This window comes from Flavobacterium tistrianum (assembly GCF_003254545.1).
GTDB lineage: Bacteria > Bacteroidota > Bacteroidia > Flavobacteriales > Flavobacteriaceae > Flavobacterium > Flavobacterium tistrianum.
Genome location: NZ_QJRH01000070.1, coordinates 1 through 401721, shown reverse-complemented (window position 1 = coordinate 401721; position 401721 = coordinate 1). Strand labels below are relative to the sequence as shown.

Genomic DNA, 401721 nt, shown 5'->3' with positions numbered 1-401721 from the left:
ACTAACTAACTAACTAACTAACTAACTAACTAACTAACTAACTAACTAACTAACTAACTAACTAAGAAAGAAAGAAAGAAAGAAAGAAAGAAAGAAAGAAAGAAGGCCTGCGCTATTTCCTGAAGAAAAAAAAAGGAAAGAAGAGCAGGAAGAGCTTTTTCATTTTTGATCTGCGTTACAATTCTTGCCACAACTCCTCTTTAATTGCCCGCCAAAATAAGACAGATGACATACAGTTCTCTAGGCCCTGCAAATAACCATATAAGGGAAGCAGACTATATTGATAATCGTTTTTTGCGCATTTATATCTTTTTTGGTCCTGTCTGTCGACAATCTGTTTCCTTTTCCAAATAAATGCTAATTTTGGCCAATTATGTCGCCATTCGAGAAACTTATCAGCTACACTTCAGCCCATCGTATCAAAACGCATCTTGTGTTTTGGCTTTGCCTCTATATCATGCTTCTTGGCAAGAATAATTTTGATTATATTTCTTTAAACCTTCGAAAAGAAATGTTGGGAATCGTATTTGATCTTTTCTTTGCAATTCTCCTGGCCTATCTTATTTCTTATCGCACTTTGCCGCGTTTGATAATAGGCCGAAAACATATTATGGTATGGCTGGAATTTATTGCCTGCAGCTATCTTTTAATGGCCCTTAACCGTGTAATGGTAGTGTATGTCCTAGAATTTCTTGTGCGTACTACTCCCTTTACACAGGAATCCCTTTTCGAAATTTTCACTGATGTTTCAAAGCTGTTTCGATCTTATTTTATCCAATCTTTCTTTACTTCTTTATTTTTTGTTTTTGCAAAACAGGTTAAGAGCCACTATCTGGCCCAAAAAAAAACATTGCTATTGGAAAAAGAGAAGGCCGAAACGGAATTAAAAATTCTGAAGGCCCAGCTAAACCCGCATTTTTTGTTTAATACGCTAAACAATATCTATTCGCTTTCGCTTGTCAATTCTCCCATTACATCGCAATCAATTGCAATTTTGTCTGAGATATTAGATTGCATCCTGTATCGATGCAGCAGCACCTATGTGCCCATTTCCCAAGAGGTCACGCTGCTTAATAATTACATTTCGCTTGAAAAATTGAGGTACGATGAAGGCCTTAGCGTAATTTTCAATACTGATATAGACCGCAACGGCATGATTGCTCCTTTAATTTTGCTTTCACTGGTTGAAAATGCTTTTAAGCATGGCCCTGGAGAAGACACCGGAAATTCCCCCATAATCCTCATTGACCTAGAAGTGGCAGACAATCAATTTGCTTTTACAGTGAAAAACTCAATTGAAAAAAGTGAAATCGAATCTGAAAGCAGTAAAATCGGACTGAACAATATCGTTCAGCAATTGAACAAAATTTACCCGAAAAGCCATACTTTTAAAACTATAAAGAGCAAGAGGTATTTTACAGCCCATTTAACAATTAACCTCCAAAACGGCAACAACTAAACAAAAAAGGATGAAAATACGATGTTTATTAGTCGATGATGAGCCTCTAGCGATAAACCTGCTGCAAAACCATATCAGCAAGTTAGATTATTTTGAAATTGTAGGCACATGCCCAAATGCTTTAAAAGCAGCAGAGATCCTCAGGACAACCCCAGTCGACCTTATGTTTTTAGACATTAAAATGCCTCAAATAACAGGAATCGATTTTTTAAAAACACTAAAAAATCCGCCTTCCATTATTTTTACAACAGCCTATCGGGAATATGCATTGGAGAGCTATGAACTTGACACTGTAGATTATCTGCTCAAACCCATTACTTTTGACCGTTTTTTTAAAGCCACTGATCGCTATCTGCGCATCAGCGGGCCTGCTAACAATAAGATTATCGCTCCTGCTCTGGAAAATTTTATCTATATCCGAAACGGATCTAAATTCCATAAGGTGAATACGGATGCTATTCTGTTTGTAGAAAGCGTCAAAGATTACATTGTAGTCCATCAGAAGGAAGGCGCTAAACTTACAGCAAAATACAAGATCAGTGATCTGGAAATGGAGCTTCAGGAAAAAGATTTCCTTAGGGTGCACCGCTCATATATCATTAACTTGAAAAACATCACAGCTTTTACTTCTTACGACATTGAAATTGGAGCAATCGAAATTCCTATTGGGGCAAGCTATAAAGAATATGTTTTCAAAGTATTGAAAAATTCATAGCTATCAGAAAATGTTTTGCAAATAAATAAAAAGAAGGGCGGGATAAAAGGTGACTGATGACTTTTCCAAACTCTGCCATTACATTTTTCTGAGCGCAGAGTTATTTTTTTTGGAGCAGCTCCCATATCTTAACCTCTTTCTGCATATCAGCATAATTTATAGCACTAAATCCTCTGCCCCTTAAATAATAAAGCATTTCGAGTAAATCTAGTATATTTTTATTGCCGCGCACAAACTTTAATGCACTGCTTGAAAAGATGGCTGCAATCTATAGAGATTCTCCAATAGCTTGTTTTGACTTTTTCCAGCCTATACTATCGCATGAAACGAACTGTTCTTTCTCTCTTCTGCCCAAAATAACTCATTGTCCAATCTTTAAACGCGAGCAATTATCCCTGTTTTCAGGGATGCATTTTTTCTGATATGGAATGTAATTTTGACATACATAATTAAAAATATCTTGTAATTAATTTTTTAAATCCTACATTATGAAAACAAAACTTGTTTTATTCTCTGCATTTGTCTCTTTAATGATTTTAGCTTTTGCCTCTTGCAGCAAAGATGACAATAATGGCGAAAATTCAGGATCATATCCGAAAAAAGCGACCATTGAATATAAGTGTATGGTGGCTTCAGGCACACCCACTGACGTAGAAGTCAGCTATACGAATGAAAGCGGCGGCACCGAAAGAATGCAAAACATACCCCTGCCTTATTCAAAAAAGATTACCCGCACTGTAAAGGCATACGATGATGCGACAATACTTTTCGGGGGCTTTGGCCCTGGCGGAGTAAAAACCGAAGTATATGTAGACGGAATGCTCGTAGGTTCAAAAACTGCAACATCAAATTCTGAAGACAGTTCCTTTAGCGACATTGTATCTTACGTTTGGCGTTAAGACAGGCAAGACCTATAGGATCAATAAAGCCTATAGGTCTTTTTCAGCAAAAATTCTAACTATCTGCATTTGCTTCTCAAAATTGAAATGTAAATTTCAATTTTCTTCTCCAGCAGCTCTGACTATTCAATCCATTCTGCCATCCCCATATCTTCTGCTTCCCTAAGATCTGAAAACATTTCCGCTGAAAAAATAAAGCCAAGGCGGCAACTGATCTTTTTTTGATCCATTTTCCCATATGCACTGCCCTGAATAGTCGCTACAGCAGCATGCCACTTGAAAATCATAACATTAAATTAATTGATTTACTGCACAATAAACACTGCACTTCTATTGCTTTATGCTCCATTACAATATTGCTGCTTATAAAAGAACAGAAAGTCCAATCATGGGCAATGCTTTCAAGTAAAGCAGGACTATCTCCTGTAATTTTAACAATAGCATCCTGCGATGTTATGCCATGAACAAAAGTTAACCAACCGCAAAACAATAGTCGACAAACACGCAAAAAAAAGGCACCAGCAAGAAAAAAACAGGCACAAGCACAATTGACAGCCTGCATCAGTATGTTTATCTATCATAACAGCCTATATGTCATGCAAGCAAATTTTAAAAGAAATTAAAAAGGAATTTTGGATTAAATTATAAACGTAACCAAAATGGAAACATTCGCACTGTCAGCCAAACTATTCCTTAGATGCGGAATTTTTCATAATATGACGATCAAAAACCCCCTGGAAATTTCTTTTAAGATTAAAAATTTCAGCATCCTTCGCATAGCTAAAACAATGAGGGCAAACTTATATTTCTTCCCGTAAGAAACAAGTGATGAAATACCATGCGAATGGGAAATGCGTCTTTAATTAAGAAAAAAATTAAAAGCATAGATTGCGATCTAACGGCATATAGTCTGTGAGAGACTGCAAAAAAAATATTTTATTCGCTTCAAGGCTCCATTATATTGCATTTGCCGTTTTTCCAGTTTACTGGCAGCTATTGAAATGATTATGGACAGAATAAAGCCCAATTTTATTTGAATACATCCATGAATTTTATCAATCAATCAATCAATCAATCAATCAATCAATCAATCAAATGATTAATATCATTGCTATAGACGATCAGCCTATTGTGTTACATGGTATAAAAAGTCTTATTGACACCAGAGATGACATGAAAGTACTAGCCTGTTGCAACACTGGATATTCGGGCATGGAAAGTATAGAAAAATTGGCACCCCAAGTAGTTTTGCTAGACATCGACCTGCCCGATATGGATGGTGCAGAATTATGCCGTCAAATCAGGAAAAAAAGCACCGAGCGACGCATTATTGTGCTTAGCTTTCACAATGAGTCTGCAATTATCAAAAACATCCTTAAAAATGGAGCCAATGCGTATGTGCTCAAAACTTCATCCATCAGGGAGATCATTTTGGCTATACAAACCTCAATAAAAGGCCATAAATACTTGTGCAGCAAAACTAAAGCGCTAATGCATGATAGTACCAATCTCTCCCTTTCAGAAATACCACGCATTACCCGCAGAGAACAAGAAATAATGAAATTGGTGAGCAAGGGATTTACAACTGGACAAATTGCAAAAAAACTATTCATTAGCCCGCATACTGTTGAAAGCCATCGCAAAAATCTGATTGAAAAATTTGATGCGGCAAGCATGATGGCAGTCATAAATCTTGCGGTTAAGTACAGGATTATGTAAGATCGAAATCGGGTTGAAATAAAGAAAGAAGGTTATATGGAATGCAGGAACATCTGTGGGTATTAGGAAAAAGGAAAAAGTAGCCTATACTCAAGACATATTCCTATAAAGCATAAATATTTTCAAAATAGAAAGCATGAAAACTAAAAAAAATAAATTTGAAAAAACATCCAACACTGCTGAAATAAACTATGAATTTTATACAAAAAAATAAATGCATAAAAAGCTTCAAAGAAATCTGAAGCTTTTTCTTTTTTAAAGGAGAAAGAGCCATAAGCATACCGCGGGGAGAATACTTTCATAATACTTCCGGCTTATCTATCATCAAAAATCGAACAGGATGACACTCCATCCTCTTTAAAATACCCTTCCATTTTAACCAAACCCCACACCCGCCGGCCAGAAACAAAACAAAAATTAAAATCAATCTGCAAGAAAAGAAAACACATAATTAACTAACTAACTAACTAACTAACCGCTTAATAATCGATGAATTAAATAAAAGAAATTCTCTGATCCACATTATCCCTGGCCAAATCAAGAATAGAAATAATCTAAAGTAACTCGCATGGAGCCTGAAAAAAAAATTATAGAATAAAAAAACAGCCCAAAGGCTGTTTTTTATTTCATGCGATATCAGGTATAAATCATCTAGATCTATGGATGCCAGATGCATTAATTAACCGCTAGCGCACCTGATCCATTATCCTTTTTCTTCTCTATTTGATTAAAAACTTCGTTTTATAAATCGAAACTGCATTTCGCAGCATTAAGAAATAAACTCCCGAGGCTCTCAAATGTGTTTTTATTTCTTTGCTGAAAACGCCATCGATTTCCAACTTAGATTGTCTGTAAACCGCTTTACCGCCGGCATCAAAAATAATCAGATCAAAAGTTCCCTGATCGCCAGTTAGATGCAAAGTAAAGTTTCCATTATTTGGAATTGGGGAAATGAAGAAACCTTTTTTCTCTGAAATCGGATTTTCTACAGACAGCGATGCATCCACTTTTATTTCCAATGCTGTTGTTTTACTGCATGATTCCTGAGTTATATAATTCAGAGAAAGTGTCTGATTTCCTTTTTCTGTCCATTTAATGGTGACCATATTGTTATTTTGCTCTATAATTTCTCCACCTGTAACATTCCATGTATAAAGTTGCATAGACGCTGTAGCTGTATACGTAACTGTTGTATTATCATCGGTAATAAGTATGTCACCAGTAATTGCTGCTGTATTATTTACATCAGTTTCAACATTAACAGAGACAATTCCTTTTCCTTGCAGACCGCTTGATTTTTTATTCAGTTTTGTTAAATCAACTCCGAAAGTATGATCTCCTGCAAACTTTTCTATATTTCCAATTTCAAATTCTTTATCCGAAACTTTAGTTAAAGTTATGTTTTCGTTAGAAACTGCAATTCCGCCCGACTTTACAATAATATCATTTTTAGTCAATGACGAAGCCATAATTTCATCGGCAAACTCAACTTTCAAAATATCTGTTTCAAAACAATTATTATTTGCACCGCTCAACGGAGTAACTGTACAATTAAGATCTATAATGTCAATATAAACATCTATTTTGCTTACATCGCTTGAGTTTCCAAACTCATCGAGAACTACCGCTTCAAAAGTATTTTTCCCAAAATATCCTTTTATCGGAATTAAAATTTCTTTTGCCGTTTCCTGTTTTTGTCTGCTTGCCAAACTTCTTCCGGTTGGCGTTACAGCATACAACTCGATAGTTTGATTGTTTCCGGTAGTGGTTAGGGCAATCGATAGATCATTGCCAGAAGTGATATTATCTGAAGCCGATGATCCTCTGTCTGGCGTAATACGCATATTGGAAGGTGCAGAAGGTTTTCCAAACTTCACTTCCCACATTGTGCTTGAATTTCCTGTACCAAAATTGCCAGAAAAATCTTTAAAGCCAGTTTGGTCTACTATAATTTTATAACCGCCTTCGGCCTGTGTGTATTCTCCTAAACCAGAAATTAAATAATGTAAATCGTCTTGTCTGGTAACATTTAGATTTGCATTTAAATTAACGCTGCCTTTGTAAAGTGTAACCCAGTTTTTCTCAAAACTGCTTATTGGTTTAGTTAAAGTTACAGCAACATCCGTTACGTTCTGGCTGTGTGCTGCTCCCTGATATTTAGGAGTAAAGGCATCAATTTCTGGAATACTGCTATCTACTTTCCATTTTTGGGTCTGCACAATCAACCCAAAAGTGTTGTCTTCTGCTTTTATTGAAGGAAGATCGACTGCCAGCTCATATTGGCCATTTTCTTTGTTGTACTCGTTTAATCCAACAATAGTATATTTTAAATTATCATCGGTAACAATAGAAACATTCTCCAGCGGTTTCCCGTTTAGAGTCAGTTTATCTTTTGTAAACTGAACAGGTTTTACAGGTTTGTTAAATGCAATTTCGACACTATTTACAGCCTGTGCTTCTATTTGATCTGTTTTAAACTGAACAATTCCAAGTTCGCCTATTATCTGAACCCATGAAATGCTTTTTCCTTCATTTCCTTCGCTTCCTTCCAAATCTTTTATTCCGGCACATTGAACCGCCAATTCATAATATCCGGAAGCGAGTGATAATGTTTTGATATTTAAAACATAAGTCGAATCGTTTACCTTGCCAATAAAACCGTCACTAAATGGAATTTTTGTTCCCTGATGGATCAAACTGACATTCTGCGCTGTAAATGTGCTTGGGTTAATTGCTTTATTAAAGTTTACCTGAACAGATTCTACTGGTTTTGTGGTTGTTGAAGGCAAACTTTCAAAAGAAACTACTTTTGGAACGTTGGTATTGATGACACTGTAATACAAAGTGTATTTTTCTAATCCTGAAATTTTATCAAGGAAATGAAGTCTGTTTTCATACTTTGGCTCAAGCCCGTCTCTCAGCGTTACATGCGTTTGCCAGAAGTTTTCTATCGGCAGCTGCAGATTATCGCTGATTCTGACTACTCTTTCCAGTTTGTACTTATCTGCTCCCGGATCAGCTGTGTTACCGTAGTTCCATCCTGTTTTAGACGAATCCATGGTTAAAGTCGTTATAAGCTGACTTGTAGAAATAATATTCGAAACCGTTCCTGCTGCTACTTTATACACTTCATCGCTATCTCCGTTTGAATAATAAATAGCATCTGGAGTATCATTCAAATCGACTACATCATTTACTAAGAAATCGTTGATATTATCCTGACCTGCCCCGTATGCTTTTACGCTCTTAATTAATTCGTGAGCATACGATGCTTTTATCAAACTTAGGTTTTTATTGCCATAGCTGCTTAAATGTTTAATTTTAAGATCGTATTCAACAAAATGTCCTAACAAAGTACTGGTAAACCACCATTGTCCAAGTGCCGATTTTTTAGGCTCTATATTTCCAAAATCAACATTCAACAAACCTAATTGTTTCGGTTCGTTGTTAAAGTTGCTTCCTATAATTTCAAAATCGATTAATAGGCCTTTTTTGTTTTCTATAATTTCAGGCTGAACAGATTCTACCTGAACATTTTTAGCGACTCCGTATCCTTCATTTTTAATTAATAAAGCCATTTCTGCCGGAACAGTCGGCTCTATTTTATCTGTAAGCGGATCATCCCCCAAAATATCTCTCTGCATGAAATAATGCATGACCAAATCTGGACTTGGGTTTACTTCTAAAGCCACTGGATATAATTGCACCGTCACCCTGTCGCCTGTATTGGGATCTAAATACGATAAAGTTCCTCCAAAAGAATATGATTTTGGTACAGTTGGCGCCGCATCTTTAGTAGGAATAAAAATTACTGTTCCCGATTGGCTACTTTTAGCGTTAACTGTTCCAGTTCCATTTAGGAACGCGTCTTTATTGATCTGGAACAGATGCGTCATATCATTTCCAGATTCATCTTTAATGACTAGATCTAAATTTAAATCTTTAATCGTATTGGCATCACTTCCGTTATTAATTGTTAAAGTGCCCTCAAACGCTTCTCTTGTCATTGTTATTTTTTGAGAGAATTTAACTGTTACTGTAGCACAAACAGAGCTAGACTGTGATTTTTCTGCAACATATTGATCGAGTCCTGCCAATGATTTTTCAATCATGTCAGTTGAACTCACATAACCTTTTGATTTTGCATACTTCTCAACAAGTAAAATTTCAGCTGCATACTGATTAAGTTTAGTTCTATCCACTATATCAGGATAAGATGCATTTGGAGTATAGACTCCTTCTGCCCAAGCATCAACAGTATTGTTCCATCTCGCAGAAAATGTTGCAATCTGCTGCTGAGAAATTCCTTTTCCGGAAACTATAGCATTCAAATCGTCAATATCATTTTGAGCGAGCTTAGACTGTTTTTCTATTATTGGGATGACGTACTGAGCAAATGCTCCGTAAGCTTCCTGATCAGGATCAATCGTTCCAAACAATTCTAGCATCGAATTTTCATACGCTTCCAAAAACTTTTCATATTCTGCCATATTGCCATTTATCTCATCAATAACAGAGTTTCCTGATGACCTTTTACTGGTAGTGCCTCCATCATCACATGTCTCGATTGATTCCTTGTAAGCTTTATAGCATTTAACAACAGATTTTACAGCTTTGTAGCATTGGTAACCTGCAAGCGGTATTGCCAGTCCTGCAGTTTCCGCTGCAGCAATTACCGATGCAACACATTTATAAACATCATATATTGTTTTTCCGCATGTAAGAACTCTTTTTACAGTTTTTAGGAAACATGGATCGCAAAAATCAGGAAGCCCTGTAACAATGTTTCCAATAGCAGTCCCTATAGGAATCAGTCCTCCAAAGCCGCCTCCGTTAAAATTTGGAATTCCTCCTACAACAGGATTGCTTGGAGTAGAACATGTTAATATATAATAAGGCTTAAATGCGGCTAAATCCTGAGCAGTTTCACAAATATAGGTTCCCCTAGTAATTAAATTATAGCTGCAATTTTGCCCAGCTGCCGCTGCCGCAGCCGCTGCGCTTCTTCCGCTTGAAACCGGCCTTGTAATTAATATGGGAACAATAACACTAGATTTTGCACTTAAAACATCCAGCTTATCTATCATTAGCTTAAATCTATAATCCCCCTGACTGTCTACATTGAAAGTGACATTAGACAGCGCTATCAGACCATGATTTGTAACAGTTGCATAGCTCATCCTGCTTTCGCCCGCTTTTAAATCTAGAACAGGATTGTCGATATCGATAACAATTACCGGTTTTGGCACATTTGTTTCGAATTTAACCACTAAATCAGATTGGTATTCGTCTGCAATTTCTGTTGGTTTTACAACCCATTCGTAGCTTACTGCCTGATACGAAATAAATACTCTTTGTGCCGTTACTTTACCCGGATCAACCAATAGATTACTCTGGTAAGAAGAATGCTTGTCTGCCGTTACCGTTACCGTATAATATCCTTCCGGAATTTGAGGCGAATTAAATAACCCATTTTCATCTGTAAACCCTTCTGCTAAAACGGCACCTGAAAACGGATGGCGAACTGTTACTTTAGCACCTTTTACATGAGGTGCTTTTTCTGTATTGTATGTATATTCGTCAACAACATCAACTAACAGAGAACCTGTCGCTTCCGAAACGGTTTCTATTTTAAAAGGAATGCCTACTCCTCCACCATTTGAAGGATTTAAAGCCAAGTTTCCTGTTAAAGGGACATTTAATTGCTGCTTATCTGTCGGCACCAATTCCAAAATCACTTTTGCAGATTCATTTGGCGCAATTTTATCAATAACAGCTGCACTTTTTAGTTTCATCCATTCCAGATTTGGAACGTCCACTTTTACGTTTTCGGCGTCTATTGCTCCTGTATTAGAAATTGTAAGTTCATAAAAACGAGAGCTTCCTTTAATCATCGTAGTATTGATGCTTACTGGATTTGCTGCCAATTTGGGTGTTTGCGCTTTAGCATGATAATAGGCTAAGACAGGCAGTTTTGCTCCTTCGCTTGATACTATGTTAAAATTGATTTCATAATATTTTTGTTCTGCCGATGCCGTTTCTGCCAATATCGTATAGCTTAAAACCGCTTCTTGTCCAGATGCCAACGTCAAAGGATCTGTTTGTATAGTGAAGCCTGCATCTGCCGGCAATTCAATTTTAATATTGTTTAAAGGCGTTTTGCTGTTATTTTTTAAGACAAATTCACCTTTATACGGAACTTTGGTCACCACTTCCCACTTTAAATAATCAGACGGTTTGTTTGTCCATTCAAAACCAACAATATCAAATTCTGCCTGAACTGCATTTTTTGTTCCTGGATATCCCGCACTTACGGTATAATGCCCACTTTCTGCCTGTAAGGGTTCAAAATCGTAAGCAAAATTTCCTGAAGCGTTTGTTTTTACTTTAAAAGAGCGTGTAAAACTTCCAGCCGCAACAATAATTTCTACTTCTTTATTTATAGCATGAGAATTGTTTGCCATTTTGGCCGATCCTGTAATTGCAACAACTTCTCCAGATTTATAGACCGTTTTTGCAACCGTACTTGTAGCACTATAACTAGAGAGTAATTTTATAGCCGAATAAGCCTGATTATTGGTGTGCGATAATTCGTTTATTTTTTGATCTAAATTTACAGCTGCAACCAAATAATAATCACCTGCCTGCTGAGGCAGTTTAATTGATTTTACAAGATCCAGTTTTTTTCCTGCCCCAATATCACTGTCAAGCTGAGAGGCAAATACAGGAATTGCATTTTGAGTTGATTTATCTTTAGATAGAAAATATTCTATTTTTGAACCTTTTGCCAATACGGCGAAACCTTGATTTGTGATAGAAGCTGTTACTTCTATTGTATCCTCTCCATTCGCTTCTGCTACAGTTTTAACTGAATCCACAACAGCATCAGGCTTGTTCTGATCTGTAACCAAAATCCAAGCAAATCCAGAGCTGAAAGTATCTGCTTCTGCCTGAATTCGTATGGTTTGATCTCCTGTTTTTAAAGGATCAATAATAGTATTAATCTCTACCTCAACACTTTGCTGTCCAACCGGAATTGAAACTTCTGTGGGGATTGAAACAATTGTAGGCGAATCTGATGACAGTCTTGCTAAAATGGCATTAGAGGTATCAACTGTATTTCTAGAAATCGTGATTTTTGCCGATTTTTGAACTCCTGCCTTAACAGTTCCTGGATTTGCCTTTACAATTAAAGCCGGTCCGTTACTGTCCAAAATGGTAATATCTTTGCTGGCACTGCTTCCGTCGGCCGCAGGAATGGTGCAGTTACAAGATGGCAAATAAACATCTGCTGTTACGCTTACCACTTTTGTACCATCTACAATTCCGTTGTTTACCGCTCCAATATTAAATTTCTTCGAATTTACATTGGCAGGAAAATCAATAACATCTGGCAAAATCAAAGCATTGGCAATGCTGGATTTTAAGCGCATAGATGTGCCTATTTCCGATTTATTGATTCTCTTTAATGTCGCATAAGTAGCGTAAACTCCATCGCCTTTTGAAATAGTCTGCGGTGCAATCTCCATTTCAAAAGCTGGAACATTTGAACTTTTTAAAATTACTTCTGCAATTCCTGCTTGAAAACCTTCGGCTCTAAGCGTTAATTTTCCTGTTAGGGTCTGCTCAGGAACTTTATTGTTTTTTACAATTACAGTAAATGAAGTCGTTTTACTTCCCGCTGGAAGCGTAACTTCTGTAGGAACAGTCCAACGTGAACTCTGGTCTGCAGTAATTGTAAATTTTATATCTTTTGTTTTGGCAAAATCCGTTTCTAAAGCAACAGCAATCATTTCACCATCTGTTGCAGCAACTTTTGATGGCGTCAGCTTAATGGTTGAAAATTCATTATCTATAATTTCGATATTTTCTGAAACAACTGGATAATCATTCCCTTCAATTGACAATGAAACTGTTCTGTTCCCATCATTCTCCGTATTATCAATCGGCTTGATGTAAAAAACCACAGAAGACTGATCTTTTGCAATTTTTACAGATGAATCAAACTGAAGCTGCGAAGCTAAAGAAGCTGTTAAATTATAGGTTTTATCGGTATTTCTGTCACCGCTTTGTGTCAGCGTTCCTCTAATCGCTTCATTTGAATTCTCATCGATACTTTTCTTGTCTAAGGTTAAGTACAAACGTTTTTCGAGTAAAACAGAACTTGCTGCAGTAACTTTATTATTATTTCTTAAAGATTCTGGTTCTTTTACGGCTGTATTAGCAATAATATTGATTCTAACTTTTACATTGCCTTCAATACCTAAAACTTTAGGAAGATTGAATGCTGCATTTCGGCTTATTGATTTTTGTTTGTCTAAATCTTCATTATATGAAACTGTTCCAAGATTGTATTCTAAACCTGTCTGATCAGAAACAATGCTAATCTGTTCAATCCATCCGCCAGAAGCGATTCGGTCTCCAGTATTATCAACTAACCACGAAACGTTTATTTTTCCTTCAGGAATAATTTTAGATTCATTTACCGAAATTCCTGAAATTGTCAAATCAGGATATTGCGCTGCGGCAATAGTCAATTTTCCGTTCAGATGGTTTGAACCGATATCAACAGCATTTTTAGAACTTAAAACAACACCACTTAAGTCTAAATTGTGTATTTGCCCCGAAGTATAATTTAGCGGGATTTCGATAGGAATTTCTAATAAGGCACCATTGTTTCCTTTAAATGAAGTGCTTGTAAGCGAAAGAAGAATAAAGTGATAATTGCGCGGATTATTCTTTTCGATGTTGACATAAATTGCATGGTCGCCTTTACGGCTTTCAATAATTTTACTTTCTTTTTCGCTTACGATCAATCCCTGCGGAACGGTAAGCGTAAATTCAGCTCCAACAACTTCATCAGCATTAGCCAAATCAATTAAAATTTTTGATTTTTCGCCTGGTCCCGCTGATGCATTTAATACTTTTAAACTATTCTGGGCTTGTGCAAACATTGCCAGAAATAGGAATATAAAGACCAAAACAGGCTTTATTTTCATTGTTTTCAATTCGTTAGATATCATTATGGTGAAGTTTATTGTATTAACATTTTTCCTTTAAAAACGACAGGTTTTGCTCCATTTTGCACTTCGATACTGTAGAAGTAAATCCCTGAAGCAAGATTTCTCCGTTGGAAAGTAAATTCATGATTTCCTTTTGATGCATCAAGACCTGATTCTACGTAAATAGTTCTTCCTGCTGCATCAAAAACTTTTAAAGTCGCTTTGTCTGCATTTTCAGGTAAATAATACTGAATTATCGTTTTATCAGTAAATGGATTAGGATAATTCCCTAATCTCGCAAGGTTTTCCCCATCAATATCTCCAACTCCTAAAGTTCCAGATATTTTGTAACTCAATGCTTGGGCATCTGCATTAGAAATCATAGCAGAAACGATCGATGTTTTAGACGATACAGAAGCGATTGCTTGTTTACTTGAAAGTGATTTGCCCATAGAAAAACCTACAATACTGATTTCACCTTCACGTTCAGCCACTGAAACTGTATAACCTAGGCCTGAAAGAAGTTCTTTTATCTCGGCTTTGCTGCCGCCTTTTAAACGAATATCAAATGCTGCTGACAAGGCCGATTGATTGTTGATATAAAGTATATTATCTTCAATGCTTAAAACAACATCTTCATTGTTTACAACAGCCATACGTTTTGTACTTGCAGGATTTTCTAGAGTTCCGGCCTGGATTTTATTAATCAGCGAAATAATATCAAGTACATTTAGATTCTTATCTTTATTGATATCGGCCGCACCATAATTAAAGAATTTTGGTTTTTGGCTTAAAGTATAGTTCAAAGTCGACTGAATATCCAGAATGTTTACAATTCCGTCTAAATTAGAATCTCCTTCTCTATATGTAATGGTATAAGTCAAAACACTATTTCTGGCAGATCCTGCAATTTGCCTCAACTCTAAAGTCTGGTTGTTTGGAACATTCCATTCGCTGAAAATATTCGTCAGTTTAATGCCTTCCTCGGGAACTGTTACCATCTGGAAATAGTCCTTTAAAGTAATGTTGTAGGATTGGGTCGCATTAAAAACAGAATTGGCATGATCGTAATGGTTTATTTTTTGATCTTTTAAAATGGCATTTAACGTTAATGGAAGTTCTCCTAAATTTACTTTTTGGCGATCAATCTTGAAGCTTACCGCTTGTAAAAATGCCGCATCGATTCCTGTCAATTCATTTTCTGAAAGATCAACTGTTTTTAATTTGCTTACTTTTGACAAACTTTCCGGAATCGCACCAGTCAATTTATTTTTAGCCAAATTCAGATTTTGCAGCTCGCTGAATTTTCCAATTTCTGCATTAATATTTCCACTTAAATTATTATCAGGAAGATTGATTGAAACCACATGACCATCATTTGTTGTAACACCTTTCCATTTCTTTTCATGAAGATTGTTAGATGATGTGTCCCAAACTTCTTTCCATCCACTGCCGCCTGCACTTTGGAAAAAGGCAACTAAAGCATCATATTCTTCAGCAATTAATGGCGTTTCAGAACCGTCTGCAATACCTTTAAACTGAATGTAAGTTCCTTGAGAAGTTCCATTTTTCTGCCAGATAGCAATTTTAGCTCCTGCAGGAACGCTTGCTACAGAAATATTTGGAAACGTAATGGTATTGCCTACAGCTGTCGCTTCAGAAATTTTGAAATTGTTTGCCTGAAGTTCAAACTGGTATTGTCCTGTATAATCCTGTGTTGTTTCGTTGTAGGTTGTAACGGCAGGAAGATCAACTATAATTTCGTCGCCTTTTAAATATAAATATTCCTCTTTTGCAATAACTTGACTTCTCAGATTAATATACACTTTGGCCAGATCGTAGGTAAAAGGTCTTTCTAAAGCATCAAAACCATTGTTCGAAAGATCAATTTGTTCGATATTTTCAAAATCATTTAAGTGTCCAGGAATTGTTCCTTTGAATCCATTTCCGGCAATTGAAAACTTTTTCAATCCTGAAGCTCCAGATAAAACAGGAAGTGCTCCCTGAAATTTATTGGATTGCAAATTAAGCGTTTTCAGATTTGTCAATCTTCCTAAATCAGATGGAAGCGATCCTTCAATCGCATTCGACTGCAAGTTTAAAGTTTCCAAATACGTTAAATGAAACAATTCGGCAGGGAGAGTTCCCGATAAGTTATTGGCAGATAAACTCAACGAAACTACATGCCCGTCTTTTGTTCCAACTCCGTACCAGCTTACTTCATGAAGTTTGTTTTGCGAAATATCCCATTTTTGTGTCCATTGCGCTCCGTTTGTACTCGCATAGATTTTTTTCAGGATTTCGAATTCTTCATCCGCCAATGGTTTTCCAAAAACAACCTGAGCATAATTAATTGCTGTTCCCTGAGCTGTTGCATCGTTTTGAACAATTCTGATTTTATCCGTTAATTTAATTCCGAATAAAGCAATGTCTTTAAATATTAATTTCCCTTCGCTGTTAGAATAATTCGACGCTTTATTTACGCCATTAATATAAAGTGTAAAATGGTTTTTGTTATTAATAGCACCTCCGTTTGCATTAAATAAAAACGTTGATAAAACTGGCAGATTAATTGCCAGTTCGTTTGCTCCCACTTCGATAGTTGGAATTGTAATATCTTGATAAGTAAAATCGACTGTTTTTAAAAGCGGCAAACGAGCCAGAGATTCGTCTGCATCTTCGATATTATTGTAACTTAAATACAATGTTTTTAAAGCCTGCAGTTTATTCCAAGAAGATGGCACCACCCCTTTTAGCTTTGTGTATCTCAGATCTAAAGACTCTAGAGATTCTAATCCTGAAATAATGTTTAAATCTGCAGCGCTTAAGTTTTTTGTATAACTTCCGCCGTATAAAGAAAGATTTTTCAGGTACTTTAAATTGGCAAACGAAGCTGGAATTGCCCCAGAAACATTCGAATTATTATTAAGATTTAAACCTGTAATATGTCCATTTTGAATGCTTACTCCGTACCAAGCCCCTTCATGCAGATTATTCTCTGTGGTCACCCATTTATTATTCCAGTTCACACCATTCATAGCATTATGAAAATCAACTAGAGCCTGATATTCTGCATCTGGAATTTTTGGCTGATCTACTTTCACATTGGCAAAATAAATCCTGGAATCATAAGAAGTGGCAGAACCTCCTTCATAATCCTGATACAAATACAATTCGTCTCCAGTTTTTAAAGTCGAAAGGTAATCAGCCGGAACCGTTATCGTTCCATCTGAAGCAACTCTTAAATTATTTCCAACCTGATTTCCTTTTAAGAACAATCTAAACGGCCTTTGTGCCGAAAAATCATTTGAAGCTCTGTTGTAAAGAACAATGTTTGGCAGATTGCTCACTTTCACGTCATTTCCTTCATATAAAAAATTAGGAATACTTAAGGTTTGTGATGTTAATTCTATATTTACTTGATTTGGCAGCAATGCCTGAATAGTGGAGAGCTTATTGCTTGAAATGCTTAAAGTTTGTAAAGCCGCATTTTTTTCAAGATCTTTAACAAGCACTTCGATCTGATTATATGAAAGATTTAAAGTGGCTAATTTTAAAAGATTCCCTGTAGATGCCGGAATGGTTTTTATTTGATTGGATGATAAATTTACCGTTACTAAACTTTCCATTCCGCCAAAATCTTCAGGCAGAGCCGTAAGTGCATTGTTGCTTAAATACAGTGTATTTACTTTTTTAAGTTTGTTCCATGATGCCGGAAGATCGCCTTTGATTTTGGTGTATCTTAAATCCAAATATTCAAGATTGGCAAGTTCTGATAAAACACCTAAATCTGTCGCGCTTAAATCCTTGGAATAACTGCCTCCATAAAGAGAAAGAGATTTAAGGTATTTTAAATCCTTAATCGAAGCTGGAATTGCTCCTTTTACCGAACTGTTATTGTTTAAATTAAGACCTGTAATATGACCGCTTTCAATACTTACTCCGTACCAGGCGCCTTCATGAAGATTATTTTCTGCAACGTTCCATTTATTATTCCAGTTTGTACCGTTCATAACGGTATAAAAATCAACTAAAGCCTGATATTCTTCATCTGGAATTGTTGGCTGATCTACTTTTACATTTACAAAATTTACAGTTGAATAATATGAAACGCTTCCTGTTGAAGAATCATACTGCTGATACAAATAAAAACTGTCTCCTGTTTTTATTGAGGCCAGATAAGAAGCCGGAATTAGAATGCTTCCATCAGCTGCTGCGGTTATATTGCTGCCAATCTGACTGCCTCCTACATATACGCCAAACTGTCTTCTTGCAGAAAAATTATTCTGGTTTCTGTTGTAATGAACAGTATTCGGCAGAGTTTCAATTTTCACATCGGCACCTCTATACACAAGTCCTTCAATATTTATGGCTTGATAATGAAGCTGCAGGCTAACATTAGCATTGAGCAATCCTGCAACATCAGAAACCGTATTGCTAGAAAGATTTAGCGCTCTTAAAGAAGCTATATTTTCAAGCTCTTTTACCAAAACTGGAATTTTATTATCAGATAAATTCAGTGTAGCCAGATTTTGAAGATTTCCTATTGATGTCGGAATCGCTTTTATTTGGTTATTCTGAGCTTCAAGCGTTACCAAACTTTCCATTGCTCCAATATTGTCTGGCAGTGCAGTTAAAGCATTGTATGCTAAATAAAGCGTTTTTAGTTTTTTTAATTTACTCCACGATGCAGGAATATCACCTTTAATTTTGCTGTATCTAAAATCTAAAAACTCTAAGGACTCTAATTCTCCAATAACATTTAAATCTGTTGCGCTTAAATCTTTACTGTAGTTTCCTGCATAAAACGAAAGATTTTTAAGGAATTTTAAGTTGGAGATTGAAGCTGGAACTGCTCCCGAAACATTTGAAATATTATTAAAACTAAGCCCGGTGATGTGCCCGTTTTCTATGCTTACGCCATACCAAGCTCCTTCATGCAGATTATTCTCGGCAATATCCCATTGATTATTCCAGCGTGCTCCGCCCAATGCATTGTAAATATCCACTAAAGCCTGATATTCTAAATCTGGGATTTTTGGCTGGTCTACTTTTACATTTACAAAATTAACTTTTGAATAATAAGAGACGCTTCCTGTTGAAGAGTCATACTGCTGATATAAATAAAACGAATCTCCTGTTTTTAGTGAAGCCAGATAAGCCGCAGGAATTACGATGCTTCCGTCTGCAGCTGCTGTTACATTATTTCCAATCTGACTGCCTCCAACATAGACTCCGAATTGCCTTCTGGCAGAAAAATCATTCTGATTTCTGTTGTAATAAACAGTATTTGGCAGATTAGAAACCGTTAAATCGGAACCTGTGTAAACCGCTCCTTCAACATTGATATTTTGATAATGAAGCTGCAAATTGACCGAGCTGCCAAGCAATGCCGCAACATTTGAAATATAGTTGCTTGCAAGATTTAATGTTTTTAATGTTAAAACACTTTCCAGCTCTTTTGTCATAATCTGAATCTGATTATCTGATAAATTGAGCGTAACCAGATTTTGAAGGTTTCCAATAGAAGCTGGTATGGCTTTTATCTGATTGTATGGCGCTTCAAGAGTAACAAGGCTCTCCATTTCTCCCAATTCTTCAGGCAGTCCGGTAATTGAGTTATTGTAAAAATAAATCGTTTTTAATTTTTTTAACTTGCTCCATGAAGATGGTATGGCATTTTGTATTCGGCAGTATCTCATATCTAATGTTTCCAGAGACTGCAGTTCTGATAAAACATTTAAATCAGTTGCAGTTAGGTTTTTAGAATAATTCCCCGCATAAAGAGATAAATTTTTCAGGTATTTTAAATTGCCGAAAGAAACCGGAATTGAACCGGAAACATTAGATGTATTATTAAGGTTTAATCCCGTAACATGGCCATTTTCTATGCTTAAACCCGTCCATGCGCCTTCATTAAGATTATTTTCGTTTATATCCCATTTATTGTTCCAGCTGCTGCCTCCCATAGCATTGTAAAAATCTACTAATGCCTGATATTCTATATTGGAAACAGCTGGCTGGTTTACTTTTATGTTTGCGAAATAAACCTTGCTGTAATAAGAAACGCTTCCGCTTGAAGAATCATACTGCTGGTACAAATATGCTTCATCGCCATTCTTTAAAGAAGATAAATAGGCAGCAGGAATTGTCAGACTGCCGTCAGCGGCCATAACGGCATTGCCAATTTCACTGCCGCGAACATAGACTGCAAACTGTCTTCTGGCAGAAAAATCATTTTTAGTTCTATTGTATGAAACAATATTAGGCAGGTTATCTATTTTTAAATCTACTCCCTTATAAATAATATTTTCAATGTTTACTGCCTGATAATGCAGGCTGAGATTTACCGTACTTGGCAATAGAGCTAAAATTGAAGCAATTTTGTTGCTGCTTAGATTTAAGGTTCTCAATGCCGTTAAATTCTCCAGCTCTTTGATTAAAACTGTGATCTGGTTGTCAGAAAGTTCGGCCGTTACAAGACTTTCAAGCTGCCCAAATTCAGGAGAAAGACCGGTAATGGCATTGTTGCTCAAATAAAGGGTTTTAAGCTTTTTCAATTTAGCCCACGATGCCGGAATTATGCCTTTTAGCTTGGCATATCTTAAATCTAGAGATTCTAGAGCTTCTAATTCGGAAAAAACATTCAAATCAGTTGTGCTGAGATCTTTTGCATAATTGCCTCCGTATATGGAAAGTGTTTTAAGAAATTTCAAATTTCCAAAAGAAGCTGGAATTGAGCCCGAAATATTGCTTGTTCCATTAAGATTAATGGCTGTAACGTGTCCGTTCTCAACTGTAACACCATACCATGGCACTTCATGCAGATTGTTTTCTTTTGTATTCCACTTGTTCGTCCAGTTGGCTTCTCCAGTAGCTTTATAGAAATCTACCAGAGCCTGATATTCTGAATCTGGTATGGGAATATTAGCACTGTTTTTTGCCGATAATAAAGAAAGACTGCCAAATAAAAATAGCAATCCCATAAGTAGTTTTCTCTCCATAGATTAGTGTTTATATGCCAGTATATTAAGAAGATACTTTTTGTTAAAAAAAATCAGTATAAAAGTAGGAAAAACTTTTCTTTTATTATTTCAGACTGAATTAAAAAAGAAACAAAACAATGACAATCAGCAACTTAAAACTATAAATTACCTGAATACAGGTAACATAGAATGACGCAAAAGAAGTATTTTTGAGCATTTTTTTTTGGAAGTTTTTTCTGAATTTTAATGCAAAATACAAGCGTATTTTTTTTGCAGAACTGCGCAATCAGAATGGGAGGCCAACGATTTTTAAAGAAAAAACAAGCGCTTAAAAAATGAATAATGCACGGATATTCTCCGTGCAATAGTTTTCATGACCCCATAATCTTCTATATTAAAGCAATTGGCTCTCCCATCGCCTGCCAGAATAGCGGATAGAAAAAATCTAAAGCCAATTGGCATTTAAACTTCATGATAATCATTATAAAAAATAAAAACAGCCTTGGGTCTGCCTTTATTTTTATGCCAAATTATTGCTAATCTCTTGTTTTCGGCAAGTGCTAAGCACAAAGTAAAGGACTACGGACCAGAAACGGAAGACAATCCCAAAGCAGCACAGCATATTCACAGTCTCTGTACAGAAAATCTGGGGTACAGCGGCAAAATTAAACCGCTGCTTACCTCCCGATTACAGCTTTGACTACATCAAATAATAGTAGACATTTTCACTATTGGCGAATATTATTACCTGATCTTTAATCTCGTAACTTCCACCATTGATAAGGTATGACTACAGATTAAGACATAAAAATGGGCATTGTGTAAGGATACTGCAGCAGATCTATACCATTCAGACATCAGATGAAGGCAGGGCTTTAAAAGTTCTGGATATACATACAGATATAACGCATCTTAAACATCCGGAAGCCCCATGCTTTCCTATATAGGTTTGGAAGGCGGGCCATCCTACATTGACGAACTGCAGACCGTATTTAAGCCTGCCAAGGAAATCCTGACCAGAAGGGAAAAGGAAATCCTAAAAAATCCTATTGAAGGGCATAACAGCAGATCCCTTTCAGATAAGCTATTTCTGAGTGTCGAAACAGTAAATGCCCACAGGAGAAATATCCTTAGAAAAACACAGACCAAAAACACCATAAAACTTATCACAAAAGCAATTAGAGAAGGATGGTTATAATACTGCATTTTGTCTATTGAAAAGCCACAAGGCAAAAAAACATTAAGATTACCCTAATCCTCCAATCAAATAACTTCTCCTTCAAGCCAAGCTCCCTTCGCCGGCCAAAATCAAAATAGAAAAACTAATAAAAGAAAAACAATCATAAAAAAGAAAAAGAAAATAAACTAACTAACTTTTTAAATAGTCTTTCCATTCAAATAAACATCCTTTTCGCCACCTCCCAATAGCAGCCAAAACAGTCTGAGAAAAGGAAAAACACACTTAACTAATTGGCTGACTGCAGAAATAAAAGTTATTTTTTTAAAAAAATCGCCATAAAATTTGGTTTGCATTACAAACCATATTACATTTACAGAGCAAATTAATTTTCTTCTTTATGGAAAAAGAAATCAAATTGACCCCGCAAGAGAGTTTGAAGCTTATTGCAGAGGTAATCAGTCAGACAAAAGAAAACTTCAGATCGCACAGCTTTATATTTTTGCTTTGGGGCTGGACTTTGGCCATTGCAAGCATTCTTCAGTTTTTGATCCAAACGAAAACCAATTTTAAATACCACTTTTTGCCATTCCCCATTTTGGCAGGCGCTGCATTGCTTGTGACAATTAATTGCAGCCGAAACAAAACATCGGAAACCCATTTGAATTTTTTTCTTAAAAAACTTTGGATGGCTTTGGCTTTTGGATTTATTGCCATAGTATTTGCAAGCGTTTACCAAAAAATCCAGCCCTTTGCCTATACCTTGATATTAGCAGGAATTGGCACAGCAGTTTCTGGAATGGCAATGAAATTTAGGCCTCTGCTGTTTGGCGGCATCTGTTTTCTCATTGCATCTGTCTGCTGCGTTTATATTGCAGACGAGTTCAAAGTTCTGCTTCACGGCTTTGCCATAATTGCAGGCTATTTGATTCCGGGATACATGCTTAAAAATTCAAAATCATAATCGGATGGCGGATACTTTTGGGGAACTGGACCCTGTTTTGAATGCGCCTGTGCGTCTGGCTATTGTTTCTGCACTTGTTAAAATGAAACAGGCCGATTTTGGCTATCTGCAGGAGGTCACCCAAACAACGCAGGGCAATTTAAGCCATCAGATAAAGAAGCTTAATGAAGCAAAATATATTGAAGTGGAAAAAACATTTAAGGGAAACTATCCGCAAACAATCTGCAGACTGACAAAAACAGGGAAAAATGCCTTTGAAAATTATGTGGAGGCAATAAAGAAATATCTGCATCTCTAATTTTTTTGCTTTTTTAGTCTGCAATGCAAACTAGAATTATTTACAAACTAAAATCATTCAATCATTATGAAAACATTAAGCAGAACCTTTCTCACGCTGCTATTTTTAAATGGCATAGGAAACGCAAACGCACAAGAAAAAACAGCTAATAAAATGGAAACAAAAAAAATCGCATACGCAGACAAAATGCTGCTTCATATGCACCCGGAAAAAATCTTGAATTTTCTGCCAGACTTAAATGACGGGCAAATTGCGCAGCTCTACGGCATGTCAATAGAAGAATACCAATCGGCTAAAAAAGTTTATGATGTCCAGGCCCAAAATGCGGCGTCTGAACTTTTGGCAGATCCGGACTTTTCATTTAAAATTGACAGGCTTCCCTTCAAGAAAAACCAGACTGTTCTGGTAATTGGAGAAAGTACGGCAGATGCTTTAAACTCTTGGGTCTACATTCTGCAGCATCTTTTAAATCAAAGGCGGCCACAAGACAATATCCGCATAATCAATGCCGCGATTTCAGGGCAGACCACAACAGAAGCGCTCCGTAAAATAACAGGACAGCTAAAATCAAATCCAGATTGGGTAATCTGCCATTTGGGCACAAATGACTCAATGCGCTATGTAAACCAAAAGACAGCCGTTTCCCTAACAGAGACAATTGCGAACCTCAATGCCATAAAAGAAATAATCCGTAGAGATGCAAAAGCAAATATTGTTTGGCTTGCTCCAGTACAAGTCGACGAGAAAAAAGCGGCAGATTTCCAGCCGTTCAAAACCCAGCAATTGAGTCTGAAAAATTCAGATTTAAATGAAATCGGCAGATATTTGAAAACCCTGCCAGAACCTGCAATTGATGCGGCAGAAGAATTTGGAAATCCTGTAAATCCTGAATTCGTCCAGTTTGATGGCATACACCTTACCATTGATGGGCAAAAAGCAGTAGCGCGATCTTTAATCGATAAACTATCAACCATAAAATAGCATGAAAACGAAACTGATAAATCCGATTTTAATTGCCTGCATCATCTTTTTAGGCATAAGTGCATCAGCAGGGCTTTATGAACATTTATTCGGCATTCCGGAAATGCTAAAAAGCCCCTCAGCAATGACAGCCAAAAGCAATAACAGCTTGGGGCAGGCCATGAAGTTTTGGATACCGCTCCACTTTCTGATCCTCCTTACAATCGTGCCATCATTAATTTTCAATTGGAAAATCCCAACACGAAAAAAATTAGTACTATCGGCATTCGTCTGCTATATGTACATCACAATAATAAGCATATTCTTTGCCAGAAAATTGGAAACATTTAAAAACATGGCAGACAATATTGACTTTCAAAAGCAGACCAGCCTTTGGATAGCAGTTTCGTGGCATAGGCCAATTCTGATGGTAGCAATTGAAGCGCTGCTGCTCATAGCGCTTTCACGCCCCGCACCATACAGACAGGCATGATAGGGAAACAAAGAGCAATGGGCCGCTCTTCTGAAAGCCATTATGGAAAACTATCCGAATAGCTCCCAACCTGGCATCCGCAATCACTATTAGCTTAATGCTACAGCAAACAAAAAAAGCTCCAGATAAATCTGGAGCTTTTTTACTTAGTAGAGAGAGCATGACTCGAACCACTTCTTTAAAATTTTAGAAACCATCTGCGATCGAATAACTATCAAATTATATCTGCCGGTAAAATCAACTGCACTCTTTTCCCAACTCCATTCGCCGGCCAGAATCAAAACAAGAACAAAAACAATCTCGAAAAAGAAAATACTAACTAGCATCTAAAACCCGTAAAAACACCTGAGCGCATATTAAACAATTGCCCTAATTTTAAATATGGAAACTCCCGCCCCCAGATCATATTTTCCGCCGCTTTATCTGACAGCATCAGATTTATATTTTATAGAGCCACTAAAAGAAGAAAATTATGGAAATTGGAATCATAGGCATAAGCAGCCTGACCATTGATTTAGCAGGCAGGGCATCTAAGGCAGGCTTTAGGGTCATTATAAATAATCCCAAAGGTGGCAGCCTTATAAGAGACTGCATCGGAAAAATGGGAGCAGAAGTGCGCTTGGGCTCTCTCGATCAGGCGGCCGCCCCCAGCCTGATTGTGCTTTTCCTGCCGAAGGAAAATCTGGAAGACACAATCCAAAAGTTTCCTGATATGTCAGGAAAAACCGTACTGTACGCCAGTGGCCTCATTTCTGACGCGCAATCCCTTCACACGGGAATCACCAAAGCCATGGAATACCAAAACACGGCATCACTGCTTCCTGCCGCCCATATGGTAAAACTTTTCAATGCGGCGCCTTTTATATCAGACCGCATCAATGGGCAGGAAGAGAAAAAAGAAGAGCTGTTTTTTATGGGCGACTGTTCTGATTCAAGAAACAAAGCAGCAGCATTTCTAAAAAAACTGCAGTTCCTTCCCGTTGATCTCTCTTGCAGGCTGCAGCTTCAGAACAGCTGGATAAGCAGAGTTTCACACTGGACAGAATAGAGATCAATCGGTTCGAAAACTCTTTGAATCAAGAATAATGCTTCTCTGCCCATCTATGCTGTTTGGACAAGCCACATTGGCAAAATGCCATATTGTTTTACAAGTGCACATTTTGCAATTATGAGATTGGATATATGGATAATAAAACAATCTATCCAATAAAATCAGCAGCCTCATGAGCATCTCAAGCATTAGGGTACAAAACAATATGAAATGCAATCTAAAAGAGAAATTTAAATTTATAAAATAAGAAAGAAAGAAAGAAAGAAAGAAAGAAAGAGCCAACGACTGAATCCAGTGCAATTGGCTCTTATCATGAAACATCAGCTAAAAAAAAATCAGTGGTTCGAGTCCCGTTCCCGCTCGCGAAATTAATTGGCAGTTTTAAGAAGGCCGCAAGCATAATTAGGATGCAAAGAATTGCCGGTTCTGATAAAAAAGCGATGGACACTATTGCTGGGAAGATGCAAAAAAGCAGCAATGCCAGCAGTTCGTGCCCATTTATTCCTTACATTTGAAAAAAGGCTTTCAAGCCCAAACATCATTTGCGCTCCCATTCTTATAATATGGTAAAAACCGAAACAATCATTGCGGTGGCCAATGTGCCGGAAAGCTCAAGATTCTACCAGAATCTATTGGGCTGCAAAGGCACGCACGGAGGGGAAACCTTTGAAATCCTCACCAGCGGGGATACTGTGATATTATGCCTCCACAAATGGGGCGAACACGAGCACCCGACCATGGCCAGCCCAAATGACGGCCCGGCAAACGGACTGATACTTTTCTTCAGGGTGGATGATCTGAATGCAGCCTTTAAAAACGCCCTAAAGCTGGATGCCTCTCTTGAAAAGGGAATCCATTACAATGAAAACTCCCTGAAAAACCAATTTACGCTTTGGGATCCGGACCATTATTATATCATTGTTTCGGAGTAGCCTCTTCTTGCGAACCGCAGAAAGCCTCTTAAGAGTGGAAGCCATCGGGCATCTGCACTTAAAAAAGCTTTCGTCTGCAGCGGCAGAACCAACTTAAAATTTTGCAGTCTGGCAATATAGGCTATTGCATCATTTCCTTACAATGAGATGCGCCAGCGCCGGATCATTCAAAAGCCTGTCCATCTCTGTGCAGATGATTTCCTGCACATCCCTTTTAATCTGCGCAAAGTTCTCCTGGATCATTCCGTTATCGAGCTTTCTTACAGGCGGTATTTCCTTATATCCCTTCTCCTCTTTGAGCAAAGCCTTATGGTCGTTTACAATCGAGGAATGAAACGTTTTCAGCTCGATCTTGCAGTCAGGATTGTCTGCCACCATGCCTACGAATTCCCCCGAACTCAAAGAGGAGATCTTCGATGGCGGCACAGCCGAATCCAGCTGTCTGGAACGGCCGATCGAAGTATCGGAACTGTTTATTGACAAGCTCTCCCTATCCTGCATGATCTTCCCGAAACGATCCGAAAGCTGTTTGGCCGTGTCGCCCGTGACCTGCCCGGAGATGATGTTTCCGGTGATGTTCATAATCACATCGGCCTGCTCGCGCCCATAGTCCTTGCGCAGCTGGCTGAAGTCCTGCACCCCGAGGCAGGTGCTTACCCTGTTGCTTCTGGCCGTGGCGATCAGACTGTCCATATTGTTGAGATAAATGGTCGGGAACTCGTCAAACACGAGGCTCGATTTAAGCTTCCCTTTTTTGTTTACAAGCTTTATCAATCGGTTCACATAAAGAGACAATACCGCTCCGTAGATCTGCAGCTTTTGCGGGTTGTTTCCCATGCAGACGATCTTCGGCTCCTGGGGATTATTGATATCCAGTGTGAAATCATTTCCCGAAAGCACATAATACAGCTGGGGCGATGACAGCCTTGCCATGGCAATCTTCGCCGAGGCGATCTGCCCTTCCAATTGGTCCATCGCATCATTGAGATAGGCGCTGACAAAAGGATTGATCAGCGCCTCTATTTCCTTATCGGTCCGAAGCAGGGTAAAGAGGCTGTCATAATCGGTCTGCATAAGTTCTATCACATGCGGCAGGGTGCAGAACTCCCCGTCCTTATGCCTTCTGAGATACCAGATCACAGCCGATAAAAAATTGATTGGCGACTCCACAAAAAAATCGCCCTGGCGCTTGATCCACTCGCGGTTAAGCCCCATCAGAATTGTTCTGGCAGACTCCGAGGCGTCGGTGATATCCTCCATGCTCTGGGGATCCAGAGGATTGCAGCGGTGCATGATATTGTCGAAATTGATGAAGTAGCATTTGGGCCTAACAGCATAAACATGCCTGTATTTCTTAAAGGCATTGTAGGCAATCTTAGACAGATCATCGTACTTGAAATCATAGACAAACATGCTGAAGCCTTTGGCTATGTGCTGGGTGATGACATGGCGGATGACAAAGTATGATTTCCCAGATCCCGGCGTTCCGAGAACCATCAGCCCGCGGAAGGGATTTACAATATTGATCCAGCTCGAGCGGATCTTGCTTTTAAGATGGTATCGAGCGGGCAGATTGATCGAATATTCGTTTTCCAGCAGCCTCTCCTCCTGCGGAAAGGTTTCGTTCTTGCTGTTAAAGACATCGCCAGAAGCCAGCCTGTTTCTGATCAGCCTGGACAGCAGCGTGCCTCCCGACAGCATGAGAAGAAACCCCAAAGCCGTGACCGCCATATAACCCGCCGAAGCCATAACCTCATCAGCAGAAAACAGCAGCAAAAGCCCGCTTGAAAAATACAGCACCCCTCCTGAAACCATCTTGTAAAAAGCGGTCTTAAACTGCAGCTTCTCATCCTTTCTTCCCTTTGCCCCCAAAAGCGAAATCAAAAGAAAACCAAGCGCGGCAAGCTTGGAAATATAAAAATTATCAAACAGTCCCGTCCGGCATACCGATGCCAGCACCTTGTCCCCGAAATCCCCTGTAAGATTCCATGACTTAAAAGCCCCATAACTGTAATAGTAGCAATGCCCCAACAGCAGGATGATGCTGATGAGCCTTGTCATGTCTATTATTTTTCTCAGCGCCTGTTCGTTTTCTCCCGTCTGCATGGCTGCACTATTTTAGTGTGATTAATTTCTTTTCAATTCAGATCCGAACCGCCCATTTTCTTTCTTCTCCGGCGTTTTCGCTTTAATGCCGCAGGAACATTGTCAGGCTGCCATTCGGTTTTGAAAAGTTCCTGAAGCCCGTTTGTAAAAAAGCCATCTGAAATTCCATCTGAAATGCCTCTTGCTGTCTCCTCAAAAGTAGTCTCCCCTTGCTCTTTATGCTCTTTTTCCAAAAGTGTTTCAGCACCTGCCTTGACTTTCGAACCTGCACCCTCCCCACACCTTTCCAGCATCCCTTTCGCGCTGTAATTTTTCCCCAAAGCGCTGCCGTTTAAGACGCACTTGGTGACATGATCAACATAAGTGATGCCGTAGAGCTGCCCCTGGCCGCTGTTTCGCATTACAGCATCGATTCCCTCTTTGTGAAGTGCGGCAGCCAGCTTTTCCATATCCATATTCCTGCTTAAGAAAACGGCATCAACCGCACTACGGATCCGCTTCTTTTCAAATGCATTTTCCACGCTATTCAAGGCATAACGCCCTTCCAGAAAAGCAAGGGTAGGCTTCATTGCAAAATGGCTTGCCTTAATCGGAACTCCTGCCGTTTTGCCTTCCCTATCCAGCATGCGGTATACTAGCCCGCCCGTCTTAAAAATCCTCGAATCCTCTCTTCCTCTGTCCGCCTTTATATTATAGAGCTCCAGCACCGCATTGAGCTCCGCCAAGGAAGTGTATTTATAGTTTAAAAGCACGGAGTTCAGCACGGCCGACATGTCTTTTTTGGACTCTCTTTTACCATATGAAACCCTGCTCACTGCAACAGGATTTATCAGCGGCATATCCTCCGATTTTCTCCCTTCTGCCCTCATCAGATTGAACTGTTTTTCTATCTCTTTCCTTGCTTTCTCCGACTGGTTCTTTCCGATGTTCTGCATGTCGATCCTAGAGCCGTCCTCCCTTACTTTTATCGAGACCAGATGGATGTGCGGATGCCCTGCATCATGATGCTGGTAGACCAGATAGGGCTGCTCTGTGAAGCCAATCTTTTCCATATAGGCATCGGCGATCTTCATGAGCTTTTCGGCGGAATAATTCTCGGACGGATGGAAGTTCAGCGAGATGTGCACGCTGTTGCGCTTGACATTCCCGTTCAGGGCATTCTGATGCAGCAGGCGGTTGAGTTTCATATCGAAAGTCAGGTCCTTCAAAGCAGCCGGGTAATTGCCTTCCCCGATGCACTGGGCGGCGCCCTGCTTCACCTTATTTTCATTGTATCGGAAGATGCTCTGCACCGAATGTCCGGTCTTTATGACTGCAACCATCTGCGGGTCATTTTTTCGGTCATTCTTGCAATGGATTCTGTCTGGGCCAAGAGCCTTTCGCGCTGCGATTCGGCCTCTGAAATCCACTGCCTGAGCTCGTCATTATGCTGCATTGCATGGAGCCTTCTCACGCTCTGGTTGAAGTTGTTTCCAAGGGCGGAGAGCTCCTTTCGAAGACGGATGAACTCGAGCATGAATTCATCCAGCGAAGCATCCCGATGCTTGACTATAATTGGTTTATTCAAAAGACAGCTTCTTAGGTATTCGCTCATCTGCCTGCAGGCGGTTGTCTTGAACCTTCTTTCCAATGCCGCATATTCTGCGGCCGTAAAGCGCACTGCCGCAATGCGCGTCCTGTTTAAAATCTCTTTTCCCATCTTGTTTCCCTTTCATTTCTTCAAACAATCCTCCTTTGAGTTTCACTGCCGCGAGTTCCGAGCCAAGGCAGCCAGATTCGTTTGTTAAACAAACGGACATCTGGCAGACTGCAGGAACGAAGGCAGTTTTTGAACTTCCTCAAAGCTTAAAAGCCTAAAAACGCCGCTTTGAGGCCATCTCCAAAGCGAAAATAGAAAAGCCTTGCGGATTCCTCCCATCCCGCCCATATTTTGAATGGGGTGTTTCAGGCGCTTCTGGCTATCTTTGAAGCAGCGGATTATTAATTTAAAAACGAGAAATATGCTGACAGAAAATGATGCCGCCCAGGTTTTTGATACCATACTGAGTATCCCGGGCATGAATGAACAGGTGAGGATTGATCTGAAGATTTCACGAAAAAATGTGCTGTTGCTGCACCATGCAATTGAGCGCGGACTGGAGGAAAACGACAGCAGCCCTTCGGTGCTTTTAAAGCGCACCGCAGAGGAAAACATCATCGAATTAAGACAGCTTTCAGCGGATTGCCTGGGCAGGGCGGGACTGACCGAACTCAATGAAAAACTGGCCTGTCTTAGCGAGAAAAAAAAACAGTAAAAAACAAAAATGAAAAGCCGCCAGCAGAAAGTTTAGCGGCTTTTTTATTGCTATCCTAAATCCTCAATATTGAGAAGGCTCTTACTATACAATTTTAGCCTCTGATAGGAGTGTCTACACAAAACGAAAAAACTCCCTTAAAAAAGGGAGTCTTCGGCGGCCGGCGGTTGCCTGAAATGGTATGCGGTAACTAACTAAATCATTTGGGACAGAACCTCCAGACGAACCCCGCCGGTCCCCTGTTATTTTCTGACTGATTTAAACAGCAGCATTGCCAATATCAAGACAAATTTACGGCAATATAAACAGCCCGCCCTTACAGCATCTTCCGATAATATTACAGCATTCCTACTCTTTTCGGAAGCGCACCGAAAAATAATAATAAAATAAAAAAAGGCGCTATAAGGCGCCTTCATCCAAAAAGGAGTAGTACTTCTCCTCTGTAACGATCAGATGGTCCAGAAGCTTTATCTCCAGCAGCTCGCCAGCGGTCTTGATCTTTCTGGTAATCGCTTTGTCTGCCTCTGAAGGAGCGGTCTTTCCCGAGGGATGGTTGTGGGATATAATGATGGCCGCCGCATTGGCTTTAAGCGCAGAGGCAAACAGCAGCCTGATATCCACTACAGTACCTGAAATGCCTCCAGAGGATGACTGATAAAGGCCAAGCACCTTATTGGACTGGTTGAGCAGCAGGACTTTGAACTGCTCGATGAATTCTATCTTGTCGGGATCCCAGCAGTCCATCAGGATGGCATAGGCGGATTTGGAAGAAGTGATCTTGGGCCTCTCGGAGCTCTTCACTTTTGTTCTATAGATCAGATCTATTTCCGATACGGTTTTCCAGCTGCTGTCTTGTTGCGGTTTCATGGCTTTTAGCTTTTAAGATTAATAACAGCACCTGCACCGGGCAGAGGAAAGCGAACGCAAAAAGCAACGCAATAAAGCAGGGCGGATGCCCTGCATTTATGGGGGAATTTTTTGCTGTGAACCGCACTCCTGCGCCCGAACTTTGTGATGGGATTAAACTCAAATGGCTTCTCCGCCGAAATGCCTGCTCCAGAAAGCACTAACCGGATCATCAGACAGAGCAAAAAAACACGGCTAAAAACCCGGAAACGCAATGGGCTAGCATTCAAAACAGTGGAAGTAAAGAAGGCACAAATGCTGTTCCATTAATGCATAAACACCCCAAACCGTCTTGCCTCATGTGCCTTTTTCATCTAATTTTGCGGCATGAATTACGAAGACATCAAACGCCATTTTGAAAGCAGTCCTCCGCCCAAGGAAGCGAAGTGGACCGAATGGGCATACATCTCCGATACGCAGCTCTTCCTGAAGAGCTGCTACATCGGCATCAGAAACTTTAACGGGCCTGCTGACCGCTGTCCGGCATGGTGGCACTTGAAAGAATTTTACATTCTAATGAAAAAAGCAGCTTCGCAGACAGCTGGTGAAGAATCGCCTATAGAAGAAGCATCTGGCGAAATTATTGCAGAAGCCGCTTCTGAAAAAGCGGTTTCCGAAGAGGAAACTGCCGTTTAAAATTCAGCCTAATCCATGCTTTATTGCTTCCTGCACAAAACTAGTGGCTAATTATGAATATATGATGCCCTAAATTATTTTAACAGCCGGCATATTTCACAATCAAATCAGGCTATTCAAAATCATAGCCGCGATTGCTTCGCCAGTTCGCTTCGCTCGTGTGCCACGGAAATCCTTCTGCCTCAGGGCAGGATGGAGAAAAAGAAAGCCAAAAAGATACGCCGATAAGCTGTCTCCTTTATTCAATAAAATCAAAACCAAAAGCCCGCAGTCCTGACGGCCGTCGGGCTTCGATTTTTTTTAGGACTCTCTTATTATTTCATGCTGATGGCGTCCTTCAGGTTTTCCTGATCGATGAAGGCCGCAATGTACTGCTGGACTTCATTGCGTTTCTCTTTGTCCGTTTCAAAGCTGTTGATGTGGAACTCTTCGTCCTGGTCCAAGATATGTATGATCTCGGTGTACCCTTTTGAAATCAGGCTGCCTTTGAGCTTTAGGATCGTATGCTGCTGATGGGCATCCAAATCTTTTCTCACCTTTAATTGTATAGCTTTTTCCATTGTGAAAGATCTGTCTGTTATAGATAATAATCTGTAGCCAAATATAGTGATTTAGGCTTTATGCCGTTTAGCCGCACTGTTAAAATACGTCTTGAGAACCATTAAAACATGTTACACCTGGGCTGCTCTGCATATGCAGAACGGCTCTTTCTGAAAAACCATCTTTCCTATACCGTTTTGCCTCATGATAAATTTGTTTTTTTCCGTTTCCTTATTAACACATTAGGCATTAAAATGCCGCATATCGATCCAAAATTCCATAAATTTAGCATATCCCTCTTTAATAGCTAAAATATCCGTAGTATGGCAAAAATTATTAAACATTACGATCCTGCCTTCAAAGAAAATGCGGTTCGTCTAAGCTATGTAAGAAATACGGTTCTGGAAGCTGCAGAAGAATTAGGCGTTAGCCCTAAAATGCTTTCCAAATGGCGGGCCGCCTACTCCAGGTTTGCAAAAGGAAGCTTCCCTGGCAGAGGCCATAAAAGGGTCTATTTTGAAAACAGACAGATATATGAATTGGAAAAGAAGCTTTCAGAATCCCGGTTTCGGCTAGAAATATTGAAAAAGGGACTCAAATACATGCATAAGGGAAAACATGCCCTATGCGGCTTCATACATGAGAATAGAGACCAATATCCCTTGTATAAAATGTGCGAAGTCTTAGGGGCTTCCCATTCCACCTACGATTTATGGACAAAACACCCATTCTCAAAAACAGAGACGCGTGTCTATCTTCTTAAAAAAGAAATAGCATCCGTTTTTTTTGAGTTCAAGCAGAACAAGGGAAGCATCCTAATCACTAAAGAACTTCATAGGCGCGGATTCCAGATTTCTGATGGTCAGGTATCGTTTTACATGAAGCAGCTTGGATTGCATAGCAAAGCAAAAAAGAAATTTAAGGCGACAACAGATTCCAGACATAATTTATGCATTGCCCCGAATATATTAAACAGGCAGTTTAAAGTTGGCATACCTTCTAAAGTATGGGTTTCAGATATCACCTATATACAGATTGAAAAAAGATTTATGTATCTCACTATTGTTATGGACTTATATGATCGAAAAATAGTTGGCTGGCATTTGGGTTTCGGACTTTCTGCAAAGGCTACCGCTTTGCCCGCATTTGAAAAAGCCACAATTAATCGCCCTATTTTAGATGGATTGCTATTTCATTCCGACAGAGGCATGCAATATGCCAATAGGGCGTTTATTGAAAAACTGGATGGACTTAACTGTATAAGAAGCATGAGCCGCAAAGGGGACAAATTTGACAATGCAAGTGCTGAGAGTTTCTTTAGCACGCTAAAAAGAGAATTGATTTATAAACAGACAAGACTCCTGTCAGCACGAGAAATGAAAAAGAAAATATATGAATATATAGAAGACTGGTACAATAAAAAAAGAATACATTCCAGACTTGATTTCAAAACAATTGATGAATTCAATGGCATTAATGATGAAAAAGACCAGAACAAATTATGACCGTGACTTCAAATTAAAAGCAGTCTTTTTAAGCTATAAAAATGGGAGTTCGGCCCAGACAGCAAGAGATTTGCAGATACATAAAAATCTGCTTTTTCTTTGGAGAAAGGAATTAAAAGAATATGGATCGGGATGTTTTCCCGGCTATGGAAACCTTACTTTGACTTCGGAAGACAAAAAAATAAATGATCTTAAAAAACAGATTTGCCAGGCAGACATAAAGTATGAGATCATTAGAAATGCCAGTAAGTGCATATGCTTGGGGAAACCATTCATTTTTCAATTTATGCAAGAAAATGAAAAAAAATACCCCATAAAATTAATGTGCAGTGCACTTAATGCAAACAGGGGAACCTATCGTGCATGGAAGCGTGGCGTGCCCACGGAGACACAAAAATGGCACGCAGCACTAAAAAATGAAATCACCTCCATTTTTATCGCTTCAAAAGAGACTTATGGATGCCGCCGCATCGCTGCAGAACTCCAAAAATCAGGCTATTTCCTATCGCATAAAACAGTGTTAAAATACATGAGAGAGCTCGATCTGAAGGTTTTGATAATAAAAGCAAGACCTCCTGCAATCAGCAAAACTGCCAAACAAACTGATTTTAATACCAATGATGGCAAATGGCAACTAGACTAAGTTATATTATGCACTTATATATACGTTAAGGGCTATCCAAACAGCCAATCTTGCATACCTTTAGCTGCTTAGTGCCATTTACTTGGTTTTAATGAAAGTCTTCTTTTCTGCTCCCAATCCTGTTATTGTTAATTTTTTCCAATCTTTGGCAATACTGATTTAACGCGCTTGATGCCTCTGGCCGAATCTATATATAAACCTCAAAATCCCATTGTAACGGCCTGCAGAACATCGTCAGCACTATTGCAAAAATATGGGCTTTGTACCGCCCTTGCATTCTGCGGCGGATCTGAAGGAAGGATTAACGTTTGGCTGATAGGCATCTTTAAACCAATGGCAAACCTTATCGCTGTCTCCTAGGCCGCCGTAAAGGAATTAAAATATAATCTGCGATGGCTTGAGCATCTGCATAGAGGGAGGATTTTTCAATAATAAAAAATGCCTTATTGGTTAAATAAGGCATTTTTTGTGCGTCAAGGTTAAATTAAATATTATCCTAATGATATTCTGTTTGCGGCATCCCTTTTTTTCTGGTCAATCACCTTTACATATACCTGCGTGGTCTTAACGCTCCTATGGCCTAGCATTTTTGAAATGGTAAAAATATCTGTTCCCGCAGTCAGCTGGAGCGTAGCATAAGTATGCCTAAAGCAGTGAAAGGTAATATGCTTATTAATGCCAGATAATGCTACCCATACTGGAAGTACCCGGTCTACATCCCATTTATTTAATCCTTTAAACACCAGTTCCTTTTCACCTTTTCTTTTTCCAAGCAGCTCAAAAGCTTCATTGGAAATCGGCATTGTTTCTGCACCTTGAGTTTTTTTCTGGCGGAATATGACATAGTAGCCATCATTCTCAATGTAATGGATTTCAGACCAGAGCAGCTTCGCAATATCCACATAACGTATTCCTGTCAATACCGAAAACATCGAAATTTTACGCACTAAGGAATTAGGACATGGAGTCCCAAAGAGCTTTCGGGTCTCTTCAATAGTCATAAAATTGCGCTGAGATTCCATTTCTTTTATAGATCCAATTTTTGCATTTATATCGGTTCTTAATTTATCTTCTTTATACGCCCCTTTTAGAGTTGTTTTTATTTTATTGTAATAGGAAAGCGCTGTATTGCGAGAAATCTGCTTATTATTTTTTCGCATGCTTCTCGCTTTGAGAAGATAATCTCTGAAGTCCTCAATAACTGTAACCGTAACGTCCTTAAACAGCAGATCATTTCCATTTAAAAATGCTTCAAAGTGCGCTATGGCACAGTTCCATATCGATAGATTATTTCCTGTTTTTTTCTCTCCTAGCTTTTTATAGTATTGGAGAAATGATTCGTTTCCGCGGGCCTGAATTTGCAGCTGCTCTTTTTCAAATGGAGAATAGATCTCCGATTTATTGATTTCATTCTGTCTTCTTGCTCGGATCAGTTCCGCCGTATGCAGATTTTCAGAATTTGACAGCTTCTGATGCTGATCTGCCGGCTTCTGATAGATATAGAGTTTCAAAAACTCGCGTCTGGTGTAGTCATTTGCTCTTGAATCCCACACGGGAGGATAGAAATCCAAATAGAGAGACATTCTTCCCTGAGAAATAGCTTTCTTTCTAAGTGTTATGATACTTTTACTCATGGCTCTGAATGTTAAATAATAAATCTAAATCTCTTTTGGAAACATAAACAAACCTGCCTACACTGTATTTTTCAATCCTTGCTCTCAGCAAAATGCCGTATAAAGCTGCAGGAGAAATATTCAGCTTCTTCTGTATTTCAGAAATTGTATAGCAGTGCTCAATTCCTGGAAATCTCTGAACAGTTTCTTCATTTTTTCTGCTTTCATAAAGCCTTTCAAAAAAATTATCGATTTCTGCACGATTTATCAAAGTCTTGGCTCCTACTTTTCTAATGGCAATTTCATTCCTTGAAATTACCCTATAAAGCGTCCTCTTGCTTATTCCCATAAAAAGACATGCTTGATCAATAGTGAAAATTTCAAGTTTTTCCAGCTGCTCGATATCCGCATCATGCATGGATTTCATTTCTTGCCGTCTCGCCTCTTTCTTTTTCTCGCTGTTTCTTTTCTTGTAACTCTTGCTTCCGCAGGTTAGCGAGCAAAATTTTGTTTTAATTGTCTTTGCTGTAAATTCACTATTACAGAACTGACAGATTTTGGAAATCCTAATGTTTGAACCCATAGTTTTTAAATTTAAGTTTCCTACTGCACTTAAATGTCCTTAAAACTTCCATAATTACTTTCCAAACTCTGGAATCTGCCTTGCCAAAATATAGGGGCACAAGACAAACGATATGCTCAAAAAATAACATTTTTGCTAATTTCTCTTCCAAAAATCCGATCTTTAAAAACCTCAGCAAAATGTACATTTGTGCCATCATTTATCCCTTTTTGTCACAAAATTTGTACCTCGAAATCCGAGGTACAAATAAGGTACAGATTTAAGCAAAGCAATACCAAATATTCCAAAATAAAAACCATTAAAAAAAGAGCCAAAATATTAATTACCAACATCTTAACTCTTTTTGTTATTTTTTGTTTTGCGTTTCTTTGTTCCTTCTACTTGCCAATACAGAAATTGGCAAAGATATTCCCCAACAACTCGTCGTTTGAGACTTGACCTGTAATAAGTCCGAATTGATATAGAGCTTCGCGAATATCTAGCGCTATAAGATCACTTGAAAGACCCGATTCTAAACCAAATTTTACTTTCTGAATTTCATCTAAAGCTTTTAATAATGAATCGTAATGTCTTGTATTGGTAACAATCGTTTCATTATTACGAAGCGCTCCTGTATTTACAAAAGACAATAATTCATTTTTTAAATCCTCTACTCCTATTTTTTCTTTAGCAGAAATTAATAGCAGTTTTGCATTTAGATTTTCTAATTGATTGGTAATATTCGAAACTTCATCAGCAGATAGAATATCTTTTTTGTTGACTACAATAAGAAGTGGTTTTAGGGGATATTTATTTTTAATCTGCTCAATTTCATTTACAAATTCAGAACTTGAAGTTTGGAATTTTAATCCATCAAATAAATAAATTACAACTTGAGCCTGATCAATTTTTTCAAAAGTTTTCTTGATTCCGATACTTTCTACAACATCTTTTGTATCACGAATTCCGGCAGTATCAATAAATCTAAATCCGATTCCGCCAATTACCAATTCATCTTCAATGGTGTCACGAGTTGTTCCTGCAATGTCAGAAACAATCGCGCGTTCTTCGTTTAATAAAGCATTTAATAAAGTCGATTTTCCAACATTTGGTTCCCCTACAATTGCAACCGGAATTCCATTTTTAATTACATTTCCAACAGCAAACGAATCGATTAAACGTTTTAAAACAAATTCAATTCTGTTTAATAATTCATGAAACTGCGTTCTGTCTGCAAACTCTACATCTTCTTCAGCAAAATCCAACTCCAATTCAATTAAAGAAGCAAAATTTAAAAGCTCTTCTCTAAGTTTCGCAATTTCATTACTGAATCCGCCACGCATTTGCTGCATTGCAATTTGATGAGAAGCTTCATTATCCGACGAAATCAAATCAGCAACTGCTTCTGCTTGTGATAAATCTAATTTCCCATTTAAGAACGCTCTCAATGTAAATTCACCCGCATCGGCCATTCTACAGCCATTTCGCAATAATAATTGAATAATCTGCTGCTGAATATAAGTCGATCCATGGCAAGAAATTTCAATTGTATCTTCTCCTGTATAAGAATTTGGGCCTTTAAAAACAGAAACTAAAACTTCATCTAATGTTTTGCTTCCATCTACAATATGCCCTAAGTGAAGCGTATGCGTTTTCTGCTTGGTTAAATCTTTGTTTTTAATAGATTTAAACACCGAATTACCAATGGTAATAGCCTCGGCTCCAGAAATACGAATTATGGCAATAGCTCCAGCTCCCGAAGGTGTAGCCAAAGCAACTATAGAATCTTGATTTATCATGCTGCAAAGGTATAAAAAAACGCTCAATTTCTTTTCTACATCAATACAGCTGCATTCAAATAAGAAATCTTCAAATTAATTAAGATTAATAAATTATTAATTGTTAAAATACTGATAAATATCAGGTTGTTTTCTTCGCAGAATGAGTAAATTTGAGAGACAAACCTTAATCTTAAGTACTATGAAAAAGATATTATTCCCAACCGATTTCTCTGATGCTGCCACCAATGCATTTGTCCATGCTTTAGAATTTGCTAAAGTGGTAAACGCCGAATTGATCTTACTTCATACTTTCGAGATTCCTGTTTACGACAGCCAATTCTTTCCAGAGAATTATGCTTCCATATACAGTTCAATCGAGCTAGCAAAATTTGAAATGTTTAAGGATGAAATTCCGAAACTAAGAACTATTGCTGCTGAACGTAATTTGGAAGACATTGTGATCAAACACCGTTTAATGGATGGCGACCTAATTTATAATCTTAAAAATGCAGTCGAAGAAGACCAAGTCGATTTTGTGATCATGGGAACCAACAGCGCTTCTGACTGGACTAAATTTTTCACGGGTTCTAATACCGAGTCTGTGATTTCAGGAGTTGAAGTTCCTGTTTTATGCATTCCTATAGATGCTAAATACAAAAAGGTTAAAACAATTGGTTTTACAACACGCTATCGCGAAAAAGACAAAAAAGAACTGAAAAAGGTCTTGAAAATTGCAAAAAAAACAGATGCTAAGGTTAAAAGCTTATATGTAAAAACATCTAATTCTGATGTTACGGAAGAAGCTCGAAAAGAATTTGAAAAAGAATTTGCCGGGGAAAATGTTGAGTTTTTAGTTCTTCCAAGTGATGATGTAAAAGAAACCATCCTTGATTTTGTGCTATATAAAGACATTGATATTCTGACGACCATAACACATAAACGATCCTTCTTTGAAAGCCTTTTCGATTCTAGTTTTTCAAAAAAAATAGCCAAAGAAGTTACCATTCCGATTTTGGTTATGCATGAAGATTAAATTACAATATTGATGATTTTGTGACTTAAAAGCTATATTTGTATTTCAAGCAAAATAATAGAATGAAAGCATATCCAGACAACGTTGCAAAATACTCAGAACTCTATAATAAAACCAACAAAAAATACAACAGCATAAGCCTTTTGAGGCTATTAAGTATTTTTCTCTTCTTGTTTTTTATATTTTATTACATCAAAACAGATCATATACTTTATGTTATCCTAGCTGTTTTATCTTTTGCTGGTTTTATTTTTTTTATGAGAATACATTCTCGAGTATCATTTCAAAGATTGCTGGCAGAAACGCTTTTAAAAATTAACAAGAATGAAATTGCTTTTCTAAAAAGAGAAAAAACACCTTTTGAAAACGGAACTGAATTTATCGATTTTCATCATCCGTATGCATATGATTTAGATATTTTTGGAGACCATTCTTTATTTCAAAACTTAAACAGAACAGCTTCTTTCATCGGAAAAAAAACGCTTGCAGAACAATTGCTTCATACACTTCCTGAGAGGGAAATTTTAGAAAATCAGGAAGCTGTAAACGAATTAAAATCAAAAATTGATTGGAGACAAGAATTCCAGGCTTTGGCAATTTTAAGTCAAGATTCAAAACAATCTTATGAAGCAATAAATTATTGGACTTCATTTACAAACAATTCACTACCTAAAGTTTTAGTTGCATTATCATTTATTCTCCCAGTAACTTTTTTTGGGTTTGTGGCTGCGTATTTTATTACATCAAAAACCATTATACTTTCTTATTTGACGTATGTCTTTATTGCCAATTTAATTGTTTTAGGAAGAGCAGTAAAGAGAATTCAATCGGAAATAGCAAAAGCTGATAATGTTTCTAACATCATAAAGCAATATAGTTTACTGATTGAAAAAATCGAGAACGAATCTTTCCAATCTAAAAAGTTACTCCATTTACAAGAACAATTGAATTTTAAGAATGCAAAAGCAAGTCAGCATTTAAAGCAGCTTTCTGAGTTATTTTCAAGAATGGATACGATAAATAACTTTGTTACAGCCACTTTATTCAACGGAACATTCTTGTTTAATCTGCATGTTTTAAAAGCATTATTAAAATGGAAAGAAGATTATGCTTCAGAAATGAATCATTGGGTTTCTATTATTGGAGAAATTGAAGCACTAAACAGTTTGGCAAATTTGGCGTATAATAATGAAGATTTCGTTTTCCCTGATATCAATTCAGAGTATAAAATTGAGTTTAAAAATCTAAGCCATCCGTTATTAAATCCTGCGACAAGAGTTGGAAACGACACGCAATTTCACCCACAATCTTTTGTGATTTTGACTGGTTCCAACATGTCTGGAAAAAGTACATTTTTAAGAAGTTTAGGAGTCAATATGGTATTGAGTGGAATCGGATCAGTAGTCTGTGCTTCAGAAGCTAAAGTTCATCCACTTCCAGTATTAGTTTCAATGCGATTATCTGATTCTTTATCTGATAGCGAGTCTTACTTCTTTGCTGAAATCAAACGTTTAAAACAGATCATGGATGAGCTTGAAAATCAGCCTGCTTTTGTTTTATTAGATGAGATTTTAAGAGGTACAAATTCCGAGGATAAAAGAAACGGAACAATTGAAGTAGTGAAAAAGATAATTTCTAAAAAAGCCATCGGAGCCATCGCAACTCACGACATCGAAGTTTGTCTGACTACAAATGAATATCCTGAAATTTTAACCAATCAATGTTTCGAAGTTGAGATTCAAAACAACGACTTACATTTCGATTACAAACTCCGAAACGGAATCTGCAAAAATAAAAGTGCAACTTTCTTAATGCAGAAAATGGGGGTTATTTAATTGTGAATTGTAAATGATGAATTGTGAATTAAACTTTACGCAAAGAATAAATTAATAATTTACAATTCACCATTTACAATTAGAAATTAATTTTCCTCGTACATTTCCATCCACAAACGGGTTTCTTCCAAGTCTAGTTCTTTTTCTATTTTGCGGAAGATTTCTTCGTTGACAGAACCTAATTTATGCATTGATTCTAATTTTGCTCGTTCTACATTCAGCAAATCGATTTGAATTTTAGTGAAATCATTAAAAATTTCTCCTCCAAGAAGTTTACCGTTTCCGAAGAAATTAGCTGGAAGTTCAGTCTTTTGAAGACGGTTAAATTTTACTTCATATTTGCTTTTAATGTTATGAAGCAATTCGTCATTCAGCAATGAGAAATTATCTTCAATATGCGCAATAGTTTCCGAAACAATTACATTTCGAATATTATATTCTTCTGCAAGTATCGAATATCGCTCAATTTTAAGCTTTTTAATCAGCCACGGAAGCGTAAGACCTTGTATAACCAAAGTTGAAAGAATAACGCAGAAAACTAGATATATAATTAAATTTCGAAGCGGAAACTCTTCCGTTTTATTCAACATTAACGGGAGCGCCAACGCCGCAGCCATAGAAACGACTCCACGCATTCCAGACCATCCAAAAATGATCATATTTCGGTAATCAAAAGCTTCTTTTTCACGAATCCTTTTACTAAGCATTCTCGGAATCATCGTTGCAGGAACAACCCATAAAAAACGAACTAAAATCACTACAATGCTTATAACAGCACCCCAGATAAATAAAGAATTCCCAGAGTAATTGCTAATTCCTGCAATAATCTGTCTTAATTGAAGTCCGATTAAGATAAAAATCAATCCGTTTAAAATGTTATTTAAAACATCCCAAATTGTATTTGTCATAATTCGGCTTTCATGAGAAAATATCGTTCCTGATCTCGCCGCCAGAAAAAGACCGGTCGTAACCACAGCCAAAACACCTGAACCTTCAAAATGCTCCGCAAGAAGATATGAGGCAAAAGGTGTCAATAATGTCAATGTCACTTCGATAATATCATCACAAACAAATCTTTTATGAATGTAAAACATGACGTAACCAACAGCCAAACCTATTGCGATTCCCAAAACCGACATCAATACAAAATTTAACCCAGCTTGCCACAGAACAAAATTCCCAGCTGTGATAGCCGTCAAGGCATATTTATACGCCACAAGACCACTTGCATCATTCACCAAACTTTCTCCTTCTAGAATAGCAATTAAACGCGGATTAAGTCCCAAACCTTTTGTTATGGCTGTTGCCGAAACCGCATCTGGCGGCGAAACAATGGCGCCAAGCAAAAAAGCTAACGGCCAAGACATATCATCTATTAGCCAATGTGCAAAAACAGCAACTAATCCCGTCGTAAAAAAGACCAAACCTACAGCGGCAAAAGTTATTGGACGAATCGATTGCTTAAAATCAGACCAGCTGGTGTGCCACGCGGCGTGATATAAAAGAGGCGGTAAAAATATTATAAATACAATTTCTGGACTTAAAGCAATTACAGGAAGTCCTGGAACAATACTAATCACAACACCGCACAAAACCAAAACAATCGGAATTGGGAAATTATATCTTTTGCTAACAAGACTAAGAAAAGCTACACCGAAAAGCAGCATTATGATTACGGTAATATTCTCCATTTGAGGGTATTTATTGGATTTTGGGTTATCGAATTTGGGTACTAAATTAAGATTTTATGACAACTAAATTAGATTAACCTTAAAAAAATAGAACATCAATTTATTGACTTATATCAAACTTTTTGGTTTTAAACCGCTTTAGATTTGCTTCTTATTATTTCTAAAAAGTTTTTATGATAAGTACAAAATTAAGTCCGTTAGTGCAATTTGGAATTTCGAGTAAAGAACGTGTTGAAAATGCTTTGGAACAGCTTAAAAGCGGAAAAGGTGTTTTGGTAACCGACGATGAAAACCGAGAAAATGAAGGCGATTTAATATTTTCTGCACATCACATTAACGTTCATGATATGGCGCTAATGATCCGAGAATGTAGTGGAATTGTCTGTATTTGTCTAACGAATGAAAAAGCAGATCAATTGGAACTTCCATATATGGTAAAAGAAAACACGAGCAGTTTTCAGACGCCGTTTACCATTACTATTGAAGCAAAAAATGGAGTTACCACTGGAGTTTCTGCAAAAGATCGAATTACTACCATTAAAACAGCTGTTGCAGTAAATGCAAAACCAAAAGATTTGGCAAGACCTGGACATATTTTTCCGCTTAGAGCAAACGACAATGGTGTTTTAGGAAGAAATGGTCATACTGAAGGAAGTGTAGATTTAATGAAATTGGCAGGTTTACAACCCGAAGCTGTCCTTTGTGAATTAATGAACGAAGACGGAAGCATGGCGAAACTAGACAAAATCATTAGCTTTGCACAAGAACACGATTTAGTGGTTTTATCTATTGAAGATATTATATATTACCGCAAATTCGTTAGAGATTATAATTAAATGATATACGAACAGCTTGGCAATTCCATTCGAAAAAGCATAAACGTTTCTGATGAAGATTTAGAAACCATTCTCTCCTATTTTAAACTTACTAAAAAAGAAAAAAATGAGATTTTGCTAGCTCAAGGCCAAATTAGTCAAGAAACATTTTTTGTTGCAAAAGGCTGTCTGCGCATTTTTTTTATTAATGAAGAAGGAAAAGACGCGACACGATATATTGCTTTTGAAAATCAGTTTGCTACAGCTTTAGTCAGTTTTATTACTAAAATGCCAGCACTTGAAAATATTCAGGTTGTAGAGAAATCAGAATTACTAAGCATTTCCCATGAAGATTTTAATCATTTAATGGAAATTGTTCCGCAATGGCGTGAGTTTTACAGCAATTATCTGGAAAAAGCTTATGTGAATAATGCCAATCGGTTAATGTCTTTTACGACAATGGATGCTTTGGAAAGATATAATCAGCTTTTAAAAATTAATCCTGCGATTGTGAAAAGATTACCGAATAAAATTGTGGCTTCTTATATTAATATTTCTCAGGAAACTTTGAGTAGATTGAAGTCGAAGGTTTGATTTTTTGATTTTGATCGTGCTACTTGTGGAAATGTCTCCTTCGTCGACATGACAAAACTATATGGAAAACCTTTGTGGAATTTCACGTGAGATTCCTCGTTCCTCAGAATGACAAATAGTTATGAATAAAAAAAAACCGAATCTTAAATTTAAAATTCGGCTTTCATTTATTTATGATTCACAACTGCTGCAAGAAACAAGACTTGTTACCAATTCTTTCGAAACACTTTGACTTCTTTGGTAGTACAAACTTTTTACTCCTTGTTGCCAAGCTTCGATCATTAAACGGTTTACGTCTTTAATTGCTAATTCTGCTGGAATATTAAGATTTAAACTTTGTCCTTGATCTACAAATTTTTGGCGAATTCCTGCTTGCTGTACAATTTCTAACTGGCTGATTTCTTTAAATGTTTTAAAAACATCTTTTTCTTCTTTAGTCAATTGTTCCATATGCTGAACACTACCACCGTTTAGCATAATCCCTCTCCAAACTTCTTCATTATCTAAGCCTTTTTCTTCCAACAGTTTTTTAAGGTATTTGTTTTTACGCATAAAATTACCTTTGCTCAATCCAGCTTTGTAATAATTACTGCTGAAAGGCTCAATTCCTGGCGAAGTTTGTCCTAAAATCGCAGAAGAAGAGGTTGTTGGTGCAATTGCCATTGTGGTTGTGTTACGTCTTCCGTAACCTTTTAACAATTCTGGCTCGCCATAAATTCTAGCCAATTCTTGACTTGCTTTATCAGCTTTATCACTAATATGTTTGAAAATTTCTGTCGTTTTCATTTTAGCTTCCATTCCTTCAAATGGAATCATGTTTTTCTGCAAATAAGAATGCCATCCTAAAACACCTAGACCTAAAGCACGATGTCTTTTAGCAAATTTATTAGCTGCAGAAAGATAATAGTTGCCTTCCGTTTTTTCGATGAATTCCTGTAAAACGGCATCTAAGAAAAAGATCGCCAATTTAACTGCTTCGGTATCTTTCCATTCATCATACAATTCTAAGTTCATAGAAGATAAGCAGCAAATAAATGATTCGTCATGCGTAGATGGCAACATGATCTCACTGCATAAATTACTGGCATTAATTCTAAGATTCTGATCTTTATAAACTTGTGGCTTATTTTTATTTACGTTGTCACTAAAGAAAATATACGGTAATCCTTTTTGCTGACGGCTTTCTAATACTTTTGCCCAAATTTGTCTTTTATCAACATCCCCATCAATCATTTCTTGCATCCAGTAATCTGGTACGCAAATTCCTGTAAACAGGTTTTGAATCGGGTTTCCAATACTTTTAATTTTCAAAAACTCTTCAATATCTGGATGATCAACATCCAAATAAGCTGCAAATGCACCACGACGAACGCCACCTTGAGAAATAGTATCCATTGCTGTATCAAAAAGTTTCATGAAGCTTACTGCTCCACTACTCTTTCCGTTATCGGTTACAGCGCTTCCGCGTTCGCGCAATTCACCAAAATAACCAGAAGTTCCGCCTCCAATTTTAGTCTGCATAATTACCTCGCCCAATTTATGAGTGATGCCTTCAATTTTATCTGGAACGTGTACATTAAAACAAGAAATTGGCAAACCTCTTTCTGTTCCCATATTGGCCCAAACCGGCGAACTGATACTCATCCAACCTCTTTCAATCATTTCCATGAAAGATTCTTTCAATTCTGGTTTGTAAAGTCTTCTAGCTGCGGCTGTACAAATTCTATCGATTGCTCCTTCTACAGTTTCTCCTTTTAAAAGATAACCGCGATTTAAAATCTGTTCGCTTTCAGAATTTTTCCACCACATTTTACTATCGTTTTGTGGTTCAAAATTGTTGTTTTCAGGGTTTATGTCTGTTGTATTCATAATGTTTTATAGGCTTGTATTAGAAAAGATCGTTTGCAGTGATACTTTTATCGTGTTTTGTATATTCTACGGGGCGTTTAGCAAAGAAATCGTCTAAACTGTTTGCAAAAACCTCTTCTTCAAACCAAGTCATTTTTGAGTATTCTTCTGGAGAAACATTAAAAATAGTTTCGATATTGATTTGTTTCAAACTTTCATCAATTCTAAATTTCATGAAGTTTACCAAATCTTCTTTGTTGATCGTTTCAACAGCACCATTTTCGAAAATCCAATCTAAAATATCAGCTTCAACACCAATAGATTCTTTTACTGTCTCTCTTACCAGTTCTAAAGTTTCTGCATCGAAATATTCAGGAAACTCTTCACGGATTTTATTAATGATATAAATTCCACCATTAGCATGAATCTGCTCATCGATTGAAGTCCAAGCGATAATATTGCTCACGTTCTTCATATATCCTTTGAATCTTGTGAAAGACAATAAAATGGCAAATTGACTAAACAATGAAACATTTTCAATCAAGATACTAAACAGAATCAGCGAAACCATATATTTTCTGTTATCCTGAGATTTCGTGTCTTTCAATACATTCGAAAGATAATCCACACGTCTGCGAATTACAGGAACATCCAATAATTTCTCAAATTCGTCATTATAACCTAAAACTTCCAACAAACGAGAGTACGCTTCAGAATGTCTAAATTCACATTCTGCAAAAGTAGTTCCCAATCCGTTGAATTCTGGTTTTGGAAAATGCTCATATATATTTCCCCAAAAACTTTTTACAGCTACCTCAATCTGTGCTATCGCCAATAAACTATTTTTGATTGCTGTTTTCTCTGCCAGATTTAAATGTGCATGAAAATCTTGCGTATCGGCAGTAAAATCTACTTCAGTGTGTACCCAGTAAGCTTTATTAATCGCTTCGGTAAATTGCAGAACCTCAGGATATTCAAAAGGTTTATAATTGATTCTTTTATCGAAAATTGACATATATAGAGTTTTAAGTGACTATTTTGAAATAGAAATGCGAGCGCTCAAATTGGGGAGTGGTATTAGCGTGATTTCTATAATTACAAATTTAGCCTACAGTTATTCTTTTGTCGAGTTTTAGATGTTAAAAATCTGTCCAATTATCAACAGTTTCAACTCTTCAAAAATCCATTTCAAATCAAATTTTATCAACATGAAAATAATGTTCTGTAATTTGCAATGAACTAGCATTTTCCCTAAAAATAATATCAAGTTATCAACATCAAAAAATGAGCTTTACTAGGTCCGAAACAAAAACAGTTATCAACATTCGTTTTTCAGAAATAGAAATTTGAATGACAATTTCTATTTCTGAAAACGCTATTTATTAATAATTATTCTAAATAATATCATTCACAACAAAATCATAATAATCTTTACTACAAACCATTAAGCCTACTTCATTCTCAAAAAATCTCGGAAACAGAGTAAAATCAGTTCAAAAAACATAAAGACTAACTAAATCTTCTTTTCAAAATTCATAATAGATACAAGAAAACAAAAAATCTAAAAACTTGATTTATTAATACCATAAAAAAGCAGTCAAATTAAAACAAAATTAAATTTTACTTAAACGATTCTTAATTATAAACAAAACTTAACCCTAAATCCTTTTTTACATTAAATTATTCTTGCATTAAGAATATAAATTTTTACATTTGCTTTTATTTTTATTTATTCTAAATAGAATAAAATATTCTCAAAAATAAATTAATTGTACAATTCAATAACCATAAATTATCGAAATATGAAAAAGAGCCTTTTTGTTTCTTTTGCATTTGCTGCTACTTTATTTGTAAATGCACAACAAAAAAACTCATTGTTAGATGCTGCTTTCTGGAAAACGTCTCCAACTCTTGAGACAGTTCAGGCAGAAATCGCTAAAGGAAATAATCCAGCTGAAGCCAATGCCAATGCATTTGACGTTACCACATTAGCGATTAATAACGATGCTCCTTTTGCAACAATCAAATTCTTAGTTGAACAGCCAGGAAATTCAATCACAAAATTGACTCATGATAATCGTATTTATCTACATTGGGCTGCTTATAGAGGAAATACTGAATTGGTTCAATATTTAATTGCTAAAGGTTCTGATGTAAACTTTGAGGACAGCCACGGAACAGCTCCTGCTGACTTTGCAGCTTCAAGCGGACAGTCAAATCCAGCTCTTTATGATTCTTTTTTCAAAGCTGGACTTAATCCGACAAAAAAATATGCTAATGGCGCAAATCTTTTACTTTTAGCTATTGCATCGGATAAAGATTTGAAAGCTGCAGAATATTTTTCGACTAAAGGGATGTCGTTAAAAGATGTGGATAATGATGGAAATACTGCTTTTACATACGCAGCAAGATCAGGAAACATTCCGCTTTTAAAGAAACTTCTAGAAAAAGGAATTAAACCAACAGATGACGCCCTTTTATTTGCAGCGCAAGGAAGCAGAAGAGATGCAAATACTCTTGAAACTTACAAATATTTGGTTGAAGAAGTAAAAATTAAAGCAACTGCTCAAAACAAAGCAGGACAAAATGTATTGCATTTCTTGGCAGGAAAACCAAATCAGACGCAAATTATTCAATATTTCTTAGCAAAAGGTGTTGATGTTAATAAAGCAGATAAAGAAGGAAGCACACCATTAATGGCTGCAGCTGCGGCAAGAGATGCAGCAGCTTTGGAACTTTTTCTTCCAAAAGCTAAAAACGTAAATGCACAAAATCTAAAAGGAGAATCTGCTTTGACATTTGCTGTAAAAAACGGAACTCCAGAAGCTGTAAATTTACTTTTAGCAAAAGGTGCCGATGTGAATGTGAAAGATAAAGACGGAAACAATTTAGGTGTTTATTTGGTACAATCTTATCGTCCGGCAGGAAGAGAGAAAGCAACAACAGACCCTTTTGATGCAAAAGCTAAATTACTTCAGGATAAGGGTTTAAATCTTGTAGCTCCTCAAAAAGATGGAAACACTTTATATCATTTAGCGATCACTAAAAATGATGTTTCTCTTCTTAAAAAAATTACTGATTTAAAAGTAGACATCAATGCAAAAAACAAAGACGGTTTAACAGCTTTACATAGAGCGGCAATGACTTCTAAAGATGATGCTATCTTGAAATATCTAGTTTCAGCTGGCGCTAAAAAAGACATCAGCACAGAGTTTGATGAAACTGCTTATGCTTTAGCAAAAGAAAATGAAGTGCTTACAAAAAATAATATCTCAGTTGAGTTTTTAAAATAACTTTTAAGAGTTATGAGTTTTGAGTTATGAATTATGAGTTGAAAATCTAAGTCATAATCCAAAACGCAAAATTCATAACTCATAACTTATAATTCATAACTTATTTTCATGAAATCAATATTAAAAATTGCTCTTACAAGCGCTTTTATCTTTTTAGTTTCTTTCCAATCGCAAGCACAATCGAGCAAATACAAAATTATGCTTCAAATGAACAATTATATGGGCGAAGGAGCTTATATAGTTGTTTCTTTGATCAATGCAAATGGTGAGTACGAAAAAACGCTTTATGTAATGGGCGATGACAAAAAATGGTACAAATCATTAAAAGAATGGAATAAATTCCACTCTAAGAAAAATGAAGATATCAGTGCTAAAACTGGAGCTTCTGTAACTGGTGGAGACCGTAGTGTTACAACAATCGAAATAGAGAATTCTAAAATCAATAAAGGCTACAAACTTCGTTTTGAGTCGGCTGTCGAGGATCAGAAATATTATGTAAGCGATCTTGAAGTTCCGCTTACTACTGAAGGTCTGGCTGATAAAACAGACGGTAAAGGCTACATTAAATATGTAAGATTAAACAAAATATAATCTTTAGCACATTATTTTTTAACCTTATAATGAGTACAAATTTTATTTTTGTGCTTAGAATTAAAATCTGAGCTTTGTCATTGTTTTAAACTTTGACAAAGCTTTAAACGTTTTATAATAGAATACACTCAATGACTCTTTCTTTCTGGCGTTACGCACATTTGGCTCTAGCCTTATTTTCTTCTATTTTTTTGCTTTTGGCTTCAGTTACCGGAATTATTCTGGCGGTCGATGCGGTTCAGGAAAAAACACTTCCGTATAAAGCTGAAAATTTTAATGAAATAACTCTGGGCGAAACGCTTCCTGTTTTAAAGAAAGAGTACTCTGAAATTACAGAATTGAGTGTAGATTACAATCAGTTCGTAACGCTTCAGGCAATTGATGCAGACGGAAATGACGTTAAAGCATACATTGATCCAAAAACTGGAAAAGCATTAGGAACTCCTGCAAAGAAATCCGATTTTATAAACTGGATTACGAGTTTACATCGTTCACTGTTTCTTCATGAGGCAGGACGTTTTTTTGTGGGCGTAATCTCTTTTTGCTTATTGCTAATATCCATTTCAGGTTTTGTGTTGGTTTTAAAAAGACAGCGCGGCATTCGAAATTTCTTTTCTAAAATAATCAAAGAGTATTTTGCTCAATATTACCATGTGCTTTTAGGAAGATTGGCTTTAATTCCGATCTTAATTATTGCACTAACTGGAACTTATTTATCTTTAGAAAGATTCAACTTTTTTATGAGCGAAGAGAAAGCTAAACCTATAAAAACAGAACTTTCGGAAAAAGACAAAACAACTTCAATTTTCAATACTACTTTATTATCTGACGTAAAGAAAATCGAATTTCCTTTTACAGATGATCCTGAAGAATATTACATCATTGAATTAAAAGAAAGAGAAATTGAAGTAAATCAGGTTACAGGCGCTATTATTTCTGAAAAACGCTCTCCAATGACAGCGCAATTTGCAGCGTTAAGTCTTGATCTTCATACGGGAAGAATTAACGGAATTTGGGCTGTCATTTTAGCCATTGCCTGCATTAATATTTTGTTCTTTATTTATTCTGGTTTTGCTATTACTTTGAAAAGAAGATCAAGCCGAATTAAAAATAAATTTAAAGCAAACGAAAGCACATTTATTCTTTTAGTAGGTTCAGAAAACGGAAGTACATTTAGATTTGCCAATTCGATTCAGAAACAGTTAATTGATCATGGACAAAAAGTTTTTGTTAGCGAATTGAATAAGTTTACGGCATATCCGAAAGCAGAACATATTATCGTTTTTACATCAACGCATGGTTTGGGAGATGCGCCTTCTAACGGAACACAATTCAAAGCTTTAATAGAAAAACAAAATCAAGAACAGAACATTAATTTCTCTGTGGTTGGTTTCGGTTCAAAATCATATCCAGATTTTTGCCAATTTGCTATAGAGATTGATCAGCTTTTAGGAAAACAAAAGTGGGCAGATCGTTATTTGGATTTAAAAACGGTAAATGACAAATCGGCTGTTGAATTTGTAGAATGGGTAAAATTATGGAGCGAAAAAACGGGAATTCCGTTGACGACAACTCCATCTTTATACAACCATGTTCCAAAAGGTTTGCAAAAATTTATGGTTTTAGATAAAACACCAATTTCTGAAACTGAACATACTTTTATTCTGACTTTAAAATCTAATGCTAGAACTAAATTCAGTTCAGGCGACTTGCTAGCGATTTATCCTGCAAACGATTCTAGAGAACGCCTCTACTCTATCGGGAATCATTCTGGCAATATTCAGCTAGTTGTAAAATTACACCCAAACGGATTGGGTTCTGGATTTTTGAATGCTTTAGAACCTGGAAATGTAATTAAAGCGCAAATTGTTAAAAATCCTGCTTTTCATCTTCCGAAAAAAGCTTCTAAAGTAGCTTTTATTTCTAACGGAACAGGAATTGCTCCTTTCTTAGGAATGATCGAGCAGAATAAAGCAAAACAGGAGCTTCATCTGTATAGCGGATTCAGAATGGAAACGCCAACATTAATGGCGTATAAAAAGTTCGCTGGAATTATGATTCAGAAAGAGCAACTGGATAATTTTCATGTGGCACTATCGCGCGAAGCAGAGCATATTTATGTAATGGATTTGATTAAAAGAGATGCTAATTTCTTCGTGAATTTATTGAAGAAAGACGGTGTCATTATGATTTGTGGCTCATTAGCAATGCAGAAAGATGTAGAAAATATTTTAAGTGATTTGTGCGCAACAAAAGGATTAAAAACGCTTGAAGAATATAAAGCAAATAAACAATTTTTAACGGACTGCTATTAGTGGTTGATGGTTAATTATTAATTGTTGATTTAGATTATGTACAAATCCTAGAGGGATGACATATTTATAGATTAAATTTGATCTACAAACAGTTAAAGCCCCAGCGGGGTGAAATAATTGTTCTTAAAATATATCGCTCCGCTGGAGCTTTGTTTTCCGTTATCAATCAATTATCTATAAATATTTTACTCCTCTGGAGCTTATAAAATATATTATGCATAAATTATTATCCTATAAAATTTCATTATTTTTTGTAATGATTTGCTGTTTATCAGTACAATCGCAAGTATTACGAAAAAGAACAACGCTTTTAATGGGCGGACGTTTTGATATTACTATTGTAGACAAAGATTCTCTTTCGGCAGAAAAAAATATAGATGAAGTTATTGCTGAAATTACACGAATTGAATATTTAATCTCCGATTGGAAACCAACTTCTCAGGTTTCTGAAGTCAATAAGAATGCTGGAATAAAACCTGTAAAAGTCGATCGTGAAGTTTTTGAATTGACGAAAAGAGCGATTAAACTTTCTGAAATTACCAATGGCGGTTTTGACATTAGTTTTGCTGCAATGGACAGAATCTGGAAATTTGACGGTTCGATGACCGAAATGCCTTCGGCGGAAGCCATAAAAAAATCGGTGGAGAAAGTAGGCTATAAAAACATTATTCTAGACAGTACAGAATCAACCATTTTCTTGAAATTGAAAGGAATGAAAATTGGTTTTGGCGCTTTAGGTGAAGGCTATGCAACTGATAAATGCCGTGCCATGATGATTGCAAAAGGTGTTCAAGCTGGAATTATAAATGGTTCTGGAGACATGAGCACGTGGGGAAAACAGCCCAACGGAAAAGATTGGAGAATCGGAATTACAAATCCGTTTAAGCCTGAAAAGATTTTAGCTGCAATTCCGCTTAAAGATGGTGCTGTCACGACTTCTGGCAGTTATGAAAAATTTGTTGTTTTTAATGGAAAGCGTTATTCGCATATTATAAATCCTGCAACGGGTTATCCTGCAACTGGTCTATGCAGTGTAACAGTCTTTGGCCCAAACGCCGAAACCGCCAACGGATTAAGCACTTCCATGATGGTTTTAGGTCAGAAAGAAGGTTTGCTTCTACTTCAAAAATTTCCCGATTATAGTTGTGTAATGATTACTGATAAAGGGCAAATTGTTAAGTCTAAGAACTTTGCTTATAAATTGTGAGTTAGAAGTTATGAGTTATGGGTTGTAAGTTATGAATTGCCTCCAGCTTTAGCTGGAGGTGTAAAAGAAAGCTATGCAAGGCTTTAGCCAAACTTTCTTTCGGCTAAAGCCTTTTTTATTTCATTTTAAAATAACCTACAGCTAAAGCTGGAGGCAACTCACAATCTATAACGCCAAAAAACTAAATTACTTCGCTCCTTTTGTGAAATTGAACAGACATTAATTTCACTAGTCAACTAAATTTATTTGTATTAAATAATGCTTTGTTTTAATTCTGTTTGATAAAAAACAAAACTTCTTCGTAATTGGCAATTTGTATGAGGGCATTGTAAATGTATTTTGAAACCAATGCACCACCATCTGAATTAATCAGTTCAATATCATCGTCTGGCGTGTGGTATTGCGGATGTCCTCCTGTATGAAAACCAACTGCCGAAATAGATTCTTTATAAAAAGAAACATGATCTGAACCGCCGACGTCACCTGCGTGAATAACAGGATTCAATCCTGAGTTTTCTTGCAGCTTTTTCATTAATTCTACACCATTCGGAAAAGTTCCTGCTCCGCCCATATAAAGTTCTTTTTTATCATTCAATCTTCCGACCATATCCATATTGAGCATTACTTTTACAGCTTCTTTTGGAACGGTAAGATGATTGACAAAATATTTTGAACCTAGTAATCCTTCTTCTTCTCCGCTAAACGAAATAAAAATGATGCTTCTTTTTGGTTTTACTTTTTGTTTTGAGATTTCTTCTAAAATACACAGCAAAGCCGAAACTCCCGACGCATTATCATCTGCACCGTTATGAATGGCAAAAGCTTCTTTCTTTTTACTTCCTGAACCTTGTCCGCCCCAGCCCCAATGATCATAATGTGCACCGATTACGATGTATTCGTTTTTCAAAGCAGGATTTGAACCTTTGATATAACCCACAACATTTTGCGTTGACACACTATCCGATTTCATTTTATTGATTCCTTCTTTTACAAACACCTTGAAAGGCTGATAATAACTATCATTGAATTGCTGCAAACCATATTTCTTAAAATATTTTTTGATATATGCCGCTGCATCGTTATTTCCTTTAGTTCCCACAAAACGACCTTCTAGTTTATCAGATGAAAGAAATTTGTCATGTTTGTAAAAGGTCTTAGCCATTTGTGCATTCATGAAAGTGTAGCAAAAGAAAAAAATTGCAATAGAGAGTTTTTTCATAATTAGTTGTCTATAGAATGGAACGCAGATGATACATATTCGCCTTGCGAAGACGCGGATAAACGCAGATATTATAAAAAAAATCCGTAAAAACAGCGTCTTTACGAAGTAAATCCGTGTCATCCGTGTACCATCAATTCAAAGATTATAAATCAAAAGAAGTATGTTTAATATATTTTCGATCATAAGTATACAAAACATGTATTCTCTTGTCTGTGGTTTGGATTATGGCTGGATAGCTGAATTCTCCTTTTTCTTGTTTTTCGAGATCAAATAATTTCGTCCAATTTAAACCATCTTTAGAATATTCAACATCTAGAATATTTCGTCCGTTAAACCAGTCTTTTCCAATTGGCAGCGGATTATTTACCAATAAAAACAGATTTTTATTGATTGTTAAGGCATCAATTCCAGAATTTGAATTAATGACATTTATAGTATTGGTTCTTATCCAGCTTTTTCCATTATCTCCTGACCAGCTAGAAACTACTTTATTGTGTTTGCTTCGAGACAGCATTTGAATATCACTTTTGCTATGAATCAAAAATGTCGGCTGAATGACATCAAAATTCTGGTTGTTTTCTACCGCTATTTTTTTCCAAGAATCTGTTGCTTCTGTATATTCTTCCACATGCACGCGCCATTGGTCTGTGTTGACGCTTTCTGTGCTGCTTCCGCATAAAATTACGCCTGGAGTAGTTTCGATTGGTTTGTTTCGGATTGGTCCTAAAATTCCGTCTGGAAGATATTTTGGTTCTCCCCACGTTGCTCCGTTATCTTTTGAAACCATCATTGCGCCAAACCATTCTCTCGGATTTTTTCCAATTTTATAAAACAAATACAAATTCTGGCTTTTACTCTTAAACAAAACTGGATTCCAACAAGGAAGCGTATCGCCATTTTTAATTAGTGGCTGAATCAAATTTTTAGGTGCAGACCATTTTTTGTCTTTGTACGCCGAAATGTAAATTCCGACATCTTTTGCACCTTCATATTTTCCTCCAAACCAAGCTGCTAAGATTTCGTTTGGCTTATATTCAACCAAAGTTGAGGCATGGCTATTGGTTGTAACAGGCGGATCTGCAATATAACTGCTTTCGATATTTACAGCTTTTAATTGTGCCTTTGTTTCATTAGAAAAAAGAAATAAAGCAAACAACGCTGCAACAGTATATTTTGTCTTTAAAATCATTTTATTTTGATGAAAATTAATTATTGTATGTTATGAATTAAAGTTGGGGCAAAAATTCACTGGCCTTTATAAAAAACAAAAGGAGAGTTACCTCTCCTTCTGCTCAAGTAACAAATCGTTTGATCTTTTACTTTACCAAATTAATTATTTTGTGTCCCACCAAAGTCTTGTTCCACCTGAATCTGGACCTCCTAATTTAGCAACTCCGCCATCAACAGCTTCTTTGTTTGATGAGTACTCATTTGTAGTGTAAATAATTCTTTTCATCAAAGATTTACCAACTCCTGCATCTGGATTATCCGTATTTAAAACTGGATAAATTACTTTAGCATCGCTTCTACGTAAATCTGCCCAAGCTTCCCAAGATTCTGGGAAAATTGCTAAGTATTTCTGAACTGCAATCTGAGTTCTTTGATCAGCAGTAGATGCAGACCATGCAACTGGCAATTTAACTGGAATATCTTGTAAATCTAAAGTTGGATATAAAGTCAAAATGTTTGGTAATGTAGGCAATGTAGAACCATTGATGTAAGCACTAACTGCAGCAGCATCTGTAATTCCCCATTGTGCAAGAGATAATCTAATACCTGTTTCATACAAAGTTTTAGCATCTCCGCCCATGTTCCATCCATTTAAAGCTCCTTCTGCTCTACTTAAGTAGTTTTCAGAAGCCATAAAGATTTCAATGTTTTTAGTTTCGCTAAGCGTATTAGCAGCACCATTTCCTAAAACGTCATTGTTGAAAGCAGAGAATTTAGTAGTTCCAAATTGATCTTCTAAACCTCCAACTGGGTTTCCTCTATAGACTTTAGTCGCAGCTGTAGCATCAAGTGGAGCAAACCATTTTTCTAAACGTGGATCGTTGTATCCAACTAAGATACTTTCCATAGAAGCAGTCATTACATAACCCCAGCTATTTACAATCATGTTTAAATTGTTTGGCGTAATGTTACTTGCTTTAAAGAATGCACTTTGATCATTTGTCTGCATTACTCCAGCAGCAACCGCAGCTTCAGCTTGAGTTTTTGCATTTGCAGGTTCTTTATCAGAAATTCTTAAAGCCAGACGTAATCTCATACTGTTTCCAAAGATTCTCCATTTGTCAACACTTCCTGAATAAACTCTATCATTTGGGGCAAGAGAAGCAACTGAAGTTGCAGAAGTAGAAGTTAATGTTGCATTTGCTTCGTCTAATAATTTAAAGAAGTCTGCATAGATAAATTCTACGCTATCGTAAGGAACTTTATCTTTTCCGTTTCCTGCTTCAGTGTAAGGAATTGGTCCGTAAGCATCAACCATTTGGTTGTACATAAAAACTTTCCAGATTTTTAAAATTGCCAATGCTTCTTCATTTCCTTTAGATGCCTTAATAGCATTGGATAAAGCTGGAGCAGCAACGGTGTAAAATCTTGTCCATCCTCTACCTTCGTATCCGTTAACGAAAGCATTTCTTTCAGTACCGTATCCACAGTTTAAATAGTGGATAAAAGTTGAAGATAAAATACCTGTTGCAATACCCCAAGTACCTTGATCATCTACTCCTGGAGACGAATAAGATCCATTGTGGATACCTGCGTACAATGCAGATGCAAATGCAGGCCCTGCCAATGTAGCATCTAACTGATCTTCAGTCAATGAATTAGGATCTTTGTTTATTTCGTCAAAGTCGCCAGTACAGCTTGACAAAATCGAAACTGCCATTAATGCAACTCCTAATGTTTTTATTTTAAAACTATATTTCATGATATCTCTTTTTTAATTAAAATCCGAATTTAACATTAACTCCATAATCTCTCGTTGATGGAATGTTGAAAGATTCTATTCCTTGTAGGTTTCCTGTTCCTGCTCCTGCTTCTGGATCAAAGTATTTTGCTTTGTTTAAGAAGAAGAACAAGTTTCTACCTACTAATGAGAAATCGATACTTGTAAATCCTGAGTTACCTAATAAGCGTTTTGGCATTGAGTAACCAAAAACAAGCTCTCTTAATCTGATGTTTGTAGCATCATAAATGAATGGCTCTGCAATAGGAGTTCTTTGTCCGATTGCTGTCCAGTATTGTTCAGCATTGATGCTAGTAGTGTTTGGAGAATAAGTTCCGTCTCCATTAGCTACAACACCATCTACAATAATTCCGCCATTTCTTCCTGCTAAAGTAATATCACTTACCCCTAAACCAGCTTGTCTAGCTTGAGTGTATGAAATAACTTCACCACCAATTCTAAAGTCAACTAAGAAGCTTAAAGAGAAATCTTTGTATTTAAAGCTGTTTCTAAAACCTCCTGTCCAATCTGGATTAAAGTTACCAGCACGAACATCAAAACCATTTGTTGCCAATGGAATACCTGCACTATTTACAATGATATTTCCGTTTGGATCTCTTTGGAAACCTTTGATGTATAAATCACCATATTCGCCTCCAACAACCACTTTACTTCTTACTAAACGTCCTTCACCAAGAACTAATTCATCTCTCCCTTCAAAGATAGATTTTACTTTTGACTTGTAAGAAGCGTAGTTTGCTGTAATATCCCAAGTAAAGTTTTCTGTCTGGATTGGAGTCGCAGTAAGCGTAAGCTCGATACCTTTATTTTCGATATCTCCGCCGTTTACGATCGCTCTAGAATATCCAGAAGGCTCAGGTGTATTGATGTAGAAAATTTGATTATTAGTTAAGGTATTGAAATATGTGAAATCTAAACCTAAACGATTGTTGAAGAATCTAACATCGGCACCAAACTCTGTAGAAGAAGAAATCTCTGGTTTTAAGTTTGGATTTGCTTTTGTGCTTTGTCCGTATAACATACCACCGTTTCCTCCGATGTATGAAAATCTTTGTTGTGTCTGATAAGGATCTGTATCGTTACCTACTTCTGCATAAGAAGCTCTTAATTTTGCAAAACTAATTACTTCTGGCAATGTAAACATATCAGAAAGAACAGCTGAAAGTCCGAAAGATGGGTAGAAATAATCTTCTGGCAATGTAGAAGACCAGTCATTTCTAGCCGTTAAATCTAAGAATAAGTAGTTTCTGAAACCAATTTGTCCGAATCCATAAATAGAGTTGATTCTTTTTTCTGAAGCTGTAGAAGTAGATTGAACTGTCTGTACGTTTGATAATGCAAAGAAGTTTCTTTTACTTAAAACACCACCAGAATTTAAAGCTGAACTATTTTGTTGCAATGAACTAGCACCACCATTAAGACCAACAGAGAAATCTCCGAATTTTTCATTGTAAGAAAGTAATGCATCAATGTTTAATTCGCTTACTGTTTCATAAGATTCGCTGTAAGAACCCATGTTGCTGTTGAAAGCTGCCGTAGCATATCTGTTTCTTACGTTTTTGTTTGTCATTTGGTCTAGACCAGCTCTACCTTGTAAGCTTAACGTTTTTGTAAACTCATATTTAAGAGAAGCTAAACCAATAAATCTGTTTCTTTTATCTGTACGAGCATCATCTCTCAAAGCAGACCAGAATGGGTTTCCTCCAGGAGCTCCAGTTTCATCAAGGAAATAGTTTACTTGTCTTTGTCCTGCTGCATCAAAGTATTCGAAATCTTTGTAATCGTTGTAAGCAATACTACGAGGCAATAAATAAGCAGATGTTCCGATAGACTCTTCACCTGTTCTTAATAAGTTATCGATATCCTGAACGATGTAATTTGTTTTAGCATCTAAAGTTAATTTATCTGTAATCTTGCTTGTCAATCTTAAGTTAAGATTGTGTCTGTCCATTTTGTTCCCTCCCACAATACCTTCAGCACGTGTGTTCGTATAAGAAAAATAACCTTGCGCTTTTTCGTTACCAGCAGTAACTGTCAAAGTGTTTGCTAAGTTATAACCAGTTTTGTAGAAATCAATAACGTTGTTCGGCTGTGGAGAATAGCTTTGCGTAGCTGGCCCAGCGTAATTTGGATTACGAACCAACTGCCAAGCAGATACCTGACGTCCGTCTAAAGGCGCACCCCAGCTTGAGCTTGAGTTAGAAACATAATTTCCGTTTGTTCCTTGACCGTATTCGTTTTGCAAGTTCATCAAATTATAAGCAGAAGAAGCCATAAAGTTAGATGATAGCGAAACCGAAGTTTTTCCAGCTTTACCCGATTTAGTTGTAATTACAATTACACCATTTGATGCTCTAGAACCATAAAGAGCAGCTGCAGATGGTCCTTTAAGAACAGTCATCGAAGCAATGTCTTCTGGGTTAATGTTAGAAATACCATCAGGCTGTGTAGTTCCTCCTGTATCAATATCAGGATTTGTATTTGTTGTTCCGTTAGAAATTGGCACACCATCTACTACGTAAAGAGGCTGGTTGTTTCCGTTTAACGATCTGTTACCTCTTAAAGTAATTCTAGAAGAAGAACCAACACCATTTGAAGTAGTTGAGAAGTTAAGACCTGCAACTTTACCAGAAAGTGAGTTGGCAACGTTTAATGATCTTGCTTCAGATAACTCGTCTACAGAAACGTTTTGTGCAGAATACGTAATGGCTTTTTTCTCTCTTTTAATACCAAGAGCGGTCACCACTACTTCTCCTAACTGCTGCGTATCTGGGCCAAGAGTTACATTAATTGTAGATTTTGATCCCACAGCAACTTCTTTTGTAGCAGATCCTACATAAGTAAAAACCAAAACTGCTGATTGATTAGGAACACTAATGCTGTACTTACCGTCAAAATCTGTTGAAGCACTTGTTTTAGTTCCTTTAACAATAATATTTGCTCCAGGAATCGGAATCCCGCTTTGAGCATCTGTTATCGTTCCTTTTACTGTAGTCTGCGCTTGAAGGCTTTGAAAACCAAAAAGGCATATGACCAACAGTAATTTTAGTACGTTTTTAATCATATTAGTTGTTTTTTTAGAGTTAATAACATGTTAAACTTAAGAATACATTCTGTTAACAAAATATTATTTCGACAAATGACAATTTTGAAAAGGTGTTGGTAAATCTTTAGTGTTTTATTGAAAGAAAACGTTTTCATTTGTAATCCTACTCTGCCTTAAATTAAAAGACCAAATTCTATTATTGAATAGAATTTGGTCTTTTATAATTGTATTCATTTTTTTAAAGCGAAAACGCCGAAAAATCTTCGGCGTTTTTGGGTTTTTAGTTCAAAACCTTGAATTTAGTTTTAAGCAAATCGGTCGAATTTCCGCCGACCATAACTTCGAAATCTCCGGGCTCTACAACGCGCTTCATTTCTCTGTTCCAAAGAGATAGCTCATCTGTCGTAAGTGTGAATTCAACATTTTTTGTTTCGCCTTTTTTGATATTTAATCTTTTGAATCCTTTTAATGTTTTTTCAGGAGTTGTTACTGAACTGTAAACATCGTTAATGTATAACTGAACTACTTCGTCTCCGTCTCTATCTCCAATGTTTTTAACATCAACAGAAACTTTTACTTCTCCGTTTGGTTTAATTTCAGTAGTATTCAGTTTTAAATTAGAATATTCAAACTTTGTATAACTTAATCCGTAACCGAATGAATATAAAGGGTGTTCGCTTTCTGCAACGTATTTATGGATTGCAGATGGTTTTTGATTGTAATATATTGGTAACTGCCCAACTGATTTTGGAACTGTAATTGGCAATCTTCCTCCTGGATTATAATCTCCAAATAATACATCAGCAACTGCTCTACCTCCTAATTCGCCTGGGAACCATCCTTCTAAAACGGCTGGAATATTCTCAGCAATCCAATTTGTAGAAAGCGGACGACCGTTTAATAACACACAAACTACCGGAGTTCCTGTTTTGTGAATCTCTTCAATCAATTGCTGTTGAATTCCGAATAAATCTAAAGAAGCCACATCTCTGTTTTCTTCTACCAATTCGTTAGATTCTCCTAAAACGACAATTGCAACATCTGCTTTTTTAGCAGCATCAATTGCTGGCTGTAAGTTTACTTTTTCTAAATTCCAACGGAAATGCGCTCTGGCTCCCCAGCCTCCTTCCCACATTTCAATGCGGACTTTGTATTTTTTACCTTTTTCGATAATTTTTGGAGTCGTCACCATGCTTGTCGCACCTTTTGTCCAATTATCAATAACCAATTGATCATCGATATACATTCTGATTCCGTCATCAGAACTTAAACCTAACCAGCCATCAAGAGCCTGATCTGATTTTAAGAATCCTGTCCATCTGATAGAAAAATCATCTACATTCACACCATCTCCAGGCGCCCAAGGCCAGTCAAATTCTAATTGGCTGTCAACACGAGTCAATGCTGGAGTTCCTTCTAAGTTTCTGTTATTGAAATATTCTCCTTTTAATCCGTTTTGAGATTCGTCTGGAGTAAATAAATATTTAGATGGAATAATTTGTCCTTTTACGATTAACGGAACTCCTTCTTCGTAAACTACATTAGCAGTTTTTCCAACCAATTCCTTAACTCCTTCATAAACCGTCATTGCGACACTATTTTTTGGAGCATAACCCCCAAGTCTTGAAGCATTTCCATTTGGTCCAATAACGGCAATGTTTTTCAGGTTTTTACTTAACGGTAAAGTATTGTTGTCATTTTTCAATAAAACCATAGATTTCTGCGCCGCTTCTAAAGCAACAGCTTGATTTTCTGGAGTATGAAAACGCTCCTTAATTAGATTTTTATCTGTGTACGGATTTTCAAATAATCCCAATAAGAATTTCAAACGTAAAACTGCTCCCGCTGCACGGTCGATATTTTCTGTTGTCAATTTCTTTTCATTTACCAATTCAATAACTGTATTCTGCCAGAATTCGTTTGAAAAATCATAAAACTGCATATCAACACCAGCCGAAACGGCTTCTCTAATAGCATCTTTTGGAGAATCAGCTACTTTGTGAGTTGTCTGAATGTATTTAATAGCTCCTAAATCGGAAACTACAAGACCTTTAAAACCCCATTCGTTTCTCAAAACATCCGTCAATAACCAGTGATTTGCTGCACAAGGAATTCCGTCCAATTCAGAATACGCACACATAGTACCTAAAGCACCACCTTTTCTGAATGCTTTTTCAAAAGATGGCAAATGATCTTCTCTAGCAGAACGTTCTCCAACCAAAATTGGAGAAGAATTTCCTCCCGCTTGTGGAATACCGTGAACGGCGAAGTGTTTTGGTTCTGCAATAATAGAACGATCTGATTTTAAATCGTCTCCTTGCAATCCTTTAATGAAAGCCAAACCAATTTCGCTATTCAAAAAAGCATCTTCTCCAAAAGTTTCAGCAACACGTCCCCAACGTGGTTCGCGTCCTAAATCTAAGTTGGGTCCAAAACCAAAATGAACTCCATGTGCTCTGGCTTCCATACCAATAACTTTACCCACTTTATCCATCGTAGCCACATCCCAAGTTGCTCCAAGACCAATATTCATTGGGAAAGCAGTACTTCCTTCGTCTAAATATCCGTGAAGCATTTCACACATAATTAGCGCTGGAATTCCCCAACGGTTTCCTTTAATTACATTCGTTTGTAAATCATTGATCATTTTCGCCGAACGCGGATACAAATCATGAATTGCTCCAATTCCTAATTTGCCGATTTTTTCAGCCGATTTACCTTTAGCAAAATCTTCTTTATCTTTAAAAAAATCTCCTCTGTACATATCCATCTGACGCACTTTTTCTTCAAGCGTCATACGGCTTAACAAGTCTTGAACTCTTTCTTCTACTGGTAATTTGGCATCCTGATACGGATACTTTTTCTGGGCATGGATCTGGTTAAAAAAACCAACAGCCATTACAAAAATAATGGCCGTTTTTCTCATTCTTAATTGTAACATAGTTGTGTTGCGTGTTTAGTTTTGAATCACTTTAAGCTTTGTTCCATTCACAAAATCATCATGTGAAATAAAGAAAGTATTAAGTGATTTTCCATTTAGCTCTATCGAATTGATTTTCCCGCTATTATTTTCTTGTCTTTCAATTACGATGCTTTCTTTTTTATAATATCTTGGATCTAATTTGATCGTCACTCTATGAAACATTGGCGTTGTAATGGTATAAATTGGATCTCCCGGTGATATTGGGTAAATTCCCATCATCGAATACACTAACCAAGCGGACATTGTTCCTGTATCGTCATTTCCTGGTAATCCTTTTGGTTCATTTTTGAAATATTCGCGAACCAATTTCTTTACCATTTCTTGAGATTTGTATTCTTCACCTTTTACATAATTAAACAAGTACGGATTGGCAATATCTGGTTCGTTTGCCATATCAAACTGTTTGCTATCGAAGATTTTCTGCAATTGAACCGAAAATGCTAGATCTCCGCCCATTAATTTTTTCAATCCGATAATGTCGTGAGGAACCATGAAATTATACTGCCAAGCATTTCCTTCGATAAAACCAACATTTTCTTCAAAATTGGCTCCTGAATTTGGATCAAATGGCTCGTACCATTTTCCATCAGCTGTTCTTGGGCGAAGCAGATTTAAGTTTTTATCAAATAATTTTCTGTAGGATAATGATCGTTCTTTAAAACGTTTTACATTGTCTTTGTCACCGAATTCGTTGGCCATAAGCGAAATAGAATAATCTGAAATATTGTATTCCTGAGTTGTCGAAACTGGGCCTTTATTGTCGGTTGTCAAATATCCTTTTTTGATATAATCTTTCAATCCAGGACGAAGCGGATTATTTTCAACATTATCTGCGCCTTTCAACATCGCATAATAGGCTTTATTAACATCATAATCGCGAATTCCTCTCATATAACTATCTGTAATTACAATACTTGCAGGGTCTCCCACCATGGTAAAAGTTTCAGTAGAATTCAGCTCCCATTTGGGTAACCAGCCGTTTTCATCAAACATAGTTAACATACTTTTTACCATATCAGATTGCTGTTTTGGATAAACCAAAGACATCAGTGGATGTACATTTCGGTACGTATCCCATAAAGAAAATACGGTATAACGGGTGTCATCGGTTTTAGCAATTTTACTTCTTTTGATTACGGGATATTGTCCGTTAATATCATTTAAAATATTTGGATGAATTAAAGTGTGATACAAAGCTGTGTAGAAAATCGTGTTTTCATCTTTTGTACCACCTTCAACCAAAATTTTAGACAATTCTTCGTTCCATTCGTTGTAGGTTTCTTTGTAAATTGCATCAAAAGATCTGTTACCCACTTCTTTTGCTAAGTTTTCACGGGCATTTTCGATACTTACATATGAAATTCCAATCTTCACTTCAACCGTTTCTTGTTTCTCGAATTTGTACGTAAAATAACTTCCTATACTATCACCTACTACAGTTTTAATAGTATTTTCCATTATTCTCGCTTTTCCGTTGTAACCCATCCATTGCGCTTCAACACCATTGTATTTTGCGGTTTTTTTCCAAATTCCAGATTTATAGGCAGGCTTAGAAAATTGAGCCACAAAATAAACTGGGTATGCATCTTCAGGACTATTGTAACAAAATGATCCAACCGAGCGCATTCCCTCAATTTCGGTAGAAGAAACCACCTTAATCATCGCGCCTTCTTCATTTGTTAATCCTAGACCAAGATTTAATAAAATGTTAGATTGCCCTTTTGGGAAAGTGAATCTGCTCACTCCAACACGTTTTGAAGCTGTGAATTCACCTTTTACTTTGTACTTATCGATGTTTACGCTGTAGTACGCTGCTTTCGCAACTTCATTTGAATAGGTCGAACCATATTTTAAATGATCTATTTCTACATTTCCAGTCGTTGGCATCAATAAAATAACACCCAAATCTGGACAGCCAACACCGCTCAAATTCACCTGACTAAAGCCAGTCAAAAAAGTATTTTCATTCACATACGGATTCGAAAGCCATTGACTGTCTTTTTCCATCGGAGTATTTTTTACTCCCGCCACATTAAATGGACTGATGCTAGCCATTCCGCGTGGAGCAATTGGTCCGGGAAAAGCAGCGCCATAATTGGAAGTTCCAATAAACGGATTAACAAAATCGGCAGGTTCCTGCGCAAAAATAGTAATGCTAAAAAACAGCATGCAAAAAATACATGCTGTTTGAAATTTGTTTGTATGTAAAACCATAGGTTTCATTTTTATCTGTTGATCGCTTCAATTTTAAAAGTCCAAGCTTCTTTTGCAGGAAGATTATTTCTTAAGTTTTCTGGAATAATTACTTTAAATCCGTTTCCTTCTTTTGTCCATTTTAAAGAAGTTTTAGAACCTAACATCGTAATTTTTGTTCCTTTTTTAGGGCTGATTGATTTTACAGTAACTTCAGCAGGAATTTTGTCTTCTCCTTCTTTAGCTAAATAAAATGCAAATACATTTCCTGCTTTATTTTGTGTGAAACAGATGTTTTCTTCTTTGTAAGGTTCGATTGGTTTTGTGTTGTAAATCGCTGTGCTGTTTACTTTCATCCAATCTCCATAAGCTTGCAATAAATCGTAAGCTCCTTTATCCCATTCTCCTTCTGGACTTGGAGCAACGTTTAATAATAAATTACCTCCTTTTGCCACAATATCAATCAACAAATGAATTCCTTGTCTTCCAGTCATATAAGTCGCACCTGGAGAATAAGACCATCCGCCGCCTGCTGGGATACAAGATTCCCAAGGGTATGGCAAAGTTTTAGCAGGAACACGTCCTTCTGGAGTTAAGTAGTTTTGGTTTTTACCGTGAACCGCTCTGTCAACAACAATTAATCCTGGTTGTTTTTGACGCGCTTTTACAACCAATTCATCCATTTTAGGATCTTGATCAACTACTCTATGCTTGATGAAACCGTTTTTAGATTCGTTTTCTGTAAATTTCTCGTCGTAGTTTTCTTTGATGTTCACTTGGTCTCTTTTTCTAACCCATCCACCATCTAACCATAAGATATCTACTTTTCCGTAGTTAGAAAGAATTTCTAAGATTTGGTTGTGCGTGAAATCAACATATTTCTGCCATTTTTCTGGATATAAAGACGGATCGTAATTTACGTTTCTATCAAATGGAGGGAAATAAGGATCCCAGTAGTTTTCGTTGTGCCAGTCTGGTTTAGAGAAATAAGCTCCAGTTGAAATGCCTTCACCTCTAAAAGAGTTGAAAATTTCTTTTAAAACGTCTGCTTTGGGATTTGTATGGAAAGGAACATCTTTACTAGTAATCTTGTAATCAGAATATTTTGTATCATACATATTGAAACCGTCATGGTGTTTGGTGGTGAAAACCATGTATTTCATACCCGCATATTTCGCTGCTTTAGCCCATTTTGCAGGATCAAACTTTACAGGATTAAAAGTCTTTCTTAAACCTTCATAATCTTTAATATAATCATTATAATTAGATGGATTACTTCCTTTTTTACGTTCACACCATCCGTAATCTTCAGGGCAGATAGACCAAGATTCTACAATACCCCACTGACTGTAAGTTCCCCAGTGCATTAACAAACCAAATTTTTTGCCTTGCCATTCGTCTAGGTTCTTTAAAACTAACGGATCAGTTTCTGGTACGTATCTTTCATCTTCATAAATCGCCTGAGCAAATATCTGAGCTGAAAATAAAAGGGCGATAATGAATATTCCTTTTTTCATCTTTAATCTAATTTATAATTTATTATTCTTTGTTTTTTAGTTTAGTTTGTCCAATATCGGTTGATCTGTAAAAGTTAATTCTGTTTGAGCATTTTCATTAAGTTGCTCGAATACAACAAACTTATTCTCGCCCGTTTTCAACCAACAGCCTGGCACATAAAGTGTTTGTTGTGGTCCAACTTTCCAGTAACGACCAAGATTGTGTCCGTTAACAAATACAATTCCTTTTCCCCAATTGGTCATGTCAAGAAAAGTATCGGCTGATTTATCGATGTTTACTGTAGACTCATATAAAACTGGGCGTCCCGATTTTACCGTTTCATTTTTAACAGCAGGAACTTCACTCATTGGCATTTTATACATCTCCCATCCACCACTAATTTCATATTCATTAATGAATACTGGAGAAATAATTCCTTTAGTATTATGAACGATTTCAGCTCCGTAATTAATACGTCCCATATTTTCAACCAGAATTTCTAAAATACCGTTAAAAGGAATAGAAACAGTCAATTCATAATTTTTGAAAACTCTATTCAATTCACCCACTTTAACTCCGTTTACATAAACGGTGGCAAAGTCTCTCAATCCCTCAATTTTCAATTTGCCAGAAGAAATTGGCTGCGTAAATCTTTTTCGATACAGAACGTATCCATTTCCTTGACCTAACTTTTCAAATGTTAATGGCTGGTCATTTACGACTGGTTTTTCTTTTTTGATCCAACTTAAAACATCCATACTTGATTTGACAGGCTGATTAGGATATTTTGTGACTGGTATTTTCTCTGGAATCGGTGCTAATTTTGTTTTAGAATACTTTTGCATTACGTCACGAATAGCCATGAATTTTGGAGTTGCCCAACCTGCTTCGCTAATAGGCGCATCATAATCGTAGCTTGTAATATCCGGCTGAATATCGCTTTCTTCATTATAATTTGCACCAGAGGTAAATCCAAAATTAGTACCGCCATGCGCCATATAATAATTAAAAGAAACACCTGCGTCGAGATACTTTTTAGTTTGAGTCGCAATCTCCTCTGATCCAATTTTAACAAAAGGTTCTGCCCAATGATCCAACCAGCCAGGATAAAACTCTGCCACCATATAAGGTCCTTGCCCTTTATGGAATTTATCAACCTGCTTTTTTAAATTCTCCATATTTGATTCTCCATTTGCAGTTGGCAACACGCCTTCAACAGCACCACCTTCAAACAACCAACTACCGTCAGAAGTAAAAAAAGGCTCTGGAAACCCAGTTTCTTTAAGTATATTATAAATGGCTGTTTTGTATGCTTTATGATCCTCAGTACTAATATCGGTTCTTTGAGAAACATAAGAACCAAATTCATTTTCCGCCTGAACCATAATAATTGGTCCTCCTTGGTTAGCAAAATTTCCTTTTACCACTGCATATAACTGTTGCAGATACGTTCTGCAAGCTTCTAAAAATGCTTTGTTATTGGTACGAATTACCAAATCTTTATTGTTTTGCAGCCACCAAGGGTAACCTCCAAATTCCCACTCACCGCAGGCATACGGTCCTGGCCTAAGAATTACATATAATCCTTCACTTTTAGCAATACGTAAAAACTCTGCTAAATCTCTGTTTCCTGTTTTAAAATCCCATACACCTGGCTCAATTTCGTGATAATTCCAAAACACATAAGTTGCCACGGTATTCAATCCCATAGCTTTAATCATTTGCAGTCTATGTCTCCAATATTCTTTAGGAATACGCTCATAGTGCATTTCTCCCGAATGTATTTTTATAATTTTCCCATCTTTTTGAAATTCTCCATTCGATATAGAAAATCCTTTGTTTTGCGCCGAAGTAAAAAACGGCATCAAGCAAATCAATACTACTCCGAGTTTAAATAATATCTTATTCATTTTTTAAAATATTTAATTCACCAAAATCTCATCCACAAACAACCAAGAGCTTTCTCCTTTCGGACTTTTCTTCAAGTTGCCTACAATTACTTTCACAAAACGTGCATTCTGTTTTTGGAAATTAATTTTGAAATCTTTCAATTCAGGAACTGGATTTACTGCATACGAGCGTGTTATTTTTCCAACTTGCGTATATTTAATTCCATCATTAGAAATCAATACTTTTATCTGAATTGGGAAATTAACTCCAGCTCCTTGACTTTCTAAAGCTCCAACTGATACTTGCTCAATACTTTCTATTTTTTCAAGATCGATTACCAATTCCATATCATTAACCAGCCAAGCTTGCCATTGTCCATCATGGAAATTTTTGCTTCCTCGAATGGTATTTACCATCGTACTGGCATCTCCTTTATAATTATCGTTGTAAGGCGTTAAGTATTTCACTTTTTTCGCAAATGCTTTATGGAAAACTATAGTATCTGTAAATGTTTTTCCTACCGGTTTTTCATCCTGAAATAAAGAAGCTTTTAAAACTGTTGTTTCTTTGATTTCAATTGGAGCAGTATATTTTACTGCGTGATGATCAATATTTTTATCTCCTAAAACATAGCGGATATCTGGATTTGGGAACTCATTTTTCAACTCGACTTTGATTTGTTTATTTCCTAAATCAGCTGTTGAAGAAGCCGTTACCAAATAAGCGCTTTTCGCATAATTTAATCCCTGATAATCGTAACGTTTAAACATGGAGAACAATCTCGATGTAAAATCGTTCCAGTTACGCTTTTCTTTCGGACTCCATAATGTTTCTGATAGAGCTGCCAATCTTGGAAAAATCATGTATTCAGAATCTTTTGGTCCTGCAATATGTTCTGCCCATAAATTGGCTTGACCACCTAATATATGTGAAGCATCTTCAGGCGTCATTCCTTGAACAACTGGATCAAACTGATACACTTTATTCAACGGATTATAAGCATCAAAAGCCAAAGGCTCTTCATTTTGAGGACCTTGATAGAAATTGAAATAACATGGAGATTCTGGAGACATAATTACATCGTGACCTTGTTTAGCCGCTTCTGCACCGATTTTTTCTCCTCTCCAGCACATAATTGTAGCACTTGGATTAAGTCCGCCTTCCAGTACTTCATCCCAGCCGATTAGTTTTTTACCTTTAGAATTAACGTATTTTTCAATGCGTTTTACGAAATAACTTTGTAATTGTTCTACACTTTTTAAGTGCTCATCTTTGATTCTTTTTTGGCAATAAGGACATTTTGCCCAATTGGTTTTAGTCGCTTCATCACCTCCAATATGAACATATTTAGAAGGGAAAATAGCCATTACTTCGTCTAAAACATTTTGTAAAAATTCAAACGTCGTTTCTTTTCCTGCACAGTAAATATCTGTCAAAGGCCAAACTCCTCCCGAAGGAACTCCAATTCGCTGATTGAAACAAGCCAATTCTGGATAAGAAGCAATGGCGCTGCTTACGTGAGCCGGCATTTCGATTTCAGGAATTACTTCAATTCCTTTTGTTGCAGCATATTTTACAATTTCTTTTAATTCTTCTTGAGTGAAGAATCCGCCGTAAGTTCCTTTTTCATCAGGATTTGTAGTCAATCTGGCATTCCAGCTTCTGTTTTCCTGATCTACTCTCCATGCACCAACTTCTGTTAGTTTTGGATATTTTTTGATTTCTATTCTCCATCCTTGATCGTCAACTAAGTGCATGTGCAAAACATTCATTTTATGTGCTGCCAAACGATCGATTGTAGTTAAAACATAATTTTTATCGAAGAAATGACGTGAAAAATCCAACATTAAACCTCTCCATTTAAAACGAGGCTCGTCATTAATAGTCAAACTTGGAATTTCCCATTTTGCAGAAGTAATCGCAAACTGACTTTCAATTGCTTCAGGAAGTAATTGTCTGATACTTTCTAAAGCATATAAAAACCCATTATTTCCTTTCGCAGAAATAACAATGTTGGTTGGATTTACATCTAAAACATACGCCTCATTCTTCAAGTTTGGATCTGTTTTCAACAAAACATAATTACTCGCAGGAGCTTTTGTAGTCACTTCTGGTTTCCATCCCGCAGCAACTCCGAATTTAGAAGCCAAAGCATTTGCAGCATCTTTTTGAAAATCACCGTTTACTACAAACTTTGTATCTTTTGTAAATTCAAAAACACCTGTTTTAATAAGAGTCTGACTCGGTTTTGGAATGATACGAATATCACTTTCCGTGTAAATTTTCTGTGAGTTAGCTGAGAAAATTGAAGTGATTAGGGTTAATAGGAATAGTAATTTTTTCATTCTTTGTTTTTTGGTTTCTCTTTGTGAATATTACTTAAACACATAGAGACATAGTTTTTTAGGTTTGGTTTGTCATTTCGACGAAGGAGAAATCTTCGTGAGTAGCTCCGTAACGAAAAGCCAATCTTTGTAGAGCTTCTTGTGGAGATTTCTCCTTGGTCGAAATGACAAATATTGCGCATATTTCAATCTTTGTCAATCAACTAGTGTGATTTCTCATTCCTTCAAATGACAAAACTGTGTCGAAAAACTTTGTCAAAGTTCCAAACTTTGACAAAGTTCTAAACGTAATACTTATTTCTCCCAAGACATTTTAAATTTCGCGTCTTCCATTCTGTGGCCTTTCACATCATCAGAAACTGCATAATTAAATCCTGATCTTAAGCTGTAACCTGCGTATTCACCGTTTTTATTCAACGCAATAAAACCAACTTGCAGGTATTCCATGTCTTTATGATTTTTATGTTTGTTGTAAATACGCTCTGTAATTTCTTTACAAGCATCATAAGGAGATTTTCCTTGACGCATTAATTCGACAACCATTGCGCTTCCTGCAGTTCTAATAACCGCTTCGCCCAAACCGGTTGCTGCGGCAGCCCCTACTTCGTTATCCAAGAAAAGACCCGCGCCGATTATTGGGGAGTCACCGACGCGTCCGTGCATTTTCCAAGCCGCACCGCTCGTGGTACATCCGCCCGAAAGATTGCCATCTTGGTCTAACATTAGCATGCTTATGGTATCGTGATTTTCTATATTTATAACCGGCTTGTATTTAGAATCTTCCAGCCATTTTTTCCAATCTCTTTCCGATTCTGGCGTTAGTAAATTTTCTTCTTTAAAACCTTCAGACAAAGCAAACTGCAATGCACCTTGCCCTGCTAACATTACGTGAGGTGTATTTTGAAGCACTCTTTTTGCAACAGAAATTGGGTGCATGATTCCCTGCAAGAAACAAACAGAACCACAATTGCTATTGTGATCCATGATACAGGCATCAAGAGTAACTTTCCCTTCGCGATCTGGATATCCTCCATAACCAACACTGCGGACATTCGGATCGGCTTCAGGTATTTTCATTCCAGCTTCGATTGCATCTAAAGCCGATTTTCCTTCTTTTAAATTCTTCCAAGATTCTTTATTAGCAGGCAAACCATGGTTCCATGTCGAAATGATAATTGGTTTTGTCTGCTTTTTTTCTTTTGATTCTACTTCTGGTTCATTTTCATGATTGGCAGCAAATCCGCTTACGCCCAAAACAGAACTTATTGCTAAAGTTCCTAAAGTGGTTTTCTTGATAAAATCTCTTCTATTTGACATGGTTTTTGGTTTAAATTCAACTTTCAAAAACAAAATATTCTTGATGTTGCTAAATTAATCAGTAATACTTTTTAATCCCAGTAAAATCTACTACAAGGCCGATTTTACGGCTGCAATTGTTTTTAAATTACTATCTGATAAGGCGTTTCCGTCAAAAAAAGAAACTCCAGTTGCGCCATTTTTCTTCGCCAGTAAAATTGCTTCTTTCAATTCTGCATCCGATTTTAATCCCGGAATATAAATTCCTGTATTTACTTTTGTCGGTTTTCCTTCTAAATCGGCTACACCTTGTTTGGTTGCGTAACCTACCCAGTCAATTTCTTCATCATAAAAACTATGATAAATCATTGGATATACTTCGTCAATATTCCATTTATCCCAACGCTGACGCACCATGTGGTCTGCCATTTCTGGATAAGGAAATACCGCTGCCGTTAATTTTTTATTGTATTTATGAGCAATTTTATAAGCATCGTCAACTACAGCTTTTACAGCATTTAATCTGAAATTTTTCCATTCCATATCAATTGAAGTATTGTGGCTGTTTTTTGGATTTTTGTGATGTTCTTTTTCGAATTTACTTACGCAGGCATCACAATAACAGAAATCAAATTGTGGCAATTCTACATCTTGAATCAAGTTGTATTTTGGCAATAAACTGATTGGTAAGAAAATATCCGGGAAACGAATGTAATCTAAATGTACACTTTCAATTCCTTCTACTTTTGCCAAACCTTCAACCAAACCTAAAACGTGGTTTCTAGATTCTTCTTTAGTTGGACAAAGCCATTGGTAATAATCTACGTATGGGCGGTTATCAAAACAAGATTTTCCTTCTTTACTTACTTGATACCAATCTGGATGCTGTAAAGCAACTGAATCATTTGGACGATTCATTGCCATAATCCAAGCGTGAACTTTTAGTCCTTCTTTTTTTGCAAGCGGAACTAATCTTGCTAATAGTTTCGGATCTGTCTGCGTGTTAATTAAAACTTCGTCGATTCCACCGTCTTTGTATTTTTTGAATTCTTTCGAATAATCTGCATCTGATTTTTTAGCGTCAGCAGTTGTCCAAACTCCAAAAGTAAATTTTCCATTTTCTTCTGATTTAGCATCTTTTTGTCCGCACGAGAATAAATTCAGCGAAAGCGCTAATACTAAAACTTTTAATAGTTTTTGCAACTTATTCGTTCGTAATAATTTTACCATCTTCTTTAATTATTAAGGTTTTGTTTGAAAAAGGACTCTTTACCAAGATATTAAATCCTGATGAATGATTTTCTAAAACTGGTTTTAAAACTTTTCCATCAACAATTATATTTTTTGAGCTAATACTTTGCAATGATTTTGCCCAAGTTTTATTCTTTTCGAAATACCTTTTCTGAGCGCGATACAAAGTATACAGTTTCCATTTTACCTTTTCTTCCTGCGGAATTGTAAAAGTGTCCTGAGCTCCTATTTCTTTTGAAGAGAAGTATACATAAGCCCATTTTTCGGGCTCATGCATATTTATCACTCCCATAGGCGACCAAACCCAATTGTATTCTGGGAGAAACTTTCCTTCTGAATCTTTTTTACGTTCATATTTTCCGTCAACAACCGAATGCTGCCAATTCACTCTAGAGAAATTGACTTTCCAAAATTTATCTTTTGGAACAATATCGTCGAAATAGGATGTTTTATAAACCGACCACGGAATAGCGATTTCTAATGTCCAGCCTTTATCTACATCTGAAGCATTATTTAAAGTTCCGTCCACCTTTACAGCCGATTTTAATCCGTCGATATTCCAGTCGTTTAAAACCGTGTTTTTTTCGCGGTACGGTTTATTGATGAATAAATCCCAAGCGGTATTCAGCGCATTAATTTCTAATTCATAGTAATTGTGCGTATCATTATCTGGATCGATAAAAACCTCAAAATCATTATTGTAAAAAATAATAGTATCGCGTTGTCTTAGATTTGCCCAAACATGAGGCTCTTCTATTTTTGCCAAGATATAGTAGTAATTATCGTCCCAAAGCATTTTAACTTGAGTATTGTATTTTGGTTTTTCAACGCCTTCTATGTCGACAAAAGGAGTTGTCCAATCTGCTTTTTCCCAAGCTTTGTCTGCTTCATCACCGTCAATAACAATTTCGCTTGACGTTTTATAGGCAATATAACTTTTCGGTGTAACCGGTTTTTCAGATTGCGCATAACCCATCAATCCAACAAAAAAAACGGCAAGGGACAATAATTTACTTCTACTATGCATCTTTATATTATAAACTATTTTCTTTTGTAAACTGAATTACTTCACTTAATTTTCCGAAAGCGATAGCTACGTGCGTATCTGCCGCACCGTAATAAACCGCTAATTTATCTTCTTTAATATCGTGCAAAGCAGCACAAGGGAAAACTACATTTGGAACGTCTCCAACCATTTCATAAGTCTCTGCTGGACCTAATAAATAAGGCTGTGTTCTGTATTTTACCTGATCTGGAGAATCAACATCTAAAAGTGCTGAACCCATTGCATAACGGAAACCGTTGCAAGTATTGATAACTCCGTGGTAAATCATTAACCATCCTTCATCTGTTAAGATTGGGATTGGTCCTGCTCCTACTTTTGTACACTGCCACGCACTTTGCTCAAACGGACTTGGTTTCATAACCAATCTGTGTTCTCCCCAATATTTCATGTCTGGGCTGTAGCTAATCCAGATATCTCCAAATGGCGTATGTCCGTTATCACTTGGACGGCTTAACATCGCATATTTACCGTTGATTTTTTGTGGGAATAAAACTCCGTTTCTGTTGAATGGTAAAAAGGCATTTTCGCATTGGAAAAATTCTTTAAAGTCAAAAGTATAACCAATACCAATTGTTGGTCCGTTGTAACCATTACACCATGTAATCCAGTAACGATCTTCAATCCAAACCACACGTGGATCGTATTTATATGCAGATTCGATCATTTCTGTATTTCCAGACTGCATTACAATTGGTTCATGATTGATATCCCAATTGATACCATCTTTACTGAAACCAGCAAAAATATTCATCTGAACTGCTTTATTATCACATCTGAAAACCCCAGCATATCCGTCTCCAAAAGGTACAACTGCACTATTGAATATACTGTTTGATGAAGGAATCGAATATCTGTCGATAATTGGATTCTCCGAATATCTCCACATTACATCTTTACTGTTTTCGGGTCTGTCTTGCCAAGGAATAGTTCTCATTTTTTGTTTTTTTATTTATTAGTTTTTTGTTTTTTATTCTTTTGTTTGTGACTGTTGTTTTGAACTGCCACACACCGTTTTGTCATTTCGACGAAGGAGAAATCTTCGCAAGAAGCTCCATCTCGTAAGTTGCCAATCTTTGTAGAGTTACTCGTGGAGATTTCTCCTTCGTCGAAATGACAAACTTTGGAGAAATTCTTAACTCAAAAATCTTGCTTCTTGCTTCTATTTTCTTTCTTCTAAAATCTACTCTTCAATCTTACGAACTCTATCCAGCCAAGTAAACTTCAACACAGTAGTCGTCACTAAGAACACTGCTAAAGCAACACCAGCTTTCGGATAATCTCTAATGATAAAGTAAATCGGAAGCAGAATCATGCTTGACTGCCAAATAATTCCGATTACGCAGTTCATCATATCTAAATAGAAATCATTATTTTTTTGGAAAGATTGGTCTTCCGCTTTCAATTGTTTATAAACAGGAGTCCAGAATCCCCACGGTCTAACGTTTGAATAAAACGATTTTAAAACCTCCATATCAGTTGGTTTACTTAGGTAAGTTCCTAAAAGACAACCCAAGATTGAGAATCCGAAAATTAATGGGAATAAATAAATTGACGGCACTTGTGAAAGATCATGCAAGAATGTCCCCGCTGCTAAATTTCCTTTGTTCTGATCCAGAATAAATTGAAGAGAAGCAGCGATTAATCCGCCGACCATTCCCCAGAAATAACCCCATCCGTTGAAACGCCACCAAATCCATTTTAGAAAGTTGGCTGCAACGTAACCTCCATAAAGAGCACTTGTAATCCAAAGTGTCAATGAGTTGATAGAATCTGCGAAGAATCCCATGAAAACTCCAAGACCAACAACTAAGAAAGAAGAAATCTGACTTACTTTGATATAATGTTTATTTGAAGCAACTGGTTTAAAGTATTTTTTATAAATATCATTTACGATATAAGCCGGTCCTGCATTTACGAAAGCAGAGAATCCAGACATGAAAGCAGCTAATAATCCTGCTAGAAGAATTCCTTTAATTCCGACTGGGATATAAAGATTCACCACTTTTGGCATCAATAACTCTAAATCTGCCCCCGTTAAATTTACGTTTGCATTTAATTCAGGAGCTAAATTTACTAAAGCAATCACTACAATTCCTGTGATTAATAAATATCTCGGAATGAATAAAATCAAGTTGGTAAAACCACTCATATAAGCCGCTTCTTTTACTGATTTTGTAGAAAGCACGCGCTGTAAATCGTAACTTGGAGTTGGTCCTGCAACGCTGGCAAAGAAACCTTTAAATAAAGTCATTCCGATGAAAGCGCCAAACATTTTATAACCTTCCGTATCAATTAATCTATTGAAAGTTTCGAATTTATCGCTCCATTGCGTTTCAAATTCCCATCCGAAGAAAACATTTTTCCATTCTGGCGTAATAATCGAATTAATCTGAATATCAGTATAATTAATAAATGCATAACCAGCGATTAAAACTCCGGCAACAATCATAATTAAATATTGCACAACCTCTGTTGCTACAACAGAAAACATTCCGCCTTTAACCGTATAAATTGTTGTTAAGAAAATGATTAGCAAAGCATAAGCTTGTTCAGAAGTTAAGAAAACAGTACCATTCATATGAACTGTTAAATCCCAAGGAAGAATAATCGTTACAAATTTCCCAATTCCAACAAAGAAATAAGCAATGAAACCAATTGTAGAAATAATTGCAAAAATCGCTACAATAATATGTGACGCTTTTCCAGCCTGATCACTTCCAAAACGAGTTAAAATCCATTCAGAACCCGTCATTACTTTTGATCTTCTAATCCAAACCGCGAGGAACATCATCACAAAAATCTGATTCCAGATCGGCCAAAGCCACATGAACATGAAACTTTTTACGCCATAAAGAAATAAAACGCCAATCATCCAGGAAGTTCCCGAAACATCAAACATTCCAGAGCCGTTACTTAAACCTAGAAAATACCATTTAATAGATTTTCCTCCCAAGAAATAATCATCTAAACCTTTAGATGCTTTTCTTGAAATCCAGATTCCTATACCGACCGACATTACGATATAGATTAAAATGATTGATACGTCAATAATGTTCATTAATAATTTATTTTTGAATTAGTTAGTTTAAACCCCAGTTTTGGTTTGGCTGTGCTCCCATAACAAAATGCAATACACCGCCATTTAGCATATCTTGGTGAGAGATTGCTGTTTTATTGAATGCTTTTCCATTTAAAGTTGCTGATTGGATATAGAAATTTTTCTCTGAAACATTTTCAGCCTCAATTACAAAAGTTTTTCCATTTGGAAGATTTAAAGTCGATTTCTCGAAAATCGGACTTCCAATTTCGTATTCTCCAGAAGCTGGATTCATTGGATATAATCCCATTGAACTGAATACATACCAAGCCGACATTTGTCCGCAGTCTTCGTTTCCGCTCAAACCGTTTGCTGTCGTATTATATTGCGTATCTAAAATATGGCGAACCCAATATTGTGTTCTCCAAGGCTGACCCGCATGGTTAAACATATAAGCAATATGGTGGCTTGGCTCATTTCCGTGCGCGTATTGTCCGATCAAACCAGAAATATCTGCTGAAACGTTATTTCCAGTAATTTCAGAACTCTCTGTAAATAATTGTTCTAATCGTTTGGTGAAAATCTCGTTTCCTCCGTGAAGTTTAATAAAATCATCTACATTATGAGGAACAAACCAGCTGTGCTGCCAAGCATTTCCTTCGGTGTAATCGGTATGTTCTCTGTGATTCGAGTGTTTTGGATCGAAAGGTTCGTTCCAAGATTTTCCATCTTCCGATTTTCCTCTCATAAAACCAGATTTCGAATCAAATAAATATTCGTATCCTTTTGAACGTTTAGAGAAAAACTCATAATCAGCAGTTTTGCCTAATGCTTTCGCCATTTGAGCTACACACCAATCGTCGTAAGCATATTCTAAAGTAATTGTAACAGATTCGTCTAATAAGTTGTATGGAATATAACCGTATTTTTTGTAGAAATTCAATCCGCGTTCGTCCTGCACCATGGTTGCTTTCATCGCTTCAAAAGCTTTTTCGGCATCAAAACCTTTGATGCCTTTCATGTAAGCATCCACAATAACCGGAATCGAATGATATCCTGTCATCGTATTGGTTTCATTTGCATACAATGTCCAAACCGGAAGTATCTTTTTAGTTTCATAATACGCCAACATCGAGTTCACTAAATCGGAAACTTTTGTTGGTTCTAATATCGTCAGCAATGGATTCTCTGCTCTAAAAGTATCCCAAAGCGATAATGTAGAATAAGCGGTATAATCTTTAGCCGTAATAATTTTATCGTCTTCTCTTCTAAATTGTCCGTTTTTATCGCTGTATGTTACTGGAGCAACTTGTGCATGATACAAAGCGGTATAGAAAATTGTTTTTAGAGAATCAATCGGCGTTTCTACTTTAATTTTACTTAAAGCTTTGTTCCATTCTAAAGTGGCATCCGATTTTGCTTTTTCAAAACTATAACCTTCAGCATCTAAGTTATCTTTTGCATTTTCAACACTTACAGAAGAAAGCGCCACTTTTACGTCTAATTCTTTAGAGTTTTTAGGATCGAAGAATAACTGAAGAGCGGTATTTTCGCCTTCTGCACTTTTAGCTGAAACTACTTTTTTATCAGCAGTAATAATACATTCTGTTATTGGCTTAGAAAACTTCGCTACAAAAAATACTTTTTGATTTTTTGCCCAGCCCGTACTGTAACGGTAACCGCTGATAGTATTAGCATCTTCAATTTTGATAGACGTTTTTAACGCCTTATCCCAGTTAATCGCAAAACCAAGATCTACAACAACAGATTGCGTGTCGTTATTATTATAGGTATACTTATGATATGCGGTTCTTTGCGTAGAAGTTAATTCTACATTGATCTTAGGATCCTCAAGAAAAACTTGGTAAGAACCCGGTGTTGCTTTTTCGTTAACATGATTATATTTTGATTTATACGGAAGGAAATCGCGTGAAGCGGCTTTGGCGGTTAAGTCTAATTTTTTGTTTGTCGGCATAAATAAAATATCTGCCAAATCACCGATTCCTGTTCCGCTTAAGTGTAAGTGACTAAAACCTGAAACTATTGAGTCAGAATAATGATAGCCCGAACACCAGTCCCAGCTAGAAACTCCATTATCTGGACTCACCTGCAGCATCCCAAACGGAACTGTCGCCCCCGGATACGTATGTCCGTGGCCTCCAGTACCTATAAAAGGATCTACATAATTTGCTGCAAAACTTTTGTGATGCGTATTTTTATCTACATTTATTTTGCAACTTGCAGTAAAAATTACCGTTAAAGAGAGCAGAGTAATTTTCCTCATATCAAAACAATATTAATTTAACTTTAAATTTAGATAAATTCAATTTTTACCAAAACATTTTTAGACGGACGACATTTAAACAGCCCTAAACATCAAAAAATAGTAACAAACGACATTTCTTTTCTACGATTATGATTTTCAACTCAAGCAAACCATACAGTTTACCTATTCGCTATCATGTTTACTTCTGGCTGACGTATTTTGTGTTTAATACATTCCGTTGGGGAAGCTATTTTAATGATTATGTTTATTCATTAAAAACCACTTTACTCGGTTTCCCAATTCACATGGCATTATGTTATCTGAATATTTTAGTTCTGATGCCACATTTGGTCTACAAAAAAAAATACTTCCTATATATAGTGAGTGTTTTGTCTGCCATTTTCGTTATGGTGGTACTAAAATTTAATCTGACTTATTTATTAATCACACACAACGTATGGCCAGAAGGCCCGCAGACTATTAATACACTTACATTAAACTATACAATAGATATGATGATGGGCGAATTGTATGTAATGACTTTTGTTACTGCAATTAAAATCACGCTCGATTTATTACAAGAACAAAGACGTGTAACCGATCTAGAAAAATCTCAATTGGAAACAGAATTGCTGTTTTTAAAATCTCAGATTTCACCACACTTTTTCTTTAATACTTTAAACAATATCTATTCACTTTCTGTAGAAAAGTCAAACAAAACTCCTAAAATCGTTTTAAAACTTTCAGAGCTAATGCGTTATATGCTTTATGAAACAAAAGAAAAGAAACAGTCTTTAGAGAATGAAATTCTTTGCATTCAGAATTATCTGGATTTGGAAAGAATTAGAAATGGAGAACGTTTAGAAGTAGATATGTCTATTTCGGGAGATATTCACGATAAAGAAATTTCGCCAGTTCTATTATTGACTTTCGTCGAAAATGCATTCAAACATGGCGTAAACAAAAACACAGGAAATGTTCTCATTGATATCAGATTTAAAGTAAAAGGCGATTATTTATATTTCTCAATTTCAAACCCTATGCCCGAATTTACCGTACATAAAGATAATTTTAACAAGGCAAGTGGTATAGGTATTGAAAACGTAAAAAAAAGACTTGAGTTGGGATATAATAAAAATGACTATAAGCTTTCATTTAAAAATAAAAAGAATATTTTTGTCGTTAAACTAGTTATAAAAGTCACTTAAGCCCTAGCTTTTATCGGTTTAGAAAACTATACCTACAAAAAACCAAATATCGGCCTAAAATAGTATTTACAAATGAAAATAAAGTGTTTAATTATCGATGATGAGCCATTGGCAATAAACGTTATTAAAAATTATATTGAACAGATTGAGGATTTAGAATTAGTAAACACTTTTAGTAATTCTATTGAAGGATTGAATTTCTTAAAAAACAATACTATTGACGTAATTTTTCTAGACATCAACATGCCTGTTTTAGACGGTATCAATTTTATTAAAAGTCTAGAAAATCCGCCTTTATTGATTATTACGAGTGCATACGACCAATTTGCAATTGAAACTTACGAACTTGATGTTTTAGATTATTTGGTTAAGCCAATTGAATTTCCGCGTTTGATGAAAGCGGTCAACAAAATCAACAAAAGGCTTAACAATGCCAGCAAAGTTCCGCAGGAAAACAATAAAGAAAACCCTTTTATCTTCGTTAAAATCGACAAGAAAAAAATGAAGAAGATTTTCTTGAACGAAATTCTAGTAATCGAAAGTTTAAAAGATTACTTAAAAATAAGCACCACTTCAGGAAAATTCATCATTCACAGCACTTTATCAGATTTTACAGGATTACTACCTGAAAGAGATTTTATAAGAATACACAGATCATACACCATCGCCATTGACAAAATTGATGCCGTAGAAGGAAACAGCATTGAAATTGAAGGATTAAGATATGTCATAGGAAGATCTTATATAGACGAGGTAAAACAAAAAATCCTGAACTCTTCCATATAAAGGTTTAACCGCAAAGCACGCTAAGATTTACGCAAGGTTCGCAAAGTTTATTAAAAGCTTTGCGAACTTTTTTATACTCTTTTTAGACCAAGCAAAAAGTCTTAGCGCCCTTTGCGTAAATCTTTGCGCGCTTTGCGGTAAAAAAATATATAAAAACGAAAATGCGGCCAACCACGACCGCATTTCCTCTCAATTATAGGTAACTAACCAAAATAAACCATGAAATAGTCTATTATCTTTATTGCTGCAAAAGCTTCCCCTTTATGCATTCTTACCAATTCTTCGTAAACTTTGATAGGCAAAGATCCTGTCTCTTCAAATTGCAATGCTTCTCTAAAACCTATATCTTCTTTAATCATTTGCCTTGTCATTCAATTACTAAGATAAAAGTAGAATTATATTATCCGCTCGTACTAAAAATTCGACTAATAACGGCTAAGCTTCGGCAAAAGACAAAATTAGGCAGCTTCAAAAAACAACTCCTTTTTTTTTAAAGCTTCATAGAAACTTAATATTTATAGCAATAATCAACGATTACAAAATCAAAGCTCCAGCGGAGCGACATATTTTTCTACAATTTTATTATATGTCGCTCCGCTGGAGCTTTCTTCATTTCCTTTATGGCAATCTATAAATATTTCACCCCTTCCGGGGTTTTAATGGATAACATAGTCTTAATGAATATTCCAATATCATCTCTTTTTAAAAAACTTTGTTTTCCAAAAAAAAGACTTTTATTCTACAACTCCAATTTCAGCAATTGAAACGGTTTGCGCTTTTCCTACCGCAGCTGTAGCGACAAATTTCAAAAATCTTGCTTTTACCACAGAAAAACTCTTTACTTGTTCAATTGGGTTATGTTTAATATTCGAAAATTCTCCTTCTGATTGTTTATCCCAGTAAAAACTGTCTAAACTTGTATACAATTCATAATTTGAAATCAAATTTAAATTGTTACCAACCTGTTGTGGCGTATAGGTAAAACCTTTAATACTAATCAATTCTCCCATATCAATAACAACACTTTGTGGCAGCTTGTTTTCATCATTTCCAAAACTCCATTCTGTATTAGCATTGCCGTCAATAATTCTTTCAACCAATTTGCTATCACCACTCGAAACCGAAATCACTTTCCATTTCTCTTTAGAGACACCATATTTTGCGGACTTTATGCCACTATTAATTTTCTCCTTAGTATTTCGTGAAATAGCTTTAATTTCTACTTCTTTATTATATACGAATGGAGCTTTATATAAAGTGCTTTTTTCATTAGGCGCTTTTCCATCCAAAGTATAATAAACAGCATTTCCTTCTTCTGATTTAATTGTCACCAAACCATTTTTATCTCTAAAAATCTGTGGTTCTTTTACAAAAGTTGGTGCATTGTAAGCTTCAATTGTACTAATTACAAATCCAGCTTTTGCATCCAAAACATTAACTCTAAGTGTAGAAGCTGTAACACGATCTAAACGCAAAATTCTTTTATAGCCAATTGTAGTCTCATTGGCGATTGTTTTCCACTGACCGTCCACTTTTACTTCAATAGAAAACGCTTTTACACGCTGGCCAAGTTTAATATATTCTTGAAGTAAAATTCTGTTGATTGTTGTGGGCTTTTTGAATGTAAATTCAACTGTAGCCTGTTTTACTTTGTCATCTGTTGCCCAATACGTATTTTTATTTCCGTCGATAACATTATGCGGACCGAAATTAGAATCGTTTGCACGAATGTTCGAAGCCTGAACCTGAGTTCCTGCTAATAGTTCAGCTTTGAAATCGGCTTTAATTGTCGCAACCAGTTCTTTCAATCTTGCTTCGTCATTTTCATGAACTAACCCACGAGTATCAACTGGAAGGTTTAATAATAAAGTGGCATTTCGTCCAACCGATTCGTAATAAATATCGACCATTTCGTCAAGCGAACGCACTTTATCGTCTTCGACGGAATGATAAAACCATCCTGGTCTTATTGAAACGTCTGCTTCTCCAGGAACCCATTTCTCGCCATCTTCGTGTCCTGACATAAATTCTGTATAATGTACTTTTCCAGCCAATTCATCTTTTTGGCGCAATAACAACCAATTGGTTTTTCCTGCACGACCTTCTTCATTTCCAATCCATCTTGCTTCTGAGGGTCCAACTCCCCAAACTAACGTTTTTGGCGCGATATCGTAAATCAATTTATACGTTTCATCCCAATTATAATACGTAAGTGAGTTAATTTTTCTGGTTTCATTTGCTCCGCCATAATAGCCATCACCACCATTTGCTCCGTCAAACCACATTTCGAAAACATCTCCGTAATTCGTCAATAATTCTTTCAACTGATTTCTGAAATAGATAATGTATTCAGGTTTGCCGTATTGCGGATGATTTCTATCCCAAGGCGAAAGATATAATCCTAACTTTAAATCGTATTCTTTACAAGCTGCCGCCAATTCTTTAACCAAATCACCTTTTCCATTTTCCCACGGAGAATTCTTTACAGAACGTTCTGTATATGCCGAAGGCCAAAGGCAAAAACCATCATGATGTTTGGCAACCAGAATAATTCCTTTCATTCCTGCCTCTTTTACCACGCGCGCCCATTGGCGAACATCCAACTGTGACGGATTAAAAAGTTCTGGTGATTCATCTCCGTAACCCCATTCTTTATTCGTAAAAGTATTTAGCGAAAAATGCACAAAAGCATAAAATTCCATTTCCTGCCAATCGATTTGTTTTTGCGTCGGAACTGGTCCAAAAGGCTTTGGAGCATTCGCAAATTCCTGACTCGAAGCATTAGAAATTATAGCAAAAAGACATAAGGAAAGGAATATTTTTTTCATTGCTGATTTGCTTTAGAATAGTCTATAAAGTATAAATGTAGTATAAATTGAAATCTTGCGAATAGAATTTCGACCAACAACATTTTTTAAAGCGTTTTGGTATAAAATGGTTTTATTTAAATTATTCGCTTGAGTATACTATTTTAAAACAACTGTTTTTGAAATTGTCTAAAAAAATAAAGCCCAAATCTGTAGATTTGGGCTTTATTAGTATATTTTGATTGTAGTCTTACAACTTGAATATTTTATTTACAGAGAAAATGTATTGCTTTAATTATCAAAAGCAATATCAGCTTAGTTGCCAACAACTGCTTTTAAAGCTATATACTTTCCAATATCTTTAAAGTTATGTCCTTTTTCTCTCATAGCTTTAATGAAAGTTGGCGTTGCACCAACCGCTTTTGCACCCACAATATCATCTAAATCTAGATCTGAGAACCCCAAATCCTTATATTCCTTAATTAAATCTGCCGTGATATTTTGCGATTTTAAAGCCGTAAGATTTTCAGACGAAATGTTTTTATAACCTACTTTTTCGAATTGGCTAACATATTCTGGAGTTACATTTAAAGCTTTTAAAGCAATTAAGTCGTCGTTTGAAAGATCATTATATCCTATTTTTTTAAAAGAATCAATATAAGCTTTATCAATGTTTAAAGTTTTGAAAGCAATAATATTGTTCTCATCTTGTTCTCCATCTTCATTCTTTTTTGTTTTTGCCGAAGAACGGTAATCATTAATATATTTTCCGTCAATATTTTGAGATTTTAAAGTGATCAGATTTTCTGGTGAAACATTTTTATAACCCGATTTAATAATATCTTCAATAAAAGCTTTATCGATGTTTAAGGATTTAAAAGGAATCAGCGTTTCAATATCTATATTTCCAATTCCAGCATCTTTAATAGAATCAATGTAATCTTCACTTACGTTTAAAGCCGCCAACGGAATTACTTGTTCTTTGTCTACATTTTTATACCCTTTTTTATGCAGCATTTTTACGTAAGACGTTTTTATATTTACAATAAAGAAAACCATAAGATCTGTATCATCTGCCAATGTAATACCTTGTGCAGCCATTTCTTTGGCGAAATTTTTATTGCCAACAAACTTATACGTTCCCATTCCGGTATTTCCGTCAAATTTCCCAGTAAAATTCATTGTTCCCGCTTCACGCGTTAGAGAAAATGTTCCTTGTTTATCTTTTGATAATCCGTTAAACTCGCTAATATCATAAGTACGAGTAGAGTGGCTATTCTCGTCGTTTTTAAATTCCATTTCTACTGTATTGCCTTTGATTGTGGCAAACCAGTTTCCTTCGGTTTGATCACCCCTTTGAGAGTTTGGATTCGCTTTAGTTTCTTCGTTTTTAAGATTCGAAGTTAGCGTCTGACTTTGCGCTGCCGGTTGATTAAAAAGGCAGGCAAACAATACCAATAATGGTAGCAGGAAAAAATATTTCCATGTTGTGTTTACGTTTGATTTTTTTGAATTCATCATAATGATTCGTTTTTTGAGTAATGATTGATTATAGTTAGTTGTAAGACTCAAAGGAAATTGTGGCGCCGCCACTTTAAGCAGGCTAAATTGATAACTTTCTTTTTCAACGCTGCCTTGTTGCAGCATTTCGTTATCAGTCAAAAATTCAAGATTACTTTCTAATGCTTTTCGCCATTGCCAAGCAAAAGGATTAAACCACTGAAAAACAAGTACGATTTCTGCAAGCAAAAGATCAATAGTGTGTTTTTGCTCGATATGAATTTTTTCGTGCAGCAAAATCTGATTGTACGTTTCCCACTCGTATTTTTCTGGATTTATAAAAATATTATTAGCAAAAGAACAAGGTGCTTTATCGCCTGTTATTTCGACAATTCTAAATTTTCCATCCCGAATAATCTCTGATGTGTACGCTCTGTAAAATAATATAACGGCTTGCATCAAAAAATTAAGCGCAAAAACAACGACACCAAACCAATACAAATACACTATCCACTGCATGACCAAAGCCATATTAAATTGTTGCTTTGTTTCATTTATTAAAACTTCATTTACAGGAAGTGTTTTCAGCTCAGCAGTTGATTCTTTTCCAACTGCTTTTTTTATGGAAGGAATAGTTGCGGTTACTTTCTGTTTTTGAAGGGAGAATTGCTGCGGAATCGGAAGTAACGGCAAAGTAAAAGCTACTACCATGCAGGCAAGCAAAACAAATCTATTCAAATTATAAAAAGTTTCTTTCTGCAAAAGCAACTTATAAAACATAAGGCAAGCAAAAAGAATAAGCGCCGTGTATAGAATATAAGGTATCATATAGAATCTTTTTTTATCATGTTTACGATTTCATCCAATTCATTTTCGGTTAATTTTTGCTCTTTGGCAAAAAAGGCAAGCATTCGTGGATACGAATTATCAAAATACTGGCTCACAACATCTTTCAGCGCAAACTGTTGATATTCTTCTCTTTTAATTACTGGAAAAAAGCAATGCATATTCCCTATTGTTTCCCGATTTAGAAATCCTTTTTCTTCTAATATTTTGACAATCGTCGCAACACTATTATAATGTGGTTTCGGATCTGGCAACAATGGAATAATATCTCTGATGAAGGCTTTATTTAAATCCCAAAAAACCTGCATAATCTGTTCTTCTCGTTTGGCTAATTTTATCATAGTAGAAATCTTTTGACAAATATAACTACTAATTAATTAGTAGCAAAACTAATTGATTAATATTTATACTAATTAATTAGTTAAACTAATAAATACGGAGCATTCAGACGATATTTTTTTTATTTAACAATTTAAAAAACAATTAATTACAATCTAAAAATAAAGTTTAGGTTCAAAAAACAAGATATTTTTGATCTATTAAATTAATACCATCGGAAGTTTGTAGAAAAATTTCAGGAGAAAGAAGGAAAGAAGAAAGTTCGTTTTTTTGTCTATTTATGAGTAGAAGATTGAATATTTTATTTTAGTCGTCCAAGCTAATCTTCTTAGTCCTAATTTTTGAAATCGAAATCAAAATCACAGACAAAACGACAAAAGAGATTAAAACGAAAACTCCGTTTATGAGTGCTGTTTGCAATCCGAGTTTAGTAACATCAATAAAAGGATAAGGATAAAAGCTGGAAATAAAACCATGAAATATGGTATAAATCATATAAATAATGGGATATAACAACCAAAACCAAATGGTTATAAAAGAGATTTTCTCTGGACTGACAAAAAACAGCCAGAAAAAGAAAAATAAAATTGGTACAACGACATGAAAAATTTCGCTTACAATTCGATGATGCCCTTGCAAATCAACAATTGAGCGAAGAAGTAAATTAAAGACAATTCCAACAATCAAAATATAAACTGTTATCGCAGTGATTGTCGTACATTTTCTAAAGAAAGTATTCATAGCACTATTCCCGCCAAACAACAACATCGCAGTACAAATGAAAACTATAGAATTTGTGGTAATGGTAAAGAAACTAAAAAAGCGAACTGCGGCGCTAAAAAAAGTAAATTCAGGATTTTTAAACAGCAAATAAAACTGTACAGGCAAGGCGTATAATTCTAAGGCAAAAATAATACCCAGCAAAATTTCCCCTTTAATTGTTGTGGTATTTTCTTTTTCCATATTTCACTTAAAGTCAGATGACTAAAATAACGATTTTATTCGAAATATTTATAGTACTCGCTTCTGTTTTTCGCTCTCAGCAATAGTTTTTTCAAGTCTAGAAAGCTGCGTTTTTTCTTGTTTGGCACTCATAATCCAATGAATTATAACTTTCTTGTAGGAAGGCGCTTGTTTCTCGAAAAATTCCCAGGCAATTATATTGCTTTTAAACTGTTTCTCATAAACCTCCAAAAGCGGAATAGGCTCCTTTTCGTGCGAATATATTTTGGATTTATTTTCAGTTCTAAAACTAAACGCTTTCAGACCCGATTCTGTCATTAATCCAGCCTTAGTTAAATCTTCCATTTTTTGGATATTAATTGCACTCCAAATGCTGGAAGGTTTTCTCGGAGTAAAACGAATGGTATAACTATCCTTATCAATAGATTTTCGAACACCATCAATCCAGCCAAAACAAAGCGCCTGATCGACAGATTCTGGCCAAGTTATAGAAAGTTTTCCACTTGTAACTTTATAAAAACCAACTAAAAGCTCTTTTTCCTTTTGATGATTTTTCTCAAGCCACTTTCTAAATTCTTGTTGATCTGCGAAGAAAGTTGGTTCCATTTGTTTTTTTTTATAAATGTATAAAGAATCTCGCAAAGTCGCAGATACGCAAAGTTTATTAAAAAAATAAACCATATAAGTTATATAAGTAAAATAAGTTTAAACTTAAATTATCTTATATAACTTATATGGTTCAAAAACTTTGCGTCTCTGCGACTTTGCGAGATTAATTTACTTTTACTTCAATTGTTGATGTCTGTAAACCAGAAGCCATCGCCTTCAACTTAATATTATCGCTCTTTCCATTCGACTGAATAATCACAACACATTTCCCATTAAATAATTTACAGGAATTCGCTTTAAAAGAATCTAAATTGGCTTGATAACCATTATCAACTCCAACTAATTTTCCTCCGCCAGTTACTTCAAAATTGATTAAATCCATTGCGTTTGGCACTAAGTTTCCGTCTTTGTCAAGCATTGAAACGGTTACGTAAACCAAATCGTAAGTATCATTTTTAATTGCAGTTTTTTCCGCTTTTAAATCAATTTTAGAAGCTTGTCCTGCTGTATGAATTTCTTTTTCTAAAACTACTTTTCCGTTCTTTCTTGAAACAGCTTTTAATGTTCCAGGCTCGAATTTCACTCTCCAAGAAATATGCAAATCATCATTTTGTTTGTCTTTCTTTCCTAACGACTTTCCGTTTAAGAATAATTCCACTTCATCAGCATTATTATAATAAGCCCAAACTTCGACTTCCTGATCTTTTTTCCAGTTCCAATGCGGTAAAATATGTAGAACTGTTTTCTTCGACCATTCACTTTGGTACATATAATACACATCTTTTGGAAGTCCCGCCAAATCTACAATTCCGAAATACGAACTTCTCGCAGGATAAGGATATGGATCTGGTTCTCCGATATAATCAAAACCTGTCCAGATAAAAGTTCCGGCCATGAAATTCTGACTTTTAATCGTTTTCCAGTTTTCTTCGTGCGTTGCTCCCCAATACGATTTTACTTGATCGTAAGCCGAAACTGTCCAATCGGCATTTCCGTCAAACGGCGCACCGTGTTTCGTTGGCCACGCTTTAATTCCGTCTGGAAAATCATAATGTCCACGCGTTTCTAAAGCCGAAACACTTTCAGAAGCTAATATTTTTTGTCCTTTAAATTTCGTTGGAAAATCTTTATAATCTTCATGTTTGTAATTGAATCCTAATAGATCTAAAGCTCCTGACTGATAAATGAAGTTCTTCTCAATTACGTTTTCTGTCAAAGCCGAAGTTACAGGACGTGTCGTATCTAACGATTTTACAATTTTAGCTAATTCTCTGGTAATCGCAATTCCAGTCGAATCAAACTGTTCTCTAATTTCATTACCAATACTCCACATCATAACTGACGGATGATTACGGTCTCTTTTGATAAAATCTTCTAAATCTTGTTTGTGCCAAGCATCCCAATCTTTGTGATAATCGTTGGTTACTTTTTTCTTTTTCCAAACATCGAAAGCTTCGTCCTGAACGATGAATCCCATTTCGTCGCACAATTGCATCATTTCCAAAGAATGTGGATTATGAGACATTCTAATAGCGTTTGCTCCCATTTCTTTCATCAGAGTCAGTTTTCTTCTAACAGCATGGATATTTTCTACCGCACCCAAAGCTCCATTATCGTGATGTAGACAAACTCCATAAATTTTAGTCGGAACACCATTTAAAGAAAATCCTTTTTCTGAATCAAAATTGAAAAATCTAAATCCGAACGGAGTTTCATATGTATCAATTAAAGTTGAGCCATCATAAACCTTAGTGCTAATTTTATACAAGTATGGATTTTCTGTATCCCATAGAATTGGTTTTTTCACATTAATATTCTGCTTAACTTGTAATTCTGAATTTGCTGGAATATTTCCATCTGAAATTCCTTTTGCAACTTCAATATTGTTTTTATCTAAAATTGTCGAAACTAACTTAAAAAGCTTATTCTTACTCAAATCGTTCTGAACATCGATATCAATATCAACAACAGCTTTTTCTTTAGAAATAATTCTTGTAGTGACATATGTTCCCCATTTTGCAACATGAATTTTATTAGTTGCAACTAATCTCACGTTTCTATAAATCCCAGAACCAGTGTACCATCTTGAATTAGGCTGAGAATCATTATCGACTTTTACGGCAATAGTATTGGATTTTCCGAAGTTTAAATACTGCGTTAAATCATAACCAAAAGAAATATAGCCGTTTGGACGAATTCCTAATGATTTTCCATTTATGAAAACTTCACTGTTTTTAAAAACACCATCAAACTCAATTGAGACTTTTTTGTTTTTCCAATTTGCAGGAACTGTAAATACTTTACGATACCAGCCTTTTCCAGCAGGCAAAAATCCTTGTGCTTGTTTGGTTTTAGCATCTTTATCAAAAGTGCCTTCGATACTCCAATCGTGCGGTAATTGCAACGTTCTCCAATCGGAAGCATTGAAATTGGCGTTAATTGCTTCTGGATAATCTCCTAATTTGAAGTTCCAGTTTTTGTTGAAGTCTTCTACAATTCTGGCTTGTTTTTGTGCAAAAACTGATACCGAAAACAATAAGGCAATTGTAATTTTTTTTAAAATCATATTCTTTAGTTTTCTCTCGCAGAGACGCAAAGTTTTTTTTTTAAACCATATAAGTTATGTAAGTTCAATTAAGACAAAACTTAAAATTATCTTATATTACTTACATACTTTAATTTTCTTAGCGTCTTTGCGACTTTGCGAGATTATTTTTTATTTACTGAAATTCGAAATTGTCCAACATTAATCCTTTCAAATCATCACCTTCCAATGTTATTTTATACGTTCCTGCATTAATATATCCTCCAGAAGTCGTATTTAAAATCTTCCATTTTTCAGGCGAAGGGAAAAACTCAATCGTATCATTTCGCATCAAAATTCCGTACGCATCTTCCATTTTGAATTTTACTTTTAATGGCGTTTCGTTTCGATTCATAAAACGGAAACGCATTAAATAGATTCCTGCAACTCCTGGTTTTACATCAAATTCGATACTGTTATTTGTTTTCTTCGTAAATTCAACATAATCGGCTTTTTTGAAATTCCCTTTTTCGATTCCGTCACCTGTTGTTTTTGTCTTTTCAGCTTCGATAATTACAACTGGTCTCGAATCGTCTTTTTCACCCATATCGTAAGTTGGAACTACAGCAATTGTACTTATATTCTCCGAATTATCAAAAAGAACTTTCTCACCTTTCTTTACTTTTTTAGCGAAAACATCAAATGAAATTCCGTTGCTATTTTCTGCTTTTTCTTCTATTTTTTTATAATCTGAAAGTCCGTTTACAGTTTTGATTTTACTGTCAACTAAAATATAAATCGTCGATTCTTCTTTTGCACTAAATGAACCTTTATTTTTTGAATTGTCTGAAAACTGTAAATAATCTGCACCAAAAACTTCTGATGGCAATTCGGTAAAACTAACTTCTGAATCAGCATATTGTTTTGAATTAATATCTAACCAAGACGCAATTTTAAAATCTTTAGAATCTAAACTCACATTTTGAATATTGCTTGGAGATTCTACAACAGGTTTAACATTTTTATCTTTCGTAGCAATCGCAATCGCAGAAATTATCGCTTGCGAAGCTTTCACATTTGGAAAAGAAATCACAATTTTTCCGTTAACACTTTTTACGATGAATGTTTTCTTTATGGCATTGTCGTGTCCTGCTTCTGCCCAAATATCGAAATCCTTTAAAATGATATTATCATTGATGGCAACATCAAACAAACGCCAGCCTTTGCAATCCATTCCTCCTCCTGTTCCGTACCAAGGTTCTGTGAAATAAAGTTCAACTAAATATTCTCCGTCTGGAGCTGGGAATTCGTAACGCAGTTTATCAACTCCATATCTAAAACTTTGAAACAACTCAGGATCTTTTGTACCGTTTATAGGGTCGAAAGTTTTTCTTTGACTAGCAAAAAAGTCTGGCAATTTTTCAAAATTATCTGTCCATGATAACGAACCCCAAGTATTTTGGTCGCTTTTATGTCTGTCTGTTGACCAAATATTTCCTAAACTATCTGTTAATTCAGAGCCTCCGCAATTAACTCTATAAATGTAATTGTAACCGCTTTTGGCTTTTGTAATATCAGTTTTATCCGTTATTAAAGTATTGAAATTTGGCGCTTTTGGAAAGTTACTTAAAACAATATAATCTTTCGCAACTGCTTTTCCATTTACATAACCAACAGCATATAAAACATTGTATTGGATATTTACATTATTGAACTGAAAATGCTGTCCGATTCCCAGATTTTTTAGTTTTCCAAGTGAAATTTTATTGACATCATTAAACAATTCTACTTCATCGCAATTAGAATAAATATCGATTCCGTTTTGGATTCCCGGTTTTTCCCAACGACTTGGCCACGTATGCGAAACGATATAAACCATCGGATTGGTTTTGTTTGAAACATAATTCGCGCGATACATATAAAAAGCATCCAAAGGTTCGCCCCAAATCGTAAAAAGACCTTTGTAATTTACTGGGCCAACTTTATCAATATCTCTGAAACCTTCTCCGTTTTGTACACGTCCCGGATTTTCGTGCGAAGCAAAAAGCCAGTTAAATTGTCCCGCAATTTTATCTTTTACAGATTCGGCTTCTCTAACTTTAATTTCCATTAATTGAGAAAAACGGTTTTCACTTAAAGTTCCTTTTTGATCAAACTCACCTTCTGTATGTAAATCGGCTGAACGCCATGCGCCGTATTCTCCGTTTAATAATTGAGTCGCCATTTCTAAATGATACTTTAACGGATCTCCACCATACGTTCCCGACCAGTTTTGAACCACATTCCAATCTGTTCCTTCTCCACCGTTACAAGTTGTTACGATTCTTTGAGAAGCTGATAACGGATCCATTTCTCGGATAATCTGCGTGCATTCTTCCGCAAATTCTTTCGGAATTGTACTTTCGTTCTGCAATCCCCACATTACAACAGACGGGCTGTTTCTGCGTTCTTTAATCCATTCTCTCAATAATGTTTTAAAGTTTTCTTTGAATTCTGGGGTATCATACCAAATATGTGCTGAAAACTGACTCCAAAACAGAATTCCGTTTTCGTCAAGTTCTTTTTGATACAATAAGTTATGAGGCTGATGTGCTTCTCTAAAAGCATTGAATCCGCCTGCTTTGATTTGTTCAATTCGGGAATGAATCATTTCATCTGAAAACGAATGACTTTTTCCAATCAAATGTTCATATTCGCAGACTCCATTGATAAAAACAGGTTCATCATTAATTAAGAAACGATTGTCTTTTCCGTCACGACTTACCGGCCAGCTCACCCAACGGATTCCGTAAGGTGTTGTTACCTGATCGATTATTTTTCGATTTTCATAAATAGAAGTCACCAATTTATACAAATACGGACTGGATGGCGACCATAATTTCGGATTTTGAATCTCAGGAAGTGTCAATGCTATTTCTTTAGTTTCTCCCGAATTGATTTTGTTGTCGTTTTTTATAATAACAACTTTCTTTCCTGAAGCATCCAAAAGAATATTTTCGATAGTTAAATTTCGCTGTGAAGTACCATAATTCTTAATCTCAGTCGTAGTATGAAGAATCGCTTTTTGTTTAGAAACCGATTTGTCATTCCAGATATGAACACCAAACGGCTGAATTCTGACATCGTTTGTTATGACCAAAGTAACGGGTCTGAAAATTCCCATTGGCTGAGAACCTTCTGAAAATCCCCATTCTCCAGAACAGCCTCCGCAAACCCAAGGTAAATCGGCAATAAATGATGGATGTGAAGCTTTTACTAAAATAATATTTTCTTTGTCGAAAGAAACCGCTTTGGAAATGTCTAAAGTAAAAGTAGTTCTTCCGCCTTTGTGTTCACCTACTTTTTTACCATTTACCCAAACTGTGGCATAAGAACTAACGCCTTCGAAATAAAGAAAATGCTGTTTTGAACTGTCTTTTTTATCGAGTTTTAATGATTTTTTGTACCAAGCCGTACCGTGTAAATTTCCATGTTTTGTTCTTCTGAAACCATAATACTGATCCCAATTGTGAGGCACACTAACCTTCTGCCAATTGGAATCAGTTTTTGGATTTTCTACGAAATCTTCTTCTTTCAGCGGAAGATTATCCAAGATTACGGTTTCCCAAGACGAATTCAGCGAAATTTCTTTACGAAACTTCCCTGAATCTTTGCTCTGACTCCAAACAAAGCAAAGACTTGAAAAAAAACAAAAAATAAAAAAAACTATTCTATTCATATTTTCTAAACCATATAAGTGATTATAAGGTTGTTTAAGTTATTCTACGAATCTTACCCCGCTTTTTTGTCATTTCGACGGAGGAGAAATCTTCGCAAGTAGCTCCGCATAGAAATGTCGCCAATCTTTGTAGAGTTTCTTGCGGAGATCCCTCGTTCCTCGGGATGACAAGATTGTGTTTATTACCTCTTATTTGCGTGAGGGATGGCAGTGGAGCTCTTTTTTGAGGCGATTTTTCTTCGTCTCAAAAAAAGCGGGAACGTACAGCCCGATTCGCCGCGGCGAACACGCCCAAATTATTCTTTTAATTTTAATCCTTATAGATACCTACAAGGTTTTGAAAACCTTGCAGGAACGCAGATTAATAAAACAACCAGTCAATAGCTGCTTTTTCTCCTGCATCAATATATCCTACATCACGTGGTGTAATGGTTTGATCTGCATCGATGAAACCTAAAATCAATACCTTTCCTTTTCCTAAATCCAATTTATTCTCGCCCGGCTGGAAAGTATACGTATGAATGTTTACACGAGGCAATTCTTTTAAATTCATGGCACTTGCCAAAATTACTTCGGCTTGACCGTGTGCATTTCCTGCTGCATCTGTTTCTAAACTTGGCGGTAGTAAAAATCGCTTCTGATCTGAATTAAAATACCCCACCACTAATTTAACCGCTTTTGTATTTCTAAACTTCAAATGCGTTCCTTTTTCGTTCTGATCGTTTTCTACAAACGAATAACCTCTCAGGTTTTGAAGTTCAGGAGCAATTTTAGTTAATTCAGAAATATCAGTTCCATACACTTTCGTTCCAGTCTTTACTAAATAACTTCCAGGTTTTTCATCGATGAAAGTTACATCAGCAGTTTTCCAAGGTTTTCCTTCTTTGGTTTCTATTTTTCCGTCTTTTGAGGATTTCAGTTTCTCCAGATTTCTTTTAAAATTAGCCAATTCACGCTTATAATGCGGTAATAACTCTGCCCAGGTTTTATTGTTTCCGTCGTCACCTCCAATTGGGATTCGGCGTTGAGCAGTCTGCATACTGTTAGCATAGTAATACGTATCTTTTGTCAAGTTTACCAATAACTCATAATATTCGATACTTTTTTCTAAATGAGGCATTGCTTGATCTAAATCTGCAATGTCGTTTGAGTAGCTGTATCGTAAAACCAATAAAGCAGCTTTTACTTTTTCTGAGAAGAAATCGGCGAAAGCCTTATAAGCATGAATATCATTTTTAAGACGTGCAAATTCTTCTTTGTCTTTAGTTACGCTGGCTTCAGCTTTGTCAATGGCTTCAACTGCTAATCTTCCGTGTTCTGTAATTTCTGCAATAATTTGTGTTGGAAGTTCACCAGAATGTGGTTCTTTGTTCCATTCTTTTTTAGCATATTCTAAAAGCAATTCGCCTGCTGGTCCGCAAGATTCGTGGAATCCAGGATAAACTCTCCATTTTGACGGATTTACCAACTGACTTTCGAACATTCCTAACAATAAGGTTTGACGGTTTCCTTCTGTGATTCCGAAACGTCTTAAAGTTTTTGGAGCAATTTCTCCTGTTTCTTCGTAGGCTTTTAAAATATTATTTGCTGCTTCCTGCGTAGTTCCAAATTTCGCAGCTAAATCATTATCCCAGAATTTAACTTCTTCGTTTCGATCTCTTTTGCTGTCCCAAGCATATCTCGCCCAAGCTTTGTACCAAATCCAATCACGATCCATTTCTAATAAACGTTCTCCTGATTTAGTTTTATCTGCCGAATACGGCCAATCCCAATACGATGCTTGCGGATATAAGTGTAAAGCATTTGCTCCGTGAACGCTGTGCATCGCTTTTACTGTTTTTTGGATAAAATCTGGAGAACCATATCTGAAAGGTTCTAAGTTTGCCAAAATGTGAACGTTCTCAATGTGAATTGATTTAAGAGCACTCAATTGTTTGTGGGTTTCTCCCCAAGGACCGCCTGGCGTATAAGTCGTTAACGATTCTCCTGTATATTTACTTTCTGTATAAAGATTTTTATATAACGGAAGTGATTTTTCCATTACCAAAGGCCCGTCTGTATCGTGAGAACGAAGAATAATTGGCGGTTCTTCAGTTTTTCCTAATGCTTGCAATCCATCACGAACACCCGGAATAATAGTTTTAGTAAACCATTCCACATCATCATCAACCGTATTGATTGCTTCTCCCAAACAAACCATTAATCCTACGTTTGGATATTTTTCGATAAAAGCCGCAATAGATTTTCTGGTATAATCTGATAATAAAGGCGTAATTGGTCTTGAACGATCCTGCGTTTTAATGTTGTAATGTTCTGCAAAAGGCTTAGAAACAAGAATATTATAGAACATCTGAATGACCCAGATTCCGCGTTTGTTTGCCTCAACTGTTAAGAATTTATAGATTTCTTCGTTCTTTTTGAAATCTTCCTCGCTTACTTCTACAGCAAACGGATATTCTTTTAGTTTTACTAAAGATGCAAACGGATGTCCGTTCCATAAATACAGAGAATTCATGCGGTTTTCTACCAGCATATCCAAGTATTTTATCCATAAGGCTTTATCATAAAACCACGGGAAAGTTTCTGGTGTATATGGATATTCGTAAACGTCACGTCCTGGAAGATAAACAGGTTTCTGCATTCCGATGCAAGCTCCTCTTAAAACCATTTCTGGACTATCATCAATATTAATCTCTGACGGAAGCTGACCTGAATTTTTAATTTTATCTGTTAATTCCAAAGCTCCGTACAAAGTTCCAGAAGCGTCCGTTCCTTCTACATACATAACATTATTTTGAGTGCGAATCTGAAACCCTTCTTTTTTAGATAATTTGCTATCGTCGATTTTAGCGCTTTTAGCATTTTGTTTCCAGAAATCGGTTCCTTTTTCTCCAATAACAATTACTTTATCTTTTGATTTTTTGAATTTATTAGAAGAAGTTACACTGAAACCTTTTGCTGTAAGTGTTTCAGATAATTTTTCTGCTCCAAATTTTGCTCTTGGCGAATTGGCATCAACCACAACTTTGATGTTCTGCGCTGTCGCGAAAGAGACGTAAAGACCTAAAAAAAGTAATTGTAAATATTTCATGGTATAATTTAATTCGTTAAAAATTCCCATCTAGTTTGTCATTTCGACGAAGGAGAAATCTTCGCAAGTAACTCCGCAACGAGAATCCAATCTTTGTAGAGCTTTTCGTGGAGATTTCTCCTTCATCGAAATGACAAAATGAGAAAACTATATTTTTAATTTTGGAAAATCTTCTTCAAATAAGCCACATTTGCTCCGTAATTGGCTTTTACGTTATGAACTTGTGTCACATCTCTAGAACGCTCTATAATCAGCCATCCGCTCCATTTCATTTCATCCAAAGTTTGTTTGATTTTTGGCATGTCGATCGCTTTGTCATTTTCTAACCAAAACTGATCGGTGTTTGAAGCATGAATTTGTCCTACATATTTCTTTCCTAAGATTTTCAATTCTGATGAAATGTCTCTTTTATTATCTAAAGCATTCGCAAAATTGAAAGAACTTTTAATGTATTTTGAACCTACTTCCTCCAAAAGTTTTTTCTCTTCAGTAGCACTTAACGAAGTTTCTATTGCAATAACTCCACCTATTTTACTCACTTCTTTTCCTGCCCATTGCAGTCTTTTAATCACTTCTGGTCGCAATTCTGGATTTTTAACTAAATCGGTTTGAGTTCCTAATGGAAGATACGCCACCTTTACTTTCATGTTTTTCATCGCCTGAATACAATCTGTTATCATTGGCGTGATTTCTCTTGTAGCAAAAGATTGCGCATAAAATCCAGACATGGCAATTGAACTGATTCCAACTCCTGTTTCTTTTGATTTGTCCAGGAATTTTTGTCTTTCTACAGGATCACCAAGCTTACTGTCAAAAGTCGGACGGTTTCCTAAACCTCCCATGTCCAATTCGATTCCATCGGCTTTTAATTCAGCAGCCAAACCAAAAGCGCCTAATTTTTGTCTTTTTAAAATCATCCAGTCGCAAACCGCCACTTTATATTTTTGCTTTTTATTGGAAGACTGAGCCGTTGCACAGCTGTTGAATGTTGTTGATAGAACAACAAGCATTGCAATAAATAAATTTCTTTTAGATTTCATGGTTATATTTTTTTGCCACAGATTAAAAGGATTAAAATGATTTTTTTATTCTAAGTTAATCTCCAAAATCTGCTAAATCTGCGAGAGTATTTTTTTTTCACGCAGATTTGGCAGATCTAGCAGATTTTTTAATCCTTTCTAATCCTTTTAATCTGTCGCTATATCTTTATTATTCTTCCTCTGCTTTTACTGCTGTTACGACTTTTCCTTCTTCGCCTGGCCAGACTCCGTTTTTAATTGGAAGCGCTACCAATTTACTTGGATCAATTTTCACATATTTCAGTTTTTCTCTTCTCCAAGTGTAGACAATATGCACCATTCCGTCTGAACTTTGAATCATCGATGGGTAAGAATATTGACTGATTTTTGAGTCTTCTAAAACCAAAGCAGCGTTCCAGTTAATTCCGTCTTTTGAAACCGAAACATTCAAAGGCGTTCTTGGCCCTTTTGCTTCTGTTCCAGGAGGTAAAACATGATTGTAAACCAATAAATGTCTGCCGTCTTTAAGTGTTACGGCATCTGTTCCTGAGTTGTTATTTGGTAATCCGATTAACTCAACATCTGACCATGTTTTTCCGTTATCTTTTGAGAATGTGCTGAAAATCGCTCTGTTTCTAGTTCTTCCGATAGCCTGAATACTTCCGTCTTTGTGAAATAAAATACTTGGCTGAATCGCATTGATTTTTTGTTTTCCTCTTGGAAGCGTATCGCCCATTACCCAAGTTTTTCCGAAATCTGGAGTAGATTCCATTCGCAATCTCCAACCGTCGCCTTCAATACTTGACGGACATAATAAAGTTCCGTTACCTAATAAAACTGGTTTATTTTTGATTGGTCCTAAGAAACCGTCTGGCATTTTTTTAGCCTCAGACCAGGTTTTTCCGCCATCAGATGAAGTTCTGATTACGCCCCACCATTCTGATGGTTTTGGACCTATTTTATAGAATAACATTAAATCGCCACCCGGAATCTGATATAAAACAGGGTTCCAAGTTGGTAATCTTGGCCCTTCTTTCATAACACCGTCGGCAACTTTTACGCCTTCGTTCCAGGTGTCGCTTCCTTTTGGTTTGATGGCCACATAAATGCAAACGTCAGGATGTCTTTCGTGCGTTCCTCCAAACCATGAGGCAACTAAATCACCATTTGTAGCTTCGACAATTGTAACAGCGTGGCAAGATGGATAAGGCGCTTTATCGTAAATAAATTGATCTACTAAGATTCCTTCTTTCCAAGTCTTTTTCTCTAAAGCCGACTTACAACTTCCTAAAAGGAAAAGTCCAAACAAGACAAATGCTAATTTTATTACCTTCATTCTTAATTAAATTATGAATTATTTTTTTTGACTATAAATACATACCCAACATTTTTTTGGGTAAAAATATTTAATAAGTGTAAAAATAACACCAAAAAATTAACAATGTATCCTGTACTGTCCCGAATTATCAAAAATGAAGGTTATTTAACGTATATAGCATAATTCCCTGACGAAAGTGCAACCAATATTTGATTTTTCTCTATTGAATGAGAATATGAAGTTTTATCTAACTTTTGTTTATTGATCGAAACAGCAGAAACATCATTTGAAGGAAGATATACTAAAGCCGTTGTATTCGCAGGAATTGTAATATTCCAAACCAAAGCTTTTTTATCTTTTTTCCAGTCGCTTTTAATCGTTCCGTAAACCGATTCGTAAGAAGCGTTTACATACGTCAATCCTGCATTAAAATCAGGTTTCATGATAATTTGTTTGAAGCCTGGAGTTTCAGGATTACTCTTGATTCCCGCCATATTCTCGTAATACCAAATCAGCAAATCGCCTAAAAGCATGACATGGTTTTGCGAATTCATTGCAGGATCTGCCGTGTTTCCGTTCCAAAGTTCCCAAATGGTTGTAGCGCCATTTTCGACCATATATCCCCAGCTTGGATACGTTTTGTTGGATGCCAATTTGAATGCCAAATCACCACGACCGAAATTAGTTAATGTTCGCATTAAAAATTGTGTTCCGATAACTCCTGTACTTACATGACCATTTTTAGTCACTTCCACTTCATGCACTAAGTTCTCAAATACTTTTTGTTTTAATTCTTCCGGAACCATTCCGAAAGTCAAAGGCAATAAATTGGCTGTCACAGTATTATTGGCGTAGCTGTTTTTGTCTTTGTTGAAATATTTAGCGTTGAATGCTTTTTTGATTCTTAAAGCTAATCCATCATAATGATTAATATCATTTTCAGCATTCGCGATTACCGCAAATTTCTTCATGATATTTAAAAGCTGATAATAAAACGCACTCGAAATCAATTCACCATCTGTTAAACGTGAAGGATCTTTTGAACGAATTAACTCCAAAGACTCAGGCGGAACACACCAATCGCCATATTTATCTTTGGTCATGATATCGTCAACCAAATAGTTTTCTTCCATATAATCCATCCATTTTTTCATGTATGGATATTGTTTTTCTACCACTTTTGCATCTCCAAATTGCTGATACAACATATCGGCAACGGTAATATAAGTACCTGGCCAAGTCACATTATCGCCGTAATAACGCCAGAAAGCTGGGGCTACATCTGGAATTCCACCATCAATGGTTTGTGAATTTTTAATATCATCCAACCATTTTGCATACAAAGTCTGATTGTCGAATAAAAAACTTTCTCCGTAAGCTCCAGTTGTTCTGTCTCCCAACCAAGGTTGGCGCTCATTTCTCTGCGGACAATCAATCGGCATTCCTTTATAATTTCCACTGATTCCCCACCAAGCATTTTTAAAAATCTGATTCATAATCGGATTAGAAGAATCGAAAGTTCCTGTTGTCGCAATATCATCATAAACCACTTTCCCAACAAAATTTTCTAAAGCAGGTTTAGTTTTAAATCCTGAAATCTCAACAAATCTGAATCCATGAAAAATAAAACGTGGTTCCCAAACTTCTTCACCTTCTCCTTTTAAAGTATAAATATCCGTCGTTTTTGCATCACGAAGATTCGCAATATACAACGAACCATCTGGCTGTAACGATTCTGCAAATTTCATCGTGATTTTGTCTCCCGAATTTCCTTTTACTTTCAATTGTAACCAGCCCACCATATTTTGTCCCATATCCAGGATATAAGTTCCTTTTGGTGTCTGTTTAATTGAAATCGGTTTTACTTCGCGTTTTACCTTCATATTCGCCGACATCTGTCCTTCGTAGAATCCGCCTGGTTCCTGAACGTATCTGGCGTTTACCCAGTTTTTATCATCAAAATTGGTTGTATTCCAGCCTTTCATTTCTTTGCGGGCATCATATTCTTCGCCATCGTATTCGTTGTTAGCTAAAATCGGGCCGTCGGTTGTTAGTTTCCAAGTATCGTCTGTTCGGATAACGTCTTTGCTTCCATCGGTATATTCTACAAATAGCTGCAGAGCCATTTTCGGCAAACCAAATGACTTGATTTTGTAGGGTTTATAATCTTGTCGCATGGCAAAAAAACGTCCGTTTCCTAAAATTGTTCCTAGCATATTTTTACCTTCTTTCAATTGCGAAGTCACATCAAAAACATTGTATTTTATATTTTTGGTATAGTCCGTAGGAACAGGTGCTAAAACTTGGTCGCCAATTTTATTTCCGTTGATGTACAACTCGTACAAGCCCATTCCCATAATAAAAACTTTGGCGCTTTTTACCTGTTTTTTCAAGTTGATTTCTTTTCGCAGATAACGCGCTGACAATTTTGAATACTGCGAAATGCTGTCATCTTTCGACAATTTTTCATAACCAATCCAACGAGTCGATTTCCAATCAGCATAAGTCAAAATTCCGATGCTAAAATGTGCCGTTTCTTTTGATTGAGTTTCGCCTTTATTGGTAAAAACCGTTACCTTCCAATAAACGTCTTGTCGGTCTTTTAGCTTTTTCCCGTTATAAATTACATTGACAGAAGCGTCACTTTGTACTTTTCCGCTGTCCCATAAATCTCCGTTTCCGGCATTTAATTTCTCTAAACTTGAAGAAGCTTTGATTTGATACGCCGTTTGTTTTACATCGTTTATATCTGCTTTTATTTTCCAGCTCAATCTTGGCTGTAAAACATCAATTCCTTCCGGATTGGTCAGCATTTCGCACTTTAAATCACTTACAATGATTTTGTTTTGGGCTTTCGCCGAAATTGTGAAAAGTGAAATGATTAAGGTAAGATGTAAAAAAAACTTTTTCATGATTTTATATTTAGTCCCAGAGGGACGATATATTTATAGATTTTATAATAATAAGTTCAATAAGCTCCAGCGGAGCGACATAATTATCTAAAGGTATCGCTCCGCTGGAGCTTTTTATCATTTGGATATATATTTTGCTATAAATATTATGCTTCTCCGAAGCTCAAACCTAATTACGGATTAATAAATCTTCGTAGTTTATCCAGCGCACTTAAGCTTTCAAAAGCAATTTTATATTGTTCTAAGAATTTACTTGCTTTCCAGCGCATTTTCCATTCTGGATCTTTCAGCTTTTGTCTCAGCTTAGATACTACAATTGAATTACTCTTTAAAACTTCTTCATCACTCCAATCTTGAAGAAATTCTAAAGCGTTTAAACGAGTTTCTAAATCTTTATGATCTAATCCTTTTAGTAATGTTTCTCTAACTTGTCCCGTATTATACGAACTTATATCTTCGACTAAAATCTCATATAAAACCGGAGTTAGTTCTTTAATTTTATTCTGATTTAATGCAATCTGAAAAACTCTGCTAAATTCATCCGAAAGAAAATCTGCCCATTTATCAATATCTTCATCTTCACTCAGCGAATAATAAATAAAACTGACTTTATCAGGTTGCACAAAGAGTTGATTTTCACAAAAACGTTTTATTCCATCTAAATCTTTAACAGCTAATTTTTGAACGTCTTGTATTGCCTCTTCCGAATCCTCATGTTCAAGGCTATAATATTGCTCTAAAGTGATGATTTGGTCAAAATCATGTATAGGTTCGTAAACAATTTTATTCTCGCTCATAGTGCTTGGTGTAAACTTTGGAGTATATTTTTTTAGAAGTTCCTTAATTTCATTTTCAGATACATTGTAATCATCTATTTTTATTTCGATTGTTTTCTGCTTATAAACAAAAGTGAGGTAAAACTCTTTATAGGACAAATTGTACTTTGCCGTGTGTTCTGTTTTGGCAATAACTCTTGGAAATATAATATCTTTCCATTCATAAAAAACCTCATTCAGTTCTAATCCTTCTTGTGAGAATATTATTTTTTTATGAAAATTAAAAAGAGTCATCACTGCTTTTTTTCCATAAACGATGATAAACAAAACAGCAACAATTGGTAATACTAAATCCGTAAATTTAAAGGTAATCTTTTCAACATTTATGAGTGATAAAAAGTAAATGCCTAAAACCACAAATACCATATTCCAAGCAATATGAAATACACCGCCTTTGATTGAATAATTTAATACTGTTTTCTCCAAATTTTATTCTTAACTAAATCGACATTATCGGTTTAAAATTATTCAGAAACTAACTTCTCCAATTTATCAGAAACCGCAATTTCCTTCCCATTTTTAAAGATTCTAAAACCTTTTCCTTTATGATATTTTTCTCCTGTTTTATCCCAAAGAATGGTAATGATATTGCTATGATATAAAACATTATCCAAACAAAACCAATCCCATTTTTCTTGCGGAATCAACGGATTTACTTCAATCTTTTCATCAGCTCTCGGACGTAAACCAACCAAACCTGTAATCATTAAATCATTGAAAGTCGAATGATTGTAATAACGGCTTCTTTCTCTGTCACCCATTAACCAATATCCAGTTATCTCATCCAAATATTCACCCAAATAAGGTCTTCCTCTGTAATATTGCGACTGAACATACAATTCCATCTGCTTGAAATAATCTGTTTTGCCAACATAATTCTGATTGTAATTATTCAAAACATTCGCCAAAGCGGTTAAAGTCTGCGAACTTGCAAATGGCCAAATTGCACCATCCCATTCGCAGGTTCCAGTTCCGTGTGTTCTAAATCTCGGACTTCTTCTTTCTGCTGTTGTTAATCCAAACGGAGCCGAAAATCCTTTTTCATCTTTAATTTGCTCCCACGCTTTTTCAAAACCTTTATTTTGCTCCGGCAGATTAAAATACCACGGAATAAATCCAATTGCTTCTCGAACCTGCGCCAAAGTATCTTTTTCTGTAAAGGTCTCAAAAAAATCGCTTTTCTGATTCCATAATTTCGTTTCTACTAATTTTTGCAGAACATCAGCTTTCGCTTTGAATTTTGCTTCTGCTTCTTTATCGCCTTTCATTTCAGCCATTTTAGAAATTGCTACAGCATTTCCATACATATAACTGTTAATTGTCGGTCTTGCATTTTGTACTTTTCGTCCGCCACTTAAGGATTCTTCCATCCCGTCTTTTACATCATGTTGCCAAAATAAACCATCTTTGCGCTGACGGTCTTTTTCCCAAACGGCATAATCTGTAACCATATCAGGATACAAATCCAATAAGAATTTTTCATCTTTATTCACCAAATAACCATTGTACAAAGCATCGGCTGTCCAACTGCTGAATTTATACAATTTGTTCATTGGTTTTCCATCATTTCCTCTATACCAAAGTTTCACATCCTGCTCAATGTATTTCGGATCATGAACCCATCTGAATTCGTTGATGTGGTGTCCCAAAGCACAACTAATCATATTGTATTTGTCGGCATACGAACGATCAACCAAGAACTCGGTAATCGCAAATCCTTGCGGTGTATTTTTAATATGTTTGCGAACGCTCCACCATCTAAAATAATAAATCTCCTCAAAATTCTGTTGTGGACATTCAAACAATGGAATGTTCTTTTCCATCCAAGCCCAAGCACTGTCATTTGGAATTGCAAACTTCAAGTTTTCATCTTCCATCGTGTTGAAGTAATCAACATAATGTTTGAAGCTTTTTTCTTTTAAAATAACTGATTTTCCTTTTTGCGAATGGTCTGCACCAGATTTGCAACTGCTGTTTAAACATGCAATTACTATTGAAAGTGTTATTATTTTATGTTTGAAATTTGTCAACATTCTATTCAATTGATTTTAATATTTTGGGCGTGCCCCTCCGGGTCGTGCTGTCCGTTCCCGCTTCCCAATGAAAAATCGGGAGAGCTCCACTTCCATCACTCACGCAAGAGAACTTTTCATTTTCGATCTCCTGCAAGGTTTTCAAAACCTTGTAGGTGTTTTATTTTAATTAAAAACTAAACCTTCAATTTCATACCTACAAGGTTTTAAAAACCTTGCAGGAAACGTATCAAGACCTATCAGGTTTTAAAAACCTGTTAGGTCTAACCTCATATATTAATTCCCAGTAAAAGTATAAGTCTGCCCTGCTTTCATATTTACATCGTAAATATTGTAATTTGGCAATTCTACTTTAGGCAATTTTGCTTCCTTAGAAATAATCGGTTTCTTCACTTCCACATCATAAAACAACGGATTTGAATTTTTCCCTTTTGCTTTTTTAAGCGAAGAACCTTTTAAAGTATTCTCAACTTTCAATCGACAGTTTCCTCCTATTTTCGAGTAAATTTGCAATTCCGAAACTTTATTATTTTTCCAGGTCATATCAATTACGAAACCACCTCTTGCAACTAAACCTTTTATGCTTCCGTCTTTCCAAACCGTTGGCAAAGCAGGCAATAACTGAATCGCATCTTCTTGGCTCTGCATCAACATTTCGGCAAAACCAGCAGTACATCCAAAGTTTCCATCAATTTGAAATGGCTGATGTGCATCTAACATATTTGGATAAGTTCCTCCTCCTTTTCTTTGATCTGCTGTAACTAAATGCAATTGATCTTGAATCAATTTATAAGCGTGATTTCCGTCTAATAATCTTGCCCACAAATTCACTTTCCAACCCATTGACCAGCCTGTAGATTCGTCTGTTCTGTAAATCAGTGATTGTTTTGCCGCTTCAAACAATTCAGGTGTTTTTATTGGCGAAATCTGATTACTTGGATACAATCCATACAAATGCGAAACGTGTCTGTGATTGTCTTTCGGATTGTCCCAATCGTCCTGCCATTCTTGTAATTGGTTATGTTTACCCACTTTCATTGGAAGCATTTTTGCCAAAGCATCGCTTACTTTTTTCACATAAGATGCATCTGGTGAAACCAAAGCCGAAGCCTCGATTACATGCGTAAACAAATCAAAAATCAACTGATTATCCATTGTCGTTCCCGATGCAATTGTCGCTTTTCCAGTTCCGCCTGCGTGCGTGTTTTCAGGTGAACTTGAAGGCACAACAACCAAATATTTTGTATTTGGATCAATAACCATATAATCTAAAAAGAAATCAGCAGCGCCTTTCATTATTGGATAAATTTCTTCTAAATACTTTTTATCTCCTGTATATAAATATCTTTCCCATAAATCCTGACAAACCCAAGCGCCACCAGTCGGCCACATTCCCGAAGCAGCTGAATCTACCGGAGCGGTTACACGCCAGATATCGGTATTGTGATGTAAAACCCATCCGCTGGCATTGTACATCATTTTCGCAGTTTCTGCACCCGTTACAGCCAATTCTTTTGCCATTTGCACAAAAGGTTCGTGCATTTCCTGCAAATTGGTTACTTGTGCCGGCCAGTAGTTCATTTCGGCATTGATGTTTGTCGTGTATTTACTGTCCCAAGGCGGTGTCACCATATCGTTCCAGATTCCTTGTAAATTGGCTGGCTGTCCTCCTGGCTGTGAACTCGAAATTAAAAGGTAACGTCCGAATTGGAAATACAATGAAGCCAACTGCGGATCAAATTGTTTTGAAAAATCTCTGATTCGTTCGTTTGTTGGTTTCTTCGTCAATTCGTTTGAACCTAAGTCTAAAGCAACTCTGTTGAAGAATTTTTGGTAATAATCAACGTGGGCTTTCTTTATGGTTTCAAAATCTTTTGTTTCCGCTTTCGCTAAATAGTCTTTGCTTTTTGCGATTTCATCTCCCGAAATATCTTGGTAGTTTTTGAAATTGGTTGCAATCGAAATGTATAAAGTCACTTCGTCGGCTTTATTGATACTTAAAATGCCGTTACTGGCATCGATTTGACCGCCTTTGTTTTTAGCGGTTAATCGGCCTTGGAATTTTACTTTTCCTTTTATGCCTTCAAAGTTAGTTCCAACTCCCGAAAGTATAATCTGGTTTCCTTCTGTCGAAGAGACTGTTTTATCAATCGGACTATTCATAAAAACGTTACAAGTAATCTGTCCCGGCTGACTCGCAGTAAGTTTGACCACAATAACCTGATCTGAAAATGCAGTTAGAATTTCTCTAGTAAATTCGACGCCATTTACTTTATATTTAACTTTCGCTGTAGCGTTACTGATGTCTAAATCACGATAATAATCCGTATATTTTTGATGTCCGTTGAATGAAATATAAACACTTCCGAAAGTTTGATACGGCATTCCGTCATTCGTTTGCGACATAATATCCTGCGTTGCTAAATCCTGCGCTTCATCAAATTTTCCGTCAAAAATTAACTGGCGAACAATTGGCAATGCTTTTATCGATTTAGAATGGGCATTGCTGTTTGGAGATCCTGCCCAAATGGTTTCTTCGTTCAATTGTAAACGTTCTACTGCTGGGTCGCCAAAAACCATTGCACCTAAACGTCCGTTGCCTAAAGGCAAAGCTTCGTTCCAGATGGATGCTGGTTTATCGTACCATAATTTTAGATCGTTTTGAGCTGTTGCAGTTATGGAAAAAATTCCAAGACAGATTGCTGTTATTTTAATTTTTAACTTCATAGTATATTTTTTTTCGTCACGAATTCACGGATTTTCTCTAATTATTCTTTGCGTTTTATTTCTCTAATTTTACCGAAAAGGCTAATTCGATTAATTTCAGGTAAAAATTGCGTTTCGTTTATAAAAAATAATTCGTGAATTCGTAGCTATTTCTTAGCCCAATAAATGTCTTTTTTTTCGTCACGAATTCACGGATTTTCCCTAATTATTCTTTGCGTTTTATTTCTCTAATTTTACCGAAAAGGCTAATTCGATTAATTTCAGGTAAAAATTGCGTTTCGTTTATAAAAAATAATTCGTGAATTCGTGGCTACAAATCTATTTTTTTACCTCGTGAACCTTCAGATTTTTTTCTGCGAACATTTCATATAATTTGTTGATGTCTTTCAAAGCATTTTTTGGAAGTTTTTCTCCTTTATCTCCAAAAACAAGCAATTTTTCTTTTGGTTCGATTACACAAGTCGATTCGTCGATTTCGCCTTTATCGTTCTTCACTTTATTTAAATCTAAATTTAAATATTTCGCCATAAAAGGATACAAAGCCATACGTTTCGAGATTCCGAAATCATGACCTTCTTTTGCAAAATGGGCATTTTCTACTAAATCTTTCTTTCCGTACAATTCATATGTTCTTTGGATAAAAGGAAATTCCAACTCAGGAACCGCCAATGTCCAGTCTTTTCCATCCGAAACTATTAATTGCGGTTTTGGCGCCATCATAGCTGAGATTTCAGCGTTGTTAGTTCCGTTTCCGCATAAGTGGATTCCGCGTCCGCTCTCACATGGACAACCACCTGAAAAATGTGACGAAACCATCACAACCGGAGCTGAAACTTTCACACGATCATCAATCGCCGATAAAAACATCGTGTGTGATCCTCCGCCAGAACCTCCTGTTACGCCAACTCTTGACATGTCGGCATTTTTTACGGTTGACAAATAATCTAATAAACGAATTCCTGTCAACAATTGTACAGTCGATGCAATGCTATTTCTGTGCGTTTCTTCTGGAAACTGCAATAACGATTCGCCCCACGCAAATAAATCGTAACCGACTACAATTGCGCCCATTTTCGCCATCATGGCACAACGGTATTGCTCGTCTTTTCTGTATCTTCCGTCTCCGAAATGCCCGTCAGGCGTAATAATTACAGCCGACTTTTTATTGAACGGATACGGTTTGTAAATCGATCCTGTGGCATAAACTCCCGGAAGAATTTCCAAAGCGATATTTTCTACACTGTAGTCTTTGTAAATTCTTTTTGGAGTTAAAAGTGGTTTAGACTTGGGCATTGGGGGTGCCTTTTCTAATCCAAATGATGCAATCATACAAGCTTTTAACTCCGTTTTGCGTTTCTCCCATTCTTCTTTGGTCGAATAAAGGCTTTCTAAGTAAAACAAGCGTTCTTTTCCTTTATCTATGGAAACTTTATGGTTTTCATACTTGCGTATGATGTAGGTTCCATCGGGTTGTTTAAAATACATCAATTCAAACGGCGCTAAAATGTTAGTCAGTGAAAGTGGCAGATTTCCAGGTTCAATTCTCCAGTCGGCATAGTCCAGTTCTTTTCCTTTCAGTAATCCTCTGTCGTCGTTGATGGTTACATTAAAAGTAGTCTCGATTTTTTTAAGCGTTTCTGATACTGGTTTTCTAAAATTCGTATCAGAAGTGCTTTGCGCATTGGCAAATGTCAAAGCAAAAATGGAGACTAAGAAGATGTATTTTATTTTTTTCATTTTGATATAATTCAACGCATTTTTTGATTTGCCTCCTGCTTTAGCTGGAGGAAATAAATTGATTTTTTTTAATTGGCTTTAGCCTAACTTATTCATTTGACTAAAGCCTTTGACTTTTCTTATTTTGAACCTCCAGCTAAAGCTGGAGGCAATTGATTTTTCTGTTCTTTTCGAGCTTAATTACTATTCATAACTCATAACTACAATTGACATTCTATTGTATAAATTCCCGATCCTAATTCTAAAACAGGCTTTTGTGCTTTTTCATCAAAACCTGCCTTAAATCTTTTACCATCCATTTTTATTTCTGAATTTTTAGCAACCGGCAATTTTATTGTCGCTGTTGTATTCACCGGAATCTGAACGGTCAAAATAAATTTACCTTCTTTCTTTTCCCAAGAAGAAGCTATTTTTCCGTAAACCGATTGATAATCCGCTTTCGCGAAAGTCATATCGCCGACCACTTCTGGCTGAATAAAGAAATGTTTGAAACCCGGTTTTTCAGGATCCGATTTGATTCCGGCTAAACTTTGGTAAAACCATTCTTCGATCTGACCTAACATAAAGTGATTCCACGAATTTCCTTTTCTTGGATCCCATTGTTCGGTTAAAGTGGTCAAGCCAAATTTAATCTGAAAACCATAACCCGGCGCATCATAATGATTGTGCATTCTGAACATGGTTTCGTTCTCGCCGTTTCTTGCCAAAGTTTGGAATAAATAACGATTTCCAACATCTCCCGTTGTCAAACGATCTCCTTTTTCTTTGATATCGGCTAAAAGATTTTGCATTACTGCCTCTTTATACTGCGGTTCTACGATATCCATGAAAATCGGAACGGCATTGCTAAACTGACTATTGGTTCCGTATTGTTTGGTTTCTTTGTTGAAAAACTCCTTGTTAAAAGAGGTTTTAATCTCCAAAGCTAATGTGTTGTACTTTTCAAAATCTTCAGTTTTCCCTAATAGTTTCCCTGCTTTAGCAGTCAAATACGCTCCATAATAATAATGCGAAGTGGCAGAAAGCGCAATCGGACTATTTTTAGAATATCCCGCAGGATGTGTTCCATAATCGTACCAATCGCCCAATCCGTGAGAAACGATATTGTTTGTTGCTTTGGTTCCTAAATAATCGACGTACTTTTTCATTATCGGATAATATTTCTCTAATAGTGAAGCATCTCCATAATATTCATAATACATCCAAGGCAGAATTACGCCTGTTACGCCCCATTCTGGAGAATCGGTAAAATCGCCTCCAAAAATGACATATTCTGGAACAATTGTCGGAATTAAACCGTTATCACGTTGTGAATCAGAAATGTTCTGCATCGTTGCAGGAAGGAAAGTCTGAAGATTATAATTGAACATTAAACCTGGACCATTCAACTGAATTTCTTCCAACCAGCCCAACTTTTCACGTTGCGGACAATCGGTAAAAACGCTTTGGAAATTACTTTTTATCGAGTTGTTAATCAATTCGTGAGTTTTGTTGAAAATCTCATTTGAACAAGCAAAATTTCCTGCTTCTCCAGCCGAATTGTAGATAAAATTCGATTTTAAATCAACTAAAGTTGGAAGCTCTTTGTTTTTATCTTCTTTATAATTAATATTTTCAATTTGAACATACTGATAACCGTAGAAACTGAATTTTGGCGTCCATTCTTCAACTCCATCGCCTTTTAAAGTGTAATCATAATAATACGGTTTTCCAGATCTTCCCTGTGCAATTGTTCCCTCTTCATTTAAACCTTCAGCAACCCAAACGCGAATCGTTTGCCCTCTTTTTCCTTTTACTTTGATGGTTGGAAATCCAGAAAGATTTTGTCCCATATCAAAAACATAGAAATTGGGTTTCAGTTCTTTTACGGTTTTCACTTCGTATTGTTTCTGAATCATAACCGGTGGTGCTGTCTGCGGTCTTAAAACTCCTTTTGGCGTTTCCTGAATGACTACTTTTTTCCAATCTCTATCTTTGAATCCTTTACGATTCCAGTCTTTTTGCTCTAAATTGGCATTGTAATCTTCTCCTCCAAAAATACTGTTATATGTAATCGGACTTTTACTGTATTTCCAGCTTCCATCAGACTTTATAATTTCTTCTGAACCGTCATTATACTTAATTTTCATTTTAAAGAATAAAGTCGGCGGACCAAAACTCACAAAGAATTTGGTATATCTTTCGGCAAGCGTATTGTACATTCCGTTTCCTAAAAGAACGCCAATTACGTTATCGCCTTTTTGAAATTCTTTTGAGCTTAATTCGTAAACATTGTAATTAACCGTTTTGTCGTAATCTGTCCACAAAGGCGCAAATTGGCTGTTACCCACTTTTTTCCCATTAATAGTCAATTCATAATGTCCTAAACCTGAAATATAAACAACGGCTTCTTTGACTGCTTTTTCTACTTCGAAAGGCTTACGAAGCATGATACTTCTGCGTGCCAAAGAATCAGAAGCATTGATAAAGGACATCTTTTTTTCTCTATTGAAAGTGGCTGTGTGGTAGTTTCTTCCTTCCGGCAAATGACTGTCGGCTTTAGTAATCGCACCAATCCAAGTTGCGTTTAAATCTGATTCTATTGGCGCCGTTCTGAACGAAGCGATTCTACTCCATTTTGAAACTTTTCCTGATTGATTCCAAACTTTAACTTTCCAGAAATACTTGGTTTCGCTTTTTAATGGTTTTCCGCTATAAAGAATATGCAGGTTTTTATCTGAATTTACTCTTCCTGAATTCCAAACATCTCCATCGTCATTATTTAGTTTTTCTTCTGATGAAGCTACTAAAATTAGAAATGCAACCTGAGAAGCATCAGATTCTTTTGAAACCAATTGCCAACCTAATCTCGGCTGATTCTCAACCACTGCTAATGGATTTTCTGCCATTTCTGTTGTTAAACGTACAGGCAAAATTTGTCCTTTAGAAACTATAGTTACTAGAAGACAAATGACTAATAATATGCTTTTAAAAAACTTCACTTTGTATATTTTTTTTCGCCACGAATTCACGAATTAACTCATTTTTTTTCTTTGCGTTTAATTTCTCTAATTTTTTCTGCCACAGATTAAAGGATTAATTGGATTATAATCTGTGTTAATCATTTTAATCTGTGGCAAATAACTACGCACTGTTTATAAAATAATTCGTGAATTCGTGGCTATTTAAACTTTTACAACTTTTTAGTAATCAACGATTCGATATTGAATACTGCTTCTGGGATTAATTTTCCGGTTTGAGGCAGGTCGTCGTAATCGTCTGTGTCTGGCGCTGTGTCCGGATCTGGCGAATGTCTCTGCTCTCCTGTGCGGAACATGATTCGCTCAAAACCATCTGTTGGCGCATAAAATATCTTCGTTGACTCTTTACCATCGTTTACTTTTATAGTGTACTGACGGTTTTTAGCATCTAATTTAACTGCGATTGTATAGGCTTTGTTTGCTTCGTATTTTGCAACCGAACTCAAACGCGCACCATTTTTCACCTTTAATTCTCCATCCGAATCAAAAATCAATCTTACAGAAGGCAGACCTTGCTTGTTTTGAAACTCAATCTGCAATAAACCATAATTATTTTGTTCTGGTTTTACGGTGAAAACGGCTTCCATTTTTGAGGCGAAAGGAATCACTCTTTCGGCACGGGAATAATCAAAATAATCCTGATCTCTTAACGTCAGCCATTTTTTACCATCGGCTTTCTTTTCTATTTTGGTTGATGCCCATGACAAATCGTACGTATTCCATAATTTCAATTCTTGTCCGTCTGGAAGATTATTGAAAACGTCATTTACATTTTCTGTTACTACCGAAGTTACAGGAACAGGAATCGAAGCCACCCAAATATCTTCTTTGTTCATACTGTAGCCTACCCAGATTTTTCCGTCAGGCGGAGTTCCGTTCTTTTCTGTGATTCCGCGAACGTATTGAGGGCCTGCAGATTTGTAGTTTCCACCGTAACGCATCGGGCTTACTTCGCCATGAACCAATAATAAATCTTTATAATTCAGTCCGTCATCGCTTGTTGAAATCGCCAAAGGCCAACGATATTCTGATGGATTATAAAGCGTCGCATAACGATTGTCTGATGTTTTTTGTCCCCAGATTTTAGCATTACTGTTTATAAATCCTGGCGCACGCAACGGCATATAATCCCAAGATTTTCCTCCGTCTCTGCTGATGGATGTTAACGCATGTTTCCATAAACCAACAACATTTCCGTTTGGTAGATGGTAATAACTAAATGCTTTGTATGGTTTCTGTAACGGAATTAATTCATCGTCACGATCGGCTTCTTCTACCCATTGCTGTAAAACCAGCGGTTCAGATAAAATCTCTACGCAGGCTTTTTTTAAACCTTTGTCTTTTGATGCAGTATAAAATGGGAATTTCGATTTCGATTTATCCCATGTTTTATTGTATCTGATGAAATAGATTTCGCCAAAACTTCCGTCTTTCTTGATTTCACGAATGACACGTCCAATTCCTTTTCCGTCGTTTGGATCATCTTTTTCATCCATTGCAATTCCGTAATACGCTAAAGCAAAAAGTCGGTTGTCTCTTGAGGTATAAAAGCCCATTCTCTGGTGCATAATCGCATCGAGATTTTTAGCAACTCCTTCAACTCCTTCTTTTTTCCACCCATCAGGAATGCGGTAAATTGGGAAAATTACTTCTGGTTTTGTCCATATTGCTCCATCTTTGGAAGTCATTAATAAGGTCTGGCTTGGCGGAATATGTTCTCCCGAAGGATCGCTTAAATAATGTAAATAAAACGTGTTATTCCAATACGCCATCATCGGTTGGTGATTGTATGTCCATCCAAAACCATCTGCTTTTTCGGGATGTTCACGGCTCGCACGCATGATTTGTGTCGCGTGAACTCCAACCGCAGGACTTAATTGTCCGTGATGGTAATCGATGTTTGAAAGTGTTTTACCAACATAACGCGCCGTGTCATTTTGTGCATTTATAGCGTTGCAAGCCAAAAGGATTGTGACTGTGATGATGTTGTTTTTTATGTTTTGGAAAGCAATCATTTTATTTACTTTTTTGCCACAGATTACACGGATTAAAAAGATTTTTTTTTAATTCTAATCTGTGAGAATCTGCGAAATCTGTGGCATTATCTTTTATTTTTTATCAATTAATCCTTTTAAAACGTCTGCAGAGATTGTTGTAATCGTTCCGTGTTTGTGCCCTCCAGGAAGGCTTATTTTGGAGGATACATCTTCAAAATGAACAAAATCTGTTGTGCTTAACGCTTTATAATTTTTTGAACCGTAATTGTCATAATACAACAGCCAGTTTTTATCGACTTTCACCACTGTTGGGCCTTCTGACAAATACTCTGTCAAAGGCGCTGAACTTTTTTCAAACGGCCCTAAAGGCGATTTTCCGAAAGCTATTTTTATGTTTCGCATCGGTCTTGTATTGTCTTTCAAAACCAAAACATAATCTTTTTTTCCTTTTTTGACAATAACACAATCAATTACGCTGAAACCTGGATCGTAATATAATTTAGTGTCCGAAAACGTTTTGAAATCTTTTGTCGTTACATAATACATTCTGTGGTTGTTTTTCTCTTCTTCCACTCCTTTTGGAAATCGGAACGGGATTGTCGATGCCCAAATGATTATATATTCTTTTTTCACATCATCATAAAAAATCTCAGGCGCCCAAACGTTTACCACTTCTGGTTCATTTTTCATTACGGGAATGTATTGCTGTTCTGACCAATGAATCAAATCTTTTGAACTTGCATAGCCAAAACCGTTTCCGCCTTTCCAATCGGTTGTCCAAACCATGTGATAGGTTCCGTCTGCTCCTTTTGTTATTGACGGATCGCGCATGATTTTACTGGCTCCGATTTCTGGTTTTAAAAATGATCCTTCTAATCCTTTCCAGTTGTAACCGTCTTCGCTATATGCCAAATATAAACCTTCTGTAGCGGGTTCTCTAAATGAAGTAAAAAGATATAAATCTTTCTTTTTCTGCGAATAACTCACAGCAAAAAGTGAAAGGGTTATTATGATGAATATTTTTTTCATGATCTAAAATTGAACACTAATTTCACAAATTAGCACGAATTAAATTGGTGTGAATTCGTGAAATTGGTGTTATTATAATCTATTCAGTAATTGCTTTTTTATCTAAATCTTTTCCTTTTTTAATGGCTGTTGTTACGTTGTTGAACACATTGTTTTTCAGGAAAATATTTTTAGTGTCTTTTCCATTCGCCTCGATAAAAATATCGGTTGGATTGAATGGAAAATTATTGTTGATTAATACATTTGAAACGTTATCTAATTTGATAACCGGAACCCCTTTTATCGCTGTTGAAGATCCAACATTATCCAAAATCACATTTTTTGAATCTGAGATTTTGAACGACGAACCTACAGTTGCGTTTACTTTTACATCATGAAATTCCACATCTGTTGCTGTACTTACCGTAAAACCTTCTTTTCCGTCCATATTGATGTTCGAGAAAGTGATGTTTTGAATTGGCATTTCGGAAATTCCCAGAATTTGTCCCGCTTTGTTTACGTTTGAAGCCGTGATGTTGCTCATATGAATGTTTCTGAAAATTGGCGTTTTCTCTGTAACAGGTTCAACTGTAGTTCCTTTATCGTAGAAAAGACTTAATACGATGGCTTCTTCTTTGATGTTTTTCATAACTATGTTGTCGACACGAATATCTTCTACAACGCCACCTCTTCCACGAGCCGATTTGATTCGGATTCCGCGATCTGTTCCGTCGAAAACACAGTTTGAAATTGTGATTTTTTTGATTCCGCCTGACATTTCGCTTCCGATAACCACTCCGCCGTGACCGCTTAACATTGTACAATTTGTAATGGTTACATTTTCTGTTGCTTTTCCGTATTTACGTCCGTCGCCATCTCTTCCCGATTTGATTGTGATGCAATCGTCTCCAACGCTGATATGGCAGTTTGAAATATGAACATTGGTACAAGAAGAAGGATTAATCCCGTCTGTATTTGGCGAATGCGGATTGAAAATTGAGATTCCGGTCACAGTTACATTATCACAAAATTCTGGATTGATGGTCCAGAAAGGCGAATTTTTGAACGTAACGCCTTCAATTAAAATGTTTTTACAGTTATAAGCCTGAAAGAAAGATGGTCTAAAGAATTTCTTATCAACTGTTCTTTTATAATATGGTTCTGTGTAAAGTCCTTTGTTTTGTTCTTCCCACATGGTTTGGTATTTGGTTGGAGGAAGCGGTTCTTTTGCCGTTTCGATTCGGTACACTTCATTCCACCACGCTTTTCCTTGTCCATCGATTATACCTCTTCCTGTTATAGTGATATTTTCTACGTCTTTGGCATAAAATAAAGGTTGGAAACTTTTCATTACAATTCCCTCATAACGCATTTCTACATAAGGCAGAAAATCATCAAAATTCTCTGAAAATTTTAAAAGTGCTCCAGAATCTAAGTGAATCGTAATGTTGCTTTTTAATGTTAAGGCTCCTGTTAAGTATTCTCCAGCAGGGAAAAAGATGGTTCCTCCACCGTTTTTAGATGCTTTCTCAATAGCATTTTGAATGGCTTGTGTGCATTTTACTCCTTTGTTGTTTCCGCCTTCTTTTAGAATGTTTATCCAGCCGTCGTTTGCGAAAGTGGTATTTAGTCCGGTTATGAAGCAGAGTATTATTAGTATATTTTTCATAGTTGTGTGTGTTTTGTTCTCTCGCAGATTTAGCAGATTATGCAGATTTTTTTTTCTGCCACAGATTTCACAGATTAAATGGATTTTTTATCTGCTTTATCTGCAAAATCTGCGAGAGCTTTGTATTCTCTTTTTATGAATCAAAGCATTTCACTAATTACTTTTTACTTTTCACTAATCACTTAAATAGATCTCAAAATCAAAACCCAGTCATTACCATCTTCTTTTTTACCAGCGGGCTGAAAATTCTGTGTTCCTTTGTTATCAAATGTTCCGATTTTAGTTTTCTTTCCATTTCTCGGATTATACCAAGTTGCTTCGAATTTATCGCCAGCAATTTTTCCAAGTTTTACTTCTATTATTCTTCCGTTGTAAGTATACAGTAGAGCGTATTTTTCTCCTCTTATGGCTGGAATATAGTCGTATTTCTCGCCTTGATTTACCACTAAAGAAACATCTGGAACTCCTTCTAAAAATGGCACTTCTTCCATTAATTTCTTAATGTAAACCATTTGTTTTGCTCCAGGAGCATTGATAGCCGATGTCCATAATTCTTTGTTTCCGTATGCTGGTTTATCGCCTTTTCTGAACATTTGCATTACAGCGTTATGTCCGTATGTATAACCTGCACCGCCTGATAAAACCGACCAATATCCGTAACGGCGAACGTCGCTTGCTGTCCATTTTGGCTGTAAAGTATCGTGCAAACCGTGTGGAATTCCTTCGTAAGATGGCTCTCCGTCAAGTGTAGGTTTTGTTGGTTTTAATTCAAAATCTCTTAGAACAAATTTGTAATTGTCTTCTTTGAAATTCGTTTTTGAAGAATCCTGATCATATCTTCTGTGTCCCGATTGGAACATGTTAAAATCCAACCATTTTTCGTTGTGAAAATTCTCTGAAGAATCGGTTCTTCCAAACGGGTGGAAAGTTACTAATTGCTTTGGATTGTTGCTTTTTAAAGTATTTCCGATGGCATTCCAGATGTCCTGAAATTCGTTTCCATGAGTGTCTCCACCATTTAACCAAATTACGTTGGTTCTGTTTTTATAACGGTCAGCTAAGAACTTTGCGTAAACGGTTGCCTGTTCTTTGCTTACTTTATTTCCTTTTGAAACGTTGGTTCCCCAAACTGGAACCATGGCTACGTAAATTCCATTTTTCTGAGCTACATCTAAAGTGTAATCGACGTGGTCCCAATAATCGTATTGTTTTGCATCTTTAAAATCATTTCCTGCCGTAATCAATGGTTTTGAAACGTCTTCGTTTATCAAAGCCGGATCACCATAAACGTTAACGGCATTGATGTTATGCAAAACCATAACCTGAACTACATTAAATCCTTTGTCTTTTCTGTCTTTGAAATATTTCTCAATACCTGCTCTGTCCAGTTTTCCGAATGCAAGCCAGCCTGTGTCGCCTAGCCAGAAAAATGGTTTTTCATTTTCGGTAACAAAATAATGCTGATTTTTAGATACTTTGATTTCAGGCAGAGATGCTTTTGTTTTGGCAGATTGCGAAAATCCGCTTTGTGCTGTCAACATAAAGCTTATACTAAGAGCGTATAAAGATTTAATTTTCAGATTCATTTTGGGTTGTTTTTGAATTTATGTTTTTTGGGTTGGTTGCCACGAATTACACGAATTTTCACTAATTTTTTTCTCTGCTTTCTCTTAATTATCTCACGCAGATTTTTCAGATTAAGCAGATTTAATTAAAAATTAAATTCGTGCAAATTCGTGTAATTCGTGGTAAACCCTTCTTTTACTTTCTTACTACAAAAAGCACTTTTTCTTTTATTTCGGCTTGTGGAATGGTTACTTGTTTTCCTCCGCTGATATTTGCTTTTTTGGTTATATTTCCTGTTGAAGCATTGATTGCAAATACTTCAAATGTTCCTTTTTCGCTTGCTAGATCGATTGTAATGTCTTGATCGTTTTTCAAATAAAAAAGATAGCTTTTTCCTTTGTTTTCTAATTTCCAAAGATTGTCTGAAAACGTATTTCCAGCAACTAATTTCATTTCGCTTAAAGCGGAATAAAACTGAGGCAATTCGATTTTCGGAATGTTTGGCAATGAAGCACCTGCCATTAAAGCTGGCCATCCAAATCTTGACGAACCGTCTGTTGAATATAAAATGACTTTTTCCGGATATTTTTCTCGGTATTCACGAACGGCACGATACACCTGATTGTCGGTTTCTTTTCCGGTTTTTAGTTTTCTGGCGTGCTGTCTTGGTGCTAAATTTACACCTCCTTGCGGTGCGTAAGCTGAGCCGTCTTCTTTGTAATACCAATAACGAATGTCTATTACATCAACGGTCTTGTTTCTTTTGGCATCATTTAAAATCGCATCCTGAACGTCTTTAGTAGCACTTAAACCAATTAAACCTTTTTTACCTGTTTCATCTTTCCATTTTTGTGCCTGATCAATCCAGAATTCCATAAAATGTAATGGCCCTGTATATTCAGCACTTGTTAACTGAATTACGTTGCTGTTTTCCTGAAAGTTTTCAAATGATTTTCTGATGAAACCTTCGTGCAGTTTTCTTCTTTGAGCATTCGTAATATCATAAAACTGCTCTGCCATGAAAATGCGTTTGTCTCCTGCATAAGGTGGCGGTTCTGGAAATCCTGTGCTGTTAATGTTGTTTGCAGAACGCCAAGGCGAACTTGCCCAGTGTGCTCCAGCTTCTAAAATATTATGCTGAAAATATTGCTGATTGATTAACAGTTGTCCGTTTGGTTCTGCCAATGTTGCAAACTGCGCTAAACGGCTCCAATACCAATCATTGAATTTTGTTAAATCGTACTTGCTTAAATGATCCCAAGCAAAATCTTGTCCGCTTCTTGCGAAAGGCTGTTCATAAAACGGTGGCCAAACATCGTCATCAATTCGGCGAACACGTTCGTGATCGTCCATTCTTCTGTCGTACCATAAACCGTAATTATGTTCTAAGGCAACAATATTATTTTTAGTTAGATAATCTACCGTTTCTTGCACTTTATCAGTCAATCCGTTTCCTGTTCTTCCTGGAACAAAACGAGTAATATGCGGTGTTGATTTATTAACGAAATCATCACTTAAATCACCTCTCCACCATGCTACGTTGGTTTGTTTTCCTGCAATTACTTTTCCTTCAAAAGTTAACCAGCCGTTTTCCGTTGTTACTTTTGAAGTTGATTTTTCTGTTTTATTTAAAGCAACTTTTAAATCGTTTGCATTTTTTAAACCTTTACTGTAAGTGTCAATCGGATTTGCTTTTGAAGCTTCTGCAATCAATTCTTGTAAACTTTTTGCGGTTGTTGCTGAATTTTTAGTTAATTCTGCAGCTACTTCTACACTCGGACTTGAAGAGGCTTCTGAACCTAAATCGTAAATAAATGGCTGAACTGGAAGTTTTCCTAATCTCGCTTCTAGTTGTGCGTAGAATAAACTTCTTGGACTGATATGTTCGTTTACGTTTTTCCAATGTCCGTTTCCTCCAAATTGTCCCCAAACTCCAAAAGCCCAGTTTTGTGCTGTTGGCGGACTATAACATTCTAATTTTGATGCTGAAGATTCCCAGATTACAGAATTGGCTGCTGTCCATCCTGCACCTCTTCCGCCTTGTTCTCTGTTGTTGTAACTTAAAGATTTTCCATCAATATTGGCAATATCAAATAAAACTCCGGTTGCCCAGCTTCCGATTGCTCCACTGTTTTCGAATGGTAAATGTGATTCGCATTGTACGAAAGCATTTGGACCTGTTGTTCCAAATCCGCCTACAGCGAAATCATGATATCCAAATTCTGAATAACAGCGTTGGAATAAAGTCTGCTGACCTTCTGTATAAAAAGTATGTCTTCTAAATGAAGCGATTTCAGAAATTGGTTCTGTTGCAATACAATCTTCAACCGTTACTTGCTGACTTGTTTTTAAAACCGTAACGGCTCCGCCTGCAAAGTGTTTGAAATTTACTTGTTTTACCCAAGCATTTCTGGTGTTTTCAATGCTAATTGCTTGCCAACGATGTTCTTCGTCTTTTAAATTTGAAGGATTGTAAGTTGATTTTATTAAAATATTTTCAATTCCGATATGTTCGATTCTTCCTGCCCACGAATAAACGGTTACTTTTGAAGTTCCGAAAACATCATCTAATGACATCGTAATTGGTGCACTTACAGTTACTTCGTTTCCGTCTATTTTGGTTACAACTCTATTCCAAGTTGTCGTCCAATTGCCTTTTTTCCATCCAATCCAAGAAGTTTCTCCCCCGAAATCCTGCATGTTTACTTCTTTAATGAAATTATCTGTTAAAGGTTTGCTGATTTCTATCTCGTCTCCAACTTTTAATTTTGAAGTATTTTTTAACTGGATTTTCTGTGTTCCAAGTGGTGTGTAAGCATTGGCAAATTCAAATGAATCTTTATACTCTTTATCGTTTACACCCAAAATTCTAATTAAAGCTTCTCTTTCTAATCCGGTTCCTAAAAGTACAGTTCCGTTTTCTGTATTGCCGCTTCCTCTTAAAACAACTCCTGATTTTCTAATGTATAATGTTCCGCTGATTTTGAAAATTCCTTTATCCAACAAAACAGCTCCACGAAAACCTGATTTGTCTGGTTTTAATGAACTTACATAATCAATGGCGTTTTGGATTTTCTGCGTTGCATCTTCTTCTTGTTTGGAAACAAAAATCTTATTTTCAAGATTTGGAATTGAAACTTCAGAATTTCTGTATCCTGCAAAAGAAAAGTCAGGGATTTGATTTCCTTGACTGTCAGTTGTCAAAGAAAGTTTTCCTTCTTTGGTTTTTATGATATCTGGGAAATTGCTTTGGGCTGTGATGTTTAGACTTAAAAGTAACATCAAACCAGACAAAATTATTTTATCTTTTGGAAGGTTGATTGTATTTTTAAACTGGATAAAATTCACCTTAATATTTTTTTAGACTTTAAAATTAAACCATATAAGTAATATAAGCTCATATAATTTTTAGGTTTGTCTTTTTCCACAATCTTGTCATTTCGACGAAGGAGAAATCTTCGAAAGAAACTCTACAAAGTTGCTCAACTATGCGGAGCTACTAACGAAGATTTCTCCTTCGTCGAAATGACAAACTGGATGGTTGTTCTATGTTTAAGAGACCTAACAGGTTTTTAAAACCTGTTAGGTCTTCATACTTTACTATTGTAATAATGATTTTACTTTCGCCAAAGTATCCGTATTATTTTCGATTTTCGTCCAATCTGTTTTGCTTGTTGGATCGATTCCGTTAAAATACTTTTCGATATTGGTATAACCGTCTCCATTTGCATCTTTATTGGCATCTGAAGCATCATTCGGATTTAAACCATATTTTTTCTCCCAAGCATCCGGAATTCCGTCGTTGTCTGAATCTTTATACGCTTTTCCTTTGTATGTTGGATATCCTCCAACTTGGTTAGGATGTGTTATAATCCCTTTTTTATAAGAATCCGCAGGCAATCTTCTTTTAATAAATTCTTTTCCGATTGAGTTTTCTAAACCGTCTTTTACTTCGATTTTTCCTGTACGGACTTGTTTTAAGATTCTTTCGTCAACTGCATCTCTTTTTGGAATTGTTGCTCCAACATTTGCTAAAACATATTCATATGCTTCTTCGGCTCCCATAATTTTGAATGCCGGCATCGAGAAAGGTTTTGGCTGTTTGATTGCTGCTAAAAATTCCTTTGTTTCTGCTTCTGGAAGGTTTTCCAATTGTACTCCGCCATTCCAGTTGTCCGCTGTCACTTCAGGTGAACCAACAATAAAGTTTCCTGAAACATACGCTCTTCCATATTGTTTTGGTTCAATATAACCCGATTCTGGTTTTACAATTCTATGTGCAATAGGTTCGTATTGCGGAGTAATTGGTCCAGGTTTAAAATAGTTGTTGATGATATTTAACATCGAACGATAATCACCGCCGTCAAGAGTACGATTCCACCAATTGAATACTACGTTATTCACAAAATTAAAGTCGCCATACATTCCGATAGAAGCGTTTCTAGAAATGTTGTCTGCCCATAAATTGCGCATAAAAGTACTATTCAATCCGCCTATTGTACTTCCGAAAGCGTGATTGTACGTATCTAAACCTTCTGATGAAATGGTGTTTTGAATCGTGATATTACAAGCTGGCAGTTTTTCCAGTTTTGATTTTGCATTAGCTGCAAACTGATGTCTGTATAAAGAAATATTTTCGTCTAATCCCCAGCTTACAGAACAGTGATCTACGATTATATTTCCCATCGGATTTCCACCCAATGCGTCGTCTCTTCTCGTCACTTCTGTAGCGCCACGACGAAAACGCATGTGTCTGATGATAACATCATGTGTGTCAATTTCTAAAGTTTCTCCAGCGATACAGATTCCATCACCTGGAGCAGTTTGACCAGCAATGGTTACGTAAGGCGCACGCATGCTGATTCTTTTTTTCAATTGAATGATTCCCGAAACATTAAAAACGATTGTTCTTGCTCCCACAGCTTCACAGGCTTCACGAAAAGTTCCTTTTCCGCTGTCTTCTAAACTTGTAACCACAAATATTCTTCCTCCACGTCCGCCTTGCGTGTATGCTCCACCGCCTTCAGCACCCGGGAAAGCAGGAATATCAGCCTGAACAAAATCTTTTGGATAAGAAGCCCAAGGTAAATAAGGTTTTCCTTGTTTTGCTTCTTCTTTGATTATATGAAGATTAGCATTCCAGATTTCGCTTAGCCTTTTTTCTTCATCAGCCAAAACAGCATCTGCTTTTGCTTGAACATCTTTTGGAATTACGGGATATTGGGCATACGCCGATGAAACAAGTGAACAAAATGAGAAAGCCATTAAGGTTCTCTTTAAAGTACGGTTTGGAAAAATATTTTGCATTGTATTGTGTGGTCTAGTTAATAGTTATTGGTGTAAAGTGTTTCAGAGAATTATTCTTTCGAAGTTGAATCTTTTGGTTTATTCTTCTCTCTTTGCTCAATACGTTTGTGCCAGTCAGCACTTTCTTTGTTTAAATCGTAACCTTGTTTTGATAAATAGTTATTGATTCTTCCTTTGTACTTGCCAAACCATCCGTGTTTTTCTTTAGAAGAACCTGCGTCCATTGCGTGTTCTCTAGCTTCAACTAAAGCTTTGTAGATATAATCTTTTTGCTCTGCTGTTAAGTTTGGAAGCATATCGTTGTAACCTGCAACCGTAATAGGAAGCACACCATAAGTCATTCCGTCTTTAACCTCAGTAATTTTATCTTCTGATAATTCTTTTCCTAATTTTTTGATATAAGATTTGTGCAGTTTTGCAATTGATTCGTCTGCCTTTGCTTTCAGTTTATCAATTTTATCGTTTTGCTTTTCTTTAGCTAAAGAAGTGTCTTCTTTTACTTTTTTTATTTCAGCATCTCTTCCATCTTGAATTTCAGTTAAATCTCTGAATTGCTGCGCGATGATATTTGAAACTGCTTTTTCTTTTGCTTCGTTTTTCAAATCTAATTTGGTAACGATTTTTGCGGCTCTTTCGTTGGTAACTTTTACATATTCAGAATCTAAATGCTGTTGTGCATTCAAAGTTGAAAATGCGAAAACCAACAATAATAAGCCTGCGTTTATTTTATTTAGTATCATGATTTTTTTCTTTTTATAATTTTAGAAACATAGTTTGCTAAAGTTTTTAAGTCGTTTTATTTTTTTTAATCTCGTAAAGTCGCTAAGACGCAAAGTTTTTTGTCTTCACTTTTTAAATAAGCTTTGCGTCTTAGCGACTTTGCGAGCAATTTTTCAGCTTTCGTAAAAAAAAATAAAAACAATTTGCAGCTCTTTCTATGTTTTCAAAATTCTTCCTATTTTAGATCTAATAAAGGTCTAACTAATGTTTCTTTATTATTAGCCAAATCTTTCCAGTCTACTTTTATCGCAGGATTTACACCGTTAATGTAATCTTCAATATTAGAGTAACCATCTCCGTTTAAATCTCCTTGTGCATCAGATGGATCGTTCGGGTTTAAACCGTATTTTTTCTCCCACGCGTCTGGCATTCCGTCTTTGTCTGTATCCACATAAGGTTTTCCTTTGTATTCAGGATATCCTCCAACTTGTGAAACATCTGTAATGATTCCTTTTTTATAAGAATCCATCGGTAAGCGTCTGTGTTCAAATTGGTAGAAAGTCTTTTTCTCTAATCCTTTAGCATACTCTGGAACTCCTGTTTTTACAGTTCTTACGATTCTTTCATCCACCTTATCTCTAATTGGTAAAGTAGCTCCAACATTTTTAAGAACGAATTCATAAGACTCTTCAGCAGTCATAAATTTGTTGAACCATGGCATTGGGAAAGGTTTGTCTACTTTCATTTTAGCAAAATATTCTTTTGCTTCATCGTAAGTCATTAATTCCCCTTTTTTATTCTCTAACTGAATTCCGCCATCCCAGTTGTCTTTGGTCACTTTTTCGTTTCCGTTAACTACGTTTCCGTTTACGAAAGCTCTACCAAAAACCATATAAGGCAATTTACTTCTTCCTGATTCTGGTTTTAAAATTCTGTAGCTGATTGGCTGAGTTAAATCGGTTACTGGGCCAGGTTTGTAGAAGTTGTTGATAATATTGTAGTTTGCAGTATAATCTCCACCATCTGTAGATCTGTTGTACCAGTTGAAAACTACGTTATTCACAAAATTGAAAATTCCGTTCCAACCAATAGAAGGGTTTCTTCCTGCATTATTTGCCCACATATTTCTCATGAAAGAACAGTTTTCTCCACCTAAAGTACTTCCGAAAGCGTGATTATAAGTATCTAAAGCTTCTCCGAACAAACTATTTTGGATTGTAATGTTTACAGTTCCCACTTTAATATCTGGATAACCTGGTCCAGGGTTGTACATGTGTCTGTAAATTGACATATTTTCGTCTAATCCCCAAGTTGCCGAAACGTGGTCGATCATGATGTTTCCAACAGGATTTCCTCCGATAGCATCATCACGACGGCCTACGAAAGTTTCTCCACGACGGAAACGTACGTGTCTGATAATTACATCATGCGTATCAATCCAAGTTGATTCTCCTGCGATACAAACACCATCTCCAGGAGCTGTTTGTCCAGCAATTGTAATGTAAGGCGCACGAATAATCAACGGACTTTTTAATCTGATAATTCCGGCAACATTAAATACCACTATTCTCGCTCCTCCTTGTTCGCATGCTTCACGTAATGTTCCAGGTCCACGGTCTTCTAGACTTGTTACAGTATAAACTTTTCCTCCACGGCCACCAAATGTATACATTCCACCACCTTCAGCACCTGGGAAAGCAGGAATTTCTGCTTGAGGCAAATCGGTTGGTCTTGCTGCCCACGGAATATATGGTTTTCCATGTTTTGCTTCTTCTTCAATAACAACTAAAGCTTTTGTCCAAGCTTCATCAGAAAGTCTTTGAGCTTCTTCTTTAATAGCTTTTTCCTGAGCCTGAACTTCTGGACTTATCTTCGGATATTGGGCAAAACATTTTGCGCTTCCTAAAAAAAGCAGAGATGATGCGATAAATAATGCGGAATTTTTCATGTTAATTTCTAGTTGTGGTAATTCTTTTTAAACAAATCACCTGTATCTTTTGACGAATACAGGTGAAAAGCTTTATATAATATTCTGTTTCTTAATAGTTAAATTTATTCTTGGAAGCTGTATGTTCCTGCTCCACCAAAATTGTCATTCCACCCTATAGTTTGCAATAACCAAGGATTTGAAGTTAAAGCAGTCGTATTAAGACCACTTATATAATAATTTGGATTGAATTTAATTTTAACAGCTGCTCCACTAATATTATCCATTGGAGTTACTAAAGCAGTACGTACAAAATTTGCATTATAATAAGTAGCCAAAGTATTCAATTGTGTCTGGAAAGCTGCTGCATCTGGATCAACAACAATGCTTGCGCGAGAAGCTGCTAAAGGATCTGTTGCTGTTGCATTTGTTTTATATTGCAAATAATTTCCTGTTCTTTGCGTTCCATTAATTGGCGTTAAACCTAACTTGCTTACTGTTCCACCTGTCATACCAGGAAGTACTTCGTTATCATATAACATCCATCTTTGAACATCCCAAAAACGTTTTCCTTCGTAAGCTAATTCTACTCTTCTTTCGTACAAAACAGCTTCAATAGCCTGATATTTATCAGTCAATGTACCAATTCCATAGTTGTTTGCTGCAGGAATACCAACACGAGCTCTAATTTTTCCTAAATAAGCAGATGTACTTCCAGTTTGTCCTAATGCTGCATAACATTCTGCAATGTTTAACAATAATTCTGCATAACGATATTCCATAATATCAGTTGGCGAATAAGCATAATTTACCGCATTACTTGCTGTCTGATTGGTCATTTTTCTAACAACTGCAGGACTTGTAGTAGTTGTATTAAGATCATTGAAATAAGCCTTATTAGCACTATCTACCCAACGGTAAGACCAGAAAACTGCATTAGCGTTTTCTTTATATCCCCACTTAACTCCAGAGAATGCAAATGTTCTGTAAAATCTTGGGTCACGATTAATGAAGAAAGTAAAATCATTGTATCCATTAGCCGCAGTAGGTCTTCTTCCATCTCCCATTGGAAACAGATCAATCATTTCTTTAGGAGCAGAAATTCCTCCAGTTCCGCCTTGGCTTGGTAATCGAGTTGCTTTCTCCCAGTTATTATTTACGTTAAAATTAATATCAGTATTAGAATTTGATAAAAGCTGAACTGTAATTGCTTCTTTACATTTAATATTGTCAATTAAAAACATATTTTCCCAGTCTTTAGCCGAACTTCCATACAACCCGTAACCATTTTGAGTTAATTCTGCTTCTGCAGCCAATCCAGCATCTAAAGCTGCTTGCCAACGCTCATTTGAACCATCCCAGCTTTTGTTAAATAAAGGGCTTGCATATGTTAGTAAAACTCTTGATTTTTGAGCTAATGCTGCTCCCTTTGTAAAACGTCCATAGTTTGCAGCATCCCAATCTCCTGGCAATAAGCTTGCCGCCATATCTAAATCGCTAACAATTTGCGCTACAACTTCAGAAACTTTTGCTCTTGGCAACTTAATACTTTCATCATCAACAGATGCATTTTGAACTTTTGTTACAATCGGAACACCTCCATAAGTACGCATTAAATCAAAATACTGAATAGCGCGCATATAATACATTTGCCCTTTTGCACGATCACGAAATGTTTTATCCAAACTTGCTCCTTTTACATCGATGTCTTCAAGAAGATTATTACATTCTCTAATTCTTGTATAGGCATTATTAATAAGACCGGTACCAATCTTTGCTCCAAAATAATCTTTTGCGACATCAGGAGTAAGAAGTACTTTACTTGGGTTAGTATAATCCTGAACTCCACCTTGTTCTTCAGTTAACTTAGTATTTACATCTGTATATACTCCAATTACAGTAGATGTTGGCGATTTATATGCTGCAAAAAAATCGTAATATTGATTATCTACATACGCCTGCACACGTGCTTGATTTTGGTAGAATGAATCATCATACTGACCAATAGGCTTCACTTCGTCCAGGAAATTGTCACTACAGGAAACCCCTAGAACAAGTACAAGTGCTAAAGTGATATATATATTAAATTTTGTTTTCATAATTAAAATCGAATTTAGATTAGAATGAGATGTTGAAATTAAACGACCAAGATCTAAGCGTAGGATATCCTACTGAAGAGTTATCGTACATATTTCTATAATGATCCGGATAAGGGTTGTAGAAATCCCAAAGATTATTACCTGTAATACCTATCGATATATTATTTACTTTAGTATTAGCAAAAACTTGTTTAGGTATTTCATACGCTACAGTTAAGTTTCTAACAAAACAACGGAAAGTGCTAATCTGCCAAAAATCAGAAGGGCTTAATACACCTGTTTGTGCTAAATTAGGATATTTACCATTTACATTATCTGCCGCGTACATATCATTCCAAAAAGTTTCGCGAGACCACATATTACTTGCACTAGAAGTTGGCTGACTCATCAAATCTACAAAGTTTGCTCCTCCCCAAGAAGTTACGATTTGAGTTTTTACAGATAAGTTACTATACTTAAAACCTAAATTAGTATTAATAGTATACGTTCTACTGCTGTTTGCTAACTTAACATAATCATTTCCTGCAACAATCTGACCGTTTGGTCCAGTTAACGTTCCATCAGTATTAAGCGTACCAGCAACATCTTGATAAGCTAATGATCCTTTTTGAATTTTAGTTGGATCAACAATAGTTAAATAACTTGGTGTAGTTCCAGCTGCAGCTGCATTTGCACTTAAATAGCTCCAGTAATTGGCAATGTCTTCATCTGTACGCAAAATACCATCTCCTGTAGAAGTTCCTTTCCATGTTTGGAATCCCCAAACTGGATTAAATCCTTCCGAATATCCCTCTCTTCTTGTGTTGTTAGATGGAAGTAAATTTCCTTGATCTGGAAATCTTTTAATTTTATTGTCTCCATAACTAAAGTTCATACCTACACTGTAGCCAACTTTACCAATCTTATCATTCCAGTTAACGTTAAGCTCAGTTCCCCAAGCATCAACTTGTGCGTAATTTTGTTCTGCAAAAGCCCCACCAACAGAAATTGGCACACCTGTAGCACTACCCATATCAGTCAACATGTCTTTTGTAATATCGTAATAGAAATCTGCATTAACCTCTAATCTGTTTTTTAAGAATCCAAGATCAAAACCAAGATTATGTTTCAATGTAGAATCCCATTTTGCATCTCTATTTGGATTTACTTTAGGAGTTAAACCCGACCCTAATACACCACCACCGCCGTTAGAGACAGCAGGTCCAAACTGCCAGCCTTTATTTACTGTTAAATCATAATATTGGTACCATTTGAAAGGCTGAAGGTTATCTTTTCCAGTTTTACCAATTGAATATCTTAATTTAAAGAAATTAACTCCTGGTAAATTTCTTTCAAACCATTCTTCTTTTGAAGCTACCCAACCCAATTGAAGCGATGGGAAAGTGCCCCAATAATTTTCAGGTGCAAACTTCGTAGAAGCATCACTACGGATAAGGAATTGCACCAAGTATTTTGACTTATAATTATAGTTTACCGTTCCAAAATAAGAAAGTGTTGCATTATTTCCTTTTAAAGCAGTAGAGTTACCAGTATCAACTGTTCCTGCAGTACGCCAATCTCCAAGATAATCTTTAGGAGTATTTGTGTATGCTAAACGAGTAGTTTGCCAGTCTGATTCAGATCTTTCAATACCAAACATTCCACTAACATTATGGTCCCCAAAAGTTCTGTTGTAATTTGCAAAGAAGTTTGCCTGAGTACTTTTAGAAAAACTGCTGTTATAATACACTCTAGAATTTCTAACGTTTGTTTCTATAGCATAATCAATCATACCTCCAACTTCTGGATTCTTTGTTATCGCACTTGGATAAGCCGCGCTTGCTAAGTGATTATCCTGTAATTGATAATTTGTAATTCTTGCTAAATCATAAGGTAATTGAATCTGCTCAGAATAACTTGAATTTTTAGTTCTTGCAAAAGTTGCTTTAAAAGACAAACCTTTAATAGCTGCAACTTTGTAGTTTAAGGAAGCATTCACATTGAAAGAAGCATCATCTGTTGTTTGATGCGATCCATTGTTTAGGTTGGCAAAATAGTTCCATCCGGCGATGTTATTATTTGCATTTGCGCTGCCAAAGTTTTTATTCGTGTTAGGAAATGGAGACATATAATATTGTTTTCCATCCACTATTGTTTGCCATGGAATAAATTTTGGCATATGCACTAAATATCCGTAATCAGCTTGTTCACCACCTGCAGCACTACCATAACTTCCATCACTGATGTTTGCAGATGCTTTAGTAAATGATTTATCTATAAATCCAGTATTACCAGAAATAGACGCAGAGAAGTCTAAGTTTTTAGCAATTTTTGCATTAATTCCAGTTCTGTAATTCCATTTGTCATATTTTTGGTAACCAAGATTTGCATCTTGTGTCAAATAAGTCGCACCGGCAAAGTATGTAATATCTTCACTACCGCCATTTACATTAAATGAATGTTTTTGTTGAATAGCCGGTTTCCAAGCTTCTTTTAGCCAGTCATAATCTAAACCTTTCATTTCTTCCAATTCTGCTGCAGAAAATAAACTCGCTGGAAGAATAGTAGGATTTTGTGCTGTTAAGAATCTATTGCTAAAAACTCCAAACTCATAAGCACTCATAGTTTTAGTGTGGCTAACCGCATCATTAACTACAAATTGGCTATTGTAGCTAAATTTAGCTTTCCCAGCCTTGCCTCGCTTCGTTTTTACAATAATAGCACCTTGAGATGCACGAGAACCGTAAATTGCTGCAGAAGCATCTTTCAAAACTGTAACACTCTCAATTTCAGACGGATCCAATCTATTAAAAGTATCCAAAGTAGCTTTACCGGTCGCCGGATCAACTTGAACCATATCATCTATAACTACTAATGGTATAGTTGAGTTTCCGTCTTTTGAGAAACCAAAAGTTTGACGGATTTGGATACTACCAGCATCTCCAGGTCGACCTGAGCTTGGTGTAACTGTAAGTCCCGGAACTAATCCTTTTAATGCGTCTGATAAATTCGTTACAGGCAAATCCATAAGTTCATCAGGTTTGATTGTAGCAATTGCTCCAGTAAGTTCCTTTTTCTTCTGAGTACCATAACCAACTACAACAATATTTTCTAATTGATTAAAATCGTCCTCCATTTTTGCATTAACGATCGAACGATTATTAAGAGGTATTTCTATTTTTTTCATTCCGATGAAAGAAAAAACTAAAGTTCCTCCGCTTTTAACTTTAATCTCATACTTTCCATTGTAATCTGTTGTCACCGAATTTTTAGTAGATTTCTCAGTTACGTTAACACCAGGCAATAGTCCACCTAAATTGTCTGTAACTGTTCCCGTTACTGTAACTTGATTACTTTGAGCATAACTCAATACACTCATCAGTGTAAACAAAAGAAAACTACATCTTTTTATAAGTGCTTGTTTCATAAATGTTTTTTTGGTTAGGTTATTAATGTTAGTTAGTCATGTTTAATGCGCCCTAGCTATTAACAAAATTTTTATTAATGGAATCTTAATTTAATTTTATTAAATGTTTAAAACACATTTATTTTAATATTCCAAAAATATGATGATGACACATGAGAACCGTCCTGCTCTATCCTGTTTTAATCATGTTATTTCAAAAAAAATGACTCAAAAAAAACAATATTAATAAAAAACGAATGGAAAAAATAGACGAACCAAAATATTTAAGATAAATGTTTGATTAAAACAAAATTTGCAAACGCATTTTGGCTAAAAAACGATAAGATTATTATCAAAAACAAACATCTAGTATATATTCTGCAAAACTTAACGATATGCTGTCTGATATTTAAGCGCTTACAAAATATAAATTCTTACGAAAACGATAGAGATAATTGTTGCAATTACATTTATTTCAAGATAAAAAACCTACAAATTCTTATACAGGAAAGCGGCAGGGTTGCTAAAAAAAACATCAAATAAATTTTAGTAAAAAAAATAATTTTTAAAAGTAAATTCTGACCAACAAAATTTAAATGCTATTTTTCTATTTATAGCTACAGAAAAAATCAAACAAAAAGCCCACCAATGTTAGTAATTAGTGAGCTTTTGTTAGATGCATTTTAATTCAGCTTTAATTATGGAATGGGATTCCATCCATTTAAAACTAAATCTCTGTTATATTTTTTGATATCATCTTTCGTTAATTGATGCGACCATGAAACTCGTTGCGAAATATTTTTTGCACTCGCCCCTTTGCTTCCATATTCAGCATAATAAGCTGTTTTATCTTTATCCGGAAAACGAGTATCAATCCAAGCATTCCAACCTTCGGGAATAATATGCGAACCAATATCTGTATTGATGAAAACGGTTTGCGCATAAGGTCTCCATGGTCTTCCTAGAAATACTTTATCCACCGATTTATCTTTTGCAGTTAGTTTACAATTAACAAAAACAAAACCATAAGTCTGTCCTTGCGGAGTTGAAGCTGCTGTAATATAAGAATTCATTAAACTTTCGATAGTACATTTATAAAAATAAGACGTTGCTGCACCGAAAATAAAATCAGTAGTTCCGTTTATAAAACAGTTTTCAAAATAAGTTCGGGTATTTCCTTCCGACAAATAAAGTGTATCCTGATTCCCTAAAAGATTACAGTTTTTCACAATAACTCGATCACTTTTTATATGAAGTGCTACCGCCTGTCCCACTCTTCCTGCTGTATTTTCAACAGTTAGATTTTCAAGAGTGCAGTCATTCCCTTTAATTAAAAAAGAATACGAAGTTGATGTTCCAAATTCTTTCTTTCCTGATGGATCTGGTTCGCGAAGCGGCTTTCCTGAATAGTCATCAAATGAAATTATGGTTTTATTTCGATCTGTTCCTTTTAAAGTAATGAAAGATTTTGAAGCTGGAATTTCCAATTTCTCAACATACTTTCCTGGCTTAATTGTAATTACAGCTCTTTTCTCTGAATTATCTTTCACATTGTTAATCGCTTCCTGAATGGTTTTAAAATCTCCTGAACCGTCTTGAGCAACGGTTAATGCTAATTTATTATCGAGCGTTTGGGCTGATAGTGAAAATGTTGTTATTAAAAGTAGAATTAGAATATATTTCATGTGTACAATTAATTTATTCGTTATGTTTTTGTCATTTCGACAAAGGAGAAATCTTCACGAGAAGCTCGACAAAGATTAGCTTTTCATTGCGGAGTTACTTGCGAAGATTTCTCCTTCGTCGAAATGACAAACTTTGTGGTTATTGCAAAAAATCTTTGTCAAAGTTTAAACTTTGACAAAGATGATCGTATTTCAAGAAAATTCAAAAAATCCGTTTTAATCCGCGTCTTTACGAAGTAAATCCGTCTAATCCGCGTCCAAAATTTAATGCGACATCCAAACCGTCATTTCTCCTTTTCCTTTATTTCCCCACGCAAAATATGGAATCAATTTTACTTGTACAGTATTTTCATTTTTAGCAGAAAGCGGTTTGTACAACGTTTTATCCCATGAATTATTAGAATTTATTACTGCATCGGCATCAATACTCACTAAATTTCTATTGTTTAATGTAAAAGGATTCGTTGCAAATTTCGAGTTCAACTTCAATGCCACATCATTCACACTAATTTTAGCTGGCAATTGATCAGATTCTAAACAATATACCAAAGGCCCTCTTTTTACAGCAACCTGATTTTTGACTTCTTCAACTAACGGATTTGCTTCCATCAATTCAACTGGCATTGGAAGATTCAACTCAATAACATCTCCTTTTTTCCATTTTTGATTTAATTTCAAATAAGTTCCTGAAACAATTTTATCTGTAATTTTTGAATTATTTACAGCAACTTCAGCATTTTGGCTCCAACCCGGAATTCTTAAAAAGAAAGCTTGCAAATCTTTCGGCGATTTTACGATTTTCAAAGTCACTTTCCCGTCCCAAGGATAATTGGTTTGTTGTTCAATTTCGATTTCTTCTCCGTTTAAATATTTTGTTTTCAATTTATTACTTCCGTATAAATTGACATATAAACCTTCTTTAGAAATATTATAAGCATAATTTCCAACTTCAGCAATTGTTCTGGTTACGTTTGGTGCGCAACAGTTTGACAAAGCAATATATCCTTCACGTACGTTGCCCCATCTTTGGTGAAATGGCAAATCATTTGAAACATTCAGCGGATTGTTATACAAGAATTTATCTCCTTCTAAATTCATTCCTGAAAGCACACTGTTATAAAGTGCCAATTCAACAATATCAGCATATTTGGCATCTCCTGTAATTTGAAGCATTCTCCAGTTCCACAAAACATTTCCAATATTGGCGCAAGTTTCGGTATGAGCCGTTGCATTTGGCAATTGAAAAGGTCTTCCATACGCCTGATGGATTTTCTGTACTACGGTTGGATCATAAGAAGTTCCGTCTGGTGAAACTCCGTCATACAAAGAACCACAGCCTCCTGTAATGTACATTTTACGATACGTTACATCATCCCAAATCGATTGTAAATTGTCTAACAATTTCTTCTCGCCTGTTTCTGCATATAAATCGGCAATTCCCGCATATAAATAATTCGCTCTTACGGCGTGACCCATTGCCGTAGTCTGCTGTCTAAACGGAACTCTGTCCTGATTGTCATCGGTTCCGTCATTTGTTGTCCCGCGAATATCGATTAGATTATTGGCTAATTCCAGATATTTTGGATCTTTTACGGTTCTGTACATCTCAACAATTCCCATATAATGAGACGGACAAATCGCATTTCTAGCCAATTCTGGCGATGCTTTTTTATAAAAATCATACAAGAAATCAGCAACTCCTTTGGCAATATTCAGAAAGTTTGTTTTTCCTGTGGCACGATAATGAATACATGCCGCAGTCATTAAATGTCCCATATTATATTTTTCAAAGCCTAACTGCTTTTTCACCTCTTCTGGCCCTAAAGTTCCCCAACGTTCATCAATTAAAACTGGTGTGTGGATATAACCGTCTTTGCGCTGTACTTTTGCGAAAAGCGCAATGGCTTTATCCATTTCGGCATCGAGTTTTTTATCTTTTGTAACGGCATAAGTTGCCGCCATTCCTTCAAAAATCTTGTAGAAATCACCATCATGAAACGAAGGCCCTTTAAAAGCTCCCTTGCTTAATCCTGCCGCAATTTCGAAGTTTTTATAGGCATGTGAGACTTCGTCATTATGATACAAATCCCACATATACGGCAAAGTATTTTTGGTTTCTACATCAAATTGTTCTTTCCAAAATCCGTTTGTCCATTTTACATCTTGTAAACCTACACTTTGTAATTTGGAATACGGGCTTTCTGAATTCGCAACCAAACCTTTGTTCTGCGCAAAGATTACAGTTGAAAGAAATAAGGATGATAGGATGATGTTCTTTTTCATTTTTGAATATTTTTTTCGCCACGAATTCACAAATTATTTTTTGATAATCTTTGAAGATATAAATTCGTGAATTCGTGGCTAACTAACTTTTTATTTTACAAAGAAATTAATCGTTCTGCTCATTGAATCTCCGTCTGCATCTTTTACCGTTACTACAAAAGAAGCAAAACCTTTATCTGAAGCCGTGAACTGAATTTCTTTTCCTTTTAAAACCACTTTTCCATTTTTAAGATCAGAGAAAGTATACACAGGTTTATTTTCATAACCTTTGAAAAAATCTGCGGCACTTAAAGTCTTTTTCTCTCCTGAATTCACAAAATAATGAGGCTGAGCCAGCCAGTCTAAATAATTATCTAACTGTGTAAATCCGTCTTTATCGGTATCAGAATTGGCATCTGAGAAATCTCCTGAAGCTGAGTTTTCGTTTAAGCCAAAAGCTTTTTCCCACCAATTTGGCAAACCGTCATGATCGGTGTCCCAATCTGCAGGACGAGTTTCTGAGGCAAAATTTGGCCATCCTCCTGCATCCTGTTCGTTATCAATCATTCCACCTAAACCGCTTTTGCTTCCTTTATAAGTGAAAGTTCCCTTTAAAGTTTCATCTATGATTCTATTATCATGGTTATCAAAAAACGGCTGATTTGCCCCAACATCCGAAAGTACATTTTTATAAGCTCCTTTTGCTGATTGTGTGTTTACATAAGAAGGAAAAAATGGTTTATCAACGAAAGTTTCATATTCAACTTTTTCATTATTGCTTATAGTAGATTTTCTTCCTTTATCCTGAGATTTCTCGTCAAAATAACCCGGCATTATGTTTCCGTCAAAATAGTAGCGCTGCATTCCTTTTCCAACACCTTCATGCTGTGCATTTAAAGCCACAAATATTTTAGTAGAAGCACCTGGTTTGTAATAATTGTTTACAAAATTTACTTCGTTTGCTCCACCATCAGTTGTTCTCGTTCCCCAGTTGTAAACTACGTTGTTTGTGATATCCAATCTTCCTGTGTAGTAACCGTCTCCGTTTAAACCTCCGCCAATACTCCAATTACGACCTTGATTGTGTGCCAATAAATTATGATGGAAACTTCCAATATCTCCGCCAATTGTTGCTGCAAAACCGTGCATTTTTCCAGCAGGATATTTATCATGTCCCGCAACGTTTAAAGCTTCTGAAATTAATGTTCTTTGTAATGTAATATGATGCGCACCACGCGAACTAAACGATTCATCGATTGTCCAGCTTATCGAACAGTGATCAATAATACTGTAATCTGCACCTGTTAATCCCATTCCGTCAAAAGTAGTTCCACCACCAATGCGAACAGTCAAAAAGCGAATTACTCCATCATTTCCAGTTAAACCAATTGGAGCTCTGCTGATCGTTATTCCTTCTCCTGGCGCTGTTTGTCCCGCAATAGTAATATAAGGCTGATTGGCAACCAATCTTGAAGCCAGTTTGATATTTCCAGAAACATTAAAAACAATTGTTCTTGGGCCAATTTCCTGATTGATGGCATCACGTAAACTTCCTGGTCCGTCATCATTAAGATTGGTTACTTCTACTACTTTTCCGCCACGTCCTCCAACGGCATATCTTCCGTAACCTTCAGCACCCGGAAAAGCCAATTGTGCAGGTCTAAATGACCATACATTTCCTAAAGTTACTGCACCATTATTATCAATTTCGTCTACTCTCCAATAATACGTTGAACCGCTGTATAAATCAGAAACGCTAAAGCTTTTATCGCTTTGTTTTCCTTTAAATTCTTTTGAGGATTCAGTTGCCGTTTCTACCGCATTTTTATCAGTTCCAAAATAAACTTTATGAACCACTACATTTTTTGGAGCATCCCATTTTAAAAGTAAACTTTTGGTAACTTCAACATGTTCGTCTCTATTTTTTGGTTCCGGAGTACGCGCCTGATTCATTAAGTTTGGTGTATCCAATTCAAAACCATTGATTACAATCTGCTTTACGATATCAGGATTTGAAGTCGGATCAATTTCAAAACGAACAATTACCTCTTTTCCTTTTGAAGCATTGAAAGTCAAATACGCCATCGAAGCATCAATCTTAGCATTGGCTCTCTGACTTGCATTTACAGTTTCCTGAAGTTTTCCGTCAACATAAATTTTTATTGGCGAAAAAGTCTTTCCTGTAATCACATCAAAAGCGTTATGAAACGTCAAAAGCGTATGTTTTCCTTCTTTTAAACCGCTGATTTTTAATTCTAAATTTTCAGCCGTTATTAATCCGTCGCTTCCCAGTTTATTGTAAAAGGGAGCGTTCATTCCGACTTTATACCATTTTGAAGTGAAGTTTCCTTTTAGTTTAAAACTTACTCCGTTAAAAGTTTTCTGATCTTCTTTATTTTCATTGATAACCCAAGCATCATAACTCGGATCATGAACTTCTTCCTGCCTTCTTTGAAAAAAGTCAAAATCGACTTTTACAATTTGTTTATCAGTATTTTGAACTGATTGTGCTTGTCCGTTTGTGGTTAAAAATAGGGACAAAACAGCACCACTTATTAATTTCTTAATCATTTCTGTTAGTAATAGTTAGTTTAATTTCGTTTTCTCTGCTTCAGATTTTCCAAGCAGATTTATAATGTCTTTTTTTCGTTCTTCAGGAATTACTTTTAAAACTTTTAATTCTCCATTTAAGAGTTCGGCTTCAATCGTAGTATTTTGTTTGGCATGTAATTTAAAATGAACGTTCCAATCTTTTGGCCAAGCCGGAAAAAGATAAATCTTACCATCAGTTTCTTGTAGAAGCATTTCCTGCATGCCTATCATTCCGGATCCGCCCCAATTATGATCGGGAACCCAGTCAAATCCCGGACCCCAAAAAGCAGGAAAACGTCTTTCTGAATTTGCCATTTTCATGGTATTATATTTTACAGCTTCGGCTGTTAATCCCAAACGAGCTGAGAAAATATTGTCTTGTTTCCAGCCTACGTGGCTTCTGAATTTTAAAGCATCTGTATCATATTTCCACGTACTCAAAGCCGTTTCTAAATCTGGTTTTCCGATACCGTAAATTCCCCACGGATAAACAGGATACAATTGCGGAACTTCTGAATTATTGACTCTTTCCCAAGATTTGGCAGGAACCAAAACTTTATGGTTTTCAATTTGTCCAAAATTTAAAGGCGGAATTCGGTTTTGAAATCCTTTTAAATATTCTTGATCTTCTTTTGATAATTGTTCCGAAGAAAGATTTAAAAGCTGTGCTGTAATAACTTGTAAAGCCGAAATCGTGCTATTTGAATTATAAGCCATTTTATAAGTTTCTGCTCCAGAACCTGGATATAAAACCAATTTTCCGTTTCCGTCCAAAGATTTTCTTCCTCTTTGTTTGGCTAAATATTGATAATGTTCATCAAAAAAACGAAGACAACTGATAATGAATTGATTGTATTTCTGAATATCTTCTCCCGCATATTCCTTTTGCTGAAGCATCATTTGGCAGAATTCTAAAACCGTATCCCATTCATATTCCAGCCACGCATTATATTCCATTCCCGGATCGTAATCTGCGGGACGTTTCCATTCGTATTCGGCAGGATTTGGCAATCCGAAGTTTTCTAATTGTTCGGTGAAAGACGCTCCGTTGTGATTCCAATATACTTTAGAACGCAATTCAGCATTTTTTTGAAGACTGATGTAATAATCCAGCTGAGATTTCATCATATCAAAATCACCGCTTTTTACCATCGGAAAATAAACCAATCGCTGATTTTGAGCCGTCATGGTTCCTCCGCCCCAATTTCTAAAATCGGGTGTAAAATCCAGATCTTTATTGGTATAAACTGGATCAACCGTAAAAAGTCCGCCATTGAATTTCGTTGGATATTTTCCATACGCATTACAACCCAGCATATATCGGAACAACTGATAATTCTGTCCGATTTGATACACCGAATCTTTAGCAGTCGATTGATTTTTTTGATTAAAAATAAAACTGCGGTTCCAGAAATTATTCCACCATTTTTGAGTGTTTTTTTCTGCTTGTTTGAAATTGTTTTTATTAGCCGAAATCAGACTTTTTAAACCATTATTCCAAGTAGAAAAATCAGATTGATTGGTATTCAAATATATTTCTAACGAATGTTTTTTGGAAGGTTTTATACTTGATAAATTAAAGCCTTTAAAATTGGTTGATTGGTATTTTCCTAAATGCGTTCCGTTTGGTTTTAGATTATTTCCGGTCATAAATCCGCCGAAAGTCAGATTCGCAATTGGGTTCAACATTTGATCTTTTACCGATTCCATTTTCTGTTGTTTTACCGCTACGTCAAAAACCGTATTTTCTCTGTTTCTGTGGTAAAATTTTATTCCGTTATTTTCAAACGAAATAGAATCTTTATACGTAATAAGTTCTCCCTGAGGCGCCCATTTATAAGAATTAGCATTATTTTCTTTTCCTTTCGGATAACGGTTCTGATAACGCCAGCTTTCATAAGAAGCCGTCATCTTCAACGCATTTTTACTTTCTAAATCAACATGGATAATCGGTTTAAAAACATCTACCCAAAGTTTGATTTTAGTATCATTCTGACCAACTAAAACATAACCGTCTTTGAGTTTCAATTCCTGATGAAAACCGTCTTTCCCTTCAAACGGATTCGGCGTTAAAGTAACCTTCACACGTCCTAATTTCAATAAAGTATTATGCTCATCAAAAGTACCGCTTCTCGAAAAATAGAAATACAAATCGCCTTTCTCCACCCAGACATTCAGACCAATATCACCGCCCCCCAAAGGCATCGACTCTGATGAATTATTGCTTTGCGTATTCCAAACCTGATTGTAAGTATCGAGCGTAGGGATTTGCGCTTTAAGGTAAAACGTTATGAAGAGAAGTATGTATTTTATGTATTTCATTTTTTCGTTTTCCTGCAAGGTTTTCAAAACCTTGTAGGTATTTATTTTTTTATTTTCTCTCGCAGATTTTAGAGATTTATTCTCATTTTTTGTCATTTCGACGAAGGAGAAATCTCCACGAGAAGCTCCACAAAGATTGGCGACTCACGTTACGGAGTTACTTGCGAAGATTTCTCCTTCGTCGAAATGACAAACTAAATGTTAAACTCATTATTCACAATTCACAATTATAAACTACCATTCGTCTGTTCTAAACGAAGAAACCGGCAGACCTCCTGCGCTAAACAATTCCGCTTTAGCGAAATCCTTCCATAAATAACGTACTGCAACAGGATTTTTCACTTTATCTGATGTCAGTACAACTGATTTTCTTCTCACAACTGTTTTAGCTGGATAAAAAACTCTGTCTGCTCCTGCTATTTCAAAACCTAAAACTTCTTTATCATAAGACGTAATTCCGTTTGCAACATCATCAAAAGAAACCGTTACAGCGCCATCTTTTATTTCCATTGATTTGTATTTCGGACTTTCGAATTCAAAACCTTCAATTCCGTACGTTCTCGCCAAAGCTTGAAAAGCCAGACGATTTCCACCTTTTTCTTTATCCATTGGGTGAATATTGTTTTCTTCTCCAACATCCATTAAAACCGCCATTGCAGAATTCGGAATTTCCTTTGAAGCCTTAAACTGCGCCTCTCTCAAATAAGCTGAATTGTATTTTTCCTGATAATCTTTTGGGTGAAAAGAAGCATAATTGAACGGTGCGATCTGCGCATAGTAAAACGGAAAATCTCCTTGTTTCCATAACGCTCTCCAACTGCTGACCATTTTCTTCATTAAAGCAGTGTACTCAGAAGCTCTCTCGTAATTCGATTCGCCCTGATACCAAATACAGCCTTTGATTCCGTAACCGATTACAGGTGAAAGCATTCCGTTAAACAAAGTCGTTGGAACACGGTTTGGGTCTTTTGCTAATTCTTCTTTCGCGGTCGGAATTTTAGCACTTGCAAAATCTTTCAGCATTTCCTGATTCATCCAAGCTTCCATGCTTGAACCTCCGTACGAAACATGAATTAATCCAACCGGAACATCTAAAACTTCTTGTAAAAGCGAACCAAAATACCAAGCCGTTGCACTAAAATTAGAAGTCAATTTTGGAGAAGCTTCTTCCCATTTTCCTTCAAAATCTTGTAAAGGCTCTAAAACTGTTGCACGAGGAATTGTAATTAAACGAATATTTTTATTGGTTGATCTTACGATGATTTCGTTTCCGTTTTTAACGGGTTGTCCTTGAAAACCTTTTAAAGGCATTTCCATATTTGACTGTCCAGAACAAAGCCAAACTTCTCCCAACAAAACGTTTTTGATGGTTACTTTTTCGTTTCCTTCTGAGACTTCAATGGTGTACGGCCCACCGAAAGTGGATGTTTGCAATTCAGTTTTCCATTTTCCTGAACCATCAGCCTTTACTTTGTAGGTTTTAGCATCCCACGAGGTTTTGATTACGACATTAGCGTTCTTTTCTGCCCAGCCCCAAATTGGCGCATTTGATTTTTGTTGCAACATCATGTTGTCAGTGAACAATGCCGGTAATTTTATTTTGGCATTAATTTGAAGGGTTGCTAAAATCGTTAATAATGCAATAATTGATTTTTTCATTTTTTGTTTATTTTTTTGCCACAGATTAAAAGGATTATAAAGATTTTTTTTCGCCACGAATTCACGAATTTTTATATTATTTTAATTGCCTCCTGCTTTAGCTGGAGGAACATAAAATGTCTCTTCTCAATGGGCTTTAGCCGAACTTTCTTTTGGCTAAAGCCCAATACCTAATCTTTTCTAAACCTCCAGCTAAAGCTGGAGGCAATTGATCTCTTTCTATTTTTTAAAAGAAATCCTTCTAATCCTTTTAATCTGTGGCTAACATTTATTTCTCCTGTAAAATCACAACTGGCCCTAACAATCCTGCTTTCAACAACGGTTCTCCTTCTAAACGAAACGGCGCTGTTGTCCATGTTAATCTTTCTTCTTTTGGCAATTTTTGATCGCCAATTAATCTGTTTCTCCAGGTATTTGTGACTTTTATTTCTATTGTATTCTTTCCTTTTTGTAAAGCTTTTGAAATATCAGTTTTGAAAGGGAAAGTCCAAAGCGTTCCACAATCTCTTCCGTTGATCTTGATTTCAGCAATATTTGAAATTTCACCTAAATCCAACCAGATCTTATCTGAGCTTTTTCCTTTCCAAACAAAATCTTTTTTATAAACTACAGTTCCAGAATAATATTTAATCTGATCATTTTCAGAAGTGCTCCAGTCAAAAAGTTTGTTTGTTTTGACAATTTCTTTCGGGCCTTTAAAAGCGGGGTCAAATTGCAATTCCCAATTTTCATCCAAAGTTTGAACTTTCTCAAAATCAGATGGTTTTCCTTGTACTAAAATTTCTTTTGTTTCTTCTTTAAAAATTACAAAACCAGATTCGTTGGCATCTAAAGTTATCGAAACAATAGTTCTTCCATTTTCTATTTTCCAATTGGCTAAAGCCGAAATTTGATCTGTAACGGGATTGTACCATTGCGGCACTTTTCCAGAAATTCTGAAAGACGCCTCAAAAGAACATTTTTCTGCTTTTTGATTCGAAATGAAATAAATATCTTCTGTATCCGATTTACGGTGAGCCCACGCTAATGTTTCGGCTTCAGCTCGGTTTAAATTTGGAAAATAAACGTCTTGTGTGATTCCGATCGAAACAAAATCATTTCCTAAATAAGGCAGTTTAATAACAGTTCCTTTTCCGATTTTCCAAGTTGATGAATTGGCATTATTCCAAATTTCATCAATTATACTCTGCCATTTCTTTTGATTAGCTTCTGAATGAATTCCGGGTTGAAGATTTGGTTTTTCATCCACAAAAATCGTCGCTCCGTCTTTTAACAACTGCAGGATTTTTTCGGCGGAAGCCAAAGAAAGCATCTTATTCGGTGCCATTTTATGACTTCCCGGAAAGAATAAAGCACCGTATTCGATTCCGCCCTCAAATGAAATTTTTCCGTTTACCACTTTCGCACGATTGATTAAAACATCGGAGTTAAAAGAATCATATTGATATCCATTTAACGCATTAATCCATTGCGATAAATCGGTAATATTTTTAGAATAGGTCACTTCTTTTGGCATTTTTGCCGTTGGCTGACCTTCATTTTCTAAACGGATTTTCTCGCTTTCGAGTCTTTCTTTTCCAAACACATTCGGCATAAAAGGCACCAAACGATCAGGCACAAAAGAACGCGAAGGAAAATCTTCGCCAATAAAAACCGCCAAATCAATTACAGGTTTTCCTTTTTGCAACTGAAACTGTACTCTTTGGCAATAATCGAACCACGCTCTTCCGGGTTTCCACCACGTTTGGTCTCTCTGGAAAAATGTTCCAATATCGTCCAGAGTCATTCCGGGTTTTCTATCCGTCCACGAATTATGCACAAAAACATGATAAAATAAGCGGTTAATTCCTAAAGCGTAATTGCGGTCTGCCGTTGTTTTTAGATTTCCGGGATGTTCGTCCCAATCCATTCGCAGAGCCGTAAAAGATTCTGCCTGAATAATATCTTTTCCGTAAATATGCCCGCCCGAAATGGCATCGACCATATCAAAAGGTTTATCATGTGTCGGGCTTTTCAACCAAAATTCACCACTTGGATAATCGACATATTTATAATGAAGCAAGGCATCGCTCGTTACTACCGGCGCCACATTTTCGGCACTTAATTTTATGCTGTTTTCTTTGGCGATTTGCGCTACCGTTCCGTAGAAATTATCGGCCACTAAATCGGTAATAGTCTTTCTAACATCGTATAAAACTTTCTCTGAGAAATCGGCACTTTCTACTGGAATTCCAGCCATTACAGGCAAATATTCTACAAGATCATAACCACGTCTCCTTTTAAATTCAGCCTGAAAAACCGAAGACCAGTTTTGGCTTCCGCATTCCCAACTGTCGAAATGAAGAATTTCCAGCACTTTTGAAGCCAATTCAGGGCCAGCAGAACGAACAGCTTCTCCAAACCAATGATCTAACTGAAAACGAATTAATTCTGGATTAAATTTGTCTACTTCCAGTCCTTTTCCCGCTCCTCCAGTTGCATTTTCATGTCCAGTCGAAGTATGTCCCATTCGGATGATTTTCCATTTTCCTTTTGGTGCTTTCCAATTCAGGTTTCCCTCAGCATCCATAAAATTCGAAATATTGATAATTTCTGATTTTTTGAATGCATCTGAATTTGGAATTTCTTTAGCTGTAGTTTGCGGAGTCAAACGCCAAATTGCTCCTGACTTTCCTTCGTAATTATTAATCAGAGATTGATTCGAAAGCGTAATTTTACTTACTTTCAGATTTTGTTTCCACTTCGCAAAATCCAAATCTTCTGCTCCGGGTTCTGTCCCTTTTGGATCGTAAACAAATCTGAAATATTTTGCTGTTACGGGCGTAATCGTATGTGTATTTGGAAAATCCATATCTTGCCAGCCGTGACGTGGTGCGGTCATTCTTTCGTGGAATCTAAAATTAACTCCGTCATCACTCACTTCTACAATTAGACGTTGTGCCTGAAAATCTCTTCCTTTGGTTTCAATTACAATGGATTTACAGCTAAAAGGCTGTGCAAATTCGTACTGAATCCATCCTGAATCGGCAAATTTGAAGTTTTCGTCTTTTTTAGGATCTGCCAAAAACGATGCATTTGTATTGTTGGATGTCGTTACTTTTGGCAATTGCATCTGGGAAGTGATTTCGTATTCTTTAATCGGAATAGCAAAAGTGGCAATGTCTTTATAATAATCTTTGTAATGTGCTGGAACTGGTAGTTTTGAAGTAACTTTTTTTCCGCCTAAAATTTCAGTCGTTGACCAGACTACTTTTTGCATTGACATTTCTGGGGTAATCCATGGCCCGCCAGCAACGGCAAATCCGTCTGCTCCATGAAAAGCCAATTTCAAACCTAAACGATCTGCTTCTTTAAAAGCCCAATGAATCATATCCCAAAACTCCGGACTCAACTGCAAAACCGGCGGATCTAGTAATGGCGGATTGGCTGGCCCTTTTATAGTCATTAAATAAGCGCCTGCAATTCCTGCTTGTTTCATAGCTTCTAAATCGGCTGTAATTCCTGCTTTTGAATACGCCGATTTCATCCAATACCAATACACCCAAGGTCTTGAGGATTCTAATGTTGGCTGAAAGGATTCTTTTTTATGGACTTCCTGCGCAGAGACAAGGCTTGCTAAAAGGAGGATAAAAAAGAGGTATTTTTTTTGAAACATTATTCTTTGTTTTATTTCGTTTGTAACCCGACAGGTTTCAAAAACCTGTCGGGTTGATGTATTATTTCTTATTTAAAACATAGCCAATGGTTTCAACCATTGGGATGTAACGTGATTCTCTATGCGTTTCCCGAGGTTTAAACCTCGGGCTATGTTTGATAATCTTGCGCATTTTTGTCATTTCGACGTAAGGAGAAATCTTCGTAAGTAGCTCCGCATGCTGGATCAACTTTGTGGAGTTTCTTGCGAAGATTTCTCCTTACGCCGAAATGACAAACTGTATCTTTTAATTTTTAATTATTAATTTTTAATTGTCAATTAACTAATATTTAAACTTCTTCAAACTATTTTCCAATTCATTCTTCGAACCGTTGAAAGGCGTCAAATAAAAACTGTAATCATAATTTCCAGATTTAATCTGATATTGTTCCAATGGCTGTGCAACAATTGTCCAGCTGTCGTTTCCTCCCACACCCATTTGGATTAAATCGATGTTTACCGTTAAAAATCCTGGATCTTTCAAATCGTACGTATGTCCTGATGCACTTAGGTTTTCTTGCGTATACGGCCATGCGCTCATGCTTAGAACTTTAGTGTCGTTTACTACTAAAAATCCATTGTTTTTTTGCGGAGTGCTTAATGCCATCCATCTAACATCACATCTGTTCCCGTTTTCCTGTGGTTTTGGATAATGTTCGATAAAATCATTTATTGGAAGCGAATATTTTCCAACAAATGAGCCAAAACTTCTGTCGCTGTAATTTTCCAGTTCGCCTTTTCCGTACCATGAAATCTGGTCGAAACTTCTTTTAACGCCCATTTGCATTCCGATTTTTGGAATGTTTGGCAGTTTGTCTGATGCTTTTAAACTGTAATCTACTTTTATAACTCCATTCTCATTGATTTTATAAGCAACTTGCACTTTCGCACTGTCTTTTATGATTTCATATTCACTTGTAATTACGGTACCATCAATTCCAATTCCCATTGTTGTACTTAAAACTTTTGGTTTTGCTTTATACCATTGTTTTAATAATTTTTGAGACTTCCAGCCTCTTTTATCATTATCAGTTAAAGGTCTAACAAAATTTGGCAGTAAAGGAGCAAAAACTTGTTCTTCTCCTTTAAAAACATACGAAGTCAAAGCTCCATTTTCTTTGCTGATTTTTACTTCAAAAGATTTTCCTTTAACTTGGAAATCAAAATCTGTTTCAGTTGTTTTATACGCTGAATCTTTTTCATTTCTAAAGTCAATTGATGCTTCTTTCTTTTTCAACACAAACTGATCTTCCGCGACAGCGTAACCTTTTGAAGCCCACAGTTCATCTTTTGAAAGCTGGAATTCTATATTTAAAATATATTCTGCATCGGCTTTCATTTTTGAAAGATAAGAACTGATATCTAAAGTTGTCGATTGTCCTGCTTCTACTTTTAATGGTTTTAAAATCTGAGTTTTGATTACGTTTCCATTTTCTAACACTTTTAAAACAGGAATATATCCTTCCAAAGATTTAACAGCCTGACGATTTTTAATTTCTAATTGATTTCCGTTTAAAGTTGAAATCGCAGGCTGGTACACCCATTTATTTTCAAAAATCGACCCTTTTGGTTTTCCATAAGAATCTACAATTCCTTTGGTATTAAAATTTCCGTCATGATATTTCTCTCCAAAATCTCCGCCATGCGCAAAATAATTTTGACCTGATCTCGAATCAAATTTCACGATTCCCTGATCTTTGAATTCCCAAATACAACCTCCAATAACTCTTGGAAGCGAACGGAATTCATCCCATAATTCTTTTAAATTTCCAACTGAATTTCCCATCGCATGAGAATATTCAACGAAAATAATTGGGCGAGTATCTTTCTTTTGATCTACTAAAAATTTTGGTGTGAAAACGCCCGGATAAAAACGGCTGACCATATCGACATAAGAGTCATCTTGCGGATTTTCGAATCTATAAGCATGATCGATTGTTTTTGGATATCTTGGATCAAGTGGATCAATATATCCGTCTAATTTAGCATTTCCTTGTGCTGGTTCGTAATGCACAGGACGTGTAATGTCAAAATCGTGAACCCAACCCGACATTGCTGAATGGTTTGGCCCTTTTCCGCCTTCGTTTCCTAAACTCCACATTACAACCGACGGATGGTTTTTATCTCTTTCGACCATTCGAATCATTCTTTCCATATAAGCGTTTGTCCAAAGCGGATCGTTGCTTAATTTACCGCCAATTCCGTGTGTTTCCTGATTGGCTTCGTCCATAACCATAATTCCGTATTGATCGCACAATTCATAAAAATAAGGATCGTTTGGATAATGGCTCGTACGTATAAAGTTGAAATTGAACTTTTTAATCGTGGTAATATCTTGTTTGATATCTTCTCTCGTAACGGCTTTTCCTCTTGTCGGATGATGATCGTGACGGTTTACACCATAAACATAGGTTTCTTTTCCGTTGATGAGCATTTTGCCATTTTCTTTCGAAAATTCAATAGAACGGAAACCTACTTTACAACTTTTGGCTTCGGTAACGTTTCCGTTTTTATCTTTTATCGAAATAACCATTGTATATAAATTCGGTTCTTCTGAACTCCATTTTTTCGGATCTTTAATGGTTTCCTGAAAGAACCCAAAACGAACATTGTCCAAACGAGGATAACTTTCGTTGATTAAATCAATTACAGGTCTCTGAAGCGGTTCTTTGAAAATAGCCGTATTATTGGCATCATACAACTGAACATTCATCGTATAATCTTTGATTTTTGCTCCAGTCAAATTCTCTACTTTTGGACGTAATTTGAAAATAGCATCTTTGTATTCTTTGTCTAATTTCGTTTGAACAAAGAAATCCTGAATTCTCAATTTTGGCTCGGCCATAATGAAAACTTCTCGCTGGATTCCGCTCATACGCCAATGATCCTGATCTTCTAAATAAGAACCATCTGTCCAACGAATTACACGAACTGAAACTACATTTTCTCCTGCTTTTAAGTAAGGCGTAATATCAAATTCTGATGGTAAAAAACTGTCTTCGCCATAACCTAAAAACTCTCCATTTAACCAAACTTCAAAACCTGAACTTATGGCTCCGAAATGTAAAGTCACAGTCATGTCTTTCCAGTTTTCTGGAACGGTAAAACTGCGTTGATAAGAACCAACTCCGTTATAATCCTTAGGAATATAAGGCGGATTTATTGGTCGAAACGGATAAACCGCGCTTTTATAAATGGGGTTATCATATCCTTTCATTTCCCAGTTGGAAGGCACTTCGATTTTATCCCATCCTGAAACAGCATTTTTATAGAAATCTTTAGACGCTTCTTTTAGGTTTACAGCATATTTAAAATCCCAATCGCCATTCAGCATTTGGATTCGGCTTTTGGTTCTGTCACCTTTTAATGCATCTTCTACACTTGCGTAAGAATAAGCAGTTGCTCTTGCTGGTTGTCTATTGATACTTGTAATCGTTGGGTCTTCCCACGGAGCAAACTGGTATTTTTTGTGAAGCTCTGGAACTCCTGCTGGTTCTCCTGTTACGGATTGGGCTTGTGTTGTGTAAGTTGTTAGAAATAAAATTACAGTCAAAAAGTCGAAAGTCGAAAGTCGAAAGTTGAAAAATTGCTGAATATGATTTTGTTTAAACATTATTTTATTTTTAGCTTTTTTGTCATTCCGACGAAGGAGGAATCTCCGTGCGATATTCAACAAAGATTGGTAGCTTTTCTGTGTGGAGCTACTTGTGGAGATTTCTCCTTCGTCGAAATGACAAAACTGTGTCTTTATTTATTTTTGAGTAATTAAACCTAACAGGTTTAAAATGTACTATATCTTAATTCTTTGTACTTTGTACTTAATTCTTCTTTTTCTTCTCTGGCGGCAGCACAAAATTCAATTTGCTTTTTCCTAAATCTTTTGAAGTTGCTATTGCGATTCCTCTTTGTTCTGCTTTATTAACCGCACAATAGAAATGATACACAACGCCATCGTGTTTTACCACAAATGATTTATGGGCAAACAAATCATCGTAGGGTTCAGACGATTTGATTAAATCGTCTCCTTTCCAATCGGTCCAGTTTACCAAATCATTCGAAACTGCGAAACGGTTAAATGCGCCTTGATTCCAACCCGTCCAGAAAGCTCCAAAATAGAACATTACCCAAGTATCATTAATTCGCTGAATGTAAGCGTCTCCTGAGATTCCTTTATGATGATTGATTAATGGTTTATCACCATAACGTTTCCATGTTTTCATGTCGTTTGAAACCGCCATCGCGATACGCTCTGCCCCTTTAGCAGGATTTAAACTATCTCCGCGGGCATTGTAGTACATGATAAAATTGTGTCCTGTTAATTTATCCTTATCACGAATCACACTGTTTTTGTACATCGTACTATTGTCCCACCATCTCGCATCTTTGTCTTTTGGCGTTAAAACCGGATTTTCTAATCTTTGAAATTCGTGCGGTTTTGTTGGTGCTTCTTTTGTATAAGCCATTCCGATTGATAAAACGCCTGCTTCGTATCCTTTACTGTCTCCGCCAAAATAACTCATCCAGTATTTGTCATCGTACTTTTCCCATTCGTAGCTTCCGCCCCAAGTCATGTCTTGTAACGAAATATATCCTGCTTTTTGGTTGACATCCCAATGTTTTTCATTTTCTGAGAAAGACATAACTTTTCCTAGATGTTTCCAGTCTAAAAGATTATCGCTTTCTGCCAGCCAGGTTTCATAACCTCTTCCGTCGTAAATTAAATACGTCATATACCATTTCCCGTCTTTTCTAAATACACTCGGACAATCCATTTTGTATGAGTTATCGGTAGGAACCATCACCAAACCGTATTTATAAGGCGTTTTGATTTCTTCGTAAATCTCCTGCATTACGCTTTCGGTAATTTCTCTTTTTTTGTATTTGGTTGCACAGCTGGTTAAGGCAAGTGCTGAAATGGTTAGGATTAGATACTTAATTTTCATTTTTGGCTTATGTTTTGTTTGCTTTTACTACGAAGGCATTATCCCGATATCTATCGGTACTAAGTTTGTTTTTTTTCTTTGCGATTTTGTGTCTTTGCGAGATTATTTTTAAGCTTAATTTTTAGCTCTCGCAAAGTCGCTAAAGCGCAAAGTTTTTTTATTTTTCTCTCGCAGATTTTGCAGATTTAGCTGATTCTTTTATCTTCTTAATCAAAAAAATCTTGCTTCTTGCTTCTTTCCTCTACCACGTCTATTACTTTTTCAATTCTTTTAACTTCGACTCCATTACGTCTTTATTCAGTTTGACTTTTACCATTCCCGTTGGATGAAATCTTCTTTTTAAATCGATCGCATTATACACTATTGTGTAAACGTCATTTCCTTCTGGGATTAGACATAATGGCGTTCTCATAATATCCCACCATTTATCGACTTTGGTTTCGATTGGTAAATAATGTGCTTCTGCCCAATTAATGCCGTCTGCTGATAATGAATACGCAATCATATTTGGTAAATGATGCCCCCAGCCGTCTGGTCCTCCGTCGAAAATTGCAATGTACATTCCGTTTGGCAACTGACTTACGATTGGATTTTCTACAAATAACGGATGCATGGTTTTAATTGGTTCCAAACCTTTATTCATTCTCAACCAAGGACCTTCTAAACTTTTGGATTCGGCTAAAGCCACAAACCAGCCTTTTCCCGATTTCTTTGGATAATCTGCCCATGAATTGAACGGATACGCACCGCTATAGAATCCGAAATATTTATCTCCAACTTGATATGGAAAAAACGAAGCAACGCCTTGACGACCTTCCCATGGTTGAGAATCTAATCCCGGTTCCATAATGATTCCCATATCTTTATAAGGACCACCGATTCCGTTGATTCCGTCAACAGTTGATTCGCAACGCCAAATTCTTCCGAATGAATGATTTGGTTCTATTTCTTTACTAACGGTGTAAGCCAAATAATAGCCGTACCATTTATTTGCTTTTTCATTAAAAACCGGCATGTACGACCAAATTGCGGCACGACGATCATTCATCGGATTATCGTCTTCCGTTACAGCGTAAGTTCCACTTGCTTGATAAATTGTAGATTCTCTTTTCCAATGAATGGCATCTTTACTTGTCCAATGTCCAATTTTGGTTTTTACACGATCGTAATAGTAATCAACACCTTTTTCTCCTGCTCTTTCGGTTGGAAACATATGATAAGTATCGCCGACTTTTACTACTCGTCCGCCTTCAAAACCACCTTGAATTCCTTCGGTTCCAGACATTCCTTCATCAATTACGGGTTTGTTTTCTCCACCAATAATTTCGAAAAGCGGTTTTTCATCTGAAAATCCTTCAACAATAAAAGTTGGATTCCAAAGTTTTCCGTCTGGGAAATTGGCGTTTCTTGGTTCTAGTTTTTCAGATGCTTTTATAACTCCTAAAAAAGCGAATAATCCTTTGCTTTTTAAATTAAATGATCCTTTTGAAAAAGACATTGCATAAACATCCGTAGATGGAAGACCTGTTATAGTAATTCCATTTTCAATAATCAACTTGGCATTTTCATTATCTTTAAATTGAAAATATTCCTCATTGTTTTTTTCTTTAAAAACCCCTATTAAAACTGTAACTGGTTCTTCAAACTTTAGCTTTAGGGATTCATTAGTTCCATTTTTATATGCTTCTAAAGGAAGTTCAATACCCGTTAAACCTTGCAATTCTGGAGCTAAACGAACAATATTGTGTTTGCTTCCTGAAAATACATGCGCGTATTGTGTGGTTTTGAACGTTTTGTATTTTGATTTTACAATTTCAAATGAGGCTGGTTTCCATGCTGTTGTTTGTGCTGTGGCTTGGATACAGACAGCAATTAGCATTAGGAAAGCAGTTTTTAATTTGAAGTTGTATTTTGTATTTTTTGAAAACATTGGTTTTTTATTTTTTTGTCATTGCGAGGAACGAAGCAATCACATTTGCTATATCAAACTTTACGCAATCATTAGTGAGGTTGCTTCGTTCCTCGCAATGACATGCTGGACGTAAAACTCACAAAGCCTTATAACTCACTTTATACTCTACATTCGGTTTTACAATCAATTGATATTTATTTTTTGCTAATTCTGTAATCGTTCCAGAATTTGTTTTTGGTTTTGATGCACTTTCAAAAATCAATTTTCCTTGTCCTTCGCCCGCTTTTACTTTGATTTCTTTGGTACTGCAATACACGGTAACTTCTCCGTTAGGTGTTGGCACTTTTCCTTCCATCCATTTTAAACCGCCTAAACTAGGTTTGATTTCGTATTCAGAATATCCCGGAGCAGTTGGTTTTACACCCAAATAATATTTCCCTAATAAGTAAATCGGACTTGCGCCCCAAGCGTGGCAAAGGCTTTTTCCGTATGGACGACCGTACATTGTTAAATGTTCTGTTCCTTTTTTATTTGGATTGTATTCTTCCCAGAAAGAGGTTGCGCCTTCATTCAGCATTCCACCCCAATAATCTTTCATTTCTTTTAAAACGTAATTCTGTTCACCCATTGCGCACAACGCTTCCAACTCATAAAAACGCATATATGGCGTTGTGATTTGGAGAACATCTTTATTCAGTAGTACTTTATTTTTTACGCTTTGTTTTTGTTCTTCATTAAAATAATTGAAGAAAATACCGAACATATTTGCGTATCTGGTTACAATATTTTGGATTTTACCATCGATACGCTGGTGTTTCATTACGTTTTCTTTTTTATCCCAAAACACATCAAATAATTTGGTTTTTAAATCAGTTCCTAATTTCTGATATTGTTTTTGGTCTTCGGTTTTTCCAGCAATTTCAGCACTTACTGCCATTGCTTCAAGGCTTCTTGCTAATAACATTTGCTCAAAACTAACTTCACCTGTTTTTGGCAATCCGTCTGCCCAATCAATGAAAACCCAATCGCCTTCTAATGGTTCAAGGAATCCGTTTTTGTTTCTTCTTTCTAAACAGAAATCCATAAGCGATTTCATTCTTGGATAAAAAGTTTTGATGAATTTCGTATCGCCTGTATGCAAGTAGTAATCGTAAACGCCTACAAACCAATACAGCGAATAATCCATTATAATGTTTACATGAGCCGTCACAGGATCTTTTCCACGAAGTGCTAACAGTGTTCTTTCTACCGAAGCCGAATCAAAGAACAAGTAATAATTCATTAAATAACTTTGATAAGCGTCTCCAGACCAAACCCAACGGTCGCGTTTGATTCCGTCTATAAAAAATTCGCGAGAAGTTAAATGCATCGTATAAGCCGACACATCCCAAATTTTATTTAATTGTTCGTCTGATGATTTAAATGCGCCACGATAGTCTAATGGCAGATATTCATAAAGCATCGAAATCGAATCGTATTTTACACCTGCATCTGCTTGAACCTGAACATAACGGAATGCTTTTGAACCATCATGCGTATAGGTTTCAGATTGTTTTCCATCGAAAGATAAATGATCTAAAGTTTCGCATTTCGCAGAATCCAACGCTTCTTCACGAGATTCACCATAATAAAGAGCAAGTTTTCCTTTTCCTTTTAAACCGTGAATTTTAATATAACCAAAAGTCTCTTTTCCAAAATCTACCAACTGACCAGCTCCTATTTTTTCTGTTTTTTTGGCGCTCAAAGGTTTCGTTGTTAGTTTGAATCCGGAAGGTTTACTTTCTGGCGAATTAAAATTCCAAGAACCAACTGGAACCCAAGGCGTACCCGATTGTTGTGCTTTTCCGGTTTCATCAATCCAAAGTTTATCTTCGTTAGTTACTTTCCAAGAGGCATCAGATTTAACATACTTTCCATTAATATAAATAGCTGGTAACACTTCCTGATTGTAAACTTTAAAGGAAATTTTGTGTTTTCCAGCAGGAACTGAAATTGATTTTGGCTGTCCGTAAATTTGAACGCCGTCTAAAAGTAATTGAAAAGGTCCTTCTGAGAAGATTTTCACTTCGTCTGGCTGTGGAATATCTACTTCTGTCTGAAAAGTGACCAAAGCATATGGACTGTAATATTGCCAAAGCGGAGGAAATACGGCTTCGCGTTCTGTGCGTCTTACCTGCATTTTATTGCTCAACCAAACTTCGAAATCTCCTGGGTACCAGATCCATGTCGCTTCTTTTGCTTTTTCTTGTGCCGATGATGGCAAACAAAAAATAAGGGCAACAAAAAGAAGTAAAGTCTTAAAAATGGAAAAGCGGTTTAGCATAGTTAGTGTATTTTGGGACTAAAGATAAGTGTTATCTTTACATTTGACAACCTGCACTATCCTGCTATTTCATAAAAAACAATACTTTTTGATAATTTTTTAAGGGAAAAATTACGGCTTATCACTTTTTTAGTACTAAAAAGAATGATGTTAGAATTTTTATGGGATGTGTATGAGGTGGATTCGCTATTGCGAAGACGCGGATGAAAACGGATTTTAATTATTTACGTATTTTTTGTCATTTCGACGAAGGAGAAATCCTCGCAAGTAATTCCGCAACGAAAGTCCAATCTTTGTCGAGCTACTCGTGGAGATTTCTCCTTCGTCGAAATGACAAGGATTGTGAGTGATTTTATACATATATGAGTTAAGCAATCATTCTATCAGATTCATTTTCATCTTCCAGAATATAATTAGAAGGCGTTTTTCCTAAATGCTTTTTAAACATATAAATAAAGGCGCTGGTATTTTCGTAACCCAGATTAAAAGCAATTTCTTTTATGGATTGCTTTTCACCCAAGCGTTTTATGGCTTCTAATAATTTTAAACGAGTACGCCAGTCGCTGAAATTCATTCCGAGTTCTTTGATGAATAAACGTGATAAAGTCCTACTACTCATAAACGAAAGTTCGGCGTAATAATCGATCGTGTTTTTGCTGGCAATATCTTCCATTATCAGTTCAACTACTTTTTGCAATCTTTCGTGATTGGTTGTTGGCAGGAAAGTCGCGCTTGGTTCTATTAAAGCCAATTCGTCCAGAAAAACTGATATGATTCTGTGTTGCGGAGGCGTTAAATTTCCTTCTACTCCAAAAGAAATAATTTTAAAAACCAATTGTTTTAAAAACATCGGAATATCAAATGAAAAACTTTTCTCTGGTAATCCTGCCATTGCAGACGGATCGATAAAAACGCTGTAGTAATTAACGTCTTTCTGAAAAGTAACCTGATGCTCTACTCCGCCCGGAAGCCATAAACCCTGCAACGGATTCACAACCCAAATATGATTTCCCACCACAACGTTCATTACGCCACGTGTAGCATAAATCAATTGACCTCTTGGGTGCGAGTGCGAAATACACATTTCGTTGGTTACCATTTCGGTATAACCAATAACAGGAATTGATGGATCTTCTCTGTATCCATGCTCCTGCGCCATTCTATATGTCCGAATCTGGTTATTCATTGTCCAAATATAGCAATTTTGACATTGTTATTTGTTTCAATTTTGTAAAAAATAATACAGCTGTTGTTTTTAAACCTAATTTAAGAATCAAAAAATACAACATGAACACTATCAAAGCAAATCCTGACATACTTAAAAAAACTACGTATTCGATACTTTTTATTATCAGTTTTTCTCATTTAGTCAATGACCTTTTACAGGCTGTAGTGCCGTCAATTTATCCGCTCTTGAAAGAAAACTTTAATTTGAGTTTCTCTCAAATCGGAATCATTACTTTTACCTACCAAATTGTAGCTTCTATCCTTCAGCCTTTTGTGGGAATGTATACCGACAAAAATTCTAAACCGTATTCACTGATTATTGGAATGTGTTTTACGATGGTCGGACTTTTTATGGTTTCAATCGCTTCTAACTTTATATACTTATTATTATCTGTAAGTTTAATCGGAATTGGGTCTTCAATTTTTCATCCTGAATCTTCTCGCGTGGCGCATTTGGCTTCGGGCGGAAAAAGAGGTCTAGCGCAATCCATCTTTCAATTGGGCGGAAATGCCGGAAGTGCGATTGGTCCTTTATTAGCAGCGTTTATTGTAATTCCACACGGACAAAGTTATGTGGCGTGGTTCTGTATTATTGCTTTGGTTGGCGTTTTTGCTTTGTACAAAATTGCCATTTGGTACACCGAACATTTGTCTGAGCGAAATGCAAATAAATCGGCTCATAAAATTGAAACGCATCATTTATCAAAAAACCGTGTAATTGCTTCTCTTGTAATTTTATTGGTTTTGATTTTTTCTAAATACTTCTACATGAGCAGTATTACGAGTTATTATACTTTCTTTTTGATTGATAAATTCCATATTTCGATTCAGCAGTCGCAAGTCTATTTATTCCTGTTCTCTGGAGCTGTTGCAGCAGGAACTTTAATCGGAGGTCCAGTTGGAGATCGTTTCGGACGTAAATATGTAATCTGGGTTTCTATTTTAGGCGTTGCTCCGTTTACTTTAATACTTCCTTATGTTTCTCTTTTCTGGGTTGGAACTTTATCTGTAATTATCGGATTGATTCTTTCTTCGGCTTTCTCTGCAATTTTAGTTTATGCAACTGAATTAATGCCTGGAAAAGTAGGACTTGTAGCGGGTCTTTTCTTCGGATTTGCTTTCGGAATGGGCGGATTAGGTTCTGCAGTTTTAGGAAAAATAGCCGATGCAACGAGTATAGAATATGTGTTTAAGATTTGTGCTTTCCTACCTTTAATTGGGGTTATTACTGGTTTCTTGCCGAATATTGAAGGGAGAAAAAAGGAATAAATTTAAGTTTTACAAAATAATAAATGCTCCAAATTATGGAGCATTTTTGCTTTTATAATAATTCTAACCTTTATACTGAGATTTGTATTTTTCTTTTTCTTGAGCAGTCATCTCTTTAAAGAATATTTCCTCATTATGTTTAACAGTATATTTTTTATCATTTGCTAAATTTAAATATCCTTCCATGGTATAAAAAACGGGAAACACCGATCTTTCTACTATTTTTTGGCTTTTTCCGTCCAATCCTTGTATTTCTTCATCAGAGAAGTAATAAACATTGAATTTAAAATTGTGGTTTTTATCCTCATCTACCACATCATCTATTAATCCAATTCTTGAACCTGGAAAAACTAAATCATTAACTTTTACTGCGATTGATTTTTCATCCACGCCAATATATGACGCATTTGTTCCGTCAGCGTGATCAACTATGACTTCTGTTCTGAATGTTGTTTGTCCTTTATCTGTTACAGGAAATTTTCTAATATCTGTAACCACGCCTCTTCTCATCGCACAAATCGTATCTTTTGTTTTAGAATAGATACCATAATTTTTCCAGATCTCAGGACTTACATTGTATCTAAAAGACTCATATACCTCTACATTTTTGTTTTCTTTAAATGGCAGATAATAAACTACAGAATTATCTACTTCTGGTTTTATAAGACCTTTTTTGTAACTATACGCATAAGAGCAATATATCTGTCTATCCTTATCAATAGGATACAATTTAAAAAGTGTACCAGAATTAGCAGTTATATTTAAATTATAAGTTTTTTTGAACGCAGAAATATCCTGTACATTAGTTACACTTTCTAAATCAAATTCAAGAAAATAATTTCCTGGAATAGATTTAATATAATTAAACTCAACACTATTGTCTTCTTTTTGAACGCGAGTGACATAAATTTTTTGATTCTGCGATGCAATCTTACTGATACTTACTGCAAAGAAGACTACAATTGCCAATATAGTTTTTGACATGATTATATTTTTATCGTTAAACATATTTTTAAACGATGCAAATATAATAAAAACACTACAAAAATATCTAAATTGTAATATTTTTACTACTTAACAATTTGCTGGAAATTTTATAAACTGTAATTCCCTCCTAAATTGGTGATTAGAATAACAAAAAACACCCTTTTCTTCTATAGCAAGGAATAAAAAAGCGCTTATTTCAGTAAATAAACGCTTTTCTATAGATAAATCTATAATGATTTATATCTCTAAGTAATCAAAAGAAATAATACTACATCTATCAAAATGCTTCAAATTCATTAAGTTAATTAATGTCCATTAAAAACCAAATACAAAACCAAAATCGTCAACCCTAGTAACCCAAACAAAAGCTTCACCTTTTTACTAGTTTTAGGAATATCCGTTTCGTCTGAAACATTCACTTCTGGATTTCTATCAGTTAAAGAAATGATAATCGCGCTGATCATTAAAACAGCAAAAATGTAAAATGAAATCAATAAAAAGTGAGGCCAAACTGGGTATTTATCCGCAGGGAAAATCCATAGATATAAAACCCCAACAAATAAACTAAAAGCCGAACCCCAAGAAAGCGTTGCATTTACAGCTTTTTTAGTAGTGCGTTTCCAGAAAACACTCAAAAGGAAAACAACAGATAACGAAGGCGCCAAGAAACCTAAAACCGCCTGAAAAATGTTGAATAAATTTTGTCCTTTGATATTGTCAATCGCAACAGCAATTAGAATCGCAAAAACACATCCAGCAGCAATCGTTAAACGACCAATTTTTATTTGATCCTGAATCGTCGCCGTCGGGTTGATTTTCTTTACGTAAATATCATTCGTAAAAACGGTGCTTAAAGCATTTAACGAAGAACCAATTGTTCCCACCAAAACCGCAATCATTACACAGATTACCAAACCGTTCATTCCGCTTGGGAAAAGGTTCGTAACCATGGTCATATAAGCTAAATCTGAGTTGCTTCCTAATTCCGGGTATAAGGCATAACACAAAATTCCAGGTAAAATAAACAACGGAAGCGCCATTACTTTCAACCATCCGATAAAGTTAACGCCAAGCTGTCCCTGTTCTAGGTTTTTTGCTCCTAAAACACTCTGCACCATCGATTGATCGGTACAGAAGAACGCCACTGCAGCAACAGGATATCCTAACAAAATAGCAGGCCAAGGATAACTTGCATCATCTGAAGGACGAACTAAATTCCAAAAGTTTGATGGCGTTTTTGCTGCTAAAGCTTCGATTCCGCCCACTTTCTGCAATCCTAAATACGAAAGCGTTAATGAAACTACAATCAGCAGAATCATCTGGAAAACATTGACTTTGGCAATTGCTTTTAATCCGCCAGCAAAAGTAAAAATTCCAGAGAAAATCACTAAAACCGTAACACTCTGCCACATCGGAATTCCTAAAATCTGACGTACTAAAACGCCTCCGCTGAATAATCCTAAAGACAACCAGCTCACTAATATTTTTACTAAAGCATACCAAGCCAAGATGTTCTGTGTACTGTCGCCATAACGTTTTCCCATATATTCGGGCATTGTACTTACTTTACTCGCAATATATCTTGGTGCAAAAACCATTGCCAATAGCAGTAAAAAGACAAAAGCGTACCATTCGAAATTTCCGGCTACAATTCCCGTTGCATAACCAATACTCGCAAAAGCCAATAATGACGAAGGTCCAACGTTGGTTCCCCACATATTAAACCCAATGCTGTACCAGTTTAGAGAATTTCCTGCCAGAAAAAGCGTTTCGTTTTTCTTTCTCTGCTTCATACTTACCACATATCCAATGACTAATAAAGCCACTAAATAACCCGCAACAATTACAAAATCGAGTGTGGTTAATTTATCGTAGATACTGTTCATAGTCCGTATTCGTTAAGAATATCGGCAATTTTAACCGGCATTCCAGTTTGCAGAGATTTGTCCATTGCTTGTAACAAAGCTACCGTTCCAATTCCTTCTTCCATGTTTGGATAGGCCTCAAAACCTTGCTCAATGCTATCCACAAAATATTCTAAGTAATTTTGATATTCTCCGCCATGATGACTTTGCCCCTCAAAACGGAAATAATATTTTATCGTGCTGTCGCCCCAAGTAATTACTTTTTCTTCACCAGTCTTGTCTGTAACCGCATAACGCAATTCGTGATAATCCGCCTGACTTGCACCTTCTGTAGCGCGCAGAATTGTACTCATTCCGCTGTCGCGTTGTGCTGGTTGAGTTGGTGAAGTATACACACCGCTTACACGTGCAATTCTTCCGTCAGTTGCTTTAAAGATAAAATGCATAGTGTCTTCATTCTTTAATCCTGCATTTTGTCCGTTGCTACTGATCATTCCGTAACCCATTACCTCCTGAATATTTGGAAGATACCATCTGATAAAATCTACAGGATGACTCAAACCTCCGTAGAGCCATTTAAACGACTGCAAAAGCGACCATTCTTTCTTTAAAAACCATCTGTGATCGGCGTGATATTGTGCTTCAATCGTAATTAAATCACCAATTAAACCTGCCTCATAATCCGCTCTTTGTCTTTTGGCTGGTTCGAAAAAACGCGAACTTTGTCCAATAAAAACTTTTTTTCCTGTTGATTTACTTAATTCCAATAATTCTTTTGCATCTGAAAGATCATCGATAAAAGGTTTTGTACAAACTACATGTTTTCCATGCAATAAAGCTTGTTTTACATGTTGTGCGTGAAGATGATCTGGCGTATAAATCGCGATAATATCAATTGAAGTATCGTTTAACAAATCGTCGTAATTGGTGGTGTACGAATGAAAATCGAATTCTTTTGCGCGCTGTTTACACAATTCTTCGTTTCGGTCGCATATTTTAACGAGTTCTAGTTTTGAACTTTCTATTGCAGCCGACATTGTGCTTCGTCCTTCTCCAAGTCCCAGAATGGCTATTTTTAACATTGGTTTTTATTTTAGGTTTTTGATAGTTTTTTTAGCCACGAATTCACGAATTATTTTTTGAAAATCTTTGTGATTATTTTTTCGAATAATTCGAATTAATATTCCGTTTAGATTGTAAAAAATAATTCGTGAATTCGTGGCTATTTCTCTTTTATTTCGTTTCTACTTTGTTTAAGAAAATCCAGGTTTCATCTGGTTTTGCGCCTTCAATTCCTGATTGGTATTTTTTCATTAAGGCATTCCAATCATCTACACGAGGATTATTTTGTGTTGTTTTCGGATTTAGTTTATCCAGATTTTCGCCTTTCGGAATACTAATTACCAAAATCAATTGTCTTTCGTTTTTAAAGACTTGCAATTGTTGGAAATCGGCATTACAGAAACCTTTCGCTACTTCTGGCCATTTTTCGAATTGTGTTTTGTGATAATCCACATATTCTTTTTGTAATTTTTCATCAGCAGGAAGATTTGCTGTTAAAATCACATTTTCCCAATCTGATGCTGGTTTTGAATCTTTACATCTTTCGAAGTTTTGAAAATCGTAAACCAAATCTTCATAGATTTTAATTTGTAATGTTGGAAAAGCGCCCGCCAGTTTTCGTTTTGTTCGTTCCGGCTGATTCATTTTTCCATAAATCACCAAATGATTTTTCCATTGGTACAATTCCTGACCAACGATTCTAAAACCTGTCAAAGTCGATTTGATTTTTTCGATATCAAAATCAGAACCTATTAATTCAATCGCATACGGTTTTGGCATTTCCTGCAATCCCCATTTTTCATCGATTACGACTTCTTTTTCTAAATCTTTATATGGCGCTCTGATTCCGGCAGCATCTTTAATTTTCGAACTTACATAAGGATCATTGTGCTCCCAAATATTCCCTTTTGGGCCGTTATGGTTTTTAAGGATTTTCTTTTCAGCAATCCAGTTATTTTTAATCGTAAAACCTTCACTTCCTTCATCTGTATATAAATACAGCCATAAAAACGGATCGTGTGCATACGGACTGTTGTAAACTTTGTCTATATAGTTTTCTTCTATTCGGCTGTTTGGCTGAGCCGAAAGCGTGTAAATTCCCGAAACATCATGCAAATGTTTTGCGTAATGGTGAATTTTATTCCCAAGAATTTTATTGTTCTGCATCACGTTTGGCGTGTGCGTCCAACCCCAACCCATTGCGATTCCAGAGTATGATACATCCGAAATTTCGTTGTGTTCAATTGTAATATTTCGAACAAAACCAGCACTGATTCCCAGAGTTCCCCAATCTTCATTGGTTACGTTTGTAATTAAATTATCGGCTATAACTTCATCAGAACACATTTCTCTTTCATCTTTTATGATTAAAGGCAAATGCGCTTCAAAAGCTTCCTCAGAGAAAATTCCAACATTAATAGCACTTCCGCCGATGTCTTTAAATAAATTTCCTTTTACAGTATTGTGATTTGTTCCTTTATTTAAATCTAAACCAGTCGAAGCCAAATGCTCAAAACGGCACGATTCAAACTGAATGTTATTCGCATAATTCACTTCTACGGCAGCCCGAGGCCTTCCAACCCAAGCCTGATTTTCTAAATTCGCCTGATTTGGCGTTCCCGGCTGTTTCAATTTATAGGCATCCAGCAAATACAAACCAGACTGCAACGGCACATGACCTTGTTGTGACGGACGAAGCCAGTTGCTGTACTGAAACGAAATTCCTTTAAATTGAAAATGACTTACAGGAGAATCGATTGTTCCTTTTACTTCCAAAAGATTTTCTAAAAACGGAGCAGTAATTTTAGCCGTAGTAATCTCTTCTCCAGCTCTTGGAATATAATAGATTTTAGCATTTTTCTTATCCAAATACCATTCTCCCGGTTCGTTTAAAAGTGAAAAAGCATTGTTTAAGAAATAAGCTGAATTTCCGTTATTTTTAGAAATCCACGGTGCTGGCCATGGATGCTCGCTTTGAATTCTACTTTCAGGTTCTTCAAACGAAAGTCTGGCGCTGTCTTTTTGAACTTCAATGTTTTTAATTCTAAGATTCGCATTCGACCACCATTGTACGATAAACATTTCCATTCCCGGTTCGAACTTTACCGATTTATCTTTAAATGGAATCCAGCAAGTCTGCGATTCATGATCCCAAGACAAGATTCTTTCCATTGATGTTCCAGCTGTATTTTTGGCTCTAACAGCCTTTTTATCGTTGACCCATAATTGTCTGAAATCAATTAACGTTCCTGCTTTTGTTGGTGCATCTGTCACCCAAAACGTCCCTTTTTTGCCGTTTAAAACACTAACTTTTTTCCAGTTTTTGATTTCAATTCCACCGCTTATGATTGGTTTTGCGTTTGCATCAGCTTCAATTGTTGTCGGGCTGTCGGCAGTTCCGGAATCTTCAGGGCGTACAAATAAAGGCTCGTTTAAATAATACGTTCCATTCATTACTATGATTCGGATTCCGTCCTTTATAGATGGATCTTTTAAACGGCGGAGTTCTCTGGCTTTTCGCATTGCCATGTGAACCGTAGCTAATGGATTTTCTTTAGTACCTGAATTTTTGTCGTTCCCTTTCGGGGAAATCCAAATTTCAGCCGCACTCATAGAAAACGAAACGCAGAGGATTAAAAAGAAGCTCAGGATTTTAGTAAATGAATTCAAACGCATTATTTAATATTTTGATTTTTTTTCTGGGTAAAAATTATAAGGCAATCAATTTTAAGCATGTATAATTTACAAATAAATGTATTTTTAACACTTTTACCAAATAATTTGTCCAATTTACTTGAACATAAAGTTATATGCATCCTGTACCCTCCTGTTTCGTTTGTTTCATAGCCACGAATTCACGAATTTTATTTTTAAAATCTTTGCGATTATTTATTCGAATTTATTCGAATAAATTCGAAATAATATTATTTAGATAAAGTTTTAAAAGAAAATTCGCGAATTCGTGGCTATCTTTTAAACTTTTTTAATAGATTTGTGTAATCGATTACATTTAAATTATTATTATTTATGTGAGAAGTAATTTTTCACATCTATAAAAATAACACCAAAAAATTACTAACAATGAAAACCAACCGATTAAATCTTTTTTCTATTGCAATGGCAATTATGCTTTGTTTGAGTTCGAAAAATGCTAATGCTCAAAACACATCTTATGATACTTATGCAAATGTCGAATTCAAAATGCCAAAAGTTAACGAACCTGTAATTCCTGCTAATTCAGTTAATCTAAAAGACTTTGGAGCGGTAAACGGCGGTTATGTTTTGAATACAAAAGCTTTTGCTGATGCGATTAATGCACTTTCTAAAAAAGGTGGAGGAAAATTAATTATCCCACCCGGAATCTGGCTGACTGGTCCAATCATTCTAAAAAGCAATATTGAATTGCATGCTGAAACTGGAGCTTTGATTAAATTCTCTACCGATAAATCTTTATATCCAATTATAGAAACGAGCTTTGAAGGTTTAAATACATGGCGATGCATCTCTCCTATCTATGGCAAAAACTTAGAGAATATCGCTTTTACTGGAAATGGCGTTTGGGACGGTTCTGGTGAAGTTTGGAGACAAGTTAAAAAGAGTAAATTGACAGATGAACAATGGAAGAAATTTGTAGCTTCTGGCGGGGTTTTAAATGAAAAGAAAGACAGCTGGTACCCTTCTGAACAATATTTAAAAGGGGCTAAAGGCGCCGACCAGAACATTCGTCTTGACTTAAAAACAAAAGAAGATTTTGAAGCCATTCATGATTTTTTACGCCCAGTTTTGGTTAGTATTCAAAATAGTAAAAGAGTGATGTTTGACGGACCAGTTTTCCAAAATTCTCCAGCATGGAATATTCACCCGTTATTAATTGAAGATTTAATTGTTAGAAATATTACAGTTCGTAATCCGTGGTTTTCTCAAAATGGCGACGGACTTGACGTAGAATCTTGTAAAAATGTAGTGATTGAAAACTCAAGTTTTGATGTGGGTGACGATGCGATTTGTATTAAATCAGGTAAAGATAAAGACGGACGCGACAGAGGTGTTCCGTGCGAAAATATTATTGTAAAAAACAATATCGTATATCATGGTCACGGCGGTGTAACGGTTGGAAGTGAAATGTCTGGCGGTGTAAAAAACCTGCATGTTTCTAACTGTACCTTTATGGGAACCGATGTCGGTCTTCGTTTTAAAAGTACTCGCGGACGTGGCGGTGTTGTGGAAAACATTTATATCTCAGACGTTTTTATGACTGATATTCCGTCTCAAGCAATTTCATTCGATTTATACTATGGCGGAAAATCTATAGCTGAAACTTTGGCTGAAGGTGGAAATACGGTAAGTACAAAAGCGATTCCAGTAAATGAAGAAACGCCTCAGTTTAAAAATATCATAATCAAAAATATTACAATTAAAGGAGCTCAACAGGCCGTATTTTTACAAGGTCTTCCTGAAATGAATTTAGAAAATATTGAAATCACAAACTTCATTGCTAAAGCACAAAAAGGATTTTCTATAATTGACGGTAACGGAATTAAAATCAGCAACGCAAAATTGGATATCGAAGCTAAAAATGCATTCGAAATTTACAATACTAAAAATCTTTCGCTGAAAAATATCGAGTTTAACCCTTCTTCATCAAATGCGATTACAATTAATGGTGAAGCGAGTAAGAATATTGATTTGAGCGGTTCTTCTGCTAATTTTTCTAAGACGACTACTATCGATAAAAATGTGCCTAAGAAAGCTGTTAAATTCTAAAAACGAGATTCTATGTTCAATTCCATAAACAGCTCGAAATTATTGGCATCTGCGTTTTGTGTTTTTTCATTTTTATGCTCTAATGCGCAATCAAATAGTGAAATCAGCACAAAACCTTTTACTGATGGCACGAATCATTGGTACTTTATAAAAGACAAAACCAATATTATAAATCCAGTGCCGAATCAGCCGAAATATGCTGAAACAGATTATACGAAAATCGCCGATAATATTCTGTATTTCCAACGCGACAATGGCGGGTGGCCAAAGAATTATGACATGAAAGCTATTTTGACTCCACAGCAGATTGATAGTGTAGTCAAAACGAAATATATTGAACATACTACTTTTGATAATGAAACGACTTATACTCATATTCATTATCTCGCACAGGTTTATACGCTTACAAAAGATCCAAAATACAAAGATGGATGCTTGCGTGGCATTAATTTCACCATAAAAGCACAATATCCAAATGGAGGCTGGCCACAATATTTTCCTTTAGAAAAAGGTTATAGCAGACACATTACTTTTAATGATGGGGCATATATGGGAATTATGAATCTTTTAAAAAAGATTGTAAACAATGATCCTGATTATGCTTTTATTGACGCTAAAACCCGAAAAAAAGTAGCCAATGCTTACCAAAAAGGATTGGATTGTATTTTGAAAATGCAAATTAAAGACAATGGGAAATTGACTGCTTGGTGCCAGCAACACGACGAAATAACTCTTGAACCTGCATGGGCACGTAAATTTGAACCGCCAAGCATCTGCAATGCCGAAAGTGTTGATGTAGTTTTGTTTTTAATGGATATTGATAATCCAGATGCAAAAATTATTAATGCGGTACAAGGTGCTATAAAATGGTTTCAGGATTCTAAAATCTATAATACCAGAGTTGAAAGTTTTGCTGCTGAAGAAATGGAATCCAAATACAAGAAAATCAAAAATGACGTAAGAGTCGTGCACGATACAACTGCTCCACCTATTTGGACTCGTTATTATGAACTTAAAACACATCGCCCTTTATTCTCTGATCGCGACAGTGAGTTTTTATATTCTTTAGCCGAAGTAAGCCGTGAAAGAAGAACGGGTTATGCTTGGTACACCGATAAACCTGAAAAGGCTCTGAAGAAATATCCTGAATGGCAGAAGAAATGGGCTCCGGAAAATAATGTTTTGAAATAATTTTTTCGCCACGAATTCACAAATTAAAAAATATTGAATTTGCGAAAATTCTTTGAGAAAATATTTAGCCACAGAATAAAAGGATTTTCGCAGATTTTTTAATCATTTTAATCCTTTAATCTGTGGCTAAAAATCTATTTATAGGTTATAAAATACATTCGCATTCTCAAACCAAATCTTATTCTGATCTTCAACAGAAAACTTCGAAATATAATCTTCCAAAGTTTTTACCACTTCATTATAATCTGAAGCAACATTAAGAACCGGCCAGTCTGAACCGTACATTAATTTATCAACTGAAAAGTTCTCAAAAATTACATCTAAATACGGTTTTAAATCTTCAGGTTTCCAGTTTTTCCAATCGGCTTCTGTGACCATTCCTGAGATTTTACACCAAACGTTATCGTATTTCGTAATTTCTTCGATTCCTTTTTTCCAGCTTTCAATGCTTCCTGATTTGATGTCTGGTTTTGCAATATGATCGATTACAAACTTTTGATTGGGAAAATCTTTTGCCAAACTTATTGCAGCTGGTAATTGACGTTCGAAAATCAATATATCATAAGTATAATTAAATGCTTTTAAAGTTGCAATTCCTCTTCTAAATTCTGCTCCATCCATAAAATCATCAGCTTCGCCTTGAACCACATGCCTAAAACCTTTCAGTTTTTTTTGATTTGAGAAGAAATTCAAACGTTCGCTGATATTCTCATTTCGTAAGTCGATCCAGCCGACAACTCCTTTTATGAAATCATTTTTAGAAGCTAAATCCAATAAAAAATGAGTTTCATCTTCTGACTGGCTTGCTTGAACAGCAACACAACCTTCAAACTGATTTGATTTTAATAATGGCTGTAAATCTTCAGGAAGAAAATCTCTTTGGATATTCTGCATGGTTTCGTCGATCCAGCTGTCTCGAACGGGATCAAACTTCCAAAAATGCTGATGGGAATCTATTCTTTTACTCATATCTTTTTAATTAACATCGCTGATTAATGCACGATCTAAATGTACGTAGCCTCCATCAACAAAAACAAATTGTCCCGTAGTATGCGATGATTTTTCTGAAATGACAAAAAGAGCCGTATCTGCAATTTCTTCGGTTTTAGTCATACGACTTTCTAAAGGAATCGTTTTACTAATTTTTTTCAAGACCGCCTCTCCATCTGGCAATATTTTAATCCAATCTTCGTAGGCTGGCGTATAACTTTCAGCAATAATAATGGCATTTGAACGGATTCCATACTGAATCAAATCTACTGCCCATTCTCTTGTTAGGCCCAAAACTCCACCTTTCGCAGCAGCGTAACCAGAAGTTCCGCCCTGGCCTGTTAAAGCCACTTTTGAACCAATATTTAAGATATTTCCTCTTGATTCTTTTAAATATGGAAGTGAATATTTAGCTAAAAGAAAATAACTTACTACATTCAATTTCAATGAATCCATAAATTCCTCGTAAGAAGCGTCTAATCCTGCACCGTCATTCACTCCAACATTATTGATAATAGCATCAATTCTTCCGTATTTAGCTCCGATTACTTTTACCGCATTTTCTATCGCAACAGGATCTGTTACATCAGTTTGTACAAATAGTGAATTAACACCTCTTTTTTGAAGTCTTTCTACGTATTCGAAACCTCTTGCATTTCTGTCAACCAAAACCGGGATTGCTCCTTCATCTGCTAATCTGTTTACAATCGTTTCTCCGATACTGCCTTCTTTTCCAGCCGAGCCGGAAACAACAACTATTTTATTTTTTAAGTTTAAATCCATTTTTGTGGGTATTTAAATTTATATTTTTCCTCATTTTTGTCATTTCGACGAAGGAGAAATCTTCGCAAGAAATTCAACAAATATTGGCGAATTTCTTGACGGAGCTACTCGTGGAGATTTCTCCTTCGTCGAAATGACAAACAGTACTTTACAATATACTCTTAGTCTATTTCAATCAGCGCCTTAATCACATTATTCTTCGGGTCAATCAACTTACCAAAATCAGTAATCATTTCAGCAAAACTGGTTCTGTGCGTGATGTATTTCTTCGGATCTATTTTTCCTTCTTTTAGGCATTTCATTACATATTCGAAATCTTCAATTGTAGCATTTCGGCTGCTCATTAAAGTAGATTCTCTTTTGTGGAAATCTGGATGACTGAAACTTAATTCGCCTTTTTGAAGTCCGACCAAAACAAATCTTCCGCCGTGTGAAATATAATTAAAAGCGCTGTTCATCACTTTCTGGTTTCCAGTTGCATCAATTACTACATTTGCCATATCACCGTTTGTCAATTCAGCTAATTTTTGCGCAACATCATCATTCAACGGATTAATCGTTTCGTCTGCATTTAATTCTGTTTTACAGAAGTTTAATCTGTAATTGTTGATATCCATTACTATCACTTTTGCACCGGCAATTTTAGCAAACTGAATTAATCCAATTCCTATTGGCCCTGCTCCCATTACCAAAACAGTGTCTGTTGGTTTTACAGCTGCTCTTCTAACTCCATGTGCCGCAATTGCCAAAGGTTCAACCAAAGCCAATTCATCATAATCTAAGCCTTGACCATGCAATAAATATTGTTCTGGAATAGAAACATATTCTGCCATTCCTCCATCAATATGAACTCCGAAAACTTTAATATTTACACAGCAGTTTGTTAAACCATTTCTACAGGCAACACATTTTCCGCAGTTAAAATAAGGAATAAAGGTTACTTTATCACCAGGTTTAAAACCTGCTGCATTTCCCTTTACATACTCAGCCGCCAATTCGTGACCTAAAATTCTTGGATATTCAAAATACGGCTGAGTACCGCCAAAAGCATGAATATCAGTTCCACAGATACCGATTCTTTTAATTTTCAATAAAACTTCTCCTTCTTTTGGTTCTGGAATATTGGTTTCTTTTAGTAAAAATTCCTGGGGTTTTTCGCAAACAATATATTTCATTAGTTAATTAGTTTTCATTGTAAAAAAATAAATGTAAAAATTACAATTACAAAAATACTTTTTAAAAATTAATATCCGAGATATATTTTTTATTTCCGTTAATGAAAATGACTAAACTTTAAATTTTTATAACATTTTTTAAATGGTTTGTAAAAATTATATCACTAATTATCCATTTCTGTAAAAAAGATTTCTTAAAAAGAAAGGATTTCTTGTTCATTTCAATCTTATTTCTACTTTTGTAATTGTAAATTTTACATTTATTATTTCAATCGATTTCACTATCCAAAATTCCTATACAAAAATGATAAAACTAAAAGGCATAACTTGGAACCATACAAGAGGTTTGCTTCCTATGGTTGCCACATCGCAGCGTTTTACAGAACTACATCCCGATGTTGAAATTTCTTGGGAAAAGAGAAGCTTACAAGAATTTGCAGATGCCTCTATTGAAGATTTAGCCAAAAGATTCGATTTACTGGTTATCGATCATCCTTGGACAGGTTTTGGAGCGCAGACCAAAGCGATTCTTCCGTTATCTGATTATTTATCAAACGAATATATTAAAGATCAAGAAAATAATACTGTTGGAAAATCATACGGAAGTTATGTTTTTCATGACAAATTGTGGGCGTTGCCAATTGATGCAGCGACTCCGGTTGCCTCTGCCCGATTGGATCTTTTAGAAAAAAATAATTTAGAAGTTCCTAAAACGTACGATGATTTATTAGCATTGGCTAAAAAAGGTTTAGTCGCTTTTGCTGGAATTCCTGTAGATGTTTTAATGAGTTTTTACATGTTCTGCTGTAGTTTGGGTGAAGCTCCTTTTCTTTCTGAAGAAAAAGTGATTTCTGAAACTACTGGAATCAAAGCGCTTCAAATGTTTAGAGAATTGGCTCAATTAATTGATCCTGCTAACTTTAATAGAAATCCTATACAAGTTTACGAAGTAATGGTCAGCTCAGACGAAATTGCCTATTGTCCTTTCGCTTATGGTTATTCTAACTATTCGCGCATTGGCTACAGCCAAAACCTTTTACATTTTTATGATTTAGTAAAACTGAATGATAATCCAATGATTTCGTCTTTAGGCGGAACTGGTTTGGCTGTTTCTTCATTCAGCGAACATATCGAAACTGCCATAAAATATGCTGAATTTACGTGTTCAGCACAAGTGCAGCAGAATATTTATACTGACAATGGTGGTCAGCCAGGGCATTTGCAAGCTTGGAAAAGCGACAGAATTAATGGCGTGACACATGATTATTTCAAAAATACACTTCCTGCTTTAGAACGCGCTTTCCTTCGCCCAAGATATTACGGACATATGTATTTCCAAGATCACGCAGGAGATGTGGTACGCAATTATTTGATGAATGGCGAAGACGAATTAAAAGTTTTGGAAGAAATGAATTCGCTTTACGCGGAATCTCTAAAAATCCAGACCATATGAGACCTTTAGAAGGATTAATTGTTCTGGAATTCTGCCAGTTTTTAGCAGGACCTTCGGCGGGTTTAAAGCTAGCCGACTTGGGCGCACGCGTTATCAAAATCGAACGTCCTATAAAAGGAGAAGCCTGCAGACAATTGAGCATCAAAGATTTATTTGTAGACGATAGCAGTTTACTTTTTCATACCATTAATAGAAACAAAGAATCTTTTGCTGCCGATTTAAAAAATCCCGACGATTTGGTTTTAATCAAAAAACTAATCGAAAAGGCTGATATTATGACGCATAATTTCAGACCTGGTGTGATGGAAAAAATCGGTTTAGATTTTGAAAATACGCTTTCTATTAATCCGCAGATTATTTACGGAACCATTACGGGTTACGGAAATGAAGGTCCGTGGGCCAAAAAACCGGGACAAGATTTATTATTGCAATCGCTTTCTGGATTAAGCTGGCTAAGCGGACGCAAAAGTCAAGGTCCAGTTCCTTTTGGTTTGGCTGTAGCCGATTTAATGTGCGGGAATCATTTTGTACAAGGAATTTTAGCAGCACTTTTAAAAAGAGCTAAAACCAAAAAAGGAGTTTTGGTAGAAGTCAGTTTATTAGAATCTATTCTCGATGTACAATTTGAAGCGATAACTTCTTTCTTAAACGATGGCGGTCAGTTACCTGAACGTGGCGATATAAAAGGAAGCGCACATGCTTTTTTAAGCGCTCCTTATGGAGTTTATCCAACACAAGATGGTTATTTATCATTGGCAATGGGCGATTTAATTTTCATTGGAAAAACTTTGGGATTGGATTTAAATGCTTTCGCGGATAAACATCTTTGGTTTGAAAAAAGAGATGAAATCAGAACGATTTTGAGCGAAAGAATTCAAACCCAGACTTCTAATTATTGGATTGATATTTTACAGAAAGAAGGTATCTGGTGCGGAAAAGTTTTCAACTACGAAGAATTAGACAATCAGCCTTTTGTGAATGAATTACAGCTGAAACAAACGGTGAAAAATACCGAAGGCGAAACAATGGTAACAACCAGAAGTCCAATTCAATTGGATGGTGAAATTTTGTTAAGTGAAAAAGCCGCTCCAAAAGTAGGACAAGATAATTTGAATATACATAATGAGTTTATTCGGTAAACTGTTGAATCGTTTATTTGTTTAATCGTTTAATCGTACTAAACAAATCAACGAATTAACAAATAAACAAATACAACGATTAAACAATAAAACGGTTAAACAGAAAAAATGAAGCCTTTAGAAGATTATTTAATTATAGATTTCAGTCAGTTTCTTTCGGGGCCTTCGGCGAGTTTGCGCTTGGCTGATTTGGGCGCGCGCGTTATAAAAATTGAAAAACCGGGAACGGGAGATATCTGCCGTACTTTATATACTTCTGATTTGATTATGAACGGCGAATCGTCTGTTTTTCATACCATCAACAGAAATAAAGAATCTTTCGCAATTGATTTTAAACAGCCAAAAGAACTTCAAAAACTAAAAAAAATATTAGCCAAAGCCGATGTTGTCATGCATAATTTCAGACCTGGAGTTATGGAACGAATTGGTTTGAGTTATGAAGATGTAAAAAGCATCAATCCGAATGTGATTTATGGTTCAATTTCCGGTTTTGGAGAACATCCAGATTTGAAAGATTTACCAGGGCAGGATTTACTTTTACAATCTTTAACGGCTTTGACTTGGTTGAGTGGAAATCAGGAAGATGGTCCGGTACCAATGGGATTATCAATTGTAGATATGTTGGCTGGAGCGCATTTGGCACAAGGAATTTTAGCTGCTTTATACAGAAAAGCCACCCATAATATTGGCGCACAAATTCAGGTAAGTATGCTGGAATCGGCATTTGATTTTCAGTTTGAAACCATTACCACTTTTTTCAATGACGGCGGTGAATTGCCAATTCGAACTAAAACCAACAATGCACACGCTTATTTGGGCGCTCCATACGGAATTTACAAAACCAAAAACGGCTATTTAGCATTGGCAATGGGATCGATTTCTGTTTTAGCTTCTTTGCTAAAATGTGATGCTTTATTAGTTTTTCCTGAGAATAAATTTACGCTTAGAGACGAAATCAAAAATATACTTGCTGATCATTTGCAAACGCAGGAAACACAGTTTTGGCTGGACATTTTAGAACCCGCAGATATTTGGTGCGCAGGAGTTTTAAACTATCAGCAGTTGTTTGCAGAAGATGGATTTAAAGTTTTAAATTTTACACAGCAAGTCGAAATGCTTGATGGCTATACATACAAAACAACACGCTGTCCAATAAAAATTGACGGCGAATATCTGACATCAGGAAAAGGTTCGCCTAAACTAGGTCAGGACAATGAGAAAATTATTAAAGAATTTATAGACTGTTAATGGAAAAAATTAGAATCGCCGTTCGTAAATTCGATCCTTTCGAAAGTACACTTCGAAAATTATGGAATGCATTTTCACTTCAAAACAATATAACAATTGAAGCTGAAATGATCGCACTGGAACTTCATGACTTATATGAAACTACTATTTCAGAAAAAGGTTTAAAAGAAGGAAAATGGGATATCGCTCATATCAATACCGATTGGATTTTTGATGCTGCAAACGAAAATGCGGTTCTAAATTTATTTTCATTAATTGGAGAAAATCCACCAGAAAATTACCCTTTTGGATGGCATAAATCGCTGTTGCATTTACAAAAATTAAGCAACGGGATTTTCGGGCTTCCATTTCATGATGGTCCAGAATGTCTGATTTACCGAAAAGATTTATTCGAAAACGAAACAGAGAAAGCCAATTTTAAAAAACAATTTGGCTACGAACTTGCTACGCCAAAAACCTGGCAGGAATTTGCACAAATTGCGACCTTTTTCAATCGTCCCGAACAAAATTTGTACGGATGCGTTTTTGCCAATTATCCTGACGGACATAATATGGTTTTTGATTTTTGCCTTCAATTATGGACACGTGGCGGTTCTTTATTAAACAACAAAAATCAGATTGATATTCACAATGAAGCAGCAATAAAAGCATTGGATTTTTATAGAAAAATGGTCAATGACAAAAATGCTGTTCATCCAAAATCTCGTGAATTTGGTTCTGTTGAAGCTGGTTTGGCTTTCGCCGAAGGACAAGCTGCAATGGCAATCAATTGGTTCGGATTTGCTTCTATGGCAGAAGTGATCGAAGAATCGAAAGTGAAAGGAAAAATCGATATCACTTCTCTCCCATCCGATCCTGGTCATAAAACGGCTTCTTTGAATGTATATTGGTTATACACGATTGGTTCTGGAAGCAAACATAAAAAACTAGCGTATGATTTTTTACGATTTGCCACTACACCCGAAAGCGATAAATTATTAACTATGGAAGGCGGAATCGGATGCAGAAAATCAACTTGGAAAGACGAAGAAATTAATACTTTAATTCCATTTTATCATAAACTGGAAATGCTACATGAAAATGCACTGACACTTCCTCAAACACCAATCTGGCCAAAAGTAGCCGAACTTATTGACGGCGCTGTTTTAAAAGCCATTGAAACTGATATTTCATCAGATATACTTTTAGAGAAAACTCAAAAAAAAATAAAAGAATTAAGTCAAGGAACAATATTACACAGCTCTGTCAAAAATTAAAATTTGCAGGCTTAATTTCAAAATATAGTACACATGAATATTCCCTATAAACCTTTACTTCCCCAAACAGAACAGCCCATTGTGATTATTGGAGCAAGCGGTATTGTAAAAGATGCGCATCTTCCTGCTTATGAAATGGCTGGTTTTAAAGTTTTTGGCATTACCAACAGAACGATTTCAAAAGCTTACGATTTACAGAAAGAATTCAAAATCGATCATGTTTTTGAAAGTGTTGCCGATGCAGTAAAAAATGCGCCATCAAATGCTGTTTACGATATTACCGTCTTACCTGATCAATACATCGAAATTTTAGAGCAATTGCCTGACGGTGCAGCTGTTTTGATCCAGAAACCAATGGGAAATGATTTGGCTCAGGCACGCGAAATTGTAGAAGTATGCGAAAGAAAAAATTTGGTTGCTGCAATCAATTTCCAATTGCGTTTTGCTTCTTTTGTAAGCGCTGCCCGATATTTAATCGATCAGGGCATCATTGGTGAATTATACGATTTAGAATTCAAAGTAACTGTAAATACACCTTGGGAATTGTTTCCTTTAATTAAAGAACATCCGAGATTGGAGATTCTTTTCCACAGTGTTCATTATATCGACTGCATTCGATCTTTTTTGGGAAATCCGAAAAGTGTTTATGCGAAAACAGCTAAACATCCGCTTAAGAAATTATCGTCAAGCCGATCTACCATTATTTTGGATTATGGTGAAGATAAACATGTTGTCATCAATACAAATCACGATCATCATTTTGGTCCAAAACATGAAGAAAGTTACATCAAATGGGAAGGAACAAAAGGCGCTGTTAAAGCAAAAATGGGATTGTTAATGAACTATCCTGACGGTTTACCCGACGTTTTTGAGTACGCTTTGCCCAAAAAAGATAATGAAAATGAATACGAATGGACAGAAGTAAAATTGGAAGGTTCTTGGTTTCCAGAAGCTTTTATTGGCGCGATGTCCAATCTGATGCGTTATAAAGAAGGTTCTGACAAGATATTATCTGCAAGTGTTCAAGATGTGTTAGGCACGATGAAAGTTGTAGAAGCTTGTTACGAAAGCAACAAAAATGGAGGAATTTCTTTTTAATAAGTGTAATTAAAACACTATATTTCAAAACCAAAAAACAAAATTTAAGTCCTCTTCAAAACAAACCTGATTTTGAAATCTATTTGAAAGAGCTGACGAATAAAAAGAATAAATTATGTATTTCAAATCGACTTTTTTCGAAGATTATCAAATCGACGACAAACGAATAACTTTAGGCAGAACCATTACAGAAACCGATTTTGTTGTTCATGCCGGACATACTGGAGATTTCTTCCCTCATCACATGGACGAAGAATGGTGCAAAACTCAATCCTTCGGACAAAGAATTGCACACGGAACCATGGTTTTTGCCATCGGAATCGGATTAACCGCTTCTGAAATAAACCCTGAAGCTTTTTCTAGAGGATACGACAAAATGCGTTTTGTAAAACCTGTCCATATCGGCGATACTATTCACTCTGAAGTAACTATTTCTGAAAAAGGCGAAGCCAAACATCCAGAAATGGGAGCTGTCACAGAACATGTAGAAATCATTAACCAACGCGGTGAAGTCGTTTTGGTATGTGATCACCTTTTATTTGTTAAGAAAAAGTAAACTTTTTCTTGAAGTGACAAAGGAACAAAGTTACAAAGGGACAGAGGTTTCTCTTCTTTGAAAATATTCTTTTTGCCACTCAAACCTGAATACTAAACAAAAAAAAAGCAACAAAGAAACATAGATTTCCACACTTTGAGCCTTTGTTACTTTGTCACTTTGAACCTAAAAAAACTATCTAAACAATGCAAATTACAAACCAAGCTGGCGATCAACATGAAGTGCCATCAGAAGGCGGAAATCAAAAACAATATCTTCTGCCTTTTATTCTCGTTACATGTCTATTTTTTCTGTGGGGAATGGCCCACAATTTAGATTCAGTTTTAATTCCGCATTTGAAAAAAGCGTGTGAATTAAACAATCGTCAATCTACTTTAATTGATACTTCTGTATTCTTTGCTTATTTTATCATGGCAATTCCAGCGGGAATGCTGATTAAAAAGTTTGGCTATAAAAACAGCATTATAACTGGATTATTGGTTTTTGCTATTGGAGCATTTTTATTTGTTCCTGCTGCTAATACCAGAACTTATGAATTGTTTTTATTTGCACTTTTTGTAATTGGATGTGGTTTAACTATTTTAGAAACTAGTGCCAATCCTTATGCAGCGATTTTAGGGCCAGCAGAATCTTCTTCTAAAAGATTGAATTTAGCAGCTTCTTTCAACGGATTGGCTGCCATGGTTGCTCCTATTGTTGGTTCGTTATTTATTCTTTCAGGAACTAATCATACGCCAGAACAAATGGCTGCAATGCCTGAAGCAGAAAAAGCGGCTTATTTATTGGGTGAAGCGGCTTCTGTAAAAATGCCTTACATCGTTTTGGGGAGTATCTTAGTTTTAGTTGCGGTAATTTTCTATTTCGTACAATTGCCCTCAATGAAAGCAACTCATGCAGAAGCTGAAATCAAACCTGGATTTTTCTCTGTTTTAAAATTCAGACATTTAAGCTGGGGCGTTATCGCTCAATTCTTTTATGTTGGTGCACAGGTTTGTATTACGAGTTTCTTTATCAGAATTGCACAACAAGGAGCCGGATTAGACGAAAAAACGGCTGGATATTATTTAGGAATCTACGGTTTCCTTTTTATGGCAGGACGTTTTATTGGGACTTTCTTTCTACGTTTTGTAAAAGATTATGTTTTATTGTCGATCTACTGCGTAATGAGCGTTTTACTTTGTTTAGTAGCTATTTATGGTTCAGGAATCGTGGTAATTTACGCTCTTGGAGGAATTGGGTTCTTTATGTCAATTATGTTCCCAACGATATTTTCTTTAGGAATTAAAGGCTTAAAATCGAATACTGAAACGGGTTCTTCTTGGTTGGTAATGTCAATTGTCGGAGGTGCTATTATTCCTTACGGAATGGGAACTTTGATTGATATGAATCATGATGATATTCAGTCTGGATATATTATTCCTTTAGTTTGTTTCTTGATTATTCTTTCTTTTGGAGCTTTTGGCCATAAGCTGAAAACGGCCTCTGAATAGTTTTTTAGCCACAGATTATTTGGATTAAAAAGGATTTTTGTTTTGCCACAACCCGAGCGATAGCGAACTTGCGAAGCAATTGCACGAATTAGCAATAATTTTTTTTAAATATTTAAAAATATCAATTGCCTCCAGCTTTAGCTGGAGTTTTTTTGTTTATGCAAATAAAAGGCTTTAGCCAAACTTTTCGTCTAGTTTGGCTAAAGCCAATAAAGTAGAATCTAGTAACCTCCAGCTAAAGCTGGAGGTTACTAGATTCTAACTACAAATTAGCAAATAAAACACAAAAGCTCCAGAGGAGCGAAATATTTATAGCAAAAAATCCCAGCGCAAGAAAAAGCTACGGAGGAGCTACACAATATCATCACAATACGTTTCCCGCGGTTGAAACCGCGGGCTATATTCGAAATACATAATCGATATATTTTCTATTTTCTATTTTCTATTTTCTATTTTCTATTTTCTATTTTCTATTTTCTATTTTCTATTTTTCTTATGACATAAAATCAAAAACGCCTCCAAATTGGAGGCGTTTTCTTTTAGTCATGTTTATTAATGGTGTTTGCCATTACCGTGATCGTGGTTCTTGTCTGACTTATTTCCTTTGTTTTTTCCTTTATCATTTCCATAGTGGTTTCCGTTGTTGCCTTTTGGCTTTTCTCCTCTGTTTTTTTGAGGTTTTCCATGGTAACCTTTCGGATATTCAGCTCTATGTTTTGAATGATAGTAATAAGGCGAATCTCCTCTATAATCGGTCAAAACTACTTTGTATCCTGAATATAAATCATAGTTTCTATATCTTGACGGAAGTCTTCTTTCACGAACCCATTTTCCGCTGTTGTCATAAATGAATACACTTTGATTAATATCATAATACACATCGATGTCTGGCAAATAATAGTATCTGCTATTGTCGTAACCCTGCGGTCCCCAATTTGGAGGAGTACCAATATTTACATTTACTGATACCTGAGCTTGAGCAAAAAATGCACTCATAAAAAGCACTGAGGCGAATATTAACTTTTTCACGTCTTTAGAATTTAAATGTTAACTTTAATAGATACTAATCGAAATTAATGCCAAAGATTTGTGATTCAAGCATTCATTATACAAAATTACGAAACTAATCGACGAATAGTGTTTTTTAGACGATGTACTTTTCAAAAAACCGCCTCAGATTTTGAGACGGTTTTTATCATTATAAACAATTATTTCCAACCACCACCCAACGCTCTGTACAAATTAATAACAGCTTGCAATTTCTGGAGATTATCATTTACTCCGTTTAATTGTGCCGCTAAAAGGTTTTGCTGAGATGTTAATACATCTGTATAGTTAGTTGCCGAACTGTATTCTAAAAGTTCTTGCGTAAAATCTACTGCTTTCTCTAAAGCTGCAATTTGTTTCGCTCTAGAATCTTCTTTTTCAACAGCCATTTGATACGCATACAAGGCATTTGAAACTTCTTGACCAGCGACTAAAAGGCTTTGCTGGAAATTGTTGTATGCTTGCAATTGTTGTGACTGCGCTGTAGTCAATCTCATTTTATTTAAACCGTGATTAAATAAAGGCTGTGTTAATCCTCCAATAATCGAATAAAAAATAGAATGGCTGAAGAAGTCATTCAACTCTAAATTTGAAAATCCTGTACTTGCAGTAAGCGTTAAACTTGGGTAAAAATAAGTTTTAGCCAAATTAGTCGACTCAAAAGCGACTCTGAAATTAAATTCCGCTTGACGGACATCTGGACGATTATTCAACAATTGTGCAGGCATTCCGATTGCGATTTTTTCAGGAATAATCTGTGTCCCCAAAACTCCTCTATCAATAGGTCCAGGTCCTTGTCCAAGTAAAATATTCAAAGCATTTTCGGTTTCACGAATGCTTTGTTTCAAGTCTGGAATTAAAACTTCAGCTGCATGCTGGTTCGCTTCACTCTGAACAACAGCCGCACCAGTTACAATTGCTCCTTCCTTTAAAGCTTTAATGGTTTCAACGTTTTCGATACGACTTTTTAATGTTTCTTCCGTAATTTTTAACGATTCATCATAAGCTAACAATAAAAAGTAATTATTGGCAATATCAGCAATTAATTGCGTTTGAACTGCTTGTTTTGCAGCATCTGAAGCTAAATAGGTTGCTAGAGCTGCTCTTTTAGAACTGCTTAATTTTCCCCAAACATCAATTTCCCAAGAACTGCTTACGCCTAATTTGTAAGTAGTCGTTAACGTATTAATATTGATTCCCGACGGAAAGTTTAATGCTGCCTGAGATTGTTTGTTGTGCGTTACGTTTGCATCCAATTGCAAACTTGGGTAATAAGCCAATTTACTCTGACGCAAAGATGCTCTTGCTTGAACAATATTCTCAATTGCATTTTTTAGATTCAGGTTCTGATCTAATCCTTTTTGAATTAGTGCATTCAGCTTTTCATCTTTAAAAACAGTATTCCAAGGCATATCTGCAATTGTAGTCGAATCTGTTGTAGACTGATCACGATACAACTGGTCTGTTTTTAATGTTGTGGGACGTTCGTATTTCTTGGTAACAGAGCACGCACTAATAAGTGCGGCTGTCATTACCAGTAAAATATATTTATTTGAACTATTCGTCATTTTTGTTGTAATTTAAGTTTACTCTTTGTGAGCTTCTATTAAATGAATTTCGTCTTCATCGTCGTCTTCATCATCATAACCATCTTTTGCTGGACCGCTTACTTTTTCTTGTAAAGTTTGGAAAATGATAAACAGAACCGGAATAACAAATACTCCTAAAATTGTTCCGATCAACATACCTCCAACGGCTCCAGTACCAATCGATCTATTTCCCACAGCTCCTGCTCCAGAAGCAAACATTAGTGGAACTAATCCTAAAATAAAGGCAAACGAAGTCATCAAAATTGGACGTAAACGCGCTACTGCTCCTTCAATGGCTGCTTGTACAATTGGAAGTCCTTTTCTTCTTCTATCCAAAGCAAATTCGACAATCAAAATACCATTCTTCGCCAGAAGTCCGATCAGCATGATTAAGGAAATCTGCAAGTAAATATTGCTATTTAATTTGAAAATAATCGAAAATAAATACGCTCCTGCCAATCCAAACGGAATTGAGAATAGTACTGCAAATGGTAAAATGTAGCTCTCATATTGTGCACTTAAAAGGAAGTAAACGAATACCAAACATAAAAGGAAAATGAAAATTGTTTCACCGCCCGATGCTAATTCCTCACGTGTTAATCCAGAGAATTCATAACCATAACCTGCTGGAAGATTTTCTGCAGCCACTTCCTGAATAGCTTTAATTGCATCTCCAGAACTGTAACCTGGTTTTGGTGCTCCGGTAATCGAAATCGACGTAAATAAGTTAAATCTCGAAATAGATTCTGGTCCAAAAACTCTTGTCATTTTTACAAACTCAGTAATTGGCGCCATGTTTCCTGCACTGTTTCTAACGAAAATCTTATTCAACCCTTCCGTATTAGCTCTAAACTCTGGAGCAGCCTGAACCATTACACGATATTGTTTTCCAAATTTGTTGAAATTGGAAGCATACAATCCACCATAATAACCTTGCATGGTTGATAGAATCGTATTTACCGAAACTCCTGCATCTTTCGCTTTCGCTAAATTAATATCCATCATATACTGAGGGAAACCAGGGTTAAATGGCGTTGTTGCATATTGTATTTCTGGGCGCTCAGATAATTTTGCTAAAAACTCATTATTAACTTTATAAAATTCAGAAGTTGTGTGTCCACCTTTGTCCTGCAATTGGAATTCGAATCCGCCGCTTTGTCCGAAACCTTGAATAGTTGGAGGCGAAATAAAGAAAATATTGGCTTCACGAATACCGCTTGTTTTAGCAAAAAGCTGCCCGATTACATCATCAACACTAAGATCACGCTTATCCCAAGGATATAATTTTACAATAACCATACTGTAAGCACTACCAGCTCCAGCAGTAAAGTTCTGACCAACGATACGAAGGGTATTTTTTACTCCTGGAATTGTTTTCGCAATACTGTCTACTCTTTTTGCCATGATATCAGAACGTTCCATAGAAGCTGATGGCGGCAAGCTAATGTTAGCAAAAACAGTTCCCTGATCCTCAGAAGGAACGAAAGCTGATGGAGTCGTCTTCATCATATAAACTAAAGCTACACCTGCTATTACGATAGAACCTACTGCAATCCATTTTTTAGCAGAAAGGAAACTTACGGAACGTTTGTATCGTGCCGTAACATTATCGAATGCGACGTTAAATGAAGTATAAAAACGCTGTAAATAACTTTTATGTTTATGATCATCGGCGTGCGGTTTCAACAAAAGCGCACATAAAGCCGGACTCAAAGTCAAGGCGTTTACTGCCGAAAGAATAATCGCAACTGCCAGCGTAATACCAAACTGCTTGTAGAAAACTCCTGTAGATCCTGTAATAAAGGTTACCGGAATAAATACAGCGGCCATTACTAATGTAATCGAAATAATCGCTCCCGAAATTTCATCCATCGCATGAATAGTCGCTTTTTTAGCCGATTTATATCCGTGATCGAGTTTGGCGTGAACGGCCTCGACGACAACAATCGCATCATCGACCACAATACCAATGGCGAGTACCATTGCGAAAAGCGTCAATAAGTTAATCGTAAATCCGAATAAATTCAGGAAGAAAAACGTTCCTACAATCGCAACCGGAACCGCAATCGCTGGAATTAAAGTTGATCTAAAATCTTGAAGGAAAATAAATACTACGATGAAAACCAAAATAAACGCTTCAATCAAAGTATGAATTACCTTTTCTATAGAAGCATCCAAGTTTTCGTTAACGTCCACCATGATGGTGTATTTCATACCTTTAGGAAAACTTTTCGCAGCTTCTTCAATCAGTTTTTTAGAATTGATGATTACATCACGCGCATTAGAACCAGGAGTCTGGCTAATTGCCATTGCTGCAGATTCTACTCCATTTGTTTTAATCGTTTGAGCATAACTTAAAGATCCTAACTCTACTTTTGCTACATCTTTAAGTCTCAGCATCTGTCCGTTTCCAACAGATTTGATAACAATATCTTCAAATTCCTTAGCGCTTGTCAAACGTCCTTTGTATTTAATTACATATTGAAATGCCTGATTTCCGTTTTCACCAAATTTACCTGGTGCTGCTTCGATATTCTGCTCTGCTAAAGCTGCAGAAATATCACTTGGAATCAGTTTATATTGCTGCATTATATCTGGTTTCAGCCAGATTCTCATAGAGTAATCTTTTGCACCAAAAACGGTTACATCTCCTACCCCAACAACACGCTGAATTTGCGGTACAAGGTTAATCTTTGCATAGTTCTGAAGAAATGTCTGATCGTAAGCTTTATCATCACTGTATAAGGAGAAAATCAATAAGTTACTACTCTGACTTTTAGTTACCGTAACCCCTGCTTGAGTCACCTCTACAGGCAGTAAACTTGTAGCTCGAGAAACCCTGTTCTGAACGTTTACCGCCGCTAAGTCAGGATTAGTTCCTACTTTAAAGAAAACTTTGATCGATGCGTTACCATCATTTGTAGCTGTAGAAGTCATGTAAGTCATGTTTTCTACACCATTAATTTGCTCTTCCAACGGAATCACGATACTTTTCAGCACCACATCGGCATTGGCTCCAGTATAACTTGCGGCTACGTTAACCGTTGGCGGTGCGATATCCGGATATTGGGAAATCGGTAACTCGATTAGGCCTAAAACACCTAAAATAACGATAATAACAGATATTACCGTCGAGAGTACGGGTCTTTGTATAAATCTTTTAAACATTTTTTTTATTTTAAATCGGCGTAAACTGTTTCCTGGCTTTGATTTTGGGCTTTAATTTCAGTTCCTTCTTTTAGAGAAGCCACTCCTTCTAATACAATTTGGTCACCTGCTTGCAAACCGCTGGTTACTACGTAATAATTTCCAGCTGTATTTTCAAGTACAGTGATATTAGCATTTTTTGTTTTACCGTCTTTTCCTAAAACTACCGCGAACATTTTATCCTGAAGTTCAAATGTGGCACTTTGAGGAATGATGATTCCATCTTTTACTTCTTTTGGAATTCTAACCGTTGTGCTGCTTCCGCTTCTGATAATTCCCTTTGGATTTGGGAAACGTGCTCTAAAATTTACTGTACCAGTTTCTGTATTGATTAATCCGTTTACAGTTTCTATTTTTCCTTTTTGATCATAAGTCGAACCGTCTGAAAGCAACAAAGAAACTTCTGGCATGCTTTTTATTTTTTGGTTTAATGAACCTCCTGCGTCTTTAGTAAAATTCAGCAATACTTTTTCATTCATTGCAAAATATGCGTACACATTACCAATACTTGAAACTGTTGTTAAAGGTTCAGCGGTATTAGAACTTACCAAACTTCCTAAACGGAAAGGAATCGAACCTACAACACCATTTACAGGACTAGTTACTGTAGTATATCCCAAATTAACTTTAGCATTTACTAAAGCCGCATTTGCCTGAGCTAACGATGCCATAGCCGATTCATAAGTATATTGAGCCGACTCTAAATCGTATTTGCTGATAATTCCTTTTTCAACCAATGGCTTCACTTTGTTGACAGCCAATTTTGCTGTACTTACTTCTGCTTGAGCACTTTTTATACTTGCGGTTGCAGTACGAACTTGCTGTTCGTATTCTGGAGCGCTGATTTTAAATAATGGCTGTCCTGCTTTAACTACTGCACCTTCATCAACAAAAATTTTATCAATATAGCCTTCAACTCGTGGACGAATTTCTATGTTTTGCTGTCCTTGAATACTAGCAGGAAAATCGCTATTCAATGTCGCTGATTTTGTCTGTAAAGTCACAGTCTTATATTCTTTAATCTGCGGGGCACCTCCGGCTTGAGCCGATTTATCATTTTTACCGCAAGAAGCGATAATAAGTGATGCTGCGAGAATGCTTAAAAATGATTGCTTATTCATTGTGAAAAATGTGTAATTATCGATTATATGTGAACAAAAGAAATAAAATATAAGATACGAAATTTTTCAAATAGACGAAGAGCAAATAACAATCGATAAAGGTAAGTTGAGAACCGATGGATTTTTTTCAAATATTAAACAAGTGTTTAATTTTTATCTTATCGGCTTTAAAATGCTTTTTAGAGATTCTGAATTAGGTTTTAGCGATTCCCATAAATTTGTATTCGAATAAAATGTAATATTGTCCTTAAATATCAAAAATTACAATGGGACCAAGCTTTTTCAGACCTTATTTATTTACCGGATTGCACATACTAAGCTGGGTATTATTAGGCTTCATAATGCTATTTTATATACCTTTAACTTGGAATGTAGCTCTTCCTGGGGTCTTTTGGCTTTGGCAAATGACCTTACTTATTTTACTGATTATTATTTTTTATTCTAATGCAAGAATTATAGTTCCAAGAACCATTTTTAAAGATAATACTTCCCCTTTTTTGGTTTGGGCTTTTATTACAATTTTTGCCATGCAGGTTATCGCCTATTTTTATACCTCACAGACTGATCTTCACAATAAAATAAGTCTCATTCTAGGATTCAAAAAATATAAAAATCCTTATTTTGACAATTACGTTTTAATGCTCAGTCTGCTTGTTTTAGGAATAAGCACAAGTTGGGCCATGTTACAATATTGGCAAAAAGCAGCTCAGCATAAGCAAAAATTAGAACAGGATAAAACAGCTGCCGAACTTGCAATGCTTAAGGCACAAATCAATCCGCATTTTTTCTTTAATTCGCTTAACAGCATCTATTCGCTTACGTACACCGATATTGAAGACTCTAGAAATGCACTTCATACCTTGAGTCGTATGATGCGTTATTTACTTTATAGCACAGAAGAAAAAACAACACTGCTGAAGGAAGCTGAATTTATGAGAGATTTCATTGCATTAATGAAACTTCGTGCCAACAGCAAACTGACTATTACAACCGATATTCCTGAAAAAATACATGATTACCCAATTGTTCCCATGTTATTATTACCTTTAGTAGAAAATGCTTTTAAACATGGCGTTCATGCTACTGATAAAAGTGAAATCTACATTAAGCTTACGCAAAATGGAAGCGAACTGGAATTTGAAGTTGAAAATACTTATTTCGAAAAAACAACAGTTTCTGATGTGGGCGGAATTGGTTTAACCAACACCAAACGAAGATTACAATTGATTTATCCAAATCAGCATTTTATTTCTTTTGGAGTTACCGATCACGGAACATATAAAATTAAGTTGAAGATAAATTTAGAGCAATGACAGTATTAAAATGTATAGCAGTAGATGACGAACCGTTGGCTTTAAGACTGGTAGAAACCTTTATAGAACAGACTCCGTTTTTAGAATTAATTTCTACTTGCGACAATGCTGTAGATGCCATGGGACTTATCAGGGAAACAAAACCTGACCTAGTTTTCTTGGATATCAATATGCCTAATTTAAGCGGAATGGAATTGGCAAGATTAATACAAGATCAAGCCGGACCATTGCCAAAAATTATTTTTACGACCGCTTATAATCATTATGCGATTGAAGGCTATAAAGTAAATGCTGTAGATTATCTTTTAAAACCTTTCAGCTACGAAGAATTTCTACGTGCTTCGAGCAAAGTTTTACAGCTCTCTGAAGAAGCTAACAATCACTTTAATTCCATTGCAGCCGATGATGAGTTTATCTTTCTGAAAGTTGAATACCAATGGGTCAGAATTTCATTGAAAGACATCACTTATATTGAAAGTCTCAAAGATTATGTAAAAGTACATCTTGAAGATTCACAGAAAGCCTTAATGTCTCTTATTTCGCTTAAGGCATTAGAAGAAAAACTGCCTTCATCAAAATTTATGCGCGTGCATCGTTCATTCATTGTGGCTCTAGACAAAATAAGCGCCATCAGCAAAAATTCCATTTTTATCGATAAAATAGAAATAACGGTTGGCGAGCAATATAAAGAAGCATTTAAAACATTGGTTGATAAATGGCTTAAATAAAAGTTAGAATACAAAAATCATGGAAAAAAGATCAAACAAATATTACCTTACTTTAAGTCTTAAGGAATATTCAAATGGAGAAACCGAACCAGCAAAAGAACTCGGAATTGAATTTGACAATCACGACGAAATTTTTGGAATCATTGAAAAAATAAAATCTAAGAACATTTTTGCAAACGAATCAGAAGCCGTTCAATTTGCTTTAGGACTAAAATTATTTACCGAAATCAAATTAAAAAACAGAAAAAATCCACTTTTTGAAGAATTAAATGAAGTTTTTCCAATCTTCATGAAAAAGTTAAAGAGTCTTTAAAACCTTCTTTAAAATTAAGACCTCAACGCCATTTCAGTTGAATTTTGGAATGTTAAATTTCTGCTAAGAAAAAGACATTCCAATTCTTATTGGCAATATTTTGTCACAATTTTCCGTTCCAATTAGGCATGTCCCACTAAATGCTTTTCCAAAAGAAGTTTAATTTCTGTTTTTGAAATTCTAATCCTTCACATAAAAATGGCATAAGCATTTAGGCATTCTTAATTGAAAAACAGAGCATTCATTTGAAACTGACCATTTCGACTTTACTGAATCTCCATTGATAATCTTCTCTTTCGAAATGTCCGATAATGCAAAATTTATTTTTAACCATTAAAATGAAAGCATTATGATAATTCAAAAAAGTATTTTTCTTCTTGCAGGAATTCTTACTTTAGGCGGTTGTTCTAATAACGACAATAACGACGGAGGCACAAATACAGGACCAACAGGACCTCCTGTAGAAACGGGAACGGCAAACACCACTTATAAGCCTGCATTTGCAGGACAGACACGTGCAGGAAGTATTCAGACTACCACCGAAATTGAATCTAAAGTTATCACAAACGGATTAAGCGCTCCTTGGGGAGTTGCTTATCTTCCTGACGGACGTCTGCTTGTAACTGAAAAAGCGGGCAAAATTAAAATCGTAACTCAAGCAGGAGTTATCAGTAATGCCTTAACTGGCGTTCCATCTGTAAATCCTGCAGACCAAGGCGGATTGCTTGGTATTTGCCTTGATCCATCATTTGCAACAAACCGAATGATTTATTGGGCTTTCTCTGAAGTTGTTGCTGGCGGAAATATTACCGCTGTCGCGAAAGGAAGAATTTCAGACGATGAAAAAGCAATTGAAAATGCGACGGTAATTTATCGTTCGAACACGCCAAACGCAAGTACACTACATTACGGAGGCCGAGTTTTATTTGATAAAACTGGAAATTTATTTGTAAGCATTGGCGAAAGATCAGTTCTAGAAACACGTCCGTTGGCACAAGCTGTTACAAGCAGCTTGGGAAAAATTGTTCATATTACCACAAGCGGACAAGCAGCACCAGGAAATCCAGCTTTTACTCAGAATGGAGCTTTGCCAGAACTTTATACCATCGGCAATAGAAATTCTCAAGGGTTAGCTTTTCATCCTATTACTGGTGAATTATGGTCAAGCGAACACGGCCCAAGAGGCGGTGATGAAATTAACCGAATTAAAGCGGGAGCAAATTATGGCTGGCCAACAATTACTTACGGAATTGAATATAGTGGTACGAAAATTGGAGAAGGTATTACACAAAAAGACGGAATGGAGCAGCCTGTTTATTACTGGGATCCTGTAGTTTCGCCAAGCGGTATGACATTTTACGCTGGAAAACGAATTCCAGAATGGGAAAATAATCTTTTTATTGGTGCTTTAAGCGGTATGCATATTGTACGCTTGGCTTTTAAAGACAATAAAGTGGCTGGTGAAGAAAGATTATTAGCCGGAGAAGGACAGAGATTTAGAGATATTACACAAGGAAAAGATGAAGCATTATACGCCGTTACCGATCAAGGAAGACTTTATAGAATAGATAAAAAGTAAACTTGTTCATCTATACATGCCAAAAAAACGCCCCATATTTGGGGCGTTTCGTGTTTTATGATTTTTTGTTTTTTTGTTTCAAGTTTCAGGTTTCAGATTTCAGGTTTTATTCCGTTGCGTTTAACTTGGAACTTTCAACTTTAAACCTGAAACAAAAAACTTAAGCTTTTGCTTTTCTTTTTACAGTACAGCCTATTTCTTTAGTTTGCGTAATTGCTGGTTTCTGTCCGCTTTTTAAAGATGCGATTACATCTTCAGCATATTTTATTTTCTGAGGATTATTTCCTTCTGGATCATTATCGATTGCTCCAACATATTCTACAACATTTCCTTTTGCTGTTTTAGAAACGATAAAGATGTGAGGCGTACGTTTTGCTCCGTACTCGTCTGTAATTTTCTGTCCTGGATCAAATAAATATGGGAAAGAATATTTTTTGTCCTTTGCCAAATCTTGCATTTTTACAAAAGTATCTGCATTAGAAGCTTCAGGATCATTTGGATTGATGGCAATTACAGGATATCCTTGCGATTTGAATTTTTTATCCAAATCGATAATTCTTTGCTCGTAACCAATTGCGTACGGACATGTATTGCATGTAAAAACTACAATATATCCTTTTGCATCTTTAAAAGTTCCGAAAGAAACTTCTTTGTTGTCCACATTTTTCAGTTTGAAATCTGGAGCTGGATCGCCTGCTTTAAGTGTAACTGCATTTTGTGCATGAGATAGAAAAGCAGAAAATGCTAATGCTAGTAATAAGATTATTTTCTTCATAATGGTTTACAGTTTTTTATATTCAGTTAATAATTGTTCGTAGGTAAATTCGCTTTCGACAAATTTTCGTTTGTCATTTTTAATAAAAAGCGTTGCCGGAATACTTCCTGACCAGCTTGGATCTATTCTATCAATAAATTCTTGCGGACTGCTTTCATTCAATAAAAAGACTTCATTCTTTAAATTTTTCCTTTTCACAAACGGAATCACATTTGATTCTAGTTTCGATTTAAAATCTAAACTTACTAATAAAACAGCCAGTTTTTCTGATTTGTGTTCTGCTTGCAATTTCTCAAAATGCGGCAATTCTTTTATGCATGGCGCGCACCAAGTTGCCCAAAAATTCACAACATAAGTGCTGTCTTTCCCGTTTTTGATTCTCTCATTAAGCTGATTGATATTTAGCAATTTTACATTCTGACTATACGCCGAAACTGAAATAATACCGAATAAAAATATGTAGAAAAAAGGCTTTATTTTCATGAGAAGAATGCTTTAGGATTAATTTGTGTCTTACAAATATAAAATAATGAAATCTTACTTTTTGTTAATGAAAGTTTAATGAGTGTTTTAAGCTACTAAGTGGCTAAGTTTCTAAGATACTAAGTTCTTTTTTAACGCTTTATTCAATTTCGTTACATCTTCTTTGTAACGCGGATAATCTATTATGTTTCTTACGCTGTGGTTTTCGGTATTTGTCAATCCGATATCTTTTATTTCTAGAAATGGAGACTGCATCGCTAATCCGTTTAAAATACAATCTGAAATATATTTTGAATGTGCTTCAAATTTTGGAATTGTATTTAAATGTTTTACAATTATGGGTTTTAAAACAGCTTTTTCATTTTCTTGTATTCCAGTCATTGGAAGTAAAAGAAGAAACAGATTCGGATATTTTTCAAAAGCCAATAATTCCTCCAAGGTAAAAAACCAAGCTTCAAAATGGCCACCTAAATTGCCAATGTAAACATCGTTAAGAAAGAAGTTGATTTCATATTCGGCAAATTCGATGGCATAATTTAAATCATCATTTATTTTGCCCGAAACATATCTTGGGTTTTCTTCAATATCATTCTGATTGAAAAACTTCCATTCCCACTCATAAGCTTCAGTTTCATTAATTTCTACAACTTCTAGAACCTCATCGATATTTATTTCTTCTTTTTCATCATAACCTCTTGACCAGCAGAAATAATATTTCCAGAAAAAGGTATTGTTATTGAGTTCTTCAATTTGTATTTGTTTATCCATAACGCTTCGTTACAAAAGTTTTTCAAATATTTCTCTTTCTGAATCTGTAAGCAGTTTGCTAATTTTAGCGAAACCTTTGCTTTGTCCAAACGTAGTATACATCACACCTTCCCAGCAATAATCTGCCATTTCCTGAACATTAGTGCCACTATCTGAATAGTCTTTTAAATCTTCTTCTGTAAAATAATACGAAACAAAATTCGCTTTACTATCCAATAATAACTTCAAGCTATTTTCATTTGTAAAATAAGAAATGAAAGCCTTATTATGCGGATGTTCCTGCATGGATAAAACAGCATTGATATAGACTTTTATTGATTTTTCATTTATTCCAAATTTCTCCAAAAACACAGGTGTAAATTTCTGCTGAATAGACTGATGTTCACCATCTATTGTTTGATAATAATCTATCAATGTTTCAAAATACTTTTCGTCCTGCAATCCTAAAGCAAAAACAGCAAAAGTTGAAGGCATCGCACAATTTTCAGCTTCAAGATTGGTGTACCATTCGTATTTCTTTTTAGTAAGATTGATGTATTCTAAAATGCTTTCATGCAGATTTGGGTATTTTACTGCTCCTGCAAATAAGTAATTCTGTCCGCATTTTGGAAGCCCTTTTATAGGAAGCAACTCTTTTCCTTTTGATGAAAAACTAATTTCGAAGCTTTTAGGAAAATCAGATTTTAAAAGATTATTCACGAAGTGTAATGCTTTTGCGTAGCTTTCTTCTGTTTCGGCAGCCAGCTTAAGATTTATTTTAGCAAAAACATCATTTGCCTTTCCTGTAAAATCTTTGTCTTTATACTCTGTCAACTCTTTTGAAAGTTTTCCTGTTCCGTTTTTCTTAAGCTGTTCTACCTCATCAGAACCTAATTCAGTTACAACATCAAAATATTCATTTGCAGTAACTGTGGCATAACTTGGACCGTATTTAATATGAGAAACAGCGATATAACATATAAAACTTAAGAGCTCTTTTTGTTCTTCTGTCAATATGGGTTTCGGCAGTTCTTCTTTTGTTTTAGGTATAAAAATCTTGTATTTGCCTTTTTTTACTCTTTCAAAACTATTAAAAACCAATTCCTCAGCTTGCAATCCTAATACATAACGGTAACTCTCAAATCCAGTAAGTTTTCTTAATTTTTCAACAAATGAAATATAAAATTCTTTTGAGAAAGGTCTAGTCTGGAAAAAATATTCAATTATGGGTGATAGCAGAAATTTTTCACCCGAATCTAATACATAAGGATTTGGATATGCTTTATCTATTTTAATGGTATTAGTATCAATCGCTTCAATGAATTTTTCTAACAGCGATTCGTTACCTTCTATTTTTACTAAATAATTTAATTCTCTCATTCTTTATTTTATTATCACTTTTTAATTTGATTATTCTTCATCGTCCTCATCATATTCATCATCATCATAAGACAGATAAGACCAATCAATATCAATAAGATCAAGAATGGCATCAAATCGTTCCTGATCGCTTGATCCAATAAAAGCTCCTGTGCAATTGTTTTCTTGATCGAATGACAAACTGATTACATTATAAAACTCATCTGTATATACCTTTTGATTTTCTCGGCTGATTTCAGAAACAAACGCATAGTTTTCTTCAACAAGTTTTACAACTTCAGAATCAATTTCTCCAAAATAATTTCCATTAAATTGAAGTCCGCCCAAAGTACCATTGAAAACTGCCATCAAAAGAAAAAAGTTTTCCGCTGTCTCAGTTTCTATTTCCCAATCTGATTTTTCGATTGTGTCGTAGTTGCCATATACTGGCGGATTATCCTGTTTTAAATCTTCTTTTTTAATTCCCCAAAAGGCTACGTTTTGATTTTCCTCATAAAAAACTAGAAAATCATCATCTGAGAATCCGATTTCATTTTCGGGTTTCAAAAGTCTATTGAAACAGTAATTGAGGTTTTCTTCTAGTCCTAATTTTAAATAATACTCTTTGAGTTTTGAAGGAAGTTTTATGTTTAATGTCTTCTCAAGATCGAGAATCTGATTTTCCGAAAATCCGTAGTTTTCATTTTCCGATAGGTTGTAAAGGCGTTTAATCTTTTGAATATAATTCATCTTTGGCTTCTATTTTTAGGAAGTGAAAAGTAGACAATTAATTACAAGCCTGCAATTACTTTATAATGATAATCTCACTTTTTAAAAATGACAATCCCGTTATTTTCTAGTCATGTTTTTTTGACTAATTGACTGGTTATGATATTCGGCCCAACTTTGCAGTAAATTCATAAAACCGAGAGTACCTTTTAAACATTACTATGAAAATACTGTCGATACTATTAATCTTGATTTGCAGTGTAAGCTGCCAATCTCAAACGAATTCTAAAATGAGTGAAGACAAAACAAATCCGTTACTATGCGATCCTATAAGCGGAATGTGCGAGATGCCAGCTGGCGAAAAATCGAATACCAAAACAGCTATTCCGACAGAAAACAAACCTGTTAAGATAATTTACTATACAGACCCCATTTGCTCTTCTTGTTGGGGAATCGAACCTCAACTTAGAAAATTAAAACTAGAATACGGCGATTATTTTGAAATTGATTATCGAATGGGCGGTTTGTTACCTGACTGGAGCTACAATAGCGGCGGAATAAGCAAACCTTCTGACGTGGCACATCATTGGGATGAGGCCAGTTTATATTACGAAATGCCAATTGATGGAAATGTTTGGCTTGAAGATCCGTTGGACTCGTCTTATCCGTCATGTATTGCTATGAAAGCGGCTCAAATGCAGAGTAAAGAAAAGGCTGTGAAATTTATGCGTGTTCTTCGCGAAGAATTATATCTCAACAAAAAGAACATTGCCAAATGGGAAAACATTGCCGACGCAGCTAAAATTGTTGGTTTAGATGTTCAAAAACTTAAAACGGATTATGATGGTGATGCCAAAAAGCTTTTTCAAGAAGATTTAAATCTAGGAAAAGCGCTTGGCGTGAGAGGATTTCCAACTCTATTTTTAGCGGATGCCAATAACAATCAGCTTACGGTTTATGGTTCTAAGCCTTATGCTTCTTATGAAAATGCTTTACTCGCCCTATTTCCTGAAGCTAAAGCAAAAAAGTTTGAGAATAAAAATTCATTGTCTGTTTTTGAAATTTATCCAACACTTGCTCCAAAAGAATATGCTGTTATTCACAATATTTCAGTTAACGAAGCAAAAATTATTCTAGAGGAATTATGCAACAAAGGAAAATTGGATAAAAAGACGATCAAAAATGGTTCTTTATATATTAGAAAATAAAGGATTCAATTAGAAATATAAATCTTTAGATTCAAAAAATAAAATCCGTAAAGAAATTGCTTTACGGATTTTCCTATTCTAAAACACCTAATTCTTTTCTTTATATCTCTTTCAAAATCAAATCAGCCACAACATCTATTGCCTGATCAATAATCCCTTCTGGAGTTCCTTTAAACTCATAACGTTTGGCAATTTGCTTTTCTCCAAAAACAATATGGATAAAAATGGTCCCAACTGGTTTTGACTCGCTTTCGCTTCCTCCTGGTGTAGTCAATCCTGTTAAACCAACACAAATGTCTGAATTAATATATCGGTAAAAATTTTGCGCCATCAACTTGGTAACTTCTGCAGATTCGGCGCTGTATTGCTCAATAGTTCCCCACGGAATATGAAGCAAATCTTCTTTCATTGAAGAATGATAACATACTATTCCTCCTATTAGAATTTTTCCAGAATTAAGAACTGTCGAAAACTCATAAGACATTTTTCCAGCAGAAGCACTTTCTGCAAATGATATTGTTAAGTTCTTTTCTATTAAAGTCTGACAGCATGCGGTTACTTTATCTGACGCCATATGATTTTAAATTTAATTGCACATTAATTTCAATCTCAAATGTAGATTGTTCGAATATTATAAACTTACATAATTTCCTACAATATTTACATTATAAGTAACTGTTAATTATACAACTATCCTTTATTTTTTTATAAGGACTTCCTTCTCTTAACGCAGTAAATTTGTAAATACAGCTTTTTTAAAGTCATATAGTATAATCCGAAAAAATATAAAAGCCAAAATCCCATGACTTTTAAAGCTAGGATAAGACAATTGCAGTAAACTGTAAAGAATTTACAGATCTTCTTTATGAAGATTCAATCTTGAAAAAATAATAATCTAAAAAATAGTATTATGGAAAAGCAACACAATCATGATTATGGTCAATTTGATCCTGATTATATCGAACAAAATACTCTCGCTGACGGAACTTACTCTAATGAAGACGAGTTTAAACAAGTTTTGAAAAAACATGACAATCGAGAATTTGGCGAAAGCGATCCTGATTATTATGAACAAAATACGCTAATTGACAATGACAATTATGCGCATGATGAAGATCCATATCAATATCAGGAAGAGTTTATTGAAGATTCTTCGCATCCCAAAGGAGATTTTGAGCCCAATACCACTATTCGTTCAGAAAATATTCCGAATCAAGAAAGAATCATCAATGAAGATGATGCCATAACAAACGATGACACTGAAGATGATCTAAATGATGAATACGATCCTGATTTGGAATACCAAAATGATCGGGAAAGAGATAAAGATCATGACAAAGATGAAGAATTGGATGATTTTGACGCAGAACATTATCCAGAAAATCATCCGAGAGAATAGCAAAAATTTTGTAAATTGTAATGCATAATTGATATGACTTTAGCAACTCAAATTGTCTGGCTTTTTGTACTTGCAATTCCAATTGCTTGTATCAGTTGGACTGTCACTCACGAAGAGATTTTTAGAGAACCGCATGAATGGTGTGTCAGACATTCTAAAAATGACAAATACATACTGTCAAGGAAGTTCTTTTATCTCCTTACCTGTGAATATTGCTTTAGTCACTACGTTACAATTGCCTTTCTGATCATTTGCGATTATAAACTTTTGTTAAATGATTGGAGAGGGTATATTTTGGCAGGGTTTTCTCTGGTTTTTATGGCAAATGTTTATATGAGTCTTTTTGCTCTATTACGCCAAGCTATAAAAAAAGAAAAGGTAGAAATTGAGAAAATTGAAAGTGAAACTGACACTGAAAACAGTAAAAATTAAAAAATAACAAATAAGTATAATTAAAAATTAATTGGCATTATGGAGAATTTGAATTTTATAGACCCATTATTACACGGAATTAAACCTGAAAGTAAACCATTAAATCTGTCAGTAAAACAAATGGTCTGTGCTGGTGTTGGTGCTCTTTTAGCAGCGGCAGTTTTGAAGAAAACCGGACATCCGAAAGCAAGCGCTGTTGTAGGAAGTCTTGCATTACCAATTTTAGCATCAGCTTGTTATAAAAAATACAGTCAAGTATCTAAAGAAAAAATTGATGCTCAATCAAGCAGCGGTATCGAATACAACCACTAATTGTTTTAAACTATCATAAAAAAGAGCGCTTATTTTATTATAAGCGCTCTTTTTCATTTAGGTTAAATTAGTTTATATTTCCTTCAACCCAGTTTAATGCTTTATTAAAATCTATTTTTTTATAACCACGAAACTCACCTGGAACAATATAACTAAATCCGTTAGTGAAAGAGATAATTTCTTCTGTATCCGTAACAATTGCAGCTCTATTCCATTTTCCTAAATGCTTAAGTCCTAAAAGTCCATCTTCTAACCAAGCACCTGGCGTAAAATTTTTAATGTCTGTATCTAACACCAATAAAAAATTAATTTCATTGATTTGTTTAACCAAATGTTCAACAGCTGGAGTTACTGTAGTCAAAAAATCTTCTTTTGTCACTTCTGCCAATGCTCTAAAGGCAACAATATTATCTGTAGTGTCTATTTGATGTATCATGATTTTTATACTTTTTGAGTTATTTAATGAAGTTTTGTTTTAAACATTTTAATGATGTTTAATACACACTCAAATATACTCAATATCAATCAGATAACACTTACATTTAACTATTCGTTTATTATATTTTTTTAAGGCTCAAAGGCTCAGAGTTACAAAGGGACAAAGGTTTCTTGATTGCGGAACATTCTTTGTTTTAGATGAACAGCAGTGCATCTAAAATACTGTGCCAGTAAATCACGACCTAAAAACTTTGTTCCTTTGGAGCTTTGTCCCTCTGAACCTTAAAGAAAAAAAGCCTGCTTTTTTTGAAAACAGGCTTTTTGGAAAAAAATAAAAAAAAACTAACACACAAACTTTAAAGATTTTAAGTGACAAAGTTTTTTAATTGCTAAAAATTCATGTAAATATTCAGTGTTAGATTTTACTGCTTTACTTTGTGTCTTCACCTTTGCACCTTTGTCACTTTTGTTACTCTAAAAAACAAACTTAATTGTATCCTTGGTTTTGCTTGAATTCCTTAGTAACGTCAATTGTCGACTGCGGAATTGGGAAAACTCTTCTATAAGGTTGCGAAGCTGCTTTTGCAGTTCCAGCAAGATCAAATTTCCCGAAACGGATCATTTGTGGTCTTCTGTATAACTCCCAGTATAATTCGAAACCAATTTCATTGTATAAAACTGTCTGATCTATTGCAGTCAAAGCTTTTCCTGGCGTGCTTCCGAATAGAGATTCTCTTTTTCTGCTTGTACGCAATTTGTTCAAATCTTCCATTGCCTGAGCTGTATTTCCTTTTCTGAAATAAGCTTCGGCTCTCATTGTATAAATTCCTCCTAAACGAAATAACGGAATATCAACATTACTATTCCCGTTTCCTCCTTCTGGATCAAATTCGTATTTGAAAATACGCGCTCCTTGATTGATTTCATTCTGAGCAAAAACTGCCTGAGCTGGATTTTTAAACGTTAAAGAAGGCGTAAAATCCATTCTCGTTGTGGTGCTTTTTTCCATATACAATGGCGAAACTTTAATACGTCCGTTAACCATTTCTAAAGAACCGGATGATAATAATATTGGTCCGTATTGAGGTCCAAATTCTATTCCTCTATTAAAGTGGAACCAAGGTAAATTAGCACTTTTCGGAACAATATCTGTTGCTGGAACGCTTACATCTGTTCCGTCGTTTTTAAACCAAGTTCCATCAGAATACTGATATTTCTGCTGAAATCTCGGATCGTCGTGATTTCCGTCCCATGTTGCAAAAAACTCAGGAGTTGTACAAGCTGCGTTTGTTCCTCTATTTGCTGCTGATGTTCTTTGGTTACGCTCCATACATACATAAGCAAAACTGTTTGAACCGTTTCTGATGTAATCTATTTTTTGAGAAATCGCAAAAATCAATTCTTTTCCTTTGTCATTATCTCTTGCGAAGTTTTTGAAATAATCGCTTTCTAAAGAATATTTTCCAGAATCAATTAGCAAAGAAGTATAATAAATTACACGATCCATATCTGTTCCTGTACCCGTTGCTGCAGCTTCAGTAAAATTAAAGCTTGAAGAGGCATTGAAACGATCTTTAAAAACGGCACGATTCAGATACATCTGTGCTAAAAATCCATACGCCGCTTCTTTTGTAAATCTTCCATGATGCGTCTGCTGCGTTCCCATTTCTGCTAAATCTGGCAATAAAGCTTCAACATCTTTTATCAATTGATCAATTTGCGTATCGGCTTTTAAAATCTGCAAAGGCGCATTTGGGTTCATCGGATCTCTGTATGGCGCTTGTCCGTATAAATCTAAAGTTGTGTATAAATAATACGCTAAAAGTCCTTTCGCTTCCGCTAAAAACAATTTCTTCTCTGGAATTGAACTTTCTTCAACTGACTGGATTGCGGTTAACGAACGCGTAATTCCGTTTGTCAATTTATTCCAGTTATCTACTACAACAGCGTTATCAGATTTCCACGTAAACTCGTGCATGTCTCTCCATTTTCCACCGTCTCCCCAATCACTTCCTCGAGTTGGCAAGATTGCTTCATCTGTTGTATATTCTTGTAAAGAAAAAATACCTCCATGATCTACAAAAGTTCCGTCTCCCAAACGATCATAAGCTGCTGCTAAAGCTCCAGCAGGGTTTGAAGCATCTTCTCCTAAAACCTCATCCAAAACAACTTCGTCAAGATTGGTACAGCTTGCAAAAAGCCATATAAAAGAAAATATTGCTAATGTTTTTATATTAAAAATAGTATTTGTCTTCATAATAATTATAGTTTTAAAGTTGCTCCAAAACTGAATGTTCTAGAAGTTGGATAACTTGCATAATCGATACCAATTGATTGGTTTCCTCCGTTTGATTTCGGACTATTGATTAACGGATCGTAACCTGTATAATTCGTAATCGTAATTAAGTTCTGACCTGTTACATAAAGCGTTAATCCGTTTATCCAGTTTAATCCTTTTAAATCAAAATTGTAACCAATACGAGCCGTATTCAATCTAATAAAATCTGATTTTTCTAAGAATAAAGTCGACAAGATTGGTGAGTTTGCAGGATTTGCGCCAGACTCATAATAACCTGTAGCCACGTTGCGGTCAGATGCAAGGTTGTTTATATTTAATGCATTTAATCCCGTGTTGTTCAATAAATAACCTCCCGTTTGACCGATGATAGAAAATGAGAAAGTAAAGTTTTTATATCTCATATCACTATTAAATCCGTAGTAAAAAGTTGGTAAAGCGCCTTCAATAATAATTCTATCACTGTTGTCAATTTTACCGTCTCCGTTTTGATCTTTAAATATATTTCCTCCATTTGCATCAAAACCAATGTGCTCTAATAAGTAGAATGATCCCGCAGCGTAACCGCTTTTGTAGATATTTGCATTTACTCCAGATTGTCCAGGACCTGAAATTGTTCCTGTTAAGATTTCTGAAACCGGAAGATCTTCAATTTTATTATTCAAAGTCGCACCGTTCATGTCAATATTCCAAGAGAAATTCTTCGTGTCAACGATTTTTGAACCTAGCATAAACTCAATACCTTTATTGATGATTTTCCCATCGATATTCGTCCAGATTGTAGTCGTTGGACTCAAAGCTTGAGAAGGAACATTCAAAATAGCATCTGTTGTAGTTTTATTGAAATAATCTAATGTTCCGTACAATTTATCATTCCATAAATTGAAATCTAAACCAACGTTATATTGCGTTACAACTTCCCATTTCAAATCAGGATTTGGCGTTCTGTTTACAGAAACTCCGTTCACAAGATTTAAATCGTCGTATAAATAATATCCATCAGCTCCCGATAAAGAGTAGCTTGCTTGCGTAATTTTGTTTTCAACTTCTTGGTTTCCTGTCTGTCCCCAGCTTGCTCTTAATTTTAAATTATTTAATGTCGAAGAATCTTTTAAGAAACTTTCATTAGCAATATTCCATCCTAAAGCAAATGATGGGAAATAACCGTATTTGTTGTTTTTACCAAAACGAGTCGAACCATCACCTCTCATAGAAGCTGTTAGAAGATATCTGTTATCGAAACCATAATTTAACCTTCCGAAATAAGACTGCAATTCGTTTTCCTGTGCATAACCCGTTGTTCCAGATTGCGTGCCTTTAAAACCAGGATTGATTGAAGGCGGAACTCCCTCACCTTGATTTGCGATTCCGTCAATGCTGAAACTTGTTCCTGATCTTTCAAACTTTTGGTATGAGAAACCGCCTAAAGCTTCAATTTTATGTTTGTTTAAATTCAAATTGTAAGTCAGATAATGCTCAACCAAAGAGTTTTTAGAATCTAAGTTATTCTGAACATATTTCCCTTTCGGATTCAAATCGGTTAAGTTTGGAAAAATTGTTGTATTTCTCTCCGCCATCGAACGATCCACACCAATGTTCAATTTATACTCTAATCCGTCAATAATTCTAAGAGAAGCCTCTAAGTTTCCTAAAGCTCTCAACGTTCTGGTTTGATCTTGGTAAATGCTCAACAAATAGGCTGGATTGTAATGCGCGTTCATGTTGAAATTCGTGTATTTTCCATTCGCATCAAAAACAGAACGCGTTGGATTTGCCATTAGCGTATGGACAATCAATTGTCCGTTAGAACCACCGTCATCACTTGTTGGAACTCCGTCATCTTTCGTTTCACTCGCCGTAAGATTCATTTTTACTTTCAAACGTTTGTTATCCAAGAATGATTCAGCAGCATTAATTCTCCCAGAAAGACGTTTGAAGTTACTGTTTCGAACCACACCTTCCTGATCCATTTGTGCAATCGAAGCATAATAGTTTCCAGAATCTGTCTGTTTAGAAAAAGATAGCGAATTGTTTGTCGTAATAGCTGTTCTGTAAATTACATCTTGCCAATCTGTATTTCCTCCGTGATCAAACGCTTTATCTTTAATTGCATTTCTATATTGGCTTGCGCTTAAAACATCAAGTTTGTTAGCCACAGTTGCAACTCCAGTATAAGTATCAAAAGTTAATGTTCCTTCACCTTTAGAACCTTTTTTAGTTGTTACCAAAACCACTCCGTTAGATCCTCTAGCTCCATAAATCGCAGAAGCCGATGCATCTTTCAAAACCGTAATCGATTCGATATCGCTTGTATTCAAAAAGTTCAATGGATTTTTTGCTGAAGAAGTTCCAAATCCAACATTACTTCCCGACGGACTCACATCATCATTAGACAAAGGCACACCATCTACAACAAACAAAGGCGTACTTCCGCTTCTGATAGACCCAACTCCACGAATGGTTACGTTTACTCCCGCTCCCGGCTCACCGCTTGTATTTACAACACGTACACCAGCTACTTTTCCTTGCATTAAATTATCTACAGAAACGTTTACACCTTGTTTGAAATTTGCTGCTTCTAACTGAGTCACGGCTCCTGTAACGTCTTTTTTAGATTGTTTTCCGTAACCAACAACCAAAACTTCATTTAATTCAGCTGTATTTGGATCTAATTGAATCGTCATAAAACCAGTCTGTACGGCAACTGTTTTAGTTTTATAACCCATATAAGAAATGTCAATCGTTTTTCCTTCTCCAACTGTAATTTCAAATTCTCCATCAAAATTAGTTACCGCTGAATTTGATGAACTTGTTTCTCTAATTGTTGCTCCAGGAATTGGCAGTTTATTTTCGTCAACTACTTTTCCTTTTACTTTAATTCTGTCAACAGCTTTAGTATTTACTGTTTTTGGCGCAGCCGTTTTTTGAATTAAAACTAGTTTTCCATTAATGTTATAATTGAAATTGGCTTTTTTAGAAAGATCATTCAAAATTGCCGTAATAGACTCATTGCTATAATTTACAGCATAAGCTGTATTATCAGCAATTACAGCTTGTCCGTAGCTGAATTTGTAATCGGTCTGCTGTGTTAATTTTGAAAAAATAGAAACAAGGGTAGCTTTTTCTATTTTATTTGCTACTTTTGACTCTTTTAATAAAGTTTTACTATAACCGCTCTGAAAGGCTAGTAAAGCTAGAACTAAAAAGACAAAACTCTTTAGATTTAAATAAGAAGGTTTAAAATACATGATTTAAGTAATTGTTTTTACGATGCTTAATTATTAATAGCAGTTGTTCCCGCAACTGCTTTTTTTGTTTTTAATCCACTTTTACTATTTCGCCATAAACTTTGAATTTTAGGTTTGTGATATAATTTATTTGTTCCAAAACATTTTCTAATGTCGCGTCCTTCTTGATGAATACCGTTAACGGCGTTGCTAATACGTGTTCATTATCATACTCAAATGATACTCCGTATTTATATTGTAGAATATTGATGACTTGTTTAAGTGTCGTTTGCTCAAGCGTTACATCTTGATTATACCAATTCACCAAAAATGCTTTATCAGCCATTTGTTTGGTTAATTTTTGAGATTCAAATAAAGCTTCTTGATTCGGCACTAAATCAACACTCTGCCCTTTTCCAGAAACATTTACTTTTCCTGTTACCACAATTACCTTACAGTTTAATTTTGATAATTGAATGTGAAATGAAGTTCCTACAACTCTGGTTTTTATTTCGCCAGAATGAATAATAAAAGGATGCTGTTTGTCTTTGGCAACTTCAAAAAACGCATTTCCTTTTAGTAAAGAAACCGTTCTTTGATCGCCTTCAAATTTTTCAGGATACTGAAATGATGAGTTTGCTGCCAGATAAATTTTCGAACCGTCACTTAATTGGATAGATTTGGGAATCGATGACGTTTTAAATGTGATTTGTTTTTGGTTTAAAACATTTGGTCTCAAGAAAAATCCTAAACCAAGCAGAAAAAGAATGCTGGCAGCAGCTATATATTTTAAATAAGGACGGAAAGATCTTTTCTTTCCAATTCTTAACTGAATTTCGTCATATATGTTTTGAGATTCGATTTCTGGATTTCCCATAAGATCATTATCCCATTTTGAATTCTGATATTCGCTAAAGGCAAAATCATGTAATAAATTTTCTTCTGCCAATGAAGTTTTTCCTCGCGAACTTTTATCCAGCAGATACTCTAAACTATGTTTGATTCTTTTTATCATAAATACTTATTGTTATGAATAAGTACCAGAAACAAGAAATCGTACTATCGCCAAATATTATGAAAACATCAAGCGAAAGTTATTTTAAAATTTTTGATTGAAAATAATGAATGGAGCCAGCCAAGCTAAGTCTTTTAAGCCTTCGCGAAGTTGCTTTACTGCCGATGAAATCTGATTTTTTACAGTTTGTTTAGAAATTCCAAGTTCGTCAGCAATCTGGTCGATTGTCATATCTTGAAATTTATACATCAGCAAAACCTCTTTTCTTTTTTCTGGAAGTTTGTCTAATAAAGAATAAAGCAGATCCATCACTTCTGGATCAATGGTCGAAAAATTGTCAATAATATAGTCTTCGAATTTTTCTTCTAAAATCGTCTTATCAAAACGATTGTTCTGATAATGTTTGAAAACCTGATTTTTTACTGCACGAAACAAAAAGGGTTCAATTGCATTAATATTCAGTTCTTCTTTTCTCTCCCATAAATCCACAAAAACATCCTGAACAATGTTCTGCGCCAAGTCTTTGTCCTGAGTCATCGTATAAGAAAATGCATTGAGCTTTTTCCAATATTGGTTATACGTTTGTTCAAAAATTTCAGGATTATTCATACGGTAATTACAGGCTTTATACTATCGTAAAATAATAAAATGAAAAGCCAAAGTTTTTTGTGTCAATGTTATCTTTAAATTAAAAAACAAACACATTTGATGTAGAAATACTACTTTTTTTGAGTAAAAATAGAAATGCCTTTGCGATTTCTTTTTATTAAACTAACATCAAAATCGAGCATGACATTTAATTTAGTCACTTTCAAAAAATGGAATTTTCTTTTGATGCGTCCCAGTCAAACAGTTTTAATTACATTTTAGAATTATGAAACCATTCTTGTTCACTTTATTATTTGCCAGTACTTTAAATTTAAGTGCTCAAATGCAAAACGACAATCTGAAGATTAACCAAATTCAGGTTATCGGATCACATAACAGCTATCGTCACGCGATCGAAACTGACTTATACAATCTTATTCAGGCTAGAGATACTTCTCGTTCGCTTAAAGGTTTACAATACACTCATATTAGCATTACCGATCAATTGAATAAAGGTTTGCGCAATCTGGAAATTGATATTTTTGCTGACGCGAAAGGCGGAAAATATACGCATCCGAAAGGTTTGGACATTGCAAAATCTGAAGAAGCTTACGACCCAAACGGATTAATGAAAAAACCAGGTTTTAAGGTTTTTCACATGCCAGATATTGACTTTCGAACTTCTGCTTATACGTTCGAAATCTGCCTTCAGGAATTAAAAAAATGGTCTGATGCCAATCCGAATCACGTTCCTGTTTTCATTACTTTAGAACCAAAAGATGGCGATGCCAATTTCTTCGGAACAAAACCAGAAGATTTTACCGCTGCTGTTTTTGACGAAATGGATAAAGTAATCCGTAAAGAATTAGGAAAAGATAAACTGATTACGCCAGACATGGTTCGCGGGAAATATAAAACACTTGAAGAAGCGGTATTAAACAACAATTGGCCAACCCTAAAAGAGGCCAAAGGAAAGTTTTTATTCTTATTAGATAATAACGGCGCAAAAAGAGATTTGTACGCATTGAATCATCCGTCCCTTAAGGGACGCGCCGTTTTTATTAATGCCGAACCCGGAAAACCAGAAGCCGCAGCTTTATTTAGAAACAATTCTGAAGATCCACAAATTGAAGATTTGGTAAAAAAAGGATATTTAATACGAACTAGAGCCGATTCTGATACCAAGGAAGCACGTGCAAACGATTATTCGCATTTTGAAGCTGCTAAAAAATCAGGCGCACAAATCATCACAACCGATTATTATCTTCCTAGCACTTTCTTTAATTCTCCTTACCAAATTAAATATGATGATGGAAGTTATGTTCGAAATAATCCTGTAAACGTGCCTTAATTTTTTCCTTAACCGCAAAGGGCGCAATCCCGATAGCTATCGGGATACGCAAAGTTCACAAAGATTTTCAAATATAGCCTGCGGTTGAAACCGCAGGAACGCATAGAAAGGCGATATACGTTGTGTCCCCGTGGTTAAAACCACGGGCTATGTTAAAATTTGATTGCAATTATCTTATTCAAAAACGTAAAGCAAGCAAAGCTTTGCGAACTTGTTTATTTATAAACTTCGCTCAAAAATCTTAGCGAACTTTGCGAATCCCGATAGCTATCGGGATTGCGCCCTTTGCGGTAAAAAAACAAAACCTATGAATTCAAAATTTACCATAATAGCTCTTTTTATTCTTTTCAATTATACGATTTCAGCACAAAAAGCAAAAAACCTCAACGGAACACAAATCGCATTTCTTTCAGATGTACATCTACAGGATTTATTCGGCAATTTTTCTGACTCTGATTACAAAGGCGTTTTGAATCCGAAAACGGGAAAACATGTTTTAATTCGAACCATGTCATCACAGCTACATTCTACACGCATTTTCAATGAAAACTATTTTGCTTTTATAGCCGCTTTAGAAGATATCGCAAAACGAAAAATTAAATACGTTGCACTGCCAGGAGATTATACCGATGACGGACAGCCCATTCACGTTCGTGGATTAGCCAATATATTAGAACAGTACACCAAAAAATACGGAATAGAATTCTTCATCACTACCGGAAACCATGATCCAGTTGGCCCTTTTGCACAAGAATCTGGAAAAGAAGATTTCTTAGGGAAAGATGGTAAAAGTCAACCCATTTATAGCAAAGACGGTCTCTATAAGCCAAATCTAAACATCGAACAGCCCGTAGTTGTTACAGCCGATATTGCTAAAATGGGTTATTTAGGAATTACAGATCAGCTTCATGATTTTGGTTTTCATCCCAATAAAAAATACAAATTCTGGGCTACTCCATTTTCTTCCTACACAAGTGAAAACTATACATTCGAAAAGGCTGTAGAAAGTGCAAAATTGGAAAATCGCGTATACGAAGTAGCGCCTGGTTATGAAGTTCCAGACGTTAGTTATGTTGTAGAACCTATAGACGGACTTTGGCTGATGGCGATTGATGGAAATGTTTATATTCCGAAGAAAAATGCTTCCGCTGAAAAAGATTCTAAGAATTACAGCGAAGCCAGCACAGGTTATAACAATGTGCTTTCGAACAAAAAACATCTTATAAAATGGGTTGAAACTATTTCGGCGGAAGCCAAAAAGCAAGGAAAAACTTTAATCGCTTTTAGCCATTTCCCTATGATTGATTTTAACGATGACGCTTCCGCAGAAATAGAAGAATTGCTTGGTCCAAACAAATGGCAGTTAAACCGTATTCCTGTTGAAGAAGTCGCACAAGTTTTTGCAGATGCTGGATTAAAAATTCATTTTGGAGGACATATGCATATCAACGATACGGGAGTTAGAACTTCAGCAAAAGGAAACACTTTGGTTAATATACAAACTCCATCGCTTGCGGCTTATATTCCAGCTTATAAATTATTGACTTTCAAAAAAGATAATGTTGTCGATATTCAAACCATTACTATCGATGATGTTCCGAGATACAACGAACTTTTTGATTTGTATAAAATGGAATATCAGTTTCTAGAAAGTCAGAATGCTCAAGATATTTGGAATATTGATATTTTAAAAACAAAAAACTATCACGATTTTACCGATTTTCACTTAAAAGAATTGGTTCGACTTAGATTCTTAAAAGACGATTGGCCTTCTGCTTTCAAAGATTTTATATTGAATATTTCTGCGAAAGATTTATTGGTTTTAGCCAATATGCAATCGGATAAAGATTTTGATTTTATTCTTAAAAATAAAGATCAATTTCAAAAACAATGGAATCAAGCTGAAGCTAAATCAGAAAAAATCCTAGCTCAGAATAATCTCAAAAAAGACAATTTCACTTGGTCTGGTTATGATCTTCTAGTAGATTTTTATCGTTTTAGAAGTGCCGATGAATTGGCTTTAGCCGATGTTGGAATTCAAAGAGCAAAAGAATATAAAGCCTTGTCTCATTTATTTTTAGAAGGTTCAAAAGATGATCTTTCAAAAGATGATCCGCTACAGAAACAGATGAAATTATTTCTTATCATCTTCAATAAATTTATGCATGAAGTTCCAGCAGATCATTTTACAGTTGACTTGAAAAATGGTGAAGTTAAGAATTTGAAGTGATTCTTTTTTTTGTATTGCTGGATTTCTCGCAAAGACGCAGAGTCGCTAAGTTTTTATATTCTTTGCGACTCTGCGTCTTTGCGAGATTAAAAAAACTTTGCGAAAAATCCTTAGCGCTCTTTGCGGTAAAAAAAAAAAGCCATCATTTCTGACAGCCTTTATCACATTAAAACCTAAAATTTAATGTATCTAAAACCATTATGGCAAATGGGTTATGATTATTTTTTAATAAAACGTCTTACCGTTTTGATTCCGTTTTTCTCAACTGAAATTAGGTAAATCCCTGTTTTTAAAGTCGAAACATCAATACTGTTATTGTTTACAGTTTGAGAAAAAACAGTTGCACCGCCTTCTGTGTTGATGACATTTACATTTCCGCCAGAAACCTCCGTGCTAAAGAAAAGCTGACTTTCAGTTGGATTTGGGTAAACTTCTAAACTTGCAATGGACTGTTCTGTAGTTGGTGCAGCTGTTCTTGCCGTTGAACCCGATTTTGTTATTCTAAACCAGTTGATATTAAAACCAGTATTTTGAACATAGATTCCAAAATTATACGTTCCTGCATTTACGTTTACGGTTTGCGTAATCGTCTGCCAGTTTTGCCATCCTCCTGTATTTGGGACATTTATGGCGCCAAGCTGAATCGTTCCTGCATTTAAATCAGATGATAATCTACCGCCTGTAACCGCACTTGAAACGCGATATTCTATTTGATATGAACCAGAAGTTGGAAAATTAATATTGTAATACGCCATCCAGTCACCTGTATCGCAATACCCAACGTTTAAACCTCCACCCGTATCAGTTGTTGCTTCGGTTTGAACTCCGCTCATCGTATTGTAATTTTCAGCTTGAATTAAAGTTCCAGTTGCAGGAGGATTGCTTCCTGTAATGACTTGATTAATGGCATTCAACAATGATTTAGTTCCTGTTGCATCTTGAGAAAGCTCCCAAATCATAACTCCGCCTGCGTTCTGAATCGCAAAAGTCGTTTTTTGTTTGATGGTTGGAATTCCGTTATAATAAATCGTATTTCCCACCTGATCCAAATTTTCAGCTCCAGGATATTGAGCTACAATATTCGCATAAGAAATTCCCTGATTGGCAGAAGCTCCAAATCCGTAGCCGTAAAAAGGAAGTCCGATAATCGCTTTGCTTGCTGGCAATCCTCTTCCTGTCCAGTAATTAAATTGATTTACTGCCATGCTGTAAGGAGAATGCTGACCCGGATTGTTCGGCGCCCAAGGCCCTGTTGCATCATAAGCCATGATATTGATCCAGTCGTAAGCCGCAAAAGTAGATGAAGGTACATTGGCACCACCATATCCTTCTGAAAGCGCTGCTGAAATCAATTTGCCATTAGCATGCAATTTATTAGCCAAAGCGATTACAAATCCGCCGTAATCTCCGTTAATCGCTGGACCTTCCAAATCAACGTCTACTCCATCAAAATTGTGTGCCACCACATAATCGTAAATTTTCTGGATAAAAGCCGTTCTGTTGGCTGACGTAATCAGGTTGAAATAATTATCGCGAATTGCCCCGCCTTCTGAAACAGAACCTCCTCCAAGCGATACAAAAACTTTTACATTTTGTGCATGCGCCGCATTAATGATGGCATTATTTCCTGAATTAAAACTTAAATAACCATTGGCATCGGGATTTTCGAACGCAATATTAATATGCGTCAATTTACTGTACTGAATTGTACTTGAAAAAGAATTTAAATCGACCCAATTTGGGACATAAGCGATAACTTTCTTTTGGGCTGTCAAAAAATTAAAAACACCCAGCATTAAAATAATCATGCATTTCTGCAACATTCTTCGGTAATTGTTTTTCATAATAATTGTTTTAATAGATTAATAAACTCGTAAATGTTGGGACGGTTACTTGAGTTCTATATTCTGATTTTAGATTTCAGACTTTAGATTTTAGATTTGCAATCCAATTTTCGTAGAACTAACACTACCTAAATTAGTATCTAAACTCTAAAGCCTGAGATCACTTTTTAAAACTATTTCTTTATGAATCGTTTGATGGTTTGTTTGCCGTCTTTTTCAAGAACTATAAAATAGATTCCTTTTCTGAGGTGCGAAACATCAAAACTATTATTGTTGATTTTTTGTGAAACTACAGTAGCGCCCGTTTGAGAATCTACAATTTTTGCGGTTCCTCCAGAAAGATCTGTTGTAACAAAAAGGGTGTTTTCTACTGGACTTGGATAAACATTTAAAACGGTTTCTTCTGGTTGTCCCACCATTTCAGTTGCAGCCATTCTAGCAGTTCCTCCAGCTACATTCGTAATTTTAATCCAGTTAATATTCATTCCCGTATTCTGAATGTAGATTCCGAAGTTATATGTTCCTGCATTTACATTTACGGTTTGAGAAACCGTTTGCCAGTTCTGCCATCCACCTGTATTCGGAATATCAACATTTCCTAAAACAATTGCTCCCGCATTCAAATCAGAAGATAATCTTCCGCCATTAACAGCGCTTGCCACTCGGTATTCAATTAAATAAGAACCCGTTGTTGGAAAATTAATGCTGTTATACGCCAGCCAATCTCCAGTTTCTGTATAACCAACATTTGAACCACCGCCTGTGTCTGTAGTGGCCTCGACTTGAATTCCGCTCATGGCTGAATAATCTTCCGCTTGAATTAAAACTGAAGTTTGAGAACTTGTTGCTGGAACCAGTTTCCATTGTCCGCAAGTCTGATTGTTATTATCCCATTGCTGCACAATTGCGCCAGAAGCTGTACTTGCTCCTGCTACCTCAACAATTCTTCCGCTGTGACGGGCAACAATTTTATAATAGCCATCTCCTGTAGAAACTAAAATAAACTGCTGATTTGTTGTTGCATTGTATGGATATTGCTCTACTCTTGCGCCATTGGCTTTATTGAAATTATTGATATCCATTGACATACCGCTATGATTGGCAATGATTTTATACATTCCGTCGCCTAAATGCGTAAAAGTAAATTTCTGATTGTTTCCAGAATTCAAAGCACCTTGATTGATTCCCGCTCCGTTTGACATGCTTGAATTCCAAACGTCCATGTATAAACCGCTATTTCTGTTTTGAAGAAAGAAAGTCTGATTTCCTAAAGTTGTCGTTCCGTTTGCAATAACTCTGATCGAACTTACTTTATCATTCCAAGTCGTATTCAAACAAGAATTATCAGAATTGATTACGGTTGAAGCTCCGCCAAAATTATCATCTTGATATAAAATTGCCTGATAACCTTGAGTAATTTTAAGTGAAGAAATATCATCGTTTAAAACTCCTAAAGAATTTAAACGAGCCAGATTATAATCTCCAATTGTTAATCCGCCAGAGAACCCTGTGTAATTGCAATCTTTGTAAACTGTGATTACATCTGTTGTAGCGGGAACCGAAGGTGTTGTAAGTCCGTAATAACCTCCAAACGTGGCAATAACTTTAGTTGGCTGTGGCGAATGAAGCGAAGGTGACTGATCGGCAACATCATCATAAGCAAATCCGTAAGCTAGATTATCGATATTAATTCCTGGCAAATGCCAAAATTTAGAATAATGGTTTGTTGGGTTTGTTTGATAATATTTCGATGCATCGTACCAATTCTGCTGCCCTGGATTTGCCGTTGTAGTGTTTACAACATGTCGGTTAATTGCAGCTGTCAATTGTGCCTGAATTACTAAATCCAAATCTCCGTCAACCAATCTTCTATCCAAAACACCTTTTCCTTCAAGAGCTTCTTGCGTCGTTGGTCGATTTTGAACGCGTCCAGTTCTTCCAACAAAAGCTCCAGACTGTCCCACCATTTCTAATTGCTCACCAATAACTCTTCCTTTAAAAACTCCCGCATCTCCTGCATAAAATATTAAATCTTCATTTTTGTATTTATTCCAAATGGCATCAATGTAAGATTTTAAATAGTTTTCATACGGTCCTCCTTGTGCATAAGCTGGTGTTTTAGATGGCGCTGTAATTTCTCCCGTTGCATCGTTTACACAACCTTGAAATTCTGCTGGAACATTGGCTTTAAAAGCGGCAACAATATCAGCGTGTTTTTTCAAATCACCCACTTTCTTTTGGTAGCCGTTTGCGCCAAATAATTCTAATCCCATTGGATATTTGTATGAATCTACACGTGTTGGATTTCCGAAGAAACCGTACTGATTATTGGTCAATTCGATCATTTCATACAAAATTCCCTGATTTGGATCTGTAGCATTCTGCGGATTTGGCGAAGCATATCCCGAAGGCGCTCCGCTGGCACCGAAAAAGTAAAAATACAATTGTGAGCCTTTAGAAATAAAAACTCGGCACCCCGCAATTAAAGGCAAAGTGAAAGTTTTGTTCGGAATTTCACTCAGTTTTGTAAAACAAGCGGCATATTTTGAGTTTTGTCCCGGACCTGTATTTCCGCCATAAGTTGGTCCTGTAACGGTATTGTAAGAAGCACTCATTGGCAAAACCTGACTTGTTTTGGCATTTACCCAAACATGGTTTCCTGTGGTATAGTCAATTCCGACAATCGCGACATAAAGATCGCTGTCTGCGAAAGTGGAATTATTACTAATTGTAAATGGCACAGGCCCTTGAGCATGCGTCAGGCTTGAAAACACTAAAAAGAGTGCTGTCAGTAAAGAAAATCTTTGAAGTCTAATTTTTTTCATATTTAAATAATTTGGGATTAATAAATAGATTTTAAACCAAAGCCATTTTCAAATTAATGACTAAATAATCCGTTAGGTGCAATTGGCATTTCCTTAAATTGCACCCAACGGATTTAAAAAATTACTTCTTAATCAGCTTCTTAGTCCAGCTTTTCTGATCTGATTTGAAGTTTAGAATATAAATTCCTCTGCGAAGTTTACTTACGTCAATTACGCTTTCATTTCCTTGAGGTTTGTTCTGTAAAATCAAAGTTCCTGTGTTGTCATAAATGGTAATGACTTTATTGTCTAAGTTCTCAGGAGATGAAACTTGAACATAATTATTCGTCGGATTTGGATATACTGCAAAAACAGTTTCTTCCGTTTGAGGCTCTTCCTCAACATTCAAAGCCATTCTAGCCGTTGATGAAGATCCGTAAGCTTCAATTTCATACAATGAGTATCCATACGGAGCCAAAGCTTTTGCTGTACATAAAATACGCAGATATCTTCCTGTTCCGCTTACGGCTAAATCATCTGTTCCGCCATCGCTTGCCGTTTGTGTGCTGATGGTTTCATTTTCTGTGAAAACATTATCTGTTGACAGTTGTACTTTGTATTGAGTCGCATAAGCTGCTTCCCATTTTAACACCACACGGTTAAGAGTATAATTACTTCCTAAATCCACATAAATCCATTCGGTTGCATTCGCAAAAGAGCTTGCCCATCTTGATGTTGCGCCATCTCCGTCTGTAGCTTTACTAGCAGAAAGCGTTGCATTTTCTTCTGTAGAAGCCGTTGCTGTTTTTCCTAAAGCTAAATTCACATTAGGGTTTGCAGTAATATTTCTAACCGTTACATCGCTGAAAACTCCTGTTGCTAATGTTCCGTTAGCGTGAGATGTAACTGCCATTCCCACATAAATTGTATTCGCCATTGCAATTGTTTTTGGCGTTCCAACTTGTGTCCATGTAGTTCCGTTATCTGAAGCGTAAGAAGTAAATACATTTCCAGATCTTACCAAACGAATCCATTTTGGAGCTGCTCCCGTAGCCACTTCTGCAGTTGTTACTCCCGAAGTTGTATCGCGAGTCAAAAACTCAATTCCTGCAGCCGCACTTGCATCTGTCATCGCGTGTTTTGAAGTTGCTGTAAGCGTTTCACGAAACATTACACCTGCTTTTGCATAAGTGTTAGTATTGGTTAATGAATTTACTTTAGCAATAATTTCGGCATCTCCAGTTATAGACTGATTTACAAACTGAAACTGATCGCTTGTATCCCAAATATCATTTCCTGCTCCTTTGATGGTATAAGTACCGTTAGAATGTGTTGCTTCTCCTGCAGGCGTAACAGCACCTAAATCTGTACTAATCCAAGGTGAAGGCAATCCTGCTGGAATTTCTGTAGAGACCAAATTTAAAGCTCTAAGATTATCAAAATAATACGTGTTTCCAGAGTTAGTTCCCGGTTCAAACAAGAAAACAAAACGGTTTACATCAGTATCTGGCGTCGAAGCATCTGGTGTGCTTACATACGTAAAAGTAATGGTATGCCAAGCATTGCTTTGTTTTACAACTCCTTGATAAATACTGTGTCTTCCAACAGGATAATTGGACGGAACCGAAGCGTTGCTTTCTGCCTGCCAAGAAATGATTGATCCAACTGGTGCAGAAGTATACACATCCATCGCAAACTTTTTTGTTCCCGCTTTAAAATCTCCAATATTGTTTAAAGTCGTATTGAATGAGAAGTTATCATACAATTCTGTTGACTTGCGAACGTATTTTCCAACATTCGAAGAAGTGTTGATTCCGCTAGCATTTGGATTTGCCGTATTTGGCGTATAAGTCCCAATCGCATCTCTAAATGTAATATTGTGAATCGTTTGATAATCTTCATATACCACACCTGGCGTAAAAGTATCTGGAAGTTTAGTAGAACCAATTCTGATATTATCAAAATAATAGGTATCGCTTGTGTAAGAACCTGAATTAAACAATAAAACCATTTGATTTACTGCCAAATTTGAAGTTCCAGCATCCGGACTGGAATTATAGTAAAAAGTTAATGTTTCCCATTGATTTTGTTTGGTTGTAATGGCTACGTAATTACTATTTCTTCCTGTCGGATAATTGGCTGGAAGCGAAGTCGCGCTGTTTTCAAAATTCATGCTCACAACCGTTCCAATCGGCGCCGTTGTATAGACATCAATCATGATTTTATTCGTCTGATTTTTAAATAAACCAGCATCTTCAATCGATGTTTGTGTATTAAAGAAAAGAACATCGTACTGTTCTGATGCATTGCGGACATACTTTGCCACATTTGCAGAAGAGTTAACTGAATTTGAACCTGGATTTGCCACAACAGAATACGTTCCAGTTGTAGTTCCTTTTATGATTTTGTTGACTCCATCATAGTTTTGCAGAACATCTGTTGCAATAATCGGTTTTTCTGGCGCTGCTTTTGTCAGCAGATTGTCAAAATAATACGTTGCTCCAGAATTCGAATTCGATTCAAAAAGAATCACGACATTATTAATCGCCAATGCACTTGTATTTGGATCGATTACTTTTTCGAATTCAAATTCTATTGTTTCCCATTTGTTCTGAACCGTTGTAGTCGCTTTAAAACCGCTATGTCTTCCTGACGGATAATTGGTCGCTGTCGTTACATTGCTATTTTCCAATTGCATTGAGATTTTTGTTCCAACAGGAGCCGAAGTATAAATATCAAACGAAAGCCTTTTTCTTCCGTAAACATAATCATTCGCATTGGTGATGGTTACGTTTCTGATATTCAAAACATCGTATAATTCGCTTGAATTTCGAACGTATTTTCCAACCAAAGCCGATGTGTTAATTCCTGTAGCAGAAGGATTCGCAACGGCTTCTGTCAAGACTCCCGTTTTTACAGGATATAATACATTTCGATTGCTTTGAAAATCTTCATGTATTTTTTCTACTGGCAATGCTGGCTCGGTTGTAACTGCCAATCTATAAGTATTAACATTACAGCCCGAAACTGTTGCAGCTACAGAAACATCTCCTCCAGAAGTTCCCCAATTTACGGTAATCGAATTTGTTCCCTGCCCTGATGCAATTGTTGCTCCTGCTGGCACAGTCCAGTTATAGGTCGCCCCTGCAATTGCATTTACAGAATAGGTTTTACTAGTTTCATTTTGGTACACTTTGTTATCGCCTGTTACCGCATATTTAAAACTCCCATCGTAAACACGAACATAATCAACTTGTAATTTTGCTGGGAAATCACCCGGAACTGGCGCTACTCCAGCTCCATTTACACTGGTGTAAGGCGTTCCTGCACTACCAACAGCAAGGTTTAAAATGATATAAAACTGACTATCGTTAAAAGGCCATCCACCATTAACTGTAGTATTTGGCGTTGCTGTATGAAACAAAACATCATCAACAAACCATTTAATATAATTTGGTCCCCACTCTACTGCGTAGATATGAAAATCTGAAGATAAATCTGTTGGAGAATTGTAGCTTCTGCCCGTAAAATGATATCCGTTTCCATCATAATGAATCGTTCCATCTACAGATTGCGGATTCCTATGTTTGGCTTCCATGATATCAATTTCACCAGTATACGGCCAGTTTCCGTTAACAGGAAGCATCCAGAAAGCTGGCCACGCTCCTTGTCCGTTAGATAACTTCATACGCGCTTCTACTCTTCCGTATTTCAAAGAATACTTCCCTTCTGTTGTTAATTTTGAAGAAGCGTAAGGCTGATCTGGAAATGAAGCATTCGGCTCATATTTTGCCTGAATGTTCAAATAGCTGTTTGCACCTTCTTTAACAATCGTAGCTTGATTGGGATCATAACGCTGTGCCTCAGCATTTCCAAATCCGCAGAGCGACGGACATCCGTTTCCTGAAATACTTTGCCATTTGGTTAAATCTACCGTTGCGCCATTAAATTCATCAGACCAAACAAGCGTGTTACATTGAGCTTGCGTTTTAATAAATGGCAACAGTAAGAATAGAACTGCCACACAAAATTGTTTAAATAAATAAGAATTGCTTTTCGGTGGTCGGCCGAAAAAAAAGTCATTTTCCTTCATTTTTAATTAGGTTTTTAGTTAGTAAATGTTATTTCTTCAACAAATACTGCTTTATTTAAAAACAGATTTATTTTCCGACAACAACAGGGCAATATTAACTAAAAAATCAGGCTAGACTTACATTTTGGAGTACGGTTTGACTACGGTACTATCGAAGAAATGTAACAAATCATCGATGAAATGCATAAAATCACTTAAGATTTCACTTTTACGAGAAAAATTAAAAATTAAGAATGAATTCGGTGATATTCGTATCTGACGGAAGCTGTAATTTTTTGCGAATGCGATAACGGGTATCTTCAACTCCTCTAACCGAAATTCCTAAAAGCGGTGCAATTTCTTTTGTATTAAAGTTCATTCTCAGATAAGCACACAAACGCATATCACGAGGAGTCAATTCTGGATAAGTCGATTTTAATCGCTGCATAAAATTATCGTGCAACTGGTTGAAAATTTCTTCAAATTCGTTCCAATGCTTGTCGCCCTGCAATTCGTGATCGATCAATTTATTGATTTTTGTCAGCAGGCTGAAATTTACATTCGGATCATTCTTCTTATCTATCTGTCCGATCAAATCTTTTATCGAAAGTAAAATTTCATTTAAATGAATCAAATTAACCGTATTTGAAGCCACTTTAGCATTTTTCAGATTTATGGTTGTTTGAAGATTCTCGCGCACAATAGTCATATTTTGCTGTTCAAATGTCAGTTTCTGTTCATTAAGTTCGGCACGGCTTCGAAGCAATTCCTTTTCCTGATTCTCTATTAATTGAAGACGTTGACGCTCTGCAACAGATTTCTGATATCTAACAATCAAATAAATCACAATACTATAAAGCGCAAAATAAAATAAGTAAGCCCAAAAAGTTCTATACCAAGGCGGTAAAACTTTAAAGTGAAAAACGGCTTCTTCGCTCACTACATCATACATGTTTTTTGCCCTTACATGAAAAACATATTCGTTTTCGGGTAAATTGGTATATTCTTTTTCTGTCTGAAGACTATAATCTGACCAAGTTGGTTCAAAACCTTCAAGCCAATATTCATATTTTGTTGCATCTGCATCCTCAAAACATAATGATGCAAAAGAAAAATGAAGCGCATTATTAGAATACGAAAGTACAGTCGAAAGTTTATCATTTACTGATCCTGTTTTGTTTGGAAGCACATCATAACGGCTGGAATACAACAAACTATCTTTCGGGAAAATACATTTTACCTCTGAAATAACGGCTTTATACTTCGTTTGATATTTTTTGTTTTTAATAGCGCTGTAATGAATTAATCCTTCTTGCGTTCCAAAGAAAACATCGCCGCTTTTTGTAGTCTGAATATTTTCAAAACCAGGAACATATATGTAACGAAGCTTTCGAAAAGGAAGTTCTTCAATCTTAAAACTTCCATTTGTCTGTCTGCTCATTTTACCAGTATTTTCGCCAGAAATATACCAGATATTATCCTGATGGTCTGGTTTTAATAATCGGATATGACTTTCTAATCCCAGATATTTTTTGAAAACTGGATCTGGAATCATTTTTTTTGAAGACGACTCCTGTCTGTAAACACCTTTTGTTGTTCCAAACAAAATCTGATTATCTACTTTAAATGTATTCAGAAACAAACTCGAAGGAAATCCGTTTTTGTCATTATAAAACTGAATATCAATAACAGAATCAAAAGCTGCATTGAATTTTAGTTTATAAATTCCTTTGTATCCGTGCGCAATCCAGATATTTCCCTGTTTATCAGTTTCCATAATTCTGCTGCTTTCTGAAAAACCTTTTATGCGATGCTGAAAAACCCAAGAACCATTTATTTTCTTCAAGAGATACAATCCCGTATAACCGCCAACAAGCAATAAATCAGGATGATTCGGAATTAGAATTCCCTGCCAAGCGCCATCAATTTTGGCTAACGCTTTCGCGGAATTTCCACTGATTTCGAATATTCCGTTTTTTTCAAAAGCCAATAATGAATTCCCAAAAACGCCCACATTCCAAACCATTTCAGACATTCCAGAAATATGCTGAAAAGTTACATTTTCTCTTTTTCCACTTTTATAAGCTTCCCAATTCAGCCAAAATAAACCGTTGTCTGTACCGATATATAATTTATTCTGGTAAATCTGACTGCAGTAAATTTTGGTTTCAGAATTCGAACTGTCTATGATTTTTGACAAAGGAGATGAAATCTGAATCAGCGAAATTCCTCCTTTAAGCGTCACCCACAGATTTCCTTCCTTATCAATTTTAAAATTGGTTACATATTCGTTCTGAAGTCCCATTTGTTTATCAATATGCTGAATCAAATGTCCTTCACCGTCTATAACTATCAACCCAGATTGACGGGTTCCGATTCCGAAATAACCATCAGAAAGCTGAATGCCTGCCGAAATCTGATTCTGCTTCAGCAAATGATCTACTTCTGTTACAAATGGCTTAATTTGATTTTCATTAAAAGTAAAAAGTCCATTTTTTTGAGTGAATAGCAAAAGTCCTTTTTCCGTTTGAAAAATCTTTCTAATCTGCATTCCAACAAACTGCTGACCATTTTCTACTGGAACTAAAACATCGTTTTTTAGTTTTAATAATCCTTTTTCGTTATCCGAAACATAAACTTCTTTTCCTACTTCGAAGAAATCATCAAAAGACGTTTTTGCATTTATGATCTTGATTGCATTGTTTTTATAAATAAAAATTCTTTCATAAGAGAAAAAAATCACTTCACCATTTCGAATGACCGTATGAAGCACATCTCCAAAATTTCGAGCCGCTTTAGGAAGCAGTTTTACTAAAGAAGTATATCGATATTGCCCATTTGGAAGCTGAATTACAAAGCCAAAATCGCCTTGAGCGCCAACATATATTTTATCCTTCTGATCAATTGCCATAGAGCGAACCATACTTCGGTTTTCTGGCTGTGTCACAATCGCCCAGCGCACACCATCAAACTGCATGATCCCGAAATGATTAGCAAAAAACATCATCCCTTTAGAATCTTGCAAAACATCCCAATTCTCTGATGCGGCTTTATATGTTTTCGGACTATAATTGGCTATAAAAGGAACTCCAATCTTTTTAATTTGAGAGTTGGAAACGAGAAAAAATAATAGGAATAGAAGTAAAATTCTAGTTTTAAATTTCATCATTCTGTAGCGGTCTGTAGGTTAGTTTTGTGATTTTTTTGAAATCACAATCTGGAAAAATGCTTCTTTGGGAAAAGTCATTTTCTAGATAAAAACATTCTTACCTTTAAATGTATCAATAACAATTATTCATTATTATCAAAATAAAAAAGAGAATACTTAAACTCAAATATATAAAATTTTATTTTAATGCAACAAATTACATTTTAATAAGAGAATTTGATAATGAGAAAATGTGTCAATTACAGAATGTGTCAATTAGGAAATTAAACTTTGTCAAAGTGCAAAAAGATGTTCTTCATTCCGTAGGAATGTCTGGTTGGTAGATTTTTTAATTGGATTTATCACGATACGTTCCGCAGGAACGTTTGAACATACGTATAACATTCATTACGCAAAAACAGGTGTCCCTACAGGACACTATGCAAATGCGTTTTTATTTTCCTACCGACCAAATATTCCTAACGGAATAATTTAATCGTAAAAACAAACCCGACCGGTTTTAAAAACCTGTCGGGTTTAATTTAAAACCTGAAACTTGAAACAAAACAAACACATCTTAAAATCCAAGTTTCTCGCTTAATTCTTCATACGAACTAAAAAGTTCTGCTCCTTCTTCTTTTAAATCATCATTATTAAAACCATTTGCGAAACCTTACACTTTGAATCCGCCATTTACTCCTGCCTTAACGCCAGCTTTACTATCTTCAACCACGACACAGTCTTTTACCTCAAAACCCATTGTTGCAGCCGCATGAAGAAATATTCCTGGTTCTGGTTTCCAACTGCCAATTTGATACGAACTGAATATTTTACTTTCGAATCTATCCAACAATCCCGCAACTTCAAGATTTAGACGAATTTTTTCTTCTGGTCCGCTCGATGCAACGCAATACGGAATCTTCAATTTTTCAATATTTTCGATAAAACCTATAATGCCTTCCATTGGTTTAACCTGAGTTTTAAAAGCTTCAAAACTCTTTTCACGATATTCTATTTCAAAGTTTTCTGGAAGTTTTTGATCAATTGCTTCTTCGATATGCCTGAAGCAATCTTTTAGGTTTCGACCGTTAAAATGACGATAAGCATCTTCTAGCTCCATTTCAAATCCGTGTTCTTGCGCCATTGACAGCAATATTCCGTTTCCTATTTTTTCTGTATCGACCAAAACTCCGTCACAATCGAAAATAATACATTTAACCATTTCTGTTGATTTTCATTTATTTATATAAAATCCCGAAATCAAAATCAGGAAATGTAAATTACAAAAATAATCTATTTCATTTTCAAAGCTTTTCTGTTCATTTTCAAGTTTCTGTACAGAATTACTCTTATTCTGTATTTTCATTTAAGTTTTGATTTGTACTTTTATAATCCTATCAAACCTATTTTTTAAAATATTAAAAACCCACAGAATTTTGAAAAAACATCTTTTTATCATAACCATTCTGACAGCCAATTTTGCTGCTTTTTCTCAGAATAAAATCATTACTGTTACCAACAATTTAAAAGTTGACCGAGAATTTGAAACTATCGAATTGACTAAAAAATCTCTTGGCTTAAATGCAGATTCAAAACTTGAAAATTATGTCGTTAAAGATCTCAACAGTAACACTTTCTTAGAAACTCAAACCGTAGATAACGATGGCGACGGAAATGCTGATGTATTGCTTTTTCAGCCAAAAATAAAAGCTTCATCAAAACAGGATTTTGAAATTTTAGATGGAACAACCCCTTCTGCCTCAAAAGTTGTTAGTTGCTATTCTCGTTTTGTTCCAGAACGAACAGACGATTATGCTTGGGAAAACAACAAAGTAGCATTTAGAACTTATGGCCCTGTAGCTCAAAAAATGGTGGAAGACAAAATCCCTGGCGGAACGCTAACCAGCGGAATCGATGCGTGGCTAAAAAGAGTCGATTATCCAATCATCAATAAATGGTACGAAAAAGCCACTAACGGAACAGGAACCTACCATAAAGATACCGGCGAAGGTTTAGATAACTTTCACGTAGGTGACAGTCGCGGTGTGGGCGGAATTGCAGTAAATGTTGACGGAAAATATTATTTCTCTAAAAATTTCATCAGTTGGAAAACCATTACAACGGGTCCAATCAGAACGAGTTTTATTTTGAATTATGCAGATTGGGATGCTAAAGGAAACAAAATAACAGAATCGAAATTAATCAGCTTAGATTATGGTTCTCAACTTTCTCGTTTTGAAATTAATATTACTGGAACTAAAGAAATTATTGCTGGATTAACGCTTCATGATAAAAAAGGGACTATTGGCACAAATCTAAAAGAAGGCTGGTTGAGTTATTGGGAACCCATCGACGATTCTGAAATTGGAATTGGCTTAGTTGCTCCAAAAGGTTCATTAACTAGTTTTGACAATCATGTAACAGACGAAAAAGATTTAAGCAATCTGTACGGAAACATTTCAGTAAAAAACAATAAAGCTATTTATTATGTTGGTTTTGGATGGAAAAAAGGAAGTCCGTTTCAAACCAAACAGGAATGGGAAAAATATTTGAGTGCTTTTGCTGAGAAGATTAATAATCCTTTGGTTGTGAAGGTTAAGAAGTGATTTTTTTTGCTGCTAAGACGCTAAGATGCAAAGTTTTTTTTATATAGCCCGTGGTTTCAACCACGGGAAACGAATTGATATTATGCATTGTGTTCCCGTGGTTGAAACCACGGGCTATGTTTGAAATGCATTTATCTTCTAGCAGGAAAATAATTCTCCTTCAAAATAATCTCCAGCGGAATATAATGTGTACGTTCTGTTTCTTCTTGAAGCACCAGTTTTTTATACAAATAATTGATTCCTAAGTATCCCTGCTCTTCAGGCCTTTGATTGATTAAAAAATCAATTACGCCTTTGTTAAGGTATTCGATATTCTCCTTCAGCAAATCAAAACCGATAATTCGAACACCTTTTATATTGTTTTTGTTTAAAAACTCAGCCACAATATAAGCTCTGGAATTAGGCACAAAAACACTGTTTACTCCCGAAAACATTTCCAAACTCAATTGATCTATTCCAGAATCTTTTAAAGTAAATTCTGAGAACTTGAAGTTGGTCAATTCGTTATGATCTTCAAAATACGAGTAAAATCCTTTAATGCGTTGTTGGTAGACAGAAGTGCTTTCTATTTCTCGCGTTATTTTAAAAATCAAAACCTGCCTTTCATTTTTCACAGCAAAACTGATTAACCTTCCCGCCAAATAACCACTCTGAAAAGCATCTTGCCCTACATAAGCATGCTGGTTTTCTTCAGAAATATTTGAATCGATCATCACAACTGGAATATTTTTCTTTTTGTATTCTTTTAAAAACCGAACCGAATCATCATAAAAAATTGGAGCAAATAATAAACCATCACAATCAAACTGCATCACTTTCTGCACCGTTTCTTTAAAAGACACCAAATTGTAATCGTAAAAAAAGTAGTCTAGAACAATTCCGAATTTGCTAAACTCCAAAGCCGCTTTTTCAATACCTTCTGCCTGACTTTTCCAATATTCTAAAGTTTCAGATTTTGGAAGAAAAACAGCAAAATGAAATTTCTTGTTCAGCGCTAGATTACTTGCCAGAATATTTCGCGTATAGCCAAATTCTTCAATAATCGCGTTAACCTTGTCAACGGTTTCCTGAGCCACTTGTCCGCGTTTGTGTATAATCCTATCCACTGTTCCAGCAGAGACATTAGCTAATTCGGCAATCTTTTTAATTGTTATGATATTGATTCTTTTTAAGTTAAAAATATAAAAGCAGTCGGGTAAAATTAATTTATTTTATTAAAAATAAGTTGTTTTGCATCACTTTTTGCATACATTTGTAAAATACCGTGTACGCACACGCAAATATACACATAACATTAAAAAACCAAAATAAAAACCGTACAAAATGATAATAGACTCATTACATAATGCAGCAAAATACTATGGTCTGCATCCAAATTTCAAAAAAGCTTTTGATTATGTAAACCAAAATGATATTGCCAATTTTGAAGAAGGAGCTTACGAAATTGGTGAAGGTTTAAAATTAATTGTAATTGTTGGCGAAGGCAGCACAAGAGAAGAAAGCATTAAAGGTTTTGAGTGCCACGACAAAAACATCGATATCCAAATTTCTATAATTGGTCCGGAAACATTTGCATGGAAACCTAGAGAAAAATGCATCAGTCCAAATGGTGATTACAGCGACGAAAGAGATGTTCGCTTCTTTCATGACAAACCCGATATGTTTTTTGAAATAAAAGAAAAACAATTTGCAATTCTGTTTCCAGAAGATGTTCATTCTGCCATGATTGGAAGCGGACCTTTGAAAAAGATTGTAATCAAAGTAAAAATAGAATCATGAGTACTATTCAGAATTCCATAGATGTTATTTTAAAACAAGGAATGCTTCCGCTCTATTTTAATGCTGACGAAAGCAAAAGTATTGCTGTTTTAAAAACACTTTACAATGCAGGAATTAGAGCTGTAGAATATACAAGCCGTGGTCCAGAAGCACTTTCAAACTTCAAAAAAATGATCGAAGTAAGAAATGCTGAAATGCCTGAAATGCTTTTAGGAATTGGAACCATCAAAAATTTAGCGCAAGCAGAAACTTATTATTTAGAAGGAGCAGATTTTTTTATAAGCCCAGGATTTGTTCCTGAAATTGCTTCGTTTTTAATTGCGAAAGAAGTTTTGTACGCTCCCGGCTGTATGACGCCAACTGAAATTATTGCTGCTGAAAATGCTGGAGTAAAATTCATTAAACTTTTTCCAGGAAATATTTTAGGACCAGACTTTATGAGCGGTATCAGAGATGTTTTTCCTGATTTAATTTTTATGCCAACTGGAGGTGTTGATACAACACGAGAAAGCATTGAATCTTGGTTTAATGCTGGTGTTTCTGCTGTTGGAATGGGAAGCAAATTAATTAGCAAAGAAGTAATGGAATACGGTGCTTATGAAACAATTGAAAAAGAAACTAAAAGGGTTTTGGATTTGATAGAAACTATCAGAAAATAAATTCCAAATTTGAAAACCCAAATTCCAAAAACTCAGTTTAAATTCATTAGACTAATTAAAAAGTAAAAATTAATTATACAAAAATATACTTTATTTCCAATTTGGAATTTAAAGTATTGAAAATTAAAAATTAAAATGGATTCAATATTCAACCTAAAAGAAAAAATTGCATTAATAACTGGTGGCGCTGGTGTTCTGGGAAGTCGATTTGCAAATGTTTTGGCACAGCAAGGCGTTGTGGTCGGAATCGTTTCGCAATCTTTAGAAAAAGCTGAAAACACAGTAAAAGCAATCGAGGCAAACGGCGGAAAAGGTTTTGCTGTTCAGGCCAATGTTTTAAATAAAGAAGAAGTAGAAAAAGTAAGAGATTTTATTGCTGAAAAATACGGACGTCTTGATATTCTAATTAATGCCGCTGGCGGAAATATGCCCGGCGCAACGATTCAGCCAGATCAAGCTGTTTATGATATGAAAAGCGATGATCTGCAAAAAGTTATCGATTTGAACATTATAGGAACTATGCTTCCAACTCAGGTTTTTGCTGAACTTTTTGCAAAACAGAAATCAGGAAATATCATCAACATTTCATCGGCATCGGCACAAAGACCTTTAACGAGAGTTGTAGGTTATTCGGCTTCTAAAGCTGCGATTGATAATTTCACACAATGGATGGCGGTTGAATTGGCTCAAAAATACGGTGAAGGAATTCGTGTAAACGCTATTTCTCCAGGCTTTTTTATTGGCGAACAAAATCGTGCTTTGCTATTGACTCCAGAAGGAAAACTGACTCCAAGAGGCGAAAAAATCATAGATCATACGCCAATGGGAAGATTTGGAACTCCAGAAGATATTGACGGTGCGCTTTTATTTTTATGCAGCGACATGTCAAAATTCGTAACGGGAACAATCTTAAAAGTTGACGGCGGATTTGCCGCAACAAGTATTTAAGAGTTAGTCCAACTTCTCCTGCGAGGTTTCCAAAACCTTGTAGGTATAAATTATAGATACTTATAAATTAAAATTCAGACCTACAAGGTTTTGGAAACCTTGCAGGAAATAAAACAAAAACATAAAAAATGGAACAAACATTAAGATGGTTCGGACCAAATGATCCTGTTTCTTTACAAGATATCAAACAAACTGGCGCAACTGGAATTGTAACGGCTTTACATCATATTCCAAATGGAGAGGTTTGGAACATTGACGAAATCATTAAACGAAAAGTCGAAATCGAACACGAAAACGGAGATCCTAAAAAAGGAGCTTCGGGTTTGACTTGGTCGGTTGTAGAAAGTATTCCGGTTCATGAAGACATTAAAAAACAGACTGGAAATTATTTGCAATACATTGAAAATTATAAAGAAAGCATTCGCAATCTGGCTTTATGCGGCATTAAATGCGTTTGCTACAACTTTATGCCTGTTTTAGATTGGTCAAGAACTGATTTGTCTTATACAGTTGAGGACGGTTCTAAAGCTTTACGTTTTGATATCAATGCTTTTGCTGCTTTTGAATTGTTTATTTTGAAAAGACCAGGCGCAGAAAACGAATATTCTGACGAACAAAAACAAAAAGCAAAAAGCTATTTTGAAGCCATGACTGCAGAAGATAAAGTAAAATTACAGCAAAATATTTTGGCTGGACTTCCAGGTGCTGAAGAAGCTTACACTGTTGAAGATTTCTTGGTAACCTTAAGCGCTTACAATCATATTGACAGACAGGCTTTAAAGAATAATCTGTTTCACTTTTTAAAAGAAATTATTCCAGTTGCTGAAAGCAAAGGCGTTTTGATGGCGATTCATCCAGACGATCCTCCCTACCCGATTTTAGGCTTGCCTAGAGTGGTTAGTACAGAAGAAGATTTAATGGAATTAATGAATGCTGCTCCCTCAAAATCAAATGGATTTACAATGTGTACAGGTTCTTACGGTGTTCGCGCCGATAATGATTTGCCAGGAATTGTAAGGCGTCATGGCGATAAAATGAATTTTATCCATTTAAGAAGTACGCAACGCGATGAAGAAGGAAGTTTCTATGAAGCAAACCATTTGGAAGGCGATGTTGATATGTACGAAGTTGTAAAAGCAATTTTAGAAGTTGAGAAAAGAAACAACAGCACTTTGCCAATGCGTCCTGATCACGGACATCAAATGCTGGATGATTTAAAGAAAAAAACAAATCCGGGTTATTCTGCAATTGGCCGTTTAAGAGGCTTGGCAGAATTGCGAGGACTTGAAATAGGGATCAAACGATCTTTATAATTGTTTTTGCCACCAAGGCGCGAAGATGTGATTTTTTTTAATGAAGGTTCAACTTTGTCAAAGTTTAAAACTTTGACAAAGTTCTCATCAAGACTTACAATGCGTGAAACAAAAAAAACTTTGCGACTTCGCGACTTTGCGAGATTAAAAACACAAAGTTTAAAAAAATCTTAGCGCCTTAGCGGCAAAAACAAAAAAACTAACTAACCACAAAAACCACAAAACCATGATTCGCCAAGCCATTCTTATATCCTGTGGCTTTTTTATAAACACTTTACTGGCGCAGGAAATACCCCAAATTATTACTTCGAAAACCAATTATATTCCAGATTTTAGTTACGCAGGATATCACTTCGGCGAAAGTCCGATTCCTGAAGCTAACGGAAAAATTATAAATGCAGCAGATTTTGGCGTAAAAGCCAATGATAATTTAGACGATTCAAAAGCGCTTTTAAAAGCTTTTAAAGCTGCGAACGCTGTTGAAAGCAATGTAATTCTGCAATTGCCTGCAGGGCGCATTATTTTAAGTGAAATTCTTTATATCGAAAGAAGCAATTTTGTACTTCGAGGCGCTGGATCTACCGAAAACGGAACCGAAATCTATTGTCCAAGACCCATGATGTATCTTAAAGATTCGGAGGTTTTGGCTGAGCTTCGCGAATACTTAACCACTTTCGACAAAAGACAGCGTGAACCAGAAAATAATATTGATTTGCCTTTTTCGCAATATGCATGGTCTGGTGGTTTTATTTGGACTCAGGTTCCGGGCGAACGCGTAAAATCGTATTTGGATAAATACGAACCAGAATCTAATCCGTTGGCGAAGGTAAGTTCAGGCAAAATGGGCGAACATGTCATTACGGTTTCTGATGTAAAAGGATTGAAAGTTGGCGATGTTGTTGAATTGCAATTGTTTAATAAAGATGGCGAAAATGGCGAAATCATCAAAGATTTATATCAAGGCGCTAAAGTAAAACCAGGTTCGCATCACTGGAAATTTCCAAAACTTCCAATTGTGAGACAGCAGGTCGAAATCACTAAAATTTCGGGTTCAAAAATCACTTTAAAAACGCCTTTAACCATTGCTATAAAACCAAGTTATCAGGCGCAATTGGTAGAATGGAAACATTTAAACGAAGTCGGAATCGAACATCTTCGCTTTACTTTTCCTGATATTCCGAGAGTGGCGCATCATGTTGAACCTGGAAATAATGGTATATTCTTAACTCGATTGTTCAACAGCTGGGTTAAAGATGTCAAAATAACCAATGCTGACAGTGGCATTCTAGCCGAAGAAGTATCCAATATAACCATTCAGGATATTACAACCGATGGACCACATTTGGCTCATTACACCGTAACTTTAGGCGGTGTGCATAATATTTTGGTCAAGAATCTGAAAATCTATAATTCGGCTGTTCATCCTTTAAGTTTCAACACTTTTGCGACTAAAAACGTGTATCAGAACTGCGAGATATTTACAGATCCTGTTTTGGATCAACATTCAGGTGCCAATCATCAAAATTTGTTCGACAATATCAAGGTTCATTTAAAAGCTGATAAAAATAATAGTTGTGCTTTATTTGGAGGCGGAGGTGCCGATTACTGGAAACCTTCTCATGGACCTTTCAGCACTTTTTGGAATTTAAATGTACAGGTTGAAAATCCAGACGCATCAAAACCAGTTTTATTGTACGGAATGAAAGATGGCGCTTTTGCCAGAATAATTGGCGTTCACGGAAATACAAAATTTGAAATTAAATACGACATTGATCCATATATTGAATTTTTGAATATGCCAATTGAGAAGATTCCGTCATTGTATGACTATCAATTAAAAAAACGCTTGAAATAGGTACAAAGGCTCAAAGGTACAAAGGTGCAAAGTTTCTCTTTGCTTGACCTTTGCACCTCTGCTCCTTTGCAACTTTGAACCTAAAAAAATAAACGCTATGAAACATAAAATAGCTTTCCTCGCAATTATATTTATTTTCGGAAATATCTTTTCCCAAAATAAATATCGTCTTAAAAATTTTTCTACGACCGATGGGCTTTCGCAGAGTTCTGTCATTGCCATTCATCAGGATAAATTTGGGCAGATGTGGTTTGGCACACGTGATGGTCTAAATAAATATGATGGAAGCCGTTTTACGATTTTTAGGAACGATGCCGCAGATAAATTTTCGATCAGCAACAATGACATTTTAGCCATTGAAGAAGACGATTCTGGAAAAATCTGGGTCGGAACTTATAATGGATTAAACTGTTATGATCCTGTTTCAAACCGTTTTACGAGATATCTTCATACGAAAGCGAATCATACGATAAGCAATAATGCTGTTTGGAGCATTCGCGAAATTGGCGGCGAAATGTGGTTTGGAACTTCAAAAGGATTAACCATTTACAATAAAAAAACAGGATTATTTACATCGGTTTTTCATTCAGATGATGATGTTTCTACTCTTCCGAGCAATAACATTTTAAGCATTTTAAAATCCAAAGAAGGTCAAATCTGGATTGGAACTACAAAAGGTTTGTGCAAGCTCACAAATCGAATGAACGGAAAATTATTCTTTAAAAATTATCCGTTAAACACAACTGATTTGTTAAACGTTCAATCGGTTATTGAAGACCAAGACGGCAGTTTGTGGGTGGGAACAAAAAACAAAGGCCTTTTAAAATTTAATCCAAAAGAAAAAGCTTTTGTTTCTTTTTTGCCAGCTGAAAAATACCGCGAAATCAATACTGACATTCGATCTTTAGTAATTGATAATCAAGGTTCTTTATGGGTTGGCGCTTATGACGGAATTTACATTTTAGGGAAAGATAAAAGCCTTCAAAAAATCAATAACAGCAATAATGCCAACGGAATAGACAAAGTAAAGTCGGTTTTTATGGATAAAAAAGGTTCTATCTGGATTGGCTGTTATTACAAAGGCGTAAATCTTTGGGATGTTTCAAATGTCAATTTCTCTAATTACAATCAGAATTCGAAAAAGATTCCGATGAGTTTTGACGTCATAAGTTCGATAATTGCTGATAAAAATCAGAATGTCTATTTTGGAACTGAGGGAGGCGGAATTACAATTTATAATAGAAATAATGAATCTGTAAGTTACATTAACAGCAAAACTGGACAGACCAATAAAAATGATATAAAAGCGATGTGTCTTTCTGACGATCATATTTTATGGATTGGAACTTTTTCTAAAGGATTATCGGTTTACAATACAATTTCTAAAAGAATTGAAGACAACAGAATTTCTTCTGATTTAACCGAATTATTAAAAGACAGCGGTGTTTATACCCTTAAAACCGAAGGTTCAATTTTATGGATTGGAACTTTCGGAAAAGGCTTAATTCGTTACAACACCATAACCAAAACTTTTGATGCTATTGGAAATGATAATACTAAACCAGTTTTCCTTACCAATAATATTCTTCGTACAATTTTAGTCGATAAGCAAAATTTTCTTTGGGTTGGAACCCAAAATGGTTTGAATCGTATTCCTTTAAAAAATTTCAATCCGCAGAAATATGCTATTCAGCATTTCTTTTACGATCATTCGACTGTATCTGGCGATGATATTCTGACTTTATTTCAGGATTCTCAAAACAAAATCTGGGTTGGAACAAAAGCAAAAGGACTGCACTATTTTGACGGAAAAAAATTCAACCGAATTAATCTTAGAATTGGAAATACGGTTATCACTTCCATTCATTCGATTTTAGAAGATGATGATAAAAACTTATGGATTAGTACCAATCAAGGAATTATAAAGTACAGTACGATTAAAAAATCGATTGTTATTTATGATCAAAAAGACGGATTGGCTAGCAATGAATTTAATGACAATTCCGCTTTAAAATTAAGTTCAAATCAGTTTTATTTTGGAAGTCCGTCAGGAGCAACATTTTTTGATGCTACAAAGATTTCCTTAAATAAATATGCTCCACAAGTTTTAATTACCAATTTGAAAATTAAAAACGAAACGGTTCATGCACATGATAAAGATGGAATTTTAGAACAAAGCATCGGTTTTACCAAAACGATTACTCTGGATTATGACAAGGCAAATTTCTCTATCAGTTATGCGATTCCTAATTATATTCGATCTAAAAATAATCAATACAGTTATCGCTTAACTGGCTTAGAAAACAACTGGACTACAACTAAAAACAGCGAAGCTAATTTTGCGATTCAGAATCCAGGCACTTATACTTTTGAAGTTCGTGGTGCCAATAATGACGGTGTTTGGAATCAGAATCCGACAACGCTTACAGTTATTGTAAATCCAGCTCCGTGGCGCAGTATTTGGGCATTTATGCTTTATGGAATTGTAATTGGTTTAGGCTTATATGGTCTAATCTGGATTATGAAATCTAAAGCGAGATTGAAGCAAAAACTTGAACTGGAATATCTGGAAACACAGCGAATTGAAGAAAACAATAAACTAAAACTGGATTTCTTTACCAATATTTCGCATGAATTTAGAACGCCTTTAACTTTGATTTTAGGTCCATTACAGCAAATTTTAGCCGATTACAACGGAACTAACGAAATGTACAAAAAGCTTTTGGTGATTGAAAGCAGTGCCAATCATTTGTTGAGTTTGATTAACCGTTTAATGGATTTTAGAAAACTAGAAAATCATCAAGTTACGCTAGAATCGGCAAACGGAAACATTGTAAAATTTACTAAAGAAATCTTTCTTTCATTTATTGAATATGCCAAAGACGGCGGTTACGATTATGAGTTTGAAACTGAAAACGAAGAAATCTTGGTTTATTTTGACCGATACAAACTCGAACGTGTATTTTACAATTTGATTTCGAATGCTTTTAGATATACTCCAAAAGGCGGTTCGATCAAGATTAAAATCAATCACGATCAGCAAAATCTTTTTATTGCGGTTGAAGATTCGGGCGTTGGAATTGCAGAAGAGCATATTGATAAAATTTTCGATTTGTTTTTTGAAGTTCCAACTCACAATCAGGTTCAGAAAAATTACAATAAAGGAACTGGAATAGGGCTTTCAATCGTAAAAAATATTGTTGAACTTCATAAAGGAAAAATCGATGTTACGAATAAAAATACTGGCGGAGTTATTTTTAAAGTCACTTTGCCACTAGGGCGCGAACATCTTTTAGACAGCGAAATTATTCCTGACTTTAAAATTAGTGATGACATTGAGCAATATCAAGCACAATTGGAACCTTCAGAAGTTATCGAAAATGAAGACATCGAAGATTTAATTGTAAATGAAGAAAAACAGACTATTTTGATTGTTGAAGATCATAAAGTCTTGAGAAAGTTCATGAAAAACCTCCTTAAAAAAGATTACAACATTATTGAAGCTGAAAATGGTAAAATTGCTTTAGAAAAAGCTTTGAAATTTGTTCCTAACTTGATTATCAGTGACGTTATTATGCCCGAAATGGTAGGAACTGAATTGTGTTCCAAAATAAAGGAAAACATCAAAACCAGCCATATTCCAGTCATTTTATTGACTTCGCGTTCTTCGTTGGTTTACAAATTTGAAGGATTAGAAAGCGGTGCCGATGATTATATCAGCAAACCATTCAATCTAATGGAATTCAGGCTTCGCGTTAAAAACCTTCTGAATACAACTGAACGATTAAAAATCAAATTTTCAAGCGAAGACAGTTTTATTCCGTCAGAAATCACAGTTTCTTCATTAGATGAAGAATTATTGAAAAAAGCGTTCAAAATTGTGGAAGAAAACATTTCAAACGAACAATTTGATATTCCATTTTTCTGTTCTGAATTAGGCGTAAGCCGAACTATGCTATTTTTAAAAATCAAGGCATGGACGAATTGCACGCCAAACGAATTTATTCATGAAATTAGATTAAAACGCGCTGCTCAATTATTAGAACAAAACAAATTGACCGTTTCTGAAATCAGTTATAAAGTCGGTTTCAATAATCCGAAATACTTTAGCAAATGCTTTCAGAAAAAGTACGGAGAAACTCCATCTCAATACGCTGACAAATTTTACAAATCTTCAGTCGTAATTTAACGAATCCACTGTTTTAAAGGGTTAAAAAAGGGTATCTGTATTTTTAGATACCCTTTTTTGTATTTCTATATCGTTTTCGGCATCTACATTTGCGATATGAAAATCAAAAAAACCGGCTTCTTATTGCTGCAGATTTTATTTGTCATTCTAATCATCGGAATGAGTTTATTGCTTTTCTACTTAATCTAACTTATTAACCCTAAAACCAAAAAATGAATGTTTACAGACCACAAAAACAAATCGTTTAAATGGTGTTTGCTGGTATCTTTTTTACTGGTAAATATCGTGATGCACGCACAAGAACGAAAAGTGACTGGAAAAATAACTTCTAGTGAAGATTTACTTGGACTTCCTGGTGCTAATGTCTATATCAAAAATTCTTCTGTAGGCGCTTCTGCCGATATGGATGGGAATTATACTGTGATTGTAGGAGAGAAAAATGCTGTTTTAGTTTTCAATTTCGTCGGATTTCAAACTGTTGAAATTCCAGTTGGAACGAAAAGTGTTATCAATGTAAGTTTAAAACCAGATACAAAAGCATTGGACGAAGTTATTGTAGTAGGTTACGGAACTCGTAAAAAGAGCGATATAACAGGATCTGTATCTTCTGTTACGGCAAAAGAGCTTACTGCCTATCCGGTTTTAAGTGCAGAGCAAGCTTTACAAGGTCGTGCAGCTGGGGTTTCGGTAATGTCTAATAATGGTGGCGAACCTGGTGCTCCAACCAAAATTAGGGTTCGTGGAGGAACTTCTATCAATGCCAGCGGAGATGCTCTTATTGTTGTTGACGGTTTTGCAGGTGTTTCTATGCCAGCTCCTCAGGATATTGCTTCTATTGAGGTTTTAAAAGATGCTTCGGCAACTGCAATTTACGGATCAAGAGGTTCAAATGGGGTTATCATGGTAACAACCAAAAAAGGAAAAGCTGGAAAACCTGTAATTGAGTTCAGTAATTCGACTTCTGTTCAATCGGTAAATAACAAATTGCATTTATTGAATGCCGATCAGTTTGCGGCTTACAGAAAAAGTTTTACAACGCACACGCAAGGCCCTGCAGATACAGACTGGCAAGATGTAATTTATCGTGATGGAATGATTTCGAATTCACAATTGTCTTTTTCTGGCGGATCTGAAAATATAAGATATTATGTTTCTGGAACGTATTTCAATCAAAATGGTGTGGTTATTAATTCAGGGATTGACAGATATACTATTGTAGGAAATCTTGAGGCTGATTTGTCTCCAAAATTTAAAGTGGGTTTAAACACTTTTACAAGCAAACAGAACAAAGACGGAATTGTGAGCCAAACCAACGCTGGAGGAACTGGTGCTGCGGGTGTAATTGCATCGGCTTATCGTTTTATGCCAGATAAAGGAATCTACAATGCTGATGGAACTTATACTACAACAGCTCCAATTGGCGATGATATTGACAATCCGTATGCAACTGCAATGGAAAATATTTTAGAAACCGTTTCTGTAACAAACCGAAACAATTTCTTTGCCCAATACCAAATCACAAAAGATCTTGATTTTAAAACGACTTTAGGTTTAACCGATAGTAATTCGCAAACAGGAAGATTTATTCCATCAACTTTAATTGCTGGAAAAAACATCAAAGGAGAAGCTTCTGTGAACAATACTAGATTTTCTTCTTTCTTGACAGAGAATTATTTGACTTTTAAACGTGAAATTATCGATAAAGGAATTTTGACGGTTCTTGGAGGATATTCATACCAAAAAAACAAAAACGAAAATTCGTATGCAGCTTCAAGAGGATTCTTGACGAATACAAACTCTTACAGAAATTTAGGCGCTGGAACTGTTTTCTTAAAACCTGATTCTGGTTTATCTGAAACGGAGTTGATTTCTGCTTTCGGAAGGCTGAATTTTGATTATGCCGACAAATATTTACTGACATTTACAGCAAGACGAGATGGTTCTTCAAGTTTTAGTAAAAACTACAAATACGGAACTTTCCCTTCTGGAGCAATTGGATGGAACATTAGTAAAGAAAACTTCTTAAAAGACAATAAAACGGTTTCAAACTTAAAATTAAGAGCAAGTTACGGAGCAACAGGAAACCCTTCAATTGGCGCCTACTCTACTCTTTCTAGATTCTTTGAAATCTATTATGTAAGCGGTGACGTGATAACCAATGCGGTTCAGTTAACTTCATTAGATAATCCGAATTTAAAATGGGAAACGTCTTATCAGCAGGATTATGGTATTGATTTAGGTTTATTTGATAACCGAATCAGCATTACAGCAGATTATTATAAAACGATTACTAAAGATTTATTGTTCAACAGACCGCTTCCTGGAATTTCTGGAATTGCTTCTCAGCTTCAAAACGTGGGCGAATTGGAAAATAAAGGATGGGAATTGGCTATTAATACCAGAAACTTTATTGGCGCTGACTTTACTTGGTCAACCAACTTTAATATTTCTTCAAACAAAAACAAAGTTTTAAAATTAGCCGATAATAAAGATCTTTTAATTAACTCTGCTCCTGGGCATTTCTTAGCAACTGAATCGCAGATTTTAAGAGTTGGACAGCCTGTTGGTTCATTCTTCGGATTTATTTACGATGGTGTAATTCAGCAAGGAGAAACTGTTGTGCCAGGAAACTTTGAAACAGCTCCAGGTGGAGAAAAATTTAGAGATGTAAATCAAGACGGAAAATTAGATTCTCAGGATAAAACGATTATCGGAAATCCAAATCCAGATTTCATCTTCGGATTCAACAATGATTTCACTTATAAAAATCTTGATTTGAATATCTTCTTCCAAGGTTCAGAAGGAGGTCAAATCTTAAACTATACTTTGATGGAATTGGCTTCTGGAAATAACAATGCAACAACAGAAGTTCTAGACGCTTGGACACCAACTCATACTGATACTAATGTTCCTGCAAATGCGGCGAGAACCAAAAGAATCACTTCAAGATTTGTTTATGATGGAAGTTACATTCGTCTAAAAAACATCTCTTTAGGATATAGTTTAGATGAAAAAATTGTTTCGAAAATGGGATTAAGCAAAGTTCGTTTTTACATCAGTGCGCAAAACCTGTGGACGATTACAAATTATCCAGGTACAGACCCAGAAACGAACTACTTAAACGATTCAAATGCTAGAAGTAATACTTATCTAGGATTGGATTACGGAGGATATCCAAACGTAAGAACGTTTACGGCAGGATTCAATTTAAAATTTTAATCTAAAACCACTATGAAAAAATATATAGCTCTTCTTTGCTTAGGAACAATGACTTTTTTCAGCTGTTCTGATCTGGAAGAAAAACCAGTAGGGATTATTCGTCCAGAGAACTTTTTCAATAATACAGACGATTTGCAAGCTGCTGTAAATGGAGCTTTTGCCAACATTGCCCATAACAATTATTGGGGAAGAGAATTTACAATTGCCTTGATGCTTCGTGATGATATGGCCGATATTGGCGATAGAACCACACAAGCTGCCCGTATCGATGTAAACGATATGTCTATGAACGATACAAACGCGCTTGTTGCTAACTTTTGGCCTCAATCGTATGTTATTATAACGGCAGCAAATCAGGCCATTGAAGGTGCTAAAAAAACACCTGGAGATCCTGCGAAAGTAAATGCTATTGTGGCTCAGGCCTATTTTGCGAGAGCATTTGCTTATTATCATTTAGTGCGCCTTTTTGGAGATATTCCGTATGTTGATTTTGTGGTGAATGATGTAAATCAGGTAAATTCTCTTGGCAAAACAAAAGAAGCTGACGTTTATCCAAAAATCATTGCCGATTTAGAATTTGCTAAACAATGGCTAGATGACAAACCAAAAGTAAAAGCTGTTCCCGGAAAAGGTACTGCCGCTGGATATTTGGCTTCTGTTTACTTGACTTTAGGAAATTTTCAAAAAGCGTATGATGAAGCAAAATTTGTTATTACAAATGAAGCAAAATTTGGTTTAGGTCTTGATGCAGATTTTCAGGATTTATTCAATGCTACAAAAACAGCTTCATTAAAAGAGCCTTTATTTACAATCGACTTTAACAACTTAACTTCAGGAAATTACGGTCAAGATTATACTGCATTTTTTACAGGATCATTAAAAGATGACAGTTACAGCTACGGGCAAGGTTTCTCGGTTGCTGTTCCTTCATTAAAAGTGTTCAATACTTGGGATCAGAGAGATTACAGAAGAGCGGTAAGTTTTGATACCATTATCAGAAAGAAAACAGGTCCAGGTGGATCGCTTCAGGTTTATCCTTCAAGTGATAACGAAAAAGCGCCACGTCCGCATATTGCCAAATATTTCCGTTTTCCGGGAAAAGCTGGTGCTAACGGAAGAACTTCTCAACATAATTACATCACGATGCGTTTTGCTGAAGTTTTGCTGACTGCTGCAGAGGCTTTAAACGAAATTAATCCAGGAACAACAGAAGCGGATGGTTATGTAAATCGCGTTCGCGCAAGAGCAAGAAATAAAGCTGGAAAACTGGTTTCTTTTCCAGCAAACGTAACTCCAGGATTATCTCAAACCGATTTCAGAAAAATGGTTATTGACGAAAGAAGATTAGAATTGGCTTTTGAATATGTAAGATGGTACGACATTAAGAGATTAAAAATTGGACCAGAAGTATTTGGACCAAATGGATTGGAGCCGCATGCTAATTTTGATCCAAACAGAGATTATTTATGGCCATTGCCAGGAACAGAATTGGCAATTAACCCAAATCTAAAACCAAATAATCCTGGTTATTAATTTAGTAGAATTAGTATTGAACGCGGATGAAACGGAGTCGCTATCGGGAGCTGATTTAAACGGATTTTTTTACCTTACGCATAATTGGTTTCCCGCAGATTTGACAGATTGAGCAGATTGATAAAAACATTTTTAATCTGCAGGAAAAAAAAAATCTGCAAATCTGCAAAATCTGCGAGAGAAAAAAATTACAGATCAACATCTTCGCGATAATGAATCCGTAAAATCCGCGTCTAACATTTTAGTATAGAAACTAAAAATAAAGATTAATTAGTAATATGAATAAAATTAGTTTCATTTTAATCCTTGGGTTTGCATCGCTTGCAACAGCGTGCAAATCTGGGATTAATTCTCAAACAAAAAACACAACAGCAACAAATAATTTACTCGAAACGCGTTACAAAATGCTGCTCGATTATCCAGTAGATTCTATGTCGATGCCGAGAAGCATGAATATCAAAACCCTTGAAATTCGCAAAGTTCCGTCCAGAGATTGGACAAGCGGTTTTTTTGCTGGAAATCTTTGGCAATTGTACCGATTAACAGGCGATTCAAAATATAAAGAACAAGCTCAAAAATGGACACCTTTCAGTAAAAAGGAAAGTGTCAACAGTAATTCGCATGACGTAGGTTTTAAAGTGTTTTGCAGTTTTGGAGAAGCGCTGAAAGTGGAAAACAAGAAAGAATACGAAGCGGTAATTATTAAAGGCGCCGAAACTTTATGCACAAGATTCAATCCAAAAGTGGGTTCTATTCGTTCATGGGATTTCAACAAAGAAATTTGGGATTATCCAGTTATCATCGATAATATGATGAATCTGGAATTACTATTTGAAGCCTCAAAAATATCTGGAAATCCAAAATATCGTGACGTTGCTATCAAACATGCCAACACAACTTTGAAAAATCAGTTTAGAGAAGACAACTCTTGTTATCACGTTATCGATTATAATCCAACGACTGGCGAAGTCAGAAAGAAAACAACCCTTCAAGGTTACAATGATGATTCGGTTTGGGCTCGCGGTCAAGCTTGGGCAGTTTACGGATTTACAATGTCTTATCGATATACAAAAGATCCTGCATACTTAAAACAGGCCGAAGCGACTGCAAAGTTTTTTATGACAAATAAAAATCTCCCAGAAGACGGAATTCCGTATTGGGATTTTAAAGATCCTAGCATTCCAAATGCAGCGCGAGATGTTTCTGCAGCGATGGTAATTGCGTCTGCCCTATACGAATTGTATGGTTATACAAAAAATGATAGTTATTTGGCTTTCGCCGATAAACTGATGGCTTCTGTACAGACAGATAAATATATTTTAGATGCTAAAATTAAAGCACCTTTCTTATTTGATCACAGTACTGGAAACTGGCCAAAACACGACGAAATTGATGAACCAATAATTTACGCCGATTACTATTTTTTGGAAGCATTAATAAAGGTGCAAAGGCTCAAAGGTTCAAAGTAACTAAGGTTTTGAATCTTTGAACCTTTGAGCCAGAAAAATCTTTGAACCTTTGTAACTATGAACCTTTGTAACTATGAATAAAACGAATACAACTTTTTCAATTTTTGCGCTTTTTGTTTTGTTTCAAATTTGTCTGAGCAGTTTTGCTCAGACAAAGATGAACATTAACGACAACTGGCTTTATTTAGAAAATGACACTCAAAAATTAAACGAAGCACAAAAAGCATCCAACTGGACTTCTTTAAACTTACCGCATACTTGGAACGCAGAAGATGCAACCGATTTATATCCCGGATACAGACGCGATGCTAGCTGGTATCAAAAGAAATTAAATATTCCCCAAATCGACAAAAACCGCGTTTATTCTTTATACTTTGAAGGTTCGAATGTAACTACAAATGTGTATGTAAACGGAAAAGAAGCTGGATCGCATATTGGCGGTTACATTGGCTTTTCAATAGATATTACCAATTTTATTAAAGAAGGAAACAACGATATTTTTGTTCGTGTAGATAACAGTTATGATATCGAAATTATTCCGTCTCAAAAAAGCGATTTCTTTATTTATGGCGGAATCACACGCGACGTGTGGCTTATTTCGAAATACAAAAATCATATTGAGAATTTAAAAGTTACAACTCCAGAAGTTTCAGCTAAAAAAGCTTCTGTACAAATTGTTTCTTCTTTTGTAAATCCTGATAACTCAAAGGATTTATCATTAACTGTAACGCTTAAAAATCCGAAAGGAAAAAAAGTAGCAAGCAAAACCGTTTTGGTTACAGATAAAACCTCAACCATCACTTTTGAAAATATCAAAAACCCAGAACTTTGGGATACCGAAAAACCAAATCTATATAGACTTTCTGCTGTTTTATCAGAAAAAAATCAAATTAGAGATAGCGTTTCAGAAAAGGTAGGTTTTAGATGGTTTGAGTTTAAAGATCATGGCCCGTTTTACCTTAACGGAAAACGTCTATTAATTCGCGGTACACATCGTCATGAAGAACAAGCTGGAGTTGGCGCAGCGATGAGCAACGAACAGCATTGGGCTGATATGAAATCGATTAAAGAAATGGGCGCTAATTTTGTTCGTTTAGCACATTATCCGCAAGATCCAGAGATTTATAAAGCTTGCGACGAACTTGGACTTTTGGTTTGGGATGAATTGCCGTGGTGCCGTGGCGGAATTGGGAATGACGTTTGGAAAACGAATACCAAAAACATGCTGGAGGAAATTATCAATCAAAATTACAATCACCCTAGTATTATCATTTGGTCTTTAGGAAACGAAATCAATTGGCTTCCAGATTTTCCTGATGGCGATAACGATAAGAAAACAAATGACTTTTTAACGGAATTAAATGATATTGCGCATAAACTGGATCCAACCCGTAAAACAGCTATTAGAAAATATTATGAAGGTTCTCATATTGTAGATGTTTTCTCTCCTTCAATCTGGTCGGGCTGGTATTCTGGAAGTTACAAAAGCTACCAAAAAGCGATTGACGTTTACAAGAAAGAATACAAACACTTTATTCATGCCGAATATGGCGGAGACAGCCACGTAGGCCGTCACAGCGAAAACCCAATTACAGGCGAAAATGTAATAAAAGCTGAAGGATGGGAAGAAGCGATTGTACAGACTAAAGTAGCTAACATTGCTCAAATTGGCGATTGGAGCGAAAACTATATAGTTGATCTGTTTGACTGGCATTTGCATATATCCGAGAATGACCCAACGTTTGTGGGAAATATTCAATGGGCATTCAAGGATTTTGCAACGCCATTACGTCCAGAAGATGATATTCCGTACATGAACCAAAAAGGTTTGACAGACCGAAACGGAATTCCGAAAGACGCTTATTATGTATTTAAAAGTTATTGGGCAAAAGAACCTTTCGCTTATATTGAATCGCATACTTGGACAGAACGCCAAGGTCCTGAAAATACACCGAGAACGATCAGTGTTTTCAGCAATTGTGAAAAAGTGACTTTTTTCCATAATGGGAAATCGTTAGGAGAAAAACAGCGAAATCTTGCTCTGTATCCAGCAAATGGCCTAACTTGGGATGTCAATTTTAAAAAAGGAGAAAATGTTTTATTAGCTGTTGGAAAAACAAAAGATGGTAAAACAGTTTCTGATACGTTGAAAGTGAATTATCGTTTTAATAAAAATGATACGGCGGTTTCGTTACAGTTATCATCAGAAAAACTAAAAAACGGAAATTATCTTGTAACCGCAATTGCAGTTGACAACAACAATTTACGCTGTTTGGATTATGAAGCTAGCGTTTATTTTCAATGTTTAAAGGGAGGAAAAACACTAAAGAATCAAGGAACACCAACTGGAAGCGAATCTATTAAAATGGCAAACGGAAAAGCTTCTATCGAAGTTATTCCTGATGGTTCTGGTAATCCGATTGAAATGACGGCATTGAATCAAAGCTTTAAAGGAGAATATTTGAGGATTCAAGTTGAGTAAAAAAGATTCTAACATGCTAAGTTTTTTTTGCCACAGATTAAAGGATTTAAAAAGATTAAAAAAGTTCCGTTAGGAACGAAAGATTGGTAGCACCGGATGAAATCCGGCGAAATTAAATTACGCACACCAATTAAGTTCCGTAGGAACGACATATATTACACAAACAAAGATTATAAAATGAAAAAAATTCTAACATTATTATTCCTTACATCGTTCACAATTGGACAATCACAAGGTTTAATTTCTAACGTACCAAACCGAAACACCACTTCCTTAAACGGAGTTTGGAATTATATTATAGATCCATATCAAACAGGTTTTTACAGCTTTCACCTTGATCAATACGACAAAAGTGAAAAACCAGCAAAAGGAGCCTTTTTTACCAATTATCATGCTCAAAACAAACAAGAATTGGTAGAATATGATTTTGATAAATCGCCTACAATCAATATTCCAGGCGATTGGAATTCGCAGGTTACAGAACTGAAATATTATGAAGGGAATGTTTGGTTCAAAAAGTCCTTCGATTACAATTTAGCGGCTAATAAACGTCTGTTTTTATATTTGGGAGCCATCAATTATAAAGCTGATGTTTATTTAAACGGAAAAAAACTGGGAACTCATGAAGGCGGTTTTACTCCATTTAATTACGAAGTGACTTCAATCGTAAAACCTACTGGAAATTATTTAGTGATTAAAGTTGATAATACGCGTCACAAAGAAGATGTTCCAACCGTAAATACCGATTGGTGGAATTATGGCGGAATTACGCGCGATGTGACTTTAATTGAAGAAGAATCCTCTTTTGTAGAAGATTATAATATTCAACTGAAGAAAGGCAATGCAAATGTGATTTCGGGTTTTATTAAAATCAATAATTTGGATGCATCAAAAAATCAGATTTCAATTTCTATTCCTGAATTAAAAATCAACTACAAAGGAAAAGCGGATAATAACGGTATTTTAAACTTTGAAATCCCAGCTAAAAAGATTTCTTATTGGTCACCAGAAAATCCGAAATTATATAATGTCACTGTTGACTTTAATGGAAAAAAATTAAACGATCAGATTGGTTTTAGAAGTATCGAAACAAAAGAAGATAAAATCTTGCTGAATGGAAAACCAGTCTTCTTGCGCGGAATTTCGATTCACGAAGAAAACGCCAAAGGCGGACGTGCGAATTCTCAGGAAGATGCTTTGCGTTTATTAAACTGGGCAAAAGAATTGGGCTGCAATTATGTTCGTCTGGCACATTATCCGCATAACGAGAACATGGTTAGAGAAGCTGATAAATTAGGTTTAATGGTTTGGGAAGAAATTCCGGTTTACTGGACGGTTGAATTTAAAAATGAAAACACGTATAAAAATGCTCAAGATCAATTAACTGCCGCTATCACAAGAGATAAAAACAGAGCTAGTATTGTGATTTGGTCTATGGCAAATGAAACTCCAATTTCGGAAGCTCGAAATACTTTCATTAAAAATTTGGCGTCACACACGAGATCTTTAGATAATACAAGATTAATTAGTGCTGCCTTATTAACCAAAAAAGAAACTATTGATGATCCTATTGGAGAAGTTTTGGATGTTGTGGCTTTCAACCAATATTTGGGCTGGTATGGCGGAAACTTAGAAGATGCTGAGAAAATAACATGGAAATCTAAATACAACAAACCAGTTTTTGTTTCTGAATTTGGTGGTGATGCCAAAGCTGGTTTTCACGGCGAAAAGAACGAACGTTGGACAGAGGAATATCAGGAATATTTATACATCCAGAATTTAAAAATGATTGAAAAAATTCCTCACTTAAGTGGGACAAGCCCTTGGATTTTAGTCGATTTCAGATCTCCAAAAAGATTGCTTCCAGGAATTCAGGACGGTTACAATCGTAAAGGTTTAATTTCAAATGATGGCGAAAAGAAAAAAGCTTTCTATATTATGCAGGATTGGTATGCTAAAAAGAAAAAAGAATATCAGAATTAATTCGTCATTACCAATTCATTAACAAAAAACAGGCGGCAAATTATATGATTTTTCTTCATTATTAATTTACTTTGTAGTTAATCTAAAAATTGTAAACCATGAAAAAATTCTATTTACTAGCAGTTACTTTGTTTGCTGCTTTTACAGTTCAGGCTCAAGACATAGTAAAATTTGCTCCGCTTGATGCAAGTCCAGTTGATATTTCGTATTTCCCAAACAAAGCGGTAAAATTCAAAAAAACAGATAATCCAAACCCAGTTATCAAAGTACTTTACGCAAGACCTTCTGTAAAAGGAAGAACCATTTTTGGTGATGTTGTAAAGTTTGGTGAAGTTTGGAGAGTTGGCGCTAATGAAAACACAGAAGTTAAATTCTACAAAGATGTAACAATTGGCGGAAAAAAAATTGCTGCAGGCACATACAGTTTATTTGCTATTCCTGAAAAAGACAAATGGACTATTATCATCAACAAAGAACTTGATTTATGGGGTTCTTATGCTTATGACGAAAGCAAAGATGTGGTAAGAGTTTCTGTTCCTGTAAAACCAGTTTCTGAAGTTATCGAAGCTTTATCTATTGCATTTACAGCTCAAGGTAACGTAGCAAATCTTGTTATCGGTTGGGATAAAACAACGGTTGAATTGCCAATCACGGTTAAATAAGTTTTAATGAGATATGCCACGAAGGCACAAAGTCGCAAAGTTTTTTTTTAAGCTTTGCGATTTTTTTTTTGGGGGGCAAGTAACCCCATTTTTGTCATTTCGACGAAGGAGAAATCTCCACGAGAAACTCTACAAAGATTGGCTTATTATTGCGGAGCTGCTTGCGAAGATTTGCTTTGCCAGTTCGCTATCGCTCGAGCCTCCTTCGTCGAAATGACAAGATTGTGTGATAATCTGTCGAAAAAAACTTTACTATTCTTCTGCTTTGTAAGACTTTCTCATAGTACAAAAAAATCCCTTTAAAATTCTTTTTCAAAGGGACTATTGTAATTCTTTTTTAATTTTAAACCTTTACAGTTTCTATAATTTTATCCAATGTAATTGGCAAATCCCTAACACGTTTTCCTGTTGCATTAAAAACGGCATTTGCAATTGCAGGTGCCATTCCGACTAACGCTGTTTCTCCCAAACCTTTTGTTCCCATTGGGTTACTGATTGGGTCTTTTTTATTTACGAAGAAAACTTCTTGTTTTTCTATATCTGCGTTTACAGGAACATGGTAGTCTGCGAAATTATTATTGATTGGACGACCAAAACGATGATCGATTTCTAAAGCTTCCATCAATCCCATTCCGATTCCTCCTACTGCTCCACCGAACATCTGCCCTGCGGAAGTTTTCTGGCTGATTACGGTTCCAATATCGGCGCAAGAAACGACATGAGCCAATCTTATTTTACCCAAATTCGGATTTACTAATACTTTTACAAAATGAACCGAAAATGAATAAATCGAATATTTCTTCGCTTCTTCTGCCGCTTTTGAAAGATTTTCTACTTCAAAATCTTCTAATTTATTGCTACTTAAAAGTGTTGCTAACGTAACCGATTTAGATTTATCTTTTTTAGAAGAAACTGCACCGTTTTCAAAAGTTAAATCTGTAAGAGCGATTCCTTTCAAAGCAGGATTTTTACTTCCCACTTCAATTATTTTATTCAGCAATAAATTACAAGCATCATGAACCGCAGAACCAACAGATGAAGTCGTTGCTGAACCACCTTGCGTTGGACCTTTTGGCAAACCACTTTTGCCCATTTCGATAATCACATTTTCTGCTGGCAAACCTATTACTTCAGCTCCAATAGCTGTCATCATAGTTGCCGTTCCAGGTCCCATATCGTTTACACTGCATTGCAACACTAAATCGCCATTGGTTAAGAATTTTGCTTTTACAGAAGTTGGGCTCCTGTAACAGCCAAAAGTTCCTGTTCCCATTCCGTAACCCACTAACCAGTTTCCTTCTTTAACAGAACCAGGTTCGTTTTTACGATTCTTCCAGCCAATGCGTTCCATTCCGCCTTCGTAACATTCTAAAAGAAATTTACTGCTCCACGGTTTATTTTGTTCCTGATCTTTTTCGGCATAATTCAGTTTTCGAAATTCAATCGGATCTAAGTTTAATTTATACGCCATTTCATCCATTGCACATTCTAAGGCAAAAGAACCTGTCGCTTCGCCTGGCCCACGCATCCAGATTGGCGTGCAGGTATCCAAAGGCACAATTCTATAACGAGTTGAAACGTTTGGACAATCATAAATAAATCGGGACATGTTTACGGTTCCTTCCATGAAATCCTCATAACTCGAAGTCATCGCAACCGCTTCATGTGTTAAGCCTGTCAATTTTCCATCTTTGGTTGCACCAAGACCCATTTTCTGAATCGTGTAAGGTCTGAAACCAACATTGGTAAACATCTGCTCACGATGTAAAACTAACTTTACTGGACGGTTTAATTTTTTCGCACCAATCAAAGCTGCAATTTCGTACGGCCAAGTATGCAATCCCATTCCGAATGCACCTCCAAGATATTCGGCGTGAACCTCAACATCTTCAACAGGCACGCCAAAAACTCCTGCTACACTTCTACGTGTTCCTTCAACACCTTGACTTTTTGTATATAAAATTGGTTTATTTCCATCCCATTTGGCTATGATGTTTGCCAATTCCATTGGGTTATGCACTTCGGTTGGAATCGTATATTCGGTTTCTAGGATAACTTCAGCATTTTTATAACCATCATGTTCACCGCGATGGTAATCATTTCCTTTATCTGTTTCGACTTTCTTTTCTTTTTCAGTTGCTTTTTTAAGTTCTGTCGAATGTTCTTCTTTAAAATAATCGGCTTTAATTAAACTCGCTGCATATCGCATACGCTCAAAAGTATCGGCAATCACCAAAGCAATAGGTTGATCGTAATACAAAACCGAATCATCTTTGAAAATCTGCAATGGCTGACCAAAATTGTGCTTGTCCTTTGCTTTTTCGTAACCAGACGGTTTATCTACATTCAAATGTGTAATAACCGCCAAAACTCCTGGCGCCCATTCTGCTTTTTTGGTATCAATAGTTTTAATTCTTCCTTTAGCAATTGTACTTCCTACCAAACAGGCATAAACAACACCTGCTGTTTTATATTCTGCTGAATACGTTGCTGAACCCGTTACTTTAGCAAATCCGTCAACTCTATTAATATTACTTGTCTTGCTCATAATTTAATTATTTTGATGTTGCTATTGTAAGTGCTTCTGCTACTGCATTCTCTCCAAGCGTTAGTTTAAAATTATTATCACCGAATCCTTTTGCGCCTTTCATCGACAAATGGCCTGCTTGTTTAAATAGATCTTCTGAAATTGCTTTTCCTTTCAGAAATTTTTCTGTTTCAGTCAATCTCCATGGTTTATGTGCCACACCGCCCATAGCCAATCTGACATCGTTTATGGTATTATTTTTTATATCTAAAGCCACAGCAACCGATACCAATGCAAAAGCATAGCTCGTCCTGTCTCGAACTTTTAGATAATGCACATTTTTAGTAAAATTATTATCTGGAATTTCAACAGCAGTAATCAATTCTCTGCTGTCAAGTGTATTGTCTTTTTCAGGCGTATTTCCTGGGAGTCGGTGAAAATCGGTGAAGTTAATCTCTCGTTTTCCTTTTGGTCCTTCTACCAAAACTTTCGCGTCAAGCGCCGCCAAAGCTACACACATATCACTAGGATGAACTGCAATGCAACTATCTGAAGTTCCAAAAACAGCTGCCATTCGGTTAGAACCGCCAATTGCGCCGCATCCACTTTTTGGAACACGTTTATTACAAGGCATATCAGTATTGTAGTAATAAGAGCATCTTGTTTTCTGCAACATATTACCTCCAACAGTCGCCATGTGACGAATCTGCTGAGAAGCTCCAGCAGCTAACGCTAATGCTAACAAAGGATGTTTTTCTTTTATCGAAGCATCTTCGGCAACCTGACTGTTTTTTGCCAGTGCGCCAATCGAAACTTTTCCTTTTAAAAACTCAATTTTCTTTAAGTCTAATCCGTTAATGTCAACCAATTTGTCTGGAGCGACAATATTCTTCTTCATTAAATCAACAAGATTCGTTCCCCCTGCGATAAACATAGAAGAATCATCTTTAGCTTTTCCTGTAACTGCCGATGAAGAAGACAGCGCTTTAATTATTTGAAAGTTTTTCATATTTCCTTCCCTCCTTCCTTCACTTCAGTTATAGCATCAACAATATTATGATAAGCACCACAACGGCAGATATTTCCACTCATATATTCACTGATCTCTTCTCTGCTGTTAGCATGACCTTCCTTGATACAGGCAATTCCTGACATGATTTGTCCTGGCGTGCAATATCCACATTGAAAACCATCATGTTTAATGAAAGCTTCTTGCATTGGGTGCAGTTTTTTTCCTTTTGAAAGTCCTTCAATTGTAGTTACTTGTGCATTTTGTTGCATCGTTGCCAAAGAAAGGCATGACAAAATTCGAGTTCCGTTTACGTGAACTGTACATGCACCACATTGTCCGTGATCACAGCCTTTTTTAGTTCCTGTAAGCTGTAATTGTTCGCGAAGCAAATCAAGTAATGTTGTTCTTGGTTCAATATTCAAATTGTGCTTTGTGCCATTTACTTCAATAGAAAGCGGTACGGTTTCTAGATATTCCGCTATTTTTTCGTCCCATTTTTTATCTGAAGCCATTACCAACGAAGGCGGCGTCAGGGCAAGAGCGGTAAAAAGTCCTGATTTCTTTATAAAGTCACGACGCGAATTAGCATCTTCGGGCGTTACTTTATCTTGATTTGTTTTTTTAGAAGCCATGCAATCTATTTGTTAAATTAGCAAATTCACTTTTGTCCTTCTAACAAATTTAGCGATCTTATGTAAGAAAAAATTATAAAATTCAAACATTACTCTTATTTAGAATAATTACAACTTCTGTTTTTTAACCGCAAAGATTAATAGAAAGAAAATCTCTCGCAAAGTCGCAGAGACGCAAAGTTTTTAACCATATAAGTAATACAAGAAATTTAAGCTTTATCTTAATTGAACTTATATAGCTTAAATAGTTATTTTTTTGAATTAAACTTTGCGTCTTCGCGACTTTGCGAGATTATAAAATTAGTATTTTTACTAAATCAAGCTTAAATTATGTCACAGCAAGAAATCATTTATCTGGATAATAATTCCACAACGCGCGTTGACAAACGCGTTTTGGATGCGATGATTCCGTATTTTACAGATTATTATGCTAATTCAACAAGCACACATTTAGCTGGATTAAACGTAAACGAAGCTGTTGAAAATGCAGCATGGCAAACGGCAGATTTGATAAATGCTAATGCTGATGAAATTATTTTTACTTCGGGTGCAACCGAGGCAATTAATCTTGCTATTAAAGGTTTAAGCGACCAAGACCGAAAACATATCGTCACCATTCAAACCGAACATAAAGCCGTTCTTGAAACTTGTAACTTTATGGAAAGTATTGGTTTTGAAGTTACTTATTTGCCAATTGCTTCTGATGGTCTTTTAGATATTCAACTTTTAGAAGAAATAACCACAGATAAAACACTGGTTTTCATAGGAATGTTCTCTAATAATGAAAGTGGCGTCATCCAAAACATCAACGCAATTTCTAAAATACTGAAAGTCAAAAATGTGCTTTTTATGTGTGATGCTACACAAGCCGTTGGTAAAATTCCTGTTGATGTAAAAGCTCTAGGAATTGATTTTTTGGCAATGTCAGCTCATAAATTTTATGGACCAAAAGGAGTCGGCGCTTTGTATATTTCGGCGAAAGCCAAAGTAAAATTGAAATCTCAAATTCTTGGTGGCGGACAACAAAGAAAATTACGAAGCGGAACACTAAATGTTCCCGGAATTATCGGTTTAGGAAAAGCTGCAGAAATAGCTTTGAAAGAGCAACAAGAAGATCAAAAACGAATTGAAATTTTAAGAAATAAACTTGAAAAAGGTTTATTGCAGTTTGAAGGTTCTTTTGTTAATGGAAATACTGAAAACAGGATTTATAATACTTCAAATATTTGTTTCCCCGGAGTAAATTCAGAACAGCTGATTTTGGCATTGGGAAATATTTCCGTTTCAAATGGAGCTTCGTGCTCGGCTGTTACTTCTGAACCTTCACATGTTTTAAAAGCAATGGGATTGTCTGATGAAGATGCTTTGAGTTCGATTCGTTTTAGTTTGGGACGTTTTACTACTGAAGAAGAAATTGATATTGCTATTGAGCGGGTTTTAGAATTGGCTAGGCGGTTTGTCACTAAGGCTCTAGGGCGCTAAGTTTTTTTCCTTTGTTTTTAATAGATTAATTATCACTTTTCATACCTCACAGTTTTGTCAATTTCGACAAAGGAGAAATCTTCGTTGGTAATTCCGACACAGAATATTGCCAATCTTTGTAGAGTTACTTGTGGAGATTTCTCCTTCGTCGAAATGACAAACTATACCTGAAAATCTTTGTAACTCTGTAACTTTGAACCTTTGTCCCTTTTGCTTAAGAAATCAACTTAAAATAATCCTCTTCGGTATCAATATCAATATTCCCTTTTTCAAAAGGAACTGAAACCACATCGTCAGCATATTTTTTAATGAGTTTTTTAGCTCCTTCCTGTCCTTTTAAATCTAGAAGTTCTTCGAAGTATTTTTGATGAAATAAAGCTGGGGTTCCTAATGTTTCTGCATAAGCCGATGCAGCAATTCCTTTTCCTGTTTTCTTATATTCGTTTATTAAATTCTCAAAAACTAAACTTGTTACAAAAGGTTGGTCGCAAACCGATAGAATGAATTGTTTACAATCAGGGTTTAAAAGTAATAGTTCTGAAATCCCTTTTGCAATTGAAGAAGACATGCCACTTTCCCATTCAGAATTAAATGAAAATTTTACTTCGGATAAATTAAACTCTTTTTCTATTAAAATATGATTTGATCCTGTCACTACTATTAAAAACGAATTTTCAACCTTTAAAGCTTCTAAAATAGTGTTTTGAAGCAAAGTGGATTCTTTGTATAGCAATAACTGTTTGGGTCTGCCTAATCTGGAAGAATTTCCTGCGGCAAGAATGACAATACCTGTTTTATTACAATGCTTATTCTTCATAATGAATTTCATCATGAATTTTACCCGTTTTGTATTTTAACGAAGTTCCAGCACGTTCAGAGGCAACGGCTTTAATTTCAGAAATAATCGAAAGGGCAATTTCTTCTGAAGTTTCCGCTCCAATATCCAAACCGATAGGACTGTGAATTCGGCTCAACTGTTCTTCGTTTACTGTAATTCCTTCAATCAAAAGATCATCAAGCATTCGGCTGAATTTTGATTTTGGACCGAGAATTCCGATGTAATGACAATTAGTTTCCAGCAATAATTTTAAAACTGCCAGATCGTATTTGTAATTATGAGTCATTAAAAGAAAATAAGTCTGATCGTCGATGATTATATTTTCTAGAAATTGTTCGGGTTTTACAACCGAAATCTGACTTGCCTTAGGAAAACGCTTTTCAGTTGCATGCGTCGCGCGTCCTTCACCAATACTGGTTCTCCATCCTAAAACAGAAGTCATTTTTACTAATGGTTGAATATCATTTCCTGCGCCCGCAATTACTAACGAAATAGACGGTTTTATATATTCTATTAAAGCTTCGTTATCATTCTCTTCTTGAAGTCTTTTAACTACTGTAGTTTTATTTTTCAAAACCTCTTTCACATCCGAAATCAAATTTAAAGCTTCATTATCATAAGTTAAAACGGGACTGTCTTTTCTAAAAAATAAAGTTGTCCCTATCTGAGAAGCATTTCTTTTTAAAGAGAAAACCGTCACTACTACTGCTTCTTTTCTTTCTAATTCCAATTGTTGCAAAAGCTGAATCGGATTGTTTTCAACTTCTTCATAAATATACTCAAAAAGAATATGAACAATTCCGTTGCATCCAAGCTGTAAACCAACTTCTGCATCTCCTTCATTGCTAGTATTGTACGTTACTAGTTTATTTTGCTTTTGATTAATTGAAAGAAGTGCTTTTCGCAACGCATCTCCTTCTAAACATCCGCCACTTATTGCGCCTGTCAGCATGCCGTCTTCGGTAACCAACATACGTGCACCTGGCTGTCTGTATGACGAACCTTCGACTTTTACTACGGTTGCTAAAGCTGTCTTCTTGTCTTCTGACTTAGCTTGTGAATATGCTTTAAGGATTTCACTGATTTCTTTCATAGTTTAAAAATAAAAAAATATTACAAACAGACCATATAGCAAGAAACATTTATCCTGTTAATATTCCTTTAGAAGATCGTTTCTTTATACTAATAGTACATTTGTTTAGATCTAAAAAATACATTTCATTTAATCCGTCAAACCAATTTATTATGATTATCGTAATCATTTTTTCAAATTGACGTATGATTTATATTACTAAGTTTTGTATTTTTATCAATAGCAAAATTTATATACCTAACTTTAAAAGTAAACTACATGGGAAAATTTGTAATCACTACTAGAGCCAACGGAGAGTTCCAATTCAATTTAAAAGCTGGTAATGGTCAGACCATTCTAACGAGTGAAGGCTATACTACAAAAGCAGCCTGCAATAATGGTATCGAGTCTGTTAAAAAAAATGCACCAGACGATGATCGTTATGATAGATTAGAATCTAAAAGCGGAAAACCATATTTTAATCTAAAAGCGGGTAACGGACAAATTATTGGTTCAAGCGAGATGTACGAAAGTGTTGCTGCCAGAGAAAACGGAATCGAGTCTGTTAAGAAAAATGCTCCCGATGCGACAATTGATGATCAAACGGCATAAATTATAACTGCTGTAAACATAAAAAAGCGAGGAAACATTCCTCGCTTTTTCGTTATAAATATATTCAGAATGCAATTTAATCTAATAAAAACACAATCAATCCTCTCGCACCATGAGCGCCAAGAACCAAAGACTGTTCAATATCAGCTGTTTTTGAAGGTCCAGCGATAAAAGTTCCAAAACCATATTCCATGTTTCCAATTCTTTGATACGCTTGCTGCATTGTTGGGACAAGGTCTTTTTTATGGACTACAATGGCTAAATATTGTGCAATGAAAGGCGCAACACGCTGTCCTAAAATATCATCGGTTACCCAAAGTCCACTGTTTTCTGCTACTCCGAATTGTGCTTTTACAACGGTCAATTCAACATCCTGAAGCGAATGTGGATCGACTGTTTTCCAGTTTAAAGAAGCAATTTCTGAAAGTTCTGGAAGTGTCGTAATTAAACGTTTCTCTAGGTTGTAATTCGATTTGATATAATCGATGATTTCATTATAATCAGCAACTTCTATAGGATCACCTCCAATGCCTTTTAAGACTGTTTTGTAGGTTTCTAAAACATCAAATTGTTCTGAACCTAAAACTTTAAGATCAGGCAGTTCTGAAACCAAATCAGGCTGATTTGCTTTTATTCTTTTTAAAATTTCGCCTTTACTACTCATTTCCTTTTTCTTTAGATTCTCTCGAATTTTTCTTGTACCATTCTCTAAAAGATTCTTCTGGAACATCTGGCATTTCACGCTGGTCGTACCATTTATTCATTTTATTATTGACCATTCCTGGAATATTCTTCATTACAAATCGCCCTGATTTTCCAGCGATATTGAAAGCGGTTGGATTTGCTAAGACAGTGGCCATGGTTTTCATCGCAACCGTTTTGGCTGTTGGCGTATGCCCTTCTTTTACCAAAACCTGACGCCATTTGTACAATTGATCGTGAATATCAATTTTTACTGGACAAACATTGGTACACGAACCACAAAGCGTACTAGCAAAAGGCAGATCGGCATTTTTGCTCATATCTAAGTTTGGCGCTAAAATAGAACCAATTGGTCCTGCAACCGCATTATGATAACTGTGTCCGCCACTTCGTCTGTAAACTGGGCAAGTGTTCATGCAAGCACCACAACGAATACATTTTAGCGAATTTCTAAATTCTTCTCTTCCTAATTGTTTACTTCTTCCGTTGTCTACAATTACGATATGCATTTCTTTTCCGTCTCTTGGTTTCTTGAAATGGCTTGAAAAAGTTGTAATTGGCTGTCCTGTCGCGCTTCTTGCCAATAATCTCAAGAAAACGCCTAAATGTTCTCTTTTCGGAATCAGTTTTTCAAATCCCATACAAGCAATGTGAACGTCTGCTAAATGCGCGCCCATATCGGCATTTCCTTCATTGGTACAAACCACAAATTCTCCTGTTTCTGCAACAGCAAAATTTACTCCTGTAAGCGCCACTTTTCTAGTCAAAAAAGTATTTCTCAAACTCTGGCGAGCTGATTCTGTCAAATACTGCGGATTGAAATTTCCTTTTTCTGTACCTAAATGTTCGTGGAAAGTTTCGCTTACATCTTCTTTCTTTAAGTGAATCGCTGGCAGTACAATGTGACTTGGCGGTTCTTTACGAAGCTGTACAATATATTCGCCTAAATCTGAGTCGATTACTTCAATTCCTTTTTCGGCTAAATAATCGTTTAAATGGCATTCTTCTGTAAGCATCGATTTGGATTTCACCATTTGCTTTACATCATGTTTTGCCATGATAGAATGCACAATTTCGTTATGTTCTTTGGCATCGGCTGCCCAATGCACAATTATTCCGTTTCGTTGCGCATTCGCTTCAAATTCAACTAAATAATCATGAATATTAGAAAGCACATTAAATTTGATTTGAGAAGCTGTTTCTCTAAGCAATTCCCAATCTTCAATTTGATGCGCTGACTTATCTCTTTTAGCACGTACAAACCAAAGTGTTTCGTCATGCCAATTGACACGCTCTACATCTTTATTGAATTTTGCTGCGGCTTCGCTGTGCTGTATTATTTTTTCTGATGACATTTTTTACTATTTAAAAGTCAATTTTGAAATGTTTATTTAACCGCAAAGTTCGCAAGGTTTTTACGCAAGGTTCGCAAAGATAATTTTTAATCTTAGCGTGCTTTGCGTATTTTTTCTTTGCGAACTTTGCGGTTAAATAAACTACTCATATTTTTAATTTTCGAGTGAATTTAATATTTCAGCGATATGAATGGTTTTGATTCTGCTTTTCTGTCTTTTTAGAATTCCATCCAAATGCATTAAGCAAGACATATCTCCACCTGTAATATAATCCACATCGTGACTTTCGTGATCTTTAATGCGATCTTGTCCCATTTTTACAGAAACTGCTTCTTCGGTAACGCAAAAAGTTCCGCCGAAACCGCAGCATTCGTCTTTTCTAGTTAAAGCAACCAAATCAAGATCTTTAATACCGTGCAATAATTGTTCTGGTTTAGAGAAAAATGGTGCGTTCAATTCAGACATTTGCGAAAGCTTCAATCCACGCTGACCGTGACAGCTGACGTGCATTCCAACTTTATATGGAAATCTTCCGTCAATATGATCGATTTTTAAAACGTCTGTAATAAATTCTGTAAGTTCGTAAACTGTATTTCGAATTGCTGTTGCTTTGTCTTCCTGTTTTTCGTCATGCAAATGATCTTTCACATGCAAAACACAACTTCCAGAAGGGCAAACGATATAATCAAAACCTGAGAAATTGGCGATGAAGTTGGCATCGCATCCTTTTGTTAAATGAGCGTAACCGCTGTTTGCCATTGGCTGTCCGCAGCAGGTTTGTCCCATCGGAAATTCGACGTCACAACCTAATTTTTGAAGTAATTCGTAGGTTGCAATTCCTACTTTTGGATAAAATTGGTCGACATAACAAGGTATAAAAAGTCCAATTTTCATATTGTAGTATTTAGTGTGTTGTTCATTAGGCGTGTAGAGTAAAAATGTAAAAAATACGTTTCTCAGCAAATTTACAACATACAGACCGTTTTTACCTAATGTTTATAGAATTTCAAGTCAATTAAATCGTTCTGAATTGGTTTTGGATTCCAGTTATCGTGAATAGCCAATGCAGCTCCTAGAGCACTCGCTTGTGCCATTGACGCGGCATAAACTTCGATATCTGGAAAAGCTTCTGCCAATAAATTCATATAAATCGAATTTTTACTGAAACCTCCATCCACAAAAATCTTTTTTACAGGGCTGTTATGAACTACCAAATTGGTTGAAAAAACCTGCTGTTCTACCAAATCCAGCATTAATTGATGGTAAGCGGTTTCGTAATTTTTATAGTGCGAAAGATCTCTTTTTTGAAAAGGGCATTCTTTCAAAATATCGAAATTGTATTTTTTAGGATAGATAATTTGATAATTAAGCGCTCGTAAATTGGCTACTATATTTTTATCAAAATAAACTTCTTTGTAGGCATCAACTGGAACTTTAAAATGTTCTGCCAAACGTTTGGTTTGCACTTCATGTTCATTTCCGGCAAATAAACGCGCAGCTTTAACTGGTTTTTCAGTGTACTGCATGTAGCAAAGACAGTCGTTTTGCAATTCATCAAAAGTCAGAGGTTTGTTGTTGAACGGGTTTAGAGAAATACTCCAAGTTCCCGTAGACAACAATACAAAAGGTTCTGTAAAATTGATTGTATAAGGTATTATCGCCGATGAACTATCATGAAGCCCCACTCCAACCGCAAGGTTTTCACGTGTCATGATGATATCTTTACCAAAATGTATTGGTGGTATTTTATCTGAAACACCTTCTTCTTTTAGCCATTTATGGTATTTCATTTTTTTGAAATTCCACAAATTCGTATGACAGCCAATACTTGTAATATCAGCGTATGCTTCATTCGTTAAAAGAAAACTTAAAAACTGCGGCAGATGCAGACAGTATTTCACTTTTTCAAATATTTCGGGCTTTTCTTCTATCAATCGGTAAATCTGCATTCCCGAATTTAAACTGCCCAAAACGGGAGAAGCTGTTTTTACAGCAAACTTCTTCTCTCCTTTATATTTTTCATAGAAATCCGATTTTAAATCCTCTGGATAATCTTTTAAATAATTATACAGAGGAGTTAAAACTTTTCCGTTTTCGTCTATATAAACAAAACTGGCTCCGTAAGTGCTGAAATTGATGGCTTTTAAAACATAATCTTTAAGCTCTTTTATTTCGAATAATCGATCTAAAATCCAGTTTTTCAGTACTTCGATATCTTCGCAAGGAAAACCATCTTCGTCTGTCGTTTCATCCAGATTTACTGATTTCTCCCAGACAATTTTATAATTTTCGTTAAATAAAAAAACCTTTTTGTTTGTTTTACCAATATCAAAAATCGCAACTACATTCATTTTTTTTAGTTATGAGTTTTGAGTTATGGGTTATGAGTTATGGGTTATGCTTTTTGTTGAAAAACTTAATATTATATTGCTTAGTGAATTTATTTTACATCAAAAACAACACAAACAAAAATAGTTTATCAACTTAAAACTTTTAACTCATAACTCATAACTTATAACTCATAATTATAAGCCTGTTGCTACTGTTTTTAAACCTCTTTCTTCGATAAGATTTTGTCTTACTTGAAGCGAACGATATAATGCTACTGGATTTAATGCGGAACCAGAACGAAGACGAGCTTCAGCCACTAATGCACGAACATCTGTACGGAAAGCATTTTGAAGAATTTCCTGTGCTTTTACCACATCGTTTTCTTCTTGTGCTTTTTCTAATGCTTTTCTGTCCACAGAAAGTGCTTGAGCATAAGCAATCATAATCGCTTCAACAGATTGCAATAAATCTTCTAACGGATCTTTGATGTTATGAGAAGCATCGATCATCCAGCCTAAATCTTTAGCGTGATTCATTCCTCTTGCATCCATTCCTTCTACTAATTCATTAAAAATCAAGAATAATTGATATGGTTTTAATGCTCCAGCTGTTAAATCGTCATCGCCGTATTTTGAATCGTTAAAATGGAAACCTCCTAGTTTATTTTCCATCAATAATAAAGAAACAATCTGCTCGATATTAGCATTTGGAAGATGATGTCCTAAATCTACCAAAGTCTGTGCTTTGTCACCTAGCTTTTTCACATACGAATATGATTGTCCCCAATCTGCTACAGTTGTTGAATAAAAATTAGGTTCTGCGCATTTGTATTCCAAAAATAATTTCCAATTTGAAGGTAATGCATCATAGATTTCCTCTAAACTTTCTAATGTATTCTGGTAGGCTTTCCTGAAATTTAATTGTCCTGGAAAATTAGAACCGTCTGCCAGCCAAACTGTTAAAGATTCAGATCCTAATTCGATTCCGTGTTTAATAACTTCTATATTATGAGCAATTGCCTGTTTACGAACTGCTTTATTTACGTTTTGTAAAGAACCATATTTGTAAGTATGTTCTGCACTTGCTTGATCTTGAAATGTGTTCGAGTTCATCGCGTCAAATTTCAATCCGTGCTGTGCTGCTAGTGCTTTTATTTCATTATAATTTGTTGGAATATCCCACGGAATATGAAGTGAAATTGCTCCAGAAGCATTATTTAATTTATGAAGCAAACCAACATCTTCTATTTTTTCTTCTAAAGAACGAGGTTCTCCTCCTCCAGCAAAACGTCCGAATCTTGTTCCTCCTGTTCCTAAAGCCCAAGATGGAATAGCAATTTGAAAATCGATTAATTTTTGAATAATCGCTTCTGTATCATTTATTTCTGATGCTGTAAAAATTAATTTATTCTGGTGTTTTTTTAATAAATCTTCGTTATGAGATTCAATGTGGTTTGATCCGATTAACATAGTTATTGACATTTTAATAGAGTTTTACAAGGTATAAATTTTATACGTTTAGTATATTTTTTTAACACATCACATCGTTGTTCTAATGCTGAAATTTTAGACGCTGATTTTACTGATTCGCTATCGCGAAGACGCGGAAAAAAACGGATTTTTAAAAAAGGTAATTAAAAAAAATCTGCGTCAATCAGCGTTTTCGCGATAGCGAATCCGTGTCATCCGCGTTCTATGCTTTTCATGTGTTTACTATTTTTCAACTTAAAAATTTTATACCAACTAAACTCGGGTTGTACTTCACTTTTTTGTTAAGTTTTCGTTGTAAAAGCGAATTATTATATGCTAAAAAAATCTAACGTTCGAAAGAATTCGAACGCTAGACCACAAAAAACCACTTTTGCTTAAACAAACTTATATAAAAAACCTAAACAATCTTTATCTATAAAAGCCCATGCCTACGCCACCGTCTACGTTTAATGCGTTTCCTGTAGATTTACCTAATAAACCTCCCACAAAAGCATAACAAGCGTTAGCAATATCATCTGGCAATATGATTTCATTTAATAACGTACGTTTTGCATAGTAAGCCGGAAGTTCTTCAACTGTAATTCCATATGCTTTTGCACGACCTTCTGCCCATCCTCCAGACCAAATATTTGAATCTGAAATTACAGCGTCAGGATTTACTGTGTTTACACGAATTTTATCTGCTCCAAGTTCTGCAGCCATTAAACGTGTTAAGTGCGCTTGAGCCGCTTTTGCCGAACCATAACCTGGGTTATTTGGACCAGCCACAACAGCATTTTTAGAAACGATATTTACAATATCTCCTCCAAAACCTTGTTTGCGCATTACTTCGATTCCTGCTTTAGAAACAATAAACTGTCCTTTAACTAAGATATCGTATAATCTATCCCACTCTTCAAGAGTATGTTCTGCAATAGATTTTGAGATACTGATTCCTGCATTATTCACCACAATGTCAACACCTCCAAAAGCTAAACAAGCTTCGTCTAATGCTTTTTCTGTGCTTACTTCATCAGTCACATTCAATAAAGTGCTAGAAACAGCATCTTTACCGAAAGCTTTAATAAACTCAGCAGTTGCTCCTTGTAAACGCTCTTCGTTGATATCGTTAATTACAACACAAGCACCTTCTTGAGCGAATTTTTTAGCGATAGCTTTACCGATTCCGCCCGCAGAACCTGTGATTAAAGCTACTCTTCCAGATAACGCTTTTGGTTTTGGCATACGCTGTAATTTTGCTTCTTCCAACAGCCAATATTCAATATCAAAAGCTTCTTGGTGTGGCAATGAAGTATATTCTGAAACCGCTTCAGCACCTTTCATTACGTTTACTGCATTGATGTAATATTCAGATGCTAAACGAGCCATTGTTTTATCTTTAGCAAAAGTGAACATACCGACTCCTGGGTATAAAATTACCACTGGGTTTGGGTCACGCATTGCTGGTGAATTTGATTTTTTGCATGCATTGTAATAGTCTTTGTACATTGCACGATATCCTTCGAATGCTGGAGCTAATTTTGCTTTTACAGCTGCAACATCAGATAAATCTTCATTTGGATCTAATTCTAAAACCAAAGGACTGATTTTAGTTCTCAAGAAGTGGTCTGGACAAGATGTTCCTAATGGAGCTAATTTTGCTAAATCATTAGAATTAATGAATTCTAAAACTCTTGCATCGTCAGTATAATGTCCGATCATTTGACGTTCTGACGAACAGAAACCTCTTAAAATTGGAGCTATTTTTGCTGCTTTTAATTTACGATCTGCTTCTGGAAGGCTGTCGATTTTTTTACCTCCAAAAACTGGACGTTTTTTTCCATAATTATCTTCTAGATATGAAGCACATTTCTCGATTACTTCCAGCGTATTGATATAACTATCAAACGCAGTATCTCCCCAAGTAAACAAACCATGAGAACCTAACATGATTCCGCGTAGTTTTTTACCGTTTTTTGCTGCTTCTTCTAAACAAGCTCTCAACTGAAGACCAAGATCAAATCCTGGACGCTGCCAGCCTACCCAACCGATTTCACCGTTGAATAATTCTTCTGTGATTTTCTTTCCATCTTTTGCGGCCGCAATAGCAATTGCCGCGTCTGGATGTAAGTGATCAATATGTTTGAATGGAAGAAAACCATGTAAAGGCGTATCAATAGAAGGCGCTTTTGACGCTAAATCGAAAATACAGTGGTTGAACAATTCTACCATTTCATCTTCAAACTCAATTCCTCTATAAACGTTTTCAAGATTACGAAGTCTGTCTAAATACAAAGCCGCACAACCTGATTTTGTCAATGTTCCGATATCACCACCAGAACCTTTAATCCACATTACATCAGAAGATGCTCCAGTAAGAGGATCTTTGTCTGTAATTTTCACAGAAGTGTTTCCACCGCCATAGTTGGTCAATCTTAAATCAGCTCCTAACAAGTTAGAACGATAAATAAAAAGCGCTACTTCATCACCTGCTAATGCTGCTGCCTTAGCTTCATCCCAAAGGTAGCTTACATGCTTAAAATTCATATTATTAATTGTATTTGTATTCGACATATAGTATTTTAAATTATTTCTTGTATTTATAATGAGTTACCAATTCCTACCAAAACGATTGCAAGCATAATAAGTCCGATTCCCCAGAAAAACGTATTTAATGTTTTCTTAGAAACTCCTTTCCATTCCTTCAAATAAAATCCCCAAAAATTTGCTGTTAAAATGATGGTTGCCATATGAAGAATCCATGAGCTGGCACCATTTCCTAGTTTGCTCTCTCCCATTCCGTAAAAGAAAAACTGTAGAAACCACATGGTTCCAGCAAGAGCAGAAAACAAAACATTTTTGGTTATTGGAGTAGATTTATCAGTATAGTTTTTAATTGATTTGTTTTTAAAATTCAAATAAAGACACCAGATAAAGTTGGTTGTCAATCCTCCCCAAAGCAGTACAACATAAGTCACGTTGTTTTGAAATAACGGATTTGCACCATTAATTACGGCGTGCTCTGCCATAGATTTTCCAGCTTCAATTCCGTAATTAAAGAATGAACTTAGAATTCCAGAAATCACGGCTACAATTAAACCTTTTACCAGATTGAAGTCTTTGTCTTTATCTTCATGGCCAGTAGCAAAATCTTTTTCTTTTAGCATTCCTGCTTTTCCAGAAATGGCAATTCCGATAAGATATACCACAACTCCCAACAAAACCAACTGACCGCCAGTATTAGAAAGCATGTGGGTAAATGAAATTTTCCCTTCTGTTGGAACAATATCATAATAAATGGATGGCACTAAAGCTCCAAATGCAGAACAGAATCCTAATGTAATAGAGTTTCCTAAAGACATTCCTAGGTAACGAACTCCTAAACCATAAGTTAAACCGCCAATTCCCCAAATTAATCCCATTAGAAAAGTAAAAGATTTTATTGATAGAGAAGCTGCTGCGATAATTTCGGTAAAATTTGGAATCGTTAAGTAAGCGGCAACTGGCGGAACAATTAGCCAAGAGAAAAAACCTCCCACAAGCCAATAGCTTTCCCAAGCCCAGTCTTTCACTTTTTTGAAAGGCATATAAAAACTACCTGAAGAAAATCCTCCGATAGAATGAAAAATGATTCCTAATAATGATTCCATTTAATGTTTTTGGTTTAAGGTTAGGTTTGTTAGTAATTTGGTTTTGTAAAATAAGAGAATGTCAAAAACAAAACTGTCCTGTACTATCCTTTACGGATTTTATATTTTTTGTTAAAACTAAAGATTATTAGAAATAACGGCTTGTAATTATTGGGTAAATAGATTTAAAATGGCTATTTTAGCAATCGATTTCGTAATTATTGATTCCTCATTTGGGTTAAAATTCAGAAATCATAAAAAAAAGATTACAAGCCTTGTCAAATTCTCTTTTTTTATTAGTAAAATGATTCTGCTTCACAGATTCTTTTTTAAAAAAGGGATTTTTTTAAATTATTTTAGAATTAAAAAGAGTCTTGTTGAAATACAAGACAGATTTCCTCAAAATGAACATGATTAAACTTATTAAAATAGACGAAGATTCTCGAGTTCCTAAATACAAACAGATTGTTGACTCTATTCTTCAGAACATTGCTAACGGAAATTTAAAAATCAATCAAAAAATTCCTTCTATAAATAGTTTCAGCGAAGAATTTTATATGTCTCGTGATACTGTTGAGAAAGCGTATAATATTTTAAAAGAAAGAAAAATCATTTCTTCGATCAGAGGAAAAGGTTATTACATTACTCGAACAAAACTAGAATCTAAAGTCAATGTTTTGTTTTTGACAAATAAATTGAGTTCCTATAAAATGAAAACTTATAGCTCATTTATTGATACTCTAGGAGCCAACGCTCATGTTGATCTTCAAATTTACCATTGCGACGAAACTTTATTTTTAAATATCTTAGATAAGTTTGAAGGAGCTTACGATTATTATGTTATTACAACGCACTTTAAAACAGACGAATTAAGGCATTTAAGTTTTACTGATGATGTTGTAAGCGCTATTAAAAAAATTCCGCAAGAAAAGCTGGTGGTTTTAGATAACATCAAATTGGGAACTGGTGATGATGTTATTAAGATTTATCAGGATTTTGAAAATGATATTTATAATGCCTTAAAAGAAGGACTTTCTAAAATAACAAAATATAAACGTCTGATTTTGGTATATCCAGACAAGGCCGTTTATCCTTATCCAAGAAGAATTTTACATGGATTCAGAAAATTCTGCGTTGAGCATGAAATTAACTTTGAAATTCTAAGTGAAGTTTATGACGATATGATCCTAAAAAAAGGAGATTTATTTATCACCATTGAAGAATCTGATTTGGTGAATTTAGTAAAGCAGATTCGTGATGAAGAATTTGTTTTAGGAAAAGAGATTGGCGTGATTTCTTATAATGATACTCCCTTAAAAGAATTATTGGGTATCACTGTAATGTCTACCGATTTTAATGTAATGGGAGAAACCGCCGCGAGAATGATTTTGAACAAAGAAAAGGGTCAGGTAAAAGTTCCTTTTAATTTTATTGATAGAAATTCTATTTAAGAGGTGCAAAGGCACAGAGGTTCTGAGGAACAAAGGTTTCTTCTCTTTGTCTAAAAGTTTACCCTTTTTGCTGATAATTTATTCTATAAAAAAACCTCGTCTTTTGAACGAGGTTTTAGTTGTATTATTTTTTTGATTCTTCGATAGAAACTTTTCTGAACTCTTTTAAAAGTTTTTCAATTTCTAAAGTTGATTTACGTGCTCTTGGTCCAGCAGCTTTAATTCCTTTTTCAGTCAAAGATTCAGCTTCAGCTTTGAATGTTTCAATTTCGGCGTTGATTTTTACTAATAAATCTTTCATGCTTATATATTGTTAAATTAAGCCACAAAAATAAAAGTTTGTGTGATAGTTACAACAATTTTGCTGTTAAATTTAATGCAGTTTTTCATTCATTTTCTTTACAATAAATTGACTTCTGATTTTTCAAAAAAACCAACAAATACAACATATTAACAATCAACAACTTATTCGTAAGAATAATTTTAAAGCTATTTTTAAGAGCTTTTAATAGAGTGTTGTAAAAAATAATATTTTTTCCTAAAACACCTCTAGAAATGCTTTTAATGAAGAACTCTTTAGCGGAAAATTACCCAAAAAAGGAAAATTTTACTCAAAGCTAATCTTATTTAGATATACATTTTTTTATAAACCTTGATCAAATCTGTGATATAAAAACAATACGAGCTTTTCATATCTATATATAAAACATTTAAAAGTTTAAAAATTATTTTACTTCAACTTTAACTTTTGCAGAAAGCTGTTTGGCCAAGTTTGTCACATAATTGGTAAAAAAAGCAGAATCACTAAAGCCTTTATCCGCACTCAGTTCCCAAGCTGCAATAGCATAATAGGTGATTTCTTTATTGTTTTCTACTTTTAATTTTGCCAAATATGAATCTGTCAGCTGCCCTGTTTTTGGAGCTTCAATATAACCTTGATAAATTTTTGCGGGAACTAAAATAGCTGTTCCTAAAATCCACTGACGCTCATATGTCAGATAATCGTGCTGAATTAAGCACACCCAATCACCAGCTTCTATAACTTGAAGCGGATTTTTATTGTTTAAATTAGAAATTGCTGCCAGAAACGTTTCGTTTCCTTTTATGCCATTTATAGAAACCGTGTTTTTGTAACCGTACATGCCTGGCCAGATAGAAGTAGTTTCTTGTACTTGATAAAGATTCCCCGAAGCATTCCAGTTCTGATAGTGATAACTTAAAACTGAATTTACAGGTCCTTCGGTTACAATTTTAAAAGTTGTCTTTTCAACATTGTTGATAGTGTCATTTCCTAAAATTCCAAGTCTGTTTATTTTGTTATTAATCAGCAATGCATATCCTCCTAAACCAACAGAATTACCAACAGGGAAAATGTCTCTTCCCCAATCGTACATTACATGATAGTTATCCTCAACTGCACCTTTACTATTTATCCCAACATTTTCAGGAGTTATGCCAGGAAGTTTTTTTCCGAAAACATCTTTAGAGTTTCTTCCGTCCAGATAATGTCTAAAACCAACCTTGTCATTTTCCCAAGTTGGCCCGTCTGTTTGATATTTCTGATAACCCAATTTTTTATGAACTTGATCTGCCATTAATACTTCCTGCATGTCTGGATGAACTGGAAGATTCTTCCCTTCTCTTTTCCCAAAACGCACACTTGTTTTTATGGTAAACTTCGGATCTGTTTCAGACCATTTTAACTGTACATTTTTTTCTTCGTTAGGCAAAAAATCAGCAGTGAAGAAAATTTCATCCCATCTTCCATCAGCATTCAGATCGTTTGTCTGCGCTGCAATGGTATCTCTTTTATATAATAAGATTGGGAAAGTCCCTTTTATAGAGTTTTCTCCAATGCGCTCTCTTTTTATAGAAATTGATTTCTGATTGAGTGCCAAAGAACTCTCATTTTTTAAAACAATAGTTTTTTCCGTTATATTTTTAGAAACTTTACAACTTGATAATAAAGCAGTTAACAGAGCAACAGGAAGATAAAATAATACTCTTTTTTTCATTCGTTCTAGTTCTTTATTTTTCTGAACAATTTAAGTCTTTTAATTGTTATAAAAACACTTAAAAACAGAAAAGTTTGTCAGAAAGAAATACTTGTAAAAAAAAAGCAGGATAATGAACAACACTTATCCTGCCTTAAAAAGCAACATTTTATATCAAATGTTCGCATGAAAAAATATAAAAAATAAAGTAAATTACATTAAAAAATACATGGCTTTGTAGTATTCCTGAATTTTCTTTTGAGAGATTTTTGGAGGCAAAAAAGGTTTTTTAATTGATGTAGGGTTTAATTTATTATCAAAAAATGCTTTTAACTCTTTTAAAATTTCTGGTCTGGTTTTAGATTCGTCAAACAGAATAAAATTATTTGTACCTTCTAAAAAAGATAAACTCCTATAAAACTGCACATTAAACAAACAAACTAAAATATTAGCTCCTCTTTTTTCTTGTGCCAAAAAATTAAGCAATTCGTTATGGTTGTGTATCACAAAAACAATGCGATCAAATTCTTTAGCTACTATTTCATCAAAAAAAGAATCTTCTATAAAGTCAAGCTCTTCCTTAAATCTTCTTTTAAACATTTTTAGAAAAGTGCCATTACTATCAAATATTAGAACTTTTTCCTTCTTCATTTTCCTGTCTTTTAAATAAACATCAAAATTAAACCAGCAAATAATCGATAAGTACCCTAATAGGCTAAAAATTAGACATTATAGGGTATTTTTAAATCTTTATTACCTGAGTAACATTGTTTTCAACAAAGGCCAATAAATCTTCCATTTTCCTACAATCGAAATCTTTTCTGGAAATAGTAATAATGTAGTTATTGTGTTCTTTTATATAGAGAAATAAAAAATTTTTAGTTAGGATTGCCTTTTCTATTGTTGTCCATTTGTGAGTTAAACTGCCTAAAGGAAATTGAATACAGAACTTCGAATTAGTAAATTTGAATCTATATCTGTTGTTTAGTTTTTTAAATTTTAGCAATCTCTTAGTCAGTTTAAAAACTATTCCTGAAATAGCATCTACAAATGAGTTTTCAATTATTACAAAAAAAACTATTACTGCTAAACTTCTTATTAACCAAACAAGAAAATCTGTTTCTAAATCAATATTTGATAAATCAAGAAAAATCAGGAGCAACAAAATCAATATTGAAACCAAAATAACACGTTCCTTGAACAAATGTTCAAAATACATTTTGTTGAGCTTTCTTATTTCGAAAAGATTTAATGGAAACTCTAATGAGAAATTTGTGGCATTCATGATTTTTGCTTCAGATTTTAACTTAATCGCAAAAGTATTCCAAGAGTTTTCTTTAATGTAGACCAAAAAGTCTTTAATCTATCATAATAAGACTTTTTAAATTTCGAATTCAAAAACATATTTTTCAATAATCTAAAAAGCGAGATTTTTCTATAATAATATATATATCAAATAAGTTCCCAAAAAGACAAAAAAATAACAGAATAAGACATAAAAATATATCGTATTCGTTTTGTTTTCAAATAGTTATAATAAAACAAAGTTTTATTTTGAAGTTTAAATTATTTATTTACTTTTGAAAATAATTTAATTTTTGAGAATAATTTCCTACAATGCATCCATATTCAACAGAAGAGGAATTAAGAGAAAAAATAAAAGAGCTTAGCTGTCTCTATACTATCTCGAAAACCATCTCCAAATCAGACTCGATAAATATCCAGACGTTTTATGACATTATTTTTAGTGTAAAAAATGCATGGCGCTACTGTACAGACAATGTGGTTGAACTCCATATAAAAGATTATCATTTATCTACGTCTGAACAAATGGGACCTACTATTTTTCAATCTAGTTCAATACTAGTAAATAAGGTATACTATGGACATATTAAAGTACACTATCCTGCAAAAAAATATAATTTAAGCGATTTTAGCGAGGATGAACAGCTACTTTTGGATACTATTGCAATAGAAATTGGAAATTATGTTGACAAATATCAAACCCTTGAAAGAAAAGCGGCATTAAGACGAATTGTCGAACGTATGGAACGCCTTTCTCTGCTTGGAGAAATGACTGCTGGGATTGCTCATGAGCTAAATACTCCTCTAGGTAATATTTTAGGTTTTGCAGAACTGATTAAAGCTCAAAATTCTAATTCTGAAATTGACGCCGACATTTCTATTATTATCAATTCCGTTATTTATTCACGCGAAATTGTCAAAAAACTGATGTTCTTTTCTTGCGAAATGCCTCAAAAATTAGAATTGCAAGAATTAAAACCTATTATAATTTTTGCTCTTTCCTTTCTAAAATCCAATTTTCAAAAAAAAGCAATAAGACATGAATTGATTTTTAAGAATGATACTATAATGGCCACATTAGATTCTGTTCAAATCACTCAAGTACTATTTAATCTTTTGATAAATGCCATCTATGCTTCGCCAGAAAAGAGCACTATTAAGATAATTGTAGATGATGATGAAACAAATCTGTATTTAAAAATCGAAGATAATGGCACTGGAGTTCCAGATTCTATAAAAGAAAAAATATTCGAACCTTTTTTTTCAACCAAACCGGTAAATTACGGATGTGGTCTTGGTTTAAGCGTGGTACATGGTATAATAAAAAATCATAATGGAGAGATCACTCTTCAAGACAACTCCCCTATTGGATCGATTTTTACAATTCGAATCCCATTATTCTAAAAAACATGACACTCAAAAAAGAAAATATATTGGTCGTTGACGACAATAATGATATGTTGGATCTAATTCAAAGACAATTAAAATCTTTCAATTATCGCACATACAAGGCCTCTTCTGTAAGTGAAGCTATAGATGTACTCAAAAATACAGATATAGATTTATTAATAAGCGACTTAAACATGCCGAACATCAATGGATTTGAACTACTAAAATTTGCAGAAGAACATTATCCTGCAATACCAAAATTAGTCATATCAGGCATTCCATCTGTATACAATGCTGTTAGTGCAATGAAATCTGGAGCATTAGATTATTTAACGAAACCTTTTACAAGCGAAGAACTTCATAAAACCGTTCTAGATTCATTAAAGAAACGAATAGCTACTTCTAAAACTTCAATTAATTTTCGCGATATAAACATTGAAAAAGTTTATGGAGGCCTTACTGGAAATTCAATTCATTTTAAAGAATTGACAGAAATAATCAAAAGAGTTAAAGACACTAAAGCAACTGTGCTTATTGAAGGTGAAAGTGGTACGGGAAAGGAACTAATTGCAAGAGCCATTCATTTTACCAGCAAACTAGCAGACAAACCTTTTATTGTAGTAAATTGTGGAGGAATACCAGAAAACTTAATAGAATCTGAATTATTTGGTCATATTAAAGGTTCATTTACAGGCGCTACAGAAAATAGGATCGGTTTATTTCAATCTGCCTCTGGAGGAACCATTTTTTTAGATGAAATTGGAGATGCTCCAATGTCTGTACAGGTTAAGCTCTTACGCGTTATTCAAGAAAAAGAAATTTTAAGGGTAGGAGCCACAAAACCAGAAAAAATTGATGTCAGAATCTTATCTGCAACAAATAGCAATTTGGAAGAATTAGTTTTAAAAGGTTTATTTAGAGAAGACCTATACTATAGAATTAATGTTATCAATATTAAAACAACACCTCTTAGAAATCGTAAGGAAGATTTAGGAATATTAATAAACGATTTTATTGAAAAATATTCTCATGAATACAATAAACCAGATATTAAAATAAACGAAAAAGTAACCGATGTTTTACTAAGATACAATTGGCCAGGAAATATACGAGAGCTAGAGAATGTAATTCACAGAATGGTAATTATGAGTGACGATATCATAACTTTAGATCATGTTCCCGCAAATCTAAAATACCATATTCCATCTTCTGACACAATTTTTAAATCTTTAAAAGAACACGAAAAAGAGCAAATTTTGAAAGTTTTATCAGCAGTCAACAATAACAAGACGAAAGCAGCTCAAATATTGCAAATCGATCGAAAAACATTAAATCAAAAAATTCTATAAAAACGGGTATATATTCCTCAGCTGACCATAATCTACCTATACTTTTTGTATATTTTAAAAACGCCCAGGATACAATCTACTGATTTACAAATTAATATAAATACAGGCACATAATTTGCCTTTAAAAGTCAAAAAAATATTAAAATAAATCAAATTAAGTGTCAAAATGCCCAAAATGAAGCAACAATTAGGCTCAATTATAATTTCAGGTATAAACTTCTTAAAAATTTTTAGTGATTTTTCTGTGTCACTAAGTAAAAATTACTTTATAACTAATCTAAAAGAAAATATTTATAGTATTTTATTTCAAAATACTTTAAGGCCCTTATCCTTCACTAGTTAAATTTTAAAGCATTTATTTCTTGATTAAGTTATCAACAATTAACACCTTGCTAATTATCAATAACTTATAAAACAAAAAAAGCATTTATTTTCTTAAAAAACTTAACTTTATAACACAAATCCACATTTCCATGAAAATAATTAAACATTATTATGATGCAGATGATTCTTGGGTAGAACATTATGCAGCACAAATTGGAGGAAAAATTGAAGGAAACTTTATCCGACTACCTGAGGAATCCCAAACAGGCATTAGATATTTTTTAAATTGCGGTGACGGTATTCTAGCTTATTACATAAATGTAGAATATAAAAGGAACTACCAATTGATTCAACAGAATTTAAATCAAGATTTTGTTGGATTTTATTATAATCTAACAGAAGGAGAAGCTACTGTAAATACTGACTTTCTTTTATATAATGTTGGTCGATGGAATTACAATCTAGCCGTTATTGATGGATCATTGGAATCGGAATATAATGTAAAGAAGGGAAGCAAAACCTTTGCTTTGTGCATTTTTATAAAAAAAAGCATATTAAAAGCCTTCACCCAAAAAAATAATATTGCAATTCAAAATATTGATGCAATACTTGATCCAAAAGAAAATACAATGATTCGATTTGATAGAATTAGCAGCGAAAGCTTTCATATATTAAGTGATTTAAGAAAATTAGAAGTTGGAGGAGCTATTTTCGATCTACATTTAAAAGGTACTGTACACCTGTTAATTTCAAATTATCTAAAAAAGTTAGCCACTAAAAAAATCGTCATACAAACTGTTAACAAAAAAGACTTAGACCATATTATTGCAATGCAAATGTACCTAATCAAACATTTGAAAGACAATTTTCCGAGTATAACTCAAATGGCTAAAATGTCAGGCATGTCTGAGTCAAAATTTAAAAACTTATTTAAAAAAATAACAGGAAATACAGCTAATGTTTTTTTCATGGAAAATAAATTGTTACTGGCCAAAGAACTTCTTGAAACCAAGCAGTTGACTATTTCTCAAATTTCAGATGAACTAAATTTTACCAATAATTCGTATTTCGCATCAAAATTTAAAGAACATTTTGGATTATCTCCTAAAGCCTTTTATAAACAATTGTAAAGCAGTATCAACAAAACATTAGAAAAACAAGTCTATGAGAAAAGTTACGCATTATTACAGTTTAACGCCAGAATGGCAACAAGATTTAGCGAAACAACTAAATACAGAATTAATTGATAATAAACTTATTATTTTACCAAATGATATTGGAAAAGGCTTTTTTTATTTTTCTCAGGTAATGGATGGAATATCTGTTGTTTATGCTGATTTTATTCCAACAGCTCCTTTTAAACTAACAAGGCATAAATCTGAAAATGAATTGTATATTTTTCATTTCGATTTGAGCGAACACATCAATCTCATTAAAATTGATGATATTGATTATGAAATCGGTGCTTTTAATCAATTGGATTTAGCCATTCTCGATAATCAAATACAGAGTTCATATAAAGCAACTGTCAATGAAAGAGTCATTGCTTTAAGATTGCTTATAGACAAAAAATTACTTCATGATTTTATTCAAAAATTTAAAAAAAAGGAAAATACGTTTAATCATAATGAAACAAACAAAAAAGTGTTTTATCATTACGGCAATATTGACAGTAACAGTATACTTCTCATTAAATCCTTACAAAACAAATCTGTTACCGATCTCTCTTTTGACTCATTCATAAAGGGAATTTCATTAAAAGTCCTTGGTAATTTTTTTAACAAATTTTACGAATCAAGAGAACAGCATACTGAACTTACCGAAATTGAAACTGAGTTTATAGATAAAACAAAAAATTATTTGATAAATAATCTTCACGGTCCTTTTCCTTCACTAATATTTTTGGCTGGTATGGCAGGAATGTCGGCTTCTAAATATAAAAGCTTGTTTAAAAAGCGTTTTAATAATACTCCAAAAAACTTATTTATAGAAGAAAAAATTAAGCTAGCCCAAAAACTTTTAAAAAGTGGCGAGTATTCAACATTATCTGCAGTTATGTACGAGTTGAATTATACTAAACTAAGCTATTTTACTTCCAAATACTTCGAACAGTTAAAAACCAAACCGACTGAGGATTTTATAAAAAAAAGAAATTAATAAAAAAACTTATTCAAATACAGACAAACTTTTTTCTAAAATTGGAGTTTCTGGTATTTGTCAAAAAATCATATTTTAAAATTAGAATTCATAAAAAAAAGAGAAAATAAAATTTTCTCTTTTCTAGTTTGGCTTATAAAAAAATAAAAATAACCTGAGAATTTCACAACCAGATTAATATTTACAGTTGCAAATATCTTATCATTTAAATCCTTTAATTACTCTTAGAAGTCTTTAAAATTATATTTTAGGACAAATTTTTAATTGCAAACTGGACTGTAAATAGTTTCAGTAGCAACATTCTAAAAACTATTAATCAAAACAAGAAACTACTTAACACTGTTCTTTAAATTCTTAATTAATGGATCTTCTAAAAGTTTAATCTGATTAATCACAATCTCAGCTATTTTTGTAGCTCCTAACAAGGAAAGATGAGTATCGTCGGCTTTATCTTTGTCATAATACGGATTTTCTCCTGCTTTAAAATGAAGATGCAATTCTTTTGATCTGTCTGGCCCATAAGATTGCTCTAATAATTCGGTATGATATTCTAAATCTATAAACGGTACATTATATTCCTGCGCAACCAATCGAGTTTCTAATGGATAATCTCCATGTGTTGGAACTAGCGTGCCTTTTTCGTTAAAATTGCGTCTGGAAATAGAAGTCAGCAAAACCGGAATTGCGCCTTTCTCTCTGCTTTCTTTTACGAATTTTATTAAGTTGTATCTATACGCTGTATGCGGGTTGGTGTAACGGCTTGGATCTTCTATTTTTTCATCGTTGTGTCCGAATTCTATAAATACATAGTCTCCTTTTTTTAGTTTTTGATAAATTGAATCCCAACGTTTTTCTGCGATGAAGCTTTTGGTGCTTCTTCCATTTACGGCTTTGTTCACTACTACAATATCATCTTTAAACAATGGTTGCAATACCTGCGCCCAACCATGTTCTGGATTTTTTTCAGGATCTTTTTTATTGGCCATTGTAGAATCGCCAATGCAGTATAGGGATGTTTTTTGGGCGAAGCAAACTGTGGTGATTAGGAATGCTAGGATGATGTATTTTTTCATTTTTCTTATGTGTTATTACTGATGTGTTTTTTCTATATTTTACCTATATTCTTTGTCAAAGAAGGACACAAAACTTTATGGATATTCTTTATGTAGACGCACTGCAGTGTGTCTCTACGTAAAAATCTCTGCGAACTTTGCCTCTATATAAAAACTTTCTGTCCTTTGGGTATTCTTTGTGTGCTTTGCGATACAAAATTAACCGCAAAAAAGACGCACTGCAGTGCGTCTCTACAGGAAAAACTTTGAACCTTTGTCGCTCAGAACCTTTGAACCTTTGCAAAAAAACTAATGTTTTGAAACCGCTGTAGGAACTCCAGCGCGTTGTCCTATAAACACATCTGTCATCAAGACATTTTCTGCATTTTCATTTGAGAGCGCATTTTTTGCTTCTTTTATTTCTATGTTTTTTAATGATATGTTCTTGATTTTTTTGTCAGCGAATCCTTGAATTACGATGCCAGATTCTGATGCTTTGTTACAGGTAATATTTGAAAAATATACATTTAATATATCCGATTGATAGCCTTTTCCTTCTCCGTGATAATTGGCCGTAATATACAAGCAATCTTCTACTTCGTCTAATTGAATATTTCTAACAAATACATTTTTGATATATCCTCCTCTATCTGCATTTGTCTTTAGATAAATACCTCTTTTTAAATATCCTGCAGTTTTACAATTTTCTACAAAAACATTCTGAACTCCAGCCGACATTTCGCTACCAATTACTACACCGTGAAGTCCTTTAAAATTACAGTTCCTAATAACAATATTTTCGCTTGGTGTTGCTGTATTAGCTCTTCCTTCGTGGTCTCTTCCTGCTTTTATGGCAACATTATCGTCTCCATTGTCAAAGTTTACATTTTCAATTAAAACGTCTTTTGCGTATTCTGGATCGATTCCGTCATTATTATGATTCAGTGATTTATAGCTTATTCCGCGAACGGTTATGCTTTCTGATTTTAAAAGATGCAGACACCAGAATGGAGAATTTTCGATTCGTATATTCTCTACCAAAATGTTCTTAGAGTTTAAAAACTGAATCATCTGCGGTCTTAAGAAATAACCTTCTCCAAATTTTCTTTCGCTTAATGGCGTATTGTTGTGATTCATATCACGGCTTCTATTCTTACCTTCGTTTTCTTTTGCTTTAAAGGTTTTCCATATCTTTCCTCCTTCTCCATCAATAGTCCCTTCACCAGAAATGGCGATATTGGTGCAATTATTAGCATAAATAAGCGGACTATAATTGTAAAGCATTGTGCCTTCCCAACTTGTTAAAACCATAGGAAGATAATCTTTTGGATTGTCACTAAATTTTATTTTGGCTCCTTTTTCCAACTTCAAATTGACAGTGCTTACAAAATGAATCGGGCCGTTTATTTTATAGATTCCTTTTGGAACAATGATAGTACCCCCATTATTCTTTTTGCACAATGCCATTGCTTTATCAAAAGCTTTTTTATTGTCTGAAACAGAATCTCCTTTTGCCCCTAGTTTTAATATATTGATCTGATATGAAGGAATTACAGGAAGCTGAATTCGTTTTACAATAGAATCGACTTTTGCTGATGGAAAACCTGCGTTTTGTGCAAAACAAACGCTGGAGAGGAGTATTAAGAGAAGATATTTCATTTTTTTTTAGGTTCTGAGGTTCTAAGATACTAAGGTTCTGAGGTTTTCTTTTTTGGGGGCGCACTATGTGATTTTAGGTTTAGTAAAGAAGCTTAGTATCTTAGCTCCTCAGAACCTTAGTCCCTTTTTTTTAAAAATACCAAGCACCAGCCTTATCCTTAAGAATGTTCTCAATAGAATATTGCGCCACTTCTTTTTTAGAAAGCTGATACGACCATTTTACTCTTTTTGATGGTTGAAATCCTTCACCAGTGCAATTGTATTCTGCGTAAAACGTTTTTTTTTCTGCTTCTAGTTTTGACCAATTTTCCCAACCTTCGGGTTTAATTTGTGAGCCCATTTCACAGTTTATAAAAACGGTTTTCGCATAAATACGCCATGGTCTTCCTAAATAAACGTCTTTTGCATCAGTATTTGCTGTGAGTTTACAATTTTTAAAAACGAATCCGAAAGGTGTTCCTTCTGGAGTTGAAGCTGCTGTGATATATGAACTTTTGATACTGTGAATAGTACAGTTTTCGAATAAAGCTGTTGCGCCACCAAATATAAAATCGGTTGTGCCTTCTATGTAACAGTCTTTAAAATATTGTTTGGCTTCTTTTCCAGATAAATATAAAGTATCTTGATTTCCTAAGAGATTACAATTTATTATTTTGACACGATTTGCTGTAACCGACAACGCAATAGCCTGCCCGTGTTCCCCTGAAGTATTTTTAATGGTAAGGTTTGATGCCGAAAAATCGTCACCTTCAACCAAAAGCGTGTAGGTATAAAAAGTGCTGTTTCTTCCCAAAGCAATTTTCGAAAAATTATCATCAAAGGTTATAATGGTGTTTTCTTTGCTTTCTCCTTGTAAAACAACGTTTGTGTTCCATTCTGGAATTCGGACTTTCTCGTTATATGTTCCATTTTTTACAAAGATGGTTACTTTATCATACGGAAAAGCTTGTGTTGCATAAACTGCATCTTGAATTTTGGTAAAATCTCCCGAACCATCTTGAGCCACTGTAATATAATTGACATTTTTCTTTTCGGCGGCACCTACTTTCGTTCCATTTTTAACTGCCCAATCGGGAAATTTTTTCAAAACTTCTTGCGGTGCATCTGAATACCAAGAATAGCCATTTCTTCTTTCTGATCCAATCTGATCTAATGATTTTTTCTTGATTCCGTCACGGTCACAAAAGAAAGGTTCATTGGTTTCCAAATCCATAAACCTTGCCCAGATCGGTTTTGCATTTGCAGTTGGAATCATTTTTTTGTCAACAATTTTTCCCGCATCATTAAGAACTCTTTTTTCTTCTAAATTGGTAATTTTTGTTTTTTCGAACCACTCCGTAGCACTTTTTACGGCTGTTACAATTTCGCTTGAAGGCTTATCAATTGACATTAAAAGCAACACAATTTTTGTTGATTCATATCCACTTAATGATGCTAATTCAAAAGCCCTAGCATTTGCAGGAGCCAATGTTACCTCGTCATGCTGTGCGCACCATGCCGTTAAAACTCCTTTTTGTTTGTATTGTGTTTTTAAGATGCAGTCGATTCCTTTATCAAAAGCTTTTTGGCATTTTTCTACAACTTCTTTTGATGGTTTAATGCTATAATAATCCGATTCGTCTGCTACAGCTTTTATGACATTCATAATATTCACCATCGAATCGTCATTGTAGGTAATGTGCGTATAATAGCCTTTTTTTAATGGATAAAACTGAGGCCAGCCTCCATTTGCATATTGCGCTTCAAGCAGATAATTTAAACCTTTTAAGAAGGATTCTCTGTAACGTTCGTCTTTTACCTGCGCGTACATTCTAGACATAAAAAGCATTTCTTGACAGGTTGCTCCGTTGTCTGTCGTAGTTTCTATGGCCGTTTTTTTGAGTGCAATTAAATCTTTTTTCTTCTTCTCGGTCAGTTCATCCTGCATTTGGATGTTCTTTGGCCAACCTCCAATGTCTCTTTGATAGAGCAATACATTTTCGGCTACTCTTTTTGCATCTTCAGTTGCAAACCAAGCGGCATCGTTCTTACGAATAATATCAGGCCATCTTTTGTAAGTATTCTGAGCATTTACAGCAAAACTGCAAAGGCACAAAAAAAGTATCATTTGTTTTTTAAACTGCATCATTTCCTTCTTATTTCGTTACTCTAAACCAATCTATTTCAACATTTCCAGAATCATTTTTTACTTCTTCGCCTAAAGCGAAAAGTCCGACTTTTGCACCAATCCATTTTCCTTCTCTTGATTTGAAATCATTTCCGATTGGGTGATAATTTTTATCGTCTAAGCTGTAAAAGAAACTGCATATTCCGTCTTTCTTAATTTGAACTCTCAGATAAATGATATTGTTTTCTATTAAAATTGGTTTTGTTCCTGTTTCTGAAACCGTTTTGTCAAAAGTTCCAGTTTTCTGACTCAGGTATAATTTCCCATCGATATTTTTAAAACACAAAAAACTATAATCTAATCCCATTACAATCAAACCTGTAGATTCACCTTTTAATCTCGAATTAAAAGTCAGTTTTGTTGTAGCCGTAAATTCTTCTGCTGGGAATTTTTGCAATAGTAAATTTGGCGCATTAAAAATGTTTGCTGTTGTAGTGTTGCAAAACAGATTTAGATATCCTAAACTTGTTGGGAATCCAAAATTGGTTTGTTTGTTGGCCTGCCATTGCCATTGCAGTCCCAGTTTAGGTTCATTAAATTCATCTGAAGTTGCCGGAACTTCTATCGGATATTTTTTGCCGACATTTGGCTTTCTATAAGTTGTTACAGGTTCACCAATTCCGTTTTTATCAAAATCCTCTCCCATAACCGGCCAGTCGTTTACCCATTTCATTGGCTGAAGATGCACAATTCGTCCATAGGCCTCTTTATCCTGAAAATGAAAAAACCAGTCTTCTCCTGTCTGTGTCGTAACCCACGCACCTTGATGCGGACCATTTATTTTGGTCGAACCTTGTTCTAGAACCTTCTTTTTTTCATAAGGTCCGAAAACATTTTTCGATCTTAAAACGGTCTGCCATCCTGTTGGAACGCCGCCAGCTGGAGCAAAAATGTAGTAATATCCATTTCGTTTGTAAATTTTTGGGCCTTCAATAGTTTCTTCGCCTTTATGTCCGTCAATCACCATTACTTCGTCATTATTCACAACCGTTCCTTCTGGATTCATGGTGCACACTACAAGCAGACTTTTAATCTGCGCACGGCTTCCTGCAAAGGCATGAGTCAGATACGCTTTCCCATCGGTATCCCAAAGTGGACTCGGATCAATTAATCCTTTTCCTGCTTTTACCAAAAGCGGTTCAGACCAAGGGCCTTCTGCGTTTTTAGCTTTTATCATATAGATTCCGAAATCAGGATCTGGGTAGTAAATATAAAATTCGTTTTTATGAAAGGTAATGCTTGGTGCCCAAACTCCGTTTCCGTGCTGTACGCTATCATACATTTCAAATGGTGGCTGTTTTACCAAAGCATGTCCAATAATTTTCCAGTTTACCAAGTCTTTTGAATGTAAGATTGGCAAACCTGGAATACAGTTAAAAGATGAAGCTGTCATATAATAATCATCGCCTACGCGAACAACATCTGGATCTGAGTAATCGGCATGAATAACAGGATTGGTGTATGTTCCGTCTCCGTTATCTGGCGTCCAGACTTGCGCAGTATTCTTTTGAAAAGGAATAACGCAGAAGAGGAATAGGATGATTTTTATGTTTTTCATTTTTAACTATACTTTTTATTTAAACCCGACAGGTTTTAAAAACCTGTCGGGTTTGTAACTTGCTTATTCTTTGAGGAGTTTCTTTGCGATGCTTCGACTCCGCTAAGCAAGACAAAGCAGAGCATTCATAACTCATAACTCCAAACTCATAACTTCTAAAAATTATCTATTCAATTCAATAGCTGCCAAAATAAAAGGTCCTGTTGCTTTAGGATCGTTGTCTTTTTTTCTTTCGTTTACGTAATATTCATAAGAACCGTCACGGTATGGGTTTCCTCCTAAACCTGCCACTTGACAGCAGTTTGTTAAAGTAATTCCGCCATCTTCATCTACTTTTTTGATTAAAATTGTTGTTAATCCGTCAAAAGCTTTGTTGGCAGCTTTTTTAAATTTAGCTGGCAAATATCCTTTGTTTGATCCTTTTGCATAAGCATAAGCAAACATTGCAGATCCAGAAGCTTCTAAATAATTGTCTTTTTCTCCTCCTTTGTCTGTAACTTGATACCATAAACCAGATTTGCTATCCTGAAATTTAAGTATTGCCTCAGAAGCGTTATTCAAATATTTAATTAGCTCTTTTCTTTTTGGATGATCTTTTGGCATATAATCTAAAACATCAACCAAAGCCATTACATACCAGCCTAAAGATCTAGACCAGAAGTTTGGAGAGTTTCCTGTTTCTTTATTTGCCCAAGACATTTGTTTGCTTTCATCCCAACCGTGGTACAATAATCCAGTTTTTGGATCTGTAGCTTTAAGCTGAATTACTTCAAATTGTTTTGCGATATCGTCAAAACTTTTTCCGTTTTCAAATTTGGCTGTGTATTCTGCATAAAATGGTTCTCCCATATACAAACCATCTAGCCACATTTGGTTTGGATAGATTTGTTTGTGCCAGAATCCGCCGCTTTGCGTTCTTGGCTGCTCTGCAAGCTGTTTGCGAATTAGCTGTAATGCTTTTAAATATTTTTCATCTTTTGAAGCTTCATATACATTAAAAAGAAGACGTCCTGGCAATACTAAATCAATATTGTATTTATCAAACTCATACGTAGTAATGCTTCCGTCTGTTTGCACAAACTGATCTACATAAGTTCTTACGTAATTTTTGTATCTAGCATCAGGATTTTTTTTATACAATTCTTCTATTGAATGCAGCACTAAAGCATGAACGTAATCCCACTTTGGCTTTTTAGCATCGTCAATCATGTACGATTCTGGATGGCGTTTCATCAAGGTCAAGGCCATTTTATCAGACCATTTTGCATTTTTTCCAATTACGATATCTTTTGCAGGTTCCTGTGAGGTTACTTTACAACTTGTAATAGTCATAACCAAGACCATTAGAGCCGACATAAAGTAATTGTGCTTTCTACTATTTTTCATTTCAACATATATTAAATTCAACTATTTTTCTAATTCGATTGATGCTAATAAAAATGCTCCAAGGCCTATTGCACCATTTTCTTTTGTTTTGGAAGACAAATAATAATTGTTTGTTCCGTCACGGAATGGTTTTCCGCCCAAACCTACATTTGATGAAACATTCAAAATATTGACTTCTCCTTTTTTATCTACTTTCACAAATTCATTTACAAAACTGTCAAATGATTTTTTTGCTGTCGATTTATAGCTCGATGCCAAATAACCTTTATTAGCTCCTTTTGCAAAAGCATAAATAATCATTCCAGAAGCTGATGGTTCTACGTAGTTTCCATATAATTCTGGTTTATCGGCAACTTGATACCATAATCCATTTTCGCTTTTGTATTGATTCACATTTTTTGCAATCTGATTCAAATAGCCCACTAACACTTTATATTTTGGGTGTGATTTTGGGAAATAATCTAATGTTTCAACCAAAGCAACCATGTACCAGCCAATTCCTCTTCCCCAAATAGTTGGAGAAGTTCCTGTTTGTTTATCTGCCCAAGCAATATCCTTGCTTTCGTCCCAAGCCTGATAAACCAAACCTGTTTTTGGGTCTACAATATATTTTTGAACAAGTTCGAATTGTTTTGCAATATCATCTAAGCTTTTTCCTTTTTCGTACTTAACGGTAAACTGCGCATAAAAAGGTTCTGCCATATACAAACCGTCAATCCACATTTGATTTGGATAAATCTGTTTGTGCCAAAATCCTCCGCTTGGTGTTCTTGGCTGGCTTTCCAACTGATTTCTCAGTTTTCCGATAATCTGGAGATAGCGCGAATCTTTCGTAATATCATATAAATTAAACAGCAGTTTCCCTGGATTCAAACAATCGATATTGTATTCTTTTATATCGTATTTTTTAATATTCCCAGTACTGTCAATCATTCCATCAACATACTCTTTGATATAATTCAGGTATTTTTTATTGTTGGTTTTCTGATATAATTTTTCAAAACCAGACAGTACAAAACCCATTTTATAATCCCATTTTGGTTTATCATTTCCATCCAGCTGCCAAGCATTTGGATATTTATTTAAAATAGAAAGTGCTGTTCGTTCTGACCATTTCAAGTCGTACGGAATAACATTGTCTGATGCCTCTGTCTGATTTTGCGCAATGGCAAAAACATTGAAAAGCAACAATAATAGTATCGCTATTTTATGCTTCATACTTATTTTTTTTTGCCACTCCCGATAGCTATCGGGATAATGGATTATTTGGATTATTCTTTGGTTGCTTTTTTTAAACACACAGTCCCGAAGCTTCAAAAGTATGTGTTAAATTATTCTCACGCAGATTTAGCAGATTGAGCAGATTTTTTTAATCATTTTAATCCTTTAATCTGTGGCAAAAACAATTTTACATTTTCCCTTTTTTGTTCAGCACTTCTAATTGTTTATCTAAATATTGAGCAAATTCTTCTTTTGTTTTGATTCCGTTTACCTCTTGTTCCCAAGCTCCTAAAAGGTAAAAAGTCACCGCTTTTGTTGTTGGTTTAAAAACTAAAAGATAATCTAAATCTGTATCTGCTATGTTTTCGATAGTACTAATTTCATAAAAAATTGCCATTCCTAACTTATCTGGAACTAAAGATTGTTCTCCGTAAGTTGCGAGATACGCCCATTTTTTATTTTTGCTTTCTTTCTTAAGCAATTCGGCCGTTTTTTGTTTTACGATTCCAGTACAAATTCCTTTGATTGCTTGTGATGCTTTAATGGTATGCTGTGTATATAATTGATCTGGTTTAATAGTCAATTCTGAAATAAAATCAATTTTATCCGAAGCTGTTTTCCATCCATAATAATTTACTTTAACCGTAGATTCATTCGCCTTGTTAGCCACTGTTGCAATGGTTGAATCTACTTCACGGAAGTGTAATTTTTCGTTGTTTAAATAACGATCGATAGAACCAATTCCGATTCCTTTTCCTGCTTTTAAAATATCTGCTCCCCAATCGCTCATTTCATGGTAGGAATCGAAACCGTCCTGCCCTACTTTTGGCAGAATATTTTCTGATGTCTTTTTTCCGAAGATGTCGATAGCGTTTCTCCAATCTAAATACAAACGGTATCCAATTCTGTTGTTTTCCCAGCCCGGCCCTTCATAACGAATGTCAAAAGAATGGTCAGTATGCTCTGGAGCCAGCTTCAATCGATCCACATTTTTAAACACAGTACCGCCTTTATACTTTCTTCCTTCCCATTTTCCGTCTGTTTTTGCAGATATTTCGGCATACGTTTTATTCGTTTTGATATCATATTTTTGCGCATTTATGGCTGTTAGACCTGCGAAAAATAAAACTGCTGTGGTGATTTTTGCTTTCATTTTTATTCTAATATTATTTAAAAATTGTATCTAAAAATCGTACGCTGTACGAGATTGTCTGTGTAAACCAAGGGTCATAAAACCAAAATGAATGTGGCGAATCTGGAATGGTCTGCACTTCATTATAGATTTTATATTTATTCAAAATTTGAATCATATCGTCTCTTCCCGCATGAAATCTCGGAATGCTGCTACAGATATACAGTACAGGTGGCGTGTCTTTTCCTGTATGAGTGAGTGCCGAAGCATTTTTCCAATTTTCAGGAATCTCGTCAGATTTTCCTCCTAGCCAAAATGCCGCCATATCTCCTTCTGACGATTCTGGATGCTTGAATGCCAAAACACCGTCAACATCAATTATAGCATTGACTTTTGACGATGCTCTGCTTTTAAAATTTTTATCTTCAAAAAGCGGATTATTATTTGTTGTACCAATCAAAGCTGCCATTTGCCCTCCCGAAGAACAGCCTAAAACCGCAATTTTGTTTGGATCTACATTAAACTTTGCCGCATTGTCTTTGATAAATTTTATTGCGTTCTTAACGTCAATAACTCCCGTTGGATATTTTGCTTCTAATGATAATCTGTATTCAATCGCAAAACAAGAATAACCTTTTGCTGCAATTGCTGCACCTATAAACTGCATCTGGTTTTTATTTCCCGATCTCCATCCTCCACCGTGAATCATAATTACGGTAGGATTTTTTTTCTTTTTAGTATTGATAAAAGCATCAAAATGAAAAACGCGATCTTGTTCTCGATTGTAAACCAAATCGAATGTTTCTCTAACGTCTGGATTTACCTTTATTTCTGGAATCGTGATAAATGGATATTTCTTAATTAATTTAGCGTAAGTGCTTTTAATGGTGTACGACGTATCGACTTTGTACTGCTGGCTTTGCATTACAATTGCATTAAAAAACAACACTAAGATTAATTTAAATTTTCGCATTTCTAATCTTTACTTTTTAGTTAAGAAAGGAGTTTGACTTATAGTCAAACCCCTTTTTAACTACTTCAAAAAACATAGTTCTCAAAAAACTACCAATTACTAATAACCAGGGTTTTGAGGAAAATCTTTATTTTGGTTTAAATCCAAAGCAGATTGTGGTATTGGTCTTAAAATTTTAAGTTTTCCGTCAACACCAACAAAATTTGCTTCTTTAATTTTATAATTATAAGCCGAAGCTCTTGCAACCAAAGTTCCTGTACGTTTTAAGTCGAACCAGCGTTTGTACTCTCCCAACAATTCTCTTCCTCTTTCGTCTAAAATATAATCGATATTAAACTGAGCTAAAGTGGCATTGGCAACTCCTGCTCTTCTGCGCACCTCATTTAGACGAGCTAAACCTGTTCCTGGGTTTCCTGCTTTTAAATAAGCTTCTGCAGCAATTAAATACGTTTCTCCAAGTCTGGAAACTATAATGTCTCTTGTGCTTACAGGCCCTGTGCTTGAAGGCGTAGTTGGATCTGGATCGTCAAATTTCTTAACTGGAATAGTGTAGCAATCTAAGTTTTTAATTAGCGTATGTGCTGCAGAATATTCTCCCCAAGGATGGTACACGAATGTTGCTGATAATCTAGAAGCGTTAGCGGTCATCCAAGCAGTTTTATCTGCTGCTGTAAACCATTTTGGCTCATAAAAATGTCTCACTTTCAACGAAGCTGGATTTGAACTTCTGTAGTACGGATAGTATAAAATAGTTTTTGTAACTCCGTTTGTTGTTTCAGGCCCTTCTACAATTTCAGTCATAAAAGTAGCATTCCATCTTGCATCGCCTTTTTCGTACAAGCCTAAAGCATAATCTGTAGGACACAAATTATAGCTTCTTAATGGCGCTCCTGTTTCTGCACCTCCTAAATACGAACTGAAATAGTAAAACTGGTTATTACCTAATGTTGTCGGACTTGTACTTGTCGAAGCCTTGTCATATTGTACAGAAAAAATCGTTTCAGCATTTAAATCGTTTCCTGGTTTAAACAACTGATCGAAAGCAATTGCTAAAGTCTGACCTCCAATTGCAGCATCTGCATACGCAGCAGCCTTTGAAAAATCATCTGGTTTTCCAAAAGTTTCGTATCCTCTTGTTAGGTACACTTTTGCCAATAAATCATTTACGGCTCTTTTGTTTACTTTTCCAGATGTGTTGTAAGCAGTGGTCCCAACATTAGCTAAAGCAAAATCTAGATCAGCAATGATTTGCGTATAAACTTCTTCTGCACTATTTCTTGTAAAAGACAAAACTGGACTTGTAATATTCTCGCTTACAATTGGTACGCCTCCATAAGTCTGAACTAATAAGAAGTAAGCATTTGCTCTAAGAAATCTAGCCTCACCTACTAATGTATTAAGATTTGAAGTCTGTTCTGTTACTGTAGAATAATACACCGTTTTATTTACAGACTGAATTAGCTGATAGCAAGAATTATACAAATCGGCAACATTATCTGAAGATGGAATTAAAAGCGCATACTGGCTTAAACCTGCTGGTTCTGGAGTTCTTCCTTCTGCATACATGTCGGTTCCTGCTTCAAAAAGCCACGGATTTCCTCCATAAATTCCTTTTAGCCAAGCATAATTGGTATTAACTAGCAATTGAAAACCAGCCGCCGTCTTATAAGTTCCGTCTGCAGGAACATTCGACAAGCTTTCCTCTTCAATATAATTGCTGCAAGAACTTAAGGTTCCTACAATGATTCCTAATAATATGATGAATTTTTTCATTTGATATCTTTATTAAAATTTAACACTTAATCCCAATTGTGTAGTCACTGATGCCGGACGGTTTACTCCAAAAGCGGCACCAGCCCATTCAGGATCATATCCATCAAAATCTGTAAATACAAATGGGTCTAAAACATTCACATAAATTCTCAAATTACTGATTTTAAGTCTTTTCAATAACTCTGAATCTAATGTGTATCCTAAAGATATATTTTTGATTTTTACGTAAGAAACGTCTCTATAGTATCCAAATAAAGAAGTCCAATATGCTCCAGCTCCTGTTGCTACTGGTCCTGGTCTTGGGTTTTCATTATTTGCATTAGCCGCAATTCCTGTTCCGTTGGTTGGAATAAAATAATCCATCGCTAATTTCTGGCGTCCACGGTCACTCACATCAGCAAAGTTTTGGTGGAAAGTACTCAAAACCGTTTGTCCTTGACTTGTTAAAACCGAGAAGTTGAAATCGAAATTGCCAACAGTAAGTTTAGAATATAAACTTCCCTGCCATTCTGGATTTGCATTTCCGATTACGGTTCTATCATCTTGATTGAATTTACCATCTCCATTTAAATCTTTTGGTCTTGCTTGTCCAGGAGCCATTCCGTAAGATGCTGCCTGCGCTGCTTCGCTTTCTTGCCAAACTCCATCATAAACGTAGTTGTAGTTTGGATTTAATTCTGACCCTAAGATTAATTTGTTTCCAATATCACTTACTTGATCCTGATTGTAAATAGATTCTAATTTGTTTACGTTTTTAGTAAAGGTGAAAGTGGTTTCCCAGTTTACATTTTTACTTTTAATATTTTTAGTAGTCAATAATACCTCTACCCCTTTGTTGCTAACTGAACCAACGTTGGCATAGGTATTTTTCCAACCTGTTTCTGCTGGCAATTGCTGCTTGTAAATTAATTTATCTGATAGTCTGTCATAAACGTCTACTGTACCCGTAATTCTATTATTTAAGAATCCGTAGTCAAGTCCAAAGTTTAACTCACGTGTTTTTTCCCAAGTCAAATTTTGATTTGCTAAGTTTTCTGACTGCCAGCCCGAAACGACATTGGCTCCGTTTGCATAAAAAGTCTGTTGGTTTAATAACGCTTGAGAAGTATAAGGTGCAACGTTGTCGTTTCCTGTATAACCTAAACTCGCACGAAGTTTTAAATCTGAAATAACAGAGCTGTTTGCTAAGAAAGATTCTTTACTGATTTTCCATCCTAGAGCCACAGAAGGGAAACTCTGCCATTTATTACCTTCAGATAAAACAGAAGAACCATCCCATCTTGTAGAAGCTGTTAATAAATATTTATCTTTAAAAGTATAATTTAAACGAACAGCATAAGAGCTTAAAGTATTCTTTTGATAACCTGAACTTATGTTATAACTTGTTTGAACTCCAGATCCCATATTATTTGATCCAACATCAAAAGGCTGATTGTTAGAATACAAATAAGACGTTTCATCAACATTTGAGTACAAACTCTGTAATAATAAAACACTAAAATCATGCACTTCTTTAAAGGTGTGTTTCAAATCAATCTGGTTATCCCAAGTATAATTAAAGTTGTTGAAGTTTTTAATTGATGCTGAGTTTTTACCGTTTAACGTTACACCTGCATTTGTCTGTGCTGTATAAGCCGCACTTGTAACTGTATTTTCTATACCTCCTGCAAATGTTGTTTTAAACGAAAGCCATTTTAATGGTTGATATTGGAAGAAAACATTTCCAACAGTTTGCCATGTTTTTTCCGTCTGAGAAGAATTAGCAATTTCCATTAACGGATTTACTGTTGATGTTTTATTAATAGCCCATGAACCGTCAGGATAAGTTAATTTCCCTGGAAGAAAAAATAACGTTCCCACTTTTTCATTTCCTTGTGCATCAACAGCCCAAGGAGACATTAACGGGCTTAATCTAAAAGCATCCTGCATTGCTAAATCACTACCTAATTGTGTATCAAGACGTGCTACCGTAATGTTGGCTCCAGTGGTAAATTTATCATTGATTTTATGATTCAATCCTAATTTAAAAGAATATTTATCTGTCGAATCATTTTCGATAAGTCCTTCATCACTCTGAACTCCGAATCCTAAGTTATAACTCAAACCAGAATCTGAACGTCCTGTAACATTCAAATAATTATTCTGAGTCATACCTGGTTTAAGAACAGCATCCGTCCAATCAAAATTATAACCGCTGTTTGCACGAGAAACCAATAATGGACTCTGATTTCCTGCTAAAGCAGCTAATTGTGCTGGCGTTTGTGTCAGCGGTGTTGCACTCATATAAGCCACCTGATGGAATTTCCACCATTCTTCACCGTTCATCATTTTTGGCATTCTTGCAGCAGTTTTAGTACCGTAAGAAGTATCAAAAGTTACGTTGATTCCAGATTTAACATTCGCACCACTTTTTGTAGTTACGATAATAACACCACTAGCTCCTCTAGAACCATAAATTGCAGCCGAAGAAGCATCTTTTAAAACGTCCATTCTAGAAATATCCTGCGGGTTCAAAAAGTCAATATTATCAACTGGAACGCCATCTACAATATATAAAGGCGACGATCCAACTAACGAGTTATTTCCTCTAATTACTACTTTGTACCCATCTCCTGCGCGTCCTGAAGCAGATGAAATCTGAACCCCTGGTGTGCTTCCTTGAATTGCCTCCAATGGACTTGTAGTATTTCTTTCTGTAATGGTTGCTGCGCTAATTGTACTAACAGAACCTGTAAGATCTGTCTTTTTTACAGAACCGTATCCTACAACAACAACTTCATTCAATGAATTGGATTGTTCTGCAAGTGTCACGTTGATTTTAGATTTTCCAGCAACACTTACTTCTTGTGTTTGAAATCCTAAATAGCTAATTATTAAAGTTGCTTTACTGTTTGATACATTAATTTTGAAACTTCCTTCAAAATCTGTCGAAGTTCCGTTTTTAGTTCCCTTTTCATTAATGTTTACCCCTGGCAGTGACATACCTGTAGCATCGGTAATCTTCCCTTCAATTGTGGTTGACTGTGCGTATATAGAACTGCACAGTAAAAAATTCAGGAAAAAGAAAAATACAAAGTACTTATCTTTTTTCTCAGATAATTGTTTAATACTCATGTGGTTTAAAGTTTGGTTAATTGATAGTGTTTAGTTAGTAATAGATTCTACTTTTTTCTCATTGATATAGGTATTTATAAAATTTATGTTTTTGACGTTTTTTAATAAGTAGAGCGAATCTACTTTTTGGATTTTTACATTTTTTAACGTTATGTTTTCAACAGGAGATTCCTTATAGCCTTCTGCCCAAACGCTGTATTTCCCACCGTTTTTTACCGTTACATTCTCTAAGCTTACATTTCTGATGGTTGGAATAAAGTTTCCTGTCTGCGATCCGTAAACATTGTAGAACATATTTAATTTCAGAACACATTCTTTTACCGTTCCCACTTCAAGGTTTCGAACATAGATATTCTCAATGATTCCGCCCCTTTTTGAATTGGTTTTGATGCGAATGGCACGATCTAAATTTGGACTATCCATGACGCAATTTTCTACAAAAACATTATTTACACCTGCCGAAATTTCGCTTCCAATTACAACTCCACCGTGACCGTCAATCATTTTACAATTTTGCACGATGATGTTTTTACTTGGTATTGCCACTCTTCTTCCGTCGCCATCGCGACCTGCTTTAATTGCAATACAATCATCGCCTGTATTGAAAGTGCAGTTTCTGATTATGATATTTTGCGAATATTCAGGATCACAGCCATCATTATTTGGCCCATGGCTGTTAACCGTTACGCCGTCAATAATCATGTTGTTTGTTTTTATTGGATGTAAAATCCAAAATGGAGAATTGATGATTTTTACATCTTTTACCAAAGCAGTATTGCATTCAAAAAATTCAATAAAATTTGGTCTTAAGTAACGCCCTTCTCCAAAAACTCTTTCTGATACAGGAATTCCTTTTTCTGCCATGTCAACCAATACTTCACGATTTGTTGGATCATTTTGAGACGGAATGCCTTTTTTCCAGCCATAATTTTTTCCGCCAGACCAAATCCACCAATTGGTGCTGTCTGCTTGACCATTTAAGGTTCCTTTTCCCGTAACCGCAATATTGGTTTTGTTTTTTGCATAAATAAGCGGAGAATAATTCATTACTTCAGTTCCTTCCCAAGAAGTATGAACGATAGGATAATCTTTCGGATTTAAACTAAAAAGAATCTCAGCATTATCTTCTAAATGCAGATTAACGTTACTTTCCAAATGAATGGCTCCTGTTAGATATTTTCCGTTTGGAACTAAAACCTTACCTCCACCGTTTGCTGCACATTCTTGTATTGCTTTTTGAAAAGCCAAAGTGTTTAATGTTTTTCCGTCTGCAACAGCGCCAAAATCGTTTATGTTATACACTTTATCTGAAAAATGCACTTGCGGAATGCTCTTGATAACCAAATCCATTTTTTGCCATGGATTTTCTGAAGAAAGAGAAGAAGAATGTTTTGCACATGACTGCATTAACAGCCCTGTAAAGGCTAAAAAAAGAATCTTTTTTAATGTGACAATCTCCTTTGTAATCATTTGTGCAGATTTTTCTTGTTTGAATATCAAAAACATCGGGTTTTATGTAATCGATTACACGAAAGTAGAAAAATAGTTCTGAGACACCAAATTAATTTAGAAAAAAAATATATATTTAATTTTTATTACAAATTTTATTTACATTTAATGCAAAAAATTAGATAATTTATTATCATTGTAAAACCTAAAACGTTTGAGTTTTAAATTATGGTAATCGATAACAATATTTATTGTGTAATAAAAAAAAATGTACTTTTGTTTAAAAATAATTCGATAAACTTTTTTTGAATGAGTGAAAAAGTAACTATTTACGATATTGCTGAAAAACTAAATATCACAGCTGCAACAGTTTCCAGAGCGTTAAACAATAATCCTAAAATAAAGGAAGCTACGCGAGAGTTGGTTATCAAGACTGCTGCTGCGATGAACTACAAGCAAAATAAACTGGCGCTAGCTTTAAAAAGTGGACGAAGTAATAATATCGGAGTTATTGTGCCGCGTATTGACAGCAACTTTTTCGCCTCGGTTATTCGAGGAATCGAAGAAGAGCTTTATCCTCACGGCTATCAGGTTATTATCTGTCAGACTCACGAAAGCATAAAAAGGGAGAACGAAAACCTTCATACACTTGTAGATGCTCAAGTTGACGGCATTATGATGTCTGTAACGGGTATTTCTGATGAGAACGACAGCGCTTTTAGAAATGTATTGGAGAAAAATGTACCGCTAATATTTTTTGATAGAAGCAAGCACATTGATGGCGTGAGTTCTGTAACCATTAATGACTTTAAAGGCGGTTATCTAGCTACAAAGCATTTAATTGATGAAGGTTGCCGAAACATTGCTCACTTCTCTGGAGATCAATCGTTAGACATTTTCAAAAACAGGTTTTTAGGCTACAAACAAGCTCTATTAGACAACGGACTTACTTTTAATGAAGAATATGTTATTTTCACAAAAAGTAGCGTTGAAGCTGGTAAAGACGCTGTTGATAAACTCCTACAATTAGAAACTCCTCCCGACGCGATATTTTCGTCAAGTGATTTTGCCGCATTGGGTGCAATTCAGGAACTGAAAGAACGTAATATCAGCATTCCGAGTGAATTTTGTGTTGCAGGTTTCAGTAACGAACCTTTTACAAAATTCATGGAACTATCTATCACTTCTGTAGATCAGTCACCACTTGAAATGGGAAGGATGTCTGCTCGTGTTTTCTTAGAACAAGTAGACAAAACAGATACAATTAAAATTGAAAAAAAAGTCGTTCTTGCACCAGAATTGCATATTCGTAAATCTTCTACAAGAACTAATTTTTAATTTTTTTTTTCACCATATAAGTTATATAAGCTCATTTTAGGATGGGCTTTTTTTTTGCAAGCTCCAGAGGAGCTTAATATTTATAGACAACAATTCGTTATCGAGAATAAAGCTCCCGAGGAGCGACATATTTTTCTGCAACCTAAATATATATCGCTCCGCTGGAGCTTTTGTTTGTATCTATTATTTCAATTCTATAAATATTTTGCTCCGCTGGAGCTTTCTCTAGAAAAAAAATGCGCTACAGTGCGTCTCTACAGATAAACCTTTTATCACTTTCGCTTCAGAGAAGCGAAATATTTATAGCAAAAGATAAATGGTTACAATATAAAGCTCCAGCGGAGAAACATGTTTTTCTGCAACCAAAATATATATCGCTCTGCTGGAGCTTTATTCTCAATGGCTAATTGTTACCTATAAATATTAAGCTCCTCCGGAGCTTTTCCTAAAAAACAAGAGACGTAATGCAGTACGCCTCTACAGATAAAACTTTTATCACTTTCGCTTCAGAGAAGCGAGATATTTATATAAAAATCTAAATCACATACATATAGCTCCAGCGGAGCTTCTTTTGCCTGTCTTATTGCAATTCTATAAATATTTCGCTCTCCGAAGCTTTCTCTAAAAATAAGAGACGCACTACTGTGCGTCTTCTATATAAACCTTTGTCACTTTGCATCTCTGCAACTTTGTACCTAAAAAAATTACAACGACACTCCTCTTTTCCAAGGAATAAAATCGTTCTGATTTAAAATTGCAGCTTTTGTTTTAATGTTACCGCTGGCAACATCAATAATAAACTCAAGCATTTCGTCAGCCATTTCATCAATAGATTTTTCACCAGTGATAATTCCACCAGTATCGATATCAATAATGTCAGACATTTTGTTTGCTAACTGTGTGTTTGATGAAATCTTTACAACCGGCGCAATTGGATTTCCTGTCGGAGTTCCTAAACCTGTTGTAAACAATACCATGTTAGCTCCAGAACCAACCATTGCCGTTGTACACTCTACATCATTTCCTGGTGTACATAACAACGTAAAGCCTGGTTCGCTAATATATTCTCCATAATCGTAAACACCTGTAATTGGCGATGTTCCACCTTTTTTAGCAGCACCAGCCGATTTCATAGCATCTGTAATCAAACCGTCTTTAATGTTACCTGGAGACGGATTCATATCAAATCCTGAACCTGCATCAACAACTGTTTTTTCATACCATTGCATTAAGTCTAAGAAACGTTTTCCGTCCTTATCATCTATACAACGATTTACTAATTCCTGTTCTACTCCACATAATTCAGGAAATTCAGAAAGAATTGTAGTTCCTCCCAAAGCAACTAAATGATCTGATAACACTCCCAATGTTGGGTTTGCAGAAATTCCAGAGAATCCGTCAGATCCACCGCACTCTAAACCAATTCTTAGTTTAGATAATGGTGCTGGTTCTCTCTTAATTTCGTTTGCTTTTTTGATTGCTTCAAAAGTATCTTTTACGACACTACTCAACATCGTTTCAATTGTTCCAATAGATTGCTGATCGTAAATCAAAACAGGCTTTTTACTGTTTGGATTAATCGCATCTAAAGCTTCTTTGAAAATTGAAATCTGAAGATTCTGACATCCTAAACTCAAAACTGTTGCTCCAGCCACGTTTGGATTGTTTACATAACCCGCCAAAAGCTTCGCTAAACTGTGTGAATCCTGACGAATTCCACCACAACCTCCTTGGTGTGTGATGAATTTTACTTCGATATTATTGAATAAATTAGCATCGTTTGAAGCTTCTTGATTTCCTGCTCCACCAGTTTCTGATTTTACCAAAGAACGCAACAATAACTGATAATCGTTCTCTTTTGGTTTCATCAATTCTTTCTCAAAAATATCTTTTAAGATTTCGATGTTTCTGTTTTCACAAAAAACTAATGGAAAAAACAACCATACATTTTCTGTTCCAACCTGACCGTCTTCTCTATGATAGCCCTGCCACGTTCTATCTTTCCATTTATCGATATTTGGTGCAGTCCAGCCAATAGTTTCTGTTTTACCCGTAACTTTATCACTTTCGTGTTTTACGTTAGCAGTAGAAAGCAGTCCGCCTTTTTCGATTCTAGCGCTTGCTTTTCCAACCAAAACACCATACATAATGATTCTGTCCCCTACATTAAAAGGAACCATTGCAATCTTATGTTTCATTTTTACATCAGACTCTACGGTAATTGATTGTCCTTCAAAATCAATCACTTCGCCTGCAGTAAGATCCACCAAAGCAACCGCAACATTATCGGTTGGGTGAACTTTTATTAATTTTTTCTGCGTTGCCATAATTAACCTTTGTTCTTTGTTCTTTTTGTTGTGTTTTTTTATTTTATTCTTTCTTGAAACTTAACAAAGCCAGCTTCAATTCCGTTTGAATCTATTTCTTCTAAAGCAATTGTAATTGCTTTTGTCAACCCTGGAATTTCAGTTAGATCCTGATCCCAGAAACTTTTGTTTTGTAATGTTAAACGAGCAATTTTCTCGTAATCATCAGATTTCCAAAGTCCGTTAAAGAATGCTGTAATATCTTCACCATCTTTAACTGGTAAACTTTCACCATTCCAAGTTCCTTTGTAGAAACGAATTAAGCTCGCTAATGAAAAAGTCAAATTAACAGGCAATTTTTTGTTTGTATTATAATATCCTAATAAACTAGGCAGAACTCGTACTTTAAATTTTGATACAGAATTTAATGCAATATCAGCAAGTGCATGTTTGATAAATGGATTTTTAAATCGATCCATTACTTCTTCAGAATAGGCTGTAATTTCATTTTTATCCATATCAAGCGTTTCACTAATTTCACTAATAACGCTATTCACAAATTTTCCTGTAAAATCTCCGTTAACAGTTTCCATTACTAATTTATTGCCGTGTAAAAGTGAAAAAGGAACCATTGCCGTATGCGCACCGTTTAAAATACGAACTTTAATCATTTTAAAAGGACGAATATCATCAACGATTTTTACATTCAAATCTGTTTTATGAAAAGGCAATTTTGCTTTTAGATCATCTCCACCTTCAATAGCCCAAAGGAAAAAAGGTTCAGCTGCAACAATTAAATTGTCCTGATAATCTAATTTGTTATTGTATTCTTCAATTTCAGCTCTTGGATATCCAGGAACAATTCTGTCAACCAAAGTACTATGATAGGTACAAGCCTCTGATACCCAAGTTTTAAACGCATCTTCTAATTTCCATAAATCAACATATTGTAAAATATATTTTTTAAGCGTCTCAGAGTTATAATCAATTAATTCACAAGGAATTATTGTAACTCCTTTAGAAGCATCTCCATTAAAATGTTTAAATCTTTCATATAATAAAACCGTCAATTTTGCAGGAAATGATACTGGCGGCTGCATGTCTGGAGTGTCACTTTCAATAAATTCAATTCCAGCTTCTGTAGTATTAGAAACAATAAACTGAAGTTCTTCTTCTTTGGCTAAAGCCAAATAATTTGCAAATTCAGTATATGGGTTTATCGTTTTTACAATATTATTAATCAACACAATATCTTGTATCTTTTCACCTTTTTTAATTCCGTTCATAAACAAGGTATAAAGACCGTCCTGATCATTAATCATATTTATCATACCGTCTTTCAAAGGCTGAACTACTGCAATACCGGCATTAAAATCAACTTCTTTATTTAGTTTATCAAAAGCATAATCAACAAAGGCTCTTAAAAAATTACCTTCTCCAAACTGAACTACCTTAATTGGCTGTAACTTTTCTAATCCTGTATTTACTCTATTTAATTTTTTCATTTTGAATTTTCTTTAATGCGTTATAAATAACCATTTATAAACCCTATTTCATTATTTCTGCCTTTAAAATTGTAAATGAAACATTACACCCGATTGAGTAAAATTAAGCCGGCTGTGAGGAATGGCTAGCCAAATTTTTCAAGCGTAATGTTCAATTACAATCTCTAAAAATCTAAAAAAACTTATAAAATAAGGAGTTAGGCATGATTACCCCTTAATCTATTTTCTAATATCTTTTATAATGTCAAGAACCTGTTTCACTTTCGCAGTAAGTCCGTCGAAGTCTTTATTGTCTAATATATCTTTTGAAATTAATTGTGAGCCTAAGCCTACACAAGTTGCACCTGCATTTAGCCATGAACTCAAACTTTCTTTTGTCGGATAAACACCGCCTGTAGGCATAATGTTTGTCCACGGACATGGGCCTTTTATCGCTTTGATAAACTCTGGCCCGTAAGTATCAGCTGGAAATAATTTTACAATTTCGCAACCTAATTCTTCTGCTTTTGCAATTTCTGTCAAAGTACCGCAGCCTGGCGACCAAAGTACTTTTCTGCGATTACAAGCTATAGCTATATCTTCTCTAAATACTGGTGTTACAATAAAATTTGCTCCTAAACTCATGTACAAAGAAGCCGAAGCCGCATCTGTAATAGAACCTACTCCCAAGATCATTCCCGGAAGTTCTGCTAAAGCATATTTATTTAAAGCTCCAAAAACTTCATGTGCAAAATCGCCTCTGCTCGTAAATTCCATTAATCTGGAACCTCCATCATAACATGCTTTTAAAACTTTTTTACTTAGCTCAATATCCGAGTGAAAGAATAACGGAACCATACCGTTGTCTTTCATGGTCTGAGCTACTTCAATTCTTGAATATTTTGCCATTTTTATTTTAAATTATCTTGATACCAATGCAGAACCATCACCATCAATCATATTTTCAACTTCTTTTAAAGTAACCAAGTTGTAATCGCCTGCAATTGTATGTTTCAAACAACAAGCTGCAACTGCAAAATCTAATGCTCTTTGGTTGTTATTATATTCCAATAAACCATAGATTAATCCGCCCATAAAGGCATCTCCACTTCCTACACGATCTACAACTGGAGTAACTTCTTTTACGGCTGCGCTATAAATTGCTTTTCCGTCGTATAAAATTCCACCAATTCTCTGGTGAGATGCGCTAACAGAATAACGAAGCGTCGTTGCAGCAATTTTCAAGCTCGGAATCAATTCAAACAATTTGTCATAAACTGCTGGAAGCGATTTTTCGTCTTGATAATTCGGATTTACTTTCGGAATTCCCAACATGAAATAGGCCGTATCAATATCTCCTAAAATCACATTACTATATTTCAGCATTTCTGGCATAACCTCACTCGGAGTTTTTCCGTATTGCCAAAGTTTTGATCTATAGTTTAAATCGCATGAAATTTTAATTCCTTTTTTGTGAGCGATTTTAATTGCCTCTAAACAAGCTTCAGCTGCACTTTCTGAAATCGCTGGCGTAATGCCACTCCAATGAAACCATTCTGCACCTTCCAAAACATTTTCCCAATCAACCTGTCCTTTTTGTATAGTCGACATGGCGCTGTGAGCACGGTCATAAACTACATTGCTTCCGCGAGTTCCCGCTCCTGTTTCTAAGAAATAGATTCCTAAACGCTCTCCTCCGAAAACAATATTTTTAGACTCGACATTCATTTTTCTGATTTCTTTTAATGCAGAAAAACCAATTTCATTTTCAGGCAGTCTGGTAACAAATTCAGCATTTACACCATAATTTGCCAAAGAAACACATACATTAAATTCACCGCCACCATACGTAGCACCAAATGCCGTAGATTGTGAAAAACGCAAATGTCTTTCTGTCGATAAACGCAGCATGATTTCTCCAAATGCAACTACTCTACTCATTATTTATATATTTTTTTTGCCACAGATTACAATGATTAAAAAGGATTTCATTTAGCGAGCCTTGCGTAAATCTTTGCGAACCTTGCGGTTAGACTTTATTTAAAACTTAAAATATTCTTTTGCATTATTGTATGAAATATCAGCAACTAATTTTCCAATCCATTCCATATCGTTTGGAAGTTCTCCACGTTTAATTTCGTCCCCCAAAAGATTACATAAAATACGTCTGAAATATTCGTGTCTTGGGAACGATAAGAAACTTCTAGAATCTGTAAGCATTCCAACAAAACAGCTAATTAAACCCATGTTTGAAAGCGCATTCAATTGTTTTGTCATTCCATCTTTCTGATCTAAGAACCACCATCCAGAACCAAATTGTACTTTTCCGCGAACGCTTCCGTCGTTGAAGTTTCCAATCATTGTTGCCATAACTTCGTTATCAGCAGGATTCAAGTTGTAAATAATCGTTTTAGTCAATTTATCTTTACTGTCTAAAGCATTTAAGAAAGCCGATAATTTTTGTGCTTGAGGATAATCTCCAATAGAATCCCATCCTGTATCTGGACCTAAGATTCTATGCATACGAGCATTGTTGTTACGCAATGCGCCTAAGTGAAACTGCTGTACCCATCCAAACTCATGATAGGTTTCTGACAAGAAAACTAAAATGGCACTATGGAATTTTAAAACTTCTTCTGGAGACAATTCACCGTTTTCTCTTTTCTTTTTGAAAATTGCATTTACTTCACTTTCTGTAAAGTTCTCAAAATCAATTTGATTTAATCCGTGATCGCTTAATTTACATCCGTTTGCATTAAAGAATTCGATTCTTTTTCTTAAAGCAGACTGTAAATCAGCGTACGTGTTAATTGCAATACCGGACACATCCCCTAATGTGTCCAGATATGCATTATAACCATCATTAGCAATTAAGATGGCTTTATCAGGTCTGAAAGCCGTACTCATCTTGATTCCAGTCGAATTGTTTGCGAATTTTTGGTGAAATTCCAAACTGTCAATTGGATCTTCTGTCGTACAAACCAATTCAGCGTTTACTTTTTTAAGAAGGTTTTGTGTGCTGTACGCCTGAGAATTTATTTTCTCAGAAGTTTCGATATAAATTTTCTCAGCCGACTTTTCATTCAATAAATCATATATATCAAAATAACGAGCCAGTTCTAAATGTGTCCAGTGGTACAACGGATTACGCATAGTGTACGGAACAGTTTTTCCCCAGTTTAAGAATTTATCTTTATCTGAACCATTTCCTGTTACAAACTGCTCGTTGATTCCCAAAGTACGCATTGCACGCCACTTGTAGTGATCACCATTAATCCAAACTTGAGTAATATTTTCAAAGATTTTATCTTCGGCAATAAATTGTGGATTTAAGTGATTGTGATAGTCAATAATCGGCTGATTTTTAGAGTAATTATGATACAACTCTTCAGCATATTTATTTTCTAATAAAAAATTATCGTGTATGAATTTCTGGCTCATGTCTTTTAAAATATAATTTGAGAATTATTCTTCGTTTGAAGGTTTTCCGATTGTAGCTAAGATTCCTCCATCAACATATAAAATGTGACCGTTTACGAAATCACTTGCTTTGGATGACAAAAATATTGCTGCTCCAGCTAAATCGCTCGGATCTCCCCATTTTGCGGCTGGAGTTCTGCTAATGATAAAATCATTAAAAGGATGCCCGTCAACTCTAATTGGTTTGGTTTGTTCTGTAGCAAAATATCCAGGACCGATTCCGTTAATCTGAACATTGTATTTTGCCCATTCTGTTGCCATATTTTTAGTCAGCATTTTCAAACCACCTTTTGCAGCAGCATAAGCAGAAACAGTATTTCTTCCTAATTCGCTCATCATTGAGCAAATGTTGATGATTTTTCCTTGACGTCTTTCAATCATTCCTTTTGCAACATGTTTAGAAACAATAAACGGACTTACAAGATCAATATCCACTACTTCTCTAAAATCTGATACTTCCATATCAAGCAACGGAATTCTTTTAATAATTCCAGCATTGTTGATTAAGATATCAATTGGTCCAACTTCGCTTTCGATTTTTGCAACAGCTTCTTTAACTTCTTGCTCTTCGGTTACATTAAATTTGTAACCAACTGCATGAATACCTTCGCTTTTTAATTCTGCTACTGCATGATCAATTTTTTCTTGAGAAGAATTTCCGTTTACCACAATTGTAGCACCCGCCTGACCTAATCCTTTTGCCATTGCCATTCCCAGTCCGTGTGTACTTCCTGTGATAAGGGCAACTTTTCCTTTTATATCAAATAAATTTGTCATCTTATCTTAAATCAGTGATTTTACAAACATCCATATCTCCGTAATCTAAGTTTTCGCCAGCCATTCCCCAGATAAAAGTATAATTGCTAGTTCCTGCCCCCGAGTGAATAGACCAAGGCGGAGAAATTACTGCCTGATGATTGTTCATCCAGATATGTCTTGTTTCTTGTGGTTGTCCCATAAAGTGGCAAACTGCTTGATCTTGTGGAATATCCAAATAGAAATAGACTTCCATTCTACGATCGTGAACGTGAGCTGGCATGGTATTCCAAACACTTCCTGGTTTCAATTCTGTCATTCCCATTTGCAATTGGCAAGTTGTTACCACGCTACCAATAATCATTTGGTTTACGGTACGGTGATTTGCCGTTTCCATCGTTCCCAACTGTAATTTATTAGCTTCAGCTAAACTTACTTTCTTAGTTGGATAAGTCGTGTGCGCAGGCGCAGAGTTTAAATAGAATTTAGCAGGATTATTTTTGTCATCACTTTTAAAAACCACTTCTTTATTTCCAGCTCCAATGTATAGAGCATCTTTAAAACCTAACTCATAAGTTGTTCCTTCTACTACAACCGAACCGCTTCCTCCTACATTAATAATTCCAAGTTCTCTTCTTTCTAAAAAGTAAGGTGCTTTTAACGGATCGATTGTTTCAAGCGGTAAATCTCCTTTTACAGGAACTGCAGAACCTGCAATGTATCTGTCGTAGTGTGAATAAACCAAAACCACTTCATCTTCCTGCATTAAGTCATCAATTAAGAATTCTTCTCTCAATTGCTGTGTGTCATATTTTTTTACAGCTTCTGGGCTTGACGCGTATCTTGAACTATATTTTGTCATAATTTAAATAAATGTAATCGATTGCACAAAATTAATTTTTTAAATGGAATAACCATAATTGAAATGAAAAAAATATTTCAATTATGTATATTTTTCTTTATAAATCGGTTATTGGGCTGTATTTAGGAACCAAAGTTTTCATTACAATCCAGCCTGTTAAATAACAAACTGCGCAAATTGAGAAAATGATAAAATATCCAGCCTCAATTCCTTTGAATCCCATAAAAACCATATTCGTATCTTTCGCATAATCAAATAATACTCCAGATCCTTTGTTGATTAATGTCGAACCAACTCCACCTGCTAAACCTCCAATTCCTGTAATGGTTGCAATTGCTTTTTTAGGAAACATATCTCCAACTGTTGTAAAAATATTTGCCGACCAAGATTGGTGTGCTGCTCCCGCAATTCCGATGATAATTACTGGAACCCAGTAACTAATATATCCTAATGGCTGTGCGATCAAGGCTAATAATGGAAAAAACGCAAAAATCAACATCGCTCTCATTCTTCCCTCATACGGATTCATTCCTTTTTTCTCAACGAAATACGTTGGCAGCCATCCTCCAATGATAGATAATAATGTAATCATATACAGTACAAACAATGGCAATGCCGCTTCTGTAGAATCCATTCCGTAAACCGAACTTAAATATGCTGGTGTCCAGAATAAGAAAAACCACCAAACACCGTCTGTCATGAACTTACCAAATGCAAAAGCCCAAGTTTGTTTGTATTTAAAACAATCTGCCAAAGACACTTTACCTCCAGCTTCTGGTTTAAAACCGATTTTACTGTCTTCAATATCATCTTGCTGAATATAAGCCAATTCTTCTAGAGTAACTTTTGAATGTTTTTCTGGCTTGTCGTACATAAACATCCAGAATCCCATCCAAACAAAACCTAAAGCTCCAATAATAATAAATGACATTTCCCAGCCGAAGTATTTTGCAATAAAAGGAATGGTAACTGGAGCCGCCAAAGCCCCAACCGTAGCACCTGCATTAAAAATACTGGTTGCAAAAGCTCTGTCTTTTTTAGGAAAATATTCTGCAGTTGTTTTAATTGCTGCTGGGAAGTTTCCTGCTTCTCCAACCGCTAAAACGAAACGGGCAAAAATAAATAAAGCCACACTCACATTGATTACCAAAGCAGTATCGCTTATTGTACTGATTATTTCTTTTGAACCATGAAAACTCACAAACCATTCTCCTGCAATAATTCCTGAAGTGGCGATTCCGCAGAAGGCATGAAGACAAGCTCCTACAGACCAAATTCCGATTGCCCAAAGAAATCCTTTTTTAGTATCTAACCAATCTACAAATCTCCCTGCAAATAATAATGAAACCGCATAGAAGATAGAAAATAAAGCGGTGATATTTCCATAGTCATTATTTGTCCAGTGAAATTCTGGCGCGATAAAATCACTCCAAGTTAAGGAAAGTACTTGTCGGTCTAGGTAATTAATTGTAGTTGCAAAAAACAACAATGCACAAATACTCCAACGGTATTTTCCAGTTGTTTTGACACTCTGATTTACTGCAACGGTTTCGGTTTGATTCATAGTAAGTGGGTATTATAGTTTTGTGTTTTTTGGCAATCTTATAAGACTATATTTACTGCTTTCTAAAAATAGTACAATCAATAAATTAATACCTTAAAAGACAAATAATGTAATCGATTGCACAAATATAGTTTTTAATCTGTACAATCCAAATAATATTATGCAAAAAAATAATTTAGCCTGTTAAAATAAACATATTATATAAAAAAAGGAATACAAAATTACACATTAAACAATATATTTGTTAAAAGCTAATAGGCGAAATTTATCCTTTTGATGGGGTAAAATTGTCCCAGAACTAAGCTTTTCATAAATCGATTTTGTTTATTTTTAACTTCTTCTACTTATAATTTGCATTTTCAAAGACAAAACATAAATATTTACAAACCAAATAATTATAAATCAAATTGAAAACTACTAAAACACAATTTTCAAGAGGAATTACGTTGAGTTTTCTTCTTTTTTCAGGACTATTTTCTATGAATGCACAAGACCAAGTAATTCCGTTATGGGATAAAATTCCAGATGAAATAAAAACAGCCAATTACAAGGAAAAACCTGAGTTAAAAGATGGAAAAATGCAAAGTACAAGTCAAGTCTCTGTTCCTACTTTAAGCATTTTTATTCCGAAAGAAGTAAAACCAAATCAAACTGCTGTTGTAATTTGCCCAGGAGGCGGTTACACCCATTTAGCATTTGAAAAAGAAGGAACAAAAGTGGCAGAATGGTTTAACAGCTTAGGAATCGCAGCTTTTGTATTGAAATACCGAATGCCAACCAATTTAACCATGAAAAACAAAAACGTCGGGCCATTGCAAGATGCACAAGAAGCCATTCGTTATGTCAGACAAAATGCTTCGAAATGGAATATTGATCCTAAAAAAATTGGAATTTTAGGTTTTTCTGCAGGCGGTCATTTAGCATCAACAGCTTCAACACATTATGATGATAAAGTTTATGACTCGGCATATAAAGTAAGCGCACGTCCTGATTTTTCGCTACTTATTTATCCTGTAATTTCAATGGAAAACGAAATCACGCATAAAGGTTCTCAAACCAATTTACTTGGAAATAATCCTTCAAAAGAGTTAATAGATTCTTATTCAAACGAAAAGAAAGTAACTTCTAAAACACCTCCAACATTCTTAATTCATGCGACAGATGATACTGTGGTTGTACCAGAAAACAGTATTAATTACTATTTAGCATTAAAGAAAAACGGAGTTACAGCAGAGTTACATATATATGAAAAAGGTGGCCACGGATTTGGATTAGGTGTTGCTGACACGAGCAAATTCTGGACAAGAGATTGTGCCGAATGGCTAAAAGCAAACGGCTATAATTAAAAAAAGAAAGGCAAAACTTTTACAAGTTTTGCCTTTTATCAAAAAAAAAACAAAAAGGAATTAAAAAACCAATTTTAATATGATTAGGCAGTAACTTCTTGTTCTGCTGTATTTTTCAATTTAGGAACAGGAATTGCTTTAATCGCTACTTTTGGTTTTGGAGCTGGTTTCTTTTTTCCAAATTTCTGTTTTCCCCACCAGATAATAAATCCAGTAATGGGTAAACTGGCAGAAATTAAGCTCGCCAAAAACGCAATAATTTTCCCTGTAAGTCCAAGAACACTTCCTACGTGAATATCGTAATTCATACGTCTGATTTTGTCTGGAATATTAGCTTCAATATATTTTCCAGAAAAAGGTGTTTTAATCGAAATTTCCTTCAAAGTCTGCTGATCAAAACTATATCGATCCATATTATAAAAAGTATGTCTTTGTTTGTAAACAAAAGCACCTATTGGATCTGCAGGTTTAGCGGGAATACTAATCATGATTCCAGCAGCCTGAGGATTCTCTTTTCTTAAATTCAGCAAAACTTTGTCTGCTGTTGTAATATTAAACGCTGTCACATGAGTTGTATCTGATTTTGGAGATTCACGGTTTTCAACCAATGGTTTTCCTCCAGAAGTAACCCAATACAAAGATTTGCTCCACCATCCAAAACTCCAAACTAAACCTGTTACGGCAATAAAAAACAAGAAAATGCAGCTGTAAAAACCAAACACATTGTGCATGTCATAATTGACGCGTTTAAAGCTGGCATCCCATTTAATCTTAAAACTTTTATCAATAATGGATTTAATCCATTTTGTAGGCCACCATAAAACGATGCCTGAAATCAATAAAACAACAAAAATTAAAACTGCAACTCCCACGATTGGTCTTCCAATATCATAAGGAAGCCATAATGCGCGGTGTCCGTTTAGGATCCATCTGAAAAAATCTGGCGATTCTCCTCTTGAAAAGGTTTTTACGTTTAATATATCTCCAGTATACGGATTCATATAAACGCTTATAAAAGTTCCCTGTCTTCTTCCGCCTTTACGTTTTTCATCTTTTCCTTTTTTACCTTTTTCTCCAGGTTTCCCTTGAATTTTTGCTTCAGATTTTGCTTTTTCGCCTTCACTTTTAGCGAAATCTTTTTTTCTTTCTCCTCTTTTATGCTCTCCTTTTTCACCACGGCCTCCTCTTTCACCCTCTTCTTTTTTCTCCACAAAATAACCAACAATAGCTGCTTCATCTCTTGCGCCAAAAGTCACACTAGTTGCTTTTTTATCTTTCATTTTTTTATCTGCAATCGAAACCAATTGAGACGGCAATAAAAATGCTTTTTCCTGAGGTTCTACAAACCGCCAGTCTTCAATAAAATCTTTTATTTCATTTTCAAAAACATAAATACAGCCTGTAAGACTTACAATTACTACAATGATTCCAGATGCCAAACCAAGCCACAAATGCAGCCAGGCCATAATGCGCTTAAAAAGCGACTTTTTACTTTTTTTCTTGTTATTTGGTTTTGAAGAAGAAAACATAATTGGATAGATAAATAGGATAAATAAAAAAACCGCAAGTCCTCATCAAATAAGGACTTACGGCAAAAAAATATTAGTATTTTAATTTTTGAATTGCAGTAATTTGTCCGCCTTCAACTTTCATACCTTTTGTTGCAACAGCAGTTGTACCGTTGATTGAGTAAATCCAGTTTCCGTCAGGAGTATTTATCCCTACAATTGCAGAACTTCCATCTTCTGAAGTAATATTGTAACGGCTCGTTACAGAAGTTAAAGTTTCAGGCGCATTTGTCACCCAAGTAAATGTTTGGTTGTAAACATCGGCAATTGCCATTTTTACAGCACCATTGTTTTTACCCACATTTCCGTACATTAACAATAAGAATTTCCCTTTTGAAATATAAGTTGTAGATGAAATTTTGTAACCTCCAGATTTTTCTTGAACATTAAAGAAATAAGATTTATCAAATTCTGTAGTTCCTTTTTTAATTTTTACAATTGCAGAAGGTTTTGTAGAAGTCATTACAGCATTGCTAGTAGCAATTGCACCAGAGAATCCGTAAGCGTCTCCATTTTCGTCTTGGAATAATCCGTTTGTGAAATAAGCTCCTAAATAACTTGTACGATTATCTTTAATTACTTTTTCTAATTTCAATTCTGGATAATTGTAAACCGCAACCCAAGTACTATCTGGATTTGCAGTACCAAAATTGTCTACTCCGTCTCCTTTGATACTCATATAAGGCATATACACTTTATCTCCAACTTGAGTTGCCCAAGTATAGAAAGCTCTTTCTCCGTTTCCAGCCAATTTCTTAGTATCTTGCTGAGCTTCACCTGTAATAAGCGATTTTTCAGCATCAATTTTGTACATAGAAGCAATAGAAGCACCACTTCTTGGAACTTTAATAGTTAAGATATCTTTGTTTACGGCAGCAAATACGTGTACCGTTTCTGCTTGAAAGTCAGATTTCTTAACCAATTTCCCTTCAGCATTTAAGTTGTAAGTGGTTACCGCTCCAGGATTTCCTTGTCCGTAAAGTAAACTAAAGAAATTATTTTGTGCTGTAATGTAGTAACGATACGTTCCATCTTGCTCTAATCCGTTTCCTGTAGTTGTGATTGTTCCAGTAGAGACATCGTCTGCAGTTAGCAAATAATCTGCAATTCCCGCTGCACCAGTTGTTGCAGTAATAATATATTTAGTTTTTCCTGTATCAGTTCCGCCGCCAGTTTCTCCTCCTGATTTATCAGAATCACTGCTGCAAGAAAAAGCTGTAAAAGCTATAACAGCTGATAATAACGCTAGTGTTGTACTTTTTTTCATTGTATTATGGTGTTTGTATTAAAATTTAATTATTTGATTTACTGAAGTAATATCTCAACTTGATATAGAAAGCGCGACTTGGTTTTTGCAGCGAAAAATTGTCGTAAAGCTTATTGTCTAATAGATTTTTGCATTCTAAAGCAATATTGTATTTTCCGTTTGCCATTGTATAAACCGCATTTAAATCATGGCTAAACTGTTGCGGAATTTCTAATTTGCTATCCTTGCTTCCCATACTTGGCCATGACAAATAATAAGTATGAACATACAGCAGATTATAGCCTACAGACAGATTGTTTCCTTTTTTCCAAACATTATTAAAGAACATCGTAGCATCTGCATTTCCGAATAGATAAGGCATGTTTGGAATTCTGTCATTATAAAAAGGAGATACATAATTTTGATTCGGTTCGTACATTGTTTTGTTTCTAATATTCTGGTAAGTTGTGTTGATACCAGCCGTAAAACGATTGCTGTACGAATATCTAATTTCGCCATCGATACCATAATTGGTCACTTTCCCTTGATTGACATTGGTAGTCATGGTTTGATTGTTATTTAATGTCGGACGAATAAAATCTACTGCATTTCTATGCAAAAGATTTACATCAAAAGACAAAGCATTTTTTTCACGGAAACTAGTTTGATAACTCGCTCCTAAATTGTAGTTGTTGCTAGATTCTGGTTTTAAAGCAAGGTTTCCTTCTAAGTTATCATTGACATTACCAAAGATTTCCTCTGGAGTTGGCAGTCTGTATGTCTTTTCATAAGAAGCTTTTATCTGTAAATTATGCCTCAAATAATAACTCGTAGCAGCACCGTAACCCGTTGTCGAAGTATGATCTACATATTTCTGATAAGCAATATCTCCTGTAGCTCCCGAAGGATTATAACTTCTTGAATAAGTAGTTTTTAATGAATAATCTTTTAAGAATAGAGACGTGCTCCATTTTTCATTGTAATCTAATTTATACCCCAATCCTAAAACATTCTTTTGCGTTTTTTTAGGCTGTTTATAAACCAAAGATTCTGGAACCAATTCGTCACTTTCTTTACGGTCGAACGTGTTAAACGTATTATTGACCATAAATGAATGTCTATCGTTTAGCGTATAAGTTGCATTCGCTGTAGCAATCCCATTATTGTTATAAAATTTACGCAACGTTCGGCTTCTTTCCCCTCCTGCGCCATCATATTGTTTGTAATCGCCAAACCAATTGTATCTTCTAAAAACGGTATCAATATTCTGCTCGTAACCAAAATTGTAATTACCTGTAATATTCACATTCAGCCCTTTAGTAAATAAATCTTTTACCTGATATTTTAAAGTTGGCATTACAATGCTTCCTTTTCTGTAAATCTGTCCAAACACGCTAACCATTCTGGCACCTGTCTGTATGTCGGCTTTGTTTTCTCCGCCAGTAAAACCGATCATTAATTTGTCAGCATATTTTTTTCCAGTGATACCCACATTTAAGATCACCGTTTCGTTGCGGTATTTATCATGAAAACGTCTTACTCTCTGATTCGGGAAATAAGCACCCGTATTTAAATCGGCAACATCAACATTTACCCAGTAATTATTATCAGAATAGTTTTGAAAAGCATTAATTTCAGTCGTAAAACCACTATTTGCCGTATAACCAGCGTTTATGCTTGAACGATGCGTATTAAAAGATCCGAAGGAATATGATGCATCTACAAAAGTTCTTGGTTTGCTATTCGTTACAATATTTATTGCGCCTCCCAAAGCATCTCCTCCAAGCCAGATTGGCACAACACCTTTATAAACTTCTACACGATCGGCAAGATTAATTGGGATATTATTCATTTGGAAAGAAGAACCAAAATTATCCATTGGAACTCCGTCAATAAAAACCTTAATCTGATTTCCAGAAAATCCGTTGATAGAAAGTTCTGATCTTGAACCTACACCGCCCGCTTCACGGTTACGCACACCAGAAACGCGGTCTAAAGCATGTGATAAATCGAGAGTTGAATTGTGCAGTTTTTTAGCATCGATAGCCGTTACGCTATAAGCTTGTTTGTTTACTTTATCAGTTTGCGATCTTCCAAGAACTGTTACACTTTCTAATTCCTGCAATTCGCTTTCCATTTTAATTGAAACTTCTAAATTGTCCGAAACTTCAATTTGTTTTTTCTGAACTGCAAATCCCAATGCAGAAATTTTTAAAGTATGTTTTCCAGATGGTACATTTTTTAAAATATAATTTCCGTTTTCATCCGAAACAACACTTAGACCTGTTTTTTCGACAACAACAGTTGCAAACGGAATTGTTTCTCCAGAATTTTCAACAACCTTTCCAGAAACTGAAAACCCTTCATTTTGCTGGGAAAATGATAAGAACGTTGTTAGAAAAAATAAACTGGCAAATAAAAATTTTTGAGTTGACATATCTTTAATTAGACTAATTATAAATAACTTTGTTGCAAAAGTACCATCAACATCTTTAAAAAAGATAGGGAAAAACGGATTATTATTTTGTAAAAACGGATTAAATTTTGAAAATCAACGCCACACTTTTAACATCAGAAACGCCTATAATTAGAATTCAAATTGGAAATAAATATTATCCGAAAAGTATTTTAACCGAAGAGAATGTCGACATTCAAAATGGAGATTCTGAAAAAATTATAAGCCATCATCTTATTACTGAAGGACTGGTTCTTCTTGATACTCAGATGTATTATTCAACTCCAAAAACTATCATCTTTGAAATTGATGAAGAATCGGTTGTGATGAATTTTATCTACAGCAGTAATGTCGAAACCCATATTGATCAATTGGAAAGCGAAAAATATTCTAAAAAAAACACGCATAATATTTTCTATACTAATAATTTTAAAGCAACATTTAAAATTCCGCCTTTTACAGAGATCAACTATTTGTCGATTATTCTTTCTAAAGAATTCTATTATAACATCATCAATGAAGACTGGCAACTTCATGAAAAATTTTCGAAAAAAATCCTCGAAAAACAATCTAGTTATTTAACTTCAAAATACCTTCCTTTTACACCTGCAATTCAATGGGTAACGTCTGAAATTAAAAACTGCACTCGAGAAGGCGTTTTAAAAAGAATTTATATCGAAAGCAAAATTAAAGAACTTCTTATTCATCAGCTTGAGACATTAATTATCAAACCTTTAGAAACAGATAAAATCAATCAAGAAGATTATGATAAACTTTTAGAAGCAAAAAAAATATTAGAAAACGATTATAGAAACACACCTACTCTACCAGAACTTTCGAGAATTATTTCGCTAAATGAATTCAAACTAAAAAAAGGTTTTAAAGCTTGTTTTGGTACCACTGTCAAAAGTTATATCATAAAACTAAGAATGGAACATGCCAAAGAATTGTTTCAAAATAAAACCACTACAGTAAGCGAAGCAGCATATAAATGCGGTTACAAAGACGTTTCGCATTTTTCTGCGGCATTTAAAAGCTATTACAGGTTCTCGCCTCAAAAGTTTAAAATCAATACTGATAACATTCAGTTCTGGCTAATTGGCTTTTCATTATTGTGGTAAAAAAAGGGTTTTAAAATTATGTCCGTCGACTTAATCTTAAAACCCCTAAAAAAATTAGACATTAATGTATATTGCAAACTTATATACAAGTACCCACGATCAAATGAATATGTCAAAATTCAATGTAAAAACGTTTCTCCAAAAACAGTTTTCTATAGAAATTAAATGATACCCAAAAAGGTAAAGGCTATCATAGTTTTTAAATTTCTACAGGCCAAAATTAGAATTCACAATATAGATAACCTTACGGTTTTCCTCATTGTGTGAAAAAATTAACATTCTTAACCTTAATTTAAAACCTTAAATAGTTGTATCGCAAAACATTGCCAAAATTCTTTTTAACGTAAATTTGTGAAAGAAAATACTAGATTTAAAACGAAATACTTTCAAAAAAAGATGTTTCTTGTCCTAGATTAAGTCTCATTTTACAAAACCCTTCCTACATTTGCGAGTGATTTTAATCAGAGAATGAGAGAATCTGGACAATTAAAGAATAAATAAAGAGACAAGAAACTTAGTATCTTAGAACCCTCAGAACCTTAGAACCTTGAAAAATGAAACAGTTGCAATTTTTACTGCTCGGAAAAAATGAAGCCATTTTAGCTATTTTACTTCGTCTTGTTAATGCTGATGAAAACTGGAATGGAGTTGCTTTTAATAACGAAAAAGAAGCCCAAGAATACTTTCAAAACAATAAAATCGACATTGTTCTTTTAAGTTCTGCAATTGAAGATCATGTTGAAAAAGAATTTACTGCCTTCTGTTTAAAAACTCAGCCAGATGTTGAAGTCATTGAACATTTTGGTGGCGGAAGCGGATTATTAAAATCTGAAATCCTGCATCGATTACATTTGAAGGGAAAAATTTAACTAAATATTTTTTCTCTTATAAAAACCTACTTGCCAATTATAAGAAATTTATGCTACTTTTGAGAAGACAAATTTAAACCAATACCTCAAAAAGTAAGTTTCTTAAGATGAAAAAAAGCTTCATTCTATTATTCATTTGTTTTTCCTTTCAAATAGGAACTTCACAAAAAATCTATTTCGAAAAAAGCAATTACAAAGACAGTCTGACCCTCAGCAAAAGCATGCCGCTTCTTGCCAAAAAGGCATTGCCGCTTTATAAAAATCCAAGCCGGGCTTCCTACTTAGATTATTATGCCAGAATGCAATCTGTAGCTGGAGATTTTAAAGGAATGCATGAGACTTTTGTAACCTATTCGCAGGAAATTTTGGGAGACAGTATTGCCAATAAACCTTTAGGATTTATTTATAAAACTTATGCGAAGACGGCTTTAAAAGAACCTAAAACAAAATCTGATTTTGAAAAAGTCTTTACAACTGAGTTTTATAAATTATACAATACTTTTAATGCAGAGGGAAAAAGCTGGGCCGAAGGATATTATGAATTAAAACTATCCGACGTTAAAAATGATTTTGAAGAACAACTTAAAGCGGTTCAAGACAATGACAGCATTAGTGTAGAAAATGCCGCGCAATTATGCCGACAATATTCACGGTATTTTATTTTGAGCAAAACTCTTTCAATTGCTAACAAAATAATTGCAAAAATTGAAGCCGATACTTATGTAATAGATCGTGACATCATTATTACATTGCCAAACGGAAACACGATTTCTGCCACTATGGTCAGACTTAAAAATGTAACCGAACCTCAGCCCGTTGTAATGAAGTATACTATCTACGCAGGAAACGAAGTCAGCGACTGTAAGGAAATTGCAAATATGGGCTACGTAGGTTTTGTTGCCAATACGCGAGGCAAACATTTAAGCAATGACCCAATAGAACCTTACGAACACGATGGCGACGATGCATATCATATTCTGGACTGGGTTAGCAAACAGTCATGGTGCAATGGTAAAATCGGATTATACGGCGGCAGTTATTTGGGCTTTAGCCAATGGAGCGCCGTAAAAAAAGTGCATCCTGCTTTAAAAACAATTGTGCCTTTGGTTTCGGTAGGAGCTGGAATTGATTTTCCTATGCAAAATGGCATTTTTATGAGTTATACCTTAAAGTGGATTCATTTGGTTGCCAATACTAAATTAACGGATTTAAACAGCTTTTTAAATAGCAAAAAATGGGATGAAGTTTTTACGCAATATTATAAAACTGGAGCCAGTTTCCGTTCTTTAGACAAAATTGAAGGCAATTCTTCTCCTTTATTTCAAAGATGGCTGGAACATCCTGTTTACGATAGCTACTGGCAGAATATGACGCCTCAAAAAGAAGCTTTTGCCAATATTAATATTCCAATTTTAAGCACAACTGGTTATTACGATGATGATCAGTTGGGTGCGATGTACTATTATAATTAATATCAAAAATATAATAAAAGCGATAATTATTATCTCATAATCGGACCTTACGATCATGGCGGTTCACAAGGTGCTCCAAGAAAAGAATTAGGAGGTTATACTATTGATGAAGTAGCAAATATTCCAATTAATGCCATTATTTTTGAATGGTTTGATTATATTTTGAAAGGTGCAAAACGTCCTGAAATTTTAAAGGATAAAGTAAACTTTGAAATCATGGGCAGAAATGAATGGAAAAGCGTTTCTTCTTTAGACAAAATGCACAATGATAATCTAATCTTTTATTTGAGCAACAGCAATTCTAAATATTCACTGCAAAAAACAGCTCCTAAAAAAACAGCTATAATTAACCAAACAGTTGATTTTACAGATCGATCTGAAATTAATATTTATAATGATGATTATGTAAACGGTTTTCCTAAAGTGATAGATTCGACTTTTAAACCAGAAAAACATTTATTGGTTTTTGAAAGTGATCCTCTTGAAAATTCAACTATAATTAGTGGTTCATTGAAAGCATCGTTAAAAATAAGCACAAACAAAAAAGATATTGATGTCGAAATACAGCTTTACGAAAAAACAGCAAAAGGTCAATATTTTGCTTTAACTAACAATTTACAAAGAGCTAGTTTGGCAAAAGACAGAACAAAAAGGCAGTTATTGACTCCTAATAAAATAGAAACAATTGATATTGAGCAAACCTTTATAATTTCAAAAGAATTAGAAAAAGGAAGTTCAATTGTAATTGTGTTAGGAGCTAATAAAAACCCAAACTGGGAAGTTAATTATGGTACTGGTAAAAACGTTAGCGACGAAACCATTTCTGACGCTAAAGAGCCTCTAAAAATAAAATGGTATTCTGACAGCACCATTACACTTCCTATTCTAAAATTGTAAAAAGCATTTTTCATATATGGAAAAAACATATTCGGTTGTATTTTATTCTAGAGCGTTAGTTGAGCCCGTTAAAAAATTGAAAGACTTTTTAAAAAGCAAAATCAATTGGTATAACAGTTGCAATTCTGAAGCACATATTACAATTTGTGAGTTTACAATTGAGGAATCTGAGTTCGATTCTATCAGACAAAAGCTTTCTAAAGTTTCGGATACTTTTACGCCTTTCCCAGTATTATTAAATCATTTTGATTCTTTCCAAAATAGTGGTGCTTTTTTTATTGGTGTAACCGAAGATTCTGAAAATAATCTGGTGCCTATCATGAAAAAGATTCATGAAACCTTCAAGTTTTTAAAACTCAAAAAAAGTGATAATCCACACCTGTCAATTGGACGAAGATTAACGCCAGAAAATCTCAAAATTGCTTCTGAACTTTTCACCACAATTGATCTTGAATTTGAATGCAATGAAATTGTTTTAAGAGAGTTTGATCCCAAAGTAAAACAGTTTTTTGTTATTGATGCTTTTCCTTTCGGAAGTAATCCTGAGCCAGAGTTTGTTCAGGGAAGTTTGTTTTAACCGCAAAGAGCGCAAAGATTTAGGCAAGGTTCGCAAAGATTTTACACAAAGCTTTGCGAACTTTGCGTTTTTATAGACTGTCTAAATCAAAAAAACTTGCGCTCTTTGCGGTTAAACTCTCAATGCTTATTTTTTCGTATATTTGAATTTCGCAATTCATTACGATATGAAATCCCTAGATTCATTTTACAAAGAGATTACCGAAGGCTCGACAATTGATCCAACTTCATTGTTGCCAAACGACATTCAGAAAGAAATTGGGCATTTTAATATTTTCGATATTAAAGAACTTCTGGAGCGCATGAAAGGAAAACCTGGAATGCCTTATGATAGAAGAGCTTATTATAAAATAAGTTTGATTAGAGGTCATAACAAAGCAGAATACGCCGACAAAATAATCGAAATCGAAAAACAAGGATTGCTATTTGCAACACCAAAAATCCCGTACAATTATTTGCCTCAGGATACCAATCAAGGAGGACAATTTTGTGTGTTTACAAATGAGTTTTTATCGAAAAGCAAAAGTGGAATCGATCTAGATGAACTTCCAATTTTTGCTTCAGACGGTTATCCGATTTTTCAGCTTTCTGATGAAGAAGTTTCAGAAGTAGAATTGATTTTCAATAAAATACAAAAAGAAATTAATTCTGATTATATTTATAAATACGATTTAATTCGAAATTATGTTGCTGAATTAATTCACTTTGGACAAAAATTACAGCCTATTACCGCTTTATATTCTAAACATAATTCGGCAGCAAGGGTTTCTTCTTTATTTGCTGAATTATTAGAAAGACAATTCCCAATTGAATCCCCAAATCAAAGATTGGAATTGAGAACCGCAAAAGATTTTGCGGAGAGATTATCCGTGCATGTGAATCATTTAAATAAGGTTTTAAAGGAAAACACCGGAAAAACCACAACAGAATTAATTACAAACCGATTAACAAACGAAGCAAAAATACTTTTAAAACAGACCGATTGGAACATATCTGAAATCGCCTATTCTCTTGGTTTTGAAGAATTAGCGCATTTTTCTAATTTCTTTAAAAAACAGACTTCCTTTACGCCGATTGCTTTTAGGAGTTAAGTTGTTTTGTTTCAGGTTTCAGGTTTTGCCAGAACTTTGTCAAAGTTTCGAACTTTGACAAAGTTTAAAGCAACTCTTTGGAATTTTAAACTTAAAAAATTGGAATTTCACAGTTCTGATTTGAATTTCGCAAACATCGGTTTGATATTTACAACTCCCCAACTCTACTTCGCTCCTACCTTTGTCTAATCAAATTTAAAGAACGAAAAGATGAATTTATCAGACAACAAAATTTTAATAACTGGCGGTGCAAGCGGTATCGGACTTGGACTTGCCGAACGATTCATTCAAGAAAACAATACTGTGATTATTTGCGGACGAAGAGAATCGGTTTTAAATAACGCAAAAGCAAAATTTCCATCAATTATTACCAAAGTGTGCGATTTGTCTCTAGAAGAAGAACGCGCTGCACTTTATGAATGGATTAAGGAAAATCATCCTGATTTAAATGTTTTAGTAAATAATGCTGGAATTCAAAACTGGATGAACATAACCGATGCTGATTTTTATGCCAACATGAAAAATGAGCTTGCAACTAATATTGAAGCCCCTTTACATTTAACATCATTATTTATACAGTTACCTTCTCTTAAAACTGTAATGAATGTAACTTCGGGATTGGCATTTTCTCCTTTTGCAAAAGTTCCAGTTTATTCGGCCACAAAAGCGTTTTTCAGATCTTTTACAATTTCGCTTCGTCATTTATTAAAAGAGAAAAAGATTGAAGTGGTAGAAATTATTCCGCCAGCTTTAAACACCGATTTAGGCGGCATTGGTCTTCATGATGCACATCCAAGCGTAAGCAGTTTTATCGAATCAATTTTCCAACAATTAAAAGAAGGCAAACAAGAATTGACTTTCGGAACCAGCGAAACAAGATTAAACGCAAGCGCAGAAGAATTAAGAAATCATTTTAATGCAATGCATAAATAATTATGAATTATGAGCTATGAATTGACATCACAAATACAAGAAACATTTCATAACTCATAATTCAAAACTCATAACTCATAACTACAAAAATATGGCAGTAAATACAAAAATAGCTCTAGTTACGGGCGGTAGCAGAGGTTTAGGAAAAAATATGGCAATCGCGATTGCAAAAAAAGGACTGGATGTAATTATTACATACAACAGCAAAAAAGAAGAAGCTGACACCGTAGTTTCGGAAATTGAAAGTTTAGGGCAGAAAGCCGCTGCATTACAATTAAATGTTGCTGATTCTGGAACTTTCGATTCTTTCTTCGATCAAGTAAAAACAGTTTTGAAAGACACTTTTAAAACAGACAAATTTGATTTTTTAGTAAACAACGCAGGAATCGGAATTCACAATTCTTTCATTGGAACAACTGAAGCAGAATTTGACCAATTAACTAATATTCAATTCAAAGGACCATTTTTCTTAACTCAAAAAGGACTTAATGTAATGAACGATGGTGGCGGAATTGTAAATATTTCAACTGGTTTGGCAAGATTTTCTTTCCCTGGATATGCAGCATATGCTTCTATGAAAGGCGCAATGGAAACTTTGACAAAATATCAGGCAAAAGAATTGGGTGCAAGAAAAATTAGAGCTAATATAGTTGCACCAGGTGCAATTGAAACCGATTTTGGTGGCGGAGTTGTTCGTGACAACGAGCAAATGAATCAGCAGATTGCTTCTGTAACCGCTTTAGGAAGAGTCGGTCTTCCTGATGATATTGGCGGTGTTGTTGCCTTTTTATGTACAGAAGATGCTCGCTGGGTAAATGCACAACGAATTGAAGTTTCTGGTGGAATGATGCTTTAATTTAGTTGATGGTTGATGGTTTATAGTTGATGGTTAGCGGTACTTCATAACTCATAACTCATAACTCATAACTCATAACTCATAACTCATTATAAAAAAACAAAACCCGATAAGCATTAAAAACTCATCGGGTTTGTCATTTCAAATAATATTTGAATTAGTAAAGCTTTTTTAGTTCTTTTCGACTGAGACTTCAAAATCTCCTTCTGCGTCAAAAACTATATCGTAAAATTTGGCCTCTTTGGTTACGCCAACTTCGTAGGTTGTTTTTTTCTTATCGTCTACCACCATTGCAATTTCTTTAATGGCTTTTGCCTTGTAATTCTTTTTAAGATAAGACTGCGCTTTTATTGGAAGCTGTTTAAACGGAATCTGCAGCTCATACGCTTTCATGTTTCCGAGATTATCGTAAATCGCTACCGCTTTGGTTTTATCGTTTACATTGTATCGTGCTTCAAATCTAACTTCGTCTGCATCATCTCCAACATATTCTTCAGACCAGACTGGCACTTTTCCCGGATATTCTCTCTCAAAAGCAAATCGAACCTTTTCTGGAGGCGTGATTTCCTTTTTCATATTAGTTCCTTCTTGGGCTATTAAAAAACTACTGCACAAAAAAGTAAAAGACAAAAACACGTTTTTCATAGTTTCATTTTTTAAAATTAAACTTTAGCAACGTATTAAAATTAATACTTTTTCTCTTACGACAACATGAAGAAATTAACATTTTTTATTCGTTGAAAAAACTCCTTTGAAATCAAATATTCAATTATAATTCTAGTTTTTTTAATCGGTCGGTTAGCTCTCTTTTATACGTAATTCCAATTGGGATTCTTTCGTTTTTAATGACAACAAAATCTTTTTCGGTTGCATCAATTTTATCCAGCGCTACGATGTACGATTTATGAACTCGCATAAAACTCTTTTCTGGAAGACACTTTTCAAATTCTGTTGTCGTTATCGAAGCTAGATAAGTTCTTTTTGTTGTGTGAAGTTTTACATAATTGCCAAAACTCTGTGCGTATAAAAGCTGATCCAATTCAATATCCATCAGATAGCCATCTACTTTTACACTAACCGAATTTACCGTTTCTTCTGTTTTTTGCTTCACGCTTTCGGTCGCAAAAAATCGGTCAATTGCTTTTAGAAATCTTGGAAAATAAATGGGTTTTAGCAAATAATCAATTACGCCGTAATCATAACTTTCAAGCGCAAATTCAGAATACGCGGTAGTCAAAATAGTTTTAGGATGCGTTGGAAGAATTTTAAGCAATTCCATTCCTGAAATTTCAGGCATATTGATATCTAGAAACATCAAATCGACTGGATTTTCTCTAAGATAATTCATCGCTTCAATGCCATTGTATCCTTGAAAAACCAATTCTAACTGCGGATTCTGCTTGATATAATTGGCCAGAACATAATGCGCAGCGGGTTCATCGTCTACAATAATGCATTTCTTTGTTTCTCTCATCTTACAAACTTTTTAAGCTGTATTTCTAAATCTACAATGTAAGTCTGTTTATCGTCTTTAACGTCTAATTTATAGTCTTTTCCATAAATTAAATTCAGACGTTCAATGGTATTTTTTAAGCCGATTTTGGTAGAAATCACATCATTTTTCTTCGGAATTGAATTGGCAACATGAAGATGCAGCAATCCGTTTTGAACTGAAATCGTAATTTTCACAAAACATCTTTCGATAGCGCAAGTTCCGTGTTTGAAAGCATTTTCGATAAACGCAATTAAAAGCATTGGAGAGATTTTGTAGGCGTTTTCATTATCAACATCGCTTTCAAAAGTAATATCACATCGATAGCCAACACGCTCTTTTTCAAGCTGAACATAACTATTTATAAACTCTAGTTCATCTTCTAAAGATACGCATTGTTTGCTGTTGCTTTCCAATTGATAACGCATTAACTGTGAAACCTTCATAATCAAATCGGGCGTTCTATCTGGAAACTGAAGACTGATTCCGTAAAGCGTATTAAAAGTATTGAACAAAAAATGCGGATTTAATTGTCCTTTCAATGAATTCAATTGCATTTGATTGAACAATAAAGCCGCATCGGTTTGTTTTCTGTGAATACGATAAAACTTAAAGACAATAATTGGACTGAGAATGCAGACCAAAGTTCCTAAAACGCTCGCCAATTGGTACGCATAACTTCTCTGATGCGAGTTTTGGTACAAATGGCATTTGGCAAACATATCCATCCTTGTAATTTCATACAAAATGACCGAGAATACAAAAACTCCGAAAAGCGTCAGGATGATATAGGTAAAAGGTTTGTTTGCTTTGAATAAAATCGGAAGGATAAAAAAGCGATTAAATTGAGCATGCATATATAAAATGCAATAAAAAAATACACCCATTGCAATAGAAACGAAAGAGCTAAACAGCATCCAGTCATTTTTTAGGGTATAAATTGTAAATGAAAAAAGGACAACGGCAACCTCCTGCCACCATTTGTTATCCAATATGTTATCAATTCTTTTGTTCATTCTTAATTGTGAAATAGTTTACAAAGTACGAACAAATATCTAATTATTTTTTTCAAAAAATGACCAATTCAATTCGTCATTTACTAGTGCAGTACATCACTTAACCTGACTTTTATCAGTGTAAGAGAAATAAATTTGTTTCATCAAAAAATATTTCTATTCACACCTTGAGTTTATGTATTTCAAAAAAATTACCTTATTATTTTTATTGATTTTTGCCTCAGCCGGCTACGCTCAAACCCTGTCTTTAAAAGAAGCCATAAAGATAGGACTTGAAAACTACGGTTCTATTCGAGCAAAAAACAATTACACCAATGCATCAAAAGAGACTCTAAAACAATCTCGTCGTGATTATCTGCCAAATCTGAATTTATCGGCTCAGCAGGATTACGGAACTGTAAACGGACAAAACGGACCGCTTTATGGTTTTGGAGGTTTAGGAGTTGCTTCATCAGGACTTCCCTTGCCAGAGCAAAACTGGAACTCAGCATTTGGTGCACTTTATTTAGTCAACATGAACTGGGATTTTTTCACCTTCGGAAAAACACAGGAAAAAATCAATTTATCTAAAATTGATGTTCAGGCTAAAGAAAAAGATTTAGCGCAGGAAAAATTCCAGCAGGAAATCAAAATCTCAGCTGCTTATCTGAATTTATTGGCAAGCCAAAGATTACTGATTTCGCAAGAAAAAAACCTTTCACGTGCAGAAGTTTTTAAGAAAACAGCTGTTGCAAGAGTTAAAAATGGGTTATTGGCCGGAGTAGATTCTACATTGGCTACAGCCGAAGTTTCTAAAGCTAAAATCGCTTTAAACTTAGCCAGAAACTTTGTTAAGGAACAAAACAACAAATTAGTCGATTTAATGGGCGTTGCGCCGCAGGATTTCGTTACTGACACACTTTTTGTAACTCAGATTCCAAAAGAATTGGTGACTAAAGAAACTGCTACGGACAGTCTTCACCCTTTATTACAATTTTATAAAACTAAAATCGATTACAGCAACCAGCAGGTTAAATTGTATAAGAGATTCTATTATCCAACAATGAGCGCTTTTGGGGTTTTACAAACCAGAGCTTCAGGATTTGATAATTCGTACGCAACCAATCAAAATGCATTTACAAGAAATTATTGGGATGGCGTAAATCCAGATCGCACCAATTATTTGGTTGGAGTTGGAATTACATGGAATTTAACCACGCCTTTCAGATCAAGCAAACAAGTAAGCGCTCAGAAATTTGTATCACAAGCTTTGCAAGAAGAATACAATCAGGCTGATCGTGAATTGAAATCGCAGCTGACATTTGCAGAAGATAAAATCAAAATTACTTTGGAAAATTATGCCGAAGCGCCAATTCAGGTTGATGCAGCCCAAAGAGCTTACATTCAGAAATCGACATTATACAAAAATGGTTTAACCGATCTAACCGATTTAACGCAAACCATTTACACGCTGAATCGTGCTGAAATCGATCGAGATATTGTCAATAATAATGTGTGGCAGTCGTACTTATTAAAAGTCGCTGCAACAGGAAATTTTGACTTATTTATAAATGAATTTTAATTATAAATCCTAATGAATTTAATACGTTTTGCACTCCGCAAACCCATTTCCATTTTAGTATTGGTTGCGGGTCTATTTTTCTTCGGAATTGGTGCCATCAGAGACATTAAGGTAGACATTCTGCCAAAAATGAATTTGCCGGTTATCTACATTGCGCACCCATTTGGAGGTTATACGCCAGACCAGATGGAAGCTTATTTTGCCAAAAACTACGTAAACGTTTTACCTTTCTCAAACGGTATCAAATCGGTAGAAACTAAAAATATTCAAGGGTTAATGATTATGAAATTAACCTATTATGAAGGAACCAACATGGCACAGGCTGCAGCCGAATTGAGTGCACTTTCAAACAGAATCCAAGCGGTTTTCCCTCCAGGAACACAGCCTCCGTTCATCATTCGTTTTGATGCTTCTTCACTTCCAATTGGGCAATTGGTATTGAGCAGTAAAATACGTTCAAATAACGAATTACAGGATTTAGCCAACGTTTATGTTCGTGCTTCGTTTACCTCAATTCCTGGTTTATTATCTCCAGCACCATTTGGAGGAAGCCCAAGAACTATTGAGATTAACGTAGATCCAGATTTATTGCGTTCTCATAATATGACGCCAGATCAAATCGTAGAAGCGATTCGTTTAAACAACCAAACGGCTCCATCAGGAAACGTTCGTATGGGCGACAAAAACTATATTACACCAACCAATAATACGATTAAAGAAATTAAAGATTTTGAACAGATTCCGTTATTCAAGGGCGGTGTTCAAAACTTAAAACTAGGCGATGTTGCCAATGTAAAAGACGGTGCCGATATTACAGCTGGTTATGCATTGGTAAACGGAAAACGTTCGGTTTATATTAGTATTGCAAAAGCGGGAGACGCTTCGACTTGGGATGTGGTTCAGAAATTGAAAAAAGAACTTCCTAAAATTCAAAGCACGCTTCCTGAAGATGTAAACATTACGTATGAATTTGACCAATCGGTTTATGTGATCAACTCGGTTAAAAGTTTGATTACAGAAGGTATCATTGGTGCGGTTTTAACGGGATTAATGGTAATGTTATTCTTGGGTGATCGTCGTGCAGCGTTAATTGTAATTATGACGATTCCGATTTCTATTATTTCGGGTGTTTTATTTCTAAAATTATTCGGTCAGACCATTAACTTAATGTCTCTCTCAGGATTGGCTTTGGCAATTGGTATTTTGGTGGATGAAAGTACCGTAACAATCGAAAATATTCACCAGCATCTCGATATGGGAAAACCAAAAGCGCTCGCCATTTGGGATGCCTGTAAAGAAATCGCTCTGCCAAAATTATTGATCCTTCTTTGTATTCTTGCTGTATTTGCTCCAGCATTTACTATGGTTGGTATTCCAGGAGCGCTGTTCTTGCCTTTGGCTTTAGCAATTGGTTTTTCAATGGTAATTTCATTCTTGTTGTCTCAAACTTTTGTGCCTGTAATGGCCAACTGGATGATGAAAGGACATGAAAAACACGTACACGGACCAGAAATTACAGATGATGAAGCTGAGTTTAACGACTGTGGTTTAACACCAGAATCTGAACAAAATCTGATTACGCAGAAAAAAGATTATGTAGAAAGAGAAGACACTAACAATAACGGAAAAATTAGCAGTTTCGAACGATTCAAGATTCGTTTTATGCGAACTTTAGACCGCTTATTTGTTCATAAAAAAATAACAAGTATTACGTATCTGGTTGTTGCAACTGCTTTGGCAATCTTGTTTATTAGTTTTATCGGAAAAGATGTTTTCCCGAGAACCAATTCAAGTCAGTTCCAACTAAGAATGCGTGCCGTTGACGGAACACGTCTAGAAAGAACCGAAGAACAAGCGAGAATTGTTTTAAAAGAATTAGAAAAAATGGTCGGAAAAGATCATATCGGAATTTCATCTGTATATGTGGGTCAGCACCCTTCTCTATTCTCAATCAACCCGATTTATCTGTTCATGGCAGGTTCCCACGAAGCGGTTTTCCAAGTGAGTTTAAAAGATTACGAGGAAGATATGGACGATTTTAAAGATGAACTTAGAGCAAGACTTAAAAAATTGCTTCCAGACACCAAACTTTCTTTTGAGCCAATCGAATTGACAGATAAAGTGTTAAGCCAAGGTTCTCCTACTCCAATTGAGATTCGAGTAGCTGGAAAAGACAAAAAAAGAAACGAATTATACGCGACTCAAATCGTAGACAAACTAAAAGCAATTTCGTATTTCAGAGATGTGCAAATTGGTCAGCCAATACATTATCCAGCAATGAATATCGATATTGACAGAACTCGTGCTGCTGAATTAGGAGTCGATATGAATGATATTTCTCGTTCGCTTGTGGCTTCGACTTCATCTTCCCGTTATACAGAAAAAAATAACTGGGTCGATGAAAAAGCAGGATTATCGTATTCTGTTCAGGTTCAAGTGCCTTTAAATAAAATGAAAAGCAAAACCGATATTGGAGAAATTCCAGTATTGAAAAATTCGCTTCGTCCGGTTTTAAGTGACGTTGCCAAAATTACACCAGGATTTGTGAGTGGAGAAAATGACAATTTAGGGGCCATGCCATACATTACCGTTACGGCAAACATCTATAAAACCGATTTGGGGACGGCTTCAAAAGATGTGAGCAAAACGATTAGTTCATTGGGCGAATTACCACGTGGTTTGTTTATCACGCCAATCGGACTAAGTACTGTATTGACAGAGACATTAAGCAGTTTACAAACAGGATTATTGGTCGCTGTGTTTGTAATCTTCTTAATGTTGGCCGCTAATTTTCAATCGTTCAAAGTTTCGCTGGTAATCTTAACAACAGTTCCTGCCGTAGTTTTAGGTGCTTTATTAATGTTGACACTTACAGGTTCTACGCTTAACTTACAATCGTATATGGGAATCATCATGTCGGTTGGGGTTTCTATTGCCAACGCCGTTCTTTTGGTTACGAATGCCGAACAGCTTCGAAAAATAAACGGAAATGCATTAGAATCTGCAAGAGAAGCAGCAGCGTTGCGTCTTCGTCCGATTATCATGACTTCTGTTGCCATGATTATGGGTATGTTGCCAATGGCAATTGGACACGGCGAAGGAGGCGATCAAGTTTCTCCGTTAGGAAGAGCGGTTATCGGTGGATTATTATTTTCTACTTTTGCCGTATTATTGATCCTTCCGCAGATATTTGCGTGGGCACAAGAAAAAACATCGACACAATCTGTTTCTTTAGATCCTGAAGACGAAGAAAGCATCCATTATATTTCATCATTAAAACCAAAAAATGAACACTAAAATTATAAAATATAGCCCGCTGTTTTTAGCAGCAGTATTTTTCCTTAACAGCTGTAATTCTAAAAAAGAAGAACCTGTTAAAGCAGAAATTGAACCTAAAGTTGAAACTTTCCTTTTAGCGAAAGAAAAACTAACAACAGAATTGCGTTTGCCAGCCGAATTAACCGGTTTCCAGCAAGTTGATTTGTATGCAAAAGTGAGCAGTTTCGTAAAAACCTTAAAAGTTGATATTGGTACGAAAGTAAAAAAAGGACAGCTTTTAATTGTTTTAGAAGCACCAGAAATAAGTTCGCAATTGGCTGCAGCCGAATCGAGATTGAAATCTATGGAAGCCATTTATGCAACGAGCAAAAGCACTTACAACCGTTTGTACGAAACGAGCAAGGTTGAAGGAACGATTTCTAAAAACGATTTAGAAATGGCAAGCGGCAAAAAGAACTCCGATTACGCTCAACTTCAAGCGGCTATTGCAGCTCATAAAGAAATTGCGATTATGAGAGGCTACTTAGAAATTCGTGCTCCTTTTGATGGCGTTGTAGCAGCTAGAAATGTCAATTTGGGAACATTTGTTGGTCCAGCAGGAAAAGGTTCAGATTTGCCTTTATTGACGATTCAGGAGCAAAGCAAATTGCGTTTGGCGGTTTCTGTTCCAGAATTGTATACAGGATATTTGCACCCAGGCGACGAAATGAGTTTTAATGTAAAATCGTTGCCAGAAACTTTTACAGCTAAAATTACCAGAATGTCTGGCGCTTTAGATTTAAAATTGCGTTCTGAAAGAGTAGAAATGGACGTTCACAACACCAAAGGAAATTTATTGCCTGGAATGGTTGCCGAAGTTTTATTACCGCTTAACGCGAAAGACAGCACATTTGTAGTACCAAAATCGGCGGTAGTAAATTCTGCGGAAGGTTTATATGTAGTGAAAGTAGTAAACCACAAAGCGACAAGAGTGGACATTAAAAAAGGAAGAGAAATCGAAGATAAAATCGAAATTTTCGGCGACTTAACTCCAAATGATAAACTGGTAAAAATTGCCAGCGAAGAAACTAAGGAAGGCGATGTCATAAACGAATAACCTGCGTTTTAGTCTTTAATTTAGTGATTACCAAAAACTGTACGCATTCTTAGGAATGCAAATCTAAAAATTTGCCTAAAAGGGCAGTTCTCTTGATTTGTGAGGACTGTCCTTTTTTTGTAAAATAATTTAAGATTCAATTATTCGAATACATAGAAGAAAAAATAATAACCGTTTCACAAAAACCTTATTTTGATACAAATAAAACCTCTAAAGGTTTTTACCTAATCTACTTGTGCATACATTTAGAAAGTAAGATAAAATCCAAAAAATTGCATTTTTTTTACTAACTATTTAAATAATTATGCCTTATGACTAAAACCAGACGTGTTGGCGGCAATGCCACTTATATTGTAAGAGGAATAACAAAGGAATTTGCCAATGAAATAGAAATAAACTCAAACGGCCGTATCGAATATTTCGCACCCGAATATACCTATGGAGAACCTGAACCAAGACCAGTTAGAGAAGAGCCTGAAATTGCTTTCTCAGGTTGTTGGACTTCAGATTATGAAGGAATGAGAAATTTAGAACAGGACAACAGAGGACCTAAATCTTCTTTAGGTAAAACCGTTTATTTTCAATTGACTGTGAGCAATGATATTTCTGTCGGTACGATTATTACGTTTCAGCTATGGGATAAAGATACCGGAATGTTTCTGGATTGGCTAGTTCCTGATGATGATAAACTCGATGGTAAAAAAGTTTATAGAAATGCTATTGTAAGAGAAGTAAACGGAAAACACATTATGACCATTGAGTTGTTTTTGAACCCAAAATGGAATAGTGATCTTTTATCAGACAAAGGTTATTTTAAAGATGGCTGTCTAGATTTTTATTGGACTTGGAAATATCGTAATCAGGATTGGATTTCAAATAATAATTTATTGAGTGTTTACGCTTCTGAAACTAATTTGTTTATAAAACCTGCCTATGAAGGTTATGGCTTTCCAGAAATTAGAGCTGCAGACGGCGAACTTATTGTTTTCTCTGCTGGAATTGTTGCCATTGTAGAACCATCGAAAGAATTAGAAAAAATAATGGATACTATTCTCGACGATATTAAAGATAACGCCATCGCAGATGTTAGCGAAAAGATGGTAAAATACAGTGATAAACTAAGGTATTCTATTGCGGTAAAAAAACTCAAAAAAGGATTTTTAGCCAACAACTTGGGGAAAATAGAATTTAGTAAAAGACTTTACACTAAACCCGTATTTGATAACAGCGGTAAACTTTACGAAATTACACAAGCTGCAAATTTTGGCTACATAAAAGAAGGAAAACTTGTTACCACAAAGGGTATAAGCCAGCTTGATTATTTTAGAGAAGTTGGAGTACGTAATGCGCTATTAAAAAATGTAGAAAAACTAGATTATACCTTACAAGCTCTAGATCTATTACGTTTTGCAATGGATGAAAAAAAAATGGAAACTATTACAACCATGTTTGCTCCTTTAGACTTTTTAAATGCAATTGTTTATCCTAGCATTAGCAAACCTATTGAACGAGTTTGGAATGGAATGGTTTCAGATGCTGTTGAAGAAGCAAAGGATAGAGGGCTTAATGGTATTTATGAATTAGCAGATGCAAAATGGTTTAAAAAAGAAAAATATGGAAACTATCAATACACTCTTATTAATCAACAAATATTGGACAAACTATTAAAAGGAGAAATAAAAACAATACAAAAATTAAATGACTTATATGAAAATCAATTAATCAAAAATAATTATGACAAATCTCTTTTTGAGTATACTCTCCTTCATTATTCAATAAAAGATGATACTATTGATGATTATAAAACTTATGTAGATTGTATCTTTATAAATTAGCAAAATGAAACATATTTATATCCTTATTTTAGTAACCACATTACTAACATCTTGCTTGGAAAAAAAAGATCCGATTGAAGTTAAGCAATTAGATACTAAAGAAATAGTTACTATTTTACCAAATTTAAAAAATACCCATATTAAAGATAGTTTAGTCTTATCACTTCCTACTGAATTTCAGATAACAATGGATTCTTCTGTGGATTATGTAGTTTGGCTTTATCGAATTGATAATAGAACATTAAGAGATGGGTCTTTTGATTATCAAGTATATCAAAAGCAAAATAAAAGAAAAGTTATCTATCAGTTAGATTCAGATAAATCATTAATTGATAAACCAATTGATATAATCATAAAAGAACGAAATCATCTAATATCGAAAGTTGACGCTTTAAAATTATTAAGAAAATACAACCAAAATAGATCTTTGGATAATTTGAAATTTGGAGACACAATAAAATTAGTGACATACGATAAATTTAGAAATGAAAACAAAACACTCATTAACAACTTTGAAAAAATTCCTGATTCTATTCATTTTAAAGCCGTTAGAGGCACGAAAGAGAATTTTTATGTAGTAAAAAAAATCAATTGGTAAGAAAAACAAAATAATGAATATGCCAGCTTGATTATTTTAGAGAAATTGGAGTTCGTAATTCACTATTAAAAAATGTAGAAAAACCCAATTGCGCAGATATATCTCCGCAACGATAGCGCGGATTTGCAATCCGTGCCCGCAAAGTAAGGAACACATTTTATTTCTTAAAATAAAAAACCTCGACCCTAAAAAAATCGAGGTTTTTCCATTTTACAAATCTTACTCCTCACTCAAATAAGGATTCAAAATCTCCGCCAATTCATTGAGCCAATAATAATTGTCTTCAAAATTAGTTAGTCCGATTTGGAGGGTTTCGTGTTGTCGCATTACGCCGAGAGCTAAAATGCAATTTACTTGTCTTAAGATTTTAGCCATATCTTCGGGATCTATAATATGGTTAAAAAAATCAATCAGCCTTGTTTCGGCTTCTTTGGAAAGGGTGTTTTTTGTACTCATAATGTCGTAATATTAGGAATATAAAAACCCTTGCATCTTAGTGTTCCTAACGCTTACGACGGCGTTTACGGTCGTTTCCGATACCGTACACATAATACAAGGGAAAATCTTGCTCTAATTTAAAGTCGTAATTTTTTAGGAACTTCAAATGTAGAGAAAAGTATTCTAAATTGAAAGATTTTCCTTTCAATAACTTTATTCCTTTTATCAAATATAAGAAATCTATATTTCAACCGCATTTTTGTCATTTCGAGGAACGAGAAATCTTCGCGAGAAACTCCACAATCTAAATCACCAATCTTTGTCGAGCTACTAGTGGAGATTTCTCCCTTCGGTCGAAATGACAAACTAGACGTAAGACGAGAACACTAACAATAGCAAAAGGCAATAAAATCAAGACAAACTCCACAATCATTTAAAACATAGCCTCTGGTTTCAACCAGAGGAACGCAAAGATTGATCCTCATTAAAAAATATCAATTGCCTCCATCTTTAGATGGAGATTTACTAGATCACCACAAAGATGGCTTTAGCCAAAATGTGCACTTTTGGCTAAAGTCTAACTTCTATAAACTTTATTTAATACCCTAGTTGAAACTAGGGGCTATTCATTGCCAATCTTTGTCGAGCTACTTTTGGAGATTTGCTTTGGCTGTTTGCTATCGCTAGAGTTTCCTCCGTTCAAAATGGCAAATTGGACGCAAAAAAAAACCTTATTTTAATACAAAAATAACTTCTACGGGTAATGTTAACAAAATCTACAGCTTTAAATTTACTGGCCTCAGACTAATTAAATACCACTTCTTATGCCGCTAACACAAAAAATTGCAGAATTAACATCTAAAAAATACAACACCAATGTTACTATTATGGGTGATTATAAACGCAGTAACCATACTTCAATTCTTGATGATGACAATGGAACAATCTTAGTTGTTTCAGATAAAAATCAGTTTTATTTCAAAGATCGGCATCGCAATCTCTGGCTTTCGGTTTTAGATTCATTTCATATAGATGGAAAACAGCATTATCCCGAACTTGGAGATTCTTATACTCTCAATCATGGAGTTCAATACAGTTTTACAACAAAAGAGGCAATTGTAGAAATGGCTTCTCTTTATTTCGAAAAGCATGAAGATTAATAATAATAAATCGTGAAAAACAATTTCCTTAAATGCATAACTTTACAAAATCTTAGCTACCAATAACTATCAAAATTGTATTTAAAAACCAAAACAAATGATTGAAATAAAGACGTTTGATCAGGCAGAAGATTTAAAGTATCCTAGACGTGTATTAAAATACGTGCTATTGTTTTGTACATCAGGCGAAATAATGCTTTCGGTAGACGAAAACGAATATCTAATCACCAAAAATTCGGTCTTAACGATAACGTCTGGTCAAATTCATTTTATAAAAAACAGCAACAATGCAACCGGATTTGTTCTCGAATTTACTTATGATTTCTTCTGTAAAAATGATAATGACATAGAACTTATTTTCCATAATAGTTTGTTCTGCCATTTTGCAATGAATGAAGTAATAAAAGTAGATGACAACAAATTGGTCGTCGATGCTTTACAGCTAATCGAGCAGGAAATTGCCCAAAAACCGTATCAATACCTCATTTCTATTCATTCTAGAATTCAATTGATTTTAATAGAAATCAATCGTTCTAAAATAAAACTGGGAGAAGAAATCTACAAACCAGACGCTTTGTTTCTTCATTTTCTGGAAGCTATTCGCAGTAATTTTGACAAAAATCTTTCTGTCAATGAAATTGCCAATTTAATCGGCACAACCGAAGCCAAACTAAATGAACTTTCCAAACTGCATTGCAACAAAACTGCGCAAAATATCATCTTCGGACTGATTATTTCTGAAGCAAAACGTTTGTTTACCTACGAGAAATTATCAGTAAAAGAAACTGCTTATGCTTTGGGTTTTAATGATCCATTCTATTTTTCAAACTTCTTCAAAAAACACACAAATATTTCTCCGAAATCTTATAAAGAGAAAGTAATGCAAGTGTAGCCTATTTCCAAGCTTTTTCCTTTCGTTGCGAAAATTGCTCGCAAAGTCGCAGAGTCGCAAAGTTTTTTCTCATTTTATGTCATTTCGACGAAGGAGAAATCTCTGCAAGAAGCTCGACAAAGATTGGCTTTTAGAAACGGAGCCACTTGTGAAGATTTCTCCTTCGTCGAAATGACAAATAGTACGTTATATTAGTCAAAAGACTTTTTGACTTCAAGCATAATTACATGCTTTTCCTAAGATTCTCTATTCTTTAAAAAGCACCACTGCCTGATCTTTGTATCTGATTAATTACTAACAAAATAGTTTATGAAAAGATATCAGGATTATGCCATTTTGCTTTTACGAATCACAATGGCAATTGGATTTTTATCAGTCGTTTCAAGTCGGTTGGGTTTGCTTGGGAAACAATCTTCGGGCTGGGAAAATTTTCTGGCTTACGCCGAAAGTGTAAATTCTTTTTTACCCAAAAGTTTCATTTCTCCAATTGCAATTGTCAGCACTTTTCTAGAGACACTATTTGCTGTTTTATTGCTTATTGGATATCAGACCAGAAAAATTGCGTTTGGTGCTTCTATCTTAACTTTTCTGTTTGCGATGGCAATGACTTATTCCTTCGGAATAAAAGATTCTCTCGATTATTCTGTATTTGTCTTTTCTATGAGTGCATTTCTCTTAGCCACCGCAGAAAAATACCGATGGAGTTTGGATGAATATTTTTTAAAAATTAACTAATTAAATTTGAATACATATGGAAACTAAAATCACAAAAAGCACTGAATTAGAATGGAAACCTCTTATAGAAGAAGGTGTAAAAACAGACGGAATTTATGCCAAAGTTTTACGCTTTGATACAGCCACAAACCGCCCTCCTACTTTTCTTTTAAAGTTTGAACCTGGTGCTTCTTATCCAAATCACGTGCATCCTGCAGGCGAAGAAATCTATGTTCTAGAAGGCGAAGTGCGCTCTGGAAAAGACGAATTAAAAGCTGGCGATTATTTGTATATGCCTCCAGGAAGCTCACATTCTGTATTTTCTAGAACTGGGTGTACGCTTTTGTTTATGATTCCCGAAGAAGTTGTCATTTTGAAGTAAACAAGATATTCAGTAGCCTATTGAACAGCTGCGCAAAGTCAGAGACATTTGCGTAGCTCTTACAGAACATTAAGAAAGATTTTTTACCTCAAGTCCTTTTTAATGACCAAATACTTTAAATCTGTTTTACCTGCATTGCTAATTCCGTGTTCGGCATTAGGCGGACAATAGAAACTTGTATTTGGACCTGCTGTAACCGTTTTTCCGTCAAGGAAGAATTCGGCAGTTCCTTCTAAGATATAGAAAAATTCTTCTTCAGGATGATGATGCGGCGCGTGCGTCGATTTTCCTTGTTCGACAATACTCATTTTTAAAGTGTTTTCTTGAGTGAAATCTTTATTGGCGAACCAATATTGATATCCCACTTTGGTTTTGGTGGCTTTGTTTATATCAAAATGATTGACACAGTTTTCAATTGTGTATTGTGGCGTTGCGGTTTCGTTTTTGATTTCCTGAGAGAAAATCTGTTGGAAAAATAAAACAGCAATTGTGGTTTTTAGGATAGTTAGCGTTTTCATTTTTTTTTGTAATGTTACGAAAAAATGCTTTTGATAAATTGAGATTATAATAAAATTCTAATTTCATTGCATTTAATATGAGAAATAAAAACTACTTTTAAAACCGCTTCAAAAGCAAGTTTTAAACCTTTTTATAATGAACCCACTCCAACTTAAAATAAAATCATACCTTGTATTTTTTATTGTTTTAACTTTTACAAATTTTATATACGCTCAAACATCAAAAGAAAAAAGCCATTCCATAATAGCAAAAGGCGCAGTTCTCACAAAACTATCAGATCAATTCAGTTTTACAGAAGGACCTGCAGCTGATAAGAAAGGAAATATTTATTTTACTGATCAGCCTAATAATAGAATCATGAAATGGTCTGTTAATGGCAAACTTTCTGTTTTTATGGAAAATGCAGGAAGAGCCAACGGTTTGTATTTTGATCACAAAGGCAATCTTTTGGCTTGCGCTGATGAAAAAAACGAGCTTTGGAAAATAGACAAGAACAAAAATTATACTGTAATACTAAACAACTTTGAAGGAAAAAGGCTAAATGGTCCTAATGATCTTTGGGCTGATCCAAAAGGCGGTATCTATTTTACGGATCCTTTTTATCAAAGAGATTACTGGAAACATACCTTGAAAGAAATAGAGAAAGAATGCGTTTACTATTTATCTCCTGACAAATCCAAAATTATAAACGTTGAGAATGATCTTGTAAAACCAAATGGCATTATTGGAACTTCAAACGGAAAAACCTTATACGTTGCGGATATAGCAGCTAATAAAACATACTCTTATATGATCGAAAGTAATGGTTCTTTAGGCAAAAAAGCGCTGTTTACTGAATCAGGTTCAGATGGAATGACAATAGACGAGTCTGGAAATATTTACTTATGCGGAAAAGGAGTTAGCATATTCAATCCACAAGGAGAAAAAATAGCCCATATTGAAGTTCCAGAACCTTGGACCGCTAATGTTTGTTTTGGAGGAAAAAAATTTAAAACATTATTTATTACTGCCGGTAAAAGCGTTTATACGATAGAAATGAACGTTCGGGGAATGAAATAATCAATAAATTATTCTTTTTATCATAAATTTTTCACAATCTTGTCACTTCGAGGAATGAGAAATCTTCACAAGAAAGTCCGCAATCTAAATCGATAATCTTTGTCGAGCTACTTACGGAGATTTCTCGTTCCTCGAAATGACAAACTTTGTGACAATACTTTGACAAAGTTCTAATGAAAAAATTTATGTTCTCTCCTAGCCCCGATCGAAATGGCATCTTTTTGTGGTGGGGTTCACCACAAAAAATATAATGTAGAGCGGGACAAATGTTCTTGAAAAACCGAAAATTTCGTGCTCCTTAAAAAAATTACGTAAGAAGAAAACTCAATAAAATAAGGCATTCTAAAAGATTTTTAAAAATACTTATTGCACGATAAGAAAATATTATGATAAAAATATTTTGAAATTCGAAAATCCGCCATACATTTGCCTAACAGTGTTAAACGATTTAATACTTGAATACAATGGCTAGCAAAGATCGAATTTTAAGACAAAAAGAAGAGACAAGGAACAATATCCTTGGCGCTGCTTATGATATCGTAAAAGATGAAGGCTGGAATGGTTTGAGTATGCGTAAAATTGCCGACAGAATCGAATATACTGCTCCTATTATTTATGAATATTTCTCAAATAAAGAAGCAATATTAGAAGAATTGACAGGCAAAGGTTTTGTAAAACTGGCTAAAGAATTGCAGATTGCAAAAGACAAGTTTGAAAAACCCGAAGATCAGTTGGAAGCCATGTGGATGACTTATTGGGATTTTGCTTTTACTAATACTGAAATGTATCAACTTATGTTTGGTGTTCAAATGACTTGCTGCGCACAACGATGTTCGGCTCAAGAGGCACCTTACAAATTATTTACTGGTGTTATTGCTGAAATTATGAAGAACAGCAATCCTAGTGAAGATATCATAAAACAAAAATATTTTACTTTCTTTTCTGTTATTCATGGTTTAATCGCCATCAACATCATTAACAAAAGTGATATTTTAGAAACAATTAATGCTCAAATTTTGAAAGATGCCATTGGTGGTATCATTAAATCCATACAATAAAAAAATTTTCAATTTTACTTAACAGTGTAAAATGATTTAAACGGGATAACATAAAATCCTTTTTTTTATAACTTTCGCTTAACACTGTTAGAAAATTTAATAAGGGTAATAAAAGCTCTTTTTTTAGACTTTTACTTAACAACGTTAGATAATTTAATACTGATTTTGAATAAAATTGGAAAGGCTTAACTGTATAGAAATTTGCGCTCTTTTACTTAACAATGTTAGATAATTTAATTCAATTAAATATGAATCCCGAGAATGCCAGAATACCAAAGAATTTTATCCGAGAAAATGTTCAACCAATTAAAACCACTATGAAAATGAAAAATGTAATTATAACCAGTTTTATCCTGGCCTTAGTTTTAAGCAGCTGTGCCGATAAAAATCAGGCTCCTACTGCCCCACCTCCACCGGTTTTACCAGTATTGGCTATCACAAGCGCCAACACAACAACTGACTCTGAATACCCTGCTTCTATACAAGGAACTGTTGATGTTGAAATTCGCCCACAAGTAAGCGGAAACCTTGACAGAATTTATGTAGACGAAGGCGCTTATGTAAGCAAAGGACAAACTTTATTCAAAATTAATGAGCGTCCGTATCGTGAACAGTTAAACAATGCTTTAGCAACTCTTCACGCAGCAGAAGCGGCTTTGATCAATGCTAATTTAGAAGTTGATAAACTGACTCCGCTAGTACAAAACAAAGTAGTTTCTGATTATCAGTTAAAAACTGCTAAAGCTTCTCAAAAAATTGCTGCTGCCAATATCGAACAAGCAAAAGCAATGGTTGGTACTGCTAAAATTAATTTAGGATATACCAACGTAACTGCTCCAGTTAGCGGATACATTGGAAGACTGCCAAAAAAACAAGGAAGTTTAGTTTCTGCAACAGATATTGAACCTTTAACTACTTTATCAGACGTTCACGAAGTATTTGCTTATTTCTCTTTAGGTGAAACTGATTTCATCAACTTCAAAGAGCAATATGCTGGAAATTCGCTTGGCGATAAAATCAAAAAACTGCCTCCTGTAACATTGATATTAGCTGATAACAATGCTTATCCTCAAACAGGAAAAATCGATATGGTTGATGGTCAGTTTGATAAAACTACAGGTGCAATCACTATTAGAGCGACTTTCCCTAACAAAGGCGGTGTGTTACGTTCTGGAAATACAGGAAGAATCCGTTTAGGATTACAGCACGACGATGCGATTTTAGTTCCACAAGCAGCTACAGTAGAAATGCAAGACAAAGTATTTGTTTTCACTGTAGGCAAAGACAACAAAGTGACCAAAATGCCAATTACAGTTGTCGGTAAAAGCGGAACCAATTATTTAATTAAAGAAGGTGTAAAAACTGGCGACCAAATCGTGTTAAGCGGTATTGACAAACTTCAGGACGGGCAAGCAATTCAGCCTGAAAAATCAACTAAAGTTGCCGAAGTAACTAATCAAAAATAATTATAAAAGACAATGTTCAAAATATTTATACAAAGACCTGTACTGGCAACCGTAATTTCCATTTTATTGGTGATTCTTGGGGTATTGGGTTTAACTAAACTGCCTTTACAACAGTTTCCTGATATTGCGCCTCCATCGGTTTTGGTAACGGCGGTATATCCGGGAGCCAACGCAGAAACGGTTTTACGTTCTGTGGCACCTTCTATCGAAGAATCTATAAATGGTGTAGAAAACATGACTTACATGAGTTCTACAGCGAGTAACGACGGTACTTTGGCTATTACAGTTTTCTTTAAACTGGGAACAGATGCCGATCAGGCTGCGGTAAACGTTCAAAACCGTGTGGCGCAAGCAACGAGCCAATTGCCAGCAGAAGTTGTGCAACAAGGTATTGTTACCGCGAAACAGCAGAACAGTTTCATCATGGCAATTGGTATGTACACTGATGATGAAGCAAAATACGATCAGACGTTTGTTGCCAACTATGCACAGATTAATATTATTCCAGAATTAAAACGTATTCCGGGTGTAGGTTCTGCCAGTATTTTTGGTGGTGTAAAAGATTACTCTATGCGTGTTTGGTTGAATCCAACACAAATGTCGGCTTACAAAGTTACGCCAAGCGAAGTTATGGGCGCAATTCAGGACAAAAGTTTGGAAGCGGCTCCAGGTAAATTTGGAGAGCGAAGCAAAGAGGTTTTTGAATACGTTATTAAATATAAAGGAAAATTAACCAAACCAGAAGATTATGAAAATATTGCTATACGTTCTAATGCAGATGGCTCAGTACTTCGCTTAAAAGATGTAGCGAGAGTTGAACTTGGAGCTTATTCATACAACAGTTTAACGCGTTTAAATGGTAAAAAAGGAATCGTAATTGGAGTTATCCAGTTAGCAGGATCTAACTCAAATGATATTCAGATTGCCATTAACAAAATGATGGAAAAAGCTTCTAAAGATTTTCCAAAAGGCATTAAACACAATATTTTCTATAGTACAAAAGTATCTCTGGACCAATCTATTGCGCAGGTTGAACATACCTTAATTGAAGCTTTCATTTTAGTATTCATTGTGGTATTTATCTTCTTGCAAGATTTTAGATCAACATTAATCCCGGCCATTGCTGTACCTGTAGCAATTTTAGGAACGTTCTTCTTCATGCAGTTATTCGGATTTTCGATCAACCTTTTAACGCTTTTCGCATTAATTCTGGCGATTGGTATTGTGGTCGATGATGCCATTGTGGTAGTCGAAGCGGTGCATGCGAAAATGGAGCACAAACGTTTGTCTCCAAAAATCGCCACCCATGAAGCAATGCACGAAATAACGGGTGCTATTATCTCGATTACGCTGGTAATGGCTGCTGTATTCCTGCCGGTTGGTTTTATGGAAGGCTCAACAGGAGTTTTCTATCGTCAGTTTGCCTTTACGATGGCAATCGCAATTGTAATTTCGGCTGTAAATGCCTTAACATTGAGTCCAGCGCTTGCGGCATTATTCTTAAAAGATAATCACGGAGCACACGACCACAATGAACCTCATCAGAAAAAAGGATTTAAAGAAAAATTCTTCAGTGCTTTCAACAGCAGTTTTGAATCGCTTACAAATCGTTATGTGGGCGGACTTAAATTCTTAATTAGAAGAAAATGGTTGAGTTTAGGCGGATTGGCCTTAATTACATTGGCAACTGTAGTGATGGTAAAAACAACTCCTGCAGGGTTTATTCCAACAGAAGATCAAGGATTTATCGCGATTGCAGTGAATACGCCATCTGGAACATCATTGGACGGAACTCAAAAAGTAATGACCGAAGCTGAGAATACTTTAAAATCATTAGAAGCTTCAAGATTCGTAACCGCGATTTCAGGTTTCAACTTATTGACGAATTCTACAAGTCCATCTTCAGCGGTAATTTTCGTATTGCTTAAACCAAACGAAGAACGTGGAGAAATAAAAGATATTGACGAATTCATGAATCAGGTTCGAGGAAAACTGGGCGGAATTTCAGGAGGAAGTTTCTTTGTATTCAGTTTCCCAACCGTTCCAGGATTTAGTAACGTTGAGGCTTTGGATTTGGTTCTTCAGGATAAAACAGGAGGAAAACTGGACAAGTTCAGTGGAATCTCTCAGGAATTTATCGGAGCATTAATGAAACGTCCAGAGATTGCAGTTGCTTTTACTTCTTTCAAAGCAGATTATCCACAATTGCAATTGGAAGTTAATGACGAAAAAGCAAATCAATTAGGGGTTAATGTAAAAGACATTTTACAAACCATGCAGGCTTACTTTGGTAGCGCACAAGCATCAGACTTTAACCGATTTGGTAAATATTACCGTGTGGTTGTTCAGGCTGATATCGAAGACAGAGCTGATCCAACTGCGATTGACAGAGTTTTTGTAAAAAACAAAACTGGCGAAATGGTGCCGATAAATACGTTAGTAAAACTAACTCGTATTTATGGTTCAGAAACCGCTTCTAGATATAATTTATTTAATTCAATTTCAATTAATGCGATTCCGAAACCTGGATTTAGTTCTGGAGATGCCATTAAAGCCATTGAAGAAGTAGCAAAACAACAATTGCCTGCAGGTTACGGGTTTGAATTCTCGGGCCAAACGCGTGAGGAGATTTCGTCAGGAGGACAATCGGCAACTATATTTTTACTGTGTTTGATATTCGTTTATTTCCTACTTGCTGCACAGTACGAAAGTTACATTTTGCCTTTGGCAGTAATCTTGTCAATCCCTGCAGGTATTTTTGGAGTATTCGTTGCTATTGGTTTAACTGGAATTGAAAACAACATTTACGTACAAGTTGCTCTTGTCATGTTGATCGGACTTCTCGCCAAAAATGCCATCTTGATTGTGGAATTTGCGGCACAGCGAAGAAGATCTGGACAAGGTTTAATAGCAGCTTCAATTATGGCAGCAAAATTACGTTTGCGACCAATTATCATGACGTCTCTTGCTTTTGTGGTTGGTTTAATACCTATGATGAGTGCCAAAGGCCCATCAGCACAAGGTAACCACTCGATCAGTATTGGGGCAGCTGGAGGGATGCTTTCAGGAGTAATTCTAGGTTTGTTTATCATTCCTGTTTTATTCATCATCTTCCAGCATTTACAAGAAAAAGTGAGCGGGAAACCAATCGCTGTAATTCATAACGAAGAAAAATAATAAATGGAAAACTATATAACGACAATCCTTGTAGCCATCATATTTGGCATCGGATATATATCATACAGAATCTCAAGAGATCTTGAAACTAGAAAAGATACTTGTACAGAAATCTAATAAAAAGACTAATGAAAAATCATATAACCAAAATCGTGACCTTCGCCATTCTGATCACGACTTTAATATCCTGTAAAGTTTCGAAGGATATTGAAACTCCAAAAGATGCATTTCCTGAGAATTTCAGGAATGCATCGGTTTCGAGTGATACAACAAGTATTGCCGATGTGGAGTGGAAAAACTTCTTTACAGAAAAAGATATTATCAAATTAATTGACAGCGCCGTTGCGAGAAACAATGACCTTCAGATTGCCGAAAAGAATATCGAAATTGCACAATACCGTTTTACGCAGTCAAAATGGGGAAATGTGCCTCAGGTTAACTTATTTGTAAACGCAAGCACGAGCAATCCGTCAGACAATAGTTTTACGGGATTGAACTTAAATCAGGCAATTGGAGCTAAACATATTGACGATTATTCTGCTGGAGCATCTCTTTCTTGGGAGGCTGATATTTGGGGAAAGATCAAAAACCAAAAGAAAGGAGCTTACGCAGGATATCTTCAATCTGAAGAAGTAAAAAAAGCATTGCAGACTAATATCGTCGCTAATGTTTCTAGAGGATATTATAATCTTTTGATGCTGGACGCGCAATTGGATATTGCCAAACAGAATCTTCGTTTAAACGATAGTACAACCAATATTATCAAATTAAAATACGATGCTGGTCAGGTAACTACTTTAGCAATTCAACAATCTGAAGCACAGAAATTAAACTCAGCGCAATTGATTCCGTTATTGGAACAAAATATTGCGATTCAGGAAAATGTTTTAAGTGTTTTGACAGGTTCGTTTCCTGATTCAAAAGAAAGAACAGTGAAATTAAGTGCACTTGAAGTAAAGCAGAATACAGCAATTGGAATTCCGTCTTCATTAGTAAGCAGAAGACCCGATGTAAAAAGCGCCGAGTTGGCTCTTAAAGTTGCCAATGCAAATGTCGGTATCACGAAAGCGGATTTATACCCAGCTCTCAGAATTACGGCTCAAGGCGGCGTTAACTCTTTTGAAACAAGCAATTGGTTCAATATTCCGGCTTCATTATTCGGAACTGTTGCAGGTGGTTTAACACAACCGCTTTTGAATAACAAAAGACTTAAAACGCAATATAATATCGCTTTAGCAGAAAGAGAAAAAGCGGTTTTAGCTTTTAGACAATCGGTTTTGGTTGCCGTAAGCGAAGTTTCGGATGCTTTGGTTAAAGTAGAGAAACTACAGCAACAGGAAACTTTCTTAAAAGAAAAAGTAAAAACATTACAGCAGGCTATTAAAAATGCAAACCTTTTATTCAAAAATGGTTTAGCAGAATATCTTGAAGTTTTAACCGCCCAGGCAAATCTTTTGCAAAGCGAATTGGAACTTGCAGATATTAAAAGACAGCAGCTTACAGCCAATACAGATTTGTACCGTGCTCTTGGGGGCGGCTGGAAATAATACCCGTTACATTACCCGTTAATTATTTATTTTTTGAGATGAAAACGCTGTGGAACTTCGGTTTCAGGGCGTTTTTTTAGTTTTTTAATCGCAAAGGGCGCGAAGGTTTACGCAAAGAACGCGAAAGTTTTTTTTGAGTTTCTCGCAATCCCGATAGTTATCGGGAGCGAAGTCGCAAAGTTTTGTTTTTCACGTAGATTTAGCTGATTGGAACGGACTTATTCTCATTTTTTTGTCATCTCGACGAAGGAGAGATCTCCACAAGTAGCTCTACAAAGAAAAAACCATAATAATGCATCTCCATAATTTCATATATTTACTTTTAGATTATTAATCATTCTATGAAAAAATATTGCTTCACCCTATTTGTATTTTTCTTTTTGATAATTAGTTGTAAAAAAAATATAGAGGTATCTAATGTACCAACGTTAGATACAAACAAGATTGTTAAACCTCTTCCACCACTAGATTATGAACAATATCTAAAAAACGTTCCTAAAACCGATAGTTTGTGTAATGGGGAAATTGAAAGAGCTAAAAAAGATCTTTCAAAATACGATGGCGTTTATGTCCAAACTATATGCTTTGGATGTGATTTTAAACCATATGAAGAAGAAATTAAAGAAGTTCTTAAGAAAAGAAAATTTAAACTTGGAATTCAGGATATTGGATGTGTAAGATATGAAGGGCAAACTGTAGGCTGTTATAGTGCATATATTAACTTGAAAATGAAAGAGAAATATGGAGAAAACTATAAATCAGATATAGAAAATGACGCTATAAAAATTTTAATAAAAAATATTAGTCTCAATAATAAAATTATAAGCATATACGATTTAGAGCAAAACGAAAAACCAAAAATAGTAGACCCAAAAATTGCTATAGAAAATGATTACTATACAACCATAAAAACTGACTTACCAATAAACAGAAAGAGTATGCATTCTTTATTTACTGATATAAATTTTATCGTAGAAAAAGATGGTACAATAAGCAATTTAAAAGAAACTAATTGGGTAAATGAAAAAGGAATTGATGAAAAATACAAACAAGATTTAGTTAATCTTGCTATAAATACTCTTCAAAGAGATTATAACAATTGGAAGCCGGGGACTTATAAAGGAACAAAAGCCAGAGTAGAAAATACCTTAAGAATTAGCTTCGAATAAAAAATAAAATGACTTTCAACAAAGAAACATACCTCAACAATCTAAAATCATATTTCGAAAGTTACGCTCCTATCTCTGAAAAGTCATGGAAATTGATTGAAAACTTGACAGATTTCCAGACAATCAAAAAAGGAGAAATACTACTAGAAAATGGAGAAATCTGTAAAAATATGTATTTTATTGCCAAAGGAATTTTACGAACTTTTATTACAGACGAACAAGGAAATTTCTATAACAAAAATCTTTTTTTCGAAAACAGGCTTGCATGCTCTAAAGTTTCATCAATGCTGCAAACTCCTTCCGACTTTACGATAGAAGCTTTAGAAGATTGTATTTTAATTAATCTTAATTACAAAAAATATATCCAGTTGATTACCGAAAATGATGATCTCAAAAACTTCTACATTGCCTATTTAGAAAAAAACTGGATTATTGAAAAAGAACAAAGAGAAGTGGCACTAGTAATGCAGAATGCAACTGAAAGATATCTTAATCTTCTTGAGACGCATCCAACAATCGCTGATCGGGTTCCGCTATTGCATATTGCTTCACATTTGGGAATTACGCCAACACAGTTAAGCAGAATCAGGAAAAGTCTTGAAAAAGATTTGTGAATCAACATATGTAAAGGCTTTCCTGAAAAACTGAATTTATCTTTGCCTAATAATTATTAATTCATCAGAAACAATGAACCATATAAATCTCATCAAGGACAATATAGATAATTTAACTACTCTTTGGAAAACCGTTGCAGCTCCGCTCCTTTCCTATCATCAAAATGATTTTTTAGAATTTTCTCAAATCAAAGATTCAGGGTGGCCAAATAGATTATGGTTCCGAGAAGATATTACTGAAAAAGATCTTCCGCAGATTCAGGAAACTATTGAGAAAAATCCAGGACTGGTTGTTCCGTATTGGGATATTTTTGAAAGCAATTCAAATGAAATTTTTGAAAAAAACGGTTTCTCAATTCGCAATCAGCTTGCAGCTATGGCTCTGAAACTAAATGAAAAGTTTACGATTCAAGACAATCTTACTTTTAAACGAGTTTTAAATGAAGAAGATGCTAAAACTTGGTCAGACATTTATCCTTTATCTTTCAATTATGTAATCAGTAAAGAAACCTTGGTTGCTAATTACGAAAATACAAAGTTTTTTCTAGTTCATTTTGAAGGAAAAGCAATTGGAACGCTCACTCTTTTTCAAACTGGAAACATCATGGGAATTCACGGTGTAGGCGTTATTCCTGAAATGCGTAAAAGAGGTTTCGCAGAAGAAATCATGAAATTTGCCATCAATGAAGCAATCAATGCCAATTGCGAATATGCTCAACTGCAAGCTTCTGCTTTAGGAAAAGGCATTTATACGAGATTAGGCTTTGAGGATTTGTTTACGATTACGAATTACCAATTGGATTAAATTCCAAATTTTAAATTGCTTCGCCTGTTCGCTATCGCTCGAGTCCAAATTCCAATTTAATCAGCAAATTAATTCTCTCGCAAAGACACAAAGTCGCAATCTTTTTTAGCTCTCACAGATTGAGCAGATTAGATTTCTTTAATAAATAATCTGCTATATCTGCGAGAAACAAATCGTTTAAATCTTTTTAATCTGTGGCTTTAAAATAAAACTTTGCGCCTCCGCTCCCGATAACTATCGGGATTGTTAGCACTATTTTCAATCTAAAAAATCTATATTCTATATTCTACATTCTATATTCTACATTCTACATTCTACATTCTACATTCTAAAATCTAAAATCAGAATCTGTCCCAAATGCCCCCAAAATAGTCATAAATAGGTATTTCATGAAAAAATAAGAATAGTACATTTGTAATACATTAACTAATAATCTTTTAAAACAAATACCCAATGAAGACAACAAAAATTATTTTTTGGACTACTACTATTTTAATTTTCTTATTTGAAGGCGTTATGCCAGCATTAACTTCTCAAACTGAATTAGCCAAAGAAGGAATCAGACACCTTGGCTATCCAGAATATTTCGGGAATGCATTAGTTGTGTTTAAAATCCTTGGAGTTTTAGCCTTGATTATTCCACAAGTACCTGGACGAATCAAAGAATGGGCTTATGCTGGGTTTGCATTCGATTTTATTTTCGCTTCAATAAGCCACTTTGCAGTTGACGGAATCGGTTTTCAAGGTTTCTTCCCTCTAATTGTTTTTGCAGTTTTAATTGTATCGTATGTAACATATCACAGAATACAGCGTTATAAAAATATAGCGCTCTAAAAATCAAAACTTTATGATTGAAGTTTTTAAAACAAATGTTCAAGAAGAATCTCAATGTTCTATAATCATTGAGAGACTTCTCGAGCATTATCCAAATAGTTCGATCAACTTCGATTTAGAAGATTGTGACAAAATCCTCCGTATTCATGCACCCGCTATTTCGAATACAAAAATTATCGACATTCTAAATTCGCATGGCTACTTCTGCGAAGTGCTTCCTTAAAAATTAACACTTCTCAAATATCTGAATTATAGCATTTTAATAATTTTTATTGTATATTTGAAAGAGTATCATTTCCCCTAATTCTATAAATTTAATTTCGCCAGTTCATGTACTGAGGTTTTCTTTAACCAATCGGTAAACCTCTACTGTCTGAATTTTCAATTTCTAAAATTAAAAAAAAAATGAAAAGCGCAATTCAAAATACTATACTGGAAACCTACAGTAAATTAGGCGACTTACTTTCCTCTTTTTCAAAAGAAGAAATCAATATTGTTCCGTTTGAAGGAAGCTGGACAGCCGGACAAACCGTACAGCATATTATTCTAGCCTGCTCAGATCTTACCATGCTATTTGCTGGAAAAACCGAAAAAACTACTAGAAAACCCGACCAAAATATAAAAGGACTCGACTCTATCTTTTTAGATTTTACTACAAAATACCAATCTCCCGAAAACATAAAACCTCCTGCTATTGAGTATGAAAAAGGCACTCTGCTGGCTTCTGTCAAAAAAATACAAAATGATTTGTTTGAAGCTGCAGAAACTTACGATTTGACGCTGACGTGCATGGATGCTAAAGTACCCGGTTTTGAAAATTTCACGATTTACGAATGGCTTCATTTTGCCCTTGTGCATACGCAGAGACATACGCAGCAGTTAAAATCGATTTACGAACATATTAAAAAACAATAAATCAGTATTTAACTCAAAATAATTTTTATGAGATCAAAAGTTAGAACCATTGTTTCATCTGGTTTAGTTGCAGGAACATTAGACATTACTGCCGCTATTTTGATTTATACCGGAATACTCCATAAAACAACAGCCGAAAAAATTTTACAGTCTATTGCAAGCGGAATTTTTAAAAAAGAAGCATATACAGGCGGAGCAGAAATGACTTTTGCGGGTTTAGGACTTCATTTCTTAATTGCTTTTATTTTTGCTTGGTTTTATTTTAAGATTTTCCCTTATATCCCTTTTTTTAAAATAAACACTTTACTCTCGGGAGTATCTTATGGTTTCTTTATTTGGGTTGTAATGAATCTCGTGGTACTGCCCATCGTATTTCCAGTTTTACCAGAAAAGAATCTAGATTTTGCGCTTTTGCTCTCTATACTTATTGTCATTTTTTGTGTAGGCATTCCGATCGCTTTTATTACTCGGAAATATTATGCGAAATGGTATTAAATGAGGTGCAAAGGGACAAAGGCTCAAAGGGGCAAAGGCTAAACTTTGAACCTTTGCAACTCTGAACCTTTGAACCTTAAAAAAATTGAGATAAGGGGCAAAGAAACAAAGTTGCAAGGCAAAACTTTGAACCTTTGCAACTCTGAACCTTTGAACCTTTAGAATCAAACTTTTCTTCTTCCTGTAATTAATGATATAATAAATAGCACTAAGAAGATGAAGAATAAAACTTTTGCAATACTTGCGGCTCCGGCGGCGATTCCGCCAAAACCAAAAATTCCGGCTATAATAGCCAAAATGATAAATATAACTGTCCAACGTAACATAATATTTGATTTTAAGTTCTTAATATGACTGTTTTACAAGCCTTTTTTGTTTATCTCAAAGTTCTTTTATTCCTACAAATCTTGTTAACTCTATGCACATTATTATTGTCTCAATAAAACTAATCTAACACTAGAGTCCACGCCACTTTCACTATTATTTCCAAGCCTTACAGAATTACCATGTTTATGCTTTTGAGTTAATTTTTTGATCGATTGGATTAATTGCGACTTCTATCTCAAAGTAATTTTATATAAAATTTACAAGGGTAATGGAAGAGGCTAAAAAACATGGCGTCATTTTAGAAAAAACAGATCGAACTTTTGAGGAATTAGGTGTTTTAAATCCTGCCATTTATCAAGACGGAAATACTGTTCACATGTTTTACAGAGCTGCCAAGAGAGGAAATTTTTCTACCATTGGATATTGCTGTTTTGAAGGTCCGACCACTTTAGTTGAAAGAAATACGCAGCCAATTTTTGTACCAGATTACATTTATGAGATTCATGGTGTAGAAGATCCGAGGATTACAAAAATAGATGACAGGTTTTACATGACTTATGTTACCTATGATGGAATTAATGCTTGTGGCGCTTTGGCGGTCTCTAAAGATTTGAAAGATTTTAAGAAGAAAGGAATTATAACACCAAAATTTATTCTTAACGAGTTTACAAATCTAATTCGAAAGCACTTACAGAATCCGAGCATTGCAAAGATTTTAGCTTTTAATACCGAAAGAAATTATCCGCTAACGGAAACTATCAAAGAGAATCTGTTTGTTTGGGATAAAAATGTGGTTCTTTTTCCGAAGAAATTCAATGGAAAATTTGTTGCCTTGCATCGCTTATTTCCATCAATTCAGATTTTTTCGTTTGAAAAGAAATCAGAACTGACAGAAGATTTTTGGAAAAACTATTTGAAAAATCTTCCCGATCATATTGTAATGGAACCGAAATATGATCATGAAACAAGTCATATTGGTCCTGGAGCCCCGCCGATAGAAACAGCAGATGGCTGGCTTTTAATTTATCATGCTGCTGAAAGAAGAGAGAAAGGTTTGGTTTATCATGCCGCAGCTGTTTTACTGGATTTAGAAGATCCGTCAAAAGTTATAGCACGACTGCCAAAACCCATTATTACTCCTTCAGAGTATTACGAACGACATGGTTATGTCAATTACGTGGTTTTCCCAACTGGGACTGCCATTTTTGATGACCAACTATATATTTATTATGGCGCTGCCGATGATAAGATTGCGGTGGCATCTCTGAACCTTGACGAGTTATTAACCGAACTAAAAAAGAATCCTCATGAAAACAATATCAAATAAATCAAAAATCGTTTTTTTATCCACTTTTCCGCCTACGCAATGTGGCATAGCAACCTATACTCAAGATACCATCAAAGGAATCACAGATGTTTATGGTAAATCTATCAAATGCGAAATATGTGAACTTGTTGATAAACCCAAAGACCAACCAACACAGGCATTTACCTTAAATACCAAAAACCGAGAAGAGTACGCTAAAGTAGCCGAGGAAATTAATCAGGATGAAACCGTGAAATTGGTGCATATTCAGCATGAATTTGGTTTGTTTTCAGGAAACTACGGAGATCATCTCTTAGATTTTTTAAATGTCATTAAAGCACCTGTTACCTATACTTTCCATAGCGTTATTCCGAATCCGAATGACGAATTAAGAACATTCGTAAGACTGCTTTTGAGCTATAGCAATTCGGTTTTTGTAATGACAAATAAATCTAAAGAAATTCTAATTAACGACTACGATATCAATGAAGAAATAATTACTTACGTACCTCATGGAACTCACATTGTGATATATGAAACTCCACAACAGGCAAAAGAGAAATTAAATATTCAAGACAGATTAGTGCTTTCTACTTTCGGACTTTTAGGTGAAGGTAAAAATATAGAAACAGGTTTACAGGCTCTGCCAAAAATTATCGAAAAAGCGCCAAATGCGCTTTATCTAATTATCGGAAAAACACACCCGAATTTAATTAAAGACGGTGTCGATGCTTATAGAGATAAATTAGAAGGTTTGGTAAAGGAATTAAATCTTCAAGATAATGTACGTTTTATCAATCAATATTTAGATACTGATGAACTTTTAGAATATTTGAAAGCGACAGATATTTATATGTTTACCTCAAAAGACCCGAATCAGGCAGTGAGCGGCACATTTGCTTATGCAATGAGTTGTGCATGTCCGATTGTGGCATCTAAAATTCCACATACTAGAGAAGTTTTAACATCAGATTCTGGAATTTTATGTGATATTGGAGATGCTGATCAATTTGCGACCGCAGCAATTAAATTGATTGAAGATGAAAACTTAAGACACGAAATGGGAATCAATTCATTTACAAAAATGAGGGCTTCATCTTGGGAAAATGTCGGAATCACTCAAATGAATACTTATAAAAACCTGATTAAAAATCCGTCAGAAATCAGATTCAGCTATCCTCCTATTCAGTTAAAACATATCAAAAAACTGACTACAGAATTAGGAATTATACAATTCAGTAAAATTTCTATTCCAGATTTAGATTCAGGATATACTTTAGATGATAACGCAAGAGCTTTAATAGCATTTTGCATGCATTATAAACTGACTCAAGACAAAGATGATCTGGCGTATATTTTAATATATTTAGATTTCATTCAACGCTGTCAGAAGCCAAAAGGAGATTTTATCAATTATGTCGATCAGGAAAACCGCGAACATATTGAGCAAAATGCCGAAGTAAATTTGGAAGATTCTAATGCAAGAGCCATTTGGGCTTTAGGAACTGTGGTTTCTATGTCTGACATTCTTCCAGAAGCGATTACCAAAAAAGCGACAAGATGTTTATTGAACACTTTAAAATGGGCAGAAAACATTCAGTCTCCACGTTCAATTGGTTTTGCTACAAAAGGATTGTATTTGTACCATTCAACCATTCCGAATTTATACGTTGCGGCCATTATTAATAAGCTAAATGCAAAACTGTTGGCCAATTACGAAGACACAGCAACAGAAGATTGGCAATGGTTTGAAAATTATCTAACATATGGAAACAGCATTTTGCCAGAATCAATGCTTTATGCTTATTTAATCACCAATAAACCGGTTTACAAAAAAGTAGCTTTGGACTCATTAGATTTCTTGATTTCTAAAACGTTTATAAAAGGAACTTTCAAAGCTATTTCAAACCAAAGTTGGCATCATAAAGGTTCTGAACCAAGCCAATATGGCGAACAACCTATAGATGTAACATACACTATTCAGACTTTAAATGCTTTTTATAATGCCTTTAAAACTCCAGAATACAAAAAGAAAATGAGAGCGGCATTTAACTGGTTTTTAGGCAAAAATCATTTGAACCAAATTATGTATAATCCTGTAAGTGGTGGCGGTTATGACGGACTTGAAAAAAATAATGTCAATCTAAATCAAGGTGCTGAATCGACCGTTTGTTATCTTACTGCAAGATTACTTATGGAAAAATTAGCCATGTCACAATCTAAAGTAATTCCTTTATTGAAATCTCGAAGTGGCATTGCTATAAATTTATAAGAAAAGAAATTGAAGCTAACCAAATACTTCACTTTTTAAACCCTGAAAATCCCTTTCTTAATGAAAGGGATTTTTTGTTTGGCCACATAACGTCAATTTCTTTTAATTATTGTGAGTTTATGAAAATTATATAAGGCTCAAAAAAAGTTGTGTAATATATTTTAACAAGTATTGGGCTAACTTTCATATAGAATTTAATGAGTTGGTAAAAACTGTTAAATAATTGATTTTCAAATTACATAATTCACATTAAAACAAAACATTTTGATTCTCGACATTAAAAATACATTCGCCGAAATTGGAGAAACCACCCTATTCGCCAAAAGGTTTTTTAAGGAAGTTTTTATTCCGCCTTACGAAACCAGAGAATTTCTGAAACAATGTTATGTTATCGGATATAAATCTCTGCCCTTGGTTGCAATAACAGGTTTTATTATGGGCTTGGTGCTTACGCTACAATCACGTCCGACCTTGGTAAAATTTGGTGCAGAATCTTGGCTGCCTGGAATGGTGGCGCTTTCGCTGATTAGAGAAATTGCTCCTGTAATTACTGCATTAATCTGTGCAGGAAAAATTTCGTCTGGAATTGGAGCCGAATTAGGATCTATGAAAGTTACCGAACAGATTGATGCAATGGAAGTTTCGGCCGTAAATCCGTATAACTATTTGGTTGTAACAAGAGTTTTAGCTTGTACTCTCATGGTTCCTATTTTAGTATTTTTTGCAGATGCCATCGGAATCATTGGCGGTTATGTAGGCATAAATATTCATGGTGATGTCAACTTCTATAGATTTTTAACCCAAATCGTTCAATCTTTAGAATATCTAGATCTGCTTCCTGCCACTCTCAAAACTTTCTTCTTCGGATTTTTTATAGGAATGATTGGCTGTTATAAAGGCTTTAATGCTTCGAACGGAACAGAAAGTGTGGGTCAAGCTGCCAATTCTGCTGTTGTAACAGCATCGTTGAGCATTTTTATTATAGATATGGTTGCTGTACAAATAACCGATTTATTCTTGTAAAATGGAAAAGGAAAAATTACATAAAGAACCCAAAACAAAAGAGAAAGATCAGACTCCAATTATAGAGATTAAAGATCTTCATAAAACTTTTGGAAAAGATAATGCCGTTTTAAAAGGCGTAAATCTCATTTTGAATAAAGGCGAAGATTTAGTGGTTTTAGGACGTTCAGGCTCTGGAAAATCGGTTACAATAAAATGCATTGTGGGATTGATTGAACCAGACAAAGGCGAAATTAAAGTTTTTGATGAAAATGTTCTTAATATTTCAAAAAGCGAGCTGAATGAAATTAGAGTTCGAATCGGTTTTTTGTTCCAAAGCGGGGCACTTTACGATTCTATGTCCGTTAGAGAAAATCTCGCTTTTACATTAACCAAACACAAACGTGATTTAAGCCGAGAAGAAGTTGAAAGTGAAGTAATGGAAGCTTTGGAAAATGTTGGTCTAGCCGATGCTGTAGACAAAATGCCTTCTGAACTTTCGGGCGGTATGAAAAAAAGAATTGGTCTAGCCCGCACTTTAATCTTAAAACCAGAAATCATTTTGTACGACGAACCCACAACGGGTTTGGACACCATAACATCAAGAGAAATCAGTGAATTAATCTTGGATATTAAACACAAACAGAAAACCTCTTCGATTATTATCACTCACGATATGGCTTGTGCAAAAATGACAGCCGATCGAATTATAGTTTTAAAAGATGGTGTAATTCACGCCGAAGGGACATACGAAGAATTAGAAAAAGACGAAGACGAATGGGTACGCTCATTTTTTGAATAAACGAGTTGAGTTATGAGTCATTAGTTATGAGTTATACGCAGTAAACTCTAACAATAAAATATAATTAAACTCATAATCAACAACTAACCATAAACAATTAACCATAAACACAAAACTCATAACTCATAATTCATAATTTATAATTCATAATTAATTAGAAATCATGGAAAAGCAATCTGGATATACTTGGAAATTAGGAATGTTTGTAACGATAGGTTTACTGCTTTTTATAATGGCCGTATATTTTATCGGAAAACAACAAAACCTTTTCGGATCTACCTTTCATATTACTTCGCAATTTAAAACAGTAAGCGGTTTAGAAGTCGGAAATAATGTTCGTTTCTCTGGAATTAATGTCGGAACTGTAGAACAAATTCAGCTAAAAAATGACTCAACCGTAGTTGTGGTTTTGGTAATGAAAGAAGAAGTTCGAAAATTTATTAAAACCGATGCCACAGCCAGTATTGGTTCTGATGGATTAATGGGCGACAAAGTACTGACTATTTCGCCAGGCCAAAAATCCAAAAAAGAAATTGAAGACAACGGACAGATTGCTTCTGTTGACGGAATCGAGATGCATGATATTATGAAAAGCGTGAAGAAAAGTGTTGATAATATTGGTGTAATTTCAGATGAAATAGCCATTTTCAGTCATAGCATGAATAACGGAAACGGCGCATTGGCAAGACTGGTAAAAGATGATAAAATGGCAAACAGCGTTTCGAATACGCTTTCTAATCTAGAAACCGGAACAAAAGGTTTTAGCGAAAACATGGAAGCCGCAAAAAGCAATTTCCTATTTAGAGGCTACTTCAAGAAAAAAGAAAAAGAGAAAAAGGAAAAGCAAGAAGAAAGAAAAGAGAAACAAGAGGAAGCTAAAAAAGAGAAAGAAGAAGCAAGAAAAGAGAAGCAAGAAGCAAGACAAGAGAAACAAGAAGAGGCTAAAAAAGCAGAAGAAAAGCAAAAACAAGAAGATGCTAAAAAAGTAGAAACTAAAAATTAAATTCCAAATTTTTAAAATGCCAAATTCCAGTTCTCATTTTATGTCTTCCTGAGCGAAGTCGAAGGACACGCACGAAGAAAAATCCAAATCCAGCATATCACATTTCACAACTCACAATTTACAATTCACAATTAAAAAGTATATGCCTAGTTCAATCAAACATACCGCCATAAAAGTTCTAAAAATTACTGGAATTACGATTGCGGTGATTTTGTTTTTGCTGTTTATTATTCCCCTGTTATTTCCTGGAAAAATCGCTTCGGAAGTAAAGAAAATTACCAACGAACGTCTGGATACTAAATTGGAGTTTACAAAATCTAAACTTTCATTTTTTACTCATTTCCCTTCATTGACCGTTTCGTTAGACGATTTGTCTTTAACTGGTTCTAAACCTTTCAGTAATGATACTTTATTAAGAGCAGATCAAGTTGCTTTTGGTATTGATATCAAAAGACTGCTTTTTGACAATGAAGTAAAAATCAATAAACTTTATGTTTCTGATGCTTTAATAAATATAATGGTCAACGAAAAAGGTCAAGCCAATTATAACATTTATGTTGCACCTGAAGACAGAAAAGACAAAAAAGAAGATCCGAATGCTCCAGAAGAAGGAACCGCGATTCGTCTCGAACGTATTGATTTACAAAACTGTAATGTAAAATATAATGATCGTTCTGCTAAGATTCTAGTTGATGCAAAAGGATTTAATTATATTGGAAAAGGAAATTTAAGCGAAGATATTTTTGACCTCGCAACTGATGCTAAAATTGATAATCTGGATTTCTTTTATGACCGAACAGGATATTTGAGAAGAAAAAAAGTAAGTGCCGATTTGATTACCAGAATCAATACACATGCACTTACCTTTATTCTTCAAAAAAATGAACTTCATATCAACAAACTGCCTTTAAAATTTACAGGTTTATTTACCATTTTAAGAGACGGATATAAAATCAATATTAAAGCCGCTTCAGAAAATACAACCGTAAAAGATCTGCTTTCTGTAATGCCTCCCGAATATTTAACCTGGCTTGAAAGAACAGAAATTTCAGGAAGAAGTGATTTGCTTCTTAGTTTTAAAGGAGATTACAACGTTCAGAAAAGACAAAAACCAAACTTGGCTTTCAATTTAAAAATCAATGAAGGTTCGGTAAATTATAAAAACGCTCCAGTCCCTTTAACCGATTTTCAAATGGATTTAAATGCCATGCTTCCGTCCTTAGATACCGAACAATTGCTAGTTAATCTGAGAACTTTAAAATTTAAAGTTGGTGAAAAAGATTATTTTAATGCTTATCTGCACAGCAAAGGTTTAAGCGAAATGTCGATCAATGCAAGTGTGAAAGGTGCATTAGACCTTGCTGTCGTAGATGCCGCTTTAGGATTGGAAAATATTGATTTGAAAGGAATTTTAAAAACTGATATTCAGGCACGCGGACTTTTTAGCACTTCAAAAAAATTATTTCCCAAAACTATTGGCGGTATTTCTTTGCGAGACGGATGGCTTAAAACAAAGTATTACCCAAATCCAATCACCAATATCACTTTTATAGCCAATGTGCTGAATAAAGCAGGCACGTATCAGGATTTGATTGTTGCTGTGGCGCCTTTTTCTTTTGATTTTGAAGGAAATCCGGTTTATGTTAATGCCACATTATCTGATTTTAGCGATTTGGCTTATAATGCCAAAATTAAAGGTGAATTGAATGTAGGTAGAATCTATCAGGTCTTCTCACAAAAAGGTTTGGATTTGACGGGTTATGCCAAAGCTGATCTTTCGTTAAAAGGAAAACAAAGTTATGCTACAACTGGCCAGTATGATAAACTGGATAATAAAGGGACATTATTGCTTAAAAATATAAAAGCAACTTCAGAATTGTTTCCAAAAGCTTTCTTTATCAAACAGGGAAATTTCCGTTTTCAGAATGAAAAAATGTGGTTTGAAAAGTTTAATGCTTCTTACGGAAAATCAGATTTTGACATCAGTGGCTATCTGCTTAATACCATCAATTATTTCTTAGAATCAAAAGGAACTCTAAGCGGTAATTTCAACCTAAAATCGAAACTGATTAATGTTGATGAATTTATGGCGCTTGAAGATGGCGAAAACAAAGATCGAAACCTAGAAGTTGAATATGCCAAAGAAGATCATCCCAAAATGAGCGGTGTGGTCATTATTCCGAAAAACCTAAATGTCGCCTTAAATGCAAATGCTGACAAAATAGAATACAACAAATTGATATTTAACAAACTAAACGGAAAAATAGGAATAAAAAAAGAAGGATTTTACTTAGAAAATATTACCTTTAATATAATTGACTGTGTTTTAGGGATTAATGCATTGTATAAGGACGAGTCTCCAACCTCTGCACATTTTGATGCTCATTTTACGGCAAAAGACTTTGATGTTCAGAGAGCTTACAAAGAAATACCGATGTTTCATGATATGGTCACAGCTGCCGAAAAAGCTCACGGAATCATTTCTGTCGATTATAAAGTAAAAGGAGATTTGAACGGCAATATGGGACCAATTTATGAATCTATGCAAGGTGGCGGAACGATTAATTTGCGTGATGTGAAAATTAAGGGACTTAAACTTTTTGACGGAATTAGTTCTAAAACTGGGCAAAGCGGTTTAAATAATCCTGATATGAAAGGAATTGAAATTAAATCGACTATCGATAAGAATCTTATACATATTGAGCCATTTACCTTTAGTGTCGCCAGTTTTAGGCCAACCATAAAAGGAACTACAAGCTTTGATGGACTTTTGGATTTAAGAATGCGTTTAGGTCTTCCGCTTTTTGGAATCATTGGTTTTCCAATCGTAATTACTGGAACGCATGAAGCTCCAAAAATTAAAATATTCAGCAAAACAGGACAAGAAATCAATCCTGCTGTTTATGATGAAAAAAACAATAAAGTTATTCGAGAAGAAAAAGTTAGCAAACCCAAAACAAAGAAATAATGAATTCAAAATCTCAACATAATAGCAGTGCATTCGAAAAGTTTGCTACAAAAGTTTCAAAAGCTGCAGGAAGTACCCCAGCTTTTATTGGTGCCTTTGCTCTTGTTGTAATCTGGGCTGCTTCTGGACCAATTTTCGACTATTCTGAAACCTGGCAATTGGTCATCAATACAGGAACTACCATAATTACTTTTTTGATGGTTTTTTTAATTCAAAAGGCACAGAATAAAGATTCGCTTGCCATTCAGTTAAAACTAAACGAACTCGTAGCATCCAACGATTTGTCAAGCAATACTCTTGTCGACATTGAAAATATGACCGAAGAAGAGATGATTATTATTCAGAAATATTATCATCATTTAAGCCAATTGGCAAAAAAAGAAATAAGCATAAGAACCTCACATTCTATTGCCGAAGCTAATGAACATCATAATCGCAAAAAAGAAAAAAATACAAAACCAGATAACATCAAAAAAACTACCAAAAACACCTCTAAAAAAATAACCAAAAAATGAAATTGAGCTCTACCGAAACCTATTGGCCGTTAAAAAATGCCATAAAACAAAGTTACCCTTCAATAGATTCCGATATTACCACCGACATTTTAATAATTGGTGGCGGGATTACAGGTGCTTTAACTGCTTATAAATTATTAAACGAAGGAAAAAAAATTGTTCTTGTCGACCGTCGGGATGTTTGTGGCGGAAGCACTTCTGGAAGCACGGCACTTCTCCAATACGAAATTGATGTTCCATTACACCAGCTCATTAAACTTCGCGGTACAAGATGTGCCGTAGACAGTTATCAGAATGGTAAAAAAGCCATTTTTGATCTTAGAAATATCATTGATGAAGTGGGCTGCGATTGTGGTTTCGAATTCAAAAAAAGTGTTTATTTCACTACTCTAAAAAAAGATGTTCCTTATTTAAAAAATGAGTATAAAGCCAGGAAACAGCATGGCTTTGAAATCAGCTGGCTGGGCAGATCAGAATTGCAAAAAATGGGGCTGAATGCCATTGCGGGAATAGAATCTAAAACCGCAGCGGTTATGGATCCTTTCAAGCTAGCAAGCGATCTTTTGTTTCATTGCCATGAAAAAGGCATGCAGATTTTTGACCGTACGAATATTGCTTCTATACAGCATCAAAAAGGCAAAATTATTGCCACTACAGGCTCAAAACATATTATTACATCCGATCATATTATTCATTGCACGGGTTACGAAAGCACAGAAACCCTGAAAGAAAAAGTCGTTGATTTAAAAAGCACTTATGTTATTGCTTCTGAGAGTCAGTCAGATCTTCCAGAAAACTTTAAACATGCTATATTTTGGGACACAGCTTCGCCTTATCATTACATCAGAACAACAGATGACAATCGTATTATAATGGGCGGCGGAGATGAAGATTTTAAAGACACTAATAAACGTGATAAACTGCTGCCTAAAAAAGAACAATATCTTCTAAAACAATTCTACAAACGATTTCCCGATTTAGATTTCAAAATTGATTATTCCTGGGCAGGAACTTTTGGAGAAACGAAAGATGGTCTTCCCTATTTCGGAAAACCAAATCCGAGGAAAAATGAACATTACATTCTAGGTTTCGGAGGAAACGGAATCACCTTCAGCGTTCTTGCAATGAATTCAATCTTAGATTCCCTCAACAACAAAAAAAATACAGATTTGGATTATTATCGATTTGGACGATAAAAAGCGATGCTTTTTTTCTAGGGACAAAGAGGCAAAGGCTCAAAGGGACAAAGTTTAAAACTTTTGTCACTTTGAACCTTCGTTCTTTTGCAACTTATATATTTTGCTTTATAGCTAACGACTTTAAAAAAAAATGCTTTTTTTAAGGGCCAAAGACGCAAAGGTTCAAAGGAACAAAGTTTAAAACCTTTGTCACTTTGAGCCTTTGTCCCTCAATTACGCAGTAATTGCTAAAGAATTCAAATTAAACTTATACTCTTTTGGACTGCAGTTGAATTTTTGTTTGAAAATTTTAGAGAAATAGCTTCTGCTGGTAAAACCAATGCAGTACACAATTTCTGAAATATTTAAATCTGAAGTTCTGATAAGGATTTCTGCTTTTAAAACTCTCATATGTGTAATGTAATCGTTGACTGTACGATTGTGAATCATTTTGAAACCTTCTTGAAGTTTGTTTGGAGAAAGACCCGATTTTTTACTCAGAGATTTAATAGAAAAAGCTTCCTCTGGATTTGATTTTATAAATTCAGAAAGATCTTTTACTTCTTCTAGTTCTCTTAATGTCAATCCGTTTGCTTCGTTTGCAAAAGCATGTAAATCGTCTGAATGTTGTTGAATTTCCATTGCCAGAATGATTCTCATGATTCCTTCTTTCAATAGATTTCTAACAATTCCGGTTTGTGTAATCGAATTAAGCTGTTCGATTTTCTCCGCAATCTGCAAATTATAAGATCCTATGTAGAAGAAATCTGATATCTGGTTATTTTCAAAAAAAGTATCTTTTACTTGCTGATTCAGAGAATGAGCTCCATTTGTAGCATCAATCTCAGTTCCAACAATAATTAAAGTCAATTTTGTTTTTTTTCCTTTTTCGAAAAATAAAACATTGTCCTGATTCTGTTTTGATGTTACAATAGCAGTCTGAAAAGTTTTTAGTTTTCTCTCCTCTCCATTTAATCCAAAACTGTGTGAAAGATTTCCTTTAGAACAATAAGCAAAATAAATTGGAGATGATTTTATGTTTAGAATGTCCAACCTAACATCTGTCGAAAATGTCATATCAAACTGAACGTATGAGATATTATCATTAAAAGAAGCTCCAATAATTGAACCTTCAGCAAAACTATTTTCTACTTCTAATGTATATTCGTCTAAGTCAAAAGCCACCTTTCCGCCAAAACTAGTTTGAAGTTGATCAAATATATTTTGAGTTTTTTCTGTATTTATAGTAACAATTTTCATGGTTCGCCGGATTTAAAATTATAATTTGCTAAACAGATTATTTCTAGAAATCTGAAACTCAAAGTTCGCTTAAAGACAAACCAAAAATGTTATATAATTTTTTGGTTTTGTTTTATAATTCCTTATAAATGTTTATTTTACCAGTAATCGCAAGTCATTTAATATAATAAGTATGGAAAGTTTTTCTTTTGCTCCTATCAGTTCTCCCACTTCTAAAATTCTGATTTTAGGCACGATGCCTGGAACAAAATCTTTAGAACTCAATCAATATTATGGCCATAATCAGAATAACTTTTGGAAATTTATGTTTCAGATTCTTGGGCAGGAGTTTTCTAATAATTACAAAATACGAAAAAACTTGTTAATAGAAAATAATATCGCGCTCTGGGATGTCTTACAATTTTGCGAACGCATTGGAAGTTTGGATAGCGCCATCAAAAATGAAATCGCAAATGATTTTGAAAATTTCTTAGAAACTCACACCCAAATAGAAAGTATTCTTTTTAACGGACAAAAGGCAGCAGCATTTTTTAAAAAGTATGTTCACTTAACAAAAGAATACAAAACTTTTACTCTTCCTTCAACTAGTCCTGCCAATGCTAGCAAGGCTTTCCAAAACAAATTAGATGAATGGAGCATCATTAAAACCTTATTATAAAAGCCATGATTTTATATAATTAAAATGCAAATATTGGAATCATGTAACTTTTTCCGTTTAAAGTATAACAAAAAACAACTGCTCTCAATCTAATTTTACATCAAAGAAAAGTAAGCCATAGTGAAGATTTGAAAAACGAAATGAAAAGGTTCTTTTCTTATTAAAATTTACAAAGCAAACTGTAAAAAGTTTAGTCTATAAAGAGAACATTGGTTATGTTAGTTTATTTTTGGGAAAAAGCTACTCTATAGAAATATAGAGTAGTTTTGTTTTTATAGGCTACCATTTAAAGTTGAAAAACATGAAAATCCAGACATATTATAATCATATACGGTTTTATACACCGCACCATTTTATATATTATCCTGTTTTAATTTTATTCTTAATTGCAAGCATATACTTAAGCATTACAACAGAAGATCAATTGATATGGGCATTTATAAGCGTAGCTTTTGTATTTCTTTTTGTTCTAGCTTATATGTTACGCCAGCACTATGCATTAACGTTGCAAAACAGAATTGTACGTTTAGAAATGCGTTACCGCTATTTTACCCTTACGGGAAAAAGATTCGAAGAATTTGAATACAAACTTACAGATGATCAAATATTTGCTTTACGCTTTGCACCAGACAACGAATTGATTCCGCTTGTAGAAGATGTTTTAAAAAATAACTTAACTGGCGACGCAATAAAAAAAGCAATTGTACATTGGAAAGCAGATTACCATAGGGTTTAACAATGACAAAATTCAATAACAATGGCAATTACAATATCAAATTTTAATTTTTAATTTTTAATTTTTAATTTTTAATTTTTAATTTTTTTTAATTAATTATTGATTTTTGATATTGTAATTGCCATTGAATTTTGACATTGTCATTGACATTCGAAATTTGTTATTGAACTTTTTTCTTATTGAAAAGGATATAAAACAAAAACAATACAGCACAAACTGCAACAATTACAGTAAAATAAATTACGCTAATATTTGGATGCAGAAAATTAGGTTCGTAAAACAATTTATCTAAAGTTTTAAATTTTTCTACTAAAGCTTTTCTATCAAAAGTATTCCTAATTCCGTTAAGCGATTCATCTTGGTTATCTCTGTAATGATATACATCTTGAGTTAACAGCTTCGGAATTACGTTTGTTTCTATATTATATTTCTTTAAAATCGTGTCTAATTTCTGAAAAGTATACGTTAGAGAATCTTTCTTAGAATTGTACAGCAATTTGTAACGGTCTACAGCTGCCTGATATTTTTGTTTATCAATAGAATCTCCTTGAACGGGACTAAATAGAGAATTATTTTCTATAAAAATACAAATGTCATCATCATGCTCTGGATGCACTTGTACACTCTTAAAAATAATTTTTGTGCTATCTCCAATAATCGTTTTTGAGATAACTCTTTTGTATAATTCTTCTTTATCAAAACCAAGAATATCAAAAATACTGTCTGCTTTATTTGTCGTTTTGTCAAAAGTGCTTGTCAGCGCTTTTATTGTATCAATACTATAATAACTTGTTTCTGTAATAGGATATTCGCCAGGCGAAATAGTATCTTCCTGCTTAATTACAGGATATGGTTTTGGATATAGAATGTTCTCGTAATTGAATAATTTCTCAGAACTGTAAGACGTATATCCATACAAGAACGGATTTAAAACATTCAAGAGTTTTTTATCATTATTAAAATCATTTTCAGACAATTCAGTCTTCAGTTTAGCATTCATTCCGAAACTATAACTAATAAAAAATGAAAAAGTCAAAAATGAAATCAGCAGCAGACAAATAGCAATTTTAAAAAGATTGCTGCCTTTATAGTTTTCTCTCGAATGATTGCGAATCAGAAAAATCAAGAAAATAAGTAAAAACAATCCGCTTACAAAAAAGTGCGAAATCGAAACGTCATCATAAAATTTAAAACGGTAAAATTCAGTATAGACATTAATATTCTTAAGTCCCTTAAAGGTAAAATAACCGTATAAAAAATATGCTAAATGAATTAAGGCTAATACAATGAAAGATTTTATAAAATAACGTTTTAAAGTTTTTGCCATTTTTTTAAAGGTGCTAAGGTTCTGAGATGCTAAGATACTAAGGTTCTAATATACTTAAAATTTATTTTGTCTTTCATAAAAATATATTTAGAAAAGTAAAAAGTATAATAATCTGGGCGTGCCACCATTATAAAAAAAGGGCAAATAATAGCAACCGCTTATTCGCCCTTTTTTTATAATGCTGTCGGGCTGTCCATGCTTCTTCGGCAGCTTATTCCCATCCCTCACGCATCACGTTTTCAAAACAAATTTCCGAAACATTTAGCCATTCAATAAAACAAATCGACAAAGAATTTCCGTATAGACGAATTGCAGTGCGTCTAAAATGCAGGATATCCGTGATCTGCCAATCTTTCGTTAGATGCACTGCAGTGCATCTCTACAAAAAAAACTCAGAACCTCAGAACCTTAGAATCTTAGCATCTTTACTTAGAAATATCAAACCCTTCCTTTACAATTTCGCTTTCAACTTTATCAATCAATTTATTCGTTTTTCCTGTTAATCTTTCTTTTTTCCAATCGCCTTTTGCATATATTGCGACTGTAATTAAAGCTGTTACGACAGAAGAAATTGGGAAGGCCCACCAGATTCCAATTTTACCCAAAGAAGTATTATGAGACAAAATATAAGCCAACGGAAACTGGATTACCCATTGCGAAACCAAGGTTAAAATCATAGGTAATTTGGTATTTCCAACGGCACGAAAAACACCTGTCAAACAAAGCTGTAAACCAAGAAATCCCCAAGAAAGACAAGTGATTCTTAGCAATTCTGTTCCGCCTTCAATAACCGCTTGATCATTTGGAACGAAAAAAGCAATTAAATATGGAGCGAAAATAAAAGCAATAATTCCAAGACCAGTTAATAAACCGAAACCTAAATATGCTCCTAGTTTTGAGATTTCGGCTGCACGATCAACGTTTCCAGCACCAATATTTTGCCCGACAAGAGTGGCAATCGCCATGGACAAACCTAAAGCTGGAATCAAAATCAGCTGAATTAAATTAGAACCTGCACCATAAGAAGCAACTGTCAACGTACCAAAACGAACAATCAAAAACGTAATGGCCATCATACCCAAAGCACGCATCGACTGCTCGATCGAAGATGGAAAACCAATTTCAAAAGCTCTTTTAATATGTTTGTAATCAGGCTTAAAATCGGAAATGCGAAGATGGATTCCGTGTTTTCCTCTAAACAGAATCGCAAAACCTATTATAATCGCCAAAAGCTGTGTGAATAAAGTTGCCAAAGCAGCACCTTTTACGCCCAAAGCCGGAATAAAATTCCATCCATAAATAAACAGGGGATCGAGTGCAAAATTCAAAATAACAGTTCCCAAAACTATATAAACAGGCAATGTCACACGGCCAACACCTCGCATAATCGATTGGAAAATCATAAATCCGAAACTAAAAACCAAACCGACAAACGCAACGCGCATAAAACCTAATGCATCAACATAAACTGTAGGCTCTACCTTTAGCAGATATAAAAAATAGGGACTCAAAATGTATCCAATAATCGACAAGAAAACAGAAACAATAATCACCATCGATAAAGTTTGCGCCGCCACATGATTGACCATTTTCTGATTTCCTGCACCAAAGTATTGCGCAATTAAAATAGAACCCGCAATAGCCAATCCGGTTCCCAAAGCTATGGTTAAAAATATCACAGGCGTACTTATCGAAACTGCCGCAACAGCGTCTCCACCCAAACGCCCTACCCAAAAAGCATCTACCAACTGATACGCGGCTTGTAAAAGATTAGCAATCATAATTGGGACTGCCAATTTTAATAATGAAGAAAGGATTGGTCCTTCTAACAATTCATTTTTTTTCATTTATTTAAAATAATTATTTAAAAAATCAGTTGACATATCAACTTTTAAAGCTTAAAAAAAATTAAAGAATTTCTAATTTGTCTGCGTAAGACCTTACAGCATTCAGCGCTTCGATTCTTTCCTTTGGAGAAAAAACAGACATTACCTCCTCTTCTGCTCTTTTCATCAGAGATCTAATGCTTTTAGCCAAAGTAATTCCTTCATTTGTAAGACTCACAATATTTTTCCGTTTGTCCATTTTGTCTTTTACTACCTCAACAAGATTCTTTTTTTCGAGAGCTGTAATACTTCTCAAAATAGACGATTTGTCACGCATTGTTTTATCTGACAATTCTCTCTGCGAAAGACTTTTATGATGTAGAATCATTAGCAATGGCAACTGCTCTAACTGTAATGTGATTCCTGCTTCACTCATTAACGCATTTGTACGTCTGAAAATTGCCCGCTTTATACGGTGAATCTGAAAGAAGAAACTATCTGATATTTCTTCTTTCCAAAAATTTGAAAAATTGTCTTTATCTGTATGTTTAATTTCCATGAAGCAAAATTACAAAAAAGAGTGACATGTCAACTATTTTTCTATGCAAATTCTTATTTTACTGATATACAATTCATTCTAAAAAATAATTCAGCTTAAAAAACAAAAATGAACGATTATTTTTACTAACTTTAAATGTTAAATATTGCCTAATAAAAACTTAAAAATTACTCTGATGAAACAATTATTTATTTTTTTGGTAATGATGCTCCTTTGGATTCCGCTAAACGCTCAAACTGTTGCTGACAACAGTAAAGACGAAGGCTTAACAATTCTCAAAACTGAAACTGACGACTTTCAAGATAATACTGTAGATGATCTGCCCTGGCACAATAGAAAATTTAAAGTTACTGCTGGAGGATTTTTTCCTGTAAATAATACCCAAGTTAAAGTTGAAGGCAATAACGGAAATATAGGAACCGAAATTGATCTTGAAAATGATTTAGGTTTTTCTAAATCTACTGCTTCATTTTTAGGAACATTTGACTGGCGCATTTCTAAAAGATCCCGATTAGGTTTTGAATATTTTGTACTAGATAGAACTGCAACAAAAACGCTGCAAAGAGATATAAATTTTGGAGACCATACTTATCCAGTAGATGGAAGTGTTCGTGGTACTTTTAATGTTCAGATTATGAGAGTCGCTTATGGATACGCAATTCTTTCTAAACCTAAATATCAAGCTGGTTTATTAATTGGTGCGCATGTACTTTTTGCTGATTTGGGTCTAAAATTAAATGCTAATACGCAAAGCGTAGAATATCATGATAGTTTTAATTTTACTGCTCCATTGCCAGATGTTGGAATTTGGGGAGAATTTGTTCTTGGAAAACGTTGGGGTTTATATGCTAACGTAAATTATCTTGCTGTAAAAATTAATGATACCGATGGCCGAATCATAAGCTACAATTTATCGGTTTTATATAATGTTGTAGACAACTTTAGTCTTACTGCTGGTTATACTGGTTTGAATTTTAGAGTTGATACGGTTCAAGAACGTTTAAACGGCTTCTTAAAATGGGGGTATAATGGGCCAACGATTACAGCGGTCTACACTTTTGGAAAACATGTTAAAGTAACTAAGTAAAGGTGCTGAGATTCTAAGACACTAAGTTTTTTTTAACCGCTAAGGCGCAAAGATTTTTCGCAAAGTTCGCAAAGATTTTTGATGGAATTTTAATCTCGCAAAGACGCGAAGTCGCAAAGTCTTTTATATATACTTTGCGACTTCGCGTCTTTGCGAGAATATTTCGTTTAGCTAAATGAAAACTTAGCGAGCTTTGCGTAATTCTTTGCGCTCTTTGCGTTAAAATTATACTCAAAGTCACTCAAACTTGAAACTTGAAACCTGAAACAAAAAATAAACCCGATAACTCTCCAGCTATCGGGTTTATTGCCAAACTTAAACTTACTTAACTTAACTCAAAATAAAACTTAACTAATATTTATTTTTCGATTGGAGAAAATTTTATTGCTGTTCCTCCTCCAGCTGCTAATTTGATATCTAAAACAGTTTTGCTGTTTACTTTTTGTTTAGAGATTGTAACTGGATACGGATTAGTTTTATAATTTGCTCCTGGTCCATCAGCGTAGATTTCTGCTTCGTATTCTTTATTTTTATCTAAAAATGATAAAGCAACTTTTAAGTCTCTTGCATTTCTATTTGTGATTGATCCTAAATACCAATTTTTCTCATCCCAATCTTTACGGGCAATTGTTGTATATTCTCCAATTTTAGAATCTAAAACTTTAGTATCAGACCAAGTGCACGGAACATCTTTTATGAATTGAAACTCTGGCTTTCCTTCGTAATTTTCAGGTAAATCTGAAGCCATCTGCAACGGACTGAAAATAATAACGTACAACGCCAATTGATTTGCCAAAGTGGTCTGCACTTTTGCTCCAGATGGAGTTTTGTAATCAAAATTGAAGTTTCCTGGAGTATAATCAAATGGTCCTGAAAGCATTCTTGTGAAAGGCAAAGTCGTTAAATGCTCTGGCGTATTTCCTCCATCTACAGACCACGCATTATATTCTTGTCCTCTTCCGCCTTCTTGTGACATAAAGTTTGGATATGTACGCTGTAAACCAGTCCCTTTCATTGGTTCGTGGTTGTCGATCATGATATGATATTTCGCTGCAGTTTCGATTACTTTTCTGTAATGACGTGCTCCGTATTGGCTGTCATGCCATTCTTTCTTATCCAAATATTTGTTTACGTAACCCGTTTTCACCGAATTCACTCCCATTTTCTGGTACAATTTGAATGAATCTTCCAGCTGGTTTTCGTAGTTTTTAGTTGCTCCCGCCGTTTCGTGATGTCCAATTAATCGAACATTTTTCACAGCGGCATATTTAGTTATTTCTTCCAAATTAAAATCTGGATAAGCTTTTACAAAACTAAATGCAGAACCATCAGCAGTCCAGTCGCCGTCCCAGCCTTCGTTCCAGCCTTCTACTAGAACTCCGTCAAAACCATTTTTTGCAGCAAAATCAATATATTCTTTTGTGTTTTTGGTCGTTGCGCCATGTTTTGGACCTTGACCCCAAGTGTATTTTTCTAAATGCATTCCCCACCAAATTCCAATATATTTTGATGGCGTAATCCAAGATAAATCTTCAATTTTTGAAGGCTCATTTAAATTCAGCATAATAGTAGAAGTTGCTACATCTCCTGGAGTTTTACCAACTACAATAGTTCTCCAAGGTGTTTTAAAAGGTGTTTCTGCATATACTTTTACTCCGTCTGCCCACGGCACCAAATCACTTTTGTATTGTTTGTCTGTAGTTTTTAAAAGTGTCATTGAAGCAAAATCAGTCAAGTTAGCTTCGTGAATAGCTACATACAATTTGTTCTTGGTTTCAAAAGTTGCCGGAGTATTAATTGTATCTGTTTTACTCATTAACGTCTTGCGATATTCGCTTTCGTAATAACTGTTTTCACGGTGAACAGGAATCCACCAAACTTCATTATTGTCTTTAAACGTAAACTGCGTTACTTCATTCGAAATTTTGACTTTTCCTAAATGAGGCTGTTTTGGAAATTCATAACGAAATCCTACTCCATCATCAAAAACTCTAAAAATGATATCCACCAAACGCTCTTCTCCTTTTGCTTCTTTTAAGTGAACAATTAGTTCGTTATGATGATCTCTCACTTTTTTGAATTCGCCCCAAGGCTGTTCCCAAGTTTCATCAGCCGATTTTTCTTCTGTCGAAACGACTTCAAAACCATCTGTCATTTTTGCTAAACCTTGAAATTCAAATCCCATCAACGAAGGCTCGATAACCGATTTCCCGTTAGAAGAAAAACTATATTGAGGTTGTCCTGAAGGAGTTAGTTCAAAAGTTAATTCAGAGACTTTTTCTGGAGAACTGATTTTATACGTTTTTTTAGTACTGCAAGCCATAACCAGCATTGATGCTAAAGCCACCAGACAGTATCTATATTTTCTGTTTTTCATTATTTAAATTGTATTAATTACAGCTCTATTTTATTTCGCTTATTATTTGTTTTGCTTTTGCTGGCTGCATCGAAACAAAATAATTAAACGCTTGGTCAAGTTTTTTCTGGATTTCGACATTTCCTTTTTTCTGTACGCGTAAATCATACAATTTGCTGATATCTGGAAATACACTTTCTGTATTTTTTACTCCAGAAAAAGTTTTGATTTTTTCGATAAAAGAATATCCAAATTCTACTGTTGGTTCGATCATGGTTCCTTCGCCGAAATCATTCCACGTAATCAGCTGCAGGTAATTTACATTGGCATTTTTTGCCAAAGTCAAAGTTTCGTCAAGTGTTGCTCCGTTATTATGTTCGATAGTCCATCCAATAGCTGCCCCTCCTCCGCCTGCGGCATAAAAATCTTTAAAACCAGGATATGCGCTACCCATTGCAACTCCTAGTTTTGGTTTGGTATTAGTGTAGAAATTTGTTAGATAACTGTTGTCTTTATACACCCAAGCATATTCACCAGAAGCATTTTCTCCTGCCATTGAAGAGTGATCCCAAAGTGTCAAGAAAGTGGGTTTTGCTGTTAAAGTATTAAAGACATTTGTCCATTCAGCTGGGGTTTGTAGAACAATTGGTCCAAAATTCATTAACAGCGGTTTACCATTAATTTTAATATAATTAGCATCAGAAAAATAATTCTTTTCTACGTAAGCCAAATCTGTTTTTGCTGCACCGGTTACCGAAATTGCTTTTCCAGCATTGACAACATTCGTCAGAAATCGGTCTTCGTATACAATGGCATATTCTAAACCTACTTTGTCCAACATTTCAATTAGCTGATCTGTATTTTCTTTAATCATTCCGTAATCGTTAACATCGTAAGTGCCGTACCAATCTATCAGAATTCCATCAATTCCTGAATATTTCATCAACAATAAATGATTTTCGATCACGTTTTTATCGCCTGAATGATAAGGTCCAATCAGCGGATAATAGTACGATGCAATTTCTCTTCGTCCGTTTGCTCCTACGTTGTTCGGATTTTTGTTTGCCATTGTCCAATGATATCCCCATTTTTTATCGGCACTACTCTCATTGGTTTCAAACCATGGCATATAGTGCATATAAATTTTGGTGCTATTGGTTTTCTCAATCGCAACAGGTGCTGTTTTCTCTGGTTCTACCGGTTTGTCTGAACCTTTGTCATCGCTGCTGCAACCAGCAACCATCACAATACTCATCAATCCAAAAACCAACGATGTAATATATTTTTTCATATTGATGTACTGTTTGTTATTTTTATGTTTGCCACAGATTAAAAGATTAAAAAGGATTATTAATCTGTGAAAATCCTTTAATCTGTGGCTAAATAAAGCCTCGCAGATAATCATTTTAAAAACATGTCAGCCTTCCACGACTAACCAACATGGAAGACTGACATTTTAATAACCTAATACCCAGGATTCTGTTTTAGGTTTTTGTTTGTGGTTAAAACTGTACTCGGAATTGGGAAAATTGCTCTGTATTTTTCCGTCGTGCCTTTTGACCACCATGGCTGGAAGAATGTTCCAAAACGAATATTATCTGTTCTTCTTCTTCCTTCAAATGTGAATTCTTTCAGCAATTCTTGATCAATAAATTTAAGATCAATTGTTGCTGGCAATTCCTCACCTGCACGAGATGCTACTTGCTGTACAAATGGTCTTGCTAAATCTGGTGAACCCAAACGAACGTAACATTCTGCTTGCATCATTAAGATTTCTGCATAACGAATTAATACAAAATCATGATCACGTTCCCATTGCTCTCCCGCTTTCATTTCGTATTTATGTAAACGAACACCTTCATTCTCTTTTGCATCTTCTAAGCTTGTTAGGTTCTCTGTATATGTTAATGGTTCTCCGTTGTCCATCATGATTACAGATCCTGTAGCAAGATTGATCTGATCGCCTTCCAACATACATTTCTTTCTTTTGTCTGTATCAGCAAAAGAAGAATAAACTCCTGGCTGCGCGCACATTCCGTTTGCACTCCAAGGATAATTGTTTGGAATTGCAGAAATTGCTAATTTTTGATTGTAATGACAAGACATTGAATTCATGTAGTTTCCAAGTGTCCCCGCTTTTGAATCGTAAGGAATCGCAAAAATAATTTCTGGCGAAGTCTGATTCTCTGTCACAAAATTCGAAAAGAAATCTGGCGTTAAACTATATCCTGTAACCTTTTGGCACATATTGATACAGTCTTGCCAACGAGGCTGGCCGATAAACGCTTCTGAATTAAGATACAATCTAGCCAAAATAGAATACGCAACATTTCTAGTCATTTTAGAATACACCACATTTGGATTTAAATGCGGAAGAGCGTCTGTCAATTCTTTTTCAACAAAATCATAAACTTCTTTTCTTGTTGAATTGCTTGGAAGAGATGTATCTTCAAAATTGGTTACAATTGGCACATTTCCGAACAAATCTAACAGATTATAATAGTAATAGGCTCTAAGTGCTTTCAATTCGGCATAAATCGGTTCTTTTGCTTTATCACTAAGTGATGATTTATTAATCTGATAAATAATTGAATTGATCTTAGCAACTCCAGTATAATTGTAACGCCAAGCAGTTAGAATCATTCTGTTGTCTGCTTTCCAAGTATGCTTTTGCGCATCTTGATATTGTCCACCATCGTACCAGTTTGTACCTCTTGTCGGAATTGTAGCTTCGTCTGAAACGACTTCACTCAAAAAGAAAACATATTCGGATGTTGGGTAATTATTTGAGATATCATCTTTGAATCCTCTCAATGAAGAGTATGCTCCACCTACCAGCGCATCAACTTCTTTGGTTGTATTTCCGAAATTTCCATCTTCTACCTGATCATACAGCTGCTCGTTCAAATCAGTACATGATACCGTAAAAAGCATGCTTAAAAGTATGGCTGCTGTTATTTTGATTTTCATTGTTAATATTTTATGGTTATCAATTCGCTTAGTTATTCAGCGTAAAATTTAATCCAACAGAAATTGTAGTTGGTCTAGGATAATTGTTATATCTGTCAATTCCAGGAGCTGCCAAACCAGTTTGATCCATAACTCCAGTCTGATTAATTCCGTCCTGAGCATTTAAACCAATCTCCGGATCTACACCTTTATAACCAGTAATTACAAATAGGTTTTCTCCCATTACATACATTCTAACTTTCGATTTTTTGTATTTTAATGGTAAAGTATAACCAAAAGTTAGGGTCTGAAGTCTGAAGAAAGAAGCATCTTCGATCCAGTAATCAGAATACTTAGGAGCAGAAGTAATACCGCTGCTTAAAAAAGAATCTGGCACATTAAAAGCTGGTAATCTGTTCGGGTCATTTAACATCATGTTTGTTGCGTTTAAAGCCTTTTGTCCAAACATTCCGTATCCTGAAAGTCCAAGATCAAAATTTCCGTAAGTAAAATTCATTCCGATACCTAATGTCAAATCTGGCTGAATGTTCCCTAAATCAGTTTTGTCAGCATCAACCAAAGCGCTTTCGTCTACTACTTGTCCTGCTGCATTATAATACTGAATTTTTCCAGTAGGATCTAAACCAGCATTTTTGAATCCCCAGAAAGTTCCAACGGGATATCCTTCGGCAATAATTTGAGAATATTGTCCAGACATACCTGCTAAGCCATGAAGAGATCCGCTGTAGATAACATCTGTTTTATAAGTTGGGTTAGAAAGTTTTTCGATTTTCTGAACGTTATGTCCAAGAGTCAAATTTGCATTCCAATTGAATTTATCTCCTCTGATGATATCTGCATTCAAAGTTAACTCTACTCCTTTGTTTGACATTTCACCAACGTTTGCCAACATTGTTCCCACTAAATATGGAGGCTGAGGCACTTCGTAAGTGTATAATAAATCTCTTGTTGTTTTAGAATACCATTCAAAAGATCCTGTAATTCTGTTGAAAAGACCAAAATCAAAACCAATGTTCACTTGTTCTGTAGATTCCCATTTTAAATCAGGATTTGGATTTTGTTTTGGAGAATAAGCCAAGCTCCAAGTTTTAGTAACTGGATCATAGTAACTGTCACTTCCAACTCCTAAAATAGAAAGCGATTTGTACTCACCGATTCCATCTTGGTTACCTGTAATCCCCCAACCTACTCTTAGTTTTAAGTTGTCCAACCATCCTTTTGAAGATTCCATAAATTCTTCGTTAGAAACTCTCCACGCAGCAGAAGCAGATGGAAAAGTTCCCCATTTATTATTTTCTCCAAAACGGCTAGATCCGTCACGTCTTACAGTCGCTGTCAATAAATATTTACCATCGTAACCATAGTTAGCACGAGCATAAAAAGAAACTAGATTTGATTTTCCTTTATATGAATACACATCATTTAAACGATAATTGTAACCAGCTCCTAAATTATTATAGCTGAAAGCATCTGTTACAAATCCGCCTCTTTGCGCTCCAAAACCTTCGTAAATATTTTCAAGGTAAGAATAACCAGCCAAAGCGCTAATGTTATGCTTGTCAATAACTTTGCTGTAGTTTACATAAAGTTCTCCTTGTGCATTTGTATATTCGGCATAAGTTCTTTGTGCAAAACCGCCTTCAGTCTGCCCTTCCATAACCGCGTAAGACGGTTTGTAAGTTCCTCCTTTTACAGCATTGTGCTCTAACGAAATATTTGCTGTAGCTGTAAAATCTTTTAAGAATTTCACATCTGTTTTAAAATAACCTAAAAGCCTGTGTCTTTCGTTGTCAAAAGTTCTGTTTGTTAAAATCTCAACTGGGTTATCATAAATATTTCCTGTTACCAAACTAAAATTTCCATTTGCATCATATACTGGAATTGTCGGATTTAAGTTGTAAGCTCTTTCAAAAATTCTGTAATCAATTGGGTGCCATTTGTCAATATTTGCAAATAATCCCATATCAAATTTCACTTCTTTGTTGTCTCCTAAAAATTGGTAGGCGCTAACATTACCGCTTAATCTTTCTAAACCAGATTTTTTAATAACTCCTTCATTGTTTAAGTATGAAAGTGATGTTCTGAAACCGCTGTCTGCTTTACCTGAATTAATGCTTAAAGTATGCGACTGAGAAATAGCTGTCTGCTCAATTGCTTTTTGCCAGTTTGTATTTGCTCCATAATCTACTGCGTCTGCAATTTGATTCTGGCGAACATATCCTCTCCATTGATTTGCCGATAATAAATCTAAGTTATCATTTACATAGCCTATCCCAGTTTGTCCGTTGTATACAACAGAAACCCCTTTTGTTCCAGATTTTGTGGTAATCATAATTACCCCGTTTGCTCCACGAGAACCATAAATTGCTGTTGCCGAAGCATCTTTAAGAACATCAACCGATTTAATATCTGAAGGCTGAACCACGTTAATATCAACACCAGCAATTCCATCCACAACGATCAACGGACTGTTGCTAGCTGTTAGAGAAGTTCCTCCACGAAGACGGATTGTCGAACCCGCAGCAGGATCTCCAGAAGGACGAATAATATTTAATCCCGCTACTTTACCTTGCAAAACCTGCTCCGTAGAACCGATAGTTCCTTTTACTAAATCATCTGCTCCAACTGTAGAAATGGCTCCAGTTAAATCTGATTTTTTCACTTTTCCGTAACCTACAGAAACTACTTGAACTTCGGCTAAAGTATATCCGTCATTTTGCAAACGTACCTCAAGATTAGAAGTACTTCCTGTAATTTGGATTTTTTGTGTGGTTGATCCGATAAACGAAACTTCGATTGCACCTCCTACGGCTACCTGAAGGCTAAATTTACCATCAAAATCTGTTGTAGTTCCGTTTTTTGTTCCTACTTCAATGATAGAAGCTCCTGGCAATACCGTACCTGTATTGTCATAAACGGTTCCTGAGATTTGTTTTTTCGTCTGCGCGAAAGTGCTGGCAGAAAGAAAAAGCATAAAAATCATCAATACCGCTCCTTTAGCAGTCCACATTTGATGCAGGACGCTTTTTGTATTTTTACTATTCATTAGAATTGGTGTTTTAATTTAATAGTGATTATTTATCTAAAGTTTTAAGCGGAATCGTCGTATCCGAAATCGTTTTGTCTTTATTGTCTTTTACCAAAACGTGGATTTCGCTTAAACTTGGAATTCCGTTTAACTCCGAAACTAAATTGACAAAACCTTTAATTTCTGCAGTACCTCCAGTAAACTCACCAGAAATTGTTTTTGGTCCAGCTGTAATAGTGTAAATCAATTTATTTACACCTGCCTCATTGTTTTTTCTTGACATTCCAAGAAAATCTTTTTGGCTGATTTGCGATGGAAAGAAAGCAAAACTTGGTGGCGGCGGCGGAATAAATTCTCCTGCGTAAATAACCTGATCACCAGAATTTGCTGTCCAATTCTCTGCTACCATTAGGAAATTTATCTTTTCCATTACAAAATCATCTGGAGCATTGAAGTACTGCTTAGGAACAAAATCCATTTTATAAAAACCATTGCCTAGATCTTTCAATTTTGTTTTTTCGGCAATTTCTGGTTTTGCAGCTTCATACATTTGCTGAATAGCCCAGTCATTTAAACCACCATGCATGTGTACGCTTGGAGTTCCCGCAAATGCAGGATTAAGATTTGCATTAAACAAAATACTTACCGGTTTATCAATTAATGGTTTTGTTGGATATGATCTAAATAATTCACCAGAAGTATAGAAAGATGAAAAATCAGTATAAGGCACATTGGCAACATCACTTTGTTTAGATCCGTTTTTGTTTTTCAAACGAAACCAGAATCCATCACTCTTAGCTATTTGATCTGGAGTTTTAGAAAAATAAAGAGTGGGAGTTAAAGTAAAACTCCAGATTTTGTTTCCTTCGTATTTTAGTTTTGCAAAGTCAGAAGAATTTTCCCAGTGTCCAGCATCTGGTTCAGATGGAGACCAAATCCAGATGTACAAATCTTCTGTTTCAGCAAATGTCGACGCCGACATATCAAAATACCATGTAACTTGTTCATCATATTTGTAAACAACAGGAAATGATGATATTGGCCCTACAGCTCCAGCGGCTTCTTGTGCCTGAATAAAATTAGGAGCCATCAACAAGGCAAGTAAAATTGTATATATAAACTTTTTCATATTACTTTTTAATTAATAGCATTTAATTTAAACACATAAGACACAAAATCTACACCTCCAGAAGCATGCGTCAATTGAATCTGCATTTCTTTGGTTTTACCCGGAACTCCAACCAATCTCAATTCATCAGTTTTCTGAGTTTTTTGCGCATCACTATACAAATAGATTTTTGTTCCAACACCGTTGGTCTGCTGAAATTCTGAGCTTAATGTCCAATACCCTTTAGGAGCAAATAATGGAGGGACATTTCCAGTTACTTCATAACTTGTAGGATTGTTTTTTTCATCTACGTTAAATTTGATTTTAAAATCTTCGTAGTTAAAATAAGTACTCAAGTTTTCTTCGTTTGGTTCGATCTTATTTGCTTTCGCAACTTCATCAACCATTTTCAGATTTGTTAATCCCCAATTTCCGTTTACTTTTTCATAAAGGGTAATCGGTTCTACGTAGCTTCCGTCATCTGTGTTATCGCATCCGATCGCAAAAAAACACATCATAAAAGCTAGCCAATAAAGACTTTTACATTTCATAAATTTTTGGTTTTTGTTAGTTTGTTATCCCCTTCAAAAGGATACAGCGAAACTAGCCGTTAAATAAATCCTAAAAAAAAAATCTGATAAAAATCAAGATGAAATTTAAAGAATAAAAAATATAAACAATTAACTATCAGTTGTTTACATTTTTACAATTGAGCTAAAAATCAAGACGCTGTTTAGATGAAAAGTAGACATTTTTTAATGGTAAAAATGACAATATGTAAAATATTCACTATATTTTTTTCACTATGCATATATATAACCACTTTTTATTGTATAATTGCAAATAAATTACCTGTTTTTAACACTTATAGCTTATTTTCACTCTGAAAATCCCCTTTAAAGGCTATCATATTAAACATTTTACAAAATTCTAGAAAAACAGGTTTAGCTTAATCTCAAACTTATTCTTAATTTTAAAACGAATTAACTAACTATATCTATCAACCAACTTTTCCCTAAACCAAAACAAAATCATGCAAAGAATATTGATGCTGCTTTTCTTCCTGGCAGGTTTTTCTCTTACTGCGAAAGAGACAAATCCTTATTTGGAAGAATTAGATCAGGTACTCTTGAAAAAAGAGATTTATCTGAAACAGAAATATCGAAAAATCGAATCTTTAAAGAAAAATGTATCGAAGTTTACCCTTAACCAGAATAACGAAGAGTTGTATAACTGTTACATGGCATTATTTGACGAATACAAATCTTTTAAATACGACTCGGCTTATTATTATTTAGAGCAATCTAAAATCAAAGCAAAAATTTTAAAAGATCCAAAGTATTTATCTAAAAGCCGAATAAAAGAAGGTTTTGTGCTTTTGTCTTCTGGACTTTTTAAAGAAGCCATTGATACACTAAATGTGATTGACGATACCAAACTGGATCTCAAAAACAAGTTTGAATATTACAACATCAAAGCCCGAGCTTACTATGATTTAGCCGATTATAACCGTGATCAGCGTTTTAATATTCATTATGTACAGCAGGGAAACCATTTCTTGAAGAAAGCTTTAGAATTAATCGGAACCAATACCAATGAATATTGGGCAGCAGAAAGTTTGAAACGCCTTAAACAGCAAGACTGGCGAGGCGCTGAATTTGCGTTCAGTTATTGGATTAACAACTACAATCTTCCTCCCGATTATTACGGAATCGCAACTTCGAGTCTCGGTTATATTTATTCTGAAAGAGGTTATACTAAAAAAGCCATTCAATATTTGGCTCTTGCTGCAATTGCCGATGTTAAAAATGCTACAAAAGAAACTGTCGCACTTCGAAATTTAGCCAATGAACTCTTTAAAATGGGTTATTTGGATAAAGCCAACGAATACATCAACATCGCAATGGATGATGCGACATTTTATAATGCAAGACACCGAAAAATTGAGATTTCGTCGATTCTTCCAATTATAGAAAAAGCGCAATTGAATAATGTAAAAGATAAGAATGATAAACTGGAGAAGATTATTATTCTTTTGACGATCTTAACAGTTATCATTTTTGTTTTCCTCGGCATCATTTTCAAACAATTAAAGGAAAAGAATAAAGCGAGAAAAATCATGGCCGATTCTTATTTGCAATTGCAGGAAATGAATGTGAGTTTGAGTGAAGCCAATGCAATTAAAGAAGAATATATTACCTATTTTATCAAAGCGACTTCGGCTTTCATTAATAAAATTGATCACATTCAGAAAAGTACGCTGCATAAAATCATTACCAAAAAAACAGATGAAGTTATTGCGAGCTTAAAGCGTTATAATGTAAAGGAAGAACGTGAAAATCTGTTTCATCAGTTCGATGAAATCTTCTTGAAACTGTTTCCGACATTCGTAACCGATTTCAATAATTTGTTTCCAAACGATCATAAATGTATTGTCAAAAAAGGCGAACTTCTAAATACGGAATTACGAATTTTTGCTCTTTATAGATTAGGGATTCAAGACAGCAGTCAGATGGCAGAATTTCTGGAACTTTCTGTAGCTACTATTTATACCTACAAAACGAGAATTAAAAGCAAATCTGATTTTAAAGATACTTTTGAGCAAAAAATTATGGAGATAAAGACAATCTAAGTTGCTAAGGTTCTAAGATGCTAAGTTTTTTTTAGCCACGAATTCACGAATTTTCTTTTTTTATCAATTCGCGTAATTATCGTCCATAAATTTCACGTATCATTTCAAATAAAATTCGCGAATTCGTGGCGGAAAAAAAATTATTCGGCAGATTCTAGCTGCAAAATGGTATTTTGATAAATCTTACTTAGCGAAAATAACTGCTCAGCGAAAATCATAACTGCAATCGGAACAAAGAAAAATGCGATTAAATCTTCTTCGTATAAAAAGTAAGTCGAAATCATCGCCAAACGAGTATATTCTAAATAATAAATCCATTTTCGCTGTTCTAATAAAGCACCGCAATTGATCAAAGTAATTATTACCAAAGAAAGCACGAACACCTTATCATACAATTCTAAATAATCAAAATAATACGTAAAAACAGTTAAAATAAGCGTGCAGATTCCTAATTGTATATAAAGATAGTTTTTAAATCGAAGCCTCTGGTTTGGAGCTGCTTTATCTTGCAAAAAGCGTTTTTCGAGAATCGGACGAATATCCTGATCCATATCGGCTGGACTACCGAAGACAGCATTCCATCTCGCTTTGAATCCGCTGGAACGTTTCCATAATTCGTAGATTTCGAAATAATAGTGAAAATGCTGCCACAAGAAACTGTAGCTTTTTAATGGATGCGTTAATCCGTATTTTGGTTTTTCTTCTTCAGTCTGGAAAGTTCCAAAAAGACGATCCCAAAAAGTGAACATATCGCCATAGTTTTTATCCAGATATTTTTCGTCAGAGGCGTGATGCACTCCGTGAACAGAAGGCGTTACAAAAACATATTCCAACCATTTTATTTTTCCGATGAGCTGTGTATGGGTAAAGAAAGAATAAGCCCCATGAACAATCAGCATGGTTATAACCATACTTGGATGAAAACCAATAAAAGGCAAAACACACCAAAATCCAGTTCTAATTATAGCTTGAAAAGTCGTAATTCTGGCTGCCGCTGTAAAATTAAATTCTTCGCTATGATGATGCACAATATGTGCTGCCCAGAAAAAATTAACTTCATGTCCTAATCGATGGTACCAGTACCAAACGAAATCTGTAGCAAGAATCAGTGCAAACCAAACTAAAGCATTACTCGGAATATCAAATATTCTATAATCGTCATAAATCAAATAATACAACTGATAAAAGCTGGCCGCAACAAATAGGTTAATCAAACGCTCTGCAATTCCGATTGAGATATTGGAGACGGAACTTTCATAGTTAAAAATTTCAGGCTTTTTTCTGCGTTGAGCAAGCTTATATTCTAAAAATAAAAAAAGAAAAAAGGCCGGCATAGCAAATGCTAGAAAATTAATATTTTTCATTTAATATGATACTTTTCGATTCTAAAAATTATAATTAATAGTTCAAACGAAAAAGACATTTCCATCAATTCCGTTTTTAGCAGACAAAAAACGCAATCAACGAAAATGATCTTTTACGAAGTAAACCTGATTTTAATTTTGCTTAAATAAAGGAGCTTCCAAAGCCACTTCTTTAACCGATTGTGTTTCGGCTACTTTTTTCAAAGCAATTATATAAGCCGCAATTCGAGGCGTTACATTGTGTTTTGCTGCAACTCTAAAAACAGTATCAAAACCTTTCTCTAAAATATCCTCCAAACGGGTATTAATCTGGTGGATTCTCCAAGACTCCAAAAGCGAATTCTGAAGCCATTCGAAGTAAGAAACTGTAACTCCGCCCGCATTTGCTAAAATATCAGGAACAACTAATATATTTTTATCATGTAAAATTTGATCCGCATCTGAAGCAACTGGTCCATTGGCGCCTTCAACAATAATTCTGGCTTGAATATCACCTGCATTTTTCTGAGTAATTACATCTTCTTTTGCAGCAGGAATTAAAACATCAACATCTAAAAGCAGTAAATCTTCATGTTTAATAGCAACTGAATTTGGGTAGCCTTTTATGGTTTTGTTATTCAGATTGTAATATAAAATCAGTTCTGGAATATTAATACCATTCGGATTGTAAAATGCTTCTGAAACATCACTTACCGCAACAATTTTCACTCCTTTTTCATGCAAGAATAAAGCAGAATGCAAACCAACATTTCCAAATCCTTGAATTGCAGCCGTAGCTCTTGCAGGTCTAATTTTTAATTTTTGAAGTGCCAAAATTGTAATAATGCTTACTCCTCTACCTGTCGCTTCTACTCTGCCTAAAGATCCTCCCGAATGAAGATGTTTTCCTGTTACCACTGCATGAATTGGTCTTCCGTGCAATAACGAAAATTCATCCATTAACCAACCCATTTCATCTGGACCAGTTCCCATATCTGGAGCAGGAACATCTTTTTCTGGTCCAAAAATATCAGACAAAGCTTTTGTGTATGCTCTTGTAATTTTTTCTAATTCAGTTTTAGAATGGTTTCTTGGATCGCAAATAATGCCGCCTTTTGCCCCACCAAAGGGAATTCCAGTTACAGCAGATTTCCAGGTCATCCAGGCGGCAAGTGCTTTTACTTCGTCCAAATTTACAGCGGTGTCATAACGAATTCCGCCTTTTGAAGGTCCTAAAGCAGTGTTGTGAATTACACGGTATCCTTCAAAGTTTTGAACGTTTCCATTATCTAAAGTAATAGAAAAGTTTACCGTAATTTGTTTTTCAGGGCGCTGTAGTTTTTGTTTAATTGAATCATCTAAATTCAAAATATCTGCAGCGATATTAAAGCGATCAATCATAGATTGAAAGGGATTGTGTTTTATAATTTCTGAGCTCATAATATATAGTTTTAGGTTTGGGTTATTTTTTATATTTATCAATCTTCTCTCTGAAGATCTTATCTATTGTATGCTGTCCATTAGTTGCAACACGGAATCTTGATTAGGCAGCGGCGCATCAAAATTTTCATATTTCTGTTGGTTCTCATATCTTGATTTTTTAACGATTCAAAAAAAAGCCTTTCATGGTGCAATGAAAGGCTAAAAAAAAAATAACTAACAAGTACTTTCTCTATTAACGCCATTTCAAAACGTGATTCATCATACAGCACATCGCAAAGCTGCATGGAAAAGACGTTCTTATATTTTGACTATAGTTTTTCATTGTTGAGACAAAGCTACAAAAATATATTTATAAATTCTATAGAATTAGTAGAGTTAATTTAAGAGATTTTTAATTTAATTACAAAAACAACTATAAACTAAAGGGTTATAAACTAAAAAAAATTATTGCAATTGCGATAAAAATATGAAAACAACTGCTATAAGAGCCAAAAACAGTCCTAAAATATTGATTTTGGATAGTTTTTCTTTGAAGAAAAAAGCTCCGATAAGAGTCCCTAAAATAATTACTCCCATATTCATTCCCGCAAAAACTGTAGATGGATTTTCTGCAAATGCCTTATGTGCTTTTAAGTAGAATAAGATATTTCCGAAGTTGAAAATTCCAACCAATATTCCGAAAGGAATGCTTTTTAAAACAAAATTTTCTTTCGCTGTAAACAGTTTGTACAGCACTATCAAAATAGAAACAGCGAGAGCAATTAGAAAAACGAGAAATAAAGATGTTGTGTAAGGAACAACAGTATATAAAGCAATTTTCTTAAAAAGAATATCTATAATTCCAAAACCAAATAAAACTGTTGCTGGATAAATCCATTTGTTTTCTGCGTTATCTGATGGCTTTTTTAAGATGAATAAAAGTGCCGCAAAGCCAACTAAAACTCCAACAACTTTATAACTATTAAATCCTTCGTTAAATAATAGCCAAGCCGCCAAAATCGGAATAAACAATGATAATCTTTGCGCTGCATCTGTTTTTGCAATTCCCATATATTTTATCGAAAGTGCAAGAAACAGAAATAATATTGGAAGTAAAATCCCAACAGAAGTATAAATTTCTAATGGTGCATTATGATCTAATTCTTTAAGATTTGGACTAAAAGTAAAATAGCAAAGTGCAATTGCTGCGATATAGTTGAATGAAATTATCTGAGAAGGATTAGCATTATATTTTCTAGAAATTTTGAAAATAACACCCACAATAACACTGCAAAGAATACTTAATATAAGGAATAACATAAATTTATTTTTGGATTGTAAAAGTAGCTATTGTAAAATAAAAAAGTCCAGCCGGTTTAAAAAAACCAGCTAGACCAGATTAAATTTTTAATATTATGTTTTTAAAATTTACTGATATAACTTCCGTAAATATCTCTAAACTGATTTCCTTTTGCAAAACGATCTTTGCTCAGCTTTCTGTATTCTACCAATCCCCAAAGGATGAATTCTTTCATAAAATAGATATCTTCTTTTGCCACTTGAGGTTGATATTTTTTCAATAAATCATCTAATGGCGCCACTTCATCTAAAATACTTTTGTATTCCTTATCTGAAGCATCATCCAATAATTCAAAACCGCTTTCTGCGAAAAACCATTCAACAATATCTGAATATGGCGTTTTTTCGTCTGGTTTTTCTAATTTTTCAATTTTAGGGAAATATTCTGGGAATAAGGTTCGAATCGCAGAACCAATCAGACTTTCAGCAACAACATTGGCTCCCTCCTGCTCTCCTTCGTAAACCAATTCTACTTTTCCTGTAATGGCAGGAATAATTCCGATAAAGTCCGATAAACGCAAAGTGGTTTTATCTGCTCCAGAAATCAAAGCTCGGCGTTCTGCTGTACTTATTAAATTCTCGAAAGCTGTAATGCTCATTCTGGCACTTACACCACTTTTATTATCGATATATTCGCTTTCACGCGCTTCAAAACTGATTTGCTCTAAAATATCTCTAGCCAAACTTGGAACGTAAACAACATCAGTCTGGTTCTGATCTAATTTAGATTCTTGTTCTGTAATCGTTCTTGCAATTTCAATGCTTTCTGGATAATGCGTCAAAATCTGAGAACCAATTCTATCTTTTAAAGGCGTTACAATACTTCCTCTATTGGTATAGTCTTCTGGATTTGCAGTGAAAACAAACTGCATGTCTAAAGGCATTCTTAATTTGAATCCTCTAATTTGAATATCGCCTTCTTGCAGAATATTAAACAAAGCTACTTGAATTCTTGCTTGTAAATCAGGCAATTCGTTGATTACAAAAATACAGCGATTCGCTCTCGGGATCATTCCGAAATGAATTACGCGGTCATCTGCATAAGACAATTTCAAATTTGCTGCTTTTATCGGATCGACATCACCAATTAAATCGGCTACTGTTACATCTGGAGTTGCCAATTTTTCGAAAAAACGTTCACTTCTGTGAAGCCATGCAATTGGTGTTTCATCTCCTTTCTCTGCAATCAAATCTTTTGCAAAACGAGAAATCGGATTTAACGGATCATCGTTAATTTCCGAACCTTCTACAAACGGAATATATTCATCTAACAATTCGACCATTTTACGAGCCAAACGCGTTTTTGCCTGTCCACGAAGTCCTAGAAGATTAATATTATGACGAGATAAAATAGCTCTCTCCAATTCAGGAATCACAGTATTTTCAAATCCGTGAACACCCTCAAAAACAGGTTTCCCCGATTTGATTTTCTTACGAAGATTATTACGCAATTCATCTTTAATGCTTGTACTTTTATATCCAGCGGCTTTTAATTGACCTAATGTCTTTATAGTATTTATTTCCATTGTGTTGAAATATAGATTTTTTTATTTATTTTTTTTGACAATGTATTGTGTCATTACTGTGCGTAGACGCACTGCAGTGCATCTCTACGATTTTCGTTGCGTTTAGAAACCTTTGTACCTTTGTTACTCTGAACCTTTGCACTTATCTATTTAATCCTCTTCTTCCTATTCGCTTCATAATCCTCAAAAATCATTTCACCTAAACCTTTAATTCCGGTATAAAATGCTTTTCCTTGATTAGCTTCTGTAAACTGATTCACAAAACGCTGCAAATATGGATCTCTAGCAATCATAAAAGTAGTAATCGGGATATGCAGTTTTCTTGCCTGTTGTGCCTGAGTGTAGCATTTATCGACAATATATTCGTCTAAACCATTACTATTCATGTAATAAGAACCATCTCGTTCGCGAACGCAACTTGGCTTTCCGTCCGTAATCATAAAAATCTGTTTATTGGTATTACGTTTTCTTCGCAAAATATCCATCGCCAATTGTAAACCAGCAACCGTATTGGTATGATAAGGTCCAACTTGTAAATACGGCAAATCTTTAATTGGAATTGTCCACGCATCATTACCAAAAACCAAAATATCTAACGTATCTTTTGGGTATCTTGTTGTGATCAATTCAGCTAAAGCCATTGCAACTTTTTTTGCTGGAGTAATTCTGTCTTCGCCATACAAAATCATACTGTGGCTAATATCGATCATTAGAACAGTACTCATTTGAGCTTTGTACTGAGCATCTTCTACGATCAAATCGTTTTCAGTCAGCATAAAACTTTCAACACCATTATTAACTTGAGCATTTCGAAGACTTTCAGTTAACGAAATTCTTTCTAAACTATCGCCAAAATTATACTCGCGGAATTCTCCCGTATGTTCATCACCGCTTCCAGCATATTTTGTTTTATGATTTCCGTTTCCAGATTTTTTCAAATTTCCAAAAATCTGATCTAAAGCCTGCTGTCTAATCGCTCTTTCAGTTTTTGCCGTAATTCCGAAACCAGAACTTCCATCGCCTTTTACTTCATCTTTTATATATCCTTTTTTCTTAAGATCTTCGATAAAATCGTCAATAGTATAATTCTCGTCGGTAAGTTTGTATTCTTTGTCCAGTTCCCGAAGCCAATTTATTGCTTCATCAAAATCGCCCGAAGTATGGGTGATTAACTCTTTAAAAATCGTAAAAAGTTTGTCAAACGGAGACTGAAAAGGAGCTTCGTAAGTCTTAAAATAAAAGCCTTTTTTAAATTCGTTTTTCATAAATCTAAAATTACATTTTTTTGGAATTATGAAAAACGAATCGTTTATTAATTTTTAGTTAAAATATTTAACCAAAATTCTCAACTAACAGTGTTAGATATAATAATTATTCAAACTTTCCGTCCAAATAATACCAGGCGCCATTTTCGAATTTAAAAGTAGAAAATTCATAATGCACTTGTGGTTTATTATCTGAATCTAAAAAATAAGCTTTGAATTCTACAGTGTTTTCTGTAAAACTCAAAATCTCCAATTTCTGCCATTTATTAGAAACTGCCCATCTTAAAATTTCAGGTTTCGAATAATATTTTCTTTCTGAGATATAAGTGGTTTCCATTAAATAATCAGCGTTATGGGTCGCATAAGCTGAATATCTGGAACGCATTAAAGCTAATGCTGAAGGCGCTTTTTGACTGCCATTCAAATATAATCCACAGCAATCATCAAAAAGCAATCCTGTGTCGCAGAAACATTTTTTATTCTCCATCAACTGGTTCTTCTCCATTAATTTTTACATGAAGCTGATTTAATAAAACCTGATAACGAGTTATTTCTCTCACTTCTTCATCTTCTTCCGCAAAATCAATCATTTCGTCCAATGTTTCGCTTACTTCCAATAATTTGTTATTTGCTTCTCTGTCGTTTTTCGCGGCAATCAAATCAATGATTTCCTGTACGTTTGCTTTTAGTGTTTCAAATTTTGAATTCATTTGTTTGTGTTTTATTTTTTGCCACAGATTACAAGGATTAAAATGATTTTTTTTAATTCAAAAAAATATAATCTGTGTAAATCCTTTTAATCTGTGGCAAAATTTTTCTTTTAATTGTCTTCGTTTTTACTTTCGTTGTATTTCTTAACGATTTCTTTTAATTTTTCTTTTCGGGCAATTTCGGCTTGTTTTGCTTTTGCTTGGGCTTTATGCAATTTATCGTTGTGTTTTTTAATGTTCTTTTCGTTATTGCGTCCCATTACACTTCTCTTTTAATTTGTTCTAATGTTTTCTCCGTAAAAATCAATTCGTTGATAATTTGTTTTCGCAGGTCATCAATATCGTCGTAATCAAAATGCTTTGCCCAATTGGTCAGCTGTTGCAGGTTTCTAATCTGTTTTAATCTTTTTGTAGTTTCAGCACTTGTTCTTAAAATCGCTTTTCCATCATACTGAGGATTATTTTTATGCTGATAATTGGCGAGATTTTTTTCGAAATCGGCTTCTATATAATACAATTTATCAGTTGCATTATCTGGGTAAAATTCTGTCCATTTTGCAAAACCAATTTTTGTTTTCGATTCGGTTTCTGGATTACGAGCAATTAAACGCCATTTACTATTGGCCAGTCTTCCCCAATGATTAGAAACGCGATACATTCCTTCTTCAGTATAATAATAAGTGCTTCCTGCTTTACTTTCAAATTGTTTTTTTAAACCTTTAATGGCATCTGGAAGTACTTCATTAAAGGCACAAAACGTATTTTTAAAAGAATTAGGATGTGGCTTAAAGTTTTTCTGCATGCTGCAAATATACTCAGATTACAGCGAACTCCCTAAAACAAACCTAAATTGCTTATCTTTGCTTTTTAATTCAAAACAAAAAATCATGTCTAAAGATTTAGAACAAAAAATGCCTCAAAAAGGAGTTTTTACTGGCATTATCGAAAAAGATGAAAATAATAATTATTTCTGCGGAGAATATCTTTTAGACTATAAAATGGTTCAAGCCAAATTTAAAGAGGGCGATTGGATTACCATAAAATCTATTATTGAAAACCCAAGCGACATGAGCTACAAACAATATCCTAAGAAATCTAGAAACTTCGATAAAGCGAATCATAAGCCGGAATAAACTTTTTTTGTTTCAGGTTTCAGGTTTCATGTTTTGTTGGAACGCTTTTTTTTTAACGCAAAGAACGCTAAGTTTATTTTTTTCTGAGTGTTATAAATTGAGAATAATTAAGTTCGCAAAGCTCTGTGTAGACATAGCTTTGCGAACTTTTCATTTTAATGAATCTCAAAAAAATTCTTAGCGTTCTTTGCGTAATTCTTTGCGCACTTTGCGGTTAAAAAAATCCCTGCGCTTTTTAAGGTTAAATAAACTTACCGTTAACTTTTTTCAATATTTTTTCGATCAAAACTGAAAAGTTAAAAAAAAGTGTACCTTTGCAAAAAATTTGTCGATTTGAACTAAAACAAAACGATTTCAAACTAATAGACAAGTAGTTACCTTTTATTTATGAAAAAAATAGTTGAATACCGCAAGTTACTAAACGTAGAGAAAACTGCAGAATTAAAAGATTTAAAAACGATTTATCGTAATGCGATGAAAGAATCTCATCCTGATAAATTTGTGGGAAATGAAGCTGGTTTAAAAGAAGCAGAAGAAAAAAGTAAAACGATTATCGAAGCTTACCACTTTTTAGTAAGTATTCACCCTGATACTATCAAACTTAATTTACCTGAGTACACAGAAACAATTTCTACTTGCTCTATCACAGATTTTAAATTTGTTGAAGGCCGTTTAATTATTGATTTTTCTAACGGAAGTGTTTACGAATACATCAGTGTTCCTAAAGCAACTTACGTAAAAATGGTAAATGCTGATTCTCCTGCAAGATTTGCTAAAAGACATATTTTAAATGCTTTTACTTGGAGAAAGAAAACAAATCAAGAATAGTTTTTACAATACTATATTTTACTAAAAAGCACTCTATTAAACGAGTGCTTTTTTTATGCCTAAAATTTAAAAAATTGAATAGAGATCTCTCAAATATGTTCCACGTTAAGAGTTTTTCATCAAATTAAGCCAACAAACACACTGATTTTATGCATTTTAGACCTAAAAAAACTATAACAAAATTTTAGGTTACAAAATTCTGTATGTTTTATAATTTTAGATACTTTTGTCACACAAATCAATTAACTAATTAATTTTTTATAATGAAAAAAATACTTTTTGTACTTACAGCTTCTGCAGCTATCATTTCTTGCAGCAAAGTTAAAGATGGAGAATACCTTATTACAGGTACTGCTACAGGAATTGAAAATGGAAAAACTATCATCTTACAAGGTCAAGACCCTGCTACAAGAATGCCAGTTTCTCTTGATACAGTAAAAGTTGAAAACGGAAAATTTGAAATAAAAGGAAAAGTTACAGAACCAGCATTCCACACATTGATTTTACAAGGTGCAAATGGTCCTATTCCATTTATCCTAGAAACTGGAGAAATTAAAGTTGCTATTGATAAAGATAGTATCCACAAATCTAAAATCTCTGGAACTTACAACAACGACGAGTATTTTACTTTTATAGAAGATTTGAACAAAACTCAAAAAAGTTTAATTGACTTCCAGAAAAAAAATAATGATAAAATGAAGCAAGCTCAACAAGCACAAGATACAGCAACTATCAACGGCTTGATGAAACAATACATGGAAATCCAGAAAGAAGTACAAGAAAGCAGCAAAAAGAAATATTTAACGTATGCTGAAAGTCACCCAAAATCTTTCATTACAGCTTTAATCATCCAAAGTTTATTGAATGATCCAACAGCTGATATGAAAAAATTAGAAGGTCTTTACAACAGTTTAGATGAGTCTTTAAAGAATACTGCTCCTGGAAAAGAAATCAAAACTAGATTTGGTCAAGCAAAAATGCCATCTGTTGGTGCAACAGCTCCAGCGGTAGGCAGCGCTAAATGAAGAGCAGATTTTTCAGCTCCAAATCCAGAAGGAAAAGTAGTTTCGCTTAAAGAAAGCTTAGGTAAAGTTACCATCGTAGATTTCTGGGCTTCTTGGTGCGGACCATGCCGACAAGAAAATCCTCACGTAGTGGCTCTATACAAAGAGTTTCATTCAAAAGGCTTAAATATTGTTGGAGTATCTCTTGATAAAGATGCTGCAAAATGGAAAGAAGCTATTGCAAAAGATGGTTTAACTTGGACTCAGGTTTCTAATTTAAAATTCTGGGAAGACCCAATTGCTAAACAATACAATGTTGAATCTATTCCAGCAACTTTTATTCTAGATGCGTCAGGAAAAGTAGTAGCTCAAGATTTAAGAGGTGATGAATTGAAAGCAAAAATCCAAGAATTGCTTGCAAAATAAATCTCCATCTTTAAATAATCAAAAAATCTCCCTAGTGGAGATTTTTTTGTTTTAAAGCATGTCATAAACTTAGAAATAGAAATTCACCAAAAAGAAGTGAAAACCCAACTTATGGCATAACTTCTTTTTTTCTTCGATATTTATTCAAAAACATCAACAAAAGCTATTACTCACAAGTTTATGAAAGGTTATCTTCAAAGATAAGCCTTAGATTAAACATAGTACTAATCTTACTTTAAGAAACAACTTAAAAAAAAACATTTTTTATTCAATTTTATTTTATTCAATTCCAGCGAATTAAAAAACAACTTTAAAATAACTTAAAATTAAGTCATTTTTTTGTTTGGAAATGTAGAAAGACTTCCTATCTTTGCCACCGCTTAGAACAACAAAGCACAACAAGCTGAGATCGGGGAGATACTCAAGCGGCCAACGAGGGCAGACTGTAAATCTGCTGTGTGAACTTCGCAGGTTCGAATCCTGCTCTCCCCACCAAAAGGGTAAAAGAAGCTAAAACGAAAGTTTTTCAATCTTTTCAAAAACCCGCAAAAAACGTGGTAAAGCCTGCAATCGTAAGATTCGCAGGTTTTTTTTATTTCATTCTTCTTTTCATATTTTTTAAAATCGTCCACAATCTCTATGACAAAATCGTGGCACTTTCATGTGTCGGAAAAAATGTGCCACAGAATCTGAAACAATCCCAATAAACAAAAAGGTTAATGAGGTTTACAACTTATTTTTGAAACTTTAATTCTGCATTCACCAATATACAGAGAGATGATCACAAATTATCGAATTTGAATTCCAGTTTGTTAAAGTCTTCTAGTTTTTTTTTCCTTAGAACAATCACGACTGCAGTAAACAGCAATACACTAATACTTCAGTCACCAAAATAACAGTTGTACTCACAGAAACAAATACTGGAAATCAATAAATTAACAAAAAAAATATTAACTTTATACAAATCAAAAACAAATCCTGTGAAAATAATTGAATATTCTTATGGCTCAGATTTAAATTGGATCGAGCCTTATGCAAAACAATTTGAAGGAAAAATAGATGGCAATTATATAATAGTCCCCGAAGACATCCAAACAGGGACAAAATACATCCTTGAATGCGGAGAAGGAATTATGGCTTATTATATTGATGTCGAATATAAAAAAGACATGCTTATAACCCAGGAGAATTTAAAAAATGATTTTGTAGGTTTTTATTATAGTCTAACCGAAGGGGAAGCAAGTTTTTCTGTACATGGTTTGAGTTATAATATTGAAAGATGGCAATATAATTTAATTGTATTAGATAGCTCACTAGAATCAAATTATAAAATAAAATCAGGAACCAAAACCTTTGCGTTATGCATATTCATAAGAAAAGATATTATAAAAGACTTTACAACAAAGAACAATATTATATTCCCAAACATTGAACAAATCATCGATCCCGAAAAGAATACAATCGTGCGATTAGACAGAATGAGCAATGACAGCTTTCATTTGCTTGAGGAATTAAAAAAGAAGTCTGTAGGAGATCCTGCATTCGATTTAAATTTGGTTGGCACAGTTCATATGTTAATTGCTAACTATCTAAAAAAAATTTCAACAAAACGAATTATAATTCAAACTGTAAATCAACAGGATTTATCTACTATTATAGCAATGCAAAAATATTTAATCGGCAATGTTCAGGAACATTTTCCAAGCATTAAACAACTTGCAGATATGGCATATATGTCTGAAACTAAATTTAAAAATTTATTTAATAAAATCACAGGAATGACACCAAATGCGTTCTTCATGGGAAATAAATTACTTTCAGCAAAAGAACTTCTTGAAAAAAAACAGTTATCTATTTCTCAGATTTCAGATCAATTACATTTTACAAATAATTCTTATTTCGCCGCAAAATTTAAAGAACATTTTGGTATATCTCCCAAAGTATTTGTAAAGGAATTATAATTTATAACTAGATATTCGTGAAAATATATAATTTCATTGCTAAGTTTTCTTATCAAAAAAAGGGTATTCAAAATTTGAATACCCTAATTCTGTTATAATTTATATTATTGTTTGATACTAATAATAAATTCAGATCGTCTGTTTAACTCATGTTCTTTTTCAGAGCATTTTACGCCGTTAGAACAGTGGTTTAACAATTTCGTTTCACCAAATCCTTCACCACTTATTCTCTCTTGAGCAATACCAGCACTAACAATATAATCAACTGTAGCTTTTGCTCTATTTTCTGAAAGTTTCATATTAAATTCATCTCTACCTCTACTATCTGTATAAGAATTTACTTTTACAGAAATATTAGGACGATCTTTCATTAAAGCTACTACTTTATCTAATTCTTTTTTAGAGGATTGTCTGATGTTATAACCGTTTAAATCAAAATAAATTGGGTTAAGTTTCAATTTACCTACTAAGTCGTCGCCATCAAATATTTTTATTTTTTCACCATCAACAACTACTTCCATTTCTCTGGTAATTTCAAAGCTAATTTCTTTTCTCTCCAAAGGCTTTAATGGATCTACATTGACTGTTTTATCAGCATAAGAAGTTTTTTTATAAACAACTTTATCATTTTGATAAGGATCTAAATACATTTTATATTTTCCTTCGTTATCTGTTACAGTTGTACCTATACTTTCATTATTTGGATTAAACAATTGAATATTGAAATTTGGAACTGGTTTACCATTTTCCGTAATAGTACCGAAAATCATTGCTCTTGTATCAAAATCGAAAGCTATTGCTCTTGTTTCTATAAATCTATAGATATCATCATTATCACTTTTATTAGAAGAGAAATATCCTTTTTTAGTATCCGCGTCAAATGTATATGCAAAATCGTCGGATGCTGTGTTCACATCATCACCAACATTTGCTACATGGTATTTTCCGTCATTATCTTTAATTGCTGCAAATACATCTAATCCTCCAAGTCCAGGATGACCGTCTGAGGCAAAGTATAAAACTCCTTTGCTATCCATATATGGATATGTCTCTCGACCTGGAGTATTAATTTCGTCTCCAAGTTTTGTAACATCGTTTCCAACTAAAACCCCATTTTTTACACTTACAACATATAAGTCTGAGTTTCCAAAAGTATTGTTACGATCTGATGCAAAAAACAATTGTGTTTCATCTGGACTAAGTGCTGGATGTGCCGATGAAAAACCATCACTATTGATTGGATAAGGCAATTCTTTAATGTTTTTCCACTCCCCTTTTACATTCTCAGCAACGTAGATTTTTAGGTAAGTAGTACCATTTTTATCTGCTCCTAGTTTTCCTTTATTAAAATTGTTTCTAGTAAAGTACATGTGCTTACCATCTTTTGTTATTGCAGCGCTACTTTGATGGTATTTTGTATTCACGTCACCTTTTAACAATACAGCATCTTGCAAATCTCCATCTGTAGAAATTTTTGCTTCATACAGTTTCATGAATGATTTTTCATTCCAGCTGTGTTTTCTTTTAATAAAAACTCCCGTATCTTTAGCCGAAGCATAGATTACTTTGTCTTTGCCATAAAATGCAGTTCCATAGTCTGAAACAGGAGTATTTATGCTAGCTTCTCTGATGTTATAGCGTCCTGACTGTTTTTGAATATCAGCCATTAACTTTTTTTCTTTCCAGTTATCACTTAAATCTTTCTTACCTGTTACCATATAATATTTTTTGATAACTGCACTAGCTTCATCATATTTCCTAACATTATTTAAAGCTTGTGCGTATCTGAAATAAAATTCTGGATCTACAGACTGACCTGAGTTGAAAACATTCTCATAAGCTTCTGCAGCTTTAGGATACTGGCCATTAAAATAGTAGCAATTCCCTAATTTGGTTAAAACCTCTAATGAAGAGTTTCCTTTATCTACAAGTTTTTGATATAATTTACCTGCTTCAATAAATGCAAACTTATTATAGGTTTCATTTGCTTTCTCAGCTTTTTTATCCTGAGCATTAACTCCTATCTGTAATAAACAAACAGAAAGTAAGACCAACGCTTTCTTTATCTTTTTAGATATCATTTTTATCCTAATTTATAGTTATTAAAAGAATCTTGGAGTAACCAGTCTGTATTTGGTTGAAGAAAATAAATCGAAACGAAGAAAAATTTCATGAGATCCTGAATTATAATTTCCAATTTTCTGCGTATCATAATCATAAGCATAGCCAATATTCATACCTGATGTAACCTGAAATCCAGCCATTGCACTTACTGCTGCATCCCATCTGTAAGCCGCTCCTAAAGTCAATTTCTCATTGAACAGAAAGTTTGCTGACAAATCTACTGCTAAAGGTGCACCGCTAACCATTTTTACCATTGCTGCAGGTTTAAATTTAAGATTATCATTAAGATCAAATACATAACCTCCCATTGCATAAAAATGCATTCTTTGAGAAGCAACAGATACTTTTACATCATCGTAAAACTTAGTTTCTAAAATCATTGGCACCGATAAACCTGCATACCATTTTTCTGAATGAAAATAAGCACCTGCTCCAAAATTTGGAGAGTTCTTTGTCAAAACACCACTAAGATATGGATCGTTTACATCTTGAATTTTTGCTTTAGTATAATCTATTTGTGCAAAATTTCCTGAAGCACTAATACCTAAAGATAAAAATGTATCTGCTGAAAGCTGAATCGGATAAGCATAGCTGGCTGTCACGGTAGTTTCCTTTGTAAATCCAATTTGATCATTTATTACTGACAATCCGAGGCCTTGACCATTTTCTGTAATTGGTGCTTCGATAGAAAAATTTGCTGTTTTTGGAGCTCCATCTAGTCCAACCCATTGAGTTCTGTACAACCCAAATATGCTTGGTATTGCACGAGTTCCTGTATAACCTGGATTTATAGTCATTGTATTATACATGTACTGCGTATATTGCGACTGCTGTTGCGCGGAGGTCTCCAAAATTCCTACGAACAACATAATTAATAAATATGAAATCTTTTTCATTAGTTCTAAGTTCTTTTAATTATTGATTATTGATATACAAATAACCTGTTCTCTCTTTAACTTCTTTACCAGTATTATATCTCACTATGTAGAAGTAAGTTCCTGTTGGAAGTTTATCGCCTCTCTTAATTGTAGCGCGTCCATCTGAATATCCTCTAAACATGTTATCGCTTTCATTGTAAGACTTGGCGTCATAAACTTTAACTCCCCATCTGTTGTAAATCTCGACTTGGTTATCTGGGAATTGGTCAATTCCTTTTATAACAAAGCTGTCATTTAAACCGTCATCGTTTGGTGAAAGCGCATTATAAATTTCTAAGTCGCTTGGCGGTGGTGGCGTTTTCTTAACCAAAGCCATTGTAAATAGCCCGTAACCGCTTACTTGCGTTGTTATCAGCTTATCATAAGACTTTGCTGTTATAGGAGCGCTAACATCCCCCCCTTCGTTTATCCATTTATTTGAAGCTGGATCCCATCGTGTAATAACCACGCTGTAATCATCACTTGGGTAGAAAAACTCCGAAGGCGTTGTACGGCTATCCATAGATAAACTCAAAATAATTTTGTTAGCACCTTTATCCTTAGTTACTTCCCAATACTCATTAGGATTAATTGTTATAATGTTTACATCTCTGCTGTCATGAGAATGTATCGTACTAGAGTTTTTGTTAAAATATTGTGTAGTGTAAACATCTCCTTTATTAGCACCTGACGCATGGTATGAAGGTCTAAAATAATTTCCTGCTCCTACTGGAAACTCAAATGCCGCAATACCATCTTTCTCCACCTGACCGTCTACAAAACTTAGATCACTAGTTAGTGTATGTCCTGCATTCTCTCTAAAAATTACTTTCCCTCCATAATCATTAGCAAGTACAACTCCTTGCTTAAATTCTGAGTTACCTCCTACAGCTATCTTACCTGACAAATGAAAAGGAACTGGAGATGATAAATTCTCGAAAAACACATTTTTTAAATTAGAAACCTGTGTTCCTTCTATAAACTGATCATCACTTCCGTAGAAATAAGTAGCACCGTTTAAATTTTCTGCATAGGTAACTAGACCATCATTTTTCCAGTTTTGAAAAATATACAGCTTTCCATCGTTTATAAAATTCCCTGCCGGTGTATTTTCATAATCCATATAAACTGCCATGATTGTATTATCGGCAATCTTAACATCTCCGTTATTTACAAACTGAGCATAGCTTGTAGATGATAAAAGGATTAAAAAACTGGCACAATGAAAAAAAGTTTTTTTATTTTTTTGATTTACAACAGACTCATCTGTTATTGGTATTCTATATAAATTAGTATTGTTTTTCATATTATATTACTTTATGAGTCCTAATTAATTAACGGGACAAAACTAGACCAATAGTAAAATATGAATGCCCCGTAAAAGCCTTACTTGTATTAAAATAAGGTCATTTTCTAAGTGAAAAAAAAACACTAAAAAACATCAACAAACTATTTATCAAAACCTTTACAAATTTTATTTTTTTAATAAATTTTATACCATCCAATTTTTAACATTTTACTTGTCTAAATGCTTTATATAGTTTTTGGATAGAATCTTGCTTTTTTAAATAAAAAAAGAGGAAGTAAAACTTCCTCTTTTTTTTTAAAAAATTATTTCCCTTAAAAGCTCAAACAACTTGATTTTTATTAAACGTAGTAAATTAGCTCTGTTTATTTTACTTGAAATAATCTATTAACTGTTTGTAAGTTACATCTTTTAAAATGACTTTTTTATTCTCATCCAGCAGATAAATCGAGGGAATATTTTCTAACCAATAATCCGTTCTAATTTTAACAAACTCAGAGTCTCCCCATAGATTAATCCAATTAGTAGGAAAATCATTTTCATTGATATATTTATTCCATTCTTTTTTATCATTGTTTACATAGATTCCTAAAACAGTGATATTCTTTACCGTCGTATTATTTAACCATTCTTTTACAATGGGCGTTACCTTCATGCATCTTGAACAATCTGGATCAAAAAAATAAAGCAATGTATATTTTGATTTTACATCTAGTAAAGAATGTTTTGCTCCATTTTTATCTTTTAACTGAAGGTCAGTTGCTACACTTCCTACTCTATTTTTTTTTATAAAAGAAATTCTAGAATTGATAATTTCTTTTCTCCATTCTGGTGTAAAACCCTGTTTTTGCTCATTTTGCAGAATGTAAATTCCTATTTCTTCATTAAAAAAATCACTTTGCTTTATTAAATACATGTTTAGCAAAGCTTCTTCGACTACTCGATAAATATCTTCATTTACAGCAGCCTTAGTTAGTAAATCTTTTATAGCTTCCTTTGTATTCGTAACATCATTTATGTGAAACAGACTCATATATTGACCTGTTTTTCCGGGCAAATAAGGAGTATTAAGCAACATGCTATCTTTAAAATCTACACCTTCCCAATAATGTTGACGAATAAATTTTATAGCATTTTGATATTCTATTTCATCTACTTTATACATTAAATGTTCTGCATTCCAAGCCATCTCCGGAATTGGCAAAGTATTATTAAAAGTGATCAACCGTTCGAGTACAGATCCTTTGTATGCATTTGCTATATGCCTACCATAGTCATATAATATTTGCTGTTCAGATATTGCTTTATTTCTTATTTTTTTTCGTTCAATACTGTCAGTTTCATTCAAAAAATCTTCTTCTAATTGATGCTGATTCCTATAAAATTTTTCTGCTTGCTTTATATATGCTGCGTATGCATTATTTTGCTCGCTATCTTTAAAAATAACATTTTCATTATTTTCAAAATACTGTATATCAATATTCTTTTTTTCTTTTTTTGAATATAAAACTGAAATAGGATTTGGTGAAATTACCTGAGGCAACATAACCATGTATAGCCCTTCGGCAACGTTCATGGTGTCTTTAAGAATAATAATTTCAGGTTTATCAACAATGGCTTTATCTAATAGTACAGGCATACCGTTTTTATAGTTATATAGCAAACAGGTATCTCCTACGTTAAGCCCTGCAGTTTGAAATGTTATACTACGTTGCGCTACTATATTTTGTATAGACAAACAAGATAAAATTAGTAAGACAGCTTTGCAAAGTTTTTTCATATTTAGATAGCGTAAAAAAAACTGCCCTCAAGAAAGCTCAAGGACAGTAAATTTAATTAATTATATTTTATTTATCACAATATAAAACACTAGAATGCAAACACTTGTATCACTTTATTTGCAGAACTTGGCACTAAGGTTGCACCACTACATGTTACTTGACCATTGTTGCAATCCATAAAGTGACCGCTAACTTCAGCGCTAGTATTAAAACCACCAAAATAGTTTGCTGAGTTAACATTTACAGGCATTATTGAACCCCAAAGCGTTTGCCGTTGAGGAGTTCCAAAAAATCCACTATTATTACCCGTATTAACTCCATTATATTTAGTAACACCTGATGTACTACTAATCGACACTCCTTTTAATTTTCCTGTAAAATTATGCCATCCGTTTGTAGTACTAGCGGTAAACCCATAACCACTATTTGGATTAAATTCAATATAGTTATTCTGGGCATTTGCATCATCAATTTTTGAAGCATTTGCTAAAGTGGAAACAACTCTAAATCTCCATTTATTATTAGCCGTTGTGGTAGCACTAGTTAAACTAGAGATTGAACCATTAGCAACAAGAATAGATCGCATTGCCAATAAAGACATTCTAAAGTTATCGTATTTGATTCCATTATCAAAATTAGTATTATTAACTGGCATATCACTAGCTAAGCTATAAGTATTAGAATTAGTTGATGCTGTTGTCATATTATAAACATTTTTAGCAGTTTGTTCAGAATAAGACCACACTAATGTCTGACCGTTGCTCATATCACACAGTGTTTTCATGACTGGCTCTGTTGCAACAGGTTTAATCCAATATTCTCCGTTTGGAGCTACACCCGCTCCTCCATTATCAGCCATTGCATCTTTACAGCTATTGGCTGGATATGTTTTAGTACTTCCTTTAGTAGCCACAATTGTAATGTATCTAACACAAGTCTCTCCTGAAGCATCAGTTAAAGTAAAAGCAATACCTTCATCATTGTTTGCCTGAGTTGGCTTTCCAGATGCTGTAAATGTAATAGTAGTTGGCGTTACTATTTGTGTTACAGTTCCCTGAGCTTTAATTGTAACACCTGCTGAAGTTGCACTAATATTATATGGCCCTGTTGAAGAAAAATCTACTGGCATAGAGATTGTTGCTGCACCTCCAGAAATCGTAGTATTGACCTTCATTGTACTAATAACTATAGGATATGGAGAATTACAAACCATAGTGGCTTGATTTGGCTGAATATTAATTTTTGATGCAGGAGTACATAATTCTGCATTTTTATTTGCTGCATCTAATATTTTAAAATTATACAACCCTGCACTTCCAGCTTCAGCTTGACCGTTTCCATACAAATTAACAGTAGTTGACCCAGTTGTGTCAAAAGATCCAACCCCACTAAAATATACGCCCTTTACCACATCAGTAGTCATTTTCCATGGTCCTGTTTTTGTAACATTAAGTGTAAGCGCCAAATAATTTGCTGATGATGCACCTTTTGTCTCAACAAAAACACCATTTACAACTGCACCTGAAGAAGAACAATCTAAAGTATAACCTGCTTTTGTACTTTGCAACGTGATTGTAAAATTACATCCCACTGCTACATTATTTTTATCGTATAGGGTAAAGGTAAGTTTTCCATCTGTTCCCCATTGTGGAGTTCCTTTAGCTGATAAAATGATACGTGCTGCTGATGCTGTAGATACATAACCAGTTCCTTCAAACCACATTCCTGTGTCAGCACCATTAGCCCCTACAACATTAGTGTGCAAAGAATAATAACCTGAGTCGGCTACATCTAATTGTAAACTCACGCCGTTAGTAACAGGATTTACAGGCTGCCCCTCTGTAAATGTTCCAACTGGTTGTGTCTCATCACAAGAAATTGTAAAATCTGCGTTATTCTCTGTTACTGGTATTGTGAAATTTGAAACATTACAAATCTCTTTACCAGATTGATCATAAACTCTGTACCCAACTGCAGCATTTACACTTGTAGGAGTACCAATTGCTGGAATTTGAATTTTTATAGGTGCTGTAGGAACTGTTGCTACAATACCAGTATATGAAAATCGTACTCCATTTACAGTTTCTGTGTAAAACGTATAAGTTCCAGCTTTAACCACTGTCGCAGTAATTTCAATATAATTATTAATACCTACCGGCACACCTTCATAATAACTTCCTTTTACACCACTAGCAGAGCAATCATAAGTAAATTTTGCTAAAGAAATCGCATCACATTCTGACCATTCTGTTCCCTTCCAAGTCTGTAAACAGCTTTCATCAGTATTAAAAACTGTCAATCCTTTATTTGCAGCACCCAAAGTTGGCTGTAAAGTTTTCATTTGATTTTCTGTAAATCTAGGTGGCATAAAACCTTTAGTGCCATTTTGTGAAAGTATTTCAAAAGTGGCATTACTATCTCCTGTTTGATTACCTCCTACTACTACTGTTTTACCTCCTTGCGCAAAAGACTGCATTAAGGTAAAAATCATTATTAAACTAAAAAGTATTTTTTTCATCATTATTTTTGATTAACATTTATGAATTAAGACATATAAATACCAGCCATATACATGACTGGATTTATAATATTAATATTACATTGTATAAGTGATTACATACCAATTTGCACCGTCAGACTGCAAAGTAATTTTTGCGCTTCCATTGGTTGCGCCTCCAGAGACACTTCCTGCTATGTATGAATACTGAGCATCGTCAGAATAGATAACCGGAGTGTTGAAATTAACAACAACTGGTACTCCATCTTTCATTGTGTTGAATTGGTTAATTACCAATATTCTTCCTTTGTTATCTTTTGCTTCAGGAAGTTTTATAGTAATATTTGCACTCAAATTTCTTGCAATGATTGTGTAATCAGTAGGTGTTACTTCATAATCAGTATTCGTTATTTGTATACTCATTACATTGTTTCTAACTGGCGCTTGCCATTGTACATTAACAACACCTTGTTCATCTTTAACTGTTGTCAATACATCACCTTCAACTGTTGATGGTACGATATCTACAGTAGCATCTGTAAATGTTGCTCCTGTACCTGTTACTGTAAGAACTTTATCTGAAGTTTTAGTAGTAATATCTTTAAGATTTATAATCGAAGTTTCTTTCTCTCCAGTATATGTTAATGTTTTACTTGTAGGATTATGTGCTAAAGTCGTTGCTGTTTCAGATGTAACAATATTTGAAAATGGTACATAGCTAATATTACCATACTCATCTTTATATACTAATGCATCATTACCTAAAGTGTCCTGTCCAGTAGTTAAAGTGGTTACAGTTTGTTCTTGCGCAATAATATTTTTAATTGCATCATAAACAATTTGTCCTTTATCTGGTCTTTCTCTGAATAAAATATTAGGAAAATTATCTGCAATATCTTGTACAATATCTATATCGGTAGTTTCACCTTTTTCATTTGTATAAGTGTGTTTACCTATACCTTGATCTACTAAAGTTGTTACTGTTTCCTGAAGTTTCGCAGGATTACCATCTTTATCTGTATAAGTCGCAATAGTATTTCCTGTAGTTACAACTGATACAAGTGACGCTACTCCATCCGCTCCGGTATCTCCTTTTGCTCCGGTTGCTCCCGTTGCGCCTTTCAAGCCCTGAATATAATCGTTCATGTCTTTTCCGTCATTTCCAGGAAGCTCTTTCCAGATTTCAAATGCTGATTTTCCGTCCGCTCCGGTGTCTCCCTTCAAGCCCTGAACATACTCGTTCATGTCCTTTCCGTCGTTTCCGGGAAGCTCTTTCCAGATTTCAAATGCTGATTTTCCGTCTGCTCCCGTGTCTCCTTTCAAGCCTGCGATATACTCGTTCATGTCCTTTCCGTCGTTGCCGGGAAGCTCTTTCCAGATTTCAAATGCTGATTTTCCGTCTGCTCCCGTGTCTCCTTTAAGACCTGCGATATATTCGTTCATGTCCTTTCCGTCGTTACCGGGAAGCTCTTTCCAGATTTCAAACGCTGATTTTCCGTCTGCTCCCGTGTCTCCTTTCAAGCCCTGAACATACTCGTTCATGTCCTTTCC

273 protein-coding genes, 1 tRNA gene and 3 pseudogenes are annotated in these 401721 nt (G+C 35.1%); 113 read left to right on the top strand and 164 right to left on the bottom strand.

Annotated features, from left to right (window positions below):
• The first annotated feature begins 373 nt into the window (after nt 1-373).
• The 3 genes from DMB71_RS15040 (at nt 374) to DMB71_RS15030 (ending at nt 3073) form a co-directional block, all read left to right on the top strand.
• On the top strand, nt 374-1459 hold the full coding sequence (locus tag DMB71_RS15040) for a sensor histidine kinase (protein ID WP_111367408.1): 1086 nt from the start codon (nt 374-376) through the stop codon (nt 1457-1459).
• A 10-nt stretch (nt 1460-1469) separates the two neighbouring features.
• A complete protein-coding gene (locus tag DMB71_RS15035) occupies nt 1470-2174 on the top strand; it encodes a LytR/AlgR family response regulator transcription factor (protein ID WP_111367407.1) in 705 nt (234 codons plus the stop codon).
• A 488-nt stretch (nt 2175-2662) separates the two neighbouring features.
• Nucleotides 2663-3073: a hypothetical protein gene (locus tag DMB71_RS15030; RefSeq protein ID WP_111367405.1), complete on the top strand. Its 411-nt coding sequence runs from the start codon at nt 2663-2665 to the stop codon at nt 3071-3073.
• 122 nt (nt 3074-3195) lie between these two features.
• Here the strand turns inward: DMB71_RS15030 and DMB71_RS21980 are convergent, their stop codons facing one another.
• Nucleotides 3196-3360, bottom strand: a complete 165-nt coding sequence (locus DMB71_RS21980) for a hypothetical protein (protein ID WP_162614832.1) — start codon at nt 3358-3360, stop codon at nt 3196-3198.
• An 808-nt stretch (nt 3361-4168) separates the two neighbouring features.
• Between DMB71_RS21980 and DMB71_RS15020 the strand changes: the two genes are divergently transcribed.
• Nucleotides 4169-4792, top strand: coding sequence for a response regulator (locus DMB71_RS15020; RefSeq protein ID WP_111367402.1), 624 nt, complete (start codon nt 4169-4171; stop codon nt 4790-4792).
• Between the two features lie 719 nt (nt 4793-5511).
• Here DMB71_RS15020 and DMB71_RS15015 read toward each other — a convergent pair.
• Both DMB71_RS15015 and DMB71_RS15010 read right to left on the bottom strand, forming a co-directional pair.
• On the bottom strand, nt 5512-13791 hold the full coding sequence (locus DMB71_RS15015; RefSeq protein WP_111367444.1) for a carboxypeptidase-like regulatory domain-containing protein: 8280 nt from the start codon (nt 13789-13791) through the stop codon (nt 5512-5514).
• 35 nt (nt 13792-13826) lie between these two features.
• Nucleotides 13827-20798 carry a leucine-rich repeat domain-containing protein gene (locus tag DMB71_RS15010; RefSeq protein WP_239452986.1) on the bottom strand — a complete coding sequence of 2324 codons (6972 nt, stop codon included), beginning with the start codon at nt 20796-20798 and terminating at the stop codon, nt 13827-13829.
• A 913-nt stretch (nt 20799-21711) separates the two neighbouring features.
• Between DMB71_RS15010 and DMB71_RS15005 the strand changes: the two genes are divergently transcribed.
• The 7 genes from DMB71_RS15005 to DMB71_RS14970 all read left to right on the top strand — a co-directional run bounded on the left by DMB71_RS15005 (nt 21712) and on the right by DMB71_RS14970 (nt 26655).
• Nucleotides 21712-21978, top strand: coding sequence for a response regulator transcription factor (locus tag DMB71_RS15005; RefSeq protein WP_111367400.1), 267 nt, complete (start codon nt 21712-21714; stop codon nt 21976-21978).
• 379 nt (nt 21979-22357) lie between these two features.
• Nucleotides 22358-22921 carry a hypothetical protein gene (locus DMB71_RS15000; protein ID WP_111367398.1) on the top strand — a complete coding sequence of 188 codons (564 nt, stop codon included), beginning with the start codon at nt 22358-22360 and terminating at the stop codon, nt 22919-22921.
• A gap of 4 nt (nt 22922-22925) precedes the next feature.
• A complete protein-coding gene (locus tag DMB71_RS14995; protein WP_111367397.1) occupies nt 22926-23219 on the top strand; it encodes a winged helix-turn-helix domain-containing protein in 294 nt (97 codons plus the stop codon).
• A 153-nt stretch (nt 23220-23372) separates the two neighbouring features.
• A complete protein-coding gene (locus DMB71_RS14990; RefSeq protein WP_162614831.1) occupies nt 23373-24200 on the top strand; it encodes an SGNH/GDSL hydrolase family protein in 828 nt (275 codons plus the stop codon).
• 1 nt (nt 24201) lies between these two features.
• Nucleotides 24202-24672, top strand: a complete 471-nt coding sequence (locus DMB71_RS14985; RefSeq protein WP_111367393.1) for a hypothetical protein — start codon at nt 24202-24204, stop codon at nt 24670-24672.
• Between the two features lie 472 nt (nt 24673-25144).
• The gene (locus DMB71_RS14980) at nt 25145-25720 is read left to right on the top strand and encodes an NAD(P)-binding domain-containing protein (RefSeq protein WP_111367392.1); all 576 of its coding nucleotides are present in this window, start codon (nt 25145-25147) and stop codon (nt 25718-25720) included.
• 566 nt (nt 25721-26286) lie between these two features.
• Nucleotides 26287-26655: a VOC family protein gene (locus DMB71_RS14970; protein WP_111367389.1), complete on the top strand. Its 369-nt coding sequence runs from the start codon at nt 26287-26289 to the stop codon at nt 26653-26655.
• A gap of 129 nt (nt 26656-26784) precedes the next feature.
• On the opposite strand, the gene mobC is transcribed toward DMB71_RS14970, so the two are convergent.
• Genes mobC through DMB71_RS14955 form a run of 3 tightly spaced genes read right to left on the bottom strand, consistent with a single transcriptional unit; the run spans nt 26785 to nt 30460 of the window.
• Complete coding sequence (mobC, locus tag DMB71_RS14965; RefSeq protein ID WP_111367387.1) at nt 26785-28761, bottom strand: conjugal transfer protein MobC; 1977 nt, start codon at nt 28759-28761, stop codon at nt 26785-26787.
• A 32-nt stretch (nt 28762-28793) separates the two neighbouring features.
• Nucleotides 28794-30083: a relaxase/mobilization nuclease domain-containing protein gene (locus DMB71_RS14960; RefSeq protein WP_111367385.1), complete on the bottom strand. Its 1290-nt coding sequence runs from the start codon at nt 30081-30083 to the stop codon at nt 28794-28796.
• Entirely contained in the window at nt 30068-30460 is a 393-nt protein-coding gene (locus tag DMB71_RS14955; RefSeq protein ID WP_111367384.1) for a plasmid mobilization protein, read from the bottom strand. The genes DMB71_RS14960 and DMB71_RS14955 overlap by 16 nt, the downstream gene beginning before the upstream one ends.
• A gap of 301 nt (nt 30461-30761) precedes the next feature.
• Between DMB71_RS14955 and DMB71_RS14950 the strand changes: the two genes are divergently transcribed.
• Entirely contained in the window at nt 30762-31055 is a 294-nt protein-coding gene (locus DMB71_RS14950) for a hypothetical protein (RefSeq protein ID WP_111367382.1), read from the top strand.
• Between the two features lie 399 nt (nt 31056-31454).
• Here DMB71_RS14950 and DMB71_RS14945 read toward each other — a convergent pair whose 3' ends face one another.
• Entirely contained in the window at nt 31455-31922 is a 468-nt protein-coding gene (locus tag DMB71_RS14945; RefSeq protein ID WP_111367381.1) for a JAB domain-containing protein, read from the bottom strand.
• A gap of 366 nt (nt 31923-32288) precedes the next feature.
• Between DMB71_RS14945 and DMB71_RS14940 the strand changes: the two genes are divergently transcribed.
• A complete protein-coding gene (locus DMB71_RS14940; RefSeq protein ID WP_111367379.1) occupies nt 32289-32597 on the top strand; it encodes a DUF6965 family protein in 309 nt (102 codons plus the stop codon).
• 314 nt (nt 32598-32911) lie between these two features.
• Here the strand turns inward: DMB71_RS14940 and DMB71_RS14935 are convergent, their stop codons facing one another.
• Nucleotides 32912-33157 (bottom strand): hypothetical protein, encoded by a 246-nt coding sequence (locus DMB71_RS14935; RefSeq protein WP_111367377.1) that lies wholly within the window; start codon nt 33155-33157, stop codon nt 32912-32914.
• Between the two features lie 303 nt (nt 33158-33460).
• On the opposite strand from DMB71_RS14935, the gene DMB71_RS14930 reads away from it, so the two are divergent.
• Both DMB71_RS14930 and DMB71_RS14925 read left to right on the top strand, forming a co-directional pair.
• Entirely contained in the window at nt 33461-34642 is a 1182-nt protein-coding gene (locus DMB71_RS14930) for an IS3 family transposase (RefSeq protein ID WP_111367375.1), read from the top strand.
• On the top strand, nt 34596-35285 hold the full coding sequence (locus DMB71_RS14925; protein WP_111367374.1) for an IS3 family transposase: 690 nt from the start codon (nt 34596-34598) through the stop codon (nt 35283-35285). Before DMB71_RS14930 ends, DMB71_RS14925 begins: the two co-directional genes overlap by 47 nt.
• Before the next feature lie 491 nt (nt 35286-35776).
• Here the strand turns inward: DMB71_RS14925 and DMB71_RS14920 are convergent, their stop codons facing one another.
• The 3 genes from DMB71_RS14920 to mnmE form a co-directional block, all read right to left on the bottom strand.
• A complete protein-coding gene (locus DMB71_RS14920; RefSeq protein ID WP_111367372.1) occupies nt 35777-36919 on the bottom strand; it encodes a site-specific integrase in 1143 nt (380 codons plus the stop codon).
• Entirely contained in the window at nt 36912-37481 is a 570-nt protein-coding gene (locus DMB71_RS14915) for a helix-turn-helix domain-containing protein (RefSeq protein ID WP_111367371.1), read from the bottom strand. Before DMB71_RS14915 ends, DMB71_RS14920 begins: the two co-directional genes overlap by 8 nt.
• A 377-nt stretch (nt 37482-37858) precedes the next feature.
• On the bottom strand, nt 37859-39259 hold the full coding sequence (gene mnmE / locus DMB71_RS14905) for a tRNA uridine-5-carboxymethylaminomethyl(34) synthesis GTPase MnmE (RefSeq protein ID WP_111367367.1): 1401 nt from the start codon (nt 39257-39259) through the stop codon (nt 37859-37861).
• 181 nt (nt 39260-39440) lie between these two features.
• On the opposite strand from mnmE, the gene DMB71_RS14900 reads away from it, so the two are divergent.
• Both DMB71_RS14900 and DMB71_RS14895 read left to right on the top strand, forming a co-directional pair.
• Nucleotides 39441-40274: a universal stress protein gene (locus DMB71_RS14900; protein WP_111367366.1), complete on the top strand. Its 834-nt coding sequence runs from the start codon at nt 39441-39443 to the stop codon at nt 40272-40274.
• 62 nt (nt 40275-40336) lie between these two features.
• A complete protein-coding gene (locus DMB71_RS14895; RefSeq protein WP_111367364.1) occupies nt 40337-42109 on the top strand; it encodes a MutS-related protein in 1773 nt (590 codons plus the stop codon).
• A gap of 86 nt (nt 42110-42195) precedes the next feature.
• Here the strand turns inward: DMB71_RS14895 and DMB71_RS14890 are convergent, their stop codons facing one another.
• The gene (locus DMB71_RS14890) at nt 42196-43800 is read right to left on the bottom strand and encodes a Na+/H+ antiporter (protein WP_111367363.1); all 1605 of its coding nucleotides are present in this window, start codon (nt 43798-43800) and stop codon (nt 42196-42198) included.
• 173 nt (nt 43801-43973) lie between these two features.
• Between DMB71_RS14890 and ribB the strand changes: the two genes are divergently transcribed.
• On the top strand, nt 43974-44636 hold the full coding sequence (ribB, locus tag DMB71_RS14885) for a 3,4-dihydroxy-2-butanone-4-phosphate synthase (protein ID WP_111367361.1): 663 nt from the start codon (nt 43974-43976) through the stop codon (nt 44634-44636).
• Nucleotides 44637-45209 (top strand): Crp/Fnr family transcriptional regulator, encoded by a 573-nt coding sequence (locus DMB71_RS14880; protein WP_204251796.1) that lies wholly within the window; start codon nt 44637-44639, stop codon nt 45207-45209.
• Nucleotides 45210-45380: 171 nt separating this feature from the next.
• Here the strand turns inward: DMB71_RS14880 and DMB71_RS14875 are convergent, their stop codons facing one another.
• Both DMB71_RS14875 and DMB71_RS14870 read right to left on the bottom strand, forming a co-directional pair.
• Complete coding sequence (locus tag DMB71_RS14875) at nt 45381-47078, bottom strand: ribonucleoside-diphosphate reductase subunit alpha (RefSeq protein ID WP_111367359.1); 1698 nt, start codon at nt 47076-47078, stop codon at nt 45381-45383.
• Nucleotides 47079-47097: 19 nt separating this feature from the next.
• Nucleotides 47098-48072, bottom strand: coding sequence for a ribonucleotide-diphosphate reductase subunit beta (locus DMB71_RS14870; protein WP_008467402.1), 975 nt, complete (start codon nt 48070-48072; stop codon nt 47098-47100).
• Between the two features lie 787 nt (nt 48073-48859).
• On the opposite strand from DMB71_RS14870, the gene DMB71_RS14865 reads away from it, so the two are divergent.
• From DMB71_RS14865 to DMB71_RS14850, 4 genes are all read left to right on the top strand, one after another.
• A complete protein-coding gene (locus DMB71_RS14865) occupies nt 48860-50350 on the top strand; it encodes an ankyrin repeat domain-containing protein (RefSeq protein ID WP_111367357.1) in 1491 nt (496 codons plus the stop codon).
• A gap of 108 nt (nt 50351-50458) precedes the next feature.
• Entirely contained in the window at nt 50459-50941 is a 483-nt protein-coding gene (locus DMB71_RS14860) for a DUF2271 domain-containing protein (protein WP_111367356.1), read from the top strand.
• 131 nt (nt 50942-51072) lie between these two features.
• A complete protein-coding gene (locus DMB71_RS14855) occupies nt 51073-53256 on the top strand; it encodes a PepSY domain-containing protein (RefSeq protein WP_111367354.1) in 2184 nt (727 codons plus the stop codon).
• A 214-nt stretch (nt 53257-53470) separates the two neighbouring features.
• Nucleotides 53471-54463 (top strand): FAD:protein FMN transferase, encoded by a 993-nt coding sequence (locus DMB71_RS14850; RefSeq protein WP_239452985.1) that lies wholly within the window; start codon nt 53471-53473, stop codon nt 54461-54463.
• Between the two features lie 268 nt (nt 54464-54731).
• Here the strand turns inward: DMB71_RS14850 and DMB71_RS14845 are convergent, their stop codons facing one another.
• The 15 genes from DMB71_RS14845 to DMB71_RS14775 form a co-directional block, all read right to left on the bottom strand.
• Nucleotides 54732-55682, bottom strand: coding sequence for a M20/M25/M40 family metallo-hydrolase (locus tag DMB71_RS14845; protein WP_239452984.1), 951 nt, complete (start codon nt 55680-55682; stop codon nt 54732-54734).
• A gap of 145 nt (nt 55683-55827) precedes the next feature.
• Nucleotides 55828-56874, bottom strand: coding sequence for a sialidase family protein (locus DMB71_RS14840; protein ID WP_111367351.1), 1047 nt, complete (start codon nt 56872-56874; stop codon nt 55828-55830).
• 144 nt (nt 56875-57018) lie between these two features.
• Nucleotides 57019-58617 (bottom strand): SusD/RagB family nutrient-binding outer membrane lipoprotein, encoded by a 1599-nt coding sequence (locus tag DMB71_RS14835; protein WP_111367350.1) that lies wholly within the window; start codon nt 58615-58617, stop codon nt 57019-57021.
• Nucleotides 58618-58633: 16 nt separating this feature from the next.
• Nucleotides 58634-61720: a SusC/RagA family TonB-linked outer membrane protein gene (locus DMB71_RS14830; RefSeq protein WP_111367348.1), complete on the bottom strand. Its 3087-nt coding sequence runs from the start codon at nt 61718-61720 to the stop codon at nt 58634-58636.
• Nucleotides 61721-61982: 262 nt separating this feature from the next.
• The gene (locus DMB71_RS14825; protein WP_111367346.1) at nt 61983-64643 is read right to left on the bottom strand and encodes a glycoside hydrolase family 3 protein; all 2661 of its coding nucleotides are present in this window, start codon (nt 64641-64643) and stop codon (nt 61983-61985) included.
• Nucleotides 64644-64658: 15 nt separating this feature from the next.
• Nucleotides 64659-66899 (bottom strand): GH92 family glycosyl hydrolase, encoded by a 2241-nt coding sequence (locus DMB71_RS14820; RefSeq protein ID WP_111367436.1) that lies wholly within the window; start codon nt 66897-66899, stop codon nt 64659-64661.
• A gap of 11 nt (nt 66900-66910) precedes the next feature.
• Nucleotides 66911-68395, bottom strand: a complete 1485-nt coding sequence (locus DMB71_RS14815; protein ID WP_111367345.1) for an alpha-L-fucosidase — start codon at nt 68393-68395, stop codon at nt 66911-66913.
• A gap of 36 nt (nt 68396-68431) precedes the next feature.
• Entirely contained in the window at nt 68432-70285 is a 1854-nt protein-coding gene (locus tag DMB71_RS14810; protein WP_111367343.1) for a glycoside hydrolase family 35 protein, read from the bottom strand.
• 12 nt (nt 70286-70297) lie between these two features.
• Complete coding sequence (locus DMB71_RS14805) at nt 70298-72610, bottom strand: beta-N-acetylhexosaminidase (RefSeq protein WP_111367342.1); 2313 nt, start codon at nt 72608-72610, stop codon at nt 70298-70300.
• 294 nt (nt 72611-72904) lie between these two features.
• Nucleotides 72905-73927 carry an isoaspartyl peptidase/L-asparaginase family protein gene (locus DMB71_RS14800; RefSeq protein WP_111367340.1) on the bottom strand — a complete coding sequence of 341 codons (1023 nt, stop codon included), beginning with the start codon at nt 73925-73927 and terminating at the stop codon, nt 72905-72907.
• 90 nt (nt 73928-74017) lie between these two features.
• On the bottom strand, nt 74018-75136 hold the full coding sequence (locus tag DMB71_RS14795) for a putative glycoside hydrolase (RefSeq protein WP_111367339.1): 1119 nt from the start codon (nt 75134-75136) through the stop codon (nt 74018-74020).
• Nucleotides 75111-76184 (bottom strand): carbohydrate-binding family 9-like protein, encoded by a 1074-nt coding sequence (locus DMB71_RS14790; protein ID WP_111367337.1) that lies wholly within the window; start codon nt 76182-76184, stop codon nt 75111-75113. Before DMB71_RS14790 ends, DMB71_RS14795 begins: the two co-directional genes overlap by 26 nt.
• 7 nt (nt 76185-76191) lie before the next feature.
• Nucleotides 76192-77157, bottom strand: coding sequence for a glycoside hydrolase family 130 protein (locus DMB71_RS14785; RefSeq protein ID WP_111367335.1), 966 nt, complete (start codon nt 77155-77157; stop codon nt 76192-76194).
• A 246-nt stretch (nt 77158-77403) separates the two neighbouring features.
• Nucleotides 77404-79281 carry a sodium:solute symporter family protein gene (locus tag DMB71_RS14780; RefSeq protein ID WP_111367334.1) on the bottom strand — a complete coding sequence of 626 codons (1878 nt, stop codon included), beginning with the start codon at nt 79279-79281 and terminating at the stop codon, nt 77404-77406.
• Between the two features lie 22 nt (nt 79282-79303).
• Nucleotides 79304-81544 (bottom strand): GH92 family glycosyl hydrolase, encoded by a 2241-nt coding sequence (locus DMB71_RS14775; protein WP_111367332.1) that lies wholly within the window; start codon nt 81542-81544, stop codon nt 79304-79306.
• Nucleotides 81545-81675: 131 nt separating this feature from the next.
• On the opposite strand from DMB71_RS14775, the gene DMB71_RS14770 reads away from it, so the two are divergent.
• Complete coding sequence (locus tag DMB71_RS14770; protein ID WP_111367330.1) at nt 81676-82734, top strand: sensor histidine kinase; 1059 nt, start codon at nt 81676-81678, stop codon at nt 82732-82734.
• A gap of 72 nt (nt 82735-82806) precedes the next feature.
• Nucleotides 82807-83520: a LytR/AlgR family response regulator transcription factor gene (locus DMB71_RS14765; protein WP_111367328.1), complete on the top strand. Its 714-nt coding sequence runs from the start codon at nt 82807-82809 to the stop codon at nt 83518-83520.
• 203 nt (nt 83521-83723) lie between these two features.
• Here DMB71_RS14765 and DMB71_RS21975 read toward each other — a convergent pair whose 3' ends face one another.
• From DMB71_RS21975 to DMB71_RS14575, 38 genes are all read right to left on the bottom strand, one after another.
• Nucleotides 83724-83879 (bottom strand): hypothetical protein, encoded by a 156-nt coding sequence (locus DMB71_RS21975; RefSeq protein WP_162614830.1) that lies wholly within the window; start codon nt 83877-83879, stop codon nt 83724-83726.
• Nucleotides 83880-84254: 375 nt separating this feature from the next.
• A complete protein-coding gene (locus DMB71_RS14760) occupies nt 84255-86348 on the bottom strand; it encodes an alpha-L-fucosidase (protein WP_111367326.1) in 2094 nt (697 codons plus the stop codon).
• Between the two features lie 294 nt (nt 86349-86642).
• Nucleotides 86643-88655, bottom strand: a complete 2013-nt coding sequence (locus DMB71_RS14755) for a M56 family metallopeptidase (protein ID WP_111367324.1) — start codon at nt 88653-88655, stop codon at nt 86643-86645.
• Nucleotides 88652-89014 (bottom strand): BlaI/MecI/CopY family transcriptional regulator, encoded by a 363-nt coding sequence (locus DMB71_RS14750; protein WP_111367322.1) that lies wholly within the window; start codon nt 89012-89014, stop codon nt 88652-88654. The genes DMB71_RS14755 and DMB71_RS14750 overlap by 4 nt, the downstream gene beginning before the upstream one ends.
• Before the next feature lie 304 nt (nt 89015-89318).
• Complete coding sequence (locus tag DMB71_RS14745) at nt 89319-89975, bottom strand: Pr6Pr family membrane protein (protein ID WP_111367320.1); 657 nt, start codon at nt 89973-89975, stop codon at nt 89319-89321.
• Nucleotides 89976-90023: 48 nt separating this feature from the next.
• Complete coding sequence (locus DMB71_RS14740; RefSeq protein WP_111367434.1) at nt 90024-90581, bottom strand: YdeI/OmpD-associated family protein; 558 nt, start codon at nt 90579-90581, stop codon at nt 90024-90026.
• Nucleotides 90582-90747: 166 nt separating this feature from the next.
• Entirely contained in the window at nt 90748-93150 is a 2403-nt protein-coding gene (locus tag DMB71_RS14735) for a sugar-binding domain-containing protein (protein WP_111367319.1), read from the bottom strand.
• A gap of 154 nt (nt 93151-93304) precedes the next feature.
• Nucleotides 93305-96826: a malectin domain-containing carbohydrate-binding protein gene (locus DMB71_RS14730; RefSeq protein ID WP_111367317.1), complete on the bottom strand. Its 3522-nt coding sequence runs from the start codon at nt 96824-96826 to the stop codon at nt 93305-93307.
• Nucleotides 96827-97187: 361 nt separating this feature from the next.
• Nucleotides 97188-99947 (bottom strand): alpha-d-galacturonidase, encoded by a 2760-nt coding sequence (locus DMB71_RS14720; RefSeq protein WP_239452983.1) that lies wholly within the window; start codon nt 99945-99947, stop codon nt 97188-97190.
• A gap of 125 nt (nt 99948-100072) precedes the next feature.
• On the bottom strand, nt 100073-100957 hold the full coding sequence (locus tag DMB71_RS14715) for a sugar phosphate isomerase/epimerase family protein (RefSeq protein WP_111367314.1): 885 nt from the start codon (nt 100955-100957) through the stop codon (nt 100073-100075).
• A 169-nt stretch (nt 100958-101126) separates the two neighbouring features.
• Nucleotides 101127-102272, bottom strand: a complete 1146-nt coding sequence (locus tag DMB71_RS14710) for a sialidase family protein (RefSeq protein WP_111367313.1) — start codon at nt 102270-102272, stop codon at nt 101127-101129.
• Between the two features lie 143 nt (nt 102273-102415).
• Complete coding sequence (locus tag DMB71_RS14705) at nt 102416-105166, bottom strand: glycoside hydrolase family 78 protein (RefSeq protein WP_111367311.1); 2751 nt, start codon at nt 105164-105166, stop codon at nt 102416-102418.
• Between the two features lie 173 nt (nt 105167-105339).
• Nucleotides 105340-106428, bottom strand: a complete 1089-nt coding sequence (locus tag DMB71_RS14700; RefSeq protein ID WP_111367310.1) for a HEAT repeat domain-containing protein — start codon at nt 106426-106428, stop codon at nt 105340-105342.
• 38 nt (nt 106429-106466) lie between these two features.
• On the bottom strand, nt 106467-108035 hold the full coding sequence (locus DMB71_RS14695) for an MGH1-like glycoside hydrolase domain-containing protein (protein WP_111367308.1): 1569 nt from the start codon (nt 108033-108035) through the stop codon (nt 106467-106469).
• A gap of 276 nt (nt 108036-108311) precedes the next feature.
• Nucleotides 108312-110762, bottom strand: a complete 2451-nt coding sequence (locus DMB71_RS14690) for a glycoside hydrolase family 95 protein (protein ID WP_111367306.1) — start codon at nt 110760-110762, stop codon at nt 108312-108314.
• Between the two features lie 318 nt (nt 110763-111080).
• Nucleotides 111081-112499 (bottom strand): acetylxylan esterase, encoded by a 1419-nt coding sequence (locus tag DMB71_RS14685; protein ID WP_111367305.1) that lies wholly within the window; start codon nt 112497-112499, stop codon nt 111081-111083.
• Nucleotides 112500-112699: 200 nt separating this feature from the next.
• Nucleotides 112700-115480, bottom strand: coding sequence for a glycoside hydrolase family 78 protein (locus DMB71_RS14680; protein WP_111367303.1), 2781 nt, complete (start codon nt 115478-115480; stop codon nt 112700-112702).
• Between the two features lie 191 nt (nt 115481-115671).
• A complete protein-coding gene (locus DMB71_RS14675) occupies nt 115672-117534 on the bottom strand; it encodes a sialidase/neuraminidase family protein (protein ID WP_111367302.1) in 1863 nt (620 codons plus the stop codon).
• 93 nt (nt 117535-117627) lie between these two features.
• Nucleotides 117628-118545, bottom strand: coding sequence for a glycoside hydrolase family 43 protein (locus DMB71_RS14670; protein ID WP_111367300.1), 918 nt, complete (start codon nt 118543-118545; stop codon nt 117628-117630).
• A 79-nt stretch (nt 118546-118624) separates the two neighbouring features.
• Nucleotides 118625-120193: a glycoside hydrolase family 28 protein gene (locus tag DMB71_RS14665; RefSeq protein ID WP_111367299.1), complete on the bottom strand. Its 1569-nt coding sequence runs from the start codon at nt 120191-120193 to the stop codon at nt 118625-118627.
• A 182-nt stretch (nt 120194-120375) separates the two neighbouring features.
• Nucleotides 120376-121779, bottom strand: coding sequence for a glycoside hydrolase family 140 protein (locus DMB71_RS14660; RefSeq protein ID WP_111367297.1), 1404 nt, complete (start codon nt 121777-121779; stop codon nt 120376-120378).
• A 175-nt stretch (nt 121780-121954) separates the two neighbouring features.
• Complete coding sequence (locus DMB71_RS14655; protein ID WP_239452982.1) at nt 121955-125107, bottom strand: DUF6298 domain-containing protein; 3153 nt, start codon at nt 125105-125107, stop codon at nt 121955-121957.
• A 252-nt stretch (nt 125108-125359) separates the two neighbouring features.
• Nucleotides 125360-127066, bottom strand: coding sequence for a polysaccharide lyase (locus DMB71_RS14650; RefSeq protein WP_111367295.1), 1707 nt, complete (start codon nt 127064-127066; stop codon nt 125360-125362).
• A gap of 50 nt (nt 127067-127116) precedes the next feature.
• Nucleotides 127117-127806 carry a DUF3826 domain-containing protein gene (locus DMB71_RS14645; protein WP_111367293.1) on the bottom strand — a complete coding sequence of 230 codons (690 nt, stop codon included), beginning with the start codon at nt 127804-127806 and terminating at the stop codon, nt 127117-127119.
• A gap of 215 nt (nt 127807-128021) precedes the next feature.
• The gene (locus DMB71_RS14640) at nt 128022-129734 is read right to left on the bottom strand and encodes a polysaccharide lyase (RefSeq protein ID WP_111367291.1); all 1713 of its coding nucleotides are present in this window, start codon (nt 129732-129734) and stop codon (nt 128022-128024) included.
• 104 nt (nt 129735-129838) lie between these two features.
• Nucleotides 129839-131812 (bottom strand): RagB/SusD family nutrient uptake outer membrane protein, encoded by a 1974-nt coding sequence (locus DMB71_RS14635; protein WP_111367289.1) that lies wholly within the window; start codon nt 131810-131812, stop codon nt 129839-129841.
• A 19-nt stretch (nt 131813-131831) separates the two neighbouring features.
• A complete protein-coding gene (locus tag DMB71_RS14630) occupies nt 131832-135218 on the bottom strand; it encodes a SusC/RagA family TonB-linked outer membrane protein (protein WP_111367287.1) in 3387 nt (1128 codons plus the stop codon).
• Between the two features lie 677 nt (nt 135219-135895).
• Nucleotides 135896-136882 (bottom strand): pectinesterase family protein, encoded by a 987-nt coding sequence (locus DMB71_RS14625; protein ID WP_111367285.1) that lies wholly within the window; start codon nt 136880-136882, stop codon nt 135896-135898.
• Between the two features lie 264 nt (nt 136883-137146).
• Nucleotides 137147-139165, bottom strand: a complete 2019-nt coding sequence (locus DMB71_RS14620) for an aceric acid hydrolase (protein ID WP_111367284.1) — start codon at nt 139163-139165, stop codon at nt 137147-137149.
• Nucleotides 139166-139255: 90 nt separating this feature from the next.
• Nucleotides 139256-141715, bottom strand: coding sequence for a pectate lyase family protein (locus DMB71_RS14615; protein ID WP_111367282.1), 2460 nt, complete (start codon nt 141713-141715; stop codon nt 139256-139258).
• Nucleotides 141716-141730: 15 nt separating this feature from the next.
• On the bottom strand, nt 141731-144058 hold the full coding sequence (locus DMB71_RS14610; RefSeq protein ID WP_111367428.1) for a DUF5703 domain-containing protein: 2328 nt from the start codon (nt 144056-144058) through the stop codon (nt 141731-141733).
• Between the two features lie 234 nt (nt 144059-144292).
• Nucleotides 144293-145717 carry a sialate O-acetylesterase gene (locus DMB71_RS14605; RefSeq protein WP_111367426.1) on the bottom strand — a complete coding sequence of 475 codons (1425 nt, stop codon included), beginning with the start codon at nt 145715-145717 and terminating at the stop codon, nt 144293-144295.
• 268 nt (nt 145718-145985) lie between these two features.
• Nucleotides 145986-149372 carry a glycosyl hydrolase gene (locus DMB71_RS14600; protein WP_111367280.1) on the bottom strand — a complete coding sequence of 1129 codons (3387 nt, stop codon included), beginning with the start codon at nt 149370-149372 and terminating at the stop codon, nt 145986-145988.
• 322 nt (nt 149373-149694) lie between these two features.
• Nucleotides 149695-153024, bottom strand: coding sequence for a glycoside hydrolase family 2 TIM barrel-domain containing protein (locus tag DMB71_RS14595; RefSeq protein ID WP_111367279.1), 3330 nt, complete (start codon nt 153022-153024; stop codon nt 149695-149697).
• Between the two features lie 205 nt (nt 153025-153229).
• Entirely contained in the window at nt 153230-154354 is a 1125-nt protein-coding gene (locus DMB71_RS14590) for a glycoside hydrolase family protein (protein ID WP_111367277.1), read from the bottom strand.
• A 253-nt stretch (nt 154355-154607) separates the two neighbouring features.
• Nucleotides 154608-156284, bottom strand: coding sequence for a glycoside hydrolase family protein (locus DMB71_RS14585; RefSeq protein WP_111367275.1), 1677 nt, complete (start codon nt 156282-156284; stop codon nt 154608-154610).
• Nucleotides 156285-156402: 118 nt separating this feature from the next.
• Nucleotides 156403-158589: an alpha-L-rhamnosidase-related protein gene (locus DMB71_RS14580; protein WP_111367274.1), complete on the bottom strand. Its 2187-nt coding sequence runs from the start codon at nt 158587-158589 to the stop codon at nt 156403-156405.
• Between the two features lie 367 nt (nt 158590-158956).
• Nucleotides 158957-159748, bottom strand: coding sequence for an AraC family transcriptional regulator (locus DMB71_RS14575; protein ID WP_111367272.1), 792 nt, complete (start codon nt 159746-159748; stop codon nt 158957-158959).
• A 128-nt stretch (nt 159749-159876) separates the two neighbouring features.
• On the opposite strand from DMB71_RS14575, the gene DMB71_RS14570 reads away from it, so the two are divergent.
• Nucleotides 159877-161085, top strand: a complete 1209-nt coding sequence (locus tag DMB71_RS14570) for an MFS transporter (protein ID WP_111367424.1) — start codon at nt 159877-159879, stop codon at nt 161083-161085.
• Nucleotides 161086-161148: 63 nt separating this feature from the next.
• Here DMB71_RS14570 and DMB71_RS14565 read toward each other — a convergent pair whose 3' ends face one another.
• From DMB71_RS14565 to DMB71_RS14550, 4 genes are all read right to left on the bottom strand, one after another.
• Nucleotides 161149-162069, bottom strand: a complete 921-nt coding sequence (locus DMB71_RS14565; RefSeq protein WP_162614829.1) for a hypothetical protein — start codon at nt 162067-162069, stop codon at nt 161149-161151.
• Nucleotides 162070-162377: 308 nt separating this feature from the next.
• Nucleotides 162378-163958: a sodium:solute symporter gene (locus tag DMB71_RS14560; protein ID WP_111367269.1), complete on the bottom strand. Its 1581-nt coding sequence runs from the start codon at nt 163956-163958 to the stop codon at nt 162378-162380.
• A complete protein-coding gene (locus DMB71_RS14555; RefSeq protein ID WP_111367267.1) occupies nt 163955-165019 on the bottom strand; it encodes a Gfo/Idh/MocA family protein in 1065 nt (354 codons plus the stop codon). Before DMB71_RS14555 ends, DMB71_RS14560 begins: the two co-directional genes overlap by 4 nt.
• 151 nt (nt 165020-165170) lie before the next feature.
• On the bottom strand, nt 165171-167675 hold the full coding sequence (locus DMB71_RS14550; protein ID WP_111367266.1) for a right-handed parallel beta-helix repeat-containing protein: 2505 nt from the start codon (nt 167673-167675) through the stop codon (nt 165171-165173).
• Nucleotides 167676-168080: 405 nt separating this feature from the next.
• On the opposite strand from DMB71_RS14550, the gene DMB71_RS14540 reads away from it, so the two are divergent.
• Together DMB71_RS14540 and pelA (DMB71_RS14535) are read left to right on the top strand one after the other, a co-directional pair.
• Nucleotides 168081-169763 (top strand): glycoside hydrolase family 28 protein, encoded by a 1683-nt coding sequence (locus DMB71_RS14540; RefSeq protein WP_111367264.1) that lies wholly within the window; start codon nt 168081-168083, stop codon nt 169761-169763.
• Between the two features lie 12 nt (nt 169764-169775).
• On the top strand, nt 169776-170954 hold the full coding sequence (gene pelA / locus DMB71_RS14535) for a pectate lyase (RefSeq protein WP_111367263.1): 1179 nt from the start codon (nt 169776-169778) through the stop codon (nt 170952-170954).
• 138 nt (nt 170955-171092) lie between these two features.
• Here pelA (DMB71_RS14535) and DMB71_RS14530 read toward each other — a convergent pair whose 3' ends face one another.
• The 3 genes from DMB71_RS14530 to DMB71_RS14520 form a co-directional block, all read right to left on the bottom strand.
• The gene (locus DMB71_RS14530) at nt 171093-171923 is read right to left on the bottom strand and encodes an amidohydrolase family protein (RefSeq protein WP_111367261.1); all 831 of its coding nucleotides are present in this window, start codon (nt 171921-171923) and stop codon (nt 171093-171095) included.
• A 6-nt stretch (nt 171924-171929) separates the two neighbouring features.
• Nucleotides 171930-172727: an SDR family oxidoreductase gene (locus DMB71_RS14525; protein WP_111367259.1), complete on the bottom strand. Its 798-nt coding sequence runs from the start codon at nt 172725-172727 to the stop codon at nt 171930-171932.
• 161 nt (nt 172728-172888) lie between these two features.
• Nucleotides 172889-173902 (bottom strand): zinc-binding alcohol dehydrogenase family protein, encoded by a 1014-nt coding sequence (locus DMB71_RS14520; protein ID WP_111367257.1) that lies wholly within the window; start codon nt 173900-173902, stop codon nt 172889-172891.
• Between the two features lie 304 nt (nt 173903-174206).
• Between DMB71_RS14520 and DMB71_RS14515 the strand changes: the two genes are divergently transcribed.
• From DMB71_RS14515 to fucP, 7 genes are all read left to right on the top strand, one after another.
• Complete coding sequence (locus tag DMB71_RS14515) at nt 174207-175355, top strand: ABC transporter substrate-binding protein (protein ID WP_111367256.1); 1149 nt, start codon at nt 174207-174209, stop codon at nt 175353-175355.
• Nucleotides 175352-176494, top strand: a complete 1143-nt coding sequence (locus DMB71_RS14510; protein WP_111367254.1) for a CaiB/BaiF CoA transferase family protein — start codon at nt 175352-175354, stop codon at nt 176492-176494. Before DMB71_RS14515 ends, DMB71_RS14510 begins: the two co-directional genes overlap by 4 nt.
• Nucleotides 176495-176602: 108 nt before the next feature.
• Nucleotides 176603-177742 (top strand): CaiB/BaiF CoA transferase family protein, encoded by a 1140-nt coding sequence (locus DMB71_RS14505; protein WP_111367253.1) that lies wholly within the window; start codon nt 176603-176605, stop codon nt 177740-177742.
• Entirely contained in the window at nt 177742-178998 is a 1257-nt protein-coding gene (locus DMB71_RS14500) for an extracellular solute-binding protein (RefSeq protein ID WP_111367251.1), read from the top strand. The genes DMB71_RS14505 and DMB71_RS14500 overlap by 1 nt, the downstream gene beginning before the upstream one ends.
• A gap of 33 nt (nt 178999-179031) precedes the next feature.
• Entirely contained in the window at nt 179032-180096 is a 1065-nt protein-coding gene (locus DMB71_RS14495; RefSeq protein WP_111367249.1) for a Gfo/Idh/MocA family protein, read from the top strand.
• 115 nt (nt 180097-180211) lie between these two features.
• Entirely contained in the window at nt 180212-180652 is a 441-nt protein-coding gene (locus DMB71_RS14490) for a MaoC/PaaZ C-terminal domain-containing protein (RefSeq protein WP_111367247.1), read from the top strand.
• A 185-nt stretch (nt 180653-180837) separates the two neighbouring features.
• Nucleotides 180838-182142 (top strand): L-fucose:H+ symporter permease, encoded by a 1305-nt coding sequence (fucP, locus tag DMB71_RS14485; protein WP_111367246.1) that lies wholly within the window; start codon nt 180838-180840, stop codon nt 182140-182142.
• 552 nt (nt 182143-182694) lie between these two features.
• Here fucP and DMB71_RS14480 read toward each other — a convergent pair.
• The 4 genes from DMB71_RS14480 to DMB71_RS14465 form a co-directional block, all read right to left on the bottom strand.
• On the bottom strand, nt 182695-183171 hold the full coding sequence (locus DMB71_RS14480) for a hypothetical protein (RefSeq protein ID WP_111367244.1): 477 nt from the start codon (nt 183169-183171) through the stop codon (nt 182695-182697).
• Nucleotides 183172-183350: 179 nt separating this feature from the next.
• On the bottom strand, nt 183351-184757 hold the full coding sequence (locus DMB71_RS14475; protein ID WP_111367243.1) for an efflux transporter outer membrane subunit: 1407 nt from the start codon (nt 184755-184757) through the stop codon (nt 183351-183353).
• An 18-nt stretch (nt 184758-184775) separates the two neighbouring features.
• Complete coding sequence (locus DMB71_RS14470; protein ID WP_111367241.1) at nt 184776-187946, bottom strand: efflux RND transporter permease subunit; 3171 nt, start codon at nt 187944-187946, stop codon at nt 184776-184778.
• 5 nt (nt 187947-187951) lie between these two features.
• Nucleotides 187952-189106 carry an efflux RND transporter periplasmic adaptor subunit gene (locus DMB71_RS14465; RefSeq protein ID WP_111367239.1) on the bottom strand — a complete coding sequence of 385 codons (1155 nt, stop codon included), beginning with the start codon at nt 189104-189106 and terminating at the stop codon, nt 187952-187954.
• 266 nt (nt 189107-189372) lie between these two features.
• Here DMB71_RS14465 and DMB71_RS14460 point away from each other — a divergent pair, with 266 nt between their 5' ends.
• From DMB71_RS14460 to DMB71_RS14445, 4 genes are all read left to right on the top strand, one after another.
• Entirely contained in the window at nt 189373-190419 is a 1047-nt protein-coding gene (locus DMB71_RS14460) for a sensor histidine kinase (protein WP_111367238.1), read from the top strand.
• On the top strand, nt 190416-191147 hold the full coding sequence (locus DMB71_RS14455) for a LytR/AlgR family response regulator transcription factor (protein ID WP_111367236.1): 732 nt from the start codon (nt 190416-190418) through the stop codon (nt 191145-191147). The genes DMB71_RS14460 and DMB71_RS14455 overlap by 4 nt, the downstream gene beginning before the upstream one ends.
• A gap of 19 nt (nt 191148-191166) precedes the next feature.
• Nucleotides 191167-191460, top strand: coding sequence for a DUF3861 domain-containing protein (locus DMB71_RS14450; RefSeq protein WP_111367235.1), 294 nt, complete (start codon nt 191167-191169; stop codon nt 191458-191460).
• Nucleotides 191461-191809: 349 nt separating this feature from the next.
• Nucleotides 191810-193039, top strand: coding sequence for a PQQ-dependent sugar dehydrogenase (locus tag DMB71_RS14445; RefSeq protein ID WP_111367233.1), 1230 nt, complete (start codon nt 191810-191812; stop codon nt 193037-193039).
• Nucleotides 193040-193199: 160 nt separating this feature from the next.
• Here DMB71_RS14445 and DMB71_RS14440 read toward each other — a convergent pair whose 3' ends face one another.
• The 5 genes from DMB71_RS14440 to DMB71_RS14420 form a co-directional block, all read right to left on the bottom strand.
• Nucleotides 193200-193814, bottom strand: a complete 615-nt coding sequence (locus tag DMB71_RS14440; RefSeq protein ID WP_111367232.1) for a thioredoxin family protein — start codon at nt 193812-193814, stop codon at nt 193200-193202.
• Between the two features lie 6 nt (nt 193815-193820).
• The gene (locus tag DMB71_RS14435; RefSeq protein ID WP_111367230.1) at nt 193821-194297 is read right to left on the bottom strand and encodes a TlpA family protein disulfide reductase; all 477 of its coding nucleotides are present in this window, start codon (nt 194295-194297) and stop codon (nt 193821-193823) included.
• Nucleotides 194298-194408: 111 nt separating this feature from the next.
• A complete protein-coding gene (locus DMB71_RS14430) occupies nt 194409-195065 on the bottom strand; it encodes an Imm19 family immunity protein (RefSeq protein ID WP_111367229.1) in 657 nt (218 codons plus the stop codon).
• A gap of 9 nt (nt 195066-195074) precedes the next feature.
• Complete coding sequence (locus DMB71_RS14425; RefSeq protein ID WP_111367227.1) at nt 195075-196424, bottom strand: DUF6138 family protein; 1350 nt, start codon at nt 196422-196424, stop codon at nt 195075-195077.
• A gap of 30 nt (nt 196425-196454) precedes the next feature.
• Nucleotides 196455-197153: an SMI1/KNR4 family protein gene (locus DMB71_RS14420; protein ID WP_111367226.1), complete on the bottom strand. Its 699-nt coding sequence runs from the start codon at nt 197151-197153 to the stop codon at nt 196455-196457.
• Between the two features lie 269 nt (nt 197154-197422).
• On the opposite strand from DMB71_RS14420, the gene DMB71_RS14415 reads away from it, so the two are divergent.
• A complete protein-coding gene (locus tag DMB71_RS14415) occupies nt 197423-198340 on the top strand; it encodes a DsbA family protein (protein ID WP_111367224.1) in 918 nt (305 codons plus the stop codon).
• Nucleotides 198341-198440: 100 nt separating this feature from the next.
• Here the strand turns inward: DMB71_RS14415 and DMB71_RS14410 are convergent, their stop codons facing one another.
• Nucleotides 198441-198914 carry a CinA family protein gene (locus DMB71_RS14410; protein ID WP_111367222.1) on the bottom strand — a complete coding sequence of 158 codons (474 nt, stop codon included), beginning with the start codon at nt 198912-198914 and terminating at the stop codon, nt 198441-198443.
• 336 nt (nt 198915-199250) lie between these two features.
• On the opposite strand from DMB71_RS14410, the gene DMB71_RS14405 reads away from it, so the two are divergent.
• From DMB71_RS14405 to DMB71_RS14395, 3 genes are read left to right on the top strand one after another with little or no spacing between them, the layout of a single operon-like run.
• Nucleotides 199251-199739 (top strand): hypothetical protein, encoded by a 489-nt coding sequence (locus tag DMB71_RS14405; protein WP_111367221.1) that lies wholly within the window; start codon nt 199251-199253, stop codon nt 199737-199739.
• 33 nt (nt 199740-199772) lie between these two features.
• The gene (locus tag DMB71_RS14400) at nt 199773-200171 is read left to right on the top strand and encodes a hypothetical protein (protein ID WP_111367219.1); all 399 of its coding nucleotides are present in this window, start codon (nt 199773-199775) and stop codon (nt 200169-200171) included.
• Between the two features lie 39 nt (nt 200172-200210).
• Complete coding sequence (locus DMB71_RS14395) at nt 200211-200483, top strand: PrgI family protein (protein WP_111367218.1); 273 nt, start codon at nt 200211-200213, stop codon at nt 200481-200483.
• Between the two features lie 67 nt (nt 200484-200550).
• Here DMB71_RS14395 and DMB71_RS14390 read toward each other — a convergent pair whose 3' ends face one another.
• The 5 genes from DMB71_RS14390 to DMB71_RS14370 all read right to left on the bottom strand — a co-directional run bounded on the left by DMB71_RS14390 (nt 200551) and on the right by DMB71_RS14370 (nt 208068).
• On the bottom strand, nt 200551-200919 hold the full coding sequence (locus tag DMB71_RS14390) for a SpoIIAA family protein (protein ID WP_111367216.1): 369 nt from the start codon (nt 200917-200919) through the stop codon (nt 200551-200553).
• A gap of 489 nt (nt 200920-201408) precedes the next feature.
• Nucleotides 201409-203178: a RagB/SusD family nutrient uptake outer membrane protein gene (locus DMB71_RS14385; RefSeq protein ID WP_111367215.1), complete on the bottom strand. Its 1770-nt coding sequence runs from the start codon at nt 203176-203178 to the stop codon at nt 201409-201411.
• 5 nt (nt 203179-203183) lie between these two features.
• Entirely contained in the window at nt 203184-206465 is a 3282-nt protein-coding gene (locus tag DMB71_RS14380) for a SusC/RagA family TonB-linked outer membrane protein (RefSeq protein ID WP_111367213.1), read from the bottom strand.
• Nucleotides 206466-206535: 70 nt separating this feature from the next.
• The gene (locus DMB71_RS14375) at nt 206536-207459 is read right to left on the bottom strand and encodes a FecR family protein (protein ID WP_111367212.1); all 924 of its coding nucleotides are present in this window, start codon (nt 207457-207459) and stop codon (nt 206536-206538) included.
• An 84-nt stretch (nt 207460-207543) separates the two neighbouring features.
• Nucleotides 207544-208068: an RNA polymerase sigma-70 factor gene (locus DMB71_RS14370; RefSeq protein WP_111367210.1), complete on the bottom strand. Its 525-nt coding sequence runs from the start codon at nt 208066-208068 to the stop codon at nt 207544-207546.
• 265 nt (nt 208069-208333) lie between these two features.
• Here DMB71_RS14370 and DMB71_RS14365 point away from each other — a divergent pair, with 265 nt between their 5' ends.
• Both DMB71_RS14365 and DMB71_RS14360 read left to right on the top strand, forming a co-directional pair.
• On the top strand, nt 208334-209398 hold the full coding sequence (locus DMB71_RS14365; RefSeq protein ID WP_111367209.1) for a phosphatidylinositol-specific phospholipase C1-like protein: 1065 nt from the start codon (nt 208334-208336) through the stop codon (nt 209396-209398).
• Between the two features lie 307 nt (nt 209399-209705).
• The gene (locus DMB71_RS14360; protein WP_111367207.1) at nt 209706-211628 is read left to right on the top strand and encodes a metallophosphoesterase family protein; all 1923 of its coding nucleotides are present in this window, start codon (nt 209706-209708) and stop codon (nt 211626-211628) included.
• Between the two features lie 218 nt (nt 211629-211846).
• Here the strand turns inward: DMB71_RS14360 and DMB71_RS14355 are convergent, their stop codons facing one another.
• From DMB71_RS14355 to DMB71_RS14335, 5 genes are all read right to left on the bottom strand, one after another.
• Nucleotides 211847-213472, bottom strand: a complete 1626-nt coding sequence (locus DMB71_RS14355) for a glycosyl hydrolase family 18 protein (protein ID WP_111367206.1) — start codon at nt 213470-213472, stop codon at nt 211847-211849.
• Between the two features lie 173 nt (nt 213473-213645).
• Complete coding sequence (locus tag DMB71_RS14350; protein ID WP_111367204.1) at nt 213646-216297, bottom strand: beta-1,3-glucanase family protein; 2652 nt, start codon at nt 216295-216297, stop codon at nt 213646-213648.
• 121 nt (nt 216298-216418) lie between these two features.
• Entirely contained in the window at nt 216419-220300 is a 3882-nt protein-coding gene (locus DMB71_RS14345) for a family 16 glycosylhydrolase (RefSeq protein WP_239452981.1), read from the bottom strand.
• A gap of 289 nt (nt 220301-220589) precedes the next feature.
• On the bottom strand, nt 220590-223517 hold the full coding sequence (locus tag DMB71_RS14340) for a triple tyrosine motif-containing protein (protein WP_239452980.1): 2928 nt from the start codon (nt 223515-223517) through the stop codon (nt 220590-220592).
• 652 nt (nt 223518-224169) lie between these two features.
• On the bottom strand, nt 224170-224718 hold the full coding sequence (locus tag DMB71_RS14335; RefSeq protein WP_239452979.1) for an HAD family hydrolase: 549 nt from the start codon (nt 224716-224718) through the stop codon (nt 224170-224172).
• Between the two features lie 214 nt (nt 224719-224932).
• Here DMB71_RS14335 and DMB71_RS14330 point away from each other — a divergent pair, with 214 nt between their 5' ends.
• A complete protein-coding gene (locus tag DMB71_RS14330) occupies nt 224933-226102 on the top strand; it encodes a DUF4861 family protein (RefSeq protein WP_111367199.1) in 1170 nt (389 codons plus the stop codon).
• Between the two features lie 131 nt (nt 226103-226233).
• Here the strand turns inward: DMB71_RS14330 and DMB71_RS14325 are convergent, their stop codons facing one another.
• Nucleotides 226234-227241, bottom strand: coding sequence for a LacI family DNA-binding transcriptional regulator (locus tag DMB71_RS14325; RefSeq protein WP_111367197.1), 1008 nt, complete (start codon nt 227239-227241; stop codon nt 226234-226236).
• Between the two features lie 184 nt (nt 227242-227425).
• Here DMB71_RS14325 and DMB71_RS14320 point away from each other — a divergent pair, with 184 nt between their 5' ends.
• The 12 genes from DMB71_RS14320 (at nt 227426) to DMB71_RS14265 (ending at nt 248193) form a co-directional block, all read left to right on the top strand.
• On the top strand, nt 227426-227881 hold the full coding sequence (locus DMB71_RS14320; protein ID WP_111367195.1) for a YhcH/YjgK/YiaL family protein: 456 nt from the start codon (nt 227426-227428) through the stop codon (nt 227879-227881).
• Nucleotides 227878-228540 (top strand): bifunctional 4-hydroxy-2-oxoglutarate aldolase/2-dehydro-3-deoxy-phosphogluconate aldolase, encoded by a 663-nt coding sequence (locus DMB71_RS14315; RefSeq protein ID WP_111367194.1) that lies wholly within the window; start codon nt 227878-227880, stop codon nt 228538-228540. The genes DMB71_RS14320 and DMB71_RS14315 overlap by 4 nt, the downstream gene beginning before the upstream one ends.
• 135 nt (nt 228541-228675) lie before the next feature.
• Complete coding sequence (locus DMB71_RS14310; RefSeq protein ID WP_111367192.1) at nt 228676-229488, top strand: SDR family oxidoreductase; 813 nt, start codon at nt 228676-228678, stop codon at nt 229486-229488.
• Nucleotides 229489-229616: 128 nt separating this feature from the next.
• Nucleotides 229617-230801 carry a mannonate dehydratase gene (uxuA, locus tag DMB71_RS14305; RefSeq protein WP_111367191.1) on the top strand — a complete coding sequence of 395 codons (1185 nt, stop codon included), beginning with the start codon at nt 229617-229619 and terminating at the stop codon, nt 230799-230801.
• 226 nt (nt 230802-231027) lie between these two features.
• Nucleotides 231028-232656, top strand: coding sequence for a hypothetical protein (locus DMB71_RS14300; protein WP_111367189.1), 1629 nt, complete (start codon nt 231028-231030; stop codon nt 232654-232656).
• Nucleotides 232657-232753: 97 nt separating this feature from the next.
• Complete coding sequence (locus DMB71_RS14295) at nt 232754-236845, top strand: two-component regulator propeller domain-containing protein (RefSeq protein WP_111367188.1); 4092 nt, start codon at nt 232754-232756, stop codon at nt 236843-236845.
• 216 nt (nt 236846-237061) lie between these two features.
• Nucleotides 237062-240064, top strand: a complete 3003-nt coding sequence (locus DMB71_RS14290; RefSeq protein ID WP_111367186.1) for a SusC/RagA family TonB-linked outer membrane protein — start codon at nt 237062-237064, stop codon at nt 240062-240064.
• A 12-nt stretch (nt 240065-240076) separates the two neighbouring features.
• Nucleotides 240077-241597, top strand: coding sequence for a RagB/SusD family nutrient uptake outer membrane protein (locus DMB71_RS14285; RefSeq protein ID WP_111367185.1), 1521 nt, complete (start codon nt 240077-240079; stop codon nt 241595-241597).
• Between the two features lie 278 nt (nt 241598-241875).
• Nucleotides 241876-243066, top strand: a complete 1191-nt coding sequence (locus DMB71_RS14280) for a glycoside hydrolase family 88 protein (protein WP_111367183.1) — start codon at nt 241876-241878, stop codon at nt 243064-243066.
• 157 nt (nt 243067-243223) lie between these two features.
• Nucleotides 243224-245548: a glycoside hydrolase family 2 protein gene (locus DMB71_RS14275; protein WP_239452977.1), complete on the top strand. Its 2325-nt coding sequence runs from the start codon at nt 243224-243226 to the stop codon at nt 245546-245548.
• Nucleotides 245549-245725: 177 nt separating this feature from the next.
• Nucleotides 245726-247531: a glycoside hydrolase family 2 protein gene (locus DMB71_RS14270; RefSeq protein ID WP_111367180.1), complete on the top strand. Its 1806-nt coding sequence runs from the start codon at nt 245726-245728 to the stop codon at nt 247529-247531.
• A gap of 98 nt (nt 247532-247629) precedes the next feature.
• Nucleotides 247630-248193: a DUF2911 domain-containing protein gene (locus DMB71_RS14265; RefSeq protein WP_111367179.1), complete on the top strand. Its 564-nt coding sequence runs from the start codon at nt 247630-247632 to the stop codon at nt 248191-248193.
• A gap of 343 nt (nt 248194-248536) precedes the next feature.
• Here DMB71_RS14265 and DMB71_RS14260 read toward each other — a convergent pair whose 3' ends face one another.
• Genes DMB71_RS14260 through DMB71_RS14250 form a run of 3 tightly spaced genes read right to left on the bottom strand, consistent with a single transcriptional unit; the run spans nt 248537 to nt 252364 of the window.
• Nucleotides 248537-250741 (bottom strand): xanthine dehydrogenase family protein molybdopterin-binding subunit, encoded by a 2205-nt coding sequence (locus DMB71_RS14260; protein ID WP_111367177.1) that lies wholly within the window; start codon nt 250739-250741, stop codon nt 248537-248539.
• A gap of 7 nt (nt 250742-250748) precedes the next feature.
• A complete protein-coding gene (locus DMB71_RS14255; protein ID WP_111367176.1) occupies nt 250749-251729 on the bottom strand; it encodes an FAD binding domain-containing protein in 981 nt (326 codons plus the stop codon).
• Nucleotides 251726-252364, bottom strand: coding sequence for a 2Fe-2S iron-sulfur cluster-binding protein (locus tag DMB71_RS14250; RefSeq protein ID WP_111367174.1), 639 nt, complete (start codon nt 252362-252364; stop codon nt 251726-251728). Before DMB71_RS14250 ends, DMB71_RS14255 begins: the two co-directional genes overlap by 4 nt.
• Nucleotides 252365-252694: 330 nt before the next feature.
• Here DMB71_RS14250 and DMB71_RS14245 point away from each other — a divergent pair, with 330 nt between their 5' ends.
• A complete protein-coding gene (locus DMB71_RS14245; protein WP_111367173.1) occupies nt 252695-253846 on the top strand; it encodes a cysteine desulfurase family protein in 1152 nt (383 codons plus the stop codon).
• A gap of 214 nt (nt 253847-254060) precedes the next feature.
• Here DMB71_RS14245 and DMB71_RS14240 read toward each other — a convergent pair whose 3' ends face one another.
• Both DMB71_RS14240 and DMB71_RS14235 read right to left on the bottom strand, forming a co-directional pair.
• Nucleotides 254061-254678 (bottom strand): nucleotidyltransferase family protein, encoded by a 618-nt coding sequence (locus tag DMB71_RS14240; RefSeq protein ID WP_239452976.1) that lies wholly within the window; start codon nt 254676-254678, stop codon nt 254061-254063.
• On the bottom strand, nt 254653-255777 hold the full coding sequence (locus DMB71_RS14235) for an XdhC family protein (RefSeq protein WP_111367169.1): 1125 nt from the start codon (nt 255775-255777) through the stop codon (nt 254653-254655). The genes DMB71_RS14240 and DMB71_RS14235 overlap by 26 nt, the downstream gene beginning before the upstream one ends.
• 258 nt (nt 255778-256035) lie before the next feature.
• Here DMB71_RS14235 and DMB71_RS14230 point away from each other — a divergent pair, with 258 nt between their 5' ends.
• Nucleotides 256036-256368, top strand: coding sequence for a YegP family protein (locus DMB71_RS14230; protein WP_111367166.1), 333 nt, complete (start codon nt 256036-256038; stop codon nt 256366-256368).
• 76 nt (nt 256369-256444) lie between these two features.
• Here the strand turns inward: DMB71_RS14230 and DMB71_RS14225 are convergent, their stop codons facing one another.
• The 7 genes from DMB71_RS14225 to rhaT all read right to left on the bottom strand — a co-directional run bounded on the left by DMB71_RS14225 (nt 256445) and on the right by rhaT (nt 265875).
• A complete protein-coding gene (locus DMB71_RS14225; protein ID WP_111367163.1) occupies nt 256445-257032 on the bottom strand; it encodes a LutC/YkgG family protein in 588 nt (195 codons plus the stop codon).
• Nucleotides 257025-258425: a lactate utilization protein B gene (locus DMB71_RS14220; protein ID WP_111367161.1), complete on the bottom strand. Its 1401-nt coding sequence runs from the start codon at nt 258423-258425 to the stop codon at nt 257025-257027. The genes DMB71_RS14225 and DMB71_RS14220 overlap by 8 nt, the downstream gene beginning before the upstream one ends.
• 153 nt (nt 258426-258578) lie before the next feature.
• Nucleotides 258579-259319 (bottom strand): (Fe-S)-binding protein, encoded by a 741-nt coding sequence (locus DMB71_RS14215; protein ID WP_111367158.1) that lies wholly within the window; start codon nt 259317-259319, stop codon nt 258579-258581.
• A 95-nt stretch (nt 259320-259414) separates the two neighbouring features.
• Nucleotides 259415-260776, bottom strand: coding sequence for an FGGY-family carbohydrate kinase (locus DMB71_RS14210; RefSeq protein ID WP_111367157.1), 1362 nt, complete (start codon nt 260774-260776; stop codon nt 259415-259417).
• 174 nt (nt 260777-260950) lie between these two features.
• A complete protein-coding gene (locus tag DMB71_RS14205) occupies nt 260951-262225 on the bottom strand; it encodes a TIM barrel protein (RefSeq protein ID WP_111367154.1) in 1275 nt (424 codons plus the stop codon).
• Between the two features lie 429 nt (nt 262226-262654).
• The gene (locus DMB71_RS14200) at nt 262655-264799 is read right to left on the bottom strand and encodes a bifunctional aldolase/short-chain dehydrogenase (protein WP_111367152.1); all 2145 of its coding nucleotides are present in this window, start codon (nt 264797-264799) and stop codon (nt 262655-262657) included.
• Between the two features lie 26 nt (nt 264800-264825).
• The gene (gene rhaT / locus DMB71_RS14195; RefSeq protein WP_111367151.1) at nt 264826-265875 is read right to left on the bottom strand and encodes an L-rhamnose/proton symporter RhaT; all 1050 of its coding nucleotides are present in this window, start codon (nt 265873-265875) and stop codon (nt 264826-264828) included.
• 389 nt (nt 265876-266264) lie between these two features.
• Here rhaT and DMB71_RS14185 point away from each other — a divergent pair, with 389 nt between their 5' ends.
• Nucleotides 266265-267305, top strand: a complete 1041-nt coding sequence (locus DMB71_RS14185) for a GntR family transcriptional regulator (protein ID WP_111367146.1) — start codon at nt 266265-266267, stop codon at nt 267303-267305.
• A gap of 124 nt (nt 267306-267429) precedes the next feature.
• Here DMB71_RS14185 and DMB71_RS14180 read toward each other — a convergent pair whose 3' ends face one another.
• From DMB71_RS14180 to DMB71_RS14165, 4 genes are all read right to left on the bottom strand, one after another.
• Nucleotides 267430-267606 (bottom strand): histone H1, encoded by a 177-nt coding sequence (locus DMB71_RS14180; protein WP_008467640.1) that lies wholly within the window; start codon nt 267604-267606, stop codon nt 267430-267432.
• A 424-nt stretch (nt 267607-268030) separates the two neighbouring features.
• Nucleotides 268031-269320, bottom strand: coding sequence for a DUF4861 domain-containing protein (locus DMB71_RS14175; RefSeq protein WP_111367143.1), 1290 nt, complete (start codon nt 269318-269320; stop codon nt 268031-268033).
• Nucleotides 269321-269512: 192 nt separating this feature from the next.
• Nucleotides 269513-269950 (bottom strand): hypothetical protein, encoded by a 438-nt coding sequence (locus tag DMB71_RS14170; protein WP_162614828.1) that lies wholly within the window; start codon nt 269948-269950, stop codon nt 269513-269515.
• 91 nt (nt 269951-270041) lie between these two features.
• On the bottom strand, nt 270042-270584 hold the full coding sequence (locus tag DMB71_RS14165; RefSeq protein ID WP_162614827.1) for a YcxB family protein: 543 nt from the start codon (nt 270582-270584) through the stop codon (nt 270042-270044).
• A gap of 332 nt (nt 270585-270916) precedes the next feature.
• On the opposite strand from DMB71_RS14165, the gene DMB71_RS14160 reads away from it, so the two are divergent.
• The 4 genes from DMB71_RS14160 to DMB71_RS14145 all read left to right on the top strand — a co-directional run bounded on the left by DMB71_RS14160 (nt 270917) and on the right by DMB71_RS14145 (nt 275823).
• Entirely contained in the window at nt 270917-272008 is a 1092-nt protein-coding gene (locus tag DMB71_RS14160) for a sensor histidine kinase (RefSeq protein ID WP_111367138.1), read from the top strand.
• Nucleotides 272009-272013: 5 nt separating this feature from the next.
• Nucleotides 272014-273342: a sigma-54-dependent transcriptional regulator gene (locus tag DMB71_RS14155; protein ID WP_111367136.1), complete on the top strand. Its 1329-nt coding sequence runs from the start codon at nt 272014-272016 to the stop codon at nt 273340-273342.
• 473 nt (nt 273343-273815) lie between these two features.
• Nucleotides 273816-274796, top strand: coding sequence for a helix-turn-helix domain-containing protein (locus DMB71_RS14150; RefSeq protein WP_111367135.1), 981 nt, complete (start codon nt 273816-273818; stop codon nt 274794-274796).
• Between the two features lie 34 nt (nt 274797-274830).
• Complete coding sequence (locus tag DMB71_RS14145; protein ID WP_111367133.1) at nt 274831-275823, top strand: helix-turn-helix domain-containing protein; 993 nt, start codon at nt 274831-274833, stop codon at nt 275821-275823.
• A 329-nt stretch (nt 275824-276152) separates the two neighbouring features.
• On the opposite strand, the gene DMB71_RS14140 is transcribed toward DMB71_RS14145, so the two are convergent.
• The 11 genes from DMB71_RS14140 to DMB71_RS14090 form a co-directional block, all read right to left on the bottom strand.
• Nucleotides 276153-276896: a rhamnogalacturonan acetylesterase gene (locus DMB71_RS14140; RefSeq protein ID WP_111367132.1), complete on the bottom strand. Its 744-nt coding sequence runs from the start codon at nt 276894-276896 to the stop codon at nt 276153-276155.
• Between the two features lie 288 nt (nt 276897-277184).
• Nucleotides 277185-278534 (bottom strand): glycoside hydrolase family 28 protein, encoded by a 1350-nt coding sequence (locus tag DMB71_RS14135; protein ID WP_111367130.1) that lies wholly within the window; start codon nt 278532-278534, stop codon nt 277185-277187.
• A gap of 130 nt (nt 278535-278664) precedes the next feature.
• Nucleotides 278665-280641, bottom strand: coding sequence for a pectate lyase (gene pelA, locus DMB71_RS14130; RefSeq protein ID WP_239452975.1), 1977 nt, complete (start codon nt 280639-280641; stop codon nt 278665-278667).
• Nucleotides 280642-280669: 28 nt separating this feature from the next.
• A complete protein-coding gene (locus tag DMB71_RS14125; RefSeq protein WP_111367127.1) occupies nt 280670-282259 on the bottom strand; it encodes a glycoside hydrolase family 43 protein in 1590 nt (529 codons plus the stop codon).
• 162 nt (nt 282260-282421) lie between these two features.
• Nucleotides 282422-283645, bottom strand: coding sequence for a glycoside hydrolase family 88/105 protein (locus DMB71_RS14120; RefSeq protein ID WP_111367420.1), 1224 nt, complete (start codon nt 283643-283645; stop codon nt 282422-282424).
• Between the two features lie 21 nt (nt 283646-283666).
• On the bottom strand, nt 283667-284863 hold the full coding sequence (locus DMB71_RS14115) for a glycoside hydrolase family 88/105 protein (protein WP_111367125.1): 1197 nt from the start codon (nt 284861-284863) through the stop codon (nt 283667-283669).
• Between the two features lie 190 nt (nt 284864-285053).
• Nucleotides 285054-286019, bottom strand: coding sequence for a DUF4861 family protein (locus DMB71_RS14110; protein ID WP_111367123.1), 966 nt, complete (start codon nt 286017-286019; stop codon nt 285054-285056).
• Nucleotides 286020-286032: 13 nt separating this feature from the next.
• A complete protein-coding gene (locus DMB71_RS14105) occupies nt 286033-286971 on the bottom strand; it encodes an alpha/beta hydrolase (RefSeq protein WP_111367121.1) in 939 nt (312 codons plus the stop codon).
• 99 nt (nt 286972-287070) lie between these two features.
• Nucleotides 287071-288744, bottom strand: a complete 1674-nt coding sequence (locus DMB71_RS14100; protein ID WP_111367119.1) for a RagB/SusD family nutrient uptake outer membrane protein — start codon at nt 288742-288744, stop codon at nt 287071-287073.
• Between the two features lie 12 nt (nt 288745-288756).
• Nucleotides 288757-291858, bottom strand: a complete 3102-nt coding sequence (locus DMB71_RS14095; RefSeq protein ID WP_111367116.1) for a SusC/RagA family TonB-linked outer membrane protein — start codon at nt 291856-291858, stop codon at nt 288757-288759.
• 30 nt (nt 291859-291888) lie between these two features.
• On the bottom strand, nt 291889-293328 hold the full coding sequence (locus DMB71_RS14090; RefSeq protein ID WP_111367418.1) for a glycoside hydrolase family 28 protein: 1440 nt from the start codon (nt 293326-293328) through the stop codon (nt 291889-291891).
• A 288-nt stretch (nt 293329-293616) separates the two neighbouring features.
• On the opposite strand from DMB71_RS14090, the gene DMB71_RS14085 reads away from it, so the two are divergent.
• Nucleotides 293617-294645 carry a LacI family DNA-binding transcriptional regulator gene (locus DMB71_RS14085; RefSeq protein ID WP_111367115.1) on the top strand — a complete coding sequence of 343 codons (1029 nt, stop codon included), beginning with the start codon at nt 293617-293619 and terminating at the stop codon, nt 294643-294645.
• Nucleotides 294646-295349: 704 nt separating this feature from the next.
• On the opposite strand, the gene DMB71_RS14080 is transcribed toward DMB71_RS14085, so the two are convergent.
• From DMB71_RS14080 to DMB71_RS14045, 8 genes are all read right to left on the bottom strand, one after another.
• Nucleotides 295350-296972 (bottom strand): UxaA family hydrolase, encoded by a 1623-nt coding sequence (locus tag DMB71_RS14080; protein ID WP_111367113.1) that lies wholly within the window; start codon nt 296970-296972, stop codon nt 295350-295352.
• A gap of 38 nt (nt 296973-297010) precedes the next feature.
• A complete protein-coding gene (locus DMB71_RS14075) occupies nt 297011-298456 on the bottom strand; it encodes a tagaturonate reductase (protein ID WP_111367111.1) in 1446 nt (481 codons plus the stop codon).
• 219 nt (nt 298457-298675) lie between these two features.
• Nucleotides 298676-299344, bottom strand: coding sequence for a bifunctional 4-hydroxy-2-oxoglutarate aldolase/2-dehydro-3-deoxy-phosphogluconate aldolase (locus tag DMB71_RS14070; protein WP_111367108.1), 669 nt, complete (start codon nt 299342-299344; stop codon nt 298676-298678).
• Nucleotides 299345-299356: 12 nt separating this feature from the next.
• Entirely contained in the window at nt 299357-300376 is a 1020-nt protein-coding gene (locus DMB71_RS14065) for a sugar kinase (RefSeq protein WP_111367107.1), read from the bottom strand.
• A gap of 99 nt (nt 300377-300475) precedes the next feature.
• Entirely contained in the window at nt 300476-301876 is a 1401-nt protein-coding gene (uxaC, locus tag DMB71_RS14060; RefSeq protein WP_111367104.1) for a glucuronate isomerase, read from the bottom strand.
• Between the two features lie 24 nt (nt 301877-301900).
• Nucleotides 301901-302692 (bottom strand): gluconate 5-dehydrogenase, encoded by a 792-nt coding sequence (locus DMB71_RS14055; protein ID WP_111367102.1) that lies wholly within the window; start codon nt 302690-302692, stop codon nt 301901-301903.
• A 1-nt stretch (nt 302693) separates the two neighbouring features.
• Nucleotides 302694-303533, bottom strand: a complete 840-nt coding sequence (kduI, locus tag DMB71_RS14050) for a 5-dehydro-4-deoxy-D-glucuronate isomerase (RefSeq protein ID WP_111367100.1) — start codon at nt 303531-303533, stop codon at nt 302694-302696.
• A gap of 97 nt (nt 303534-303630) precedes the next feature.
• Nucleotides 303631-305097, bottom strand: coding sequence for an MFS transporter (locus tag DMB71_RS14045; protein ID WP_111367097.1), 1467 nt, complete (start codon nt 305095-305097; stop codon nt 303631-303633).
• Between the two features lie 407 nt (nt 305098-305504).
• Here DMB71_RS14045 and DMB71_RS14040 point away from each other — a divergent pair, with 407 nt between their 5' ends.
• On the top strand, nt 305505-306443 hold the full coding sequence (locus tag DMB71_RS14040; protein ID WP_111367096.1) for an alpha/beta hydrolase: 939 nt from the start codon (nt 305505-305507) through the stop codon (nt 306441-306443).
• Between the two features lie 83 nt (nt 306444-306526).
• Here DMB71_RS14040 and DMB71_RS14035 read toward each other — a convergent pair whose 3' ends face one another.
• The 3 genes from DMB71_RS14035 to DMB71_RS14025 all read right to left on the bottom strand — a co-directional run bounded on the left by DMB71_RS14035 (nt 306527) and on the right by DMB71_RS14025 (nt 311694).
• Nucleotides 306527-307909 carry a PepSY-associated TM helix domain-containing protein gene (locus tag DMB71_RS14035; RefSeq protein WP_111367416.1) on the bottom strand — a complete coding sequence of 461 codons (1383 nt, stop codon included), beginning with the start codon at nt 307907-307909 and terminating at the stop codon, nt 306527-306529.
• A 136-nt stretch (nt 307910-308045) separates the two neighbouring features.
• Nucleotides 308046-309278: a DUF4374 domain-containing protein gene (locus DMB71_RS14030; protein ID WP_111367094.1), complete on the bottom strand. Its 1233-nt coding sequence runs from the start codon at nt 309276-309278 to the stop codon at nt 308046-308048.
• A 25-nt stretch (nt 309279-309303) separates the two neighbouring features.
• Nucleotides 309304-311694: a TonB-dependent receptor gene (locus tag DMB71_RS14025; protein ID WP_111367092.1), complete on the bottom strand. Its 2391-nt coding sequence runs from the start codon at nt 311692-311694 to the stop codon at nt 309304-309306.
• A 107-nt stretch (nt 311695-311801) separates the two neighbouring features.
• On the opposite strand from DMB71_RS14025, the gene DMB71_RS14020 reads away from it, so the two are divergent.
• The 7 genes and pseudogenes from DMB71_RS14020 (at nt 311802) to DMB71_RS13985 (ending at nt 319527) form a co-directional block, all read left to right on the top strand.
• Complete coding sequence (locus DMB71_RS14020; protein WP_111367089.1) at nt 311802-312833, top strand: helix-turn-helix domain-containing protein; 1032 nt, start codon at nt 311802-311804, stop codon at nt 312831-312833.
• 554 nt (nt 312834-313387) lie between these two features.
• Nucleotides 313388-313702 (top strand): hypothetical protein, encoded by a 315-nt coding sequence (locus tag DMB71_RS14015; protein ID WP_111367088.1) that lies wholly within the window; start codon nt 313388-313390, stop codon nt 313700-313702.
• Between the two features lie 107 nt (nt 313703-313809).
• Nucleotides 313810-316071: pseudogene (locus tag DMB71_RS22185) on the top strand (CocE/NonD family hydrolase).
• Between the two features lie 16 nt (nt 316072-316087).
• Complete coding sequence (locus DMB71_RS14000) at nt 316088-316648, top strand: 2'-5' RNA ligase family protein (protein ID WP_111367080.1); 561 nt, start codon at nt 316088-316090, stop codon at nt 316646-316648.
• Nucleotides 316649-316814: 166 nt separating this feature from the next.
• A complete protein-coding gene (locus DMB71_RS13995) occupies nt 316815-317738 on the top strand; it encodes a helix-turn-helix domain-containing protein (RefSeq protein ID WP_111367078.1) in 924 nt (307 codons plus the stop codon).
• Nucleotides 317739-317948: 210 nt separating this feature from the next.
• The gene (locus DMB71_RS13990; RefSeq protein WP_111367076.1) at nt 317949-318671 is read left to right on the top strand and encodes an SDR family oxidoreductase; all 723 of its coding nucleotides are present in this window, start codon (nt 317949-317951) and stop codon (nt 318669-318671) included.
• A gap of 91 nt (nt 318672-318762) precedes the next feature.
• The gene (locus tag DMB71_RS13985; protein ID WP_111367073.1) at nt 318763-319527 is read left to right on the top strand and encodes an SDR family NAD(P)-dependent oxidoreductase; all 765 of its coding nucleotides are present in this window, start codon (nt 318763-318765) and stop codon (nt 319525-319527) included.
• Nucleotides 319528-319698: 171 nt separating this feature from the next.
• Here the strand turns inward: DMB71_RS13985 and DMB71_RS13980 are convergent, their stop codons facing one another.
• The 3 genes from DMB71_RS13980 to DMB71_RS13970 all read right to left on the bottom strand — a co-directional run bounded on the left by DMB71_RS13980 (nt 319699) and on the right by DMB71_RS13970 (nt 322035).
• On the bottom strand, nt 319699-320103 hold the full coding sequence (locus tag DMB71_RS13980; protein ID WP_239452974.1) for a hypothetical protein: 405 nt from the start codon (nt 320101-320103) through the stop codon (nt 319699-319701).
• A gap of 193 nt (nt 320104-320296) precedes the next feature.
• On the bottom strand, nt 320297-321001 hold the full coding sequence (locus tag DMB71_RS13975; protein ID WP_111367070.1) for a LytR/AlgR family response regulator transcription factor: 705 nt from the start codon (nt 320999-321001) through the stop codon (nt 320297-320299).
• Nucleotides 320998-322035, bottom strand: a complete 1038-nt coding sequence (locus tag DMB71_RS13970; RefSeq protein WP_111367069.1) for a sensor histidine kinase — start codon at nt 322033-322035, stop codon at nt 320998-321000. The genes DMB71_RS13975 and DMB71_RS13970 overlap by 4 nt, the downstream gene beginning before the upstream one ends.
• 175 nt (nt 322036-322210) lie before the next feature.
• Here DMB71_RS13970 and DMB71_RS13965 point away from each other — a divergent pair, with 175 nt between their 5' ends.
• From DMB71_RS13965 to DMB71_RS13945, 5 genes are all read left to right on the top strand, one after another.
• Entirely contained in the window at nt 322211-323596 is a 1386-nt protein-coding gene (locus tag DMB71_RS13965; protein WP_111367068.1) for a TolC family protein, read from the top strand.
• A gap of 12 nt (nt 323597-323608) precedes the next feature.
• Complete coding sequence (locus tag DMB71_RS13960; RefSeq protein WP_111367067.1) at nt 323609-326893, top strand: efflux RND transporter permease subunit; 3285 nt, start codon at nt 323609-323611, stop codon at nt 326891-326893.
• Nucleotides 326883-327971, top strand: coding sequence for an efflux RND transporter periplasmic adaptor subunit (locus DMB71_RS13955; protein ID WP_111367066.1), 1089 nt, complete (start codon nt 326883-326885; stop codon nt 327969-327971). The genes DMB71_RS13960 and DMB71_RS13955 overlap by 11 nt, the downstream gene beginning before the upstream one ends.
• 311 nt (nt 327972-328282) lie before the next feature.
• The gene (locus tag DMB71_RS13950; RefSeq protein WP_111367065.1) at nt 328283-329806 is read left to right on the top strand and encodes a hypothetical protein; all 1524 of its coding nucleotides are present in this window, start codon (nt 328283-328285) and stop codon (nt 329804-329806) included.
• A gap of 4 nt (nt 329807-329810) precedes the next feature.
• Nucleotides 329811-330404: a hypothetical protein gene (locus tag DMB71_RS13945; RefSeq protein ID WP_111367064.1), complete on the top strand. Its 594-nt coding sequence runs from the start codon at nt 329811-329813 to the stop codon at nt 330402-330404.
• A gap of 219 nt (nt 330405-330623) precedes the next feature.
• On the opposite strand, the gene DMB71_RS13940 is transcribed toward DMB71_RS13945, so the two are convergent.
• Nucleotides 330624-330860 carry a hypothetical protein gene (locus DMB71_RS13940; protein WP_111367063.1) on the bottom strand — a complete coding sequence of 79 codons (237 nt, stop codon included), beginning with the start codon at nt 330858-330860 and terminating at the stop codon, nt 330624-330626.
• Nucleotides 330861-331666: 806 nt separating this feature from the next.
• Between DMB71_RS13940 and DMB71_RS13935 the strand changes: the two genes are divergently transcribed.
• From DMB71_RS13935 to DMB71_RS13920, 4 genes are all read left to right on the top strand, one after another.
• Nucleotides 331667-332002 (top strand): hypothetical protein, encoded by a 336-nt coding sequence (locus DMB71_RS13935; protein WP_111367062.1) that lies wholly within the window; start codon nt 331667-331669, stop codon nt 332000-332002.
• Between the two features lie 97 nt (nt 332003-332099).
• Nucleotides 332100-332894, top strand: coding sequence for a helix-turn-helix domain-containing protein (locus DMB71_RS13930; RefSeq protein WP_111367060.1), 795 nt, complete (start codon nt 332100-332102; stop codon nt 332892-332894).
• A 309-nt stretch (nt 332895-333203) separates the two neighbouring features.
• Nucleotides 333204-333629, top strand: a complete 426-nt coding sequence (locus tag DMB71_RS13925) for a DoxX family protein (RefSeq protein ID WP_111367058.1) — start codon at nt 333204-333206, stop codon at nt 333627-333629.
• A 16-nt stretch (nt 333630-333645) separates the two neighbouring features.
• Entirely contained in the window at nt 333646-333990 is a 345-nt protein-coding gene (locus tag DMB71_RS13920; protein WP_111367056.1) for a dimethylsulfonioproprionate lyase family protein, read from the top strand.
• Nucleotides 333991-334073: 83 nt separating this feature from the next.
• On the opposite strand, the gene DMB71_RS13915 is transcribed toward DMB71_RS13920, so the two are convergent.
• A complete protein-coding gene (locus DMB71_RS13915; RefSeq protein WP_111367055.1) occupies nt 334074-334508 on the bottom strand; it encodes a cupin domain-containing protein in 435 nt (144 codons plus the stop codon).
• A gap of 136 nt (nt 334509-334644) precedes the next feature.
• Here DMB71_RS13915 and DMB71_RS13910 point away from each other — a divergent pair, with 136 nt between their 5' ends.
• The 12 genes from DMB71_RS13910 to DMB71_RS13855 all read left to right on the top strand — a co-directional run bounded on the left by DMB71_RS13910 (nt 334645) and on the right by DMB71_RS13855 (nt 347648).
• Nucleotides 334645-335568: an SMP-30/gluconolactonase/LRE family protein gene (locus DMB71_RS13910; RefSeq protein WP_204251794.1), complete on the top strand. Its 924-nt coding sequence runs from the start codon at nt 334645-334647 to the stop codon at nt 335566-335568.
• Nucleotides 335569-336032: 464 nt separating this feature from the next.
• A complete protein-coding gene (locus DMB71_RS13905; RefSeq protein WP_111367053.1) occupies nt 336033-336626 on the top strand; it encodes a TetR/AcrR family transcriptional regulator in 594 nt (197 codons plus the stop codon).
• A 248-nt stretch (nt 336627-336874) separates the two neighbouring features.
• On the top strand, nt 336875-338092 hold the full coding sequence (locus DMB71_RS13900; protein ID WP_111367413.1) for an efflux RND transporter periplasmic adaptor subunit: 1218 nt from the start codon (nt 336875-336877) through the stop codon (nt 338090-338092).
• A 12-nt stretch (nt 338093-338104) separates the two neighbouring features.
• Entirely contained in the window at nt 338105-341269 is a 3165-nt protein-coding gene (locus DMB71_RS13895) for an efflux RND transporter permease subunit (protein WP_111367052.1), read from the top strand.
• Between the two features lie 128 nt (nt 341270-341397).
• Nucleotides 341398-342816 (top strand): TolC family protein, encoded by a 1419-nt coding sequence (locus DMB71_RS13890; RefSeq protein ID WP_111367050.1) that lies wholly within the window; start codon nt 341398-341400, stop codon nt 342814-342816.
• 341 nt (nt 342817-343157) lie between these two features.
• Nucleotides 343158-343985: a hypothetical protein gene (locus DMB71_RS13885; RefSeq protein WP_111367049.1), complete on the top strand. Its 828-nt coding sequence runs from the start codon at nt 343158-343160 to the stop codon at nt 343983-343985.
• An 8-nt stretch (nt 343986-343993) separates the two neighbouring features.
• Nucleotides 343994-344599, top strand: coding sequence for a Crp/Fnr family transcriptional regulator (locus DMB71_RS13880; RefSeq protein WP_111367047.1), 606 nt, complete (start codon nt 343994-343996; stop codon nt 344597-344599).
• Between the two features lie 73 nt (nt 344600-344672).
• Nucleotides 344673-345404: a GNAT family N-acetyltransferase gene (locus DMB71_RS13875; RefSeq protein WP_111367046.1), complete on the top strand. Its 732-nt coding sequence runs from the start codon at nt 344673-344675 to the stop codon at nt 345402-345404.
• A 453-nt stretch (nt 345405-345857) separates the two neighbouring features.
• Nucleotides 345858-346238, top strand: coding sequence for a DoxX family protein (locus DMB71_RS13870; RefSeq protein WP_111367044.1), 381 nt, complete (start codon nt 345858-345860; stop codon nt 346236-346238).
• Between the two features lie 13 nt (nt 346239-346251).
• The gene (locus DMB71_RS13865; RefSeq protein WP_111367042.1) at nt 346252-346461 is read left to right on the top strand and encodes a hypothetical protein; all 210 of its coding nucleotides are present in this window, start codon (nt 346252-346254) and stop codon (nt 346459-346461) included.
• 182 nt (nt 346462-346643) lie between these two features.
• Nucleotides 346644-347153, top strand: coding sequence for a DinB family protein (locus tag DMB71_RS13860; RefSeq protein WP_111367040.1), 510 nt, complete (start codon nt 346644-346646; stop codon nt 347151-347153).
• Between the two features lie 27 nt (nt 347154-347180).
• Nucleotides 347181-347648 (top strand): DUF1440 domain-containing protein, encoded by a 468-nt coding sequence (locus DMB71_RS13855; RefSeq protein WP_111367039.1) that lies wholly within the window; start codon nt 347181-347183, stop codon nt 347646-347648.
• A 164-nt stretch (nt 347649-347812) separates the two neighbouring features.
• Here the strand turns inward: DMB71_RS13855 and DMB71_RS13850 are convergent, their stop codons facing one another.
• The gene (locus DMB71_RS13850) at nt 347813-347974 is read right to left on the bottom strand and encodes a DUF1328 family protein (RefSeq protein ID WP_008467744.1); all 162 of its coding nucleotides are present in this window, start codon (nt 347972-347974) and stop codon (nt 347813-347815) included.
• A gap of 269 nt (nt 347975-348243) precedes the next feature.
• Between DMB71_RS13850 and DMB71_RS13845 the strand changes: the two genes are divergently transcribed.
• The 8 genes from DMB71_RS13845 (at nt 348244) to DMB71_RS13810 (ending at nt 359039) form a co-directional block, all read left to right on the top strand.
• Nucleotides 348244-349302 carry a glycoside hydrolase family 130 protein gene (locus DMB71_RS13845; RefSeq protein WP_111367037.1) on the top strand — a complete coding sequence of 353 codons (1059 nt, stop codon included), beginning with the start codon at nt 348244-348246 and terminating at the stop codon, nt 349300-349302.
• Complete coding sequence (locus tag DMB71_RS13840) at nt 349283-351553, top strand: glycosyltransferase (protein WP_111367036.1); 2271 nt, start codon at nt 349283-349285, stop codon at nt 351551-351553. The genes DMB71_RS13845 and DMB71_RS13840 overlap by 20 nt, the downstream gene beginning before the upstream one ends.
• Nucleotides 351554-351817: 264 nt before the next feature.
• Nucleotides 351818-352576, top strand: a complete 759-nt coding sequence (locus DMB71_RS13835; protein WP_111367034.1) for an MlaE family ABC transporter permease — start codon at nt 351818-351820, stop codon at nt 352574-352576.
• 1 nt (nt 352577) lies between these two features.
• Nucleotides 352578-353357 carry an ABC transporter ATP-binding protein gene (locus tag DMB71_RS13830; RefSeq protein ID WP_111367032.1) on the top strand — a complete coding sequence of 260 codons (780 nt, stop codon included), beginning with the start codon at nt 352578-352580 and terminating at the stop codon, nt 353355-353357.
• 163 nt (nt 353358-353520) lie between these two features.
• Nucleotides 353521-354360 carry an MlaD family protein gene (locus tag DMB71_RS13825; protein WP_111367031.1) on the top strand — a complete coding sequence of 280 codons (840 nt, stop codon included), beginning with the start codon at nt 353521-353523 and terminating at the stop codon, nt 354358-354360.
• Nucleotides 354361-354502: 142 nt separating this feature from the next.
• A complete protein-coding gene (locus DMB71_RS13820; RefSeq protein WP_111367029.1) occupies nt 354503-357328 on the top strand; it encodes an AsmA family protein in 2826 nt (941 codons plus the stop codon).
• Nucleotides 357328-357843: a low affinity iron permease family protein gene (locus DMB71_RS13815; RefSeq protein ID WP_111367028.1), complete on the top strand. Its 516-nt coding sequence runs from the start codon at nt 357328-357330 to the stop codon at nt 357841-357843. Before DMB71_RS13820 ends, DMB71_RS13815 begins: the two co-directional genes overlap by 1 nt.
• Nucleotides 357840-359039 carry an NAD(P)/FAD-dependent oxidoreductase gene (locus DMB71_RS13810; RefSeq protein WP_111367026.1) on the top strand — a complete coding sequence of 400 codons (1200 nt, stop codon included), beginning with the start codon at nt 357840-357842 and terminating at the stop codon, nt 359037-359039. The genes DMB71_RS13815 and DMB71_RS13810 overlap by 4 nt, the downstream gene beginning before the upstream one ends.
• A gap of 216 nt (nt 359040-359255) precedes the next feature.
• Here DMB71_RS13810 and DMB71_RS13805 read toward each other — a convergent pair whose 3' ends face one another.
• Nucleotides 359256-360281, bottom strand: a complete 1026-nt coding sequence (locus DMB71_RS13805) for a helix-turn-helix domain-containing protein (RefSeq protein WP_111367025.1) — start codon at nt 360279-360281, stop codon at nt 359256-359258.
• A 172-nt stretch (nt 360282-360453) separates the two neighbouring features.
• Between DMB71_RS13805 and DMB71_RS13800 the strand changes: the two genes are divergently transcribed.
• A complete protein-coding gene (locus DMB71_RS13800) occupies nt 360454-360939 on the top strand; it encodes a DNA-deoxyinosine glycosylase (RefSeq protein ID WP_111367023.1) in 486 nt (161 codons plus the stop codon).
• Between the two features lie 301 nt (nt 360940-361240).
• Nucleotides 361241-361675, top strand: a complete 435-nt coding sequence (locus DMB71_RS13795) for a DUF6526 family protein (protein ID WP_111367022.1) — start codon at nt 361241-361243, stop codon at nt 361673-361675.
• A 160-nt stretch (nt 361676-361835) separates the two neighbouring features.
• Here DMB71_RS13795 and DMB71_RS13790 read toward each other — a convergent pair whose 3' ends face one another.
• From DMB71_RS13790 to DMB71_RS13780, 3 genes are all read right to left on the bottom strand, one after another.
• On the bottom strand, nt 361836-363002 hold the full coding sequence (locus DMB71_RS13790) for a hypothetical protein (RefSeq protein WP_111367020.1): 1167 nt from the start codon (nt 363000-363002) through the stop codon (nt 361836-361838).
• Between the two features lie 425 nt (nt 363003-363427).
• On the bottom strand, nt 363428-364849 hold the full coding sequence (locus DMB71_RS13785; protein WP_111367018.1) for an MATE family efflux transporter: 1422 nt from the start codon (nt 364847-364849) through the stop codon (nt 363428-363430).
• Between the two features lie 61 nt (nt 364850-364910).
• Entirely contained in the window at nt 364911-365387 is a 477-nt protein-coding gene (locus DMB71_RS13780) for a MarR family winged helix-turn-helix transcriptional regulator (RefSeq protein ID WP_111367016.1), read from the bottom strand.
• A 175-nt stretch (nt 365388-365562) separates the two neighbouring features.
• Here DMB71_RS13780 and DMB71_RS13775 point away from each other — a divergent pair, with 175 nt between their 5' ends.
• On the top strand, nt 365563-366474 hold the full coding sequence (locus DMB71_RS13775; RefSeq protein ID WP_111367015.1) for a hypothetical protein: 912 nt from the start codon (nt 365563-365565) through the stop codon (nt 366472-366474).
• Between the two features lie 358 nt (nt 366475-366832).
• On the opposite strand, the gene DMB71_RS13770 is transcribed toward DMB71_RS13775, so the two are convergent.
• The 6 genes from DMB71_RS13770 to DMB71_RS13745 all read right to left on the bottom strand — a co-directional run bounded on the left by DMB71_RS13770 (nt 366833) and on the right by DMB71_RS13745 (nt 376487).
• Nucleotides 366833-368851 carry a glycoside hydrolase family 97 protein gene (locus DMB71_RS13770; RefSeq protein ID WP_111367013.1) on the bottom strand — a complete coding sequence of 673 codons (2019 nt, stop codon included), beginning with the start codon at nt 368849-368851 and terminating at the stop codon, nt 366833-366835.
• A gap of 25 nt (nt 368852-368876) precedes the next feature.
• Complete coding sequence (locus DMB71_RS13765; protein WP_111367411.1) at nt 368877-370121, bottom strand: glycoside hydrolase family 71/99-like protein; 1245 nt, start codon at nt 370119-370121, stop codon at nt 368877-368879.
• Nucleotides 370122-370294: 173 nt separating this feature from the next.
• Entirely contained in the window at nt 370295-371800 is a 1506-nt protein-coding gene (locus tag DMB71_RS13760) for a RagB/SusD family nutrient uptake outer membrane protein (RefSeq protein ID WP_111367012.1), read from the bottom strand.
• A gap of 28 nt (nt 371801-371828) precedes the next feature.
• Entirely contained in the window at nt 371829-374846 is a 3018-nt protein-coding gene (locus DMB71_RS13755; RefSeq protein WP_239452973.1) for a SusC/RagA family TonB-linked outer membrane protein, read from the bottom strand.
• Nucleotides 374847-374874: 28 nt separating this feature from the next.
• Nucleotides 374875-375957 carry a hypothetical protein gene (locus tag DMB71_RS13750; RefSeq protein WP_111367008.1) on the bottom strand — a complete coding sequence of 361 codons (1083 nt, stop codon included), beginning with the start codon at nt 375955-375957 and terminating at the stop codon, nt 374875-374877.
• An 8-nt stretch (nt 375958-375965) separates the two neighbouring features.
• Entirely contained in the window at nt 375966-376487 is a 522-nt protein-coding gene (locus tag DMB71_RS13745; protein ID WP_111367007.1) for a DUF5004 domain-containing protein, read from the bottom strand.
• Nucleotides 376488-376969: 482 nt separating this feature from the next.
• Here DMB71_RS13745 and DMB71_RS13740 point away from each other — a divergent pair, with 482 nt between their 5' ends.
• Nucleotides 376970-378568, top strand: coding sequence for a DUF6377 domain-containing protein (locus tag DMB71_RS13740; protein WP_111367005.1), 1599 nt, complete (start codon nt 376970-376972; stop codon nt 378566-378568).
• Between the two features lie 140 nt (nt 378569-378708).
• Here DMB71_RS13740 and DMB71_RS13735 read toward each other — a convergent pair whose 3' ends face one another.
• From DMB71_RS13735 to DMB71_RS13700, 9 genes are all read right to left on the bottom strand, one after another.
• Nucleotides 378709-379932, bottom strand: a complete 1224-nt coding sequence (locus DMB71_RS13735; protein ID WP_111367003.1) for a sterol desaturase family protein — start codon at nt 379930-379932, stop codon at nt 378709-378711.
• 132 nt (nt 379933-380064) lie between these two features.
• A complete protein-coding gene (locus tag DMB71_RS13730; RefSeq protein ID WP_204251793.1) occupies nt 380065-381351 on the bottom strand; it encodes a Glu/Leu/Phe/Val family dehydrogenase in 1287 nt (428 codons plus the stop codon).
• A gap of 447 nt (nt 381352-381798) precedes the next feature.
• Nucleotides 381799-382653, bottom strand: a complete 855-nt coding sequence (locus tag DMB71_RS13725; RefSeq protein ID WP_111367000.1) for an EamA family transporter — start codon at nt 382651-382653, stop codon at nt 381799-381801.
• 101 nt (nt 382654-382754) lie between these two features.
• On the bottom strand, nt 382755-384218 hold the full coding sequence (locus tag DMB71_RS13720) for a MoxR family ATPase (protein WP_111366999.1): 1464 nt from the start codon (nt 384216-384218) through the stop codon (nt 382755-382757).
• A 146-nt stretch (nt 384219-384364) separates the two neighbouring features.
• Nucleotides 384365-385483 (bottom strand): vWA domain-containing protein, encoded by a 1119-nt coding sequence (locus DMB71_RS13715; protein ID WP_111366997.1) that lies wholly within the window; start codon nt 385481-385483, stop codon nt 384365-384367.
• A 106-nt stretch (nt 385484-385589) separates the two neighbouring features.
• Nucleotides 385590-385988 carry a YchJ family protein gene (locus tag DMB71_RS13710; protein WP_239452972.1) on the bottom strand — a complete coding sequence of 133 codons (399 nt, stop codon included), beginning with the start codon at nt 385986-385988 and terminating at the stop codon, nt 385590-385592.
• Nucleotides 385960-386193, bottom strand: coding sequence for a hypothetical protein (locus tag DMB71_RS13705; RefSeq protein WP_111289368.1), 234 nt, complete (start codon nt 386191-386193; stop codon nt 385960-385962). The genes DMB71_RS13710 and DMB71_RS13705 overlap by 29 nt, the downstream gene beginning before the upstream one ends.
• A 110-nt stretch (nt 386194-386303) precedes the next feature.
• Nucleotides 386304-386453 (bottom strand): hypothetical protein, encoded by a 150-nt coding sequence (locus tag DMB71_RS22100; protein ID WP_204251792.1) that lies wholly within the window; start codon nt 386451-386453, stop codon nt 386304-386306.
• Nucleotides 386453-386995: a hypothetical protein gene (locus DMB71_RS13700; protein WP_111366994.1), complete on the bottom strand. Its 543-nt coding sequence runs from the start codon at nt 386993-386995 to the stop codon at nt 386453-386455. Before DMB71_RS13700 ends, DMB71_RS22100 begins: the two co-directional genes overlap by 1 nt.
• Nucleotides 386996-387080: 85 nt before the next feature.
• On the opposite strand from DMB71_RS13700, the gene DMB71_RS13695 reads away from it, so the two are divergent.
• From DMB71_RS13695 to DMB71_RS13665, 6 genes and pseudogenes are all read left to right on the top strand, one after another.
• Nucleotides 387081-387326: a hypothetical protein gene (locus DMB71_RS13695; RefSeq protein WP_111367410.1), complete on the top strand. Its 246-nt coding sequence runs from the start codon at nt 387081-387083 to the stop codon at nt 387324-387326.
• 387 nt (nt 387327-387713) lie between these two features.
• Nucleotides 387714-388154 (top strand): KTSC domain-containing protein, encoded by a 441-nt coding sequence (locus tag DMB71_RS13690; protein WP_111366992.1) that lies wholly within the window; start codon nt 387714-387716, stop codon nt 388152-388154.
• Nucleotides 388155-388417: 263 nt separating this feature from the next.
• The gene (locus tag DMB71_RS13685) at nt 388418-389179 is read left to right on the top strand and encodes a DUF4369 domain-containing protein (RefSeq protein ID WP_111366991.1); all 762 of its coding nucleotides are present in this window, start codon (nt 388418-388420) and stop codon (nt 389177-389179) included.
• A gap of 18 nt (nt 389180-389197) precedes the next feature.
• Nucleotides 389198-389584, top strand: a pseudogene (locus DMB71_RS13680) (TlpA family protein disulfide reductase); the annotation flags it as partial.
• Nucleotides 389585-389995: 411 nt separating this feature from the next.
• Nucleotides 389996-390079: transfer RNA gene (locus DMB71_RS13675), tRNA-Tyr, on the top strand.
• Nucleotides 390080-390564: 485 nt separating this feature from the next.
• Nucleotides 390565-391545 (top strand): helix-turn-helix domain-containing protein, encoded by a 981-nt coding sequence (locus DMB71_RS13665; RefSeq protein WP_162614826.1) that lies wholly within the window; start codon nt 390565-390567, stop codon nt 391543-391545.
• A 104-nt stretch (nt 391546-391649) separates the two neighbouring features.
• Here DMB71_RS13665 and DMB71_RS13660 read toward each other — a convergent pair whose 3' ends face one another.
• The 6 genes and pseudogenes from DMB71_RS13660 to DMB71_RS13635 form a co-directional block, all read right to left on the bottom strand.
• Nucleotides 391650-393626 carry an OmpA family protein gene (locus DMB71_RS13660; protein WP_111366985.1) on the bottom strand — a complete coding sequence of 659 codons (1977 nt, stop codon included), beginning with the start codon at nt 393624-393626 and terminating at the stop codon, nt 391650-391652.
• A 21-nt stretch (nt 393627-393647) separates the two neighbouring features.
• On the bottom strand, nt 393648-394565 hold the full coding sequence (locus tag DMB71_RS13655; RefSeq protein ID WP_111366983.1) for a PorP/SprF family type IX secretion system membrane protein: 918 nt from the start codon (nt 394563-394565) through the stop codon (nt 393648-393650).
• 19 nt (nt 394566-394584) lie between these two features.
• Nucleotides 394585-395892, bottom strand: a complete 1308-nt coding sequence (locus DMB71_RS13650; RefSeq protein WP_111366982.1) for a gliding motility-associated C-terminal domain-containing protein — start codon at nt 395890-395892, stop codon at nt 394585-394587.
• A 370-nt stretch (nt 395893-396262) separates the two neighbouring features.
• Nucleotides 396263-397672: a thioredoxin-like domain-containing protein gene (locus DMB71_RS13645; RefSeq protein ID WP_111366980.1), complete on the bottom strand. Its 1410-nt coding sequence runs from the start codon at nt 397670-397672 to the stop codon at nt 396263-396265.
• Nucleotides 397673-397761: 89 nt separating this feature from the next.
• Nucleotides 397762-400194, bottom strand: coding sequence for a hypothetical protein (locus DMB71_RS13640; RefSeq protein WP_162614825.1), 2433 nt, complete (start codon nt 400192-400194; stop codon nt 397762-397764).
• Nucleotides 400195-400269: 75 nt separating this feature from the next.
• Nucleotides 400270-401721 (bottom strand): annotated as a pseudogene (locus DMB71_RS13635) (hypothetical protein); the annotation flags it as partial.

What these genes read in the sequence shown, in the direction of transcription:
- DMB71_RS15040 (WP_111367408.1), top strand. Translation starts at nt 374, where the DNA reads ATGTCGCCATTCGAGAAACTTATCAGCTACACTTCAGCCCATCGTATC.
- DMB71_RS15035 (WP_111367407.1), top strand. Translation starts at nt 1,470, where the DNA reads ATGAAAATACGATGTTTATTAGTCGATGATGAGCCTCTAGCGATAAAC.
- DMB71_RS15030 (WP_111367405.1), top strand. Translation starts at nt 2,663, where the DNA reads ATGAAAACAAAACTTGTTTTATTCTCTGCATTTGTCTCTTTAATGATT.
- DMB71_RS21980 (WP_162614832.1), bottom strand. Translation starts at nt 3,360, where the DNA reads ATGATTTTCAAGTGGCATGCTGCTGTAGCGACTATTCAGGGCAGTGCA.
- DMB71_RS15020 (WP_111367402.1), top strand. Translation starts at nt 4,169, where the DNA reads ATGATTAATATCATTGCTATAGACGATCAGCCTATTGTGTTACATGGT.
- DMB71_RS15015 (WP_111367444.1), bottom strand. Translation starts at nt 13,791, where the DNA reads ATGAAAATAAAGCCTGTTTTGGTCTTTATATTCCTATTTCTGGCAATG.
- DMB71_RS15010 (WP_239452986.1), bottom strand. Translation starts at nt 20,798, where the DNA reads ATGGAGAGAAAACTACTTATGGGATTGCTATTTTTATTTGGCAGTCTT.
- DMB71_RS15005 (WP_111367400.1), top strand. Translation starts at nt 21,712, where the DNA reads ATGCTTTCCTATATAGGTTTGGAAGGCGGGCCATCCTACATTGACGAA.
- DMB71_RS15000 (WP_111367398.1), top strand. Translation starts at nt 22,358, where the DNA reads ATGGAAAAAGAAATCAAATTGACCCCGCAAGAGAGTTTGAAGCTTATT.
- DMB71_RS14995 (WP_111367397.1), top strand. Translation starts at nt 22,926, where the DNA reads ATGGCGGATACTTTTGGGGAACTGGACCCTGTTTTGAATGCGCCTGTG.
- DMB71_RS14990 (WP_162614831.1), top strand. Translation starts at nt 23,373, where the DNA reads ATGGAAACAAAAAAAATCGCATACGCAGACAAAATGCTGCTTCATATG.
- DMB71_RS14985 (WP_111367393.1), top strand. Translation starts at nt 24,202, where the DNA reads ATGAAAACGAAACTGATAAATCCGATTTTAATTGCCTGCATCATCTTT.
- DMB71_RS14980 (WP_111367392.1), top strand. Translation starts at nt 25,145, where the DNA reads ATGGAAATTGGAATCATAGGCATAAGCAGCCTGACCATTGATTTAGCA.
- DMB71_RS14970 (WP_111367389.1), top strand. Translation starts at nt 26,287, where the DNA reads ATGGTAAAAACCGAAACAATCATTGCGGTGGCCAATGTGCCGGAAAGC.
- mobC (WP_111367387.1), bottom strand. Translation starts at nt 28,761, where the DNA reads ATGCAGACGGGAGAAAACGAACAGGCGCTGAGAAAAATAATAGACATG.
- DMB71_RS14960 (WP_111367385.1), bottom strand. Translation starts at nt 30,083, where the DNA reads ATGGTTGCAGTCATAAAGACCGGACATTCGGTGCAGAGCATCTTCCGA.
- DMB71_RS14955 (WP_111367384.1), bottom strand. Translation starts at nt 30,460, where the DNA reads ATGGGAAAAGAGATTTTAAACAGGACGCGCATTGCGGCAGTGCGCTTT.
- DMB71_RS14950 (WP_111367382.1), top strand. Translation starts at nt 30,762, where the DNA reads ATGCTGACAGAAAATGATGCCGCCCAGGTTTTTGATACCATACTGAGT.
- DMB71_RS14945 (WP_111367381.1), bottom strand. Translation starts at nt 31,922, where the DNA reads ATGAAACCGCAACAAGACAGCAGCTGGAAAACCGTATCGGAAATAGAT.
- DMB71_RS14940 (WP_111367379.1), top strand. Translation starts at nt 32,289, where the DNA reads ATGAATTACGAAGACATCAAACGCCATTTTGAAAGCAGTCCTCCGCCC.
- DMB71_RS14935 (WP_111367377.1), bottom strand. Translation starts at nt 33,157, where the DNA reads ATGGAAAAAGCTATACAATTAAAGGTGAGAAAAGATTTGGATGCCCAT.
- DMB71_RS14930 (WP_111367375.1), top strand. Translation starts at nt 33,461, where the DNA reads ATGGCAAAAATTATTAAACATTACGATCCTGCCTTCAAAGAAAATGCG.
- DMB71_RS14925 (WP_111367374.1), top strand. Translation starts at nt 34,596, where the DNA reads ATGAATTCAATGGCATTAATGATGAAAAAGACCAGAACAAATTATGAC.
- DMB71_RS14920 (WP_111367372.1), bottom strand. Translation starts at nt 36,919, where the DNA reads ATGAGTAAAAGTATCATAACACTTAGAAAGAAAGCTATTTCTCAGGGA.
- DMB71_RS14915 (WP_111367371.1), bottom strand. Translation starts at nt 37,481, where the DNA reads ATGGGTTCAAACATTAGGATTTCCAAAATCTGTCAGTTCTGTAATAGT.
- mnmE (WP_111367367.1), bottom strand. Translation starts at nt 39,259, where the DNA reads ATGATAAATCAAGATTCTATAGTTGCTTTGGCTACACCTTCGGGAGCT.
- DMB71_RS14900 (WP_111367366.1), top strand. Translation starts at nt 39,441, where the DNA reads ATGAAAAAGATATTATTCCCAACCGATTTCTCTGATGCTGCCACCAAT.
- DMB71_RS14895 (WP_111367364.1), top strand. Translation starts at nt 40,337, where the DNA reads ATGAAAGCATATCCAGACAACGTTGCAAAATACTCAGAACTCTATAAT.
- DMB71_RS14890 (WP_111367363.1), bottom strand. Translation starts at nt 43,800, where the DNA reads ATGGAGAATATTACCGTAATCATAATGCTGCTTTTCGGTGTAGCTTTT.
- ribB (WP_111367361.1), top strand. Translation starts at nt 43,974, where the DNA reads ATGATAAGTACAAAATTAAGTCCGTTAGTGCAATTTGGAATTTCGAGT.
- DMB71_RS14880 (WP_204251796.1), top strand. Translation starts at nt 44,637, where the DNA reads ATGATATACGAACAGCTTGGCAATTCCATTCGAAAAAGCATAAACGTT.
- DMB71_RS14875 (WP_111367359.1), bottom strand. Translation starts at nt 47,078, where the DNA reads ATGAATACAACAGACATAAACCCTGAAAACAACAATTTTGAACCACAA.
- DMB71_RS14870 (WP_008467402.1), bottom strand. Translation starts at nt 48,072, where the DNA reads ATGTCAATTTTCGATAAAAGAATCAATTATAAACCTTTTGAATATCCT.
- DMB71_RS14865 (WP_111367357.1), top strand. Translation starts at nt 48,860, where the DNA reads ATGAAAAAGAGCCTTTTTGTTTCTTTTGCATTTGCTGCTACTTTATTT.
- DMB71_RS14860 (WP_111367356.1), top strand. Translation starts at nt 50,459, where the DNA reads ATGAAATCAATATTAAAAATTGCTCTTACAAGCGCTTTTATCTTTTTA.
- DMB71_RS14855 (WP_111367354.1), top strand. Translation starts at nt 51,073, where the DNA reads ATGACTCTTTCTTTCTGGCGTTACGCACATTTGGCTCTAGCCTTATTT.
- DMB71_RS14850 (WP_239452985.1), top strand. Translation starts at nt 53,471, where the DNA reads ATGCATAAATTATTATCCTATAAAATTTCATTATTTTTTGTAATGATT.
- DMB71_RS14845 (WP_239452984.1), bottom strand. Translation starts at nt 55,682, where the DNA reads ATGAAAAAACTCTCTATTGCAATTTTTTTCTTTTGCTACACTTTCATG.
- DMB71_RS14840 (WP_111367351.1), bottom strand. Translation starts at nt 56,874, where the DNA reads ATGATTTTAAAGACAAAATATACTGTTGCAGCGTTGTTTGCTTTATTT.
- DMB71_RS14835 (WP_111367350.1), bottom strand. Translation starts at nt 58,617, where the DNA reads ATGAAATATAGTTTTAAAATAAAAACATTAGGAGTTGCATTAATGGCA.
- DMB71_RS14830 (WP_111367348.1), bottom strand. Translation starts at nt 61,720, where the DNA reads ATGATTAAAAACGTACTAAAATTACTGTTGGTCATATGCCTTTTTGGT.
- DMB71_RS14825 (WP_111367346.1), bottom strand. Translation starts at nt 64,643, where the DNA reads ATGTTACAATTAAGAATGAGAAAAACGGCCATTATTTTTGTAATGGCT.
- DMB71_RS14820 (WP_111367436.1), bottom strand. Translation starts at nt 66,899, where the DNA reads ATGGTTTTACATACAAACAAATTTCAAACAGCATGTATTTTTTGCATG.
- DMB71_RS14815 (WP_111367345.1), bottom strand. Translation starts at nt 68,395, where the DNA reads ATGAAAAAAGGAATATTCATTATCGCCCTTTTATTTTCAGCTCAGATA.
- DMB71_RS14810 (WP_111367343.1), bottom strand. Translation starts at nt 70,285, where the DNA reads ATGAATAAGATATTATTTAAACTCGGAGTAGTATTGATTTGCTTGATG.
- DMB71_RS14805 (WP_111367342.1), bottom strand. Translation starts at nt 72,610, where the DNA reads ATGAAAAAATTACTATTCCTATTAACCCTAATCACTTCAATTTTCTCA.
- DMB71_RS14800 (WP_111367340.1), bottom strand. Translation starts at nt 73,927, where the DNA reads ATGTCAAATAGAAGAGATTTTATCAAGAAAACCACTTTAGGAACTTTA.
- DMB71_RS14795 (WP_111367339.1), bottom strand. Translation starts at nt 75,136, where the DNA reads ATGGTAAAATTATTACGAACGAATAAGTTGCAAAAACTATTAAAAGTT.
- DMB71_RS14790 (WP_111367337.1), bottom strand. Translation starts at nt 76,184, where the DNA reads ATGCATAGTAGAAGTAAATTATTGTCCCTTGCCGTTTTTTTTGTTGGA.
- DMB71_RS14785 (WP_111367335.1), bottom strand. Translation starts at nt 77,157, where the DNA reads ATGAGAACTATTCCTTGGCAAGACAGACCCGAAAACAGTAAAGATGTA.
- DMB71_RS14780 (WP_111367334.1), bottom strand. Translation starts at nt 79,281, where the DNA reads ATGAACATTATTGACGTATCAATCATTTTAATCTATATCGTAATGTCG.
- DMB71_RS14775 (WP_111367332.1), bottom strand. Translation starts at nt 81,544, where the DNA reads ATGAGGAAAATTACTCTGCTCTCTTTAACGGTAATTTTTACTGCAAGT.
- DMB71_RS14770 (WP_111367330.1), top strand. Translation starts at nt 81,676, where the DNA reads ATGATTTTCAACTCAAGCAAACCATACAGTTTACCTATTCGCTATCAT.
- DMB71_RS14765 (WP_111367328.1), top strand. Translation starts at nt 82,807, where the DNA reads ATGAAAATAAAGTGTTTAATTATCGATGATGAGCCATTGGCAATAAAC.
- DMB71_RS21975 (WP_162614830.1), bottom strand. Translation starts at nt 83,879, where the DNA reads ATGATTAAAGAAGATATAGGTTTTAGAGAAGCATTGCAATTTGAAGAG.
- DMB71_RS14760 (WP_111367326.1), bottom strand. Translation starts at nt 86,348, where the DNA reads ATGAAAAAAATATTCCTTTCCTTATGTCTTTTTGCTATAATTTCTAAT.
- DMB71_RS14755 (WP_111367324.1), bottom strand. Translation starts at nt 88,655, where the DNA reads ATGATACCTTATATTCTATACACGGCGCTTATTCTTTTTGCTTGCCTT.
- DMB71_RS14750 (WP_111367322.1), bottom strand. Translation starts at nt 89,014, where the DNA reads ATGATAAAATTAGCCAAACGAGAAGAACAGATTATGCAGGTTTTTTGG.
- DMB71_RS14745 (WP_111367320.1), bottom strand. Translation starts at nt 89,975, where the DNA reads ATGGAAAAAGAAAATACCACAACAATTAAAGGGGAAATTTTGCTGGGT.
- DMB71_RS14740 (WP_111367434.1), bottom strand. Translation starts at nt 90,581, where the DNA reads ATGGAACCAACTTTCTTCGCAGATCAACAAGAATTTAGAAAGTGGCTT.
- DMB71_RS14735 (WP_111367319.1), bottom strand. Translation starts at nt 93,150, where the DNA reads ATGATTTTAAAAAAAATTACAATTGCCTTATTGTTTTCGGTATCAGTT.
- DMB71_RS14730 (WP_111367317.1), bottom strand. Translation starts at nt 96,826, where the DNA reads ATGAATAGAATAGTTTTTTTTATTTTTTGTTTTTTTTCAAGTCTTTGC.
- DMB71_RS14720 (WP_239452983.1), bottom strand. Translation starts at nt 99,947, where the DNA reads ATGGGAATTTTTAACGAATTAAATTATACCATGAAATATTTACAATTA.
- DMB71_RS14715 (WP_111367314.1), bottom strand. Translation starts at nt 100,957, where the DNA reads ATGAAATCTAAAAGAAATTTATTTATTGCAATGCTTGTTGTTCTATCA.
- DMB71_RS14710 (WP_111367313.1), bottom strand. Translation starts at nt 102,272, where the DNA reads ATGAAGGTAATAAAATTAGCATTTGTCTTGTTTGGACTTTTCCTTTTA.
- DMB71_RS14705 (WP_111367311.1), bottom strand. Translation starts at nt 105,166, where the DNA reads ATGAAAAAGTTTTTTTTACATCTTACCTTAATCATTTCACTTTTCACA.
- DMB71_RS14695 (WP_111367308.1), bottom strand. Translation starts at nt 108,035, where the DNA reads ATGTTGACAAATTTCAAACATAAAATAATAACACTTTCAATAGTAATT.
- DMB71_RS14690 (WP_111367306.1), bottom strand. Translation starts at nt 110,762, where the DNA reads ATGAAGTTAAAAATTAAAATAACAGCAATCTGTCTTGGAATTTTTTCC.
- DMB71_RS14685 (WP_111367305.1), bottom strand. Translation starts at nt 112,499, where the DNA reads ATGAAAAAAATAAAATACATCTTCTTAGTCTCCATTTTTGCTTTGACA.
- DMB71_RS14675 (WP_111367302.1), bottom strand. Translation starts at nt 117,534, where the DNA reads ATGATTGCTTTCCAAAACATAAAAAACAACATCATCACAGTCACAATC.
- DMB71_RS14670 (WP_111367300.1), bottom strand. Translation starts at nt 118,545, where the DNA reads ATGAAAAAAATATTCATCATAATAACCCTTTCACTTTTTGCTGTGAGT.
- DMB71_RS14665 (WP_111367299.1), bottom strand. Translation starts at nt 120,193, where the DNA reads ATGAAAAATATACTAATAATACTCTGCTTCATAACCGGACTAAATACC.
- DMB71_RS14660 (WP_111367297.1), bottom strand. Translation starts at nt 121,779, where the DNA reads ATGAATCTGAAAATTAAATCTTTATACGCTCTTAGTATAAGCTTTATG.
- DMB71_RS14650 (WP_111367295.1), bottom strand. Translation starts at nt 127,066, where the DNA reads ATGCAAAATATTTTTCCAAACCGTACTTTAAAGAGAACCTTAATGGCT.
- DMB71_RS14645 (WP_111367293.1), bottom strand. Translation starts at nt 127,806, where the DNA reads ATGATACTAAATAAAATAAACGCAGGCTTATTATTGTTGGTTTTCGCA.
- DMB71_RS14640 (WP_111367291.1), bottom strand. Translation starts at nt 129,734, where the DNA reads ATGAAAAATTCCGCATTATTTATCGCATCATCTCTGCTTTTTTTAGGA.
- DMB71_RS14635 (WP_111367289.1), bottom strand. Translation starts at nt 131,812, where the DNA reads ATGAAAACAAAATTTAATATATATATCACTTTAGCACTTGTACTTGTT.
- DMB71_RS14630 (WP_111367287.1), bottom strand. Translation starts at nt 135,218, where the DNA reads ATGAAACAAGCACTTATAAAAAGATGTAGTTTTCTTTTGTTTACACTG.
- DMB71_RS14625 (WP_111367285.1), bottom strand. Translation starts at nt 136,882, where the DNA reads ATGAAATATATTCTAATTCTACTTTTAATAACAACATTTTCACTATCA.
- DMB71_RS14620 (WP_111367284.1), bottom strand. Translation starts at nt 139,165, where the DNA reads ATGAAAAAGAACATCATCCTATCATCCTTATTTCTTTCAACTGTAATC.
- DMB71_RS14615 (WP_111367282.1), bottom strand. Translation starts at nt 141,715, where the DNA reads ATGATTAAGAAATTAATAAGTGGTGCTGTTTTGTCCCTATTTTTAACC.
- DMB71_RS14610 (WP_111367428.1), bottom strand. Translation starts at nt 144,058, where the DNA reads ATGAAATACATAAAATACATACTTCTCTTCATAACGTTTTACCTTAAA.
- DMB71_RS14605 (WP_111367426.1), bottom strand. Translation starts at nt 145,717, where the DNA reads ATGAAAAAATCAATTATTGCATTATTAACGATTTTAGCAACCCTTCAA.
- DMB71_RS14600 (WP_111367280.1), bottom strand. Translation starts at nt 149,372, where the DNA reads ATGTTTCAAAAAAAATACCTCTTTTTTATCCTCCTTTTAGCAAGCCTT.
- DMB71_RS14595 (WP_111367279.1), bottom strand. Translation starts at nt 153,024, where the DNA reads ATGTTTAAACAAAATCATATTCAGCAATTTTTCAACTTTCGACTTTCG.
- DMB71_RS14590 (WP_111367277.1), bottom strand. Translation starts at nt 154,354, where the DNA reads ATGAAAATTAAGTATCTAATCCTAACCATTTCAGCACTTGCCTTAACC.
- DMB71_RS14585 (WP_111367275.1), bottom strand. Translation starts at nt 156,284, where the DNA reads ATGTTTTCAAAAAATACAAAATACAACTTCAAATTAAAAACTGCTTTC.
- DMB71_RS14580 (WP_111367274.1), bottom strand. Translation starts at nt 158,589, where the DNA reads ATGCTAAACCGCTTTTCCATTTTTAAGACTTTACTTCTTTTTGTTGCC.
- DMB71_RS14575 (WP_111367272.1), bottom strand. Translation starts at nt 159,748, where the DNA reads ATGGCGCAGGAGCATGGATACAGAGAAGATCCATCAATTCCTGTTATT.
- DMB71_RS14570 (WP_111367424.1), top strand. Translation starts at nt 159,877, where the DNA reads ATGAACACTATCAAAGCAAATCCTGACATACTTAAAAAAACTACGTAT.
- DMB71_RS14565 (WP_162614829.1), bottom strand. Translation starts at nt 162,069, where the DNA reads ATGTCAAAAACTATATTGGCAATTGTAGTCTTCTTTGCAGTAAGTATC.
- DMB71_RS14560 (WP_111367269.1), bottom strand. Translation starts at nt 163,958, where the DNA reads ATGAACAGTATCTACGATAAATTAACCACACTCGATTTTGTAATTGTT.
- DMB71_RS14555 (WP_111367267.1), bottom strand. Translation starts at nt 165,019, where the DNA reads ATGTTAAAAATAGCCATTCTGGGACTTGGAGAAGGACGAAGCACAATG.
- DMB71_RS14550 (WP_111367266.1), bottom strand. Translation starts at nt 167,675, where the DNA reads ATGCGTTTGAATTCATTTACTAAAATCCTGAGCTTCTTTTTAATCCTC.
- DMB71_RS14540 (WP_111367264.1), top strand. Translation starts at nt 168,081, where the DNA reads ATGAAAACCAACCGATTAAATCTTTTTTCTATTGCAATGGCAATTATG.
- pelA (WP_111367263.1), top strand. Translation starts at nt 169,776, where the DNA reads ATGTTCAATTCCATAAACAGCTCGAAATTATTGGCATCTGCGTTTTGT.
- DMB71_RS14530 (WP_111367261.1), bottom strand. Translation starts at nt 171,923, where the DNA reads ATGAGTAAAAGAATAGATTCCCATCAGCATTTTTGGAAGTTTGATCCC.
- DMB71_RS14525 (WP_111367259.1), bottom strand. Translation starts at nt 172,727, where the DNA reads ATGGATTTAAACTTAAAAAATAAAATAGTTGTTGTTTCCGGCTCGGCT.
- DMB71_RS14520 (WP_111367257.1), bottom strand. Translation starts at nt 173,902, where the DNA reads ATGAAATATATTGTTTGCGAAAAACCCCAGGAATTTTTACTAAAAGAA.
- DMB71_RS14515 (WP_111367256.1), top strand. Translation starts at nt 174,207, where the DNA reads ATGATAAAACTAAAAGGCATAACTTGGAACCATACAAGAGGTTTGCTT.
- DMB71_RS14510 (WP_111367254.1), top strand. Translation starts at nt 175,352, where the DNA reads ATGAGACCTTTAGAAGGATTAATTGTTCTGGAATTCTGCCAGTTTTTA.
- DMB71_RS14505 (WP_111367253.1), top strand. Translation starts at nt 176,603, where the DNA reads ATGAAGCCTTTAGAAGATTATTTAATTATAGATTTCAGTCAGTTTCTT.
- DMB71_RS14500 (WP_111367251.1), top strand. Translation starts at nt 177,742, where the DNA reads ATGGAAAAAATTAGAATCGCCGTTCGTAAATTCGATCCTTTCGAAAGT.
- DMB71_RS14495 (WP_111367249.1), top strand. Translation starts at nt 179,032, where the DNA reads ATGAATATTCCCTATAAACCTTTACTTCCCCAAACAGAACAGCCCATT.
- DMB71_RS14490 (WP_111367247.1), top strand. Translation starts at nt 180,212, where the DNA reads ATGTATTTCAAATCGACTTTTTTCGAAGATTATCAAATCGACGACAAA.
- fucP (WP_111367246.1), top strand. Translation starts at nt 180,838, where the DNA reads ATGCAAATTACAAACCAAGCTGGCGATCAACATGAAGTGCCATCAGAA.
- DMB71_RS14475 (WP_111367243.1), bottom strand. Translation starts at nt 184,757, where the DNA reads ATGACGAATAGTTCAAATAAATATATTTTACTGGTAATGACAGCCGCA.
- DMB71_RS14470 (WP_111367241.1), bottom strand. Translation starts at nt 187,946, where the DNA reads ATGTTTAAAAGATTTATACAAAGACCCGTACTCTCGACGGTAATATCT.
- DMB71_RS14465 (WP_111367239.1), bottom strand. Translation starts at nt 189,106, where the DNA reads ATGAATAAGCAATCATTTTTAAGCATTCTCGCAGCATCACTTATTATC.
- DMB71_RS14460 (WP_111367238.1), top strand. Translation starts at nt 189,373, where the DNA reads ATGGGACCAAGCTTTTTCAGACCTTATTTATTTACCGGATTGCACATA.
- DMB71_RS14455 (WP_111367236.1), top strand. Translation starts at nt 190,416, where the DNA reads ATGACAGTATTAAAATGTATAGCAGTAGATGACGAACCGTTGGCTTTA.
- DMB71_RS14450 (WP_111367235.1), top strand. Translation starts at nt 191,167, where the DNA reads ATGGAAAAAAGATCAAACAAATATTACCTTACTTTAAGTCTTAAGGAA.
- DMB71_RS14445 (WP_111367233.1), top strand. Translation starts at nt 191,810, where the DNA reads ATGATAATTCAAAAAAGTATTTTTCTTCTTGCAGGAATTCTTACTTTA.
- DMB71_RS14440 (WP_111367232.1), bottom strand. Translation starts at nt 193,814, where the DNA reads ATGAAGAAAATAATCTTATTACTAGCATTAGCATTTTCTGCTTTTCTA.
- DMB71_RS14435 (WP_111367230.1), bottom strand. Translation starts at nt 194,297, where the DNA reads ATGAAAATAAAGCCTTTTTTCTACATATTTTTATTCGGTATTATTTCA.
- DMB71_RS14430 (WP_111367229.1), bottom strand. Translation starts at nt 195,065, where the DNA reads ATGGATAAACAAATACAAATTGAAGAACTCAATAACAATACCTTTTTC.
- DMB71_RS14425 (WP_111367227.1), bottom strand. Translation starts at nt 196,424, where the DNA reads ATGAGAGAATTAAATTATTTAGTAAAAATAGAAGGTAACGAATCGCTG.
- DMB71_RS14420 (WP_111367226.1), bottom strand. Translation starts at nt 197,153, where the DNA reads ATGAATTATATTCAAAAGATTAAACGCCTTTACAACCTATCGGAAAAT.
- DMB71_RS14415 (WP_111367224.1), top strand. Translation starts at nt 197,423, where the DNA reads ATGAGTGAAGACAAAACAAATCCGTTACTATGCGATCCTATAAGCGGA.
- DMB71_RS14410 (WP_111367222.1), bottom strand. Translation starts at nt 198,914, where the DNA reads ATGGCGTCAGATAAAGTAACCGCATGCTGTCAGACTTTAATAGAAAAG.
- DMB71_RS14405 (WP_111367221.1), top strand. Translation starts at nt 199,251, where the DNA reads ATGGAAAAGCAACACAATCATGATTATGGTCAATTTGATCCTGATTAT.
- DMB71_RS14400 (WP_111367219.1), top strand. Translation starts at nt 199,773, where the DNA reads ATGACTTTAGCAACTCAAATTGTCTGGCTTTTTGTACTTGCAATTCCA.
- DMB71_RS14395 (WP_111367218.1), top strand. Translation starts at nt 200,211, where the DNA reads ATGGAGAATTTGAATTTTATAGACCCATTATTACACGGAATTAAACCT.
- DMB71_RS14390 (WP_111367216.1), bottom strand. Translation starts at nt 200,919, where the DNA reads ATGATACATCAAATAGACACTACAGATAATATTGTTGCCTTTAGAGCA.
- DMB71_RS14385 (WP_111367215.1), bottom strand. Translation starts at nt 203,178, where the DNA reads ATGAAGACAAATACTATTTTTAATATAAAAACATTAGCAATATTTTCT.
- DMB71_RS14380 (WP_111367213.1), bottom strand. Translation starts at nt 206,465, where the DNA reads ATGTATTTTAAACCTTCTTATTTAAATCTAAAGAGTTTTGTCTTTTTA.
- DMB71_RS14375 (WP_111367212.1), bottom strand. Translation starts at nt 207,459, where the DNA reads ATGATAAAAAGAATCAAACATAGTTTAGAGTATCTGCTGGATAAAAGT.
- DMB71_RS14370 (WP_111367210.1), bottom strand. Translation starts at nt 208,068, where the DNA reads ATGAATAATCCTGAAATTTTTGAACAAACGTATAACCAATATTGGAAA.
- DMB71_RS14365 (WP_111367209.1), top strand. Translation starts at nt 208,334, where the DNA reads ATGAAACCATTCTTGTTCACTTTATTATTTGCCAGTACTTTAAATTTA.
- DMB71_RS14360 (WP_111367207.1), top strand. Translation starts at nt 209,706, where the DNA reads ATGAATTCAAAATTTACCATAATAGCTCTTTTTATTCTTTTCAATTAT.
- DMB71_RS14355 (WP_111367206.1), bottom strand. Translation starts at nt 213,472, where the DNA reads ATGAAAAACAATTACCGAAGAATGTTGCAGAAATGCATGATTATTTTA.
- DMB71_RS14350 (WP_111367204.1), bottom strand. Translation starts at nt 216,297, where the DNA reads ATGAAAAAAATTAGACTTCAAAGATTTTCTTTACTGACAGCACTCTTT.
- DMB71_RS14340 (WP_239452980.1), bottom strand. Translation starts at nt 223,517, where the DNA reads ATGATGAAATTTAAAACTAGAATTTTACTTCTATTCCTATTATTTTTT.
- DMB71_RS14335 (WP_239452979.1), bottom strand. Translation starts at nt 224,718, where the DNA reads ATGGTTAAATGTATTATTTTCGATTGTGACGGAGTTTTGGTCGATACA.
- DMB71_RS14320 (WP_111367195.1), top strand. Translation starts at nt 227,426, where the DNA reads ATGATAATAGACTCATTACATAATGCAGCAAAATACTATGGTCTGCAT.
- DMB71_RS14315 (WP_111367194.1), top strand. Translation starts at nt 227,878, where the DNA reads ATGAGTACTATTCAGAATTCCATAGATGTTATTTTAAAACAAGGAATG.
- DMB71_RS14310 (WP_111367192.1), top strand. Translation starts at nt 228,676, where the DNA reads ATGGATTCAATATTCAACCTAAAAGAAAAAATTGCATTAATAACTGGT.
- uxuA (WP_111367191.1), top strand. Translation starts at nt 229,617, where the DNA reads ATGGAACAAACATTAAGATGGTTCGGACCAAATGATCCTGTTTCTTTA.
- DMB71_RS14300 (WP_111367189.1), top strand. Translation starts at nt 231,028, where the DNA reads ATGATTCGCCAAGCCATTCTTATATCCTGTGGCTTTTTTATAAACACT.
- DMB71_RS14295 (WP_111367188.1), top strand. Translation starts at nt 232,754, where the DNA reads ATGAAACATAAAATAGCTTTCCTCGCAATTATATTTATTTTCGGAAAT.
- DMB71_RS14290 (WP_111367186.1), top strand. Translation starts at nt 237,062, where the DNA reads ATGTTTACAGACCACAAAAACAAATCGTTTAAATGGTGTTTGCTGGTA.
- DMB71_RS14285 (WP_111367185.1), top strand. Translation starts at nt 240,077, where the DNA reads ATGAAAAAATATATAGCTCTTCTTTGCTTAGGAACAATGACTTTTTTC.
- DMB71_RS14280 (WP_111367183.1), top strand. Translation starts at nt 241,876, where the DNA reads ATGAATAAAATTAGTTTCATTTTAATCCTTGGGTTTGCATCGCTTGCA.
- DMB71_RS14275 (WP_239452977.1), top strand. Translation starts at nt 243,224, where the DNA reads ATGAACATTAACGACAACTGGCTTTATTTAGAAAATGACACTCAAAAA.
- DMB71_RS14270 (WP_111367180.1), top strand. Translation starts at nt 245,726, where the DNA reads ATGAAAAAAATTCTAACATTATTATTCCTTACATCGTTCACAATTGGA.
- DMB71_RS14265 (WP_111367179.1), top strand. Translation starts at nt 247,630, where the DNA reads ATGAAAAAATTCTATTTACTAGCAGTTACTTTGTTTGCTGCTTTTACA.
- DMB71_RS14260 (WP_111367177.1), bottom strand. Translation starts at nt 250,741, where the DNA reads ATGAGCAAGACAAGTAATATTAATAGAGTTGACGGATTTGCTAAAGTA.
- DMB71_RS14255 (WP_111367176.1), bottom strand. Translation starts at nt 251,729, where the DNA reads ATGAAAAACTTTCAAATAATTAAAGCGCTGTCTTCTTCATCGGCAGTT.
- DMB71_RS14250 (WP_111367174.1), bottom strand. Translation starts at nt 252,364, where the DNA reads ATGGCTTCTAAAAAAACAAATCAAGATAAAGTAACGCCCGAAGATGCT.
- DMB71_RS14245 (WP_111367173.1), top strand. Translation starts at nt 252,695, where the DNA reads ATGTCACAGCAAGAAATCATTTATCTGGATAATAATTCCACAACGCGC.
- DMB71_RS14240 (WP_239452976.1), bottom strand. Translation starts at nt 254,678, where the DNA reads ATGATGAAATTCATTATGAAGAATAAGCATTGTAATAAAACAGGTATT.
- DMB71_RS14235 (WP_111367169.1), bottom strand. Translation starts at nt 255,777, where the DNA reads ATGAAAGAAATCAGTGAAATCCTTAAAGCATATTCACAAGCTAAGTCA.
- DMB71_RS14230 (WP_111367166.1), top strand. Translation starts at nt 256,036, where the DNA reads ATGGGAAAATTTGTAATCACTACTAGAGCCAACGGAGAGTTCCAATTC.
- DMB71_RS14225 (WP_111367163.1), bottom strand. Translation starts at nt 257,032, where the DNA reads ATGAGTAGTAAAGGCGAAATTTTAAAAAGAATAAAAGCAAATCAGCCT.
- DMB71_RS14220 (WP_111367161.1), bottom strand. Translation starts at nt 258,425, where the DNA reads ATGTCATCAGAAAAAATAATACAGCACAGCGAAGCCGCAGCAAAATTC.
- DMB71_RS14215 (WP_111367158.1), bottom strand. Translation starts at nt 259,319, where the DNA reads ATGAAAATTGGACTTTTTATACCTTGTTATGTCGACCAATTTTATCCA.
- DMB71_RS14210 (WP_111367157.1), bottom strand. Translation starts at nt 260,776, where the DNA reads ATGAATGTAGTTGCGATTTTTGATATTGGTAAAACAAACAAAAAGGTT.
- DMB71_RS14205 (WP_111367154.1), bottom strand. Translation starts at nt 262,225, where the DNA reads ATGTTAATCGGATCAAACCACATTGAATCTCATAACGAAGATTTATTA.
- DMB71_RS14200 (WP_111367152.1), bottom strand. Translation starts at nt 264,799, where the DNA reads ATGTCGAATACAAATACAATTAATAATATGAATTTTAAGCATGTAAGC.
- rhaT (WP_111367151.1), bottom strand. Translation starts at nt 265,875, where the DNA reads ATGGAATCATTATTAGGAATCATTTTTCATTCTATCGGAGGATTTTCT.
- DMB71_RS14185 (WP_111367146.1), top strand. Translation starts at nt 266,265, where the DNA reads ATGATTAAACTTATTAAAATAGACGAAGATTCTCGAGTTCCTAAATAC.
- DMB71_RS14180 (WP_008467640.1), bottom strand. Translation starts at nt 267,606, where the DNA reads ATGAAAGATTTATTAGTAAAAATCAACGCCGAAATTGAAACATTCAAA.
- DMB71_RS14175 (WP_111367143.1), bottom strand. Translation starts at nt 269,320, where the DNA reads ATGAAAAAAAGAGTATTATTTTATCTTCCTGTTGCTCTGTTAACTGCT.
- DMB71_RS14170 (WP_162614828.1), bottom strand. Translation starts at nt 269,950, where the DNA reads ATGAAGAAGGAAAAAGTTCTAATATTTGATAGTAATGGCACTTTTCTA.
- DMB71_RS14165 (WP_162614827.1), bottom strand. Translation starts at nt 270,584, where the DNA reads ATGAATGCCACAAATTTCTCATTAGAGTTTCCATTAAATCTTTTCGAA.
- DMB71_RS14160 (WP_111367138.1), top strand. Translation starts at nt 270,917, where the DNA reads ATGCATCCATATTCAACAGAAGAGGAATTAAGAGAAAAAATAAAAGAG.
- DMB71_RS14155 (WP_111367136.1), top strand. Translation starts at nt 272,014, where the DNA reads ATGACACTCAAAAAAGAAAATATATTGGTCGTTGACGACAATAATGAT.
- DMB71_RS14150 (WP_111367135.1), top strand. Translation starts at nt 273,816, where the DNA reads ATGAAAATAATTAAACATTATTATGATGCAGATGATTCTTGGGTAGAA.
- DMB71_RS14145 (WP_111367133.1), top strand. Translation starts at nt 274,831, where the DNA reads ATGAGAAAAGTTACGCATTATTACAGTTTAACGCCAGAATGGCAACAA.
- DMB71_RS14140 (WP_111367132.1), bottom strand. Translation starts at nt 276,896, where the DNA reads ATGAAAAAATACATCATCCTAGCATTCCTAATCACCACAGTTTGCTTC.
- DMB71_RS14135 (WP_111367130.1), bottom strand. Translation starts at nt 278,534, where the DNA reads ATGAAATATCTTCTCTTAATACTCCTCTCCAGCGTTTGTTTTGCACAA.
- pelA (WP_239452975.1), bottom strand. Translation starts at nt 280,641, where the DNA reads ATGATACTTTTTTTGTGCCTTTGCAGTTTTGCTGTAAATGCTCAGAAT.
- DMB71_RS14125 (WP_111367127.1), bottom strand. Translation starts at nt 282,259, where the DNA reads ATGAAAAACATAAAAATCATCCTATTCCTCTTCTGCGTTATTCCTTTT.
- DMB71_RS14120 (WP_111367420.1), bottom strand. Translation starts at nt 283,645, where the DNA reads ATGAAAAATAGTAGAAAGCACAATTACTTTATGTCGGCTCTAATGGTC.
- DMB71_RS14115 (WP_111367125.1), bottom strand. Translation starts at nt 284,863, where the DNA reads ATGAAGCATAAAATAGCGATACTATTATTGTTGCTTTTCAATGTTTTT.
- DMB71_RS14110 (WP_111367123.1), bottom strand. Translation starts at nt 286,019, where the DNA reads ATGAAAGCAAAAATCACCACAGCAGTTTTATTTTTCGCAGGTCTAACA.
- DMB71_RS14105 (WP_111367121.1), bottom strand. Translation starts at nt 286,971, where the DNA reads ATGCGAAAATTTAAATTAATCTTAGTGTTGTTTTTTAATGCAATTGTA.
- DMB71_RS14100 (WP_111367119.1), bottom strand. Translation starts at nt 288,744, where the DNA reads ATGAAAAAATTCATCATATTATTAGGAATCATTGTAGGAACCTTAAGT.
- DMB71_RS14095 (WP_111367116.1), bottom strand. Translation starts at nt 291,858, where the DNA reads ATGAGTATTAAACAATTATCTGAGAAAAAAGATAAGTACTTTGTATTT.
- DMB71_RS14090 (WP_111367418.1), bottom strand. Translation starts at nt 293,328, where the DNA reads ATGATTACAAAGGAGATTGTCACATTAAAAAAGATTCTTTTTTTAGCC.
- DMB71_RS14085 (WP_111367115.1), top strand. Translation starts at nt 293,617, where the DNA reads ATGAGTGAAAAAGTAACTATTTACGATATTGCTGAAAAACTAAATATC.
- DMB71_RS14080 (WP_111367113.1), bottom strand. Translation starts at nt 296,972, where the DNA reads ATGGCAACGCAGAAAAAATTAATAAAAGTTCACCCAACCGATAATGTT.
- DMB71_RS14075 (WP_111367111.1), bottom strand. Translation starts at nt 298,456, where the DNA reads ATGAAAAAATTAAATAGAGTAAATACAGGATTAGAAAAGTTACAGCCA.
- DMB71_RS14070 (WP_111367108.1), bottom strand. Translation starts at nt 299,344, where the DNA reads ATGGCAAAATATTCAAGAATTGAAGTAGCTCAGACCATGAAAGACAAC.
- DMB71_RS14065 (WP_111367107.1), bottom strand. Translation starts at nt 300,376, where the DNA reads ATGAGTAGAGTAGTTGCATTTGGAGAAATCATGCTGCGTTTATCGACA.
- uxaC (WP_111367104.1), bottom strand. Translation starts at nt 301,876, where the DNA reads ATGAGCCAGAAATTCATACACGATAATTTTTTATTAGAAAATAAATAT.
- DMB71_RS14055 (WP_111367102.1), bottom strand. Translation starts at nt 302,692, where the DNA reads ATGACAAATTTATTTGATATAAAAGGAAAAGTTGCCCTTATCACAGGA.
- kduI (WP_111367100.1), bottom strand. Translation starts at nt 303,533, where the DNA reads ATGACAAAATATAGTTCAAGATACGCGTCAAGCCCAGAAGCTGTAAAA.
- DMB71_RS14045 (WP_111367097.1), bottom strand. Translation starts at nt 305,097, where the DNA reads ATGAATCAAACCGAAACCGTTGCAGTAAATCAGAGTGTCAAAACAACT.
- DMB71_RS14035 (WP_111367416.1), bottom strand. Translation starts at nt 307,909, where the DNA reads ATGGCCTGGCTGCATTTGTGGCTTGGTTTGGCATCTGGAATCATTGTA.
- DMB71_RS14030 (WP_111367094.1), bottom strand. Translation starts at nt 309,278, where the DNA reads ATGAAAAAAAGTACAACACTAGCGTTATTATCAGCTGTTATAGCTTTT.
- DMB71_RS14025 (WP_111367092.1), bottom strand. Translation starts at nt 311,694, where the DNA reads ATGTCAACTCAAAAATTTTTATTTGCCAGTTTATTTTTTCTAACAACG.
- DMB71_RS14015 (WP_111367088.1), top strand. Translation starts at nt 313,388, where the DNA reads ATGAAACAGTTGCAATTTTTACTGCTCGGAAAAAATGAAGCCATTTTA.
- DMB71_RS14000 (WP_111367080.1), top strand. Translation starts at nt 316,088, where the DNA reads ATGGAAAAAACATATTCGGTTGTATTTTATTCTAGAGCGTTAGTTGAG.
- DMB71_RS13995 (WP_111367078.1), top strand. Translation starts at nt 316,815, where the DNA reads ATGAAATCCCTAGATTCATTTTACAAAGAGATTACCGAAGGCTCGACA.
- DMB71_RS13990 (WP_111367076.1), top strand. Translation starts at nt 317,949, where the DNA reads ATGAATTTATCAGACAACAAAATTTTAATAACTGGCGGTGCAAGCGGT.
- DMB71_RS13985 (WP_111367073.1), top strand. Translation starts at nt 318,763, where the DNA reads ATGGCAGTAAATACAAAAATAGCTCTAGTTACGGGCGGTAGCAGAGGT.
- DMB71_RS13980 (WP_239452974.1), bottom strand. Translation starts at nt 320,103, where the DNA reads ATGAAAAAGGAAATCACGCCTCCAGAAAAGGTTCGATTTGCTTTTGAG.
- DMB71_RS13975 (WP_111367070.1), bottom strand. Translation starts at nt 321,001, where the DNA reads ATGAGAGAAACAAAGAAATGCATTATTGTAGACGATGAACCCGCTGCG.
- DMB71_RS13970 (WP_111367069.1), bottom strand. Translation starts at nt 322,035, where the DNA reads ATGAACAAAAGAATTGATAACATATTGGATAACAAATGGTGGCAGGAG.
- DMB71_RS13965 (WP_111367068.1), top strand. Translation starts at nt 322,211, where the DNA reads ATGTATTTCAAAAAAATTACCTTATTATTTTTATTGATTTTTGCCTCA.
- DMB71_RS13960 (WP_111367067.1), top strand. Translation starts at nt 323,609, where the DNA reads ATGAATTTAATACGTTTTGCACTCCGCAAACCCATTTCCATTTTAGTA.
- DMB71_RS13955 (WP_111367066.1), top strand. Translation starts at nt 326,883, where the DNA reads ATGAACACTAAAATTATAAAATATAGCCCGCTGTTTTTAGCAGCAGTA.
- DMB71_RS13950 (WP_111367065.1), top strand. Translation starts at nt 328,283, where the DNA reads ATGACTAAAACCAGACGTGTTGGCGGCAATGCCACTTATATTGTAAGA.
- DMB71_RS13945 (WP_111367064.1), top strand. Translation starts at nt 329,811, where the DNA reads ATGAAACATATTTATATCCTTATTTTAGTAACCACATTACTAACATCT.
- DMB71_RS13940 (WP_111367063.1), bottom strand. Translation starts at nt 330,860, where the DNA reads ATGAGTACAAAAAACACCCTTTCCAAAGAAGCCGAAACAAGGCTGATT.
- DMB71_RS13935 (WP_111367062.1), top strand. Translation starts at nt 331,667, where the DNA reads ATGCCGCTAACACAAAAAATTGCAGAATTAACATCTAAAAAATACAAC.
- DMB71_RS13930 (WP_111367060.1), top strand. Translation starts at nt 332,100, where the DNA reads ATGATTGAAATAAAGACGTTTGATCAGGCAGAAGATTTAAAGTATCCT.
- DMB71_RS13925 (WP_111367058.1), top strand. Translation starts at nt 333,204, where the DNA reads ATGAAAAGATATCAGGATTATGCCATTTTGCTTTTACGAATCACAATG.
- DMB71_RS13920 (WP_111367056.1), top strand. Translation starts at nt 333,646, where the DNA reads ATGGAAACTAAAATCACAAAAAGCACTGAATTAGAATGGAAACCTCTT.
- DMB71_RS13915 (WP_111367055.1), bottom strand. Translation starts at nt 334,508, where the DNA reads ATGAAAACGCTAACTATCCTAAAAACCACAATTGCTGTTTTATTTTTC.
- DMB71_RS13910 (WP_204251794.1), top strand. Translation starts at nt 334,645, where the DNA reads ATGAACCCACTCCAACTTAAAATAAAATCATACCTTGTATTTTTTATT.
- DMB71_RS13905 (WP_111367053.1), top strand. Translation starts at nt 336,033, where the DNA reads ATGGCTAGCAAAGATCGAATTTTAAGACAAAAAGAAGAGACAAGGAAC.
- DMB71_RS13900 (WP_111367413.1), top strand. Translation starts at nt 336,875, where the DNA reads ATGAATCCCGAGAATGCCAGAATACCAAAGAATTTTATCCGAGAAAAT.
- DMB71_RS13895 (WP_111367052.1), top strand. Translation starts at nt 338,105, where the DNA reads ATGTTCAAAATATTTATACAAAGACCTGTACTGGCAACCGTAATTTCC.
- DMB71_RS13890 (WP_111367050.1), top strand. Translation starts at nt 341,398, where the DNA reads ATGAAAAATCATATAACCAAAATCGTGACCTTCGCCATTCTGATCACG.
- DMB71_RS13885 (WP_111367049.1), top strand. Translation starts at nt 343,158, where the DNA reads ATGAAAAAATATTGCTTCACCCTATTTGTATTTTTCTTTTTGATAATT.
- DMB71_RS13880 (WP_111367047.1), top strand. Translation starts at nt 343,994, where the DNA reads ATGACTTTCAACAAAGAAACATACCTCAACAATCTAAAATCATATTTC.
- DMB71_RS13875 (WP_111367046.1), top strand. Translation starts at nt 344,673, where the DNA reads ATGAACCATATAAATCTCATCAAGGACAATATAGATAATTTAACTACT.
- DMB71_RS13870 (WP_111367044.1), top strand. Translation starts at nt 345,858, where the DNA reads ATGAAGACAACAAAAATTATTTTTTGGACTACTACTATTTTAATTTTC.
- DMB71_RS13865 (WP_111367042.1), top strand. Translation starts at nt 346,252, where the DNA reads ATGATTGAAGTTTTTAAAACAAATGTTCAAGAAGAATCTCAATGTTCT.
- DMB71_RS13860 (WP_111367040.1), top strand. Translation starts at nt 346,644, where the DNA reads ATGAAAAGCGCAATTCAAAATACTATACTGGAAACCTACAGTAAATTA.
- DMB71_RS13855 (WP_111367039.1), top strand. Translation starts at nt 347,181, where the DNA reads ATGAGATCAAAAGTTAGAACCATTGTTTCATCTGGTTTAGTTGCAGGA.
- DMB71_RS13850 (WP_008467744.1), bottom strand. Translation starts at nt 347,974, where the DNA reads ATGTTACGTTGGACAGTTATATTTATCATTTTGGCTATTATAGCCGGA.
- DMB71_RS13845 (WP_111367037.1), top strand. Translation starts at nt 348,244, where the DNA reads ATGGAAGAGGCTAAAAAACATGGCGTCATTTTAGAAAAAACAGATCGA.
- DMB71_RS13840 (WP_111367036.1), top strand. Translation starts at nt 349,283, where the DNA reads ATGAAAACAATATCAAATAAATCAAAAATCGTTTTTTTATCCACTTTT.
- DMB71_RS13830 (WP_111367032.1), top strand. Translation starts at nt 352,578, where the DNA reads ATGGAAAAGGAAAAATTACATAAAGAACCCAAAACAAAAGAGAAAGAT.
- DMB71_RS13825 (WP_111367031.1), top strand. Translation starts at nt 353,521, where the DNA reads ATGGAAAAGCAATCTGGATATACTTGGAAATTAGGAATGTTTGTAACG.
- DMB71_RS13820 (WP_111367029.1), top strand. Translation starts at nt 354,503, where the DNA reads ATGCCTAGTTCAATCAAACATACCGCCATAAAAGTTCTAAAAATTACT.
- DMB71_RS13815 (WP_111367028.1), top strand. Translation starts at nt 357,328, where the DNA reads ATGAATTCAAAATCTCAACATAATAGCAGTGCATTCGAAAAGTTTGCT.
- DMB71_RS13810 (WP_111367026.1), top strand. Translation starts at nt 357,840, where the DNA reads ATGAAATTGAGCTCTACCGAAACCTATTGGCCGTTAAAAAATGCCATA.
- DMB71_RS13805 (WP_111367025.1), bottom strand. Translation starts at nt 360,281, where the DNA reads ATGAAAATTGTTACTATAAATACAGAAAAAACTCAAAATATATTTGAT.
- DMB71_RS13800 (WP_111367023.1), top strand. Translation starts at nt 360,454, where the DNA reads ATGGAAAGTTTTTCTTTTGCTCCTATCAGTTCTCCCACTTCTAAAATT.
- DMB71_RS13795 (WP_111367022.1), top strand. Translation starts at nt 361,241, where the DNA reads ATGAAAATCCAGACATATTATAATCATATACGGTTTTATACACCGCAC.
- DMB71_RS13790 (WP_111367020.1), bottom strand. Translation starts at nt 363,002, where the DNA reads ATGGCAAAAACTTTAAAACGTTATTTTATAAAATCTTTCATTGTATTA.
- DMB71_RS13785 (WP_111367018.1), bottom strand. Translation starts at nt 364,849, where the DNA reads ATGAAAAAAAATGAATTGTTAGAAGGACCAATCCTTTCTTCATTATTA.
- DMB71_RS13780 (WP_111367016.1), bottom strand. Translation starts at nt 365,387, where the DNA reads ATGGAAATTAAACATACAGATAAAGACAATTTTTCAAATTTTTGGAAA.
- DMB71_RS13775 (WP_111367015.1), top strand. Translation starts at nt 365,563, where the DNA reads ATGAAACAATTATTTATTTTTTTGGTAATGATGCTCCTTTGGATTCCG.
- DMB71_RS13770 (WP_111367013.1), bottom strand. Translation starts at nt 368,851, where the DNA reads ATGAAAAACAGAAAATATAGATACTGTCTGGTGGCTTTAGCATCAATG.
- DMB71_RS13765 (WP_111367411.1), bottom strand. Translation starts at nt 370,121, where the DNA reads ATGAAAAAATATATTACATCGTTGGTTTTTGGATTGATGAGTATTGTG.
- DMB71_RS13760 (WP_111367012.1), bottom strand. Translation starts at nt 371,800, where the DNA reads ATGAAAATCAAAATAACAGCAGCCATACTTTTAAGCATGCTTTTTACG.
- DMB71_RS13755 (WP_239452973.1), bottom strand. Translation starts at nt 374,846, where the DNA reads ATGAATAGTAAAAATACAAAAAGCGTCCTGCATCAAATGTGGACTGCT.
- DMB71_RS13750 (WP_111367008.1), bottom strand. Translation starts at nt 375,957, where the DNA reads ATGAAAAAGTTTATATATACAATTTTACTTGCCTTGTTGATGGCTCCT.
- DMB71_RS13745 (WP_111367007.1), bottom strand. Translation starts at nt 376,487, where the DNA reads ATGAAATGTAAAAGTCTTTATTGGCTAGCTTTTATGATGTGTTTTTTT.
- DMB71_RS13740 (WP_111367005.1), top strand. Translation starts at nt 376,970, where the DNA reads ATGCAAAGAATATTGATGCTGCTTTTCTTCCTGGCAGGTTTTTCTCTT.
- DMB71_RS13735 (WP_111367003.1), bottom strand. Translation starts at nt 379,932, where the DNA reads ATGAAAAATATTAATTTTCTAGCATTTGCTATGCCGGCCTTTTTTCTT.
- DMB71_RS13730 (WP_204251793.1), bottom strand. Translation starts at nt 381,351, where the DNA reads ATGAGCTCAGAAATTATAAAACACAATCCCTTTCAATCTATGATTGAT.
- DMB71_RS13725 (WP_111367000.1), bottom strand. Translation starts at nt 382,653, where the DNA reads ATGTTATTCCTTATATTAAGTATTCTTTGCAGTGTTATTGTGGGTGTT.
- DMB71_RS13720 (WP_111366999.1), bottom strand. Translation starts at nt 384,218, where the DNA reads ATGGAAATAAATACTATAAAGACATTAGGTCAATTAAAAGCCGCTGGA.
- DMB71_RS13715 (WP_111366997.1), bottom strand. Translation starts at nt 385,483, where the DNA reads ATGAAAAACGAATTTAAAAAAGGCTTTTATTTTAAGACTTACGAAGCT.
- DMB71_RS13710 (WP_239452972.1), bottom strand. Translation starts at nt 385,988, where the DNA reads ATGGAGAAGAACCAGTTGATGGAGAATAAAAAATGTTTCTGCGACACA.
- DMB71_RS13705 (WP_111289368.1), bottom strand. Translation starts at nt 386,193, where the DNA reads ATGAATTCAAAATTTGAAACACTAAAAGCAAACGTACAGGAAATCATT.
- DMB71_RS22100 (WP_204251792.1), bottom strand. Translation starts at nt 386,453, where the DNA reads ATGGGACGCAATAACGAAAAGAACATTAAAAAACACAACGATAAATTG.
- DMB71_RS13700 (WP_111366994.1), bottom strand. Translation starts at nt 386,995, where the DNA reads ATGCAGAAAAACTTTAAGCCACATCCTAATTCTTTTAAAAATACGTTT.
- DMB71_RS13695 (WP_111367410.1), top strand. Translation starts at nt 387,081, where the DNA reads ATGTCTAAAGATTTAGAACAAAAAATGCCTCAAAAAGGAGTTTTTACT.
- DMB71_RS13690 (WP_111366992.1), top strand. Translation starts at nt 387,714, where the DNA reads ATGAAAAAAATAGTTGAATACCGCAAGTTACTAAACGTAGAGAAAACT.
- DMB71_RS13685 (WP_111366991.1), top strand. Translation starts at nt 388,418, where the DNA reads ATGAAAAAAATACTTTTTGTACTTACAGCTTCTGCAGCTATCATTTCT.
- DMB71_RS13660 (WP_111366985.1), bottom strand. Translation starts at nt 393,626, where the DNA reads ATGATATCTAAAAAGATAAAGAAAGCGTTGGTCTTACTTTCTGTTTGT.
- DMB71_RS13655 (WP_111366983.1), bottom strand. Translation starts at nt 394,565, where the DNA reads ATGAAAAAGATTTCATATTTATTAATTATGTTGTTCGTAGGAATTTTG.
- DMB71_RS13650 (WP_111366982.1), bottom strand. Translation starts at nt 395,892, where the DNA reads ATGAAAAACAATACTAATTTATATAGAATACCAATAACAGATGAGTCT.
- DMB71_RS13645 (WP_111366980.1), bottom strand. Translation starts at nt 397,672, where the DNA reads ATGAAAAAACTTTGCAAAGCTGTCTTACTAATTTTATCTTGTTTGTCT.
- DMB71_RS13640 (WP_162614825.1), bottom strand. Translation starts at nt 400,194, where the DNA reads ATGATGAAAAAAATACTTTTTAGTTTAATAATGATTTTTACCTTAATG.